The following is a 461,373-nucleotide window of genomic DNA, read 5'->3' as shown; positions in this document are numbered from 1 at the left end:
CGGTTGATCAGGGCATCCAGGTTGTCGCGGAAATGGATATAGGGGCGCGGTTCGCCGGTGGCGGGGTCAAACTCCACCCGGATCGGGTGGTCGGCGTCGGCCACCACCTGCTCGCCCAGGTTAGTGGTGAACAGCAGGCTCGGCTCCGGTTCCGGGATCTGCTCCAGCTGTACCGCCACAAACGGGGCATCATCCACCTGGATACGCATCTTCTCGGCCGGGGTCAGCAGGTAGTAATGGCCATCGGCCTCCCGTCGCAACACCGAGGCGAACAGCTTGACCAGCTGTTCGCGCTGGAACGGACGGCCCTCGTGATACCAGGTGCCGTCGCTGGCAATGCGAATATCCACGTCGCCGCAGTGGGCCGGATTCCACGGCTGCCTGGCGGTGCTGTTGGCTTCCCGGGTTTCGATCTGGGCTAGGATGTCGTCGAGTCTGGACAAGTTGTTCCACGCCTGTGACTGGTCAATGGGTCTGGATTATCGCAAAGAATAGTCGCCAGCGGAAACCGGCTGGACGGGTCGCCACAGCAGGCTGGCCGCAGCGGGGCAGAGCTGGCTGAACTGCTCGGTTTGGCGGATGGCGGGAGGCGCCGCCTCCCGGGCGATATCGCGGAATCCGATGCGTCGGAAATAGTCCGCCGCATCGGTGGTCAACAGGTAGAGCGCGCTGGCCCCCTGGGCGGCGGCCATCTGCTGAATGTGATCGACCAGTTGTGCCGCCAGGCCCCGGCCCCGATAGGCCGGCTGCACCAGCAGGGAGCGGAGCAGGGCGTCGTGACCGTAACATTCGAGTCCGGCCAGGCCGACCGGCTGGCCAGCCTGTTCGATCAGGTAGAAACGGGCCCGGGGATTGTGGCCGATATCCGCACTGGGCAGTTGTGCGTTTTGCAGCAATTCCCTGACGATATCGGGATCGAGTGCGGGTATGATAGCCATCTCTGTTGTGCTGACTCCTCCAGTTGACTTTTGGGATGCCCGTTCCCGGGCTGAAGCAGTTGTTTCCGGCGCACAGATGGAAACGGCGGATCCGCTCCGCCAGGTCGTTTTATATCCTGAGATAGTGTTATGCCACAATGGTTGAGTCTATGGCGACGGGAAGCCGTCCCGACCCTGCTACTGGCCGGGCCGTTGGTGGTGGCCCAGTTGCTCCAGGTAGGTATGGGCTTCATCGATACGGTGATGGCCGGGCGTATCAACGCCGAAGTGCTGGCCGCGGTGGGCCTGGGTTCTTCCCTGTGGAACCTGATGCTGCTCGCCTGTATCGGCGCGACCCTGGCAATTTCACCGCTGGTGGCGCACCTGAACGGGGCTGGCGACGAACAGGCGATCGCCGGGGAGTTTCAACAGGGCCTCTGGGTCGCCATCCTGGTGGGGCTGGTTGCGGTGCCCCTCACTTATGGCCTGGCCGCCGCTCTGCCCCTGCTGAACGTGGATCCGGAGATCGCTCCCCTGGCGGGTGATTACCTGCGTGTCAGCGCCTGGGGCATGCCGGGGCTCTGTCTCTACCTGGCACCCCGGTATCTGAACGAAGGGCTGAGCAATACCAAACCGGCCATGCTGGTGCAGTCCCTGCTGTTGCCCCTGAACGTCCTGGGCAACTACCTGTTCATGTTCGGCGATTTCGGAATCACGCCGATGGGCGCGTCCGGTGCCGCCCTCTCCACCGCCATCGGGCTCTGGCTGGGGGCCCTGATGATGTTTGCCTATCTGTGGCGTGGCAAGCGTTTCCGTCCATTGGCCCTGTTCCAGAATTTTGCCGGACCACGGCCGAAAGAGATCTGGCGCATTCTCAAGCTGGGGCTGCCCATCGCTGTCGCCATTATCATGGAGGTGGGTATGTTCAGCGCCGTGGCGATCATGATGGGCAGCCTGGGCAAGGTGGAGATGGCGGCGCACCAGATTGCCCTCAACTATGCCGCCATGATGTTCATGCTGCCGCTGAGCATCTCCCAGGCGATCACCATTCGGGTCGGCCATGCCGCCGGCGCCGGGGATTTGCGTCTGGCGATCGTCCGGGGTCAGCAGGGGGTGGTGATGGCCGGCGGTATCATGGCCCTCTCCGCCACCATGCTGTTGCTGTTCCCGGAGCTGATCGTGGCGCTCTACACCAATGATGCGGCGGTGGCCAACATGGCCATGAGCCTGCTGTTCGCGGCCGCCCTGTTCCAGTTTTCCGACGGGCTGCAGGTCTCTGCCTCCGGCGCCCTGCGGGGATTGAAGGATACCGCTGTGCCCATGTTTATCACCATGTTCGCCTACTGGGTGGTGGGTTTTCCGTTTGCCTGGTATATCGGTATTCAACTGGCTGTCGGTCCACAGGGATTGTGGGGTGGCTTGGCGGTGGGGTTGACCACGGCAGCAGTGCTGCTAAACCTGCGTTTCTACCTGCTGGGTCGGAAAAAGATCGCCACAGCGGCGGGCAAAGTCACTGATCCTGTGGGCGATGTTTAAGCCGGTGTTTTCTGAATGACGCCGGTTCGCCCCGTAAAGGACCAAGAATGGATCTGAACTCCAGTTGTATTGGATCAATAAGCCGGTTCTGATCCCTGTGCTAGGATTCAATGTGGGAGTGCCGGTTTTCGGCACTGGTTTGTGAATAGCCGTGAAGTCGTAAGGGGCCGTCCAGCGGGTGATCTGGGTGTGTCGGCGGCGACAGGCTAGCGGGATTATGGAGTACAGCACCATGTCGGAGTCTGTTTCGGATAGGCGCGATCAGATCATTGCGGCGCTGGATTATCCCCGGTCGCTGATGGAGCAGGAGAGTAAACGGGGTACCTGTTCTCAACACTATCAGTTCAATGAGCAGGCGGATGATTGCAACGAGTGTCTCTATATTCTGGAGTGCCAGGCCTATGGGGAGCAGTTGGCCAGCCCGTCCCTGGTTGAAGCCACATTCGATGAACTGCAGCGATTACTGCGTTTTGCCATTGAGTATGTGAGTTACCACCTGGGCCGGCTGGGGCATGATGCTGGTCGTTGTGACTGTGAATTGTGCACCTGGCTGCGCTCGGTAACACCGCTGCTGGAAGTTGCCGCCTGAACCGACGGCTCACGGCTGGCGGAGCAGGCGCCGGGTCCAGCGTTCCGGCTGACCGCTCTCCAGCCGGGTCAGGGCATGTTGTTTCCAGTTGGCTGACAGGCTTTCGTGGTTTGCCAACAGCAGCAGCCCGTCGCGGCTGAAGGGGCGGTTGTAAAGGATGTCCAGACAGCGGCGTACCGACAGGCCGCTGGAGACGATCTCCTGTCGTGACAGGCTGTCACCGGGCTTTACTGTGCCGGGCTGCAGCACTCGAAACAGCCAGCCGGTGCGCCCCGAGGTCTGCATCATGAGTGACATCTGGGCGTAACCGAAGCGGATGTTCAGCTTGTAACAGGGCGAACGTGGCTGGCTGACCTGTAGTACCGCCTCCCCCAGGGTAAAGGTGTCGCCGACGTTGACCTGCTCCTCGTTCAGACCGGTATCGGAAATATTCTCCCCAAAGGCCGCCGGGCGAAACGGCGTGGTCGGTTCCGGTAGTGCCATGGCGAGCCAGAACTCTTCCCAATAGCTGTAGTGCTCCCGGGGGTAGTAGTGCAGCGCCCGTTCCGTTCCGCCGTGGTGGCGTCGATCCTGCTGCTGATCGCCCACCAGTCCCTCTGGACCACACAGTAGCGGCGCGCTGATGGGCTGCTTGTTAATGGCGCTGTCGGTATCCGGGTCAAGTGGTGCGATGGTGCCGGTGAAAATCAGGCTGCTCATAGGGCATCAATACCGTGTTGGAAAGTGAATGAGATATTCCCGGCTTACCCTCCGGGTGGTTGCCAACGCCGTTCCGTCGGATTCTACAGCACCCGCCGGGAGCGCCAGTAGGCCGCCCGCCAGTAGGGGGAGTCCAGCGGGGAGATTATTACACCACTGCTCTTAGAGGCATGTAGAAAGCGATTCTGTTCCAGGTAGATCCCTACGTGCCGGGTGTTGCCGTCGATCATGAAAAAGACCAGGTCACCGGTGGTCAGCTCCGCTTGCTGTACCGGCTGACCCATATTGGCCTGTTGTGCAGTGGTACGGGGCAGGCTTACACCCACGTGGGTGTGGTAGGTGAGTTGGACGAAACCGGAGCAGTCGATGCCCTGGCGACTCTGGCCACCCAGGCGATATGGTGTTCCCCGCCACTCCTGATGCTGCTGGTAGAGCCGGTCCAGGAGCGCCTGCCGGGTCTCCAGAGTTTGCTGACCCACCGCCATCGAGTTGCCGGCTGTATTAGCCGGGCGCAGTACCTCATGACTGCAGGCGGAGATCAACAGGAGCAGGGGGATCAATAGTAATCTGGACATGGTGGATTATGGCTGGTTCTCTCTTGTTACGGCAAAGTCGTCAGGTATCCTGAAATAGTAGCAGCGACTGTTCCGGCTGCCCCTGTTTGTCAGCAATAGCTGGAGCCGGTTTCCGCTCTCGACACCCACTCCAGGAAGCGGCTCGCCTCTGGGGCTTCTTCGGTCGGCGCCCAGGCGGCAAACCGGGCCGCTTTTGCAGGATCGTAAGGCCCCTGCTTGATCTCCAGGATGATCGACTCGGGATCGATCGGGTAGAGTGTGTGCCAGGTGTCCGGCAGCAGCTGGATGCCGCTGGCCGGCCCCTTTTCTGACAGGACGTGGCGCCTGGTGATGCAGCCGGAGGCGTCAAATATTACCAGGCCAACGCGTCCTTGCAGGCTGAGAATCAGTTCCCATTGGTGCGCCTGCGGGTGCGCGTGCGGTGGCACGTAGGTCCCGGATACAAGCCCGATACAGACACGCTGGACCGGTTCTTCATAGTGTTGGTGCAGGTTCCGATGCGCCCGCTTGCGCGGGCTGTTCCGGGCCTCATCCAGCAGCTGCTTGAACAGCTGCCGGTCAATCAGTTGGCTCATGTTCTTCTTCCGGCGTAGCGCTTTTGTCCACCTGTCCCTTGATAGCCCAGGCCCGGGCACGCAGCTTGATGGAGCCGTCGCTGGCGGTGGGCAGGCGCTCCCGCAGCAGCTCGCGCAGGGCCGCCTGGTCCGCTTCCGGCTGGGAGACCAGGTAGGTGGGTGCGGTGCCCTGACCGGCCTGGAAAGGGGCCCAGAACTGGTCGAAATTGGCGAACTCCTGGACGATCTCAAACGAGGTCAGAGCGATTTCGGTGAGGCCGGCCTCGTTGAACAGCTGGCGCAGTGCCGGTTTGTTGCAGTCGGCAAAGCGCTTTCCCTCATGCATCACGTCGGCCATCAGGTTGATCTCCACGGCCGCCTCCCAGAAGTGGTGCAGCATCTCCATACTGCCGGCATAGTCCCAGACGTAGGCCGCTACGGTGCCGCCGTCCCTGGTGACCCGTACCATCTCCTGCAGTGCCTCGTCGGGGGCCGGGGGGATGTTCAGCAGCAGACCGGAGACCGTGATATCCACCGCGTTGTCGTCCACCGGCAGGGCCATGGCGTTGCCGACCCGCAGCTGTATCCCCTGGCGCAGGCGCATCTGGGCGCTTTTGATGAAGCTCTCGGACTGATCCACGGCATACAGCTCGGCCGGTTTGTAGTGGTTGAGGATAATGTCGCTCAACGGGCCCGTACCGCAGCCCACATCGAGCCAGCGCAACTCCGGTTGTGGATTGAGCCATTCAAGGAACGGCTTGGCCACCAGCCGGCTCCACCGGCCCATGTAGAGTTCATAGGCATCGCCCGATTCCCAGGTTACTTTCATAGCAGCCAGCTCCAGATTAATTCAGTATCTGGGTCAAGTTTGTACTAATACGGGTATTAATAACAAGAAGTGGTTGTGCCAGTTCCGGTACAGAAGCCGGTTCTATTCCCCCTCCATGGCGGACAACTCCCGGGCGGTGGTCGAGATTCCCAGGTCGTGCAGTATGCTGAACAGGGCCGGTACCACCAGCAGCACCAGCAGGGTGGTGGTCAACAGGCCGAACACGATGCTGGTGGCCAGGGGCACCAGCACCTGGGCCTGCATGCTCTTCTCCAGCAACAGGGGTATCAGTCCGGCAATCGTGGTGACCGAGGTGAGCAGCACGGCCCGGAAGCGGTCGCGGCTGGCCATCTTGGCCGCCTCGACGATTTCGTATCCCTCCCGCACCCGCAGCTTGAGAAACTCCACCAGCAGGATCGAGTCGTTGACCACGATACCGGCCAGGGAGGCGAAGCCAATAATGCCCGGCATGGTGAAGCTGAGGCCCATCAGCAGGTGGCCCCAGATAACGCCGATCAGGGCCAGCGGGATGATGGACATTACCACCAGCGGTTCCACATAGCTGCGGAACTGGAAGCTGAGCAGGATGAAGATACCCACCAGGCCGATGGCAAAGCTGCGCAGCATGGAGCTGCCGGTCTTGGCGGTGTCTCTGGATTCGCCCTCGATAGCGGCGTCGATACCGGGATAGCGGGCCAGCAGTTCGGGCAGGAAGTTGGCCTGGGTGTGGTTAATGATCTCACGGGCATTGGTGATCCGGGGATCCAGGTCGCCACTGATAGTGACAGTGCGTACTCCGTCGATCCGTATGATACGTGAATAGCCACGGGCGGATTCAATATGCGCCACCGCATTCAGTGGCACCTGATCGCCTGCCGCAGTAACAATGCGGAACCCCTCCATGTCGGTTCGACTGGCCCGGTCCTGCCCGGCCAGTCGTACGTCAATCTCGTAGGCCTCAGGTCCGACCTGGATCTCGCTGGCAACCGTGCCGTAGAAGGCGGCACGCAACTGGCTGGCAATGGTGGAGGCGTCCAGTCCCAGCGCCAGGGCGCCGTCCCGCAGGCGCAGGCGCAGTTCCGGTTTGCCGGGGCGCAGGTTGTCCGACAGATTAAAGGTGCCCCGGTAGCTGGCCAGCCACGTCTGCAGCTCCAGTGAGGCCTGTTTGAGCTGATCCAGATCGGACCCGGTGAGGCGGATCTCCAGCGGGATGCCCCCCGGTCCCATGGTGGGCTCCTTGAAATTCAGCGCCACCAGATCCGGGATCTCGCCGCTGCGCTCCCGCCACAGGTTGATATAGTCCTCCAGTTGGCCGCTGCGCGCCTCGGCAGTGAGCAGATCCACCGTCACGGTGGCCAGGTGGGGGCCGCTCTCGTTGGCGTCCAGGTTGTTGTTGAAGCGAACCTGGACATTGCGCACCAGCGGCTGCTGATCGGGTTGCTGTGGAGTGAAGTGCCGATCCACCGCCTGGATCCCCTCGGTCACCCGATCAACCACTGCCTCGGTGCGCGCCAGGGGGGTGCCCTGGGGCAGCAGGATGCGTGCCTCGATGATGTCACCCTCGATATCGGGGAAGGACTGGAACTTCAGCTTGCCACCCACCAGCATGCCGATACTGAGCAGGAACAGCCCGATGATGATGCCGATGAACCAGTAGCGCTGGTGGATCGACCAGTCCACCAGGTGGCCCACGGTATGGTCACGAAAGTGGATCAGCCGCTCGTCAAACGCCTGGCGGAAACGGCCGGTCTCCTGCTCATGGTGTTTCAGGGCATGGCCCAGGTGGTGGGGCAGGATCAGGAACGCCTCGATCAGACTGATCACCAGCACCAGCAGCAGCACCATGGGTATGAACTGCAACACTTTGCCCATATTGCCGGAGAGGAATGCCAGCGGGCCGAACACGGAGGCGGTGGTGAGAAAGGAGGAGATGACCCCGGGAGCCACCTGCCGGGTGCCGTCAACCGCCGCCTGCATGGCGCTTTTACCCTTGCGCAGTTGGGTGGCGATATTCTCGGCGATGACGATGGCGTCATCCATCAGCAGGCCGATGGCAATGAGCAGGGCCACCATGGTGATCATGTTGATGGTCAGGCCGAGGATACTCATAAAAAACAGGGCACCGAGGAATGAGACCGGCAGTCCCATGGCGACCCAGAAGGCAAATCGGCCCTGGAAAAACAGCCACATCACCAGGAACACCAGCACCAGTCCCTGGCCGCCGTTCTTCAGCAACAGGCTGAGCCGGTCGCGCACGATGGAGGAGCGGTCCTGGGTAACGTGGAAGGCGACACCCCGGGGAGCACTGGGTCGCAGCTCCTGGTCGAGAAACCGGCTCACCGCGTCCATTACCCTGAGAGTGTCCTGCTGCTTGGTCTTGATGACCTGCAACAAGGCGGCGCGCTGGCCGTTGAACAGCACTTTCTCTTCATCCAGCTCAAAGCGGTCGCTGATCCGGGCGATATCCCCCAGCCGCACTTCCGCCCCGGAGTTGGCGCTGACTATGATCAGGTCCGCCAGCTCCTGGGGATTGCGGCGCAGATCGGTGAAGCGGATCAACAGATCCTGGTCCACTGTCTCCAGGGAGCCGGAGGGCATGTCGATACCCTGGCGCTGGACGGCGCTGGCCACATCCGACATGCTGATGCCGTACTGCTGCAGTGTCCGGGCCGGCACTTCGATGCGTAACTGGTGATCGGAAAAGCCGTTGATCTCCACCTGTGATATTTCCGGCAGACGCTGCATGCGCTCTTTGACCTGCTCCGCATAGGCCTTCAGGTCGCTATCCGACATGGGGCCGGTGATGGCGATGGCCACCACGTTGTCGGTACGTCCCAGCTCCTTGATCACCGGCAGTTCGGTCTCCTCCGGGAAGTTGTCGATGGCGTCGACTTCGCTCTTGATGTCATCCATGAAGCGGGCCATATCACCCCCTTCCACCATCTCCACCACAGCGATGCTGATCCCTTCCCGTGCCTCGCAGCTCAACTCTTCCACTTCGTTGACCGCGTCGATAGCATCCTCCAGCCGCTGGCAGACCGCCTCTTCCACATCTTCGGCACTGGCGCCGGGGTAGGCGATGGTGATCTGTAGCTGCTGGGCGGTGAAATCGGGAAAGGTCTCCCGCTGCAGGCCGGGCAGGGTGGAGAAGCCCAGCACAGCCAGGAACAGCATCAGCAGATTGCCGGCCGTGGGGTGGCGGGCAAAGAAGGTGATCATGGGGCTGTCTCTCCCTGTGCGATCCGTGCCAGGCGCTGTTCAGCTGCCTGGTCGACCACCGGTTTCAGCAGCATGCCCTGGACCGCAGGAACCAGGTCGGAGATGACCACCTGCTCCCGGGCCGCCAGCTCCGATTCAATGGTGGCGAAGCCGGATTGCAATATGCCGACCTCGACTGGCCGGATATCCAGACGCTGCTGTTCATCCACCACATAAAGCCGTCCCGCATGCAGGGCGGAGCGGGGTACCACCAGACTGTCTGGACGGGCTTTGCCCGCCAGTGTCACCTGGACAAACAGGCCCTTCAGCAGGGGTGGGCGGCTGCCCGGCAGGACATTGTTATAGGGTTTGTCGATGGCGACGATGACCCCCACCGTGCGGGTCTTGGGATCCAGGGTATCGCTTATCCGGGCAAAGCGGGCCGGCCAGGTGGCTTGCAGGCTGTTCTCCTGCAGCTTCACCGTGGCGCTCAAGCCGACCTGCCGCCGGGTCTCGCTGGGATTGAGGTTGAGCACATCAATCGTCTGGTTGGCGTGAATCAGCTGGCTCATCTGGTTGATGGGGATCTGTACTTCAATCTCGGCCTCGTCCAGATCATCGGCACTCACCAACAACTCCCCCTCCCGGACATACTGGTCCTGCTCCACATTGACCTGGGCGATGCGGCTGGTGAAGGGGAGGCGTATCTCGGTGTTGGCGAGGTTACGGCGTGCTGTCGCCAGACTGGCCTGGTAGCGCTCCAGCTGGGCCTCCAGCAGTGCCTTCTGGCTTGGTATCAGATTCAGCGTGTTGAGCTGCGTCTGCACACTCTGCTGCTGGGACAGTACACTGCGCTCCTGGGTCTCCAGGTCTGAGCGGCTGACGCCACCCTTGCCCACCAGTTTACGCTTGCGTTCCAGCTCCTTGCGGTTCAGGGCAAGGGCAGCCTGCTCGATCTTCAGTGACGCTTCCGTATTGGTGCCCTTGGCTAACAGCTCATCCAGCTGGGCGCGGGTGGCCAGCATATCCGCCTCGGCCTGGGCAATGGCCAGTTCGTAGTCGGTCGGGTCGATACGCAGGATCAGGCTGCCGCCTTCCAGGATGGCGCCTTTCTGCAACTTCGGGTGTTTCTGCACAATCTTCCCTTTGACCTGAGCGACCCCGTCCCAGGTCCGGCTCGGTTTCACCGTGCCGTAACCCCGGGCAGTGGGAATCACCGTGACGCTGGGCACCCTGATCACCCGGATCAGTTGGGCCTGCTCCTGTGGTGGCTCCTGTACCGGAGGCTGACTGCTTTTTTTGAGCGCCATCAGGGCGGCAATGCCGGCGATGGCTGGGATCAGAATGACCCACTTTTTGCTGATGGGCATGGTCATGGTACTCCGCAGGCAGGCTGCGCTTGGAAAGTGGTTTTTTGGCGGGTAACCATCAGGATGACCCCGGAAAAATTGAAGTGATACTAAATCTTAGGTTGATTCTATTCGATGCGAAATGTCAAACCGGATAATTATTCCAGCTGTGCAGCAGAAATCGGACTTTTTACTAAACTTTACAGAGAGTGGTGCTTGCCTGGGGAGTCTGTTTGCGGATAGCGCTGTAGAAGCCAACAGTCTGGAAGATGTATCGGTTTGATTGACAAATTTGGTTGACCCTACAGTGGGTTTAGGCCTTAAAGTCAGACGTGCATTCACTTTAAATATCTTAAAGTGATGAAAGGTAATCTATGGATGACACATTGACTATTGGGCAGTTGGCTCGTAAAGCGGGTATCGGTGTCTCGGCGATACGTTTTTATGAGCAGAAGGGGTTGATAGAGGGCCCGCCACGCAATAAATCCGGCTACCGTCTCTACTCTCACAAGATAGTTGAACGGGTACAGTTCATCAAAAATTGCCGGGATCTCGGTTTTCCTCTGCGCAGTGTGGCGGAGCTGCTCAAGCTTTGCTATTCGGAAAACAGCGAGTTTGAGTGCAGTGTCATTCAAGAGAGCATCCGCCAACAGCACGAGTTGGTTTTACAACAATTTGAGATCCTAAACCGCCAGCGCGCCAAGCTTGAACGGCTGCTAAACGCCTGCCCCAGTGGGTCGGGTGGGGAGTGTGAGTTCATCAAGATCATGCTCGAATAGCGCTGGCTATGGTCTGCCTGATCGCGAGGCCGCCCTGGGTAACCCCTCTCCGCGGTTAATCGAACAGGCCAAGGGACACTAGATCTATGGAATTGGATGCGCAGTATTCCTTAAGCCCGGTGTGGCGTAATCTGTTTACCCTGGTCCGCGGCCGGGGGCTCTTTCCGCACAGCATACCGCTGCTGTTCGGTCTGTTCTATTACCTGTTGGGACTGGCCTCACTGCACTGTACCCATCAACCCGTCGGCTTCACGACCATCTGGATACCTTCCGGGGTGACGTTTTTCGTGGTGCTGTTCGGCGGATACCGCTGGATGATCGGTCCGCTGGTGGGTATGTCACTGCTGGTAATACACCTGCAACTTCCGCTGCCTGCGGCCGCCGGGGCGGTTCTGGGAGCGCTGTTTGAAGCGCTGCTGCCGGTTATGTTACTGCGTGCCCTGAATTTCAACCCAAAGCTGAACCAGATTCGTGATGTGATGCTGTTCATCACCGTCGCGGTAGTGATGGGGCCGCTATTCTCCGCCACCCTGGGCACCCTGGGGCTCAGTTACAGCGATGTCCCGCACACCATAGGTCTGGTTGATATCTGGTTGCTCTGGTGGCTGGGTAACAGCCTGGGTTGCCTGATAATAGCCGGGTTGCTGCTCACCCAGGCGACTTCCGGGGAGCGGCCTGTAACCCCCGGTTGTCGACTGTTTGTACTGTCCCTGCTGGCCGGGGTGGCCCTGACCAGCATGCTGAGCGTGATGCAGATGTCGGCCGGAGAGCCGACCCTGCTGCTGTTCGCCCTGGTGCCATTGATTGTCTTTGCCGCCACTTTCTGCGGTCGCCAGGGGGCCACGTTATTGGCATTTGGTGCCACGCTGGCCTCCATGCTGACCCGCTGCTATGTGCCACCGGATCTGTACGCGACCCACATGGTGGGCCTGTACAGTCTGGATGTGGCGTTGATCTGGGTAGCCTCCTTTACCGGCCTGGTGGTGGCATCAGCCTATTCCGAGCATGGGGTGTGCGCCCGGTATGAACGCCTGGCGCAGCATGATGGTCTGACCAGCCTGTTCAACCGGGTCACCTTTCAGCAGCGTCTGACGCGCGCCCTGGAAAGCGCCAGGCGCGATGGCCGGTTTCAGGTACATGCCCTGATGTTTATCGACCTGGACGATTTCAAGCAGATCAACGACCGGTTTGGTCATCTGGTGGGCGACCAGGTGTTACGACGTATAGCCCGGTTACTGGTTTCACAGGTGCGGGGTCGGGATACGGTGGCCCGCATTGGTGGTGATGAGTTTGTTATCCTGCTGGAGAACTGCAGTGCCGAAACCGCCCGCCAGATGGCGGAGCGGATCGCGCAGGCAGTCAGGGGGTTACAGCTGCCTACCGAAGTTGGGGTCTGTCAGGTGACGGCCAGTATCGGTGTGACCCCGATCGGTGCCGGAACCAGCTCGGTTGAGGAGGCATTGGCGGCGGCGGACAGGGCCCACTACCGGGCCAAGCGCAGCGGCAAGAACCGGGTGCATGACTTTATCATGGATGCGGCTCCCGATGAGGGTTGATGCGTGCTGTCGAACGGAACCCGGTCAGGACTCCTCAACCGGTTCCGAATAGGAGCAATCCTTCTGCGGACAGACCTTCTCGGTGCCCTTCCGTTTGGTGGTTTTGATAGTCAGAATCGGCCAGCCGCAACTGGGGCAGGGTTCTGCAATCGGCTCATTCCAGGTGGCGTAGTCGCAATCCGGGTAGGTTGAGCAGGAGTAGAATACCTTGCCGCGCCGGGATTTGCGCTTCATCAGCGTGCCCTTGTTGCATTTCGGGCAGGTGACCCCGGTATCCTCAGGCTTTTCCAGCGGCTCGATATGGCGGCAGTTAGGATAATTGCTGCAACCGATGAACTTGCCGTATTTGCCCCGCTTGATCACCAGGTCGGATTGGCACTCAGGACACTTTCTGCCTTCAACTATGGTGGGCTCTTCCTGCTCCTTCTTGTCGCCATTCAGATCCCGGGTGTAGTCGCATTCGGGGTAGTTGGTACAGCCGATGAATCGGCCATGACGTCCCAGGCGGATCGACAGCGGTTTGCCGCAGGAGGGGCAGGCCTCATCCAGGGCCTCATGGGTCACGTCGCTGCGCTTGACGTTCTCCTGGGTGTGATCGATACGCTCTTTAAAGGGGGCCCAGAACTGGCGCAACAGGGGCACCCACTCCTGTTCGCCACGGGACACGGCGTCCAATTCGTCCTCCAGCCGTGCGGTAAAGTCGTAATCCACGTAGCGGGTGAAGTACTGGGTCAGGAACTTGTTCACCACCCGGCCCACGTCGGTGGGGTGGAAACGCTTCTTCTCCAGCTGCACGTATTCCCGATCCTGCAGGGTGGAGATGATCGATGCGTAGGTGGAGGGACGGCCGATGCCGTGTTCCTCCAGCGCCTTGACCAGGCTCGCCTCGCTGTAGCGGGGTGGCGGTTCGGTGAAGTGCTGTTCCGGGCGGATCTTGTTCAGGGTGATCTGTTCGCCCTCCTGCAGCGGGGGTAACAGCTTCTCGTCGTTGTCCCCCTTCTTGGCGTCATCCACCCCCTCCATGTAGACCGCCATGAAGCCGGGGCTGGCCACGGTGGAGCCGTTGGCGCGGAAGGTATTGCCTTCTCCGCAGGAGAGATCGGCCGCCACGGTATCAATGGTGGCGTGGATCATCTGGCAGGCCACGGTCCGTTTCCAGATCAATTCGTAGAGTCGGTACTGGTCCTTGGTCAGGTGGGCACGTAACGACTCGGGAGTGCGCTGGATCGACGTGGTTCGGATCGCCTCATGGGCCTCCTGGGCGTTCTTTGACTTGGTCTTGAAGCTGCGCGGCTGCTTGGGCAGTTGATCAGCGCCATACTGCTTGGTGATGAATTCGCGCAACTCCGCGATGGCATCATCCGACAGGTTGACCGAATCGGTACGCATATAGGTGATCAGACCGGTAGCGCCGCTGCCGGTATCTATTCCCTCATACAGTTGTTGGGCGGTGCGCATGGTCCGTTGAGCGGTGAAACCCAGTTTGCGGGCCGCCTCCTGTTGCAGGGTGGAGGTGGTGAAGGGAGCCGCGGGATTGCGCTTGCGCTGTTTTTTCTGGACCTTTTCGACCGTCAGCGTGCCACCCGCTGCCGTCAGCAGTTGCTGTTCGGCTGCCGCTGCCGCGTCGCCGTTGTTGATATCAAACTGTTCCAGCTTGTTGCCCCGGTAATGGGTCAGCTTGGCGCTGAATGGCTGCTCCTGTTTGACCAGGTCCGCTTCAATAGTCCAGTACTCCCGGGCGACGAAGGCTTCAATCTCCTCCTCCCGTTCCACAATCATGCGCAGAGCCGGACTCTGCACGCGTCCTGCGGATAGTCCACGGCGGATCTTTTTCCACAGCAGCGGTGACAGGTTGAAACCCACCAGATAGTCCAGGGCGCGGCGCGCCTGCTGCGCATTGACCAGATCCATGGACAGATCGCGCGGTTTCGCCACCGCCTCCTGCAGCGCCTTCTGGGTGATCTCGTTGAACACCACCCGCTGCACCTCCTTGTCCTTCAGCAGCTTGCGCTTCTTCAGCAGTTCATAGAGGTGCCAGGAGATCGCCTCGCCTTCGCGATCCGGGTCAGTGGCCAGTAACAGGGTGTCCGATTTCTTCAGCGCCTTGGCGATGGCCTGCACATGCCGGTCATTCCGCTCAATGACCTGGTACTTCATGCTGAAATCGTTGTTGGGGTCCACTGCGCCCTCTTTGGGTACCAGGTCGCGCACGTGGCCGTAAGAGGCCAGAACTTCATACTCCGGTCCCAGGTATTTCTTGATGGTTTTACACTTGGCGGGTGATTCTACAATTACCAGCTTCATCGGATCGGTTCGGTTATCCCTGTAATGTTGTCAGCTAAATTATGCAGTGCAGACAGAGGACAATCTGTCCGCAAGCGTATCGGCTGGCACAAAATTATTCTTAAATTAAGGCTAACGGGGGCAGCGGGCCCCGCTACAGTTTAGTGCAGATAGGCAGGAATATCGTTGTACACCAACTCTTCCATCTGCGCAAAAGCGCTCTCCTGTCCCGGCTGGTTGATCAGTACCATCAGCACCACCCACTTGATCTCATCGACCCCGATGGTATGGGTGCCCAGGGCGATCGACCGGTCGATCACCAGTTCCCGACCGGTGGCGTCCAGGATGCCGTTCTGCTCCAGGAACATCAGCAGTCCCCGCGAATCGGTATCGATACGGCGCTGCTCCTCAGGGGTGTAGACGCGCATCGCCCCTTGCGGCTGATGGTGGAAATTCTCCGGTGACTGCCGTTCGGCCAGCTCATCCATCCACTGAAAGGCCTTGTTGACCTCCTGTTCCGGAAATCCTGCCTCAACCAGTTCATCGTGGATCTGGCCCTGGTCGGAGATGGAATCCTGATCGCTGTCCATGTAATTCTCATAGAGGTAGATCAGGATATCGACTACATTTTCATTCATGCTGCGTCCTTCATGTGGGAGCCTGTGGGGACTTGACGTTGCTGAAACTTAACGATCGGTCAGGCCAGACAGGCTCCTGGCAATGCCAATAAATGCCGGTAATTACCGGAAAAAACTGCAAACTATGGTGGTTCAGTGCCCATCTTTCCGGTTCGACAATAACGTCCGCCGGGCGCAGCTGAGACAAAACCTTCCAGCTCTAGTAGAAGAAGCATGGAGGAAACCGCGTCTGCGGTCAATCCACTCCGTTCAATCAACAGGTCCACCGGGGTGGGATCGAAATCGAGTGCGGCCATCAATTGCTGGTACTCCTGATCCCATAAGCGTGCTTCCGGCTCTGCCTTGACGGTTGAGACAGGTTCGGTTCGCTCCAGCTGGGCGCCCAGCAGGGGTGCCAGCTCCTCCAGGATATCATCCGCGGTCTCCACCAGCTTGGCGCCCTGGCGAATCAGGGCGTGGCAGCCCCGGGCCAGGGGGTTGTGGATGGAGCCGGGAATGGCAAACACCTCCCGTCCCTGTTCCGTGGCCAGCCGGGCGGTGATCAGTGAACCGCTCTGACGGGCGGCCTCCACCACCAGGGTGCCGACGCTGAGGCCACTGATGATACGGTTACGGCGGGGGAAGTTAGCCGGTAACGGGGGCGTCCCCGGAGGGAGTTCGGAGACCAGAGCCCCCTGCTCGGCGATCTGGTGGGCCAGATCCCGATGCCTGGCGGGATAGACCCGGTCGAGGCCGGTACCGGTAACCGCCAGGGTGGGAGTGCTGCCTTGCAGAGCCCCCCGGTGTGCGGCGCCGTCGATACCGGCAGCCAGGCCACTGGTGATCACCAGTCCCGCCTGGGACAGGAAGCGGGCGAACTCCTGTGCGGTTTGTCGGCCGCTGGGGGTGGGGTTTCTGGAGCCCACTATGGCCAGCTGGGGCATGTCGAGGATGGCCGGATCCCCCTGGACGAACAGCAGGGGAGGTGGGTCCTCAAGCTCTTTCAGTAGTGTCGGGTAGCGGCCATCCGCCAGTGTCAGGATGGCTCTGTTCCCGCCTTCCTGCCAGCGCAGGTCCTGCTCCACCCGGTCCCAGTCCGGGTCCCGCAGCCAGTCGATGGACGCTTGTTTGAGCCCTTTGTGAGCCGGGTGCTGAGTGCTGAACAGGGGCTGCGGGTTACCCCCGGTAACGCCCAGCAGCCGGTTAATACCGCGGCTGCCGAGCCCGGGGGTATGCAGTAGCGCGAGCCAGTAACGGAGTTGGTCAGCCGAATGTTCGCAGGCACCTTCCCTGGCCTGTTGAGTGGGATCTTCACTCTTCTCCTGTGTGGACATCGGGTCGAGACACGCCTCCGTCGACAATTATGGATTGTGTACCCGGTCAAGCACGTGGATGGCGCGGGACGCCTGCATCACCAGCGCGAAGCTCACCCGATCGAAGGTGCGGAACACCATCAGCAAGCCGGCTGGCTCGTCGGGCAGGGTGACGGTATCGCCCCGGGTTTTGGAGACAACGTCCCGGATGGTCTCGCCCCGGTGATCGATAGTCAGCACATTACCGGCTTCCAGGCCATCACTGGCGCCGCGGTCCAGGACCACCACATTGTACTGGCCGATCTGGGTGACGCCATTGAGTACCGAGATGATACTACCGCTGACTTCCTGCTTGGGGGCGGCCGGGTAGAAGGTGTTCAGCGGCGTGTCATCTGACACCGGCAGCAGGCGGTCGCCTTTGACTGTTTCCAGCTCCATGCCCTGCAGCATCAGGGTTGCCGGATCGCCGGGCTGCAGCAGTTCACTGCTGCTGATGTAGAGCGCCTCGTAGCCGAGGATCTCGCCGGTATCAGCGTCCTTATAGGCATCCCCCGGTCGAACTACGTCAAATATTTTGTTGTCAGTATTATCGATACTGCGGACATAGGCCTTGATGTTATCGCTGCCGAGTATATGCTCATCCGCAAACGCCACCACGTAGGGGGCGCTCTCCATATCCGCCTGTTCCATGACGTAGGGGCGGGTGAGGAACTGGTGGATGGCGTCAATCGGGATGGCCGGGATAGCCCCTTCCAGGGGGGTGGAGCGCACCTGGGGTGACAGTTTCACCGTGGAGCCACGCTGCAGACTGAGACGTGGCTGACCGTTTACGTAGGTCATTGTGATAATATCGCCCGGGTAGATCAGGTGCGGATTGGCGATCTGGGGGTTGACATACCAGACGTCCGGCCACCGCCAGGGGTCACGTAGGAAGCGACCCGAGATATCCCACAGGGTGTCTCCCTTGACCACCACGTATCGGTCGGGGTGGTTGGGGTTGACGGCGACTGTATCGGCCGCCAGCGCACCCCACGAGATGAGCAGGCCGAATACCAGGTAGGCGAGCTTGTTGCTAGACGTAAACATGGCGATCCCTTTGCGTTGGCTGTTTGATCCAAGTGACTACTAAATACGGCCCGATGGCCGGGTCAGAATCCTGTATCATCATATTGTTAGCGAATTATTTTAGCTTTGTACTATAGATTGACGGAAAACCCAATGGCAATTCTGAACATACTTCATTTTCCAGACCCAAGATTGCGCAATAAAGCACAGGTTGTGAAATCTTTTGACGATGATTTGCGTAAATTGGCCGCCGATATGCTGGAGACCATGTATCAGGCACCGGGCATCGGGTTGGCGTCGACCCAGGTGAACGACCCGCGTCGCCTGGTGGTGATAGATATCTCTGAGGAGCGTGACGACCCCCTCTGTCTGGTCAACCCGGAGATCCTGGAAAAGCACGGCGAGCACAAGATGGATGAGGGGTGCCTGTCGGTGCCCGGCATCTATGAACCGGTGATCAGGGCGACCCATATTAAGGTGCGGGCGCAGAACCTGGATGGTGAGACGATCGAATTTGAAGCCGATGAGCTGCTGGCGGTCTGTATTCAGCATGAGCTGGATCACCTGGAGGGCAAGCTGTTCATCGACAACCTCTCCGCCCTGAAGCGTCAGCGCATCCGCAAGAAGCTGGAAAAAGAGGAGCGACAGGCGCAGCAGGAAAGCGTCAGTCAGGCACTTTGAGTCAAACCGGAACGTTTGAGCCCTCTCCCGATGGCCTGGGTGGCCGCGAGAACAATTTAAAATGAACAAGCAGTTAAAGATTATTTTTGCCGGAACCCCGGAGTTTTCGGTCCCGCCGTTACGCGAGCTGATCCATTCCCAACACCAGGTGGTAGCAGTCTACACCCAGCCGGACCGGCCGGCCGGTCGCGGCCGCAAGCTGACCGCCAGCCCGGTTAAGCAGTTGGCGCTGGAGCACCGGATACCGGTTTACCAGCCCCGCAACTTCCGGGAATCGGCCGACCTGGAGGCGCTGGAAGCGCTGCAGGCGGACCTGATGGTGGTGGTGGCCTACGGGCTGATTCTGCCGCAACGGGTGCTGGACGCCCCCCGCCTGGGCTGTATCAATATTCACGCCTCTCTGTTGCCCCGCTGGCGTGGTGCCGCGCCGATCCAGCGGGCGGTACTGGCCGGTGATGAGCGGACCGGCATCACCATCATGCAGATGGAGGCGGGACTGGATACCGGACCCATGCTGCTCAAGCGGGAGGTCGATATCGGTCCGGACGAGACCGGTGGCGCCCTGCACGACCGACTGTCGGAACTGGGGGCGGAAGCGCTGATGGCGGCCTTGCCGGGTATTGTGGATGGCTCCCTGAAGGCGCAGCCCCAGCAGGATGCGCAGGCCAACTACGCCAGCAAGCTGGAGAAGGCGGAGTCGGTGATGGATTGGAGTCGGGATGCCCGGGCCCTGGATCGCCAGGTGCGCGCTTTCAACCCCTGGCCCGTGGCCCAGACCCTGATGGAGGGGAAGGTGCTGCGGATCTGGGAGAGTACACCGCTTGACGGAACTGCCGATGCAGCGCCCGGCACCGTGGTCGCCTGCAACCGGGAGGGTATAGACGTGGCCACCGGCGACGGACTGTTGCGTATCCGCTCCCTGCAACTGCCGGGTAAACGGGCCATGAGTGCCGCAGACTTCCTCAACGCCCATGATCCCCAAGGGGTGGTGCTTGGTTAGCGGGTCGGAAGTGGCTGCATGAGTGCCGGGAGCACACAACCTGGCAACCCGCGGGTGGTGGCGGCGCAACTGTTGCGCCAACTGGCCGCCGGCCGCTCAATCTCTGATCTGCTGGAGCGGGGACTGAATGAGGTTGCCCCGCGGGACCGGGGGCTGGTGAAGGAGTTCTGTTTCGGCGTTGCCCGCTGGCGTCCCCGACTGGAAAAGATCGCCGGCGAACTGCTGAGCAAGCCGATCAAACCGAAAGAGGGCGAAGTCCAGGCGTTAATCCTGCTGGGCCTCTATCAACTCATCTATATGCGGGTGGCACCCCACGCGGCGGTGGCCGAGACGGTGGAGGCGGCCCGGCTGCTGGGAAAAAACTGGGCAGTGGGGTTGATCAATGCCCTGCTGCGCCGTTTTCAGCGGGAGCGGGACGCCTTGCTGGCACGGGCTGACGCCGACCCCCAGGGGCGCTATGCGGTGCCCGGTTGGTTGTTGAAGCGGCTGCGCAATGACTGGCCCCGGGACTGGGAGTCCATACTGCAGGCGGCCAACAGCCACCCCCCCATGAGTCTTCGGGTCAACCTGGCCCGCACCAGCCGTGAACAGTATCTGGCACAACTGACAGCGGCCGGCATGGCGGCCAGTCCCATTCCCCATGTTTCTGCGGGGTTGCAGCTGGAGCAACCGGTGGATGCGGAGGCGCTGCCCGGTTTTGCCGAAGGTCTGGTGTCGGTGCAGGATGGCGGAGCACAACTGGCCGCCGGTCTGCTGGACCTGCGGGATGGCCAGCAGGTACTGGATGCCTGTGCGGCACCGGGCGGCAAGTCGGGACACATTCTGGAGTCGGCTGCGGTGGAGCTGACCGCCATGGATCTGGATCGGCGGCGGCTCAAACGGGTACAGCAGAATCTGGACCGGCTGGGGGTGACAGCGACGGTGGTGCAGGGGGACTCGGCCAAACCCCAGGGGGCCTGGGCAGAGCGGCAGTATGACCGTATCCTGCTGGATGTACCCTGTTCGGCCACTGGCGTAATACGCCGTCACCCGGATATCAAACTGTTGCGTCGGGCGGCGGATATTCCCGCCCTGGTGAAGACCCAGGGGCAGATCCTGCGGGCTGTCTGGCCGCTGCTGAAACCGGGCGGGCGGCTGCTCTACGCCACCTGTTCCCTGTTGTCCGATGAGAACGAAGGCCAGGTGGGGCGGTTTCTGGCCCAGGCGCCGGATGCCCGGGAGCGGGCGCTGGAGGCGGACTGGGGCCGGACCCGCAAGGTGGGGCGGCAGACGCTGCCTGGTGAAGCGACCATGGATGGCTTCTATTACGCCTGCCTGGAGAAAACGGGCCAGCCATGAGCGGTTTTCAAGCCATAAACAGACATTGGAAACAGGGCGCCCGCCGGGGTCTGTGGCTCTCACTGCTGCTGTTCCTGCTCGTCTCCGCCGGGTCATCCCAGGCGGCCGGCTTCTCGGTGGAGGGGCTGAAAACGCGCAAAGTGGAGGGCGTCTACCTGATGGACGCGGACATCCACTACCAGTTCAGTGACCAGGCGCTGGAGGCGTTGGACAGCGGGGTGCCGCTGACCCTGGAGGTGCATACCCAGCTGCGCCGTGAGGGAGCCTGGATCTGGGAGGCGGACCTGCTGGATGTCCGGTTGCGCTACCGCATACTGCACCAGGCGCTGCACGGACTCTATCAGGTGACCGACATCGCGAACGGCACGCAACAATATTTTGCCACCCGCAAGGCGGCTTTCACCGCCCTGGGGCGGATTCGTGACGTGCAACTGATCGAAGCAAAAAAACTGCAGCAGGGGGAGACCTACAGACTCTCGCTCAAATCGAGCCTGGATATCGAGGCGCTGCCCCTGCCCCTGCGGCCGCTGGCGTACCTGAGTCCGGCCTGGAACCTGTCCAGTGAGTGGAGCCTATGGCGTCTGCAACCCTGAAGAGACTGGGCGGCGGTGCGCTGCCGGTGATCGCCCTGCTGGTACTGGTGCTGGTATCGCTGCACTTCATGAGCGGTGCCCTGCAGAACACCGAAGAGCTGAGCCGCCTGTTTATCCCCCTGCTGGTCACCAGTGTGCTGGGCCTGTTCGCCATGGTGATCGTGGTCAGCTTCAACATCGTCCAGATGGTGGCCCGCTATCGTCGCCAGGCGGCCGGTTCCCGGTTGGCGTTAAGACTGGTGGTGGTGTTCGTGGCCCTCTCCCTGGCACCGGTGGCGGTGGTCTACTACTACTCCCAGCAGTTTCTCCTCAAGGGGATCGACAGCTGGTTCGATGTGCATATCGATCAATCCATGGAAGATGCCCTCAGCCTGGGGCGGGCCTCCCTCGATCTGCACAAGCTGGAGCGGCTGAAGGTGGCCCAGCTGCTGCTGGGGGAGCTGTCCGGCTCATCAGTGGCGGGCCTGAGCCTGAGCCTGGAGGATCTGCGTGAGCAGTTCGGCGCCAGTGAGCTGGTGTTGATGGACGCCGGTGGCAAGGTGATTGTCAGCGTCAATGCCGATCCCAGTATCCTGATCACCAGCCGGCCCGATATGGCCCTGCTGCAACAGGTTCGCTCCGGTGAGGATTATGTGGGGGTGGAGCCGAACCCGAAGGTGGAGGGCCAGCTGGAAGTGCGTGCCGTGGTGGCGGACCGGATTCGCAGTCGCCTGTTGCTGGCCCGGTTTCCGGTATCCCGCTCCATCGCCGATCTGACCACCAAGGTGGAGGACAGCTACAGCCGCTACAAGGAGCTGGCCTTCCTGCGCAAGAGTCTGAAAAGCACCTTTACCCTCTCCCTGGCGATGGTGCTGCTGTTCAGCCTGCTGGCGGCCATCTGGGCCGCCTTCTTTACCGCCCGGCGGCTGGTCAAGCCGGTGGCCGGTATTGCGGAGGGGACCCGGGAGGTGGCGGAAGGCAACTACGGTCTGCAGCTGCCCCTGCCCAAGGCCAGGGATGAACTCGGCTTTCTGGTTGACTCCTTCAACTCCATGTCCCGGCGCATCGCCCATGCCCGTGATGAAACCGTGCGTACCCAGCGCCAGGTGGAGGCACAGCGCACCTATCTGGAGACGGTACTCGGACGACTCTCCTCCGGGGTGATCTCGCTGGATGCCAGTGGTCATCTGCGCACCGCCAACCAGGCGGCGGGGGAGATCCTGAAAGTGGATCTGTCCCGGATGCTGGGGCAGGATGTGGACGCGCTGGCCCAGATCTCGTCACGGTTGCGGCAGTTTGTCGAGGCGGTGCGCGAGCCGGTGGAGCAGGAACGGCGCGACTGGCGCGGCCAGATCACCCTGATTGGCGGTGACGGGCGCCAGGTGCTGCTCTGTCGGGGTACCCCGCTGGCCCAGCCGGATGATGAGTCGATGGGCTACGGGCTGGTGTTTGACGATATCACCAATCTGCTCAGGGCCCAGCGCGATGCCGCCTGGGGCGAGGTGGCGCGCCGTCTCGCCCATGAGATCAAGAACCCTCTCACCCCGATTCAGTTGTCCGCCGAGCGGTTGCGCCACAAGTACCTGAAGAAGATGGAGGGAAAGGATGCCGATGTGCTGGATCGCGCCACCCATACCATCGTCTCCCAGGTGGAGGCGATGAAAGAGATGGTGAACGCCTTTTCCGATTATGCGCGGCCATCCCGGATCGATCCGCAGCCGGTGGATCTGGACGCCCTGGTGAGCGAAGTGCTGGATCTCTACCGCAGTGCCGGTCTGGTGACCGGTCTGCAGGTCCGGCTGGAGGCGGACGGAGGCCGGGTCGAGGCCGATCCGGTACGTCTGCGCCAGGTGGTACACAACCTCATAAAGAATGCCCAGGAGGCGGTCAGCCCGGTGGAGAACCCGAAAATCGACATCAGTACGGCGTTGCTGGTGGAAAATGACTGCAGCGTGGTGCAACTGGAGGTGAAGGACAACGGACCCGGTTTCGATCCGGAGATCCTGCCCCATCTGTTTGAACCCTATGTCACCACCAAGACCCGGGGGACCGGGCTGGGTCTGGCGGTGGTGAAGAAGATTGCCGAAGAGCACGGCGGCAGCATCCGGGCTGATAACCGGGCCGAGGGGGGTGCCAGCCTGATCCTGCGACTACCGGCAATCGGTGCCGACCCGTCTGTCGACTGTATCGACCGGCCCGAGCAACTGAACAAGAGGAGCGGTAGCCAATGAGTGCAGCGCATATCCTGGTGGTGGATGACGAGCCGGACATCCGCACCCTGGTGAAGGAGATCCTGGAGGACGAGGAGTACACGGTCGACATGGCGGAAGATGGTGCCAGTGCCCGCAAGGCACTGCGTGACCGGCGGCCCGACCTGGTGCTGCTGGATATCTGGATGCCGGATCTGGACGGTATCTCACTGCTCAAGGAGTGGTCCGAAGGGGAGGGGCTGCCCTGTCCGGTGATCATGATGTCGGGTCATGGCACGGTGGAGACCGCGGTGGAGGCGACCCGCCTGGGGGCCTACGATTTCCTGGAGAAGCCGCTGTCGCTGGCCAAGCTGCTGCTGACCGTGGAGCGGGCCCTGGAGGTGGAGAAGCTGCAGCAGGAGAATATCGGCCTGCGTCGCCACACCCAGCATGTGGTGGAACCGACCGGCCGGAGCGCGGTGATGCAGCGCCTGCGGGAACAGGTCAAACGTATCGCCCAGCACGACACCTGGGTGCTGATCACCGGCGAGCCCGGTTCCGGCCGCGAGACGTTCGCCCGGTATCTGCACTCCCAGAGCGTGCGCCGGGACCGGCCGTTTATCGATGTCGGAGTCTCATCCATTGCCCGGGGCAACTCCGCTCTGGAGCTGTTCGGCAGCGAACAGGAGGGACATATCCACTACGGCGCCCTGGAGCAGGCGCGTGGCGGCACCCTGTTTCTGGACGAGGTGGCGGACATGGATATCGAGGCCCAGGGCCAGCTGTTGGGGGCGCTGGATGGGGGTGCCTTCCTGCGGGTGGGGGGCTCTGAGCCGGTTCAGATCGACGTGCGCATTATCGCCGCCACCCAGAAAAACCTGCAGGATGAGGTGCAGGCCGGCAATTTCCGTGAGGATCTGTTCTACCATCTTAATGTGGTGCCCCTGCATATTCCGCCGCTGCGTGAACACCGGGAGGATGTGCCGGAGTTGCTGGCCTATTACGTGGACAGTTACGTGGCCCATGAAAAACTGCCCTATCGGCGGTTTGACGTGGGGGCGCAGAACTTCCTGCGCAATCACAGCTGGCACGGCAACATCCGCGAGCTGAAAAACCTGGTGCAGCGCCTGTTGATCCTGGGCGCCGGTGATGAGATCACCCAGGACGAGGTGGAGGCGGCGCTGGGCAGCGTCGGTCTGGCGCTGGAGAGCGGTGCCCGCTTTCCGGTCTCGTTTGATCAGCCCCTGCGGCAGGCCCGGGAGGCATTCGAAAAGGCCTACCTGGAGTATCAGTTGGAGAAACACGCCGGCAATATGACCCAGATCGCCCAGGAATCCGGTATGGAGCGAACCCACCTGTATCGGAAACTGAAGGCACTGGGCATTGATGTAAAGGACAAACGGTAATAAGCTCGCCGCTCTGTACCGACTGACCGTGAGACCCGATGGGGCCACGGATCAACCAAATCCGGAAAGTGGCAGACAGACACAATGAAAATAATCATCCTAGGCGCCGGGCAGGTTGGGGCCTCAGTTGCCAATAACCTGGCGTCCGAGGCGAACGATATCACGGTGGTCGATCAGGACGCGGATCTGCTCCGGGAGCTGCAGGACCGGCTCGATCTGGGTACTGTTCAGGGACATGCGGCGCATCCGGAGGTGTTGATGCGGGCGGGCGCCGAGGATGCCGACCTGATCCTGGCGGTCACCAACAGCGACGAGACCAACATGGTCGCCTGCCAGGTGGCCTACAGCCTGTTCCACACCCCCACCAAGATAGCCCGGGTACGGGCCCTCGGCTTCACCAAGTATCCCCAGCTCTTCTCCCCCGAAGCGATGCCGATCGATGTGTTGATCAGTCCGGAGCAGCTGGTGACCGGCTACATCATGCGTCTGATTGAAAACCCCGGTGCCCTGCAGGTGCTGGATTTTGCCGGTGGCCGGGTACGCCTGGTGGCGGTACGCGCCTACTATGGCGGGCCGTTGGTGGGTAATGAGCTCCGTACTCTCTACGAACACATGCCCAACATCGAGGCGCGGGTGGCCGCCATCTACCGCCAGGGACGGGCCATCCAGCCGGAGGGGGACACCATTATCGAGGCCGATGACGAGGTCTTCTTCATTGCCGCCAAGGAGAATATCCGGGCGGTGATGAGTGAACTGCGGCGGCTGGACAAGCCGTTCAAGCGGTTGATCTTCGCCGGTGGCGGCAATATCGGTACCCGGCTCGCCCATGCCCTGGAACGGGACTACCAGGTCAAGCTGATCGAACGGGATCGTCGCCAGGCGCAGAAGGTGGCGGAGGAGTTGACCAAAACCATCGTGCTGCACGGCGATGTGGCGGATGAAGATCTGCTCATGGAGGAGAACATCGAAGGCACCGATATGTTCTGTGCCGTCACTAACGATGATGAGGCCAATATCCTCTCCGCCATGCTGGCCAAGCGGCTGGGTGCGCGCAAGGTGATGGCGCTGATCAACCGGGCCGCTTACGTGGACATGGTGCAGAGCGGGCCGATCGATATCGCCATCTCGCCCCAGCAGGCCACCATCGGCAGTCTGCTGACCCATGTGCGGCGGGGCGATGTGGTGATGGTGCATTCGCTGCGCCGTGGCGCGGCGGAAGCGATCGAGGCGGTAGCCCACGGTGATCCCAGCTCCTCCAAGGTGGTGGGCCGGGCGATCGAGGATATCAAGCTGCCGAAGGGGACCAATATTGGTGCGGTGGTACGGGGTGACTCAGTGCTGATCGCGCACCACGACACAGTGATCGAATCGGAAGACCATGTCATTCTGTTTCTGGTGGATAAACGGCAGATTCCGGAAGTGGAGCGGCTGTTCCAGGTGGGCATCACTTTCTTGTAAGGGGGCATCCCGGGAGTGGGTATGACCGCCGGTCATGACTCGCAGCACCGGGATAGCTGACGGATATGAAATTCAGCGCCATTCAACGCATACTGGGCATCCTGCTGATGCTGTTCAGTGGCACCATGCTGCCACCGCTGGCGGTATCCCTCTGGTATGACGATGGGGCCTACTCCGCCTTCCTGATCGCTTTCGTCATCATCCTGATGGTGGGTGGGATCTCCTGGGTCATGGTGTCGGATCAGCGGCGGGAGTTGCGTCTGCGGGACGGTTTCATGGTGGTGGTGCTGTTCTGGACTGTGTTGGGTATCACCGGTGCACTGCCGCTCTCCCTGTCGGATCACCCCCACCTGTCACTCACCGACGCGGTGTTTGAGTCCATATCGGGACTCACCACCACCGGATCCACGGTGATTATCGGCCTGGATGAGCTGCCCCGGTCGATCCTCTACTATCGCCAGCAACTGCAGTGGCTGGGGGGCATGGGTATTATCGTGCTGGCGGTGGCGGTGCTGCCGATGCTGGGTATCGGTGGCATGCAGCTGTATCGGGCCGAGACTCCGGGACCCATGAAGGACACCAAGCTGACACCCCGTATCACCGAGACGGCCAAGGCGCTCTGGTTTATCTACATGGGGCTTACCATCGCCTGTCTGCTGGGTTACTGGGCGGCGGGCATGTCCCTGTTCGATGCCATCGGTCACGCGTTTTCCACCGTCGCTATCGGTGGCTTCTCCACCCATGATGCCAGCATCGGCTATTTCGACAGCACCCTGATCGAGATGATTGCGGTGCTGTTCCTGCTCCTGTCAGGGGTCAACTTCGCGCTCCATTTTATTGCTATCAACCGACGTAATCTCCGGGTCTATCTGGTTGACAGTGAGTTCCTGTTCTACCTGATGGTGCTGCTGTTCGTGGCTGTTTTGGTGGTAGTGACCCTGCACACCACAGGAACCTATGACAGCTGGGGTGAGGCCTTCACCAAGGGGCTGTTCCAGGCGGTCTCCATCGGTACCACCGCGGGCTTCACTACCGCGGATTATTCATTATGGCCCGGTTTTATCGCCATTCTGTTGTTGTTCGCCAGCTTCATTGGTGGCTGTGCCGGTTCAACCGGTGGTGGTATCAAGGTGATCCGCTTTCTGCTGCTCATCAAGCAGGGTATGCGGGAGATCACCCGGCTGATCCATCCCAGTGCCCAGATCCCTATCCGGGTAGGGGGCAAGACCATCACTCCCCGCGTGGTGGAGGCGGTGTGGGGTTTCTTCGCTCTCTACGTGGCCAGCTTCACCTTCATGTATCTGGCCCTGGCTCTCACCGGGCTCGATCTGATGACGTCATTTTCAGCCGTGGCGGCATCGATTAACAATCTGGGGCCGGGGCTGGCCGGAGTCGGTCTCAACTATGCCAGCATCAACGATCCGGCCAAATGGATTCTCTGTTTTGCTATGCTGTTGGGACGACTGGAGATCTTTACCCTGCTGGTGCTGTTGTCACCGGCCTACTGGCGGAAATAGCAACCCCTCATGAGCGAAACCCCGAAGATTGATAAACCTGCACTGGTCAGGGCACTGCAGGAGCTGTTGCCCAGGGAGCTGATCCTGTATGACCAGGAGGATCTGCGCCCTTACGAATGCGACGGACTCTCCGCCTATCGCCAGGTGCCCCTGCTGGTGGTGCTGCCGGAGACGGCCGAACAGGTGCAGCAGGTGATGCAGTGTTGTCACCGGCTCGGCATACCGGTGGTGGCGCGGGGTGCGGCCACCGGTCTCTCCGGTGGCGCTCTGCCGTTGGCCAACGGGGTGTTGATGAGCCTGGCCAAGCTGAACCGGATTCTCGCCATCGACCCGCTCAACCGCACCGCCCGGGTACAGCCCGGTGTGCGCAATCTGGCCATCTCCGAAGCGGTGGCGGAGCAGGGACTCTACTATGCGCCCGACCCCTCATCCCAGATCGCCTGTACCATCGGTGGCAACGTGGCGGAGAACTCCGGCGGGGTGCACTGCCTAAAGTACGGACTGACCGTCCACAATGTGTTGCAACTGAAAGTGGTGACCGCCGATGGTGAACTGATCACCCTGGGGGTCGAGGCACTGGATGGCCCCGGTTATGACCTGCTGGCCCTGATGATCGGCTCGGAGGGGATGCTGGGTGTGGTGGTGGAGGTGTTGGTAAAGCTGCTGCCGACCCCGGAACGGGCCCAGGTGCTGCTGGCCGCTTTTGACGATGTGAGCAAGGCCGCCAATGCGGTGGGGGATGTGATCGCTGCCGGTATCATCCCGGCCGGTCTGGAGATGATGGATGGCCTGGCGATCCGCGCCGCCGAGGATTTTGTTCACGCCGGCTACCCGGTGGATGCCCAGGCCATTCTGCTGTGTGAACTGGACGGGGCCAATGCCGAGGTATCGGCCCACCTGGGCCGGGTGCGGCAGCAGTTGCTCGATTCCGGGGCCACCGAGGTACGCACGGCGGAGGATGAGGCGGAACGGACCCTGTTCTGGAAGGGGCGCAAGTCCGCCTTCCCGGCGGTCGGTCGTATCTCGCCTGACTACTACTGCATGGACGGCACTGTGCCGCGCAAACGGTTGGCCGAGGTGTTGCTGGAGACCAGCCGGCTGTCGGAACAGTACCAGCTGCCGGTGGCTAACGTGTTCCATGCCGGTGACGGTAATCTGCACCCGTTGATTCTGTACGACGCCAACAAGCCCGGCGAACTGAAACGGGCGGAGGATCTGGGGGCGGAGATCCTGGAGCTGTGCGTGCGGGTGGGTGGCACCATTACCGGTGAGCACGGCGTGGGGCATGAGAAGATCCACCAGATGTGTGCCCAGTTCAGCGCCGCCGAACTGGCCCAGTTCCATGCCGTGAAAAAGGCCTTTGATCCCCAGGGTCTGCTCAATCCCGGCAAGGCGATTCCGCAACCGCGGCGCTGTTCCGAGTACAAGGCGTTGGGAACCGATACCCTGACTGCGCCCAGCGCCCGGGGGGGTTAGCATGGAGATAGCATCCAACGATCTCAGCCAGACCCTGTGCCAGACGATTGCCGAGGCGGCCGCCGGTGGGCAGCCGGTGCAGCTTTGCGGCTCCGGCAGTAAGGCGTTTCTGGGACGCCCCCCGGTGGGTACGCCGCTGGATCTGACCGGGCACCGGGGCGTGCTCAATTATGAACCGCGGGAACTGGTGATTACGGTACGGACCGGTACCCGGCTGGCGGAGCTGGAAGCGCTGCTGGCGGCGGAGGGCCAGATGCTGCCGTTTGAACCGCCCCATTTGGGTCCCAACGCCACTCTGGGTGGCACCGTGGCCTGTGGCCTGTCGGGGCCACGCCGCCCCTATGCCGGGTCGGTGCGGGATTTCGTGCTGGGAACCACCCTGATCAATGGCCGGGGAGAGCGGCTGCGCTTTGGCGGCGAGGTGATGAAAAATGTCGCCGGTTACGACCTCTCCCGGCTGATGGTGGGTGCCATGGGCACCCTGGGCCTGCTGCTGGATGTGAGTATGAAAGTGCTGCCTCTGCCCGAGGTGGAACGCACCCTGGTACAGGAGTGCAGCGAGAGTCAGGCGATCGAACTGATGAATCGGTTGGCCGGTCGGCCTGTGCCGCTGACGGGGGCCGCTTTCGATGGATTGAAACTCTATCTGAGACTGTCCGGGGCCGAGCAGGGGGTGGCGGCCACCCAATCCAGCCTGGGTGGCGAGGTGCTGGCGGATGGTGCGCAGTTCTGGCGCCGGGTGCGGGAGCTGGAACACCCCTTTTTCCAGAGTGACCGACCACTTTGGCGGCTCTCGGTAGCCCCTGGCTCAGAACCCCTGGCGTTGTCCGGCAAGCAGTTTATGGATTGGGGCGGTGCGCAGCGCTGGCTGATCACCGATCAACCCGCGGAACAGGTGCGGGAGAAGGCTGCCCAACACGGCGGCCACGCCCAGCTGTTTCGCGGTGGGGAGCGCAGCGGCCAGGTGAATCACCCGCTAACCGGGCCGGTGCTGCGACTGCATCAACAACTGAAGCAGGCCCTTGACCCCCACGGTCTGTTCAATCCGGGCCGGCTCTACGCGGAGTTCTGATGCAAACTAATCTGCCGGCTGCTTTTCTGAATACAGCGCAGGGCCAGGAGGCGGACGCCATCCTGCGCAGCTGCGTACACTGCGGATTCTGTACCGCCACCTGTCCCACCTATCAACTGCTGGGTGATGAGCTGGATGGTCCCCGGGGGCGCATCTACCTGATCAAACAGATGCTGGAGGGTGGGGCGGTCACCGCCCGTACCCAGCAGCACCTCGACCGCTGCCTCACCTGTCGCGCCTGCGAGACCACCTGTCCCTCCGGGGTACGCTATGCCCGCTTGCTGGAGATCGGTCGGGGTGAGGTGGAGCGCCAGGTGGGACGCAGCCTGTTTGCCGGCGCCACCCGCTGGGGCTTACGCCAGCTGCTGCCCTATCCGAAACGCTTTGCCCTGGCACTGCGGCTGGGACAGCTGCTGCGGCCGCTGCTGCCGGAACGGTTAAAACAGAAACTGCCCGGCCGGGTCACCGCAACCCCCCGCCCCGCCGCCCGGCATCGCCGGACCCTGCTGGTGCTGGAGGGGTGTGCCCAGTCGGTGGCGACACCCAATACCAATGCGGCGGCGGCCCGGGTGCTGGATCGGTTGGGGATCTCGCTCATCGCGCCTGCCGGACAGGGGTGCTGTGGCGCAGTCAGCCAGCATCTGGCGGCGGAGTCGGAAGCAGCCGGATTCATGCGGCGTAATATCGATGCCTGGTGGCCCCATATCGAGGCCGGCGTCGAGGGTATCCTGGTCACCGCCAGCGGCTGCGGCACCCAGGTCAAGGAGTATGGCGACCTGTTGCAGCACGATCCGCTCTATGCGGACAAGGCGCGGCGGGTCTCCGAACTGGCCCGGGATCTCTGTGAGGTGCTGGAGGGCGAGGCGCTGGAGACGCTGTCTGTGAGGGAGCCGGGCCGGCGTATCGCTTACCATTCGCCCTGTTCTCTCCAGCACGGTCAGCAGCTGGCGGGTCGGGTCGAGGCGCTGTTGGGACGGCTTGGCTTCGAGTTGACACCGGTGGCGGATAGCCATCTCTGTTGCGGCTCCGCCGGCACCTATTCGATACTGCAGCCGGAGCTGTCGCAACGGTTGCTGGAGAACAAACTGGCTGCCCTGGAGGCGGGCGGTGCGAGCTGTATTGCAACCGCCAACGTGGGTTGCCAGCTGCATCTGCAGAGCCGGGCACAGGGACCGGTTAAACATTGGATCGAGCTGCTGGACGAAGCGCTGGCCTGAGCCGACGTCTGTCTATCTACTCGATCGGCTGGCCGGTAAACTCCTGGAACAGGCGGTGCAGCTTTCTGGCGCTGACCGGCTTGGGCTCGAAATGACACAGCGCCCGGTCGCACTCTTCACTGTTGAGATAGCCGCTGCTGAGAATCACCTGCATATCCGGGTTGATCGCCTGCAGCTGGCTGACCAGGTCCATACCACAGCCGTCCGGCAGGTTATGATCCAGCAGTCCCAGATCCATCTTTTCCGCTCGGGCGGCCGCCAGGGCGGCGCTGCAACAGTCGGTAGCGGTTACCCGGTAGCCCAGCTCCTCAAACTCCCAGGTAAGCATCTGCCGCAGGGCGCGGTTGTCTTCCACAATAAGCAGATGCTGAGGATAGTTCATAAGATTCAGGCTACCAGGGCTTGTTTAAGCTTGTTGCGGGCCCGGAACAGCCGGGTACCCACACCGGCCGAGCTGATACCCAGCTGTTCGGCGATCTCCTTCTGAGAATAACCGCCAATCACCTGCTGCACCAGCGGTTCACGGTATTCGGCCGGCAGCTCATCGATCGCCCGGCGCAGTACAAAGGCCTCGGTGGAGGTGTCGTAGTAGTTGTCCCGGGCCTCCAGGCTCTCCAGGGGAATATCCGACTCCTGCAGCTGTTTGCGTTCAAATCGGCGGGCGTTCTCCCGGCGCAGGATAGTGAACAGCCAGCCTTTGGCGGCCTTGGGGTTCTGCAGATGATGCAGTGACTTCCAGGCGCGCAGCAGGGTCTCCTGTACCAGGTCTTCGGCCGTATGCCGGTCACCGGCCAGCCAGTAGGCGTAGCGTTGCAGGTCCTTGGTATAGGTAACGGCCAGCTCGTTGAACAGACGGTCGTTGTCGCTATCGGTGTGGCTGGTGGTTTCGTTGTGGTTCTGTACCAGGGCGAGATTGCGCATTGTTGTTTTCCTTGCTTGCTGTGTTAGTGAGTATTTGCAAGGAGATAGAGCAGGCGCCGTGCCAACTTTATAAGTTATTGAATAAAAAGCAGAATATTATATTTTTCAATTGCTCTTTGTAATGAAGCGTTGTAACGAAACGTTAAACGTAACGATCCGACCAGCCGGATTCGGGCGGGCTGTGGGGTTGTGCTGAGCCGGGATTGAAGGAGAGGGTGAAACGATCAGGACAGGGTCAGGTTGTACTTCTTGATCTTGCGATCCAGGGCGGGGCGGGAGATGCCCAGAATCCGGCAACTGTTGCCCTTGTGGCCCCCGGTGTGGTTCAGCACCCGCTGGATATGGGCAGCCTCTACCTGATCCAGGGTCTGCTCCACCGGGCCGCTGCCTGACGGCACCGTTTTAGCCGGGGCTTTGTTGGCATGTGATTGAGGGAACAGCAGCAGGTCCGGGGTCAACACGTCGCCCCGGGCATGTACCAGTGCCTGGGTCAGCAGGTTCTCCAGTTCCCGCACATTGCCCGGCCAGTCATAGCTTTTCAGGGCCGTCAGGGTGGACTCGGGGAGCCGGGCGAGCGGTTTATGGATCTTGTGGGCGATACGGGCCACCAGCGCCTCGGCCAGCAGCGGAATATCCTCGGGGCGCTCGCGCAGGGGTGGTAGATGGATGGAGATCACCTTCAGCCGGTAGGCCAGGTCCTCCCGGAAGCGACCGGCCGCCGCCTCCGCAAACAGGTCCCGGTGGGTGGCGGCGATTATGCGGGCATTGGAGCTGATCTGCTGGCTGCCGCCGACCCGCTCAAAGGTCTGTTCCTGTAGCACCCGCAGCAGTTTGGCCTGCAGTGGCGGAGCCAGTTCGCCGATTTCGTCCAGAAACAGGGTGCCGTCCTGGGCCAGTTCAAATTTCCCCGGCTTGCGTTCATTGGCCCCGGTAAAGGCGCCCTTCTCATGCCCGAACAGTTCACTCTCCAGCAGGGTATCCACAATGGCGGCGCAGTTGATCGGTACAAAAGGCCCCGTCACCCCGGAGTGGGTGTGGATCAGGCGCGCCACCACCTCTTTGCCGGTGCCGGATTCACCGGTGATCAGCACGGTGGCGTTACTGCCGGCGCTGAGGGCGATCTCCTTGCTGACCCGGAGCATCGCTTCTCCGCGGCCGATCAGTTCCTGTTTGCTCCGGGGTTGTGGCTCATCACCCTTCAGCGCCTTGACCTGCCGTGCCAGGCGCTGGTTCTCCAGCACCCGCTCCACAACGTGCTGCAGTTCGCCGATCTTGATCGGTTTGTGAATAAAGTCAGCGGCACCCAGCTTGATCGCTTCGATGGCCAGCTCCAGGTCGTGCTCGCCGGTCATCATGATCACGCTCTGGTCGAGCGACTCCTGGCCGATTTGGCGCAGCAGGTCGATGCCGTTGCCGTCCGGCAACCGTTGATCCAGCAGGGTCAGGTCATAGGCGGACGCCCTGATCCGCTCAAGTGCCTGGTCGCAACGGTCGATCCCCTCCACCTGGAAACCCAGCTCCCCGAAGTGGAGTTGCAGCATCTGGTTCAGGGACTGGTCGTCTTCGATGATCAGCAGTCGGATGGTCATAAGTTTAAAGCATAACCCAAACCGGTGCTGGCGAGCAGGAATCTATGGCACGGAGCGGGGCAGCCGGTAGATGGCGTAGGCGAGGGTGGCCCAGCCGGCCAGGAAGGCGACACCACCGAACGGCGTGATGATCCCCAGTCCCCTGATTCCGCTGACGGCCATCAGGTAGAGGCTGCCGGAAAACAGCAGGGTGCCCAGCAGCATCAGCCAGCCGGCCGGCCGGATAGCCCGGACATCGGGCCACTGGTTAGCGAGCAGACCGGTCAGCAGCATCGCCAGGCTGTGCAATCCCTGGTACTGAACGGCGGTCTGCCAGACCGCCAACATATCACTGCTCAGTAGGTCGCGCAGGCCGTGGGCGCCGAAAGCGCCCAGGGCGACGGTGGCAAAACCACTGACGGCGGCGCACAAAAGCAGGGGGCGGCTTTGGGTCATGGTGTTCAATGGGGCTGGTTCCTGCCCAGTTCGCTGAGGATATCCAGGGTCAGTTGACGGGTCTGCTCGTTCATCCCCCGGCACAGTTTGTCGGCATCCCGCTCGCCGTTGATCAGCGGGCGGATGATGCCTGCCAGACGTGCCATCGGCCCACCGGCCCGGCTCATCTGCTCGGCCATGTTGGAGATCAGGGTCAGTGCCTCTACGTTGCCGTTGGCGGCGGCCTGGATCATCCCGGCCAGGCCGGGGGCGGCCAGGGTCGGTTCCGGGCGCGCATCGGGATCGGGCAGGGTGGTGGGGTCCTGCAGGCCGCGCATGATCGCTTCAGCGATCACCCGGTCCTCTTCATCCAGATTGCCCAGGGCGGACGGGTTGCGCTGTCCGCCGGTTATCTGTCGGATCGCCCTGACCAGGGCGTGCCAGCCGCTGGCTTCGGCCTGTTTCAGGATCGGCTCCAGGGCCGCTCCGTTGTCCGGCTGTTGGGACAGCTGCACCACCTGGCAGATAAAGGGGGCGTGCAGGGTAATAATCTGTTGATGCTTGGGTGGTAGATTCTTCATGGGAACGCGTCTTGGTGATACCTGATTCCACCATAACCGAGCCGTCGCCGGGAGGGAAGTCTGGTCGCGGGCGGCGGGAAATATGGGTTCATTATGTGGCGAATAAACAGGGTTTATGCCCCGCCCAAAACTATTGTTTGGCACTTTGATAAGCAACTCTTTATGTTGTCTCTCCTGATTTCTGGAATGCTCCGCTGTAAGTTGCCTTCTCTAGTTTGTCTTGCAGGGTTATCAAAGAGAGTTCGCCAGAGAAAAAATGCTTTAAGATCGGGGGCCTGGAGGGGCTGCGGTCTTTGAAAATAAAGATAATACAGATTGAGATTCTTCCCGGCAATCCGGGTATCGACTCGAGAAAACGCCGCTGATGTCCGGTGGTGATTTTAACACTGCAGTAAAACTTAGGAGAAAAAGTACCATGCCTACATTTGTGCGTACTGATAAGTGTGATGGCTGCAAGGGTCAGGACAAGACCGCTTGTATGTATATCTGCCCGCATGACCTGATGAAACTTGACCTGGACGGTTCCCTGACCGGCCACGCCATGAAGTCTTTCAACCAGGAACCGGATCAGTGCTGGGAGTGCTACTCCTGCATCAAGATCTGCCCGCAGCAGGCCATTGAAGCACGTCCCTATGCCGATATCGTACCGCTGGGCGCTTCCGTTCAGCCACTGCGTGGTACCGATTCCATCATGTGGACCATCAAGTTCCGCAACGGCACCATGAAGCGCTTCAAGTTCCCCATCCGTACCACGCCGGAAGGCTCTATCGATCCTTACGGTGGCAAGCCAGAGGCTGATATTTCCAAGATCGCTGAATCCGGTTTCTTTGTTCAGGCCAACGGTTACCGCGCTGGCGACCCCAGTGAGCTGATCAAGAAGTAATCTGCGGCATAGCCGAACTGTATTTGTAAAGTTTTTAGAATAAGAGGAAATTCAAATGGCTGGTGAATTCGGAAATCCTGAAATCATCGAGGAAGAGGTAGATATCCTCATCATCGGTGGTGGTATGGGCGCCTGTGGTGCTGCTTATGAGATTGGCCCCTGGGTTGATGCTGCCAAGAAGCAGGGCGTGGATATTAAAGTCAAGCTGGTCGACAAGGCCGCCATGGATCGCTCCGGTGCTGTGGCACAGGGTCTGTCCGCTATTAACACCTATATTGGTTCCGAGCAGGATCCCGCAGACTACGCCCGGATGGTCTCCAACGACCTGATGGGTATCACCCGTGATGACCTGGCTTACGACCTGGGCCGCCACGTGGATGAGTCAGTGCACCTGTTTGAGGAGTGGGGTCTGCCAATCTGGAAGACCGACGAGAACGGTGAGCGTTTTGACGGCTCCAAGGGCATGACTCCGTTGAAAGACGGCGGCAAGCCGGTCCGTTCCGGTAAGTGGCAGATCATGATCAACGGTGAGTCCTACAAGTGGATCGTCGCTGAGGCTGCCAAGAAGGGCCTGGGTATCGAGAACATCCAGGAGCGTGTCTTCATCGTCAAGCTGGTCAACGACAAGAACGACAAGAACCGCGTCGCCGGTGCGGTCGGTTTCTCGGTTCGTGACCACAAGCTGTTCGTCTACAAGTTCAAAGCCTGTCTGCTGGTTGCCGGTGGCTGCGTGAACATCTTCCGTCCCCGTTCCGTGGGCGAGGGTCAGGGTCGTGCCTGGTACCCGGTCTGGAATGCTGGTTCCACCTACGCCATGGCTGCAGAGGCCGGCGCAGAGATGACCATGATGGAAAACCGCTTCGTACCGACCCGTTTCAAAGACGGTTACGGTCCGGTCGGTGCCTGGTTCCTGCTGTTCAAATCCAAGGCCACCAACGCCTTTGGCGAAGTCTACATGGACCGCAACAAGGACATGCTGGACGACTATCCCCCCTACGGTCAGGCGGCTGTTCCTGCTTCCTGTCTGCGTAACCACCTGATGCTGAAAGAGATGCGTGAAGGTCGTGGTCCGATCTGGATGGACACCGTCACCGCTCTTGCCAACCTGCGTGAGACCCTCACCCCCCGTGAGGTGAAGCATCTGGAAGCAGAGGCCTGGGAAGACTTCCTGGATATGTGTATCGGCCAGTGTGGTATCTGGGCCGGCGAGAACGTCGAGCCGGAGAAGAAAAACTCCGAGCTGATGCCGACCGAACCGTACCTGCTGGGTTCTCACTCCGGTTGCTGCGGCATCTGGGTGTCCGGTCCTACTGATGTCGGCGCGCCGACCGATGAGGCCATGGACGGTGTACCCGAGCACCTGCCGCGCGGCTGGAACTGGGGTTACCGTGGTATGACCACCGTACAGGGTCTGTTCACCGCCGCTGACGGCGTGGGCGCATCCGGTCACAAGTTCTCCTCCGGTTCCCACGCCGAGGGTCGTATGTGTGCCAAGTCCATGGTGCAGTTCGTCATGGACAACCAGGATCACACCCCTGAGCTGGACACCACCGTAGAAGAGCTGGTCGCCGAGATCTACCGTCCGGTACGTAACTACCTGGAGTTCAAGGACTACACCACCGCTATCGATGTGAACCCCAACTACATCACCCCGCGGATGTTGCAGTTCCGCCTGCAGAAGATCATGGACGAGTACGTTGCCGGTGTGGCCACCTACTACACCACCAACGAGCACATGCTGGCGATCGCTGAAGAGAAGCTGGGTATGCTGAAGGAAGACTCCCTGAAGATGCGTGCGAAAGACCTGCACGAACTGCTTCGCGCCTGGGAGAACTACCACCGCATCCTGACTGCTGAAGCGCACATGAAACACATTCAGTTCCGTGAAGAGTCCCGTTATCCCGGTTTCTACTACCGGATGGACAAAAACTTCGTCGACGAGGAGAACTGGAAGTGCTTCGTGAACTCCGTGTATGACAAAGAGACCAAGACCTGGACCTGCTTCAAGCGCGCCCACGTCGATCTGGTCGACAAGTCCAAGCTGTTCAAGTAAGCACTGCTTGACGGTTTAGGAACGAAAGAGTCCGGGTGCCTCTGGTGCCCGGACTTTTTTTATCGCAGGGGAAGACGGTACTTACAGTGGCACAGGCGTCTTCCCCTGTGTCCGCCGATCGAGGCGGAAGTGTCAGCGTACGGCGCTGCCACGCTGATTTGAAGACGGGCATCGCCCGGATCGTGTAAACTTGCTACAACACTGTAAAACCAATTTGGTAGTTCCTACCAGAGGCCCTCCATGAGTGATAAAATCGAAGTTCCTTTTCAGAGCAATCTCGTGCCGACCATTCTTGATCTCGGCTCGAAAATCCAATTCCGCTGTCACAAGGGCATCTCCTGTTTTAACGCCTGCTGCCGCAGCGCAGACATTACCTTGACGCCCTATGACATCATTCGTCTGAAGGATCACCTGGGTAAAACCAGCACCGATTTCCTGAAGGATCACACCGTCCCTTTCCAGATGGACCAGGACGGACTGCCGGGCGTCAAACTGCGTACTGACAATGACGGCGCCTGCCTGTTTATGACGGACGAGGGGTGCAGCGTCTACAAGGATCGCCCCACCGCCTGTCGGTACTACCCCCTGGGCCACATGGCCCGTCTCAACGCCGGGGAGAAGAAGGAAGAGATCGATTATGTGCTGATCAAAGAGGATCACTGCAAAGGACATGAAGAGAATCGGGAACTGACCATACAGGAGTACCTGTCCGAGCAGGAGACAGCCCAGTATGACGAGATGAACCGGGAGTGGGAGCAGTTGATGCTGATGAAACGCTCCGGTGGTCCCAGTGTGGGTAAACCGCCCGAGGCCACACTGCAGATGTACTTCATGTGCTCCTTCGATATGGACCGCTTCCGCCGCTTTGTGCTGAGCGACAACTTCAAGGCGACCTATGACCTGGAAGACTCCCTCTACGAAGTGCTGGCGAAAGAGGACACCTCCCTCATGCAGTTCGGCTACCGGCTGATGAAGCAGGTCTTTTTCGGCCTGCGCACCATACCGGAAAAAGAGGGTGTCTGGGACAAGCGGGTGGAACAGCGTCAGGAGGTGTGGGAAGCCCGTCGCCAGGCGGAGATCCAGCGCCAGCAGCAGATGGAAGATCAGCGTTACAGTAGTGACAGTGACGGATAACCGACTGAAAATGGTGCGGGGCAGGTAGCGGTGCGCTCCTGATTGCCCCCGAGCACTGTGGGACAGATAAACGGCTCTTAATTTTTAAGGGCCGTTTTTTTGTGCCCTGACAGCCTGAATAACGCCTTGCGACTTTGGGATTTTCCAATAGAATCACTCTGTTGTCCGTTATGGATTGAAACCGACTTATCTGCCCTTAACCGCTGGCTGCATCGGAACCTCCGGTTTTGCTGGCGCGTAATCAGAGCACCAGCGCCTTCCGGAAGCAAAGCGGTTTTATTTAGCCGTAAATTCACAGATCGATGATCAACAGGAGCAGAGTGTGATGCGCAAATTTATCCTGGCCTTATCACTGGTAAGCCTGAATCTCCATGCGGCATCAAGCGGCTATACAGGGACCGGTATCCCCATTCAGGGCGCGGCCGCAGTAACTACCGAAAACCTCTTTTCATGTGAGTACGGGCGTTCACGACTGTCGCCGGTTGGCGTAAAGTCCGCTGCTGGGAAGAGGTATGTGGTACCTGGGCAGGTCAACTATAAGAGGGTGAACTTCGCAGCCGATCTCTATAATCAGTGCAACGGCGTCACGCCGGACTCAATGGCTGACGTTCCCATATCCGATGTTCCGGTGGTGGAGATTGATCCGGACGGACAAGTGATTACCGGCTACATCTTCGCGGACAACTATTTCGAGTTGTACGTGAATGGCAAGTTGGTAGGGGTAGACCCGGTGCCCTTTACACCCTTCAATTCAAACATTGTCCGCTTCAAAGTGAACAAACCTTACGAGATTGCAGTAAAGGTTGTGGACTGGGAAGAGCACTCAGGACTGGGCAGTGAACAGAACCGGGGCAAACCTTATCATCCCGGGGACGGTGGCTTTATCGCCAGCTTTTCAGATGGCACTGTCACAAGTCCCGATTGGTACGCCCAGACCTACTACACAGCGCCTATTTACGACCTGACTTGCGTGGAAGAGGTGGGTTCACAGCGAGGCTCCCAAAAATGCAGTACCGAAGCGAGAGATGATGCCAGCAACGCCTATTCGCTGCACTGGGATATCCCGGCAAACTGGCAAACCAGCGGTGATTATTCAGACTGGCCTAAAGCGACAGGCTTTACCGAGGATCATATCGGCGTAAACAATAAAAACGCTTACATGAATTTCAGAGAAAAGTTTACGGGCGCCGGCGCCAGCTTTATCTGGTCCAGCAACGTAGTGCTGGATAATCTGGTTCTGTTAAGGCATCGGGTTGAATAGCTTCCGAAGCCAGGCAGGGTGGGCACCGCTTTTGTGCCCACGGGGATAAACGGTTGACCCATTTTTCATTTCGCTGTTTTTGATCGGCGCAAAAATGCTCGCACTTTGACTGATCCCATGCCTGATCTGCTCCGGTGCGGGACAGGCTCATTCGGGACCCTGTAAGTTAATGCTCTAGCGGCCCCGGATCTGAAGCCTCCCTGATACCCATAATTGCGCATGTTACTGTTCAGTAACTCAGCCGCCAGTAGACGATGTTCGTTCCGCTTGTGGAGAAGCCCGCTTTGCTCCATCGGTATTCGTGGGTTATCACCCCATGTCGGTTTCTATTCGGAGTATCTTAATTATCTGGCCAACTGAGTCATAAGTTATTGTTTATACGATTATTATTTCCGTTATCCGACTCCCCGACGTGGCCGCTTCGGAGGCTGTTTTGGTGTGCACCGTTACTGACAGGTAACATCCTGCCCTTTTAGATCCAGTTTAAAAATATCCTGTATAAACAATTGGTTATGGTTTTCCGCTCCAGGTTTGGTTACCGACTGGTAACTGTGCTAGCGGTTCTGTGCGGCCTTTAAACATCAAAGTTCGCTTGTTACTAATAATTATTAAGTAAAATCAATAAGATATAATACATACAAAAATACTGTGGTATGGAATCTGCACTTCTTTCCGCAAGTTAAGAATAGCGCCTTGGTAACAACATAATAATTGGCTTTGTGTTCTTAACCTCTGTCGGTTTATTACGCTTAAACCCTATATCTGAAGGAGGAATCCCTATGCCCGTTGGTCTTCAGGCTGAACCATCTTTGGGCGTGCCCGGTAAGAAACGTTGGGCCATGGTCGTCGACCTGCGCCGCTGTATCGGCTGCATGGCTTGCGTTTGCGCAGACAAGGCTGAATATGATGTGCCGCTGGGTGTGTGGCGGACTATCGTGAAGGTCAAAGATACCGGCCACTATCCCAACACCAAGCGTCATTTCATGCCGCGCCTGTGTAATCACTGTGACAATCCGCCCTGTGTGCGCAATTGTCCGACCGAGGCAACCTACAAGCATGAGGACGGTTTCGTGCTGCAGCGTTATGAACGCTGTATTGCCTGCCGCACCTGTATCGCCGCCTGTCCCTATAACGCGCGACACGTACTGCCGAAAAACCGTGACCGGGTAAAAATCGGTGGCGTGGTGGACAAGTGCACTTTCTGTAGTCACCGGGTGGAAAAGGGTCTGGCTCCCGCCTGTGTGCAGACCTGCCTGGGACGGTCCCGCATCTTCGGTGACCTGAATGATCCGGACAGCGAAGTTTCTAAACTGGTTGCCCGCCACAAGACCGTTGTGCTGAAGCCGGAAAAAGGCACCCGGCCACAGGTCTATTACATCAAGCCGGAACGAGCTCAGACCGAGCAGGTGTTCGCTGCTCCGCAATCCTATGCAGCGCGCTCTGACAGCGAGGCTTTCTATAAGCATAACCGGGGCAGCAAGTTTTTCTCAGGCGTCCTATAAGGGGGAACCAGCATGTTTGAGTACATGAGTTACAACATTGCCCCCTGGGGGCATGAAATCGTTATCTACTTCTTTCTGATCGGTGCCGCCAGCATGACGTTTGTTTATGCTGCCGCGCCAGCGGTATTTGGCAACGTGTTTGGTGGTATCGCCAAGTCCATGGAACCTTTTCAGAAAACCGGGCTGTTTGTCTCACTGATACTGCTGGCCATCTGTGGTCCGCTGCTGATCATGGACCTTGGCCAACCCAGTCGGTTTCTTTATCCCATACTCTATTTCCACTGGACCTCTCCACTCTCCTGGGGGTCTCTGTTCCTGCCGCTGTTTGGCCTCTGCATTCTCGGGTTCTATTACGGATCCATGAAGGGGAACCAGAAGCTGATGCGCTGGACCGGTATTATCGGATCTCTGCTGGCGCTCTCCATGCCGCTCTACACCGGCCTTGATCTGATGGTTCATCAGACCCGGGAGCTGTGGAGCAATCCGACGATTCCGCTGCTGTTTGTGATCCTCTCCATGAGTTCCGGTACCGCGGTAGTGGCGGTTATCCATTTTTTACGAGGACAGTTGGATGAGCAGGCGGCTGAGTTTCTGCACGCCTTTCTCTATATCTCTCTGGCAGTGACCTTTGCGCTGTTTCTGGCCGAGTGGGTGGTGCTGAATTTTGGTACCGGTGAGAAACAGCAGGCCTGGGAAATCATTAATCAGCAATTTGGATTCAAGTATTGGGGAGTCACCTTTCTGATCGGCATTCTGGTTCCACTGGTTCTGGTTGCCGCGCCGAAAATCGGTCGTAATCCAAAAGTGCTGACCCTGGCAGCGGTATTGAGCGCGGTAGGTGCCTTCAGTTTCCGGGAAGTGCTGATCTATGCCGGACAGCTTACCCAGATCAATTTCTGAGGAGATAAAGATGAGCGATTCTATTAAATACACCCGCCGGGATTTCATGAAGTTCGGTAGTGCGGCAGGTGCTGCGGCCGGTGCGCTGGGTCTGTCCAGCAGTCGTCTGGTCGCCATGGAGCAGGAGTTGGGTGGAAAGGATTATTCCGCCACCACCGGTGCGGAGCGTGAGGCGGTGCCTTATACCTGCCTGGCCTGCAACATCGAGGATGGCGGTGTGGCTTACGTGGAGAATGGACGCATCGTAAAGCTTGAAGGCAACATGGATCATCCGAATACCCGGGGAAAGCTGTGTGCCAAGGGGAATTCTGGTTTTCTGCATGTATACGATCCTGATCGGATCATGACGCCCCTGCTGCGTACCGGCAAACGGGGTGAAGGCAAGTGGAAGCGCATCTCCTATGATGAGGCCACCACCCTGCTGGCAAAGAAACTGCGTGAAGTGATTGATCGTGCCAATGCGGAGCAGAAGCCGGAGATCCTCAACGAGATGGTATTCAAGTGGGGACGTGATCGTACCGGTGGTGCGGTCGGCCGCTTTATGCATGCGCTTGGTTCAAATGCCATGCTGAACCACACCAACATCTGTGAGTCATCGAAAAAAGTGGGATTGGAGCCCTCCTGGGGGCCGGATATTGAATCCTGTGATTGGGCCAATACCAAGTATATTCTCAACTTCGGTTCCAATGTCTTGGAAACCGCCTATTTCATGAATCCCAACGCGCAAAGGCTGGTGGATGGCGTGGTGGGCAACAAGGCCAAGCTGGTGAGCTTTGATGTGCGCATGTCGAACACCTCCGGCTTTGCCGATGAGGCCTATTTCCCCTATCCCGGAACAGACGGTGTGGTCGCACTGGCGATCTGCCATGTGATCATGAATGAGGGGCTCTATGACGCCGATTTTATTCGTGACTGGACCAACGTGACGGCGGAGCAGCTGATTGATCATCTGAAACCCTATACCCCGGAGTACGCCGCCGAGGAGTCGGGTGTGCCGGCCAAGGATATACGACGTATCGCCAGGGAGTTCGCCACCACCAAACCGGCTACCACTTTCTCCTATCGCGGACCCTGCAAACACATCTGGGGCTCTTACCAGGAGGCGGCTATTCACATGATCAATGTGATAACCGGTAATGTGGAAAAGAAGGGTGGATACTGCCTGCCGCGGGGCATGGGCTGGCCCCAGCCGGAGCCGGTGCCGCCGAAAGGAAAAGCGCCCAGCGTGATCGCGGCGCCGCCACTCTACCCGTTGGCGTCCCATCATGTGTCGACCCATGCGCCCTACATGATCAAAAAGGGGGAGGCGAAGGTATCGGTCTGGATGACCTATTACGACAATCCGGTATACACCTATCCTTCCAGCCATGTCTGGAAGGATATGCTCAGTGACGAAAAACAGATCCCGTTCTATGTCTCGTTCAGTCCCTATATGTCGGAGAGTACGGAACTGGCAGATCTGATTATTCCCGATGTCACCTACCTGGAACGACATGACCCCGAGTCCATGCCGAGTGGTCTCTATCCATGTCTGTCGATTCGCCAGCCGGTCATCAAACCGCTGGGTGGTACTCAGGAGTTCCGTCAGACACTGATCGACGTAATCCACAAAGTGGACGCCGACGGCTCGCTTGGCATCAAGAAATACTTCGCCTTCAATACGGTTGAAGATTGGATGAAAGCGCATTTCGACAATATTCCCGGCCTGAAGGAGGATGGGGGCTGGAGTCACATGAAGAAGAAAGGCGTCTGGCCAATCTATGGCAAGGTGGATAAAGAGACCGCCAAGATCGTGGATAAAAATGGCAATGAAGTAGAGCCCGATTACGGTCTCTATACCAAGGAGCTGTCCGCCTCCGACATGTTCGGGGCGGAGATAGAGAGTGATGGTACGATCAGAAAAGATGGCCACGCCATTGGTATTCATGTGAATGGCAAAAATATGGTGGGCTTCGGCACGCCATCCCGTCGTATTGAGCTGTACAAGGAGAGCTTCCGGAAGTACGGCTTCAATCCATTGCCGGTCTACAAGCGTCTGCCTTCCAGGGACAAGAAGGCGGATGAACTGGTACTGACAACCTATAAGGTGAATGTACATACACAGAGCCGGACCGCCTCAGTGAAATACCTGGCCGAGCTCTATCATAAAAACCCGGCGTGGATAAATCGCAAAACTGCCGCGGCACGGGGTATTACCGACGGTGATCTGATCCGTGTCACATCGGCTGTCGGCTATATAGTCACCCGGGCCCATGTCACCGAGGGTATTCATCCGGATGTGGTCGCCATCTCCACCGCATGCGGCCACAGTGCCTATGGCCGACTGGCCCAGCTCAAGCAGCGTGAACAGGCACCCGGGTATGCACAGGGTGGTGACGCCGATATTGCCAACAATGTCTGGTGGAACGACAAGGGCGTGCATCCGAACCCGATTATCCGACTGGCGGTTGATCCCATTGGCGGATCGCAAGGCTGGTTCGACACCGTGGTAACCGTATCCAAGGCGGAACCCGGGGATAAGTATGGTGATACCAATGTGAGCCTGGAGGTCTCCATGAAGGATTATGAGGAGACCCTGCGCTACGCCTATACGGGTGATATCCATCGGGCCAAGCATCAAGAGGTGGATGTGGATTGGTCCAATCTTCCTGAACCAGCGCTCCATACCGGCGGGCACTGATTACTGCCCCCGGTATCGCAAGGTACCGGGGGATAAAAGTTTGATTGGGAGGAGATGAGATGCAGACAACAACCACAATGGCATCTGAAGCAACCGGGGATACTGTTTTTATTCAGAACAGACTCGAAGAGGTACAGGCACTGGCCGGACTGTTTGGTTTTTTCTCGCGCTGTATCGAAGCGGAGGCGGACGCTGCCCTGCTCGGTCTGGTGCGGGGTGAACTGCGTTCCACCCTGGCTGAATTCGGGGTGAAATTCGATGAGGAGTTTTATCACGCGCCGACAGAAAAGCTGGTCGAGCTGCTGGCGGAGGAGTTTACCGGACTGTTTGTTGCACCGGGCTGCGTCAGCCCTTACGCATCCGTGGCCGAGACCGGCTGCCTGTTCAAGGAACCGGCAGACAAGGCGATGGAGGCCTATCGCCAGGCGGGGTGGGATTATCAAAACCGCCTCAGCGGCGAGTTCCCGGATCACATCGGCACCATGCTTGGCTTTTATGCCAATCTGGCTGGAGCGGAAGCGGCTGCGCTATCAACGGGAGATATCCCCCTGGCCGATGAGCACAAGCAGCGACGTGAGACATTTTTTCTGGACCTGTTGGCGGAGTGGGCACCGGGTTGGTGTCGTCGTGCCGCCGATGCCGCCCTGCAGCCGTTCTACCGGCAGATTCTGACCATGGTGGAACAGGCGTTGTGGCTGGAGTTGGAACAGCTGGTCGATCGCCGTCGCCTGCGGGAACTGGTGGAGCTGAATCGACGGGAGCCGAAACGGCTCGATTATGACGCGGACTTCCGCAAGGCATCCGGGCTGTGAACGGCCGGTCAGTGCGCATTCTCCTAGTAGAGGCTTCAGGCCGCGGTTTTCTGAGCCACTACACCCATGCCTTGGCCTATGGACTGCACCGGGCAGATTTGGAAGTGCACCTGCTGACCGGCAGGCGTGATGAGCTGCAAGGCTGGACCGTGCCGTTTCACAAGCAGGCCTGTCTGGAGAGTGGTTATCGAGGCTGGCGCTGCGTGCGGCGGCAGGTTCAGGCGGTAAACCCCGATGTTGTCCATCTGCAGTGGGTGGATAACCCCTTGCTGGCGATCCATTTCGTTCGCTGGGCACAGCGTCGCGGCATCAAAGTGATCTATACGCCCCACAACATTCTTCCCCACGAACGGCGCTGGTTGCTGATGCCGGCCTACCGGGTGCTGTACCGGAAACTGGATTGCGTGGTCGCCCGTGATAAACATCTGGTCTGGGCGCTGGATGAGTTACTGGATACTCCCCACGAACAGGTGACCCTGTTACCCGGCAGCCCCAATTACCTGGCGATACAACCAGCGGGGGTTGCTGCCTGCTCGCCCGCGCCGCAGAAACAGCCGGGCGAACGACGTCTGCTGTTTTTCGGACACGGCTGCCGGCGTAAAGGTCTCGACCAACTGCTGACCACGGTGGCGTGTAATGACTGGCCCGCTGATATGCACCTGATCGTGGCGGGCGAGGGAGTGCTGCGCGGTGTGCCGGAAGAGCTGTTGGCCGCCGCCAAGCGGGCCATGCGATTTACCCTTATCGACCGCTATGTGGCACCGCAAGAGGTGACGTCGCTGTTTCGTGATGCCGACCTGCTTCTGATGCCCTATATCAAACAGTGCAAAAGCCCGCTGCTGGATCTGGCGGCCGCGTTGCGATTGCCGGTATTGCGATCTGATCGGGTGCAGGGCGCCGATTTTATTGATGGCGTACATGGGGTGACATTCTCCCATCAGGATCATGGCGCCATGGAGCGCTGGCTGAAACAGCCGGCGTGGCTGCCGGATATAAAAGCCAGTCTGGATGCCCGGGATGATCCGCTGGTATCGGTGGATGCCCTTGCGACGGGGCATAGGAAGCTGTACCGGAACCTGTTTGGTTTGCGGGATGGATCGGGTAATGGGGCGCCTGTTTTTAACCGCTGCTGTTCGGCGGTTTCCTGAACATGGATGTCCGGAGGGTTGAGGCGGGCAACCTAATGAAAGTCCTCCATTCCGCTTTGAAACAGGGACGTTTCATCCTTTTTAACCATTACCCCAGAGGCTAGGCAAGATGGCTGGAGCGGGACAGACAATTATTATGATCGCCCATGAGCGTAAATTGCCGGAGCTGATCAAACTGATCAAAAAGCAGCGTCTGGTGTTTGAGGGTTATCGACTGCTGGCCACCTCCGAGACCGGCGAAGCGATCGAGCGGGAAGTGGGGCTGGAAGTGACCCATCTCTTCTCCGGAAAAAAGGGAGGAGAGATTCAACTTTGCGGACTGATCTGCACCAACTCCATCCGGGCGGTCTACTTTATTCGCGATCCGGAGACGCCGGCAGCTGATGAACCCGACATCACCCCGTTTTATCGGGTCTGCGATCTCAATAACGTACCCCTGGCGACCAACATGGTCAGTGCGGTAGCACTCACCCACTGGTTGGGAAGAAAGATTCCCGCCGAGTCGCTCTCCAGGGAGAGCGAGGAGGCGGTGTAATGCAACTGACTGCCCATGAACAGGCCGATGGTTTTCTGAATCTGTCGGAATTGATCATTGAAGAGGAGCTGTGTACCAACCTGCGGGGTCGCACCCTGACGTGCACCAACTGCCAGGATATCTGTCCGTCCGATGCCCTCAGCCTGTCGCCGGACGCTATCGACCTGGATCCCGACCGCTGTACCGGTTGTAACAGCTGTCTGCCCGGTTGTCCGGCCGGAGCCCTGCGCTCCAGAGGATTTGTCCCGGAGCGCTTCATCGCAACACTGGCTGACCAGGCGCAGGTTGATCTGCACTGTCGTGCCAGCAGTGACAAGGGCGGTGGCATCGTTATCCCGTGTCACAGCGTGCTCGATGCACGACTGATCGCGGCGGCCCGGGCGGAAGGGGTGAGCGTGCTGGGGTTGCACGGCCTGAATAACTGCGAAGGGTGCAGATACGGTGATGCGCGGGAATCGATCGAAAAGGTGGTGCAAACGGTATCCGAATGGCTGGGTGAGGGGGCTCCCCGGATAGAGCTGACCCCCGATAGTGTGACCGCCGGTAAGACCCGGGAATATCAGGATCAACCCCATCTGAGCCGACGGGCATTTCTCCGTTTCGGTGGGGCGCAGGCGGTCAACCAGGCGGTGGATTGGATTGTACCTGGTCTGGATCCTGAGGAGCAGGATGAAGAGGCACTGCCGTTTTACCAGAGCAGTGTCTATCCACAACGGGCGGTGCAGTATCAATCGGTCCTGGTCAGCCGGGCGGACCGGGTGCCCTGGCGTCTTACCGGACCGCTGCCTTGGCGGTTGCGTTCGGTGAGTGCCGACTGCAGCGGCTGTCTGGTGTGCGGGGAGCGTTGTCCGACCGGTGCGTTGTGCGCGTTGGAAACGGCCGAGAGGCGTGAACTGAGTTTCGATCCGACGCTCTGTACCGATTGCTCCCTGTGTGAACGAATCTGTCCCGAGCAGGCGATGATCCCGCAGGCTGCCGGGCGTCTGGATGAGCTCGACCGGGGCCGGGTGCAGCTGTTCCTGCGTCGGCAGCGGCCCTGTAGTCGTTGCGGTACACCGTTCGTACCGGCCGATCAGGCGACCGATCAGTGTCAGGTCTGCAGTAACGAGCAGGAGCTGGATGAAGCGTGGCTCGACATGTTGTCCGGGTAGACCAGGCTGGCTGGTGACAGGCTTGCTGATCGCTCTGGTGGTGCTGATCTACGGCTGGTGGCGGCAGCCGGGAACGCCCGAAGAGCTGTTCCAGGCACGCTGCTCAAGCTGTCATGAACTGCGGGTTGAACGATTGTGTGAATTCCCTCCGGTGCTGCTGCCGGCCATTGTGGAGGTCATGCGTCGTGAACAGGGTGCTGATGAGGTCATCAGTGCCGAAGAAGCGCTGATTATTCAGCACTATTTGAAGGAAGAGTTTCTATGTCCCTGAATTGTTCATATCAAGCGATGCAGAGCCTGGAGGAGCAGGTACTGGCTGCATTGAGCCAGCTTAGCCTGTCCGAAGAGGGGCCTGACGTAGTCAGCGCCGGACAGGTCTACGACGTGGTTGCCACCGGTGGTGCGGTGCGGGTACTGCTCGATACGGAGCATCTCTCCGACGAGCTGCAGGAGGCACTGGCTGGGGCAATAACTCCCCTGGTGGAGGCGCTGCCGGGGGTTGAGCGTGCGGTGGTGAAACCCCGTCCCCAGTCGATAGCAAAGAGAGCCGCTCTACCCGGAGTCCGGCGTGTTGTGGGCATACACAGCGGCAAGGGCGGGGTAGGCAAATCAACGGTGACGGTCAACATCGCGGTAGCACTGGCTGCACAGGGCTTCTCTGTGGGACTGCTGGATGCGGATGTCTACGGGCCGTCCGCCCCCACCCTGCTGGGGGTCACTGGTCGTGCCGAGATGACCGCCGATGGCGACCGGATCGAGCCCCGGGAAGCCTATGGGGTACGCATGATGTCCCTCGGGCTGCTGTTACCGGAAGAGCAGGCACTGATCTGGCGTGGATCACTGATCGACGAGGGACTGCCACAGCTGTTTTACGATATCGACTGGGGAGAACTGGATCTGCTGCTGGTTGATCTGCCACCGGGTACTTCCGATGTGCATATGGCGGTGGCGCAGAGCGTGGCCCTCTCCGGCGTGGTTACAGTCACATCCCCGGGCCAGGTGGCTATCGACGATGTGCGGCGCGGCCTGGAGATGTTTGCGGACCTGGCGGTGCCATGTCTCGGCCTGGTGGAGAATATGGCCGGTGTCAGCTGCCGCAGTTGCGGACATGTGGGAGCCCTGTTCGGAGCGGGTGGAGCGACCGAACTTTCCCGTCAGACCGGCCTGCCTCTGCTGGCCCAGCTGCCGTTCATGCCGGACGTGGCGGTGGGTTCCGACACGGGCCATCCGGTGGCCCGTGATGCCACCGGCCACGGCTTGCATTTCCATACGCTTGCCCGGTCTGTTGCGGACGCTTTGAAACTGACTGAACAGGAGGAGGTGAGCCGATGAGCGAAATCCCGGAATTTCCCATACCAGTCACTTTGGGCAACACAGAGCCGACCCCCGGAGCACAGCCCTGGTATGCCGAACCGCAGCAGTCCATAGCGGGCATCGAGAATATCGTACTGGTAGCCAGTGGCAAGGGTGGCGTGGGAAAGTCCACGGTCACGGTCAATCTGGCCTGTGCCCTGGCCCAGGCCGGCAAGCGGGTGGGCATTCTTGATGCGGATCTCTACGGTCCGTCGATTACCCGGATGATGGGTACGGATCGGGAACTCCCAACCGATGCGGATGGCCGGACCCTGCCGGTGGACAACTACGGTGTCTGGACCGTATCCGTTGGCAATGTTCTGCCACCGGAGGCCGCGCTGGTCTGGAAGGGGCCACTGGTTACCCAGGCGCTGCTGCAGATGTTCCATGATATTGCCTGGCCGGAACTGGATATATTGCTGGTGGATCTGCCACCGGGTACGGGCGATGTGCCCCTCACCATTCTGGAACAGATACCGGTCACCGGAGCTGTGTTGGTCACCACGCCGCAGAAACTCTCGGTGGTGGATGCGGCGCGCGGAATCGCCATGTTCCACGACCTGGATATTCCGGTATTCGGCATCGTGGAAAATATGACCAGTTACATCTGTCCCTGTTGTGGTGAGCAACAGGCGCTGTTCCCCGATGGCACAGTGAGTACCCTGGCGCAACGCAAACATGTGCGCCTGCTTGGGGGCGTACCCCTTGATCCCGAAGGGCAACTGCTGGCGGATGCCGGAACCCCCCTGGTGAAGAGCCGGCCGGAAGGGGCGGTGGCTGCCGCATTCGTTGGTCTGGCGGCGGAACTGGAGGCGGCGCTGGAGAAGGAGCGCATTTTCCGGGCACGGGACAGTGATGCGGAAGCCCGGGCAGAGCATGAGGCGTTTTGGGAAAACCTGTTGGACGATTAACAGAGGCACAACATGAGTGAAGAGTTGAAACTGTTTGTGCAGTATAAACCGCCAGTAGCGGAGCAGCAGGAAGCGCTGCACACCTGTCTGGCCGGTGCGGATGGTCTGGTTGTTGCTCCGGGCAGCTGTAGGCCGGAACAGCGCAGGGTGATACCTGTCGGCGATACGCTGCTGATCGATGGAGACCCGGAGCAGGAGAGTGACTGGCTGGAAGATGACAGCTGTCTCTGGGTCTGTACCAGGGGCCTGGCCGAGACGGCACGGATGCGGGATGAGTGGCCTGAGCTGACCTGGGTCCCCCAATTGACGGTGTACAAACCCGCTATCAGCTACCGTTTCTCCGGTCCGGCAATAGGCGAGGGTTTCTCTTTTTATATTCCGGATTCCGCCAGCATAAAGGGCTGGCAGGTAACCGATGGGGACGTCTCCCTTGTGGAGGCGGTTACCCGGGCGATTGATCTCGGTTTTGATACCCTGTGGCTCGACTCCCGGGAGGCGGAGGTACGTGGCAAGGGGTTGGCGCTGGAGATGCTGGAGAAGATCAGCGACTGTCCGTTGGCAATCTGGATATCCGGCGGGGCGAAAGAGGTGGCCCATCTGCGCAACCTGGCCTGTGTGGATGGCGCTACGGCCGTGGTGATTGATCAGCAACTGGCGCGTGAGGCGGGTATGGATCTGCTGCGACAGGCGCTGACTGCGCCGACTGCGTTCCAGGAAGTGGCTGTGCCCGAAGTAATGGGAGTCCCTGTGGGTGAAGCGTGAAAAAGCAGCTGTTTCCGACCGGCCCGTTTCTGGTCGCCTGTCTGCTGATGGGGTCGGTGGCCCTCTCCAGCCAGTGGGAAACGGTCTCTGCCCAGGCCTTGATTGCATGGTTGGATACCACTGAACCGCCCCTGGTTCTGGATGTGCGGGGTCGGGCCGCGTACCACGCCGGAACCATTCCCGGTGCACTGAATGGCGGCCTGGAGCCCAAAGGCTATCTGCCCGATGGTAGCGGTGGTGCATTGGTCCTGCTGACTCCCGAAGGGGCTGACCATGTCCTGACTACCGCCTGGGTGACACGGTTGGTCGATGCCGGTCATCAGGTTCGGGTGTTGCAGGGTGGGCTCGCGGCATGGCTGGCGGCGGGTGGTGAGATGGAGACGCCGGAGTTCTCTTACACCCGGCCCGGTAGTGTGCCGTTCCTGATACCACGGGGTCTGTGTGAAGGGGGCGAGCCGGCCCATGTGTTTGAATGAAAGCGTGGATTGCAGCGTTACTGTTGCCCCTGTTCAGTGGGGGGGTAGGGGCAACTGCAGATAGGGATAACGCCTGCGCGGCGTGCCATCCCAGGCAGCAGGCAGAGTTTCAGCAAAGTCGCATGGCGATCGCTGCGGAAACCGCCACGTTTCGGGAGGAGTGGCGACAAAACGGCTCACCGGAAAGCTGTCTCCGCTGCCATTCCCCGACCGGCTCAGCCGGTGTGACCTGTATCGATTGTCACGGTTTGAGTGCCCATCCCTACCCCAGGGTGCAGGTGCCGGCCGCCTGTGCGCCCTGTCATGACGCTCCCGGTGAGATCACCCTGCGCAGTTTCCGCAACTCACCGGCGGCCCGGCGGGGCGATGATTGCCTCACCTGCCATCTGCCGGATGCGTCGTTCAGCCACGATTTCCAGGGACCGACCCGGCCCGGTTTTCTGCAGGGGATAGCCACACTGACTATCGCTTTCCGGCGTGATCCGGGCGGTGATACAGCCTTGATCCGTATTCGCCATAAAGCGGGACACGCCCTGCCCGGCGGTACCACCGGGCGCTCGGTCTGGTTGTTGGTTGAACAACTGGACAGCCGGGGCAGGCGCCTGGAGGATCGCCAGTATCGGTTCGGCTGGCTACATTCGATAACAGCCGGCTGGCGGGAAAACACCTTGCCCCCTGGTGTGGGTAAGGTGGTCGAGACTTCGCTGCATGGGGCGAGCCGGCGGATTCGTGTTAAGCTGATTTATCGCTTCAGGGCGGGTGGACTGGATGTTGAGGATCCCGGTCAAGTGGTCCTGGCTGGAGAGATCAGAACTTTATCGTTCAGAGAATAATAATAATGGGGTCTTTTACTCGGCGAAAAATGATTGCCTGGCAAAAAGTGTTGATCGGCGTCTGGCTGATCAGCGGCCTGTTGGTGGCAGAGGGTCTGCTGGCGGATGGGGAGGAGGGGTATCGTATCGGCCTGACGCCGGTCATTCTCACCGACCAGACTTCGTTTCTGAAGAGGTGGGAGGCGTACCTGGCCCACCATCTGAAAACCCCGGTCAAGTTTGTGCAGCGCCAGACCTACAAGGAGGTGACAGATCTGCTGCTGGATGGGGATCTGGATGCGGCCTGGTTGTGCGGCTATCCGTATGTAAGGAACCGGGAAAAGCTGAAACTGCTCGGGGTTCCGCTGTTTAACGGAAATCCGTTTTACCGCTCCTACCTGATCGTTCCATCCTCCGATACAGCCACCGGGGATGTGGAGGATCTGCAACGCAAAGTGTTTGTCTACTCCGATCCCGATTCCAACTCCGGCTATCTCTATCCACAGGTCAGGCTGCTTAAAAAGGGCATCGAGCCCCATCGTTTTTTTGCCAAGAGTTTTTTTGCCTGGTCACATCGGGATGTGGTCAAGGCGGTGTCGGACGGCATCGCCCAGGGCGGCGCGGTGGACGGCTATGTCTGGGAGACTCTGTCCAGACACGATCCGACGCTGACGGCCGGCACGCGGGTGGTGATGAAATCGGAACAGTTCGGTTTTCCGCCACTGGTGACCCGCCAGGATATCTCCCCGGCGCTATTTATTGCGTTGCAGAAAGCCCTGCTTGATATGTCATCCACTGCTGCAGGAAGGGAGCTGCTGGATCAGATGAACCTGGATGGTTTTATAGAGGGCAACGATCTGTTGTACGAAGGCATTGTCGAGTCGGTCAAACTGCTGGATAACGGTTTATGAAGATCGGTGATATCAGCTACCGCATCAAAGTCCCGTTGATGTTCACGCTGGTCATCCTTATTACCGCCTGCGTGGTGACGCTGGCGCTGACCTGGCGCGCCTATGAGGATCTGCGTAATGAGGTGTTCAATAATGCCGTTGAGATAGGCAGCGTACTGTCCAACAGTTTGCCCAACGCCCTGTTGCACGACGATCTCTGGGGGGCCTATCGACTGGTGCAGGCGGCAGAGGGCTGGACGGGTAATAATTCCACCCGGCTGCTTATCGTTCTGGATAAAAACGGTCAGATCTATGTTTCCAACCGACCCAAGACACTCCCTGTCACCACCCGGTTACGGGTACATGGTGAGGAGTTGGCCAGGGTGGAAGCGGAGGTGTTGCGACTCACGGGCAATCTGAACCCGCGTCCCTATGAGCACCCCAATGACCAGCGGCTCTACGTGATTCTGCCCATGTTGAGTGATGGTGTGGCCATCGGCACCCTGGTGATCGGTTATGATCGGGCGCTGTTCTGGCCGAGATTTACCGACATCGTCAAGCGGGTGGTTTTCTCCGCCCTGGTGGTGACCATCCTGCTCCTGCCCCTGGGCTGGTATCTGGGCAACCGGATGGTTATGCCCCTTGGGCATCTGGCCAGATGCATGTCAAAAGTGGGACGCGGCAACAGTGAGGAGATAGTCTGTGATTTACGCCAGGGAAAGGACGAGATCGGACAGCTGGGAACCAGCTTTCAGCAGATGCTGAAGGAGCTGGATGAGAAAGAGCAACTGGAAGCGGGCATGCTGGCATCGGAACGGCTGGCTGCTGTCGGCCGGCTTTCCGCAGGGGTGGCGCATGAAATCAACAATCCCCTCGGCGGCATGCTGAACGCACTGAATACGTTTCGCCATTTCAGCAAGACAGACGATCTGGGACGGGAAACCTTTGCACTCATAGAGCGCGGTCTGCAACAGATACGTGAAACCATCTCCGCTCTGCTGGTTGAAGCCAATCCCCGCAGTCACAGCCTCAATCCAAAGGACATTGAAGATGTGCGCATGCTGCTGTTGCCGGACGTTAATCGCAAGCGGGTTGACCTGAAGTGGTACAACGGCATCCAGCAGGAGATATCCCTACCGTCGACCCCCATCCGTCAGGTGCTGCTCAACCTGTCACTCAACGCGGTTCAGGCGTCGCCCGAGGAGGGGGTGGTGCACTGTTCGGTTGAGAGCCGTAACCACATGCTCTATATATATGTGCTGAATAACGGGCCGAACATTCCCCGGGAGCGCATGAAAAGCCTGTTTGAACCATTTTCGGAAAGCACCACCGGCAATGGACTGGGGCTGTGGGTGACCTATCAGTTGATTCAGCAGCTGGAAGGGGTTATCGAGGTGAAGTCCCGGGGTGGGAAGACCCAATTTACGGTAGAGCTGCCGATAAAGGAGTTTCAATGAGCCAGTCTCCACGCCTCTGCCTGGTTGAAGATGATGCGATTATGCGGGCTTCGCTCTGCCAGCGTTTCAAAATCGAGGGTATTGACTGTGATTGCTTCACGATGGCGGAAGAGGCGCTGGCGGCTCTGGAAGAGCGACAGTACGAGGTACTGATCAGTGATATACGCCTGCCTGATCTGAGTGGTGAACAGCTCTACAATCGCCTGATCGAGCGCCAGAAACTGCCGCCACCCACCATTTTTATCACCGGATACGGCACCATCGATCAGGCGGTCCGGCTGCTGAAGCTGGGCGCCAGTGACTACATAACCAAACCGTTCGACCTGGACGCCCTGCTGATCAAGCTGCGGGAGGTGGCTGCTGCCCTGTTTGATGATATGCAGGGGGGTGGCGTGGAGCTGGGGGTTTCCCCCGCCATGCGACAGATTCAGACGACCCTGGATCGCCTGGCGGCCCACCAGGTGGACCTGCTGATTACCGGCGAATCGGGTGTCGGCAAGGAGTATGCGGCCCGCTATTTCGCCAGTCGTATCAAAAACGGAACGGAAACCCCTTTTATCGCTATCAACTGTGCGGCGTTACCGGAGGATCTGCTGGAAGCGGAGCTGTTCGGCCATGAAAAAGGGGCGTTTACCGGCGCAGGTCGGGTGCGGCGCGGGGTGTTTGAACAGGCCGATGGGGGCGTACTGTTTCTGGATGAAGTGGGGGAGACCTCGCCCCGCATGCAGGCGAAACTGCTGCGTACCATTCAGGAGCGGGTGGTGCAACGGATCGGCAGTGAAAATACCATTCCCGTGGATGTGCGACTGGTTTATGCCACCAACCGGGATTTGAAAATGATGGTGGATCGGGGTGAGTTCCGCGAGGATCTCTATTTCAGAATCAACGTTGCCCACGTCCACATCCCGCCACTGCGGGAGCGCAAGGAGGATATCCACTGGCTGGCCAACTGTGTTGTTGAAAACTATTTCCATGAACACAAGAAGCGACGCTTGATTCTGCCCCTGACCGAACGTTATCTGGAGTCCCTGCCCTGGCCGGGTAATTTGCGGGAACTGGCCCATGCGGTGGAGCGTGCCTGTATCCTTTCGCCCCAGGAGGTAATGGGTCCCAGGGAGTTTGGTGCGACGGAGGCGGCACCCCTGGCGTCACGGGGCAACGCATCGCTGAAAGACCTGATGGAGGAGTATGAGAAAAATCTCCTGCGTGAAACCCTGGAACATCATGAGTGGCGTATTGCGGAAACGGCAGAGAGTTTGGGTATCAGTCGTAAGAACCTGTGGGAGAAGATGAAGCGTTACGCCATTTCCCAACCGGGATGAGAGGGCGCTTCAATCAGGCGTCCAGTACACAATAGAGGCGCAAGCCCTCATCCACCTCTTTCACTTTAAGACGTGGTAGCAATACCGCCTGTACCGGAAAACGGGCGACATGATGCTCCGGCCGAAAGCGCTCGCCATAGGCAACGCCGGTGATCTTCATCTGTTTTTTTCGATGCCGTTCGTCAAGCTCATCCACCTCTTCCAGGGAGTGGGTGATGAAGCGTTTGAAAACCCAGCCATTATCCATTTGAAAAAGCAGCTCTGACAGCAGTCCCACCACCGTTGTGGGGATGTCGAAGCCATACCAGGCAATGGGTATCTCCTCCCGCTCTTCCACGGTCTCCTGATCCCACATGAACAGACACAATGCACCGGATGCCGCATTGAAGAGTTCGAAGTGGTCTTTGGCGATGACTTCAAGCCCTACGCCCCCATTGGGGTCTTCGCTGAAACTGAAACTGGCCATGGTATAGGTCTCAATGACGCCCGGTTGTTATTTTTGAAGGCAACTCCGCCTCCGATGCATGAAGTTGGGCGTTCAGGTTGATTTTATTGTAATGATATGGCCCTGATTATAGGCCATTTCATACGGCTTGTGGTATTGCAGGCGCACTGGTCAAACATCCTCAGGCAGCACTGGCTATGCGTGCCGGGACAAGCCGATAGCCACTGATTTGGAGATGCACAATTCGTCGCATGCTTACGCGCTACTCATGGCGTAAGGCTTCAATGGGATCCAGTTGGGCCGCCTTGCGGGCGGGGAAATAACCAAAAATGACCCCAACGGCGGCGGAGAAGAGAAACGACAGAGCCACTATGCCGAAATTCAATACGAACGGGACTTTCATCAGGTCAGCCAAGACAACCGAACCGGCCAGGGCCAGTATGATGCCGACGGCTCCGCCGAGGGACGACAATACCACCGCTTCAACCAGAAACTGTAAAAGCACTTCCCGTTCCATTGCGCCGATGGCGAGGCGAATACCGATCTCCCGTGTCCGTTCGGTCACCGATACCAGCATGATATTCATGATGCCAATACCGCCCACCAGCAGACTGACCGCCGCCACCGCACCAAGCAGCATGGTCAACACCCGTGTGGTGCCGCTCAGCATATTGGCGATCTCCTTCATATCCATAACCGAGAAGTCATCCTCCTCGTTGGCAGATATGTGGCGACGTTCACGCAACAGTTCCGTAACCGCCTGTTCCACTTTCTGTGTGGATGCACCATCCTCGACCGAGATCTGAATCAGCCCCACATCCTGATTGCCGGCCAGACGTCGTTGAAAAGTGCGTAACGGAATCACCACCAGGTCGTCCTGATCCTTGCCCATGGTGGATTGGCCCTTCGATTCCAGTTGTCCAATGACTTCACATGAAAGCTTCTCCAGACGAAGTTTCTGCCCCAGGGGATCCTGCTCACCGAAAAGTTTGCTGCGGACCGTTTCGCCGATGATGCATACCGCTTTACCCGCACGCAGTTCAGTTTCCAGAAACGCCCGCCCCGATCTGAATGACCAGTTACCGGCGGCAAAAAACTGATTGGTGGTGCCGCTGATCGTGGTGCTCCAGTTTTCATTGCCGTAAACCGCGGTGGCCGTTTGCGAAGCGGAGGGGGCAACAGAGCTGATATTGCTTATCTCCCTGACGATCGCTTCTGCATCGTCCAGGCGGAACGCGGGTGCGGCAGATCGTTGACCCATGCCCATTCGCTGTCCCGGGGTTACCATCAACAGATTGCTGCCCAGGCTGGCGATCTGTTCAGTCACCTGAACCGTTGCACCACCGCCAATGGTCACCATGATAATTACTGCGGCGACACCAATGACGATGCCCAGGATTGTGAGGAACGAACGCATCACGTTGCGCCGTATCTCCCGCATTGCCAGTAACAAGGCGTTCCATAACATCAGCTGGGTGCTCCACTGTTTGCATCGCGGGCCACCCGGCCATCCAGAAAGTGAATCTGGCGGTTGGCAAATGCCGCCATCTCCGGCTCATGGGTGACCATGACAATGGTGATGCCCTGGTCGCGATTGAACGAGCCCAACAACTCCATGATTTCCCGACTGCGGGACGAGTCCAGGTTGCCGGTCGGCTCATCCGCCAGTAGTACCGACGGTTCGGTGACAATAGCGCGGGCAATGGCGACCCGTTGCTGCTGTCCGCCGGACAACTCCCCCGGAGTGTGGTTCTCCCAGCCACTCAGGCCCACGATATTCAGTGCATTGAGTGCCCGGGTGCGACGCTCAGCCGCCGCCATGCCCCGATAGATCAGGGGCAACTCGACGTTTTCCAGCGCGGAGGTTCGGTTGAGCAGATTGAATCCCTGAAATACGAAACCAAGATAGTGGCGTCTTAATAGCGCCAGTTGATCGCGGGTCAGGGTGCCGACATCGATGCCGTCAAAAAGATAGTGTCCGGCGGTTGGGGTATCCAGGCAGCCCAGTATGTTCATGCAGGTAGACTTGCCTGAGCCACTCGGTCCCATCACGGCGACAAATTCACCACGTTCGATGGTCAGGTCGATACCCCGCAGCGCCTGCATCTCCGCCTGTCCTGTGCCGTAGACTTTGCTGACTTCCCTGAGTTTAATCAGGGGTTGTTCCTGATCCGACATGATAGGTTCTATTGCTTGCTGCTGATGGTGTCGATGATCAACGCCATGCCCGGTTCAATTGCGCCGCTGGTGATCTCGGTATTGATACCATCGGTGGCGCCGGTGGTCACAGCGATAGGCAGGGGCGCGCCGTCGTTCAGCACCCATACCCGTTGCTGCTGGTTATTGGCAGTGCTGGTCTCTTCCCGAGGCTTGGGTGCCTGGGGGGGACGGGGCATCAGGTTGCTGATCAGGCCGCCTCTGCTGGAGGTCTGTTGCTCCGGCTCCGGAGGGCTGAAACGCAGAGCGGCATTAGGCACCAGCAAGGCATCTGTTACCTGTTTGACCAGAATATCAGCTGTAGCTGTCATTCCCGGACGCAACAGCAGTTCGGAGTTGTCCACGCTCAGCACAGTTTCATAAGTCACCACCCCATCAACGGTCTGGGAGGCGAAATGGACCTCGGTAATTCTGGCGGGAAAACTTCTGCCGGCATAGGCGTCTACGGTAAACAGCGCCTCCTGCCCCACGGCGATCTGGCCGACATCCGCTTCATCCACATCCACATGTAACTCCATCTGGGTGAGGTTTTCGGCCAGGATAAACATGACCGGTGTCTGGAAAGAGGCGGCCACGGTCTGGCCCGGTTCCACATCACGGTTCAGTACGATGCCGTCGATGGGGGAATGTATGGTGGCCTTCGCCAGGGTGGTCAATTCGGCATTCAGTGTGGCCTGTGCCTGAACAACCTGCGCTTTGGCGCTCTCCAGATTGGCCACGGCACGATCATAGGCGGCTTGTGCAGAATCGCACTCCTGCTCCGAGCACATACCGGTTTCCGCCAGTTTCCTGGCGCGGTTCAGGTTGTTCCTGGTTTCGATAACCGTGGCTTCGGACTGTTTGACCTGTGCCCGGGCCAGTTTGAGCGATGCTTCTGCCTGGTCCACCTTGGCCTGAAGTTGGTCGGTGTTCATGCGCGCCAGCACCTGTCCCTGTTTGACCCGATCATTAAAATCCACCAGCACAGCGTTAATGGTGCCGGAAATTTCCGACCCGACCTCGACCTGATTTACCGGCTCCAGCGTTCCGGTGGCAGTCACTGTTATATTTAATGAGCCCCGGCTGACATCGGCGGTTTTATAGTGAACCGATTGCGATTCGCCGTTAGCGAATAGCTGCCAGGCGGTAACTGCAATAACGGCAAGCACAGCAGTGAGCAGGAGCCACTTTACGGCGGATCTTTGAAGCCCCGGGGGTTGGTCAACGCCCAGGGTCTGACGAATACCAGAACCCGCTGGGGTTGCCGGCTTCTGCCTGTCGGATGACATAGGGTGTGCCTCTCTCTACTTTGTGGACGGTTATGGCTACGGACCCAGCAGGGGACTGACGTTTTCTCTGCCGCTGCTGGAGTCGCTGTCTGGAGCGTGGGCCTTGCCTGAAACGGATGGGACCGATTCCGATTCAATAATCGCTACATCACTCCAGTCAACCACTCACCCAGTTTCATGTCCATAATCAGGATGTGTTCGGTCAGCCAGTGCTCCAGGTACTCGAAATCGGCCTCGCTCATCTTTCCACCATCCCGCTGGTAGTTTTGCTGAAACGCGATGACGCTATCGATCAGTTCCTGGTGCTCTGCCTTGTGCGCCGGGAGATCGGGGTAGTGATACCTCAACATCAGGCGCTCTTCGTGGCGGAAGTGCCAGACCGTACAGGCGATCAGCTCTTCCAGTAACGCCTCCCGGTAGTCGGGTGATTCATCCTCGGCTACGGCCCGGTTGAACAGGTTGAGCAGTTCCACCAGCCGTTGATGATCCGCATCAATCTCATCAACTGAGACGCTCAGGGTCTTGTCCCAAATCAACTCCTTCATGGCGATACCTCAAATCCGTGCAGATGTTAAAGGACACTTCTGCAATCATACTACTCCCCTTGATTCGCGGTAGGAAGGCGCAGGGGAGCAGTAGCGGATTACCGGGCAACTACAACCCCCAAGCGGACAGGTGTGGTCAGGGAAAGTGAAGGAATTATCCGGTAATGGGCCGATCAACCTCGGTACTGTTCCGGTCGGCGATTTGCTATCCTGACCGTTGGTAAGCACTCAATCTGAAGGTACAACCCCCATGTCCGAACACATCATAAACCTGGAGTGGCACAGCTCCCCCGCCTCATCCGAGAACGGCACCTACAACCGTAACCACAGGGTCTCATTCAGTGACACCGCCCAGGTGCCGGTCTCATCCGCGCCGGAGTATAAAGGTGATCCCAACTGTGCAGACCCGGAAAAACTGCTCACCAGTGCCCTGGCCAGCTGTCACATGCTGACCTTTCTGGCTATTGCCGAACTGAAAGGTTTTCAGGTGGAGAGTTATCTGGATCGGGCGACCGGTTTTCTGGAGAAGGGTGACAATGGTCGCCCGGTACTGAGCCGCATTGAATTGCGTCCCAAGATTGTGTTCGGGGGCGAGAATCAACCGGATGCGGCGGCTATCGAACGACTGCACGCCAGCGCCCACCGGAACTGTTTTATCGCCAATTCGATCAAGGCGAAGGTCGAGGTGCTGGCGGCATAAGAACGGGGCTGGTGCGGCCACGTCGCGGGTTTGGCGACGGGGCGTCCATCCTGATCCAGACAAAAAACGGCCCTCAAAATGAGGGCCGTAATTGTTGGCGCATTTGATTGTTTTTTTGGTAGCTATTTGCCGGCAATATCTTCCAGTGATTTGGCACGGATGATCTGTCCATCCAGGGCGGCGTCCTTGGTATTGCGGCCAAAGGCGACGCTCATCAGCTGGCTGTAGTAGACCACCGGCATGTTGAACTTGCTGCCGAAGCGCTCGTTAATCTGATCCTGGTAGATCTCCACGTTAGCCTGGCACAGCGGACAGGGGGTAGCGATCATGTCGGCGCCGTGATCATAGGCGGCTTCGATGATGCCGTGGATCATCTCCTGGGACTTCTCCGGCTCGGAGAAGGCCAGGGCACCACCGCAGCACTGTACTTTCTTCTCGTAAGTGGGGATGGAATCGGCACCCACGCTCTCGATGATATGGTCCAGATAGACCGGGTTCTCGAACGACTCCTCGGCGATACCGAACGGACGGTTGGTCTGACAGCCGATATAGCTGGCGATCTTCAGCCCTTCCAGCGGCTTTTTCACCTTCTCTTTGATCGCTTCGAAACCGATATCCTCGACCAGTACCTCCACCATGTGGCGAACCGGAGTCTGGTTGTTCAGTTTCAGCTTGATCTCGTTCAGCGCCGTGTTGGCATCCCGGAACATGTCAGAATCTTCCTGCAGGCGCTCTTTGGCTTCACGGGTAGAGAGCCAGCAGGCGGCACAGGTGGCGACGATCTCCTGCCCCGGGTTGTGCTGTTCAGAGAGCGCAATGTTGCGGGCCGACAGGGTCAGGCGTGGCAGTTCACCACCGCCGCCATAGCCGATGGAGGCACCACAGCAGTTCCAGTCCGGTATTTCGTTGAGCTGGATATCCAGCTCGTCGCACATGGTCTGGGTTGCGCGCATCAGGTTGGATGATGACGCCCCTGTCTGTGAGGAGCATCCCGGATAATATGAGACTTCTTTCTTAGCCATCTTGGTCTGTCCTCATTTAGCTGTTGCCCTGGATTTTGGCATCTTCGATCTCCTGGGCCTTTTTGATCATCTTTTGCAGACCGCTGGTATCTTTGATGCCGTGACCGCCGAAGAACTCCATGGCGTTCATGCGCTTGGCCTTCATCATGTTCTGGCCCAACTGCTTGTTGGCAAGGGCGTTTTTGATGCCCTGGCCGAAGCCGTCTTTGAAGTACAGCGAGAGGCCCAGTTTCAGCTCGTTGACCCGGCCCTTCTTCATCAGGTTATCCCAGAAGATCTGCGAGAACTCCTGGGTCGGTTGATTTTTCGGCACCAGGCCCAGCCGTTTGGCGTAGTGCGCTAGACCGTGCATGATGTGGGTGATGGGCAGCCCCCGCGGGCAGCGTGCGATGCAGTTGTAGCAGGAGGTACACATCCACATGGAGTCGGATGAGAGTACCGCCTCACGCTTGCCGGCGCGGATCATCATGAAGATCTTCTGCGGTGTGTGTTCCCAGGCGTTGCCCAGCGGGCAGGAGCCTGCACAGACGCCGCACTGCATGCACATCTTGACCCATTCGCCCTCTTCGACGTTGGCTTCAACCTCCTTCAGGAAGTTGTTGCGGTACCTTTCGGCCATTGCGGTATTTAAATCGCTCATTTTCCGTATCCCCTAGAACTTGAACGGGCTCAGGCCGATCTTCTCGACCGTCTCCGCCATGTCGTTGATCAGTTTGGGTGCACGCTCTACGTCGGTGATCGCCACCTCGTAGACCACGACGCGCTCCGGTTCCAGGTTGAGCGAGGAGAGGGTGTCCCCCACCTTGCCCATGCGTTCATGGGCCATGGCCGATCCGCGCACGAAGTGACACTGGTAGTCGTCGCCCTTGGCGCAACCCATCAAAACAATGCCGTCATAGCCGCTGTTGAGTGAGTCAGTGATCCAGGAGAGGCTGACCGAACCGAGGCAGCGCACCGGTATGACACGGGCCCAGGGGCTGATCTCCACACCGTTCATGCCCGCCTGATCGAGCGCCGGGTAGGCGTCGTTTTCACAGGCCAGTACCAGAATACGGGGTTTCTCCTCGAATTCGTCAGGTACGTCGACATGCTTGATCTGCTGGTTAACCGTTTCAACCGAGTAGTTTTCAAACGAGATCACACGCACCGGGCAGGCGCCCATGCAGGTACCGCAGCGGCGGCAGCGGGATTCGTTGAATACCGGATAGCCCTTCTCGTCCTCATTGATGGCGCCGAACGGGCACTCCACGGTGCAGCGTTTGCACTGGGTACAGCCATCCATGCGGAAGCTGGGGAACGACAGGTCGCCGGCCCGTGGATGGGCGGCCATACCCTTGCCGGCGTTCTCGGCTGCCTGGATCGCCTTCATGGCCGCACCGGCCGCGTCATCCTGAGCCTGGCGCATGTCCATGGGACGGCGCAGCGGGCCAGCCGCATAGATGCCGGTACGGCGGGTCTCGTATGGGAAGCAGATGAAGTGGGAGTCGGTGAACCCGTTCTTCAGGTGCGGCAGATCGGTACCCTGGCGGTAGTCCAGGTTGAGGATCGAGTCGACGCTGACACTGGGTGGTGGCGGGGTGTCTTCTGCCGCTTCGGCGGCAGCCTGCTCTTCTTCGTCCAGCACAATGGGAACCGCGTAGGGGTCCGGGCCGGAGTTGGGCATCATGCCCACATCCAGCACCACCAGGTCGGCCTGCATGCTGGTCTCTTCGTCCAGGATCAGATCCTGGAACTTGACCTCGATACTGTCACCAGGAATAACCTCGCTGACATCGCCTTTGGAGAAGGTGATCATCTTCTCCTGGCCGGCACGGTAGAAGTCTTCGCCACCGGCACCGGGGGTGCGCAGGTTGTTGAACAGGATGGTGGTATCACAATCACCATTCTGCTCCTTGAAGTACATCGCCTGCTTGATGGCGACCAGATCACCGATACCGGAGTGGTACGGCAGCTGGTCCTCTTCGGTGGAGCTCTGGCCCACGTTCTGCACGAAGGCAACCGCCTTCACTTCCTTGCCGTCGGAGGGGCGTTTGATCGGACCGCCGTTGGCTTCCTTGACCAGTTTTTCCAGTTCGTGGTTAGTGACGATGTCCGGGCTGCTGCTGTAAGCGTACTGCTTGAGACCGGAGGGATCATACAGCTTGAAGCCGGTGGCCTGGATAATGGCGCCGAAGGTTTCGCTGTTGATGGCGCCGGACTCGGTGGCAATCTCCACGCTGAAACGTCCCGGTGCACCGGCGGTTTTGGCAATGGTGCTGTTGAGATGCACGGTGATCAGGTCATTGGCCTCGATCGATGCAATCATCTCGGCTACACCAGTGTCCCGCGGCTCCTTGTAGGGTGAGCGGGTCGGGATAGCCTTGCTGTACTCCGCGGCGTGACCACCCAGGGCGGCCTGTTTCTCCACGATGTGTACCGGATAACCGGCTGCCGCTGCTTCGAGAGCGGCGGACATGCCGGTGATACCACCACCGACCACCAGAATGGTCTTGTTCAGGCTCTGCTCACCGGACGGAGAGGGCAGCGCCATCGATTTCAGCTCGGCGCAGGCCATGCGGATATAGTCATCCGCCATCTCCTGGGTGGTCTCCTGATGCTCGGGCTCATCCGGGCGAACCCAGATCACACCTTCACGGAGATTGGCGCGGGTGACCGCCACATCGGTGAAGTTGAACGCCTCTACCTTGGCGCGCCGGGAACAGGCGGCGATCATAATGTGGGTGGCGCCTTCGTTGGCGATGTCGTCGCGGATCATCTGCACGCCTTCGCTGCTGCACAACAGCTCATGTTGCTTGCAGGACTGCATCTTCCCTTCACGGGTTGCAATCATCTCCAGCTGGCTGGAGTCCAGCCGCTCACCGATTCCGCAACCAGTGCAGATGTAACCGGCATATTTTTTTTCGTCAGACACGTTGTTAACCCTCCGTTCCGGCGACTCGGTTGACTACCTGGATGGCGCGCAGCGCGGCGCCAGTGGCCTGCTGGACTGCGCGGTTCACATCCAGGGCATCGGAAGAACAGCCAGCGGCGAAGATGCCGCCATTTTCCGTGGCCGGCTCGATAAAGCCCTCTTCGTTGATCACGATATCCACCGGGAAGCTCGCCTTGTCGACACTGGGCTGCATGCCCACCGCCAGCACCACCAGGTCATGTTCGTTGGCATAGCGGTGATAACCTTCGGTATCCACCCCGTTCAGGACCGGATTACCGTTCGCGTTGTTCTGGGTGATCGATGCGACCTTGGACTTGATGAAGGAGACGTTGGGGTTCTCCCGCACGGTCTGGTAGAAATCCTCAAACCGGTCAATGGCGCGGATATCGATATAGTAGATGGTGGATTTGCCTTCGTCGCCGAGTGCTTCCTGTACATAGTGGGTCTGCTTCAGGGTTGCCATGCAGCAGATGCGGGAACAGTGCAGCAGATGGTTCTTGTCACGGGAACCGGCACACTGGATGAAGGCGATATTCTTGGCCACCTCACCATCCGATGGACGCAGAATCTTGCCGCCGGTGGGGCCGTTGGGGTCGGCCATGCGCTCGAATTCCACGTTGGTGATGACATTCTGGAAGCGGTCATAGCCGTAGGGCTGGATCTTGTTGGCATCATAAGGCTGCCAGCCGGTTGCCCAGACCACGGCGCCGGCCTTGAACGAGACCGTCTCTTCCTGCATTTCCAGGTCGATGGCGTTCGCCTTGCAGGCCGCTTTCGCTTTCTCGGCCTCTTCCGTGCCGATGATGGCGGGATCAATAACGTAGCGCTGCGGATGGGCCATACGATGGGGCAGGTAGGCGCCCTTACGTTTGCCCAGACCGTAGTTGTACTCGTCGTCGAACTCACTGCTGACGGCCCGGGCGCAGTCACCGCAGCCGGTACAGTTGTCGTTCACATAACGGGGGCTGATCTTTACACTGGCGGTATAGTTACCCGCATCACCCTGGATGTCGGTTACCTCGGCCATGGTGATGATGGTCAGGTTCGGGTTCATTTTGGCCCGGCGCTGATTGATCTCCAGTCCACAGGTGGGGTAACAGAGTTTGGGAAAATACTTGTAGAGCTGGGTGACACGACCACCAACATAGGGACGCTTCTCAACCAGGACGACCTGTTTCCCGGTCTCAGCGGCTTCCAGGGCAGCGGTGAGACCGCTGATACCGCCACCGACCACCAGGATGGTCTGATTGGTTGCAATTACTTCCGTCATGGATTTTCCTCCGTCGCGGAAAGGGTTCAATCGATTAGCTGGGCTGACACGGAGTCCCGTCTGGGATGTTCAGTCACCAAAAAACAGGGTACAAAGAAACCCATAATTTAGAATTTGGTAAGATACTCTTCTTAGTCCCGTCCCGCCAGATCAAACAATCGATCTATCAATCGAAATTTCCAATGGCTCCATAGGCATGCTATATGAAGAGTTTGTTGCCGATGGAAATCCGACCGTTCCGACAGGCTGTACATTCGTCCGTGGGACGGGCTTAATTAGGATTGACAGTTGTCAGGCCGGAACGGAACCAGCGATAAGTTTGTTCCCTTGTGCTGATATGTCAGGAAGGAATGTAATCAAGGATTGCGGCACGGTGAGAGAATGCCGTCGTACGCAGACATATAACAACACAACTTGATCGCGTGAGCGTAATTATAAGGTGAGCAGCCGTGCCCAATAGCAATAATCCCTACCTTCTGCCGAAGCGACTTCCGCCGGCGAGCGGTGACGATACCTTTGAACCAAAACGTTTTAAACAGCTGGTTGAGCAGTTACCGGTCGGCAATATCGGTCAGGTGTCCCGCAGCCTGCGTCAGTTGCTGACCCAGATGAACGCATCGGTAGTGCCCGTATCCAGCCGGGTCAGTAACCTGGAATTGCTGCTGAAACCCCTGCTGGTCGCCATCGACGCACTGGCCCAGAGTGTGACTCGGGCGTCGTTACCCCTCAACAAGCGGACCGGCACCCTGATGAGTATGTACGAGAGCCTGTGCATTCTGGCCGCCCAGGGCTACAAGGTAGTGCTTGACCAGTACCATCACGAATCTCTCACCGGTCAGTTTCTACACAAATCCAATCGTGCCCTGGCGCTGCATCGGGTGCTCTATTTTCTGGGGCGGCGTCTGCTGCTGGCGTTTCAACTTTATCGGCCGGCACCACCATTTATCTGGAAGGAGATTCACGGTATCCACCGCTATGGGTTCGATATGAAGCTGGCCAACCGGTCAATCGCTTATGAGGACCAGGGCCTGCATAAGCAGGCGTCGCTCAATGACCTTTATAAACAGCTGCTCCTGCTCTCTTTGGCGGGACCCTACCGGTTGATGCAGGGGGAGGTGACCCGGGTCTACCAGGCACTGTCGCGCTGGGCGCCGGTCAGTCGGCTGCTGGAACTGGGGCAGTCGGACGGTGAGGTTGGTCCCTTTATGGTGGATATCGGTGTGGATGAAGCGCCGCGCTACATGGGGGCAGAGCGGGATCATCAGGTGCTGCGTGGCTGGGTGCTGGATACCGGCGAGATGGCGGTTCGGCTGGCGGAAGAGCTGGAGGCGACCGGTACCCTGCGTGGTGCCATGCGGCCCCAGGACGCTCCGGACAAGCTATCCCCGGACCTGCTGGCGCGCCTGATGCTGACCTGGGGAATCGGTTCCCGGCGGGTGGTTGAGCGGGACCAGACCCAGGGAGAGGTGGCATTGATCTGCGGTTTGCGGGGGATCTACACCGAACTGGGCGGAGAGCCGGTGCAGAAAACTGCCGGTCCACGGCCGGCCTTCGATACGGCGCAGTTCGGTAACGAGGGGGATGGCCTGGGCGGTATCCCCCATGCGCTGCTGGAGGCGGATGAATACATCATTCAGGATGACCCGGAGTTACAGAGTATTCGGCGCTGGATTGCGGACAACAATGCCCCGGCCATGCAGAAAGTGGCGCCATCCCCGGCAGTGACGGAGAGTGCTGAGACCGTGCCCCGGCCGGTGCCGAGACACTGTCCGGTTTACAACCAGAGTGCCAGTGGTTATCACCTGGGTTGGGTGGATACCGAGGCATCCATCAGCGTGGGGGAACTGGTCGCCGTTACCCATCGGGACGGAGAGGGGATGGAGAGCCTGCGCCTGGGGGTGATTCGTTGGATGCGGGCGGAGCGTCCGGATCTGATCGATTTTGGTGTGGAACTGATCAATGGTGAGGCGTTGCCTGTACTGTTCTGCCGCCGCTCCAGTCGCAGCAGGCAGGACGATTATTGGCCCGGTCTGCTGTTACAGCACCCCAACGAGGATCAGACCATTATTACTACCCCGTTCTACTCGGAACCGGGGCAGCGCAGCTGGCTGGTGGTCGGTGGTGAAAAGCGACCGATTGTGCTGCTGAGAGAGATCGAGGCAACTGCATCCTTTATCCAGTTTTACTACCATGATCCGGCTCAGTCAGAGCGTCCCGGAGCCGAGAGCGGCGAACTGGATGAGGCCGATTTTGATCAGCTCTGGAAGACGCTCTGAAGTGTTGACAGCCGATCCCTTTCCCGATGTGGCGTTGAACTCACCCCGGCCCGGCAGTGTCAGCAGTTAACAGCAAGGGGTATGGCCAGTTGACGGGATAGTGATGAAGTCTAGTGGGAGTAGCGGGGCGCGTGGTATCGGGAGATGGATGATGATTCTCTCCTGGGTATTGCTGTTGGTGTTGATGTCATTTCTGTTCAGTAACATCCTGGAGCGGCAAAACAACCCCAACCGGGATCCTGTCAGCCTGCAGGATAATCAGGGCAACAGCCAGGTGGTGTTGAAGCGTAACCGGGCCGGTCACTACGTGGCCAGTGGTCGGATCAATGGGCATCCGGTGCTGTTTCTGCTGGATACCGGCGCCACCGATGTGGCGATCTCCGATGAACTGGCCGAGCGCCTTGAACTGCCCCGGGGGCGGCAGATACTCAGCCAGACCGCCAATGGTACGGTAGTCTCCTGGCGGACCCGATTGGCTGAAGTGGGGCTGGGAGATATTACCCTGCGCGATGTCAGCGCCAGCATTCTGCCCGGTATGGAAGGTAACGATGTGTTGCTGGGGATGAGTTTTCTGAAGCGGCTCGAATGGACGCAGCGGGGTAATCAGTTGACGCTGAAAAAGCTGTGATCGGCGTGAGCTGATCACATCAGGTTATGAATGAAAAAAGGGCGGCTGTCTCACGACAGGCCGCCCTTTTTTATCAGGCAACAGTATCCTTCAGTGCCTTCAGCGCCGTCACCTTGACGACGGTGGTTGCCCGTTTGGCGGCGATCTTGATCGGTTCGCCGGTTGCTGGGTTACGACCCATGCGGGCTTTGCGGGCCGGTTTTACCACGCGACGAACCTTCACACCGGTTTCGGGAATGGCAAACTCACCCGATCCACGGCGCATCATGTGGCCCTTGAGCAGAGTGCCCAGTGCGGTGAACACGTCACCCACCTGTTTGCGGGTAAGACCGGTCTCTTCAGCAATCGACTGAAGGATCTGGGTCTTGGTCTGCTTGGTGGTGATGGCCTTTGGTTTTGCCGGGGCAGCAGCCTTTTTAACGGGTGCTCTTTTCGCGGCGGTTTTTCTGGCGGGAGCTTTTTTAGCAGTGGCTTTCCTGGCTGGAGCTTTTTTGGCAGCGGCTTTTTTGGCAGGTGCCTTTTTAGCGGCGGCTTTTTTGGCGACAACCTTCTTCTTTGCTACGGGTGCTTTTTTAGCGGCAGTTTTTTTTGCTGCTTTTTTCTTGACGGCCATGGAAGACTCCTGAGTTAGACCTGATGAGTGCGCGCTAAACATAGCATAGATTCACGGTTTTCCAAGCATTTCTGTACAGAAATGCAGTAAAAGACAGGCTTTTTCACGTTTTGTCCGTTGTGCGTGGCCCAATCCAGGAACCGTGGATCTATTGCCTGTTTGTTCTCTGATGGCGTCATGCCTGGTAGCAGACTCCGCCCCGACGGCTGTCGCCGCTGCCGGACAGGGTGCCGTTCTGTTTGCGCATCACCGTGTGGGCGCCGCCGAAAAACAGATTTTTGTCGGGCCAGCAGCGGACCTGGTCGAACGTCTGTTGCAGGGTCTGGATGGTATCTTCGGCGGGTCCCGTTTCCACGTTCAACAGGCCGGATTCAAAATGTATCCGGGGTTGCTCAACCGCCTGTTCGATCTCCATGTCGAAGTCAATTATGTTGACCAGTACCTGCAGAATCGCGCTGCGAATGCGATTGGATCCACCAGAGCCAACGGCGATGGCATCACCATCGGCCCTGATCACCAGGGTGGGTGACATCATGGAGGCGATGCGCCGGTTCAGGGGCCACTGGTTAAAGCCGTAGGGATTGATATCCTCCTCGCCCAGCATGTTGTTCAGCATAATGCCGCATTCCGGCAGTACATAGCCGGAGCCCTCTCCGTTGGACAGGGTCATGCTGGCCAGGTTGCCGGACCGGTCGGCGACGCTGATCTGGGTGGTGCCGCGGGAGAAACTGCGATGATTGCCCATGATGGTCCGGTAGCGCTCGATCAATTCCCCGGACAGGATATGGTCTGGTGGCGTGGCATTGCCCCCGTTATCGACCTGATTACGCAGTTGCTGGGTCAACTCCATCGCCTGGCCGATCCGACCCAGATGGTGGGCGCTGTTTATTGGGTGGTTGCCCAACTTCTCCGGCTCCAGCAGCGCCAGGGTGAAAGCGATCAGCAGTCCGCCGATGGACGGTGGCGGATTGGTGAACAGCTGGGCGTCGTGATAGTTCAAAACCAGCGGAGTCCGCCGTTCCACCTGGTAGGCTTCCAGGTCTTTGCGGGTAAGGCAGCCGCCACGGGCATGGCACTCCTCCACCAGTTGTTGTCCCAGTTCGCCGTGGTAAAACAGTGCCTCACCTTCCAGGGCCAGAATCTCGAATCCATCCGCCATGGCCGGGTTGCAGAGGACTTCGTTGGGGGCCGCAATGGTGCCGGGTCGTTCCCGGCTGGCATGCAGCTGCAGTGCCTCGGGACTCGACAGGATGATGGGCGACACCACCTCCGATATATAGTGCTGAAATCCGTTTACCCGGACCCCTTGACGCGCCGCTTCACAGGCCGGTTGGATGATCTCCCGCATCGGCATCCGACAGAGATCCCGATGGATGGCGAAGGCGCCCTTGATCACCCCCGGCGTGGCTATCGAACCCATGCCGATGTGAAACTCCTGCTGAGCGGTACCGAAGTCGGCCAGGATGGGGTAAAGGTCGATATCCGATTCATCCGGCTTCAGGTGGGGTGTCTGGGCAAAAAAGTCATACAGCAGCGGTTTTGTTGCGGCGGGTCTGGCGTTCAGAAAGCCGCCACCGCCCAGTGATGCCAGTACCGGTTCGGCGACGCAACTGGCAAACAGGGCCGCCAGCGCCGCATCGAAGGCGTTGCCACCGGCGCGTAGAATTTCAGTGGCGGCGTTGGCGGTGACCGGATGGCCGGCCGCTACGACGCCTGCAGCAGTTTTCATTTAGGCTATTCTCAGGTCGAATCTGTGGCATCAGTTCAAGAATTAGCTGTCTGATGCCGATAAACTTTATGGTTCCACTGGGTAGTTTCCGTTCCTGAAGCTACCTGTTCAGCAAGACGGTGGGCGAGGGTTTCGCCAATCTGGCAGCGACGCCCCGATACATGAAACACAAGGCAGCTAAAATAGCTGTTATCGATGTGGTTTCAGGCATCCGCCGGCAATCGTGCCCGGTGCGGTCGAGTGACCATACCGGTAGAGAAACCCTATTCCGGTTGTCTGGCACCAGTATGCCATATTCCGGTTCGGGGTTGCTTGTCTGCCGGCCCGGCAGCGGGGCAAGCGGATCTGTCTTTTGTTCATGGCACCCGACCGGTGGGTTGATAGGGCAGCATTGCAGGATATACCGGTGTGGTATTTTTAGCCTGCAGGTCAGAAGGAGATGGTGCAGGTACATCATCCGGGTGAGCTTTCGAGGGATTGGATATGGCAGTAGTGCCAAAACAGAATGGCTTGAACATATTGCGGAAACTGGTACCGCTCAACACGCTCACAGAAGAGACGCTGGAAGAGCTGATGGCGGAAGTCCAGTTCGAGAAGATTGCCAAGGGCAACTACCTGTTCCGCGCCGGGGATACCGAGACCGAACGGGTCTACCTGCTGTCGGGAAAGGTGTCCCTGCTTGAAGATGGCAAGGAGGTCGACGCCATCAGCGCCTCCAGCAACATGGCGCGCTATCCCATCGCCCACCATATACCCCGCAGGTTTTCGGCTCGCGCTTTAACCAAAGCGGAGATTGTCCGTATTGATAGTCACTTGCTGAGTGATCTGCTGACCCGTGGCGGCAACGTCCTCTACCAGGTTGAAGAGCTGAACGGGGACAGCGACGATGACTGGATGAGCCAGTTGTTGCAGTCACCCATTTTTCAGCGCATACCGGCGGCCAATATCCAGAACATCATGATGCGCATGGAGGAGGTCCAGGTATCAGCCGGTGAGATGATTATCTGCCAGGGAGAGCCCGGGGACTACTTCTATCTGATCAACCGGGGCCAGTGTTCGGTTACCCGGGAGCGGGGCGACGGCGAAATCGAGGAGCTGGCGCAACTGGGTGCCGGCAACTGCCTTGGCGAGGAGTCTTTGCTCTCCGGCAAGCCCCGTGGCAGTACCGTCTCCATGCTTACCGATGGGGTTCTGTTCCGGCTGGAGAAAAAGGATTTTATCGAGTACATCAAAATGCCGCTGGCCAATGCCATCAGTTATGGCGAGGCGATGCGTCGGGTGGAAAAGGGGGCCGTCTGGCTGGATGTGCGATCTCCGCTTGAACATCAGCGGATGCATGTAAAAAAGAGCAGGAATATCCCCTTCAATGAGTTGCGTTCCGAACTGGCGGGACTCGACGTGGATACCACTTATATCGTCTATTGTCAGGACGGACTGGTCAGTTCCACGGCGGTCTATCTGCTCATGGAGCAGGGTCTGGATGCGCTGGTGCTGGAGCGGGGTCTGGAAGCGGTCCCCGAGGAGGCGCTGAAACGGGACAGATCAAAGGATGGCGCCGAGATTATCAAGCTGCGGCAGGACCAGGAGGAGACCCTGGGCGGCGCGGCAGTTGTTGCCCCGGATGATGAGGCCGGATTGCTGCGGGAGCGGTTGCAGAAGACCGAACTCCAGGCGCAGGAGCAGTTACAGCGGGCGCGCAAGCTGAAACTGATGCTGGAGAAGTTGAAAGGGCGCCTGGCTGAATCGGAAGCCGGGGAGACCCGGGCCAGTGAAGAGAGCCAACGGCTGGCGGAAGAGGTTAAAAAACTCCAGGCGCAGTTAAAGGCGCAGGAGAAGAGCGGCGCCAGTTTGAAACAGCAGCAGTCAGCCATTGAACGGCAACTGGCGGAGGTGACGCAGGAGAAGGGCCAATTACAGGATCAGCTGGATCAGGTTGTCCAGGAGATCGGCAAGCTTGAAAAACGTCTCGAGACCAAGCAACAGGAGGCGAGCCAGTTAAAAACCGCCCAGCTGGAGACCCGGGATGAGCTGCAACGGGAGCTGGATGCCAGTCGTGAAGAGCTGGAACGGTTGCGGGAAGAGAAGCGTGCACAGGAGCAGAACGCTGATCAGCTGCAAGCGAAGCTGGAGAAGGTGGCCGCGGAACTGGAGCAGCGGGCTGCCGCACTCAAGCAGGCCGAGCAGTCGATTGCGGACGCACAGAAAAAACAGCAGGAGGCAGAACAGCAGCAGGCGTCCCAGTTGGCAGCGCGGGACGCACTGCAACAGGAGCTGGATGCCAGCCGTGCAGAGCTGGAGCGGCTGCGTAAGGAGCAGGAGACACAGGGGCAGAGTGCCGGTCAGTTGCAGACACAGCTGGCCGAGGTGCAGGCGGAGCTGGAGCAGCGCAACGCGGCGTTGAAACAGGCCGAGCAGTCGATTGCTGAAGCGCAGAAAAAACAGCAGGAGGCAGAACAGCAGCAGGCGTCCCAGTCGGCAGCACGGGACGCACTGCAACAGGAGCTGGATGCCAGCCGTGCAGAGCTGGAGCAGCTGCGTAAGGAGCAGGAGACGCAGGGGCAGAGTGCTGGCCAGTTGCAGACTCAACTGGAGACACTGCGAACAGAACTGGCGCAGCGCAGCAGCGCATTGAACGAGGCGGAACAGTTGCTCGCCGAAGCGCGGAAAAGGGAGCAGGAAGTCGATCAGCAACTGGCGGAGCGGGATACTCTGCAACAGGAGCTGGAACAGCGCCGTACAGAGCTGGAGCGGCTCCGTGAAGAGACGCGAACCCAGGAACAGACTGCCGAAAAGCTCCAACTGGCACTGGATACCGCCGAGCGGCAAAAACAGCTCCACCAGGAGGAGTTGGCCCAGTTACGCAGTGAACTGGAGGCTGCCAATGTCCGGCTGGTGGAGCTGGAAAGGGAGAAAGCCGCGCTGCAGGAGGAGCGCCAGCAGCGTCAGACAGAGCAGGAAGCGAACCTGCAGCATGCGCTCGACCAGGCCCTGGCGAAACACGGCCAGCTGGAGTCCTCCCTGCGTATCTCCACCGATGAACGGGACCGACTGGCAGCCGAGCTGACGGTATTGCAGAAGAGTTTTGGTCAACTGCAGCAGCTGGCGGACGAGCGTGAAAACGACCTGGTGGAACTGCGGCTGCAGATCGAACGGGAGAAACGCTCCGGGGTTGAAGAGGGGCAAACCTTCGAGCAATTGAAGGCGGAGCTGAAACAGCTTACGGAAGCACTCGAAACAGCCAACACTGAACTGGATGCAACCCGGCAGGAGGCCGAAGAGAAGCAGCAGCTGCTGAATGAGTTGCAACAGCTGCTGGATAGCGAACGGGCCAGCGCAGAGACGGTAAAATCCCAGCTGCAGGCCTCGGAACAGGCGCTGCAGGCGCTACAGCAGGAGCGTGAACAGCAGGCCGACGATCTTGACAAACTCAATGGTGAACGGAATCGCCTGCAGGCGCTCCTGGAGGAGGCGCAGCAACGTGTAACAGAGCTTGAAGCGCAGCTGGCAGCCCCGGCAGACAGCTCCGAGCTGGACTCCCTGCGGGACGAACTGGCGGAAGCCAACGCCGCCAGAATGGCTGCGGAAACCGCCGTCCAGCAAGCCGGCAAGTCCGCAGCTGCTAAGGTGCCGCAAAGCCAGGAGATTAAGGCGATTCAGGCCGAGCTGGAAACCCTCAACGATGCGTTGGACGAGGCGGACCGGGCTTACGAGGCGCTGGAGCAGGAGAAGACTGACCTGCAGAAAGAGCTGGAACAGTTGCGATCCACGTCATCCGACAGCGCAGATAGCAAGGCCCTGATCGCTGCAAAAGAGGCGGCTGAGCAGGAGGTGGCCCGTCTCTGCAAAGAGATGGAAGAGCTGCGCCAGCAAGTTGCGGAAAGTGCAGCCAATGAGTCATCGCTGGCCCAGGTAGCTGAACTGCAGACGTCCCTGGAGCAGGCCAACCTGCGGCTCAAGGAGCTGGAACTGGGCAGCTCTGCCGATGCGGCCGAGTGTGAAGTGCTGCGCCAGGATATCGACAAACTGAAACGGTCACTGGATGAACGGAGTGCAGAACTGGAGCAGGCGCGGAAGCAGAGCCTGTTGCTGGAAGAGAAGACCGAAGAGCGCAACAGCGAGATCGATCGGCTCAAGCTGGCACTGGAGGCCGCCCAGGTGGAGGCCGAAGAGGCGGCCTTCAAGAAGGATGAGGCGGTGGCAGCCCGTAAACAGGTGGAGGAGTCACTCTACCTGTTACAGAAACAGGTGGAACATGCCCGGCCCAGGGATGACCTGCTGGAAAAACGGGCAGCCAACGGGCCGGCCGCCCCGTCTGGCGGTGCCGCTAAACAGAAGCTGACAGCACTTCTGGTGGGGGCGTTGCTGGCATTTGGCGCGGCGGAAGCGCTCTCCATACTGGGCGGCAACGGAGAGATAATCGGTGGCTTCCTGGGTCAGGGCAGAGGGCAGACGATAGCGACGGTGACCCCGTTGCCGGAACCGGTAGTGGCATCCGCGCCGGTACAGGCCGATTTGACAGTGGACCAGCCCGCCGCAGCGGCCTCCGCCCCGGTAAATCCGGTACAACCCGCAGTCCCGCAGGCAGAAGCACCAAAGCCGACCCCGGTCGAGCAGCCGCAACCCAGGATTGCGCTCACACCGCCTGAGCCGGCCAAACCGGAACCGGTGCCGCCCAAGGTGGAACCCCGACGGGGACCGGAGACCGGTACCCAGATGCAGGATCAGCTGAGTGCTGGTGGCATGGGGCCGGAGCTGGTCTACATACGGGGTGGCTCTTTCATGATGGGCAGTCCCATGAGCCAGCTGGCTAATGAGGAGCAGCCGGTGCATGAGGTCACACTGAAAAACTTCAGTATCGGACGCTATGAAGTGACCTTCCGGGACTATGAGTTGTTTGCCGCGGCGACGGATCGCCCCTTGCCGGATGATCTCGGCTGGGGTCAGGGGCCGCGGCCGGTGATCAACGTCAGCTGGGAAGATGCCCGGGCCTACACCCAGTGGCTCAGTGAGCAGACCGGCCAGCGCTACCGTCTGCCGACCGAGGCGGAGTGGGAGTATGCCGCATCGGCAGGCACCGAATCGCCCTATTGGTGGGGCTCTGAACTGGGTACCGGCAATGCCAACTGCTTCAACTGCGGCAGCCGCTGGGATGGCTCCTCCACCGCACCGGTGGGTCGTTTCAAACCCAACCCGTTCGGTCTGTACAATACCGCCGGCAACGTGATGGAGTGGGTGGAGGATTGTTATCACAGCTCCTACGATGGCGCACCAACGGATGGCTCGAGCTGGCAGGAGCCGGGTTGCACCGAGCGGGTAGTACGGGGCGGCGCATTCAATAAACCGGGTGAGAGCCTGCGGGTGACCCGGCGTGGACGGCATGACCCGGATGCCAGGCTGCTGGTTGTGGGTTTCCGGGTGGTGCGGGAAGAGCGCTGATCCGGGCTGTGGTGTCGGAACCAACTGGCCAGATAAAAGGCCCGTGATGCTGCAGACATCACGGGCCTTTTTTTACGCTTTATGGCGTTCAGATTGTTTTAATCAGGAAAACTATCGACAGGTTTCAACATGAGATCGGAGCGCAGCCACGCCGGCTCATGTCGTGACACAAGCTGGACCTCCTGAAGTTGAAGTGCGGGGCGCAAAACATCGGCTGGCCCGCCACTGCGGGCCGGGGAAGGCTGTTTTTTTGAACGCTCGTACCGGAGACGTTCACCAGTGGCCATGTCATATACACAGATCATTTTGTACCCCCTCGAGTCGGTGGACTGCGTGACCTCACTAGTAGTATCGGACATGGATCGGAATACTTTAATGATAAATATCATGGCGGAAGTGTCGCCAGGGCGGTGATCCGCACTACCGTTGAATAGGCCATCTGGCCATCCTGATCGTCCAGATCACCTATACTGGGACTGATGCAGTTCGGCAGGCACGGGATGGCTATGGCTTCAGTGCAACACAAAACCACTGCGAAAGGCAGGGGGCGGGCCAGACTGCTGGTGGCGGCCCTGATCGGGGCACTGTTGCTGAACCCGCCGGTTCTGGAGATATTCTCCCGCATCACCACTTTTCGGCCGTTTGGCTGGCCGCTGGTGATGATCTACATCAACCTGGTCTGGCTGCTGTTGATTCTTCTGGTACTGTTCCCGAAACGCCGGAAACTGCCGCGGAACCGGCCTGTCAGGGGCCCGGTCGCTTCCAAAGGACGGGAGTGATGCCGTTTGCCTGGTTGGTATTCCTGGTCTCCCTCAGCTACCTGGCGCTGCTGTTCCTGATCGCCTACGGCGCCGACAGGCGCGCTGCCAGGGGGCAGAGCATTGGCGCTAATCCTTACGTCTACTCACTCTCATTGGCGGTCTACGCCACCTCCTGGACCTATTACGGCAGTGTCGGCCGGGCAACCACCGATGGGATCGGTTTTCTGCCCATCTATCTGGGGCCCACCCTGCTGTTTCTGATCGCCCCGTTTCTGTTGCGCAAAATCCTCAAGATTGCCCAGGAGCAGCACACCACTTCAATTGCCGATTTTATCTCGTCCCGCTATGGCAAGAGCCAGAAGCTGGCGGGGCTGGTGACCATTGTGGCGGTGATCGGCATCATGCCCTACCTGGCCCTGCAGCTGAAGGCGATCTCCACCAGTTTCAATACTCTGATCGCCTATCCGGCAATCATCAGTGATGTATCCAACTCCACCAGCGTGTTCACTGACAAGGCGCTCTACGTGACCCTGCTGCTGGCCCTGTTCACCATTCTGTTCGCCACCCGTCGCCTGGACGCCTCTGAGCACCACGAGGGGTTGATGGTGGCGATCGCCTTCGAGTCCCTGGTGAAGCTGGTCGCCTTTATCGCCGTGGGGATTTTTGTCAGTTATGCCATGTTTGATGGAATTGGCTCGATCTATCAGCGGGTCGAGTCCGATGCGGAACTGGCGCTGCTGTTTTCAGGGCAGGCGCTGTTCAATGACGGTAGCTGGACCTTTCTGATGCTGCTGTCCGCCCTGACCATCTTCTGCCTGCCGCGCCAGTTTCAGGTGACCGTGGTGGAGAACACCGATCGCTCCCATCTGGACACCGCGATGTGGCTGTTTCCGCTCTATCTGCTGCTGATTAATCTCTTTGTGCTGCCGATTGCGGTGGCCGGACTGGTCACCTTTCCGTCGGATAGTGTAAATCCCGATACCTTTGTGTTGGCCCTGCCCATGTCCGCGGAACAGCCTGCGCTGGCCCTGCTGGTCTACCTGGGGGGCTTGTCCGCCGCCAGCGGCATGGTGATCGTGGCCGCCGTTGCGCTGAGTACCATGATCTGCAACGACCTGATGGTGCCGTTGCTGATGCGCCTGGGCCTGCTCTCTTTCAGGTTAGGGAGGACCGAGACCGCCAGCGGAATTCTCAAGACGCTGAGGCGGCTCAGTATCCTGGGAGTGCTGATCCTGGCCTACAGCTATTTCAGGGTTATCGGTGACTCCTATGCCCTGGTGACAATCGGGCTGGTCTCTTTTGCCGCGGCAGCCCAGTTTGCCCCGCTGATCATCGGTGGTCTGTTCTGGCGCGGGGCGACCCTGGCCGGGGCATTGGCCGGTCTGGCCAGCGGCTTTCTGGTCTGGGGTTATACCCTGGTGTTGCCATCCTTTGCCCAGTCCGGCTGGCTACCCCTCGCTCTCCTCGAACAGGGACCGTTTGGGATAGGGTTGCTGAAACCCCAGGCACTGTTCGGCCTGGATTGGGAAAATCCATTAATACACAGCCTGTTCTGGAGCGCCTTTTTCAATATAGGTTGTTACCTGGTGGTGTCACTGTTTACCCGCCAGAGTTCGGTGGAGCAGCTGCAGGCGCGGGCATTTGTGGATCTCCATTCGGGCCGGGACGAATACACCGACCATGCCTGGCGGGGTCAGATCAAGATTGACGACCTGGAGCGGAATGTGGCGCGCTTTGCCGATCAGGACCGGGTCGGCCGGCTGTTTGGCAGTTATCGGGAGAGCGAAGGTTCCAGCCGCTCGCCCGGAATGAGCCTGGATGCACCGGTGGAGTTGCTGAATCAGGTGGAGAAACTGCTCTCGGGCGTGGTGGGGTCGGCTTCCGCCCGGGCCTTGATCGATACCGGTCTGCGCCCGAACGATCTCAACCTGGAGGGGATGCTGGACATTATCGAGGAGGCTTCATCGGCGGTGGAGACCAGCCGCGAAGTGCTCAAATCGGTGGTGGAGAATATCGATCAGGGCATCTCCATGTTTGACCGGGATATGAATCTGGTGGCCTGGAACCGCCGTTTTGTGGAGCTCAATGACCTGCCGGAGGAGATGCTGCGTGCCGGGGTCACATTGCAGGATATCTGTGGTTTCAACATCGACCGGGGGGAGTACGGCCTGGTGGAGGAGCGGGAGGCTTTCATCCGGCAATATATCGCCCGGACCTTCCGGCCCGAGCGGGTGGTTTTTGAGAAAGTCCGCGCCAACAAACGGATTCTGGAGCTTACCCGCACGCCCATGAAAACGGGCGGGGTAGTGACCACTTACACCGATATTACCCGACGCAAGCAGGCGGAGCTGGAACTGACCCGGTTGCGTAATCTGTTGAGCAATATCATCGACTCCATGCCATCCGCGCTGATCGGCATCGACGTGGCGGGCCGCATTACCCACTGGAACCGGGAGGCGGAGCGCATGAGCGGAACCGCAGCGGCGGAGGCGGTCGGCCAACCCTTCTCCCGGTTGATTCCCCGGTTCCCGGATGTGCTGCAGAAGGTGGCGCAGGCGATCAGTCCACCGGTGCCGGTGCAGGACACCAATCTGCGTTGGGAAGATGCCTCGGGTGAAGTGCACTACATGGATGTCACGCTCTATCCGCTACTTACTAATTCAGTGGAGGGTGCGGTGATCCGTCTGGATGATGTGACAGAGACGGTCCGTATGGAGGAGGTGATGGTGCAGTCGGAGAAGATGCTGTCGGTGGGCGGACTGGCGGCCGGCATGGCCCATGAGATCAACAATCCCCTGGCCGGTATCGTGCAGAGCATACAGGTGATAAACAGCCGGTTGGGATCGGGCATGGCCAAAAATCATGCGGTGGCGGAGTCCTGCGGCACCTCGTTGGAGGTGATTAACCAGTACCTGGAAAAACGGGACATCCTGTCCCTGCTGGAGATGGTCTCCCAGTCCGGCAAGCGGGCCGCCAGGATCGTCAGCAGCATGTTGAGTTTCAGCCGCAAAAGCGATCTGAAGTTTGAGTGGCGGGATCTGCGGCTGTTGTTGGATGATACTCTGGAGATCGCCTCCAATGACTACAACCTGGCCAAGCATTACGACTTCAGAAAGATCGATATTGTGCGGGAGTATGCCGACCCGCTGCCGGAGGCCTGGTGTGAAGGGAGCCAGATTCAGCAGGTGTTGTTAAATCTGCTGAGAAATGGCGCCCAGGCGATGTTTGAGGCTTTGGGAGACAGTACCGAGGATCACCAAGACCGGTTTATCCTGCGTGTCTATCCGAGCGGGCAGTGGGTCTGCGTGGAGATTGAAGATAACGGCCCGGGGATGAGCGATGCGTTGCGGCGGCGGATTTTCGAACCCTTCTTCACCACCAAGGAGGTGGGCTCCGGCACCGGCCTTGGCTTGTCGGTCTCCTACTTCATCATTACCCAGAATCACCGCGGCAGTATCGAAGTGAAGCCGGTGCGGCAGGGGGGCAGCTGTTTTATTCTTCGCCTGCCGATCGAGCCGCCGCAACGGGCCTGAGCGTCACCCGGTTGGCAGAAAACGGTTATCCGGCTGGATACGTTATCCTGGCTGTTGTATTGTCATCCGCTGGATCGCCGGACAGCTGGTGATTCCCGATTAATCGCAGACAGGAGGCTCCATTGAGCTGGTGGGGAAAGTTGGCCGGCGGTGCGTTCGGCTTCATGGTAGGTGGGCCGATCGGTGCCCTGCTCGGGGCCGTGCTGGGCCATAATCTGGACAAGGGTCTGAAGGGGTTGTCCGACGAAGAGCGGCTCCCCCCGGGGGACCAGGAGCGGGTCCAGACCGCCTTCTTCACCACTACTTTCTCGGTCATGGGTGCCATCGCCAAGGCGGATGGCCGGGTGTCCCGGGATGAGATCGCCCTGGCCAACTCGGTCATGGCCGAGATGGATCTCAATGAGGAGATGCGCCGGACCGCCATCAATCTGTTCAACCAGGGCAAGTCGGCGGACTTCCCCCTGGATGAGGTGCTGAATCAGTTCCGCCGCGAGTGTCACCGGCGCAATACCCTGATTCAGATGTTTATCGAGATCCAGTTGCAGGCGGCCTACGCGGACGGTTCCCTGCACAAGGCGGAAGAGCAACTGCTGCTGCATATCTGCAAGCAACTTGGCATTCCCGAGTTCGCCTTCCGACGGTTGGAGAAGATGATCCGTGCCGAGGCCGGCTTCAGCGGCCGCGGCGGTGGCGGCCGGCAGGCCGGAGCAAAGCCGTCCGGCCCCACCCTGGAGGACGCCTACGCCATCCTGAATGTGTCGTCTGACGCCAGCAATGCGGAAGTGAAACAGGCCTACCGGCGTCTGCTCAGTCAGCACCACCCGGACAAACTGGTCTCCAAGGGGCTGCCGGAGGAGATGATGAAAATGGCCGCCCAGAAGACCCATGAGATCCGCCAGGCCTACGAGCGTGTGAAAGAGGCACGGGGTATTTAGCGGTTAGTGCTGCCGGCGTCCATGGGGCGCAACGCTAGGGTGGGTACGTTGTTTGTGCCCACGGGATACCCGATGACGGTGTGGACGTAGAAGATGTGCCCAACCTACCATCCTGAGCTGCCCTATACCCGCGTCGGGCGTCAATAATCGGCATATACCTGGCTGTTGCCTACCGCGTCGAAGGTGAGTACCTGGTAGGGATCCTTGCGGGCCCCCTCCATGCCGGGAGATCCCATCGGCATGCCGGGGACAGCCAGTCCGGCTACCGCCGGTTTGTCCCTCAGCAGTCGCTGGATGTCGGCCGCCGGTACATGCCCCTCGATCACATAACCGGACACCTCGGCGGTATGGCAGGAGCTGTGGCTTGCGGGTACCCCGAGCGACTGCTTGACCAGGGTCATGCGCCGGGTGTCATGGGCCTGGACAGCAAAGCCGTTGTCCCTGAGGTGTTTGATCCAGGCGTTGCAGCAGCCGCAGCTGGGGGATTTGTAGACGGTTATCAACTCCCCGGCAGTGACGCTGCTGACAGCCAGGCCCAACAGGGCGGTGGCGAGTTGTCTGAAGATCGGTTTCATGGCTGTCTCCCGGTTGTCTGGTTGAGCGCAGTGTCTAGTTGACTTCCCGGTCACGTACACCGAGCAGGTAGAGAATACCATCAAGACCCAGGGTGGAGATGGCGTGGCGGGCGTTTTTCCGAACCACCGGTTTGGCATGGAAGGCGACACCGAGGCCGGCCAGGCTGAGCATGGGCAGGTCGTTGGCGCCGTCACCCACCGCGATCACCTGTTCCAGGCTGATGCCCAGGTCATGGGCCATCTGCTGCATCAGCTCCGCCTTGCGGGCGCCGTTGACGATCTCTCCCTTGACCTGGCCGGTCAGCTTGCCGTCCCGGATATCCAGTTCGTTGGCGGAGATGAAGTCGACCCCCAGTTTCTTCTGCAGGTGGCGGGCGAAATAACTGAACCCGCCGGACAGGATGCCCACCTGGTATCCGAGCCGTTTCAGGTTGGAGATGAGCCGTTCCGCCCCCTCGGTGATCGGCAGGCGTTCAGCAATCCCGGCCAGCACCGACTCATCCAATCCCTTCAGCAGGGCCATGCGGCGCCGGAAACTCTCGTTGAAGTCGATCTCGCCCTGCATGGCGGATTCGGTGATGGCGGCCACGGCATCGCCCACTCCGGCGGCCTTGGCCAGCTCGTCGATCACCTCCACCTGGATCAGGGTCGAATCCATGTCGAACACGATCAGGCGCCGGTTGCGGCGATACAGGTCGTCTGCCTGGAACGCCACATCCACCTCGTCCCGGCTGCTGATCTCCAGCAGATCCTGGCGCAGCGCGCCCAGGTTATCCGCCTCGCCCCGGACAGTGAACTCAACACAGGCACGGCGGTGAGTATTGGCACTGCGCAGGGAGAAGCGTCCTGACAGACGGGTAATACCGTCGATATTCATGCCGTGGCTGGAGACCACCTGGGCCACGTGGGCGATGGTGCGGGCGTTCAGTTTACGCCCCAGCAGGGTGACGATGTAGCGCAGTTTGCCCTGCTGGCTGACCCAGTGTTCGTAGGCCTCCTCGTCGATCGGCGTGAAGTTTATCTGCAGGCCGAGTTGATGGGCCTGGAACAGCAGATCCTTGATAACCGGTCCGGACTGGGCCGCCGGCGGGATCTCCAGCAGCATCCCCAGTGACAAGTGGTCGTGGATTACCGCCTGGCCCAGGTCGAGGATATTGATCCGGTGATCGGCCAGTACCCCGGTGAGGGAGGCGGTCAGGCCGGCGTGATCTTTGCCGGTGACGTTGAGCAGTATGATTTCACGCATGGTTACAAGCCGCCACAATTCGGGGATGGAGCCGGGTTGGGTGAAAGGGATCAAGCATTGGGATCAGCATGGTGTATAGGGTTTTGTCATGTTGGTTGCGTCCCGCTGGCCAGGTCATTTTGCCGTTTTTCGGCGGACCGGATAGCGACGGCGCGGAATCCTCCCGGTTCCGGGGCGTCCCGGTCAAATGGTCTGGCCGTCGTTCAGCTCGGGTATCAGGTTGGGGGGCATCTGCAGATGGTAGCCGATGCTGCGCAGGTTGCCGATCACTTTGTTCACGTCCTCGCGGGCCAGCTGGCGATCGGGGTGCAGCTCAAGCTCCATCACCGGCAGGGGGGTGCCAAAGCGTTGCAGCAGTGCTTCCGGTACATCCTGGAAATCGTCCTCGCGGGCGAGATAGAGGTACATTTCGTCTTTTTTGCTGCTGCGGTAGATCCAGCAGTGGGTGGTGTTGTCGGCGGTTTCAGTCATGGTGATGGACACAGAGAGAAAACGTCATATTCTAGCGTGAATCATGCCGTTGTGCAGAGATCAGGCGTCGTTTCTGGGTCGCGCTGAGCTGTTTGATCTCCCACTCCCGGCGGCAGGCGGCCGCCCGGGAGCTGGCCGACTCCTGGTAGGCGAGCGTCAGTGGCCGCCGTACCCGGGTGTACTTGGCAGCCCGGTTGCTGTGGTTGTGTTCATGCAGGCGCCGCTCCATATCGGTGGTGACACCGGTGTAGAGACTGCCATCACTGCAGCGAAGGATATAGATTGTCCAGTTTTGCGTCATGCTCCGGGGTGGCCGTTCCACGCCGACCGGTTTAGAAGAACTCCTCGTCGGAGATGGCCATGGCGGCATTGTCGCCATCCACGTTGCCACTCTCGGAGAGACGGATCTTCAACGACAGGTTGTTGCGTGAATCGGCATTGGCCAGCGCCTCTTCCAGGGTGATCTTGCCCTCCTTGTAGAGTTTGTACAGTGCCTGGTCAAAGGTCTGCATGCCCCGCTCATTGCCCTGTTCCATGGCCTCCTTGACCGCGTGGATATCGCCCTTCTGGATCAGTTCCGCCACGAAGGTGGTGAGCAGCATGATCTCCACCGCCGGCACCCGTCGGCCATCCTTGCTCTTGACCAGACGCTGGGATATGACCGCTTTCAGGTTCAGCGACAGGTCCATGAACAGCTGGTGATGGGCCGAATCGGGGAAGAAGTTGACGATGCGGTCCAATGCCTGGTTGGCGTTGTTGGCGTGCAGGGTGGAGAGACAGAGATGGCCGGTTTCGGCGTAGGCGATGGCGTGCTGCATGGTCTGGCGGTCACGAATCTCGCCAATCAGAATCACATCCGGCGCCTCACGCATGGCATTTTTCAGCGCCACTTCGTAGGAGAGGGTATCCAGCCCCACTTCCCGCTGGTCTACCACCGATTTTTTATGGGTGTGCAGGAACTCCACCGGGTCCTCAATAGTGAGGATATGGCCGGTGGTGCTGGCGTTACGGTGATCGATCATGGAGGCCAGGGAGGTGGACTTACCGGAGCCGGTGGAGCCCACCACCAGGATCAGGCCGCGTGGCATCATAATCAGATCTTTAAGGGACGGGGGCAGGTTCAGCTCTTCGATGGTGGGGATATCGCCCTTGATATAGCGGATCACCATGGAGGCGTCACCCCGTTGCCGGAATACGTTGACGCGGAAACGTCCCAGTCCTTTCATGGAGACCGCCAGGTTGCACTCCATGGTACCTTCAAACTCGGAGATCTGGTCGTCACTCATGATCGAGTAGGCAAGTTTCCGTACCGCACCCGGCCCCATCGGTGTGTCACCGATCGGCATGGTGCGTCCCTCGGCCTTCAGGTTGGGGGGGGCACCTGTGCTGAAAAACAGGTCAGAGCCATTTTTCTGAACCATCAGCTTCAGGTAGGGTATGATCTCCATCTTTACATTTCTCCGGCGGACTGGCGCTTATGAATCAATTCTTGTCCCATTATAGGCGGCAGGTTCGGGTCGGAATGAAGGGCGGGTTTGGGGTATATTTGTGAAGTCCGTCACGCCAATCCGGGTGGACAACCGCCGCCGGTTCGGCTCATATGACTTTTCATCCGGTAATTTATCGGTCGCCTGTCAGGTTAAAGGATAATTCATGGCCCAGTTGACCCTCAGCGGACTCTACTTTTACCCGGTCAAGTCACTGCGCGGTGTCTCCCTGGAGCGGGCACCGGTGGGCAGCCGCGGTATCCAGTTGGATCGTCACTGGATGGTGGTGGATGGGGCCGGCAAGTTCATTACCCAACGCCAATATCCCCGCATGGCCCTGATCAGTACCGCACTCACCCCGGGAGCCCTGCGTCTGTCGGCGCCCGCTATGCCGGACATGGAGGTGCCCGTTGCACCCGGTGAAGGGGAGACCGCCAGCGTACAGGTCTGGGGTGATCACTGCCTGGCGCGTAGTGCCGGTGATGCCCCGGCCAACTGGCTGAGCCGTTTTCTCGGCGTCGATTGCAGACTGTTTTTCATGCCGGAAAGCACCGAAAGGGCGGTGGATCCCGATTATGCCACGGCCCATGACCGGGTCGGTTTCGCCGATGGGTTCCCGTTCATGCTGATCTCCCAGGCCTCTCTGGATGACCTCAATGGCCGGCTCGACACCCCCCTGCCGATGCAACGCTTCCGCCCCAACCTGGTGGTGACCGGCTGCGAGCCCTACGCGGAAGACAGCTGGCGCCGTATCCGGGTGGGTGAGATCACCTTCCGGGTCGCCAAGCCCTGCTCCCGTTGCGCTATCCCCGCCATCGATCCGGAGACGGCCGAGAAGGGTGCCGAACCCCTGCGCACCCTGAGCCGCTATCGCCGGGAAGGTAACCAGGTCTATTTCGGTCAGAATCTGCTGCATGACGGCAGCGGTGAACTGAAAATCGGCGCCCCGGTTGAGGTGCTGGAGTAAGACTCCGGCCCTGCCGCCTCCCCACCACCGGTCGATAATCCCGGATCAACTGTTACCCCACGGTCCCGGCAGGGTTTTTCGCGTCCTGTTTTTCATGCCCAGCGGTATCCAGCCGTCCCGCTTCAGTTCAGTTCCTGCGGGCTTGTGGTGATCTAACAAGGTGTCTAGAATACGCCTGACCGACCGGTCAGTTCGACAGGAATCCTGATGTCACCAGCACAATCCGATCATAGTCGCCCTTGTACCCAGGGTGAGGGGAGACTTTCCGCTGGTGGACAGGCTATTCTTGACGTGGCGGCCGGCCTGTTTTCGGAAAAGGGATTCGATGCCACCTCCATGAGCGAGGTGGCGCGCTGCGCCGGGGTCAGCAAGGGCAATGTATTTCACCACTTTGGCAGCAAGCACGAGCTCTATCTGGAGGTGATCCGCGAAGCCTGCCGCGACAGCGGTGAAGCGCTGCAACAGGGCCGTGATCAGGGCGGTCCGGTGACCGATCAGCTGTCCGCCTTCCTGGTACACCATCTGGAATCCCTGTTGCGCCGGGAGCAGGTCTCCCGCCTGGTGGTCCGGGAGGTGATGGAGTCCAGCCCCGAGGGGGGTAAGGAGTTGGCGGAGCGGGTGTTTTATGAGCGTTTTACCGAGCTGGTGGGGATCGTACAGGAGGGCCAGAGCAGCGGTGAGTTCCGGGCCAATCTGGATCCGGCCCTGTTGACCCTGATGATTATCGGCATCAACGTATTTTTCTTCCAGAGCCGCAATGTGCTGCGCCATTTTTCCCATGTGGATTTTGCCGACGACCCGGAACGTTTCGCGCAGATGGCGGCGGATCTGCTATTTCATGGCTGTCTCGGTAAACAACCACCCGACCCAACATCCGGTGAAGCTGCCGGCGACCCGGATTTACCCGTAATGTCTCAGGAAAAAGTTCATGATTAAACGGCTGATAATTGTACTTTTAGTGTTTGGTGCCGTCGCCGGCGGTATCGGTTACTGGAAATACCAGCAGTTCCAGATGATGACCGCCAAACTGACCGCACCGCGTCCGCCGGCCGTTGTGGCGTCGGCCACGGTGCAACAGGAGGCGTGGCAGCCGGTGTTGCGTGCGGTTGGCAGCCTGCGGGCCCAGAGCGGTATCGAGGTGACCAACGAGGTGCCGGGCATTGTCAGTCTGATCAACTTTGAGTCCGGCCAGACGGTAAAAGCCGGGGATGTGCTGCTGCGACTGGAGGACTCGGTGGAACTGGCCACCCTGGCCTCGCTCAAGGCGGACCAGCGACTGGCCGAGGTGCAGTACCGGCGCACCGCTGAACTGATGCCCAAGCAGGCGGTTTCCAAATCGGAGTTTGATATCGCCAAGGCCACGTATGAAAGCGCCCAGGCGAAGGTGGCGCAGCAGCAGGCCACGGTGGGTAAAAAGGTGATCCGCTCGCCGTTTGACGGCATTCTCGGTATCCGCCAGGTGGATCAGGGGCAGTTCCTGCCCGCCGGTAGCGCCATTGTCAGTCTGCAGGCACTGGACCCGCTCTACGTGGATTATTCGCTGCCGGAGCGGGAGTTCAGCAAGGTCGCCCCCGGTCAGCAGATACAACTGCGGGTTGCCGCCTATCCGGACGATCTGTTCGTTGGCAGCGTCAGCGCTATCGACTCGGGCGTCAACGAGGGCAGCCGCTCGATCAAGGTGCGGGGCACCATACCCAACCGGGATCGGCGTCTGCGACCCGGCATGTTCGCCGAGGTGGAGACCCTGTTGCCGAACCAGGGTGAGGTGCTGACCGTGCCGCGCACCGCCATCAGTTACAACACCTACGGCAACTTCGCCTACGTTATTGTGGAGGCCGAGGGTGGCGGACTGCAGGTGCAGCGGCGTCAGGTAAATACCGGCGCGGTGCGGGCAGGTCGCGTGGTGGTTACCGAGGGTCTGGAGGCGGGAGAGCAGGTGGTTGCCGCCGGGCTGGTGAAGCTGCGTGACGGCCAGTCGGTTACCATCGATAACTCCGTTGAACTGGACAACGGCAAGGTAGCCGAACAATGAAATTTACCGACATCTTTATCAAGCGCCCGGTTCTGGCGACGGTGGTCAGCCTGCTGATCCTGATCGTCGGCGTGCGTTCCCTTGGTCTGCTGGAGGTGCGCCAGTACCCGGTGATCGACAGTACGGTGGTTACGGTCACCACCACATACCCGGGCGCCAGTTCCGACCTGGTGAAGGGCTTTGTGACCACCCCGCTGCAGCAGGCCATCGCCGAGGCCAACGGTATTGACTACATGTTCTCTACCAGCACCCAGGGCAGCTCCTCCATTGAAGTGCACATGGAGCTCAATTACGACGCCAATGCGGCGGTCGCCGAGATCCAGGCCAAGGTGGCCAGTAAACGCAATGTGCTGCCGACCGATGCCCAGGACCCGGTAATCGAGTCCAGCACCGGTGACTCCACCGCCCTGATGTATGTGGCGTTCTACAGTGATGAGGTCTCCCGGGTACAGCTGGCCGATTATGTGCTGCGGGTTGTGCAGCCACAGCTGCAGGCGCTGCCCGGCGTGGCCAAGGCGCGCATGTTCGGTCAGCAGTTTGCCATGCGTATCTGGCTTGATCCACGCCGCATGGCAGCGTTGGGTGTCACCGCCGATGACGTGGCCAGCGTGTTGCGCGCCAACAACTACCTGGCGGGTGTCGGATCGACCAAGGGCAAGTATGTGGCGGTGGATCTGACCGCCAGCACCGATATCAACCAGGTGGAGGATTTTGAGCAGCTGGTGGTACGCAGCAGCAATGGTACCCTGGTGCGGCTGGGCGACATCGCCCGCACCGAGCTGGGCGCCGAGAACTACGACTCGACCGCCTGGTACAGCGGCATCCCGGCGGTCTTTATCGCCGTGGAGCAGGCGCCCGGGTCAAACCCGCTGACCGTGGCCGGACTGGTCAATGACGAGGTGCCGAAGATCCGCGCCCAGCTGCCGAAAGGGATGAACGTGATGATCCCTTACGATGCCAGTACCTTTATTCAGGACTCCATCGATGAGGTGTACGGCACCATTATGGAGGCGGTGCTGATCGTGCTGTTCGTGGTCTATCTGACCCTCGGTTCCTTCCGGGCGGCGGCGGTGCCGGCGGTGGCGGTACCCCTCTCCCTGGTGGGTGCGGCCTTTATCATGCTGCTGCTGGGTTATTCGCTGAATCTGCTGACCCTGCTCTCCATGGTGCTGGCGATCGGTCTGGTGGTGGACGACGCCATTATCGTGGTGGAGAACGTGCATCGTCACATCGAGCGGGGTGAAACCAAGTTCCATGCCGCCATCTACGGGGCGCGTGAAATGGCGGTGCCGATCATCGCCATGACCACCACCCTGCTGGCGGTGTATGCGCCGATCGGCTTCATGGGTGGTCTGGTGGGTACCCTGTTCACCGAGTTCGCTTTCACCCTGACCGGAGCGGTGATCATCTCCGGTATCGTGGCCCTGACCCTGTCGCCGATGATCTCTTCCCACGTGCTCAAGCCCCACGGCAACCAGGGGCGTTTTGAACAGCTGGTCGAGCGCTTCTTCAACTGGCTCTCCGCCGCCTATCTGAAGCTGCTGCACGGCTCCCTCTCCACGGTATCGGTGAGTGTCATTCTGGCCCTGCTCACCCTGCCGGCCATCTACCTGATGTTCATCACCAGCCAGAACGAGCTGGCCCCCACTGAAGATCAGGGCATCCTGTTCTACCAGGCCACCGGACCCCGTACCGCGACCCTCGATTATCACCGCGCCTATGCGCGACAGATTCATGAGGGCTTTACCCAGATTCCCGAGTTTAACGACGGTTTCTATATTCTGGGTCGTACCCAGGATACGGTGTTTGGCGGCTTCAAAATGACCTCCATCAGCAAGCGCGAACGCAGCCAGATGGAGCTGCAGCCGGAGGTGCAGGCGACGCTCGACAAGGTGGCCGGCTTCCAATCGGTGGCCTTCCCGCGGCCCAGTCTGCCCGGTTCTTCCGGTGGGTTGCCGGTGCAGTTCGTGCTCACCAGTGACCGTACCTATGAAGAGATCGCCGCTCTGGCAGACCAGATTATCGGTCGCGGCATGGCCAGCGGTAACTTCATGTTCCTGAAGAAGTCGGTGGATATTGATCGTCCTGTTACCCGTCTGCTGGTGGATCGGGACCGGGCGGGTGATCTGGGTATCAGTATGTCCGAGATCGGCGGTAACCTGGGCACCATGCTGGGTGGAGGTTACGTCAACTGGTTCAACCTGGAAGGTCGCAGCTATAAGGTGATCCCTCAGGTGGAGCAGGCGTTCCGGCTCGATGCATCGATGCTGGACAACTACTATATTCGCGCCGATAGCGGCGACCTGGTACCGCTCTCTGCCGTGGTCAGCATGGAGGACAGCGTGGAGCCGTCGAAGCGGACCCAGTTCCAGCAGCTTAACTCGGTGACCGTGGAAGGGGTGATGTTCCCGGGGGTCAAGTTGGGTGACGCACTGGCGTTCCTTGAGGCCCAGGCCCAGGAGCTGCTGCCGAAAGGTTACAGCTATGACTACGCCGGTGACTCACGTCAGTACGCCCAGCAGGGTAGCGGCCTGGTGATCACCTTCTTCCTGTCACTGCTGGTGATCTACCTGGTGCTGGCGGCCCAGTTCGAGAGCTGGCGCGATCCGTTGATCATCCTGATCTCGGTGCCCCTCTCCATTGCCGGTGCCATGGTGTTCATCACCCTGGGTATGGCGTCGATCAACATCTATACCCAGGTGGGTCTGATCACCCTGATCGGCGTGGTGGCCAAGAACGGTATCCTGATTGTGGAGTTCGCCAATCAGTTGCAGATCAAGGAGGGGCTGTCGAAACGTGAGGCGGTGGAGAAGGCGGCAGCCATTCGTCTGCGGCCCATTCTGATGACGGCAGTGGCCCTGATCGTGGCCATGTTCCCGCTGCTCACCGCCAGTGGGCCGGGTGCAGTGAGCCGGTTCGATATCGGTCTGACGATCACCACCGGCCTGGGTATCGGTACCTTCTTCACCCTGTTTATCCTGCCGGCCTTCTATCTGCTGCTGGCCCGGGATCACGTCAAGGCCCAGCAGGAGCTGGAGCACGAAGAGCACGAAGCCCTGCTGGATGAGGAGGGGCCGAAAGGCTCCGCCGTCTGAGCCCCTGACGCGCCGCCCTGGTTCAGCGGCGGCGCGTCAACGGCAGTATGAATACCTTCTGGGTTTTCAGTTCGGTAAAACCGTTGGCCTGATAGAAGTGGTGGGCACGTCTGCGCCGGATCTGGCAGCGAACCCGCAGACTCTGCAACTCCCTCTCCGCTGCCCACTGTCGGGCAGCCCCCAGTAACTGTCGCCCCACGCCCCGACCGCGGTGGCTTTCCGTCACCACCAGCCCGGCGATCTCCGCACAGGGTTCCGACTCCAGGGGGTAGTTGATGAACAGATGCAGCCAGCCGATCGGTTGGTGGTTTTCCGTGGCGATAAAGGCGCTGTGATCGGGGTGTTGCAGCAGTCGCTGTATGCGCGGCGTTATCACCGCCTCGCTGGCGGGATAGCCCAGTTCCACGGCCAATCGGGCCACCGCAGCAGCGTCCTCCTGCTGCAGAGTGCGAATTCGGATCAGGCGGGTCGGGTTCATCGAACGGCCGTCAGCGGGTCAGGTTTCGGCAGCGTCCGAAGTGGAAGCTGGTGGCGAGGCCTTTTTAACCCGGATCCGGTTGCCGTCCAGCTCCTGTCCATTGAGGTTTTTCATGGCCGCTTTGGCTTCGCCCGGGCTGGGCATATTCACAAAACCGAAGCCCTTGGAGAGACCACTGGCCTGGTCCATGACCAGGGTGCAGGACTGCACTCTGCCGCAGGCTTCGAACAGGGTGCGGAGTTCAGCTTCGGTGGTGCTGCGGGAGAGATTGCGAATCAGCAGTTTCATGGGGTTACCTGGAATGGGCTGGGGTGTGGATGGTCTGCCTGCTGCCGGGCCGGCAGAGGTCGCCGTCCGGATTCAGAATTTTTCATTACGTACCAGCCACTCCTGGCATGGCTGGTGACCCGCGTCAAGGGCTTCTCTGATCCGGCCGGTGGTGCCGGCAATGGCCTGCTGGAGCGCTTCTCTCTCGGTCCCGTAGGAGTTGCGCGGCGGCGCGGCCGACACGCTCTGCAGGGGCGTCTGGACGTGGTGGCTCAGATCAAAGTGGAACGGTTCTTCAGGGATGGCGGTGTTTTTATAGATCTTTATCTTCAGTTCGGGATTGAACTGATCGTGTCCCACATTGAGTAACAGTTTCACTTCACGAATCATCACGGAAGATTCCAGTACCTCGCTGTTCTCTTTCAATGCCCAGACGATGTCATCAACCGACATGTTTCTCTCCTGATCCGATCTGTGCCGGCAATGGGCCTGCGGCCGACCCGGCGAAATGCGCTTGTCGGACCATCGTTGACGATAGGGCGGGTGCTGGTCAACCTAAATTGTCCGATAGCTGCCGGCTACGGGGTTAATGCTCAGGCCTGTGCGCTGTGCAACTCCTGTTCGGCCGACTCCAGTGCCTCGCACGCCTCCAGCCACGCTTCCTCGGTCTGGCTGAGCTGCTGGTTGAGCTGGCTCTTGTCGGCCAGCAGCTGTTTCAGCTGCTCCTTGCGATCGGTTTCGTAGAGGGTCGGGTCGGCCAGGGCGCTCTCCAGCGCCTGCTGTTTTCCGGTCAGTTGCTCCAGCTGTTTTTCATATTTTTCCACCGCCTTGCGCAGCGGCTGCAGCTGTTTCCGGCGGGCCGCCTCGTTCCGTTTCCGCTCCTTGCGGGCGCTGGCGCTGTGCTCCGTGTCACTGCCGGTTTTCTCCGCCTTCTGGTCGGTGTTGCGGTTATCCGCCAGCCAGCGGGGGTATTCGTCCAGGTCGCCCTTGAACTCGTCCACCCGGCCGCCGTGGACCAGCAGCAACTGGTCAGTGGTGGTGCGCAGCAGGTGCCGGTCATGGGAGACCACCACCATGGCCCCTTCAAACTCCTGTAGCGCCTGTCCCAGGGCGTGGCGCATCTCCAGGTCCAGGTGGTTGGTGGGTTCGTCCAGCAGCAGCAGATTGGGGCGCTGATAGACCAGCAGGGCCAGTACCAGGCGCGCCTTTTCGCCGCCGGAGAAGGGGGCCACCGGGCTTTCAGCGCGATCCCCGGCGAAGCCGAAGCCGCCGATGAAATCGCGCAGCGACTGTTCAGTGGCCTTGGGGTCGAGACGCAGCAGATGGTCCAGGGCGCTCTCATCCGGGCGTAGCTGGTCCAGTTGATGCTGAGCAAAGTAGCCGATTTTCAGATCCTGAGCGGTCTCCCGCTTGCCCCCGTTCGGTTGCAGCTCGCCGGCCAGTAACTTGATCAGGGTGGATTTACCGGCGCCGTTGGGACCCAGCAGGCCGATGCGCTCCCCGGGGGAGAGGGTCAGGTTGATCCGGTCGAGGATCTGGCGGTCACCATAACCGGCGCTCGATTCAAGCAGCTTGAGCAGCGGGTTGGGGGTCTTGTCAGGGGTTTTGAAGGCGAAGTGGAAGGGTGAGTCCACGTGGGCCGGTGCGATCAGCTCCATGCGCTCCAGCGCCTTCAGCCGGCTCTGGGCCTGGCGCGCCTTGGTCGCCTTGGCGCGGAACCGCTCCACGTAACTGCGGATGTGGGCCACTTCCCGCTGCTGTTTCTCATGGGCCGCCTGCTGATTGGCCAGGCGCTCCGCCCGGATGCGTTCGAAGGCCGAGTAGTTGCCAGTGTAGAGAGTGATCTGCTCCTGCTCGATATGGGCGATGTGGCTGGTAACGGAATCGAGAAAATCCCGGTCATGGGAGATCAGTAACAGGGTACCGGGATAGCTTTTGAGCCACTCCTCCAGCCAGATGACCGCGTCCAGATCCAGGTGGTTGGTGGGCTCGTCCAGCAGCAGCAGATCGGAGCGGCACATCAGGGCACGGGCCAGGTTGAGGCGCATGCGCCAGCCGCCGGAAAAGCTGTTGACCGGCTGGTGCTCCTCGCCGGGTCGGAAACCGAGCCCGTGGATCAGCCGGGCAGCCCGGGAGCGGGCGGTGTAACCGCCGATAACATCCAGCCGGGCATGCAGTTCGGCCAGCTGCTCGCCCAGCTGGGCGGTTTCCGCTTCGGCCAGTTGCTGCTCGATCAGGCGTAACTCCTCATCGCCATCCAGTACGTAGTCCAGCGCGTCCCGGGGATCGGCCGGGGTCTCCTGGGCCACGTGGGCGATCACCCAGTCCCTGGGGCGATAGAACTCCCCCCCATCGGCATGCAGCTGGTCACGGATCATGGCGAACAGGCTCGACTTGCCGGTGCCGTTGGCGCCGGTGATACCGACCCGCTGACCGGGATGGATGGTGAAGCTGGCATCGGTGAAGAGCGGCTTCACCCCGCGTCGCAAACTGAGTTTATCGAATCTGAGCATGGCGGCGAATTCTACCGCTTTCTGCTCCGCAGCGGGAGCGCCGTGTTAGCTGGTTGGGTGGCAAAGGGGCACTTTTACCTGGTTGCCGGTTGTGCCGGGCCGGCTGGCCCGGTCAGGGCTTGGCCGGGGCCTGTCGGGTGCGGGCCGCCAGTGCGTCATAACCCTTCAGCTGGTACTCGGCAATCTCGATGGATCGATCATATTGCCGGTTGAGCTGCTGGAGTGCCTGCCCGTCCCCCTGTTCCCAGGCCCGCTGGGCGAATGCCTCAGAGAGGGCGATAAAAATCCGCTGGGTATGGTAATGGGCAAGATCGTGGTTCGGTTTCAGGGTTTGCAGGCTGTGCAGGTGCTGAAATTTCTCCAGCAGTTCACGATGGTAGGCGCGATTATAGAAAAGATTGGCAATCTCGGCCCGGTCACATTTTTTTGCTATCTGCCGCAACTGCTCGGGGGGCTGTTGGCTGCTGCCAGGAAAGGGCCGGTTGCAGTCTGCGTCAGCAACGGCCAGGCCAGAGAGGCAAAAGAGTGCACCGGCCAGAAGCGGGCCGATCAAGCGATAACAGTGCATTTTATACCTCCTGCCAGTACTGGCTTTGCTGTGCCTGCCTTCTCTGAGTGTAGTCAGGATTGCCCGGTTGGGTCGGCCGCATTGGCGACCAGTTAATGAATTTCCAAGGCAGAGTGCCGGTTGTCAGGGCGCTCTGATCCGGAATGTTGTGGAACCATTGATAGATTTAGCGGCAGACAGGGCGAAGTTATGAAGTCCCTCCGGGAGCTGCTGCGTCCGGTCCGATGAATACGCTTCTGTACTCGATCACGGCACCACCCTGTCGGATGAGGCGAAATGTGATCGGAGTGATACCGGTAGGCAGTTGGGACTTTGATAGCTCCAGGAAGATGTCGGCGACCCTGGTCGTTTCAGCGGCGATGGCCAAATTCGATTGGCCCATGATACGTGCATTCTCAAGCCCGCTGACTAGGATTTGATAGTGGGCCGGGACTTGGCTTCTGTTCTGGATCTTGATCCGGTAGCGGTTGCGGATATCACCGCTGCTCATGGTGATGAAGAGGGGCTGCCGGTAGTGGTAGATGTTGAGGTTGGTGTCACCAATGTTGTTAATACCCAGGATGATGATCAGCAGGCAACTGGCCAGGATAGCCAGGGAGACCGTGACCCGCAGGATCGGTATTGAAGGCCCCTTATTGCCGGATGCCAGGCTTGCCAGTGAGCTGTAACGGATCAGGCCGGTGGGGCGATCGATACGGGTCATGACGTGATCGCAGGCGTCAATACAGAGACCGCAGGTGATACAACCGATCTGCTGTCCATCGCGAATATCGATACCGGTAGGGCAGACCGCGACACAGAGACCGCAGTCGATGCAGTCTCCCGCCTGGTTGGCCTGTTTGGTGGAGCGATGCTGGCGCGGTTCGCCGCGCAGATAGTTGTAGGTAGGCAGGATGGTCTGGTCGCCATACATGACGCCCTGGATGCGTGCATAGGGGCAGAGCCAGAAACAGACCTGTTCGCGCATAAAACCGGCAAACAGGTAGGTTCCGGCAGTGAACATGGCGAGAATAATCCAGGCCGCCGGGTGAGCGTCGAGTGCGAAGTAGTCAACCCACAGCTGACGGGCATCGGTAAACCAGGCGGCAAAGCTGACCCCGGTAAGTGCGGCGATCAGCAACCACAGCAGGTGCTTGGCCGACTTGGTAAGCAGCTTATGCATCCCCCAGGGAGCCCGGTCCAGCTGTTGCCGGGCGCGCGGTGGTCCCTCGATTAGCGTCTCTATCCAGGTGTAAAGATCCGTCCAGACGGTCTGGAAGCAGACGTACCCGCAGAATGCCCGGCCGGCTACAACCGTGACTACGAAGAGCAGCATGGCCAGGAACAGCAGTACAAAGGTCAGTAACCAGATGTCCTCGGGCATAACAGTCAGGTCGAAAAACTGGAAACGCCGGTGGGGAATATCCAGCAGTACGGCCTGGTGTCCCTCCCACTGCAGGTAAGGGCCGAAAAAGAACAGCAGCCAGAAGGAGGCGGTCCAGTGTTTCAGGCGGCGAAAACGTCCCGGCATGCGTTTCGGGTAAATCTTGCCGTTCCCGGCATAAACGGGCAGGCCGTGCCCGGCCTTGATTTCTGGTTGTGGGGTTAGGGTCGTTGGCATATTCAAAAAACCAGCTCCGGAAGTGGATGAGTACCCGGTGCTGTATCAAAAGCCATGCCACCCTGTAATGCATGGCCAAATGCCTATTGAATCAATTGGTTATCCAGGCCGGGTTGGGCCGGTTATCCGGACGGGGTTGACGATATCTCGTATCAGTCACGAAATATGGTTTCATGGGGTTCGATGCCCAGCTTTTTCATCCGGGAGCGCAGCGTGTTGGGATGGATATCGAGCAGGCTGGCGGCGCCACGTGATCCGGCAATCACCCCGGAGGTGAATGCCAGGGCCTGTTGAATATGCCGGCGCTCCATATCCGCCAGTGTGGGGATTTTGCCCGCCACGGTCGTCATGGGTGTGGGCATGAAATCGGACAGATTGAGTTCCGGCCCGTCGGCCATGATGACGCCACGCTCGATCATGTTCTGCAGCTCTCGGATATTGCCAGGCCAGCTGTGGTGGGTCAGCTTGATCAGCGACTCCGGGTCGATGCGCTGCATGTTTTTGCCAAATTTGCGCCCGGCCTGGGCGAGGAAATGGCGTGCCAGTATGGTTATGTCCTCCGGCCGCTCCCGCAATGCAGGCATTTCGATGGGAAATAGGTTGAGCCGGTAAAACAGGTCTTCGCGAAACTGCCCCTTCTCTACCATCTGCGGCAGATTCCGGTTGGTGGCGGCGATAATCCGCACATTCACCGTGACCGGTGAGGTTCCTCCAACCCGCATCACCTCCTGGTCCTGCAGTATACGCAGCAGCTTGACCTGGGCATTGGGTGGCAGTTCGCCGATTTCGTCCAGAAACAGGGTGCCATTGTGGGCCAGTTCAAAACGTCCCTTGCGGGTGCTTTGTGCGTGGGTAAAGGCGCCTTTTTCGTGGCCGAACAACTCGCTCTCCACCAGGCCTTCCGCGATTGCTCCGCAGTTCACCTTGATCAGTGCCTGCTGGTTGCGCTTGCTCTGATCGTGTATCGAACGGGCGATGAGCTCTTTTCCAGTGCCGCTCTCCCCGGTGATCAAAACCGTTGCGTCGGTACGGGAGACGTGGCGTACCAGTTGCATCACCTGTTTCAGGGCGTCCGAGTTGCCGATGATCTGGCCGAAATTGTGCTCTTCCCGGATCTCTTCCTGGAGATAGGCGTTGTACTCCTGTAACTGCTCTTTGAGGTGCTCCACCTCCCGAAAGGCTTCCAGCAGTTGCTGTTCAGCTTTTTTGCGTTCGCTGATGTCCTTAAACACCACCACTGCGCCAGAGAGTCGGTCGCCATCATAAATGGGGGTGCTGGTGTAATCGACCGGGAAACTGCTGCCGTCCTTGCGCCAGAAACACTCGTCATCCACTTCGTGAACTTCACCGTCATTGATGGCTGCGTAGATGGGGCACTCTGTATGTGGATAGGGCGTGCCATCCGCATGGCTGTGATGGTGTTTATAGTGGATGTTGTGGCCGATGGTTTCCCCGGCACTCCAGCCGGTCATCTCGATGGCGGCGGGATTCACAAAAGTGGCCCGACCCTCCAGGTCCAGTCCGTAAATGCCTTCGCCGGCCGCATCGAGTATGGATTCGATATGGCGTTGCAGCGCCCGTTGATTGCCCTGCTGCTGCTTGTAGGGGGTGATATCCACTGCCACGGCATGGCAACCGGCTGTGCCGGGGTTGGGCTCTACCACCACCAGGTAGGTTCGGTTGCGACGGCTGGCTTCATAGGTGCCTGCTGTACCCTGCAGCGCGGCACGATGCACCTGGATGGCCTGCTGGCGCTCACCGGCGTCGATCAGGGCGCTGTCCAGGCGCTGTCCGTTGGAAACGGCGCCGCTGAAGAAGCCCGTTTCGACAGGCGCCAGAAACTGCAGTTCGGGGTCCAGCTGCCAGTGGTAGGTTGATGACAGCGCGGCGTCGGTATTGGCTGATGACATGGTGGTTTCCAGAGTTAGGGAGGCAACCATGGCACCTGATGCCCATCCAGTCAACGCCGCCCGGCAGCGGGTTCGAGCTCGCCCGGTTTACGCCTGTCTGTCCAGCCGACGGTAGCCAATCGCCTCACCCAGGTGAGCCGGGGTGATGGTATCGGACCGGGACAGATCGGCAATGGTGCGGGCCAGACGCAGAATGCGGTGATAGGCCCGCGCCGACAGGCCCAGCTGATCCATGGCACGGGTGATCAGTTGGCGTGATTCGTCGCTGAGTTGACAGACCGCCTCCAGCTGGCGCCCGGCCAGCTGGCTGTTGGGGCAGCCGTTGCGCGTCATCTGCTGTTGGCGGCACTGTTCCACCCGGGCCTGTACCTGGCGGCTGGGTTCGGCCGGTGACGCGGGTTGACTGTTCAGATCCTGTGCCGGCAGACGGGGCACTTCGATGGTCATGTCGATGCGATCCAGCAAGGGACCGGAGATTCGATTGCGGTAACGGGCTACCTGGTCGCTGCTGCAGCGACACAACTGGCCGCTGTTATCCCCCAGATAACCGCAGGGGCAGGGGTTCATGGCGGCCACCAACTGGAAGCGGGCCGGGAACTGCTCCTGCCGGGCGGCCCGGGAGATGGTCACCTGACCACTCTCCAGGGGTTCGCGCAGTACCTCCAGCACGCGCCGGTCGAACTCCGGCAGTTCATCGAGGAACATCACCCCGTTATGGGCCAGGGATATCTCGCCGGGGCGCGGGTTACTGCCGCCGCCCACCAAAGCGACCCCGGAGGCGGTGTGGTGTGGGGCGCGAAACGGCCGTTGGCGCCAGTCTGCGGCGGAGAAGCCCAGGTTGCTGATGGAGCGGATAGCGGCGGTCTCCAGTGCCTCCTGTTCGGTCATGCCCGGCAGGATACCGGGCAGGCGGGAGGCGAGCATCGACTTGCCGGTGCCGGGCGGACCGATCATCAGCAGACTGTGGGCACCGGCGGCGGCGATCTCCAGCGCACGCTTGGCGTGCTGTTGACCCCGCACATCGGCCAGATCCGGCTGCTGTGCCGGAGCGGGCGGCTCGGGAGCTGTTGGGTGGGGAGCAACTTCATCACCCTTGATCAGCAGGTCGCAGACACTCAGCAGGTGGTTGGCCGGAAACAGCGGGATCTGGCTGACCAGTGCCGCTTCACCGGCGCACTCCTGGGGCAGGATCAGACCGCGACCGGCATCCCGGGCCGCCAGGGCCACCGGCAGTACTCCCTTGACCGGCCGGAGCGCCCCGGACAGGGCCAGTTCGCCGATGAATTCATACTGATGGAGAGACTGGCTCGGGATCTGTCCCGAGGCGGCCAGGATGCCCAGGGCGATAGCCAGGTCAAACCGCCCGCCCTCTTTAGGCAGATCGGCCGGGGCCAGGTTGATGGTGATGCGGCGGGGTGGAAATTCGAAACCGGAGTTGAGCAGGGCGCCCCGGACCCGATCCTTGCTCTCCTTGACCGCCATTTCCGGCAGGCCAACGATTGAGAGCGCCGGCAGGCCATTGGCCAGGTGTACCTCAATGGTGACCAGGGGTGCCTGTATACCGCTGCGGGCACGGCTGTGCAGTGTGGCGAGAGACATATTCACCTTCCATGGTGTGTGTCGGGCTGATCGTCACTGATCGATGTTATCTGATATCAGGCGGTCACTCGGATGCTGGCTGTTTACCGGCTTCCAGTTCGGCGACACGCTGCTCCAGCTGCTCCAGCTTTTCCCGGGTGCGCAACAGCACAGCACGCTGAACTTCGAACTCCTCCCGGGTCACCAGTTCCAGGTGGTTAAGCCCTGTCTCCAGTGCTGAACGCAGGTTTTTCTGCAGGTCTTCCTGGAGCAGTTGCAGGCCGCTTGGAACGCTGCCGGCCACCCGTTTGGCGAGGTCATCTAAAAGCTTGGAATCAATCATGGGCGCAAGATAACGGGGGCGAAGGCGGTTGTCCAGTCCTGCGGATCATGCAGCGCAGCAAAATTGCCCTGGTTTAAGTGCACTATAATGGTGCGAAGGCTGTATAGAGCCTCTTCTTGGTGCATGTTTTTTTTTCGCCATTTTATGGGTATCTGTATAACTTCCTGTGTTGAAAGGAAAAATAGCTGTTGGCACGGGATCTGCTGATGTGATGTCAAGCCGGGCCGGAACTTCTGGTCCATAAGTGGGAATGGCTGAACAACTTAAATTTAAACAGCAGGAGAACAAGCAATGAAACTGGTTTCTGCAATCATCAAGCCCTTCAAGCTGGATGACGTACGTGAAGCGCTATCTGAGATTGGCGTGTCAGGTATTACCGTCGTCGAGGTTAAGGGTTTCGGCCGACAGAAAGGCCATACTGAGCTCTATCGCGGTGCTGAATACGTGGTCGATTTTCTACCCAAAATCCGGGTCGACGTGGCTGTTGCCGCAGACAAGCTGGATCAGGTGATCGAGGCGATCAGCGAAGCGGCCAAAACCGGCAAGATCGGTGACGGCAAGATTTTCGTCACCAACCTGGAACAGGTGGTGCGGATACGCACCGGCGAAACCGGTCCCGATGCGCTCTGATTCCTGAAGAACACGTTTCTAAATTAAAGAGGTGAATGCAATGGAAGAGATACTCAATCTTCGCTACGCCCTCGATACCTTCTACTTCCTGGTATCGGGCGCGTTGGTGATGTGGATGGCGGCAGGTTTCGCCATGTTGGAGGCGGGGCTGGTACGGGCCAAGAATACCGCCGAAATCCTGACCAAGAATGTGGCGCTGTTCGCCATCGCCAGCATCATGTACATGCTGATGGGTTACGGCATTATGTACCCGGAAGCGGGTAACGGCGTGATCCCGTCGTTTGATCTGTCGTTCATGTTTGGCGGCGACAACGATCCGGGCGCGGTCCTGAAACAGGATCCGGCGGGCTGGTATGACGGTGATTACTACTCCGGTATGTCCGACTTCTTCTTCCAGGTGGTGTTTGTGGCTACCTCCATGTCCATCGTCTCCGGTGCGGTGGCCGAGCGTATGAAACTGTGGAGCTTCCTGCTGTTTGCTGTGGCCATGACCGGTTTCATCTATCCCATGCAGGGTTACTGGAAGTGGGGCGGTGGTTTCCTTGATGGCCTCGGATTCCAGGATTTCGCGGGTTCCGGTGTGGTCCATCTGGCAGGTGCCTCAGCTGCGTTGGCCGGTGTCCTGTTGCTGGGTGCCCGTAAGGGTAAGTACGGCCCCGGTGGTGAGATCCGCGCGATCCCCGGTTCCAACATGCCGATGGCGACCCTGGGTACCTTTATCCTCTGGTTGGGCTGGTTTGGATTCAACGGTGGTTCAGAGCTGATCCTCTCCAATGTGGGTGAGGCCAACGCCGTCGCCGCTGTATTTGTCAATACCAACGCAGCCGCAGCCGGTGGTGTGGTAGCTGCATTGCTGACCGCCCGGGCTATTTTCGGCAAGGCTGATCTGACCATGACCCTTAACGGCGCACTGGCGGGCCTGGTGGCGATTACGGCTGAACCGCTGGCCCCAACCCCCCTCTGGGCGACGGTTGTCGGCGCGGTTGGTGGTGTGCTGGTGGTGTTTGCCATCCTGTCACTGGACAAGATGAAGATTGATGATCCTGTCGGTGCCATTTCGGTGCATGGTGTGGTCGGTATGTGGGGTCTGTTGGCCGTACCGTTCTCCAACGACGGTGCAACCTTCGGCGCACAGCTCACCGGCCTGGCCGTGATCTTCGCCTGGACCTTCGTCGCCAGCTTTGTGGTCTGGCTGCTGATCAAGGTGACCATGGGTATCCGGGTCTCCGAAGAGGATGAGTACAACGGTGTTGATCTGAGCGAGTGTGGGCTGGAAGCCTACCCCGAGTTTGTCGGATCACGTGGTTCCGGTATCTGATCGATACTTAACCAACCCGAGGGGCGCCCTGGTGGCGCCCCTTTTTTTTGTCCAGGGATGGACTTATGCCGCGGACGACTCCAGGGATGGAGGAGGTAGAGCGAAGCAGGATGCCAGAGCCGAGGCCAGGGAAGGCCGGGAGCGGCTTTGGGAAGGGATGGACTTATGCCGCGGACGACTCCAGGGATGGGGGAGGTAGAGTGAAGCAGGATGCCAGAGCCGAGGCCAGGGAAGGCCGGGAGCGGCTTGTTTCCGGTCGGAAAGGGATGGTGGCTGGCCACCGGGGGTGGAAAGTGGCTGGAGTGGGAGTGAATCGGTGCTTAGTTGCTGAAACTTTGCTTTCATGTCCGTAGAATCGGAACCATTGAAAGATCCACGGGTAGGATTCGCATGCGCGAACAAGAGAACAAAAAACCGCGGTGTCCCGTTGACGCGCCCAGTTGCGAGCACATCGATAATCTGCTCGCGCTGCAGGATGAAGTCATATCGTTAAAGGAGCTGGTGTTGACCGACCCGTTGACCCGGCTGTTCAACTTCCGACACTTCTCCCAGGCACTGGAACAGGAGCTGGAGCGGACCCACCGCACGGCCCAGCCAACGGCGCTGATCATGCTCGATCTCGATCATTTCAAACGGGTCAATGATACCTGGGGGCACGACGTAGGTAATCAGGTACTTTGTCATGTGGCCGGGCTGATGCTTACCCTGCTGCGTAAAATCGATATACCTTGCCGCTACGGCGGAGAGGAGTTTGCCCTGATTCTGCCGGGGACACCGCTGCCCCGGGCGATCAATGCCGCCCGGCGTCTGCGGACCGCCATCAAGGAGACCCCGGTGATGGTGTCAGAGAAGCCACTGTACGTCACCGCCAGCATGGGGGTGAGTGTTTACCAACGTAGCAGCAACCTCTCAGCCGAGGCGTTTGTAAGGCAGGTGGATGAGTTGCTCTACGCAGCCAAGTCCCAGGGCCGCAACCGGGTGGTGCATCCCGATCTTGAAACCATGCGGCCGGCCGGACAGGTGAGTGCAGATGAGAAGGCTGCGCTCTACGGGTTGGATTCGCCGGGGGGTTGAGAACAGATTATGGTAAGTGGGAGCGGAATGTTACGCAAGGTGATCTGCCTGCTGTTGTCACTGGGCGGTGTCTGGTGGGGTTTAGCAGATGGGGCGGTGTATCGCTGGGTTGATGAGAACGGACGCACCCAGTTCGGTGATCGCCCCCCGGCGGGGCGGTCGGCGGAGGAGCTCCAAATCAAGAGTCGGCCGACACCGGGCTCAGATGGGACCGACGCTCCCGCGAATGCCGAGCAGCGGCGGGAGTTGCAGCAACGGATGCTGGATGCCTACCGGGATGAGCGTGAAGCGAAGCAGCAGGCGCGGGAGAAGAAGGCGGCCCAGGAGGCGAAGCGCAAACGGGCCTGTACCCAGGCGAAAGACCAACTGCGCAGTTTTGAGGCGGCCGGGGCACTGTACAAATTACAGCCGGACGGGTCGCGCCGCTACCTGTCGGACCAGGAGTACCAGGCGGTTCTGCGCAAGACCCGGGAGCGGGTAAAGCAGTATTGTCGTTCGGGTGGCTGAACAGCCTTTATGCCGGTTCGGAAAGACAAAGTTTTTTGTCCCTCGGCTCAATGATCACTCTATGTCAGCCGGCCTGATCGGTTATCATACGCGCTCCATTTCTCCGTCATGCAATCCACTATGAAACAGAAATTACACATCGTGCCCCAGGACTATGGTATCCACCGCTGGGGTGATGGATTCTTCGGCATCAATGAGCAGGGGCATGTGGTGGCCCGACCGATCCGCTCCGGGGACGTGGAGATCGATCTCTACCGTCTGGCGCACGAGGTGAAGCAGACGGGATTGGCCTGGCCGGTGCTGGTGCGTTTTACCGATATTCTGCATGAGCGGGTCTCGGCTCTGTGTGGCGCCTTCGCCACCGCCATGGATGAGTTTGAGTTTACCGGCAGCTATATGGCCATCTACCCGATCAAGGTCAACCAGCAGCGTAGTGTGATTGAGGAGCTGCTGGCCAAGGAAGTGGGCAGCGTGGGACTGGAGGCAGGTAGCAAACCGGAGCTGTCAGCGGTGCTGGCCCACGCGCCGCAGAACGGCGTGATTGTCTGTAATGGCTACAAGGACAGCGAATATATCCGCCTGGCGCTGATCGGCCTGAAGCTGGGCCACCGGGTCTATATCGTGATCGAGAAGCCGTCCGAACTGGAGCTGGTTTTGACGGCAGCGGAGGATCTGGGGGTGGAGCCGTTGTTGGGTGTGCGGGTGCGCCTCTCCTCTTCCGGTACCGGTTACTGGCAGGATTCCGGTGGCCAGAAATCCAAGTTTGGCCTGACTGCCACCCAAGTACTGAAGCTGGTTCAGCGGCTTGATTCAGTGGGTAAGCTGGACCGCTTGCAACTGCTGCACTCCCACATCGGTTCGCAGATACCGAACCTGCGGGATATTCGGCGTGGTATGGGTGAGGTGGCGCGCTTTTTCGCCGAGTTGCATAGCCTGGGGGCAGCGATCCGGATCGTGGATGTGGGTGGTGGATTGGGTGTCGACTACGAAGGGACCAGTTCTCGTCACGACTGTTCCATGAACTACAGCATGGATAGTTATGCGCGGGAGGTGGTCAAAGCGATTGCCCGCATCTGCACCGAACAGGCGCTGCCCCATCCGAAGATTTTCAGTGAATCGGGCCGGGCCATGACCGCTCATCACGCCATGTTGATGGTGAATGTGATTGAGAGTGATCCGGCGCCAGAGACGCTGGATCGGATCGATCTGCCGGAAGATGCACCGGAAGTGCTCTGCTCCCTGGCAGAACTGCTGGGCCTGGATGAGTACTCGGTGTCGGAGCTTTACCAGGAGGCGCGCCACGGGCTGGAAGAGGCCCATGACATGTTTGAAAGGGGAGTGCTGGATCTGCGCCAGCGGGCGTTGGCGGAGGAGATATACAACACGATCTGCAGCCAGTTGATGCCCCGTCTGAGCAGCAATTCCCGCCGTCACCGTGAGTTGCTGGACCAGCTGAGGGAGCAGTTGTCGGACCGGCTGTTCTGTAACTTCTCCCTGTTTCAGTCCCTGCCGGATGTGTGGGCTATCGACCAGGTGTTTCCGGTGATGCCGCTGCACCGTCTCAATGAAGAGCCCAAGCGCAGCGCCGTTCTGCATGATCTCACCTGTGATTCGGATGGGTGTATCGAGAACTACGTGGATCAGGATGGGGTGGAGAGCACCCTGCCGGTGCATCACCTGATTCCCAGTGAGCCCTATCTGTTGGGTATTTTTCTGGTCGGGGCTTACCAGGAGATTCTCGGCGATATGCACAACCTGTTCGGCGATACCGATGCGGTAAACCTGGAGCTGGACGGACGGGGAGGGTATCAACTGACCCAGCCGGAGCAGGGTGATTCGGTGGATGAACTGCTGCGCTATGTCCACTTCTCTCCCGAGGTGATGCTGGAGAAGTACCGGGAGAAGATGGCCGCCGAGGGGCTTGGCAGCGAGGAGACCGAATCCCTGTTCAGCGAACTGGAAGCGGGCCTGCGCGGTTATACCTACTTCGAGGAGTAGGGCTCACCGGCTATCTGTCCGGTCAGGATTTGGCCTGGATATCACATTGGTCTTTCTGTCGTGCTGGCGGAGCGGTGCCTCCCATCTCGCTGGTATGCCAGAAGCCCTGGCGGATCATTTCAGAGATTTCATCGGCGGATATCGGCTTGCTGTAGAGGAAGCCCTGCATTTCGTCGCAGTTCTCCTTGCGCAGGAACTGCATCTGCTGTTCGGTCTCCACGCCCTCGGCCAGGACACGCAGGTTGAGGCTGTGGGCCATGGCGATAATGGCCCGGCAGATGGCCGTGTCGTTGCTGTTGCTGGGCAGGTCCTGCACGAACGATTGATCGATTTTCAGCAGGTCGATCGGCAGCCGTTTCAGGTAGCTCAGCGAGGAGTAACCGGTGCCGAAGTCATCCACTGCCACCTCCAGTCCGATTTCGGCCAGTCTGGCCAACACATCTTCCATAAACTCCGCATTCTCCATCAGGCTGGTTTCGGTGATCTCCAGCTCGATACTGTTGCCGCTGCCCCGACAACGCTCGGTTATCTTCCTGACCCGTTCCACAAAGCCCTGCTGTTTCAGTTGCAGGGTGGAGACGTTGACCGCGATGCGCAGACCGGTAATGCCCTTGCTGCTCCACTGGAGCGCCTGCTCAGTGGCCATGCTCAGCACCTGCTCCCCGAGTTGATGGATCAGGCCGGTATTCTCCGCCACCCGGATAAAGGTGCCGGGTGAGATCACGCCCAGCTCCGGATTACTCCAGCGCGCCAGCCCCTCCAGGCCCACAATGGCGCCGGTATGCAGGTCGAACTGGGGTTGGTAGAGCAGTTTCAGGGCGTTCGTTTCAATCGCCCGGCGCAGGGCAGTCTCCACTTCCAGGTTCCAGTGGAAGGGTTCGCTCATGTTGGAATCAAACAGCTGGTAGTTGTTGCCCCCCAGCTCCTTGGCGCGGTACATGGCGGTATCGGCAAACTTGATCAGGTCATCCGCTGTAGAGCCGTTGTCCGGGAACAGAGCGATGCCGATACTGGGAGTGAGGTAGAGCTCATGCTGATCCAGCTCGATGGGGGTCTTGAACACCTTCAGAATCTTCTCTGCCACCAGCACCGTGTCAAACTCCTCATTGACGTCCTGCAGGATCACGGTGAACTCATCGCCGCCCAGCCTGGCCAGGGTGTCGGTCTGGCGGACACACTCCTGCATGCGTCGGGCAGCCAGGGTGAGGGCCTTGTCGCCACTGGCATGGCCCAGGGTGTCGTTGATGTTCTTGAAACGATCCAGGTCGATGAACAGCAGCCCGAGCAACTGGTTGTTGCGATCGGCATATTTGAGGGCCTGACTGAGCCGGTCATTGAACAGCTGCCGGTTTGGCAGCTTGGTCAGATTATCGTAATAGGCGAGTCGATGAATCCTGTCCATCACCTGCTGTTGACGGGCGATGTCGGAGTAGATGCCCAGGTAGTAACGGGGGGTGCCACGGCCACTCTCCAGGGCGATGACATTGAGCCACTCCGGCAGGATGGTGCCACTCTTGCTTCTGTTCCATATTTCGCCTGACCACTCGCCCCGCTCTTTGAGTTGTTCCCACATCTCGGCAAAGAAGCGTCGGTCATGGTAGCCTGAATCCAGCATGCTGATATTCTTTCCCAGTAGCTCAGCGGCAGAAAATCCGGTGTTTTTTATGAACGCCGGGTTGGCCGATACGATACGCCCGGCGTCGTCCGTAACCACAATGGCGTCCGGCGAGTGCTTGATCACATTGGCTGCCAGTGTCAGTTCGCGACGGTTGAGTTGACGCTCATCCAGGATCACCTTGCCGATCAGCGCCGTGGCGCAGATGGTGCCGAAGTAGAGCTGTAGGAACAGCAGCGGCACAGGCCCGTCCGAGGAGGCGAACGGACCGTTACCCAGCAGCGTCCCTGTCAGGGCCGTGATAGTCAGAAACAGATTGAATAGCGTGGTGGTGCGGAGATTGAATCGCAACATACACCAGGCCACCAACGGGGCCACCAGAAAAGTGATAGGCGAGTGCTGCAGGTTTTCCGGCAGATAACCGCCGAACAGCAACCCGCTGACCAGCAGGCTGGCCATTATCAGCAGCAGTACCTCCACCAGAGCCCGTCTGCTGCCCAGCGTCACCGGCCTGCCCCACGCCAGCAACAAGGGCGCCAGGATCAGGATGCCGAGGGAGTTACCAACCCACCAGGTCTCGATCAAGCTGACCAGGTCGGAGGTGGGAATGGTACCGACGTACCACAATACGAAGCCACCGATCACGGAGCTGAACAGGGGGGCAAAAATGACACAGAACAGCAGGAAGCGGGCAAAGTGTCCGGGCTTGATGAGCAGTTTGCGTAGGTTGGTGAATTCAGTGACCAGCCAGTAACCGATAGTGGTTTCCAGCAGGATGCCAGCGGTCAGGCCGCCGCTTATCAGCCAGTTTTGGTGCTGCAGAAAAGTGTTTGCCAGGGCGGCAAGGAGGATGCCCGGGAGTACCCTGTAACCGTGCAGAAGCAACCCGCCAATGGCCACCCCGGAGGCGAACCAGATCGGCGACACGGTGCTCTCTCCGGCGGCGAACAACAGGCTGATCTGGGCTGCAATAAAGTAGAGTATGCCGTAGATCAACCAGGGGGGAACGGGCAGTTTCCGCTGCCCATCCTGATCCTGGGTGATGCCTTTGCTGACCGTATCCATCCTCAGGTCCCTCTGGGTGAATCAAACGCCTGCTGCAGGTCGGTTAGCGAAGTGAAAGTGAGTTCTGGCTGCTTCCCCCAGGGGTCAAAATGGTTTGCATCACTGCGCCGGATCCACGCGCTACGCAGGGAGACGGCCATGGCGCCCAGCAGATCGAAAGGGTTGCTGGAAACCAGAAAACAGCGGTCCGGGGGGACGCCGGACCGGGCCAGAAAATGGCGGTAAGTGGCCGGATCCGGCTTGAAGGTGTGGATTTCATCCACACTGACCAGGTCGATGAAGTTATCGCGGATGCCTGCGGAGCTGAGCAATATCTCCAGGTCAGCCGGTACGCCGTTGGAGAAGGCGTAGAGTCGATGGCCGCTATCCCGGAGTTTCGCCAGGGCCAGCGGCACTTCGGGAAACGCCGGCAGGTGGCGGTACGCTTCCAGCAACTCCTCCGTGGCGCTGTCACTGATCGGCAGTTCCAGTTGCGCCGATGTATAGGCCAATGCCTGCCGCGTACAGACAGAGAAATCCACGTAATCCCCCATCAGTCCGCGACGGAACGAGTACTCCAGCTGCTTTTCGCGCCAGCGGCTGGAAAACAGCTCGGCCTGGTCCCCCACCAGGCGGCGCAGATTCTGGGTGATGCCTGAGGTATCGATCAGGGTCCCATAGATGTCAAACGCAAAGGTCAGTTGCATACGGCCTCCCTGTCTCATTATCGATCCTGTATTAACGCAGGGTTAGCATGGTTATATAGCTTTTATTCTTAGGCGCTTACTGCCACTATCTGGCAAACCCGCAGGCGGATCAAGTGTCAAGTAAGTATAGGGTTTGTCCCGGGAATGGGTGATTTTTTATCCATTGGCTGTCGGTATGTCCTGCGACGGTGTGAATTGCACAGCTTCCGGGTATCAGGGCAGGGGCCCGATGGGGTATCCTGCGGCTTCACTGTCGTGACCCGTAATAGAAGAGAAAAGATGACTGCAGAAAGCCCGTTTATCCTGGTCGATGGCTCCTCATACCTGTTCCGTGCCTACCATGCGCTGCCACCACTGACCAACTCCCGTGGTGAGGCAACCGGTGCCATCGTCGGGGTGGTGAATATGCTGCGCAAGCTGATGATTGAGTACCAGCCAACCCATATGGCGGTGGTGTTCGATGCCCCTGGGGGAAGCTTCAGAAACGAGATGTATGACCAGTACAAGGCCAACCGTCCGCCCATGCCGGATGAGCTGCGGGAGCAGATTGAACCGCTGCACCGCATCGTGGAGGCGATGGGATTGCCACTGTTGGTCGTGCCGGGAGTGGAGGCGGATGATGTCATCGGTACTCTGGCCACCCAGGCATCCCGGGCCGGCATGCAGACCCTGATCTCCACCGGTGACAAGGATCTGGCCCAGCTGGTGGATGGCCACGTCACCCTGATCAACACCATGACCGATAGCCGGCTGGATCGCCAGGGTGTGGTGGACAAGTTCGGCGTTAAGCCGGAGCAGATTATCGATTATCTCGCCCTGGTGGGTGACACCTCGGACAATATTCCGGGGATCCCCAAATGCGGTCCGAAAACGGCGGTCAAATGGCTTTCTGCCTACGGTTCCATCGAGGGGATCAAGGCGCACGCCGACGAGATCAAGGGCAAAGTCGGGGAGTACCTGCGGGAGCACCTGGAACAGCTGGATCTCTCCCGTCGTCTGACTACGATCAAACTGGATATTGAGCTGGCCCAGGGGCCGGATGACCTGCAGCCTACCCAGCCGGACCTGGCGGCGCTGCGTGAATGGTACAGCCGGATCGAGGCACGCCGGCTGTTGGACACGCTGGAGCAGGAGAGCGGGGAGGCCGTCGGGGAGTCCGTATCCAACAGCGCTGACGACCTGGAGCAAAATTATGAACAGGTGCTAGACCGGGAGGTCTTCAGTGCCTGGCTGGAGCGGTTACGTGCAGCGGGTGAGTTCGCCTTCGATACCGAGACCACCAGTCTTGACTACATGCAGGCGGAGCTGGTCGGCGTCTCATTCGCCCTGCAGCCGGGAGAGGCGGCCTATGTGCCGGTGGCCCACTGTTATCCCGGTGCGCCTGAACAGCTGGAGCGGGACTGGGTGCTGGAACAGCTTAAACCCCTGCTGGAGGATCCTCACTGCCGCAAGATCGGTCAGAACCTGAAGTACGATATGAGTGTGCTGGCCCGTTACGGTATTACCCTGCGGGGAGTCGCCTTCGACACCATGCTGGAATCCTACGTGCTGGACTCCACCGCCACCCGCCATGATATGGATTCGTTGGCACAAAAGTACCTGGGAGTGAAGACTATCAAGTACGAGGATGTGGCAGGCAAGGGGGCCAAGCAGCTCCGCTTTGATCAGGTGCCGTTGGAGAAAGCGGTACCCTATGCGGCGGAGGATGCGGAGATCACCCTGCGGCTGCATCAGGCGCTCTGGCCGGCCCTGCAGGCAGAGGGCGAATTGGCCGGTCTGCTGCAGAGCCTGGAGATTCCCCTGGTGCCGGTGCTGTCCCGTATGGAGCGTTGTGGTGTACGTATCGATTCGAAGCTGCTGCATCAGCAGAGTCAGGAGCTGGCCAAGCGGATGCATGAGCTCGAGCAGCAGGCCTATGCGGTGGCCGGGCGCAGCTTCAACCTCAGTTCCCCCAAGCAGATCGGGCAGATATTTTTTGAAGAGCTGGAGCTGCCAGTGGTGGCCAAGACCCCTAAGGGTGCTCCGTCCACGGCGGAGTCGGTATTGCAGGAGCTGGCCGAGCAGGGCTATGAGCTGCCGGCCCTGATCCTGGAACACCGGGGTTGCGCCAAGTTGAAGTCGACCTACACAGACAAGCTGCCCCAGATGGTTAATCCGGAGACCGGGCGGGTGCACACCTCCTATCATCAGGCGGTGGCCGCCACCGGGCGTCTCAGTTCGTCCGATCCCAATCTGCAGAACATCCCGGTGCGCAGCGACCAGGGACGGCGTATTCGCCAGGCATTCATTGCCGACGCGGGGTGTCGTATCGTGGCGGCCGACTACTCCCAGATCGAACTGCGGATCATGGCCCACTTGTCCGGTGATGCGGGTTTGCTGAAAGCGTTTGCCGCCGGGGTGGATATCCACCAGGCGACCGCCGCAGAGGTATTTGGGGTCGACAGTGTGGAGCAGGTGACGGCGGATCAGCGGCGCTCTGCCAAGGCGATCAATTTCGGTCTGATCTACGGTATGTCCGCATTCGGCCTGGCCAAACAGCTGGGCATCGAGCGGGCCGCGGCCCAGCAGTACGTGGATCTCTATTTTGACCGCTATCCCGGGGTGCGGGCCTACATGGACCGGATGCGGGAGGAGGCCCATGCCAAGGGGTTCGTGGAGACGGTGTTTGGCCGCCGGCTGCATCTGCCGGAGATCAATGCCCGGAACAAGATGCGTCAGGCGGCGGCGGAACGCACCGCGATCAATGCGCCGATGCAGGGTACCGCTTCAGATATCATCAAGCGTGCCATGCTGGCGGTGGATGGGTGGATAGAGAAAGAGCGTCCGCCGGTGAAAATGGTGATGCAGGTGCATGACGAGCTGGTTTTCGAAGTGGCGGAGGCGGAACTGGAGCCGGTTTGTGAACGGATTCGTGGCTATATGGAGTCGGCCGCCAGCCTGGAGGTCCCGCTGTTGGTGGACATCGGCGTCGGGGATAACTGGGATGAAGCGCATTGAGCGGAAATTTCTGTCGGCATTGAACTATTGGTGATTTCTGCTATCTCATTAAGTAGCGCCAGCTGGCGCGGTCACTTCTCCCCAAGTGACCTGTCCCCGACGACCCCAAGTCGGGCGCTAAGACCCTGATCACCTTGACTCCCCTTGGGTGACAGGGTCTTTTTTTGTCCCCAGGATCAGGTGCGTAAAGCGGCAGCCGCCGGGAAGTATGCTCCGGCAGATGACAGCGGATTGGGGAGCGGAGGCGAGAGGCGGATCGGTCGGGTTGTGCCCCCGGGCCGTTTTGTTCAGTCCGGGGCGGCTGGGGCCGATACCTCCAGCCACTTGTCCAGCACGGCGTGGACTTCATCAATACCCTGACGTTTGAGGGCGGAAAAGAGTTGTACGCTGTGCATGCCGTTGATCTGCTTCAGGGCCTGCTTTACCTGCTGCAGACTTTTCGCCGCGGCGCCCCGTTTCAGCTTGTCTGCCTTGGTGAGCAACAGGTGTACCGGTAGCTGGATCTGGCCACTCCACTCCAGCATCTGCAGGTCAAACTCCTTCAGGGGATGGCGCGCATCGGCCAGCAGGATCACCCCCCGCAGCGATGTGCGTTGCTCCAGGTAGGCGGCCAGTTCCGCCTGCCACTGCCGTTTGATCTGCTCTGCCACCTTGGCGTAGCCATACCCCGGCAGATCCACCAGCCGGTGTTCCGGGTCCAGGGCAAAGAAATTGAGCAGTTGGGTGCGACCGGGGGTTTTGCTGGTTCGGGCCAGGCTCTTTTGCTGGCACAGGGCGTTGATGGCGCTGGATTTGCCGGCATTGGAACGCCCGGCAAAGGCGACTTCGGCGCCAGTGTCGGGCGGGGACTGTTCAAGTTTTGCGGCGCTGGTGAGGAATCTTGCCTGGTGGTAGAAGCTGTTCATTGCGCTGGTCTTGGTTGCAAAGCCTGCGAACTTACCCCAATCAGCGTCACATCGCCAGCAATTTGCCTGCCTAGTGGATGATATTCGACCAAAGCCGCTTCACCCAGGAGCGGTTGGTCAGTTTCGGATTGGCTCCCGCAGCCAGGAAGAAGCCGCTGTACTGCATATCCTCTTCCATGATGTGTTTAGCCAGCCAGACCTTGAGGAAATGCATCAGTTCGAAGCCAATTGAGTGCTTACCCTCGGCAATTTTCTGCTGCAAATCCACCATCTGGTCGATCAGTTCTTCGTGCAGATCCCGGTGCTCTTCATAACCAGGAAAATTGAGCAGACGCATCAGGCTCTCTTCAACGGCAAAATGGATGCGGGTATATTCGGCCAGCTCTGCAAGGATCCCTTCCACTACGTCACTGCCATGACGCTGATGTATCGCGTCGTGCATCCGGTTGATCAGTCCGACGAGTACTTTGTGCTGTTCATCAATCTCCTCGATGCCAACACTCAACTCTTCATTCCATTCGATGAAGTTTTTCATTGATTGCTCCCGAATAAACAAGGGGCTTTAACGCCATGCCAACCCAAGCATATTTTACGGATATTAGCTCCGGAACGGGAGTGATGGCGGGTGTCAGTAATGGGGGTTGTATTGATAGATGTCAGGAAAACCGCTGTTATTAATCGGCAGATCTTCTCCAGTGACCCGATTTTCCCCCCGCTTTCTCCAGCAGACGCACCTGTTCGATCGACATGCCCCGGTCAACCGCCTTGCACATGTCGTAAATCGTCAACAGCGCCACCTGGGTGGCGCACAGTGCCTCCATCTCCACGCCGGTCTGGCCCCGGGTTTTGACCGTGGTGAGGCAATGGACGGCGGACTGTTCAGGCTCCGGAGTGAGATCAATATTCACGTGGGTCAGGGCCAGGGGATGGCAGAGTGGTACCAGATCGGCGGTCCGTTTGGCGGCCATGATGCCGGCTACCCGGGCGATACCCAGGACGTCCCCCTTTTTATGATCGCCCTGCAGGATCAGTTGCAGTGTTTCCGGCGCCATCACGATACGACCTTCCGTGACGGCGGTGCGTTGGGTCTCCTGCTTCTCACCCACATCCACCATGTGGGCTTCACCGGATTGGTTGAAGTGCGTCAGTTTGCTCATGATTGATGCTCAATGCTCTTGGGGATTTCGTGGAATTGGAAGTTCATGGTATCCAGATCGGCCATGACATAGGTGGCGGGAGAGCCGCCGACACCCCCGACAGTGCCGGGATTGATCAGCAGGGTGACTCCACCGCGAATATTGGGTATCTCCTGGGCCGCCACCTTGTGGCTGTGGCCGCAGCAGACCAGGTCCCAATCGCCAGTCGCGGCCATGGCCCGGGCGTAGTGGGGATAATGGACCAGGAAAATCTTCTTGCCGCTCAATTCCAGACTGGCATCCATACCGTAGTAGCGGATGGTATTTTCCGGATCATTGGCCAGTTGTCCCAGGGTGAACAGGTCACCGGTGTTGTTGCCGTGAATCACGTGCGTTGGCAACTGGTGTTTTTTGAGACATTTCAATGTGCTGGGGGCCACCACATCGCCGCAGTGGACAACCGCTTCGGCACCCCGCTCACGGGCCTCGGCGACGGCGTAATCCAGCAGTGGTATATGATCGTGACTGTCGGAAAGAATACAGATTTTCATGGGGTTCCCGTCGGGATCTGATGACTGAGACGAAGACGCCGCCCCCAGGGGCAGCGTCAGCTCAACGGTCTGTAATGTCGATCCCGTCCTGCAAGAGCCCGACGGCTCCCGATGGGTTAGAAGTTGGGTTTTTCCGGTGCGTCGTTATACATGGCGATGCTGGCCTCGATCTCTTTTTTGGCCTCGTCAACGCCGCCCCAGCCCTGTACCCGGACCCATTTGCCTTCGTCGAGATCCTTGTAGTGCTCGAAGAAGTGGGAGATCTGGTTCAGGGTGTCTTCGCTGATGTCCCGGAAACTCTCCATTTTGCGGTAGCGTTTGGAGAGCTTGTCGATCGGCACGGCCAGTACCTTGGCGTCATCACCGGCCTCGTCGGCCATCTTCAGTACCCCGATAGGACGGCACTGGATGACCGATCCGGGGATCAGCGGGTAGCGGGTCACCACCAGCACATCAACCGGGTCGCCGTCAGCGGACAGGGTATGGGGGACGTAGCCATAATTGCATGGATAACGCATGGAGGTGGACATGAAACGATCCACAAACATGGCGCCGGTCTCCTTGTCCAGCTCATATTTCACCGGATCGGACTGGGCTGGAATTTCAATAATGACGTTGATCTCGTTGGGTACATCACTACCCGAACTTACTCTATCCAGATTCATGGGTTCTCGCCGTGCAAAATTAAGTGAAAATGAGCCGCCTATTAGAACCGACCCAGGGCTTTTTTTCAAAACATCTTATAATTCTAGATGATATTCCTATAAGTTGTTTGATGGATACAGGCCATTTGACGCTTCTCTGAGCCGTTTGAGGCTTCCCCGGGCCCGGAGCCGGGTAGAGTGGCTCCAAGTGGGGCGGGTTTCTTTGTAACGGCCAAGGGCCGGCGCCGGCTTGAACCGGGCCGGCCCCTGGCGTCAGCCTTGACAAACGCGGCCTGGATCAGAGCTCGAATGGCGGCAACTTCTTCTCCACGATGCCACTTTTCAGGGTTACGTAGCGGGGCATGCCGTTATCGTCATACTCCGGGTACGCCTCACCCTTGATCAGCGGGTAGAGGTACTCTTTGCATTTGTCGGTGATGCCGTAGCCATCGTCGCTGATGAAATCCATCGGCATCATCTTCTCCACGTTGGCGACCTCGCTCAGGGGGGCCTCGCCGATATGCCACTGGTAGGGCGAAGATGAGTCACGCACCACGGTCGGCATGATGGAGTTCTTACCTTCCAGGGCCTTTTCCACCGCTGCGGCACCCAGGGCATAGGCCTGTTCCACGTCGGAAGCGGATGCCAGGTGTCGGGCGGCCCGCTGCAGGTAATCGGCCACCGCCCAGTGGTATTTGTAACCCAGTGCATCCTTGATGATGTTGGCCACCACCGGCGCTGCGCCGCCCAGCTGGGCGTGACCAAAGGAGTCCCGGGTGCCCTGTTCGGCCAGGAACTTGCCGTCCGGCCAGTGGCAACCCTCGGAGACTACGATCGAGCAGTAACCGTGCTCCTTGACCTTGGCGTCAACCGCCGCCAGGAACTTCTCCTGGTTAAACTCCACCTCTGGGAACAGGGTGACTACCGGGATACCGTAATCCTCCACCAGTGCGCCGGCGGCGGCGATCCAGCCGGCGTGACGACCCATCACTTCGATAACGAATATCTTGGTGGACGTTGCAGCCATGGAGCGCACATCGTAGCTGGCCTCGAGGGTGGAGACCGCAATGTATTTGGCGACTGAGCCGAAACCGGGGCAGTTGTCGGTGATCGGCAGGTCGTTGTCCACGGTCTTGGGGACATGGATCGCCTGGACCGGGAAGCCCATCTTTTCTGACAACTGGGAGACCTTGTAGCAGGTGTCAGCGGAGTCACCGCCGCCGTTGTAGAAGAAGTAACCGATATTGTGGGCCTTGAATACCTCGATCAGGCGCTCGTATTCGCGCCGGTTCTCTTCCAGACTTTTCAGTTTGAAACGGCAAGAGCCGAAGGCACCGGATGGTGTGCTACGCAGAGCGGCGATCGCCTGGTCGGATTCCAGGCTGGTATCGATCAGCTCCTCGGTGAGGGCGCCGATAATGCCGTTGCGACCCGCGTACACGGTGCCGATCTGATCCGCGTGCTTGCGGGCGGTTTCGATAACGCCGCAGGCGGAGCTGTTGATAACGGCGGTCACACCGCCCGATTGTGCATAGAAAGCGTTTTTCTTGGTCATGCCTTCACTCTTCCTCTCAGTAGGTTTTAGTATTAAATGCTTTTCGATATCGGGTCACATCGGGCGGCGGGTAACAAACCCTGGGACTGGATAATTTGCTCCGGCCCGTCAGATATCACCCCGCTCCTTGGCTTCGTGATCAGCCTGCGCCTGTAACAGTGAGACTGCGCATTCGGTGATATCGGTGTATTCGTAGACGCCGGTGCCGTACTGCTGGTAGGGCTTGTAGAAGAACTGACAGCGGTAGTTTCTGTCGCCGGTCTTGAAAATGACAAAATGGCAGCCGTCCCACTGCCAGTACCAGACCGGGCAGGCGCTCAACTCCCGGTCGGAGGGGCGCAGCCGTATTTCAGAGTCGGCCAGTTGCAACTCAACTTCCTGGTTGTAACGCTCCCGCAGGGTGGTGCGGATGATCCAGGTTTCGTTATCGGTAATATCAGGAATGGTTTGCATAGCTATATATTTATCTTATGCCTTGTTAACGATACATAAGGATAACCTATTCCGGTTGTCCTTGCCCAGTGGTGCTTAATTCCACGCGGCGGATACTTTACCTATTGACTTGATACAAATGAACCGTTTACTGTAGCGAACGTTTTTCGTTCCAGCCAGATCGGATATGGCTTGGAGCAAGGCTGATTTGCTTTTTAATATCAATAAATTAGCTGTTGATAAAAGCCTGGCGACAGGTTATGTTTAAGCCAGCAGAATAAGAATAGTAGGAGGGGGACCGGTCCTGTTGGACCGCAGCCGTTAAGGCGCCGTACAGACTCAAGCCACCATTAAATACTAATAGAGTGGTACGGTCTGACAACAAGCAGGCAAACAAAAAGAAGAACGTCCTGGACGTATCTACATATAAAGCCTGGAGGAGTGTTAATTGGGACCTGTCGGTCCCGTTTCTTTTTTTGGCACCCGGAAAATCTTCCCCAACCGCCCCTATTCCCCCGCGATGGTCATCTGTTCGATCAGCAGGGAACCGGTGCGGATACTGCTGCGCCGCTCTTCGTCACTGCCCACTGCCCGTAACTGGGCGAACATCTGTTTCAGGTTGCCGGCGATGGTGATCTCTTCCACCGGGTACTGGATCTCTCCCTGCTCCACCCAGAAGCCGGCGGCGCCCCGGGAGTAGTCTCCCGTGACCATGTTGACCCCCTGTCCCATCATTTCCGTGACCAGCAGACCGGTGCCCATCTCCTGCAGCATCTCCTCCAGATCCTGTTCCCCCGGCGTGATGCTCAGGTTATGCACCCCCCCGGCGTTGGCGGTGGTCTGCATGCCCAGCTTACGGGCTGAATAGCTGCTGAGCAGGTAGGTCTGCAGGATGCCGTCGGCAATAATCTGTTTATCGTAGGTGGCGACCCCTTCACTGTCGAATGCGGCGCTGCCCAGGCCCCGTGGAATGCGCGGACTCTCCTGGATCTGGATGTGGGCCGGAAAGATCGGTTTGCCCAGGTGATCGAGCAGGAAGCTGGCCTTGCGGTAGAGGCTGGAACCGCTGATGGCGCTGATCAGGCTGCGCAGCAGGCTGCCAGCCACGTCGGCGCGGAAAATGACCGGTGCCTGCCGGGTGCCGATTTTGCGTGCTCCCAGGCGGGCCAGGGTCCGTTCAGCGGCTTTTCTGCCCACCTCCAGTTCCGATTCCAGATCCTCGGCACGGCGGCTCACGGTATACCAGTAGTCCCGTTGCATGCTGTCATCCTGCTGGCCGATCACCGAGCAGCTGAGGCTGTGGCGGCTGCTCGGGTAACCGCCGATAAATCCGTGGCTGTTACCGTACACATGCAGTCCGTTGTGGCTGTTGACACTGGCGCCCTCGGTATTGCTGATGCGAGGATCCAGCTCCAGTGCGGCCCGTTCACAGCGCACTCCCAGTTCGATGGCCGCTTCCGGCGTGATATCCCAGGGATGGTAGAGATCCAGCTCCGGCAGGTCCCTGGCCATCAGGTCGGCATCGGCCAGACCGCTGTAGGGGTCTTCGTTGGTAAAGCGGGCGATGTTACAGGCCGCCCGTACCGTGTCGCGGATCGCTTCCGGTTTGAAGTCCGAGGTGCTGGCGGTACCTTTGCGCTGACCGAAGTAGACAGTCACCCCCAACCCCTGGTCGCGGGTATGCTCGATGGTCTCCACCTCCCCCTTGCGCACGCTGATGGAGAGGCCACTGTCACTGGAAACGGCCGCTTCGGCGGCGCTGGCGCCCTGTTTGTGGGCCTCTTTCAACAGGTCGTCCACCATCTGTTCAAGTTGCGCCTGACGTGCTGCTATCGGGTACTGCTCACTCATTGATCTGTCTCGCTGCAAGGGGTTCAGGCGCTGGTGCCGCCGACGGTGAGATTGTCTATTTTCAGGGTGGGCTGGCCGACACCGACCGGAACACTCTGGCCATCCTTGCCACAGGTGCCGACCCCGGCATCCAGTTCCAGGTCGTTGCCGATCATGCTGACCCGGGTGAGTACTTCGGGGCCACTGCCGATCAGGGTGGCCCCCCGCACCGGACGGGTCACCTTGCCATTCTCGATCAGATAGGCCTCGCTGGCGGAGAAGACAAACTTGCCGGAGGTGATATCCACCTGTCCACCGCCGAAGTTGGCTGCGTAGAGCCCCTGTTTGACCGACGCGATGATCTCCCCCGGGTCGTGCTGGCCGGGCAGCATGTAGGTGTTGGTCATGCGCGGCATGGGCAGATGGGCATAGGACTCGCGCCGGCCGTTACCGGTGGAGTGGCCCCCCATCAGGTGGGCGTTATGCTTGTCCTGCATATAGCCCTTCAGGCGACCGTTTTCGATCAGAACGGTGCACTGGGAGGGGGTGCCTTCATCATCCATGTTGAGTGAGCCACGCCGACCGGGCAGGGTGCCGTCATCCACCACGGTACACCCCTCGGCGGCCACCTTCTCGCCGATACGACCGGAGAAAGCGGAAGTGCCTTTGCGGTTAAAGTCCCCTTCCAGCCCGTGGCCGATCGCCTCGTGCAGCAGGATACCCGGCCAGCCCGGGCCCAGTACCACGGTCATGCCGCCGGCCGGTGCATCTTCCGCCTCCAGGTTGACCAGTGCCTGGCGCACCGCCTCCCGGGCATAACCCAGGGCGCGCTCCTCGTCGATGAAGAACTGGAAGCTCTGTCGGGCACCACCACCACTGGAACCCTGTTCACGGCGACCGTCGGCCTCCACAATAACGTGTACATTGCAGCGCACCAGTGGACGCACATCGCCGCTCAGGGTGCCATCGCTGGCCGCCACCATGACCACGTCATGGGCTGCCACCAGGCTGGCGATGACCTGTTGTACCCTCGGATCCTGGCGTCGCGCCTCGGCATCCAGCTTGCGTAACAGACCGACTTTCTCATCCTCGGTCATGGTGTCCAGCGGATTGAGTGGGGTATACAGCTGTTGGCCCGGGGCGGTGCGGTTCAACCGGGTACGGCCCTGGCTGCCGGCGCGGGCGATGGCCCGGGCGGTCCGGCCCGCCTCCAGCAGGCTCGGCAGGGCGATCTCGTCGGTGTAGGCAAAGCCGGTTTTTTCACCACTGATGGCGCGAACCCCCACTCCCTGTTCGATATTGTAGTTGCCGTCCCGGATGATACCGTCCTCCAGCACCCAGGACTCCAGGCGGCTGGCCTGGAAGTAGATGTCGGCGGCGTCGATCTGGGAGGTGAGCAGTTGGTCCATTACCCGGTCAAGGTCACTGTCGCTCAGTGAGGCGGGGGTGAGGAGGGTGTTTTGTGCGATTTCAATGGCGTCTGACATGCTGGTGTTTGCTGAATCCTGCGGTTGCTGAATCTGGTTTAGGGTTGAATCACTGACTATAGCCCAGAAAACCCGCCAAGGCTCTCCAGGCGGCGACTGGCGCTGTCTGTTATGGTAGACAGCGCCAGGTCGCTAGAGTTTACGGTGGCTGATGGTCGGGAAGTTTCGCCGCAGTGAGGCGAGGTAGCCCAGGTCGAGTTTGCAACTGACCGATCCGGTGCCCCGCGGAACCCGTGCCAGGATATTACCCCAGGGGTCCACGATCATGCTGTGGCCGTGGGTCTCGCGGCCGTTGATATGAAAGCCGCCCTGGGCTGCGGCGACCACATAGGAGAGGTTTTCAATCGCCCGGGCCCGTACCAGGGTATCCCAATGGGCCTTGCCGGTGATGGCGGTGAAAGCGGACGGCATGCAGGCCACCTCCATGCCCTTGTCCAGCAGTTTACGGAACAGCTCCGGAAACCGTAGGTCGTAACAGACCGCGATTCCCAGCTTGCCGAACGGTGAGTCGAGCACCACTACCTGGTCACCCGCCTCGATGGTTTCCGACTCGGCGTAACGTTCGTTGGCTTCGACCAGGTTGACGTCGAAGCGGTGGATCTTGTCGTAGCGGCCAACCCGCTTGCCCTGGGCATCGTAAACGATACAGGCGGCGCGCACCTTGCTGTTGTCGTGCGCCTCCAGCGGGATGGTACCGCCCACAATCCAGATCTCATGACGTTTGGCCAACTGGCTGAGAAACTCCTGCAGCGGGCCATCCTGGTCCACCTCCCGCAGTGCACAGAGATCCTTGTCCCGTTTGCCCATAAAGGCGAAGTTCTCCGGCAACACCACCAGTCCGGCACCATTCTCCACCGCCTCGGTGACCAGCCGCTCCACCTCGAGCAGATTGGCGCTGACATTGGGTCCGGTCGCCATCTGAATGGCGCAAACTTTGTTCTTTTCTATGCTCATGCTGGGCGCGTGTGTTCCCTAAGGTTCTAAATATTATGATCCGTCTGCGGTCTGCCGGAGCATAGCATTAACCCTGACTTGTGACCAAATGGGGGCGCCGTACTAGCGACGGGCTCTGCTGCCGTGATGGGAGTGCTATCCCGGATGGCTGTCAGGATGGTGTTATTGGCAAGCCGCAGCCTACTGTGCACCCGGTGCGTTCTCCTGGTAGGTGGGGGCGCTGGGTTTGATCTTCTTCAGCAGACGGGAGAAAAAACCGGGCGGCTTTTCCGACGGCGCTTCGGTCCCGGTTTGGTCCGGCGCGGTTGCCTCTGCCGGGGTGGTGTCGGAGGGTGTGGCGGGGGCAGGCCCGACTGTGGCACTGCCGGCCTGCGTGCTGCCTGCCGTTGATCGGTCCGGGGTCGCCTCCTCTGCTGCCGGTTTGTTCTCTTCCCGGTTGTCTCTGCTCTGGGGGGTCAGTAGCGGATCGTCCCAGGATCCGGTGGCCATATATTCCAGCCGGGTGGCCCGGTCAATGGAGTCGCCCATCAGCTGTTGGGCCAGAAACAGCGCAGCACCGACCGCCGGACCGCCGGCAATGGCGCCGGCCAGGGGGATGCTGGAGGAGATCTTGGGCGTAATGATCACCAGGGCATCCACATCCTCATCGCCCAGGCCGATCCGCCCCGACAGTTCGATATCGGCCGATGGCCCCAGCATACGGAAGTCGTTGGTGAACGCATCACCCGTATCCAGCAGGAAATTGCCATCAATGCTGTCGAAGGTGAAGCCCTTTTTGAAAATGTCACTGAAATCGAAGCTCAGACGGCGCTTCAGCGCACCCAGGTTGAACAGTCCGAACAACCGCCCAACACCTGGATCGACCTGGAGGAAGCGGCCTTTGCCGATCTGCATCGACAGCTCACCACTGATCAGCCGTGTGCTGAAGTCGAACGGGGATCCCGGCCAGTTGATATGGCTGTTGATCTGTACCGGTGCATCATCCAGGTTGTCTGACAGGCGTATATCCTGGAATACACCACCCAGATCCGGGCTGGTGAGTGTCAGGTTGATACGGCTGGTGGAGGCCGGGGGGTGGGTCAGCAGCCAGTCACCGGTGAGGTTCAGTTGCAACCGTTCCGAGTCGATGGCCAGGCTTTCCAGGCTCAGGCCGTTATCCACCCGCCGGGTGATCAGTTGCAGGGTGCCAAACGGTTTTTGGTTGATATTGAATTTGTCCACCTGTACCCGGATAGTGGGAATCCGCTCCGGGTTCAGCTGTTCCTGGGCCTTCTCCAGGGGCTGCTCGGGTCTGTCGAACAGCGCCTCGTCCATATCCAGATTCAGGTAATCCAGGGTCAGGGTGATGGGGGCCTGCAGCGGGTCAAGGGGTACCCGGGCATCACCACTGAAGTGGCTGCTGTTGAAATCTGCCTGCCAGGCCTGTGAATCCTGGTTCAGCTCGAGACTGAAATCGGTGATCTTCGCCTTTTTATACTGCAACTGGTCGACGGTCAGCATGAGGCGCTGGGGCAATGTGGCTTGGCTCTCATCCGTACCTGTCTGGCTCTCCAGCAGACTCAGCCAGGGATCCAGCTGCAGCCGTTTCAGTTTGCCAGTCAGGGTGCTTGAATGGGACCAGTCCAGTGGTAACAGGATGGCGCCCTCTGCCCAGTCGCTGACAATGTCGCCTTCCCAGTGGCTGTCGCCCCGTTGCAGGGAGAGGCGTACCGGCCCGGTCTGTTGTGTGGCGATCTCCAGTTTGCCGATCTCCAGCGCCAGGCGATTGATGGGCGGCAACTGGCTGGTTGAACCCGCGCTGCCGAGTCGCTCCAGCCAGGGCGATAATTGGAGTGTTTCCAGTCGTCCCGACAGCTCCAGTCCGGCGCGATCCGGCAGACTGGCCCGCTCCCCCCCGAGCACAATGCTGCCCCGTTCGAGTTGCGGTTGATCGGCGCGGCGGCGATCGATGGCCAGGGCCATGTCGATGCGGTTGTCATAACGGATATGTAATTGCTGTAGCGGTTTATGATCGATCCGGGTCTCCAGCAGCAGGGGCCGTACTGCCTCCGCCGTTTTACCCAGGGGCATCGGTTGATCGATGCGGATGCCCACCAGATCCGTACGGGCCCGCACCGGTACCGGGGCATTCGGGCCGGCCGCGAAATGGGGAATGTCCACGTCCAGTTGCCATTGGCTGCTGCCTGAGGCGAACGCTGCCAAATCCAGTGCCGGAAGCTGTTTCTGTAATGTACTGACCGGAATCTTGCCGGTGGCGCTAATACGGGTGCTGTTGCGGCTGTTTTCGGGAGTGGTGACATCTACCCGGATCGGCTGATTAAGTACTTTGCCGCTGATGCCGCTGGCAAAGATATGGTCCTGATCGAACTGCAGGTCGCCCCGGATCTCGCTCAAATCCAGCTGCCACTGCTCCAGCCGGAGTGTGGAGTCGAGGAAGCTGAGGCGGCCATCCAGCTGGAAATCGGAGCCGTCGTCGATGGGCAGGCTGAAGGCGAGCTCCAATTGGCTCGAACCTTCACCCTTCAGGTCTTTGACCAGGGCAGCGAAGTCCTGCTTCAGGGGGGATTCGGTCAGCAGGCGCAGGTGGTCGTTGAGCGGTCCCGCCACCGTGCCGGTCAGTTTCAGTGGCGAGGTGTGCGCCAGGTGGTCGATGCGGGCATGGGTGGTGGTGAGCTGGCTGTCCAGGATCTGCCCGCTGCTGGCCCAGGCGTCAAAGCTGTTGTTCAGGAAGCGCACCTGGGCGTTCAGATTTTTCAGTGGCGGCCATTCGGGCCAGTAGTCGAGTTGCAGATCCTCCGCATTAAAGAACACCTCGAAACGCCCGCTGGAGGTCTGTTCAAAGGGAAAGTCCGCCAGCGGACCCCGTACCAGTGCGCTGCCTTCGGTCACCCGGCCACTGCCGATACTGCGGTCCACCCAGGCGACCACACTGTCGCCCATGATGCCGGCCGGCAGGTAGCGGTGTGTGGTGCTGGCGTCGCCATTCCAGAAATCGCTCTGCAAGTCCAGAAATGGGGATGCCTGGTCGTCGTCGGGCAGGGTCAGGCGCATCCGGTTCAGTGTGTGGATGTCATCATTTTCCGCCAGTAGCTTATCGGTGGTGATGATCAGGTCACCGTCCGGGTTCAGTTGCCAGTTCAGGTTGCCCTGCAGCCGTTTCAGTTGCAGTGGATCTCTGAACAGATCGGCAAAGTCCACTGTGACGTTGGCGGCATTGAGGGTGACTGTACCCTGTTGGGTATCCATCCAGAAGGCCAGGTCCAGGTTGTTTACTCCGGGTACTCCCTGCCACGGTCGGCTGGAGAATTCTGTCACCTCGCCCCTGGCTGACCAGTGATCGCCCTCCGGTTGTTGTTGGAAATCGAGCCGCAGGTTATTCAGGCTGCCGTTCGCCTCCACCCGTTCCAGCATCTGTTTAATGCCATGGTCGGGTAGGGGGAACAGGGTGCTGATGGCGTGTATATCTTCTACCCGCAGGCGACTGCTGCCGGCGCGAATCCGCCAACGACCCTGGTCATCCTGTTGGGCAATCGCCCCCAGCCGGGACTCCGGCCATTTCCGGCCATTGCGTTCGATCTGCAGGTTTGCCAGATCCAGTCGCCAGCCACTGTCCAGCCGCTGAAGACGCACGGCGCCCGAGGCGTTGTCCAGTTCCAGGGTGCTGCTGGATTGTCCTGCCGTGCTGGCCTGGCGTGTAATTGCCAGCTGTTCCCAGCGGGTGGTTCCTTCCATGCTGATCAGGCCGTTATGGTCCCATTCGCCCCACAGTTCCATCTCCGCTTCCCGGTTGCTGAAACGGTACTGCTGTGCCACCCGGCGGTTGAGCAGGAAAGCCAGGTCGATGCCGCTGCTCCGGGTATAACTGCGGGCGCTCCAGCTGTCGATCCTGTCCAGTTGTCCCTGCAGATCGATGGCCAGTGTTATCTGGCCGGGTCGTTCACCCGGCAGGGTGACACTGCCGTTGAGCTGGTGGCGGGTGCCGCTGTTGCGCAGGTCCAGGTTTACATCAACCAGGCTCAGTGGGGCCACATTCACCATCTGGTCTTCCCAGATCACCTTGCCCTGTTCCAGGCTCAGGTGGGTCGGTAACAGAAATGCTGAACTACCGTCTCCCGGAGCGAGTTCATTGAGTTCATCCAGGCTGCCGATGGTGATAGCGCCATTTGGCCGTCGTGTTACCCGCAGTTCGGGTGCTATGAACGAGACCTTGCGCACAGCCGGATAGAGTTGTCGCAGGGAGTCCAGCAGACCAAAACTGACCCGCACCTCGTCCAGGTACAGGGTCGGTTGCTGGTTCTCCGGGTTGATCAGTTGCAGATCGTAGAGTATCAGTACCGGACCCAGCCCCCGCCAGGAGCCCTGTAGTCTGCCCACTTCCACCGGCTGACCCAGAAGCTCGCTGGCCCAGGTAGCTACATCGGCGCGATACTGGGCCGCCAGCGGGGCCAGCAGGCGACCGGTGATCACCAGCAGGGCGACCAGCAGAATAGAAAGAATCAGTAACCGCCGGGCGGTTCTGAGCGAGAAGTGGTAGAGACGCTTCATGCTCAGGGCCCGTCAGCAACCTGGGGAGGCATGGCCCGGCATGGTGTGATCCTGCTTGGACAGGGCGGCGCTACATTTTTCGGGCGGCGCCCCGGCTTTCTGGTGGCCACCCGGGATAGGTCGCCGGGAGCGGTTCTGCGGCGTTGTTGCGAAGCTGCGAAGAACAAAAAATGGCCTCCGTCGAGGGATATCAGCATGGTGTCTTTCGTTCCTAGATCAGCACCACATCATAGTGTTCCTGGCTGTACAGTGATTCCGCCTGCAGCCGTATGTTCTTGCCGATAAAACTGCCCAGCTCGGCCAGTGCAGCTGACTCCTCGTCCAGCAGCCGGTCCACCACCTCCTGGGAGGCCAGCACCAGCAGGGATTCCACATCAAACTGGCGCGCTTCCCGTAGAATCTCCCGGAAGATTTCGTAACAGGTGGTTTCGGCGGTTTTCAGAGAGCCGCGACCGCCGCAACAGGGGCAGGGTTCGCAGAGGATATGTTCCAGTGACTCCCGGGTCCGTTTGCGGGTCATCTCCACCAGGCCCAGTGAAGAGACTTCGGTGATGTGGGTCTTGACATGATCGTGGGCCAGACACTTTTCCAGCGCCCGTAGGACCTGGCGTTTATGCTCCTCCTCCACCATGTCGATGAAGTCAATAATGATGATGCCACCGAGGTTACGCAGGCGCAGTTGCCGACAGATCGCCTGGGCCGCCTCCATATTGGTCTTGAAGATGGTCTCTTCCTGGTTACGGTGCCCGACAAAGGCGCCGGTATTGACGTCGATGGTGGTCATCGCCTCGGTCTGGTCGATAATCAGGTATCCGCCGGATTTCAGTACCACCTTCCGTTCCAGGGCTTTCTGGATCTCGTCCTCCACCCCGTACAGGTCGAATATGGGGCGTTCACCGGGGTAGTATTCGATCTTTACCGGGCTGTCGGGAATCAGTTTTTCGGCAAACTGGGTCAGCTTCTGCCAGCTCTCCCGGGAGTCGATCCGCAGCCGCTCCACATCGGCGGTGATCAGGTCCCGCAGAGAGCGCAGGTAGAGGGGCAGGTCTTCGTGGATCAGTTGACGTACCGGCGAAGTCTGCAGCCGGTCCTGGATGGCGTGCCAGAGCCGGGTGAGGAAGCGGATGTCCGATTTGAGCGTCTCCTCGTCCACCCCTTCGGCGGCGGTGCGAATGATGAAGTTTCCACTCAGGGAGAGGTCGCCAACAAATCCGGTGACGATGTCGCGCAGCCGGTTGCGCTCGGTTTCGTCCTCGATTTTCTGGGATACGCCGATATTGGCCAGCTCCGGCATGAAAACCAGATAACGGGAGGGGATGGATATATGGGTGGTGAGGCGGGCGCCCTTGGTGCCCAGGGGATCCTTTACCACCTGGACGATCACTTCAGCACCCTCCCGGACCAGGGTGTTAATGTCACTGTCGCTGTTGAGCGAATCACCGTTGCTGATATCCGAGGCGTGCAGAAAGGCGGCGCGCTCCAGGCCAATATCCACAAAGGCTGCCTGCATACCCGGCAGTACCCGGCACACCTTGCCTTTGTAGATATTACCCACCAGCCCTTTACGCTGGGTGCGCTCGATGATGATCTCCTGCACCACGCCGTTTTCAATCACCGCGACCCGGGTTTCGGGTGGTGTTACATTGACCAGTATCTCTTCGCTCATGGAGTGTCCTTAATCAGTATTGTAGGGGAGTGATCCCTACCCGCTGCAACAGTTCGCCGGTTTCGAACAGCGGGAGCCCCATGACGCCTGAAAAACTTCCCTCCAGCCGGGAGATGAACAGTGCTCCAATACCCTGAATAGCATAGCTGCCCGCCTTGTCCCGGGGCTCGCCGCTGTCCCAGTAGGCGGCGGCCTCCGGGGGGCTGATGGGTCGGAAACTGACCTTGCTGACACTCAGACGTGTCTCTTCCCGCTGACCGATCAGGGCGACACCGGTAAGCACCTTGTGTGTGGTGTTGGAGAGCTGTTCCAGCATCGCCAGGGCATCTTCCCGATGGCGTGGTTTACCCAGGATACGCTGGTTCACCACCACCGCTGTGTCGGCCCCAAGTATGGGCAACGGTGCCTTTTGCCCGGTGGCCTGACGGCCTGCCCGCGCCTTCTCCAGTGCCATGCGGATGACATACTCTGCGGGCGCTTCATTCGGTAACGGCGTCTCGTCGATATTCGTGCCGACCACAGTGTGGTGGACCCCGATCTGCAACAGGAGTTCACGCCGGCGTGGTGATTGAGAGGCGAGATAAATCAGCGGCTGCATGCTAAGCCCGTGTCTTTGCTGCTGGATAAACCGGTCGTTATTTTAACAGCGCGTTTTTGAATTATTATCGAGTCCCGATTTACACTCCGGCCTTGCCGGGGGATTTCAGTGGCCTCGACCGTTAACCCTACACCAGAGCGGGATTGAAAGACAGTACAGAATCCCCCGTGGTGCCGCGGGCTGGGAGGCGGTTCGCGTTTCAGGCGCGATGGTAGGGATGATTGCGTAACAGGCTCCAGGCGCGATACAACTGTTCTGCCACGACCACCCGCACCAAGGGGTGGGGGAGGGTGAGTGGCGACAGGGACCAGCGTAGTTCGGCCTGTTGCAGGCAAGCGTCGGCCAGTCCCTCCGGGCCACCAATCAGGAGCGCGATGTCCGGTCCCGCCGCCATCCACTGGCCGATCCGGCCTGATAGCTGTTCGGTACTCCAGGCCTTGCCGGTGACGTCCAGGGCGATCGTACGACACCCCTTGGGAATGGCTTTTAACATCCGTTCACCCTCATCCCGCACGGTACGTTTCACGTCGGCGCTCTTGCCCCGGTGGCCGGGTGCGATTTCCAGCAGGTTGAGGCTGCATTCCGATGGCAGGCGTTTGGCGTATTCTGAATAACCTTCCTGCACCCAGCGGGGCATTTTGTTTCCGACGGAGATGAGGTGAATGATCACGGATTGGTCTTGCCAGGGTTGTTATGGACGGGGTGGCCGGGCGTATTGTAACAGGGAACGGGGCGTGGGTTGACCGCCGGGCAGCGAATGCCGGATCAATCCCCCAGTCGATTGACGCCGAACAGGATTGCCAGGAACCAGGTGATACGCCGTGGCTGGATGGCGAACCAGCCCACTACGGGCAGGATACCCAGCAGGAAGAAGCTGGTGGTGTAGTAGTTACGGGGCAGCAGGCCGAGAAGAATCAGCCAGAGACACAACCAGAGCACGAACAGCAGGCTGAGTCCCTGTATCAGCTTGGAACGGTTTTCCGCAGTCGACATAGTGGCATTCCATGCAAGTCGTCTTATCAGGCCCGGAGGTCGGGACCATTCTCCATTAAGGGGAATCCCGTTCATTATAGAGAACCGGGTTCGGAAAGTGTAGTCTATTTTTTCCTGTACTGGTGCAGCGCCTTGGTGAGTTGTTGCTGGACTTGTTGACGCAGGGAGTGGGGGGCCAGCACCTCCACGTCGGCGCCATACTTGAGGATGTCCATCAGCAGCTCCTGCTCCTTGCCGTAGGGGAATTTGAGCTCGTAGTGACCGGTGTCGGTGAATCGGCCCTGTTGCTGAGGGTGCCAGGTCTCCCGGGCCACCCAGCGCGCCCGGAGCGGATGAAAGCGCAAGTGGGCGGTCTGTTCCGCTTCACCGGAGAAGATGCCGTAGCTGGCGTTGAAGTGCTGGTCCAGGGTCGCCTCATCGATCCGGGTGGCTGTGTCCGGCAGCAGGCGAGCGTTTTCGATTGCGTCCAGGGCGAAGGTGCGCAGCCCTTCCCGGAGATGGCACCAGGCATCCAGATACCAGTTGTCCCGGTAGTAGGTGAGACGCTGGGGCGACACTGTTCTCTGGCTGGTCTGGTCACTGTTGCGCTGATAATAGCTGATCCGGAGTTGGCGCTCCTGTGCCAGGGCGGTACTGATGGTCTGGAACTGTTCCCCCGCCGGACGGGAGGCCGCCCGCAGGATGCGCACCCGCTGGGACAGGGATCTGGCTCCCATGCCCTGGGCACTGAGCAGTGACTCGATGCGACTTTTGAGTGGTGCCAGCTGCTGTTCCAGCAGGCCCGGCTGGACATTCTGCAGCAACTGCTGGGCGCTCAGCAGGGCGTGTAGTTCGCTGCTGTTGAACCAGACGCCGGGCAGCTCATACATCTCCCCGTCGTCCGGGTCATAGTAGTAGCCGTTCAGTTCCCGGTTGTACCTGATCGGCGCATTGAGATAGAGCCGCATCGCCTCAATGATCCGCTTGGCGGTGGCGCGGGAGCACTCCAGCTCCTGCTCGATGCGCTGACGGGGTACCGGGTAACGGGCGTTACTGAGTAGTTTGTGCAGATCAAAGATGCGATCGAAACGATCCATTGGCTGGTTTTACTGAACAGGCCGGGGCGTCAGTGACGGGTCACGCCCTGCTCGCTGTCCGCGGGGGTATCCAGGTCCCAGAGCCGCTCCAGCTGGTAGAAGTCCCTGACCTTGGTCTGCATGATGTGCACCACCACACCGTTGAGATCCACCAGTACCCATTCGCCCTCTTTCAATCCTTCGACGCCCAGGGGGGGCTCGCCCGCCTCCTTGGCCTGGAAGGCGATGGTTTCAGCGATGGATGTGACGTGCCGGTTGGAGGTGCCGCTGGCAATAATCATCAGGTCGGTGATGCTGGTCCTGCCCCGGACATCCAGTACTTTTACATCAAGTGCCTTCATGTCGTCGAGAATTTTCAGTATCAGGTCGCGAAGTTCGTCTATCTGCATATCTCTCTGCGCTGTGGTTGGTCGTGAATGGTGTTCAGTCAATTTTATATTAAAACGGTGGCCGCCACCGGTATTTACCCGGCCTGGTAGTATCGGCGCTGTTGGATCAGTTCCAGCGCGGCGTCCGGCAGCAGGTAACGCGGGGAGTGACCCTGGCGCAGCAACTCCCGGATCCGGGTTGCGGAGATCTCCAGCTGGGTGACCGGCAGGGGCAGGATCAGGCCCGCTGTCTGCCGTTTCAGGGCCGCCGGGTCGTGGGTGATACGGTCAGGATAATGCTGAGGGTCCGGTTCACCGGGGCGTTGCATCACCACCAGATGGGCCAGCTCCAGAATATCATCCGGCCGGTGCCAGTGGGGGAAGCCGTGGAAGGCGTCCCCACCCAGCAACAGACAGAAGGTGGTGTGGGGTTGTTCGGCCCGGAGTGATTGCAGCGTGTCCAGGGTATAGGATTTGCCGCTTCGCTCCAGTTCCCGGGGATCGATGCGGAACCGGGGATTGTCATCCACGGCGGCGTGCAACAGGGCCAGCCGGTCGGCGGGTGCCAGGGCCGGTTGTGGCCGGTGCGGTGGGTCGCGCAGGGGAATCAGGCGGACCTGCTCCAGTCCCAGCAGCTGCTGCACATCCAGTGCCGTGCGCAGGTGACCGTAGTGAACCGGGTCGAAGGTGCCGCCGAGTACCCCGATCATGGCTGTACCCGCAGCGTCCCGGTTCCGGGGCGGCTGCATTCAGGTGCGAATGTGGCCATCGCCAAGGACAATATATTTAACCGAGGTGAGACCCTCCAGCCCCACCGGGCCACGGGCGTGGAACTTGTCGGTGGAGATACCGATCTCCGCCCCCAGACCATACTCGAAACCATCGGCAAAGCGGGTCGAGGCGTTGACCATCACGGAGCTGGAGTCCACCTCGGTGAGGAAGCGACGCGCCCGGCTGTAGTTCTCGGTCACAATGGACTCGGTATGGCCGGAGCTGTGACTGCTGATGTGGTCAATCGCCTGGTCCAGTCCTTCAACTACCCGGATCGACAGGATCGGCCCCAGGTATTCGGTATCCCAGTCGCTGTCGGTGGCTTGCCGGCAGTCGGGCAAAATCTCCCGGCAGCGCGCGCAGCCGCGCAGTTCGACGCCGTGCTCGGCATAAGCCGCCGCCAGGGTCGGCAGTATCTGTTCGGCGATCGCCTCGGCCACCAGCAGGGTCTCCATGGTGTTGCAGGTGCCATAGCGCTGGGTCTTGGCATTGACGGCGATATCGAACGCCTTTGCGGGGTCGGCCTGGTCGTCGATATAGACGTGGCAGATGCCGTCCAGGTGTTTGATGACCGGTACCCGGGCGTCGTTGGAAATACGCTCGATCAGCCCCTTGCCGCCCCGGGGGATGATCACGTCGATCGCCTCCGGCATGGTGATCATGGCGCCGACCGCTGCCCGGTCGGTGGTGGCGATCACCTGTACCGCATCGCCGGGCAGGCCGGCCTGCTGCAGGCCGCGCTGGATGCTGGCGGCGATCGCCTGGTTGGAGTGAAACGCCTCCGAGCCGCCGCGCAGTACCGTGGCATTGCCCGATTTCAGGCACAGCGCCGCCGCATCGGCGGTGACGTTGGGTCTGGACTCGTAGATGATACCGACCACGCCCAGAGGCACCCGCATACGGCCCACCTGGATACCACTGGGACGGTAGTTCAGGTCAAAGATCTCACCAATGGGATCGGGCAGGGCGATGATCTGCTCGATGCCTTCGATCATGCTGTCGATGCGCGCCGGAGTGAGTTCCAGCCGATCCAGCAGGGCGCTGTCCAGACCCTTGGCTGCGCCGGCCTCCAGGTCGCGCCGGTTCTCCTGCATCAGGGTTTCGCGGTTGGCCTGCAGGTCATCGGCAATAGCCTGCAAGGCGGTATTTTTAAGGCCGGTGGGGGCGGCTGCCAGGTGGCGCGATGCGGCCCGGGCGCGGCGCCCGAGATCGGTCATATAGGCGGTAATGTCTTTGATATCGCTGGACATGGGGTTCACGCTGATTGGTATTCGCTGGAAATGGGTGCAGTCTAGCAAATTGTGTCCGGGTTGGGTGAGCAATCTGTCCCGGGTTTATACGTCGAACAGCGGGGCGCCGGCCATACCGCTGCAGATGCGTTGCAGCAGCAGCCATGGGTCCTGCTTGTCCTGGCCCTTGATGGCCCGGTCGGTCAGGCCGCACAGCTGCAACAGGTGGCGCCACTGCCCCAGGGTCAGCCGTTGCAGACCCTTGCTGACCAGTGGCTTGCGTTTGTCCCAGACCTCCCGGGCAGCGGCTACGACCTGGTGCGGCGAACGACCCTGTCCCACCTGCTGGGCCAGCGAGCAGAGCATCCGGATCTCCCGGGTCAGGGCCCAGAGCACTACCGGTGCCGGTGTGCCTTCTGCCTTCAGGCCGTTGAGCATGCGCACCACACGTCCCAGGCTGCCCTCCAGGGCGGCGTCCACCAGACCGTAGACATCGTAACGGGCACTGTCCGCAACTGACTCCTGAAGATGCTCCAGAGTGATCACGCCGCTGCCGTGCAGCAGCAGGAGTTTGTCGATCTCCTGGGCGGCCGCCAGCAGGTTACCCTCAATCCGTTCCCCCAGCATGGTTACCACCTCGGGACCGGGCGTCAGACCGACCTGTCGCATGCGCTGTTCAATCCAGGGGTACAGACGGCTGCCTTCGATCGGCCAGATCTGCACAAACACGCCCCGGCTCTCCAGTGACTTCAGCCATTTACTGCTCACCTGGCCCTTGTCCAGTTTCGGCAGGGTGATCAGCAGCAGGGTGTCTTCAGGTGGCCGGGCGGCGTATTCGGTCAACGCCTTGCCGCCCTCCCGGCCCGGTTTACCGGAGGGGATACGCAGATCGATAATCCGTTTTTCGGCAAACAGCGACAGGCTGTTCGCCTCGGCGGTTAACTCATTCCAGTCGAAGCGGCTGCCGGCATCCAGAATGTCCCGGCCACTGAAGCCCTGGGCCCGTGCCGCGGATCGCACCGCGTCAGCTGTTTCATTCATCTGCAGTGGTTCATCGCCGCTGATCAGGTAGATCGGGGCGATACCCTTGCGCTCGATATGGCTGGCCAGTTCGTGGGGGCGGACGCGCATCGGTTCGGTGGTCTTCGTTTACAGCTGTGCCTGCAGGCGCCGCATGATCTGGGATGCCAGGTCGCGCCGCAGGTCCCTGCGCAGACTGCCCTCTTCCTGCTGTTTGCCCAGCACTTCAGTCTCCGAATTCAGATAGGTGGTAATGGTATTTACCGGCTGGGCTTCCACCAGCACGGTGCCATCGGTTGCCACCAGGCTGAAGCGCGCACCCTCGTGCAGCTCATACTCGGCCACGTTGCCGTTCCCATCCACTGACAGCACCCGTCGGTCGCTGGAGCGGTTGCTGATCTTCAGCGTACTGGCGGCAGCCTGGGGATCGGTGACCACCTGGATGTCGCTGAAACTGAATATCTGGGTCAGTTCCAGGCGCAGGTCATCGTATTCGCCCAGGCCCTGGATATAGACCGGGGCGATGTGACTGGGGAGGGCAATTGCGCCCCGGAGCTGGAAGCCGCAGCCCTGCAACAGGGCCAGCGCCAGCAGCGGCAGGACCCATTGATAAATCTTTTTGCCGACCATGAATCTCTCCCGGTTCTGTAGACGCGGTCTGCTCCCTTGACGTCTATTTTGCAACGATGTTGACCAGTTTGTTGGGTACCACGATGATTTTACGGATCTCTCCGTCGCCGATGAATTTGCGGGCATTGGGATCCGCCAGGGCCTGCTGTTCGATGGCGGCCTTGTCGGCACCTGCCGGTACCTCGATCTTGGCCCGGACCTTGCCATTGACCTGCACCACGTAGGGGATGGAGTCCAGTACCAGGGCGTTCTCATCCGCCTGGGGCCAGGAGGAGTGGAGAATATCGTCCCCGTAGCCCAGATCACGCCACAGCTGATGGCTGATATGGGGGGCGATGGGGGCGAGCAGGCGTAACACGATACTCAGACCTTCCCGCAGCAGGACGCTGTCGACCGGGCTGTCACCCAGCTTGTAGAGCGTGTTGGTGATCTTCATGGCCGCCGAAACCACGGTGTTGAACTGCTGGCGGTCGTAATCGAAGCAGGCCTGTTTCAGGGCGGTGTGGATCTCGCGCCGGGCTGTTTTCTGGTTGTCGTCCAGTTGCTCCAGGTCGTCCCCGGCTGAGGTGATCCGCGCCTGCTGGTTATAGGCCAGGGCCCAGAGCCGTCGCAGGAACCGATTGGCACCTTCGACGCCCTCATCAGACCACTCCAGGGACTGGTCCGGTGGCGAGGTGAACATGGTGTAGAGGCGCACGGTATCGGCGCCGAAACGGTCCACCAGGAATTGGGGGTCGACGCCGTTGTTTTTCGATTTGGACATCTTCTCGACGCCGCCGATCTCCACCGGCTGACCGTCCGCGGCAAGCCTGGCGCTGGTTATGCGGCCCTTCTCATCCTGTTCGGTCACCACATCCGCCGGGTTGAACCAGCTTTTGCCGCCGTCGCTGTTCTCCCGGTAGTAGGTTTCCGCCACCACCATGCCCTGGGTCAGCAGCTTGGTGAAGGGTTCGCTGTTGTCGATCAGTCCGGCGTCACGCATCAGCTTGTTATAGAAGCGGGCGTAGAGCAGGTGCAGGATGGCGTGTTCGATACCACCGATGTAGTGATCCACCGGCAGCCAGTAGCGTGCCCGATCGTCCAGCATGCGGTCATCCGCATCCGGGCAGGTGTAACGGGCGAAATACCAGGAGGATTCCATGAAGGTGTCAAAGGTGTCGGTTTCACGCTCCGCCGCACCGCCACATTGGGGGCACTCGGTCTGGTACCACTCCGGCATCTTCTTGATCGGTGAGCCGCCGGTGGCGTCAAACTCGATATCTTCCGGTAGTACTACCGGCAGTTGCTCTTTGGGTACCGGCACGATACCGCATTCGGGACAGTGCACCATCGGGATGGGGGCGCCCCAGTAACGCTGGCGTGATACGCCCCAGTCGCGCAGCCGGTACTGGACCTGTTTCTCACCCAGGTCCTTGGCATTCAGGTCGGCTGCGATGGCATCCACAGCGGCGTTGTGGTCGAGGCCGTCGTACTGTTGCGAATTGACACAGACGCCCCGCTCCTTGTCTGCATACCACTCCTGCCAGGCGTCAGTGGAGAAGGTTTCTCCCGGCACCTGTATCACCTGGCGGATCTCAAGGCCGTAGGTTTTTGCGAAATGGAAGTCGCGCTCATCATGGGCCGGGACCGCCATCACGGCGCCTTCGCCGTAGCCCCACAGCACGTAGTTGCCGACCCAGACCGGAATCTGCTCGCCGGTGATCGGGTGGGTCACTGAGATGCCGGTGGGTACCCCCTTTTTCTCCATGGTGGCGAGGTCCGCTTCGGCCACGCCGCCCTGACGGCACTCCTCGATAAAGGCGGCCAGTTCCGGATTGCTGCGGGCTGCGTGCTGGGCCAGCGGATGCTCGGCTGCCACGGCACAGAAGGTGATACCCATGATGGTGTCGACCCGGGTGGTGTAGACCCAGAGCCGCTCCTCTTTGCCATCCAGGGTATAGGGGAAGGCGAAGCGCACACCGTAACTCTTGCCGATCCAGTTACGCTGCATGGTGCGCACCTGCTCCGGCCACTCCTCCATGCGGTCCAGCTCGTCCAGCAGCTCATCGGCATAGTCGGTGATCTTGACGAACCACTGCGGGATCTCGCGCCGTTCCACCAGGGCGCCGGAGCGCCAACCGCGCCCGTCGATCACCTGTTCGTTGGCCAGTACGGTCTGGTCCACCGGGTCCCAGTTGACCACCGAGTTCTTGCGATACACCAGGCCCTTCTTATACAGCTCGGTGAACAGCCACTGCTCCCACTTGTAGTACTCCGGTTTGCAGGTGGCCAGCTCCCGGTCCCAGTCGTAACCGAAGCCCAGCTGTTGCAGCTGGTTCTTCATATAATCGATATTGGCATAGGTCCACTTGGCCGGTGCCATGCGGTTCTTGATCGCGGCACCCTCGGCGGGCAGGCCGAAGGCGTCCCAGCCCATCGGTTGCAGCACGTTTTTGCCCAGCATGCGCTGATAGCGGGCAATCACATCACCAATGGTGTAGTTGCGCACATGCCCCATGTGCAGTTTGCCACTGGGGTAGGGGAACATGGAGAGGCAGTAGTACTTCTCCCGGGCAGGATCTTCAGTGGCTCGGAAGCTACGGTTCTCTGTCCAGTACTGCTGGGCTTCTGTCTCGATGGATGCCGGTGTATAGGTCTCTTTCATTGTCTGGGTGGGGCTGCAGGTTGATGCCATGGATTAAACCGACAAGGATACCCTACGGCAGGGTAGACATGAAGGTATATCGTCGCCCGGTTTCCGGGTGGCGGTGGCGTCTCTGCCGGTATTTTTACCTGGATCAGGGTTTAGTGGGCAAAAATGGTCAGCCATCTTGTGTTCTGGTGTACTTGGTGTACAAAGATAAGTGAAGAGATGTCCGGATAGAAGGATATGGGGCAGGGTCCCGGATCCGATAAGTAAAACAGAGGTAAGGATCGGTTATGAGTGATAAAGAAGAGAAAGATCCGGTAGAGCGTATGGTGGACGCCTACGAGCGTATGCTGGAGTATGTAGACGAGGTGATCAGCAAGGCGGAAAAGACAACGCTGCCTACCCTGAAAAAGAGCCTGGAGACGGCCCGGGAAAAGGCGGTGGAGCTGAATGAGCTGACCCGGGAAGAGGCGGAGAAGATTGCCGCCTATGTGGAGCGGGATATGAAAGACGCGGCCCACTATCTGACTGAGACCGGCGATGAGTTCAGGGATTGGTTCAAGTTCGATGTGCAGTTGATCGAGGGGCGTCTGATGGAGCTGTTCGCATCAGTGGCCGATCGAACCCGACTGGAGCTGGAGCGTTTCGCCACTCAGGCCAGTGAGGCGGCCGTCTACCGCACCGGTGAGATTACCGGGCCCGGCACGCTGGTCTGTGATCAGTGCGGTAAGGAGCTCCATTTCCACAAGGCGGGACGTATCCCGCCCTGCGCCAAGTGCCACGGTACCACCTACCATCGCGGTTCAAGCAAGGCGGACTGACAGCTGCCGGGATTGTATCCCAATAAGATTCCTGTCAGTGGCCATGATCATTGGTTAACTGTTTCAGGGACAAAAAACCCGCCGACAGGGGCGGGTTCTTTGTTGACGTCTGACCTGGGCAGTCTGGCCCGGGCGCGCCTGGAAGCCGGATTATTTGATCTTGGCTTCCTTGTACATCACATGCTTGCGGATTTTGGGATCAAATTTCTTGATCTCCATCTTGCCCGGCATGGTGCGCTTGTTCTTGGTGGTGGTGTAGAAGTGCCCGGTACCAGCACTGGATACGAGTTTGATTTTGTCACGCATGAGTGCTCTCCTTAGACCTTTTCGCCACGGGCGCGCATATCGGCCAGAACAGCGTCAATGCCTTTTTTGTCGATAATACGCATGCCGCTGGCGGAGACGCGCAGGCGCACCCAGCGGTTCTCGCTCTCAACCCAGAAACGGTGCTGATGCAGATTGGGCAAGAAGCGGCGACGGGTCTTGTTGTGGGCGTGGGAAACATTGTTCCCTGTCACAGGACGCTTGCCCGTAACCTGACACACTCTGGACATGGTTAAATCCTCGAAACCTGGTTTTTTGCGCCCCCAATATGCAGGACGCGGTGAAATCTGATACACCCCCTTGGGGCGAAGAGGCGGATTTATAGCAAAAAGAATTTTGGGTGACAAGTTTTTCTTTGCCTGTTTTTTACGGGGCAGGCCGGTCAAGCTGGCTGTTACTCCGTTGTATTCCATTACAATTCAGTTGCTTGGAGTCTTTTTGACTAGATATCCCCCAGCTCCGCCAGGGAGCTGATTTCACCACTGCCAACAATCAAATGGTCGAGTAACCGGATATCCACCAACTCGAGGGCGGCTTTCAGCCGGCGGGTGATGGCCCGGTCGGCCTGGCTTGGCTCCGCCACACCGGACGGGTGGTTGTGGGCCAGGATCAGGGCGGCAGCGTTATGGCTCAGGGAGCGTCGCACCACCTCCCGGGGGTGTACGCTGGCGCCGTCGATGGTACCCCGGAACAGCTCCTCGTATTCGATTACCCGGTGCCGGTTATCCAGGAACAGGCAGGCAAACACTTCATAGGGGTAGCCGGCCAGGCGGGCACGCAGATAATCCCGGGTCTGTTGCGGGCTGGTCAGCACATCGGAACGATGCAGTTGTTCGCGCAGGTAGCGGCGACCCATCTCCAGTACCGCCTGCAACTGGGCATATTTTGCGCTGCCCAGACCGTTGCTGCGGCAGAATGTCGCCTGGTCAGCAGCCAGCAGGTTGGCCAGCCCTTTGTGTTGATCGAGTAGTTCCCGGGCTAGGTCTACTGCGCTCTTACCCGGTACACCGGTACGTAGAAAAATGGCCAGCAGCTCCGCATCCGACAGGGCGCCGGGTCCCCGTTGCAGCAGTTTCTCCCGTGGCCGTTCATCTGCCGGCCAGTCCGTTATCGCCATGCTTACCTCCATGTAATTCAGGCGGCGAACAGGGTAACAAGGATAGGTTGCGGGTTCCAGATGGAGTGTCATTCAGTTAATCTTGGCGCTGGCTAACTGCTTGAACGGGTTGAGGTGGGTCTCCTTAGTATGAATGAACTGGCGGGAAAGAAACTGTTACTGGGGATAACCGGGGGGATTGCGGCCTATAAATCGGTCGAGCTGGTGCGTCTGTTGCGCAAGTCCGCCGCCGAGGTGCAGGTGGTGCTGAGCGGCGCGGCCAGCCAGTTTGTTACCCCCATGACGCTGCAGGCGGTTTCCGGTCGTCCGGTTCGCCAGGAGCTGTTTGATCCGGCCCACGAGGCGGCCATGGGGCATATTGAACTGGCGCGCTGGGCGGATCTGGTGCTGATCGCACCGGCCAGTGCCAGTTTCCTTGCCCGGCTGGCCCATGGTTTTGCCGATAATCTGCTGTCGACCCTCTGCCTGGCAACGGCGGCACCGATCGCGCTGGCCCCGGCCATGAATCAGCAGATGTGGCAAAACCCGGCTACCCGTTACAATGTGTCGCTGCTGGAGCAGCGGGGGATCGAGTTGTGGGGCCCTGACTCCGGGGATCAGGCCTGTGGTGAAGTGGGGCCGGGTCGGATGCTGGAGCCGGCCGCATTGATGGAACGGGTGGCGGATCGGTTCAGACAGGGGCCGCTGGCCGGGGTGCGTGTGCTGCTGACAGCGGGGCCGACCCGTGAGCCGCTTGACCCGGTGCGGTTCATCGGCAATCGCAGTTCCGGCAAGATGGGTTTTGCACTGGCCAACGCCTTCGTCCAGGCTGGCGCCCAGGTCGAACTGGTTGCCGGCCCGGTTGCCCTGGAAACGCCATCCGGAGTACGACGGGTGGATGTGGAGACGGCCGCCGAGATGGAGCAGGCGGTAATGGACCGGGTGGCGGATTGCGATATTTTTGTTGGCTGTGCTGCGGTGGCCGATTATCGTCCCGATGTGGTGGCCGATCAGAAGATCAAGAAAAGCCAGGACCGGATGGAGATCCGGCTGGTGCGCAATGCGGATATTCTGGCCAGTGTGGCCGGCCTGCCCGAGGCGCCCTTTACGGTAGGGTTTGCAGCCGAGACCCAGGATCCGGAAGGGTATGCGGAGAAGAAACGGGTTGCCAAGCGGGTAGACATGATTGCGGCGAACCTGGTGGGTGCCGAACAGGGGGGCTTCGAGCGGGATGAAAACGCGCTGACACTGCTCTGGGACGGGGGTCGGGAGCGGCTGCCCATGGCGGACAAGAGTCGACTGGCGAAGCAGTTGGTATCACTGATAGCGGGACATTATGAAAAAAGAGATTCAGCTTAAAATACTCGATCCACGCCTGGGCGATACATTCCCGTTACCGGCCTATGCCACGCCGGGGTCCGCCGGTATGGATTTGCGCGCCATGCTGGAGGAGCCGCTGGAGATTGCGCCGAGTGAGACGCACCTGATCCCGACCGGTATGGCGATCCACGTGGAGGATCCCAAGCTGGCGGCGGTGATCCTGCCGCGCTCCGGATTGGGCCACAAGCATGGCATTGTGCTGGGGAATCTGGTCGGGCTGATTGATTCGGACTATCAGGGACAGCTGTTTGTCTCCTGCTGGAACCGGGGCAGCGACAGTTTCCTGATCGAGGTGGGTGAGCGTATCGCTCAGCTGGTGGTTATACCGGTGGTACGGGCAGAGTTTGAGATAGTGGATGAATTTCGGCAGTCTGACCGGGGCGCGGGTGGTTTTGGCCACTCGGGCCGACAGTAAACCGGATCTGCCGATCCGGTATTGCCTGATAGAATAGCAATATTGTCATGGAGTGAATCAACAGGCATCGCGTGACTGCCAGACGAGACAGTCATTAAGCGTTAAAGATGAGGGAAGTTCAGGGATCTGTTTATGCTGAAACGAAAAAAAAATAACGCGACAGGGGAAAGCGCCAACGCCAAAGTGGTGACAGGGGGAGGAAGCGCTGGTCGATATTTCAATACCGCCATACTGGTATCACTGATCGTTATCGCCGTAGCAGCGGCGGTGCTGCTGTTTCTGCAGGTGCAGCGGGATCAACAGTTGGCACTGGTCCAGCTGCAACAGGTCAGTGACAGCCTCGCCCGGCAGGTGTCCGAAAGGGAAGCGCAGCGACGCAACCTGTTGATGGCACTGGCTCAAAACCCGGCGATCCGGGAACCGTTGCTGAACGAAGATGTCATCGGGCTGCGCCAGCAGGAGCGCCGACTCCAGCGGCTGTTACCGGAAACACTGCGGGTGCGTCTGCTACCCAAGGGTTGGGAGGAGCTGGACCCGGATGCGGTGCCCCCTTTCAGTTATGCCTCGCTGGATATCGTGCGGGGTGTGGCGCGCAGTGGCAAGCCGTCATTGGCTGAGGTGCATCTGTTTGGCAAGTCACAACAGCATGTGGCGATGGCTGTGCCGGTGTTCTCATCGGATGGGGGGCCGCTGGTTGGGGTACTGCATGTGGCCTATCCATTCGACACGTTGGCGACGACAGTGAGTGGAATGGCTGGCTTGAGCGGGCGTATCGAGTTACAGCAAGTGGTCAAAGGGGCCGCGGTAACGCTTGCCGGTGCAGGTATGGCGGATGGGGTGCCGGCGGGTAGCAAGGGTATCGATGGCACGATCTGGCAGGTCGCTTATGCCCATCCGTCCATCGGCTTGCTGGGTGATGCCGGACAGTATCAACTGCTCGGGGTCCTGCTGGCTGCTGCCCTGCTGATTGCGGCAGCGCTCTGGTACCAGGCGCGCCACTTCAGGCAGGCGTTAAGTCACGACCTGGATTCCATGTTCCATCTGGTGGAGGTGCTGAAGAACGGCGCCATCGGACGGGTCAATGAGCCACGACTGGAAGAGTTCGGCCACGTATTTGCGTTGATCCGGCAGATCTGGCTGCAGGGAGGCAGACGGTCGTCCGGTGCCGAGCCGGCGGAAAGCGTCCCGGAAGAGGTGCCGGCGGTGCCTGATCTGGAGGCGTTCGATGCCGGGCTGGATGAGCCCGCCAGCCGGTATGGAGGGGCGCTGGAGTCGCTGCCCGATTCCATATTTCGCGCCTACGATATCCGGGGCGTGGTGGGTGATACCCTGACTGAACAGATTGTCTATGAACTGGGCCGCGCCATCGGCAGCGAGGCGTACGAGCAGGGTGAACAGACAGTCATAATCGCCCGTGACGGTCGCCACTCCGGGGGCGCTTTCAGTGAAGCGCTGCGTACGGGACTGATGGCCGTTGGTCGGGATGTACTGGATATCGGCATGGTGCCGACGCCGGTGCTCTATTTTGCCACTCACTTCCTGGGCAGTCGTACCGGCGTCATGATTACCGGTAGCCACAACCCGTCAAACTACAACGGCTTAAAGATTGTGATCAACGGTACGGCCCTGTCCGGCGATGCGATTGGGGCTTTGAAGCAGCGTATTGAGCAGGGGAATTATCAATCCGGCCAGGGCTCACAGCAGGAGCAGGATCTGTTGCCCGATTATATCGATCGGGTGCTGGGTGATGTGCAGCTGAGTCGTCCCCTGAAACTGGTGGTGGATTGCGGCAACGGGGTGGCCGGCGTGGTGGCACCTGCCCTGTTTCAGGCACTTGGTTGCGAGGTGGTGCCGCTCTACTGCAACGTGGACGGAGATTTCCCCAATCACCACCCTGATCCGGGCAAACCGGAAAATCTGGTCGATCTGATCGCTGCCGTGCGGGAGCACAAGGCGGATCTGGGTGTGGCCTTTGATGGTGATGGGGACCGGCTCGGTGTGGTGGACGGCAGCGGCAAGGTGATCTGGCCGGATCGCCTGTTGATGCTGCTGGCGCGGGATGTGTTGAGCCGTAATCCCGGCGGCGATGTGATTTACGATGTGAAGTCGAGTCGCCACCTGGCCGATGAGATTCTCTCCTATGGTGGTCGCCCGATCATGTGGAAGACCGGACACTCCCTGATTAAGGCCAAGATGCGCGAAACCGGGGCGCTGCTGGCGGGTGAGATGAGTGGCCATATCTTCATTCAGGAGCGCTGGTACGGCTTCGACGATGGGTTATACTCCTGCGCCAGGTTGCTGGAGCTGTTATCCAGCGAGCCGATCACGGTAAGTGAGGTGTTCGACAGCCTGCCGGAAAGCGTTTCCACCCCTGAACTGAATCTGCAGTTCCAGCAGGAAGGAGCAAACTTTGCGTTGCTGGAGCGCTTGAAGGGGCAGGCCGATTTTGCCGACGCCAAGATAACGGCCATCGATGGACTGCGGGTCGAGTTCGAGGATGGCTGGGGATTGGTGCGGCCCTCCAACACCACCCCATCGGTGGTGTTCCGTTTTGAAGCGGATAGCGAGCCGGCGTTGGAGCGCATCCAGCAGCAGTTCCGGGACTGGCTGTTACGCGTGGAGCCCGGGCTGAAACTGCCTTTCTGACGGGGCGCGTGACGACGGTTGCGGGCAGTGGCCACCCTCGGGCCGGTTTGGCGTCAGGCCGCCGGCCTCTCTGTTATTTGATAATGAGATATATGTAGCATGAGTTTAACCCCCGAATCGGCACGTAACGTCGCCCACGTTCTGACAGAGGCGTTGCCCTATATCCAGCGGTTTCGCGGTAAAACCGTGGTGATCAAGTATGGCGGCAACGCCATGACGGAAGCGGATCTCAAGGACGGTTTTGCCCGTGACGTAGTACTGATGAAGCTGGTGGGGATCAATCCGGTGGTGGTGCATGGTGGCGGACCCCAGATTGGCAATCTGCTGAACCGGCTCGGCAAGGAGAGTGAGTTCGTCCAGGGGATGCGGGTCACCGACAGCGAGACCATGGATGTGGTGGAGATGGTGTTGGGCGGCCAGGTCAACAAGGAGATCGTCAACCTGCTCAACCAGCATGGCGGCTCCGCCGTTGGTCTGACCGGCAAGGATGGCGGGCTGATCCATGCCCGTAAACTGGTACTCAAGCGTACCTCGCCCGAACTGCAGGAGCCGGAAATAATCGACGTGGGCCATGTGGGGGAGGTGGCCAGTATCAACAAGGCCGTGGTGGATATGCTGGTGAGTGGTGGTTTCGTGCCGGTAATCGCCCCGATCGGGGTTGGAGATGACGGCCACTCCTACAATATCAATGCGGACCTGGTGGCGGGCCGGATGGCTGAAGTGCTGCAGGCGGAGAAGCTGATACTCCTGACCAATACCCCGGGGCTGCTGGACAAGCAGGGCAATCTGCTGACCGGCCTGAATGCCGCCCGGGTCGATGAACTGATCGCGGACGGCACTATCTATGGCGGCATGCTGCCGAAGATCCGTTGCGCCCTGGATGCGGTCAACACCGGGGTTAACTCGTCGGTGATCGTGGATGGCCGGGTCAAGCACGCGGTGCTGCTGGAACTCTTTACCGACCAGGGTATCGGCACCCTGATCAAGTGTCGGTGAGCACAGTCGTATGAATCAGAAAGTGTCCCGTAAACAGCAGATCCTGGAATCACTGGCCGCGGAGCTGGAACGCAGTCCGGGGGAGCGTATCACCACCGCAGTACTGGCCCGCTCGGTCGGCGTCTCCGAAGCGGCCCTGTACCGGCACTTCGCCAGCAAAGCGAAGATGTTTGAAGGATTGATCGGCTTTGCCGAGGAGTCGGTATTCGCCCGCATCAACCAGATTCTCGACAGTGAAAAGGAGACCCGTGTTCGTTGTGCCCGGATACTCTATCTGCTGCTGGCCTTTTCCGAGCGTAATCCCGGTATCACCCGGGTGTTGCTGGGGGATGCCCTGGTGGGTGAGACTGAGCGGCTGCATCAGCGGGTAGAGCAGTTTTTTTCCCGACTGGAGACCCAACTGCGCCAGGTGCTGCGGGAGTCACGCATGCGTGATGACGATCTGTGTGTGGATGCCGAAAGCGGAGCGGCGCTCCTGTTATCGCTGATTGAGGGGCGCATGCACCAGTTTCTGCGCACCCGCTTCAAGGTATCGCCGGCGACAGGGTGGGAGTCCCAGTGGATGATCCTGGAACGGGCCATGTTCCGCGTGGATGATGCGCCTGTTGAGCCGCTGGTGTAGGCCACCCGGAGGGATTTGAGCACCTGTACAGGTGCGACGGGATTGACCCTATTCGCTCTCCATCTCCCGGGGTGGGGTGGGGTCGGGTTGAGCTTGGCCGCCGCTGATGTAGTCGCGGAAGCCGAGACGGATCTTCTCCACCGCTTCCGTTTTACACAGCTCCTGGCCAAGCGGCGAGGGCTTGCACTGCAGATCCATGAACAGCTCCGCACCGGGCTTGTCCTTGTGCCTGATGCGTGAGGCGGTCAGGCTGATGTCGTCATCCTTGAGTGGGGCGGCGGACATGATGATGCTGTCACTCAGCATCTGCAGGCGCGTGGTGGCGTGTTGGCGTACATACTCCTCCACCTTGATCCAGGCCTGGTCACAGGCGCGATCATCCGCGCATACCACCACCGTATCCAGCAGGGATGGGCCGCCTGTCTCATCAAGTTGTGGGTCGGTATTCTCTTCGCGCAGGTTTTTCAGGTTGCGGAAGCGGGCCAGATCCCTGGAGGCCTTGTTCCGGATCGACTCCTTCTCCTGCTCTTTCTGGATGATAGTGGTGTAGCTGTCCCGCAGCTGGGAACGGGTGTTCTCGATATCCTTGAGCAGATTCTGCGATAGCGGCTGGCCCTGGCGTTCCCGGGCAGCGGCGCTCTGCTGCATCTCGGCCAGGCGGTTTTTCATGCGCCGGATATTGCTTCGGATTACATTGATATTGGAGTCGATCGCCGCCAGCTTGCCGTTGCGGGCCATGAGCAGATCATCCTCGGTGCGGAATGTGCGTAGCAGTACCTGATCCTTGGCCCGTTGAATCTCGATCAGCCGTTGCTGTTCCGCCCGCAGTTTCTCCAGCTCCTTCTCCCGGGCGATCTCTTCCGGGGTTTTGGCTGCCTGAACCCGTTTCAGTTCCCGTCCTGACTCGCTCAATTCACTGCGGGCATTGCCGACGTGTTCCGCGGGAACACGGTCAGAGAGGTGTACATTTCCCTCCGCGTCCACCCAACGATAGATCTTGGCTGCCTCAAGAGGAGAGGCGACAAGCAGGGCGGTGGCGACTAATCCGATGGGAAGTTTGTAGGCTCTTCTGCTCATTTGGGTTCAGTTTTGCTGTGACTCAATGGGGCTGATTGCAAGTTAACCAACTATCAGACAGATTGGCGGCTATGTAAAGTCCACCCGGTCACACGCCGTACTCTTCGCGGTAGGCGCGGATCAGTTGCAACTCCTCTTCAGCGTCCGGTTTTTCCGCCAGGTACTCCACCAGGTGCTGTAACCGGACGATGGCCGCCACCGGCATGTTGTAGTCGTTCTCCACCTCCTGGATGGCTGAGCGGGCGCCGCTGCCCCGCTCCTGGCGGTCCAGGGCGATCACCACGCCGGCCGGCGTGGCGCCCTGGGCCTGGATCACGTCCATCGATTCCCGGATGGCGGTGCCAGCGGTGATCACATCGTCAATAATCAGGATGCGACCTTCCAGCGGATGGCCGACGATATTTCCGCCTTCGCCATGATCCTTGGCCTCTTTGCGATTGAAGGCGTAGGGTACATCCACGCCATGCCGGTCATAGAGCGCCGCAGCGGTGACCGCCGCCAGTGGGATCCCCTTGTAGGCGGGGCCGTAGAGCACATCGAACTGGATACCCGAGTCGACAATGGCCTGGGCGTAGAAACCGCCCAGCCGGGCCAGGCTGGAGCCGCGATTGAACAGACCGGCGTTAAAAAAGTAAGGGCTGACCCGCCCCGATTTGAGGGTGAACTGACCGAAACGTAACACGCCCACGTCGAGGGCGAAATCCAGAAACTCTCGTTGATAGTTTTGCATAGTTGACTCCAGGTACGGGATGGTAAATTGTCGGTTTCCCGTCGCCAGGATGCAAGGGGCGAAGGGGGAGTGCGGCATAGGGTGCGGAATCGGGTACAATCGCTGCGCACTGTGCCGGGACTCGGGGCAAACAGCGGGGGTTTCTCAAGGGATGGATGACAGGATCGGAAAAGACTGTTGGCTGGGGTGTTGGCAATTATGATGGCCCGGGAGCGCGCGGGATGGCGGGATACCCTGCGGGCCTACCGACAGCCGAAAGTGCTGGTGATGCTGTTTTTCGGCTTCTCTGCCGGTCTGCCCCTGTTGCTGATTTTCTCCACCCTGTCACTCTGGTTGCGCGAAGCGAGCGTGGATCGCTCCACGGTGACCTATTTCAGTTGGGCGGCACTGGGTTACTCGTTCAAGTTCATCTGGGCACCGCTGGTGGATCGACTGCCGCTGCCCGGGCTGACCCGTTGGCTGGGGCGGCGGCGCAGCTGGTTGCTGGCGGCGCAACTGTCGGTGATCGGGGCGATCACCTGGATGGCTTTTACCGATCCGGCGGAGAACCTCCATCTGATGGCCTTTGCCGCGGTACTGTTGGGTTTCTCCGGCGCCACCCAGGATATCGTCATCGACGCCTATCGGATCGAGTCTGCCGAGCGGGAGCTGCAGGCGCTGATGGCCTCCATGTATATCGCCGGTTACCGGGTGGGTATGCTGGTGGCGGGGGCCGGTTCCCTGAAACTGGCCAGCTGGTTTGGCGCCGAGGGGGGCTATCACTACAGCGCCTGGCAATGGACCTACCTATGCATGGCGGCAGTCATGTCGGTGGGGGTGATCACCACCCTGCTGGTGTCGGAGCCGGAAGTGGAGGCGGATCGTTCCGGACTGTTTCACGACGCCTTTGACTACCTGCGCTTCCTGGCGCTGTTTCTGCTGGTAGTAGCGGTCTTCGCAGGCAGCTTTTTCCTGGGCGGTAACCTGGTGGCAACCGCCCGGGCTGACTGGGTGGCGGCACTGCCGCAGGACGCCATGCTGATCGGTTTCGGGATCGAAGCGGGACGGCTGCTGCTGGCTCTGCTGCTGGCCGGTCTGGCGGCCCGTTTCGGGGTCGCGCTTGGTCTGGTGCGGGCGGCGGTGTTGCGGGAGACCTACCTGGAACCGGTGGCGGATTTTTTCCGCCGTTATAACCGGGTGGCGTTTTTGGTGCTGGCGCTGGTCGGCCTGTACCGGGTATCGGATATCGTGCTGGGGGTCATTTCCAACGTGTTCTACCAGGATATGGGGTTCAGCAAGGACCAGATCGCCGACATCACCAAAACCTTCGGTCTGGTGATGACTATAGCGGGGGGATTTCTGGGTGGCATGCTGACGCTGCGTTATGGGGTGATGCGTATCCTGTTCATCGGGGCGCTGCTCTCGGCGGGTACCAACCTGCTGTTTATGTTACTGGCCCAAGTCGGGGCCGATGTCCCCTTGCTGATCCTGGTGATCACAGCCGATAATCTCAGTGCCGGGCTGGCCGGTGCGGCCTTCGTGGCCTATCTTTCGGGGCTGACCCAGGTGGCGTTTACCGCCTTCCAGTATGCCATGTTCAGCTCCCTGATGACCCTGGCACCCAAGCTGCTCGGCGGTTACTCCGGGAGTCTGGTGGACAGTATGGGTTATGAGCGCTTTTTCCTGCTGACCGCACTGCTGGGACTGCCGGTGCTGTTGTTGATCTATCTGGCCAATCGCTATGCCAGTGCGCAGTGAAGGAGGGTTGATGGGAGCCGGGTTGTTGGTCGGTGCAGAGGGATGGGAGCATCCCGGCTGGGATGGGGCGTTCTATCCGGATGATCTGCCGCCGGAGTGGCGACTCACCTACTATGGGAATGAGTTTCCACTGCTGCTGGTGCCATCCGCTGTCTGGCGTGCGGCGAGCCGGGCGCAGTTTGCTGACTGGCGTGAAGATGTGCCGGAGCGTTTTCGCTTTGTTCTGGATGTGACCGACGCAGACCCTGGTGATCAGGGGATTCTGGCGCAGTTACGCGACTGCCAGTCAGCCCTGGGAACAACTTTGGCGGGGGCTGTCTGCTGGTCTCCGCCGGGCCCGGATGGACGCAGGGCATTGCGCAGCGTACTGGGCGATGCCCGCTTTCTGGCCGAACCGGTGCCGCTGCCGGGGCTGCCGGCGTCTGTCCGGGTGGCGGAAGACGGGGGGGTATGCTGTGCTCTGGTAACGGACCACACCGGGCAGGATCTGAAGTGGCTGCGCAGTGTGTTGGAGCAGCTGTCCGGCCGGTTGCGGGATGAAACAGTGCCGATGCTGTTTTTCTCCGGACGGCCGCCGGCAATTAAACAGATGGGGGATGCGACGGTTTTGTGGCAACTGCTGGGTGGTTTGCAGTCCCAGGGTTAGTCTCCGGGGTTGACGCTGTTGTTTCACAGGGGGGAGAATGCGCCTTTTGCCCGCATTGGCGGGCGAAAAATATCAACGGGGTGGTTTGTTGGAGCGTGGGTCAGACATGGTGGATTCGGTAGAGAGTCAGGAGCCGTTGGTCAGTATCCGGGGATTGCGGTTTTCCCGTGGCAGCCGGGTGATTTTCGATGGCGTGGATATCGATATCCCTCGGGGCAAGGTGACCGCCATCATGGGGCCGAGCGGCACCGGCAAGACCACCCTGTTGAAACTGATCGGCGGGCAGCTGCGTCCGTCAGCCGGCACCATCCTGGTGGATGGGCAGGATATCCATCGGCTGGGCAACCGGGATCTCTATCGATTGCGTATGCGCATGGGCATGCTGTTCCAGAGCGGCGCCCTGCTCACCGATATCAATGTGTTTGATAACGTGGCCTACCCGCTGCGTGAACACACCGATCTGTCCCCTTCGATGATTCGCAAACTGGTGTTGCTGAAGCTGGAGGCGGTGGGCCTGCGCGGCGCCCGGGAGCTGATGCCCAGCGAGCTGTCCGGTGGCATGGCCCGGCGCGTGGCCCTGGCGCGGGCCATGGTGATGGATCCGATGATGATCATGTATGATGAACCCTTTACCGGGCAGGATCCGATCTCCATGGGGGTGCTGGTGGGGTTGATCCGGGCCCTGAATGATGCCAGCCGCCTGAGCAGTATTATTGTCTCCCACGATGTGCAGGAGACATCGGCCATCGCCGACCTCATCTATGTCATCTCCAATGGCAAAGTGATCGAGTCCGGCAAGCCCCAGGAGATTCTCAACTCCAAGCTGGAGTGGACCCGTCAGTTCATGCAGGGCCTGCCTGACGGACCGGTCCCGTTCCACTACCCGGCCGCCGAACTGGCCGAGGATCTGCTGGGGGCGTCATGCTGAACAAACTGGCTGAACTGGGTCGGGTTGGCATCGGTGTACTGGAGCGCCTGGGACGCGGCCATCTGCTGCTGCTGGGCATTCTGCGCGGCTTGCCGGATCTGCTGCCGCGACTTGGTCTGCTGGTGCGGCAGATCTATTCCGTCGGCGTGTTGTCTATATTGATTATCTGCGTCTCCGGTCTGTTTGTGGGCATGGTGCTGGGTCTGCAGGGCTACTATATTCTCTCCCAGTTCGGCGCTGAGCAGACGCTGGGTGTGATGGTGGCGGCTTCCCTGGTGCGGGAGCTGGGGCCGGTGGTGGCGGCGCTGCTGTTTGCCGGCCGGGCCGGTTCGGCGCTCACCGCCGAGATCGGCCTGATGAAAGCGACCGAGCAGCTGTCCGGTCTGGAGATGATGGCGGTGGATCCGGTGCGACGGGTACTGACTCCGCGGTTTTTTGCCGGGATGATCTCCATGCCACTGCTGGCGGCACTGTTCAGCGCATTGGGCGTGCTGGGTGGCTATTTCGTTGGTGTAGGGCTGTTGGGTGTGGATGACGGCGCGTTCTGGGCCCAGATGCAGGCCAAGATCGATCTGCACGAAGATGTACTCAACGGTGCGATCAAGAGCGTGGTATTCGGTCTGGTTTGCACCTGGATCGCCCTGTTTCAGGGGTTCGATGCCGTGCCGACTTCAGAAGGGGTCAGCCGGGCGACCACCCGGACGGTGGTGCACTCCTCGCTGGCGGTATTGGGACTGGATTTCATATTAACGGCACTGATGTTTGGGGAATGATTGATGATACACAGCAGGACGATAGAGATTCTGGTCGGTGCCTTCATGGCCGCGGGTCTGGTCGCGTTCTTCTTCCTGGCGATGCAGGTGAGCAATCTGAGCAACTCCGGTAACGGGGAAGGTTACGATGTGATCGCCCGGTTTGATAATATCGGCAGCCTCAAGGTGCGTTCGCCGGTCACCATGGCCGGGGTGCGTATTGGCCGGGTCAGCGGGATCGATTTTGACCGGGAGACCTACGAGGCGGTGGTAACGCTGCGTATCGAGTCCCGGTATGATGTGATTCCGGACGACAGCTTCGCCAAGATTTTTACCGCGGGACTGCTGGGCGAGCAGTATATCGGCCTGGATCCGGGGGGTAGCGAGAAGTATCTGCAGCAAGGTTCCGAAATCTCCCTGACCCAGTCCGCACTGGTGCTGGAGGAGATTATCGGCCAGTTCCTGTTTAGCAAGGCAGAAGAGGGTGGCAAACTTGAATAGACACTTGGTAGCCGGTTTTTGGCTGGTGCTGCTGTTGCTGACCACGCCTGTGGTGGCGTCAGCGTCCATGCCGGAAGATATTGTGCGCCAGACATCCGACCAGATGTTGGCCGAGCTGACCGATCGCAAGCAGGAACTGCAGGCGTCGCCGGGCAAGATTTATGACCTGGTGGAGCATATTGTACTGCCCCGGTTCGACTTTCAGCGCATGTCCCGCCTGGTGCTGGGCAAATACTGGCCACGGGCCAGCGAGAGCGAGAAGGGTGCCTTTGTCAACGCCTTCCAGGAGTTGCTGGTACGCACCTACGCTACCGCGCTGCTCAACTATTCCGGCCAGGAGATTGTCTACCTGCCTGTTCAGCGCAAGGCGGACAGCGACGAGGTGACTGTAAATACCCAGGTCCAGTCAACCGGCGCCCTACCCATTCCGATCGACTACCGCCTCTACCGGGATGGGGACGACTGGAAGGTGTTTGATGTCTCCATCGACGGAATCAGCCTGGTCTCCAACTACCGTTCCTCATTCGCTTCCCAGATCCGGCGTCACAAATTGTCGGGGCTGATCCAGAAGCTTGAACAGCGCAATGCGCAGAAAAACTGAATGAACTCCGCACGGGCCGCAATGGACGATCAGGGCGTCATCCAGTTATCCGGTGACCTGGTGTTTGCCAGTGTGACCCGGGTGCTGGGTCAGATCGAGCCCCTGCTCGATGGCGCTGAAAAGAGTCCGCTGGTGATCGATCTGTCCGGGGTTGAAGACGTGGACAGTGCCGGCCTGGCACTGCTGCTGGAGGTGCTGGAACGTGCCCGACACCACGGTGTACCCCTGCGCATCCGCTCGCTGCCCGAATCCCTGCTGGGGATAGCGCGTCTCAGCAATGTGGAAAAACTGCTGCTGGCGGAAGGCTGAACAGATTACCGGTTGGGTCGGTGGCCGCGCTCCGTGCCTTTCGGTAGAACGTTTTTTCTCATAGAATGGCCGGCCCTTTGGGCTTGTATTCCCCCTGTATGGTGTGCCGTTGGCGCCCGGAAAATGGTTTTTAGATGGATAAACTGATTATCACTGGTGGTGCGCCGTTGTCCGGCGATGTGCGGATCGCCGGAGCCAAGAATGCCGCGTTACCGATTCTGGCCTCCACTCTGCTGGCGGAGGGGCCGGTCACCATCGGCAATGTTCCCCACCTGCACGACATCACCACCACCATGGAGCTGCTCGGCTACATGGGGGTTCAGCTGGTGGTGGATGAACGACTCTGTATCGAGACCGATACCAGCACCATCCGGGACTTTCATGCCCCCTATGAGCTGGTGAAAACCATGCGTGCCTCGATCCTGGTGCTGGGCCCCCTGCTGGCCCGCTACGGGCGGGCGGATGTCTCCCTACCGGGCGGTTGCGCCATCGGTTCCCGCCCGGTCAACCTGCACATTGAGGGGTTGCGGGCCATGGGTGCCAATATCGAGGTGGAAAACGGCTATATCCGTGCTTCCGCCAAACGCTTGAAGGGGGCGCGCCTGATCATGGATGTAGTTACCGTGACCGGTACGGAGAACCTGATGATGGCCGCCACTCTGGCAGACGGGGAGACGGTGATCGAGAACGCTGCCCGGGAGCCGGAAGTGGTGGATCTGGCCGACTGCCTGAACAAGATGGGGGCCAGGGTCAGCGGTGCCGGGACCGATACCATCGTGATCGAGGGGGTCGATCGACTGGTGGGCACCCATTACGATGTGCTGCCGGACCGGATTGAAACCGGTACTTACCTGGTGGCGGCGGCTATTACCGGCGGCAGAATCCGGGTCCGGGACACCCAGCCGGCGCTGGTGGAGGCGATTACCCACAAGCTGCGTGAGGCGGGTGCCGAGATCGAACAGGGCGATGATTGGATCAGTCTCGATATGTACGGTCGGCGACCCCGGGCGGTGGATATCCATACAGCGCCCTACCCGGCGTTCCCGACCGACATGCAGGCCCAGTTTACGGCCTTGAACTGTGTGGCCGAAGGGGTGGGCACCATCACGGAAACGGTGTTTGAAAACCGTTTTATGCATGTGCAGGAGATGCAGCGCATGGGTGCCAACATCAAGCTGGAGGGCAATACCGCCATTATTGCCGGGGTTGATCGGCTGACCGGAGCGCCGGTCATGGCGACCGACCTGCGTGCCTCCGCCAGCCTGGTACTGGCCGGTCTGGTGGCCGATGGTGAGACCATCGTCGACCGGATCTACCACATCGATCGGGGCTACGAGAACATCGAAGAGAAGCTGGCGGGGCTGGGTGCCCAGATCCGTCGTGTGCCCAAGTAGCCTGGCAGGCGTGGCACGATTGACCGGAATATGCAGATGAATTTTGATACCCCGATAACCATCGCCCTCTCCAAGGGGCGGATTTTTCAACAGGCGCTGCCGCTGCTGGCCCATGCCGGTATTGTGCCGACCGATGATCCGGAGACCAGCCGCAAGCTGATCATGGATACCAATCACCCGCAGGTGAAGCTGGTGATTATTCGTGCCACCGATGTTCCCACCTATGTGCAGTGGGGAGCCGCTGATCTGGGTGTGGCCGGCAAGGATGTACTGCTGGAGCACGGCGGTGAAGGGCTCTACGAACCCCTGGATCTGAAGATCGCCCGCTGTCGGCTGATGGTGGCGGGTGCGCCCGATGCCAATCTGGAAGGCAACCGTCTGCGTATCGCCACCAAGTACGTGGAGTCGGCCAGGCGTTATTTTGCCGCCCGGGGGCAGCAGGTGGAGATCATCAAGCTGTATGGTTCCATGGAGCTGGCGCCGCTGGTTGGACTCTCTGACCTGATTGTCGATCTGGTGGAGAGTGGCAATACCCTGAAGGCCAATGGCCTGGTGCCACTGGAGCATATCACCGACATCAGCTCCCGGTTGGTGGTCAATAAGGCCGCCTGGAAAATGAAACACGCCACCATCATGCAACTGCTGGCGGCCCTGCAGGAGGCCATAGCCAAAGCCGCCTGATTGGCTCCGCAGCCGCTTGTGTCACGCCCTGAATCTTTTGGAGTTTAGGATTGCCCATGTCTGAAATACGTCAACTCGCCACCTCCGATAGCGATTTTCAGCAGCAACTGGATCAGCTGCTGGCCTGGGAGTCGGTTTCTGATGACGCGGTCAACACCACCGTCAACGACATTATTGCCAATATCCGCCAACGCGGCGATGCGGCGCTGTTGGAGTACACCAACCGTTTTGATGGTTGGAACGCCAAGAGCGCGGCCGACCTGGAAGTGCCGTTGGCGCGTCTGGAACAGGCCTGGAACACCATTCCGGTGGCCCAGCAAGAGGCGCTTAATCACGCTGCAGAACGGGTGCGGGTCTACCATGAGCGGCAGAAGGGTGAGTCCTGGAGCTACCGGGAGGAGGATGGCACCCTGCTGGGCCAGAAAGTGACGCCGCTGGAGCGGGTCGGACTCTACGTGCCGGGCGGCAAAGCGGCCTACCCCTCATCGGTGCTGATGAACGCTCTGCCGGCCAAGGTGGCCGGTGTCAGCGAACTGATCATGGTGGTGCCGACCCCGGGTGGGGAGCTGAATGAACTGGTGTTGGCTGCCGCCCACATCTGTGGCGTCGATCGGGTGTTCGCTGTCGGCGGCGCCCAGGCGGTGGCAGCTTTGGCCTATGGTACGGAGCTGATTCCTCCCGTGGACAAGGTGGTGGGGCCGGGCAATATCTACGTGGCAACCGCCAAGCGGGCGGTGTTTGGTCAGGTGGGTATCGACATGGTGGCCGGGCCTTCGGAGATCCTGGTGGTGTGTGATGGCCAGACCGATCCCGACTGGGTGGCTATGGATCTGTTCTCCCAGGCGGAGCACGACGAGGATGCCCAGTCGATCCTGATCTCGCCGGACGCCGATTTTGTCGCACGGGTGAAACAGAGTATCGACCGTCTGCTGCCGACCATGGAGCGGGAGCCTATTATCGCCACCGCCCTGAAGGAGCGTGGTGCCCTGATTGTCTGTCAGGACATGGACGAGGCCTGCCGGGTGGCCAACTACATCGCTCCGGAGCATCTGGAGCTGTCGGTGGCCGATCCACTGGTAGTGGTGGAGCAGATTCAGCACGCCGGTGCCATCTTCATGGGGCGCTACAGTTCGGAGCCGCTGGGCGACTACTGCGCAGGACCGAATCACGTGCTGCCCACATCCCGGACCGCCCGCTTCTCATCCCCCCTGGGGGTTTACGACTTCCAGAAGCGGTCCAGCCTGATCATGGTGTCCGAGGCGGGTGCGGATCAGTTGGGCCGGACTGCGTCCGTACTGGCCCGGGGTGAGGGGCTCACCGCCCACGCCCGTTCAGCAGAGTACCGCTTGAAATAGAGTGACTGGCTGGATAAACCCGCCTCCCTATCAGTTTTGAAGATTGATCGGGTAGGCGGGTTGAACTGATTCTGTCTGCTACGCAGCAGACGGCGCCGGATCACTTACTGGCGTGGATCGATGCGCGGACGTTCGCTCACTTCAACCTGGATATCGAACGGTTTGTCTCCGCGCCAGCCCTGCACCCGTACTTTCTCCCCCGGTGGCACCGCAGCAATCAGGTAGAGGATGTCGTGGGCAGTGGTCAGGGGCTGCTCATTGATGGTGGTGATCACGTCGCCCGGCACTAACCCGGCCCGGTCGGCGGGGCCGTCTTCCAGCACCCCGGAGATCAACACGCCGCTGCCCGCTTTCAGGTCAAACGACTCGGCCAGGGCCGGCGTGATGTCCTGGCCGGCTATGCCCAGCCAGCCCCGTACGACACGACCCTGTTTCAGAATCTGCTCCAGGACCCCTTTGGCCAACGCCACCGGAATGGCGAAGCCGATCCCCTGGGATCCGCCACTTTTGGAGAAAATAGCGGTGTTGATCCCCACCAGCTGACCGTGGGCGTTGATCAGTGCGCCACCGGAGTTGCCGGGATTGATGGCGGCGTCGGTCTGGATGAAGTTTTCGAAAGTATTGATTCCCAGCTGGTTTCGCCCGGTGGCGCTGACAATACCCATGGTGACGGTCTGACCGACCCCGAACGGGTTCCCGATGGCCAGGACCACGTCACCCACCTGCAGCACCCGGGAATCGCCCACGGTGATGGTGGGGAGATCGGTCGCGTCGGTCTTCAGGACCGCCAGGTCGGTGTCCGGGTCGACCCCGGTGACCTGGGCGTCCAGGGTCCGGCCGGTGGAGAGTACCACCCGGATCTGGTCGGCATCTTCGATCACATGATTGTTGGTGAGAATGTAGCCGTCCTGGCTGATGATGACCCCGGAGCCAAGACTGGTCTGCAGTTTCTTTCGTGGTGGTGACTGGAAGCGATTACCGAAAAAACGCTGGAAAAACGGGTCGTCAAACAGGCTGTTGCTGCGTTGCACCGTGACCTTCGCAGTAAAGATATTGACCACCGCCGGGGCCGCCAGTTGCACCGCATTGGCGTAGGAGTAGGGTCCCTGACTGACCGTCGGCATGGTGACGGGGGCCGGTGCCGGCATCGGATTGGGGCTGAGCAGTTCCGGTTGAGACGGTGTGCTGAACAGGGAGACAGCGAGGTAGGCGGCCGCCATGCCGGCGGCGGCAGAAGTGGCGATATAGGCAAAGGCTCTTTTCATGGTGGAGTCGGGTTACACTGGGGTATTGGAAAACGGATGGCGTATTATATCCCAATACCGGGACGGGGGAGTCAGTCAGGTATTTAACCCACCCGATGGGCGGCATGGACCGCGGCCTGCCGGGACGAGAGGGATCAATGATCGGACTAGTTGAACTGGAAACCTACTGCAACAGACTGCTCGATGCGGGCAGTTTTGAGGACTACTGTCCCAATGGCCTGCAGCTGGATGCCGGCCGGCCGGAAATTCAGCGTCTGGCCACCGGGGTTACCGCCAGCCAGGCGGTGATAGAGGCGGCAGCGCGGGCTGAAGCGGATCTGCTGCTGGTTCATCACGGCTATTTCTGGCGTGGTGAAGCGGCCCCACTGACCGGTGTCAAGGGGCGGCGAGTGCGTTCACTGATGAGCGCCGGGATCAGCATGATGGCTTACCACCTGCCCTTGGACGCCCACCCTGAACTGGGTAACAATCGGGCGCTGGGGGATCTGCTGGAGATCGGTCAGGCTCAACCGCTGGGTAGCGGGTTGGTCTGGCAGGGGGAACTGGCGGCTGAGTCGCCCAGCGACCTGGCCGGACGGATGACCCGCTTGCTGGGTCGTACCCCTCTGTTGATCCCGGGCGGTGATCGCCCCATACGGCGCATCGGCTGGTGTACCGGCGCTGCCCAGGGGGCGATTGTGGAGGCCGCCGCCGCCGGGTTGGATGCCTTCATCAGTGGCGAGGTATCGGAAGCCACCACCCATCTGGCGCGGGAGCTGGGGATTCACTATTTTGCGGCGGGTCACCACGCCACGGAGCGCTACGGGGTACAGGCGCTGGGACGGCATCTGGCGGAAAAATTCTCGTTGGATTACCTGTTTATCGATGACGATAATCCGGCCTGATTGGGTCGCTGAAAGGCATTTTTAAGCCCGATCAGTCGGGGTGAACGGCAGACCATTCTTGACCTTCTGCGGTACATGTTAGAGAATGCGCCGTCTATTTTTGGGGTAAATATCAGCATATACTGATTTTCCTGCGCCAATTTTGTTAAGATTCGGCCGGGGAATTCAGCGTCCGGCCTACTCCGGGAGTCTTATACCAATGAGTGTGGATCTAAAAAAGCGGCGGTTTCTCACTGCTGCAACCAGTGTGGTCGGTGCCGTGGGCGCCGGCTTTGTCGCAGTACCTTTTCTGAAGTCCTGGAATCCCAGTGAAAAGGCAAAGGCAGCAGGTGCACCGGTGGAAGCCGACATCAGCAAGCTTGAGCCGGGCCAGATGATGCGTGTCAAATGGCGCGGAAAACCGGTCTGGGTGGTCCATCGCACAGAGAAGAACCTGAAGGATATGGAGGGATTGACCAGCGTGCTGCTCGATCCTGATTCCGTCGATCCTCAGCAGCCGGAATATTGTCAGAACCCCTACCGCTCCCGTAAACCCAAGTACCTGGTGGCGGTCGGTATCTGCACTCACCTGGGTTGCTCGCCAACCTACCGGCCTGAAGTGGCGCCGCATGACCTGGGCGCGGACTGGGTAGGCGGCTTCTTCTGCCCCTGTCACGGTTCGCGCTTTGACCTGGCCGGCCGTGTCTACAGCGGTGTGCCCGCCCCGAAGAATCTCGAAATCCCCCCCTATATGTTCCTGTCCGATACCCGGATATTGGTGGGTGAAGATGGAGGAGCTGCCTGATGAGCTTAATGTCCTGGATAGATGAGCGCTTCCCGGCTACCAAGGTGTGGAATGAGCACCTGGCGGAGTACTATGCGCCCAAGAATTTCAACTTCTGGTATTACTTCGGCTCCCTGGCGATGCTGGTGCTGGTTAACCAGATCCTGACCGGTGTCTGGCTGGCCATGAGCTACAAGCCGGACGCCACGTTGGCATTCGGTTCGGTCGAATACATCATGCGTGATGTGGAGTGGGGCTGGCTGATCCGCTATATGCACTCCACCGGGGCCTCGGCCTTCTTCATCGTGATCTATCTGCACATGTTCCGCGGGCTGATCTACGGCTCCTACCGGGCGCCGCGGGAACTGCTCTGGATTATTGGTGTGGTGCTCTACGTATTGATGATGGCTACCGCCTTCATGGGCTATCTGCTGCCCTGGGGTCAGATGTCCTACTGGGGTGCCCAGGTGATTATCAACCTGTTCTCCGCCGTGCCGGTGATTGGGCCTGACCTGGGTGTCTGGATCCGGGGCGACTACGTGATTTCGGATGCCACCCTGAACCGCTTCTTCGCACTGCACTTCCTGCTGCCGTTCCTGTTGGCCGCTGTGGTGTTTATCCATATCGTGGCCCTGCACAAGGTGGGTTCCAATAACCCGGACGGTATCGAGATCAAGAAGAACAAGGATGAGAACGGTATCCCGAAAGATGGCATTCCGTTCCACCCCTACTACTCGGTGAAGGATACTGTTGGTGTGGCCGGCTTCCTGTTCCTGTTCGCGGCGGTGATCTTCTTCGCCCCGGAGATGGGTGGCTACTTCCTGGAGCCGCCGAACTTTGATCCCGCCAACCCGCTGAAGACGCCGGAGCATATTGCCCCGGTCTGGTACTTCACGCCGTTCTACGCCATTCTGCGCGCGGTGCCTTCCGTTGCCGGCTCCGCCTTCCCCGGCGTGGTGGCCATGGGTGCTGCGATCGTGGTGTTGTTCTTCCTGCCCTGGCTGGATCGCAGCCCGGTCAAGTCGGTACGTTACAAAGGGCCGATCGTGAAGGGCGCTATTGCTATGTTTGTAGTGGTGTTTGTGCTGTTGGGCTGGCTCGGTACCCAGGCGGCGACGCCTTTGCTGACCCTGCTTGCGCAGATCTGCACGGTGCTTTACTTCGCCTTCTTCCTGTTGATGCCGATCTACAGCAAACTGGACAAGACCAAGCCTGTTCCTGAGAGGGTGACCAAATGAAAAAGCTGATTGTTGCACTGTTATTGGCTGTGGCACCTGTCCTGGGGCTGGCAGCCGGTGGGGGCGTCCACCTGGACGACGCGGATATCGATGTCTCTGACCAGGCATCGCTGCAGCGGGGCGCCAAGTATTTCGTCAACTACTGCCTGAGCTGTCATTCAGCCAAGTTTCAGCGTTATAACAGGCTGGCCCGTGACCTGGGCCTGACTGACGAAGAGGTGAAGGCGAACCTGATGTTCACCACCGACAGGATTGGTGACACCATGAACATCGCCATGAACCCGATCAACGCGGAGGCGTGGTTCGGTACTCCGCCTCCCGATCTGAGCCTGATAGCACGGGCACGGGGCGTGGACTACATCTACACCTATCTGCGTGGATTTTATGTTGATGAGAGCCGGCCTTTCGGTGTGAATAACGTTGTGTTCCCGGATGTGGGCATGCCCCACGTGATGTGGGAACTGCAGGGCATGCAGAAGGCCGTATTCGAAGAGGTGGATGGCCAGAAGGTCATTAAGGAACTGGTACCGGTCGAGGGTGCGGCTGGCAAAGGCAGCATGACGCCTGAAGAGTTCGATGGCGCCATGCGTGATCTGACCGCCTTCCTCAGCTACGTGGCCGAGCCGGTTCAGCTGGAGCGGAAACGCCTGGGCACCTGGGTGTTGCTGTTCCTGGGTGTGTTCTTTGTATTGGCATACCTGATGAAGAAAGAGTACTGGAAAGACGTTCACTGAGCGTCAGCATATCCGGTCACACGGGGGCGTACAGTTTATTGTATACTGTACGCCCCCGTTGCTTATGGGCAGCGGAAATTTTGTTGCCGGGAGCGTGTCGGGCCTGGTTGATCGCTGCGCGGGAGCGCCGGTTCAAGTCGGTTTTCTGATCTAGCGGGTAACCGGGTGAACCCGGCTGATAAGCCAGATGAGAAAATTGTCCATCCGGTTTTTTTCTGCGCTTGATCTGTGTTTATACCGACAGGCTCCCCGTCCCTGATTCTATCCTGGAGTGGTTTGTATGGCCGTTGTTGCGAACAAGAGATCTGTGATGACTATGTATTCGGATCCGAGCAGCCCCTATAGTCATCGCGTGCGTCTGGTGCTGGCTGAAAAGAGCATCACCGTCGAGATCAAGGATGTCGATCCCCTGAACATTTCCGAAGACATCATGGACCTCAATCCCTATGGAACCCTGCCGACACTGGTGGATCGGGATCTGACCCTGTTCGAGTCCCGCATCATCATGGAGTACCTGGACGAACGCTTCCCCCATCCGCCATTGCTGCCGGTTGACCCTGTTTCGCGGGCCAGTTCGCGGCTCTATATGCATCGTGTCAGCAAGGATTGGTATACCCAGATGGAGGAGATCCTGGCGGGTGGAAAGGGCGCCGCCAAGGCCCGTAAGGAGTTGCGGGAGAGCCTGATCGCTGCCGCGCCCATCTTTACCCACAAGCCCTATTTCATGAGCGATGACTACTCGCTGGTGGACTGTTCCATCGCGCCGATGTTGTGGCGTCTGCCTCTGCTCGGTATCGAACTGCCACCCCAGGGTAAACCGGTACTGGATTATGCGGCCCGGTTGTTCGAACGTGAATCATTCCAGGAGAGTCTCTCCGATGTAGAAAGGGAGATGCGGGACTGATCCTGGATCGTCGCCTGGTGTTATGCTGAGTTCCAATCGCCCCTATCTGATACGTGCGCTCTACGAGTGGCTGGTGGATAACAATCTCACCCCCCATCTGCTGGTGGATGCGGAAAAAGGGGACGTGATTGTTCCCCGGGAGTTTGTCGAGGATGGACGGATCGTTCTGAACGTGGCGCCCACGGCGGTACGCAACCTGACACTGGGTAATGATTACGTCACCTTCAATGCGCGCTTCGGCGGTACGCCCATGGATGTGGTGGTACCGCCGGAAGCGGTGCTGGGTATCTACGCCCGGGAGAACGGACGTGGCATGCTGTTCCCGGACGAGGCTCCCTCCGAAGATGGACCGCCGCCGGATGATGATCCCAAGCCGCCCCGTGAGCGGCCATCATTAAAAGTGGTGAAGTAACACCGTCCTGGAGATGCAGCCCGCCATCCCGTTGGCTGTTTCACTGTTCCGGTGGCTTGGGCCTTAATGGCACCACCTTGTCAGACAGGCTCGGCAATCCGAGACTGAACTCTTCCAGCTGTACACCCACCATGATGACGTGGCCGTCATGACGGCCGACCCCCTCCTCGCTGTAGTCGAACTGGAACAGCCGCCGGATGCGGATGCCCTGCCGTGTCCAGCGTAAACCAAGCCGGCGCAAGGCTACTGTCTGGTCCAGAAACTGCAGATTACGCTGTTCACAGGCAGTCTGGCAGATCCCGGTGGCGATCTCCCGGGCACGGGCGCTGTCCAGCCAGAACCAGACCAGCAGGGCGAGCAGCAGCAGTGGGACAAAGGTAGTCATAGCGGCTATGGTACAGAATAAGTTGGCAGATGCAGAGTTAAACGGTTGAGAAATGGACAGCTCGGGGTTGGCCGGCCCATCCTGTGGGCGGTGCTCCCGTTCTGTTCTGCAAGCAGATTGAGGAGGGTGGAAATGCACCGAATCAGCATTATCCAGGCAGACATCACCCGGCTGCAGGTGGATGCCGTAGTGAATGCGGCCAACCCCGGCCTGCGCGGGGGTGGCGGGGTGGATGGCGCTATCCACCGGGCGGCGGGTGTCGAACTGCTGGCCCACTGCAGAACCCTGGGCGGTTGTCCGACCGGAGAGGCCCGCCTTACGCCGGGCTTCAACCTGCCCGCGGACTGGGTGATCCATACGGTTGGGCCGATCTGGCGCGGTGGGGATGAAGGGGAAGCCGAGTTGCTGCGGGCCTGTTACCGCAACACTCTTGCCCTGGCCCGGGAGCATGGGTTGGGCCGGATCGCCTTCCCCGCGATCAGTACCGGCGTGTACGGCTATCCAAAACGGGAGGCCGCCGCTATCGCCCTGCAGGAGATGCACTCGGCGGAGGGCTTCGTGGAGTTGATCGCCTGCTGCTACAGCGTTGAAGATGAGTTACTCTATCGCTCGTTGCTAGGCGAAATCACGGGCCTGATGTAGTGTGTGCCGGATCCGGCGGATCGGGACAAACTGCGAATGCCCCATCGGACAAGCCGGCAATTTTAATCAGATTTGCAGAACATAGTTTGGAATATTGGGTGGTTTAAATTGGCCTGGCTTGATGAGTTTTCCCTGACCTTGATTGTGCTTGCCTGTCTGTTGTTGGGACTGGCCCCATTCACCCCGGAACCCCATGTCTGGGAGAAGCTGAAGATGTTGTTTAGCGGCACCTTGGTCAAGCCGATCGATATATTCGATCTGCTGCTGCACGGTACGCCGTTTGTCGTGCTGGTACTGAAGCTGGTGCGCATGCGTCAGGTCGCTTCCGCGCGCTAAAACATCCTTCCGGGTAACTGGTTTCAGCCGGAACCGATCAACCTGTCAGTGATAGGGCAGCAACTGGACTTCCTTAGTGGTGGCTACGCACTTCTATCTGTCATTGCTGAGTCGATCCAGGCGCAGCCGCTGGCGCTGATCGAACAGTCGCCGGGAGCCGATCCACACCGCCATAATAGCCCCCAGCCCGGTACCAACCGCAATCAGCAGCAGGATCATGATCTGGTATTTGGCCGCCTCCAGTGGCGGGCTGCCGGAGAGAATCTGACCGGTCATCATGCCCGGCAGGCTGACCACCCCGGCCGCAGCCATGGCGTTAATAATGGGGATCAGACCGGAACGCAGGGCGTCCCGGCGGATTTCGCAGATTGCCTGGTCCCAGCTCTCCCCCAGCATCAGTTGCGCCTCGATCACGCCCCGCTGCTGCCACGCATCCCGGGTCAGGTTGTCCAGGGCGATGGCCATGCCGGACATGGTGTTGCCCAGCAGCATACCCAGCAGTGGAATCAGGTACTGTGGGGTGTACCAGGGGTCAACCTGAACCACCAGGTGGACCGCCAGCAGGGTGATACTGAAGGAGGAGATGAACATCGACAGGGTGCCGATGCCAATTCCCCAGGGGCCCCGAAAACGGCGCTTCTGCCGGGCCATCACCTCGTAGCCGGCCATCACCAGCATGAACAGGGCCAGCGCCAGGATTGGCAAGGGAGCCCGCTGGGCGAACAGGGTATTCAGGATCAGACCCAGCAACAGCAGCTGCAGGACGCTGCGTAGTGCCGCCAGCAGCAGTTGTCGTTCCACCCCAAGGCGCAATCGCCAGGAGAGTACCGCCAGGGCCACCACCAGCAGGGCGGGCACCGACAGATCGTGGGGTGTGAGGTGAATCATCTCCATCAGGCGGCTTCCACTTCCAAATGGCGGTCCCGAATCATCAATCGTCGCTGGCCGACCCGCCGCCGCTGTGCTGCATCATGGCTGACCCAGAGGACTGCTGCCTGATGCTGTGCTGCATACTGTAGTACCAGTTTCTCAACCCGGGCGGTGTTTTCCGGATCCAGGTTGGCCGTGGGCTCGTCCAGTAACAGTACCGACGGCTGGCGATTCAGCATCCGGGCCAGGGCCAGCCGTTGCCGTTCGCCGCTGGAGAGACGACTGACCTGCCAGGTCAGGCACTTATCATCCAGGCCCAGTTCCCGCAGCAGATCGGTCGGTGATCCGATGAAATGGTCAGCCACCTGTTCATGCCACCAGTAGCTATCCGCCGGCAACAGGCCCACATGGCGACGCCAGATCGGCGGGGGTGTGGTGCCGATTGCCTGTTGGTCAAACTGGGCATTGCCGCTATGGGGGTCGAGATCGGCGATGGCCCGCAGCAGACGGGTTTTACCGCTGCCGGAGGGGCCGGTCAGAGTGACGCACTCGCCGGCTTCAATGGTCAGATCCACCGGCTCCAGGCCGCCCCCCCGGAACTGTTCCAATACCAGGCTGCTCACCCGGCTCAGGCCTCACGCCGCACAAAGATCAGATCCCAGACGCCGTGACCGAGGCGCTGGCCGCGCTGTTCGAACTTGGTCAGGGGCCGATAATCGGGGCGTGGGGTAAAATTCCCCGCCCCGGCGCTGTTGTCAAACAGGCGGTCGGCATCGGAAAGCACGGTCATCATCTGCTCTGCATAATCTTCCCAGTCGGTGGCGGCGTGGAAAAAACCGCCGGGCCGGATCACCCGGCCCAACTCAGTGACGAACGCCGGATTGAGAATGCGTCGCTTATGGTGGCGCTTTTTATGCCAGGGATCGGGAAAGAACAGGAACAGCCCCTGGAGTGAGTCGTCCGGGATGCAGTGTCTGAGCACCTCGATGGCGTCGTGCTGCAGAATACGGATGTTTTTCAGCGCCAGCTTTTCTATCTGGATCAGCAGATGCCCCACGCCGGGACCGTGAACCTCGATACCCAGGTAGTTCCGGTCAGGGTGTGCGGCGGCCATGCTGGCCAGGGACTCCCCGTTGCCGAAGCCGATCTCCAGGAATACCGGCTGATCATTGCCGAACAGGGTGGCAAAATCGATCGGCCGGGGAGTAAATTCCAGGCCGAAACGTGGCCATAGGGTGTCGAATGCCCGTTGCTGGCCAGCGGTCAGGCGGCCTTGTCGCAGCACAAAGCTGCGGATTGGGCGGTGTTTTTTTTCCTGTTCGGACATGGTGCAGTGTTAAGTCGTTAAAGGCTGTGGGATGAGAGGCTTGGTTGGTGGTCGCCATAAAGGTATAAAGGGCATTTAAGCGGGATTCTACACGAAACCGGCCTGGCCCGTGATCAGAGAATATGCCCGCCAAAATAATAACCGGGGCGAGCGAGGTGAGACGTTGAACCAGTGGAGTGAAGATCTGATATCGGTGGAACAGGCCCGGACTCTGGATGGACTGTTCCAACAGCGGGTTAAACGTTCCCCGGATCGGCTGGCCTATCGGCACTATGATCGGCACACGAAAGCGTGGCAGGACCTCAGTTGGCAGGAGATGGGGCGGCGGGTGGCCCGCTGGCAGGCGGTGCTGAAGCAGCAGGGCCTGCATCCCGGTGACCGGGTGGCACTCTCCCTGCGTAATTCCCCGGATTGGGTGGCGTTTGACCAGGCCAGCCTCGGGTTGGGGCTGGTGGTGGTGCCGCTCTATACCGATGACCGACCCGACAATGTCGCTTACATTCTGCAGGATGCAGCGGTGAAACTGCTGCTGGTGCAGGACAGTGCACGCTGGAAACGGTTGGCCCGGGCAATCCCGGCGGACAGCCCGTTACAGCGGGTGCTGATCCAGGACTCCAGCGACGGGAATGGCGGGCTTGCGGCGTCCGATGCGCGTGTCCGGCGGGTTGCTGATCTGATGCCGGCGCAGGATCTGACCATGCTGCCGCGTCATGGCGATCCCCACTCCCTGGCCTCCATTGTCTATACATCCGGCACCACGGGGCGCCCGAAAGGGGTGATGCTGAGTCATCACAACATGCTCTCCATCGCCCACGCCTCGATCACGGTCATCGACTGTTTCCAGGAGGATCAGTTTCTCTCGTTTCTGCCGCTCTCCCACACCCTGGAGCGGACCGCCGGTTACTATCTGCCGATCATGACCGGTTCATCCGTGGCCTACTCCCGTTCTATTGGCCAACTGGCGGAGGATCTGACCCTGCTGCGTCCCACGGTGCTGATTGCGGTCCCACGGATCTTTGAACGGGTCTACGGACGTATCACCAGCCAGATGCAGAAGCGCACCCTGTTGCCCAGACTGCTGTTCCGTGCCGCGGTGCGGGTGGGCTGGTTGCGCTTTGAACGCAGCCAGGGGCGGGTGGGCCTGCGGCCTTCCCTGCTACTCTGGCCCCTGCTCGATCGCCTGGTGGCCTCCAAGGTGACCGCACGACTGGGCGGTCGGCTGCGCATCGCGGTGAGTGGCGGTGCGCCGCTGTCGGCGGAGATTGCCCGTCTGTTCATCGGTCTGGGTATTCCCATCCTGCAGGGCTATGGCCTGACCGAGAGCAGTCCGGTGGTGAGCGTGAATCCCCTGGAGGACAATGATCCGAGCAGTGTCGGGGTGCCGCTGCGCGGTGTTGAGGTGCGCACCGGTGAGGATGACGAGCTGCTGGTGCGTGGACCGGGGGTGATGCTGGGCTATTGGAATAACCATTCCGCAACCGCCAAGATGATTGACCAGGAGGGGTGGCTGCATACCGGTGACCAGGCCCGAATTGAAAACAACCATATCTATATCACTGGTCGTATCAAGGATATCCTGGTGCTCTCCAACGGCGAGAAGGTGCCGCCGGGGGACATGGAGCTGGCCATCGCCCTGGACCCGCTGGTGTCCCAGGTGATGGTGCTGGGGGAGGGAAGGCCCTACCTGAGCGCCCTGGTGGTGGTGGATGCGGATCACTGGCCGGCGCTGGCGCAGGATTGCGGTCTTGATCCGATGGCGCGGGAAAGCCTGGAACATCACCGGGTCACAGGGGCCGTACTGCACCGGATCAAGGAGATGCTGAAACAGTTTCCAGGCTATGCCAAGGTGCGCAGGGTGACCCTGCTGCTGGAGCCGTGGACGGTTGAGAACGGTATGCTGACGCCGACCCTCAAGATCAAACGCGCCCAGGTGCTGAAGCATCACCAGGCAGCCGTGGATGCCATGTATCAGTAGCGCCGATCCGGGCAGGTGAAGCCGTTCGGTCCGTCGTCACCCTTGCGCCCGACTGCCGCTGGGCATAGAATCGGCTGCGCGATGCGGGTGTAGTTCAATGGTAGAACGGCAGCTTCCCAAGCTGCATACGAGGGTTCGATTCCCTTCACCCGCTCCAATCACCTTCCTGGTCCGTCCGGTAACGCGCTGCTTATGCAAAAACTCTATGAGTGCCGAGATCGACTGCAGGCCCAGATGCTGCACGACGCCCTGGCCGCACACCACATCCATACGGTTATTCTCGGTGATTACCTGAGCGGTGCAGCAGGTGAATTGTCGGCGCTTCAGTTCCCGGTGCTGTGGGTGGTGGAAGGAGAGGACTACAGCCTGGCCCGGCAACTGGTGGATCGCTATCTGCAGGATCCGGAACCGGACCAGGCACCGTGGCGCTGTTCCCGGTGTGGTGAAATGGTTGAAGCCACATTCGATATCTGCTGGAACTGCTCCACAATTCGCCATTAAAAGTTAAAAACTGTTGCAATGGTGAGTGTGGCATCCTCTGTACTGTGGCACTGGAACGGATAATGGTTCATGCTTAGGATTGTGATGCCCTCCGGTCACGGATTTATCGCCGAACCCGTGGGTGGCTGAAAGAACAGGACAAAAACACGGAGTCTGTGATGGGTAAGTTTTTCAAGATTGTAGGCGGCCTGGTACTGGTGCTGGTACTGCTGATCGTGGCCGCTGCCATCATCCTGCCGATGGTCATTGATCCCAATGACTACAAGGAGCAGATCGTTGACCAGGTCAAGCAGCAGACCGGCCGGGATCTGCAAATCACCGGCGATCTGAAACTGTCGGTCTTTCCCTGGCTGGGGGTGGATATTGGCGGCTTGCAGCTGAGCAATGCGGAAGGGTTCGGGGAGCAGCCGTTTGCGGTGGTCAACAGCGCGGCGGTGCGGGTCAAACTGATGCCCCTGCTGAGTCGTCAACTGGAGGTGGATACCGTTGGTCTGGACGGCCTGGTACTGAATCTCGCCAAGTCCAAAGATGGCGCCACCAACTGGGATGACCTGGCTAAAAGCGATGCGCCAGCGGAGTCCGAACAGGGAGATGCCTCCAGCGGCCAGGGGCTTGCGGGTTTCAGTATCGGCGGGGTTGATATCAGCAATGCCCGCATCAGCTGGGATGACCGCAGCACCGGTCAGCTCTATACAGTTGACCAGTTCTTCCTGAAAAGTGGTGCGATTCAGCCCAACAGCCCGGTGGATCTGGAGCTGGGGGCACAGCTGAAAAGCAAAGAGCCGGAGCTGGACGCCAAGATCAAACTGGACAGTACCGTCTCGCTGGATGAACAGGCCGGCATGCTGTTCCTCGAAGGGCTGAAGCTGCAACTGGATGCCACCAGCCCACTGTTTGAGAAGGGTGCCATGAGCGCCAACCTGGCCGCCGATGTGGGGCTGGCACTGGATGGCCAGAAAGTTTCGGTGGACGGGCTCTCCATCACATCCGATGCTCTGCGCCTGACTGGTCGCCTGGAGGGTAGCAACCTGAGCAAGCAGCCGGCATTCAGTGGCAACCTGAGCCTGGCGGAGCTGAATCTCCGGGAGTGGCTTACCGCCCAGGGTATCGCGTTGCCTGAAACCGCCGATCCGGCGGTCCTGGGGCGCTTCTCCGCCGACCTGGAGCTGGCGGCACAGGGGGATCTGACCCGGATCAACAAACTGGCCATGGTGCTGGATGATACCAACATCAACGGTAACGCCAGCCTGAAAGGCTCAGCCATCGGTTTTGAGCTGGATGTGGACAGTGTCAATGTGGACCGTTACCTGCCACCGGTCAAGGAGGATGCCGAAGCACCTGCCAGCAGTGACTCTGCCGGCGAAACGGCAGCAAGTGGTGATGAACCGCTGTTGCCTGTGGAACTGCTGCGCTCTCTCAACCTGGATGGTTCGCTCAAGATTGGCCAGATGGTCATCAACAAGCTGACCGCCAAGCAGGTCCTGGTTACGGTCAAGGCGAGTCAGGGCAAGATCACCTCCGAGCAGAAGATCGGCTCCTTCTATCAGGGCAGCCTCAACAGCGTGATCAACCTGAATGTAGCCGGTAAGACGCCGGTTATCCAGATCGAGGAGCAGGCCACCGATATCCAGGCCGGCCCTCTGCTGAAGGATATGACCGCCACGGACAAGTTCGATGGCACGGGAAAATTCCAGGCTAAGCTTCAGACCAGTGGTAACAGCATCAACGCCTTCAAACGCAGCCTGAACGGTAATCTCAGCTTCCTGTTTGCGGACGGCTCGGTGAAGGGCTTTAACCTGGCCCAGATGCTGCGGGAAGGCCAGGCCAAGCTGAAGGGCGAGACCTTGCCCGCCAGCGAAGAGGTCCAGAAAACCGACTTCTCCGAGATGAGCGCCAGCGCCGTGATCAAGAATGGTGTGCTCAACAACCAGGATCTGCTGGCCAAGTCGCCCTTTCTGCGGGTGACCGGTGCGGGTACTGTGAACCTGGTGTCGGAGACCCTCGACTATCTGGTCAAACCGGTGATCGTCAGTACCGCCGCCGGACAGGGTGGTGAAGGACTGGAGCAGCTGAAAGGGGTGCCTGTGCCGGTCAAACTGACCGGCCCCTACGCATCACCGAAATACACTATCGACTGGGCCCAGGTGGTGACCGGCACGCAGAAGGCGAAGCTGGAAGAGAAGAAGGCAGAGGTCAAGCAGCAACTGGAAGAGAAAAAGGAAGAGACCAAGGAAAAGCTGGAAAATAAGCTCAAAGGTAAGTTGAAGGGGCTGTTTAACTGATTTTTAATGCAGTTGTGTGATGTTTAGCGCTTAATTCAATTGAGAAGGGCGCCACTATCCCATATTATGTTGGCAGGGATACTGTCAGGTTAGCGCCTGGCGGGAACTGCGTGGTTAAAACAAAACTAAACTTAGGAGACGACGATGACCATGAACACCCTCAAGAAGCTTTCCGCAATGGCGCTGACTCTGGGCCTGGTGACTGGCTGCGCCAGCACCGACCAGCTGAAACAGATGCAGGCCGATATCGCTGACCTGAAGGATAGTACCAGTGCTGCCATGTCTGCTGCCCGGGATGCCAAGCTGACTGCTGACACCGCAGATCGCAAAGCGTCTGCAGCCATGAATGCAGCTAATGCCGCCCAGGCATCGGCTGACGAGTGTGCTGAGAAGTGTGACCGCATGATGCACAAATCAATGGCAAAATAACGCTTGCCAGAGATAGCAGAAAGGCCCTACGGCGTGAAAATGCCAGAGGGCCTTTTTTTATGCGTCGATGCCGGCTGTGTGCGGGCTGTTTCGGTTTGACCATCAACCGCAAAAATGGCGCTTCAGCCGGCCCGTGACAAAACGCCACTTCTCCAACCAGGAGAGCGGCGTTTTTTTATTGGGCCGGTGATTCGGAGGCCAGCGGCGCCGACTCAGAGACCATTAACGACTGCGGTTCGGTTGGCGGTGTTGCGGGTGCCACTGCGGGGGTTACCGGTACCGGTATGCCCAGTTGATTGAGGGCGGCCTGTTTCATGGCGTCCCAGTCCGGTTTCTGCTCACTCTCCCCCAGGGCGTTGATAATGGCCTTGACCAGGGGGGTGAAGTTGGTCCCTTCCCGGCTGCGCTGTTCGCTCAGTGGCTGGTGCGCCTCCACGAAAAGCCGGCCGTTTTCCCAGCCCGCCTTGTAGGGTTCATTGATGATGCGTACCGGCGTATTGGGTGCAATCTGTTTGAACAGGGTGGCAATATCCTCGGGATAGAGACGGATGCAGCCGTGGCTGACGCGCATACCCACCCCATAGGGTTTGTTGGTGCCGTGCAGTAGATAGCCCGGCATACTCAAATAGATGGCGTGGTTGCCGAGCGGATTGTCCGGTCCCGGTTTCACTACCTTGGGCAGGGGATCCCCCTGTTCGGCATGCTCCCGGCGGATCGACTCGGGCGGATACCAGCTCGGTGCCTGCTTCTTGCGGGTGACCCGGGCCTGCCCGATGGGGGTGCTCCAGCCCTCACGGCCGATCCCCAGTGGAAAGGTGACGACCCGGTTCTCTCCTTTCGGAAAGTAGTAGAGGCGTAGCTCGGCTAAGTTGATCACGATGCCCTCACGGGGCCCCGGCGGCAGGATAAACCGGGTTGGCAGAGTGACCGTGGTACCCTCTCCAGGGAGCCAGGGATCTACCCCCGGATTACTCTCGGTCATCTCCGTGTAGCCAAGCCCATTTTCCCGGGCCAGATCGGAAAAGGTGTCTTCGTAACGGGTCTGCACCTGGCGAATTTCGCCAACAATGTCGTTGCCGGGTGCCGGCAACGGGAAGCTGAGGGCATGGCCAATACCTGGCAGGGCCAGCAACAGGGTGCAGATAAAGCCGGATAGGGTCGATTTCACGATGATCTATTGGGTTGTTAAGCGAGCGACTATTGTGACATAAAGCGCTTGGGTCGTCTGCGAAGCGGTAGGCAGGCGTGGATGAAGAGTTGCGGGGGGATGATGCAGCAGGATCCAGAACAGTTTTCAGCGCGGATTATCGCCTGGTACCGGCAGTATGGGCGCAAGGATCTGCCCTGGCAGCAAAATCCCACTCCCTATCGGGTGTGGGTCTCCGAGATCATGTTGCAGCAGACCCAGGTCAGTACGGTGATCCCCTACTATGAGCGTTTTATGCAACGCTTTCCCGAGCTCCTGCAACTGGCGGAAGCGTCGCTGGATGAGGTGCTGCACCACTGGTCCGGCCTCGGCTACTATGCCCGGGCACGTAACCTGCACCGTGCCGCCCAGCAAATCCAGAGCCAACTGGCGGGCCAGTTTCCCACCACTGTCGAGGGGCTCATGGAGTTGCCGGGAATCGGTCGCTCCACTGCCGGGGCGATTCTCTCGCTGGCTCTTGGGGAGCCCAGTCCGATCCTGGATGGGAATGTGAAAAGAGTCTTGACGCGCTGTTTTGCCGTGCCTGGCTGGCCCGGCAAGGCGGCGGTGCTGAAACGGCTCTGGCAGTTGTCCGAGACGCTCACGCCGTCCCATCAGACGGGGGCCTATAACCAGGCGATGATGGATCTGGGAGCGACTCTTTGTCGGCGTTCCCGTCCGCTCTGTGCAAGTTGTCCGCTGGGTCAACAGTGCCAGGCGAGGGCCGAAGGGCAACCAGACGCCTACCCCCATAGAAAGCCGCGCGCCAGCCTGCCGACGCGCCGGGTGGTGATGCTGGTTATCCATGATGGTCAGGGGCGGGTATTACTGGAATTACGCCCCCAAACCGGTATCTGGGGTGGCCTCTGGGGATTGCCCGAATATCCCGATCGGCAGGCGGCAGAGGCCGGGCTGGTGGAGTTGTTCGGAGATGGTTGGTCAGCAATCACCGCCTGGCCGGAACGACGCCACACCTTCAGCCACTTTCACCTGCACATGACGCCATTGGTGGTACAACTGGCCGGTTGTTCAGAATGGGTCATGGATGGAACCAGTAGAGTTTGGTATAACACAGACAAGCCCGATCAGCGCGGCCTGGCCGCCCCGGTATCACGTCTACTTGAAGAGTTACATCAGCGTTTAGAGGAGAGGGTCGATGAGTCGTATGGTGGAGTGCGTTAAATTGAAAAAAATGGCCGAAGGCCTGGACCGACCGCCCTATCCGGGCGAATTGGGCCAGCGGGTATTCGATAACGTTTCCAAAGAGGCGTGGCAACTGTGGCTGCAGCAGCAGACCATCCTGATCAACGAGAACCGTCTTTCGCTGGTTGATCCCAAATCACGGGAATTTCTTGAAGAGCAGATGCAGAAATTCCTGTTCGAAGATGGCGGCACCCAGGTCAACTTCACGCCCTGATTCTGTCGGAACAGGGCGGGTTTGCCCCTGTTGGCTCGCCCAACCAACAGGCCGCTCCGGGCGGGAAAAGGGTTAAAAAACAGACCTCCCGGCACAATTCCCTCTTGACTCGGGCAGCGCGTATCGGTTTAATACGCCCTCTCCAAGGCTAGGTAGCTCAGTTGGTAGAGCAGCGGATTGAAAATCCGCGTGTCGGCAGTTCGATTCTGTCCCTGGCCACCAAATCAAAACGGTCCGCAATTGCGGGCCGTTTTTTTATGTGTCAAGCCGGTCCAGCGGGCTGGTCACCCCGTTTCCCCCCTTACCCAGAACGTGGGTGTAGATCATTGTCGTGGTGACATCGGAGTGGCCCAGCAACTCCTGCACTGTACGGATATCCGAGCCGGATTCCAGCAGGTGGGTGGCGAAGGAGTGACGCAGGGTATGACTGGTCACCCGTTTGGTGATGCCTGCCTGGACGGCAGCCTTGCGTACTGCCCGTTGCACCACCGATTGGTGGATATGGTGTCTGCGTAATACCCCTGAGCGTGGATCGGTGGCAATCCGTGTGGCCGGAAACAGGTATTGCCATCGGAACTCCTTGGGCGCGCGGGGATACTTGCGTTCGAGCGCTTCCGGAAGATACACCGATCCGAAGCCAGCCTCGATATCCCCCTTGTGCTTTCTGCTTACCCAGGCAATCTGACGCTTCAATTTGCCGGTCAGCGCGTCCGGCATCGGAACCACCCGGTCCTTTTTGCCCTTGCCTGCACGGACCGTGATCTGGCGATATTCGAAATCGAGATCCAGGATGCGTAACCGGGCACACTCCATGACGCGAATGCCTGTGCCATACATCAGGCGCACCATCAGACCGGTCTGTCCATCGATCTGTGTCAGGATCTGCATCACTTCACGCCGGCTCAATACGGTTGGAATCCGTTGGTGGGGCTTGGGACGCTTGAAAGAGCCGATTTCTCCGAGAGGTTTCTCCAGGACACGAGTGAAAAAGAACACCAGTCCATTCAGTGCCTGGGCCTGGGTTGCTCCAGTTACCTTGCGTTGAACGGCCAAATACTCTAAAAAGGAACATACTTCCATCTCCACACACTCTTCAGGGGCTTTATTGTTGTGAAAACGAAGGAAGCGATTGATCCAGCCAAGGTAGCTCTGTTCAGTGTTGATGGAGAGGTCCGAGATTCGGATTGCCGAGACAAACCGGGCATAAACACCCGGAAACCGTTGACCCAGAAGATTGCCCCGCTTGTCAGCGCCGGCATTTTTCGTCTCATAACTGCGCGCACTTGTCGGATGCTGATCACCCAGCGGCTGTCCACCCTCGTACCAGTGATCCCAGTCAAATTCTGCAGCCCACGGCAATCCCAGCATATGTTTGAAGAGAAGACGCAAGGCGTCCACTTTCTGGCGAAATTGCCAGGAGGAGAGTTGTGGGCTCTGCCCCAACCGGTTCAGCCAGCGTTCAACATTATCCGGCGTTTGGGCTTGAAGTTTTACCCCCTGATTCGCGTCGATGAATCCCTGAACATGCTTTCGATACCAGGGGCGGGTCCGTTCCGGAATACGAAACCGTTTAGTCACGTCGATATAGCGCTTCCAAAACAGCTTGACCTTTGGATCAGTGTCGTGATCGAACGAATCAAAAGACATAGCGACTCCTTGCTACATGGTTCCCTGATAGAGAACAAATATAGAACAATAAGTCGTTTTATTCAATATTCGCGCGAGACGCATTTCTCATGAGATGCGCGAGACGCATAATCAGCTGTTGAACTAAACCGCTTCGCGGTAGCCTCTTAAAACCTCGCTTTTTTCTCTTATTCACCACACTTTCCAAAGACCACTTCCGGTCTTGCTACAGGAGAGTGATGATGACTTCCTTACGTCAACAGATGATCGAGGCCATGCAGCAGCATGGCTTCTCTCCGCGCACCCATGAGTGCTACCTGCGTGCCGTTACCGACCTGGCGCGTTTCAGTCACCGTTCACCCGACCAGCTCACCACGGATGATCTGCAAGCCTACTTCGCCCACCTGGTCCGGGAACGCCAGCTGGCCAACGCCAGTTGCCGGCTTTATCTTAACGGCATCCGCTTTTTCTACTTGAAGGTGTTGGGCTGGAAGGCTTTCGATGTGCCGATTGTTCTACCCAAGCGACCGCAACAGATCCCGGAGCTGCTGACCCGCAAGGAGGTGGCGGCGATCATCCACGCCTGTCACAACGAGAAGCACCGGATGATGCTGCTGACCTGTTACGGTTGCGGACTGCGGGTCAATGAGCTGGTCTCGCTCAAGGTACGTCACATCGATGGGGAGCGTCGTCTGTTGCGGGTGGAACAGGGCAAGGGCCGCAAGGACAGGATGGTCACTCTGTCCGACCAACTGCTGGAGCGGTTACGCCGGTACTGGCGAATATATCGCCCCAGCGACTGGCTGTTCCCCAGCAGCGAGCACTTCCCCGGTCGACACCTGGATGCCAGATCCATCCAGCGGGTGTACCGGCGCTGCAAGGCACAGGCCGGCATCCGCAAGCGCGGCGGCATTCACGCCCTGCGCCACGCTTACGCCACCCACCTGCTGGAGGCGGGACTGGCCGTCAACCAACTGCAACACCTGATGGGCCACCGGGATATCCACAGCACCCTGGGATATCTGCACTGGTTGCCACGCTACAACAGTCGCGAGCGGGTGCAGTGCGACCTGATCGCCCACCTGGGAGGCCGGGCGTGAGTCTGGGGTTGCAGCAGGTGCTGGCGGCGCACCTGCCGCACTACTGTGCACGGCATCGCCTGGATAGCCGTCGTCTCCGGGTCTGCGACCATATCCGGCAGTGCCGGACCGAAGCCCTGGGCGGCTACCGGCTGGCCTGTGACCGCTGCGCTCATGATCAGACCCACTACTACAGCTGCCGCGATCGGCACTGCCCCCAGTGCCAGCAACGGGCCAGCCGGCAATGGGCCGAAGCCCAGCAGCAGGCAGTGTTACCGGTTGCCTACCACCACCTGGTATTTACCCTGCCCGACACCCTCAATGGTTGGGCGCAGCTGCACCCGGATGTCCTGTATCGGGCCCTGTTTGCATCGGTTTGGGCGACACTGAAGCGCTTTGGTGAGGACCCTAGAAGGTTGGGCGGGCAACTGGGGATGACGGCGGTGCTGGCCGTTCCTGCGCATCCTGCGCCCACGGCATTAGTGCATCCTTGCACGTCACACACCTGGGGTCAGACCCTGACCCAACATGTGCACCTACACTGCCTGGTGCCGGGTGGTGTGCTCACGGACCAGGGCCAATGGAAGGCAGCAAAGAGTCACTACCTGTTCCCGGTCAGGGCGCTGTCGCGCTACTTCCGGGGCCACCTGGTCCATCGTCTACGCCGCCTGTTCGAGAGCGGCGAACTGTACCGGGTGACCGCAGCCGATGCAGACGCCCGATTGGATGAGTTGATGCACAAAGAGTGGGTGGTGTTCAGCCGGCCCTGTGAACAGGCTACCCGGTCGGTGGTGAACTACCTGGCCCGCTACAGCCACCGCACTGCCATAAGCAATCGGCGGATCCTGGCCATGGATGAAGAGACGGTGAGCTTCCGTTACAAGGACTATGGGGATGATGAAAAGCCCAAAGTGATGCAGCTGGATCACGCAGAGTTTATCCGCCGCTTCCTGCTGCACGTGCTGCCCAAGGGCCTGATGCGTATCCGCCACTACGGCTACCTGGCCAACTGCTGTCGGGCCAGGCGACTGCCCCAGATCCGGACGGCCATCACCCGGGCCGAGGCAACCGAGGCCGAGCCGGACAAGGCGATAAACCGATCCACCCCGGAGGTGGCCGCCTGGCCCTGCCCGGTATGCCAGGGCGGGCGTTTGCGCGTAGTAATGGAGTTGCCACCGCGACGCCCTGGCGGCGAGTGACGCTGGCCCCGTTGCACGGGGGAAGATGTAGGCAATCAACAGGCCCGAGGGGTCTGACGGGCAGGTAGTGGCCAGGGGCTGGAAAATGAGGCATTATGAAGAAAAATCGTTAGAAAGACGGGCGGCTAGCCTTCAGGAAGCGGGGCCGGAATGCACAACACCGAAGACCTTCCTGCGCTGTCACCCCAAATAGCAAACCGCCGGGCAGCCGGAAAAAAACAATTTCTTATTAATAGAGTTGGGCAACCCTATCGAGGGCGGCTCAGTTCAACAGGCATTTATGCCACATGAAAGGCACGCGGCATAAATGCTTAAAGGTTATGGTATCTAAGTATGCGTAAAAAGTCAGAACAAGAGAAAAATAGAGATTTTCGGTTTGCTTTTAAGTGCGCGCAATCATTTTTCGAGCTATCTAAACCATTTTTAGAGGAAGTTGGGTCTGATTTAAATGGTGGAGTATTAGTTGCTGCACAAGACCCTGGTGCGCTGGTAAGCGCAGCTACTAATCTTTCATTGTCTCTAGAGCTATTCATAAAATCTCTAAGAGTTGGGCTTGGCCTAAGTGTTCCAGATACCCATAATTTTTGGGCTTTGTATAAATCTTTGCCAAATAACGTAAAACAAATAATTGAGTCCAAATATAATCAAAAGGTGTCGAACACACCCAAAGAAAAATTATTTAAATTAAATGTTGCTTATGAGCATGATTCAACAGGTGATGGACCAAAAGCACCTGTATTTCCAAATCAGCAGGGTTTATCTACTGAAGTTAAACCATTACTTAAAAGGTCATCAAATGCGTTTGTAACTTGGCGGTACATTTACGAGTCTGTTAAGCCTGGCGAGCGCTACTTTTTCATTACACTTGAATACAGCCACTTAATTATTTTACTAGAAACCATCAAAGAATATATACGAGAAAATGATCCAAAAAATAAAAAACCATAACCAGGCGCTCAAATCGGACTCAGTAATGTTGGCACCTTTTGCGCAAAAAAAGCACAAAAGTCGCCAACATCACTTCGCCGTTTAGCTTGGCGTTATGGTGAATGATGACATCTAAGCGCTTAGCAGCAATCGGATTGCTATTTTTCTTTAGCGCCAATTCATTACTTTCCGCATCCGATACATGGACACCAGAAGTGAAATTTCAGCTTGAAGATGGAACTCGCGAAGAAACTCTATTATGGGTTTCGGGCTTTAGCTATGCGGTGAATTCGATAGGTCGAGCAAACATAGCTCTGGACGATGGATTATTTTGCGCGCCTGATTCAGGTTTTATTGGTTCACGAGAAGTTCTCAATATACTGAACGAGAGCTTTGAAGGTGAAGCAATTACATCATCAAAAGCAACATGGGAACTCATGAAGAAATTGCCGGAGATTTATCCTTGCAATTAATTCACCATAACAATCGCATGCAGTCCGACAAAATTGCCGCGCTTCGCTTGCAATTTTGCGGCTGATGCGAGGCGTTAGCCGTAAGCAAAGGATGCTGCAATGAGATTTCTAGCATTAATCGTATTGATCAATTTTTATACAGCTGTTTATGCTGGATGGTTGCCGCCTGAGAATCCATCACCAAGGAAGATTCTTGATGAAGCTCGTGAGGATGCTCGTGCCGGGCGATATGAAGATGCACTACTAAAGCATCTTTGGTTTCACAATAATGCGCTGAAATACGATCGTGCATTCTATGGCGTTCGCTTATCTTTTGCTTTAAGTGATTGGCAGGAACTTGGGCATAAGTACCCCGAAGCGATGCATTCACTAGAGGCAACTAGGGATATGGCTGGTGCGAATGTACGTTCTAGTGTCAATTATTATGACTCGTTTAACGATTATAAGTCGATAAACGAGAAATTGGGCGAAGAAGAAAAGACAATTCAATTGTTTCGTTGGTTAGATAAAAATCGACAAGATCGAGCTAAAAAAGTATATCGACTAGCCCAGTCATCATTGGTACGGGCCAAAGAATATGAGCTTTGTAGTAAGTATATTGATCCAGAGAATTCATATCTGAGATATGTACGTTACTTCCGATCAGGATTGGAGTTTTCTAAACAGTCCCCATTCCAAGCAAAAGCAGAGAGCTTTGCCTATACAAGTTTTTCTAATGATGTCGCGACATTGGTGGCGTTGCTTGCCCGTGGTGGAAGGAAAGCAGAGGCAGAAGAGGTTGCCGAAATGGCGATGTTGGAATGGGATGATGCAAACTTTTCGTCCGCGTTGTCAGAGGCCATTGAAGGTAAGGTGCCAACGCCATGGCCTTAATTAAATCACGGCTAACAAGGCAAATACACTCGGACGTCAAAAAGCGCCGCGCCTTCGTCGCTCTGCTTTTTACCGCCGATGATTTGCGGCGTTAAATGTCTATGAGCATTGAAGATCAGAGCACAATTGATGCAATCGGTATAGCTAGTGATGAATTAGCGGTCCTTACTATTTCAGATCACTTGGAATGGGATAATGATCACCTTTATAAGCTTCAGGAAAAAATAAATGTATATCTGGCGTTTATCGAATCTGGAGAGATATACGAATCCTACCCACAAGCAAAGGGTAAGAGCATAAAAATAAATGTAGTGTGTAAGCATGAGCCAAGCGTAGAGGCTGCTATTTTTCTTACACAATGCACCATAGCAATCAATGAGGCAGGGTTTCAGTTTGGTCACGAAGTCCACATTTAACAAGCGCATCAAAAATCGCCCTGCGGGCTGGACGTCGCTGATGCTCCGCCTTTTATGCGGGCGTTAGAGCTATACCAAGTATGAATTACGGAAACGAAATGCGAGCGGGGTATTTATTTAGCTTTCTTTCACCGTTTTTGGTGAGTGGAGCGGTAGCAATCTGGGCAGCTATTGAAGAACTTAATCACAATGGTATCGCCGCAATGTTTGGGGCTTTTTTTGGTTCTTACGTTCTATTTGGAATTTTTAGCTTTTTATACATGGCGGTATTCTGCGCAATCATTGGACTACCTACTTACTATGTTTTACGCAAGCTAAATTGGGTCAACCCCATATTAATAGTTATAATTGGCGGCGGCGCGGGTTTCCTTTATGCTTTAACAGATACTGCCAATCCTTACTTTCGCAGTTTGTTTGTAGCGTATGGGGCCGCAGGGGCATTTTTCTTTTGGTTGGGAAGCAGTCGTGCACGTAAAAAGCTCTAACAAAGTTGTCAAATTGACAGTTTTTCCGTCGCTCCTTTTTGTGCTTGATAGCACAAACGGGCTCCTCCAAAACTGCAATTTACAACGGCGTTATAACTTTGTATGAAATGGATTGTAGCTTTACTCACAATTGGAGTTCTTAGGGGGATTATTTTCCCTGATTATCGATTCGGCCCGAACATCGTAATAATTCCATTTGTCACGCCAATTGTTATCGGATATCTCGCGTCTTATTGGTCAGGGAAGTATTCGGTATCCTGGCTTGGACTTATTGGCTACTTTTCGTTGTTACTCTCTGAGATAGTGGGTGTTGCCGTATACGGTTACTCCACGGGCTGGCACAATGTCACAGATGACCTAGAAACTCATGCAGTGATACAGATGACGGTGATTGTACAAACATTGGTGTACCTTGCAGTTTACTTGTTGAGTTCACGTTATAACAAGGCAAGGCAAAATCGCCCTGCGGGCTGGACGCGCTAACGCGCGCCTTTGCTTGCGGCGTTATGTTGCAGAAGGATTTGTGAAGTGAAGTGCATTTTTATAGTTACCTTGTTCATTTATTGCAGCTCAATATCAGCATGGGAAAATTACCCTGGTACTTGGAGCGAAGTGATTAAGACAAATCCTGTAGAGGCTGCAAAAAGGCTATTGGCAAAGGTGATCATCGTCTAATAATTGTTGCCGAGTGCTTCATGGGTATTCCTGGCTACAAAGGAAATAGTCCGCCCGAACAGAGGCCGCTTGTCCTGGGCGGTACATGCAACGATATTCAGGGTAATGAAGATCAAGCTACGCGTATAGCATTTAAGGAATGGGCCCGTGAGTACAACCTGTATGTACAGCAACATAACCAGTAAAGTCAGCCGACGCGCAAAAAGCGCGCTCTGAACTAGCACCACTTTAATGGACAGTCGTGGACTGATCTGTTGAAGGGTACGAGATGGGACAAACAAAGAAGCGGAATTACGATAGATACACACTAGAGTTCAAGCAACAGGCCGTTAAGTTGGCTAATCACCCTAAAGTTATAGCCAAGGATATTGCTGAGTCGCTTGGAATCCACCCGGTCATGCTTTACCGTTGGCGAATGGAGTACAAAAACGGCGAACTCCGGGAAAATAAGCACATGAAATCAAAGCAGGTATCACCCAAGAGGCTAGTAAAAAGAACAGACCCTTTGGTTGAAAAAGAGGCAGAGCTGGCAAAAGCAAATAAGCGGATCAAAGAATTAGAGCAAGCCCTGGAAAGTTGTACAGAGGAGCTTGATCTGTTAAAAAAAGCGAAACGGTTCTTCGAGAAGACAAAGCGGTAATATTTGCTTTTATCGAGAAGAACCGTGACAAACACAAACTGGATCGCCTGTGTGAACTCTATGGTGTTTCAAGAAGTGGTTTTTATGCATGGAAAGCACGGCCTATGAGTAACCACAGAGCACATGATCTCAAGCTGATGGAAGCGATCAAGACGCTACATCAAGGTTTTCGTCGCAGCTATGGGGCAGCTAGATTACATCAGGAATTGATTCAAAAAGGTCTGCCTTGCAGCCGCAGACGGGTTAATCGTTTGATGAAAGAGATGGGTGTAAAGGCTTCTACCACAGGACTTTATGCGTGGCGACCCGGCCAACATGAATTCTACTCGTCTACCGGCAATCAATTGAAGCAGATGGAGAAGCCAGTACAGCCAGGCACACAATGGGCGGGTGACTTTACCTATATTAAGACCAAAACGGGTTGGCTCTACCATGCAGTAGTTCTTGACCTATTCAGTAGAAAGGTTGTGGGTTGGTCATTTAGTCGAAAACGGAATGCAGAGCTGACAAAAAGCGCCCTCAAAATGGCACTAACCCGGTCGAATCCTCAGGAGGGTTGTCTATTCCATTCTGATCAGGGAATTGAATATGCGGCACATGAATACCGAGATGTGGTGGAGGCCGCTGGCATGACCAGGAGCATGAGTCGAAAGGGCAACCCATTGGATAATGCCTTTGTCGAATCATTCTTTCACACCATGAAGGCAGAACTCATTCATCGCAGGCTATTTGAAAATGACATCAGTGCGGTGGCGCATCTGGTGGAGTATATCGAGTTTTATAACCGAGAGCGTTTACATTCAGGGATAGGCTACCAATCACCAGAGAATTATGAAAAGCTATTCCAATAAAAGTGTCCACAAAAGTGGTGCTAGTTCACTGCGCTCCGTTGTCGCCCATTACCACTAGCGTTAGAAAGCTCTATGAGATTCGGAACACTAGGTCCTAGATCACTAAAGCCGTACTTAAGGAATGTCGTCATATTCACTATGGCTGGCTTGTTGTGGTGGGGAAGTTTCAATGTAATGTGCAATATCAATCAGTGTGATTATGCCTTTTGGGTCTCTGCGCCATTTTGGGTGTTAGCCGCAGTAGCTATACTAGGTTTTTTTGGTGCAGGCCCACTAGGGAAGAAGTATAAAGAAGCATTGTTAAAGGACGCCGAGGAGGAAAGGGAAATGCACAGGGCTAAACAACCATGGGAGTGAATGTCGCTTCTAACAAAGGGCTTAAAGCGCTCGTTGCACTCGCTGGGACGGTCCGCTTCGCTACCCGCCCCTTAGCCAAGCGTTAGAGCATAAAGAAATGCACTGGAAAGCAATATTCATAGGCCTGGGTACATACTTGCTTTGTTACGTGGCATATACCTTGTTAACGGACATATCAATTGGTGATGATGCTACAGAAATACCGGGTTGGTTTGGTGTAGTGTTTGCCGTAATTGGTTGGCTTGTGTATGTGATTCCAGGCTATGTCGCAGGTAAGATAGCATCGGAAAGAGGTGTGATACATGGTGCAATTACCGGGCTATTGGTGGCAGTAGTTACTTTATTGGTCTATTTCGCATTTATTGGTTTCAGAATGCTTGAGCCAGAGTATTTCTCTAATATTTACATGATTCCCCTATGGTCAGCATTCATGTGTGGCTTAGGTGGTGGGTTGGGGCAATTACATGCCAAATATTCGCTCAAAGCATAAAGCTCTAACAAGGCAATTTCACTCGGATGCCAAAAAGCGTCGTTCGTTCCTCACTATGCTTTTTTGCCTCCGGTGAATTGCGGCGTTATGCAGTAGGGAGACCGTAATGGCGATGGAAGACGGCCGAATTTGTCCACCTTATGAGGCGTTTTATATCAACGGGATGTTATTTAATGCCCAGTCCGCCTTTCGATCGATTGCACGGATTTCTCATGCTTTTGAAACCCTGCCGGAAGCTGCGATGGAAGAGGGGCTAGATCGGGTCCTGACACATGATATTCTCAATGAGTTACAGAATATTATTGTCCATGGGGCGGCATTATCACGCTATTTCTGGCCAGTTCGGAAAGGGCATGCTGAACGTGGCATTCATCTACGCGAGTCTCTCAATATTGATGAAAGCAACCCTCTTTTTTCTCGTGACCTCAGGAATGCCATTGAACATTTTGATGAAAGGCTAGATCGCTATCTGTCAGACGGTATCGTAGGCGTTGTCATCCCTGAGTATGTGGGGCCGAAACCAGGCGATGATGGTGTTCCGGGTCATCTATTTCGTGCCTTTTTCACAGATGTTGGCATTTTTCGGCTTCTCGATAGCGACCATGAAATGGACCCTATCGTTGCTGAAATCATTAGGATTAAAGAGCTGTTGGAGATAGCTGATGAAAATGGCGGAAGACTCCCGACTGCATAACCAGTGCAGGCACGGCGACGCCCACTACATTGCGCCTTCGGCTCCATTCCGTGGGCGCGCATGCTGCAAGCGTTAAGCGTAAAACATGAGAATTCTACGTATATTCTTTGTGCTGATACTTGTTGGATGTTCCAGTGAAACATTCGTAACCAGTATGGGCGATGAAAAACTACACCAGTTAGCTCCTGACGCCTTCGATAATGCAGGTATATGGTATAAGCAATTATCCGGGAGTCGCTTTGAATTCAAGTTAAAAGACAAAAGAAAAGTAGAAAGCATCATTGGGCGGCTTTATCAGAAAATAGTCCCGTCTAATAGGAGTGTAAGTTTTGGTCCAGAAATGGAAGCTATCGTTCTTAGAAAATTTAGCGAAAACAGCGTTAAATATGATGTGAGGAAATTCCAAGGAGATAGATGGGTTGTTTGGAGTGAAACAGATTCATCTAAGGCCGAGGCGTTAGTGAGTGAAGCAAAAAAAGAACTAATTATAGAGCTGCAATCAGGTCTGTCCCAATGAGAATGCAGCGCTTAACAAGCCGCACCAGCCGACAACAAAAACCGTTGCGGCTGTGCTAGAACGTTACAAGGCATCCAAGGAAGTGGAATTGTGCAAGAATTGGATATGGATGAAAAAGAAAGAAGGGCTAAATTAGTAGTAGAAGACTACCATGGGATAGTTTCATATTGCGAATCCTTCTATATTCACTCAATTATGTATTCTGCGGATCGATGCTTAGAGTCATTTGATAGATACCGTCAACTAAAGAAAGAAGAAATAGGCCCTGAATATCTTATATGTATAGTTCAAGAAGCTGTAGGTCATGCTGCCGCACTGTCTAGGTATTTTTGGCCATCCCCAGGTGGGAAAAATAAAGAGCCTAACCAGAGGGTTTTGAAAGAGAGACGTGGCGAAAAATTATGCAAGAGCTTCGGCTTAGATAAAGAGTCAGCTCTCTATAATCGGGATCTACGAAATGCATGGGAGCATTTCGACGAAAGGCTGGATCAATACCTCTTGCAAAATGATGCCGGCTATTTCTTCCCCAATTGTATAGTTGATAGTCATACATTGGCTGATGACCCGGTAGGCCACATATTCAAGCTGTTAGACCCCGAAGCTGAGTGCTTGGTTTTAATGGGTAAGAAATACTTCTTTATGCCTATTTATGAGGAAGTACGACGCATCTTTAATAAAGCTAGGGAACTAGACGGTAAGGAGGCGCAATTGAATGTTGAAAATCCAGCCTTGTAACAAACAACTGCAGCGGATCAATTTATGCTGCGCTTCAATTGCCCGCAGAGTTGGGCGTTAGATGGAAAAAGAATAGGAACATGGGAGCACTTCTAAAGCCTTTCGTTTTCGGCTCAGTAGTTGGGATTCTCGCTGTACTTGGATTGTGGTTAGCGATACCACTATTATCATCCACCTTCGGGGAAAGCTGGTTTCCTTGGTATCCAGCGTTGGTCACAATTCTTCCCTTACTACTTGGAGGTTATGTCGCGGCAAGATCAATGCGGTCAATATATTTGTCTCGTTACTTAATCATGGTAGCTCTAGTTGGTTCGGTAGTCATGGTATTTATTGAAGCAGCTACGGAATCAAGCGGCGATTGGGACGTGGCCATTCAAACCTTCCTTATTTTGGCTGCTAGCTCTATTGCAATGGCAGGGGCCTATATAGGCTCACTACATAATCGCAAAGCATAAAACTGCGCCATCTAACAAGTACATTATGTCGCCCTTCTGGCTGGGACGTCGGCTTCGCCGCCGCCCCATATGTTTGGCGTTAGGCAACCGAGCTCCCCAAGAAAAGGAAATGCCATGAATATGATTCTCTACGATGAGCTTGTTCGTCTTGTGCGAAATGACCTCCTAGCAGCCTATAGCGATGTCGCACCGCTGGTGGGTCTTTCAATGGATGTGGATGAAGATCGAGAAGAAATTGCGAGGTTGCTTGGCGAAATTGCAGCGCAAGAACATCAAGCAGGTCGTCCAATGCTTACGGCATTAGTTGTCCATAAGGGCAGTGACAATAATCCTGGAGAAGGGTTCTTTTCGATCGCCCATGATTTTGGCCTGTATGGGGGAAGCAGAAATCAAATGGAGCGGCTCACTTTTTTGGCAAATCAAGTTACGGCAGTTCACAATCACTGGTGAGAATCGCTGTATGCCTAACAAGTGAACATCCCCCTCTAAAACGGACACTCACTTCTGACAGAAGAGTGTTCACTGCCAAGATACAATCAACCCAGGAGGGCATGGCGATACACGGAGGAATTCAAAGCCAAAGCGGTCCAACTTAGTCACCTGGATGGGGTACAGGTTAAGGCGGTCGCCGAAACTCTCGACATCCACCCATTCATGCTGTCACGATGAAAAAAAGAGTACCGGGAAGGAAAGGGAGTCACAGACAAGCGTAAAAAGGTCACCAGCATCAAGAAGGAGAGGTAATCCCCCCCTGCTTTGGTCTTGGTTTGCGTATGCATATCCGTCGTTGCCGGTTCTATATAGGTATTTCTAACGAACAATGGCGTTGACTGTTATAAAGGTTACTTAATATTTTTCATCTTTATCAGGTCGACCGGGCACCCAATTAACAAAATATAGGAAGAATATGGTTTTGAATATAAAGCAGATCTTTACAGTGCTGCTATTGACGGCGCTTTACTTGCCAAATTGCATGGCCCAGTCTGCAGAAGTAAAGGTTATACGTGATGTCCCATATGGCCAGGACCAGCGGCAGCGATTGGATGTTTATATGCCAAGGGGGGCGGGCAATGCTCCCGTGATATTTATGGTCCACGGAGGGGCGTGGAGGATTGGCGACAAGGCTTCCAACGGAGTAGTCAGGAACAAGGTGAATCACTGGGTATCCAAAGGATTTGTCTTTATCTCGGTAAATTATCGGCTGGTACCGGATGCAGCACCTATGCAGCAAGTGAAAGACGTAGAGAGCGCATTGCGTTTTTCCCAGCAGCAGGCCCGGAAGTGGGGCGGATCACCGGACCGCTTCATATTAATGGGACACTCCGCGGGCGCCCACCTGGTTTCACTTATTGCCTCCCGCGGCCAACAGGAGTTAGCTGGTGGTGTTAAGCCGTGGCTTGGTGCGGTGGCTATTGACTCGGCCGCTTACGACATTGTTGAGATAATGACCTCGCGGAGACCACCCAGATTTTATAAGAAAGCGTTTGGCATCCATCAGGCGTACTGGAAGGCCGCGTCCCCCATTTATGCGTTATCAGGTAAGCGGGCGCCATTTCTGGCCATATGTTCCACGCAACGAAAAGATGCTCCCTGTGTTCAAGCCGGAAAGTACATTCAGAAGTCCAGGCAGTTTGGCACGGACGCGAAACTGCTGAAAGTCGATTTGTCCCATAGAGCCACAAATGTAAATTTAGGCAAGAGAAGCAGCTATACGCGTTCGGTGGACAGGTTTCTGATGCAGTTACACCCCGACATTGCATCTTTGCTGAGATGATGGACAGATTGACGGGTTAGTGATTAGTCGTGCTTAACCACATCTGGCGTTTGAACGGGATCTGGAAAATGAAGGGAGGCATAACATGGCTCGGTTTATAGTAATGGCGTTATTGTTTATTCAGGTCGCGACTGCGGACCCGTTAACAACGTTCGAATTTGAACTGCCACCCGAATTGATACAGCGGGGCGGGACCCCGCCGGTGTGTGAATATGCGGGCCTCAATATCCCTGACAATGCGGTGGTCTACGCAGCGGGATCCTACTCCGGGCGTCGTATCGGGTTCCAGATAGATCAAAGCGGACATGAAGCAACGCAGTTCGATGTTGCCGTGAATAGCAGGACCAAACCGGTATTATTGATACTGGGTGCTTATGAACCGACTATCTGGAATATAGGTTGGAGTGAAGGCACTGAAATTAGCGCGGTGTTTTTGACCGGTTACCACAGGCAAGTGGTGGCGGGGCTCGACAGTAAGGTTCCGGTGCTTAACAGCACACACCACAACCGGGGACCCTGCGGATACCTTTACCTGAGTAAAAAGGGTAACAAGTCGCTGAATCCCATGTCCAGAAAATTGTTCGGCAAGCCGGTGGAATTGGTATTTCTCGGTGATAAGGCCGGGCGAATTGTCGTGGGAGAGCCGCTCGCAGGAACCCAGCAGCTGGTAACATCGACCCGGATAACCCCGGATTCGTTTAGGGATGACACTATGCCGCTGGCCGGGCAGGCGGGGCTCGATGCGGCTGTTGCTAAAGGCATACTCCGGCGCGCAACTGCCGAGGATGCCACCCGATGGGTGGATGAACTGGTGGCGAGTATGCCACCAGAGGATGTTCCGCCGATTGCCGGTGTCGGTATACCCAGGCCGAAGCCGCCCTCCCTGCGTAAGGCCTATGTGGTGCTAAAGGCGTTTACCTATCCGGCGGGTTTGTATGGTGGGAACTCGGCCACTTTCTTCATAGAGCGTGGTGTGCCGAAACCGAAAGGTAAGCCTGGACACTCCGCAGTTTACGATTTTAATACGCTGAAATGTCATGGTGCCTTGTGTCGTCATTAATCACCCTGTCATATCGTCCTGAGTTACTTGGGCGGCGCTATTCCGCCGATGAATCTGCCAGGGCCCTGATCTGGTCTCGAAACCACTGACACATGGGGTTGTGGTGATGTCTTTCGTGCCAGTAGAGATAGGTGGTGGGTAAATCCTGTGCCAACTCTTCAGGTGGCTCCCGTGTGATCAGAGGGCGCCCCTTCCGAGCCTGTTCTGCAAATACCCTGGGCAGATGAAACAGAATGCCGCCCTCTTCACAAAATTGCCCGACATTGGCAAAACTGCTTAATCGTAACGGTGTATAGAGTGTTCGGCCCGTATCCGACAGTGACCGGTCCACCAGTGCCGGTCCCCGGCCGGTAATGGAAACCATCCCGTGGGCCGCGTCCAGGTACCGTTTTATGGTCAACGGCCCCTTGGCAAGCGGATGGTTTTTATGCATCAGCACAACGAACCTTGGTCGTTCCACTCTTAAACGCCGGTAGTGTTCCAGGCCATTGTGGGGTGTAAAGGCGGTTAGTGAAAAATGCACATCCCCCGAGTCGAGGAGTTCAAATTGTTCTCTCGGTTCACTGCGTACATCCAGAAACATGCCGGGTGCTTCACGGCGCATCAGTGAAAACAGGCTGGGCAGGAAAATGCTCACCTCGGGGTCAAGTCCATAGATTCTGACGGTGTCGTTGGACTGCTTGGGGTCGAACTTTGGTGCTGATACCAGTTTTTCCAAAGAGCCGAGCAGCTGCTCCAGTTGCGGTTGTATTGACGCCGCACGTGCACTCAGGTCATACCCTTTTGCAGTGCGTACCAGCAGCGGGTCATTGAACGTGTCTCTCAGCCGGGAGAGGGCGCGGCTGACGGCGGGCTGACTCATATTCAGGGTATTGGCGGCCTGGGTCACATGGCGATGTTCCAGCAAGGCCTGTAATACGACCAACAGGTTGAGGTCAATGTTACGTAAATGCATATGGTGAATAATCAATATAATAATAATACATTATACGAATAGCGCCCCCGGTTTTACAATCTCCGGCATCCGATTAGAGATGTCTGGAGATTGTTATGAGCGAAAACGTTAAAATTGCTGTGGTTTATCACAGTGGCTATGGACACACCAAAGTGCTGGCGGAAGCTGTTGCGGCCGGAGTCAGGGAGATTCATGGGGATGTCACGTTGATTGCGGTGGATGATCCTGATCAGATCGATTGGGATCGGCTGGCGGATGCGGATGGAATCATTTTCGGAACCCCCACCTACATGGGCAGCGTCAGTGCGCCGTTCAAGGCCTTTATGGACGCCAGTTCCAAGGTCTGGGCGGAGCAGGGCTGGAAGGACAAACTGGCGGCGGGCTTCACCAACTCGGCCAGCTACAGCGGCGACAAGCTCAATACGCTTCAACAGCTGAGTGTATTTGCGGCGCAGCACGGTATGGTCTGGGTCAGTCTGGGGCTGCTTCCGGGGAATAACAGCACCCAGGGCAGTCCGGATGATCTTAACCGGGTCGGTAGCTATCTGGGGGTGATGGCCCAGAGCAACGCCGACCAGGGGCCGGAGATAGTGCCACCGCAATCTGACCGGGATACCGCCCAACACCTGGGCAGGCGCGTGGCCCAGGCTGCCCGGCGCTGGAAATAGACCTGATTGTTAACATGAAGTCCTGAGCGGACAAAAATTAAATGAAGGGAGCAGTACTATGACCTTTGATACAGAAGCAAAATTCAGCCGCAAGACTCTGATGCTGCATTGGGTGGTTGGGATAACCATGATCGTGCTGCTGGCCAGCGGCGTTTATATGGCGGAGAACAAGGTATTTGCCCTCTATGGCTGGCACAAATCGTTTGGCATAGTGGTATTCTTCTTCGCCCTGTGGCGTGTGGTCTGGCGTATACGTAATGGTTGGCCCAGCACCCTGGGCGACCCCTCAAAGCTGATGCATATACTGGCCAAGGTAGTGCACTATCTGCTGCTGATCGGCACCATAATTATGCCGCTGAGTGGGTTTGTCATGTCGGTGATGGGTGGCCACGGCGCCGCGTTGTTCGGTCTCGAACTGATCGCAGCAAACCCGGATCCGGCTAATCCTGGCAAAGTCATCCCGCTGAATGGTGCGCTTGCCGGTCTGGCGCACCAGGTGCACGGATTGGCAGGTGATGCATTGATTATCGGCGTGCTGCTGCATGTCGCAGGTGCCTATAAACATCACCTGATTGACAAGGACGGAACGCTACGTCGTATGCTGGGCCAGGAGGTTTAACCGGACTCCTGCCCGCATTGCGCTGGCGCAGGGAAGCGCCGGCGTGAATCCGATAGCTTCAGTGCAGGAACTGGGCGTTACCAGCGGGTTTGTCCCATGGGCTACTATTTACCAGATAGTATTGCCTTGGGATTCCCAGCCGGTATCACGTTTGGTTGCTGGTCCTGGTAAATGTCAGCTGACTTTCAAATTCGGAGTTGAGTATGGTATCGGACCGTTCCGGGAGCAAGCTCGACCGGGTGGTGGCGGAGGCCCGCCGTGCCCGGGATCAGCGGGAGAAGGGGTATCGGGAGCAGGCGCTGAAGCTCTATCCCTGGGTCTGTGGGCGCTGTGCCCGGGAGTTTAGCCGGGAAAATCTGCGCGAGTTGACGGTCCATCATCGCGATCATAACCACGATAACAACCCATCAGACGGTAGCAATTGGGAGTTGTTGTGCCTCTATTGCCATGACAACGAACATTCGCGCTATATCGACTCAGAGTATGGTGATGCCGCGACCGACAGGCAGGACAGCGGCGCGACCCATAATCCTTTCGCCGATCTGGCGACTCTGTTGAAGAGTAAGAAGTGACAGCAACGCTCCTGTTTTCAGAAAAGCCCTACAGTGGCTTAATCGTTTAATTCTATACTCTCCAGTGCCCTGCCGGATAGGCTGTCCGGGTTCGCCAGTTGTACCCGGTTCCGCCCCGACTCCTTGGCTGTGTAGAGTGCTTTGTCCGCTGCCTCGATCAGATGTTTGGCCCGTTGCTGCGGATTTTCTCTGCTACTGCCTGGCGGCAGGGCAGAAACCCCGATGGAGACAGTCACTTCGACATAGCCACCGCCGTGGATGGCGATCGGCTTGTGCTGAATCCGGCTCCGTATCCGTTCCGCCAGTTTGGCCGCTTCGGTTGCATCGGTCTGGGGCAGCAGCAGGGTGAACTCTTCGCCGCCATAGCGGGTGGCGATATCGGAGAGGCGCAGGCACTCCTTGACCCGCAGGGCCAGTTCGCGCAGTACGCTGTCGCCGGCGCCATGCCCATGTCGGTCATTGATCTGCTTGAAATGGTCGGCATCGATGAACAGGCAGCTTAACGGATGCTGGTAACGCAACGCCCGGGTGACCTCCTCTTCCAGTCGGCGTTCCAGGTAGCGGCGGTTGTGGAGACCGGTCAGGGCATCGGTGAGCCCGCTGATCACTAGGTGCTCCCGGTTGGCCGTGTTCTCCAGGCAGATGGCGCTGATGGTGGCCAGACGATTCAGAAAATCACTGGCGTGCTGGCGGGTAAAGCGGTTGGGGTCGTGGCTGCCAAGACCAATGAAACCGACCAGTTGGCCACGTCGGATCATGGGGAGAATGGCGATGCTTTTCAGGGTGTCGTCAGTGGGGAACAGGATGGCATGTTCCGGGTTCCGGAACGGCCCGAGCCAGGGTGCTCTGTAGCGGGCGTGTTTGGGAGAGAATGATGCGATCTCATCGACGAAACGGATGTCGGCCAGCCCTTCCGGTTCGATTCCGCTGTGCAGCAGCAGGTGTCTGAGTTCGTGATCCGGGTCATGCAGCACCAACTGTATGTTGGGCAGATCGAAGGAGGCTTTCATGCCATCGACCAGACAGCTGAGCAGTTGGGGGAGAGATTCGGTGGCCAGCAGTGTGAGCTCCCGGTCATGGAACCGTTTCAACACCTCTTCGTTATGGCTGGCCTCCCGGGTGAGACTGGTCAGTCGTTGTCTCAACTGGCGATTGATAAACGCCAGGTCCGTCGGCGAAGGGGTGGGTGGGGGTTTTGGCATGCTGTTAACGGTCGACCATCCAGGGTTGGCGTTACTTTTTCCTGGTACATAATACCCGGTGTTGTGGTTTGTGCCAGTCAGGGAGTGTGACAAGTTTACAAATAAGGAGTTTCAGGGATGAAAAATAGATCGGCGCAGGATGGTTTCGGAACGTCTAGCAGGCTTGTAGCGTCTGTTGGCTGGGCGGTGTTGCTGATGGCTCTTGCTGTTCCCGCGGCAGGGATTGCGGCCGTGTATCGCTGTCCTGACGGATCAGGCGGGGTGGTTTTTCAGCAAGTGCCTTGCGTTCAGGGGGAGGAGGTTGAGTTGGATGTTCGCACCACCAAGTGGGTGGCCAGCCCGAAGCGTCCGTTGCCGGATCGTCGCCGGTCGTCCGGTTCCCGCTCCAACGACCAGGCCGCGCTGGCCCGGGTGGCTGATGCGGAGCGAAAGCAGAAGCAGGCGTGCTGGAAGGCGAACCAGCGTATTGAGCGGATCGAGGCGGAGTTGCGTCGCGGTTATAAGCCGGCCCGGGGCGAGCGGTTGCGTCAACAGCGTCGCGAGCAGGAAGATTACCTGCGGGAATTTTGTCGTTAACCGGGCCTGGACAGAGAGGCTCCGCCTGGTGTGCTCTGTTGCAGTGGGCCGGTGAGCACAAGTCGTACAAGCGTTTACCGGTTGGCTTGCAGTTTTTGCCGGGCCAGGAACAGGGCCAGTTTTGATCTGGCTTCGGTGAAGTCCTGTCGGGCCATCAACTGATCAAGCTCGCTCAGTTTCCAGGGGATCACCTCAATCGGTTCCGGTTCATCGCCCGGCAGTGGGTGTGGGTAAAGTGCCTGTGCCAGCACAATGTGGGTGGTATGGTAAATGTAGCCTGGTGCGACGCTGACCGAATCAAGCAGTTCCAGCTGCTTTGCCGCGTAGCCGGTCTCCTCCTGAAGTTCCCGGTTGCCGGCGGAAAGGGGCTCTTCTCCCGGTTCGATATGACCCTTGGGGAAGGCGAGTTCGTAACGATTCACCCCGGCGGCATATTCCCGGATCAGTAGCAGCGTTTCGGAATCCAGCATCGGTACCACCAGTACTGCCCCTTCATCAGAGCCCACCACCCGTTGATAGGTGCGCTGCTGACCGTTGGAGAACTCCAGGTCGATCTCTTCGATATGAAATACGCCGGTTTCGCTGAGGGTGCGCCGGGCGCGGATACGGGGAGGTTTTGGCATGTTGGCTTCTTCGGTTGCTATTCAGTCAGATTCCGCTGTAACTTTACCCCATGATTGACTGGAACCAAATTGATACCGTGCTGCTGGATATGGATGGCACCCTGCTGGACCTCCATTTTGACAACTATTTCTGGTTGGAGCATGTACCGCAGCGGTATGCTGAAAGCCGCGGGTATACGCTGGCGCAGGCGAAGCAGGAGTTGCTGGGGCGTTACCGTGACGTGGAAGGCACCCTGGAGTGGTACTGTGTGGACCACTGGAGCCGGGAGCTGGGGCTGGATATTGCGCTGTTGAAGGCGGAGGTGGAGCACCTGATCGCGGTACACCCCCACGTGGTGGATTTTCTTCAGGAGATGCGAGCCCGCAAGGCGCGTACTGTGCTGGTGACCAACGCACATCAGAAGGCACTGGCGTTGAAAATGGAGCGCACCCGGCTGCAGGGCTACTTTGATGCCGTTATCTGCGCCCATGACCTGGGGCTGCCCAAAGAGGCACGGGATTTCTGGGACAAGTTGCAGCAGATCGAGCCGTTTGATAAATCACGCACCCTGTTTGTGGATGACAGTCCGTCGGTGCTGGCGTCGGCCCGGGATTATGGCATTGGCTATCTGTTGCGGGTGCTGAAACCGGATACCAAGGAGCCGGCGCGGGAGTCGGGTGGATTTATGGCGATTGATGATTTTTCCGCCCTGCTGCCCCAGGGGTGACCGGAGCCGGTTTCTGTCGGGAATTACTTCTCTCTAGCGTTTGCCCCAGCTTTTGAAGCGTTTCTTACAGTAGGCGAGCAGTTCCCCGTAATTGCGGAAGTGGAGTTCAAAGCCCTCTTCGGCCGGTGCATCGTATTCACACCAGTCGTTGTCGTAGTCGCGGCAGATCTGGGGCCGCTCTTCATAGATGCCGCAGCCCCCATCCGCCTGCAGATGTTCACAACGCCCCAGAAACATCAGATACCATTCGCCCTCATCCTTGTACAGCTCCACCCCCTGGTGGGAGACCTGCCACAGCAGGTGGTCGAAGTCGGCCTTGGAGCGCGGCGCCACGCCGAGCGCCTCCGTGGTATAGGTGCAACAAATGGAGTTGATACAGCGGCTGCACTTGTTGGTGACGGCCAGGTCGTCCATTTCTATTCAGTGGTGTTGGTCTGCTTGGGTTTTCTTCTTCTGCGGCGCTTTTTCTTGGGTGCCTCTGTCCCGGTTTCCTGGGGTTTGGCGGTGCGGGTGGCGGGTTTGCGGCCAGACCGGTTATTGCTGCCCCGTCGCTTGTCCCGTTCCGGACGGTCCGGAATGATGCGGCTTTTCGGGTCGACCTCAAAAAGCAGATCACTGGTGACCGGCTCCATCGGGATGCGATGGCCGATATAGGCCTCGATATCGGGCAGCGAGAAGGCGTGGGTCTCACAGGCAAAGCTGATTGCGTCGCCACTGGCGCCGGCCCGGGCGGTGCGCCCGATGCGGTGCACATAGTCCTCCGCATCGTCCGGCAGGTCAAAGTTGAACACGTGGGAGACGTCCGGGATATGCAGGCCGCGGGCGGCCACGTCGGTGGCAACCAGAACCGGCAGACGCCCCTCCTGGAAGTCGCTCAACAGGCGCATGCGTTTTTTCTGGGGTACATCACCGGATATGACTGCGGCGCCAATGCCGTTGCCCTCCAGGTAGCCCCAGACCAGGTCTGCACCGCGCTTGGTGTTGACGAAGACGATGCTGCGATGGGCGTCCATCCGTTTCAGCAGGCCGATCAGTAACGAGATCTTTTCGTCGTTGGCGGTCATGTAACAGACCTGCTTGACCTTGTCGGCGGTCACGTTGTCCGTTTCAATCTTCACCGTGGTGGGATTGTTCATGTGCTCGTAGGCCAGCTCCAGCACCCGGAATGACAGGGTGGCGGAGAACAGCAGTCCCAGTCGCTGCTGTGGTGGCGGGCAGCGTCGCAACATAAAGCGGATGTCCTTGATGAAGCCCAGATCAAACATGCGATCCGCCTCGTCCATCACCACCACCTGAACCGCTTTCAGGTCGTAGACGTGCTGTTTCAGATAGTCGATCAGGCGGCCGGGTGTGCCGATCAGTATGTCGACACCGTCCTCCAGCTGCTTGCGCTGCTGTTCGTAGCCGGTGCCGCCATAGACCAGCCCCAGTTTGAGGTCGGTGTGCTTGCCCAGCTCTTCGGCGTCTTTATGAATCTGTACCGCCAGCTCCCGGGTCGGGGCCACGATAAGTGCCCTGGGCTGGTTCTTTTTACGCCCTTCCGTCGCCGGTTGGGTGAGCAGACGCTGGTAGGTTGCCAGTAGAAAAGCGGCGGTTTTTCCGGTACCGGTCTGGGCCTGTCCTGCTACATCCTGCCCCTTGAGGGCGATGGGCAGGGTTTCGGCTTGAATGGGGGTGCAGAAGGAAAAGCCAGTCTCTTCAATGCCTTGTGCGAGTTCTTTACACAGCCCGAAGCTGTTAAAACGGATATCCGTAAGGTGTTTGTCTGTCATGGCTCGCTAGGATACATTAATTTACTGATGGTTTGGACTTGAAATAGCGAAAATATTGGGATCAAATAGGCCACTGTTTTGAGATTCAACCGACAACTGATCCCTGATGTAACGATAAGCACCGGTGCTGTCCCGTACTCTGTGGTGCGATATCCCAACCGAATTTTTTGTGGAGAATACTTGTGAGTGAACAGATTGTTCATGTGACCGACGATAATTTTGAGGCGGAAGTGCTGAAGTCAGACCTGCCTGTGCTGGTGGATTATTGGGCCGAGTGGTGTGGTCCCTGCAAGATGATCGCGCCGGTTCTGGATGAGATTACCGGTGAGTATGCCGGCAAAATCAAGGTGGCCAAGCTCAATATTGATGAGAACCCCAACACACCGCCGCGGTACGGCATTCGGGGTATTCCTACGCTGATGCTGTTCAAGGATGGCGAAGTAGAGGCTACCAAGGTTGGTGCCGTATCCAAATCCCAACTGATCGCCTTCATCGATAGTAATCTCTGAAGTCGCTGAAATCGTAATTAATACTGGACGTACTCCGGGATGGTGCTAAAATCCACCTACTAGCCCTCCCGTGAGCGCTAATACCAAGAAACCAATCACTCCAGAGCGATATTTCAATAACGCTGTTCCAAACGGGAACTCAAAGCCCGTTCCGTTCTTTTGTCAATCACGCATATCATCATGAATCTCACCGAACTTAAAAAGATGCCGGTCACTGAACTGGTCGAACTCGCCCAATCTATGAAGCTGGAGGGTATGGCCCGCTCCCGCAAGCAGGATCTGATCTTCGCCATCCTCAAGGCTCACGCCAAAAAAGGCGAAGATATCCACGGCGATGGGGTCCTGGAAATATTGCAGGATGGTTTCGGCTTCCTGCGGGCGGCTGACAGCTCCTACCTGGCCGGGCCGGATGATATCTATGTCTCACCCAGCCAGATCCGGCGCTTCAACCTGCGTACCGGCGACACCATCTCCGGTAAGATCCGGCCGCCCAAGGAGAGCGAACGCTATTTTGCACTCCTCAAAGTCAGCGAGATCAACTACGACAAGCCGGAAAACGCCAAGAACAAGATCCTGTTCGAAAACTTCACTCCCCTGTTCGCCAACGAGAAGTTCAATCTCGAAAAGGGTAACGGCAGCACCGAAGACATTACTGCCCGCACCATTGAGCTCTGTGCGCCGATCGGCAAAGGGCAGCGCGGTCTGATCGTCTCCCCGCCCAAGGCGGGTAAGACCATGTTGATGCAGAATATCGCCCAGTCGATCGCCTACAACCACCCGGAAGCCCAGTTGATCGTGCTGCTGATTGATGAGCGCCCGGAAGAGGTGACCGAGATGGCCCGTTCAGTTCGTGGTGAGGTGATCTCCTCCACCTTTGACGAACCGGCGGCGCGTCACGTGCAGGTGGCGGAGATGGTGATCGAGAAGGCCAAGCGGCTGGTGGAGCACAAAAAGGACGTGGTGATTCTGCTCGACTCCATTACCCGTCTGGCGCGTGCTTACAACACGGTGATTCCCTCCTCCGGCAAAGTGCTGACCGGTGGTGTGGATGCCAATGCACTGCACCGGCCCAAGCGCTTTTTCGGTGCGGCGCGTAACGTGGAAGAGGGCGGCAGCCTGACCATTATCGCTACCGCGCTGGTGGAGACCGGATCCCGTATGGATGATGTGATCTATGAGGAGTTCAAAGGCACCGGTAACATGGAGATCCATCTGGATCGGCGCATTGCCGAGAAGCGGATCTTCCCGGCCATTAACATCAACCGCTCCGGCACCCGTCGTGAGGATCTGCTGATGAAGCCGGATGCGCTGCAGAAGATGTGGATATTGCGCAAAATCCTCCATCCGATGGATGAACTGGCGGCGATGGAGTTTCTGCTGGACAAGTTGAAGGATACCAAGACCAACGAGGAGTTCTTCACCTCGATGAAAGGCTGAGCCTGGTAAGTGCCGGACCAGCTCCTGAGTATAAGGCTGCCCCATGCAAAGCGGGGCGGCCTTTTTATTGACTGGATACCGGGCAGATCCTATGTTCATGGCGTGCCACGGTAAGGTCCCCCAACAGAAAGCCCAGGGTAATTGCAGGTAACCAAGAGTGGAAAACGACGCCAAGCTGACCGGGTTACCGACCCATGCCATGATCCTGGCCGCCGGGCGGGGCGAGCGGATGCGACCGCTGACCGATCGCACCCCCAAACCACTGCTGCCGGTGGCTGGTAAGCCGTTGATCCAGTACCACGTGGAGGCGCTGGCCCGTGCCGGCGTCTCCCGGTTGGTGGTCAATCACGCTCACCTGGGTGAGCAGATTGTCGCTTTCCTGGGGGATGGCGCGCGCTGGGGTGTCTCGATAACCTATTCGGCCGAGCCCGCCGGGGCGCTGGAGACCGGTGGTGGTATCCAGCACGCCCTGCCCCTGTTGGGTGATGGGCCGTTCTGGGTGGTCAATGGTGATGTCTGGACCGATTACCCCTTTCTGGCCCGGCCCATACCGGAAGGTTCCCTGGCCCACCTGGTCATGGTGGACAATCCAGAACACCACCCCCAGGGTGACTTCGTACTCTCCGGTGATGGTTCGGTTGCGGATGCCGGTGATGGTCGACTCACCTATAGCGGCATTGGTATCTACCGGGCGGAACTGTTTACCGGTTGCCAGCCCGGAGCCTATCCTCTGGCGCCCCTGCTGCGTCAGGCGATGGCCAGTGGTCGGGTGAGTGGCGAATACTATGCCGGACGCTGGCTGGATATCGGTACTCCGGAACGGCTGGATATGCTGGATAAAGAACTCAGGCGCACCTGAATGCCGGGTCTTCCTGGCCCATGCCGTTTTTTTCTGCCTGTCGCTCTTGACTCTCAATAATTCGACCCTATTATTAGCACTCAGTCGCGGTGAGTGCTAACAGCGCCGCCGGATAAAAAAACACCATTTGTGTAAACAGCCAAATCAGGAGAAATCGGTAGATGAATATTCGTCCGCTGCAAGACCGTGTGGTCATTCGTCGTATGGAAGAGGAGCGCACCAGCGCTGGTGGCATCGTCCTGCCGGACAGTGCAACCGAAAAGCCAGCTCAAGGCGAAGTGATTGCCGTTGGTAATGGCAAGGTGCTGAGCAATGGCGAGACTCGTCCGCTGGACGTAAAGGTCGGTGACAAGGTCCTGTTCGGCAAGTATTCCGGCAACGAGGTGAAACTCGGTGACGAGAGCCTGCTGGTGATGCGCGAAGAAGACATCATGGGTGTGATCGAGGGCTGATCAGGCGCCTGCGAAAACTCTTCAATTTACTGAATTTCAAAGGAATACGTATCTATGTCTGCAAAAGAAGTGAAATTTTCCGATGATGCCCGCCAGAGAATGCTGCGTGGTGTCAATATCCTGGCCGACGCCGTAAAGGTCACCCTGGGTCCGAAAGGCCGTAACGTGGTGTTGCAGAAGAGCTTCGGTGCACCCACCATCACCAAAGACGGTGTCTCCGTGGCCAAAGAGATCGAGTTGTCTGACAACTTTGAGAACATGGGCGCCCAGATGGTGAAAGAGGTCTCTTCCCAGACCTCCGATGTGGCCGGTGACGGTACCACCACCGCGACCGTACTGGCTCAGTCCATCGTCCGTGAAGGCCTGAAGGCTGTAGCTGCCGGCATGAACCCGATGGACCTGAAGCGCGGCATGGAGAAAGGTGCTGCTGCCGCGGTCCAGGCGCTGGCCGACATGTCCAAGCCCTGTGCCGATGACAAGTCCATCGCCCAGGTCGGTACCATCTCCGCCAACAGCGATGCCAACATCGGTGGCATCATCGCTGAAGCGATGCAGAAAGTGGGTAAAGAGGGTGTCATCACTGTTGAAGAGGGCTCTGCCCTGGAGAACAGCCTGGACGTAGTTGAGGGTATGCAGTTTGACCGCGGTTACCTCTCTCCCTATTTCGTGAACAACCAGCAGAGCATGTCGGTTGATCTGGAAGACCCCTACATCCTGCTGCACGACAAGAAGATCTCCAACATCCGTGACTTGCTGCCGGTACTGGAGGCTGTCGCCAAGGCGAGCCGTCCGTTGCTGATCATTGCCGAGGATGTGGAAGGCGAGGCGCTGGCTACCCTGGTGGTCAACACCATCCGTGGCATCGTCAAGGTCTGTGCTGTGAAGGCGCCTGGCTTCGGTGACCGTCGCAAGGCCATGCTGCAGGATATCGCTATCCTGACCGGTGGTACCGTGATTGCCGAAGAGGTGGGTCTGACCCTGGAGAAGGCTACCCTGAATGAACTGGGTACCGCCAAGAAAGTCCAGATCACCAAGGAAGAGACCACCATTATCGATGGTGCCGGTACCGAAAACGACATCAAGGCCCGGGTTGAGCAGATCCGTGCCCAGATCGAGGAGACCACCTCCGATTACGATCGTGAAAAACTGCAGGAGCGTGTTGCCAAGCTGGCCGGCGGTGTCGCCGTGATCAAAGTGGGTGCCGCAACTGAAGTTGAGATGAAAGAGAAGAAAGCCCGCGTTGAAGACGCTCTGCATGCCACCCGTGCCGCTGTTGAAGAGGGCGTGGTGCCTGGCGGTGGCGTCGCCCTGATCCGTGCCCTGGCGGCGTTGAAGGATCTGACCGGTGACAACCATGATCAGGATGTCGGTATCAAGATCGCCGCTCGTGCGATGGAAGAGCCGCTGCGCCAGATCGTCACCAATGCCGGTAACGAGGCCTCTGTCGTGGTGAACAAAGTGGCTGAAGGCGAGGGCAACTACGGCTTCAACGCCTCCAATGCTGAGTACGGCGACATGGTCGAGATGGGTATCCTGGATCCCACCAAGGTCACCCGTACCGCGCTGCAGAACGCCATCTCCGTGGCTGGCCTGATGATCACCACCGAGGCGATGGTTGCCGATGAGCCTGCCGATGACTCCGCTGCTGGCGGTATGCCGGATATGGGCGGCATGGGCGGCATGGGTGGTATGGGCGGCATGGGCGGCATGATGTAATCACTGCCGAGCCAACCGCTCAGAGCTGAGCCGTTCCGGCCGATCATGGCCTTCACGGCGCCGGCTCATCCGTGGACGAAACCCTGCCTGGTGTTGCCAGGCAGGGTTTTTTTGTGGCGGATGCTGTGTGGTGGAGGTCTGGATTTACTCCAGTGGGCGAGACTGGGGGCTTCCGCCATTCACCTTTTCCATGAGTGGCGGTAGGATGGATGCTCACCTGTAGAATAGTCTGACCAACCCCGATATTGAGAAACCTATGCAGTCGTCTGAACATCCCGCGCAAGAAGCAGAAAACAAATGGCGCCAATGGCAGTCCAGCTCCCCCGAATTGGCCGCAGAGTTACGCTCAGTAGACGGTTTTGAGGCGGCCCTACTGCAGGTGTGGGAGGGCAGTGATTTTGTCGCCCAGTACTGCCTGAAACAGCCGCAAAAGCTGATGGATCTACAGCATTCCGGGGCTTTTACGACCAGTTACACGGACGGAGAGATGGAACGCCGGCTGGCTGAACGGCTGGTCGGAGTGACGGACGAGACTGCGCTGCATCGTGAGTTGCGTCGTTTCCGTAATGAACAGATGGTGCGGATTATCTGGCGCGACCTGACCCGGACAGCACCGCTGGATGAGACCCTGGTGGATCTCTCGGCGCTGGCCGATGCCTGTGTTTCCCAGTCGCTCACCCTGCTGTATGACTGGATGACAGAAAAGCAGGGCACTCCGCGTAACGCGGCGGGCGAGCCGCAGGGTCTGGTGGTGCTCGGTATGGGTAAGCTGGGTGCCCGGGAGCTCAATCTCTCCTCCGATATCGACCTGATTTTTGCTTATCCGGAGTCGGGTCAGACCGATGGTCCCCGCCCCACCTCCAATGAGCAGTTTTTTATCCGGCTCTGTCAGCAACTGGTGAAGGCGCTTAACAGCCAGACCGTGGATGGGTTTGTGTTCCGGGTGGATGCGCGGTTGCGTCCGTTTGGTGATGCAGGCGCGTTGGCCCTCTCATTTGATGCGATGGAGACCTATTACCAGTCCCATGCCCGGGAGTGGGAGCGTTACGCCATGATCAAGGCGCGGGTGGTGGCTGGTGATGCGGCCGCGGGTCGGGAGATCATGGCCATGCTGCAGCCATTTATCTATCGCCGCTACCTCGACTTTGGTGCTATTGAATCGATCCGGGATATGAAACGCCTGATCAGCCGTGAGCTGATGCGTAAAGGTATGGCCGACAATGTGAAACTGGGCCCCGGCGGCATCCGGGAGATCGAGTTCATCGGCCAGGCCTTTCAGCTGATCCGGGGCGGCCGTGAGCCCGAATTGCAGATTCGCCCCATCCTGCCGGTATTGCAGGTGCTGGGTGAGAAGCAGCAGCTCTCTATGGAAGAGGTGGCGGAACTGACCGAAGCCTACCGTTTTCTGCGCCTGGTGGAGAATCGCATCCAGGCCTGGAAAGATCGGCAGACCCACTTGCTGCCGGAGGATGATGCGGGTCGGTTGCGTATTGCCCGCTGCATGGGGTTTGCGGACTGGGAGCGGTTTCTGGTTGTGTTAGATCAGCATCGGGCCAGGGTCCAGGCGCACTTCGACAATGTCTTCGCCCTCAGCGAAGAGGTTGCCACCGATTCGCCACTGCAGGCGGTCTGGGACCAGGAACTGGATGATGAGCAGGCAATAGAGTTGCTGCAACAGACCGGTTATTCCGATGCCAAGTCGATCCTGAGCCGGTTGGAAAACTTCCGACAGGGACACGCCTGTCGCAGCCTGGGTACCCGGGGGCGGCATCGCATGGAGCAGTTGATGCCGGTACTGCTGGAATCGGTGGGGCGATCGTCGGTGCCGGACGTGGCGCTGGAACGGATACTGCGGATTGTGGAGGCGATTGCCCGTCGCACCTCTTACCTGGCGTTGCTGGTGGAGAACCCGACCGCGCTGACCCAGTTGGTAAAATTGGTCAGTATCAGTCCCTGGATCGCCCAGCAGGTGGCCCGGCATCCGCTGTTGCTGGATGAAATGCTGGATCCTCGCCGGCTCTATACGCCACTGAAGCGGGAGCGCCTGGAATTGGAGCTGGATACCACCCTGGCTGCTGTCGATAAGGACGATCAGGAGCAGCAGATGGAGCGGATGCGCCAGTTTACCCAGAGCAACATGCTGAGGGTGGCGGCGGCCGACCTGACCGGCGGCATACCCTTGATGGTGGTAAGTGACTATCTCACCGAAATCGCCGAGGCGGTAACGCGCAGGGTAATGGAGCAGGCCTGGGAGCAGATGGTCGCCCGCTATGGTCGGCCCGGTAGCGCCCGAGGCAGTGGCAACGGTTTCGCCGTGATCGGCTACGGCAAGCTTGGTGGGATTGAGCTCGGTTACGGATCCGATCTGGACATGGTGTTTCTGCACGGTAATGACAATCCAAACCAGATGACGGATGGCGAGCGTCCCATCGCCGACGACCTGTTTTACGCCCGCATGGGGCAGCGCATGATCCACATGTATACCACTCGTACGCCGGCCGGCATTCTGTATGAAGTGGACATGCGTCTGCGTCCGAACGGCAATTCCGGCATGCTGGTGAGCTCCCTGGAGGCATTTGAACAGTATCAGCGCAATGCCGCCTGGACCTGGGAACACCAGGCCCTGTTACGGGCCCGTCCGGTGGCCGGTGATCCGGCGGTAATGGAACAGTTTCAGCGCATCCGCAGGGAAGTGCTGTCCCGTGCCCGTGATGCGGAAAAACTGCAGGCGGATGTACGGGAGATGCGGGAGAAGATGCGTGGCTCACTGGACAAGAGTAACGACCACCAGTTTGATATAAAGCAGGGCGTTGGCGGTATCGCGGATATTGAATTTATGGTTCAATACAGCGTTCTGCGCTGGGCAAACAAACACCCTGATCTGCTTGATTGGACGGATAATATTCGCCTGCTTGAATCATTGGCGCGGCACCACCTGTTCCAGGGCGAGGTGGCGGAACAGCTGGCTGAAAACTACCGGGCGCTGCGCGCCGTCTACCATCGCAAGTCGCTCAGTGAACTGCCGGGAGTGGTGGGAGCGGATGAGCTGCAACCGGAGCGCGGGGCGGTGCAGGCGCTGTGGCAGAAGCTGATGGTGGACCCAATTTCACAATCTTGAGTTACTGGAGAGGATAAATGGTAAATTTCGCGGACCGTGACGGCTGGATCTGGCTGGATGGCGAGATGGTGCCCTGGCGCGAGGCCAAGGTGCATGTGTTGACCCACACCCTGCATTACGGGCTGGGCGTGTTCGAAGGGGTTCGCGCCTACAAGACCGAGCAGGGAACGGCCATTTTCAAACTGGCCGAGCACACGCGCCGGCTGTTCCAGTCAGCCCACATTATGGGTATGAAGATGCCCTTTGACGAAGCGACACTGAACCAGGCGCAGATCGACGTGGTGCGGGAGAACGGACTCGACTCCGCCTATCTGCGACCGCTCTGTTTTTACGGGTCTGAAGGCATGGGTATCCGTGCCGATGCCCTGGGTGTGCATGTCATGATCGCCGCCTGGGAGTGGGGCGCCTACCTGGGCGAGGATAACCTGAAAAACGGCATCCGCATCCGGGTCTCCTCCTATACCCGCCACCAGGTCAACTCCATGATGTGCAAGGCCAAGGCCTCCGGCAACTACATCAACTCCATGCTGGCGCTGCAAGAGGCGGTGAATGACGGCTACGACGAGGCGCTGATTCTGGATGCCAGCGGTTATGTGATGGAGGGATCGGGCGAAAACTTCTTCCTGGTCAAGGATGATGTGATCTACACCCCGGATCTCACCTCGGCGCTGAACGGTATTACCCGCAAGACCATCTTCACCTTTGCCGAAGAGCTGGGTATCCCGATTGTGGAAAGACGCATTACCCGGGACGAGGTCTATATCGCCGACGAGGCGTTCTTCACCGGTACGGCGGCGGAAGTGACCCCGATTCGGGAAGTGGACAACCGCACTATCGGCAGTGGTAGCCGCGGACCCATCACCGAGAAGTTGCAGACCATGTATTTCGATCAGGTACACGGCCGCCGGAGCCAGTATCCCGAGTGGCTCACCTACGTCCGCTGATCCTGTGGAAAATCCGCTAGGGTGGGCAGATGGTTTGTGCCCACCCTGCCAAGCGGCAGGTCAGCAACGGCGCGGGGTCAGATTGGCCGGGTTACCCAAATCTGCTGACTCATGGATCGGGGGACGCGTTGACAGGAATCAGTAACCCCGGCTACCGAGAAACTGGTTAAACTTTGAAACCTACCCCGAATAATCAGAAAGGCCACGGTGATAAGCCGCTGGTCATCTGGCGCCTTACCGACGCTAAGCCCGGGCATGAGAACCAGTCCCTGGGTTTATGTAATGCACTGGCCCGGCTTGTGGACCTGGTCCGGTACGATATTCCGGTCGATACCGGTCTGCTCACCCGCTGGACGGGCTGGCTGACCGGGCGTTTTTCCGCCGGGCAGGGGCTGCCATCGCCTGACCTGGTCATCGGCGCGGGTCATCGGACCCACCTGGCCCTGTTGGCCGCCCGGCGCGCCTTTGGCGGACGGGCGGTGGTGATCATGAACCCCACCCTGCCCCGTGGTCTGTTCGATCTCTGCGTCATACCCGAACACGATAGCGTCAGCGGATCCAATGTGTTTCTTACCCGCGGTGTGTTGAACAGGGTGGTCGCCGGTGAGCGGGATAGGTTGTCCGGGACCCTGCTGCTGATAGGCGGTCGGTCAGCACACTTCAACTGGCAGAGCGGTGCTGTAATCAGCCAGATAGAGCGCATTGTCCGGCATCAGCCGGAGGAGTCTTTTGTTCTCAGTAACTCGCGCCGAACCCCGGATGATTTGATGGCCCAACTCGCCACCCTGCAACTGCCCAACCTCACCCTGGTGCCCTGGCAACAGACCGGACCGGACTGGGTCGCGCAACAGCTTGAAACAAGTCGTGCCGCCTGGGTCAGCGAAGACTCTGTCTCCATGGTCTATGAGGCCATCACCTCGGGTGCCATGGTCGGGTTGATTGAGCTGGAAAAAAGCCGTCCAGGCCGGGTAAGCCGCGGGGTTCAAGGGCTGGTGGACAACGGCTGGGTTACCCGGTTTGCGGATTGGCAGGAGCGGGGCGTGCTTCGGGAGCCACCGGGATGCTTTAACGAGGCGGCACGCTGCGCCGAATGGATGGTGGAACAATGGCTGACCGAGCACTGACAGTTCTGCAGATGGTCCCGGCGCTGGCGGGCGGTGGCGTCGAACGGGGCACACTGGAAGTGGCGCAGGCCCTGGCGGAGCGCGGTCACCGGTCGTTGGTGATCTCGGCCGGCGGGCGTTTGGTGTCGCAACTGGAAGCGGAGGGGAGTGAGCACTTCACCTGGCCGGTGGATCGCAAGCGACCCTGGACTTTGCGGTTGATCTGGCCGCTGCGCCGTTTCCTTAAGGAGCAGGGTGTGGATATCCTGCACTATCGCTCCCGGGTGCCGGGCTGGATCGCCTATCTGGCGTGGCGGGGAATGGCGCCGGCTAACCGACCACGGTTGATCTCCACGGTACATGGTCTGCATTCGGTGTCTGCCTACAGCGCCGTCATGACCAAGGGGGAGCGGGTGATCGCCGTATCCGAAACCATCCGGCGCTACATTCAGGAGAACTACCCGGCCACCCCGGCGGAACGCATCCAGCTGATCTACCGGGGTGTGGAGCCGGCCGATTTTCCATACGGTTATCGACCAGGAGATGGGTGGCTGCAAGCGTGGTATCAGCACTTTCCCCAGCTACGGGATAAGCAAGTGCTCACCCTGGCTGGTCGTATCACCCGATTGAAGGGACACCACGACTTCATTACCCTGATTCAGCGGCTTGTTCAGCAGGGCCGGCCCGTTCATGGTTTGATCGTTGGGGGCAAGGACCCGAGAAGATTGGCCTACGCCAATGAGCTGGAGCAGAAAATCGCCAGTCTGGGCCTGCAGGGTGACATCACCTTCGCCGGCAATCGCACCGATATCCGGGATGTCTACGGGGTCTCCGATCTGGTGCTGTCTCTCTCCTCTAAGCCGGAGTCGTTCGGGCGTTCTGCACTGGAGGCCCTGAGTATGGGGGTGCCGGTGGTGGGTTATGATCACGGCGGGATTGGCGAGATACTGCAGGCCCTGTTCAGGGAGGGGCTGACGCCGTTATCCGATCTGGATCAGCTGGAGGCGAGGGTGAAGAAAGTGTTGGATAATGGCTGCCAGGTGGAACGGAACCAACGGTTTTTACGGACTGAGATGATTGACAAAACCCTGGCCCTGTACGAGGAGTGCCTGTAATGATCGCCGTGATTCTGATCCTGGCCGCGCTTGCCTTGCTGATTTTTTCACAGCGCTACGCCTGGTGGCGCCCGGCGGTGGACTATCGCTACCCCCGGATCCTCATGTACCACATGGTGGCCGAGCACCGGAAAGGCGCGCGCTTCAACAAGTTGCGGGTGAGGCCCGGCATGTTTGAACGGCAGGTGCGCTGGCTGAAAGAGCAGGGTTGGCATTTTGCCAGCATGACTGACCTGATGCAGAACCGGAAACTGCCGGAAAAAACCGTGGTGATTACCTTTGATGATGGCTACGCGGACAACTATCTGCAGGCCTACCCGGTGTTGAAAAAGTATGGTGCCAAGGCGACGCTGTATCTGGTGGTGGACCGTTTTGACCGGGACTGGTCGACCAGCAAAAAGGCCCACCATGACAGCGGCGAGTTGATGCATGAGCCGAAGTTGAGCGACGACCAGGTGCGGGAGATGCTCGCATCGGGGCTGGTGGAGCTGGGTGGGCATACCCTCACCCATGCCAATCTGGCCAAGCTGGACCGGGAGGCCAGAACCCGGGAGGTCGTGTCGGGCAGGGAGCAGTTGCAACAGACTTTTGGGCAGCCGGTCAGCAGCTTCGCTTATCCGTTCGGAATCTATGATGAGCAGGATGTGTCGATCTGCGCCGAGGCCGGTTTTCTATCCGCCGTGACTACGGAAGAGGGGATCAATCGGGACCGGTTCTCCGATCCCTACCGGCTAAAGCGGGTCAAGATCAGCGGCAAGGACTCCATGCTGGCGTTCCGCTTGCGGATGAAAACCGGTCAGCGGGGCTGGAAACGGTGAAGATCTGTGAAGTCATGGCCGGTGACGAAGAGGGTGGGCTGGAGAACCATTTCATCGACCTGGCCAATGCACTGGCAGGCAAGCACCAGGTACACGTTATTGCCCATCGCCGGTATGGGGACAGGTTCGCCAGCGGCGTCAGGTTCCATCCGCTGGATCTGAGTCGCAGCAGAAAAAATCCCCTGACTCTTTATCGCTTGTTGCAACTCATCCGGGCCATCGGGCCGGACGTTGTTCATGCGCACGCCAACAAGGCAGCGGCCATGATTGCACTGTTGCGCTGCTGGATCGCTGCCCCCTGTGTCGCCACCATCCATAGCCTGAAGCGTAAAACCGCTATGTTTGAACGGTTTGATCATCTGATTGCGGTCAGTAAAGGTGTCGCGGGTGGGATCAGGAATCCGGCGCTGACCGTTATTTATAATGGTCGTAACCAATCCCCAGGGGGCAGTCGGTCGCCATCCGATACGACAAAAGGGCGGAAGTGCATTACCTTTATCGGTCGCCTGGTGCATGTCAAGGGCGTAGATCTTTTGCTGACGGCATTCAGCAAACTGGCCAGTCAATCGGTTGAACTGCGCATTGTGGGTGACGGACCGGAGAGATCAAGTCTGGAGTCTCAGGCCGAACAGCTGGAGCTGGACAAGCGGGTCACCTTTATGGGGAACCGGGATGACATCCAGTCGCTGTTACAAGAGGCTGACCTGGTAGTGATCTCATCACGCCGGGAAGGCTTTCCCCTGGTTTTGGTTGAAGCGCTGCTTGGTCACCGCCCCGTGGTCTCTACAAGGGTCCCAGGTGCCGCCGAGATACTGCCCGAACAGGTATTGGCTGATATCGAAAGCCCGGATAATCTGGCTGAACGACTGGAGTGGGCGCTGGCCGATGCAGATCGACTGAAGCGGCTGTTTGCCCCGGTCTTCAATTTTGCCGAAAACAAGTTGACCCACGATCACCAGGTAACCGCCACTGAAGCCGTATTGATCGATGTGGTACAGAGAGGAAAGCGATGCGCAAGCTGAGGCTGTGGTGCCTGAGTGATGGGGTGCCGGGACATTTTAATCAGAGCAAAGGGCTAATCAAGTCGCTGGAGCATGGTTATGACGTTGAGATCCAGTGGATCGACAGCCGGCTTAAATTACCTCCGCTGAGAAGGTTGATGCGCAAGCTGTTGAATAAGAATGTACAGCGTTATGCGGGCTGGATCGAGAAGTTGCATACCATCGAACTGCCTGCTGAAAATCAGCTGCCGGATCTGCTTATCTCCACCGGTGGCAATACCGCCTACATCAACATCGCGCTGGCTCAGCGGTACGGGTGCAAGAACTTTTTTATCGGGTCTCTGCGTGGACTCGACCCGGCCCTGTTTACCCGGGTGTTTACCATCGAGCCGGTGGGTGCGGCTAATAATATTGTCATGTCCCTGGCGCCTACGCCCATGAGTTGGGATCAACTCGAGGCTGCCGGAAAGCCGCTCAAAGCCAGCCATGATAAACCACTGTGGACCATGCTGATCGGTGGCAGCACCCGGGAATATCGCTACAGCGCGGATAACTGGGCGGCCATAGCGGACGGGATGAATCAGCTGGCGGCCAAGCATGGCATCAAATGGCTGGTGACCACCTCGCGCCGGACGGAAGAGCAGGCCGAACAGATTCTTTGTGAGCGGCTGGAGCCGGCTGTGATCGCTGATGCGGTCTGGTATAAGCAGGAGCCACGCAAAATTATGGCTGCCTATCTGGGGGCGGCCGAGCAGATATTTTGTACCGAAGACAGTCTCTCCATGTTGACGGAGGCGGTGAGTGCAGGAAAACCGGTGACTGCCATTCAGCCGGATGATTTTGAGCCGGAAGTCCGGTATGAAAACGCCTTGTGCAGACTGGTCGGCCGGGGATGGATTACCAGGATACCGGCCGACCAACTGGCAACGATCCAACTCGGCACAGCCACAAGCCAGAGCGAAGAGCCAAGCATCCAGCTCTGGAAGCAGATCAGCGAGTCGCTGGATCTGGTATCCCGGGAATCGTGAGACAGTTTTAACATCTGACCAAGTAGCCAGGTGAAGGCTGTAAGGCAATTAAATAGTAGATAGTGGGACATATGAATATCAGTATCCTGAACGATACCAGCAAGACCTCAAACTGGGGATGTGCCGCAACAGTCGCCGGATTAAAGACTGCGTTGACCTCTGCATGCCCAGGGAGTTCTCTCGCCAGTATGGAGTTACAGCCACTGCCCTACAGAAAGATAAAACTGCTGCGCGCCCGCGCCATTAATCGGCTGGCTGATTGTCTGGAAGATTCCAGTCATACCACATCAACATTGGTCGAGAGGTTACAAAAGCTCAATTTTAATCTGGCGGACTATTCTTTGCCGGATCGGCTGATCCTGAATGGAGAAGGTGATATCCATTCTAGATCGGGACATCTGCTGCGCCTCTTGGGTATTGCCAGACTATTTAAGGAGTCTGGTGTCAGGGTGTCGGCGGTCAATCAATCGGTGGATCTGGTTGTTGGTAGTCGACAGGCAAATATATTGAACCTGGTTTATAGCGCGCTTGATTTTGTATCTGTGCGGGAACCGGTATCACTCCGATTGTTGGAGCAGATAGGCGTTACGAATGCACGGGTGGTTCCCGATGCGGCGTTCTCAATAGCCCCGGCGACTCAAGCGGAAAAAGATGCTGTCAGGGATAAGTTAAAACTGCCAGAGCGTTATGTTTGCCTGACCGGTTCGTCTGATATTTCAAAAAGGTCAGGTGACCTGTTCATAAAGGTCTACGAAGGACTGAAACGGGTCGCCGGATTGCCCGTCATCATGATGGCCAGTACCAAAACGGACAAGGCACTTGCCAGACAGTTACAGGCCCATGATCCATCCATAATTGTCATGACCGATACCTATGATTACCGCAGTGCTCTGGCGGTAATCGCAGAGTCAGATGTGCTGGTTGGAGGGCGTTTTCATCCGGTCATTTTTGCCGCCAGAGAAGGGACCCCGGTTGTACCGTTCAAGGGCAACACGCACAAGATGGAGGGGTTGATGGAGTTGCTCTCCTATCCGGTCGAGCCCATTGACTGGAGAGTATTGGCAGATTGCGAGGCCAGGATACAGTATGTACTTAATAACCATCAGGCCCTAACGCAGTTGTTATCAGCAAATAGTGAACGCCTGAGTGTAGAGGTGGCCCGGTTAGCGGGATAGCTGAACAAGTTATAAGTGCAGGCTCAAATATAAGCCTGATTTGGCCCTGCGATTCTGTATGATTATCGCCTGCATGAGTAAGCCCAATCAGGTTCCCCGGCTCTCCCTGGTCGGCGTGGTGGCGTACAATACACTGGTCAAGAACAAGAAAACATAAAAAGTATGGTGGCTGTACAGATACCAATTCACCCACATTATCGTCAACCAAAATAGCGGGAAAGCCACGCGAAAGGCACGCAATGTGTCGGCAGAGTACCAGCCTTGCCATAGCATACTGCCAAACATGGCTAAAAATATTATGCCGCCCAATAACCCGAACTGAACCAGAATTACCAGGTACATGTTGTGTGGCTGTGTAATATGCGTCTGGTAGGCGCTCTGTTCATTGACTTCTGAATAGACATCCAGATAACTCCCTGTGCCGTGTCCTAACCATGGCGCTTGGAGGAAGGCGTTAAAATAATTTATATTCAACGCAATCCGGATACCAACCGAGCTTTTTTGTATTCCCGTTTCAAAATGCGTAACTTCTTCAATTGCAGCGTCTGCTCTTGTTTGAAACACAGGGATAAATTGATAGGCTGAATAGAATAAAATCGTGCTGGCCAAAACAAAGGTAATCACGCCGTTTATCCAGCGTCGGCCGAAATACATCATTAGTAGTACAAACAGCAGAACAAAAAATCCGACCTGTCCACCACGTCCGCCCGTAATTGAAAGATTGATCAAAATAGTAATAAGAAATCCACCGGCGGCGAATATGCGCCAGCGGCTTTCAGCTCTATCGAACAATAAAAAGCTAACAAGCAATCCTGCTGCAAGTGCGGCATAAATTGTGTAGTAGGGGTAGGACATAAAGGGTGACGGAATAATATCGGTCGCTTTACCAAATGGAGCGATGATGCCCAGCCAGATCAGGTACGACGTCAGTTCACTCAATACCATCCCAGATAGAAATACGGTGAGTAAAAACGGTACATTTTCCCGCCGTATATACATCATGAAAAATGGTATCAGCATATACTTCCAGCCACGGGAAAGAGTTTGTTCCGCCATACCGGTGTCACTGGTCCACAAAAAACCGACTATGTGCAGAACCACCAGTGCCAGGGTCAGATAGGTAAGAGGTTGTGTTGCGACCCGAGCCAGTCTGGCTCTATAGCGTCGCTCCAGTAAAAACAGTAACAACATCAGTCCCAGCGAGATGCTCACTAGAGCTGGTGAAAATGAAAGGCTAAAACCCAGAATACCCAACAGTCGGAGTGCAGTCTTATCAACATCCAGTGTTGTTAGAAATTCGGGAAGTTTGAACATCATTTCTGCAGCCCTTTAGCGATATTTTTATGCAAGTGTTCAGGGAAATGTCGAACCATATATGAATTAAGGGGCAACTCTTAGGTGCTTATCCATCTCTTTTGATCGACGCGGAATTAGGTGTAAGTAGTATTAGGCAATGAGTGAATATATGAATGGTACAGGCTTGGTTTTAATAAACCGGTGATTCCCCTGTCGGTCGGGTCTTAAATCGTCGGTGAATCCAGAAGTACTGTTCTGGCGCCTCCAGGATCGCCTGTTCCAGCAGGCTGTTTAGGCGCTGGGTATCCTGTTCATCATTACCCGCCCCAAAACCATCCAGAGGTGGGTGTATGTTAATCACATAACTGCCATCCGCTTCACGCTTGGGAAAGAAGGCGATAACGATCGCCTTACCCAGCGCAGCAAAGCGTGAAGTGGCAGTAATGGTGGCAGCCGGAATGCCAAAAAAAGGGATGAACAGGGCATGATCCAGTCCATAGTTCTGGTCGTATGCATAGAAAATTGATTCCCCACGGCGCAAGCGACGGGTCATGGCACGGGTCTCATCCCGCTTCAGTAGCGGGGAGAGGCGGCGTTGGCGGGCGCGCAGCAGCAGCAGATCCATCAGTGGGTTTTTCATTGGTCGGTAGAGCGCACCGGTTGGCTTGTTATGCAGACCCAGCATATGGCCGGTCAGCTCCATCATGCTGAAGTGGCCCGTGACCAGCAGTATGCCTGCGCCAGTCTCGCGGGCCCGCTCAATGTGCTCCAGGCCCTCGATCCTGACCCGCCCGTTTAGCTCGTTATCACTCCCCCACCAGGAGAGGGCGGTTTCGAATACTCCCATACCGATGGCTTCGAAATGCTTCTGGAGTAACTGCTTCTGCTGTTCCGGGGAGAGTTCCGGAAAGCAGAGCCGGATATTGGTGCGGGCGATATGGACGCGGCTTGACAGCAGGTGCCGGGCCAGCCGACCCAGTTGTCGCCCGATGCTGAGCTGGGTATTGAACGGCAACAGGCAGAGCAGTCTGAGTATTCCAAGCCCGAGCCAGGTAGGCCAGAAGCGGGGGTGGACAAAATGCTGCCAGGGGAATCGGGCTTGCTGTGGGGTATCGGTGGTCATGGGTTACTTAACCAGCAGAAAACTGCAGCTGATGGAGTTTTTTGTACAGGCCGTTTTTGGCCAGAAGTTCGCGGTGGGAGCCTGATTCCACAATGCGCCCATCCTTCAACACCACAATGCGATCGGCGTTTTCAATAGTAGATAGCCTGTGGGCGATGGTGATGGTTGTGCGGCCGGTGCGCAGCCGTTCCATCGCCTCCTGGATCAACTGTTCCGATTCGGTATCCAGGGCTGAGGTGGCCTCGTCCAGGATCAGGATGGGTGCATCCTTCAGCAGGGCCCGGGCAATAGCCAGCCGTTGGCGCTGGCCACCGGAGAGCCTGACCCCGTTGTCTCCAATAGTGGTATCGAACGCTTCCGGCATCTGCTCAATGAATTCCAGCGCATTGGCCGCCCGGGCGGCTTCCCGGATCTGTTCATCCGTGGCCTGGCTGTTGATCCCGTAGGCGATATTGGCCCGAATGGTATCGTTAAACAGGAAGACATCCTGGGAGACCAGCGAGACATTGGCCCGTAGCACCGACAGTGGCAGGTCGCAGATATCGGTCTGGTCGATCAGTATCTGACCCCGGCTGGGGCGGTAAAACAGCGGAATCAGGCTGGCCAGGGTGGTCTTGCCGCTCCCGGAAGGGCCGACCAGGGCTATGTTTTCGCCCGGTGCCACTGTGAGTCTTATATTCTCCAGTGTGGCCGCCGTATCCTTGTCGGGTTCACTGTAGTGGAACTCCATATCACGCCACTCCAGGCGCCCTTGCGGGGATGGCAGATCGACTTGACCAAGATCTGGTTCAGGCTGTTCATCCAGCAGGGCGAAGACACTCTCCGCTGCGGCAAGTCCCCGTTGCAACTCGTTGTTGATACTGGTCAGTTTCTTCAATGGAGACAGGATCATGGCCATGGCGCCAAAGAAGGCCACGAACTCGCCGACAGTAAAGCCCCCGGTTGCCGACTGCTGAGCAGACAGGTAGGCCAGTAGCGCCAGTCCGCTCACAGCCACCAACTGGTTCACTTGAACGCTGCTGTTGTGGGCCAGTGCTGCCTTCATTTTGAACTGGCGTACCTTGTTGGCCGATTCGAAGAAGCGGCGTGCTTCATGCTCCTGGCCGCCAAACAGCTTAATGACCTTGCTGCCGGTGATCACCTCTTCCAGAACGTGGGTCATCTCTCCCATGCGTTTTTGCAGTGAGCGATTGATCATGCGTAAGCGCTTACTTACCGTCTGGACAAAGAAAGCAACCGCCGGAATCAGTGCGAACGCAATCAGGGTCAGTTTCCAGTTGAGATAGAGCATCAGGGCCAGCAGGCCGATGATGGAGACCGAGTCCCGGATCAGGGTGACGATCACTGTGGAGGCGGAGCTGGTCAGCTGCTCCACGTCATAGGTCACTTTGGACAGTACGACCCCGGCGGAATTATTGTCATAAAAGCGCGTGGGGAGCACCAGCAACTTCTGCAGCATCAGCTCCCGCAGATTGAGCACCACCCGGGTGGCAACCGCCTCCATGGCCACTGAACTGACAATAGTGGCAAGGCCCTGGATCAGGGCCAGGGCGATGAGCAGCAGTGGCACCAGAACGATCATTTGTGGATCTTTAGCCACGAAGCTGCCGTCCAGTAACGGCTTCATCAGGTAAGGCATGGCGGGCTGGGTGGCGGCCAATACGATGGTGCCGAGGATAGAAACCAGGAAAATTCGCCAGTGCGGGCGCACATGTCGCAGGAGCCGTTTGTATTGGGCGAGGGATGTCATCTGATCGGTTGCCGCACCAGGGTATTTTTAAGTGACTGTTTAAAAAGGGAGTATTGGAAGTAACGCAGGGCGCATGATAACCGAAAACAAGTGCTGGGTGCACTGGTTTTTCCGGGCCTGTCGGTTGGGTGGCATCGGGGGGTGACCCTGATTGGACATCGTCGAGCAGACGCAACCATACCCCGGTTTATCTGGAGGGCTGAGTATCTGGTTCTGAGGGCTTTTAAAACAGTGCGATGTTGTGGGCCGATACCTCGATACGGTTCTGCTTGCCGATTAAATTCAGCAGGATAATCGCTCGGTTCTCAGCCCGCTTCTCGCTGAATATGGCCTCATAATCAGCAAATGGACCACTCACCAGCCTTACCCGATCGCCCATCTTGAGCGTATCGTTCCCTAATCGGTGGAATCCGTCCGCATCGGCTCTCTTCCGGATGGCGCTGATCAACTGGTCGGGGATTGTGGCCGGTTTCATACCCACACGAACCAGGGAGCTTACGCCCCGGGTGGATCGAATCGGTGTCCAGTCGTCCCGACCGGCGGTCAGGCGAATGAACAGGTAGCGAGGAAAGAGTGGGGCAATCGGCTTGTGGCTCTGGCTCGATTGCCTGATTTCCGGCAAGTAGGTTGTGTAACCCTGCCTTTCCAGCTGTTCACGAGCAGTCCTTTCCTGACGGGGTTTTGTGTATATCAGGTGCCAGGCTGTCTGGTTACTCATCTGGGTTACCTTGTGTGAGATAACGGGGTCTATGTAAGCGTATTTTGACTACAAATTAACGCTTGTTCAATAAGTTAAAGCTAAAACTAGCACTGAATACCCTTATTTGTGGAGGGTTTGATATCGGAATAACTTATAATTAGGGGTGGATGGGTATGAAATATCACCTTCCAGGGGTGCCGCTAGGCTGTGGAATCGGCTATTATGTTCATGGTTGAACAGATCTTGAATCCTGCTGGCCATCCAATCTGTTTCGGTATTCCGGATTTGCAGAATGTGCAAATCCGTGCGGTAGCCTGCCAGAAACAAACTTTAAACTGTCCTGTATAAATCAATGGCAAGTCGTACTTCCTCCATGCAAGAAGATACTCGGTTCCGGGTATTGAGGCTTCTCGAAGAGCGTCCAGATATGACACAGCGTGAGATTGCAGAAGCGTTAGGAATTAGTCTGGGCGGAGTCAACTACTGCATGCGTGCATTGATAGAGAAGGGGCTCGTTAAAATTCATAATTTCCAGAATAGTAACAACAAAATGGGATATGTTTATCTGCTCACGCCAAGTGGTATCGCGGAAAAAACCGCCCTGACCACTCTTTTTTTAAAGCGCAAGTTACAGGAGTACGAGTTGTTGAAGCGTGAAATTGAAGCACTCAAAAAAGATGTTGAGCAGATGGGGTTAAACAAGAGGGGGGGGCAAAGATGAGTGAGAGTCGATCAGATTTCAGATCTCAATAGATTATCCCTTTTCGAGGCTGTCCGCTCCCCCTTCCCTTTAACCAGTGCAGATTAGGATGAATCTGGATTTCGTAAAGAGCGATAAAAATGTTCCCGATTATTCAAAACCGAAAAATTCGAATGGCCATTGTTGGCTGTGGTCGCATTTCAAAAAATCATTTTGGGTCGATAGAGAAACATGCCGAAAATGTCGAATTGGCAGCGGTGTGTGACAACGATGCTGATGTTCTGGCTCAACACATAGAACAATATGAAGTTCCTGGATACCAGAACTTTGAAGAGTTACTCAAATCCGAGCAGATCGACTTGGCGGTGCTCTGCACGCCGAGCGGTATACATCCCGACCAGGCGGTGCTGGCAGCTAAATACAATGTACATGTAATGACGGAAAAGCCGATGGCAACCCGGTGGCAAGATGGTGTTCGTATGGTCCGGGCTTGTGATGAAGCAAAAGTTCGTCTGTTTGTTGTCAAGCAGAATCGCCGCAACACAACGTTGCAACTGCTCAAGCGGGCAATCAATGAAAAAAGATTCGGGAAAATTTATATGGTTCATTTGAATGTATTCTGGACCCGCCCCCAGGCTTATTACGACCAGGCAAAGTGGCGTGGCACGTGGGAGTTTGATGGTGGCGCATTCATGAACCAGGCCAGTCATTATGTGGATCTATTAGATTGGTTGATTGGTCCGGTTGATAAGGTGCAGGCCATGATGAGTACTACGCGAGATATTGAAGTAGAGGATACGGGCGTTCTAAATCTGCGTTGGCGAAGCGGTGCACTGGGATCAATGAGCGTCACCATGCTTACCTATCCAAAAAATTTGGAAGGAAGTATCACCATCCTTGGAGAAAAAGGTACAGTGAGAGTCGGTGGAGTAGCAGTCAACGATATTCAGCATTGGGAATTTGATGAGCCAAAAGACTACGATGCGCAGATCTACGAGGCAAATTACGACACTACGTCTGTGTATGGCTTTGGTCACCCACTCTATTATAAAAACGTTATAGAAACTATGCGTGGTGAAGCAGAGCCGGAAACAGATGGACGCGAAGGATTGAAATCGCTTGAACTGTTGATTGCAGCCTATCTCTCGGCGCGCGATGGCAATACTGTATCGCTCCCATTGGAGTATTAGTGATGGAATACTCTGTTCACGAAAGCGCCATTGTGGATGAAGGGGCTACAATCGGAGAAGGATCCCGTATCTGGCACTTTTCTCATGTCTGTGCGGGCGCGCAGATCGGAAGCAACTGCTCACTAGGCCAGAATGTCTTTGTTGGTAACAAAGTCATTATTGGCAATAACTGCAAAATTCAAAATAACGTATCAGTATACGATAACGTAACGCTGGAAGATGGGGTGTTCTGTGGTCCTAGTATGGTATTCACCAATGTGTACAACCCTCGTTCGTTCATCGAAAGGAAGAACGAATACCGTGACACGCTGATCAAGAAAGGCGCGACGCTGGGCGCAAATTGCACAATAGTATGTGGTGTTACGGTCGGATCCTATGCCTTTGTTGGTGCAGGTGCTGTTGTGAATAAGGATGTCCCGGCGTTTGCTTTGATGGTCGGCGTTCCCGCGCAGCAAATCGGCTGGATGAGTGCGTTTGGCGAGCAGATAAATCTGCCCTTGGAAGGTGTCGGCGAATATGCCTGCCCGCACAGTGGACAGCACTACATCCTTAATGGCAACAGACTGGAGCTAGTGAGCTAATGAGTATTCCATTTATTGACTTAAAAACCCAATACCAGGCTTTGAAACCACAAATTCAAGAACGTATCAATCGGGTATTGGAGCATGGTCAGTATATTATGGGGCCGGAAGTTAGAGAGCTTGAGGAAAGGCTTGCCGACTATGTTGGTGTTAAACATTGTATTGCGGTTAGCAGTGGTACGGATTCCCTGTTAATTGCGTTGATGGCTCTCGGGATAGGTCGGGGTGATGAGGTAATCACAACCCCGTTTACCTTCATTGCGACGGGAGAAATGATCGCTTTATTGGGCGCTATTCCTGTATTTGTGGATATTGATCCCAGAACATACAACATTGATCCAGAAAAAATTGCAGCGGCTATTACGTCAAAAACCCGGGCAATCATGCCTGTGAGTCTTTATGGACAATGTGCGGACATGGATGCGATCAATGCAGTTGCGGATAAACATGGCTTGCCGGTGATTGAGGATGGGGCTCAATCTTTTGGCGCCACTTATAAGGGGCGTAAATCTTGCGGATTAAGCACAATCGGTTCGACAAGCTTTTTCCCAAGCAAGCCACTAGGTGGTTATGGTGATGGAGGGGCGCTTTTTACCGATGAGGATGAACTGGCAAAGCTTATGCGAGAGATTCGAGTGCATGGCCAGGATCGACGATATCATCATCCCAGGATTGGTGTGAATGGGCGCCTGGATACGCTACAGGCTGCGATTATCTTGGTTAAACTGGATAGATTTGATTGGGAAGTTGAGCAACGAAAAATTATTGGTCAGCGATATACGCAGCTATTGTCCGAAAAAAAAGGGATCATAACGCCATATATTGCACCGGAAAATACCAGTGTCTACGCCCAGTACACAATTCAGATAAACAATCGTGATCAGGTTATCCAGCGACTCAAGGGCGCCAGTATACCTACTGCAGTACATTATCCAGTGCCGTTACATCAACAACCAGTATTTGAGTCATTCGATCAGAAGAATACTTCATTTTCAGTTGTTGAAAAGATTGCGCAGAGGGTTGTAAGTTTACCTATGCATCCTAATTTGCCTGAAACTTCACAGCGTATGTTGGCTGAATTACTTTAATCTGTATGGCAAGGTCCAGGGGCTAGATGAAGAAGTCAGGAAAGATATTGCCTGCCTCGCCGGAGGTGCGCGACACGAGTTTTAGAGGGGATGTGATACGGCTGGTTCTTGGCTCTGGATTCACTCAGATATTTACTCTTGTTTCAATTCCTGTATTGACGCGCCTGTATTCGCCAGATGCATTTGGTGTTGCGGCGGTCTTTACTTCAATAGTAACGATATTTGGCGTATTAGCCTGTATGCGTTATGAGCAATCTATCGTAATACCTGAAAACGATAGTGAAGCCGCTAATATGCTAGTGGCAAGCATCAGTATCGCTTGTGTAATGGCAATTATGACAGCTGTTGCTGTATGGATTGGCGCAGACTATTTGACTTATTGGCTCGATGTTCCGCAACTTACTAATTATATATGGTTAGTGCCGGTTGCTGTATTTTTACAGGGTGTTTTTAATGCGCTAGGTTATTGGAATATTCGCATTAAGGATTTTGGAAGACTATCTGCCGCGCGGGCAGCAGTAGGTGTGACCTCGACTTCCAGTCAACTAGCATTAGGGGCTGCAGGATATACCACCAGTGGCGCAATGATCCATTCACAGGTATTCGGTCAATTTGCAGCGACTTGTCTGATTTGTTATCAGGTTCTGAAAAAAAATGGCGCGTATATTATTCACTGCCTCAGCTTCAAGGAAATATGTGAAGGCTTGAGGCGTTATCACAAGTTTCCCCTTTACGGTAGTTTTTCAATTTTTCTTGGCGTAGCTGCGTGGCAGTTGCCGGTTCTGATGATGGGGTACTATTTTTCAACTGCTGTTGTTGGGTTTTACGCGCTTGGATTTCGCGTTCTTCAAAGTCCTGTGAACTTGATTGGAAGTGCAATAGGTCAAGTGTTTTTCAAGAGCGCTGCGGAAGCTAAAATCCAGGGAAGACTGGACGCCATGGTTGTAACGATATTCGGTAATCTGGTGAGAATCAGTCTGTTTCCGATGTTGATGCTTGCAATCGTAAGTGTTGATCTTTACAGGGTGGTATTTGGTGATCGATGGATGGAAGCAGGAATGTATACCCAGATTTTAACTGGTTGGGCATGGTTATGGTTTTTGACTACCCCCTTCACGCCAATATTCTCCATCTATGAAAAACAGGAACTTCAGCTTAAGTGGAATGTACTAAATTTTTGTAGCCGACTCTTAGTAATCGTCATTGCGGGAATTTTACAAAGCCCGCTGGTAATGGTGATTTTACTGAGTTTAGCTGGTGTTCTAGTTTATGGCTACAAAGTGGTGTTGATGTTTCGATTGGCTGATGCGGAATTGGCGGCCGTATTGAAAATATTTGTTAATAGTTTTCTGTTATTTCTACCAGCAGGAGGATGTGTCGTTACGTTAATGTATGCAGATGTAGGGGATCTGATTGTATTAGGGTTTGCATTGGGTTTTTTGATGATGCATGCAGTATACATTGTGCGTAAAAAGATACATGTCATGAAGCTATCATGAATATAGCATCGTGTTGTCATGCAGAAAGTAACCGGACAATGTATCTGTGATATCGGAGTAATAGTATGAGAAGACAACTAGTGCAAATAATACCAGAATGGATCAAAAAACCCGTACGTGCATGGCGTGAGCGTAAGATTATAGATGAGATTAGGCAACTACCAGTTAAAGGTTCAGGCGTAGAGGGTGAACTGCCGTACGTTGAGTTGGATACGGGTATGGTCTTTTATGGAACGCCGCCAACAGATATGCAGCGTTACTATTTTCGTTACCTTAAGGATGATCTTCCAGAGCTGTCAGAAGACTGCATGAATGTTGTCTGGGAGATAGTTGACCGATATCTTGTCCCTAGATCTGTTCCGGGCGAGACTATTTATAACCCGGTTCTGACAAAACTACTGCGTGATCCTCTGAACGATTTTACCTATTCATTTGAACGGAGGAAAGAACTCGCCGCTATGTTTAGGCCGCAGAATGGGGAAGTCTGTATAGACATTGGAGCATACCATGGCTATGGAACAATGCGGTTAGCCCAGTTAGTAGGTGATGAAGGAAAGGTTATAGCATTTGAGGCAGACTCTGATTCGGCGGCGATCCTAAGTAAGAATATTGAAGCAAATAGATTTAGAAATATTAGGGTGATAAATCACGCCGTAAGTGATCATAAGGGGAAGGAAACTATTTACCGGTTGGGTACTACTGCTAATTCATTAAATCATGATGTGCTTTCCAATGTTTGTGACGCCATGCCGCATACCGAAGAAATCGATGTGAACACCGTCGATAACATATTAGGTGGCCAGGGAATACATCATTGTAACCATGTCTCAATCACCATAAATGGAGCAGAGCCGGAAGCGCTCGTAGGTATGCGAGATTTGTTGACTCGATCAACTAATGTACGCATATCAATTGCGGGTTGGTATCCTAGGGAGGATGCTAAAGTAGCGGATTTTGTTATTCCTCATTTAGAAGAGATGGGATTCAAGGTCATTCGGGGTGATCTTGGTCGTGTGCTTGCCTGGAAGTGATATATGTTAATACGACAAGTTCTGTATACGATTGTTAAGAAACCGGAGCGAATATTTTTTCACCTCAGTAGGAAAGGTTATTTTTATACGAATAAGGTATTGTCCTTACTGGGTAAGTTAAAACGGTCACCACAGGTTTTTGCGTTACGTTTTTATAGAAAACTACCCGAGTCTTGTAAAGGTTTTATAAAAAATAATGGTTACCTAAAGAAAATAGCTGGAAAGATAGTCAAAGTGGATCGTGGTGCGCGGGTTTATGTTAATCCGAATCTTTCACGCCTCCAGTTTCTAGAAGAGCTGAATAAACTACAGGTAGGTTACGTATTGCTTAGATGGTGGGATGCTCTACCAGATTACCCTGATGAAGAGGATATGGATATCTTAGTCAAGGATGATGATTTTCCTAAGATTGAGCACCTGTTTGTCGACTACGCGACCGATATTCCTTGTGATGTATATACCGTAAGTGGAAGCCATGGCGGGCATTATCGTGGTCTTCCTTATTATCCACCCAAGTTGGCCAACGATCTTCTTGCTACTCGGGAGTTTTATCACGAATTGGCTTATGTTCCTTCCGCCTATATGTATTTTGTCTCCATGGCGTACCATGCTTTATTACACAAAGGTAGTCAGTCTGGGCTACATGGATTTACAGAACGGTCTAACAATCTTGAGCACCACTATGTCAATCTTCTTGGTGAGCTATCTAAATCTCTAGATTTGAATCTCGAAATTACCGCTCAGTCACTATGGGATTGGCTGCTGCAGCATGAGTATGCACCCGGAAGAGACACACTTACTAAATTAGTTGATATTAGGAGCGAGTTGGAACTATTTGTAGACCCTGTGGTGTGCGACGCGAGAGGCGGCGAACTCTGTTTATTTGTGGTACGTGAGAAAGCCATAGAAAGAGGGATGTTAGAACTATACGTTAATTTGATCACGGCAAGTCGTATAGACATTATTAAGCTCGTTCATCTTTCACCTGAATCACAGAAAGAATGTGAGCTGCAATTACGTGGAGGTAAGTGGGACAAGGGGCCGTATCCTATATCAGGTGGAAGGCCCGCCATAATGATTGTCGCATATGACTATCACCCCAAGCCATTAACAGATAACCAACTCAAAACCAACCGCTGGTTTACGAATCGGCACGTACCGGAAACTAAGCAGCGATGTAGGAATGAGCTCGAATATCGTGAGTTCAAAAGCCGTCATTTTAATGGACTGCATTCTGCAGATAATGAACATGAAGCGTGGCATTATCTTGAGTTAGGTGCTGACAGTGAGCTGGATTTCGTAAAATCAGAAGTGGACAAAAGGCGTGCGAGATATCGCAATGTATTTCCTGTAAAGGAGATGCTTTCCGAGGGGCGGCGGTCGAAGGTAGAGCTAATTAGTTATCATGGCATCCCCGCGATAAAGAAAACGTTTAGAATTGGTTGTGAACGATACTTCGAAAGGGAATTGTTGGCTGCGGAGCAACTAGCGACGGAGTTATCGTTTATTCCAAAGTTGCTAGATAAAGGTGATGGCTATCTTATTCTTCCATACTTGGAAAACATACTTGCGGGACTGGGGGAAAAAGAAAGTATGAAAGTGATTAGAAAATACAGGAACAATATATATAGTGTTATTAAGGAAATGTATTCAAGAGGACTGGCATATATAAACTTCACTCCTGGAAATATTATCATTACTCCGGAGGGTGAGTTCTTTGCGATTGATTATGAATTTTTGCAGTCCTATAGGCAAAAGCCAGATGATATGGATCATGCGTACGAGGTTAAAGGTATTCCCGAGGACTTTGACGGTGATCTTCCTGCCGGTTTTGGATATCTGACAAGTGACTTCCGGTATATATGGGAGCCTTACGTAGGGTCTTGGGAATCATTGCTCAAAACTGATGTAATAACGTGTTAACACTTCAATAATTATTGGGACGCATCATATTCGACAATGTTATTGCTAAAACCGGCGTATCTATGTTGCGACCATGACAGTTACATAGGTGACCAGCATTAGCGTCCGTCCGTTATTGTGCAGGCTGACTGTTTGTTAATCCCCAATCAAATACAAAAGCAATATGTATAGAAAAATATGACCCTCATCATTGAAACACCAGAATCGATGACAAAAGAGCGGAATTATATTCTGCAAACATTATTGGGCGAGTTTCTAGGCTTGGAATGGGTGCATCATCCAACTAGCCGGCAAGATATAAAGATTACACAGTCTGGAAATGTTGCTGCGTCCATTTCTCTACCCGACGTGCTATTTAGTACTTCTGAGAATAAGTGGCTAGACTCAGCGTCGCTGCCAATCTCATCATCGCCATTGTGGGATACGGATGATCTTGGGTTAGATATTTTGCTTGTAAAAAGTGTTGTTCCCGTTATCTACGGTGATCAGGAACCGGTGTCACGCAACAACGGCCGTAACATGTATTTGCCCGTAGATATATTTGGATCAGCATTTTTCATGCTTACTAGATATGAAGAGTTGATTGTGACTGATCAGGATGATCATGATAGATTTCCTGCAACTGCATCAAGTGCCTATCAAAATAACTATTTGGATCGCCCAATCGTCGATGAGTATGTGGAGATATTGTGGGCGTGTATATCTGAATTGTGGCCAGACATCATTCGTAAACGACGCGTCCCAAAAAAACTAATCAGTTGCGATCTGGATCGTCCTTTTGACTGCAGCGTCGCTACAATTAAAGGTGTTTCGCGTCGTTTGGCAAAAGATATCGTAAGAGACAAATCACCCAGGCAGGCGCTGGATACTATTTTGACTTCGTACCATAGATGGCGACATGACTATTCCTCTGATGAATATCTACAGGCTGTCGACTGGATTATGGATGCAAATGAGAAAGTAGGTAATAAAGTTGCATTCTATTTTATTACAAAACATTCCCACCATGGATATGATGGCTGCTACAGCATGACACAATCTGTTATAAGGGGCCTGATGCGGCGGATAGTTAACAGGGGACATGAAGTAGGGTTACATGCAAGTTATAACAGTTATCGAAACCTTGATCAGATAAATTGCGAGCTGGGGGAGCTGAAGCAGGCATTGGCAAATGAGAGTATTGCAGTTGATGAGATAGGTAGTCGTCAGCACTATCTTCGTTGGAGTACTGCCATTACTCCTAGATATCTCGATGCGGCTGGGGTTAGTTATGATAGTAGTCTTGCCTATGCGGATCGGCCAGGGTTCCGATGTGGTACGTGCCATTCATTTCGTATGTATGACCTGAAGTCTAGAAAAACGTTGACGTTAAGAGAAAAGCCATTGATTCTGATGGAGTGCTCAGTGCTTGGTGAACAGTATATGGGGCTTGGGTATAGTGATGATGCACTACAGTTAATGAAGTCTTATAGGGATGTATGCGAACAATTTGGTGGCGATTTCACCCTGTTATGGCATAACAGTCATTTTGAGTCTGCTAAGGACCGGGAATTTTACCTGCAACTGATCAGTTGATGGTGCAGCTGTAATAATATGAATGGTACGCACTGACATATGCTAATGTTTTGCGGATTAGCATGATAGGTCTGTTGATTGCGCCATAGAGTGTGATGATGCACTTCACCAATTGATTGATCGTTTCTAATTACGGTTAGGATGAAATAGTGGCAATTTGTTCTCTTATTAGGGTGCTTGACGCGTAGAGACTTTCACAGATGAATATTACATCTTCAACAACCGATAAAAGCGTTAGTGCCGTGTTGTTTTGTTACAATGAAGTGGAGTATATACAGAAGACTATACGTTCTATTCAAAATCAAAGTATTGCTGTTGAAAATATCATCATAGTCGATGACTTCTCAACTGATGGAACGGTCAAAGTCATTAAGCAACTGGCAAGCACCGATGGACGAATTCAATGCATTCAAAATAAATACAAAAAGGGGAAAGTAGGCGCTTACCAAACTGGGTTGGAAAGAGTACGTACCGAATATTTCTTTGTTATCGGTGCGGATGACGAGGCAAATCCGAATCTCGTAAAAGAATCATTGGAATATATTGAAAAAAACGAAACTTCATTTGTTTTTAACTCGGCGGAGATGATAGATGAAAACTCCTGTCCGCTTAACAGACAATTTATTTCTTCATTTGATGCGGCGACATGTTTTTATTACAACAAAACTGGCGGTCTGATTTTTGCCAGAAGTAAAATAATTGAGGAAATTATTCCTTTTCCGAGCCAGTTAGAGTTTGAAGATTGGTATACTGTTTTAACGCTTTTTCAACGTTTCGGTCGCGTTGAAACCAGTGTGCAGCCACTAATAAAGTACAGGATCCATTCGCGGTCAGATAGCCAGGCGTCCAGATGGGATTGGCATCGACGCCGAAGTCTGCTTGAGAGGGACATCCGGTTCTTGAAATTGATGAGGCAGCGGGAAGCTACAAATGAAAGCGCAAGAGAAGAGTTGTCGCGTTCTATTCGGTTCAGAGAGAGGCTGATCCGAGGATTGCCGAGTTTAGGTAAGGACATTAGGATGTCCATGATTTTGTTGAAAAGTTACCTCAGTCTGTCTCTTTCAAGAATTATATCCCGTCTAGCGCAACTGCGCATTAAGGCCGAAAATACACGGCATTAAGTAGCTCAATAATATTGATATATCTATTTTCTTTGATATTGGACATGTAGCATTGCGGGTACTATTTGTTAATCATTTATTGGATCCGGTTTCTGGTGGTGGGACTGCGGAACGTACACTGCAGCTTGCTCGCTTTATGAGTAAGGAGTCAATGGATTGCGGAATACTTACCCTTGATATTGGCGATCTCCGTAACAGTGAAAAAAAACTTTCCGGGGTTCCTGTATACAGGCTGCCCTGCATATACGATCGGTACTTTATCCCAGCTCCAGGGCGCCGGAGTGTTACTCGATTACTATTAGAGTATGACGTTGTGCACCTAATGGGACACTGGACCTTACTTAATGCGATTGTGGCCATCATCTGTCTGCGGAAGAAAAAGCCATATGTCGTCTGTCCAGCTGGAGCACTCAAAAACTACGGACGTTCTAGGTGGTTAAAAAGGATATTTGATTTCGTTATTGGTAAACGCATAATTCGTTATGCCAGCGCCTGGGTTGCAGTGACCGAAGATGAGAAACTAGATTTTGCAGGTTATGGCATCAAACCCAAGTCAATTATTGTAATTCCTAATGGTGTAGATCCTGTTGATTACCAGAGTCAATGTTCTAGTAAGTATAGAAAAGAATTACTGCTGGAAAGACGATTCTCATTAGATGGTCAGCCTTACATTCTGTTTCTCGGACGTTTAAATAAAATAAAAGGGCCGGATCTGCTGCTCGAAGCATTTGCTACGGTGATTAAAACTTTTCCTGATCTTCACCTGGTTTTTGCTGGCCCGGACGCAGGACTAATGGAAAGTCTTAAAGTATACTCTTCGACGATGGGTATTGCTAAAAGTGTACATTTTGCTGGTTATATTAAGGGTGATGAGAAGGTAAATGCATTACTTTATGCAAGTTGTCTGGTTATTCCCTCCCGCGAAGAGGCAATGTCAATTGTTGTACTTGAAGCGGGGATGTGTAGCACGCCAGTGATTTTCACTGATCGGTGCGGGTTAAATGAGTTTGCATTAAAAGGAGCAGGTATCGAGGTTCAAGCAAATGTCAACTCTATAGCCAAGGCTTTGATACGGATGTTAAGCTCACCGGAACAAATGAAGGAAAGTGGCACGATTCTCAATAGATTGGTCAGAAAAAGCTTTTCGTGGAGTACCCAGGCTCAGCGTTACCGGGAATTATATAAAAACATGCGTGAATTCAACTTGTAAGTGCAACTCCATTTAACGTATAGAGGGAAAGCTGTGGTAGCATCGCGGCTTTCTCTGTCAGTCAAGAAAGAGGAGCATCATGGAGAGCTACACACAGCTTATCCATGAGGAAAGATACCAGATTCACGCACTGACGAAAGCAGGTCATAACCAGCTGGAGATTGCTCGAATGCTCGGATGCAACAAATCCTCGATTGATCAAGAGTCCAGGTGCAATAAGGGTTTTCGAGTCCATCGCCCAAATAAGGCTTAGTGGTTTACCCTGTCTCGGCGTAATGCTAAGGCAAAGCCTCGCATTGCCCGGTAGGACTGGAGTCCAGAGCAGGCCAATTTGTGGCTGGACAGTGAGTTTCATAATTCGATTAACCATGAGTGTATCTAGCAATTTCGTTCACGGTATACGCACATGAGACGGTAGTCTCTACAGCTGCCTGCGTTGTTAAAAGCAGCGTGAAAAGCGCTATGACAGCTATAGCCGGCGGGACATCATTCCGAAGTAAAATTCGATTGAACAGTGTCCGAAGATTGTCGAATACCGCAGAAGAAGTGGCGACTAGTAGTTTGATTCCGTAATTGGCAAATGCCACCGCGGGATCCTTGTCACACTGACAGAGAAGAAAGTCAGACTTACCTTGATCGCTTAAGTAGCCAGAAAATCGGCGGCCAATGTAAAACGAGCTATTCTTCGCTTATTCAAGCCTTTGGCAGATAAGATTCACACCCTGACATCGCATAATTGGAAGAGAGTTTTCTAAATATGAGCAGATTGCCTTACGCTTGAATACAGATTTCAATTGTATATATCCCTGTGCGTCGTGGGATCGAGGACTGAATGAGAATACGCCCGGGTTAAATCGGCAGTACGTCTCGAAAAGCGAGGCCTTCACTGACCTCTCAAATAAGGAGATAAGGATCATCATGGATAAACTGAACAATCGCTCCCTTAAATTTCTTGGTATAGAAACTCCAAATCATATATTTTTCGGGATCAACTCACATGTTGCGCTAGTGAGTAGGATCAGCGATGTTAGATAAGTAGAATGATGATTTATCCATTGGCTGTCATGGCGAATACATTCGCTATGACAGCTTTGTTGATAGCGCTTGGGGTCAGCGGCTATTCCAGTCTGGCTGCAGACGTAGGTATTGTTCACGGTGCATCGCTGGCCTTGTTTTTCGCATTTACAGCCAACGCCCGTAGTCTAATTCTAAGTAACTCGTACTCCGTTTCTGCAAATTCGATCATGCACGTGCGATTGATTTTGCTTTTACCGCTGTCAGTCGTTTCTTATTTTCTAAGTGTTGGCGTTGGTGTTGAGGCTGGTCTTGCGATCGTTCTGATAGTCCGACGGGCAGTGGAGTGGCTGGGCGAGGTACAACTAAGTCAATTCGAGCGGCTTGGTCGTAAACGAGAAACTAAACTATACCTGCTGGTTCAGTCCTTACTTCTTGTTATAGCTTATTGTTGGTTAGTGTTCGACATGCCAAACCCGTATTTTGGGTTGTGGTTGTGGGCCATTCTTCCGTTGTCATTAAATATGTCAGCTATATTTGATGCGCTAACTGAAATCCCAAAGTCATTAAGTAGCTTTTTTGTTGTCCTATTCCCTCATATTGGATCTTCGGCAGTTATTGGAATAACTATTTATATCTTTCGGTTACTGTTGTTGTATACATCTGGAAAAGAGACAGCAGGTGATTTGTTTGCTGCCTTTGCGATAGGAGGATTGATAGGGTCAGTATTTGCCAATGCTCTAGGTGCCAGTATTACTTTCCATGAACAGCGGAGTGGTACAAGTCATTTTCCCTCTTTTTTTCGCGTTGCCCTAAATGGATCACTCGTTGGAGGGGGGGTATTGTTTATCACGGCTTCAGCTCAATGGTCCATTCTAGAAATGATAGGAAAGTCATACTTATTTTGGCAGGCAGTAGGACTATCCCTCATTGGCGGAGTAGTTATGGTTTACGCGCAGCGTATCCGGTTTAGATTATTACAAAGTGACAAAGAGCATGATGTTTTTGGTCCGGATGTAATGGCGAATATTCTGTTGCTAGCGGCAGTGCCGTTTAGCTATTACCTGTTCGGTAGGGAGTCTTTAGCGGGACTATATCTATTGAGTGCGGTGCTATCCTTTATTTTCTACTTAAGCTCACGAATGGGAGAAGTTACGCGTGATTTGTCTGCGAATGTGCGAAGGAATATTAAGCTGGTTATCGCAATAATATTATTATCTCCATTGTATTTGCAGGCTGGATACGGAATATTTCATGATCCCTCTTCATCGTTTGAATCAGACGGAAAATTGCTTAACCTTCCGATTCCTTTCGCCGTGTTTGGGTGTTATTTGGGTATTGTATTATTGGGTGATTATCGGAGATCTTACTTATCCTTTTCGACTATATTTCTAACATTTGTTCTGATGATGTTGTCAGTAATATTTTCCAGCACAGGCGATTATGTGCTGCAAGAGGCCAAATTAGTTTTGCTGTTACAGTATATGTTGCCTATGTTTGCCCTTACATTAGGGCAGATGTATCGATCGACTGGTAAGGATGATGTCAGCATTGGAGTTGGAAAGATGTTTTTCTGGGTGTTGGTGGTAATTGTACCATTACAGATAGTGTCTAGCTGGTACCAAGGATCGCCTTATCTAATGCCTTCCGTGTTTGGCATTTTCAGTATTTATCAATACGCTACAAGCGTACCAGTAATATTCGCTAGCGGATATCTGTTTGCAATTTTCGCACTATGGGATGTGCCTGGCTATCAGCGTCCCTTATTTGTGCTGACACTGTTTGTGGCATCCTATGTTGGCGCTTCATTATCGATACTGGCAATAAGCGTCACATTAATTGGTCTTCTTTCGCTGACTTTCTATTATTGGCTATCCAAGAAAGATAAAAGTCCTGTGGCAGTTTTTATTCTAGCGGTGGGCTTGTCTTGGGGCTATTTTTACGTGGCCGACCATTACTATGTAACAACAGAAAGATCTGTCCAGGTGAATTCTACTGTTTTGAAATCGTCAACCAATGCGAAGCGCGATTGGCCGGAAGCGTATATAACTGAAAATACCCTCTCAGATCAACGCGATAAGTCAGAGAATGTTGCGCTGGGTATTCAACAACTAATGTTGCACTGGAGCACCTATCTTAACGGCGTCATCAGTAATTCAGAAACATTCCTGTTCGGTAATGATGCTCGGCCAGATCGAAGTAGATATCCAGGTGCACGCAATTATTATCTTGATTATCTATACAATTATGGACTGATTGCTTTTATGCCTATATTAGTATTGTTGGTGCATACGTGTGTCTTAATTTATCGATACAAAAAACAGATTTATCTTTCGTCCTGGTTAACAGGGCTATCCGTAGTTGTATTGGTGTTACTGTTTTTGGATAACTCTTCGAGCATTGGACTACGGCAACCATATCCAGGAATTTTTACTTTCTTTTTATGGGGGTACTTGTTAAGTAACCTACTTAGCCTTAACGTGGAGAACAACCCTACATGAATCCAAATTTACAGGAAATTCTTGGCAGAAATAGTATAAACATGCTCTTGTCAATGTTCTGGGGAGCAGTATTTTTCCTATCAATCATGGCAGTTAGCAATTATCCAGGCCAAGGCTATGTATATATAGTATTCACAATCATTTCCAACTTGTTGCTGTACTTTGGCTTCAGGAAAAACGCAATATTCTTTGACACGTTTTTAGGCATATTCCTGTGGTTGGGCTTCTGGCTAAAGTTTTCAGTTCGAATAGTTTTTGCTGATGGAGTATTTCGTGAAGCGGTGGGATCTTTTGATGGCTCCAGCATGGCCTTCGATAATGCGTTGCTGGTGGCAAGTGTTGGTTTGTCTGGATTTCTGCTAGCCAGTATTTTGAGAGAAAAGTTTCAATTTAATTATTCATCGAACATAGAAGGCGTCGCTCAGCAAGGGCTTTTTAACTTTTATCAGGACTACCGGAAGTTTATATGGACTGGATTTGCAATACTGTTTCTTGTCGTTGCTGTCACTAATATCTATCTGGGAATCTACCAGCGCGGTAGTATTACTCGAACGATATTGCCTTTTGGTCTGAATGGTATTTACAAATGGTTATTATTGTTTGGCTTGGCTTCTATTTCAGCATTAATACTAAGATTTGAATTTGCACTCAAAAAACATACCTTTCTTCCTGCTATGACTTTGGTATTTCTTGAGAGCTTTATTTCCAATATATCCATGCTAAGTAGAGGGATGATTCTGAATGGTGGCGCACTTATATATGGGGTATTGGCGGCATTAAAGCCTCATTCAATAAAAGCTAGTTTCAGAATCCTACTAGCTGCAGGGATTATCTTTTCAGTGCTTTTTATTGGATCGGTTCTAGCGGTTAACTATCTGCGGTCCGAAAGTTTTAACTTATTGCGTTCCGAGAGCCAAGAATTACGCTCCGATGGTTATCCTGTAGATACTAAACATTCGCATGTGGCCAAAAGAATAGAGTTAACTCAGAAGATGACCAGTCCGCTATTTATCGACCGCTGGGTCGGTATAGAGGGGGTGATGGCGGTATCCAGTTACCCTCACCTTGGATGGGATTTATGGAAGAATGCGCTTAATGAGTCATACAATGAAACTGAAACCAGTTTTTATGACAATAATTTAATAGAATCACCCTATATTAATACAGATAAATCTGCGCATCATTTTATATCGTTGCCCGGTATTGTCGCCTTTTTCTTTTATCCTGGGTCATTTCTGTTTCTATTTATTAGCACCCTGATGCTTGGCGCTGTAGCGGCGTCAATTGAAGCTTTTGTTTTTCGTTTTGGGGGAAGGAACTTTATATTGTGTTCATTAATCGCACAAGTTGTTGCTTTCCGTTATGCCAGTTTTGGTTACGTACCAAAACAATCATATCTATTATTCGGGGCGATTTTACTTAATATAATAATTATTTATTTGGCAGACAAATTCTTATCACGTTTTGTTAGGTGATCAGACTTAGATAGGGCTTACTAAACGTAATATAGGGCCATTTTGATTTATGAAAATTATTGTCGTTACTCAATACTTTTGGCCGGAAACTTTCATTATTAATGATCTGGTTATGCACCTTTATGGTCTAGGGCACGACATCACCGTCTTGACTGGAAAGCCAAATTATCCGAGTGGTGTTGTTTTTGAAGGGTACTCGGAAGAAGGTGTTCAAAAAGAAAAGTATAAAGGGGTAATAGATATATTAAGAGTGCCTTTGCGTGCTCGTAAATCGGGTCGTTCTAGAGATTTGGTGCTAAACTATCTTTCTTTTGTTTGGTCGGGACTTCGTTACTTTCCGAAACTTGTTAAAAATCGGCAAGCAGATGTAATTCTCGTATTCGCTCCTTCACCAATCACATCAGCAATAACTGCTGTTCCCATGAAATGGCTGAAGAAGGCGCATCTTTCTATATGGGTACAGGACCTGTGGCCCCAGAGTCTATCGGCGACAGGACACATAAATAATTCCGTGATACTCGGTATGATGGGCTGGCTGGTTAGAGCACTCTACTATTTTGCCGATAGTCTACTTATTCAGTCTCGCGCCTTTTATGGGCCGGTATCTCACCTTTCCAATAGCGATAAAATAGTTTACTACCCCAATTCAATATCGCTACCACCAGAAAATGGTCAGCAGGGTGTAACGTTGCCCGCTGAATTAAATAGCTTACTAAACAGTAAATTTTGTATGGTATTTGCTGGTAATATCGGTACAGTGCAATCTGTAGAGACGATTGTTCACGCGGCATTACAGTTAAAAGATTGGGATGATATCCGGATTGTCATGGTGGGTAGCGGTAGTCGATTGGAGTGGGTTAGGAAGCAAAAAGAAAAATTAGAACTAGACAACCTATATCTGGCTGGCCGATTTCCGATGGATTCAATGCATAAAATATATATGCAAGCTGCTGGCTTGATTGTGACGTTGAAGGATGAAACGATATTTTCACTAACTGTTCCCAGCAAGGTGCAGGCATATTTAGCTGCTGGTAAACCAATTGTAGCAGCGCTGAACGGAGAGGGTGCGCGAGTTATATCAGATTCAGGAGCGGGATTGATCAGCGCAGCTGAAGATGTCGATGCACTGGTGTCATCTATAAAAAAGCTCCATGGCTTGAGTGAGGCCAAGCGGCGTAAGATGGGAGATGCTGGGCGTGACTATTTTCTTGAGCACTTTGAAATGAGTCGTCAGGCTTCTCGACTGATAGAGATACTCGAGCAAAGGATTAATATGAAAGAGGTAGTAGGCTGATGAGGGTTCTGGTGCTTGGAGCCTCCGGGATGTTGGGCAATGCGGTTCTTAGATTGTTTGCGAGTAATGGCGAGCACGATACTTGGGGTACGGTACGCAGTGATGCATCGTTCCGGTATTTTCCAGGCCAGTTAGCGTCTAAATTAATTCCTGATGTGGATGTACTTAATCAGGCAAGATTATTGGATGTTTTTGCACAGGTACGCCCGGAAGTCGTCATAAACTGCGTCGGCATAATTAAGCAACTTGAAAATGCCAATGATCCGTTGGCTGTGTTACCAGTGAACACGTTGCTACCACACCAACTTGCAAAACTGTGTGACGTGGCAGAAGCAAGATTAATACATATAAGTACAGATTGCGTGTTTTCTGGTAACAAAGGGCGATATACCGAGTCAGACTGTGCGGATGCCAGAGATCTTTATGGGAAGTCTAAATATATTGGAGAGTTACATGATTATGCTCATGCGATTACCTTGCGCACATCGATCATAGGGCACGAGTTGAACTCAAATTATGCGTTACTGGAATGGTTCTTGTCCCAGCATGATAGGGTTAAAGGCTATACCAGGGCGATTTTTTCTGGATTGCCGACTGTAGAGCTGGCAAAAGTAATGCACGATTGGGTTTTGCCGCGGCCTGAATTGTGCGGCTTGTATCATGTCTCGTCCGATCCGATCTCGAAATATGAGTTACTAAAGCTAGTGTCGAGAGTTTATGGAAAAGATATCATTATTCAGCCAGATGATGAGATAGTCATCGATCGTTCTCTGGATTCATCACGGTTTAAAGATGTGTCTGGATACCAGCCGCCAAACTGGTCGGAGTTGGTCAGTAGCATGCACCGGGCGCGTTAGGGAATTAAAGAGATTATGTTTGATAATAAAGTATTGATGATCACCGGTGGGACGGGTTCTTTTGGCCATGCGGTCCTGAATCGGTTTCTCAACACGGACGTGCGTGAAATAAGAATATTCAGCCGGGATGAAAAAAAACAGGAAGACATGCGAATTACACTCTCCAACGACAAGGTGAAATACTATATTGGCGACGTGCGTGATTATGACAGTCTTTCTCAAGCAATGGTTGGTGTTGACTATATATTCCATGCAGCAGCACTGAAACAGGTCCCCTCGTGCGAGTTTTATCCGATGGAAGCAGTACGTACCAATATTATCGGTACTGAAAATGTGTTGAGTGCTTCTATTGCCACCGGCGTTTCGCGCGTTGTACTGCTTAGTACTGATAAAGCTGTTTATCCGATAAACGCTATGGGTATCTCTAAAGCGATGGCAGAAAAACTCATGGTGGCCAAATCAAGGATGATACCCGAAGCAGGGCCGGTGATCTGTGCTACTCGCTATGGAAATGTAATGGCCTCTCGTGGATCAGTTATTCCGCTGTTTGTTGATCAGATAAAAAGAGATGAGCCGCTTACGGTTACTGATCCAAATATGACTCGCTTCCTGATGTCACTTAAAGATTCTGTCGATCTTGTTTTACATGCATTTGAGCATGCTCAGCAAGGGGACATTTTTGTTCAAAAGGCACCAGCCTCTACAGTGGCCGACCTTGCTCAGGCACTGAAAGAGCTGTTTCTAAGTGACACCCCGGTTAAAGTTATTGGTACTCGACATGGTGAAAAGTTGTATGAGTCACTTATTTCTCGCGAAGAGATGGCCAGGGCGGAAGACATGGGGCGTTATTACCGCATTCCTGCGGATAACCGAGACCTAAACTACAGGAAATATTTTGTAGAGGGTGAGCAACAGATATCTGAACTGGATGATTACACCTCCCACAATACTCAGCGGTTGAATATCGAAGGCATTAAGAATCTTTTGCTGACACTGGATTACATTCGGGAGCAACTTGATGCTTAAGGTTATGACGCTAGTCGGCACTCGCCCGGAACTGATTAAGATGAGTCGTGTGATTGCAGAACTTGATAGACAGGTTCAGCATATCCTGGTGCACTCAGGGCAGAATTATGATTTTGAGCTGAATCAATTATTTTTCGACGAATTGGATATTCGTAGGCCAGATCATTTCCTTGGAGTTGCCGGTGATACAGTAGCGAAGACTGTTGCCGAAGTTATTTCAAAAGCTGACGATGTATTTGATCTGGAAAAACCAGATGCGCTTTTATTGTATGGTGATACTAACACTACCTTGGCAGTGATTGCGGCCAAGCGCCGCAAGATACCGGTTTTTCACATGGAGGCAGGTAATCGTTGTTTCGATCAGCGTGTACCCGAGGAGTTGAATCGTAAGGTTCTCGATCACCTGAGTGACATAAATATGGTGTTGACAGAGCATGCTCGCCGATACCTGATTTCCGAGGGAATTCGGCCAGAAACCATCATCAAGACCGGTTCCCATATGGAAGAAGTGCTGGAATATTATATGCCACGTATCCAGACTTCTGATGTGTTAAGACAACAGGAACTTGAGGAGGGTAAATATTTTGTCGTTAGCGCCCACCGAGAGGAAAATGTTGATACGCCAGATAACCTGAGAGATCTACTGGATACTTTGAAAGCGCTCGTCGAGACCTATATGTACCCTGTTATCGTATCGACCCATCCCCGTACTCGAAGTCGTCTGGAGGCTCTAGGAGAGTCGCTAGAACATCCGCTGATTCGCTTTGTTAAGCCGTTTGGATTGTTGGATTATATTAAACTGCAGATGTCTGCATTCTGCGTACTTTCAGATAGCGGAACAATTACAGAAGAGGCATCGTTACTGAACCTGCCGGCAATTACGATTCGCAATGCGCATGAGCGACCGGAAGGAATGGATGAAGGGACACTGATTATGGCAGGGATGAAGTCAGATCGCGTATTGGAAGCGGTCCGAGTAGTAACGTCACAGCACAACTATAGTCAACGTATCATTCCGGTGGTGAAGGATTACCAGGCAGGACCTGTCTCAAAGCAGGTGGTTCGTGTTGTGCTCAGTTATACGGATTATATCAATCGAACTGTTTGGTCAAAGTCCTGAGTATTGACGAGGGAACTGAATGCGTATTTTGTTGACTGGCGCTACAGGATTTGTCGGCCGTGGATTGTTGGCGAGATTATCCAGCCTGAGTGACATTGAACTGGTAGCCGCGGTCAGAGACGCTACTGTCATCCTCTCTAAGAATACAAGAAGCATAACAGTTGCCGGTCTTTATCCAGATACTGATTGGCAACAATCCCTGGACAGGGTTAGCGTTGTAATACATGCCGCGGCACGTGTTCATGTAATGCGGGACTCAGCACCTGATCCGCTTTTTGAGTTTCGCAGAATCAATGTGGAGGGCACGTTAAATCTTGCACGCCAGGCTGTTGATGCTGGTGTTCAGCGGTTTATCTTTGTCAGTTCTATCAAGGTAAATGGGGAAGGCACGACAGCAGGTAGCCCCTATTTTGCCGATACCGCGCCGAGTCCATCGGATCCGTATGCTATATCAAAACTAGAAGCTGAACGGGGCTTGCTGGCGCTTGCCGAAGAATCTGGTATGGAAGTAGTAATAATTCGTCCGCCTTTGGTATATGGACCGGGAGTAAAAGCCAATTTTCTGAGTATGATGCGTTGGTTGTACAGAGGAGTACCATTACCATTAGGTGCAATATGTAATCGGCGAAGTCTGGTTGCTTTAGAAAATCTTGTAGATTTGATCGTGACCTGTATCGATCATCCAGCCGCTGGCAACCAGGTCTTCCTGGTAAGTGATGGTGAAGATCTTTCCACCACTGAATTATTGCGCAGAATGGGGCTGGCTTTGGGAAAGCCTGCACGATTGTTGGCCGTTCCGGGATGGATGCTCGAAGCTGGGGGCATGCTGATGGGCAAGCGGGTTCTTTCTCAAAGATTATGCGGGTCGCTGCAAGTCAATATTGACAAAACATGTGAGTTATTAAACTGGATGCCGCCTGTCAGTGTCGAAGAGGCGTTGAAAAAAACAGCGAATGATTTTTTGTCAAGACAGGCGAACAGTTGACTGAGGGCGTACTGAACAAATTCGCGAAAAAGATATGAAGCGGTGTTTCGATGTATCAATTGCGCTGAGTAGCATTCTTTTGTTTATTCTACCCATAGGGTTGATTGCCCTAATTGTCAAACTTTCCTCTCCTGGTCCTGCTTTATATTGGTCTGAACGTGTTGGTCGAAACAACTCTGTATTTAGAATGCCCAAATTTCGCACCATGCGGATTGATACTCCGGCCGTCGCTACGCATCTACTTTCTGATCCGGCGGCATACTTGACTCCAATAGGCTCTTTCCTGCGTAGATCTAGCTTAGATGAGTTGCCGCAGTTGTGGAGTATCCTAAAGGGCGATATGAGTTTTGTGGGACCACGTCCGGCACTGTTTAATCAAGATGATTTGATCGCATTACGTACGGCGCATGGTGTCCATGAACTGATTCCTGGTTTGACGGGATGGGCGCAAGTCAACGGCCGGGATGAATTGCCGATACCAGAGAAGGTCAAGTTAGATGTGGAGTACCAGAAAAGGCAATCGTTTTGGTTTGATTTGTGGATTTTGTGGTTAACTTTCTTAAAGGTTATTCATCGGGATGGTATATCCCATTAAAAACCTGTACTTCTATGGATCATGCATAGAGTCGGATAGGGAGGTTAGAAAGGGATGGTGTGTCAACCTTGTTCACTAGCCTGAGAGGATACTTGGTTTTTCACCTTATAGGGTACTGCTCATTGATTTAGAGGCTGCTCGCATGCAAGGTGCTATCAAGCCAGAGTTGAATAGAGCTCTCGTGGTCTAATGTTTTTCTTTTGTAACCGGATAAAATCGAGGTTCCGCCATACCATTGCCGTATAACCCATCCCGATGATAGTGAAGGGCTGGTGCGATAGGCTATTGCTACTTTCATTTGAGTGCCTCACAGTTAAAGTAGGTTTTAAAGGTAATATAAATGCTGGAAAGAATACATGATCGTACAGCACTGCCGGTGCTTGCATTGCCACGTTATGCAAAACGACTAATTGCCTTGGCGATGGATGCAGCTCTGTGCGTTCTGGCGGTATGGATTGCCTTTTATTTGCGCCTGGGTGAGTTTGTCTCATTAATTGGTCAGCCAATGTGGGCTGTGCTGGCATCTCTGGGGTTGGCGTTGCCCGTGTTCATTATATCGGGTTTGTATAGAGCCATATTTAGATATTCGGGATGGCCAGCTTTACTCGCGGTTATGCGGGCGATACTGATATATGGTTTGTTGTATTCATCCATCTTTACCGCCATAGGCATACCCGGCGTACCCCGCACAGTGGGCCTGATTCAGCCGCTGTTGCTGCTGTTTGCCGTGGGTGGTTCCCGGGCCCTGGCGCGGTACTGGCTGGGTGGCTTATATCAGAGCCAGTTGAAGATCGCCGCACTCCCCAAGGCGCTGATCTACGGGGCGGGGCTGGCAGGGCGACAGCTGGCTACCGCCATGTCCAACAGCCCGGAAATACGGGTCACGGGGTTTCTGGATGATGATGAGCGGTTGCACGGACAGAATCTGAACGGCCTGCCGGTCTATGGCCTGGATGACCTGCCGGGATTGGTGGAGTCCAGAGGTGTGACGGATGTACTGTTGGCGATGCCATCGGTCGGGCGCCGGCGTCGTAATGAGATTCTCAAACAGATGCGCCAGCACCATGTGGCGGTACGTACCCTGCCCAGTCTGGCAGATCTGGCCCAGGGCAAAGTGGCGCTCTCCGATGTGACTGAACTGGATGCGGATGATCTGCTCGGACGGGAACCGGTGGCGCCCAATCACATCCTGCTTGGCAAGTGTGTCACCGACAAAGTGGTACTGGTAACCGGAGCAGGGGGCTCCATCGGCAGTGAACTGTGTCGACAGATTATCCGGCTTGCTCCGTCGACTCTGTTGCTGGTCGAACAGAGTGAGTTTGCCCTGTACCAACTGCACCAGGAGTTGCTGGGCAAGGTGGCCAGTGTGGGAGAGAAGCCGGTTAGTCTGGTGCCACTATTGGGTTCGGTCACGGATGAAACACGGATGCGGGAGATTATCGCCACCTGGAAGCCCCAAACTCTCTATCACGCAGCGGCCTACAAGCACGTCCCTCTGGTGGAACACAATCCGGCCGAAGGGATCAGGAACAATGTATTCGGTACGCTCACCACGGCCCGGGTCGCAGCGGAGCTGGGGGTGGCCGATTTTGTACTGATCAGCACGGACAAGGCGGTTCGACCCACCAACGTCATGGGGGCCAGTAAGCGCCTTGCGGAGCTGGTTTTGCAGGCATTGGCCGCCGAGTCTCCCCGGACCAAGTTCTGTATGGTGCGGTTTGGTAACGTGCTGGGATCATCGGGGTCGGTGGTGCCCAAATTCCGACAGCAGATCCGGGACGGTGGTCCTATCACCCTGACCCATGCCGATATTACCCGCTACTTCATGACCATTCCCGAGGCGGCCCAGTTGGTGATCCAGGCGGGTGCCATGGCCAAGGGGGGCGATGTGTTTGTGCTGGATATGGGAGAACCGGTGAAAATCCAGACACTGGCTCGCCGTATGGTGGAATTGTCCGGACTGACAATACTGGATGAGTCCAATCCGGATGGGGACATCGAGATCCAGATTACCGGTCTGCGCCCTGGTGAGAAACTCTATGAAGAACTACTGATCGGTGACGATCCCCAGCCCACCTCCCATCCCCGGATCATGAAGGCCCAGGATGAGTTTCTGGCCTGGTCCGAGCTTAAGGAGAAGCTGAATACCCTGGCCATTACGCTGAACGTTAACGATGTGGATGTCCTCAAGGCGATGCTGGAACAGCTGGTGTCCGGTTATCAACCGGATGAGAAGATTGTTGACTGGGTTTATCTGGAGCAGCAGGCTGAAGTGAATGAGGGAGATTGATTCCCCTTTCCGCGAATCATCAACCAGAGTTTTGGATATTGCTGCAACAGGGGCAGGTAGCTGTTAATTGACCATGGTGGATGTTGTCACGGCTATCGCTTACCATCACCTGCTTTCCAGTACGCCGCTTCCAGGAGTCGTCAGCCCGATCCATCGTCATGAGACTGCTATACACCCTCATTCTCTATCTCAGCCTGCCACTGGTGTTACTGCGGCTCTACTGGCGCAGTCTGAAGAATCCCCAATACCGGCGACGTATAGGGGAACGCTTCGGTTCGCTCTCCACGCCCGCCATTAAGGAGAGCCTCTGGCTGCACACGGTTTCGGTCGGCGAGACCCAGGCAGCCGAACCACTGGTGCGGCGTCTGCTGGAGCAGTTTCCTGATCTGCCGATTGTGCTCTCGACCACTACGCCGACCGGTTCTGATCGGGCCAAACGACTGTTTGGCGATTCAGTGATCCACACCTATTTTCCCTACGATCTGCCATTGGTCATCAACCGTTTCCTCAATACCTTGCAACCGCGACTGCTGGTGATGATGGAGACCGAGGTGTGGCCCAACCTGCTGGCCCAGTGCGAGCGGCGCGGCATCCCCACCATTCTGGCCAACGCCCGTTTGTCGGAGCGTTCGGCGAGAGGCTATGCGCGGTTGGGTCCGTTTACCCGGGAGACATTTGAACGCATCGGGCTGGTGGCAGCCCAATCACCGGCGGATGCGGAACGCTTTCTCGGCCTGGGGCTGCCTTCCGACCGGGTGCGGGTGACCGGCAGTATCAAGTTTGATGTGCGCCTGCCGGCCAGCCTGACCGAGCAGGCCGAGTCCCTGCGTCGCACCTGGGAAGGGCGGCCGGTCTGGGTGGCGGCCAGTACCCGGGAGGGCGAGGATGAGCGGGTTCTGGACGCCCATCGTCAAGTGCTGCGAACCTTGCCTGAAGCATTGCTGGTGTTGGTGCCCCGTCACCCGGAGCGATTCGACAGGGTGGCCCAGTTGTGTCAGCGCGAGGGGTTTACCCTGGTGCGGCGATCCACCGGCCAACTCTGCAGACCCGATACCCAGGTGATGCTGGGCGATACCATGGGGGAACTGACTCTGTTCCTGGCGGCGGCGGATGTGGCCTTTGTGGGTGGTAGCCTGGTGCCCACCGGTGGCCATAACGTCCTGGAGCCGGCGGCGCTTGGCCTGCCAGTGGTGTTTGGTCCCCACATGTTCAATTTTGCCATGATCAGCCGCATGCTGTTGGCCGAAGGGGCGGCGCGGGAGGTGAGTAGTGCCCGGGCATTGGCGACGGTGGTTACCGAATGGCTCTCCGATGCCAGTTTGCGGGCGCGTTATGGCGAGCATGGATTACGGGTGGTTGAAGCCAACCGGGGGGCGCTGGACCGGCTGTTTGAAATCATCCGGGGTTATCTCGACAAGCGGTGATTGCTGCTGTGAAGAATGACGGACTGGGGATTAGGAAAATTCCTACTCTATGATTATGGAAAATCCCGAAGAAAAATAAGCATTAAAAGACTAGGATGTCTGTTCTCTGAAAAGGTGGTTTATACAAGGAGTGTATATGATGAAATGCTGTCAATTTATCGTTGCAACTGCCCTGCTGCTGGCGTCCACGGTTGGCTTTGCCGGGCCGGTGAATATCAACACGGCATCGGCGGAGCAGATCGCCACTGAACTGAAAGGGATTGGCAATGCGAAAGCCCAGGCTATTGTGGATTATCGGACCCAGCATGGTGCTTTCAAAAGTGCCGATGAGCTGGTCAGGGTCAAGGGGATTGGTGAAAAGACCATCGCGGCCAATCGGGAATATATCCTGATTGGTGATTCAGACCAGTAGTACGATAAGCAGCAAAAAAGGGCGTCCCTGACAGGACGCCCTTTTTTTATCTCTCAAAAACCTCTGCGGTCGGGTTTATACCCAGAAGTAACCGGAGTAATGGTGCGACAGGATCGCCCTAGAACTCGAACTTGCGAACCACCGGCGCATTGGTCAGTGGCGTGATATCGGTCTCGAACAGCGCTTCACTCTGCCACTCATTCTCACCGGTGCGGGTCACCAGCATGGCGCTCATGGCCGGGCTCTGACCAATCACCACAAACAGGCGTCCGCCGATATTCAGCCGCTGCTTGAACGATTCGGGCATTTCCGGCAGGGAGCCGGTGATGGCGATGGCATCGAAGCGGCCACTCTCCGCTGCGTCGCCCAGGCTGTCCACGGTGCGCAGCTCAACATTGTTGATCTGCAGTTCCGCCAGCCGTTGTCTGGCCTGTTCGGTGAAGACCGGGTTGATCTCCTCGCTAACAACCTTGTTGCCCAGCTTGGCCAGGCAAGCGGTCAGATAACCGCTGCCGGTGCCCACTTCCAGGATATTGTCAGTGGGCTGGATATCCAGGGCCTGCAGGATTCGCCCCTCAACCCGGGGAAACATCATCTTCTGACCATCGCCCAGGGGTATTTCGATATCCGCATAGGCCAGCCCCTTGTAGTTGTCAGGTACAAAGTGTTCCCGGGGCAGATTGCCAATCAGCTCCAGTACCGTGGCGTCGAGTACTTCCCATGGGCGCACTTGCTGTTCAACCATGTTGAAACGGGCTTCTTCGTAACTTGGGACGATCATCTGATTTTCCTGGCCTTTGAGTTGAAAAGGTGTCGAGGGCGACAAGCCTACTCAGTTTGGGTTAATCAGGCAAGTATGGCCTGCTAAGCCGCTGCAATTTAACCGTTTTCTATTATAAAACGAGCCGGTTCTGATAGGATATATCAATCTGCCCCTGGCTCTCTGTCACTATCTGTCCCGACCGGTTGAGGTACATATGACCATGCACTGGAATCAACTGCTCTCCCGCTGCCGACTCGGTAGCGATCAGGTTCCGGGCGGGACCGAGGCCCGAACCGATTTTCAGCGTGACTTCGACCGGATTGTCTTCTCCTCGGCATTCCGCCGTATGCAGGACAAGACCCAGGTGTTCCCGTTGTCGCGGGTCGACTATATCCGCACCCGCCTGACCCATAGCCTGGAGGCTTCCAGTATCGGTCGTTCCATCGGTACCCAGGTGGGGGCGCAGGTTATTGCACGCCGGGGGCTGGATGACTACCAGGCGTCCGATTTTGGTGATATCTGTGCGGCCGCCTGTCTGGCCCACGACATCGGCAATCCACCCTTCGGGCATTCCGGGGAAGATGCGTTCCGCAGTTGGGCCAATGATGCCCCCTATGGTCAGCGCCGGGTCGCCCTGCTGCAGGATAGCGAGCGGGAGGATTTCACCAGTTTCGAGGGTAATGCCCAGGGCTTCAGAATTCTGACCCGGCTGCAGAACCCCGATAATCCCGGCGGACTGCAACTCACTTGCGCCACGCTGGCGGCCTTCACCAAGTATCCCCGGGAATCCTGTCTGGGTGGTGGTCGCTATCCTGGTGTCAGCGCCAAGAAGCAGGGCTTTTTTGTGGAGGATCGGGCGGCATTCGAAGCGGTGGCGGAGCGGGTCGGCCTGATCAGGCGGGACGGTTCCCGGGCTGTCTGGTGTCGTCACCCGTTGGCGTTTCTGGTGGAGGCGGCGGACGATATCAGCTATCGGGTAATCGATATCGAGGACGGTTTCCGTCTCGGCTATTTCACTTTTGACGAGGTGATGGAACTCTATCTGGATATTCTGCGGGAGCCGGACAAGCAGCGGCTGCGCATGCAGAGTATCGGTGATAACAAGGGCCGGGTGGAGTTTCTCCGGGCCAAGGTGATCAATGAGGCGATCAGTCAGGCGATGGACTGTTTCCTGGATAACGAGCAGGAGATCCTGGCCGGCCGGTTTGATGAGCCGCTGTTGAACCAGTTTCCCCAGCGTGCCGCGATGGACCGGTTGATCGAAGTGGCCAAGGCGCGCATCTACCAGGCCACCGAAGTGGTGGAGATTCAGGCGGCCGGATTTCAGGTAATCAACGACCTGCTGGAGCGCTTCATCATGGTGCTGGATGACCTGGCCGACCAGGGTGAGCAGGCGTCGGCGAAAAGCCGCATGATCTCCCGATTGATCCCGGAGCAGTTTATCGGGCCGGGTCGGGTGCCGTCATCCAGTGTCTACAGCCGCCTGCTGCGGCTGACCGATTTTGTCGCCGGCATGACCGACTCCTATGCGGTCTCCCTTTATAAGAAACTGACCGGGATTTCCCTGCCCAACGGCTGACCGGTCAGGATCGCCGGGGTACAACCACCACCGGTTTGCCGATGGCGGGCAGTCCGCCGGCTCAGAGTCCCACCAACAGCCGGATGGCGTCCAGGCGCACGCGGGATGATTCCAGGTGATGGTTCAGGGCCCGCTGGTGGCGGACCAGCAGATCGATATCCGCCTGCCGCACGTAGGGATTGACCCGACTCAAGGCCTTACGCCGGTCGACTTCTGCCGAGTAGTATTCGTTCATGGCGGTCATCCCGTGCTGCAGCAGTGGACGGATGCGGTTGGCGATCTGCTGCTCGCCCTGTGCGATCATCGCCTCGATCGGCCGTCGTAGCGGAGTGACAATCTTCTGTATGACCGGTTTCGGCAGCGGCTGGAGCCTGGATTTCAGCTCATCCGGATCGATCAGCTTGTCCCGTTCCTCCAAGCGTTGGTCAATCACGGTCCGTAGCCGTGTCGGCGGCAGAAATCGACCGGCCTGCAGGATACCGGGGGCGGGGCACTCCAGTACAAAAAGCATCTCCAACGCCAGTGTCCCGGACGGGATGGCCGGATGGCCGGCACCCATGGCGCAGCAGTTCCCGCGGCCACTCTCCAGTAGCATGTCCATGGCGTCCCGCACCATGGGGTGTTCCCAGGTCAGAAACAGCCAGTCTTCGTGGGCCAGGGCGGTATCCCGCTCATAGGTGAGGGTGGCGCCCTCCGCCGGAAGATGGGGAAACTGCTCAGTCAGGGTCTGCTGGCCCGGCCGGATCACCAGGCTGTGGCTGGAGTGAGGCTCGCTCTCCACGCCATAGGCACCGAAGAGTTGCTCCATGTAGGTGGCCAGACCCGATGTCTGGTCAAGTTCACGGAGCTGTGCCACCAGTTGGTTGGCCGTCTGTTCACGACAGGAGTTCATCTCCAGCAGGTGGTCGCGGCCCTGTTGGAGGGTCTCGCTGATCGCTGCATGCAGTTGCCGGGTCCGGGTCAGCAGTTCATCCAGGCCGGATGGGTCATCGGGATAGGTGGCACAGAGCCGTTGCAGGGTGGGCTGCACCTGTTCCAGGATCTGCTGGCCCGCCGGGCAGGTGTGTACAAAGGCGTTCAGTCCCTCGTGGTACCAGCGCAGCCACACCTCCTGGGCGCTGTCTCGGAAGTAGGGTGCATGCAGTTCGATCGGGTGCTTCTGGCCGATACGGTCCAGGCGGCCGATACGCTGCTCCAGCAGGTCCGGGTTATCAGGCAGGTCGAACAGAATCAGGTGATGGGCGAACTGGAAGTTGCGCCCTTCGCTACCGATTTCCGAGCAGAGCAGCAACTGGCAGCCCTGTTCCTGGTCGGCAAACCAGGCGGCTGCCCGATCCCGTTCAATGATACTCATGCGCTCGTGAAACAGGGCGGCATGCATGCCTTCCCGGGTGCGCAGCGCCTGCTCCAGTCCGCTGGCGGTGGCGGCGTGGGCGCAGATCAGCAGCAGTTTTTCCTGTCGGTACTGTTTCAGCAGGCCGATCAACCAGTCGACCCGGGGGTCGCAGCGCCACCACTCCTGTCCGGGACGGCTTTTCAGACTGCGTTCCGGTTGCAGACGCCGGAAACCGGGCAGGGCGGTCTGTTGGTCACTGCGATAGCAGTCCGGCAGGTCCAGCGGATAGCTGTGGAAGGTTCGTGGCGCAAAGCCCTTGATCCGCTCCCGGGTATTACGGAACATGCCGCGCCCGGTGCCGTGCCGATCCAACAACAGTTCAACCAATCGGTCGCGAGCCTGTTGGCGCAGTGCCGGGGCGGCTGCGGCGTCCTGCATTTCCCTGAGCAGCAGGGTTGCCTCTGTCTCTCCCAAGGTGGTGCGCAGCAGCTCCTCTTCCTGTTCCGAAAGCAGCTGGTCCGAGATCAGGTGTCCCACCGTATCAGCAATGGATTGGTAATGGCCCTGCTCCTGCCGGAACTGGGCCAGGCTGGGATAACGATCCGGGTCGAGCAACCGCAAACGGGCAAAGTGACCGTCCTGGCCGAGCTGTTCGGGCGTTGCGGTCAGCAGCAGCACGCCGGGGATGGCGTCGGCCAGGGATTCGATGGCCTGGTAGGCCGGACTGGGGTTGTCCTCGTGCCACTCCAGGTGGTGGGCCTCATCCACAATCAAAATGTCCCATTCGCCCTGGCGTGCCTGTTCCAGTCGCTCGGGTGAGTCGGTAAACAGGTCGAGGCCGCAAAGTACCAACTGTTCAGCCAGGAAGGGGTTGTCCCCGGCATTGGATGACTCCAGCTCCTGGCAACGATCTTCGTCAAACAGGCTGAAACGCAGATTGAAGCGGCGCAGCAGTTCAACCAGCCACTGGTGCAGCAGTGGCGGCGGCACCACGATCAGGGCGCGATGGGCCCGTTCCGTAAGTAGTTGGGCGTGCAGGATCAGGCAGGCTTCGATGGTTTTTCCCAGTCCCACTTCGTCCGCCAGCAGCACCCGGGGGGCGAGCCGGCGGCTCGCCTCGTGGGCAATATAGAGCTGATGGGGCAGCAGTTCGGTACGGGCGCCACCCAGTCCGATCAGGTCGGACTGTTTCAGGCGCTGTTGCTGCTTCAGGGTGGCGTCACGCAATTCAAACCAGATGTTTTCATCTATCTGGCCGGTGAAGAGCCGGGCCTGTGGCCGGTTGAATTGCATGAAGGGGCTGATGGACGCTTCGGCAAGCTGGTCCGTGACGCCGTCTGAACGGGTGCCCCGGTAAGTCAACAGGCCCTGTGATTCATCTATCCCATCAACTGTCAGGCTCCAGCCCTGATCTGAATCGATGCGGTCCCCAACCTGAAACTTTACCCGGGTCAGGGGGGCGTTATCAGCGGCATAGGTTCTTGCTTCGTCTGCGGCGCTGAACTGGAGGGTCAGTGTGCGGCCTGACGTCTGCTTGACGATGCCCAGGCCCAATTCCGGCTCCGTATCGCTGATCCACCGTTGTCCGGGTATGAATTGCTGCTCTGCCATAATTTTGCTGTGCCTATGGGTTTTGAGGGCGGAAGGATACGCCCATCAAGGACGCTTTTCTAATCTTGTCGTGCCGTTTCACATGGGTTGGCCGCGTGGCCTTGGCTGGCGCTTTTGCCGCGCCAGGAATCTTTGCAGCTGCAGCTTGTCTGAAGTGGTGCTGATGGCCAGGTTCTCCACGGGTGTCCCGGCATCCCGGGCGTTTTTTTGCGGGTTGGATCACGGTTAAAAAAATGTTCAAAATAACCTTGAAAAAAATATGTGTAGACGCCCCTGGAAGAATGTTATTATGGACGGCCATTTCTTACACGGCTCTTTGATTCGTGGTAACGATGACGGGGCAGTCATGTTCAACTATAAGAAGGTAATGTACAGATGAAAACCATTGCTACGCTCGCAGGCGCTGCCCTGCTCTCACTGGGTCTCGTTGGTAACGCTTCCGCCGCTGATGGTGCTGCACTCTATGCTTCCAAGGGTTGTGCCGCCTGTCATGGTGCCGATGCCAATACCCCCATTATGCCGATTTATCCCAAACTGGGCGGTCAGAATGCGCAGTATGCATTGAACCAGATGAAAGATATCAAAAGCGGTGCCCGTAACAACGGCCAGACCGCTGCCATGAAGGCCATCGTGGCGTCAGTCACCGATGAAGAGCTGCAGGCGATTGCGGAGTGGTTGGCCGCTCAGTGATCTGATGCATCTAAACTTGACCTGTGGTTAAGTTAAAACGCCGGTTATCACCGGCGTTTTTTTTGCTCCGCAGAAATTTTTCTACCGCGGACGGTCTTTCCCCGAACAGTGTTGTTTATCACTGGATGAATCGCCACCGGAGTATCGGCAATCGATGCGAGGCTGTAGTTGATTCAACTACTCACAGTAGGGTTGTTTTCTGATATTAATCAAGGTGTTTATAAATAAATGTGTCATATAACCTACTAATTTCGGGATATCCCCTGTTCGATTGATCAAAGTCAATGATACCCCCTCTGCTTCGGCGCACGATGCCTCTGCGATTTAAAAAATAGCGCCGCTGGCGCAAAAAAAGTTCTTAAACGGAGACGTGTCTCATGAAAGTGAACAAGAAGCGAGCATTGTCGCTGATGCTAGGCCTGACAATGGGGCTGGGCGCAACGTCAAGTGCATTTTCCCAGGCGTCGCTCGAAGATGTCATGAAAGCTCGCGGCCTTACGCAGAAAGATCTGCTGGCGGCCGCCAAGACCTACACTCCCACAGGCGGTCGTGACGAGTACCTCGTTTTCGCTTCCGGCGGACAGAGTGGTCAGATTATCGTGTACGGTATTCCGTCCATGCGTATCCTCAAATACATTGGTGTATTCACCCCTGAGCCCTGGCAGGGCTACGGCTATGACGATGAGTCAAAAGAGGTGCTGAAGCAGGGGCGTATTCAGGGCCAGGACATCACCTTTGGTGATACCCATCACCCGGCGTTGACCGAAACCGACGGTGATTACAATGGTAAGTTCCTGATCATCAACGACAAGGCCAATCCACGTCTGGCCGTGATTGATCTGCACGACTTCGAAACCAAACAGATTGTGGTCAACCCCTTCTTCAAGTCCTCCCATGGCGGTGCCTTTGTCACCCCCAATAGCGAGTACGTGATGGAGGCGGCCCAGTATCCCGCACCCTTCAGTAGTGATTTCGTACCGCTGTCCGACTTCAACGATACCTATCGTGGTGGTGTCACTTACTGGAAGTTCAACATGGAAGAGGGGCGGATCAAGCCCGACGAATCATTCACCTTCGAGTTGCCGCCTTACAGTCAGGATTTGTCCGATGCCGGTAAGGGACCCTCTTATGGGTGGGGCTTCACCAACTCGTTCTGTTCCGAACGTTATGTGGGTGGTATTGAAAAAGGGCGTCCGCCTTTCGAGGCTGGCTGCTCCCAGAAAGATACCGACTTCCTGCATATCACCAACTGGAAGAAAGCGGCTGAACTGGTTGCTGCCGGTAAGGTCGAGAAGGTTAACGGCTCCTACATGATTCCCATGGCCCAGGCGATCAAGGAAGAACTGCTCTACCTGGTGCCTGAGCCCAAGAGCCCCCATGGTGTGGACGTCAACCCGGCCGGTAATCGCATTATCATCGCCGGTAAACTGGACAGCCATGCCTGGGTTTACAGCTGGGAAAAAATCCAGAAAGCCATTGCCGATAAGAAGTTCGAGGGAAAAGATCCCTACGGTATTCCCATTATCGCTCTGAAAGATGCACTGCATACCCAGGTGGCGGTGGGACTCGGTCCGCTGCACAACCAGTATGACTCGAAAGAGTGTGTCGTTTATACATCTGCTTACGTGGATTCCCAGATCACCAAGTGGGACTACTGCGAAGGCAAGGTGCTGGATCAGGTGCATATTCACTATAACGTTGGTCACTTGATGTCGATGGAAGGTGACACCGTATCGCCGGATGGCAAGTATCTGGTGTCCCTGAACAAACTGGCCATTGATCGCTTCAATCCGGTGGGTCCGCTGCATCCGCAGAACCACCAGTTGATCGATATCAGCGGCGAGAAGATGCAGTTGATCTACGATATGCCGCTGCCACTGGGCGAACCCCACTATGCGGTTGCTATCAAAGCCGACAAGCTGAAACCGGCTGTACGTTATAAATCCGGTTGGAATAGCCGTACAGACTCCAGGTCTATCTACCGGACCCGTGCCGGTCGTGAGAAAGTGGAGAAAGTGGATGGTGTGACTCATGTCTATGGCACGGTGATCCGTTCACACATCACTCCCGAGATCATCGAGGTGGAAGAGGGTGATACCGTGTCACTGCATCTTACCAACCTTGAGCGGGCAGAGGATGAGACACACGGCTTCGCGCTCTATGGTCAGAGTGTGAATCTCTCGATCGAACCGGGTAAGACAGCGTCCTACACCTTTACAGCGGATAAAGCGGGCGTCTATCCCTACTACTGCACCGAGTTCTGTTCCGCACTCCATCTGGAGATGCAGGGTTACCTGCTGGTCAAACCGAAAGGTTACAAGACCAAAGACGATGCTATAGCAGAAGGCGAACAGTACACCAAGGCTGACTTCGAGAAGCAGGTCAAGACCAACCTGGAGACCCAGGCGGTGATCGATTCAGTGGTTGCCTTTATCACCAGTCACAACTACAAGGACTTCCCGCCGGTTGTGGCACTGGTCGAGGACGCCACTGAGCAGCTTGGCTTTGCGGGTGAAGCGAAGAAGAAAGCTGATGATTTTGCTGCCAAAGGTGACTACCAGAATGCTACACTCTGGGCAGGTCAGTGGTGGCAGTATCAGGTGAAGACTGCTGACATGGGTCTGCGAGCTAAGACCTACCTTGAGCAACACGGTGCGGTGAAGGTTGACGCGAAGTAATCAACCTGCCAACACCGAAAGGTAATTGACCAAAGGAAGGGGAGGGGTTCTTGTTAGAACCTCTCTCCTTTTAATACATGCTCCAAAACCTTTTATGTAGTGAGGTAGTTGTTATGAGCAAAATGAGAAGTGTTGTTGTTGCCTTGACCGTAGTGAGTTCGATGATGATCAGTGCGAGCGTGGTCGCCGCTGACGGGGCTGCGCTGTACAAATCCAAGACCTGCTGGTCTTGTCATGGTAAGGATGCCAAAACCCCGCTTATGCCGTTTTATCCCTCCCTGGCCGGGCAGAATGCCGACTATATGTTCAACCAGATGAAGGATATCAAGTCCGGTGTCCGGAATAATGGACAGACTGCTGCCATGAAGGGCGTGATGGGTCTGGTGAATGAAGAGGAAATGCGTGTTTTGGCTGATTGGCTGGCGGAGCAGTAGCCATTTCATCGGGATTTTGCCCCGGAATATTGATACTTCGCAATGCGGTAATGCGGGTGAATGTGGGACACTTTGCATCAACTGTTGGAAGTGGTCAGGGGTGATTTCCCGATAAATTCCATGGTGATGGGGTTGACCTGTATCAATGAGTACTTATGAACCCTGTGTCAACCTGATGCTCGTCCCTATCGGACTTCACTATTTGTCGATTTGCAGTCCAATCGATCAGATTCAAAACCGTTGCAAAGCGGTTACCAAAACAACGCTGTACTTGCCTGAGTTCAAGTCGGGCAACCAGGAGATCAAGAGATGAGTGTAAAACCTGTATTTACCAGTCTGGCCGCTGCCGTGGCGATCAGTCTAAGTGCGAACGTCAACGCGGCGGATACCTCTGAATGGGCCAAGGACACCACTTCAGGCGAAACGGATGCGGCGATGCACCTTGAGCCGGACCTGGAGAATGGCCTGGATGTTTACGAGGTCTGTTCTGCCTGTCACATGCCGGAAGGCTGGGGATTCACCGACGGTACCTTCCCGCAATTAGCTGGCCAGCACCGGCCGGTACTGATCAAACAGTTGGCTGATATCCGTGCGCTTAACCGCGACAACCCGACCATGTACCCGTTTGCTCTGCCGGAATCGATCGGTGATGAGCAGGCGCTGGCGGATGTGACCGCCTATATCGAAAAGCTGCCCATGAACCCGGAAAACGGCAAAGGCGAGTGGGCCGAGGGTACGCCCGAATTCGAGCAGGGCAAGAAGCTGTATGAGGACAACTGCGTGCAGTGTCATGGCGATCACGGTCAGGGCGACCGGGAGAAGTTCTATCCCCGCATCGAAGGGCAGCATTACGCCTATATGCTGCGTCAGTTCGAGTGGATCAGGGACGGTAAACGCCGTAATGCCAATCCGGACATGGTGGAGCAGATCAAAAACTTCACCGACAAGGATATGGCGATGGTAGTCAACTACGTATCCCGGATTCCTGTGGATCCGAAAGATCTGGCGCCTTCTGCCGACTGGACCAACCCGGATTTCGACTAGCTGTTCAATTTCCTCCGGTTGCATGACTACTGTTTCATGGAGTTGTGCAACCGGGTGGACTTCCCCTCCTTTACTCAACACCTGAAGCGTCTCTTATCATGAATGCAGTAACCCGTAAAAAGCAGACTCTCATTGTGGCCGCCCTGGGGCTGGTCGCACTGGGGTTATTGGCTGTGATTTTTTACTCGCCGATCTGGTGGGTCTCCCTGACTGCGCCCAACTATCCGGAAGAGGCATTCCCTGACGGAGTGCGTATTCATTTTCATATGAATGGCGTTTTTAATGGCTGTCAGAAGGTGGAGAAAGCGGAGATCCATGAGGACATCGCGCTCGATTGCGTACATGAAATGGATACCATTAACCACTATGTGGGTATGTATCCGATTGCCGCCGGTGGCCCGGTCGAACGGGGACTCGGCCAGTTTCTGATGGTCTTTATGGGCATTATGGTGGTCGGGTTTGTCTGCACCAAGCCAAAAGTCCGTGTCGCCATCATGGGCGTCGGTTTTGCCGGGCTGTTTATCTGGATGTACCTCACTATTTATGGGGATGACGGTTTCCGGCTTCAGAATGCCGGTTACGTGGAGGCGATGGTTACCTCGATGGACCAGGAGGCCGCCGATGCGTCGGAAGAGGATGATTCTGAGATTGTAATCGGTGGCATTGTGGGAGCGCTCAAGGAGTCACTGGAAGAGTCTGGCGTGGTTGTGGAACTGCCGTCGGATAAAGAGGCGAAAACAGATGGGGCTTCTGCTGCTGGCGCGGATTCACACAAATTGCGTATGATCCAGCAACTGAAGCAGACGTATGAAAAAGATTTTGAGCAGGGCCGGGTCAGCGAGCCCTGGAACGGCAGTAATTTCCAGGTGATGACCTGGCACTATGGCAAGAGCCTGGGCCGCTACTTCAATAACCCGGAAGAGATCGTGCCGATGGTGGCCAATCTGAAGATCGCCATCCATGTTGTGATTGCCGGCCTGGCGGGTGCGATGCTGCTCCTGCTGTTTGGCGCACGCAAGAACGGAGGCATTCTCTACTGGTTGCTGGTGCTGGTTCCGATGGCACTGCCGCTGTTCTTTATTATCGATTATGCCGCCTGGCTCTGGTGGTACGGCCATACCCTGAATGCCATGGGTGCCTTCGCGGTGAAACCCTTTATGCCGACAGTGTTTGGTGATGGTAAAGTGGCCCAGTTTGCCACCCACTCCTATCCGTATACCGGCTTCTTCCTCATGCTGGTCCTCTCCCCGGTACTGGCGGTCGCAGCCCTAATACGCAAAAAACAGTTCAAGGAGAATTAGTCGCCAGCACGTACCTCTCCGTGTACCCGCTGATGGGGCACGGAGGGAAGATTCCGCAGTTGAATGGATGGGTGTGAATCTGGTGAGAGTGGTAGGGCCTTTGCCCGTGCATTGCTAAACAGGAATCCATGCGTACGTTACGTTTTGCCATAGTTTTACTCATGCTGCTGCCGACGCTGTTATGGGCAGAGGAGTATCCGTCATTCCAGGAGCTGGTCGACGCAGCCAAAGAGAATGACATTATCGTTCCACCGCCAGGTACCTACGCGGGACCGGTCAGTATCGAGAAATCGCTGGTGATCGATGGTCAGGGTAAAGTGGTGATTGATGCCGGCGGCAAGGGCTCGGTCATCTACCTGGATGCTGATGGCGTTACCCTGAAGGGTTTACGCCTGACCAATTCGGGTAGCTCCCATAATGACATCGATTCAGGTGTCCAGGTGCGGGGCAGTTTCAACGTCATCAAGGACAATGTCATCGATAATACCCTGTTTGGGATCGATCTCGGTCAAGCGGAGAACAATATTATTCGCCGCAACCGGATCTCCTCCAAGCCGGTGGATATCGGCGTACGGGGTGACTCGGTCAGGCTCTGGTACAGCTTTAACAACAAGATTATCGACAATGTCATTCGTGATTCCCGGGACATGGTGGTCTGGTATTCGAAAGATAACCTGATCGCCCGTAACGACTCCCGGGGCGGCCGCTATTCACTCCACTTCATGTATTCCCAGCACAATGAAGTCCTGGAAAACCACTATGAAGACAATCAGGTGGGCATTTTCCTGATGTACAGTGACAGTGTCGAAGTGCGGGATAACTACATCGCCCACGCCATAGGTGCCACTGGAATGGGGATCGGATTTAAAGAGACATCCGATGTGGATGTGCACAATAACCAGATTCTCTATTGCGCTATCGGTATCTACCTGGATGTGTCGCCTTATGATCCGGATGCCACCAATCGACTGACTGGTAATGTCATCGCCTTCAGTGGAATCGGCATACAGTTTCTGAATGACTGGCAAGGCAATATCCTGGAGAACAACCGTTTTAAAGGCAATATCACCCAGGTGATGGTGGCGGGTGGAAAAACCGCCAACCGGAATACCTGGAGCAGTAACTACTGGGATGACTACGAGGGATTCGATCAGGATCTGGATGGGATCGGGGATCGGCCTTACGAGCTGTACAGTTATGCGGATCGAATCTGGATGGATGTCCCCTATGCGCAGTTTTTCAAAGGATCTCCGGTGTTGGAAGTGCTCGATTTTCTGGAGCGACTCGCGCCCTTTACCGATCCCGATATGATTTTACGCGATGAAAAACCGCTGATGTCTGCGGAGGCAGCGCCTAATGAGTGAGCAGAAAAAACCAAACAAGCCTGTGAAGCGGAGGCTGAGCGCCAAGCAGGTTGAACAGAACCGCCGTGAATTTCTACGCACGTCGGCTCTGGCCGTCGGTGTGATGGGGGTATCCCTGGTCGGGCTGCTGCCGGCCGTTCAGGGCAAGAGCCTGGCGTTACGGCCCCCTGGTGCCCTCAAGACACCCCTGGACGAAACAGAGTTCCTCTCTTCCTGTATCAAATGTGGTCAGTGTGTACAGGTCTGCCCGGTCAATGCCATCAATCTGGCTGACCTGGATAAGGGGGCGGGTGTTGGTGTGCCCTTTATCGATGCCCGGGAGCAGGCCTGCGACTTCTCCTGTGACGGTTTGCAGTGTGTGCTTGCCTGTCCCACCGGTGCGTTGACACACGATCTGGACTATCCGGCGGACGCGCGCATGGGATTTGCCCGATTGGATAATCCGCGCAAGTGCCTGGCGATTCAGGGTAAGGGGTTCAAAGGCCAGGCGCGAGGTCCCGATTTTGAGGGGATATTGCGCTATGACGATGTGGATCGGTGGAATCCCATACCGGTCGCCGATTACCCCTATGATCTTGAACTGTGTGATCTCTGTATGCGCCAGTGCCCGATCGAAATCCGCATTGCCCAGTGTGCAGCGGCGGCCGATGAACGGGAGCAGAACAAGGATCGGGTGGCCCAGATTCAGGGTAACGAGTGTCCGCCCAAGCATGCCATCGCTTTTGAAGCCTTTGGTGATGAAGAGGGTGGTGTCAAACGGATGAAGCCGGTGATCCTGGATGGCTGTGTGGGTTGTGGGGTGTGTGAAATGATCTGCCCGCCTGAGCCCCCGGCAATTGTTATCGATATCAAGCAGGATGTGGATCACATGCGGGGTGTCTCATGAGTTATATCATCGAATCATTTCGCCAACTGTTTGGCAGTGAACCCCGGCGTCCGGACAAATCGGACATTTCGCCGGAAGCGAAGGCGGTGCATCTGTACAAAAAGCAGAACCCGTTTGACAAATACTCCTTCGAGGTGGCCCGCGAGGCCCATACTGCGGATTCAAAAAAGTGGCGTAACCGGCGCTGGGCCACGCTGTTGGTGGTGAATCTGCTGTTTGTGGTCTCCTACTACTTTGACATCCAGTTACTGGAAGGTGCACTGACAGCGTCGAGATTCATGGGTTTCCATATGGCGGACCTGAACTCGGCCCTGCAGGTCACCCTGGCGTTCAAACATATGGTGTTGAACCTGGTAATCGGTACCGCCACGGTCTTCGTGCTGTGGTTGTTGCTCGGTGGACGTACTTTCTGCTCCTGGGTCTGTCCTTACCATCTGTTGTCCGAGTGGGCAGAAAAGCTGCACCTCTATCTTGCCGGTAAAGGATGGGTCAAGGATCACTCGTTTAACCGCAAAGTGCGTTCGCTGTTCTACGTCATATTTGCGCTGCTGGCCCTGGTGACCGGCTATACGGTATTCGAAACCATATCAGTTACAGGTATCGTGAGCCGGGCACTGATCTATGGACCGGGGATGGCCCTGATCTGGGTGGGGCTGGTGTTGCTGTTTGAAGTGTTTTACTCCCGGCGCGCCTGGTGCCGTTACGTCTGTCCGATCGGCATCACCTATGGTGTGGTCGGGACGTTATCGCCAGTGCGGGTTAAATTCGTGCTGAAGGATTGTCATCACGAGGGGGACTGTCGAAAGGTTTGCCTGGTTCCACATGTGCTTGATATGACGGTAAAAGGCAAAGCTGTCCATACCGAAGTCGATGTGAGTGCTGACTGTACCCGTTGTGGCATGTGTGTGGACGTCTGCCCAACCAATTCGCTTCGTTTCGATATCAAGGGCCTCGGAAAACATCTATAAAGGGGTATATGCTGGCCGTTGCCGGTTGACGCCAGATGCGGTTTTTGTGCCTCGGTGGCATTGGATTCAGATATCAGGTTCATGAATGATTGAGTTTCAGAACGTTGTAAAAAAATTCCGCCGTAATGAAGTACTGAAGGGCGTTAATCTGACTATTGAGCGTGGCCATCGGGTTGCCCTGGTCGGTTCCAATGGGGCGGGTAAAACTACCCTGATCCGCTGTCTGCTGGGCGAGTATACCTGCGAAGGCTCGGTGATGGTTGATTCCCTGACGCCACGGGAAAATCGCCGTGCGGTGCTCTCCAAGGTCGGCTTCGTACCCCAGTTGCCCCCGCCGCTGAAAATGCCGGTGGGACAGTTGATTCGTTTTGCCGCCAGTGTTTGTGACTCCCATCCGCAACGTATGGCCGATGTGGCGGTTCGCCTGGGGCTGGATACGGATCAGTTCAAATACCAGCCGTTTGTCAAACTCTCCGGCGGACAGAAGCAGAAACTGTTGATTGCCATCGCCCTGGGGCGGGATAGTGAACTGTTGGTGATGGATGAACCGGCGGCGAATCTGGACCCGGAGGCGCGTCACATCTTTTTTGGTCTGCTTGCGGAGAAGAAGGATGAGGCGGCCATGATCATATCCAGCCATCGGCTGGATGAGGTGGCGACCCTGGTGAACCGGGTAATTGAACTGGATCAGGGACAGGTGGTGCTGGATGATCGGGTCGCCGATCTGGTGGAACTCTCCAGTCGGCTCAGTTGCCGGGTGCGGCTGATCCGTCCGGAGGCGCCGTTTGCCAAGGCGATTCAGGAGTGGGGTTTCACCGGTTCGGACGATGGCCGGGAGTGGAATGGCTTTGTCGCCGGACCGGACCGGTTGCGCTTCCTCGGCGTGCTGTCCCGCTACGCGGCGCTGCTGGCGGGGATCGATATGCGCGAGGCGGAGGCCCGGCAAGACCACGAGGCGGTGCTGAATGACTAAACGTCTTGGCTGGCTCCTGTTCGGGCTGGCGCTGTCGTTGCTGACTGGTTGCAGTGTAGATCCGGGTACCGGTCCGGACGATGTCAAGTGGGACCGGGAGACCTGTGAGCGGTGTCGGATGGTGCTGAGTGATCGAAACCATTCAGCCCAGATCCGTTATTATCCTGCGAACAAGAAACGCTCCAAGGTGATGAAGTTTGACGATATCGGCTGTGCGGTGATCTGGCTGGAGGACAAGCCCTGGAAGGATGACCCCAAAACCCAGATCTGGGTGACAGACCGCCATGGAGGCGGCTGGTTGAATGCCAGGGAGGCGTTCTATATCAAGGGTGATTTAACGCCAATGGAGTATGGCCTGGGTGCTCAGCAGGAGGCCGCTGAAGGCAGTCTCAATTATGAGCAGGCGAAGGAGCATATTTTCGTTGTCGAGAAGCGCTTTAATCTGCACGGGCTGGACCTGTTGAAGCGTCTCCAGGAGCGGCAGAGCGATCGTCAGTCGGATCGTGTTGATTTCCATAATCATAATTCGGGTGAGACCCAACAATGAATAATCGGCAAGCTTTACAATTTTCACGGCCTGAGGCCGATGGTCAGGACGTCACCGGGGGAGTTGGCGCATGAAACACCTTTGGTTGACCGCCTTCGCTGACATTGTGGAATCCCTCCGGGCACGCTGGTTCATGGTCTATACCCTGGTGTTTGGCGGACTGGTGGTGGTGTTGTTTGCCTACGGTCTGGCCGAATCACGGATTATGGGTTTCACCGGGCTGTCCCGTTTGCTCCTGACCTATATTCAGATATCCATGGCGATCCTGCCGGTGTTTGTTCTGATTACCACCGTTCGATCAGTTGCCGGGGATCGGGAAGCGGGGGTATTCGAATATCTGTTGTCACTGCCCATCAGTCTCTCCTCCTGGTTCTGGGGCAAGATCTTCGGTCGTTTTCTGGTGGTGTTCCTGCCGGTGCTGCTGGCCATGGTGGGGGCGATAATCTGGGGCACCATTAAGCAGGTGAATGTCCCCTGGGACCTGTTCATCTATTACACCGGATTGTTGATGGCCCTGGCCTGGTGCTTTCTGGGTATCAGCATGCTGATCTCCACCCTGGCCCGCAGTTCGGATGTGGCACAGGGCGCGGCATTCGTGGTCTGGTTGACCCTGTTGCTGTTTCTCGATCTGATACTGCTGGGCATTCTGATCCAGGAGCAGTTGCCGGCAGAGACGGCGGTTGCCATTGCACTGGTCAATCCGATGCAGGTATTCCGAACCGCCACCATGATGCTGTTCGATCCACAACTGGTGCTGCTGGGACCGTCCGCCTATGTGATCCTGGATCTGTTTGGGCAGGTCGGTTATATCGTTTACGCCCTGCTTTATCCGGTACTGGTGGGTACGGTTTGTGCCACGCTCGGCTTTCTCCATTTCAGGCGCAGTGATTTGCCCTGATTCACGGGTCCGGTCCACTGGCCTCTCCATGCTGACAGGATTATTCTGCGTCATATCACGCGCTGCTGCGTGATATGACGCAATTATGCCGCTTACACAGGGGGCATGGTGGGGTGTGCGCAACTCTATTGATAGCTATCAATTTCGAGTTGGTCTAATCTGCTCTAGCATTGCGCCCTGTTCGCATTTGAGGTGTTTCGTGGCGAAATCGACAATTTTTTACTGGGGAATCGCCGGACTGCTATTCGTGGCACTCGCCAGCGTGGCTACTTTCAAGGTGATGCCGGTTCTGAACCCCGAAGTGCAGGGCACCGCGGCACTGGATAGTGATTGTGATCTGCGTGCCGGCCCTTGCCTGTCCCAGTTGCCGGGGGGTGGAAGCGTCAGCTTCGCCATCAAAACCCCCGGAATTCCCCTGGTTAAACCGCTTGACCTGGAAGTGCGCCTGGCGGATGTGGAGGCGAGTAAGGTCGAGGTGGATTTTGTCGGTATTGACATGAACATGGGGTTCAACCGCCCCAAGCTCAATTCAGTAGGTGATGGTGTGTATTCGGGTACCGGTATGTTGCCGGTCTGTGTTCGGGTGGCGATGGAGTGGGAAGCCCGAGTGCTGATCACCACCCCTCGCGGTCTCCTGGTTGCGCCGTTTCGCTTTATCACGGTTAAGGACGGGGTAGCATTACCGGGAGGTAGTCAGTGAAGAAGGGCTTGTTGGGTGGGCTGATTGTCCTGCTGTTAGGCGCGCTGATCGGCGTGTTGCTGTGGCAGCCAGCGGATCAGCATGGGATGCCGATTAAGGTTGCTCCGGGAATTGCCGAGGCGCCCAAGGGTGGGGATTTCTCCCTGAATTCCTATCGTGGGGAGATCGATACCCGCTATCTGCGCGGTCAGGTTCTGGTGATCTACTTCGGCTATACCTGGTGTCCGGATGTCTGCCCTACCAGCCTGGGATTTTTGAGTATGGCGCTGGAGCAGCTCAGCCCGGAGGAACTCAAACAGGTACAGCCACTGTTCATCAGTGTGGATCCGGAGCGGGATTCCCTCGATCACCTGAAGAGTTATGGTGAATACTTCCACCCCAGTATACTGGGTATCACGGGTGGTCATGAGCAGTTGAAACGGATCGCTGCCATGTATGGCGCCGCTTATCGACATGTGGAGCAGACTTCGGCAACCGATTATGTGGTCGATCATTCAGCCGATCTCTATCTGGTGGATCGACAGGGCCGGCTTTTCAGAACAATTCGCCATGGTACCCAACCGAGCGAAATTCTGGCTGCAATCAGAGCAGCACTCAATAATAATTGATCTTTTCAAGAGGAGAAATTCTATGCGTAAAACCGCCAGCTCAGCCATGTTATTGTCAGCCCTGTGCATTTTTTCTGGCTCGTTGTTTGCCGGTGCGGCTGACCAGGTCTCGGTAGCCGATGCCTATGTGCGCGCAGTTCCCCCCGGACAGCCAAACAGCGCCAGTTTCATGACCCTGACCAACGGCTCTGCCAACCCGATTGTGCTGAAGGGCGCGGAGAGCCCGGCTGCTAAGGTGGTGGAGTTGCATACCCATACCATGTCTGACGGCATGATGCGGATGCGTCAGGTCGAGAAGATCGATCTGCCGGCGGGTGAGAGCGTCAAGCTGCAACCCGGTGGACTCCATGTGATGATGATCGGTTTACAGGAGAAGCTGGTGCCGGGTGAACAGATCGATATGTCACTGGTGTTCGATGACGGCAGTAAACTGCCGATCAAGGTGCCGGTGGTAAAACTGCAAATGCAGATGGACAACATGAAGATGGATGGCATGAAACACGATATGCACTGAACGCCGTTCCTGCCTGACCCTGCGTACCTGTTCAGCCACGCTGACAGGTACGCAGGTGTTTCCTTCCCTTAATCACGCCGAAACTACAGTGATCCACCGCAGCCGGGTGTGGTGTTGCAACCCGGTCAAATTGCCCGGTCCGGGCCGGCAGACAGACCGGTTAAAACATCGGATTGCTCAGGCAATCTTCTTGAATGCCACTGACGCTGCCTTGATGGTGGCCTCGATGTCCTCGTGAGTATGGGCCGCGGAGACAAAGCCCGCCTCGAACGCTGAAGGCGCGAGATAAACGCCCTGTTCCAGCATGGCGTGGAAGAACGCCTTGAACTGATCCTGGTTGCAGGCCATGGATTGGGCGAAATTGGTCACCTGGTCCACTTCGGTAAAGAACAGTCCGAACATGCCCCCCACTTGGTTGGTGCTGAGTGCAACACCGGCAGCCTTGGCCGCATCCCGGATACCGGTCAGCAGTTCACTCGTGCGTTCGGTGAGTCGGTCGTGGAAGCCGGGTTGGGCGATCAGTTCCAGGGTCTTCAGGCCGGCGGTCATGGCGACCGGATTGCCGGACAGGGTGCCGGCCTGATAAACCGGGCCCAGGGGGGAGATCTTCTCCATGATTTCCCGTTTGCCGCCAAACGCACCCACCGGCATGCCACCACCGATCACTTTGCCCAGGGTGGTCAGGTCCGGAGTGATGCCGTAGAGTCCCTGGACACCGCCCAGGGCGACCCGGAAGCCGGTCATTACCTCGTCAAAGATCAATACGCTGCCGGACTGATCACACACCTCCCGAAGCGACTCCAGGAAGCCGGGCAGCGGCGGTATGCAGTTCATATTGCCGGCAACCGGTTCAACGATAATACAGGCGATCTGCTCACCGATCTCGGCAAAGGTGGACCGGACCTGGTCGATATCGTTGTAGGTGAGGGTGATGGTGTGTTGCGCCAGGGCGGCCGGGACGCCTGGTGAACTGGGTTCACCCAGGGTCAGCATGCCGGATCCGGCCTTGACCAGCAGGGAGTCGGAGTGGCCGTGGTAACAGCCTTCGAATTTGACGATCTTGTCACGTCCGGTATAACCACGGGCCAGCCGGATGGCGCTCATGGTCGCCTCGGTACCGGAACTGACCATGCGCACCAGATCCATTGAGGGGACCAGTTCGCACACCCGGTCCGCCATGGCGGTTTCAACCTGAGTCGGGGCGCCAAACGAGAGCCCTTTTTTAATCACGGCGGAAACCGCTTCCAGTACCGCCGGGTGGGCGTGGCCAAGGATCATGGGACCCCAGGAGCCGACATAGTCGATGTATTGCCGGCCATCCGGGTCATAGATATAGGCGCCGCTGGCGTGATCGATAAATACTGGATCGCCTCCCACTCCCTTGAAGGCTCTGACCGGAGAGTTCACTCCGCCTGGAATATGTTGCTGGGCCTGGATAAAGCGGTTGTGTGAAGCGGTCATGGGAATGGTCTCTCCGAAATTTCGAATAGCTGTGAGAAATGGCGGCAGCGGCTGGTGATGTCAGGCACTCCGAAAATGCCATTGATAACGGCCAGCATATCCGCGCCTGCCCGGATAAGTGTGGCGCCATTTTCCGGGGTTATGCCACCGATGGCAACCACCGGAATCTGCAGACTCTGTTTCGCTTCGGTCAACAGGTTGATGTCGGCCTGGACCGCCTCAGGCTTGGTCAGGGAGGGGAAAAAACGTCCGAAGGCCACATAGTCAGCACCGGCCTTCTGGGCCGCAACCGCCAGCGGCAACCGGTTGTAGCAGGAGACACCGATGATGGCATCGCTGCCGACCCGGTTCCGCACCGACACCGTGTCCCCATCCTGTTTGCCGACATGGACACCATCGGCACCGATTGAGCGGGCCAGACCGGCGTCATCATTGATAATCAGCAGGGCGTCATGTTGATGGCAGAGCGACAGTAGTGCAGCGCTTTCGGATCTGCGTCGGGCCTCCCCGGGTTGTTTGTCCCGGTATTGAACCACCCGGACCCCTCCCGCCAGGGCCGCCTCCACCTGGCTCATCAGGGCATTGAATCCCGCCGGGTGGGGCTGGGTAATGGCATAAAGCCCCTTCAGCTCTCTTGTCTTGGGCAACGGTAATTACTCGCTCTGTCTGTGATGAAGGCGATCCGGTATATGTTGTCCCCGTCCCGGTTTCCAGCCGGCTGCCAGGCTCTCCCAGGTGTACCGTTGCGCCGCACTGACCGCCTGATCCAGGGGCAGTCCCCGGGCCAGTCCCGCGGCGATTGCGGATGCAAGGGTGCAGCCGGAGCCATGGTAGGAGCTGGCCAGTCTGGGCCACTGCTCACTGTGGGGTGGCTGGTCCGGGCGATAGAGGGTGTTGGTTACATCGGTTGCCGCCTCATGGGTGCCGGTGATCAGTACCGCACCGCAGCCCTGGGACAGCAGCGTGGCGGCGCAGGCGTCCAGTGGCTGTTGGCCCGTCAGCCGACGCACCTCCTGGGAATTGGGTGTCAACAGCAGGGCGCGCGGTACAATCTGCTGGAGCATACCCTCCATCAGATTTTCGCTGGCCAGTTCGGCACCGCCACCGGCCGCCAGAATGGGATCCAGTATTACCGGTATCTCCGGGTGACGAAGTAAGAGCTGGCCGATTGCACCGGCCACTCCGGCACTACCGAGCAGGCCGATTTTGATCACCCGGACGGGGTAGTCTGCCAGCACCGCCTCGACTTGTCGGATGATCTGCTCCGCCGGCTGGGGAATCAATTCATGGACATTGCGGCTGTCCTGGATTGTCAGGCAGGTGATGGCGGTGGCCGCCTGACAGCCGAGGGCCGCCAACGTTTCAATGTCGGCCTGAATACCCGCTCCACCGGATGGATCATGGCCGGCGATGCTGAGCACAATAGGTTTGGCAGTGGTCTGGGTCACAGCAAGTCACTACCCGGCTCAGGGACGGGTGCTGGGGTTATGTGTAGAAACGGTCGTTTCATCGACTACAATTAAACCAGCAATCACCAAATACCTCTAGTCCGGCCGATCTGGGGTGCCGGGATCAAGCGCTAGGGGTGCCCGTCGCCAAATGGAATCTGTCGGTTGAAATATCCCTATTGGTGAAAATATGGATAAGCGAATGAATGAACTTTCCCAATTGGCCAAAGTTTACTGTCTGCTGATCGAGTCAGCAGATGAGACCGATATTGGTTGGTTGCGGGAACTGTATGCCCTGTTGCCGCAACTGCACGCAGCGATCACAGCACTGGGGGCACCCCCGCAGCGTGCCGCTTACTTTACACCGGATCTGGATGAGCGTTTCGAGCGGTTTGCCCGGCTGCGTCGTCTGCTCGGGCATCGGGACGCCTACTGGATGGAGTTTGACGTGGCACCGGATGAACAGGGCATGTCGGGCAGTCTGGCCGATGATCTGACCGATATCTATTGCGAGCTGAAGCACGGCCTGCATCTGCTGGAGGATCGGCGGGAACCGGAACGTGCCTTCGACGACTGGTGCTGCGGCTACCAGAATCACTGGGGACAACACCTGCTGGATGCCGAGCGCCATCTCTATGAACTGGCCACCCGTAATCAGCTGTAATCACCGGTGGGTCCGAATTCACCAGAAATTCAATGGTTCATCTAAGAGGCATATTTGTTATAGTATCGCGCAATACTGATGATTTTGTTTGGAGACAAGCCGATGAGTGAAGCAACCACTAACCTGCTGAGCAAAGAAGAGCTCAGTCTGACCGAGACGGCACAGGGCAAGATGGCTGAACTGGTGGGACAGGTTGAAGAGGAAGTGAAGGGGATTCGCGTCTATGCCACTGCCGGTGGCTGCAGCGGTGTCAGCTTTGGCATGACCTTCACTGATCAGGTCAATGACAACGACTATATTCTCAATGCAACCGGGTTCGATGTGATTGTCGACGGCGAAACCATGCGTCATCTGGTTGGTGTCGAGATCGATTTTGTCGATCACGGTCAGGGCAATGCCAGTTTTGTATTCAACAATCTGCAGCCCGCAGCGGGTGGCGGTTGTAGCAGTTGCGGCTCCAGTGCAGCCCAGGGTGGTGGCTGCTCCTGATCTTTTCGCAACCAGAAGCAAAAACCGCAGTCGGTAACGCCTGCGGTTTTTTTATGCAGTAAATTCCCGGCCTGGTTGATCTGGCCGATGAGCGGTCCCGTTGGCTAAAAAGGCTTCAGCGACGCCAGCAGCACAACAGCAAACAGTATCAACACGGGAATTTCGTTAAACCAGCGATACCAGACATGGCTGCGGGTGTTCTTCTCTTCGGCAAAATCTTTCAGCAGTTTCCCGCAGTAGAAGTGGTAGATCACCAGAATGCCAATCAGCAGCAGTTTGACATGCAGCCAGCCCATTTTGCCATAGGCCGCCCAGGCGTAGTCATAGAGCATCCAGAAACCGAAGAACAGGGTCAGGATCATCCAGGGGGTGGTGAAATAGTAGAGCTTCCGTTCCATGATGCGGAATCTCTCCCTGCCTGGTTGATCTTCGGTCATGGCATGGTAGACGAACAGCCGGGGTAGATAAAAAATTCCGGCAAACCAGGTCACCATAAATATTAAATGCCACGCTTTCAGCCACATCTTTAATCACCTGCTGCAGAAATGGTTAATGGTTCAGTTTCTTGGGTTGGTTGCTGGCGTCCTGGTAGAGTGCCCGGAGAATATCCTGCCGCCGAGTGGCACTGTGGCCCGGATCGCTGGGATCGTCCGGCTGCTTGCCGGCAAAAAAACGGCCAATGGCTCGAAATACCCGCTTCAGGGCCCGCCAGAGTTTAGGTAACAGCCAGATGATCAACCCCAGGGTTATCACCAGCCCGGCGATAAACAGCCAGGGATAGTGGAGTGACGCCCAGAGCCCCCCGATCACCACCAGGTCCTCAGAGATGGATGCGGTCCAGTTGCTGAACGGTTCAGGTGAGGTGTTGATCAGTACCCGGCTGCTGGTTTTGGTCAAGTGGGTGGTGGCGGCGATACTGCCGCCGATCAGCAGGGCGGCGAATTCTGCCGCCTGACTCACCTCCAGTCCCTGGGCCATTCCGGCCGCCAGCACTGCGCCGGCCGGGATACGGATAAAGGTGTGCAGTACGTCCCAGCCGGTATCGACGCCGGGGGTCTTGTCGGCGAAGAATTCCACCATATACATGAAACCGGCGGCCGCCATCACCAGTGGGTCGCTCAGTAGTTCCAATCCCGGCGGCAGGGTGATATCGCCGGTCATGCCGAAATATCCCAGCACCAGTACGGCGGCATAGAGATTAATGCCCGAGGCCCAGGCCACGCCCAATGTGAGAGAGATGAGTTCAATGGTTTCCATTGATTAATTCCTTGTTGGCTCTGGTCTGTCCATAGGATAGCGGTGAAGCCACTCCGGTTCCCAGCTATTTACCATTGACCAGACTGCTCCCGTGTCTGCCGGGAGGTGAAAGTGAAGTTTGAGGAACGGAAGGGGTTGGAGTCAAGCGGGAAACCGAACCGCGGGCCAGACGACCCGGTCGTTGCTCTTAGAACGCCGTGGGTTATCTCCGCTGGTTGCGCTCACGGCGGACCGGTTTAAGCGCTGTTTTTTTCCTATCAGTATGAATTTCAAGTCAATAATTGACCCTACAAAAGGCCGGTTGTATAGTGATTCCGTTCCTTGTTTGTGACGTCCCTGGCAATGAGCCCGGGATATAAGGAATTAAAAGAACTGTCACGTAGCGCTTAAGCGACCCGCGGGTCGCTTTTTTATTGTTTCCGGTCTGCCGTTACGGGTTTGGATCTTTAGATTTTTCCCCCGGCGCCGTATGATTAGCTACGTTTTTTATCTGCGTGTGGCATATCATGTCCTGTCTCGCATAACCGGTTCTCGGGCGGAGCAACCGGTAGATACTCGCTAGTTTGGAATCGAAAATTATGGTCAAAGTAGGTATTGTGGGCGGCACGGGCTACACCGGGGTCGAGCTGTTGCGTTTGCTGGCGGGACACCCCCAGGTGGAGGTTACCGTGATCACATCGCGGGCCGAAGCCGGGCGTCCGGTTGCCGATATCTATCCGAACCTGCGGGGCCATTTTGATATCGCCTTCAGTGAGCCGGATCTGGCAACCCTGGGTGCCTGTGACCTGGTCTTCTTTGCCACCCCCAATGGCACTGCCATGAAACTGGTCCCGCAACTGCTGGAACAGGGGTGCCGGGTGGTGGATCTGGCCGCCGATTTCCGGCTCCAGGATATCCCGCTCTGGGAACAGTGGTACGGTATGACTCACAGCTGCCCGGAGCTGGTGGCCGAGGCTGTATACGGTCTGCCGGAGCTCAACCGGGAGGCGATCCGTTCGGCCAGACTGGTAGCCAATCCCGGCTGTTACCCTACCGCCGCCACACTGGGCTTCCTGCCGCTGATCGAGTCCGGTCTGGTCCGGCTCTCCGGGCTGGTGGCTGACTGCAAATCAGGGGTCAGCGGGGCTGGCCGTGGCGCCAGTGTCGGCACGCTGATGGGGGAAGTGGGTGAGAGTTTCAAGGCATACGGCGTGCCCGGACACCGGCATATGCCGGAGATCCGGCAAAATCTTGCGCAGCTGGCTGATCAATCCATCGATCTGACCTTTGTGCCCCATCTGTTGCCCATGATACGGGGTATCCATGCCACTCTGTACGCAACCCTCACTGATGAAGCGGATCTGCAGTCGCTATATGAGACCCGTTTCAGCCATGAGCCCTTTGTCGATGTGCTGCCGGCCGGGTCTCACCCTGAGACGCGCAGTGTCAGGGGCGTCAATCACTGCCGTATAGCGGTCCACCGGCCGCAGGACGGGGACACCGTGGTGGTATTGGCGGTAATTGATAACCTGGTGAAGGGTGCGGCCGGCCAGGCCATTCAGAACATGAACATTATGCTGGGCCTGGAAGAGACCCTGGGTCTGCAGGCGGTTGCGTTGCTGCCGTAATTCGCTGTTATTCACGGAACCGTTACTCCTGATGGCCAATAATATGTCAATACTCCCCGGCCTGGTGATTCAGGGATGAGGGTTAAAACGCCCCGGATCGTGCCGGCCCGCAGTGGTTGGTTTTTTCTTTGGGTCGGGCTGCTGGTGGTGTTGGGGGCTCTGATGTTGGTGGCCTGGCTGGGAGACTACCGGTTTGACCAGACGGTGGACCGGGTCACCCCGCTCAAACTTCAAGTGGCTGCACAGCGGGAGCAGATTGAACAGCTGGAGGCGGAGCGGGGTCGGCTGCGTGAGCAGTTGGCGGTGCTGGAGCGGACCAGCCAGGTAGACCGGGAGTCGATTCGTCAGGTGCGGGAAGCGCTTCAAAAGAGCCAGTCCGGTTACCGGGAGATGGAGAGGGAACTTCGGGTGTTGCGCGGAATCGTAGATGCGGGAGTTAAGTCGGAGGGGCTCTTTGTCCGTGGATTCAGCCTGTCCCGGGGGGAGCAGCCCGGCAGTTATCGCTATCGCTTTACCGTCAGTCAGGCGCTGAAGAACTCCGGTGCAGCGGTCGGCTGGATTCTGCTGAGCCTGGAGGGCAAGCGGGCCGGGGAGCCGGTGACCCTGCCACTGAGCGAGTTGACCGAGGAAAAAGTTGAGAAGCTGAAAATGCGCTTCAGGCATTTTCAGGATGTTGATGGAGTGCTCCAGGTGCCGGAAGACTTTAATCCTGAGCGGTTGACCGTGGAGTTGAAGCCCACCAGTAACAGGCTTCCTGAAATCAGGGCCAGTTTCGACTGGCGGGTGGCCGATTGAGAGGATGACAAATGGCGCGTTTTAAGAAATTCAAGGCCCCGAAAATCGCCACCGTGATTGGTAACGGAACTACCATTCATGGCGATGTGAATTTTACCGGAGGCCTGCATGTCGATGGACTGATCTGCGGCAACGTGATTGTGGAACAGGATGGGCCATCGGCGCTCACATTAAGTGAACAGGGGCGGGTTGAAGGCGACATCCGGGTCCCCAATGTAATACTCAACGGCACCGTGGTCGGCGATGTGTACGCATCGGAACGGGTGGAACTGGCGCCCAAAGCGAAAGTCAGCGGAACCGTCTATTACAACCTGCTGGAAATGGCCATGGGGGCGGAGGTGAATGGGCAGCTGATTCATAGCAAGGATGCCCAACCCCAGATGCTTGGGTATGATGGCCAGGAAGGGAAAGCAGAAGATCCGGATGGGGCGGAAGCCGCCGGAAAGCCAGCAGCGGAAAGCGATGAAGATGGTTCTGAAAGATTGCCGCGGGGGCGTTGAAAGCCGGTATACTGTAATACTTGACTAATTTAATCAGAAAAGCATAATGTTCTGATGATGGCTCGTTCAGAGCGGTTTTGATAGAGATTTGGAGTTGGTTATGAGTGGCGCACAAGCTGAAACCGAGAGTCCGCTGGTATTTACCAATGCTGCGGCGAACAAGGTAGCTGCCTTGATTGAGGAAGAGGGTAATCCCAACCTGATGTTGCGGGTATTTATTCAGGGGGGTGGTTGTTCGGGATTCCAGTATGGATTCAGCTTTGACGAAGAGATGAAAGAGGGTGATACCCGGGTCGATACCGATGGTGTCACCATGCTGGTGGATCCGATGAGCCTGCAGTACCTGATGGGAGCCGAGGTCGATTACACGGAGAGTCTGCAGGGATCACAATTCGTGATTCGTAATCCCAACGCGACCACAACCTGCGGTTGTGGCTCCTCGTTCTCGGTCTGATAACCGGTTTTATTCAGTAGACCGAAAAGCCCCTGTATCCTTCGGGATACAGGGGCTTTTTCATGCGGGACCGGCTGGTCCCGGGTTTGTATCAGTTGGCAGGGGCTGCCGGTGCCGGTGCCATCGGTGCTCCAGGTGCTACCGGAGGTGCGGGATAACCGTACGGGGCATAGCCATAGGGTGCCGGTGCACCGTAGGGGTAACCGCCTCCGTAGGGATAGCCATAACCGTAGTATGGATTGCCGTAACCGCGGCCATAACCGCGGCCATAACCGTTCCCATAACCACTACCACGGCCGCTGAAATTCATATTGAAATCACCTGTGCCGTCACCCCAACCATCACCCATGCCGTTCCATGGACCACCGCCCCAAGGACCGCCGCCCCAGGGACCGCCCCACCAGGCAGTTGCGGAAGCGGATGCTGCAAGCATGGCCGCAACGGCGGCAGCTTTGAGGATGTTTTTCATAATATCTTCTCCCTAAGTCATTTTGGGTTAGGAGGGCCACTACTTTGGTGGCCCTCTCTAAATGAAAATATTAACCGTTTCTGGATAAGTCAACCTGGATTACAGTTATTGTTGATCTGGGTTAACTGGGTCTCGACGCCTATTTTTTGAACAGCAGGGGGGCGACATCGTCAAAACTGCTGGCGAAATGGATCTTGATACCTTTCCGGATGTGCTCGGGCACCTCTTCATACTCGCCGCGGTTGTCCTCCGGCAAAATCAGTTCATGGATGCCTGCACGTCGGGCCGCAATCATTTTTTCCCGTACACCACCAATCGGAAAAACATGCCCGGTAAGGGTCAGCTCGCCGGTCATGGCGATATTCCGGACCGGCTGGTTGCGCGCCAGGGAGAGCAGGGCGGACGCCATGGTGATACCGGCACTGGGTCCATCTTTTGGTGTGGCGCCTGCCGGCACATGCAGATGGATGAAACTTTTTTCGAAAAAGTCCGGGTCGGCCCCCAGTTTTGCCGCATTGGCGACGATGTAGCCGTAGGCGATCTCGGCGGATTCACGCATCACCTCGCCCAGCTGGCCGGTCAGTTTGAAACCACGGGTAAAACTGTGGGTACGAACCGCCTCAATACTGAGCGTGGCGCCCCCCATTGCGGTCCAGGCCAGTCCGGTTACCACGCCTGGTCCGGTCAGGTTACGTTCGTCACGGAAGATAGGGCTGCCCAGGTACTCCTTCAGGTCTGACGGTTCCACCACGATGGGTGTCGCCTCCTTGTCCAGAATCCGCACCACTGCCTTGCGGACGATCTTGCCGATCTGCTTTTCCAGTCGCCGGACCCCGGCATCCCGGGCGTAACCTTCAATCAGTGCCTTCAGGGCCGGTGTATTGAGTTTCAGCTGGTTGCGCTTCAGACCGGCCCGCCTGAGTTGCCGGGGCAGCAGGTACTTGCGGGCAATCTGTAGCTTCTCCTGGGCAATGTAGCCGGACAGGGAGATGATCTCCATACGATCCCGCAGCGGTGGCGGAATGGTGTCCAGCTGGTTGGCGGTGCAGACAAACAGCACCTTGGAGAGGTCAAAGCGCAGGTCCAGATAGTGGTCCAGGAATTCGTTGTTCTGTTCCGGGTCCAGGGCCTCCAGCAGGGCGGAGGCCGGGTCGCCATGGAACGAGGCGCCGATTTTATCGATTTCATCCAGCATGATGACCGGGTTGGCAGTCTCCGCCTCCTTCATCGCCTGAATGAACTTGCCTGGCATGGCGCCGATGTAGGTGCGTCTGTGCCCCTTGATCTCCGCCTCGTCCCGCATGCCGCCAACGGAAAAACGGTAGAAGGAGCGACCCAGTGCGTTGGCAATCGATTTGCCGATGGAGGTCTTACCCACTCCGGGTGGGCCCACCAGCAGAATGATGGAGCCGTTGACTTCCCCTTTCATCATGCCCACGGCCAGGAATTCCAGGATCCGTTTCTTGACGTCATCCAGTCCGTAGTGATCCTTGTCCAGCGCCTTGCGCGCTTCGGTCAGGTCCAGTTTGTCCTGGCTGTGTTTGCCCCAGGGCAGCAGGGTGATCCAGTCGATATAGTTCCGGGTCAGGGCGTACTCGGGTGAACCGGTCTCCAGAATCGACAGTTTCTGCATCTCTTCATCCAGTCGCTTGCTGGCGGCTTCCGGCAGCACCAGGGAGTCCAGTCGCTCCTTGAACTTGTCCAGCTCGGCGGTACGGTCGTCCTTCTCCAGCCCCAGTTCCTGCTGGATCGCCTTGAGCTGTTCGCGCAGGAAGAATTCTCGCTGGTGGGTGTTGATTTTGTCTTCCACCGATTTGCGGATTTCATTTTGCGTCTTGGCCAGCTCCAGCTCCTTGTTGAGCAGCAGCAGCACCTTCTCCATCCGGGGCAGCAGCTGGATCTCTTCCAGAATCTCCTGCAGTTGATAGCGGTCGGCTGTGGTCAGGCTGGCGGCAAAGTCGGCCAGGTGGGACGGGTCATCCGGTCCCAGCCGGTCGAGAAATATGCGCAGCTCCTCGCCATACAGGGGATTCAGCGGTACCAGCTCCTTGATGGTGTTGATCACCGCCATGGCGTAGGGTTTGATCTCGTCGCTGGGGCTGGGAGACTCCTCCTTGAAATAGTCTACCTGGGCCTTGAACGGGGCTTCCCTGGAGACAAAGCGTTCAATCCGGAAGCGTTGCAGACACTCCACCAGCACCTGCAGACGCCCCTCCACTTTCTGTACCCGATGGATTTTGCAGGCGGTACCGACACGGCGAAAGTCACTCGGTACCGCCTCTTCCGAAGTGGGTGCGTCGGTCATCACGATACCCAGGATGGCCTGACCCGACTCGTAGGCCGCGGAGATGGTCTCCTCCCAGTGCTCATCGTTCATGAGCAGGGGCACTGCCTGTCCGGGAAAAAAGGGTCGGGTGGTGACGGGTAACAGGTGGATCAGGCCGGGCAGTACATCTCCCTGACGAGCGGGTACGTTGTCGGAAATGATGTCCAGGGCTTCGGCGTCGATGGCGTCATCATGCATGTTTATTCTGCTCTTTAGGTAAGTCTTGGGTCGCGGCTTGTTCCAGGCAGCGACGGTGCGGATCCCAGGGTTATAAAAACCCTATTCAATACTGTTATATCAGGCTCATGGGGTGGTTTTGCAAGCCAGGTTTGCGAGACGGACAAAATCACCCAGCGACAGTCGTTCAGCCCTGAGCGTTGGGTCAATGCCGGCGGCGCTGATCTGCTTCGCATCCATCAGCTTGCCCAGGCTGTTGCGCAGTGTCTTGCGTCGCTGGGCAAAGGCGCTGGTGACCAGCCGGGCGAAACAGGCCGGGTCCTCAATGGGGTGGGGTGGTTCCCGGTAAGGGGTCAGGCGCACAATGGCGGAGTCCACCTTGGGGGCCGGCTTGAAGGCGCCCGGGCCGATCTCGAACAGGGCCTCGATGTCGCACCAGGCCTGCATCATCACCGATAGCCGTCCGTAGGTCTTACTACCCGGCCCGGCGGCCATCCGGTCCACCACCTCTTTCTGCAACATGAAGTGCATATCGTGGATGCAGGATGCGTATTGCAGCAGGTGAAACAGGATAGGGGTAGAGATGTTATAGGGCAGGTTGCCCACCAGGCGCAGCGGCCGACCATCCGTGGCCAGGCTGGAGAAATCGAACTTGAGCGCGTCGCTGTTATAGATATTCAACTCGCCCAGGTCAGCACAGCTGACCGCCAGGGGATGGATCAGGTCCCGGTCCAGTTCCACCGCGTCCAGCCGGTTGGTTCGCTTCAGCAGCTCCCGGGTGATGGCCCCCTGTCCGGGGCCGATCTCCACCAGGTGTTGATCCGGCTTCGGGTTGATGCAGTCGATGATGCGCTGGATCACTCCGGGGTCATGCAGGAAGTTCTGGCCGAAGCGTTTCTTGGCCTGATGGGGAGGGCGGGTGTTCATGCTTGCCATGTGATTCGTTTACCTGTCTGGGGAGTCTGCTAAGCTGGAAGTGTCCACAAGGCATTCCGATACGTGGTAGCCCAGCCCACGGGTAATTCCCGCTACACCGGATCTCTCCGTGATCGGTGAATCATAACATCTGACCCCGGCATTTGTGCCGAATCTCTTCAGGCATTGCGAGTTATCAATGATATGGTCAGTCGAAAGACATACTATTTATCTCAAGTATTTCTACAGGTGAAAACAAACGGGTTTTTGGAGATGCTGTTTTCGCCTCAAACTAAGGAGCTAGACAATGAACGCTGATATGAATACAACCCCATCGATGCCACGCATCAACGAACCGGCGCCTGCCTTTGAGGCACGCACCACCCACGGTGTTCGGAAACTGGAAGATTATCGGGGCAAGTGGCTGGTACTGTTTTCCCACCCGGCTGATTTCACCCCGGTCTGCACCACCGAGTTCATGGCCTTCGCTAAGCGCCATGCCGATTTCCAGGCACTCAATTGTGAACTGCTGGGGCTCTCCATTGATAGCTACTACAGCCACGTTGCCTGGGTACGCAATATCAAGGAGAAGTTCGGTGTGGAAATTCCGTTCCCGATTATCGAAGACCTGAGCATGCAGGTTGCCAAGGCCTACGGCATGATCCACCCAGGTGCTGCCGATACCTCGGCGGTTCGGGCCACCTTTATTATCGATCCTGAAGGTGTATTGCGGGCCATGGTCTATTACCCGATGAGTAACGGACGCTCGATTGATGAGTTTGTCCGCCTGGTTACGGCACTGCAGACTTCCGACGCCAATGGCGTCGCCACACCGGAGGCCTGGCAGCCGGGTGACAAGGTGATTGTGCCCCCACCTGCCGACATGGAGGCCGCGGAGGCCAGGCTTGACGAGGGTTATGAGTGTACCGACTGGTACTTCTGTAAAAAACAGTTGTAACTGGACGTCGCCTGCCCAGGGTCCCGGGATCGGGATCCCTGGGCAGGATCATCAGGAAGATATCCTAATGGACAGAAAAACCTACCGGACCCTGGTGGCCGAGCAGGCGGTCGGTGTCGCGGAGCTGTTTCCCTGGGACGTGCAGGATCAGTTGCAGGCCGGCACTGATCTGTTGCTGCTGGATATCCGCTGTCCCGACGAGTTTTCAGTGGCACATATTGCCGGTTCCACCAATGTGCCGCGGGGGATACTGGAGCTGGCGGTCGATTATGGCTACGAAGAGACGGTGCCGGAACTGGTGGAGGCGCGACAGCGGCCGATCGTGGTGATCTGCCGCTCGGGCAATCGAAGTATCCTGGCTGCCAGCACCCTTCAGTTGATGGGGTTTGAGCGGGTGGCTTCCCTGCGCACCGGGCTGCGGGGTTGGAACGACTATGAACTGCCCCTGGTGGCTGCCGATGGCACCGAACTGGATGCCGACAGGGTGGATGAGCTGTTCCGTGCCAGGGTCACTGCCGCGCAACTGGGGCCGGAGTCCAGTCAGGCCGCCTGACAAGGATAGGGATGGGACGTCGCTCAATGAACAGATCAGGAACCTAACATGGACAGATTTACCCGCAATTATGCCATCACCCTCGGTGTCATCCTGGTCGCCCTACTGGCCTGGATGTTCTATGAAGACCCGGAGGTTTCGGCCCTGAACAGCCTGCTGGAACAGGATAGTGAAGTGGCCGCCTATCCCTACCGCTTTCGGGTGCTGGCGCTGAACAAAGGGGTGGCGGTTGTGAGTACGCCGCGCTCCAGCGAGTTCCCGGTGCAGCGGGCCCTGGGGCTGCTCTATCCGTCCCTGGCGAATCGCGCCCAGGACGATCCGGATCTGATGAAAGCGCAGCAGGCATTGGCCCATGTACAGAAACGGGTCGTCGCTATCCTGGAGGATTCTGACCAGGTTGCGCGCGTACGTTGGGAGCTGGACCGGAACTGGTTGAGCCAGCATGGTGCCCAGCTCGGGTCGTCTCCGCAGTGATCTGGATATCCTTTCAGGACGCTCTGATCAGTGACTGATACCGACGCCTGATGATAGCCGTTCCCGGACCTGCAGGGGTCGGTAGGTTCGCACCCCTGATATGGATGAGCAGTAACAGGCTGAAGGAGGGCGTGATGATGAAGTATTTCGAACGGTGGCTTCCCGTTATCGGGTTGCTGGTGTTGTTTTCCGGGCCGGTGCAGGCTGAATCCGCTGTGCCGTTCACGGAGTCGGTGGTGATCTTCAATACCGTTTGCGCCAAATGTCATGAGGCGGAGTGTAGTGGGCGGCTCAGTTTCGATGACTGCTACGAGGTCTCCAGAAATCACATTATCCGTCATTATGGCGCGGCGGCGGACAAGCTGTGGCTGCAGAGAGAGCTCTATTCCATCCTCAACTACACCAAGGAGCAGTGCGCTTACTACCCGATGGATATGGCGATCCCCGCAACTAAAGTCTGGAGTGGGGAGGTGCTGCAACGGATGTCCACTATCCCGAAACGAAACTACTTTGTTCCGGTGGGGATCCTTGCCCCCGGGCAGTTCCGGATTGAACTGGAGATGGATGAGAATGTGCGGGTGACGGTCCATCTGATGTCGGAAAAGTTCGACATGGTTGTGGAGGACTGTCTGGAGCCGACCGAAAAGTCGCTCCACATCCCGGTGACCATCACGGAGCCGGGTGACTACTACTTCCGTCTCTATCCGAGGCGACCGGTGCGGATCAATCGTCTCGCAATAGTAGAGGATGGGGAGGCGGATCATTAATCCCTGGGGGCTGAGCTCCAATCGCTGCAGCGATCGGTCAGACTTCATCGCGTCCCTTAGCCGCTACGTAACAGGTAGAGGGCGAACAGCGCCTCCCGCCCCAACCAGTGCGCCTCCAGTTCCAGTCCGGCGCTGGCTGCCAGGTCGATGAACTCCTGGGGGGTGTACTTGTAGGAGTTCTCGGTGTGCAGGCTTTCACCTTCGCAAAACTGGAAACGGTGATCGTGCAGGTACAGGGTCTGGGCCCGGCGGCTTACCAGGTGCATCTCGATACGCCCCTGCTCCCCGTTGTAGAAGGCGTGGTGTTTGAACTGTGCAGGGTCACATGCCAGTCCCGCCTCATCACGCATGCGTCGCAACAGGTTGAGATTGAAAGCGGCGGTGACGCCGGCAGCATCGTTGTAGGCCGCCTGCAGGATGTCCGGATCCTTTTTGGTATCCACACCGATCAGCAGCATGCCGTCCGGACCCAGCCGGTCATGCACCATGGCCAGGAAATCCCGGGCGCTAGCCGGCGTGAAATTGCCGATGCTGGAACCGGGGAAGAAGGCCAGGCGCGGCCCGCTCGGCACGGTCTTCGGCAGGGGCAGGGAGTGGGTGAAATCAACACAGGTGGCGTGTATGGGCAGGCCGGGAAATGTGTCGGCCAGGTTGCAGGCTGCCTCCCTGAGAAATTCGCAGGAGATGTCCATCGGTACATAGGCGAGCGGCTTCAGATGGGGCAGTAACAGCCGTATTTTTGCGGCGGCACCGGCACCGGGTTCGAAGATCACCCGTCCGGTGCCGGTCAGCCCGGCGATCTCCCCCGCCAGCTCTGCGAGCATGGCCTGTTCCACGTCCGGCGGGTAGTACTCCGGTTGTTCACAGATAGCGGCAAACAGGGCAGAGCCCCGTTCATCGTAAAAAAACTTGGGCGGGATCGACTTGGGGGTGCGGGAGAGCCCCCGGATGACCGCGTCATACAGGTTGAGCGTTACCGGTTTATGGTCGTGAAAGGTGATCGGGTGAACCATCAGGCATCCTCGGCCAGGCGCAGGCCGGAGAACATCCAGCGTTCATGGGGATAGAAGAAGTTTCGATAACTGGGGCGCAGGTGCCGGCTGGCAGTGACACAGCTGCCGCCCCGTAACACCACCTGGCTGGACATGAATTTGCCGTTATATTCCCCCATGGAGCCAGCCAGGGGTCTGAAGCCGGGATAGGGGGCGTAGGGGGAGGCTGTCCAGGCCCACAGGTCCCCGTACCACTGGCTCCGGGTGCCCGCCGGCGCCGGGTGCAGCAAGTCGCTCTCAACGAAGTTCCCCATAATCGGCTGTTCGGCCAGGATCAGCTCCAGCTCCTCCTCCCGGGGCAGCCGTTTGCCGGCCCAGCGGGCATAGGCGTCAGCCTCGTAGAGACTGAGATGGCAGACCGGCTCGTGGAGATTGAGCGGCCGCACGCCTCCCAGGGTGAACTGGCTCCACTGGCCATCCCGCAGTTCCCAGTAGAGTGGATGCTGCCAGCCATCCCGCTGCAATCGGGCCCAGCCATCGGAGAGCCAGAGTGCGGGTTCCCGGTAGCCGCCATCTTCAATAAACGCCAGGAACTCCCCGTTGGTAATCAGCCGGTCAGCCAGTCGATGGTCATAGATCAGCACGCTGTGGCGGGGTGTCTCGTTGTCATAGGCGAAACCACGGCCGTGGTGTCCGATACTCTGCACGCCGCCGCCCCGCTCCAGCCAGCGCATGGGGGGCGCTTCGCCGCTGGGTTGCTTCAGGTCGTCCCGGTAGGCCGGCCGGAGCGGGTTTGCCCAGAAGTTGTGTTTGATATCCATCAGCAGCAGTTCCTGGTGCTGCTGTTCATGATGCAGTCCCAGGGTGATACGGAAGGCAATCTCGTCCCGGTCTGCTCCGGGTTCCCGGCTCAGCAGTGCTTCCATCTGCTCATCAATCTGCTGGCGGTATTCGAGCACCCGGGTCAGGGTCGGGCGTGACAGCAGACCCCGCTGGGGGCGTGGATGCATGGGGCCCACCGTGTGGTAGTAGCTGTTGAACAGGTAATGGAAATCGGTGTCGAACGGTGCATGGTCCGCCTGAAAGGGAGTCAGTACAAAGGTTTCAAAAAACCAGCTGACATGGGCCAGGTGCCACTTCGGGGGGCTGGTTTCGGTTATGGACTGGATCTGGTAGTCATCAACCGCCAGTGGCTTGCACAGTTGTTCGCTGAAACTTCTGACCCGACGATACTCTTCCAGTAGTCTTTTCCAACCCACTACGGGTCACCTGCAGTTGCCGTCTTTCAGATAACCATAGTCGAATTTCACCGGCCTGCCGGCGATTGCGCCGCAGTGGCCATCTAGGTAGAGGGGCTGGCGGTCGGGGGTATGGATGCGTCGGCGGATCGGTTGTGTTGAATCAGCAGGGCTTCAACCTGATCAGCCGGCATGGGCTGGCTGTAGAGATAGCCCTGGCCCATTTCGCAATTCAGCTCCCGCAGAAAACGCTCTTGAAAATCGGTCTCCACTCCTTCGGCGATCACCACCAGTTGCAGACTCTTTCCCAGGCTGACGATGGCCCTGACAATGGCGGCGTCATCATTGTCCACCGCCAGGTCACGAATAAAGGAGCGGTCGATCTTGAGCCGGGAGATGGGTAGTTTTTTCAGGTAACTGAGAGACGAGTGGCCGGTACCAAAATCATCGATGGCCAGCAGAATGCCGGTGTCACGCAGTTTCTGCAGGGTATCGAGGGCGGTGTGGATCTCGCTCATGATAAATCCCTCGGTCACCTCCAACTCCAGCCATTCGGCTCGACAACCGGTCTCTTCAAGGATGTCGGTGATGCTTTCCACCAGATCATCCCGGCGGATCTGTTTGCCGGCCAGGTTGACTGAAACGGTTTCAATCGGCAGTCCGTTCTGTTTCCAGATCACCATCTGGCGGCAGGCGCTGCGCAGTACCCAGTTACCGAGAGGGACGATCAGGCCGGAGGCCTCTGCCACTGGCAGGAAGCGGGCTGGCGGGAGAATGCCAAGATCGGGGTGATTCCAGCGCACCAGCGCCTCCACGCCCACGTAGCGATCAGTGGCCAGGGATTTCTGCGGCTGGTAGTGGACCACCAGTTCCTCCTGCTCGATGGCGCGCCCCAAGCTCCCCACCAGGGTAATGCGGTCGTAGGCCGAGGCCGTCATCTCTTCAGCGTAGAAGTTGTAGCTGTTCCGTCCCTCCTCCTTGGTGCGGTACATGGCGGCATCGGCATTTTTCATCAGGGTTTCTGCATTGTCCCCGTCCTGGGGATAGAGGCTGATGCCGATACTGCAACCGACAAAAATCGTTTCGCCATTGATCTCGATGCGTTCGTTCAGTTTGTCCAGGATCTTCTGGGCCAGGTAGATCACCGTGCTGGAGTCCTGAATCTCACCCATCAGCAGGACGAACTCATCCCCGCCGAGCCGGGCAACGGTGTCATCCTGCCGGGTAATTGACAGCAGACGTTGGGTGACCTCCTGCAACAGCTGGTCACCGGCTGCGTGGCCCAGGCTGTCGTTAATGTGCTTGAAATTGTCCAGATCCAGAAACATCACGGCCAACTGGGTCTGTTCCCGGCGGGCGTGCTGGATGGCCTGCTCCATCCGGGCATCCAGCAACAGCCGGTTGGGCAGGTTGGTCAGGGTGTCGTGATGGGCCAGGTGCTCCAGGCGGTTCTCCACCTGTTTACGGATGTCGATCTGGTTTTCCAGGCTCTCGTTGGTCCGGGTCAATGCCTGGGTACGCAGCTCCACCTGCTCCTCCAGTTGTGCCTGATGCTGTTCCAGTGCTCCCTGGGCCGAGCGGCGCTGGGTCACTTCTTCGCTCAGGTCATCGATCAATGACTGGTTGTGATCCTCCAGTTCGATGGAGCGACGGATCTGTTGGTTCATATTCTGGCCGGTGGCGACCAGCAATCCGGTGTAGATGAGGGTCGCGATACTCAACATCAGACTCCAGCGGTTGTTCTGGATCAGCAGCACGGCCACCAGGAATAATGCCTGCGGGAGAACGTAGGCCAGCAGGGCCGGTAAGCGGGATGCCAGTACCGGCACCGCTACCGAAATGGCGCCGAATATGATCAGAAAGATGACGAAGTGGACGAAGGGTTCCTCGGTGGTCAGGATCAGCAGGGTCAGGCTACCCCAGGAGATGCCCACCAGCAGGGTACTGAAAATGTAGTATTGCCCCCAGGTGGCCAGCGTATAACGTTTCGGTGCCCGTTTGTGAAACAGCAGTAAAATGATGCGCAGGCAGACAAACAGCAGCATGCCGCCGTTCCAGCTGAGCAGCAGGGAGTGGTCCAGTTTGTCCCACATGCTGGCGGAAAACAGCAGGGAGATGGCCGCCACAGTCAGATTCGCCGGCATAGCATTGGCCAGCAGCAGTGTGATCTGCTCATTCAGTGCATGTTCTGAAAGCGGGGGAGTGCGACGCATATTCCGTGCCTGTTAGCCTGATTGCTGGCTTAGGGGGCTGGTTTGCCGAATTTCCTTAATATCAGGTTGTAATGGTAAGCGTAGGCATTTATCTCTGGTTTGGTAACGGCGATTTACCCCGTCCGTGCGCCGACTCACCCCTTTAACCTGGAAAAGCGCTAATATTGGGGGTAAGCTACTGCGCCTTTGGCGCCCCTGAATTTTGTACGAATCGTATGCCCGGCAAACTCTATATCAAGACTTTTGGCTGTCAGATGAACGAGTACGACTCCGACAAGATGTCGGATCTGCTTCGGGAATCCCATGGTTACACCCTGACTGACCGGCCTGAAGAGGCCGATCTGCTGCTGCTTAACACCTGCTCGATACGGGAAAAGGCGCAGGAGAAGGTGTTCTCCCAGCTGGGACGTTGGCGGCCCTGGAAGGAGCAGCGTCCGGATCTGGTGATCGGTGTGGGCGGTTGTGTGGCCAGCCAGGAGGGCGAGGCGATCCGGGAGCGGGCGCCCTACGTGGACCTGGTGTTCGGTCCCCAGACCCTGCATCGCCTGCCGGAGATGCTGGATGCCGCCCGGCGTGACCGGGCGCCGGTGGTGGATATCTCGTTCCCTGAGATCGAAAAGTTTGACCGGCTGCCGGAACCCCGTTCTGACGGTCCCAGCGCTTTTGTGTCGATCATGGAGGGGTGCTCCAAGTACTGCACCTTCTGCGTGGTACCCTACACCCGGGGCGAAGAGATCAGCCGCCCGTTTGACGACGTACTGGCGGAGGTGGCCAGCCTGGCGGCACAGGGCGTACGGGAGGTCAATCTGCTGGGCCAGAATGTGAACGCCTACCGCGGCCTGATGGATGACGGCTCGATTGCCGACCTGGCCCTGCTGATTCAGTACGTGGCCGCTATCGACGGGATTGACCGGATCCGCTTCACCACCTCCCATCCAATGGAGTTCTCCGACAGCCTGATCGCCGTCTACGGGGAAGTGCCGGAGCTGGTGAGTCACCTCCATCTGCCGGTCCAGAGTGGTTCTGACCGGGTGCTGGCGATGATGAAACGGGGTCACACCGCCTTCGATTACAAGGCCAAGATCCGCAGATTGCGGGAGTTGCGCCCGGATCTCAGCCTGTCATCCGACTTCATTATCGGCTTCCCCGGCGAGACCGAACAGGATTTTGAACACACCATGAACCTGATCGAGCAGATCGGCTTTGATCACTCCTTCAGCTTCATCTACAGCGCCCGTCCCGGGACGCCGGCTGCCGAACTGCCGGATGATGTGCCGCTGGCGGTGAAACAGGCGCGCCTGGAGCGGTTGCAGCGCCGCATTACCGAGATGGCGCAGCAGATCAGCCGGCGCATGGTGGGTAGTGTCCAGCGGGTGCTGGTGGAACGGCATGCCAAGAAAGATCAGCGGCAACTGGCGGGGCGTACCGAGAACAATCGCGTTGTCAATTTTGACGGTCCCGAGCGGCTGATCGGCCAGTTCGTGGATATCCGTATCACCGAAGCCCTGCCCAACTCTCTGCGGGGCGAACTTATCGATGAGGGGTTGGCCCAATCCGCATGAGCAAGGCTGCTTCCAGGACTGAATCCGTGTCTGTCCATCCCAAAGCCCTCGAACTCTCCCTGACGCCGGAAGACAATGAGTTACTGGCCAACCTGTGTGGTCAGTTGGACGAACATCTGCGTCTGATCGAACGTCGGCTCGGTATCGAGATCAATTATCGTGGCAACCATTTCAAGCTGCTGGGTGAGCCGGAGGCGATTGCCGCCGCCGGCGAAGTGCTGCAGGCGCTCTATCGCCAGGCCCGGCAGGAGGTACTGACCCCGGAGTCGGTGCACCTCTATCTGCAGGACTCGGGCATCGACGCCCTGCTGGGGGAACTGGCCGAGAGCAGCGTGCCCGAAGTGGTGATCAAGACCCGGCGGGGCCTGATCCGGCCGCGGGGCGCCAACCAGCAGGAGTATCTGCACAAAGCGGTGACACACGATCTCAACTTCGGCATCGGTCCGGCTGGTACCGGCAAGACCTACCTGGCGGTGGCCTGTGCCGTGGATGCCCTGGAACGGGACCAGGTGCGCCGCATTCTGCTGGTGCGGCCAGCGGTGGAGGCGGGGGAACGCCTGGGCTTCCTGCCCGGGGATCTGTCCCAGAAGATCGACCCTTACCTGCGCCCCCTGTATGACGCCCTCTACGAGATGCTGGGCTTTGAGCGGGTGGCCAAGCTGATCGAACGCAATGTGATCGAAGTGGCCCCACTGGCCTACATGCGGGGCCGCACCCTGAATGACGCCTTCATTATCCTCGACGAGGCACAGAACACCACGCCGGAGCAGATGAAGATGTTCCTGACCCGTATCGGATTCAACTCCACCGCCATGATCACCGGTGACGTGACCCAGGTGGATCTGCCCCGGGGGCAGGTCTCGGGGCTGCGCCAGGCGATTGAGGTGCTCAAGGAGGTGGAGGGGATCAGCTTCACCTTCTTCAACGCCCGCGATGTGGTGCGCCATCCCCTGGTGCAGCAGGTTGTGAGCGCCTACGATCAGTTCGACAAACAGAAGGCCTGACCCATGAACCTGCAACTGGAACTCCAGCGGGTGGTGGCGTGTGAGCATGTGCCCGGTGTGATGCAGTTTCAGGCCTGGGTCGAAGCCGCCCTGGAGGGGCGTCTGGAACAGGCGGAACTGGTGGTCCGTATTGTGGATCGGGATGAGAGCCGGCAGCTCAACCGGGAGTATCGCGGCAAGGATCGACCTACCAATGTGCTCTCGTTCCCCTTCGAGGCCCCGGACGTGGTTGAGAGCGATCTGCTGGGTGACCTGGTGATCTGTGCCCCGGTGGTGGAGGATGAAGCGCGCGAGCAGCAGAAACCGCTGGAAGCGCACTGGGCCCACCTGCTGGTGCACGGGGTGTTGCATCTGCTCGGCTTTGACCATATTAATGAAGAGGAGGCCGAAACCATGGAGAGCCTCGAAGTGGAGATCCTGGCAACCCTGGGATTTCCCGATCCATACCAATCTGAAAGGGAACTATGAGTAGCGACGGCACTACCAGCGGTTCGCTGTCCAGGTCCTGGCTGAAAAAGCTGTTACGGACCTTCGGCAACGAACCGGAAAACCGAGACCAATTGATACAACTGCTCAGGGACGCCAAAAGCCGCGCCCTGCTGGATACCGATGCTCTCTCCATGATGGAGGGGGTGCTGCAGGTTTCCGAACTGCGGGTCCGGGATATCATGATCCCCCGGGCCCACATGGTGGTGATCGAGCGGGATGCACCACTGGAAGAGATCCTGCCAATTGTTATCGAATCTGCCCACTCCCGTTTCCCGGTCATCGGTGATGACAAGGGGGAAGTGGAAGGTATTCTGCTGGCCAAGGATCTGCTGACCTACTTTGGCGAACAGAAACGGCGTTTCGATATCCGTGACGTGCTGCGGGCAGCGGTGTTTGTGCCGGCCAGCAAGCGGCTCAACGTGCTGCTCAACGAGTTCCGCGCCAGCCGCAGCCACATGGCTATTGTGGTGGACGAGTACGGTGCCGCCGACGGCCTGGTCACCATCGAGGACGTGCTGGAGCAGATTGTCGGCGAGATCGAGGATGAACACGATTTCGATGAAGGAACCACCATCCTGAAGCGCAGCGACACCGAATACACCGCCAAGGCGGTGACCTCGATCGATGAATTCAATGACTACTTCGATAGCAGTTTTCCGGATGAGGAGTTCGACACCATCGCCGGCCTGGTGACCCAATCCCTGGGACACCTGCCCAAGCGCGGTGAAGTGGCAGAGATAGACCGGTTCCGCTTCGAAGTACTGCGGGCCGACAGCCGGCGCATCCATCTGCTGAACATCCGGCTGCTATCGCCCCAACCGGACAGTGCCCATTAGCCTGGTGCAGCGTCTGCGAACCTCATCCCCGTTACGGCTGGTAGTCGCCTTCGGGGCGGGCGCCTTGACGGTGCTTGCTTTCGCCCCCTTTTCCCTCTATCCCCTGGCCCTGCTCGGTCCTTTGCTGCTGTTGGGGCTGTGGCGGGACGGAACGCCCCGGTTCGGCTTCCAGAGCGGCTGGGCCTACGGCATCGGGCTGCTCGGATTCGGGGTGTTCTGGCTGCACATCAGTATCGACCAGTTCGGCAACATGGGAACCCTGGCGGCGATCGCCATTACCCTGCTGTTTGTGCTGGCGATCGCCCTCTATTACGGCCTGGTGGGCTGGCTCACGGTGCGGTTGTGGCGCGGTCGTGGTGTCTGGTTGTTCGGGGTGATTCCATCACTCTGGGTGCTGGGAGAGTGGCTGCGGGGCTGGATCTTTACCGGCTTTCCCTGGCTGCTGCTGGGTTACTCCCAGATCGATGCGCCCCTGGGTGGCTATGCGCCGCTGGTCGGGGTCTATGGCGTCAGCTGGCTGGTGATGTTGAGCGTAGCGCTGCTGTTGTGCCTGCTGAGCCCCGCGGTCTGGGGGCGTTTCTGGCTGGCCGGTGGCCTGGCTCTGCTATGGGGTGGCGGTCCGCTGTTGAACCAGGTGGCCTGGACCGAGCCGGCCGGGGCAGCGCTGCGGGTCAGCCTGATTCAGGGCAATATCGCCCAGGAGGAGAAGTGGAAACGGGGTTCGCTGCAACCGACCCTGGAACTCTATACCGGTCTGACCCGCCAGCATTGGCAGAGTGACCTGATTATCTGGCCGGAGACCGCTGTGCCGGCGTTTGCCCACCAGGTGAATGAGCCGTTCCTGCAGCCCCTGGCAGGGGAGGCGAGAGCCAACGGGAGCGCTCTGCTGATCGGTATACCGGAGTGGGACACCGAGAGCGGCGCTTACTACAACAGCATGATCAGCCTCGGGCATGAGCAGGGCAGCTATGCCAAGCGCCACCTGGTGCCGTTTGGGGAGTTCATGCCGCTGAAAGGCTGGTTGCGACCGCTGATCGACTGGCTGCAGATCCCCATGTCCGATTTTACCCCCGGTGACTCACCCCAACCGCTGCTGCGGGTGGCCGGTTATGCTGCCGGTATCTCGATCTGCTATGAGGACGCCTTCGGCGAAGAGGTGGCGGAGGCGCTGCCGCAGGCGGCTTTTCTGGTCAACGCCAGTAATGATGCCTGGTTTGGCGACTCCCTGGCACCCCGTCAGCATCTGGAGATCGCCCGTATGCGTGCCCTGGAGACTGGCCGTTACCTGCTGCGCGCCACCAATACCGGCATCTCGGCGCTGATCGACCCGAAAGGCCGGGTACTGGCCTTCTCCCCGGCCTTTCAGCAGGATGTACTGAGTGGTGAGATCCTGCCCATGCAGGGGATGACCCCCTACGTGCGGGTGGGCAACTGGGCGGTGGTGTTGTTGTCGGTTCTGATACTGCTTGTGGCTGGCGCGCGCGCTGTCCGTTCCGGTTAAATTTCTTCTACACCGCTGCCGGCTCAGTCGGGGGTGGTCGTTGTGGAGAGCACCAGCTGCCCATTCTCCAGTTCGGGCCAGCAGTTGCCCGCCAGTACCTCCAGCAGCCGGTTGCCGGCAATGGTGCGGCGCCAGCCGCGCAGGATATCCAGTTCCCGTTCGCCGCTCACCAGGGACTCGATCTCCTTACGGTTGGCCAGAGCAGCCGGGGTGATGTTGTTCTGTTCCGCCAGCAGGCGCAGACAGCTGTAGAGCAGGTCGGTCAGGGCCTCCTGGTTGGGGGTGAGGCGAATAATGCGCCGCTTGTCCCGGGGCCACTGTTCCCGGGGCAGGGCCCGGGCATCGGCAATCAGTTTCAGCAACAGTTCGCCGCGCCGCTTGATCACGCCCGGTTCCAGTCCGCGGATCCTGGAGAGTTGCTCCAGACTTTTCGGCTGACGTCGGGCCAGGTCGGTCAGGACTTCGTCCTTCAGGATCCAGCGTTTCGGCCGGTTGGCCTGTTGCGCCTCCTGTTCGCGCCAGGCCGCCACCCCCTGCAGCACCGCCAGCTGGACGCCCTTCAGCTGCTGGCGTCCCTTGATCCGTTTCCAGGCCTCCTGGGGCGGGTTGCGGTAGGTGTCGGGATTGGCCAACTGGTCAAAGTCATCCTGTAACCAGCCTTCCCGTCCTGCGTCCCGCAGCATCCCGGTCAGTTTGATGTAGATATCGCCCAGGTAGATCACGTCGTCCAGGGCATAGCGTAACTGCGCCTCGTCCAGTGGGCGGCGTGACCAGTCGGTACGGGAGTGTCCCTTCTCCAGGGTGTGATTGAGCAGTTGCTCGACCAGGTTGCCGTAACCCACCTGATCCCCCAGACCCAGCAGGGAGGCGGCCAGCTGGGTATCGAACAGTGGCGTCGGGAGCCTGCCCCAGAGGTTGTAGAAGATCTCCAGGTCCTGATAGCCGGCGTGGAACACCTTGATGATGGCGTCGTCATAGAGCAAATCCAGCAGCGGTTGCAGCTCCTGTATCTGGATCGGGTCGACCGTGGCGGCGATCTCGCCGTTGCTGATCTGCAGCAGGCAGAACTGCGGGTAGTAGGTCTTCTCCCGGACGAATTCCGTATCCAGGGCGAGCCAGGGACTGTGAGCCAATTGTGTACAGAGCTCGATCAGTTGTTGTTCAGTTTGTATGTGACGTTCCAGCATGGGGACCATTTGTGGCTGCGAAGTGTGGGGCAAGCATAACAAATCTATCTCTTTGGTTTGTCTGTTTTCGGTCAAACGGTATGATGGGGCAGATTTTGTCCCGGCCCGGGCGGGCCCGGAAGATGGTCGTCTTAACAGAAGGGCAGGGCGCTGGTGAAAAGGTTAATCAATCTGTACGTGGATATCTGTCTGCTGCGGGCCGCGCCGCAGGATTTGCCGGCGGCGACCTTTCTGGTGAATCTGACCCTGTTCCTGAATCTGTTGACCGGCACCATTGTGATTGTGGGCAATTTCGGCAGCATGGTGCCGGCCCTGCTGGCCCAGTCAATGGATCTGGCCCTGCTGGCCCTGCTGCTGCGGCTGGCCCTGAATTACCAGCGCCGGGTCGGGCGCTTTAATCAGGCCATCAGCGCCCTGTTCGGGTGTGGTGTGCTGATCAACCTGGTGGCCATGCCGGTGCAGCTGATGATCGGTGACGACCCCCGGGTATCACCCATGGGCGGGCTGGGCGTGCTGCTCTACGTGGTACTGGTGATCTGGGGGCTGGTGGTGGTGGGACACATCCTGCGACACACTTTCCAGATCCGTTTTGGCAACGGTATGTTGCTATCCATCGGTTATTTCATGCTGATCAACTGGCTGGTAGAACTGTTTTTCTCAAGGAGTAGTTGAGATGCATATCCATATCCTCGGTATCTGCGGCACCTTCATGGGTGGGGTGGCCCTGCTGGCCCGGGCGCTCGGCCACGAGGTGAGTGGCTCCGACGCCAATGTCTACCCGCCTATGAGCACCCAGCTGGAGGCGGCGGGTATTCAGCTGCGGGAGGGTTATGATCCGGCCCACCTGATGCCTGCCCCGGACTGTGTCGTGGTGGGCAATGCCCTGTCCCGGGGTAACCCGGCGGTGGAGTATATGCTGGATGCGGGCCTGCCCTACACCTCCGGTCCCCAGTGGCTGGCGGAGCAGGTACTGCATGACAAGTGGGTGCTGGCGGTGGCCGGCACCCACGGCAAGACCAGTACCGCCAGTCTGCTGGCCTGGATTCTGGAGTATGCCGGCATGGGACCGGGGTTTCTGATCGGCGGCGTACCGCTCAACTTCGGCCTCTCGGCCCGTATTGGGGACACGCCGTTTTTCGTCGTGGAGGCGGACGAGTACGACACCGCCTTTTTCGACAAGCGTTCCAAGTTTGTCCACTACCACCCCCGTACCCTGGTGATGAACAACCTGGAGTTCGATCACGCCGACATTTTTGATGATCTGGCCATGATTCAGCGTCAGTTTCACCACCTGGTGCGTACCGTGCCGGGCAGTGGTCTGATCATAGCGCCCAAGGATGAAACGGCCATGGACCAGGTGCTGGCGATGGGCTGCTGGACCCCGCTGGAGAGATTCTCCGCCGGTGACACCACCGCCCAGTGGGCGGCCCAGCCCCTGACGCCCGATGGCAGTCGCTTCAATCTGCTGCACGAGGGCAGGTGTATCGGCGAGGTGGCTTGGGCGCTGACCGGTCAACACAGCATCAGCAATGCCCTGGCGGCCATTGCGGCGGCCCGCCATGTGGGCGTGACACCGGCGGTGGCGATGGAGGCGCTGGCGGAGTTTCGTAATGTAAAACGGCGTATGGAGCTGTGTGGCGAGGTGGATGGCGTTCAGGTATACGACGATTTCGCCCACCACCCGACCGCGATCGAAACCACCCTCAGCGGCCTGCGTGCCCAGGTGGGCGAGGCGCGTATCTTTGCCGTGCTGGAACCCCGTTCCAATACCATGCGTATGGGGGTGCATGCCGCCCAGCTGCCGGCCTCGCTGGCCGCTGCAGACCGGGTGCTGGTCTACTCCCCGGCTGCGCTGGATTGGGATGCCGATGCGGTGTTCGCCCCCCTGGGTGAGCGGGGACGGGTGTTCCGGGGTGTGGAGGAGATCATCCAGGCCCTGGTGGCGGAGGTGGCGCCGGGTGACCGGGTGCTGATCATGAGCAACGGCGGCTTCGAGCAGATCCACCAGCGACTGCTGGATGCCCTGTCGGCCAGGAGCTAATCTTCAGCTATGACCGATCAAGCCGCCAAACCCATCGCCCTGGCCATTACCGGTGCCTCCGGGGCGCCCTATGCGCTGCGCCTGCTGGAGTGCCTGGTGCAGGCCGAGCGGACCGTCTACCTGATGATCTCCAAGGCGGCCCAGGTGGTGATGCCGATGGAGACCGGTCTGACGCTCCCTTCCCGGGCCACCGAAGCGGAGGCGATCCTGAGGGAGCGCTACGGAGCGGCGGCGGGGCAGTTGCGGGTGTTCGGGCGGGAGCAGTGGACTGCGCCGGTGGCGAGCGGCTCCAATCCCCCGGGGGCGATGGTGGTCTGTCCCTGCAGCACCGGTACACTCTCGGCGATTGCCTGCGGTGCCAGCAATAACCTGATTGAACGGGCCGCTGATGTGGTGCTGAAGGAGCAGCGCAAGTTGATTCTGATGGTGCGGGAGACACCCTTTTCTCCCATCCACCTGGAGAACATGCTGAAACTCTCCCGCCTGGGGGTGGTGATCATGCCAGCCAGTCCCGGATTCTATAACCGTCCCACTACCATTGAAGAGTTGATCGACTTCATGGTGGCGCGCCTGCTGGGTCATCTGGGCATTGAGAACTCACTCAACCGTCCCTGGGGTGGCGACGCTTCCCCAACCTGACAACCCCTTTCCAGGCTGCGCCGGCTACTGCCGGATCTTCAGCAGACTGCCTGCATCCTTAAGTTGTCCGTTCACCAGCGGGCGCAGGTCCTGGCGTAACTCTGCCAGGGCCTGATCGAAGTTTTGCGCCGTCTGGGCGTAAGTGAGCAGGCCCAGCAAGGTTACCCGCTGCTGCTCGCTGACATTACCGACCCAGACCGGAGTATTGATTCCCGCCAACTGGAAGTCAGTGGGCCAGAGGCGCACCACCAGTCGTCGGTCATGTGGCAGCGTTTTCTGCAACAGCAGCGCCTCGTGGCGACCGTCATGCACCTGTGGCAGCACCGGCAGAGCCTGCAGCGGTTGTGCAGGTGAGAGCAGTGTGAGCCAGTCGGTGCTATTCAACCGGATAGCATCGTGCCAGCCGGCACGGTTCAACTGCTGGCTGAGCCAGTCCAGTGAGCCGGCAAATTGCAGATTCAGCGGGTGATCCGCACGGTTTCGCAGATCAGCACGAAACGCCGGTAGGGCGGTAGGTCCGTTGCCCCACCACTGATGCTCCGGGATCAGTTGGATTGTCCGGACCGGCTGGTAATGGGCCATGTTTCGCTCATGGTGCAGTGCTGTCTCCACACCGAATGCGCCGCTGGTCAGTAGCAGTGCCACCAGCAGCAGTTGCCGCCATTGGGTCTCCCGGGTTGCATGACGATGGTAGGCGAGGCCCAGCAGGGCGACCCAGGCCAGCCCCAGGGTGATACTGCCGACCACATCGGAGAGCCAGTGCACACCCAGATAGAGCCGCGACATGGCCACGGCCAGAATCAGCAGGCCGGCCAGACTGTAAGGCAGCCAACGCCAGCGATCCGACAGAGGACGGGCGATCAGTACCGAAAGGAACCCATACAGCACCACCGAATAGAGGGTATGGGCGCTGGGGAATGAGAAGGAGTCGGGACTCTGCACGATAATATCGGGGCGGGAAACCTGCATGCCCAGCTTTAACAGAAAAGCGGCCAGGCTGCTGAACAGTACCGCAGCCAGCCAGTAACTGGCCGTACGCCGATGGCCGCTGAAAAACAGGAACAGCCAGACCCCCACCGCCAGGGTCAGAATCACCCCGGTATCGGCCAGTCGGGTGAAATAGACCATCAACTCATCGGCCCAGGGTGAACGCAGGCTCTGCAGTGTCTGCAGGACGGTCAGGTCGGGCAGGGTATGCATGCCGCCCTCGGGCAGCAGGCCGACCAGCAGGGCAAACAGAATGGAGGTGATCACCAGCAGGCTGGCCAGGATCGACAGGCCCCGGGTCTCCGGATGGTCAGGATCGGCCAGGGCGCTGGCGATCTCACCCATCACCGGGTGGGCCTGGCCCCACCTCATCAACCACTGCACCCAGCCACTGGTATAGGGGTGCAGGCGCCGGAACAGCCAACGGATCAGGTTGTAGACCAACCAGGCGATAACCAACAGTGACAGGGCCAGGATCACCAGCCGCATGGCCACTTCGGAAGCCAGTTCCAGGGAGGCCCCGAAGACGATGCCCGGCAACAGGTAGAGCGGTGCCCAGGCCAGGGCCGAGAGCACGTTGGCGATCACGAAGCGCAACGGGGTCATGCCCAACATGCCGGCGATCAGTGGAATCACGGCCCGGATCGGGCCGAAGAAACGACCCAGCGCTACGCTTTTGCCACCATACTTCTGAAAAAAATCGACGCCGCGCTGTAACGATTCGGGGTACCGGTTGAAGGGCCAGATAGTGGTCAGGCGTTGCTGGTAATGACGCCCCAGCCAGAAGCTCAGGCCATCACCCGTGACCGCCCCGGCTACTGCCCAACCCATGGCGGGCCAGAAGGCGATGGCGCCGCTGGCAATCAGGGCACCGATACCGAACATAATGGCAACGCCGGGCACAATCAGCCCGATAATGGCCAGCGATTCGGCCATGGCGATGAAAAAGATGACGCTGTAGGACCAGCCGGGGTGGAGTGTCACCCACTCCAGGATCTGTTGAAAAAACTCGGTCATCAGTCCGTGGGTTGTGTTTCTGCAGAAGCGGTTAGTCTAGCCTGTTTTGCGTGACTGATCTGCATCTGTCTGCCGCACCCGGTTGCCGGTTTCCATCGACAGCCAACTGCAAGTAGGATTGAATAGGCTATTGAGATTCATCCGGCGAAGGCCCATTTTAGCTTAAAGACCCGCTGCAGAGAGGAAGTGCAACATGAATCAAGAAGTAACCCCGTCGAATAACAAGATCTGGATACGCGGTCTCTACATGCTGCTGTTTCTGATTATCCACGGTCTGGCCAAGGGGATCGTTTTTGCTGTAGCGGTGGTGCAGTTCATTCTCGTCGCCATCAATAAGGAGCCCAATGAGCCGTTACGAAAATTTGGCCAGGGACTCAGCACCTATCTGTACGATATTACCCAGTTCCTGGTTTTTAATACCGAGCACAAACCGTTTCCTTTTGACGATTGGAACAACGCCGCTCCCCGGGAAACGTCGCCCCTGCTGGAAGAGGATATGGAGTACCAGGACGGGCAGTGAAGTTGTCGACAATCCGGGTTGAATTTTGGTGGCCTGCCGACTGATATAAACCTGAGTCGTGAGTGATAAGATGGAACAGGTCAATTTAGTCGGTCTGTTGTTTGCCGATAAGGCGTCAGCGTAGCAATCACATTAAAGGGTTGCCAAGTATATATTGGCGGGATGTTTAAGTGCTGAAAGCGATTTTTCTCGATCTGGATGAGACTCTCTGTGACACGCGAAAAGCCACTGAACTGGCCAAGGCGCGTCTGGCCGGGACGGTAAGCGAGCAGTTCGGTGTGGATGGTGTGCTGTTTGCCGAGCGATATGAGACCGGTTTCTATCGTCGTTGGAGTGATAGCCAGCGGGCACGTTATCTACCCATTATCCAGCAGCAGGGAGAAGACGGGTTTCGCGTGCAACTGATGATTGATCTGTTGGCCGAGCTGGGTGTGGCGGAGGCGGGTCAATCGTCTGCGCAGCGTCTGCAGAATCAGTTCGATCGTGATCGGCTGGCTGCCTTCGATTTCTTTCCCGGTATCGAGGCCTTTCTGGCCGAAGCCCGTGACTCTTTCACCACCGTGGTGATCACCAATGGTCCGGTATTCTCCCAGGTGCCCAAGATTGAGGCGGTCAATCTGGCAGAACGGGTGGATCACATCATTATCGGGGGACAGGAGCCGGAGGAGAAGCCGGCCCGCTCCATTTTTCAGAAAGCACTCAGGCTGGCCAATTGCGCGGCCCACGAGGCGATCCATGTGGGAGACAGCCTGGCGGCGGACATCGCCGGTGCCCAGGCCAGTTCTATCCCCTCGATCTGGGTGCAACATCAGCAGTCGCTGGATGCCGGCCTGGGGATTACGCCCCACCACACGGTGGCACACCCGAGCCAAATACCGGCATTGATTCGCCGATTACAGGATGCATGATTCGGCGACCTGTCGTTAAGCTGTTATTTTCCCCATCTGCCAATCAGCCCGAACCAGGGCGATTTCACGAAGGATGAGATATGGCCCTGAAGCCAACCATTTACAAATTCACCATCAATCTGTCCGATACCAATCGCCACCACTACGACACCCTGAATCTGACGGTGGCACAGCACCCGTCGGAAAATCCGCAACGGATGATGGCCAGGGTCATGGCCTATTGTCTGAATGCGCAGGAGTCGTTGCTGTTTACCAAGGGGTTATCAGAACCCGATGTACCGGATATCTGGCAGCGTACCCTGGACGATCAGCTGGAGCTGTGGATTGATGTGGGGGAACCGGCGGTGGAACGGATTAAAAAGGCCTCGCGACTGGCGAAGCAGGTCAAGGTCTATAGCTTCAACGCCAAGTCGGATGTCTGGTGGGATCAGTCCCGGGCAAAGCTCGCGGCCCTGCCGGTATCGGTATTTCGCTTCGATGCTCGTGCTATCAGCCAATTGGCTGAGCTGGTGCAAAGAACCATGACCTTCTCCGTCACCATCAGCGGCGACTCAGCCTATGTGGCAACCGAAGCGGGGGAAGTTGAAGTGGAGTGGTTGTGCCTGCAGGAGCGTTAACGCCGATTACGGGCGTAACCGGTTCGACCTGGCGTGTCGATTCCGTAATAGGCGATCAGCGTGGCGGGTCGATCTGCCGGTTGATGGAGCCGTTAACCCGAAACCAGCCGGCCACACTGTAGCGATCCCGTTCGGCTGCCAGGACCTCATGGGGGAACTCTTCGCTGAGAAAGATCACCAGGGTGCCGAAAGTGGGCATCACCCGGGTAATCTCAGCGCCGTCGTCCGGGGCGTAGATAACCAGTTCGCCGCCCTGATCGGGCTCCCAGCCCCGGTTCAGATAAGTAACCAGGCTGAGCACCCGGTTGGACTCACCGCGAAAGGCGTCCAGGTGTTTCCTGTAGAAATCCCCAGGCCGGTAGTGGGCGAAGTGACTCTCGAACGAGAACAGGCCCAGAAACAGTCGCCGGTTCAGATAACGTTGCAGACGATCGGTCCAGTTGAACCAGGCGTCGGCTTGCGGGTGGGCCGGGTCCATCCAGACAATCTTGTCCCGACGGACGAACTGATTGCGGGTCTGTTCGATTCCGCGCCCGATGCGTGCCCGGTGAAACCGATCCTGCTCCTGCTGGCTCAGGTATTGCAGCAGGGCGGCAGCAATTGGCTCGGGTAGCGCCGCGGGCAGAATAACATGACCGCGATCCTCAAGACCGCAGGCGATACGCTCGAACAGACCGTCATCTTCCGGCGGTGCGGCGGCGTTAAAATCGGAATTCTCTGGTATCAAGTGTGTCCTTTCCATGACTGCCCGGCAGGGGGGACGTCGGGCATGGTGTCAGTTTATGCCCGGATGGTTGTGTTAGCCAAGACTATTTTTTACCCGAGTGTCCATTGCCCGGCCTGCCCGGCCAGTAGCGTCTATGACGGGCTTGCTGTATTTTAATTCCTGTCGCGCAAGTTTTGGCGGGATATGCCGCTGTTATCCAGGTAGTCACTTCGGGAGCAAGTGAGACATGGCAAGTCTGATACCCACACTCAATAGTTGTATCGGTCGCATGCAGGCGGGTGAGAAGCGTTTCGCCTGGCGCTTGGGAACCCACCTGGAAGAGGACTATCTCTGCTGGTATGAGCTACCGGTGGGGCGACGACAGCGCTACTCGGATTTCATTATTCTGCACCCGTTGCGCGGTCTCCTGTTGCTGGAGGTGAAGGACTGGAAACTGGAGACGATCCAGAAAATGGATCGGGCCTCCGCTACTCTGATCACCCCGCGTGGTGTGAAAGTTGTCTGCAATCCCTTGGAGCAGGTTCGCCAGTGTACTTATCAGTTGATCAACCGGCTGGAGAAGGATCCGCAACTGGTGGTCCAAGCAGGTCGCTACAAGGGCCACCTGGCTATGCCATACGGTTATGGCGTGGTGTTGAGCAACATTACCCGGAAGCAGTTTGACGCCACTGATTTGGGGGAAGTGCTGCCTGCGCACCAGACCATTTGTAAGGATGAGATGGTGGAGAGTGTGGAGATGGAGGCGTTTCAGAGCCGGTTATGGGACATGTTCAATGTCCAGTTTTCACAACCGTTGAGTCTGCCGCAGATTGATCGTATCCGTTGGCACCTGTTCCCGGAGGTGCGTATCAACACCGACGCTCAGGAGGAGCTGTTTGGCAGCGATCCGGAAACTGCAGATGTGGATACCCTGGTACCTGATCTGGTCAAGGTGATGGATATGCAACAGGAGTTACTGGCACGCAGTCTTGGCGAGGGGCATCGGGTGATTCATGGAGTGGCGGGTTCTGGTAAGACCCTGATTCTCGGCTACCGCTGTCTCTATCTCGCCAAGCTGCTGCACAAGCCAATCCTGGTGCTCTGCTACAACATCACCCTGGCCGCCCGGTTGCGCGAGTTGATGCTGGAGCGGGGGGTATCGGACAAGGTCAATGTCTACCACTTTCACGACTGGTGCGGAGAGCAGTTGCGCACCTACCATGTGGAACGTCCGGAATCGGGAGATGGATATTACGACCGCTTGGTGGAGGCGGTGATCGAAGCGACCGAGCAGGGTCGGATTCCCAGGCAGCAGTACGGTGCCGTAATGATTGATGAGGGGCACGACTTTGAGCCGGAGTGGTTGCGGTTGGTGGTCAATATGGTCGATCAGGAGAGCAACTCTTTGCTGCTGTTGTACGACGATGCCCAGTCGATCTACAGCAAGAAGAGTCAGCTCGATTTCAGTCTCTCCAGTGTCGGCGTGCAGGCGCGTGGCCGGACCACGGTGCTGAAACTCAACTATCGCAACACCGAAGAGATACTGGAGTTCGCATACCGGTTTGCCGCCCGTTATCTCAGTCCGGATGACCGGGACGAGGACCATGTGCCGCTGGTGGAGCCCCAGTCAGTCGGACGACACGGTCCACCGCCCGTGGTGAAACTGTTCAATAACTATGAAGGCGAGGTGTGCTATATCGTGCAGCTGTTCAAACGGTTGCATGAAGAGCGTGAATTGCCCTGGTCAGAGATGTGCGTCACCTATCGTAGTAACTGGATGGGCGAGCGCCTGCACAGTGAATTTGTTGACGCCGGCGTACCCTGCCAGTGGCTCGGGGACTCCACCAGCAAAAAACGCTTCAAGCCTGGAGAAGAGCAGGTCAAACTGATGACCATGCACAGCAGCAAGGGGCTGGAGTTTCCGTTAGTGGCGGTATCCGGGGTGGGTTACATGCCGAGCAGGGATGCCGATCCGGTAGCGGAGGCTAAACTGCTCTACGTGGCTATGACCCGTTCTACCGAAAAGCTGTTGATTACCAGCCATCGGGAGACCGACTTTGTGGCTCAACTGCGTGAAGTAGAAGCGGAGAGCGAGCCGGCCGCGAGCCCGGTCGAAACCTGACTGTATCGATCCCGGGGCCAACCGGGCCTGCCGATGGTCCTCAGTCTGTCCGGCGTGAACAGCGAAAGGCCAGTCGATTCTCATGCAGCAGTGCCCGGGCGTGTCTTTGTAGCGGGATGTCCATGAGCTTTCCCGATACTTCCGCCGCCTGAATAAACCGTTTGCCATGCAGTCGTGGTATGCCGGCATCAAAAGCGAAGGCGATGCAGTTGCCATCCGGTATGCTCAGGGTGACCACTTGTTGATCGAAGACGTTCTGTAACGCCTCATTGAGGGCGTGGCTGGTGAGTGGGCTCTTCAGCCAGTAGTTGGCGACCAGGATGCCGCCCGGTTTCAGTGCGCTGCGGCAGGCGGCCAGGAACTGCTGCTGGGCCTGCAACTCGTTCATTCCGTCACTGACATAGAGATCGGTCAGCAGCAGGTCGGTAGGGAGCGGGTGATGGCTCAGGTACTCCCAGGCGTCTTTGTGGTGCAGGCGCAGCCGCCTCTCCTCGGGCAATGCAAACCACTCCCGGGCCAGCTCCACCACCCGGGGGCGCAGTTCTACCGCATCGATCCGGCAGAGGGCATAGTGGGTGAGTACCGCTTGGACCAGTGCGCCGGCACCCAGTCCCAGCAGAGTGCAGTGGGTGGCGTTGGGCGCCAGCAGGAATCCGAGCATCATCACCTGGGTATAGGGATGGCAGAGCCGGGCCGGCTGGTGAATATCGATGCAACTCTGTTCGATCTGGTTGCCGAAACAGAGCATGCGCCGATTACTCTCCTGATAGACCGATAGGCCTCCCCACTCGTCCCGGCAGTGGTACAGCAGTTCTCCGTTGTGGGGCATGGTTGGTCTCGAGGCTGGAAAGATGCCGGCCATGGTAACAGTCGGCGCAACAGGCTGGAATCATTCATGCCCTGTGATAACCTGCCCGTTATGGTGTCGAATCAATCCATATCAAGGTCCGCCAAACCGATCACATGAACATCTGGGAAAAGAGCCTGTTGCTGATGCGCCTGCGCCGGCGACTGGAGAGCGAACGCTCCATCGACTGGCAGACCCTGCACAAACGGGATCGGAGCTGGGCCCTTACACAGCCCCGGCAGTCAGCCTGGCAGCTTTTGCAGGGTTGGCTGGGGCAGTGGGAAGGGATGCCCCGCGGGGGGATCAATCTGTCTGTTTTTGGTGCCTCTGCCATGGCGCTGGTGATCGGTTTTGTCCTGATGTCCGGGCTGCTTGCGTTTCAGCCGTTTCAACGTATCAATCTGCTCTGGTTTATCGCCTTCGCAGTGGTGTTGCCTTTTGCCTGGTGGTTGCTGGCACTCTTTTTTACCTCCGCACAGGTGCCGTTTCCCCTGCGCACACTGGTTATGCACCGCCTGCTCCCGGGGGAGGTGCCGGCCGGGTTGACAGCCTTGCTGAAGCCGACCCTGATCGCCCTGGGTCAGCAACTGTCACTGCTGTTCTCATTGGGTATGTTGATCGCCTTTCTGCTCTATCTGTTGATGACCGACCTCGCCTTCGGCTGGTCCTCGACCCTGGATCTGGGCAGTGGGCTGGTGCACCGGATCACCAGCCTGCTGGCCTGGCCCTGGTCGACAGTCTGGCCGGCGGCGGTCCCGACGGTGGAGTTGATTGAGCAGACCCACTACTTCCGTGCCGCCCCGCTGGCGGTCGAGCAGCCGGCCCTGTTCGGCCAGTGGTGGCGCTTCCTGCTGATGTGCCTGCTGGTCTACGTGTTGTTGCCGCGCCTGGTTACCACCGCCCTGGCGCGTCTGCGCCTGAGCCGGATGCTGGTGCGGGTGCGGGATCGTGATGCCCTGATCAGCGGCCTCTGGCAGCGTCTCACCACCGGCCTGGTGGACCAGGAGATGGAGTCGGTGGAACAGCGGGAGGGCGACAATCCAGCCACCGAAATGGAGTCCCTCACGGGCCATTACGGGCAGATCGTCTGTTGGGGTATCTGGCCCGAAGAACTGATCAATCCGTTGCGTGCACAACTGGTGGGCGGAGGGGCCGGGACCCGGTGGATTGAAGTGGAGAGCTCCACCGCCCCGGAGTCTGTCCAGGCGTCCCTCGCCAACCTCCCGGACCAACCCCTGCTGCTGCTCTGCAAAGGGTGGGAACCGCCCACGGGTGAGCTGGCCGATCTCTGCCAGTTGCTGGCGCAACAGCGCAGCCGCCTGTTTCTCTGGCCGGTGCCGCTGGAGGGAATGGCCGCTGCGCGCCAGAGCCAGCTGATTCAGTCATGGAAATCGTTTATGCGACAGATACCGGACCGGGTGCACCTGGTCAGTGAAAATGTGCCCGGCCGGAGCTGACCATGGCTGACTATCCGATCCTGGCAGTGGTGGGACACCCCAATAAGGGCAAGTCGTCGGTGGTGTCCGCCCTGACCCAGAACGACCAGGTGCATATATCGCCCCTTTCCGGCACCACCCGGGTGGCTCAGCACTTCAGTCTCAAGCTGGATGGAGAGACCGTGTTTGAGTTGGTGGACACGCCCGGTTTCCAGCGCGCCGCCAAATGCCTGGCCTGGTTGAGGGTCGAGGAGTTACCGGCGGATCAGCGGCCCGCCCGGGTGGCGGAATTCGTTGAACAGTTCAGGAGTTCCGGCCAGTTCTTTGACGAAGTGGAGTTGCTGAAACCGATTGTGGCTGGCGCCGGGATCATCTACGTGGTGGACGGGTCGTTGCCCTACAGCCCGGAGTATGAGACGGAGATGGAGATCCTGCGCTGGACCGGTCGGCCGCGGCTGGCTCTGATCAACCCGATCGGGGGCGATGCCTACGTGGCCCAGTGGCAGCAGGCGCTGAACCAGTATTTCAGCCTGGTGAAGCAGTTTGACCCGTTGCACGCCAGCTTTGACCAGCATCTGCAACTGCTGCGCAGTTTCGGTGAGCTGGATTCCCGGCCGGGCCGGATATTTGATCAGGCGATCGAGCAGCTGGAGCAGTATCGCCGGCAGAAACTGGAGCAGGCTGCCCGTATCCTGGTGGAGAATCTCTACCGGTTGCTCACCTATCAGCAGTCCAGCAGCCGTCTGGAGCAGGCTGCCCGGGAGCAGCTGCCGGAACTGCTGCCGGCCGAGATCAGCCGCTTCAACCAGCACCTGAACTGGCTGGAGCGGGACGGTCAGCAACAGCTGGAGGCGCTGTTTCTCTACCATCGACTGGAGTCCGATCTGGCCCGGCTGGAGGTGCGCCAGAGTGAGTTGATGGATGAGTCTCAGTGGACGCTCTGGGGGCTGGAGAAAAAACAGCTGGTGTTGGTCAGCGCTGCGGCCGGCGCCACCCTGGGGCTGCTGGCGGATGCGGGGCTGGGTGGCAGTTCTCTGTTTGCCGGCGCGATCGGGGGTGGCGTGCTGGGGGGAGTTTCGGGCTGGCTCGGGCTGGACTGGTTCAAACAGCAGTTGCCAGCCTGGCTCCAGTTCAGCGCTGAGCAGCATCTGTTAGGGCCGGTCAAAGATCCCAACTTCGCATTTGTCATCCTGGGACGGGCCCTGAGTCACGCCCGGGCCATGCTGGCCCGCAGCCATGCCGACCGGGAGCGTCTGACGATTCACCAGGCGGGCGATCATTTCATGCAGTCACTGGAGATGAAAGTCCAGATCCGCTTGTTGAAACAGTGTAAACAGCTGGTCAGGCAGGGGCCGCAGGGCCAGGCGGCGGAACAGTTGCGGGCCTGGATCTACCAACAGCTGACCGCCTAGCCCGATGAGATAGTCCCGCCAGGCGGTACCCGGGTCAGCGATGATAAGATACCGTCTCGATCGGTTTATGGCGTTGAATGATCTCTATCACTTCGTTTTGGATATCGTCCGGTATCATGATTTTCAGTTCGGTATGCGCGTCGTCAGCGAACATCTTTTCCCGTTCGATACCGTTGGCCAGGAGATCTTCCATGGTGTTACGGATAGTCTCCATCGAGGTGAAAGTACTGGTTATAGTGGTGGTCATGGTTAGCTCCTACTCCGGATGAGCGGGGCCACATCATCGTGTTACTTCAAGAGGTGATGCGCTCCTAAAGGTGAAGTTTCAGGGCTGCATAAACAGAAGCTTAGATCAGGCCCGGTACACTTACCAGATCGGCCGCAGAAAATACCTCCGGTTACGGAGGATAAACCGGTTTGATCGGTCAGCTTTCAGCTTCAGTTCAGCTGTCCGGGCTATTCTTAATCCTAGATAAAACTGGCAAGGCCTGCCCGCTGCAGAACTTTCGGGATGCCGATTGCCCGCGCCCCGCGCAACCTGCGGGAGAGAGGTGATGTGATGAAACGAATAGTGATAGCTCTGGCGCTGTTATTGCCCCTGTGGGTGGTTGCGGATGGTGATCATGAACGGGCCAAGGCGCTGTTTGAGTCGGGTGAAATCCTGCCCCTGGAGGAGATTCTGAAAAATGTCCGTGCCGAGTATCCCGGTCGTCTGCTGGAGATCAAACTGGAGCAGAAGAAAAAGAGTGTAATCTATGAAGTGGAACTGCTGGATGAGCAGGGCAAAGTGTGGGAATTGAAGCTGGATGCGGTGACCGGTGAACTGCTGAAGCGCGAGCAGGACGACTGAGATGCGCTTGTTGCTGGTGGAAGATGATGTGGAACTGGTCGCCCGACTGAAACCGGCTCTGAAACGGGCCGGGTTTGCCGTCGATGTGGCGGACAACGGCATTGATGGCCAGTTCATGGGGGAAGAAGAGCCCTATGATGTAATAGTGCTGGATCTGGGTTTGCCGCAGCGACCGGGCCTGGAGGTGCTGGCCAACTGGCGGGAGCAGGAGATTCCGGTGCCGGTTCTGGTGCTCACTGCGCGGGATGCCTGGCATGAACGGGTGGATGGATTCAAGGCGGGTGCGGATGACTATCTGGGTAAGCCGTTTCACGTAGAAGAGCTGGTGGCGCGCCTGCTGGCCCTGGTGCGTCGCAGTGCCGGCCAGCCGGCGCACACACTGAAACAGGGCGGCCTGCAACTGGATGAGGCGCACCAGCAGGTGATTCTGACCGATGGCAGGGCTGTGGATCTGACCGGCACCGAGTTTCGCTTGTTACGCTACTTCATGCTGCATCCGGGGCAGATTCTCTCCAAGACGCGCCTGACCGAGCATGTCTATGATCAGGATTTCGATCGTGACAGTAATCTCATCGAGGTCTATATCCGTCGTTTGCGGGAGCGCATTGGCCGGGAACATATTGAAACCCGGCGTGGGCAGGGCTATCTGTTCAAAGGGGACGTGGAGTGAAGTCCCTGGGCTATCAGCTGCGATTGGGACTGGCAGCCGGTCTGGTGGTGCTGTTCGGCGTGATGTGGTGGGGTGGTATTCAGGCGATCCACAGCCTGACGGACCATTTTGTCGCCTCCCGCCTGGAGCACGATGCCGAGGCGTTGCTGGCCGCCATGCGGCTGGACGGTTCAGGTCGGCCCCTGGTGCGCTGGCGCCGGGTGGATGCCATCTATGAACAGCCCCTCTCCGGTCACTATTACCAGATCAGCTTTCCGGACGGCAGAAAAGTCAGTTCCCGCTCCCTGTGGGATCAGCAGCTGGATATTCCGCAGTTTCCCCCGGGCAGTCAGGGACAGTGGCGCATGGAAGGCCCGGCCGGTCAGGACCTGCTGGTGTGGGCTGCCGGTTACGACAAGCAGGGGCAGGTTTTTTCGGTTGCGGTGGCGGAGGATATGTCGCCCCTCAACCAGCGCGTCACACAGTTCGAGTGGCTGTTTGTCGCCCTCACCCTGGGGATTACGTTGCTGCTCTTTTTCGGCCAGCAGATGATCGTGAACAGCGCAATGGGGCGATTGGAACGGGTTCGGGAGGATATGGCACGCCTGGAGCGGGGTGAGGTTGACACCCTGACCACCGATGTGCCGCTGGAAGTGGAACCGTTGGTGGCGCAGTTCAACCATCTGCTGCAGCTGTTCCAGCAGCGCCTGGAGCATTCCCGTAAGGGGTTGGGAAACCTGTCCCATGCCCTGAAGGGGCCGATCAATCTGCTGCAACAGCAGATCGATAGTGAAGAGATGGAGTCTCACGGCGAGCTGAAAAGGGCCATGGCTCTGCAATTGACCCGGGTGCGTCAATTGATGGAGCGGGAGATGAAGCGGGCCCGGCTGGCCGGGTCGGGCATCTCCGGCGGGCGTTTCAATGCAGCCCGGGAGATGCCTTCGCTGGTGCGGGTATTACGCCAGATCTACCACGAAAAAACGCTGCAGATCGACAGTAGGGTACCGGAGTCCGGCGGGCTCTCGGTCGACCGGGAGGACATGCTGGAACTGCTGGGTAACCTGCTGGATAACGCCTGTAAATGGGCCGTTGGCCAGGTACGCTGCACGATAGAGCAGCAGGATTCAATTGTTATCGAAGTGGAAGATGATGGCCCCGGAGTGTCGCCGGAGGCGTTGACCCGGCTGGCGGAACGGGGTGTGCGTATTGACGAGTCGGTGGATGGTCACGGGCTGGGACTGGCGATTGCCAAGGATATGGTGAAACTCTACGGTGGGGAGATCTCCTTCATGCTGTCACCCGATCTGGGCGGTTTGAAGGTGCAGATCAGACTGCCGCAGTAGTCGCCTCAGTTGCTGGATTCGTATGGGATCCCTTCGCGAAAAACCACCCGGTAGCCCCGTTTCAACTGCATATCCCGCCGTTTGATCAGGGTGCGTTCGGCCGCTTCCCGATCTTCGAAATGCTCTTTGGTGACCTGACCCCGGGCACCTTGAATGCCGGACTCCCGCACCAGGTTCCAGCCACCCAGCAGATCGGGTTGCAGATGCAGATGGTAATAGCGGAGCGGTTGCTCCGGTGCGTGCAGGGTCTGCATGTAGATGCGCATGGTGTTCGAATTCGGCTGGCTGTAGGTTGACGGGTTACTTATCTGCCCAGTTGTAGAGCATTTAGCCGAAAGTTTACAGTTTTTTCAATATGCCGGATATTTTCAGCCTGGTTTCAGTTGACAGGGGTAGGCTTTAAATCAAGAGAGAGCAGTACACAGATAGAAGGAGCAAGGCAATGAAGACCAACAAACGTATGATGACATTGGCAATAGCAATAACCGCCCTGTTGGGTGCCGGTGTGTTGATGGCTGCCGGGCCGATGGCTCCACCGGGACCGATCCCTTTCAGCGATTATGATTCCAACGGGGATGGCCGGATCAGCGTGGATGAGTTCTATGCGGCCAGAAATGCCCGCATAGCCGAACAGGCCAGGAAGGGCGGCATGATGCGCAATGCAGGTAACGCACCGGCGTTTGAACAGTTCGACATCGATGGAGATGGTTACCTGAGTGAAAACGAGTTGCTGAAGGGGCAGTTGTCCCAATTGCAGGAGAACCGCATGAACCGACCGATGGGTGGTCCGGGCGGTCCGGGTGGTCCCGGTGCCCGCCCCATGGCGAGCTTCAGCGACTTCGATAGCAACAGTGACGGCGTGGTGACTCCGGAAGAGTTCGACCAGACCCGTGCCGCCCGTCAGGCGGAGAAGGCGACGCAGGGTTATCCGATGCGGAACGCCGCATCGTCCCCCAGTTTTGCTACCTTTGACAGCAACGGGGATGGTGTCCTGACACCGGACGAGTTTGTACCCCGCAGTCGCAACCGTCTGCAACAGTAACCGGATGCCTGTCGTCCATACCAGAGAGCCCGGCGGAAGCCGGGCTCTCTGTTTGTTGTTGTGAAATGGTCAGTCATCCACGGTGGAGAGATAGGCGAAGATGTCCGTCAACTCCTGGTCGGTGAATTCATCCAGCAGCTCTTCTTCGGGATCGTCCGGGTCATGGATGCGCTGCTTGGTGCGTAGCTGTTTTACCTGACGCCAGAGATAATTGGTGTACTGCCCGGCCAGCATGGGTACCGCCTTTTTATGGTTTCCCCAACCCTCCTTGCCATGGCAGGAGTCGCACTCCTTGTTATAGATCTTTCTGCCTTTTTCAATATCCCCTGGCGCCCGGGGGATCTGCATGATCTTTTTTGAAGCCAGCAGACGGGCATAGGCGTCAAAACCGGGCGCGGACTCATCGACCGGCGGCAGGCGGGTCTCGAGGGTGATCTCGGAGAGGTAACGGGCGATGTCACGCATATCCGATTCAGGCAACTGACGATGGTCCACATACTCCACCATGGCCAGGTTTTTTCGCTTCCGGTCACGGAACAGGCGTAGCTGGTCAAGTATGAATCCGGCCGGTTGGGTCGCCAGTCGGGGATACTCGCCATCCTTCCCTCCCTGGCCGAATTCTCCATGACAACCAGCGCAAAGCTCATTGATCTCTTCCCCGTTATCTGGATCATAGTCGTGCTCCTGCGCCGGCAGTGGGAGACTCAGGACGAGCAGCACGAGAGTTGCAAATCTGATTGGCGCTGTTTCAAAGGACATGGATGGTAATTTCTCAAAAATTAGGCGGCAAACCTGTAAATGGGGGTCGTAAGTCGAAAACAGGGCCGTACACTGACGGCCCACGGTTGGGCCGTATTGGAACAGAAAACGGCTGGCTTTTATGTTGATCTTGATCAAAACAGGGTGTTTTCCATGATTTTGTCTGCTTCCGACCATTCGAAACACCACTCCCCGGGGAGACCGCAGTGACCCTTGCGCCTGCACCGGCCGATTGGCTGCTGGAGAAAAGCCAACAGATCCCCCGAGGTGTAGCGCTCACCGGTGAGCAGACACTCTCCTATGAAGAGCTGGAGTCGCAGACGAGTCGTCTGGCGGCGGGGCTGACGACCCAGGGGGTGCGGCATGGTCAGATTGTGGCGGTGCAACTGGAGTCCGCGGAGCAGCTGGCCCGGCTCTTTTATGGGACGCTGTATCTGGGTGCCACCTTGCTGCCGCTGGACCCCGCTCTGGAGCGGGGGCGTCGGGACCGGTTGCTGGCCACAGTAGGGGCGCACTGCCTGATCGCCCGGTCGCCGTCCAGCGCCACCGGCGTGGCCTGGATCGATCCGGCAACGCCGCTGGTGAAGGCAGGTGACGGAGTGGCCGCCTGTACGCCCCGACCCCTGGCAGGGGATGGGATACAGTTGATCATTGCCACCAGCGGCACGACCGGGGAGCCCAAGGGAGTGCAGTTGAGTGCGGCCAACCTGGCGGCCAGCGTGGTGTCCTCTGGGCAGCGGTTGGAGCTTCACGGGGATGATTGCTGGCTGGCCTGCCTGCCCCTGTTTCACATCGGGGGGCTGTCGATCCTGCTCCGTTGTCTTGCCGCTGGTGCCCGGGTGCAACTGGAGGAGGGATTCGACCCGGAGCGGATCTGGCGACAGATCGTGCAGGGAGGCGTGACCCATATCTCCCTGGTGCCGGCCATGCTGGATCGACTGCTGCGGCAATCCGCCGGACAGACGCCACCGGCCACCCTGCGGGTGGTTCTGATCGGTGGCGGTCCCCTCTCAACCACCCTGGCACAATGGGCCCACGATGCCGGCTGGCCGCTCTGTGTCAGTTATGGCCTGAGTGAAACCGCCTCCCAGTTTGCCACCGACTGCTCGCCTCGAGCCGGGCTGGTCGCCGGTCGGGTTGGGCTTCCCCTGACCGGTTACGAGGTGGCGATCGGTGCGGCCGGCCGGATCCGGGTGCGTGGCCCGGCGGTGATGCGGGGTTATGCCAATGTCGCCGGCGTGCTGGGGCAGGGTTTGACCCAGGGCTGGTTCGAGACCGGTGATCTGGGCCGCCTGGACGAACAGGGCCGGCTGACAGTGATCGGGAGGGTGGATGATCTGTTGGTCAGTGGGGGTAAGAATGTCCACCCTGCGGAGGTGGAGGAGCGACTCATGCAGTGTCCCGGAGTGGTGGAGGTCGGCGTGGCCGGTCGGCCGGATCCGGTCTGGGGGGTGATCCTGGTGGCACTGTTCAACGGCGAGGTGACAGTGGAACAGCTGACCCGGTGGTCGCAGCAACTGCCCGGGCATCTGCGCCCCCGTCAGTTTATCCGAACCGGCAAACTGCCCCGTAACCGGATGGGAAAGCTCAACCGGCCGGCCCTGCTGGCTCTGCTGGACCAGTGATATTGTGAGTGCTCACTCACGGACAGCGATCGGCTGTCATCCGGCCTCTGGTTCGGGTACAAAGCCGGTGCCCGGAACGGCTCCCACCGTCACCTGACCATCGACAATCGCCGGTGGCGCGCCCAGGTTTCGGGAAAACCAGTCACTGGTGGCCAGTCCATGGGTGGCCGGCGTGGTCAGGGTGTCGGCCGCTGCTGCCAGATGGCAGAGTGGCCAGATTCCCGCGCTGCTCTCCAGGGTGCTGGTGATCACACAGCGGATGCCCGACCGGTGGGCCAGGCGGATCAGATCCAGCGCCGGCATCAGGCCGCCCAGGCAGGTTGGTTTGATAATGATGCGTCGGACCGGAATCGACTGCAGTTGCTGTCCCTGGATATAACCGGGCAGGGACTCGTCCAGGGCCAGGTCGAAGCGGGCCCGGGTCTGCAGCTGCGCCAGAGTCGCCCCGATGGGATGGCGCAGTGGCTCTTCCAGGCATTCGATGGGTAACGGGTTGAGCTGTTCAATCAGCTGCAAGGCCTCGGCATTCCGCCAGGCCCGGTTGGCATCCAGGCGCAGTTGTACTCCGGGGGGTAGTTGATCGCAAAGCTGGTGCAGCAGGTCCAGTTCCGTATGGATTGGCGCCAGGCCCAGCTTCAGCTTGAGTGTGGCGTAGCTGGCGGCGATGGCGGTATGGGCGCGTGTGGCGGTCTGCGGATCCAGTCCGCCAATGGCGGTGTTGAGTCGGATTGCCTGCCCTGGTGAACCGCCGAGCAACTCATAGAGGGGAACTGCCTGCTGTTGCGACTGCAGATCCAGCAGCGCGGTTTCGAGACCACAACGGGCCGCCGGATGGTTACCGGGTTGGGGTAGCTGGCTGCGGGCCTGGGTCGGGGTTTCTCCGGTCAGCCTGGCGAATCGGCTCAGCAGCCAGGAGCGGGCCTGGGGCAGGGTTTCGGTACCGGCGGCCGGCAACGGGGCGGCATCGCCATGGCCGCTGCGACCGGACTGGTCAGTGATACGGATCAACCAACCCTGCCGCGACTGCCAGCGGCCCACGGCGCTGGCCCAGGGGCTGGTCAGGGGGAGTCGATAAGGCAGCAGCGTGGCATCGACAATCTGCATCAGAGCAGCAGTCCAACACTCAACAGGCCGCCGTAGAGCAGTTGCAGTTTGGCGGTATTGGCCAGAATGGCGTTGAACCCGCGCCCCAGGGGCTCCCGGGAGAAACGGTGCAGCAGCCAGAGGGCGAACGGCAGGCAGAGCACCACCAGCCAGCTGCCGTTAAAGCGGTGATTGAACAGGATCGGCAGGGCAAAAGGCAGGATCAGCAGCAGCACGTAGAGCTGCCGGGCCCGTTCCCTTCCCAGGTAGTGGACCAGGGTCAGCTTGGCGGCCCGTTCATCGGTTTCCAGATCCCGATAGTTGTTCACCAGCAGCACGGCGGCGGCCAGCAGCCCGACCGCGGCGGCACTGAACAGGGTGTCCAGGGAGAGCGCGCCGGTCTGCAGGTAGTAGCTGCCGCCCACCGCCAGCAGACCAAAGAAGATGAATACAAACAGCTCACCAGTGGCGCTGTAGGAGATCGGCCGGGGGCCGCCGGTATAGGTGTAGCCCGCCAGCAGGGAGAGCAGGCCGATGATGACAATGGGCCAGCCACCGACCCAGGCCAGGTAGATGCCGAAAGCGAAGGCAGCGCCAAAACTGATCAGGGCGGCCCGTTTTACCTGGCCAGCACTGAACCACCCTTCGGCCGTGGCCCGTTCCGGACCGAGCCGGTCCGGGGTGTCGGCACCCCGTTCAAAATCGGCAGCGTCGTTATACAGATTGGTACCGATCTGGATCAGAATGGCGGCCGCCAGGGCCGCCAGGGCCGGCAGCCAGAGCAGTTGTTCCAGCTCGGCCCAGGCGAGGGCGCTGCCCACCAGCACCGGTACGACGGAGATGCCCAAAGTCTTTGGGCGGATGGCCAGCAGCCACTGTTTTATCTGCATGTCTGGATTCAGCCGTGATCAGGGACGGCGCGGAAACTTGTTGAAATCGGCCGGACGCTTCTCCACGAAGGCGTCGCGCCCCTCCTGGGCCTCGGCGGTCAGGTAGAACAGTCCGGTGGCGTTACCGGCCAGCTCCTGGATGCCGGCCAGGCCGTCGGTCTCGGCATTGAAGGAGGCCTTGAGCATGCGCAGGGCGGTGGGGGAGAGTTGCAGCATCTCCCGGCACCACTGCACGGTTTCATTCTCCAGTTCAGCCAGTGGCACCACGGTGTTGACCAGTCCCATCTGCAGTGCCTGTTGGGCATCGTACTGGCGACACAGGAACCAGATCTCCTTGGCTTTTTTCATACCCACGGTGCGGGCCAGCAGGCCGGCGCCCAGGCCGCCGTCAAAACTGCCCACCCGGGGACCGGTCTGGCCGAAGCGGGCGTTGTCGGCGGCGATGCTCAAATCGCAGATCAGGTGCAGCACATGGCCGCCGCCGATGGCGTAGCCCGCCACCATGGCCACCACCGGTTTCGGCAGGGTACGGATCTGGCGTTGCAGTTCCAGCACATTCAGATGCTCGACGCCACTGCTGTCCCGGTAGCCGCCATCGCCCCGGATGGTCTGGTCACCGCCGGAGCAGAAGGCGCGCTCGCCGGCACCGGTCAGGATGATGGCACCGATATTCGGGTCCAGGTGGGCGTGCCGGAACGCCTGGATCAGCTCCATGACGGTCTCCGGGCGGAAGGCGTTGTGCACCTGGGGCCGGTTGATGGTGATCTTGGCGATACCCTCGGCCTGATGATAGAGGATGTCATTGTACCGGGTTCCGTCGGGAACCTGCCAATCGATGCTGCTGCCCATGACTGCTCCAATGTTCTGATCGCTGAAAGCGGGCATTTTAAACAAAACGCCAGCGCTGGGTAGAATATTTGCCGCTCAGGTCTGGCCGGCTGGGGGAAACTGGTTGTTCCCGGAGTTGGTGCGGAGCCAGGTAGTGCCACTTCTCAGCTGAGGATATCATCCGTCAGGGATTGGTTGACCAGCTGTCGGTAATGGCGGTGCTGTTCGATACTGAATGCCCGATCGAGGACGACTTCGATCAACTGCGCCCCCCCCTCAGCCAGCGCCCGGCTCAGTGCCGGGCGGAATGCCGACTGCTGTGCTACCCGCTGATAGCCCAGGCGATAGAGAGCGGCGGTGTGGCGGAACTCCAGGCCGGTGGCGGTGTTCCAGTAGGTTTCATAAGTCGCCAGGCCGGACTGGGGCAGGTAGCCGAAGATCCCGCCCCCCTGGTTGTTGAGCAGGATGATCACCAGGTCACGCCCCTGTGCCGCCAGCAGTCCGTTCATGTCGTGGTAGAAGGTGAGGTCCCCCAGCAGTGCAACAGTGGCCGGATAGTCACCGTCTGTCATGCCGATAAAGGTGGAGATATTGCCGTCGATGCCACTGACACCCCGGTTGGCATGCAGATGGATGCGCTTGGTCGACGAGCCGCTCCAGCTATCCAGTTGCCGGATCGGCATGGAGTTGCCGCTGAACAGCAGGCTTCCCTCCGGCAGGCTCTCCAGTAGCTCCCGTACCAGGCAGCCCTCAAAGGGCTGGTCATCCAGGGTCTCCGGGGCCATCAGCCGTGCCACGCGCTGCTCCAGCTGCCGGAAGCGCTGCAACCAGTCTGCCGGCGCGGCAGTCGGCGCCCGGGCGACCATGGCGTCACTGAGCCGCACGGGATCGGCGATCAGGGTCAGCTCGGTATGGGGCGCCGGAACCGGCCACTGTCCGTAGGGATCACACAGAATCACCGGGGCTGTGCACAGCTCCATGAACTGTAACAGTGGTTTGGAGACCGGCAGGGCGCCGAAGCGCAGAATCCAGGCCGGCTGCAGGGATTCGGCCTGGCCCGCCAGGAAGGCGTCGTAGTGACAGATCAGCGTCGAGCAGTCTGGCGCGCCGAAGCGCAGGTTGCTCAGGGGGTCGGCCAGGATCGGGCAGTGCAGTTGCGCCGCCAGCCGGGTGACCGCCTCAGCAAATTGAAGGCCCAGGTCGGTGGCGCCGCAGATGATGATGCCGGGACCGCTGTTGATCAGGCTCAGGGCCCGATCCAGCAGCGTCGGATCGGCTGCCGGACAGGACGGCTGGATGGGCTCAACGGGGCGCGGTGCCGGCAGCTGGAGAGGATCCCCTACCAGTGGTTCCCGCAGTGGCAGGTTGATCTGTAGGGGGCCGGGATGGGGTTGCAGGGCCTGCTGGGCTGCCTGCCTGCCCAGCCGATGCAACTGCTCCCGTGCGGCGTCTTCCGCCCTGGCCGGACCGGGATCATGGAAGGCCCGCAAGTGAGAGCCGAACAGCTGCTGCTGATCGGTGGTCTGGTTGGCACCCCAGCCGTGCAGTTCGGGTGGCCGATCGGCGCTCAACAGGATCAGTGGGATATTGCTGTGACTCGCTTCGATGACTGCCGGAAACCAGTGGGCCGGGGCGCTGCCGGAGGTGGCGATGAGGATCACCGGCCGGCCACTGGCCCGGGCCAGGCCCAGGGCGAAGAAGGCGGCGCACCGTTCATCCACCTGGACGCTGATCCGGATCGCCGGGTGGGCATCACAGGCCAGTACCAGTGGTGTGGAGCGGGAGCCGGGTGAGATCACGGCCCGACTTATCCCGGCGCCCGCCAATCCGTCGATCAGCGCAAAGGCCCACTGGAGATTGATCATCCCCTGGGACGGGTCAGGCATGTTCCAGCGCCTCCAGCATGGTACCGAACTTCAGCTCGGTCTCCTGGAACTCAGCAATCGGGCAGGACTCACTGGTCACGCCGGCCCCGGCAAACAGCTCGGCACTCTCCCCTTTCAGCAGGGCGCAGCGTAACAGCACAGCCAGTTCGCCATCCCCCTGCTGGTCCAGCCAGCCGGCCGCGCCGGTGTACCAGCCCCGGGCGTCATTCTGATGGGCGCTCAGCCAGCGTCCCGCATTGGCGCTGGGAAAGCCGTTGACCGCCGCGGTGGGATGCAGATCGCTGGCGATACGCAGCAGTGTGCTGTCACCGCGCAACTCGCCGCTGATGCCGGTCCACAGGTGTTGCAGTTTGCGCAGCCGCTTGAGGGCCGGCTGATCCGGTGCATCCAGCTGATGACAGTGGGCATCGAGGCTGGCCAGGATGCCTTGCACCACCAGTGCATGTTCGTGGCGGGATTTGGGGTCGTGCAGCAGTTGTCGACCCAACAGCCGGTCCTGCTCGGGATCTGGAGCTCGGTGGATGGTGCCACCGACCGCGTCACAGTCGATCAGCACACCGCGCCGGGTGATCAGGCGCTCCGGGGTGGCGGCCGCAAAAGTGCTGCCGGCCAGTTGGATGGAGAACAGCAGGCTGCTGGGATAGAGGTCATCCAGCGAGGCCATCAGCCGGGCCGGATTGAGGGGGTGTTCCGCCCGGACACTGATGCGGCGGAACGGTACCACCTTGTCCAGGGTGCCCTGGCGGATCTGCCGGGTCGCCTTGCTGACCTGATGTATCCATTCGTCATAGGAGGGCCTGGCGGCCGTTCTGGCCAGGCGGTTGGGCGGCCGTGCCGGCTCCGGTTCGCGTCGCAACGCTTCACTCAAGGTCTCCAGCAGGTGCCGGGCCCGCAGCCGGGTGCGTGCCGGGTCGTTATGGGCGAAGCTGAAGGTCAGGGCGCAGCGATCAGCGCTCTGTTGCAGCAGCAGCTCCGGAAAGAAGATGGCGCTGTTGGGCAGGCCGCTCCAGTTCTGCTGCATGGGATCGGCCGGATCGAAGGCAAAACCGGTAAAGGCCGTGGCGCGGAATCCGCAACCGTCCAGGTCCAGGTGGTGCCAGCGATCCCGTTGCAGCTCGAACTGGTCGGACAGCATCTCGAGTCGATGACTGCCGGTTGCACTGAGCCGCAGTGCCTCGCCAATACCGAGCAGATAGTGCTGCCGGTTGGGTTCGCCCCAGTAAAACCAGTCGCCGTTCAGCTCCGGCAGGTGCTGCAGGCGCAGCTCCGGAGTCGCCAGGGTGACACTGGTCAACCGCCCGTCCCCCTGTAAGCGATGGGAGGGGAGTGTGGTCAGGACGCTTTCAAGGCGATCCAGTAGAGTCTGGGGCGATAATGGCCGGTTGGGCATCTGGCTTTGCCATCTCTGCAGTAGTCGAGAGGATGATGATACTGCATTCTTGCAGCGCGACGCATTCCATCACAGACAGAACAGCCGGGACAGGATAATTGTCAAGCCGGACTGTCAGGCGGTGGCCCACGGGCAGTGGGTTGCGGAAACGGTTGACGGGGCTGTTATGAGCCTGTAAAAAACCGGGTTGATTTGACCCGGAGCCGCGCCATCTGGTATACATGCACGGCTTTTTTCGGACCTGGGCGGTTGATGATCGATTCCCGGGTGGGTTGATTTCCGGGGGTGATTGAAAATTGTCGCCCGGTGGGTTTACTAACGACTGGGTGCGTCAGTCGACACAGCAGGTTTGACCATGAATAAATGGCTAGTTTCAGTTTCCATCCTTTTGGCTATGGCCGTCGGCACTGCTCAGGCAGCGGGCGACGCCGAGGCCGGCAAGACCAAATCCGCCGTCTGTCTCGCCTGTCACGGTGCAGATGGAAACAGTGCCAATGCGATTTGGCCGAAACTTGCGGGGCAGCATCCCAGCTATATCAAGAAGCAGCTGCTGGATTTTAAAGGGGGCGTACGCAAAAATGACCTGATGTCCCCGATGGCCACCCCGCTCAGCGAGCAGGATATGGACGATCTGGCGGCCTACTTCAGCAGTCAGGAGCAGGCACCGGGTACCGCGGCGGCAGACCAGGTAGAGCTGGGCGCCAAGATCTACCGGGCCGGTAATGCGGCTACCAACGTCGCCTCCTGCATGGCCTGCCACGGTCCTACCGGTATGGGGAATCCCGGCGCCAAGTTCCCGCGTATTTCCGGCCAGCATGCCGCTTATGTTGAGAAAATGCTTAAGGATTTCCGTTCCGGCGACCGCAGTAACGACAATGCCAAGATGATGCGGGATGTGGTAGCGCGCATGACCGATCAGGAGATCGCGGCAGTTGCCCAGTATGTGCAGGGGTTGCGCTGATTCGCCATTAAGCTATCCAGAGAACTCTTGGCGGCAGGATGGGTAAGGCTTTGCCCCCATCCTGCCGGTACCGCTCATTTCTGCTCCGCCGTCCCGGGCACTTCGTCGGCCCATCCGGTACCAACACACCTGCTGCGGGACTCGCCTGCCCGGCCACCCGGTCACCGCCGCTTTTCGATTTCAGTACCCTTTCCTCTGTCCCGAATGCCCAGCCGCAGCCCCAGGTTGCTTACTCCGTCGTAACGCGTTTTCTGCCATTTGTCATGGTGACCTGTTGAACCACGGGCGATTTGACCGGTCGGAAAGAGTCAGCAGTTTGAAGTCGGATTTATGCTCAATAATTTCACTGATTGGCCGCTTAACTCCCTTAGAGGTACAAATATGAAAAAAATCACACTGATCCGGGTACTTTCCCTGCTTAGCCTGTTGTGCGTTGGTTTTACTGCTTCCGCCCAGACAGCCCCGAAATTTGAGGAGGATCTGCATTACTTCTCCATCATTCCTGAGCAACCTGGTGGTGAGGGGGACAAAGTACAGGTGGTGGAGTTTTTCATGTATAGCTGTCCTCACTGCGATAACATGGAGCCGCACATCGAGGCGTGGCTGGAGAAAAAGCCGGACAACGTAGAGTTTGTCCGTATTCCCGCCATGTTTAATCGGCCGGATATTGTGCTGCATGCCAAGACCTTCTACGCCCTGACCCTGATGGGGCTGGAAGATGAATTGACCCCGGCGCTGTTCAGCGCGATTCATGACAAGAACCAGCGGTTGTCAGACAGCGCCCAGATGGAGGCGTTTCTGGCCGGGCAAGGGGTTGATATCGAGGCTTATCGCAAGGCGATGAAATCCTTTGCCGTGCAGACCCAGTCGCGCCGTGCAGAAGTGCTGGCGGATCGGTTTGACATCCGCACCGTGCCGGCTTTCGTCATTGACGGGAAATACCGTACCGGGGGGCTGGAACCGGCGTCGCAGATTCAGGCGATCAATTATTTAATCGATAAGGTAGTCGCTGAAAAACAGGCCAAAACACAGTAGACTTAAATAGAGAGTACTGAGGGAGTCCAAATGGGAGATACGGCTGGTTCACAGCGTCTGAAACTGCTCAGCTATAACATACAGGCTGGGATAGATACGCAGCGTTACCGCCAATACCTGACCCAGAGCTGGAAACAGGTGCTGCCGCACCGGGATAGGCAGGTCAATCTTGATCGTATCGCCGGGGTGATCCATGGTTATGACGTGGTCGGGTTGCAGGAGGTGGATTCCGGCAGTCTGCGCAGCGGTTTTGTGGATCAGACCGAATACCTGGCCAATCAGGCGGCTTTCCCTTACTGGTATAAGCAGGTCAATCGCAGCCTCGGTAAGTTGGCGCAGAACAGTAACGGCCTGCTGTCCAGGGTACGCCCCTCTGAAATCACCGAACACAAGTTGCCCGGCCTGCCCGGGCGCGGTGTGATCGTCAGCAATTTTGGCGGTCCTGCCGGTTTAACGGTCTGTATTGTGCACCTGGCACTGGGTCGACGCGCCCGGATGCGTCAGGTGGCCTTTATCCGGGAGCTGGTGGCGGGTCTGCCCCACGTGGTGGTGATGGGGGATCTCAATTTTGGTTGTGACTCCCAGGAGATGCGCTTTCTCACCGGCAACAGCGGGCTGATTCAGCCGGCCTGTCACATGAATACCTTCCCCAGCTGGCGCCCGATCCGGAAGATTGACCATATCCTGGTGTCCGACTCACTGCAGGTGGAGAACGCCAAAGTGGTTGAGTATCCGCTTTCGGACCATTTGCCGATTGGTATCGATGTCATTATCCCGTCCGGAATGCGTTTGGCGGCCTGATCAATGAGCGAACAGGAGATGACGGCCACCAAGGATTGGAAGCTCAGATACCTGGATCTGATCAAGGTGCAGGCAGCTGAGAAGGCCGACGCGGCCGAGACCGAACAGCTGCTCTGCCGTATTATTATCCGTCTGACCCTTGCCACCAGTGGTCTGGATCCCGTTCTGGACCCCCATCTCGTGTCACTGCGTAACGCGGTCAGAAAGGGCGTTCAGCCCGAGTTGAAAGAGCGTCTGACAGCGATTTCAGAGGCCCTCATCAGGGCCGAGGATCCTGTCGATACCACCACACCCTGTGATAGTTGTCTGCTTACCCGTATGGTTGCCCGTTCGGGGGCCGATGGCCGTAGGCTGAGTAAACTGCGCAAGCAGGTGGAGCAACTGTTGGCAGCCGGTGATGACGCCTCGGATCAGCAGATCGACCGGTTTCTGGAGCTGCTTACCGGCCCCGGAGCGCGTCCGGCTGCCCCCGGGTTGCTGGGTCGGCTGTTCGGTGGGGCGGGGAGTGCCGGGGGCGGTTCTCCCGCCCTTTCAGACGATGCTGTTACCCCCAATCAGCAACTGACCAAGCTGCTCAATACGTTGGATTGGCCGTCCCAGTTCAGTCTGGATATTCAGCGCATGGAGATGGAGCTGGCGACCCAACAGGACACCGGTGCCTGGATGGAGGTGCTCTCCTCCCTGCTGCAGTTGCTGTCCCGTTCGGTCGGCGAGGTGGAGACCGAGATTCGGGATACCCGTGGTTTCCTCACCGAGTTGACCAAGCGGCTGGAGGAGATCGACAAGCATGTCAGCAGTAACAACGATCTGCGGCAGGCTTCGCAGGCGGATCGGGAGTTGCTGGGCGAGTCGATGGAGCAGCGGGTTGGCGATATGCGCAGTTACATGAATAACGCCACCACGCTCTCCCAGTTGCGCAATGAGATCAGCCAGCACCTGGAGGCGATCGAGTCCCACGTGGGCAAATACCTGGTTAATGAGGCTGAGCGTCATAAAGAGGCGGAGCGCCTGGAGGTGCAGTTACGCAAGCGGCTGGATGAAGTGCAGAAAGAGAGTCGCGAGCTACGCACCAAGATGATCGAGGCGCATCGCCAGGCGGCGACCGATACCGTGACCGGACTGCCCAATCGTCTGGCTTACGAGGAGCGACTGGAGCAGGAGTTTGCCCGTTGGAAACGGTTTGGTGAACCGCTCACCCTGCTGGTGTGGGATGTGGATGATTTTAAACGCATCAATGATCGGTTCGGCCATCACGCCGGTGACAAGGCGTTACATATTATCGGCCGGAGTCTGCAGACCTCCCTGCGGGAGACCGATTTTGTGGCCCGTTTCGGGGGAGAGGAGTTTGTCATGCTGCTGACCGGTACCCAGAGCGACGACGCCGTGCACGTGGCCGAAGCGGTGCGCCGAGAAGTGAAGCAGAGTGGCATTCACTCCCTGGGTAAGCGGGTCGAAATCACCATCTCCTGTGGCATGAGCCAGTTCATCCAGGGTGATACCCCGGAGACGGTGTTTGCCCGTGCGGACAAAGCTCTGTACGAGGCAAAGCGGTCCGGCAAAGATCGCATCGTTGTTCATTGATCACTCAGTTGGGTGATCTTCTCCGGCTAACGGATTGTTGCCAGCGGGCCATACCAGTGGCTGTTGCGCATAGAAATAGGCCCAATCCCCGCTCCCTTCTCTAAGTGTCTCCAATAAGCCGCCGGTGGGTACCGCCTCGCCGGGAAATACCTGGGAGATGGCGATAAACAGTCGGGCGGCGCCGGCAGTCTGGCGCCAATTCAATTCCGGCCATTCAGCCGCTTGCTTGCACTCCGGACAATCGACCTGCCAGTCCGCTTGGGTGATCCGGTCACGCCACTCCCGGAAGCTGTGGCCGCAGCCATGGCAGCGTGGCGGGCGACAGTTATGGTCGGTTATCATGCGTTCGGCCGGGTAGGGTCCCAGCAGTTGAACGGTGCAGGTTGCCCGGGCAGATTCGCTGTTTCCAGGCAGGGGTAGATTGGGTGAGCAACCCAGAAAGGTGATACGTTGCAGAAAGCGCGGACCAGCCAGAAAACCATTGGATGGCTGGGGCAGGGGGGTGCCGATCAGGCCGGTATCCGACAGCCGTTTCAGCAGTGCCTGGAGGTCGCTGGGTGGCTGGCTGGTGGGATGCAGTATCAGGTAGCCGGGATTCATCGCGGTTCGGGGCCTCGGTATGTCTGTTCCGGCTGGCATGGTAACGGATTGGCCGCGTGGATGTCCTGTCAGATTTTGTTATGTGATAACATAACAGTTTTATCCGTAAAACCATTCGGTGTAGCTATGATCTTACGAAATCTGTTGTTAGCGCTGTTGTTGGTGACAGGCGGCGCTGTCACGGGCGGCGCTGTTTTATCGCGTCGGCATGCCTTTTGAAGATGTCTGGATGGGGACAGTGCAAAAGAATAACCCGAACATTTCTGTTCTGGATGCACGTCAGGGGCTGACACTGCGGGAGATGGAGCCGGCGGGTGGACATCACCATGATTTCGATCATCATGATCATCACCATGAGGAAGGAGGAGCGGATCCCCATATCTGGCTCGATCCCGCCAACGTGCGGATCATGATCGGCTATCTGCGTGACCGGTTGATTGAGCTGGATCCGGCGAATGCTGCGGCCTACAAGGAGAATCATGACCGCTTTAAGCAGGAGTTGCTGGCGCTAGAAGAGGAAATTCACACCCTTCTGCAGCCGCTGGAAGGGCGCAGTTTCATGGTGTTTCACCCCTCCTGGGGCTATTTTGCCGATGCTTTCGGCCTGCGGCAGGTGTCGATCGAAAGTGAGGGGAAAGAGGCCGGTGCGCGCACCCTGACTCGCCTGATGGAACAGGCAAAGAGGGAGCGAGTCCAGGTGATTTTTGTGCAGCAACAGTTCAGTCGTGACCAGGCTGCAACGCTGGCGAGTGCCATGGGGGCCCGGTTGGTAACACTTAACCCGCTGGCGGAGTCCTACCTGGACAATCTGCGTCAGGTCGCCCGTTCAATCAGCGAGGCCTATCAATGAACGCGCCGGTGGTGTCACTGCAGGATGTCTCTTTCTCCTACGGTGGCCCGTTGGTGCTGGATGGGGTCCACCTGGAGATCGCCGAGCACGAGTTTATCGGCATTGTGGGTCCCAATGCGGGGGGCAAGAGCACCCTGCTGAAGTTGATGCTGGGGCTGCTGGAACCACCCAAGGGTAAAGTGCGGGTGTTGGGCAAGCCGCCGGAACAGAGCCGCAGACAGATCGGCTATGTCCCCCAGTATCCCCAGTTCAGCCGCGACTTTCCCATAACCGTCGAGCAGACGGTGCTGATGGGACGGCTGGGTACATCCGGGCTGTTCGGAAACTACCGGCGCCGTGACAGGGAGGCGGCCCGTCAGGCCATGGCCGAAACCGAGGTGTTGAATCTTGCCGCCAGGCAGCTTTGTACCCTGTCGGGTGGGCAGCTGCAACGGGTGCTGGTGGCCCGGGCATTGGCCTGTGATCCCCGTATCCTGATACTGGATGAGCCGACCGCTAACATCGATATGCGTATCGAGACGGAAATCTTCGATCTGTTGAAACGTTTTAATGAACGGATGACCATCGTGGTGGTTTCCCCCGATGTCGGTTTCATCTCCGGTTATGTGAACCGGGTTGCCTGTCTGAATCGCACCCCGATCTGTCACTCCACCGCCTCGATTGATGGAGACGCCATACATGCGCTCTATGATGCGGATGTGCGGATGGTGGAGCATCGGCACTGAGGGACGGGGGTATGATGGAAGTATTTACAGCACTTTGGGAATATCCGTTTCTGCAGCATGCGCTGATTGGTGGTCTGCTGGCCAGTATCGGCTGCGGCATCATCGGTAGTTACGTGGTGGTCAAACGGATTGGATTCATGGCCGGCGGCATCTCCCACAGCGTACTGGGTGGAATGGGCATCGCCTTTTTTATCGGTGCGAGTCCACTGGGTGGTGCGCTGGTGGCGGCGGTGACCGTGGTGCTGCTGATCCAGGTGGTGGGCCTTATTCTGGTCATTGCGCTGTTTACCCTGTCAGGGCTGTTTATCTCCTATACGCCCGACCTGCCGGCGGGTGCCACCATTATCCTGGTGGCGGGAGTTACCTATATGATCTCGCTGCTCTATACTACGGGGCGGAAACGGAGGGATCTGCGCCGGCAATTGACGAAGGTGGTGCAATGAAAGCGGACTCCTGTAGTACGGACTGTGGAAAAATATTGCGTGTGGCGGAGCAGCTTTGCGAGGGGCGGGGTGCCCGGTTGACCCCCCAGCGTCGTCAGGTGCTGGAAATTCTCTGCACCAGCGGCGAGCCACTGGGTGCCTACGATATCCTGGAACTGCTGAAGAGTGGCGTGCCAACTGCCAAACCGCCGACTGTCTATCGGGCCCTGGAGTTTCTGCTGGAACATGGATTGGTGCATCGCATCGAGTCCCTGAATGCCTACGTGGGTTGTGTGCATCTGGACCATCCTCACTCCAGCCAGTTCCTGATCTGTCGGGATTGTGGTGAAGTGCGGGAGCTGGAGAGTCGCAGCGTGGAGCGTACCCTGGGCAGTGCAGTCAAAGAGTGTGGTTTCAAGGCGGATTCACGGGTCATCGAAGTGACCGGCCGCTGTCAGCGCTGCAGTCAACGGGGGCAAGCATGAAACGGTTGGTGCTGCTGGTATTGAAGGGCTACAGCTACCTGATCAGTCCGTTGCTGGGGAACAACTGCCGTTACTATCCCAGCTGCTCCGCCTACACCCGGGAGGCGGTGGAGATCCACGGCGTGCTGCGCGGGCTGTGGATGGGTACCCGGCGCATTCTGCGCTGTCATCCGTTCCATGAGGGGGGCTATGATCCGGTACCGGGCTCGGAGTGCCGGCACAAGCATTGATTCATGATGGGATAGCGGGCCTGTTTCGGCCCTGATCACTCAACGGCCCACTTCCCCGCCGGCCGGGGAAGTGGCGCACTGTCTCAGGCTGGCAGATTCTTCAGCTTCAGTCCGGTCATGTTCTGCATCACTCGAATCACCTGGTTGCTGTAACCGGCCTCGTTGTCATACCAGACATAGAGCACAGCCCGATTCTCCTCCACAATGGTGGCGGCCGAGTCCACGATGCCGGCCTCGGTGGAGCCAACCAGATCACTGGAGACCAGTTCGGTGGAGGTGGTGTAGCCGATCTGCTCGCACAGGGGGGAGTTCAGGGATGCCTCCCGCAGCAGACCGTTCAGCTCCTCCACACTGGTGTTCCGGCCCAGGTTCAGGTTCATCAGCGCCATGGAGACGTTGGGGGTGGGCACCCGGATAGCGTTGCCGGTCAGTTTGCCGGACAGTTCCGGCAGCGCCTTGGCCACCGCCTTGGCGGCACCAGTGGAAGTGATCACCATGTTCAGCGGGGCACTGCGTCCGCGTCTCTCCGCCTTGTGATAGTTGTCGATCAGGTTCTGATCGTTGGTGTAGGCGTGGATGGTCTCCAGATGGCCGCTGTTGATACCCAGGCTTTCGTTCAGCACCTTCAGTACCGGCACGATGGCGTTGGTGGTGCAGGAGGCGGCGCAGAGAATCCGGTCATCGGGTGTGATTTCCTGGTGATTGACGCCGTAAACGATATTCTTGATGTCGCCCTTGGCGGGTGCCGTCAGTAACACCTTGGCGGTACCTTTCGATTTCAGGTGCAGTCCCAGGCCCGCTTCATCTTTCCAGATGCCGGTGTTGTCCACCACCAGGGCGTCGTTAATGCCGTACTGGGTATAGTCGATGGAGTCCGGCGAGTCGGCGTAGATAACCTGGATGTAGTTGCCATTGGCGATGATGGCGTTGTTCTCTTCATCGGTGATGATGGAGCCGTTAAACGGTCCGTGCACCGAATCCCGGCGCAGCAGGCTGGCGCGCTTTTTCAGATCGCCTTGCCGTCCTCCCCGGACCACGATGGCTCGCAGGCGCATCTTGTTGCCGGCCCCGGTGCGTTCGATCAGCAGGCGTGCCAGCAGACGACCAATACGACCGAAACCATACAGCACCACATCCTGCGGACCGGGCAGCGGGCTCTTCTTGCCGGTGTTGATCTCCGCCAGCTGCTGCTCCAGGAAAGCCTGCATGCTGATCTCATGCGGCAGGGTCAGGTAGGTGCTGCAGAGCTTACCCAGGTCGATCCGGGCCGGTGCCAGATCCATGCTGGCGATCGCTTCCAGCATGGCAAAAGAGACCGTGATATCCAGCTCTTCTCCCACCATCTGGCGGGCATAACGATGCGCCTTGAGGATATCGATGGTAGTGGCGTTCATCAGCCGGCGGCCGTACATGAGGATTACCAACCCGCTGTCACGATAGAGTTGTCCCACCAGCGGAATCATCTGCTCCGCCAGGGTCTGGCGGTCTTTCCACTCATTCAGGTACTGTTCACTTGCATTCAAGCCCATATCTCAACCGCCTCTAACGTGCTGTTTATTCGATTAAAGAAGAGTTTATTGGTCCATATACACCGCTGGTGTGCGCGGATAATAGCAGAAAACAGGGGTTTTGTGCGGCGCAAAAACAAAAAATATAAAAAATAATTGGACGATTGTACTAATGTTCTGGTTTTGGTTTTGTCTTGGCCTGTGCGGGTACTGGAGAGGTCAGAACGGTGAACAGCTGGCTTTTCGGGCGGGGTGATCGGTGGATCAGGCCGGGCCGGAGCCGGGCATGATGCCCGGCCCCGTGCGGTTGCTAGTACATGTGCTGGCCGCCATTGATGGAGAGGGTGGATCCGGTGATGAATCCGGCATTGTCATCCACAAGAAACAGCACGCTGCGTGCGATATCTTCCGGTTGTCCCAAGCGGCCAACCGGGATGGTGCGGATGATTTTCTGTAACACTTCCGCCGGTACCGCCCGGACCATGTCTGTCTCCACATAGCCCGGCGCGATTGCGTTGACGGTAATCCCCTTGGTGGCGCCCTCCAGGGCCAGGGCCTTGGTAAAGCCGTGGATACCGGACTTGGCGGCGGCATAGTTGACCTGTCCGTACTGGCCGGCCTGTCCATTGACTGAACCGATGTTGACAATGCGTCCGAAATTCCGCTCACGCATGCCGTCGATCACGCAGCGACAGGTGTTGAAACAGGAGGCGAGGTTGGTCTGTATAACCTTATCCCACTGGTCGAAACCCATCTTGTGCATGGTGCCGTCGCGGGTGATACCGGCGTTGTTGACCAATACCTCGACCGGCCCACTGGATGATTCGATCGATGCGATGCCGGCGGTGACCTGATCAAAGTCGCTTACGTCGAATTTTACTGCCTGAATGCCGGTACGTTTTGTAAATTCGGCGGCGGCTTGGTCATTACCGGCATAGTTGGCCACGACCTCATATCCGTTGTTTTTCAATGCGACACAAATTGCCTCGCCGATGCCGCGGGTGCCGCCTGTTACCAATGCTACTCGCCCCATGGTCTACTCCTTCTGATACTTTTTTAATGGTGAGATGTGGATACTCATAAGATAGCGCCCGGCTGTGGCGATTTGTGACGCCACCTGATATCTGCTCAGTCAGGCCTGTCTCCGTTTCCATCGTGCCCATCAGATCATGCCTGTTTCTGGTGGGACTTTGATAAGTGTAGTCCATACAGGATTCGCTCCTGCGGCTTCCTGCAGGGGTGACCGTGGCAGTGCCTGTACGGCCGATTTCGTTCTGGCGATGCAAACGCGTTGGGCGGTAGTCAGTTGCTGATGGATAGAGTTGCCATTTATTGTTAAATCACGTGAAATACCCGTAATGAGCAACCAATCAAACCAGCCGGACAATCCACTCCCATGAAATTCCTTTCGTTTTTTCACCTGGCGCTGGTGATCGTTTTCGCCGCCCTCAACGGCATCATGCTCTATCTGTTCATGCTGCAACTCCCTTTTGGATTGGATCCTTTCTTGATCAGTCTCGCCGCCTGGGACCAACTGAGTCCACAGATAGTGTATGTGGCGATTATATGCAGTCTGATCGCGGTGGCCGGGGCGCTGTTGGTGCAGCGGTTGTCAGATAGCTGGAAAAACCGCTTGCTCTATGCCCGTGGCCAGTATCCCCATCCCGCCAGTGATGTCTTTCTGTCCAGTCGCAAACAACCGTTCGAAGCGGCAGATCTGCAGGCGAAGTTCTCCCGGGTGAAGGACGCCGGATTCAGTCGCAAGGTGCAGACCGAGGTGTGGCAGGAGGCCTATCTGCGACAGTCGGGCAAGCCGGTAGTGCTGAATACCCGGATTCATTGGAGTATGTTGCGGGACCTCTACGTACTGGCGCTCTATTTTCTGGTTTTTTTCCTGATTGGCTGGGTGATCAATCTCGGCGTACCGTTCCAGATCGTCGCTATCTACCTGTTTCTGTATGGCACCCAGACCCTGTTCCTGATGCTGACCGCGCGGCGCACCGGGTATCGGTTGGTGGATAATGTGCTGGCGTTGGAGTTGGGCCTGGGTGATGGGGCGGCTAAATCGTCGGGTAAGTAATGTTGTGGTGGTGGTCTAGCTGACCACCACCAGGTCTTTCAGTCGCAGGGCCCGCTTGGTGCGCCGATAGGCGGCCTGGGCCAAGAACAGTTCCCCAGCGGCCAGGGCGTCCGTCAGGGCGTTATGGGCCGGGTAACGGGGCAGGCCGTAGCGAGCCCGGGCCTTGGCCAGGCGCAGATCGCCGGAGCGGATGGCGCGATCCTCGCGTCGGAACTGGCGCACCTCCAGTGCCAGGGTATCCACCACGGGACAGAGAAAGGGGTAACCGTACAGGTCCTGGCAGGCGTGATTGAGGAACTCGTACTCGATGGCAGCGTGATGGGCCAGCAGCGCTTTGCCTTTCAAGGCGTCCAGAATACCCGGTAACACCTCCTCCAGGGGCTGGGCCTCGGCAGCCCGGTCATGCAGAATGCCGTGCACCACGGCGGACGACTCCGGAATGTCCATAGTGGGTCTGATCAGGGTGTGGGCGGCATCACCCAGCAGTATCCGGTCACCCCGCAGGGTAACGTACCCGACGCTCAGGAGCTGATCGTGACCCGCCTCCAGTCCGGTGGTTTCAAAGTCAATCGCCAGGTAGTCCACCTGGCGCCAATCATTCTCCCGGGAGGGGAATGGGGTGTCGTAAAACTCCCGCAGCGGCCCGTCCGGCATCTTGCGCATCCACCAGTTTCGGCGCTCCTCCAGGTTGAACAGATACTTCCAGATCGACACCGGCTACCTCTGGTACCGTTGGCTGAGTACATTCTGCATGGTACGGACAACCGAGAAGGCGTCCTTCAGATGACTGCGTTCGAAATGGGACAGGTCATCCGGTGACATGTAGTTGTCCGGGGCCTCGCCCGCCTTGATCTGCCGGGCCTGGTGGCGGATGCGCAGGGAGCTGACAAACTCCAGGGCGTCCCGCAGGTCGTGGGCGCCGCCGTGGGACACCTCGCCACCGGCTGCCACCTCCTTGAGCCGGTCCTGGGTATTGATGGCGTGGCTGCCGGCAGCCAGGGCGTACACCCGGGCCAGATCCACAATCGGCACGATCCCGGTGTGTTTCAGGTCGAAGGTGTGGTCGTGTTCGCCGCCGCTGATCAGCACGAAGTTGCGGAAAAAGCCCAGTGGCGGCTTGGAGTTCAGGGCGTTACCGGCCATGTAGGCCAGGAAGATCTGGTTGCCACGGGTCTTGTCGAGCAGGTATTGGCGCAGCTCCCTGAACAGCTCTTTCTCGCCGTAGATGCAGCGCAGATCGAAAAATACGCAGGTCAACATGAGCGCCTTCGGCTCGGGTTGATTGACCCACTGGTTGAAATAGCGCTTCCAGCTGTCCATCGGCTGACGCCATTTATCGGTGACGGCCATCATTTCACCGGGACAGTAGACATAACCGCAGGCGTTCAGGCCGTCGCAGACAAACTGGGAGAGTGTCTTGAAATAGGTGCCATGGGCCTTCTCGTCATAAGCGTTGTCGAGTACCAGGCAGTTGTCCTGATCCGACTTGGCGGTCTGTTCGCTGCGCGCCTGGGAGCCAGCCGCGACCCAGGCGTAGGGTACCGGTGGTGGACCCAGCTGTTCTTCGGCCAGCTGCAACAGGCGCACCGTAATGGCGTCCACTACGGCGGTAATAACGTGGCCAATACTGTTGGCCGTGGCATCGGCCGCGGCCAGGTTGGTCAACAGTTGTGGCAGCTTGGCACTGATGCTGGCCAGTCCCTCCACTTCGTGCTGCTTGTAGATGGAACCGACCAGGTAGACCGCCGAGGTGGAGTTGCGCTCGGCAAAGTCGGTCGCGGTCAGCATACCGGCCACTTCGCCGTTCCGCAGTATCGGCAGGTGATGGATGTTGGCCCGGGCCATCTGCAACATGGCATCGAAGGCGTAGTCGCCCGCCTCCAGTGTCTGGGGGTCGGCGGTCATGATGGTACTCACGGGTTGACTGGTGTCCAGCCCCTTGGCCACCACCCGGCGGCGCAAGTCCCGGTCTGTGACAATACCAACCAGCTTGCTCTCTTCAGTGATCAGGATTGAGGAGACGCGCTCTTCCGACATGACGCCGGCGGTCTCCTGGATGGATGCACTGGGTGGCATGCTGATCGGGGCACGGCTGATCATATCGCCGATCTGGGTGGTCATGAGTCCCAACTGGGCGCTGCCAACCTCACCGGCACCGCTGATGGCGTCACGTAGCCGGTCGCCACCGGCCGGTTCAAAGTAATAGGAAAACTGTGGGTGCTCCCGGCAGAAGCGGTCCACTTCGGACGCCGGCAGCAGGTAGAGCAGGCTGTCCTCCATCGCCGTGCCCCGAAACTCCGCGTGCCCCTCCATGTGGGATGCACGATAACCGAACAGATCCCCCTCACCCAGTTGGGCCAGCAGTTCGTCCTGGGTGCCATGGATCTCCACCGCGCCACTGCGTACCAGGTAGAGATAGTCATCGATACTGCCGGTATCGGGTATGGTGCTGTCGCGCCTGAAATACCTCACCTGCAGCAGTTCCGGCATCTGGTTGAGTGCCTCTGCCGGAAGTTGGTTGAAGGGGTGGTAGGCGGCGAGAAAGTCCCGGATCTCAATCAGTTCAATTTCCATGTTCTGCTCCTGGTCTGCCAGGGGTGCTGGCGCATCTGGTCCGTTGGTTGATCCCGGTCACTGCCCGGGGCCATTTATAGTTATCGGTTCCGTGTCCGGTGTGCCTGGCCGCTGGAGTCGATCGCTGTGGCAGGCCACTGCGTCACCCGGCAGGCAAAGTCGGGCTGTTCAGCCGTGATTCTTCCATCTATGGGTGTATCTTAAAAGGCCGCCCAGGCTGCCCCTGTTTTTTATCATATGTTTTCATCCCGGGGCACAAAAAAAGGGCCTGCGCGAGGCAGGCCCTATCTTAACATCACATTTGACTAACTGTGATTAGTGGCCGGTGGCTCCACCTGCACCCCGGGGGGTACGGATGTCCTCGACCATGTGCTGGATATGCTCGGGTGGCTCTGCGGTCACCTTGGATACCAGAATGGCTGATGCGAAGTTCAGTATCGCGCCTACCGCACCGAACGCCTCGGGTGAGATACCCAGGAGCCAGTTGTCAGGCGTATTGGCGGACATTGCGGTACCCGGAATGAAGAACCAGCCCTTGAACCAGAAGATGTAGAGCAGGGTGGTACCCAGGCCCACCAGCATGCCGGTGACTGCACCGGTGTTGTTGATGCGTTTGTTGAAGATACCCATCATCAATGCCGGGAAGATCGAGCTGGCGGCCAGACCGAACGCCAGCGCCACCACCTGGGCGGCGAAGCCGGGGGGGTTCAGACCGAAATAACCCGCTACCGCAATGGCACCCGCCATGGAGATACGGGCCGCCATGAGTTCGCCTTTCTCCGTGATCTGGGGATTGAAAATACCCTTCAACATATCATGAGAAATGGCGGAGGCGATGGCCAGTAGCAGACCTGCCGCGGTAGAGAGCGCCGCAGCCAGGCCACCTGCGGCCACCAGGGCAATAACCCAGTTTGGCAGCTGAGCAATCTCCGGGTTGGCCAGTACCATGATGTCACGGTCGACGGTCAACTCGTTGGCAGTGCCTTCAGCTTTCGGACCACGGTACTCGATGCGACCGTTACCGTTCTTGTCCTCGAACTTGAGCAGACCGGTGGTCTCCCAGGTCTTGAACCACTGGGGACGTTCAGCGTACTCCAGTGCGCCATCAGCTGCCGCAACAGCCCCCGGCTGTACCGTATGGACCAGGTTCAGCATGGCCATGGCACCCACGGCCGGAGCGGTGGTGTAGAGGAGGCTGATGAACACCAGTGCCCAGCCAGCGGATGAACGGGCGTCCTTCACCTTGGGTACGGTGAAGAAGCGGATGATCACGTGGGGCAGGCCCGCGGTACCGATCATCAGTGAGAAGGTGTAGAGCACCAGGTTCAGCGTGTTGGTCTTCTGCGCGGTATATTGCGCGAAGCCGAGATCCACAATGGTCTGGTCCAGCTTGGCCAGCAGCGGGGTATTGTCCGCCACGGTGTTGCTGAACATGCCCAGCTGCGGGATCGGGTTACCGGTCAACTGCAGGGAGATGAAGATGGCCGGAATGGTGTAGGCCATGATCAGTACGCAGTACTGGGCGATCTGGGTGTAGGTGATACCCTTCATGCCACCGAGTACCGCGTAGAAGAACACGATAGCCATACCGATGTAGAGACCGGTGTCGTACTCCACTTCCAGGAAGCGGCCAAAGGCCACGCCGATACCCTTCATCTGACCGATTACATAGGTCAGTGAAGCGACGATCAGACAGATCACCGCCACGACACGGGCGGTCTGGGAATAGTAGCGATCGCCGATAAACTCCGGCACAGTGAACTTGCCGAACTTACGCAGGTAGGGCGCCAGCAGCATTGCCAGCAGTACATAACCGCCGGTCCAGCCCATCAGGAACAGGGAGGCGTCATAGCCCTGGAAGGCGATAATTCCGGCCATGGAGATGAAGGATGCGGCTGACATCCAGTCGGCGGCGGTAGCCATACCGTTGGCTACCGGGTGCACGCCGCGACCGGCAGCGTAGAATTCGCCGGTACTGCTGGCCCGGGCCCATACGGCGATGCCGATATAGAGCGCGAAGGTCAGGCCGACGACAATGTAAGTAAGTGTTTGTAGTTCCATTAATTCGGACCCCTTAATTTTTAGTCTTCATGTACGTCGAATTGACGATCCAGCTGATTCATCTTGTAGGCGTAGAAGAAAACCAACACCAGGAAGACGATCATGGAGCCCTGTTGTGCGAACCAGAAGCCGAGGTCGGTGCCGCCGATATGGATGCCGGACAGCATGGGGCGAAGGATGATGCCGAATCCGTATGAACATACGGCCCAGATCACCAGACAGATTGTGATGAGCCTGACATTGGCCTTCCAATAGGCCATGCCAGACGGGTCTTGTGTACTCATTATTAAGTCCTCCGGTTTATTAGTAGTGCGCGTTCGCTCTTTATTACGTGCCGGTCGGTTGCGGGTGGATCATGACCGTTCCACGTAGAGGCGGAGTGCCATAACAGCTTGTGACTCTGAAACTCCTTCTTCGCGACCGCGCTTCATTCTGCATGATTTAGGCCAGAAAAAACAATTGATATTTTTATCAACAAGATACTGAATATAGGCCAATTTCGGGCTTTGTGCAGATAAGGTTTACTGTTACCGCAGGTAGCGTTAGGGTGTGCGGTTGCGGGGAATTTCGTTACCATAAGTAACAGCCTGACGCTGGTCTCTGCGCTAACTGTGGCGGGTGCTACCATGTCCCAATGTGAACTAATCAACCCAGACTGAAATTTAATGAGCCATTCTTTGTTTGAATCACCGGAAACTTATCAGAGCGCCTTTATCGCTGGTCTCAATACCATGTTGTCGGGATACGATGAGCTGGGCGTGTTTATTCTGGTGCTGGCCAACGCCATGATGGAGCCGGAGATCTGGGACGGCCTGTCCGGGCCATTGCGGCAGAAATTTTCCCGGCTGTCAGCGCGACCGGGGGACTCCCTGGACGACGCCGTGGATGATCGGGCCGTCTTTTCCCAGCTGATGAGCCTGGGACTGGATCATCTCGGCCCGATCAGATTGCGCCATGCCGGCCCCTGGGAGTTGCAGTTCAACCCGCTGCGGGTGTTGCGACCACCCCGTATGGTGCAGCAGCGGGTGACCGGGCTGGCGGCACCTTTTGATCCGGACGGATTTCATTTTGCCAAACCTTTTCTGCGCAAGGAGATATTCTGGCGCGGCAGACTGGAGGGGCGGGATGTAACCCTGCTGTACAACAAGTTCCCCTTCGTCCGGCTGCTGGGGCTGCTGGTGCCGGAAGCCCGGGAGGGACGGCCCCAGTACCTGCAGCAGTCCGATCATGACTACCTCTGGCAGGTTGTGGCGGGCCTGGGGCAGGGGCTGCCGGGGGTTGGTGTCGGTTATAACAGTTACGGGGCCTGTGCCTCAGTGAATCACCTCCATTTCCATCTGTTTGTGCGGGATGAGCCATTGCCCGTGAGCGCCGCCCACTGGGCTCACAACGGCGGGCAAGAACCCTATCCGGCGACCTGTTACCGATTTGATTCTGCCCAGGAGGCGTGGCGTTTTATCCTGGAACTGCACGGCCATAAAGTGCCCTATAACCTGATTGCCTATCCCGGTGTGCTCTACTGTCTGCCCCGTATGCCCCAGGGCAGTCGGGCGTTGCCACCCTGGAGCGGTGGCTATGGCTGGTACGAGATGGCTGGTGGTTGTGTGCCCCTGGATGTGACCCACTTCGATCGGCTCCAGGAGCGGCAGTTGGTGGATCAGTTACGGGCGACCACTGCTGATTTGGCTTTGCCCGGGTAATCCAGGCAGGCCCCCTTGTGATGGCCGGCTGCTCGATCGGTTCATCCTGGCTCAGGGTGCGTTTGTCAGATAGTCGCCCATGATGCGTGTGAAGGTGCCGTCGGTTTTTATCTGTGCAAAAGTGTCCAGGTAGGCCTGCTTCAGTTCGGCCGGAAACGCCCGGGAGAAGGCGATATAGATGTCGACGGAGAAGACCGGCTCACTGTAGGTGATCGGTTCGGTGACGAACTGTTCCCGCATCGAGTAGGATGCCAGGTCGCGGGCGGTAAACCAGGCGTCCACCCGGCCAGCCCGCAGCATGCGGATAGGGATGGGTGCGGCGCTGGTGGTGATGATCAGGTTGGTGAAACCGTGCTGGCGCAGATACTGTTCAAACGGACTGTTCTGCTGCACCGCAATGGCGCCCTGTTGGCGGGCCGAGTCCAGGTCCAGTTGCCGACCGTTCAGCGTCACGAAGACCGGCGTCAGAGGGGCGACTTTAATCGCCCAGTCGAAATCCGCCTCCCGTTCAGGGGTGCGGGCGAGAGGAAAGATGACGTGATTCGGTGACACCAGGGCGTTGCGGTATGCCCTTGGCCAGGGCAGGAACCGCACCGGTCGATTGGTGCCCAGGCGTCGCTCGATCTCCCGCACCAGTTCCACCATGAAGCCTTGCTGTCGCCCCTCCTGGATGCTGAAAGGGAGCAGATGGGCGGTGACCAGGGTGATGTTACTGCCTTCCGCTGGCGCCGAACTCTGGGCTGTGGAGGAGGCGCTGACAATCCCGCAGGCTATCAGGTTGAGCAGGCAGGCCAGCAAGGTGGCGTGCATTCCCCGCCCCTTCTTCAGGTGCTTAGGTATGGTAAAACTCATCGTACGATTGGTTGCGGGACCGTTTGCAGGATCCTCTCTTCAAACAGATACCAAGAGTTTAGTGTCAGCAGGTTAAAGTTGCTATAGGGATTTGTCTGCACACCGGTCAGCCCGGGTTACTCCCCGGCCGGCAAGACCACCACGCCATCTTCATCCGCATACAACCAGTCGCCTGGGCGGAAGGTTACCTGGGCAAAAGTCACCGGCAGATCGGTCTCGCCGGCCCCTTTCCTGATACTCTTTTTGGGGATGGTGGCCAGTGCCTTGACGCCGATCGGCATCTCACCGATCTCCCGGGCATCCCGGATGCAGCCATACATCAGTATGCCGGCCCAGCCATTGTCGACGCCTTTCTGCGCCAGCAGATCCCCCAGCATGGCGCAGCGCGTGGAGCCACCGGCATCCACTACCAGGACCCGGCCTTCGCCGGGTTGGCCCAGCCGTTCTTTGACCCGGGAGTTGTCTTCATGGCACTTGATGGTGACAATCCGGCCGCTGAAGCGGATGTGGCCGCCGTAGTCCCGGAAGATCGGTTCGCAGACCTGGATGTCGGTCTCATGTTCGTCATAGATATCGGCGGTCTTTTCCAGAGAAGTGGGTGCCTGGGTCATCTTTTTCTCCTCCTGTTACAAAAAACGGCCACACCCTTGCGGATGTGACCGGTTGTGCCGTCAGTTCCGGTAATTAACCCTCGAACTGCTCTTCTTCCGTGGAGCCGGTCAGCGCTGTCACCGAAGAGGCGCCACCCTGAATGGTGGTGGTCACGTCGTCGAAGTAACCGACACCCACTTCCTGCTGGTGGGAGACGAAGGTGTAACCCTTTTCGCGGGCTGCGAACTCGGGCTCCTGGACCTTCTCCACATAGTGTTTCATACCTTCGCCGCGGGCGTAGTCATAGGCCAGGTCGAACATGTTGTACCACATGTTGTGGATACCGGCCAAAGTGATGAACTGGTACTTGTAGCCCATGTCGGAGAGCTCATCCTGGAACTTGGCGATGGTGGCGTCGTCCAGGTTCTTCTTCCAGTTGAACGAGGGCGAGCAGTTGTAGGCCAGCAGTTTACCCGGGTTCTTCTCCAGTACCGCCTGGGCAAATTCGCGGGCGAAACCGAGATCGGGTGTACCGGTTTCACACCAGACCAGATCCGCGTAGGGGGCGTAGGCGATACCGCGGGAGATAGCCTGCTCCAGGCCGTTCTTCACGTTATAGAAGCCTTCCGGGGTACGCTCACCGGTGACAAAGGGTTTGTCATTGGGATCGAAATCGGAGGTCAGCAGGGTGGCCGCCTCGGCATCGGTACGGGCCAGCAGCAGGGTGGGAACACCGCACACATCCGCTGCCAGGCGGGCAGCGATCAGCTTCTGTACCGCTTCCTGGGTCGGAACCAGCACCTTGCCGCCCATGTGCCCGCACTTTTTGACCGCTGCCAGCTGGTCTTCGAAGTGCACACCGGCAGCGCCGGCGGAGATCATGTTCTTCATCAGTTCGAAGGCGTTCAGAACACCGCCAAAGCCGGCCTCGGCATCTGCCACGATGGGCAGGAAGTAGTCGATATAGCCTTCGTCACCGGGGCCGATCTCCCGGGCCCACTGGATCTCGTCGGCACGCTTGAAGGCGTTATTGATACGCCGCACCATGGTGGGTACCGAGTCATAAGCGTACAGCGACTGGTCCGGATACATGGTTTCGGAGGTGTTGCCATCGGCCGCTACCTGCCAGCCGGAGAGGTAGATTGCCTCGATGCCCGCTTTTGCCTGCTGCATTGCCTGACCGCCGGTGATGGCGCCCATGCAGTTCACATACCCTTTCTTGGCGCTGCCGTGGACCAGATCCCACAGCTTGTCGGCACCGCGCTTGGCATAGGTAAATTCGGGCTGCACCGATCCGCGCAGACGGACGACGTCTTCAGCAGAGTAGCCGCGTTTAACGGTTTTCCAGCGGGGGTTCTCTGCCCAATCTTTTTCCAAGGCTTCGATCTGTTGTTTACGGTTCATAGAACAATCTCCTTCAGTATTGCAGTCATCAAACCTCCTCCGTTCAATCATCCCTCCGGTAGAAGGGGGGATCAATGGTATTGGCTATGCGGTTAAATCAGGCCAGCTTATGGTATGCGGGCAGTGTAAGAAACTCGATAAAATGGTTTGTGTCGACCAGTTCGCCCAGCAGTTCCGCTGCTGTCGAGTAGTGGTCGGTTGTCAGGGCCGGTTCGCCGATCTCCTGTCGTACCCGCTCCAACTCCTGGGAGAGTTTTTGCTGAAACAGCTCGATCGTGATCTCCTGGCCATCCTCCAAAATCCCCCGCGGGTGTTGTATCCATTGCCAGATCTGGGCTCGGGCGATCTCGGCAGAGGCGGCATCTTCCAGGCAATGGTTGATCATTACGGTCCCCTGTCCACCCAACCAGCCGGCCAGGTAGTGCAGCGCCAGGCTGATATTGTCACCGAAGCCGGACGCGGTGATCGTTCCTTGCGCTGGCTGCAACAGGTCGGCTTCACTGACGGCTGATTCAGTCGGGCGGCGATCAGCCCGCGACGGACAGCGCTCCAGTTGGCGGTTGGCCAGGCTCACCAGGCCGGGATGGGTCACCCGGACAGCGTCGTACCCTTCGGTCAGTGGCTGTGCCAGATCGGCTTCCAGCCGTTTCACCGCGTCGCTGTCTGCCTCGGCGGGCATTGCTGCGGCAATGGCGCAGGTTGCATGGGCACCGCGCTGATAGCAGGTTTCAAGCAACAGGCGTGAACAGGCCTGTACAAAACCGCTATCTACAGTTATCTGCTTGTGCTCCGGGAGCACCCGGGCAGGGTCGGCCTGGAATCGCTTGATGAAACTGAAGATGTAGTTACGACGACCAAAGTCTAGACCAAGTGCGTAATCCCGCAAGGCGTAAAGCATCTCGTCCATCTCGAAGGCCGCCGGCAGGGTTTCGATGGCTACGGTGCAGCAGATGTCGCCATGGTTCAGGCCCAGGCTCTCTTCGGTGTAGGCGAACAGATCACTCCAAAGCTGTGCCTCGATATAGCTCTCCAGCTTAGGCAGGTGGAAACTGGGCGTCGCGCCCTGTTCCAGCAGTTGCAGGCCGTTGTGGAACATGAACAGGCCAAAATCAAACAGGCTGGCGGAGACCGGATTACCGTTCACTTGCAGATGGGTCTCACTGAGATGCCAGCCGCGGGGCCGCATGCTCAGGGCGATTCTGCTGGAGTCCGACCCCCGATCCTGTCCGTTGCCGGCGTCCGGGCGATCGAAGTCGCCGCGCACAGCATCATACAGGTTAAGCTGGCCCTCGAGTGTGCCGTTCCAGGTGGGTGCGTGGCTATCCTCGAAGTCCATGACGAAACAGCTGGCGCCGGACTGGAAGGCGCTCATCACGCTCTGTTGATCCACCGGGCCGACGATCTCCACCCGCCGCCCTCGCAAATCGGCCGGGGTCTGCTTTACCCGCCACGCGGTGCGCCGGAGCTCCGCGGTTTCCGGCCGGAATGCGGGCAGTTCGCCTTCATTGAAACGACGCTGCCGATCTGCCCGCAGCCCCAGTAGTTGCTGGCGGCGCTGACCAAAACGCTGCTCCAGGTCGGCAACAAAACGGAGCGCCTCTGGCGTCAGAATCCGTTCCTGACCCTCTGCCAGTGGCGCATTGACCCGAATGCGCTGACCGGTGCTTGCGGTGCTGAATTGAGCGGCTGTCATCTCTGGTATCTCCCAGGCTGCCTCATCGGTAAATACCCGAAACTCAGGTAAAACCCTAATAATAACAAGCAAATAGATCTGTGAACCGGATAGAGCATACGCAATTGTGCAGTATTAGGAACGATAAATACTTTAATCCTTTGTATTGAAATTCTTTATGCTGCAACGCGGAAGAAAATAGGGTAGTAATAAATATTTAATGTGGCATGCTCCTTATAAACCGGCGCCACAACTGAGAGGAGTATGGGTAAATGAGAGACCTTGCACAGCAGTTGGCCAGAACCATCTTCACCGGCTTTGAGCGTCACTTCTCCTTTTTTCAGGAGATTACCAGCCAGGTGCGGCAGAGTTTTGAGCAGGCTGACTGGGAAGCGATCCGCCAGGCATCGGTGGATCGGATCAGCTTTTACGACCGCCGGGTGCAGGAGGCGATCAGCAAGGTACGCTCCACGTTCGATGTTTCCCAGGTGGATGATGCCCTGTGGCAGCAGGTGAAGAGTCAGTACCAGCAGTACCTGGTCAACTACCGACGTCCGGAGCTGGCGGAGACCTTCTATAACTCGGTCTTCTGCAAGATGTTTGACCGTCAGTATTTCGATAACGACAAGATCTTTATCGAATCGGGCGTGGACCGGGAGGCGCTGACCCGGCGTGACCGGGTTTTCATGTCCTTTTACCTGAAGGATGGCGGACTGGAGACCTGTTTGCGGGAGATATTGTCCGCTTTTTACTTCCGTATACCCTATCAGGATATTGAGCGGGACATCGGCCATGTGGCCAACGCCTTCCGTACCCGCTCCCCATTCGGCAAACGGCCCGACGAGGCGCTGCGTATCGACGTATTGGAGGCGCCCTTTTATCGCAACAAGGCGGCTTACCTGATTGGCCGGGTGGTCAGTGGTGATGAGGTGCAGCCGCTGGTGATGCCGCTGCTCAACTATCAGGGGACCATCTTTGTCGATACCCTGCTCACTGGCCAGGAGGAGGTGGAGGCGCTGTTCAGTTTTGCCCGCGCCTATTTTATGGCGAACAACTCCATTCCCGCCGCCACGGTCTGTTTCCTGCAATCCATCATGCCCAACAAGCCGCTGGCGGAGCTTTACATGAGCATCGGATTCCACAAGCAGGCCAAGAATGAGTTCTACCGGGACCTGTTGCACCACCTGGACAACAGTAACGACCGCTTCATTGTTGCTCCGGGCGTCCGGGGGCTGGTGATGATGGTGTTTACCCTGCCCTCTTATCCCTTTGTCTTCAAGGTGATCCGGGATCGTTTCGCGCCGCAGAAGAATATCACCCACGAGCAGGTGAAGGCGCGCTACCTGCAGGTTAAGTTGCACGATCGGGTAGGGCGCATGGCCGATACCCTGGAGTTCTCGAAAACCGCCTTTCCCCGTGATCGCATCGCCCCGGAGCTGATGGCGGAGCTGGAGGATTCGATACCCTCCCAGCTGGAGATGGACGGGGATAACGTCATTATCGACCACCTCTATATCGAGAACCGGATGACGCCATTGGATATCTGCCTGGCTGAAAGCCCGCCGCAGATACAGCGGGCCATGCTGGACGACTGGGGATTGGCCATCAAACAGCTGATGGCGGCGGATATCTTTCCCGGCGATCTGCTGTTCAAGAACTTCGGGGTGACCCAGCAGGGTAAGGTGGTGTTCTACGACTATGACGAGATCACCCGGATGACCGAGTGCAATTTCCGGCAGATCCCGCCACCCCGCACACCGGAGGATGAGATGAGCAGCGAGCCCTGGTATTCAGTGGCCGATGACGATGTGTTTCCTGAAGAGTTTCTCACTTTCCTGAGCGCCAGTCCGCTGATTCGCAAGACCTTGCTGGAGTTGCATCCGGAGCTGTTTGACGCCCACTACTGGCGGGAGCGGCAGCTGGATATCGGTCGCGGCATCCATGCAGACGTATTTCCCTATCCGCAAGATATCCGTTTTATCAATCTGCATCGGGAGGCGTTCGAGAAATCCGCCGCCACCGGTTGAACCCCTGGCGGTGAAGGGCCGGGCCACCGCCACCCCGGGTTTATGCCCCGGGGTGTGGTGAGCCGGCTGGGGTTTGTCAGGCCTGGGCCAGCGCCTTTTGCATGGCTGGAATGGCCACCCCCTGGCTGATATCGGCACCCATCTCCGACAGTATCGCTTCCAGGGAGCTGATGCAGAGCAGGATGTTTTCGGCACGGCTGGCGTGACCCATGAGGCCGATCCGCCACACCTTGCCGGCCAGGGCGCCCAGTCCCGCGCCGATCTCCAGGTTGTATTCGTTAAGCAGACGGCTGCGCACAGCCCCGTCATCCACGCCCTCCGGGATGGAGACGGCATTCAACTGGGGTAACCGATCCCCTTCGTTGACGATGAAGGTGAGGCCCATCGCCTCCAGCCCGGCCCGCAGCGCCAGGTGATTCTTCTGGTGTCGTGCCCAGGCGTTCTCGAGTCCCTCCTCCTGCAGCATCAGCAGTGCTTCATGCAGACCGTACAGCGCATTGATGGGTGCCGTGTGGTGATAGGCGCGCTTGGCGCCGCCACCCCAGTAACCCATCACTAGGTTCAGGTCCATGAACCAGCTCTGGACCTTCTGCTTCCGGTTGCGGATCTTCTCAAGGGCCCGCTCATTGAAGCTGACCGGTGACAGACCAGGGGTGCAGGAGAGGCACTTCTGGGTGCCGGAGTAGATGGCGTCGATCTCCCACTCGTCCACCTTGATCGGCGTGCCGCCCAGGGAAGTGACGGCGTCGACAATGGTCAGACAGTCATACTGGTGGGCCAGTTTTACCAGGGTCTCGGCATCCGACTGGGCGCCGGTGGATGTCTCAGCATGTACAAAGGCCACGATACAGGCCTCCGGATTGGCCTTCAGGGCAGTCTCCAGCTTGTCCGGGTCAACCGCCTCTCCCCAGGTGTCTTCAACCATGATGGGGATACCGCCGCAACGCTCCACGTTCTCCTTCATGCGGCCGCCAAACACGCCGTTCTGACAGACGATGACCTGATCACCGGGCTCCACCAGATTGGCGAAGCAGGTCTCCATCCCGGCGGATCCGGGGGCCGATACCGGCATGGTCAGTTCATTTTTGGTCTGGAATGCGTACTGCAACAGCGTCTTCACCTCCTCCATCATCTGGATGAAGGCGGGGTCCAGGTGGCCGATGGTGGGCCGGGACATCGCTTCCAGAATGCGCGGATGGACATCGGAAGGGCCGGGGCCCATCAGGGTGCGGACAGGGGGATTGAATGGACGAAATTGCATAGCTGTAATCCTGGCTGGTGATTAAAAAAACATTGAATCAAGTAACGATATTCAAAGGGTTATCGTTCATGGACTCTATAAATTGGAATTGAGAATATGCCGCATTCTAACCGAAACTGCCGCGGGCGGAAGCCCCGCCCGATTAAAGTGTCCTTGCAGTTTATCGGGATTAGGCCCCGGTGACAGACTGGCTGACCCACCAGTCGAACAGCTTGTCGGATATCTGTCGCATGGCCGCCAGTTTCTGCGGCAGATCCTGCAGGATGGCATCCCGGTCCTGGCGGCAGATAGTGGGCTTTTCGACGCAGGTTTCGAATTGAGCTACCCAGTCGCGTACGATCTGGTCGGTCACTTCAGGATGAAACTGCACCGCCAGGCAGCTCTTATAGAGGAACCCCTGGTTGCCAATGCAGCCGCCGCTAAACATCGGGATGGCGCCGTTTGGCAGGGTAAAGGTCTCCTCATGCCACTCGAAGGCGGTGAACTGTTCCGGCATGGAGAGATCGACAAAGAGTTCCTGGCACTGTTGAGTGGTTGTCACCGGGTGCCAGCCGATCTGCATGGCCGGGGCGGTAAATACCAAGCCGCCAAATGCCTTGCTGATCAACTGACTGCCAAAACAGATACCGAGTACCGGAATGGCTCGCTCCACACAGTGGCGTACCAACGCTATCTCTTGGTGGATCCACGCCAGATCACTGTTCACGCTCAGCGGTGCACCCAGGAGCGCCAGGCCGGCAATCTGCTCGGGATCGGGCAGGGGGTCGCTCGATTCCACACAGAAGCGTTGATAGGGGAGGTCGCGCTGTTCCAGATACTCACACAGGTAGTCGGGATGACTACTGGCGACGTGACTGATGATGAGCAACGGTTTCATTAAACTGACAACATCTTCTCTGCTAAACAAAACCCGGAGCAGGGCGGACTGGTGTACAGCTTGTCTGACCCGTCGGAAAATAACAACCCGCTGACCTGTAGATAAGGCCTGCTGAAGCATCGCCATGGCCGGTACGCCATTTGGGACAGTTCTGTTGGATTTGGTTCCGGCCCTGTAATCAACGCTCCCCGATTTTCTTGATCGGTCTGTATCGACAGGATCGGTTGATCAGGTTGCGACTTGACAGGCAACGGAAGGATTCAGGTTGTTCTGATAAATGTCAGTTGCACCTGATACTATTGTCTGGAGCAGATCTGTGTTTCAGTCTTAACAATCTTTTTATATATTCGATTAAACATATATATAAGAATCTTTTACTGAAGCAGGACTCAGGGTGTACGGGATTTCAGTAATCTCTTTTTAGAATACTTTCAAGGCGCTGCATATCTTCCGTATAGGGCTTGTAGTTGGCGCAGCCATCAAACAGGTTGTTCAACGCGCGACTGGCCCAGGTGGGGAGCTCAGGATTTATACGGTAGTAGATCCATGTTCCATCCCGTCTGTTATTGATAATCCCTGCGCTTCGCAACACTTTCAGGTGGCGTGAGACTTTTGGCTGGTTGGTGTCGATACCTTCCACCAAATCAAAAACACACAGCTCACTGTACTGATTCAGCAGGTAAATAATGCGCAGGCGTGTCTGATCATGGACGGCGTTAATCAACTGGTGCGGAGAAATTTTCATGCCTCATTATATATCCCTAAACATATATATGATCAACTGATTCTCAAGGTTATGAGGTCTGAATTGAAGGCTGTGAAGGAATCATAAATGTCAATTGTTTTTGGATGTCCGACCACTGGAGAAACGCGTTGACAATGCCGTTTGCGGCGCACAAAAACAGTCTGTTGACCGATACGGTGAGGGAATTAACGCACAACTTCTGACAGCAAAAAACCGCCGCTTTTAATAACCATGTGATTATTAAGTAATTATTAATAAATTTCCTTTTTTTCTGTAGGCAATAGTCCAGAACTGTCCAGCGCTAGGTCATACAATCTGGCCGTACAAATTAAAGGGAATTTCTTCAACACAGCTATCAGGAGTTTCGTGTGTTGAGGGCGATCCAGTTGTCCACTCAGCACGTCCCTTTATCAAAACTGTCAGGTTGGAATGTAGTTATGCCTACCATCAAACATAGCAGTATGCTGTTTTCAACGCTCACCACTTCCCTGCTCATATTCAACAACGGTCTGTTGGCCGCCGATGGCGAATACGCTGAATCGATACAGGCCTCCGATGAGACGGTGGATACCATCAGTGTCACCGCTTCCCGGATCGCTCGCGGTACCAAGGAGGTACCTGCCGCCATCAGTGTGATCGATGCCAAGCGCATTGACGCCGAACAGATGCAGAATATCAAGGATGCGATCCGGGGTACTCCGGGTGTGTTGATCGAATCCAAAAGCGGCGGTTATGACTCACGTCTGATTATTCGGGGTGCCGGACAGAAAGCCAATTACGGGGTGCGTGAGATCATGGTGATACGGGATGGCGTACCCATGACCGATCCCGACAGCTTCTCCCGGTTTGATTTTATCGATACCCAGGATATCGAACGTATTGAAATTACCAAGGGACCCGGTTCGCTGTACGGCAGTGGCTCCTCCGGTGGCACCATTCAGATTATCTCCAAGTCGGTATTTGATGTGGATGGTAACCGGGTCAAACTCGGTATCGGCAACGAGGGGCAGGAGAACCTCCATTTCCGTTACAGCCAGGATATCAACGACAGTAACAGTGTCTTACTGACCGGTTCCCATCGCGCATCTGACAACAGCTGGCGTGACTGGAATAGGTTTGATACCCAGCAGCTGAGCCTGAAGCATGGCCTGATGCTGGACAGCGGCGCCACGCTTGAGACTGAGTTGAGCTACTCCCAGGCGGACTTGCAGTTACCCGCCAAACTGACCGACAGTGAATTCCAGACCTACCGGAATAGCGGTGAACAACACAACACCAGCAGCCAGTGGCAAAACAGTGGGCGTTACTCCACCATCTGGTTCTTTAATAGCCGTTATGAACAGGAGTTCGGCAACCTGACGTTCAAGCCAAGGTTCTATTTCAACCGCTGGGATCATTTTCATCCGGTGACCGGGGCGATCAACGACAATCCCGGTACCAATGTGTTCGGTACCGACCTGGAGTTTGCCTACAACCACAACCTGATGGGTGAAAGTACCCTGGTGGGCGGCGTGACGGCGCGACTGGACAAGACTGAGAATTCCAAGAAGTATCAGTACGCCGATGTCGACACGGTATGGGTTGATCCAGACGGACCCTTTGGACCGAGCGGCTTTGTTAACCAAATCGTACGTACCAACTCCGATCGGAAGGGTGCACTGCTGTCCACCGAGGACGCATCAAACAGCCTGTTCGGGCTGTTCCTGCAGGAGACCGTGCGGCCGACTGATCGGTTGACTATCGATGCCGGTTTCCGCTACGACCGGATGAATTTCGATATCGACCAGACCGAGTACGGCGAATACAGCTGGTCGACCGGGAGTTACGATATGTTTGGTGCGCCGGTATTCACCAACACCGATACCTCCTTTGATCTCTTCTCGCCCAAGCTGGGTGCCACCTATGCGCTGAACAATATCTACAGCGTCTACGGCATGGTGGCCCAATCCGGCCAGGTGCCGTCCGAGTCGGAGATCCAGAGCAACCCCAACCTGGATGCGGCCACCGCGCGGAATATCGAGGTGGGCCTGAAGGCGCGGGCCAAGGAGTGGAATCTGGATCTGTCGTTCTACAGAACCACGGTTACTGACGAGATCGTCTCGGTACTCCAGGGTGGTACGACCGAGTTTCAGAATGCCGGCGAGACGCTGAAGAATGGATTTGAACTGAGCGGTAATCTGGCTCTCGGCAAGCACCTCTGGCTTGGTGTGAGTTACGCCTACAGCGACTACCAGTTTGAGGATTTCAAAGAGGTGGTCGGTTACGGGTCCTCCAAGACTGTCGTGGATCGGTCAGGCAATCAGACTCCCTTTGTGCCCCGGCATCAGTACAGCCTGAGTCTCGACTACAACCATCCGTCCGGTTTCATGGCCCGCATCCAGGCGGATACCTGGGGTGAGTATTACATGGACAATGCCAACACCGAAAAATATGACGGTTACAGCTTCCTTACCAGCCTGATGCTGGGTTACGAGACGGGTCCCCATAAAGTCTCATTGAACGTGGATAACCTGTTCGATAAGCGCTATGCCACCGAAGTTACAAAAGACACTCAGGGCGACAAGTCTTACAGTGCGGGTTCGCCCCGTACCGCCATGCTGAACTACACCTACAGCTTTTAACAGGAGGCGGCATGATCTGGTTCAATAATCGTTTAATCGTGCTGCTGTTCGGCCTGTTGCTGCTGGTTGGCAATGGGGTTGTTCCGGCGGCCGGCCAAGCCGAACACGGCGTGGCCGGTGGAGGTAAGAAGCCGGCTGCACCGGCTATGCATCACCGGGCGCCGAAGCGTTTGTCCCTGTCCAATGGGGAGGGGGCGGAGATTACGCTCTGGAAGCCGGATCTGAGCAAGCGCGCGCTTGAGCCCAAGATGGGCGTGATCACCCTGCCACCCACCGGGGTGGATAACTACCACGCCATCGTGGTGGAGAAGAATTGGGGGAATTCGGTGGATGCGATTGTTCGCTACGAGTACCTGTTCGGGAAACCCAGTGGCGAGAGTCCGGTGAAACTGCTGGCAGCGCAAAAAACGCCACTGGAGATCGTCCCGGATCCACTGCCCCGGGAGCATCACCGCTACTACGCACGGGCCGAAGTGGCATTTGTGGTGCGTTACAAGGACCAACTGCTGGCCGATCAGCAGGTAGAGCTTCGCACCGGTAACGGCAGTTCTCTGCGGGGGGTGTCGGACGATCAGGGACGGGTGGTGTTCCGGATACCGGATGACTTCCCCAATATCGTCCCCGGTGACCGGGATCGGCGCACAGCGGACCTCAGTTTTCATACCACCTATGAAACAGCGGGTATTCGCTATGACACGACTTTGAGCGCCGAATACCGGGTCTCTCCCGAGCACTGGCAATCCAAGCCCTGGGGCATTGCTGTGGCCGGAGTCGGGTTCCTGTTCGGTGGCTTGATAACCCGTCGGGCCGCTCGCGGAAAAAAGGGGGTATGGAAATGAATCCGTTGAAAAACCTCTCTGTTATCCGAAAGCTGGTTCAGTTGGTTACCTTTGTGCTGCTGGTTTATGGCAGCAGCCTGGGCACTTTCTACCTGGCGGATAAAATCAGCGGTGCCTTGCCGGCACTGAGTTGTGCTTACGATATGAACGGTTCGGATATCTGTGTGTTGATCCCGTTTCAACACCAGATGGATCATCGCCTCGGGACGGTGATCAGCGCGGGTGGCGATCTGCTGATGGGGGTGATGCCGACCCTGATCAGCCTGGGCATATTCCTGCTGCTGTTCGTGTTTTTGAACAAAGCGTTCTGCGGCTGGATCTGCCCCTTGGGTACCTTCCAGGAGTGGATCCAGATCCTGGGGCAGAAGTTGGGTCTGCAGCGGATCGAGTCGGTTGATGCCGCTGTGGTACAGAAGACCCGGCCGGTCAAATGGGCCATTCTGGGCCTGCTGGTATTTGGCTTCCCGCTGCTGACCGGTCTGGGTTACGTCAACCATGATCTGGGTGACACATTCTGCCGGATCTGCCCGAGCCGGATTCTCACCACCCTGGCCAATGGGGATGCCGGGCAACTGGTGGTGGATAGTGCCAATACCACCACCATTGTCCTGTCCCTTCTGGCGGACTTCCTGTTTGGACTGATGATTGCGCTGGCGCTGACCGTCCGCCAGCCGTTCTGCCGTATCTGCCCCATGCTGGCGCTCCATGCAGTGTTCAGAAAACTGGGACTGCTGCGGCTGGTCAAGCAGGCATCGCCACGCTGCGAGAAGTGCGGGCTCTGCGCCAAGGCGTGCCCGATGGATATCCGGGAGATTCACACCGAGATGGTGAAGAGCGATGTCACCTTCGAGGACTGTACCCTGTGTGGCCGTTGCGTGGAGTTCTGTCCCGATAAGGGTGTGCTGCAGCTGAAATACGCCATGTTCCCGCTATTCAGGGCCGATCCTCAATACTTCAAGGTTCGTAAAAAGGCCCAGACCCAGTGGGAGAAAAACACGCTGCGGTTGCTCTGGTCGAAAATGAAACCGGGAGGAGTCCGTGACTCATGATGCCCCTGGAACCGGTTGTGCTGAGCTTCAGCGCCGTGCTGTTGCTCGGCCTGGGATTTGGAGCTGGCCCCTGTAATATCGCCTGCCTGCCCTACCTGGGTCCGGTATTTGTGGCTACCGGTGAGGGTATTCGCGGCGCCTGGCGCATCCTGTTGCCGTTTTCCGCCGGTCGCCTGACAGGTTACGCCCTGTTGGGTGCTTTCTCCGGGTTTCTCGGCCTGGTGGTGCAGGACTGGCTCACTGCACCCTGGGTACGCTGGGTCCTGGGTGGGGCCACCATCATGGTGGCGCTCTCCCTGCTGTGGCGGCGGTATAGATACCAGGCCGTTTGTGGCGCCAATAGAAGGCGTGAAATCCAGGCTGTTGTGGCTCCACCCGTGCCCGGGGAGAAAGTATCGCTGTTGCCTGGCGGACTGTTTTTTATGGGTGCCGGCATGGCCCTGAACCCCTGTGCCCCGCTCTCCATGGTGATACTGGCAGCCGCCACAACGGGTAGCGCAAAAGCGGGTATGATGCTAGGGTTCGGCTTCGGAATCGGTGCAGTATTGGTACCGACCGTCATCTTTTCATTAGGTGTCGCCCATTTCGGTCAGCAGTTGACACAGCACATGGCTCGCTGGGGTAATTCACTGGAAAATGCCAGTATCACGCTGTTGATCATTATGGGTATGGGCACAGTATTGGGGTGGATTGCACCATGAATATGGCCGAACTATTAACCAAGGGCGGGCCGGTTGTCTGGATACTGGTCGGCTACTCCGCTATCGGCCTGGCTATTGTGCTGGAGCGGTCGTTGCTCTTTGCGCGGCAGCACAAACTTCCCCGGTCGTTGCAGGAGAATCTTGGGAACCTGTTGAATCAGCCGGATAAGCTGAGTCAGGCGGGCGCCAGGCCGGGGCCTGAATACCGTATTGTGAATGCAATTCTGCAGGCGGATGCCCACGACGTGGAAGATCTGCGCAGTGTCGGCAACCGTGTGCGCAGTGATGAACTGCAACGGATGGAGTTCGGGCTTCGTACCCTGGGCATTCTGGGCAACACCGCACCGCTGCTCGGCCTGCTGGGTACCATCACCGGCATGATCAAAGCTTTCATGGTAATTGAGCAGGCAGGAGGCAAAGTGGATGCCCAGGCCCTCGCCGGTGGTATCTGGGAAGCGATGATTACCACCGGGGTCGGCCTGGCGGTCGCTATCCCCCTGCTGATCCTGTTGCACTTCCTGGAGGGTGCCGTGGAGCGGCGCAATCAGAATATGGAGACCACCATCGCCCTTCTGCTGGAGCGGGAAGGAAAGTCGCAGGGCTATCAGGACAGCGCAGAGCAGCCGCATCAATGGGAAGGAATAACGGATGGGGTCTAAACCCAGACGACACTCCAATGTGGTGCTGAACCTGACGCCACTGATCGATATCGTGTTCCTGCTGCTGGTGTTTTTCATGTTGACGGCCCACTTCATCGAGGAGGAGCGGATCGACATCAAGCTGCCGACCGCCAGCAGTAGCGACGCGATGGAGGAAGATAAGTACGTGACAGTAACCCTGACACCGGAAGGACAACTGCTGGTGGATGGCGCTGAGACCGAGATGGCGGAGCTGGAAGAGGTGTTACGGGGGGCACTCCATTCACCGGGCAAAAGTCTTGTACGCCTGAAAGGTGACCAACAGGCCGATTTTGGCATGGCGGTGCAGATTATTGATGCGGCCCGCCTGGCCGGTGCCGACGCCCTGGATATTCAAACCGAGAAGCCGTGATAGCGCGGGATATCAACTGGCGCCTGTTCGCCATCTGCTGTTCTATTGTCATCCATCTACTGGTCATTATGGATAGTTGGCAGAGTCAGGTGATCAGTGCGCCGGAAAAAATTGCCAAGGCTGATCCCACCCCGGTACGTATAAGCTTTCCGGAACCAAAGCCTGAAGTTGTGCCGGTAGAACCGGAGCCAATACCCGAACCGGAGCCGGTAGTTAAACCGGAACCCAAGCCTGAGCCGAAGCCGATACCGAAGCCCAAGCCCAAGCCTAAGCCGAAACCCAAGCCTAAGCCGAAACCTAAGCCCAAGCCCAAGCCAGAGCCGCAAAAGGTGATTGAGCAGCCTCGGGTGGTGGAGCAGAAGTTGCCGCCGCTGCCGGAGAAGACCGAGCCGGTGGTGCCCCGGCAGCCCAACCTGTCTGAATTAAAGGATCGCTATATTGCCCAGCTGCTGCGGCATATTGAAAAGTACAAGCACTATCCGCTACCGGCCCGGCGTCGGGGTATCGAGGGGCTGGTGAAAGTGACTTTCACCCTGGCTGAACAGGGGCGCATCCAGGGTCTGCAGGTGGGTGGCGGGCATAGTCTGCTCAACAAGGCGACCCAGCGTGCCCTGAAAAACGCCTTGCCACTGCCGGCCTCGCCGGAATCCCTCAGCCTGCCGATCAAAATCAGTTTTAATCTGAAATACACCCTGGCCCGGTAGTCATGGCTACGCTCTGTCAGATCAAAGCACCCGGCCCGAATCGCCAGAGGTATCCGCTGGCGCGGCAGGTCCGGAAGCCATCCTGTGTCAGCTACCCGGGACGTTGGATTTTACTGCTCGGCTGCCTGCTGCTGGCCGGGCTGGCAAGCGCCGGCGAGCAGTCACTGCATGATCTGCAGGGCAAGCCCCGTTCACTGGTGGAGTTTGAAGGGAAGTGGCGGCTGTTCAATTACTGGGCGACCTGGTGCACCCCCTGTCTGGAGGAGATACCGGAGCTGGTCCGGTTTCATGCCCGGCATAAGGATCGGGATGCGGTTGTGATCGGTATCAACATGGAACAGCTGGATGGGGAGGCGTTAGCCTTTTTTATCCGGGAGCTCGCCATTAACTACCCGATCTGGATCTCCCCGCCTACCCAACAGAGTGCACTGGGCGCAATCCCTGGATTGCCCACCTCCTTTCTTGTCTCACCCCAGGGCGAGGTCGTGGCTCGTCAGGTGGGGGTGGTTTCGGCCCGGATGATTGAACGCTTTATTGAGCGTCAGGGCAGCCGGAAGGTTGAGCCGTCACACCCCTAGCCATGGGTGAACAGAGCAGCCCGGTCAATGTCTAGTTGCTTGCCTGGTTGTCGATCGTGTCCCGGGCGTGGTGCTGAAGATATTTGAGAATCAGTTGCTGGTCATCTTTCGGCAAGCCGGTGCGTGGCCCCATCACCTTGAGTAGTGCACCCCACTGGTTGGCGGTGTACTTGTCGGGGATACGCCGTTGATGACAAACCGTGCAGCGGGTAGCAAACAGATCCCAGGCCGCACTCCAGATGCTATCCAGGTCGTCGGTAATCGCCTGGTCCTGGATCCAGCCTTCAAACACCGCCTCTGTCCAGGTGAGCCCGGTATCCCCATCGGTCTGGCTGGTGAGTTCGCGCAGTTCCGCCGCCGCGGAACGGCCGAGTACCAGGGTAAAGATCCGTTTGCCCGGCAGTGCATACAGTACCCGTTTGGCTCCCTCCTGGTACCAGCCTTTCAATGATACCCGAAGCCAGCCCGGCTTCCGGTCCAGTACCCGCAGCGGGGATGCCACAAACAGACGACCGACGGGCTTGTCGCTTTTATCGGGTTGCAGACGGACTTTTACTGTTCTGTTGGTAAAGAATGGTTTGGCCCCTTCGGCTGTGGTCAACAGCGGGGTGAATTGCAGTGTGATGGCGATAATAAAAATTAAAAAAAAAGGTCTCGGGATTACCCGGAACAGTGGATCATGATGTTGAATGACGTTCATCGGAACCGAGACCTTGAGGGTTAAACGCTCATGAAAAGTGAATCGTGTTACTTGGTAAACTGTTAATTAAATCCATTCGGCAATCGCCTTTCCGATTTCGTCCGGTGAATCCTCCTGTACATAGTGGGCACCCTTGACCGCCACTTCGGTCTGATTGGGCAGGGATTGACAGAACTCCAGTACTTTTCCGGTGACCATCATTCCGGGTTCAACCCGAAACAGCAGTTTCCGAACCGGCGACTGCTGCAGCCATTCACAATTGGCCTCCAGTGCGGCAGTCACATCCGCCGGTTCCCCCTCGATCGGAATCTGTCGAGGCCAGGTCAACGTGGGACGACGGCCCTCTCCCGGTTCCAGGTAGGGTTTGCGGTAAGCGGCGCGCTCTTCCTCACCGAGTTCCCGGATTACCGCCATGGGGATAACCTGTTCCACGAACATGTTGTCTTCCAGGCACATCTTTTCGCCGACGCCTTCTGTACGGAACCCCTTGAACGCCTCAATGGCTGACTCAGGCATCAGTTCCCAGGTCAGGGGCATGGTCATCGCTTCCATGTAGGCGATCCCTTTTACCTGATCGGCGTGATTGCGGGCCCAGTCAAACCCCAGTGCACCGCCCCAGTCATGCAGAACCAGGGTGACATCGTTCCCCAAGTCAAGTGCATCGAGCAGGCCAAACAGATACTTGCGGTGATCGGCGTAGGTGTAGCTGTCAGGTCCGGAGTCCGGCAACTTGCCGGAATCACCCATGCCCACCAGGTCCGGTGCGATACAGCGTCGGGATCCTTGCAGATAGGGGATTACGTTGCGCCAGATATAGGAGCAGGTCGGGTTGCCATGCAGAAATACCACCGGCGAGCCTTCGCCTTCATCCACATAAGCCATGGGTACGCCATGGATCGTTTGGTACTTGCGTTCAAAAGGATCTTTTGCACTTGGCATTGTTTTTCCTCGGTTGAAAAAGGTGGGCCCGAATGCCCACCTCAAAGTGGAGCGTGGGTTCAGGCTCCTTTCGGGGCGTCAAACACGGTCACTTCCGGCAGGGTGCCGGTGAACTTCTCCACGTCGGCCAGTCCGGTATGACCGCAGTTGCCCTGGGCCAGTTTGGAGGTACCCAGGCCCGGGGTCAGGCAGTTGACGTCACCATAGGCGTCCAGTGAGCCGGGTTTGCCACCTTCAACCGGGTTGTACCAGCCCCCCTCGTAGAGCCGGATAACGCCGGGCCGGGTGTCCTCACTGATGATTGCGCCGGCCAGAACCTGACCGCGATCATTGAAGACCCTTACCACGTCACCGTCTTTGATACCCCGCGCTGCTGCATCCTGGGGATTGATGACACAGGGCTCACGTCCGGCCACCGCATAGCTCTCCCGCAGCACCGTACCGCACAACTGGGAGTGCAGACGATCATTGGGGTGTGACGAATTGATGTGGAGCGGGTACTTGGCACCAGGACCATTCAGGCGTTCGATCGGCTCCATCCAGGTCGGGTGGGGAGGACAATCGTCGTAGTTCATCTTCTCGATATTTTTCGAATAGATCTCGATCTTGCCGGTCGGGGTACCCAGGGGCTCCAACAGGGGATCTTCACGATAATCACCATAGCGGACAAACTGTTTCGCCTCGTCAGAGATCGGGAATACGGCCACACCCTCTTTCCAGAAGCTTTCAAAGTCCGGAACATCCATCTGCTGGGCCTGACCCTGTTTCTCAGCTTCGCTATAGAAGGACTGGATCCACTCCAGCTCGCTCTTGCCTTCGGTGAAGGCTTCCCGGTTACCCAGGCGCTCGGCAATGTCGGCAAAGATGTCGTAGTCATTGCGGGCTTCGAAAACCGGATCGATCACTTTCTTCATGGCCAGGATCGCCTTCAGTGAGTAGTCACCGATGTGTTCGATATCGTTACGCTCATAGGATGAAGTGGCGGGCAGCACGATGTCGGCGAAGCGGGCAGTCGCGGTCCATTGGAAATCCTGAACCACCACCGTCTCCAGTTTCTGCCACGCCTTGATCATGCGGTTGCGATCCTGGTGATGGGCGAACGGATTACCACCGACCCAGTAGGCCAGTTTTGCATTGGGATACTTGGCCCGTTTGCCGTTGAAGTCGAAGTCACCACCCGGGTTCTCCAGCATCTCGACCACGCGGGAGACCGGAATGTTGGCAGCGCCGGCATTACTCAGCCATGCGGCCCCTTCAACAGCCTGGCCGCCGTCGGTGATGCCCGGCAAAATCGGGCTGGTTGCGGACGGGCAGCCGCCGCAGGAGTAGTGGTAGCTGAGACCGAAGCCACCACCCGGCAGGCCGATCTGGCCCAGCATGGAAGCCAGTGTTACCAGCATCCAGTGGGACTGTTCGCCATGGTGCTGACGCTGAATTGACCAGCCGCTGGCCAGCATGGTGCGACCTTCCGTGAACAGGTTGGCGAGGGATTTAATCTGTTCTGCGGGAACTTCACAGATGTTAGCGGCCCACTCGGCGGACTTGGGAGTGCCGTCGGTCTCACCCATCAGGTAGGGCAGGAATTTGTCAAAGCCGAAGGTGTACTCGTCAAGGAAATCGGCGTCGTGTTTACCTTCCACATAGAGGGTATGGGCGACACCCAGCATCAGCGCGGTATCGGTATGGGGACGGATGGGGATCCACTCGGCGTTGAAGAACTTGGCAGTCTCGGTCTTGAACGGGTCGATGCAGATCACCTTCTTACCGGTATCCTTGAACTCCTGCAGATAGGTGTAGGTGTCGTGATCGGCCACGGTCCAGCTGATCTGGTTGGTCTTAACCGGATCGGCGCCCCAGAACACCAGGGTATCGGTATGCTCGACCACCACGGGCCAGACCGTCTGCTGTTCGTAAACTTCCAGCGTACCCATAACGTGGGGCATGATCACCTGGGAGGCGGCAGTTGAATAATCGCCGGTGCTGTTGACGAAGCCGCCATTCAGGCCAACGTTGAGTGCCCGCCGCAGCAGACTCTGGCAGTTGTGCAGTTTGCCGGAGCTCTTCCAGCCATAGGAGCCGGCATAGACGCCTTCCGGTCCATAGGTCTTGTTGACCCGTTTCAGTTCGTTCGCCACCAGGTCGAGAGCCTTGTCCCAGGAGACGCGGACAAAGTCGCCGGCGCCCCGCTCTTCAACCGCAGCGCCTGGACCCTTCTCCAGGAAAGCACGCCGCACCATCGGATACTTGATGCGCGAGGCGGAATAGACCGAATCCATAACGCCTTTCAGCTGGTGCGAGGGATGGGGATCCCCTTCCCAGGGTTTGACGCCGACCCAGCGGCCATCCTTGACCTCAGCCCGGAAAGCGCCCCAGTGAGAACCGGTGAGCACTTCGCCATTGGCTGCGGCATAGGCGGCCCCTGACATCAGCAGGGATGGTGAGATCGCCCCAAGCGCGCCAATTGCCGATACGCTCTTCAGAAAATCACGGCGTGATATATGATTCGAACGGGATGATGACATGGTCAATTCTCCTTTTCCATTTAGCCAAAGCGGGGCTTCTCACGAGATGCTTCCGCCTGATATCTACTGTTTATTCAAAAGTCTGTTCTTGTATATCAGCCGAAGGTAAATACCGTACCTATGGGTAATGAACAGGCTGTATAAGTTTGTAAACCAACGATGAATGACGGCTCAGTCACCACTTTCGATCGCCGCCAGCCAGGCCCGGTCCCGGGCCAGGTACTGCACCGTGGCCCGGGCCAGGTTGGCGTAGAAATCACCCTTGTCGTTGAGAATACAGTCGTCCCTGAAAGCCGGTGTCCAGTTCAGCAGATGGCGATCGATAAAGTTCATCTGCTGCTCAATCAGCTCAGCTCCCGCAACCCCGTCCTCAAGGTTGGCGCTGACACTTTTATCCGCCAACTGCGCCATGACGCTCAGCTGGATGGCGATATGATCCGGCGGCTCTTTCAGTTCGCTCACTACGGAGAGATCCAGTTCCCGGAGTACCGCATCCATCTCGGTCGTGCTCTGTTGAAAAAGCATCCCGCTTTTATCGCTATAGGCCGACTGGTAGGGCGGTGCCGAGTACCGCCCGCCAACGCCAAGAAACAGGTAAGCGAAGTGGGTGGCAAGATCCAGGGCAGCTGACTGGAACTGGTCCGGCTGTTCCGTGAGCTTTCGGATGGTGCCGATCACCGGGGCGAAGCATGGCTCCGCGGCCAAGGCGTTCAATGCCACCTGCCCCTCGGTGCCGGCATAGTTTTCCAGCATCTCCGGGGTCAACTCGTTGGAGTAGAGCCCGGCCAGCCAGCGATAAGCCATGGGGCGATCAATCGCCGGCAGGGCAGAAACCGTTTCCTTACCCATGGTATTTGCCTCCACTGGTATCCTGGGCATTGAACTGCAGGTACTTCTGCAGGAACCGATACTGCTCCTTGTCCAGGGAGATGAACCGCTTCATCGCCTTCAGGGTGCCGATCCACTGGTTGGCCAGGGAGTGCTCGGGTGCCGGTGTTGAGTGACAGACACTGCAGCTGGCGCTGAACATCTCTTTTCCGTAGGCCAGCAACTTGCCTTTATTGGCCAGTAACTTGCCCTTCGGTACCCAGACATCCAGGCTGACCTGGTGCCAGGTGAGTTCGGTGTCAGTGTCCAGTTCGGTCTTGTGGATCACCACCTTGTCGCGAATCTTCTTACCCAGTGCTGCCGAAAAGATGCGCTTGCCCTGCAGGGCATAGATGAGTCCACCCACCTTGTCCTGTTGCCAGCCATCGATTCTTACTTTGAGCAGATCGCCTTTGCGTTCCAGTACGCTCACTTCCGTCAGGCCCAGCAGGCGTCCATCCGGCTTCTTGCCATTGGCGGCCTGTTCCTCGGTGCTGAAAAAGGACTGGGTCTCCACGGTGTACAGGGTGTCGGCCTTGGCTTCCTCTTTCTTGGCCAGGGCCTGTAACTCCTCGTACATCGCCTTGTATCCCTGGGACATGTCAGGTAGCTTGTGGGCAATACCTTTATGGCAGGCGATACAGGTCTCGCCGTTCTCCCGGCCCTTCTTCATCTGCTTGACCGATTTTTCCTGCTGCTTGGTCGGATCCATGGCCTCCCAGGAGTGACAGTTGCGGCATTCCCGGGAATCGGTTGCTTCCATGGCCGCCCAGACGTTCTGGGCCAGTTCCAGCCGCTTGGCTTCGAACTTCTCCTTAGTGTCGATGCTGCCGACCAGCTTGTGATAGATCTCGGCGGATGCCTTGATCTTGCGGATTACTTTTGGACCCCACTCCTTGGGGACATGGCAATCGGAACAGATGGCCCGTACACCGCTGCGGTTGGTGTAGTGCACGGTCTTCTTGTACTCCTGGTAGACCGTATTCTCCATTTCATGACAGGAGATACAGAACTCCAGGTCATTGGTCGCTTCCATGACAGTATGGAAGCCGCCCCAGCCGATAATGCCTACGACAATACCCAAGGTCAGGAGCAGGCCAAGTGAGTATTTGGCAGAAGGTTTTCGTAAGACCTTCCAGAATTTAACTAACATTTTTTCCTCCTGGGAATCTCGCGTGGATAACAAAGAAATCGAGACTGTCCCAAATGCTAGAAAGGGGGTGTAAATGCCGTTATCCTAGGCGATGAATGGCCTGTAGAAGTTTGTGAACAGGTTGTAAACGTTCAGCAGTGTTCCGCTTTAATTTCCAGGGGGTGGCAGTGGCCGGTAAGAATCATATTCTTGTCGTTGAGGATGATGCGACCAGCCGGGTGACGCTTTCCAGCTATTTCGAGAAGGAGGGTTATCGGGTTACCGAGGCGGTGGATGGGGAGCAGATGCGTGCCGCTTTTGCCAAAGGTGATGTGGACCTGATCATGCTGGATATACGCCTCCCCGGTGAAGATGGACTGACCCTGTTAAGGGAGCTGCGTCAGCAGTCCACGGTGGGCGTGATCATGGTGACCGGCAAGTCGGATGAGGTTGACCGGATTGTGGCGCTGGAGATGGGGGCGGACGATTATGTCACCAAGCCGTTCAATCCCCGTGAGCTGCTGGTGCGTGCCAAGAACCTGCTGGCCAGAATCAACGCCGCCCGGATGGCGAAAAGTGATGAGCGGATTAAAAAGTTCTCCGGCTGGTCACTGAACATGAACACCCGCAGCCTGGAATCACCAGAGGGAGAGGATGTGCGTCTGACCCGTGGTGAGTTTGAGTTGCTCTCCGCCCTGGTCAACAATCCCAACCGCGTCATGTCCCGGGATAATCTGCTGGACTACACCAGTAACCGGGATTGGGCACCCAATGACCGGACGGTAGACGTACTGATCGGCCGCATCCGGCGCAAGATTGAACCCGACCCCCACGCTCCGTCCATGATTATCACGGTACACGGTGTCGGTTATGTATTTGCCGGAGCCGGTGAATAAAGCGATCCGGACCCTCTTCACTACTCAGGCGACATGATCTGACAAGACGTTCTCCCACCCCTCCTGCAGTAGTCGTAGCGACTGTCGGAAGTTGGTTTCAAGTGCCTGGTAGATTGCCAGGGATCTATCCTGATTCTGCTCGTTGGCGGCGATCTCCAGTTGCTTGGCCAGGTCGGCGGCGTGAACCAGGCCGACGTTGCCGACGGCGCTTTTCAAGCTGTGGGCCTGGTCAGCCACGTCTGCATATGCCCTGTTGTCCAACGCCTGTCGCAGTGTCTCGATGGTTTGGGGGGCTGTATCCATAAAGGCTGTGATGATTCGGGTGGCAGGCTGCGGACCCAGCAGTTCCAGGTGCTGCTGCATCACTTTGGGATCAATAAGCGGATAGGTTTTCTGTTGCGGTTTGTTGGTGATGCGTGCAACACCGGCATGTTCCGACAGGCAGTCGCTGATGGCGCTTTCCATATCTTCCGGTGTGAACGGTTTACCCAGAAAACCGTTTGCACCTGCCACAAAACACTTCTCCACTTCACTGCGAATCACATTGGCGCTAAGTACAATGATGGGTGTGCGGGCACACAACTTGTCCCTGGAAGCGCGAATCGCACGGACCGCATCCAGGCCGCTCATGCCCGGCAGGCGGATATCCATCAGGATAAGTTCAAATGGCCTCTCAGCCAGCTGATCGAGGGCATCTTCGGCACTGCCGGCTCTGAATACATTATGGCCCTGGCGTTTCAGAAAACCTTCGGCGACCAGCATGTTGACTTCATTGTCCTCAACCAGCAGGACATCCAGGGAGCGCGGTTTCCAGACTTGTGAAATCACTTCCCCGGAAGATGACTGGGGTTTGCCTTCATGTAACGGAACTTCAAACGTAAAGATACTGCCCTGACCGGTGTTGCTGCAGGTGATGGTCCCGTCCATGGCAGTCACCAGTTTTTTGCAGATTGCCAGTCCCAGGCCGGTGCCACCATAGAGACGCGTAATGGAGGCGTTCTCCTGGGTGAAGGGTTCGAACAGGTGGTCAATCTTCTCTTCTGATACACCAATCCCGGTATCGATGACATTGAAACGAACCATCGGCTTATCGCTTTCCTGGTTACACTGCACTTCCATCGTGACCGAGCCGGACGGCGTGAATTTGACCGCGTTACTGGCCAGGTTCAGGAGCACCTGGCGGATTTTTCCCGGATCGCCCAGCAGGAAACAGGGCACTTCTTCAGATAGCGATAAACCGAATTCCAGTCCTTTCTTGGTGGCGGCGGGGGCGACCAGTTCGGCCACCTGTTCCATCACCTCGCACAGGTTGAAGTCGACCGTTTCCAGGGTCAGCACACCGGCTTCGATCTTGGAGTAATCGAGAATGTCATTCAGAACAGCCATGAGCACCTCGCCCGACGAGGTGATCTTCTCCAGGTAATCCATCTGGTCCTGGGATAACGGGGTGTCCATCAACAGGTTGGCCATGCCGAGAATGCCGTTGATGGGGGTGCGGATCTCATGACTCATGGTGGCCAGGAAAGACGACTTCATTTTGCTGGCGGCTTCGGCCAGTTCATTGGCGCGTTTGTAGGCGGCCACGTTATTCAGGATCATCACCGTGCCGAGAAATTTGTCGCTTACATCCAGCATACGCTGAACCCGCACTTCAAATTCCTGCATACCATCTTTGGTCTTGAGTGCGATTTCAAATTTATCCGATTCACCGATGTGGGCTTTCAGAAAGTCCACCTGGTTCTCAATGGAGTGCTTCTGATCTGCACCATAATAGAGTGCGCCGGGATCCCGATTGCCCACAAACAACTCATGGGCGGCATGATTCATGTTCTGGATGGCACCTTCATCGTCCAGCAGAATGACCGGGTCTTTAAGGCTTTCAAATATGGTCAGGTACTTGTTTTTCTCATTGGCCAGAGCGCGGTTGCGCTCCTGTGTCTCGGCCAGTTTTTTACTCTCGGTGGCATTGGTCCATTCGGAGCAGAAACCCAGCTCAATCAGATCGAAAAAACGTTCAATGAACAGTCGATAACGCTCCTTTTCCTCGCTGGGAAGCCGATCTTCCATGACCAGGTCGACGTAGGTTTGACGATAGTATTTATTCAGTCCCAGAAACAGCTGTAAGGTTACTCCCCGTGCCCGGTGCTGAATGGCCTGTTGCACGCCAAAGGTGGTAATCGGGTTTTTGGTGAAGTCTGTACCGGCGTGCAGGTCCGGTAAGTTCCCGAAAATGGTCAGGGCATCGATCAGGGGCGCGGAGAGTCCCTGGATCGAGGCCCGCCAGGCCTCCTTCAGGGTCGAGGTGAATTGGGTATAGCCGTGCTTCTTGGCATAGAACAGTACCCGCTCAATCAGCCAGTCTTCGTTGTCGGCAATCAGTGTCTGGAGTTTTTTCATCGGTTACTCTCCACAGTGAATGGATATCCGTATCCAGAATTTACGGGTGGCGACAGATGGGTGTTCTACCGCTAGAGCACTACCCGGTCGGGTGTTGCAGGTCATGGCCGACGCCAGACCGTTATCATACCGTGACAGCGCCTCCTGTCCACGGTTGGCGGAAAAGCAGTCGCGGGGATTTTTGATCGGCTGGCGTCACTGCGAACCGTTGAGCGCAGGTGCTGCGTTACCGGCACAGACTCTTCGTGTGGCGCGCGGAGAAGGGCGTGGTCGGTATAGGATAGGGAGAGCACGATCTGCTATATCCCGGAGTACTGTCGAACCGTCGCCGGTTTAAGTCATTGTGGACTGGATTGGAGCAAATGGGGGTGGGGCGCTGCTCACTGCTGTCCCGTGAGCCTGAAAAATGGCGCGCCCGACAGGATTCGAACCTGTGACCCCTGCCTTCGGAGGGCAGTACTCTATCCAGCTGAGCTACGGGCGCTTGAGATTCCTGACCGCCGTTTCGGTGCTGCGGCGGGCGAAGAGGGCGTATCTTACCCTGAGGTGCCGGTTACGTCCATCCCATCAGCCCGGTTTTCCGGCCCGAATACCGGCTTGACAGTCGATCTTTATTGCGGTTGTCGTTATACTGCGCCGAATTGAATCCGGGGTTGGCCGATGTCTGGCGTCTGTCGCCCATCCACTTGATCACCATGTATAAGGAGTTAGATTGTGAACCCTAGAGCTGTTTCCCTTATGAAGCGTATGACGATGGCGAGTGTTGCTGCCCTGGTAGTGAGTGCACCGTTGCTGGCGCAGGAGAGGAGTGAGGTGATCGAACGTATCAAGCCGGTTGGCCAGGTCGCGATAGAAGGGCAGGCCCAGGCGGCTTCCGCTGAACCGGCCGCTCCAGCCGCCCCTGCCGCCCCGGCTTCGGAAGCAGCAGCTCCCGCTGCGGCCGCCGCTCCGGCGCCCGAGGCAGCGGCCGCCGCCCCGGCAGCGGGGTCCGATGATCCTGGCGCCGCACTCTACGTGGCCAAGGGTTGTACGGCCTGCCACGGGGCCGATGGCAAGACCCCCATTATGCCTATCTATCCGAAAGTGGCAGGGTTGCCGCAGCAGTACATCGCCAATCAGATGACCGATATCAAGAGCGGTGCCCGTAGCAACGGACAGTCGGCTGTGATGAAAGGGATCATGGCGGCGGTTTCCGATGAGGATATCCAGGCCATTGCCACCTGGCTGAGTAACCAGCCACGTTAAACTAGCCAGTGGCTGGAACAAAAAGGGCATGCTATCGGCGTGCCCTTTTTTTGTTTGCTGAGTGACGGTGCTGTTTGATGATCAGGCTGTCTGAGCGGATCTTCTAGTCACCCAGCAGGTTGCGCAGATTGGCGAGATGGGCATTGCCCCGCTCCTGTTTCTCCTCTTTTGACCGACTGTCGCCCTGTCGTCCCTCCCATTTCAGATCGGCCTCCGGCAGTTCGCCCAGGAAGCGGCTCGGTTCACAGGCGATGATCTCGCCAAAACGCTTGCGCTTCTCGGCAAAACTGATGGTCAGGGTGCGCTGGGCCCGGGTGATACCTACATAGGCTAGGCGGCGCTCCTCCTCGATGTTGTCCTCTTCAATGCTGCTCTTGTGGGGTAGCAGTTCCTCCTCCATGCCCACCAGAAACACGTGGGGGAACTCCAGCCCCTTGGAGGCGTGCAGGGTCATCAGGTGGACCTGGTCGTTACCGCTGTCATCCTCCTGCCGCTCCAGGATGTCCTGCAGGGCCAGGTGGTTAACCATCTCGGCCAGGCTCTCACCCACCCGGTCGCCCTTGTGCAGGCTGTCCAGCCACTGCACCAGGTCCAGTACATTCTCCCAGCGCCGTTCCGCCACCTTGTCGCTGGAGGCCTTTTCGTACAGCCAGTCCTCGTACTGCAGCTCCCGCAGCATGTCCCGAACGGTCTGTACCGGATGGTCGTTCTCGGCCCGTTGCTGGAACAGGTTTATCCAGGCCGCGAACTCCCGCAGCCGCTCCAGTGGCCGGGCGGAGAGGTGCTGTTCCAGGCCCAGTTCGGTACAGGCGGTCAGCAGGCTCACATCCCGTTCGGTGGCATAGTTACCCAGCCGCTCCAGGGTGGTGGCGCCGATCTCCCGCCGCGGGGTGTTGACGATACGCAGGAAGGCGGCATCGTCGTCCGGGTTGGCCAGCAGGCGCAGGTAGGCCATCACATCCTTTATCTCGGCCCGGCTGAAAAAGGAGGTACCGCCACTGAGAAAGTAGGGGATGTTGTGCTGGCGCAGGGCCGATTCAAACAGCTTGGCCTGGTGGTTGCCGCGGTAGAGGATGGCGTAGTCGCCATGGGCGGCGCCGGAGGTGAACTTGTGATGAATGATCTCGGAGACCACCTTTTCCGCCTCGTGCAGCTCGTTTTTACAACTCATCACGCGAATCGGCTCGCCGGGACCCAGGTCGCACCAGAGGCGCTTTTCGAACACGTGGGGATTATGGGCAATCAGGCTGTTGGCCGCTCTCAGGATACGCCCCGAGGAGCGGTAGTTCTGCTCCAGTTTCACCACCTTGAGCCGGGGGAAATCCTCCTTCAGGCGGATCAGGTTCTCCGGTCGGGCGCCGCGCCAGGCGTAGATCGACTGGTCATCGTCCCCCACCACGGTGAGGGCCTGGCGTACGCCCACCAGCTGGCGCACCAGCTCGTATTGGCTCAGGTTGGTGTCCTGGTACTCGTCCACCAGTAGGTGGCGGATGCGATTCTGCCACTGCTCCAGGGTCTCCGGGGACTCCCGGAACAGCTGTACCGGCAGCAGGATCAGGTCATCGAAATCCACCGCGTTGAAGGCCCGCAGGGAGCGCTGGTAGTGGGCGTAGAGCAGGGCCGAGCGCTGATCCAGGTCGCTCTCCGCTTGACTCAGTGCCTGCTCCGGGCTGAGCATGTCGTTCTTCCATTCGGAGATCCGCCACTGATAGCTGGAGGCGACCTCGTCATCCCCATTGCCCTTGCGCAGCAGCTCTTTGATCAGGCTCTCGGCATCCTGGGCGTCAAAGATGGTGAAGCCCGATTTCAGTCCCAGCAGCTTGTGTTCGCGACGGATGATGTTGAGTCCCAGGGTGTGGAAAGTGGAGATGGTCAGGCCCTGACTGTTGCGGCCTTTCAACAGGGCCGTCACCCGCTCTTTCATCTCCCGGGCCGCCTTGTTGGTGAAGGTGACGGCGGTGATGTGGCGTGGTTGCAGGCCGATAGTCTCGATCAGGTAGGCGATTTTACGGGTTATCACGCGCGTCTTGCCCGAGCCCGCGCCGGCCAGCACCAGGAGCGGGGTATCAATATGTCGGGCAGCCTCTTGCTGACTGGGATTCAGGTCGGACATCTCTTTAAAACAGAAAACAGGATAGAATCTAAAGGGTTTGCGTGGACGTGCTGGCAGGTCACCGCCGGTATTATGCGGAAAAGCGAGGATATAGACCAGATGGGAAAGAATAAAGCGTATGGTGAACGGCCGCAGCAGAGCCAGCTGTCACGGGAATCCTGGAAGGTGTTCCAGATTATGGCCGAGTTCGTGGAGGGGTTTGAACGGCTTTCGGGGATCTGGCCGGCGGTCAGTATCTTCGGGTCTGCCCGGGTCAGCCGGGATAGTGCGGATTACCAGAAGGCGGAACAGATCGCCTATCTGCTGTCGGAAAGCGGTTTTGCGGTGGTCAGTGGCGGTGGTCCGGGCATCATGGAGGCGGCCAACAAGGGTGGCTACCGGGGGAGGGCGCCCAGCGTGGGGCTCAATATTGAGCTGCCCAAGGAGCAGAAGCCGAATGAATATCAGGATGTATCCCTCCATTTCAGGCACTTTTTCTCCCGCAAGGTGATGTTTGTGAAACATGCATCCGCCTACGTGGTGATGCCGGGCGGTTTCGGCACCCTGGACGAGTTCGCCGAGATCCTCACCCTGATCCAGACCGGCAAGACCCGGCGCATCCCGGTTATCCTGGTAAATGGCCAGTTCTGGGGCGGGCTGCTGGAGTGGATGCGCACCACCATGTGCGGGAACGGCACTATCTCACCGGGTGATCTGGAACTGGTGCAGCTGTGTGAAGAGCCGCAGGAGGTGGTGGATGCCATCTTTGCCCACTATGAGACGCGTGGTTTCGAACCCTCAATTTCCGAGCAGGAAATCCTCCTGGAACTGTAATATGATTTCAGTGCTGTGCTGATCAGCGGGGCGGTCTGGGTAAATCGTGGCAGGGACGCTAGAATCAAATAGGGAAGCGGTCAGTTTTATCCTGGGTTTGCGACCGGGCCGGAGCGGATGCCGATCGCTGGTGTTTGAACTCCGATCTCAGAAATAGTGGGGTTTGTCTGGTACCTATTGATGTAGGGCAGATCGCCCGGAAAAGGAAACGAGAAGAAGATGAAAAAGATTTTATTGGCCACACTGTTCATGCTGCTGGCGCCATTGCCGGTTTTGGCGCAGGAGTCTGCTGCCCTGCCCCAGCCCCCGGAAATACCGCCCCAGGTGGAGAGCGGCGAGGTGCTGGAGCCGGAAGTGACCATTATCGAAAGCGACAAGGGAACCACCGAGGAGTATCGCATCAGTGGTCGGCTCTACATGGTGAAGATCACCCCGGTTGCAGGCCCTCCCTACTACCTGCTGGACAGCAATGGGGATGGCGTGCTTGATGTTCGTGAAGAGGCGCGTCCCGGCAATATCTCCATTCCCCAGTGGGTGCTGTTCAGTTGGTAACTGCTCACTGACCGTTCTGGTCCGGTCAGGCGACTCGCGCGATCTGTCATCAAACCGTAATGTTGTGACGGTGTAATAGGCACTTAACACAATAGTCAGTTGGAAAATCAGAGAAGGCAGTTCGACGCATATGGCCACAAAGATCCTGGTCGTTGAAGATGAATCCGCAGTGCGGGACATGATCCAGTTTGTACTCGAGCAGTCCGGTTACGATGTAATCGGTGCGGAGAGTGTGGACAAGGCAAAGGCTTACCTGGCAGATACACCACCGGACCTGATCCTGATGGACTGGATGTTGCCGGGCACCAGTGGGGTGGAGTACACCCGCGAGCTGAAGCAGGACCCGGTAACCCGCGATATCCCCGTTATCATGCTGACCGCCCGGGGCGAAGAGGATGACAAGGTCCGCGGGCTGGAGTGCGGTGCCGAAGATTATGTCACCAAGCCATTCTCGCCCAAGGAGCTGGCGGCCCGTATCAAGGTGATTCTGCGCCGCGTAGCACCCCATGCTACCGAGGAGGCGGTGCTGGCCGGGGACATCCGGCTCGATCCCGTCTCCTATCGGGTCACCATGGGTGATCGTCCCATCGAACTGGGGCCGACCGAATTCAAGTTGCTGCACTTTTTCATGACCCACCGGGAGAAGGTCTACAGTCGTTCCCGTCTGTTGGACAAGGTGTGGGGTACCAATGTTTATATCGAAGAGCGCACGGTGGATGTGCATATCCGGCGCCTGCGCCAGGCCCTTGAGCCGTTCGAAAAGGATGGCCTGATCCAGACGGTCCGTGGCGCCGGTTATCGATTCTCGGAGCAGGTTGCCACTCGATGAGCCTCGCTGAGGCGTGGCGGAGCGAACTGATCGCGGTCGGTTTGTTTGCCCTGCTGCTTATTAGTGTCGGCCTGGGTGCTGGACAGCTGCTCCCGGTAATCTGGGCTGGCCTGACGCTCTATTTCGGCTGGCATCTCTACCAGCTGGTCCGTTTCAGCCGCTGGCTGGTCAAACCCAAACGTCACCCGCGTCCCCATCCGTTCGGTATCTGGTCGGCTGTCATGCGCCGGGTGGATGATCTCTCCGGCCGTGGACAGAAGCGTAAGCGCAAGCTGAACCGGCTGCTGAGCGGATTTCTTGAATCCACCGGTGCCCTGCCGGATGCCACCCTGGTGCTGAATGACGAAGGCAAACTGGATTGGTGGAACAGTGTGGCGGCGGAGTTTTTCGGCCTGGAGCGAAAACGGGACAAGGGCGCGGTGATCGATGATCTGATTGCCGATCCGATTTTTCTCAGTTACCTGCATGGTGGCAATTATGCCCGGCCGCTGCAGATGCCGGCGCCGGTGAACGCCAATATCAGCCTGGAAGTGCGGGTGGCCCCCTATGGTAAAGGTAAGCGTTTACTTCAGGCCCGGGATATTACCCGGCTGCACCAGTTGGAGATTGTGCGGCGCGATTTCGTTGCCAACGTCTCCCATGAGATCCGTACGCCGCTGACCGTGGTGCACGGCTACGTGGAGACCATGCAGGAGAGTGATGAAGCGTTCCTGGGGCCCTGGAAGCAGATTCTCAACCAGATGCATGTGCAGACGGTGCGCATGCAGCGGATCGTGGACGACTTGCTGTTGCTGTCACGGCTGGAGACCCGGGCCAGCAATGAGGGGCAGGGTGTGGTGGGGATCTATCCCATACTGCGCGGCATTCTGGAAGCGGCCCGGCAACTGAGTGGTGACGACGGGCATCGCATCAGCCTGGATGCCGATGACCGACTGCGCCTGGTGGGAAATGGCCATGAACTGGAGAGCGCCTTCACCAATCTGGTCTTCAATGCCGTGCGCTATACCCCTGCCGGGGGTGAGATTCAGATCCGCTGGTGGCTGTCCGGCAATGGTCCCTGTTTTTCGGTTGCGGACAGTGGGATCGGTATCGCCCCGGAGCATATCCCCCGCCTGACGGAGCGCTTCTACCGGGTCGACGTGGGTCGCTCCCGGGAGAGTGGTGGCACCGGCCTGGGGTTGGCGATTGTCAAGCACGTACTGACCCGGCACGATGGCCAGCTGCTGGTGGAGAGCGAGCCCGGCAAGGGAAGCGTGTTCACCTGTCGTTTTCCCCATGAACGGGTCGCCACCTGACAGCTGTCAGGCGCGAGGGGGATCGGTCCGGTCGATCGGATACAGATCCCTGTCACACACCCCAACCTTCCGTTCCGCACTGTCACAGACCTGTAACATTAACCCAAGATTCCTGTAACAAAACATCCTGATAATTCTCCCCAGGTTGAATCTACCAACTATCAAATGACCTGGAGGTCTCAGTGATCAATAATCGTCTTATCCTGGCAGCCGCTCTGGCTTCCGCCGTGGCGTCAAGCGCACAGGCTGCATCCCGTGACTATATCTCTATCGTGGGCTCTTCCACGGTCTATCCGTTTGCAACGGTTGTGGCAGAAACCTTCGGCAAGACCACTGCTTTCAAGACGCCGAAGATCGAATCCACCGGTTCCGGTGGCGGACTTAAGCTGTTCTGTGCCGGTGTTGGTGTGGAGCATCCCGATGTCACCAACGCCTCCCGTCGCATCAAGAGTTCAGAGGTTGAGAACTGCGCGAAAAACGGCGTCACCGATATTGTCGAGGTGAAGATCGGTTATGACGGTATTGTGGTAGCCAACTCAAAGGCTGCCGCGCCGATGCAGTTGACCCGTCGTGACATCTATCTGGCCCTGGCCAAAAAAGTGCCGAGCGAGCAGGGTAACGGTGAACTGATCGATAACCCCTATAAGACCTGGAAGGACGTCAACGCCAGCCTGCCCGACAGCGCTATTGAGGTGCTTGGCCCGCCCCCGACTTCCGGTACCCGGGATGCCTTCGTGGAACTGGCCATGGAGGGTGGCTGTAAAACTTTCGACTTCATCAAGGCGATGAAAAAGAAAGACAAAAAAGCTTACAAAGGTATCTGTCACACCATCCGTGAAGATGGCGCCTATATCGAAGCGGGTGAAAATGACAACCTGATCGTACAGAAACTGGAAAGCAACCCGAAGGCGCTGGGTGTGTTCGGCTTCAGCTTCCTGGATCAGAACGCCGACAAGGTACAGGGCTCAATGGTTGATGGGGTCTCCCCCACGTTTGACGCAATCGCAGATGGCAGCTACCCGGTCTCCCGCCCGCTCTACTTCTATGTGAAGAAAGCGCACGTGGGTAAGATTCCCGGTATCAAGGAGTATCTGGCCGAATTCACCAGCGACAAAGCGTGGGGTGAAGAGGGCTACCTGGTGGACAAGGGCATGATCCCGATGCCGACCCAGGAGCGCAGCCAGTTTGCGGCGGATGTGAAAGGGCTGAATATCCTGCAGCTTCCCAAGTAAACCAGCCTGGTTCCCGGCCCGTTGTTTCCGCAAGGAATAGGGTAACCGGATAAGCCCCTCTCCCGGTATTTCGGGAGAGGGGGTTGTCGTTCACGAACCGGAAGTCACTGCACTAGAAGCCTTATGTCTAACACCTTCCTGATTTTGATACTGATGGGTCTGATGGCCCTGGCCTACCGGCTGGGTCTGCACCGCTCCCTGCGTCTGGCGGGCGGACGTGGCGGTGTACGCAATCTTCACTCGCTGCCCTCCTATTACGGCTTTTTTACCGCCATCTGGTGCGGCTTGCCGGCCCTGCTGGTTCTCTTCCTGTGGGTCTCACTGCAATCCAGTGTCATTCGGGATCTGGTGGTGGCGGACCTGCCTGAAGCGGTGCGCACACTGCCGGATGCGCAGTTGAGCCTGGTTATTAACGATATTCAGAATCTCGCCCAGGGCAATATTGTCTCCAGCGAGGTCAACCCCGCCATGGAGCAGGCGGCAGCCCATTACCAGCGTCTGCAACAGACCGGTTCTGCAGCATCCATCGTGGTGGTGTTGAGCCTGGCACTGGCCGGACTGGCATTGGGGTGGCGGATGATTTCACCCGGCTTCAGGGCGCGCAACCGGGTGGAGGCGGTGATCAAGTGGCTGCTGATCGGTTGTTCGACCATCGCCATCTTCACCACCCTGGGTATCGTGCTGTCGGTACTGTTTGAAGCGATCCGGTTTTTCGAGATTATCCCCATCACCGACTTTCTGTTCGGACTGGATTGGAGTCCCCAGATGGCTATCCGGGAAGACCAGGTCGGATCGTCCGGTGCCTTCGGTGTCATACCGCTGTTTGCCGGTACCCTGCTGATCGCCCTGATCGCCATGCTGGTGGCCGTACCGATCGGGCTGATGTCCGCCATCTACCTGTCCGAATATGCGGGCTCCCATTTCCGGGCCTACGCCAAGCCGCTGCTGGAGATCCTGGCCGGTATTCCCACGGTGGTGTATGGCTTCTTCGCCGCACTCACCGTGGCTCCGTTCATCCGCAACAACGGTTCGCTGCTTGGCCTGGATGTCTCTTCCGAGAGCGCCCTGGCGGCCGGCCTGGTGATGGGCATCATGATTATTCCATTCATCTCATCTCTGTCGGACGACGTGATCAACGCGGTTCCCCAGAGCATGCGGGATGCCTCACTGGGCATTGGTGCCACCCGCTCCGAGACGGTGTTGAAGGTGATCCTGCCTGCGGCACTGCCGGGTATTGTGGGCGGCATTCTGCTGGCGGTCTCCCGGGCCATCGGTGAGACCATGATTGTGGTGATGGCAGCCGGGCTGTCGGCCAACCTGACCGCCAATCCGCTGCAGAGCGTCACCACCGTAACGGTTCAGATCGTGACCCTGCTGGTGGGTGACCAGGAGTTTGACAGTCCCAAGACGCTGGCGGCGTTTGCCCTGGGTCTGGTGCTGTTTGTGATCACCCTGGTGCTCAATGTGGTTGCCCTGCACGTCGTGAGAAAATATCGGGAAGCGTATGACTGATTCAACTAAAAACCAGAGCCGGACCATGGACCGGGTGAATGCAACGTTGAACAAGCGTTACCGGCGTGAGCGGCGCTTTCGCCGCGTCGGGCTGGGTGCGGTAACCCTGGGCTTGCTGTTTGTCGGCCTGATGTTTCTGGACATCATCAGCAATGGCTACAGCGCTTTCCAGCAGACCCGGATTCTGCTGGATATCGAATACCGCCAGGAGGTGATCGATCCGTCTGGCGAGCGGGATGTGGCCACGCTTTCGTCGGCCAATTATGCGGCCCTGGTTAAGGCGTCCCTGCGGGAGCTCTATCCCGACGTGACCAAGCGGGGTGAAAAGCGTGATCTCTACGGCATGGTGAGCAGCGGTGCAGCGCTCATGCTGCGCAGCCGGGTGATGGAAAATCCGGACCTGATCGGAACCAGCGAGTCGCTCTGGGTACCGGCGGATGATGATATTGACATGCTCATCAAGGGACGCATCGATCGCACGGTGCCCGAGTCGGAACGACGTCTCAACGACCAGGTGGTGGGTTGGGTTGAGCAGCTGGAAGCGTCGGGGCGCATCGAACGGCACTTCAACACCACCTTCCTGACCGGGGGAGATTCTCGGGAGCCGGAGCTGGCCGGTATCGGCGGCGCGGTGATGGGTTCACTCTACACTCTGGTGGTCACCCTGCTGTTGTCGTTCCCGATCGGGGTGGCGGCGGCAGTCTACCTGGAGGAGTTCGCGCCCCGTAACCGCTGGACCGACCTGGTCGAGGTGAATATCAATAACCTGGCCGCGGTGCCCTCCATCGTGTTTGGTCTGCTGGGTCTGGCGGTGTTTATCAACTTTTTCGGACTACCCCGCTCGGCCCCGCTGGTGGGCGGCATGGTACTCACCCTGATGACCCTGCCCACCATTATTATTGCCAGCCGAGCGGCGCTGAAATCGGTACCGCCATCGATCCGCGAAGCGGCGCTGGGTATTGGCGCTTCGCGCATGCAGATGGTGTTTCACCATGTGCTGCCCCTGGCCATGCCCGGCATGCTGACCGGCACCATTATCGGTATGGCCCAGGCCTTGGGTGAGAGCGCCCCGCTGCTGATGATCGGCATGGTGGCCTTTATCGTGGATATTCCCGGCGGGGCGCTGGATCCCTCCACCGTCCTGCCGGTACAGATTTTCCTCTGGGCAGACAGTCCGGAACGCGCCTTTATGGAGAAAACCTCGGCCGCCATCATGGTGCTGTTGGGTTTCTTGGTTTTGATGAATCTGATTGCCGTACTGCTGCGCAAGCGGTTTGAGCGCCGCTGGTGAGAGCCACCGGTCCAGTCAAACGGTTAACAAGTTAAGTGGAAGAACAGAGAGCTGAATGCAGAACAGGAGTGATGACATGCTAAGTGTAACGCCTAACACCTTGGGTACCGCGACCGTTCCGGCGGGCGTCATTACCGCGGGTTTCAGCCCGGTTGAAGATGAGTCCCGGGCCATCAACGGTACTGTGGGTGATATCACCGCGGCCGAGCCCCGTATGACTGCCCGTAACGTCAATGTCTACTACGGGGAGAAACTGGCGATCAACAACGTCAGCCTGGATATCGGCAAGAACGAGGTGATCGCCATGATCGGCCCGTCCGGCTGTGGCAAGTCCACCTTCCTGCGCTGTATGAATCGTATGAATGACACCATCGATATCTGCCGTGTAGAAGGTGAAATCAAACTGGATGACCAGGATATCTACGCCAGTGGCCTGGATGTGGTGCCGCTGCGTGCCCAGGTGGGCATGGTGTTCCAGAAACCCAACCCGTTCCCCAAGTCGATCTATGACAACGTGGCCTACGGACCGCGCATCCATGGTTTGACCAGCAGCAAGAGCGAGCTGGACGAGATCGTTGAGCAGTCCCTGCTGAAGGCCGGTCTGTGGGATGAAGTAAAGGATCGACTGGATGAAGTGGGTACCGGCCTCTCAGGCGGTCAGCAGCAGCGCCTCTGTATCGCTCGCACCATAGCGGTTGCCCCGGAAGTGATCCTGATGGATGAGCCCTGTTCAGCGCTGGACCCGATCGCCACTGCCCGGGTGGAAGAGCTGATTGATGAACTGCGGGAGCAGTACACCATCGCCATCGTGACCCACTCCATGCAGCAGGCGGCGCGGGTCTCCCAGCGTACCGCCTATTTCCACCTGGGTGAGTTGGTCGAAGTGGGCAAGACCGATGATATTTTCACCAATCCCCGTCACCGCCTGACGGAAGACTACATCACCGGAAGATTTGGATAAGGTATGAATGAGATGACCGATGGCCACATTGTCACCAGCTATAACAACGAACTGAATCATCTGCATCAGCTGGTGATCCGGATCAAGGACCTGGCCTGCAAACAGGTCAGGGAAGCCGCCCAGTCGCTGGAGGACGAGGATGTGGAGTTGGCTGGCAGCGTGATTGTCAGCGACCGGGAGATCGACGAACTGGATGTACAGGCCGATGAAGAGATCATTCGGCTGATTGCCAAGCGTCAGCCGGTGGCCCGCGATCTGCGTGAAATCATGAGCGTGGCAAAGATCGTTGCCGACCTGGAACGGATCGGTGACCAGGCACGCCGCCTGGCCCGTCTGACCATCCGTTTCTATGATGGGGACGTGAGTCCACCCAACAGCCGGCTGCTGGATGACCTGAATAAAATGGCCGCCTATGTCAATGTCATGGTGGACGATTCGGTAAATGCCTTCGATAACCTGGACCTTGAACTGGCGCTGGATGTGATCCGACGTGACGACCAGGTCTCGGAAGATTTCCGCTCCGCTCTGCGTCGCCTCTCCACTTTTATGATGGAAGATGCCCGCAGCGTAGGGCATATCGTGGACGTGGTGCTGGGATTGCGGGCCATGGAGCGGGTCGGCAGTCATGCCAAGAACATCAGTCGCTGCGTGGTCTATCTGGTGAAAGGCAAGGATGTTCGCCACAAGGATCTGGATGCGGTCAAGGCGGAGATTATTGCCGCCTCCGAATAGTCTCCACCACTGCCTGTTCCCCTGACATCATTACCCTGGGATTTGCTGGCATACGGGGCCAATCCGGTTACACTTGAAAGGAAGTGATCCGTTCAAGTGTGAGGAGGCCCCGTGAACAGTGCAATCCGTATCCATCAATATGGCGGACCCGAAGTCCTGAGCCTGGATTCTGTATCTGTCGGCGAGCCGTCGGAGGGGCAGGTCAGGTTGCGGCACAGCGCCATCGGTCTCAACTTCATCGATGTCTATCAGCGCACCGGGCTCTACCCGGTGGGCAGTTTCCCCCAGACCCTGGGTATGGAAGGGGCCGGGGTGATCGAGGCGCTCGGGCCGGGTGTTGAAGGGTTCCGTGTCGGCGACCGGGTGGGCTACGCCATGGCGCTCGGCTCCTACTGTCATGATCGGCTGATCGAGGCGGACAAGCTGGTTAAGTTGCCGGACGGCATTGAAGACCAGACTGCGGCCGCCATGCTGCTGCAGGGCATGACCGCCCGTTATCTGCTGAAAAACTCCTACCCGGTGCAGGCCGGCGACACCATCCTGGTGATGGCGGCAGCCGGTGGGGTCGGCACCCTGCTCACTCAATGGGCCAACCACCTGGGGGTAACGGTGATCGGCTGTGTCGGCAGTCCGGAGAAGGCTCGCCTGGCACAGGAGCAGGGCTGTCATCACACCATTCTCTATACCCAGGAAGATGTGGCCACCAGAGTACGCGATATCACCGGTGGTGAAGGGGTGGCGGCTGTCTATGACTCGGTCGGACAGGCAACCCTGCACGCTTCGCTGGACTCCCTGCGTCCTACCGGCACCCTGGTCAGTTTCGGCAATGCCTCCGGGCCGATCAACGATTTTAACGTCGGCCTGCTGGCCCAGAAAGGCTCTCTCTACCTGCAGCGTCCCACCCTGGCTACTTACGTCCGTAACCGTGAACTGCTGGATGGGTGCGCCAATGACCTGTTCCAGGTGGTGCAGTCGGGGGCGGTCAAGGTGAAGATCGGTCAGGCCTACCCGCTGGCCAAGGTGGCACAGGCACATCGGGAGCTGGAGGCCAGAAAGACCATCGGTGCCACCGTACTGCTGCCCTGACGCCCGCTGCGCGGTGTTTATCCCTGCGCAACCACACTCACTCTGGTATGAGCTTGCCTGCGGCCGCAGACTGGCGGACAGAAGGTTTCACCTGTGGGCAGCTATGGTGGTCAATCGGAACGAACACTCCTCCCCTGTTGACAGCAGCTTCTCCCCCGGGCAGATTAACCTTGTAGATATGTAGATTATTCCCGGCTGATCGGGTCGTCGGTCAGGCGCGGCTCGAATGTGGTGGCAGCCTATAACAAGATGAACGGGCCATGCATGTGAACTACTTACGCGAGATCTTGATTGGCCTGGGTTGTGCACTGCTTGTCTACGCCCTCAGTTTCACTGCTCCCCTGCAAAGTCTGGATCGTGTCACCTACGACTGGGGCATGCGATTGGCCGATCGGGACGTCAATGAGCAGGTCGTGATTGTGGCGATCGATGAGGAGAGTATCGCCAGCCTAGGGCGCTGGCCCTGGTCAAGGGATATCCACGCCGCCCTGATTGATGCCCTCGGTGCCGCCCGGGCGAAAGTGATCGCCTACAGTGTGTTCTTTTTTGAGCCGCAGCGGGGACAGGGTCTGGAGGCGGTTGACGAAGTGCTGTCCCGGGTCCAGCAAAGCGGCCTGTTTGAGCTGACCGGCCAGGTCAAGGAGCCCATACTCCAGCAACAGCTGGAGACAAGCCTGGGGGAGTTTACCCAATCCCTGCTGGAGATGCGCACCCGGCTGGACAGTGACGAGGCGTTGGCCAAAAGCCTGAGCCAATCCGCCAATGTGATCCTGCCGATGCTGTTCTCCATTGGTAAGCCCCTGGGCAATCCTGATCAACTGCTCCCCCAGCCACTGCAGGATCAGCAACTGCCGGTGGACAGCGGGCACGACCCGGCTGCAGCGAACCGGCAGGCGCTGCAGGCCATACAGGCGTTTGTGCCCCTGCCACTGTTCATGCAGGCGGCAGCGGGAATCGGTCATCTCACGGTAGAGAAGGATATTGATGGAAATACCCGCTCCGAACCGGTAGCAGTGGATTACTACGGGACTTTCATCCCCTCGGTGGCGGTACAGGCGGTTATTCAGTACCTGAACCTGACGGCGGCGGATATCCACTTCATACCGGGCCAGCTGCTGCGTCTGGGTGGTCTGGAGATCCGCCTCGACGATCGCAGCCGGATGAACAATTTCTACTATCAGGACCAGTATGGGCGGACCCCGTTCCGGGTCGAGAGTTTTGTCGATGTGGTCAGTGGACGCACACCACCGCGGCATCTGCAGGACAAGATTGTGTTGGTGGGCGCAACGGCGGCGGGGATTGGCGATACCCAGGCGACTGCGGTGGATTCCAACATGCCGCCGGTGGTGGCCCTGGGGCATACCATCTCAAGCCTGCTGAACGAGGACTTTATCGTCACTCCCGGGTGGAGCCGCTGGGCTGCGCTGCTGGCATTTGTGCTGGTGACCCTCTACCTGGTGATCTGGGTGCCCCGGGGCGGGGCGGCCGCCACCTCTCTGACCAGTCTGTTACTGGTGGCCGTGTTAATGGCGGTCCAACTGATCCTGGTGGCCAGTGAATCGCTGTGGATTCCGCTCATGTCGCCGGTCGTGTTGCTGCTGCTGGGTCATACCCTAATATCCACCAGCCGGTTTCTTATGTCTGAAAAAGCCAAGCGGGACTCGGACCTGGATTCGGCCGAAAGCAACCGCATGCTGGGGCTCTCGTTCCAGGGGCAGGGGCAGCTGGATATGGCATTCGACAAGTTCCGTAAATGCCCGCTGGACGAAAAGATGCTCGACCTGCTCTATAACCTGGGGCTCGATTTCGAACGCAAACGCCAGTTCAACAAGGCGGTGGCGGTATACCAGTACATGGCCGAACTGAATCCTGATTTCAAGGATATTGCGGCGCGCCAGGACCGCTCCCAGGCCATGGATCAATCCATCATGCTGACCCCCCGGGGTGGCGTGGGAGACTCCCTGGTGCTGAATGGCAGTGGTGTGGAGAAACCGATGCTGGGCCGCTACGAGGTGCTGAAGGAGTTAGGCAAGGGGGCCATGGGTATTGTCTACCTGGGCCAGGATCCAAAGATCAGCCGCACCGTGGCGATCAAAACCATGGCGCTGTCCCAGGAGTTTGAAGGCGAGGAGCTGGAAGAGGTAAAGGGGCGCTTTTTCCGGGAAGCGGAGACCGCCGGACGGCTCAACCATCCCCATATCGTCACCATCTACGATGCGGGTGAAGAGCAGGATCTGGCCTATATCGCCATGGAGTTTCTGCACGGCTGTGAACTGACCGAGTACACCAGGCCGGATAAACTGCTGCCCATCAGCCAGGTGCTGCTGTTGATGGCAGACGCGGCGGATGCGCTCGGTTATGCGGATGAACACAACGTGGTGCATCGTGATATCAAACCGGCCAACGTGTTATTCAATCCCGAAACCGGCAATATCAAGCTGACCGATTTTGGTATCGCGCGTATTATTGATTCCAGCAAGACCAGGACCGGCACCGTACTGGGCACACCCTCTTACATGTCGCCGGAACAGTTTGCCGGCAAGAAGGCGGACGGGCGCGCCGATCTCTTTTCGCTGGGTGTGATGACCTTCCAGTTGCTGACCGGGAAGTTGCCGTTTGTCGGTGATTCCATGGCCAGCCTGATGTATGCCATTACCAGCAGTGAAGCCCCCGATCCACGCCAGTACCGGCCTGAATTGCCGGAATGTGTGGGTGGTATACTGCAAGTGGCCCTATCCAAGGATGCGGAGGACCGGTATCAAAATGGTTATGAAATGGCGGCGGATCTGCGCCAGTGTGCGGCGTTGGCGGACCAGCAGGCGGGTTGATGAACTACTCCGTTGAGCTGGCCAAGGGGACAGACGCCGGTCGGGTGCGACGTCTGAATGAGGATTGTGTGGCTATCGATCCCGCCAGAGGGGTATTTGTACTCGCCGACGGGATGGGGGGACACAACGCCGGGGAGATCGCCAGCGCCATGGCGGTAAATTTTTTACTCGATGCCCTGGCCGGTTTACATGATCAGTTGCACCAGCGTAGACATGGTGATATTGCACCGGTCCAGCTCGGTCTGCACGATGCAGTCACCCGGTGCAATGCACAGATATTTCAGGCCGGTCGTCGGGATGCGCGATACAAGGGGATGGGCACCACGGTGGTTGCCGGCCTGCTGCTGGAACAACAGCTGCACTATGTACATGTGGGTGACTCCCGGCTCTACCGTCTGCGGGACGGGGTGTTGCGGCAATTAACTCAGGATCACAGCCTGGTGCAGGAGATGATTCAGCAGTCAGGACAGAGTGAAGAGGAGGTTATGGCCGCTATTCCCGGCAATATTGTTACCCGGGCCCTGGGCGCCGAGGCCGAGGTGGAACCGGCCGTGGGAAGCGACGGGTTACAGGCCGGGGATCTGTACCTCTGCTGCAGTGATGGTCTCAGTGATCGACTGACTGATGAGGCGATTCGAACAACCCTGGTGGGGTGCGAAGGTTTGCCAGCTGCGGTGGAGCACCTGATCATGCAGGCCAACGAAGCGGGCGGCGAGGATAATATCTCGCTGGTACTGCTGCGTATCAAGCCGGCATCGTTATTAACCCGTATCAGGGGTTATTTCCCCTGACCAGTGAGTGATTGCCAGGTATCAAGCAGTTCGCTGCCCCTAATCACGTTAATGTGGATGACCTGTTTTATGAGTAGTCGAATGGTAACTAGAAACCTGTTGATCGGAGCCGTGCTCATCTGTTCGCTCAATGTACTGGCCAATACCGGCTGGCAACAGGCTGGCCAGTTGCTGGAGTCGGGTGATGCCGAAGCGGCCTATCAGCTACTCAAGCCGCTCGAAACCACCGAGGCCGGACGGGCCGAGTATGATGCCCTGCTGGCCCGCAGTGCGGAACAGAGCGGTCGTTATACGGAGGCGATATTCGCCTACGAGCGGCTGCTCACCGTTCGGCCCGGGGATCTGGAGGCGCGTTATCGACTGGCACGGATCTATTTCCGGCTGGGTGAAACAGATAATGCAACCGCCGCCTATCACGCCATTCTGGAACAGGGGGCAACCGCCGGACTGCGGGAGGCGAGCGAACGGGATCTGGCGGCACTGAGTGATGGACAGCGTTTTAACCCCACCCGTGTGAGCGGTCTGGCCGGGGTGAAAATCGGTTACGATTCCAACGCCAACAGCGCTACTGACCTGTCCACCTTTACTCTCCCGGGAGGCGGTATCTTCCCCCCTGCGCTGGTCAGCCTGGTACCGTCCAGCCTCGAGCAATCCGATCAGTTTTACAGCCTCTACGGGCGTCTCCGGGTCGATCATCAACTCAGCGCCAATGTGTCACTATACGGCGGGGTGGATCTGCAAACCAAGCGTCTGGACGACGCGGATACCTTTGATTCCCAGCAGCATGGGGTGATTGGTGGGATCAGGGTGGCCCGCGGTCGTGATCAGTACCGGCTTGGGATCAGTGCCAGCCACTACCGGCTTGATGACAGTGACTACCTGAAGCATGGCCACCTGGTCGCCGGCTGGAGTCGTATGATCGATCCAAAGCGGATGGTTGAGGTGCGGGGTACCTGGGGGCAATTGCATTATACCGGGGTGCAGTCTGTACGGGACGTGGACCGGGGTGTGATCGACCTGGGGGTTACCCAGCTGTTTGATACGGTTTATCAACCCCGGTTACGCGCCAACCTGTATGTTGTTCAGGAAAGCAACCGGCAGGCCGGTTTTTCCCACGTAGCCCACGATGCGGTGGGTGTGCAGCTGTTTGGTGAGCTGGCGCTGGCAGGAAATCTCTCCGCGTACGGTTTAGTGGGTTACGAAGTCCGTGATTACGGGGGAGCGGATCCACTCTTTTTCCGCCCACGTGATGATAATTACGGGAGCGTCACCCTGGGGTTGAAATATGTCCCGGCTCCCCGCTGGGAACTGGTGCCGGAAATTCGCTATTCGCAGAACCACTCCAACCTCGGTATCTACGAATATGACCGGCTGCAGGCGACTATTATGCTGCTGAGGCGTTTTGACTAGGAAAGGGTATGAAAAGATCTGTGTGGATGTTCATTCTGTTGGGACTGCTTTCCGTTAACAGTCAGGCTGCTGCACCGGCAGGCCAGGTGGTTTTCAGTACCGGAGAGGCCAAGGCGATCGATGAATCCGGTATCCAGCGTCAGCTGAACAAGGGAGATGCGGTGCTGAGCGGCGATACCCTGGAAACCGAGAATGGCCTGTTGCAGGTAAAGTTTTCCGATGGCGGTTTCATGTCGTTCAAGCCCCACAGTCGGTTTGAGATCCAGGAGTACCGGTTCAACGGTGTATCGGATGGCCAGGAGCGCAGTCACTTCAAGTTGATGAGAGGCGGTCTGCGCACCGTCACGGGCCAGATCGGCAAGACAAATCGTACCGCTTACCGGATCAACACCCCCTCGGCGACGATCGGTATTCGCGGCACCAAGTTTTTGCTGGATCTGGATAACGGACTGACCGTCCATATGGGTGAGGACGGTGCCCTGGAGGTCCATGACCAGGCGGGCGGCATGCGCTTTCTCAGTGCCATGGAGGTCTTTGCCGCCGGAGGCAGGGACGTGGTGATTGATCTGTTGAGAACGGGTGGACTGGAAGCCCTGTTGCCGGTGGGTAGCGCCCTGCTGGGCAGTGGTGGCCGCAGTGTACCCTTTGTCTCGGGGGAGCAACTCGATGCCAGTGGCCTCCCCGTCGGAGTGACTATCTCTGATGGCATGCCCCCTGTGAGTAATCAGTTGCCGATGCCGTAGTCAGCCGTCTTACCAGTCCGCTTTTGCCGGCGTCTGCATGCGGGCGATGCCCTGCGCCACGATCGGGAACCGGTTGTCCTGATAACACTTGCTTTTGAAGGCGTCGAGTTTGGGTGGCGTCCAGCCGGGTATGGGGTCGGGATCGGACATCAGCCCCATCAACCGTTTGATGGTGTTGGATATGATCGGCACATACATGGGATAGCAGTAGGTGACACGTAGCTTGAGCAGATTGGCGTCCTGGATTGACACCCCGCCCTTCGGTAGGGCAGACCGATAGATCAGGTTGTCATTCGGTATGACCTTGGTGAATTTTCCGTTCGGGTCCGGGATGCCATGGGCGGAAAAGACGGTGGGCGACGGGTTGATTCGCTCTATGAGAACGTAATCCCCGGCCAGTATCTCCGCCAGCACCCGATCGCGGCTCGCCTTGACGCTGTTGATTTTATCCATCATGCCATCCGCCGGGTTGACTGAAGTGTAGAGTGGAGAGAGGCCTCTGGCGAGGGCGTATTCAATGGCCCGGCGGTCGGCATAGTTCACTGCGCCGGCACGGACGGCCTCAAATGCGGCATAGGTGAGGGTTGTTTTTGCATTGTAGATCAGGGCGAACTGGATGATCCCCAGCAGTAACAACAGCGTCGCAAAAATGATTACGACAGTTTCAACCATGGCCTGGCCCCGCTGCCGATGGGCGCTGTTGCCCCTCTCCATGGTTACTCCTGCCCTCCGGTTTCCTGTTGCCCGGGTTGGGGGGCAGGGAGAGGCGTTTTTTTACCCAGAATGGTCAGCAGCTGTTGCGATATGGCCTCACCACGGGCATAGAGCGGATCATGGATCGGTGTGTTCTGCAGCATCTGGGTAAAGGTGTTGGTGGATTGTTGAATCTGCACCACGCCCATGTTGTGCCAGGCCTTGCTGTAGCGCGGGTTGAGCTTCAAGGCGGCACGATAGGCTTCAATAGCCGGTTCCGGTTGTTTCAGGCGGGCGTAGATGTTGCCCAGCTGGAACCAGAGTTCCGGGTCGGTGGTCACTTCGTTGGTCAGGTGGATATACAGGGGTAGGGCGGCTTGATAGTCGCGCCGCTGATAAGTATCGATGGCTTCCGTGCGGATGCTCATCAGGCTCCTGTCGCCGGTGTCTGTGTCCCGAATCAGGGGGGAGTTGGGCTGGCAGGCGGTGAGCAGCACCAACAGGCCGATTGCAATGAGGTATCTCATGGGTTGTTCTCTATCCATTCCACCCGGTCCCCGATGGTTATGCCGTTTGTATTGATGATACCCGCCTGCAATTCGATCACGCTACGGGCCCCCAGGCAGAGCGAGGTGCGGCGGGGTGCCAGCGCCGGTACGATCTTCTTCACCACACCCTGGTGATTCAGGTAGACGATGTCCAGTTCACTCTTCATGCCGAAAGTGTGTACCGAATTACAGGGCTGTATCCACAGCGCCTGATCCGCCTCAAGCGGTGGTTTACCGAGCAGACCTTTTGTCCGTTCCATCAGGGTTTCTGTCAACAGTGCCCGGGGCAGTCGTAATTTTACCGGCTGTTCCCTATCGCTTGGTAAAAAACAGAGTTCACCGCTGCGCATCAGTTATTCAGAAACTTCATGGCGATGGGAAAACCCAGGATGATGAAGGTGACCGGGAATATGAAAACAATCAGGGGAAATATTAACTTCACCGGCGCCTGCATAGCCTGTTTTTCCGCCCGCTGAAAACGTTCACTGCGGCGCTGTTCGGACTGGATCCGCATGGTGGTGGCCATGCTGCCGCCCATCCGTTCAGCCTGCACAAGGGCGTTTACAAAGCTGGTGATCTCCGCGATATCCAGCCGGTCAGCCATGCGTTTGAAGGCCTCGGCACGGGTGGAGCCGGATCGCAGGTCCCGCATCACGATGGCGAACTCGTTGCGCAGGGGGCCGGCGGGGCCCTTTTGCATCGCCTGTTGCAGGGCGCCGGAGAGGTTAAGCCCGGCCTCGATCGCCATGGTGATGAAGTCGAGGTAGACCGGCAGCGCCTTGATCACCGCCTTGGTTCGCCGCTTGCGCACATCGGACAGCCAGACCAGTGGAAACAGGAAGCCACCCAATGGGGCCAGCAACAGGATCAGTGTGGACTCCTTGGGTTGCAGTGCCGCCACCATTAACAGCGCCATTCCAAAGGTGATAATGGCTGACAGATAACGCAGTGCCACGAACTGTTCCGCGGTCATCAGGTAGCCGACACCGGTCTTCTGCAGTTTCTCTTCGGTATTGTCCAGGTAGCGATTGGAGTAAAGCTGAACCAGTGTATTGGAGAGCAACAGAATAAACGGCCACAACAGCTTCAACATGGGGGGCAGTGGATCCATGTAGCTGCGGTCTTCGCTGTCTATCGCCGGTGCTGCGGTGCCCACAAGCAGTACCCAGAACAGCGTGCTGAGGCCCAGCATGAGTACGGCGGCGATGTAGAGTATTTCCATGAGCTATACGCCCTTCAGTAATCAGATGTCGATATTGGTGACTTTGCGTATAAAGATAAAACCGAGCAGTTCCATGACAACGATAACTGCCACGGTGCCCCAGCCGATTGCGGTGGTGAACAGCAACGACATCGCCTCAGGTTCCAGAAACGACAGCAGCAGGCCCAGAAACAGCGGCAGCCCGGTCATCACATAACCCTGCATCTTGCCCTGGGCGGTAAGACTCTCTATCTTCCCCTCCATGGCCGCCTTTTTGCGCAGTGTGTCACTGAGCGTGTCCAGTGTTTCAGCCAGGTTGCCGCCCACTTCACGGGAGATCCGCATGGCCGCACCAAACATCAGAAAGTCCGGCACCGGCAGGCGGCGCTCCATGTTGCGCAGGGCGATGTCAAAATCGAGGCCGATCCGCCGTTCACGTAGAAACAGGATGAACTCCTGGGAGAGTGGTGCCGGTTGTTCCTTGACCAGGCTCTCCAGAGCGATATTCAGACTGGCGCCGGCGGTCAGACTGCTCGAGACGATCCCGAGGGCATCCGGCAGCTGCTTTTCAAAAGTGCGCAGGCGCCGTTTCCGGGCCGCCTTGTAGATATAGAATGGCACCACCATGACCAGCAGGGCCACCACCAATGTGACAATAATGTCACCGGTGAGCAGCAGTGCCAGCAGGGGCAGAATCACCAGCGCCAGGACGTTGTAGAAGAACAGCCGGGCCGGATCGATGAACAGGAACATATCCTCCATGTTGACGCTGGCGGTGTCCTTGAAAACGGCTTCGTATTCACCCCAGAAGGAGCGTCCCCGGATGACCAGGATGTAGGCGATGATAAAGAATGCCACGAAGAGCAGCAGCAGACTGCTCCAGAGCAGCATGTTCGTAGATAGTGTACTGGGCAGTGCTACGGTCAGGTCCATAATCAGAAGATCGTCATGTCTACCGGGATACCCCGTGCCCGCAGTCCTTCGAAGAACTGTGGTACCTGGCCGGTGGATTCAAAATGCCCCACCACGTTGCCATCCGAGTCGAAGCCTTCCTGCTTGAACAGAAAGATATCGTTGAGTTGCACCACGTCACCTTCCATGCCGGTGATCTCCGAGATATGGGTCACTTTACGGCTGCCATCGGCGAGCCGGGATTGCTGCACAATCAGGTTGACCGCTGATGATATCTGCTCCCGGATGGCCCGCACCGGCAACTCCATGCCGGACATCATCACCATCACCTCCAGTCGGGAGATCACATCCCGGGGACTGTTGGCATGGGCGGTGGTGAGCGAGCCGTCGTGACCGGTGTTCATCGCCTGTAACATATCCAGCGCCTCGCCTGAGCGGCACTCACCCACCACGATCCGGTCCGGACGCATGCGCAGGCAGTTCTTAACCAGATCACGGATGGTGACCGCCCCTTTGCCCTCCAGGTTGGGTGGGCGGGACTCCAGCGAGACCAGGTGCGGCTGACTGAGTTTCAGTTCGGCCGCATCCTCCACGGTGACGATGCGTTCCGTGACCGGGATGAAGTTGGAGAGAATATTAAGCAGGGTGGTTTTACCGGAGCCGGTACCGCCGGATATCACGATGTTCTGGCGCTGCTCAACGGCGGTTTTCAGCAGCTTGACCATGTTCTCGTTAATGGTGCCGAACCTGATCAGATCCTGGTCGGTCAGCTTGGTCTTGGAAAACTTTCGAATCGTGATGCAGGGGCCCTTCAACGCCAGTGGCGGGATGATGGCGTTGACGCGGGAGCCATCCGCCAGGCGGGCATCCACCATCGGCGAGCTCTCGTCAATACGCCGTCCCAGCGGGGAGACGATCCGTTCGATCGCCGACATCACCGCCTCATCACTGCTGAAAGCCACATCACTCTTGGTCAGGCGGCCCCTCTGTTCCACATAGATATCATCATAGCTGTTGACCATGATCTCGGTGACATCCTCGTCCGCCAGCAACTCCTCCAGGGGGCCCAGCCCCACCGCTTCATTGAGCACCTCGCGTTTCAGATCGTCTTTGTTGATGTAGTCCGGCAGCTGGCTTTCCATGCCGCCCATGATCTCGTCGATCATCTGTTCAACACGCAGGCGCAGTTCATCCTCATCCATGTCGCCCACGTTGGTTCTGCGCAGATCCATCATGCGCAGCAACTCCTGGTGGACACGGTTGCGCCAGAGGTAGATGCGTTGTTTTTCGACATTGACCTTGGTGGTCTCCTTGTCGTCGGCCTGGATGGCCTGACCGACAAAGGTCTCCATGGTCCAGTCTTTGTCATCCAGGGGTTCCGGCTCCGCGGCGAACGCGGGGGTCTCTTCGATATCTTCTCCGACAGCGTTGCCGACACGGAAATCGTAACTGCCGATATTGATAATGTCGGCGCTTCTGAGCGGTCCGTAATAGTCGATGCGGGAACCGTTCACCGAGGTGCCGATACCTTCGCTGACGTCCTCTACGTAGATCCCCTTATCGGTCATCTCCAGCCGGGCATGTACGGGGGCAATACGCCAGCCGCGAATCTGTACCAGGTTTTCCCGGGATTTGCCGATGGTGCACTGCTTGATTGCACAGCGAATGCGCTTGGTATTTTTACCTTTATCGGTAATGACAATGACATCAAACATCAGTCGAGAATCTCATCGCTTTCGTTAATGGATTCGAAAAAGGCCTGGCGGAGTTCCTGCGCCTTTTCGATCGCAGCCTGATTGCTGGCGCTTTGAGTATCCACCACGGTGGGGGTAATAAAGATCACCAGGTCACTGCGGTTGTTGCGGAACGAAGTGGAGCGGAACAGCGGCCCCAGTATGGGCAGGTCACCCAGCCAGGCCACTTTGTCCGTATCCTTGGAAACTTCGTTGTTGACCAGTCCGCTGATGACCAGGGTTTCACCATCGCGAAGATTCGCCTCGGTCAGGGTCTTGCGGGTACGTATGCCGGGAACACCGTTGACGGTTACCGATGCATCGATAGTACTGACTTCCGCCTCGACTTTGGCCGACACGTTGCCATTGATGCCGGCCTCCGGCTCCACCTTCAGGGAGATGCCGTAATCCTTGAATTCGATGGTGGTGGTGCCATCCGGGCCGGGTACCGGAATCGGAATCTGCCCGCCGGAGAGGAATTCCGCTTTGCCGCCACTCTTGGCAGTCAGGGTGGGCGAGGCGAGGATCAGTGCGTCACCATCGGTCACGGCGATATTGATCGCCGAAGTGATCAGAGTGGCCAGTCCGAAAAAGCCATGACCATTACCGGCGATTGTGGCGCCGGTAACACTGAGTACATTCTGGTTTTCCAGGACCGTGGCGACGCCCTTGTCGGCGAAGTCCTGCGTGTAGCCGATGGAGGGGCCGTTAAAACTGGTGCTCCAGCGAATACCCAGTTCATCCAGTTTGTTGGTATTGAACTCGGTGATCTGCACATTCAGTGAAATGGTCGGCTTGAGTGCCAGTTTGGTCTGGTTGGTAAGGTCCAGAATGGTGGGGAAGACTGATTTGGCCGCTTCAATAAGGGTCTTGCCATCCGCATCCACCGAACCTTCGATGACCGCATACTTGCCGACCTGGCTGACCTTAAGTCCGGTCAGCGATGACAGGAGGGCGGAGATGTCACCCAGGCTGCTGATGGTGGTGAGGTTGATCAGGTCGCTGTACTTGGCGGCAACCTTGTCAATCAGTTGACTGGTCTGTTCCGTGACCGATCCCTCTATGATTGTGTTTTCGCCCACTTTCCTTAAGGTCAGGTTGGGCAGGTTTTGCAGTACGCCGCGTATCTCTGAAGAGGTTCGGGTGGAGTCCTGTTTGGTGATGTAGATCTTGTGACGGACCTGGTTGCCATTCTCCAGCCAGATCTGCAACTCGGTATCGCCCTCTTTTTCCGCCAGTACCAGCAGATTGCCATTCTCCAGGATAGAGGTGCTGAGCAGGTTACCATTGCCCACTGCGACCCGGGTGATCTTGCCCAGTTTGAGTACCTGCATGTCACCCACATAGAGCCTGAAGTTGTCCGCCAGGGCTGAAGTGCTGACGGACGCGATGAGCAAGGCAAATAGTCCCAGGGTGGCGATGATCTTTTTATTGTAAGACATGAGTCTTGTTTCCTGTTGATATCTTGAGTATCTCTGTGTTAACCAGGTTGAATACCACTCTGGCTACTGCAATACCGGAACCTTGTTGACCGTGGCGACACTATCCTTGCTGACTCCGCCGACAATGTAATCCACCTCGTAGCCGGGTCCGACCCCTCCACCTGGGGTGCCGGGCAGGCCACTGTTCTCTGCACTCAATCCGGCCAGCAGGGTGCCATCTTTGCGGGTTACCGTACCGTCGGCATTGATAACCACATCGTCGGGATCCACCACGGTGCCGTCCGCCAGCACCAGCTTGCCGTCCTTGTTCAGCCGGGCCCCCTTGATGACCGCTCCGTTCTCAGTAAGGATATTGCCGTCACTATCGGTGCGCAGATTGCCTGCCAGCTGACCGGCCTTGACCCCATTGAGCAACTTGCCATCCTTTGTCATTACCGTGCCGTCCGCCTTGATAATGACATCGTTGGGATCCACCACGGTGCCGTCCGCCAGCACCAGTTTGCCATCCTCGTTCAGGGTTGCTCCGGAAAGGGCAATACCGTTCTCCGATACCACGGTGCCATCGGCCAGGGTGGATAACTTGCCTGCCTGGCGGCTCTTCGCTCCACCCAGTAAAACCCCGTCTTTGGTGATCAGGCTGCCGTCTTCAGTTACCCGGATGCTGTCCGGATCAATCACGTTACCGTTGGCGTCCACCAATGCACCCTTGTCGTTGATGGACAGCCCACGCCCGGAGAGTACCGTGCCGTCCTTGGTCATGATGCTGCCATCCTCCCCGATAACCAGGTTCTGGTTGGCGAGAGCCTTGCCATCCCGGGTGCGGATCACACCATCCTCGCCCACCACCAGATTACCGGCCAACCTGGCGGCAGCCGCCCGGGCTGCTGCTTGGGCGGCCAGCGCCTGTGCGTTTGCCTTGATGGAGTCGACCGAGACCTTGGTAAAGCCTGAACCCGCGTTATCCTTGCGATTACGCAGCAGCGCCAGGATGTCCCCCTTATCCTGGGCGATGGTAATCAGCGCGCCCTGTGTTGGTGTCACATTCAGGGTCAAGGTGGTGAAGTTCTGATCGGGCAGGGCACCGATGCCGCCGCGCAACAGCCGGACTTTTTCTTCATAATCCCGTGCCGAATCCCTGCCGGTCGCCAATACCTCCACATTCTCCAGTACCGGTATCACTTCATTGGCAACCTGCTGGCCGGAGGGGTCGGAGCCCGGTGGCAGATTTACAAACAGATCAATGCGATTGCCCGGGCGTATCAGGCCCGCGATGGAGTTGATCTCATCAACCTGAATGGTCATGGCACGACGCTTTTCCGGGATGGTGTCGGAGAAATCGAGTGGGAACTCCCTGTCGATATAACTGCTCAGGAGTGGCTTGCCGGCGTCCAGGTTCTGTATCAAAACCTGGTTTTCGATATCATCAAATTTATCCGGCGTTACCGCATTGTTGTCGAGATATTTGTTCGGGATCTCACGCACGGCCAGTGTGTCGCCGTTGAGTATGTCGCCTTTCACCAGGTCCTGTTTGGCAACAATGACAGCAACCATCTGTTGCTTGGGTGTCAGCAGATCCCTGAGTTCCGCTTCCCGGCTGTTCAGGTACAGGGTGGCCAGTCCGGTGCCTACCAGGCCCAGTACCAGCGCGATAACAAATAACCCCAGTGTCTTTTTATTATTGGTAGACACGCTCGTCCCCTATTGTTGTCAAACAGATTTGATTGAATATTGTTCTGTAATTGATGTGATTGCCGATTTAGAAAAAGGCGTCAAAAACCCCCAGGTCGGGTTTTACATTGATGTTTTTGAACGGGTCTTTGAATGCGTCGATATCAAAGTTCTGCAATGTGGTGTCGACCTTGTTCAGGGTATTGGCCAGATCTCCCAGTGTACTCGCCCCGGCTGCCAGTTGGGGACTCAACTCCGGATATTTGCCCAGGCTGTTGTAGTAGGTTGACAGCTCGGACAGATCGTCGGTCTCGGGAATCTCTGACAGCGAAAGCGCGTAACTATGGCCCCGATGCTTGCTGGCGATGGCTTCCAGGAGAGAGTCGGATTCATTCTGGGTAATGCCGACAGAACCGAGCCCCGGTGCCAGCAGTGCGGCCGAGAGAGCGGCCAGGATTACGACGTACTCCACCATTGACTGACCTGCCTGACTGCAGGAGATGGCGGGGGCAGTGGATCGATTTTCAGATAGTTTCATCGCCCCAATAGTCCTCTGGATACCTCGTTGGCGACTATGGATGTCTTGCCATCGAGTTGGTTGATGGTGATGGATACAGTCTGGCGACCCTGCCTGAAATAGAGCGCGTAACCTTTTTCCCTGGGCGCGGTGGACTGGGACATGATTGCTTCCCAGCCCTTGTTCTTATAATGATTTTCGTAAAAGGTTGCATTGGCACGTGGCGAGAAATCATTGTATAGCAAAAGCGTGCGTGCTGTCTTGCCGGGGTCTTTGCTGCGCTGGTCATTGATCACCTGACTGCCCGCCATCTTGGGAAAGCCTTCGCCGCCGGATACCTGATACTTGCCACTGTCCAGCTTGCCCGGCAGGTCGCTGATACTCAAGTATCCCCAGGTGTTGCGGCTGCCGCCGTATTGGATCTGCACGTTGTACAGTTCATCGCCCTGGCGGCTGGTTATCATCTGCCAGGGACTGGCCTCGGATTCAACGTATTCACCCTCGCCCCACAGCTCTCTGTAGTACTGCAGAATATCTTCAATCGCGGCATCGGATTCAAACTTGCGGATTGCCAGCGTCATCCCCAACACCGTGGTGGATTCGGTCACGCTGCCCACACTGGCATATGGCGGGGCCGGAAATGGGTCATCCGCGCTGGCATGCCCGATTATGAACAGGCTGGAGATGACAATGATTGCGACCAGAGAGTGTTTAATCGACACAGTATCCTCCGTCGCACTGGACGGTCCGGCTATCGTTCTTTAAAGCGCCAACCGGTACATCGTCCTTGGTCATGTGACCGAACTTCAGACTGTCATCAGCCAACTCCGGTGACAACAGTATGGTGCTGGCAATATCCTGAATCGGTATGCCCCAGCCATTCAGAATAGTGTCAATCAGGATGGTCGGAACCAGCCCCTTGGCTTGATAAAGGGTGTGTTCCTGTCCTCCTGCGCCCCAGGTTTCAGTCAATAACTTGCCTTTTGCGGTCATGCTCAGGTTGAGCGGGGTGCCGAACAGGGGATTGCGCGTGCCCGAGTTGAGCGTCAGGTAACCGGGTGCCGGTTCCACCGGCATGGCGACCGAAACATCATAGCGGCCATCGATCGAGAGGTTGCCATCCGGGTTCATGGCGTCAAACCCGGCGTCGATGCCCAACAGGTTGAAAGCGCCGGATATCAGATTCAGGCCAGCGCCGATTATTCCGGTAACCGCGCCGAATACATAGGTCTTGTCAGGAGTTTTGTTGGACCCGCTGGCGTTGGTGGTGGAGTTGCCGGGGGGTACGAACATAGGGAGACCATTGTGGTAGGTCCACAACGGATTTCTGTCTGTCGTGTTGTAGCCGGCCTTATCCACACTGGTGCTGATGGCGATGCCGGTGTCGGAGAAAAAGCGGCGCTCGGCTTCCCGCTGCGCGGTCACCAGGGGTTTAAGTGGCATCTCGGCCTGACTGATCGCTTTGAAGCCGGCTGGCTGGTCATTCAGATCGGAGTAGTGGGCAGTGTATTCCCAGGTGACATAACGGGCTGCCTGGGTCGACGCCAGCTTCATGTCAATATATTTTCCCACCGCCGGCACGATGATAAACAGCGGAACCAGGGCGAAGGAGGCGCTGACCACAAATTCGGTCATGGACTGGCCTAGTTGCCGCCGTCGCGCCATCATCAGAAGAAGCCCTTGACGAAATTCAAAATGTTGCTCAAGTGATTGAGATTGGCGGTAACCTGGACCGGTAACCAGACCTGCCCTTGCTGGATCGATAGTGCAGCGGTTCGGTCGATGTAGCTGGTATCCACTAATCGTGCTGCCCAGTAAGGATTGAAGGCGTTCCCCAGTTCAGTCGCCCCATCATCCCGGGCGAAATAACTGAGCGAGTTGGGGCGGCTGAAATAGACCTCTGATTTGCCCAGTACCGCCAATTTTTCATCGGCGGCGGCCGATTCCAGTGCAAAGCGTCCCTTGGCACTGCTCTGGGGGATCTTGTCTGCTTTTTTGGTCAGGCCGATCAACAGGTAGGGTGACTCAAATCCCAGCTTCAGCTTTGGATCTATTTTGATCGGATCGGGGCCGGTCTTGCTGTCGTTGTAACGGGGCAGGCCCTTGTTGGCACCATCCAGTATATTGCTGTTCACGGCGGAATAGGGGCCGTCGAGACCGGACACCGATACCGGTGGATTCCACCACCAATTGCCCGGGCTGATCTTGGGGCTGCTGCCATACCCATCCTTATCCACACCCAGCAGGGACATCATCTTGTAATTGACCTTACTGGCGTTATTGCCGGTGCTCTGAGCGATCTGTGCACCGCCCGTACCCATCGGCACTCCGGCGCGTTCGTTCATGTCGATCCCCAGGCCAACGACCTTGAACAGCAGGTTGATTTCCACATTCATTCCGACGGTATCTACGGCTGTCCAGCTGTAACGTTGTTCCTTGCTTTTGGTGATATAGCGTACGTCCGACCCCCCATTTCTATCCATGGTGACCGAGATGGCCAGGCGAAAACAGAATACGCACTCTCCCAACACCTTGATATCCGGCGGATCGATGTTTATGGGCGGGAACATGGGGATTGACCAGCCACCCGTCTGCGCGTCATTGCAAATGAACCCCGTGCTGCAGTAGCGGTTTCTGGAGAACGGATCCCGGGCGGCATTGACCATGGCAGCCAGCCGTTCCATGCCCGATTTCTGGGCGGCAGTGGTGGGTTTGTCACCCAGTTGCGGAATCAGGTCCCAGCCCTTGTGGGAGCGGTAGGAGGTGATAAACGGGTCGCCTTCGAAGTTAAAGTCGCTGAAATGGGTCTGGTAGTGGCGCAGCAGGGCGAGGACGCCAAACAGTGACAGTTCAGCATCCTCGGCGTTGCCACTGATCATTTCGCTCAGGGTACTGAGGCTGAACACCAGGCTGCCCATATGCATGCCACGCTGGGCTACGCTGTAGGCCTGGTTGATATAGTTAAGTGGTTTGGATACGCCCTTGGTAAAGACATTAACACCCTTTTCGATCACGGTGGTGACCGATTTCAGCGCCGATATGATGCCTTTGATAATCTGTCCGATGACCGGAACCGGATAGACGGGGGAGAAATAGAGGTCAAGAAAACCGGGTGTTGAACGGGTCATCTTGGCCCAGGATGCCATGCCGACCATCTGCCCCAGAGCCACTTCATTGGCCACCATGGCCCGGTTGGTGTAGGCGGTGAAATTCAGGTCGCGGGCTTCAATTGTGGAAACGCTGTAGGCGGCGGCATCAGCGGCATTCTGCAGCTGCATTTTTTCGCTGGTGAGGATGCCGTTGTTAACCAGCGACAATCCGAGCAGAACGCAGGCCACGGTGACCAGCAAAATCAACAGGATCGCCTGCCCACGTTGTCTCAGTGGGGGGCTGAAACGATGCCCACGATAGACCCTGGTCATAAGATGAGAAGGATGCCGTACGGTCTGTACGGCATCCGGGTCTAGTTGGACTGGCCGGTGTAGTCGCTAAGTTTTTTCGAACTGCTGGCTGTACCGGCGGCCTTGGTTCCGGCATCTGATGCCTTCTGCAGGGTGGTGCTGCCATCCTGTCCCGACAGCTCCTGGGTCATGGCGCCCATCTGGCCGCGGATGGTATCACCAAAGAAGCCGTACACAGCAATTGCTGCGATCGCGATCAAGGCAACGATAATGATGTACTCGGTCATGCCTTGCCCCATCTGTTTCATGTAGCGCTTCACTGTTTGCTCTCCCGTTACGTTGATCATGATGCTGGATGGATTACTCACCATAACAGGCGACAGACCGCCATGATGGAGTTTTCATTATAACTAAAAATAGTATTCAGGAAAGCGGCACAGAAATGCGGCCTTGTGATCGGCCCACTGGCCGGGTCCCGGGGTGACACGGTTGCCGTATGGAGGCTGGTTAAGGTTGAGTGTCGTTTTGAAGCCGTGCCTGGCGATGGGCAATCAACCCACCGAGAGAGAAGCCCAGAAAGGTGACCAGGGCGACCAGCCGCCCCCCTGGTTCGACAATATTCAGCAGCACCACGCCGCAGATCAATCCGGTTAGTGGAGAGACTACCAATGCCCGGGAATTTCTGCCGGTGATAAATCCGATCAGGGTGGCAACGAGGATCAGGGCGACCGCAATCAGGCTGGTCCACTGACCGTTGGTGATGAAATCGTAGGTGATTTGCGCATAGCAATCGGGGAGTTCCGCCTCCGGCAGGTTCTGGCAGGGCGTGTAGTTCGCGTTACTCAGCTGGCCTATGCGATAGTACAGCAGAGCGACAAATATACCGCCCAGGATGAAAGATCCGAGAATTGCTGCCGATAGAATTCGGATGAAGGGGAGTTTATCCAGCATCTGTGTCTGTGACCCGGAGAAGACGCAATTATGAGTTTGAGACTGAAGTTTAATCTAATACTGGTTGTAATGGGTATTTTCGGCCTGCTGGTGGCCGGTCTCATTGCCTATGATCTGCAGATAAAACATGCACGGGAAGAGGTTCTGGAGACGGCGGCGATTCTCATGGAGAGTACGCTGGCGGTACGGGATTACACCGTGGACGAGGTTCGACCACTGATCTCGGCTGGTTCGGGCGACTTTGTGGTGCAGACGGTGCCGGCCTACGCGGCATCCAAGTATGTGCATAATCTGCAACAGAAGCGACCGAACTACTCTTACAAGGAGGCGGCCCTGAATCCGACCAATCCGCTGAACAGGGCGACCGATTGGGAAGTGGATATTATCGATCACTTCCGCACCCACGATATTCCGGAAATGGTGGGTGAACGGGAAACACCGATCGGCAAAACCCTCTATCTGAGCCGGCCCATCCGGATTACCAATCCCAGCTGTCTGGTGTGTCACTCCACGCCGGCTGCTGCGCCGGCCGGACTACTGGATCGGTATGGTAACTCGAACGGATTTGGCTGGCAGCTGAACGAGGTGATCGGTGCCCAGATTGTCACGGTTCCTCAATCGGTGGCACTGCAGCGGGCCCACCATGAGTTCTACCTGTTTATGGGGGCCCTGCTGGGGGTGTTTCTGGTGGTGGGATTTGCCCTTAATCTGCTGCTGCACCGTTTTGTTATCGCACCGGTAATCAAGATGGCGGAGCACGCCGACAAGGTGAGTACAGGTACCCTGGATCTGCCGGAATTGACGGTTCACGGGAAGGATGAGATTGCTTCACTGGGACGGTCTTTCAACCGGATGCAACGCAGTCTCGGCAGCGCCGTGAACATGCTGAACGACACGCTGGAGTAGATGGGGTTTGATGATGTCTGACATGCCGGAAAAACTGGGCAAATATCAGATTAAGAGTGTTATCGGTCAGGGTGCCATGGGGGTGGTCTACCAGGCCTTTGACCCGGATATTGAGCGTAATGTGGCGATAAAAGTCCTGCATGCCCATCACTGTACCGGTGAGCATGGCAGGGACCTGGGTGAACGGTTCCGACGGGAGGCACAGGCGGCGGCCCGTTGTATTCACCCCAACATTGTGGCGATATTCGAGCTGGGGCGTTACCGGGAGCAGGATTATATCGTCATGGAGTATGTCCAGGGCGAGGAACTGAAATATTTCCTCGCCAGCGGACACCGCTTCTCCCAGGATGAGGCGCTGTTTATCACCATGGAGGTGCTGAAGGCGCTGGTGGTTGCCCATGCTCAAGGTGTGGTACACCGGGATATCAAACCGGCAAATATCATTTTGCTGGACAGTGGCGGGGTCAAGGTGACCGATTTCGGCGTGGCGCGGCTGGATCAATCCGATCTCACTCTGGCCGGCAACATGGTGGGTACCCCTAACTACATGTGCCCGGAGGGATTGCGGGGCGAGGTGGTGGATCAGCGGGCCGATATCTACAGCACCGGAATGGTCCTGCTGGAGATGCTTACCGGGGCCCGTATTACCCCTAAGGAGCTCTACTCGGTACCGATTCACCAGTTCATTGACAAGGTGTTTGAGACCGAGCGGGGGCAGTTGGTGGGTGACCGCTTGCAGTCGATAATTCGCCAGGCCCTGAGCGAGTCGATAGCCGAGCGGTTCTCCTCCGCCCAGGTGTTTCTGGACAGTTTACAGGCCCTGGCCGGTGATAACGGTGCAGCGCCCGATACCAGCGCGCGCATAGCCCAGACCGTGGTCAATCAGAAACCACTCCGGGAGTCAGTTTCGCCGGCCACAGGGCAGTTGGTCTCCATGGATACCCTGCATGAGCTGGAGCATAGTCTGACCAGCTACGTCGGACCCATTGCCGGAATTCTGGTGCAAAAGTCTTTCAGTGGGGTTTCATCGCCCGACGAACTGGTGCAGTCGCTGGCAACCCATATCAGTGATGTAGGGGAACGGGAGGCGTTTCTGGTCAGGGCACGGACGGTACTCAGTCAGGATTCCACGGTATTGAACAGGTCGGCCGCCAGGCCGTTAGAGACGTCTGAGCTGAATCGAACCACGGCAACGGACTTTTCATCCACCCTGGATCAGGCCGCCACCGAGAGGCTGGCCAGACTGCTGGCCTTCTACGTGGGGCCGTTGGCACAGCACCTGCTGAAGAGGTGTCTGGCCAAAAGTCACTCTTACGAAGACCTCTGTCAGCGTCTCGCCAGCAACATCCCCACCGAAGCGGAGCGGGTCGAATTTCTGAGCAAGACCTGATCCCTGGATGTGGGCGGAGTCTAATCCCTGTCCGCGGCCCGCCTTGGCAAACTCTTGTTGAGAATCAGGTACCCGAACAGGCCGGAAGCCAGGGAGCCGATGATAATGCCAAGTCGGTCGTCAAACACCCGGTTGATATCGGTCTCTTCAAACGCCAGGGAACCGATAAACAGGCTCATGGTGAAGCCGATACCGCACAGGGCAGCCGTACCATAGAGCGAGCTCCAGGAGACTCCCCGGGGCAGGCGCGTCAGGCTCAGTTTGATCGCCAGCCAGCAGAAGCCGAATACCCCCAGTTGTTTGCCGATGAACAGGCCCAGGGCGATGCCGACCGGCACGTTATGCAGCAGTTGCTCTGCGCCGACTCCGGTCAGGGTGATGCCGGCATTGGCAAAGGCGAATATGGGTAGTATCCAGAAGGCCACCACGGTGTGCAGGTCCCGCTCCATCTCCCGGAGCGGCGACCGTTCCGGGTCGCTTTTTGATTTCATCGGGATAAACATCGCCAGGATGACGCCGGCGAGGGTGGCGTGTACCCCCGATTTCAGCATCGCCACCCACATGATCAGTCCCACTAGCATATAGAGACTTTTTGATTCCACCTGGCGCCGGTTGAACAGCAGTAGCAGGGGAATGCAGCAGGCCACGATCAGTAGCGAGGTCAGGGATATCTTGGCGGTGTAGAAGACCGCGATGATGATGATGGCGCCGATATCATCGAAGATTGCCAGCGAGGTGAGAAAAATTTTGATGGCGGTAGGGACGCGGGATCCCAGAAGTGCCAGCACGCCCAGGGCGAAGGCGATATCAGTTGCCGCCGGTATGGCCCAACCGGACATGGCGGAGCTGTCATCCAGGTTGAAAAAGATGTAGATAGCTGCCGGTATCGCCATACCGCCGATGGCGCCGATGCCCGGCAGGACTATGTTGCGTGGGTCGACCAGCTCCCCCTCCATCAGTTCCCGCTTCAGCTCCAGCCCGACCAGAAAGAAAAATACCGCCATCAGGCCATCGTTTATCCACAACAGCAAAGGTTTGGCAATTTCAAAGGTGCCAACACTGACTGCCACCTGGGTGTCCAGGATCAGGGAGTAGTAGGGTTGCAGTGGCGTGTTGGCACAAACCATGGCGAATGCTGCCGCAATCATCAGGATAATGCCGCCCGCCGATTCGAGCCGGAAAAAGCCAGTAATAAATGTTTCTTTTAGGATGACCATGGATGAATTAGGTGTCTGGTTGGAGGGGAAAGTATAGCCCCTGATTATTGGCTAAGCAGCCTGACCATGTGCTGTGAGGGCCACGGCGCATGATCTAAAACGCTAAATTTTGCCGATTCTTTGGATTCAGCTCAACCCCGTAAACTGCACAGTGCCGACGAAATATCCGCTGATCAGCGATTGAGGACCTGGTGGGTCTATTTTCCTTTTGATGAACGACGCGCCTTCCGGGCCGCCCGCCGGGCCGCTTTCTCCGCCTGGAGGCGACGGGTCTCTTCCTGCTCCCGTGCCATCATTTGTGGTGTCTCCAGGGTGATCCGGCCCAGGTTCCCGGCGCGCAGTTCGGTCAGCAGCAGTTTGCCGGCCTTCTCCATGTCGACCCGGCCCCCGCCGCGCAGGCAGCCACGCTTGCGGCCGATCTGCTCCAGCAACTCATATTCTGCATCGGGAAGCTGGTCCAGCCGGTAACGCTCCCGGAGATTGGCTGCATAGGTGGCCAACAGGTATTCGGCGGCGAAATGGGCCACGTCGTCATTCTGCATGGCCGTCTCCTTGATGGCGCCGGTGGCGGCCAGGCGGTAGCCACTGTTGCGGTTTTCGATATTGGGCCAGAGTACGCCGGGGGTATCCCAGAGAATCAGTCCATCGCCCAGATTGATCCGTTGTTGGGCCTTGGTAATGGCGGGTTCATTACCAGTCTTGGCGATGGTCCGGTTGGCCAGCATATTGATCAGGGTCGATTTGCCCACGTTGGGGATACCCACGATCATGGCGTGAACACCCTTGACGCTCCCGGCTTTGGCCGGGAACAGCTGGCGGCAGAGTTGCGGCAACTGTTTCAGCGTGGCTGGTTGCTGGCAGCTGATGGCCAGGCTTTTTACTCCCTGTTCCTGCTCCAGGTAGTGTTGCCATAGTTGGGTGATCTCCGGATCGGCCAGGTCACTCTTGTTCAAAACCTTGATGCAGGGCTTGTCGCCTCGCAGAGTCGACAGCATCGGATTGGTGCTGCTGAAAGGGATGCGTGCGTCCAATACCTCGATAATGACATCGACATTGGGCAGAGTCTCCCTGATCTGCTTGCTGGCCTTGTGCATGTGGCCCGGATACCACTGAATCTGCATGGGTCTTACCTGTCGCCGCTGTTGTCAGCCCGCCTGACGCTGTCTGGCGGGCCAGTATACCGAAGTTCGACGACCGGTGTGGGTGGTTTGGCCGGTTATGCGCCCGGTTGGGTCTCCCGGCTCAGCCGTCCTCCAGCAATCGCTCCGGGGTAAAGCCAAGAATCAGCGCTCCCCAGTGTTTGCCTTCGATATACAGGGGCAGGGAGAGATCGTTGAGTACCTCCCCGGTATCCCGGGTGTAGGTCTGCAGCAGAAACGGTTCGGTGTTAGCGGCGCGACGCTTCTCCGCCCGGCTGTTGTTATATATCTTCAGGTGCCGGCTGTTGAGGTTGTCGGTTTCGAAATCTCCGGTCATGGGTTTCGACAGGTGTTTGTGGTGGGCCGGCAGAAAGCCATTCTTATCCACTGGTACCACATAGATGAATTCCGGACGCTCTTTGATGAAAGCGTCGATCATCGGCTGAATGACACTCTCGAAAGCGTGCACGTAAGGCAGGTTGTATTTCTGCGGATTGGTGTTGGGCACCGGCTGGTAGTTGGTGTCAAACAGATTGGTGCCGCGCGTGGCCAGCCCATTGAGCGCCTCCTGCACTTCAGCGGCCCACCCGCGGGCGGTCTGGATGATATTTTCAAAACCGCCGTGGCCGATGATGAACCGGGAGAGCAGTTCCTGGGTCTGTTCGGTAGCCACTTCCAGCTCGTCCGAGTGCTTCTCTGACTCATCCATGTCGGTCTTAATGCTTTTGCTCAGTTCGGCAATCTCGCTGACGTTGCGATGGGACTCCTGATTGGTGATGGAGAGCTCCTCGATAGCGGCACTGATCTCGATCAGCTGGCTGTTGACCGCCTCAAAATCGTGCATCATCCGGTGGAACTGGGTTGCGGTTTCAGCGACCACCGCCTGGGTGTTCTCCGTATAGCTTTTGATCTCCTGGGTGCCGGTCTTGGTGTTCTCCACCAGATGGGACATCTCATTGATATTCTTGCTGATTTCCCCCGTGGCACTGTTGACCTTGTGGGACAGGTTGCGTACCTCATCTGCGACCACCGCGAACCCCCGGCCGTGTTCACCGGCCCGGGCCGCCTCGATGGCGGCATTCAGTGCCAGCAGGTTGGTCTGATCGGAAAACTCCTGGACCATGGAGAGTATGGTGCGGATGTTTTCCGAGTTTTTGCTCAGGAGGTTGACGGTTTCGTTAAAGCCCTCCAACAGTTTACTGACCGCGGCCACCTGTTCAGTCACGGTGGTGAGCCGCTCTGACGAGTGGTTGGCCTCTTTCAGGTTGGCGCTGTTCTGTTCCGATATGGCGTTGGTGTGGCGGGCAATTTCATCAATGGCTCGGGTCGCTTCTCCGCTGGATTGGAATACCTGGGTCGCGTTCATCTCCTGGCGATCGGCCCGCAGGTGGGCGGAATGGAGCATCTTGTCCAATCGGGTCGCCCCCACCGCCACGCTGACTGTGCGGCGGCGGGTGTTGTCGATAATGTTACGCAGACTCTCGGCGAAATGGTTGTAGGCGTTGGCCATATCAGCAATCTCATCCTGAGTCGTGATCGGCAGTGTGGCTGAGATGTCGCCATCATTTTCAGTGATCCCGTCCAGTATCCGGGTGATCCCTTGGATCGGACGCAGAAACAGGTGGCGCATGTAGAGTATGATGCCGACGGCGACCAGAACCGCGAGCAGGGTGGCACCGAGCATGATTGTCAGGTGGCGATCCAGCAGGGCGATGCCGGCTGGGTTGTCGACCAACAGGGCGCGCATATCGTTGATGTTTTCGTAGACCAGCCAGAACGTCAGGAGCTGAAACAGCAGCAGGAAAACCACATTGCCGACGATTTTACGGGTGAGTGTGTGGAAAAAAAGCTTCTCGATTTGAGTGTATAGGCTCATGGTGCGATCTCTGATCTTAATAATTATTGCGTTGGAAGTTGTCACTCCCGATTCCTCCTCCTGTGACAGTTCCCGTGTCAGTGACCGTCTAGGCGATGAGCTCTGTTGGTCTTCCCTTAGTCGATCCGCAGTGGGCGGTCCTCCTGTATGCGGGCCTATCAGGTTTTCGGTCGTAGATCGAAATTCTTTAATCCTCTCCAGTGGGTGAAGGAGCGCTCGCCCTATTTGGAACCGCCCCGATAGGTGTCCGTCAGCCTAAACCATTGCGGGAATTTATGGTGCTGCCGGTGTGTCAGGTACTGGCCGGATCTGATATATCACTGATACACCATAGTTGGTAAGATACCGGCACATTGGATGCTGTGAGTTCCGGGGGGGCCAGAGGAGGGTGAACGGCGTATCAGGCGGCGCAGGTGTCCCGGAAATGTTGGTCACGCCAGGAGAGAATGCAAGATATGATCGAGTTTCAATACCACCTCGACCTTGATCCCGGCTCACGGGCATTGGGAGTGGCACTGAATGAACGGGACCAGCATACCCAGGCTCACTCCCGGCGCGTAGTCGGGTTCTCCCGGCTGATCGGTCTCGCCTGTTCTCTTGAGAAGGCCGAACTGGCCGTACTGGAACTGGGCGCTTTTTTTCATGACATCGGTAAAATCGGCATCCCCGACCATATCCTGTTAAAGCCGGAACATTTCACGGAGGCGGAGATGGAGGTGATGAAAAGCCACTCCGTAAAGGGGGAGGGCATCGTCAGAGAGCTGAACCTCCAGGCGGGGGAGCGGGTGGCCAAGGCGGTGAGGCATCACCATGAGTTTTTCAATGGTGAGGGTTATCCGGACGGCTTGCAGGGAGAGGAGATACCGATAACTTCCCGCATTATCTCCGTGGCGGACAGCTTTGACGCCATGACCAATTACCGCCCCTATCATAAAGCCCGTTCTGTTAGCGCGGTGCTGGATATTATGTCGAGCGAGGCCGGAAGCAAACTTGACCCCTATCTGGTGAACAAGCTGGAGTTGCTGGTTCAGAAAGGGAGCGACAGGACCATTGGGTGAACATTTTAAGCCCCTATGCCGCTGCAAGCGACCAACCACGCCACCCGGATGGTGTGCCCGTTTTCAGGAGGCTGGTTCCGGTGCCTTTACTGCATAATGTGTTAGTCTCTACTGTTTCAGCAGGGAGCAGATCGGAGCCGGGATGCGGATCACCAGAATAAAAACTCACGCAATATGATAACAGCCAACGTACTGGAGCAGATTCCGCTTTTCTCTGATATGAGCCGTGCCGACCTTGAACTGGTGGCGCTGCACACCCAGGAATCAGTTTGTGAAAAAGGAAATTATCTGTTCCGTGAAGGAGACAGGGCGGACTACCTTTATATCCTGATCTCCGGCCTGGTACAGATGACTGCCAAGGGACCCGGCGGACAGCAGACGGTGATAGAGATACTCTATCCGGGTGACTCCTTTATCCTTGCCGCGGTTATCACCGGCAAGCGGTTTCTGATGTCGGCGGAGGTTGTCAAGCGGGCGCACGTACTCAAGATACCCGGTGACCAGCTGATTGAACTGATCCGCCACGGAGGAGACCTCGGTCTCAGGATGATGGCGACCCTCTCCACCCAGTACCGCAGCATGGTGCGGCAGGTGAAGAACCAGCGCCTGCGTACCACTGCCCAACGGGTGGCGGCTTTCCTATTGGACCTGGCCCATGACCAGGAGCGGGGCGAAAACCAGATTACCCTTCCGCACAGTAAAAAGATGCTGGCCGCTCTTCTGGGTATGTCGCAGGAGGGGCTCTCCCGCACATTCAGCGCGCTGCGGGAGCAGGGTGTGGAGATCGATAACAAACAGGTTCAGATCGCCTCCGTTTCTAAATTGCGGCGTTTCTGTGGTTTCAGCGCGGTGTTGGATGCATCGGATCGAACCACTGGCCCTAACACCTGATCGAAAGCCCCGGCCCGGGGAAATCCAAGCCAAAGGGTACCGACTATCCCACTTGTTCCAATGGCGATGGAGCCTCACCGCTCGGGCGGCGGTAGGCTGATTCCACAAAACGTGCTATCCCTTAAAAGGCGGGCCGTGGGACGATACCTGCAGGCTGCTTGAATGGTTGATTAATACCGGGGGACATGTGGATCAATATCGACAGGCAAATGGCATCAGGTTGCACTATCTGGATTATCAATCGGACGGGGTGACCTTACTGCTTATGCCCGGCCTGACCGCCAATGCGCACGCTTTCGATGGCCTGGTGGCTGCCGGACTGGTGCCGGCGGTGAGATTGCTGGCCCTGGATCTGCGTGGCCGCGGGTTGAGCGACAAACCGGAGACGGGATACAGCCTGGCCGATCATGCGGCGGACGTTATCGGTCTGCTGGATCAGCTGGCGCTGGACCGGGTGATCCTGGGTGGCCACTCCTATGGGGGACTGCTGGGCCTCTACCTGGCGGCGCACTACCCGGAGCGGGTGGAAAGACTGGTGGTGATAGATGCCGCCGCAGAGATGCATCCGGATACCCGGCAGCTGATACAACCGGCCATTGATCGACTGGGTAAACCGGTGCCATCCTGGGAGACCTACCTGGCTGCAGTGAAAGTGATGCCGTTCTTTTATCACTGGTGGGACCCGGCCATTGAGAGTTATTTTCGTGCCGATGTGGAGACGCTGCCGGATGGTCGTGTGGTGTCCCGCTCATCACCGGCAGCCATAACCGAAGCGGTGGAGCATGTACTGGCTGAGCCGTGGCTGGAGAAACTGCCCCTGATCGGTCAACCCACCTTGCTGTTGAATGCCACCGGCAGTTACGGTCTGCCCGGTGCGCCGCCACTGCTGCCGCCTGAACAAGCGCAAGCAACCGTGGCGGCCCTGCCCCGGGGGCGCTACTGCGCGGTGCCGGGTAACCACATGACCATGCTGTATGGCGCCGGGGCGGATCGTATTGCTGAGGAGATTATCCGCTTTGTGACCAGTTGATCGGTAAGACACTCCTGGGCGGCGGTTTATTGCATGGGCACAGGCGGTGCCGATAAAAATGTCGGCGGGCCGCTATGATAGGGAAGTGGTGGGACTGATCCGGATTTCCAGTCAGAACGGAAATGGGCGGTAGTGAAAAACCAGGAGTATTCGAATGAGAATAGCCGTGTATGGCAGTGGTGGTGTGGGTGGTTACTTCGGCGGCCGCCTGGCCAATAGTGGACATCAGGTGGGGTTCATTGCCCGGGGCGCCCATCTGCAGGCGATGCAGCAACAGGGGCTGGTGGTGGAGAGCATTAACGGGGATTTCACGCTTCCGTCGCCAACCGCTACGGATAACCCGGCGCAGATCGGTCCTGTGGACCTGGTGCTGGTCTGTGTCAAGAACTGGCAGGTGGATGAGGTGGCCCGGGCCATGGCGCCCCTGATCGGCCCGGATACCTTTGTTGTCTCCCTGCTCAATGGGGTGGAAGCCCCTGACCGGCTGGGTGAGGTGCTCGGGCCGGAACGGGTGCTGGGTGGCGTGGCGAAAATATTCAGTTTTATCGAAAGACCGGGACTGATTCGTCATATCGGGCATGAACCGACCCTGATGCTGGGGGAGCTCGATGGCACATCCAGCGCCCGTCTGGAACAATTGGCGACGGCATTGACGGAGGCCGGTATCACAGTGGAGCTGCCCGATTCCATCCTGTCGGCGATGTGGAAGAAATTTCTGTTTATCACCGGCTGGGGTGGACTGGGGGCGATCAGCCGGGCGCCGATCGGCATTCTGCGTGAGCAACCGGAAACGCGTGCGATCATTGAAGCCTGTATGCAGGAGACCCGGGCGGTCGCCCGGGCGGCCGGTATCGACCTGCCTGATGATACGATCCCCCAGACCTGGGCATTTATCGATGCCCTGGAACCTGGCGGTACCAGCTCTCTGCAACGGGATATCGCTGCGGGCAGGCCGTCGGAGATCGACGCCTGGAATGGTGCCGTGGTGCGTCTGGGGCAGCGCTACGGCGTGGCCACACCCGCCCATCAGTTGATCACCGGTGCATTGATGCCCCTGGAGCGTCGGGCCCGTGGCGAGTTGACCTTCTGAACGTCAGTTATCAGTCCACAGATTTTCAGATTCCCCCTATAGTCAATCGGGTTGTTTCGGTTAACATTTGGCCACTGTTTAAATGTTGTAGTGAGAGTGCAGGTCGATGGGGTTGTTAAGTTTATACCGAAGGTTTCAGCGCAAACGGGAACCAGTTAATCAGGATCGCCGGGTCAACCGCCGAATAAAACCCCGCGCGGGGACCACGGTGCTGATTGTGGATGATTCCCGCACCGTGCGCCGGCTGATGAGCAATATGCTGCAGCAGTCCGGTTACCGCACACTGGAGGCGGAAGATGGTGCACAGGGCATTGAGCTGGCGCGTACCCACAAACCGAATCTGATTTTCATGGATGTGATGATGCCGGGCATGGACGGGTTCCAGGCAACCCGGAAACTGCAGACCGACGTGGACACCCAGGATATCCCGGTCATTATTGTCAGCGGCAACCAGCAGGCCACCATCCGCACCTGGGTGCGGAAAATCGGCGCCAGAGGGTTTATCGCCAAACCCTTCGAGCGGGGCGAGTTTTTCCGGCGGCTGGAGCGTGCCCTGTATTGATCCGACCTGTCCTCCGGGACCGGAGAGATCACCCCCGGCTCATTCCGGCCCGGTTGCCCACTGCCCTCCAGGCACCCGGTCGGAGCCGGCGGCAACAGCACTTCCCGGGTAGTGTTTGGCGTTTTACCGCAGGACCGGCAGCGCCTGACAGCGCTGGGTCAATTTCAGTACGGAGTGCAGCGGCACCCCGTTATCACTCTGACCGGGTATCGATAGCACCATGGGACCATTGAAGGGGATAAGGGTACTGGACCTGAGTCGTGTACTGGCCGGTCCCTGGGCAACCCAGTTACTGGCCGATTACGGCGCTACGGTGTGGAAGATCGAGCGACCCGAAGTGGGGGACGACACGCGCCACTGGGGTCCCCCGTTCCTGAAGGACGGGCAGGGTGCCGATACCAGTGAATCCGCCTACTATCTCTCTGCCAATCGCGGCAAGAAGTCCGTCGCTGTGGATATCACCACCCCCTCCGGTCAGGCCATTATCCGGCAGTTGGCCAGCCGGGCCGATGTGCTGGTGGAGAACTTCAAACTGGGTGGGCTGAAAAAGTACGGTCTCGATTATGCGTCCCTGTCGGCGGAACATCCCGGCCTGATCTACTGCTCCATTACCGGCTTCGGTCAGACCGGTCCGGATGCGGGGTTGGCCGGTTATGACGCCATGGTACAGGCGCGGGGCGGTCTGATGAGTATCACCGGCGAACGGGATGATCTGCCCGGCGGTGGCCCCCAGAAGGTCGGTGTGGCCGTGGTGGATCTGATGACCGGGATGTATGCGGTCAGCGCCATCCTGGCGGCACTGCATCACCGGGATAGAAGCGGCGAGGGGCAATATATCGATCTGGCACTACTGGATACCCAGGTCGCCTGGCTGGCCAACCAGGGTATGAACTATCTGGTGAGTGGCGAGGCGCCGGGGCGTCAGGGAACTGCCCATCCCAATATTGTGCCCTACCAGGCGATGCCGACCCGTGATGGTTTTCTGATGCTGGCGGTGGGCAACGACCGGCAGTTTGCCGCCTGCTGCAAGGTATTGGGCCAGGCGGAGCTGGCCCGGGATGACCGTTTTGCCACCAATCGACAGCGGGTGAAGCATCGCCAGCAGTTGATTCCGCTACTGGAGTCCCTGTTCAGGAAAAAAACAACCACCGAGTGGCGTCGGTTGCTGGATGCGGAGCAGGTTCCCTGCGGGCCGATCAACAGTATCGATCAGGTGTTCCAGGATCCCCAGGTGCTGGCCCGGGGTATGCGGCTGGATCTGCCCCATCCGCTTGCCGGTCAGGTGCCCCAGGTGGCCAACCCGGTGAAGTTTTCCCGCACCCCGGTGGAGTACCCGGGCGCGCCCCCCCTGCTGGGGGCCGACACCGAAGCGGTATTGAACTGGCTGCTCGAAGAGTAACCGTCAGAATCTGGCGCTCGGTGCCGGGGCGTGACGACGGGTGGGCTGGAAGCTGAGCGGCAGTTGGTCGTGGGCGGCATCATAGAGCTGCTGCTGGGGCTGCCGGAACAGGACGCCGATCTCGTGGGGAGTGGTGTGGGTGATGACCGCCTTGATCTGCCAGGATGTGCGCCCCAGGGTCAGTGACAGATCCACCTCCATGCCGACCGGCAGGGTCAGTGCGTGGGTCTCCAGCAGTGCCCCATCGGTAGTCAGACTGCCCAGGGTGGCCGAGAAGGTGCGGCCGTGGTAGCCGATCTGGGCCGGTTGCAGCAGGTTGATATGGTTGTTCAGGAACGCATGGGAATGATTCATGTTCGATCTCTTTGCTGTTAGTCCTTGGTTTCAGGGCAGCAGGCTATCGAACTCTGATGTCAGACCGGTTGCGCAATGATTAAGGTTTTATGACACCTCAGGTGAGGGCGGCCACCAGCTGGCGCAGTGCCTGGCCCCGGTGACTCAGGGCGTTCTTCTGTTCCGGGGCAAGCTCGGCGGAGCTGCAGCCGAATTCGGGCACCAGGAACAGCGGGTCATAGCCAAAGCCGTTCTCCCCCTGGGGTGCATGCAGGATACGCCCCTCCCAGGTGCCCTGGCAGATCAGTGGCGTGGGGTCGTCGGCGTGCCGCAGATAGACCATGACACACTGAAAACGGGCGGTGCGCTCTTCATCCGGAACGCCTTCCAGGTCGGCCAGTAGTTTGTCGTTGTTGGCCTGATCATCGCAGGCGGGCCCGGCAAAGCGGGCTGAATAGATCCCCGGCGCACCCTGGAGTGCATCCACTTCGATACCGGAGTCATCGGCGATTGCCGGCAGGCCACTGTGGCGCGCGGCATTACGCGCCTTGAGGATGGCGTTCTCCACGAAGGTCAGACCGGTCTCTTCCGCCTCCGGCGTGTCAAATTGACTCTGGGGTACCACCTGGATCTCCTGTTGCGACAGCAACTGGTTGATTTCACGCACTTTGCCGGCGTTGCTGCTGGCCAATACCACCTTTTCTCCACGATGAGTTGCTGTCATGACACGGTTTCCTGCTGTGAATTGATGAAGAGGATTCTACCCCGGAACACGGCTGTATGGGAAAGCTCGGTCAGGCTGTGTACAATCGGGCGGTTTTTGGCTCAATTAAAGGTGTTCTCAATGCTCGAAGTGGCGGGCCTGGCCTGCATCCGCGGTGACCGTAAACTGTTTTCCGACCTCAGCTTCACGCTGGAGGCGGGAGAGCTGCTGCACCTGCACGGTCATAATGGCAGTGGTAAGACCACCCTGATGCGCACCGTGTGTGGCCTGATGCGGGAAAGTGATGGTGAGATCCGCTGGAATGGCGAATCGATCCACCGACTGCGGGAGGAGTTCAGCCGGGAGGTACTCTTCATCGGGCATAAAAACGGTATCAAGGATGACCTGACCGGAGTGGAGAATCTGCGTGTATGCAGCACACTGGATGGCAATCCCATTACCGAGCGGCAGGCCTGGGATTCGCTGGAAAAAATGGGTCTGATGGGGCATGAGGATCTGCCCAGTCGAGTGCTTTCGCAAGGGCAGAAAAGACGGGTCGCGCTGGCCCGACTGCTGGTGAACAGATCCCGTCTCTGGGTGCTGGATGAACCCTTCACCGCCCTGGACGTGGCGGCGGTTGATTTTCTCCAGTCGATCATGCGTGAACACATAAATGGTGGCGGTATGGTGATGCTCACCACCCACCAGGAAGTAAATATCACCCGGGAACAGGTCAAGGAGCTGCGCCTGGGCTGGAAGGAGGATGGACGTGTTTAGCACTTTCAGGGCACTGGTGGGTCGTGACCTGTTGCTGGCGATGCGTCGACGTTCCGATCTGTTCACTACCCTGTTCTTCTTTGTCATCGTGGTGAGCCTGTTTCCGCTGGGTATTGGTCCGGAGATGAAGACCCTGCGTCTGATTGCTCCGGGGGTCTTCTGGGTGGCGGCCCTGCTCGCCTCCATGCTGGCGCTGGAGCGGCTGTTTGCGGTCGATTTTGAGGATGGCGCGCTGGAGCAGATGCTGCTCACTCCCCAGCCGCTGTTTATTCTGGTACTGGCCAAGATCGTGGCCCACTGGCTGGTAACCGGCTTGCCCCTGGTGCTGATGGCTCCACTGCTGGGGCTGCAGTACGACCTCTCCAGTGAAGCGCTGGGTGTGATGGTGGTGTCACTTTTATTGGGAACGCCGGCCCTGAGCCTGATCGGTGCCATCGGTGCGGCTTTGACCCTGGGGCTGCGTGGCGGCGGTGTGTTGGTCTCGTTGCTGGTCCTGCCTCTCTATATTCCAGTGTTGATTTTCGGTTCGGGAGCGGTAGAGGCTACCGCGTCCGGTCTGGGCGGTCAGGGGCATATCTCCATGCTGGGTGCCATTCTGGTATTATCCCTGCTGTTGGCGCCGTTGGCCGCTTCGGCGGGATTGCGAATTTCCGTGGAGTAGCAGGAGAAATGCGTGCTACTTTTGGCTGCGGATTTGTCCTTAATCAAAGCTGGTCCGTGACCAGGTTGGGAATATATCAGTAGCGGTATTAATTTATCTGGCGGATGGGGGAACCAAACCCCGTTTGTATTATCAAACGCCCGGAGCAGTTGGTCTTAATATAATCCAATGAATTCAAGATTAATTAACTGGTTCAAGTTTTCATCACCAGCCACTTTCTATCCCCTGGCGGGTCGTATGGTGCCGATTTTTACCGTGCTTGCCGTTGGCCTGATTGCTGTGGGGCTCTACATGAGTTTCTTTGTGGCACCCACCGACTACAAGCAGGGCGAGGGGTACCGCATTATTTTTGTGCATGTCCCTGCCGCCTGGATGTCCATGTTCATCTACCTGATCATGGCCTTCTGGGCCGCTGTCGGACTGGTGTTCAATACCCGCCTGTCGGGCATGATGACCCGTGCGCTGGCACCCACCGGGGCCATGTTCACCTTTCTGGCGCTCTGGACCGGCGCCTTCTGGGGTAAACCGATGTGGGGGACCTGGTGGGTATGGGATGCCCGGCTCACCTCCGAGCTGATTCTGCTGTTTCTCTATCTCGGCTATATGGCCCTGCAGGGCGCAATCGACGATACCCGTCGGGCGGACCGGGCGGGCGCTCTCCTGGTGCTGGTGGGCGTGGTGAATATCCCGATCATCTATTATTCCGTGCAGTGGTGGAATACGCTGCATCAGGGGGCCAGTATCAGTTTGGATAACGGTTCCAAGATGGGCGAGACCATGCTCTGGACCATGCTGATCATGGCCCTGGCTTTCTGGGCCTACACCATTGCGGTTGCCATGGCCCGTGTGCGCTCCATCATCCTGGAACGGGAAGCGGATACCACCTGGGTCAGTCAATTGGAAGAGGTGCGGCAATGACGGTGGCTGAGTTTTTTAATATGGGCGGTTATGCCCTCTATGTGTGGGGCTCGTTCGGCATTTCCGCGCTATTGATGATTATTGAGCCGATTATGGTTCGGAGTCACCGGCGTGCCGTATTGCAGCGCATTGTCCGAATTAACCGGATGAAAGCAGGAGAAAAGGTATGAAGGCAAGACATAAGAGACTTGGGTTCCTGGTGGCAGGACTGGCAGGACTCGGATTGGCCGCCTGGCTGTTGTTCAATGCGCTGGACAGCAACCTATCCTATTTTTTCTCGCCCACCGAAGTGGCCCAGAGCAAGGCGCCGGATGATCATGTCTACCGTCTCGGCGGTATGGTCGCGGCAGGAAGTCTGGAGCGTGGCAAGGAGTTGACGGTGCGGTTTGCTGTGACTGACTATGCCAACACCATCAATGTGGCCTATACCGGTATTCTGCCGGATCTGTTTGCTGAGGGTCAGGGGGTGATCGCCCAGGGTCGCATGGGCCCGGATGGGGTGTTCATCGCCGATGAAGTGCTGGCCAAACACGATGAAAACTACATGCCGCCCGAAGTGGCGGATGCCATGGCGAAGGCCCAGACCGATACATCGACGGGAGTTGCCAACTGATGATTCCTGAACTTGGACATGTGGCGCTGATTCTGGCGTTGTCACTGGCGCTGATTCAGGCGACTCTGCCGATCATCGGCGCCCATCGGCGCATTGCCGGCTGGGTTGCGGTGGCCAAGCCTGCGGCATTGGCACAGCTGCTGTTCATGGTGGTGGCCTATGGCTGCCTGACCTACTCCTTCCTGGTACATGATTTTTCTGTCAGCTATGTGGCGCACAACTCCAACACCCAGTTGCCGTTGATCTACCTGATTTCCGGCGTCTGGGGTGCTCACGAAGGTTCACTGCTGCTGTGGACCCTGATTCTCTCCTTATGGACCGGGGCGGTCGTGCTGTTCAGTCGCAGCATGCCGGAAATCATGCTGGCCCGGGTGATCGGCGTGATGGGAATGGTCAGTGTCGGATTCCTGCTGTTCATGCTGTTTACCTCGAACCCGTTTGACCGGCTGGTTAATCCGCCCATAGAGGGTCGGGAACTCAACCCGCTGTTGCAGGATCCCGGTCTGGCGATTCATCCGCCCATGCTCTACATGGGTTACGTGGGTTTCTCGGTTGCCTTCGCCTTCGCCATCGCCGCCATGCTGGGTGGCCAGCTGGATGCGGCCTGGGCCCGCTGGTCCCGTCCCTGGACCAACGTGGCCTGGATGTTCCTGACCGTGGGTATCGTACTGGGCAGCTGGTGGGCCTACTACGAGCTGGGTTGGGGCGGCTGGTGGTTCTGGGATCCGGTGGAGAACGCCTCTTTCATGCCCTGGCTGGTGGGTACGGCGCTGATCCACTCCCTGGCGGTGACGGAGAAACGGGGGGCTTTCAAGGCCTGGACGGTACTGCTGGCCATATTTGCGTTCTCGCTCAGCCTGCTCGGCACTTTCCTGGTGCGTTCCGGTGTTCTCACCTCGGTGCATGCCTTCGCCACCGACCCGGGCCGGGGTATCTTTATCCTCACCTTCCTTTGTGTGGTGGTGGGTGGTTCACTGGTCCTGTACTCCTGGCGCGCTTCCCAGATCCGCAGCAGTGTCAGTTTCAAGCTGATCTCCCGTGAGACCGGCCTGTTGCTGAATAATGTGATTCTGGTGGTGGCGGCCTGCAGTGTGCTGTTGGGGACACTCTATCCCCTGGCCATCGACGCCCTTGGTCTGGGTAAGATCTCGGTGGGTCCGCCCTACTTTAATTCGGTTTTCATTCCCCTGACCGCACCGCTGGCGGCATTGGTGGGCGTTGGCGCGCTGGCGCGCTGGCGGCACGACAGCGGTCAGCGCCTGTTTGCCAAGCTGCGCCTCTCCCTGCTGTTCAGTGTGATTGCCGGACTGGGTCTGATGTTGCTGGCACCCCATTTTTCCTGGGGTGCCGCGCTGGCCCTGGTGCTGGCGGTGTGGATCATGCTCACCACCCTGCAGTGGCTGTTTGATCGGCATACCGCGGGACGCTCTTTCTCCCAGACCATGGCCAATACACCCCGCTCGGGCTGGGGCATGATGCTGGGCCATGCCGGCTTGGCGGTGTTCGTCGTGGGTATTACCCTGACCAGTGTCTACAGCGAGGAGAAGGACGTGCGCCTGGCACCGGGTGAGAGTTATTCGCTGGGTGGCTATGAGTTCATGTTTCAGGGGGTAAAGCGCTCCCAGGGACCGAACTACCAGGCCTTCCGGGGTGAGGTGGATGTCTATCTGGAGGGGCAGAAGATTACCCATCTGAGCCCTGAGAAGCGCAATTACCAGACCGGTATGCCCATGACCGAAGCCGGTATCGATGCCGGTCTGTTCCGTGACCTGTTTGTTGCACTGGGGGAACCGCTGGGTGATGAGGGGGCCTGGAGTGTCCGCCTCTACCACAAGCCCTTTATCCGCTGGGTCTGGCTGGGTGGTCTGCTGATGGCATTTGGTGGCCTGCTGGCGGCGACTGATCGACGTTATTACCGACTGAAGCGCAAAGCCAGCGTCGCGGTCGAAGGTGTTACGGTGGGCACGGTATGAAAGCGCGCTTTCTGATCCCGCTGGGTATTTTTCTGGCTCTGGTGGCTTTGCTTGGCATCGGGCTGACCCTGAACCCCCGTGATGTGCCATCGGTGCTGGTCAACGAACCGGCTCCCGGCTTCACGCTCCCTGACCTGTTCGAGCCAGACAAAACCGTCAGTTCCGACACTATGAAGGGCAAGGTGTGGCTGCTCAATGTCTGGGGAACCTGGTGTCCCGAGTGTTGGCGTGAGCATGAGTTCCTGCTCCATCTGGCCAAAAATGAAGGAATCACCATTATCGGCATTGACTGGCGTGATGAACGGGCCGAGGCACTCAATTTCCTCAACAGAAAGGGCAATCCGTTTGCCGCTGTCGGGTTTGATCCGGAGAGTGAGTCGATTATGGACTGGGGCGTGTATGGCGCTCCCGAGACCTTTGTGATTGATAAACAGGGCATGATTCGAAAGAAGCACACCGGCCCACTTTATCAGCAGGTTTGGGATGAAGAGTTCAAGCCGCTGTTGCAGCAACTGGAGGGTGAGTCATGAGACGTGCCTGGCTGTTTTTACTCCTGTTGGTGCCCCTGGTTGCCCTGGCAGGTATTGAAGCGATCGAGTTTGATGATCCTGAGAAGGAGGCACGCTACAAGGAGCTGGTTGATGAGCTGCGCTGTCTGGTCTGCCAGAATCAGAATCTGGCCGCCTCCAACGCGGAACTGGCCCAGGACATGCGCCACAAGACCTACCAGATGGTCCAGGATGGTTCCAGTAAACAGGACGTGGTTGACTACATGGTCAAACGCTATGGCGACTTCGTGCTCTATCGTCCACCGCTTCAGGCATCCACCCTGCTGCTTTGGGTGGGCCCATTCGCGATCCTGGCCGGTGGTGTATTCATACTGATCTTTTTCATTCGGAGAAGGGGTAAACAGGCGGATACCCGGATCAGTGATATCGACCTGCAGAGAGCCAAGACGTTGCTTGGCGAAGAAGATAAAAACAGATGATAGTATTCTGGATTGTAACGGCGGTCATGATACTGATCGCGTTGGCGTTTATCGCCCCCTCACTGCTGCGCGCCTCCGAATTACCCGATTCCGACCGCGACACGCAAAATGTCATTATTGCCCGGGAGCGGCTGGCGGAGCTGAAAAGCGAACACGAAGCCGGCTCGCTGTCTGAGGAGGAGTACGAGCAGACCCGCCTCGAACTGGAGCAGGCCCTGCTGATCGATCTGGATAGTGGCAGCGGCGACAGTGCCGATACGGCTGCTCCGAAAAGTACCGGATCCAGCCCCTTTGCCCTGCTGTTTTCCGCCCTGTTTATTGTTGGCGCCACCCTGTCAGTCTATTTCTATTTGGGTACCCCCCAGCTGGTTGATGGGGAGGCCCTGGTGGCGCAGCAGCAGGATGGTGAACTGCCTTCAATTGACGAGATGCTGGGTATGCTGGAGGCCCGGCTGGCACAGAATCCCGAGGATGCGGAGGGGTGGTATCTGCTCGGCCGTACCCACATGGCGATGAAAGAGTACCAGAAGGCGGCAACCGCCTTTGACAAGGTGAATCAGCTGGTCAGTGATCAGCCCTCAATTCTTCTGGCGCTGGCCGATGCCCTGGCGATGTCGGCCGGTGGTGATCTGCAGGGCCGTCCCGCCGAACTGATTCGCCGGGCCGTCAGCCTGGCACCAGACGATCAGACCGCGCTCTGGCTGGCCGGGATGGTGGAGAGTCAGTCGGGCAATCCGGCCCTTGCCCTGCAACATCTGCGTCATCTGAAGCCCATGCTGGCTGCAGATCCCGATGCCACGCAACAGGTCGACCGGCTGATCGCAGCGACGGAGCAGCAACTGGCAAACCTGGCACCAGGCGCTGCCCCGGAACAAACAGCGCAGGCTGAGCCCGCTGCCGCCCCGTCGGGAGCCGCTATTACCGCCCGCATCACCCTGTCTGAAGAGCTGGCGGAGCGGGTGAAGCCTGACGAGATTCTGTTTATCTACGCCCGCGCCCTTAGCGGCCCGAAAATGCCCCTGGCGGCTGTGCGCATGCGGGCGAGTGACCTGCCCGCCACCGTGGAGTTGAATGAAGCACAGGCGATGGTTCCGGGAATGAGCCTGGCCCGATTCCCCCAGGTGGTCGTTGGTGCGCGGATCTCCCAGTCCGGCAACGCCATCGCCGCAAGCGGGGACCTGTTGGGTGAGGTGTCACCTGTCACGGTCAGTGACGATGCTGTGGTTGAACTGGTGATCGACTCGGTTGTGCCCTGATCCGGGTTCCGGTAGCTGATCGACAAGGCCTTACCTTTGCGGGTAAGGCCTTTTTATTGTGCGGGTGATCGGTTTAACCCCGGCTACAGGCACTCGCCCTTGGAGCCTTCGGCGCAGACCCGACCATCTGTCCAGATGGCATTATCCAGCCTGGCCGCGATCAGAATCGCCCCCGCCAGGTTGGCGCCCCGAAGGTTAGCGCCCCGAAGATCCGCTTCCAGGAAGTTAGCGCCCTGCAGGTTGGCCAGCATCAGATTGGCCCCCTGCAGGTTCACTGCAACCAGCGTAGCGTGTTCCAGGTTACCCAGCATCAGGTTGGCACCTTGCAGGTTTGCCAGCTGCAGGATGGCGCGGGAGAGATTGGCCCCTTGCAGGTTGGCATTGTCCAGCTTCATTGAGGCCATGGATGCCTCATGCATGTCGACGCCGGGAAGTTGCACACCGCTGCGTACCGCCCAGGAGCACTGGGCTCCGGGTTCGTACCTGCAGGTGCCGTTTTCCGCTTCTCCGGTGGCCGCCGCCCCTTTCTGGTCGGCGTTTGATTCGATGGAGTAGCCGGTGAGCAGTGCGGTGGCAACGCCCAGCAGCGTCAGTCGAAGTTTGGGTGAGATCATGGGTTTCCCCTGGTTCTGTTAGGGCGGTATGGGGCTGGCAACCGACGACAGGTCACCTGAGGACAGCATTCTAGCAGAAGCGCTTCGGCTCGGCGGTATAAATCGCCCCATCTGCCATACTGCTACTATCGTTGTATCACCGGTCCCTGTCGTTCGGGGGATTCGCTGGATTTCGCTGCATTAAGGAAAGTGCCATGTCAGACTTCGATCCCCGACTGAGCGCCGGCCTGGAGCGTGAGGCGCTGGAAGCGCACTGGATGCCCTTTACCGGCAACCGTCAGTTCAAGCAGCAACCGCGCATGATAGTGGCCGCGGAAGGAAACTATTACCAGAGTGCCGACGGCCGGCGCATTCTGGATGGTGTGTCCGGTCTCTGGTGTTGCGGCGCGGGCCATAACCGGCCCGAGATAAGCCAGGCGATCAGCACCCAGCTGGATCGCCTGGACTATGGGCCGGGATTCCAGTTCGGTCACCCCCTGTCGTTCCAACTGGCTAACCGGCTCAAGCAGCTCACCCCGCCTGGACTGGATTATGTATTCTTCTCCAATTCCGGTTCAGAGGCGGTTGAGACCGCGCTGAAAATGGCGCGCGCCTACTGGCGTCTGAAAGGGATGCCGGGAAAGAGCAAACTGATCGGCCGGGTGAAGGGGTATCACGGGGTCAACTTTGGTGGAATCAGCCTGGGTGGCATCGGTCCGAATCGCAAGTTGTTCGGCACCCTGCTGGATGCCGATCATCTGCCCCATACCCTGCTGCCGGACAACGCCTTCAGTCGGGGTGTGCCGGCCCACGGGGCGAACCTGGCGGATCAGCTGGAGGAGTTGGTGGCACTGCATGACGCCTCCAATATCGCCGCGGTGATCGTAGAACCCATCGCCGGGTCGGCCGGGGTGATTGTGCCGCCGGCGGGCTATCTGCAGCGGCTGCGGGAGATCTGCGACAGGCACGCGATCCTGCTCATTTTCGACGAGGTGATCACCGGCTTCGGGCGCACCGGTCACGCCTTCGCGGCGGATGCCTTTGGCGTGACCCCGGATATCATGACCCTGGCCAAGGGGCTGACCAACGGCGTGGTACCGATGGGGGCGACGCTGGCCCGGGCGGATATCTACCAGACCTTCATGGAACATGGTGGACCGGAATATCTGGTGGAGTTTCCCCACGGCTACACCTACTCCGCCCACCCCCTGGCCTGTGCGGCGGGTCTGGCCGCCCTGGAACTGTTTGAACAGGATCGACTGGCTGAGCGAGCCGCGGAGCTGGCGCCCCACTTCGAGACGGCCCTGCACAGTTTAAGGGGGCTCCCTGCCATTACCGATATCCGCAACTTCGGACTGGCCGGTGCGGTACAGATCGCACCCAGTCCGGGTGAACCGGCCCGGCGTCCCTGGGAGATCGCCATGCGTTGCTGGGATCAGGGCGTTTATGTGCGCTACGGAGGGGACACCATCCAACTTGGCCCGGCCATGACTATCCGGCAGCATGAAATTGACCGGATGATCGAAGTGCTGGGGGAGAGCATCCAGGCGGTATGACCGGTGTGGGGCACAGAACGGCTTCCCGGTGGAAGCCGCTTTTATAGTGTGCGGGTCAGTTGTCCAAGGTGGCTTGCTGCACTGCCATGATCTGCCGAATGCCGCTATCCGCCAGTGCCAGCATGGCATTGAGCTCCTGCAGATGGAAGGCGTGACCCTCCGCCGTGCCCTGTACCTCAATAAAGGCACCGGCGTCATTCATCACCACGTTCATATCGGTCTCGGCCTGGGAATCCTCGGCGTAATCCAGGTCCAGTACCGGCGTGCCCCGGTAGATGCCGACCGAAACGGAGGCGAGCTGTCCGTGCACCGGGTCAGTGGCCAGTTTGCCGGATGAGCGCAGGTTGCCGATGGCATCGCACAGCGCCACATAGGCGCCCGAGATGGAGGCGGTGCGGGTGCCGCCGTCGGCCTGGATGACATCGCAGTCCAGCGTGATGGTGCGCTCCCCCAGGGCCTGAAGATCGATCACCGCCCGCAGGCTGCGTCCGATCAGGCGCTGGATCTCCAGGGTGCGGCCGCTCTGTTTGCCCCGGCTCGATTCCCGCGCCATGCGGGTGTTGGTGGAGCGGGGCAGCATGCCGTACTCCGCGGTAACCCAGCCCTGCCCTTTGCCCTTGAGAAAGGGGGGGACACGATCCTCCACCGAGGCGGTGCAAATGACCTGGGTATCGCCGAAAGCGACCAGTACCGAGCCCTCCGCGTGTTTAGTGAAATGTCGGGTAATGGATACTTCGCGCATCTGATCGGGAGTACGGCCACTGGGTCTCATTCTTTGTCCTGTTTGTTTTCGGTTTCAAAACTGTTGATTGCATTCTGGAGTTCGGCAATGGCCTGGGCCAGGTTGCTCTCATCCGAATGCTCCGGTCTGTCGTGTTTCGGTGGCTTGGCCCGCTGCTCGTCCAGCGGTTCCATGCGCACGGCGATGGCGGTGATATTGTCACTGTCCGGAAACGCCTTGTGGGCGGCCCGCTCTGCCAGCTCCTGGACTGCTTCCGAAAGGGGTAGTTTGCCGAACAGGGTGGTCAACATCTCGTCTTCACTGATACTGCCCCAGAATCCGTCACTGCACAGCAGCAGGATATCCCCCGCCTCCAGCTTGTGTTTGCCCAGGGTGATCTCGGGTGAGACCAGGGTGCCGCCCAGGCAGCGGGTCACATAGTTGCGCTGCGGATGGTGCTTCTGTTCGCGGGCGGTGATCACGCCCTGCTGCTTCAGTCGCTCCACATAGGAGTGATCGATGGTCCGGGCCAGTACCCGATGTTCCCGTAGCAGGTAGAGCCGGCTGTCCCCGGCGTGGGCCCAGTGGGCGACATTTTTCTGAATCAGACAAGCGACCGCTGTGGTTCTGGGGTCGATGGCCGGTTGCTGCTCATAGCCGAAAGCGACGATGTTCTCATGTGCCTTGTGCAGCAGCCGGGTCAGGAAACTGCTGGGGTTCAGAATCGGATGGGGGGTGAGATCGAAGTAGTTCTGGCAGGTATCAATCAACACCTGTGCGGCGGTCTCCCCCCGTGGGTGGCCCCCCATGCCGTCGCCCAGTCCCAGCAGGGTCACATCTCCATCTTCCACCCGGATGCTGCGATCCTGGTTGATCTTACGGTCGCCTATCAGGCTGCTGAAGGCGAATTCGCCCGGTTGAATACTCATTCAGGGTGTTTCTCCGTGAACAGGCTGTCGGTGGATTCAAGCTGTGACTGTTGGTTGTTGGCCGGGCGTCCAAGCTGCTGGGTCAGGGCTTCCAGCATGATGCCGGCATTCTGTGGTCGCAGCAGCGGATCCACCTCCATCGCCCAGTCGATTATCTCCAGCAGAAAAGCCGGGTACTGTTTCTTATACAGACTTGCGATCGGTTTCATGGAATCTTTAGCATGTCGTTCAATAGCGGATGGGGGTGGCTTGCCTTCGATACAGGAGCGCATGGTGGCGCCGATGGCGTAGACATCACTCCAGGGACCTACATAGCCCGAGGCGTAGTACTGCTCCACCGGCGCAAAGCCGGGGGTCACCACCTGGGATGACTGGCGGCTTCGGGTAGTGGCGAACTGATGTACAGCGCCAAAGTCCAGCAGCAACGGATTACCCCCCGGGCGCAGATGGATGTTGCTGGGTTTGATATCCAGGTGCAGCTGACCTTCCGAGTGGATCAGGTTGAGCGCATCCAGCACACCCGGAAAGACCGTCAGCATAAAGGTGGTGCTGAGTCCCCCATTGCGCTTTTTGATATAGCTGCCCAGGTTCTTGCCATGTTCGTAGTCCATCACCAGGTAGGCGGTATTGTTGGCCAGGAAGAAGGTGCGGACATTGACAATGTTGGGATGGCGCAGGGTGGCCAGCGCCTTCGCCTCCAGATAGAAGAGCCGGCGGCCGTTGTGGAACGAGTCGCTCTGTTTCTCACTGCAAACCTGAACCAGGCCGGCCTCGTTGCGCATCGCCAGCTTCTTGGGGAGATACTCCTTGATCACCACATGATCCTGGGTATCCTCATCCTCAGCCAGATAGATCAGGCTGAAACCGCCACTACCGATCAGCTTGATGATCGAGTAACAGTCGATAATCGTACCGGATGGCAGGCTGTTTCTGTTCTGTTCCGTCGGTGAAGAAATGGTTGGCTCCGGATGCACTCAGTCCAAATGCGCATTATGATACAGGTTACCACGCCCGCCTATCGACAGGAGAGGAACGACTCCACGAACCGGCGAGTACCCGATGTCTGCGATTACTGATAATACGCAGTACACATCCAAGTATAAATGACAGGTGCGCCCATGATCTGCAGTATGACCTCATTTTCGAGAAGAGAGAGCCGGGATGAACTGGGAGAGCTGGTTTGCGAACTGCGCTCGGTGAATCACCGTTATCTGGAGCTGTTTGTGCGGCTGCCCGAGGAGCTGCGTGCCCTGGAGCCGGTGGTCAGGGAGCGGGTCGCCGCCCGCCTGGGTCGTGGCAAGGTGGACTGCCAGTTCCGTTTTGTGCCGTCCAAAAATGCCACCGCTGGCGTCGCGGTCAATGAACGCTTTGCCCAGCAGATCATCGATGCCGCCGGAGAGATCGGCCAAATGCTGCATCAATCCGTACCGCCCCGGGCGATAGACATCCTGCGCTGGCCCGGCGTACTGGAGACGGAGGAGCTGGATCTGACACCGGTACATCAACGTGCCACCAGCCTGCTGGAAGAGGCCCTGGACGGCCTGGTGGAGTCCCGGCAACGGGAGGGGCAGCGGTTGGCGGAATTGATTGTCCAGCGTTGCGAATCGATGCGTGAACAGGTGACCAAAGCCAAACAGCTGATGCCGCAACTGCTAGTCTCCCTGCGGGATCGGCTGCGTGCCCGTCTGGTCGAATTGACCGCCGAACTGGATGAGGGGCGTATCGAGCAGGAGATGGTGCTGCTGACCCAGCGGCTCGATGTGGATGAGGAGATGGACCGGCTGCTGACCCACCTGGATGAGGTGGAGGCGGTGCTCGAGCGGGATGAGCCGGTCGGTCGGCGTCTCGATTTTCTCATGCAGGAGCTTAACCGGGAGGCCAACACCCTGGGCTCCAAGTCCAATGATGTGGAGATGACCCGGGTTTCGGTGGAACTGAAGGTGCTGATCGAGCAGATGCGGGAGCAGATCCAGAATATCGAATAGACACGACACCTCTTACCCATTGACCAGATAACCGCAACGAAAAGTGAATAAAGCATGACTACAGGTACCCTGTTTATAGTGTCCGCGCCCTCGGGTGCGGGTAAGACCAGCCTGCTGAAGGCGCTGGTAGAGACCGAAGAACATGTGCGGGTCTCCGTCTCCCACACCACCCGGCCGAAACGGCCCGGCGAAACCGACGGCGTGGATTACCATTTTGTTGATAAAGAGGTGTTCAGCAATATGGTGGAGTCGGGGGCGTTTCTGGAGCACGCGGAAGTGTTCGGGAATTTCTACGGAACCTCCGAGGCGGGCATCCGTGACCAGTTGGAGCAGGGTGATGACGTGATCCTGGAGATCGACTGGCAGGGGGCTCAGCAGGTGCGGGCCCGTTTCCCCGCGACAGTATCGATCTTTATTCTGCCTCCCACCCCGGAGGCACTGCGGCAGCGGCTTGGCAGTCGAGGTCAGGACAGTGACGAGGTGATTCAGCGCCGCCTGGGCGAGGCGCGGGAAGAGATGTCCCACTATCCCGAGTATGACTACATCGTGGTGAATGACCTGTTCGATCAGGCGTTGGGTGAACTCCGGGCCATTATCACTGCCCAACGGTTACGCCAGCCATCGCAGGCGGCGCGGCTGCAGGAGCGGTTGCGCTCCCTGCTGGGCTGATCAGCGCCGGTTACTTTCGGGATTACTGCCCCGTCAAGGCCGCCCGGTACAGGATGGTTACCGGATGCCGCTTCAATTGTCTGGCATCTGGTGTGGCGGCGCGCATTGTTATACTATTTAGTGTTCCAGCCGATTCGGCTGTGTTATTTTCTCTCCCGTTAAACCGTTGGCGGGGATTGGACTTTCGGAGTGTATTGAACATGGCCCGCGTTACCGTTGAAGATTGCCTTGAGCATGTGGATAACCGTTTTGACCTGGTGTTACTGGCAACCAAGCGTGCCCGCCAGCTGAGCAATGGCGTGACCCCGCTGCTGGCCTGGGAGAATGACAAGCCGACCGTCATGGCGTTGCGGGAGATTGCCGCCGGGCTGGTGGACGATCAGGTGGTCGCACCCAAGAGCGAGCCGGAAGTGGACATGAGCGCCCTGGAAGATAACTTCGGCGCAGCTGAGATGGTGGACGACCAGGCATTTGCCAGGTAAGGGATGTCTACGAACGGCCATTCAGTCACTATTTTCAGCCTGCATCTTGTCGAGGCTGCGCCCCTCTCCTGCGCGGTCTCGGGCTGGGGCACTTTATGAGCAGTCCGGCCGGCGCCCAGGTCTCCCAGTCGCCCAATAAACCCCGCTTCCTGATCAGCGATCTCTGTGTCTACCTCGAATCCTACCTGAGTGTTGAACAGATCCGCGAAGTCTATCGCGCCTACGTGTTCAGTGCCGAGGCGCACGAGGGTCAGAAACGTCTGACCGGTGAACCCTATATTTACCACCCGCTGGCGGTGGCCCGTATCCTGGCCGATATCCGGCTCGACTTTCGCTGCATCATGGCGGCGATCATGCACGATGTGCTGGAAGACACCCCCATCACCAAGGAGCAGCTGGAAGCGGAGTTCGGTGAAGAGGTGGCCACCCTGGTGGATGGCGTCAGCAAGCTGAACCAGATCAACTTCCCCTCCAAAGCCGAGGCGCAGGCCGCCAGTTTCCGCAAGATGCTGCTGGCCATGACCCAGGATATCCGCATTATCCTGATCAAGCTGGCCGACCGTCTGCATAACATGCGCACCCTGGAAGTGATGCGGCCGGAAAAGTGCCGGCGCATCGCCCGGGAAACCCTGGAGATCTACGCTCCCATCGCCCATCGACTGGGTATCTACAGTCTGCGTACCGAACTGGAGGAGCTCTGCTTCGCGGCCTACTGGCCGATGCGCTACCGGGCCCTGAAGGAGGCGGTGCGCACTGCCCGGGGCAATCGCAAGGAGGTGATGGGGAATATCGATGCCGCATTGGTGGGTCGGCTGGAGCAGGAGGGGATCGTGGGTGTGGTGCGGGGCCGGGAGAAGCACCTCTACAGCATCTACACCAAGATGCGGGACAAGAAGCTCTCTTTCTCCGAAGTGGTGGATGTCTACGCCTTCCGTATCATTGTTGATCGCCTGGACACCTGTTACCGGGCGCTCGGGGTGGTGCATAACCTGTATAAACCGGTACCGGGACGCTTCAAGGACTACATCGCCATTCCCAAGGCCAACGGCTACCAGTCGCTGCACACCCTGTTGTTTGGCCCCCATGGCCTGCCGATCGAGATCCAGATCCGCACCGTGGAGATGGACCGCATGGCGGAATCGGGTATTGCCGCCCACTGGCTGTACAAGTCCAGCGACAATCAGAGCAGCGAGGCCCACGCGGACGCCTCCAACTGGTTGAAGAATCTACTCGAGCTGCAGAAGGACGCGGGGGACTCCATGGAGTTCCTGGAGCATGTCAAAGTGGACCTGTTCCCGGACGAGGTCTATGTGTTTACTCCCCGGGGCAAGATCATGGTGCTCTCCAAGGGGGCCACGGTGATCGATTTCGCCTACGCGGTGCACTCCGATGTGGGCAACCATACCGTGGCGGCCCGGGTGGACCGGCATATGGTGCCGCTGCGCACCCGTTTGTACAGTGGCCAGACAGTGGAGATTATTACTTCCGATACTGCCAACCCCAGCGCTGCCTGGCTCAATTTCGTGGTGACGGGCAAGGCGCGGGCCAATATCCGTGGCTACCTGAAGAATCTGCGGCACCAGGAGGCGGTGACCCTGGGACGACGGCTGCTGAACAAGAATCTGGCCCAGTATGATCTGAATATCGATACCATCCCGGCCAGTCGGCTGGCACCGGTGCTTAAGGATTTTCATCTGGACAGTTCAGATGCCCTGCTGGCGGAGATCGGACTGGGTAATCGCATGCCGCTGCTGGTGGCGCGCCGCCTGACCGATTCCGCGACCGATCCGGCCCGGGAGGAGATGCCGCCGGAAACGGGTTCGGCGCCGTTGGCCATCACCGGTACCGAGGGTATGGTGGTGAGTTTTGCCAAATGTTGTCGTCCCTTGCCGGGTGATGAGATCGTGGCTATCTTCAATCCCGGAAAAGGCATCGTGGTGCATCGGCAGGAGTGCCGTAATCTGGGTGATTTCCGCAAGACCGACAGCTGGCTGGATGTGAGCTGGGAGAAGGACCCGGTGGGCGACTTCACCACCGAGATCAAGGTGGATGTGGGCAACAAGCGGGGTGCCCTGGCATCGGTCGCGTCCGCCATATCCGAGATGGGCGCCAACATCAAGAATGTGATCATGGAGGAGCGGGACGGTCTCACATCCACGCTGCATTTTGTGGTGGCGGTGGACAGCCGCATACACCTGGCCAATATCATGCGCCGCCTGCGTCGCTTGAAGACGGTGCTGCGCATCTACCGGGTTAACTAGATAACAGAGAGAACGGACATCAATGGAAAAAGAGATTATTCGTACAGATCTGGCACCCCAGGCGATTGGGACCTACTCCCAGGCGGTCAAGGTGGGTAATACGGTTTACCTGTCCGGGCAGATCCCCCTGGTACCGGAAACCATGGAGATGGTGGAGGGTGATATGGAGGCACAGATCCGGCGGGTCTTTGATAATCTGCAGGCGGTCGCCCGGGCCGCCGGTGGCGAGCTCAAGGACGTGGCCAAGCTGAATATATTTCTGACTGACCTGACCCACTTTCCCCTGATCAACAGTATCATGGCGGAGTACTTCTCCCAGCCCTATCCGGCCCGGGCCGCAATTGGTGTGGCCGAACTCCCCAAGGGAGCAGCGGTTGAGATGGATGCGGTCATGGTGCTGTAACTCTCTGCTCCTTACGCCCCTGCCGGCTGGCGCTGTCCCGCCCCGGTAAGGGGACAATCCCTGAGAGGTCGATGCCCGTTGAACGGGCCGCCAGCTTCTGCCTGTCACTCCCCCTGAAGTGTAATGACCACCCGTCTGCTGCCCCCCTGGTTGCGGTGTTCGCAGAGATAGATTCCCTGCCAGGTACCCATGTTGAGCCGGCCGTTGCTGATCGGAATCTGTACACCGGGTCCCAGGATACTGCTTTTCAGATGCGCCGGCAGATCGTCGCTCCCCTCCAGTGTGTGCCGGTAGTAGGGTTCATTTTCCGGTACCGCCCGATTGAAGAAACTTTCGAAATCTGCCCGCACCGTGGGGTCGGCATTTTCGTTGATCGTCAATGCGGCGGAGGTGTGCTTGATAAAGAGGTTCAGCAATCCGGTTTTTATGGTGCCGATTTCACCGATTGCCTGCTCAATCTCATCGGTGATGAGGTGAAAGCCACGCGGGCGCGGCTTCAGGCTGATCTCCTTCTGTATCCACATAATCTACCTGCTCTATTCAGACTGGCGCAATTTTCCAACCCCGGGGAGTATCCTCATCCCGCCGGGGTTTCAGCTGTTGATGTCACCGATCCTGGCGCGAATCGACGCCACCTTGCCCTGCATACGGTTATCTTTACCCTTACGGATATCCAGATTCAGGGAGGAGTAGACCCGGGAGCAGCCGGCCTGTTCCAGGGTTGCATAGGCCGCCTCCACCAGCGCCAGGGCCTGTGACAGGGTGTCGGTCTCGATAATGGTGCCCATGGGCGTCAACTGGTAATCACAGCCACTGTCACGTATCAGTTCAATCACCCGGCTGACATAGGGGCTGACACTCTCCCCTTTGTCGGTCGGAAACATGGCAAACTCCAGTAGTACGGACATGGACGCTCTCCTTGGTTTGTTCTCTATAGGTTTTCCATGGGGAATTATCTGATAATATTACCACGCATTGTTTAACGACCGTTCCAGCGGCTGTAACCACCCCGTTGATCCGGGGATGCGGCTGACTTCGGCCGATGAATCAGGAGGGATGCGGGGCATGCCACAGAAGAAGCCCTTGAAGAACAACGGACCGGCTGCAGGGTTGGACCAGTTGCCGGTGACCGCACTGAAGGGCGTCGGTACACGTAACAGCGCGAAACTGGCTAAGCTCGGCATCCAGACTGTCCAGGATATCCTGTTCCATCTGCCGTTTCGCTATCAGGATCGTACCCGTGTGGTGCCGATCGGTGCATTGCGTCCTGGCGACAATGTGGTAGTGGAGGGCGAGATCGAGTTGGCGGATATCCGGTTCGGGCGGCGCCGCTCCCTGTTGGTCAAACTGGCCGATGGCAGCGGTTCCCTGACCCTGCGCTTTTTCCATTTCTCAAACGCCCAGAAAGCGGCGCTGGGCCGGGGTAACCGGCTGCGCTGCTACGGTGAGGTGCGCCCCGGCCCGAGCGGTTACGAGATGGTCCATCCCGAGTACCAGCGTATCAACGACGGCGACAGTCCGTTGGTGGAGGAGAGCCTCACCCCGGTCTACCCCACCACTGAGGGGATGCACCAGCTGAGCTGGCGATCCATGGCGGGTGGGGCACTGGCTCTGCTGGAGGCCAATCCGTCGGCGTTGCCGGAGTGGTTGCCGCAGGAGTTGCTGGAACGGTTTCGTCTGCCGGATCTGGCCGCCGCCATCAGTTACCTGCACCGGCCGCCGCCGGATGCACCGCAGCAGCAGCTACTGGACGGCGGTCATCCGGCCCAGCAACGTCTCGCCTTTGAGGAGTTGATGGCCCACCAGCTCAGTCTGCAGGAGACCCGCCTGCGCCAGAAGCGACTGGATGCACCGGGCCTGGTGGCCACGAAAAAGTGGATCCGGCCGTTTCTTGATCGCCTGGGATTCACCCTGACCGGTGCCCAGCAGCGGGTGTTGCAGGAGATCGGCCGGGATCTGGAGCAGCATCACCCCATGCTGCGGCTGGTGCAGGGTGATGTGGGGTCGGGCAAGACCGTGGTGGCGGCGCTGGCTGCCCTGCAGGCGCTGGAGGCGGATCATCAGGTGGCCCTGATGGCGCCGACCGAACTGCTGGCGGAGCAGCATCTGCGGGTGTTGCGTCAGTGGCTTGAGCCGCTGGGGCTGGAAGTGGCCTGGCTCACCGGCCGCCACAAGGGGAAAGCCCGGGAGCAGTTGCTGGAGGGACTCTCCAGTGGTCACCTGTCCATTGTGGTGGGCACCCACGCCCTGTTTCAGGAGGATGTGTACTTCCACCGCCTGGGGCTGGTGATTATCGATGAGCAACACCGTTTCGGTGTTCACCAGCGTATGGCATTGCGGGAGAAGGGGGCGGCGAACCGTGTTCCGCACCAGTTGATCATGACCGCCACGCCCATTCCCCGTACCCTGGCCATGACCGCCTATGCCGATCTGGATCTCTCCATTATCGACGAGTTGCCGCCCGGTCGTACCCCGGTGACCACGGTGGTGATACCGGACAGCCGCCGGGCCGAGGTGGTGGAGCGGGTGCGCAGCGCCTGCATGGCGGGGCGTCAGGCCTACTGGGTCTGTACCCTGATCGAGGAGTCCGAGGCGCTGCAGTGCCAGGCGGCCGAGGAGACGGTGCGCATGCTCCAGGAAGCGTTGCCGGAGTTGCGTATCGGGCTGGTGCATGGACGGCTGAAACCGGCGGAAAAAGAGGCCGTGATGGGGACCTTCAAGCAGGCCCGGTTGGATCTGCTGGTGGCCACCACCGTGATCGAGGTGGGGGTGGATGTGCCGAATGCCAGCCTGATGATTATCGAGAATCCCGAGCGCCTGGGACTGGCCCAATTGCACCAGTTGCGTGGCCGGGTGGGGCGCGGTGCGGTGGAGAGTCACTGTGTCCTGATGTATCACCCGCCGTTGTCCCGGCACGCCCAGCAGCGGCTGGCGGTGATGCGGGAGACCAATGACGGTTTCCTGATCGCCCGTAAGGATCTGGAGCTGCGGGGCCCGGGTGAGGTGCTGGGTACCCGCCAGACCGGCGAGATGCAGTTTCGTATTGCCGACCTGTTGCGGGATCAATCGTTGCTGGAAGAGGCGCAGCAGGCCGCCCAACTGCTGCTGGAGCAGTATCCGGAGCGGGTTGCTCCGCTGGTGCGACGCTGGGTGGGTGACCGTCAACACTATATCAATGTCTGAGTCGGTGTCTGTGGCGATCTTTTTGAGAGGGGAAACGGGGCGGAAAATCGGTGATAATGTCTCTTTTGTGATCACTGGATCCGGTTCTTGAAGTATTTTTACAGCAGACGTGAACCCAACTGGAGCCCCTGGTGCCGGTTTCGCTATCAGCAGGTGCCGGTGGGCATGGCGCATTGGCTGCGCTATCCCGGCTCATTGACAGCCCGCCTGAAGCAGGCCGCCCAGGGCAATTTCCGGCTCAGGCTGTTGCGTCAGGGCTGGGCCAGACCGCTTGAAAGCGAACGCCGCTTGCTCGGCATGCGCCGGGGTGGGGTTGTGATCCTGCGTGAGGTGGAGATGCTGTGTGGCGATGTGCCCTGGGTGTTTGCCCGGACCCTGATCCCGGTGCACAGCCTGCGCGGGCGGGCCCGACGCCTGACCCTGCTGGAAGAGCGGCCACTGGGTGAGGTATTGTTCAGTGACCCGACCATGCGGCGCGGAGTCACCCAGATGGCACAGCTGCGACCGGGGCATAGCCTGTTTGCATCGGCCACATGCGGGCTGCAATCGGTGCAGACGCTTTGGGGACGGCGTACCCTGTACCACCTGGCCGGTAAACCCCTGCTGGTGAATGAACTGTTTCTACCCGATATACCAACGAGTCGCCCATGAGTTATTCGGAATCTGATGTCAAAAGCGGTACGGCATCCCGTACCCTGCGCCAACAACTGGATGGATATATCCGGCTGATCCGGCTGGATAAACCGATCGGCATCCTGCTGCTGCTGTGGCCGGCGCTCTGGGCGCTCTGGATGGCCGGTTCCGGAGAGCCCCGCTGGGGCGTGGTAGTGATCTTCATCCTGGGCGTCGGGCTGATGCGTTCCGCCGGTTGTGCCATCAATGACTATGCCGACCGAAACATCGATGGCCGGGTGAAACGGACCTGTAACCGGCCCCTGGCGACCGGTGTGGTGTCACCCAAAGAGGCGCTCTGGATCTTCGTGCTGCTCTGCCTGGTGTCGTTCGGTCTGGTGTTGCTGCTCAACCGGGAGACGGTCATGATGTCGGTGGTTGCCCTGCTGCTGGCGTCGCTCTATCCCTTTATGAAACGTTACTCCCACATGCCCCAGCTGGTGCTCGGCATGGCGTTCGGCTGGGCGGTTCCCATGGCCTACATGGCGCTGCTGGGCACGGTTCCCATGGTCGGCTGGCTGCTCTATCTGTCGGCCATCATCTGGGCGCTGATCTACGATACCGAGTACGCCATGGTGGATCGGGATGATGATCTGGTGATCGGGGTGAAATCCACCGCCATCCTGTTCGGACGACAGGATCGGCTGATTATCGGTCTGCTGCAGCTGGTGATGCTGGCGCTGCTGGTGGTGGTGGGCATGGAGGTCGGTCTGGGGATCCCCTACTACCTGGGGCTGGTCATCGCCGGGGCGCTGTTTGTGTGGCAGCAGGTGCTCATCCGGGAGCGTGAGCCGGCCGCCTGTTTTACCGCCTTTCTGAACAATAACAATGTTGGCATGGTGATCTTTTTCGGTCTGCTGCTGGACTACCTGCTGGCATGACGCTCAGAACAGGGAGTGACCTCAGCCGGTGAGCATCATCCAGGATCTCTATCTAATCTTTGACAAAGAGTATGCACGGCACAGGGAGCGGCGCTGTTCAAAAAACCTGCTGGTGCTGGAGCTGCGCCACAACCTGGCCTTTCTGCGGGCGGGACTGGCGGAGCAGCTTCCCGGTACGACCATTGTTGCGGGGCTGGAGCAGGCGCAATATCGCCAGGCCACTGAAAAGGGGACGGCGCTCAACGCCATCCAGAAACGGCGCCTTGCAAGACGCACCTACGGTGGGATCAGGGAGTTTGAGAAATACCACGACTGGTCGACCGAACAGCTGATTCACAAGGCCTATGAACGGATTGCGGTGCTGAAAAAGCTCGATCTGGATGCGGGCTCGGTAAACGTGCGCGCCCGCCTGCAGTACCTGTTCAAGTTTCTGATGCTGTTGATTGCCCATATCGACGGCGAAACACTGCATCTGTCGTCGTCGGCATCCCGGCAGTAGAAGGGGTACGGATAGGGAATGGGCCGATACCCGGCACGGGGCCGGGTACCGGCAGTGGCACTAGTGGGTTGTTCCCGCTTTGCGCTCGTTCCATTTGGCAGCCTGCTCATCCCAGTCGTCTGTACGGACATAGGGATTGGTACGCGGCTGGGAGATCATTTCGGGTTCGATCTCCAGGCCGATGCCTTCCAGGAAGTTGATCAGACCGATGCGCTCGATCATCTCGCCGGTGCGTTCATGCTCCAGGGCGTTCTCGGCAAAGAAATCGAGGATTGTGGTGCTCAACTCTTCCAGCCATTCGTAATCCTCGTCCGTTTCCAGTTTGTGGAACGGCACCACCACGGTTCCCATCAGGTCACCGATCTTCAGGGTACGCTTGCCACCCACCAGGATGGAGACGCCCCGGTCATCGCCGGGTGAGAGCGCCTTGGTCATGACGTTGATGCAGTGCATGCAGCGTACACAGTTGTGGTTATCCACGCTCAGGGTGTCGTCATCGTTCAGCGACAGTGCCTGGGTGGGACAGCGGGTGATCACGTTGTCAATGGTGTACTTGCGGCCTTTTCTGGCCACAAACGCCTTGACCTCATCCTGGTCCACCTTCATGTCATCCCGCCAGGTACCGATCATGGCCACGTCTGCCCGCTGGATCGAGTTCATGCAGTCGTTGGCACAGCCGGAAGCCTTGAACTTGAGCTTGTAGGGCAGGGCGGGACGGTGCATGTCATCCAGGTTGGCGTTGACGCAGGTACGCATGGCCCGCGCTTCGTCATAGCAGGACTGTTCACAGCGGGCAGCGCCAACACAGGACATGCCGGTGCGGACAGCCGGTCCGGCGCCGCCCAGGTCGAAGCCGGCCTTGTTGATCTCGTCAAACGCCTTCTGCACATTTTCCGTGGTACAGCCCTGGAACATGATATCCCCGGACTGGCCATGGAAAGCGATCAGGCCGGAACCGTATTTCTCCCAGATGTCGCACAGGTGGCGAATGGTCTTGGTGTCGTAGTGCATTCCGGGTGGTGGAATGACACGCAGTGTGTGAAATTCGGCGGCGGCCGGGAACATCGGCTTGTTGTTCTCGTCTTTCAGTTCGGTAAAGCGGGGAATAATGCCGCCGCCATACCCGATGACGCCCACTGTGCCGCCTTTCCAGTAACCCTTGCGGGTTTCATAGGAAGTCTCAAGCTGGCCCAGCAAGTCAACCATCATGTCGTTGTCTTTGGCTAATCGCTTGAGTCCGGTTACAAAACTCGGCCAAGGCCCCCCCTCCAGCTGATCCAGCATCGGGGTATCATGCATTGGTTTTGTCATACTGCTCCTCCCAGAGTTACCAGTCACCCGGAGTATGGTTCCGGAACTGTCTTTTAGAGTGTGACCCGCCTGTCAATGGGGGCTTGACGCAGATGATAGATCAAACTAATACCAAGTAAACCACTAGGTATTTGGGGTATCCGCTGGTTATTCGGGACCGGGGCCTGTCAGACGCTGCACAGGATGACCACTCAGCCTGTCGGTACAGCCAGGGAGTGATGGGGAGATAAAACAGTCGGGCAAAAAAAATGCCCGGCGGGGAGCCGGGCGAAAATCTCTCTATGCACTGTTCAGAGAGAGGAGGATCTATGCCAGAGGGCCTCTGTCGACCTTCGGGACTTCAGCGCACCCGCTAAAGCGGATTCGCATATAAATTCAGGACTTCATCACCTCGTCAGCAGCCGCTTTTACCTTGCTGTTGAAGGTGCTGATGCCGCTTTCCAGCCAGCTGCGATACTCGTTGCTGGCCTGGGTTGCCAGATTGACGGCGTCGCGACTGGAGCCTGCCAGGCTCTCACCAAAGGTCTTGCTCAGGGCGATCTGGCTGGAGAGCAGCTCTTTGGGATCGCTGGTCTTGCTGCTGACTGAAAGCTGCTCGATACCGGTGTCCACCAACAGGCCGAAGGCATTCATCTGTTTTTCAAGCAGTTGTTCCCAGGTGCGCAGGTTGATTTCTGCCAGGGAGCGCATGCTTTCGTAACCGTTTATGCCGAACTCTTTAAACAGTTCCAGATTTGCTTTCGGGTCTTTCATTGCGCGCTCTCCAGAAGTTGTGCGTTGCAACAATATTGCGATGCAGCATAAGCCCTGCTGATGGCGGTGTCAAGAGGAGTGATGAAAAAAATTGTGCGTTGCACCAGCCATACGGCCGATGCAAGCCAGGCAGCTCACCCAAGTGGCTGAATAGATGGGTTTTTGACAGAGATAGGGCGGGTGGCGGAGGGGGCTACTCTTCTTCTTTTTTTCTTTTTCCGGCACTGGCCAGACCGGCAGCCTTGAAGAAGTTCTTCTGCATATCGGCCCACATGCGCATATTCTGTTCGGCCATGTTGGTGATGGCTGTTACCGGGTCACTGCCGACGCTGTTGTTGAGCTGTTCCTGCTGCTGTACGAACATGGACAGACTCTCTTCCAGGTAGCGGGCCAGGATGCCCTGCACGGTGCCGCCATAAAACCGGATGATCTGGGAGAGCATCTTGGCGCTGAACAGCGGTTCGCCGCCCGACTCTTCATCTAGCATGATCTGCAGTAGAATGGAGCGGGTGAGATCTTCGTTTGTGTTGGTGTCGACTACCTGGAAATCCGTTCCACTCATGACCAGTTCCCGAATATCGGTCAGGGTGATATAGCGACTCAGCTCCGTATCGTAGAGGCGGCGGTTGGGGTACTTTTTTATAATTCTGATAGTGGACATGAAGTCGTATCCTCGAGAATAATTTTCATCTTCCTTCAGACAGTTTACCCGGGAATATTGGCAAAGGGAAAACTGTTTACTCTGTCCGGATGGCTTTACCTGGGCGAACAGGGTTCTGTTTGTCCTGTATCTCCCACGGGCATGGGCAGGCGAGGGGGGCTACCGTCTTGCCGGCGTATGCTCGGAAAGCTCTGCTGACAAAGTGATGGAGGCGGGGCATCTGATTCTGCACTGGCCGGGTTCAGGGGATAAAAACCAGGCGTCAGGTCAAAGCGGTGAAGAATGGGGCTGAACCGAAACGACGGCTCAGCCCCGCGGATTCCCCGCTGTTTATACCCGTTCTACCGCCAGTGCGACACCCATGCCGCCACCAATACAGAGGGTGGCCAGACCCTTCTTGGCGTCACGTTTGCCCATCTCATAGAGCAGGGAGACCAGGATTCTGGCGCCGGAGGCACCGATCGGATGGCCCAGGGCGATGGCGCCACCATTCACATTGACCTTCTCCATATCCCAGCCGAGCTCCTTGTTGACCGACATCGCCTGGGCGGCAAACGCCTCGTTGGCCTCGATCAGATCCAGATCGTCTACCGTCCAACCAGCTTTCTCCAGGCACTTGGTGGTGGCGGGAATGGGACCGGTACCCATGATGGAGGGATCGACGCCGCTGGCGGCGAATGCCTTGATCCGCGCCATCGGGGTCAGGCCCAGCTCCTGGGCCTTGCTCTCTTTCATGACCACCACGGCGGCGGCGCCGTCATTGATGCCTGAAGCATTACCGGCGGTGACCGTTCCGTCACGACTGAAAGCGGGACGCAGCTTGGCCAGGGTTTCGGCGGTGGTGCCATGGCGGGGAAACTCATCTTTCTTGAAAATGATCGGATCGCCCTTCCGCTGCGGGATCTCCAGCGGGATGATCTCATCCTGAAAACGATCGGCCTTCTGGGCCGCCTCGGTCTTCTGCTGGGAAGCGGCAGCAAACTGATCCTGCTCCTCGCGGCTGAAGTCGAACTTGGTGGCGATATTCTCGGCGGTGACGCCCATGTGGTAGTCGTTGAAGGCGTCCCACAGACCATCCACGATCATGCTGTCTTTCAGCTTCCAGTCACCCATGGTTTGGCCCTTGCGGGAACCGGGTACCACGTGGGGGGCGATACTCATGTTTTCCTGACCACCGGCAATGACGATCTCCGCATCGCCGCAGGCGACTGACTGCATGGCCAGATGGACCGCCTTGAGACCGCTGCCGCAGACCTTATTGATGGTCATGGCGGGAACTTCTTGCGGTAAACCGGCTTTCAGGGTTGCCTGACGTGCCGGATTCTGTCCGCAACCGGCTGTCAGTACCTGGCCCAGGATCACTTCATCGACCTGCTCGGGAGAGAGCTTGGCACGTTCCAGGAGGCCGGAGATTACCTTGGCGCCCATCTCACTGGCCGGTACGCCTGAAAGGGTTCCGGTGAAGCTGCCGATAGCGGTACGGCCAGCTGCGACGATTACGATGTTATCACTCATAACGCATTACCTTTTGCTGTCATGGATATGGGAAGGTGACATCCTGGTGTCACCGCCTTTCCTCTTGATGTTGCGCCCCAGGGCGCCGGAAGTATCTTTCTACTCTATCTGATCACCCTACCAGTCTAATGCAAATTGCTGCACCGCACCACATTGGTTTGCATGCTAGTATGCGGTGTTGTGATCATAGCAGGGTTAAGGCGTGATGGAGGAAAGTGGCTTCTTGAACAAAGAGTGGCTGGAAGCTCAGCGGAAGTTCTGGTCCGACTGGTCCGCCGCTGCCCAGAAAGAGGGCGAACCGCTGACCAACCCCTGGGAGCAGGTGCTCAACCAGTGGTGGCAGGCGTTAGCGCCCAGTGCGTCGCCGGGCATCCAGGAACTGTTGGAGAAGACCCTGGCCCAGGGGCGACAGGCATTCCATCTGGCGGAACAGTTTATCCGGGCGCAGCAGCAGTCGGAGGGTGAACCTGACTGGCAGGCCGCCGTGCAGCAGACCTTCGGGGATCTGCGGGGTATTATTGCCGCCATTACCGGTACCATGAATCCGTTGCCGGAAGAGCTGTTGTCGGAAACGGCCATCGACAGTTCGCGCGACTACATGGAGCGGCTGTTCGCACTGCCCGGCCTCGGTCTTGGGCATCGCAGCCAGGTTCAGCAACGGGAGATGCTCGCCCGGTTGCTGCGTTACCAGAAGGCGCGCCAGGCCTATGAGCTGTTTCTTATCGACCTGGGACAGCGCTCGGTCAAGCGGCTGCAGGAGGAACTGGCGGCTCTCGATGGCCAGGCGGAATCGATCGAATCAGCCCGGGCCCTGTATGATCGCTGGGTCACCGCCTGCGAAGCGGTCTACAGCGAACAGGCTATGACACCCGAGTATGTCAGGCTGTATGGTGAGTTGATCAACAGCCAGATGGCGGTCAAACAGCAGATGCGTGACATGCTGGATGAGACCTTCACCGCCATGGGTATGCCTACCACCCGGGCGGTGCGTGCCCTGGAACGGCGCGCCCATCAGGATCGCCAGGCGCTCAAGTCTTTGCAGGCTACGGTCGCCGCCATGCAATCCTCCGCGCCGGTAAAAAAACCGTCCCGAACCCGTAAAAAAAACTGCAGAGTGGAAAAACGCGATGGCGCCGCCTGATCTGAAACCGGAAAAGCTGATTGAAGAGCTGGCGGATTACTGTCGCAAATTACAAACCGGTGCGGAGCGTTTGTGCGCCACGGAGGAGCGCGGCATGGGTGCCTCTCCCCGGGAGGCGATCTACCGGGAGGATAATCTGACCCTGTACCGTTACCTGCCGGCCAACGGTGCCCCGTCCAATCCGGTACCTTTGCTGATTGTCTATGCGCTGGTCAACCGGCCCTACATGGCCGACCTGCAGGCCGATCGCTCCATGATCCGGAAACTGCTGGAGGCGGGGCAGGCGGTCTACCTGATCGACTGGGGTTATCCGGACAGCGTGGATCGTTTTCTGACCCTGGACGATTACGTCAACGGTTACATCGACCGCTGTGTTGACCAGTTGCGGGAGCGGCATGGCGCAGCGCAGGTCAACCTGCTGGGGATCTGCCAGGGCGGGGCCATGAGTCTCTGCTACACCGCATTGCATCAAGCGAAAATCCGCAACCTGGTGACCATGGTGACGCCGGTGGATTTTCAGACCCCTGACAATATGCTGAGTGCCTGGGTACAGCATCTGGACGTGGATCTGCTGGTGGATGTGCAGGGCAATATCCCGGGGGAGTTTCTTAACTGGACCTTTATGGCACTCAAGCCCTTCACCCTGACCGGCCAGAAGTATCTCCATCTGGTGGATATTCTGGAGGATGACGCACAGGTGGAGACCTTTTTGCGTATGGAGCAGTGGATCTTCGACAGCCCGGACCAGGCCGGTGAGACCTTCCGCCAGTTTATCAAACAGTTCTACCAGCAGAACGGGCTGATCAAGGGTGAAGTGGTTCTGGGCGGGCGTAACGTGAAACTGGAGGCGATCACCTGTCCGGTGCTGAATATCTATGGTGAACAGGATCATCTGGTGCCACCGGCCGCTTCCCGCGCCCTGCAGGGGTTGACCGGCAGCCGGGACTATACCGAGCTGGCTTTTCCGGGCGGCCATATCGGCATCTATGTCAGTGGCAAGGCCCAGGCGCTGGTGCCGCCGGCCATCGGCCAGTGGCTCGATGAGCGCTGACGGTCCGGGTCATACGCCCACTGTGTAATCAGATCATCTTGCGCAGTTCGTACTCCAGAATACCCTCCGCACCGGCGGCTTTCAGGCGCGGCACCAGGTCACGCACTTCGCCACTGTTGACCACGGTCTCCACCGCCAGCCACTCCTGATCGTACAGGTGGCTGATCGTGGGGGCGTGCAGGCTCGGCAGCATGCCGATCACCAGCTCCAGCTGCGCCGCCGGCACGTTCATTTTCAGGGCCACTTTCCGGCGGGCGGTCAGCGCGGCCTGCAACAGAGTGGCGATCTGTTCGATCTTGTCCCGTTTCCAGGGATCCTGCAGCGCCTGCGGGTTGGCGATCAGGCGGGTCTCGGTGTGCAGGATATCGCACACGATGCGCAGTCCGTGTGCCCTGATGGTGCTGCCGGTTTCGGTGATCTCCACCACCGCATCCACCAGTCCCTCCACCACCTTGGCCTCGGTGGCTCCCCAGGAGAACTCCACCTGTGCCTCGATACCCCGCTGTGCCAGGTAGCGTTTGGTGAAGGAGACCAGTTCGGTGGAGATCTTCTTGCCCTGCAGATCTTCAATGGACTGGATGGGAGAGTCTTTGGGGACCACCAGTACCCAGCGGCACGGCTGGTCGGAGCTCTTGGAGTAGACCAGCTCGCAGATCTCCTCGACTCCCTTCTCCGATTCTGTTTCCAGAATCCAGTCGTGTCCGGTGAGCCCCAGATCCAGGGTGCCATTGGCCACATAGGGAGCCATCTCCTGTGAGCGTACCAGGGCGCAACTGATGTCGGGGTCATTGATGGAGGGGAAGTAGTTGCGGGATCTGGCAGTGATGCTCCAGCCGGCCTGTTCGAACAGGGAGAGTGTGGCGCTCTCCAGACTGCCTTTGGGGATGCCGAGTTTTAGTTGTGCCATGGGAATCTACTATGTGGGTTAGTGAAAAAATATCCGGTTGATTTTACCCGATTTTCCGGTTGAATAGCGATTCGCCCGATCCCGTCCCCGGGGCAGGTGGAGACAGGGGAGGGACGGCCCTCGCCCCGGTCAGCACGACCAGTATTGCGCCATCCCAACCACCCACTGCAAAGGGCCGGGTCCGGGGTTGGGATCAGGCTCTGTGGGGCGTCCTACTTGTTGTCACGCAGGTACTGGTAAATCTGGTCTTTTAACAGCGCCCGGGTCTTCTTCAGCTCCTCCATTTTCAAGTCATCGATCGGCTGGTTGAGCTCCTCCAGGTTACGGATTTCGTCATCCAGGCTGTCATGCTTCTCCATCAGGCCGGCAAACTCGGTGTCCTCCTGACGCAGTTTGCGGATCGTCCCCTCCAGGTCGGGGAATTCGTGCAGAATGTCGTGTGTTTCTCCCAGCATGGCGTATCTCCTTGCGTTGAGTAGTGGGTTGTTATGGCGGGTTGCACCATTTATATCGCCTAACTGAAATTATAGGAGGGCGTGCCTGCTATCACATGACGCACGACAACTGATTGTCGGGTGTCGGCTGTTTAGGGTGTGCGCGCCAGGGCCCAGACATCCACCCGGGCTACCCCGGCTTGTTTCAGCTGCCGGGCCAGTTCGTTGACCGTGTTGCCGGTGGTGACCACATCATCCACCAGGGCCACATGCCTGACCGTCAGGGGACGGACGACCCGAAACGCCCCGCGGATATTGGATTCCCGTTGCCGTCTCTTCAATGCGTGCTGGGGACGGGTTTTCAGGGTGCGCTGGCAACTGCGGTGATCGAGGGGAATACCGAACCGGCGGCCCAACGGTCTGGCCAGTTCCAGCGCCTGGTTATAGCCACGCTGACGCAACCGGTCAGGATGCAGGGGGACCGGTATCAGCAGGTCGGGCCGATCGATCCGTTGCGTCAGATACTCCGCCAATAACCGGCTGAGCAGGCGACCCTGGGGTAGTCGCTCGGAAAATTTGAACTGACTGATCAACCGGTCGACGGGGGCGGCGTAGAGAAAGGGTATCCAGCTGCGGTCAACCGCCGGCGGCTGTTGTTGGCAGCTGCCGCATAGCACTTCCAGCGGTTGACTCAGGGGCAGGCCGCACTGTGGACAGGGGTGCCGGTTATAGGGCAGATCCTCCCGGCAGGGGGTGCAGAGACCCTCGGTGGCCGGGGCGTCACACAGCTGGCAGTGGTCGGGATAGAGAAGGGATAGAGTATTTTTTATACAGCTGTAAACCATAGAAATCCATTCTGGTTGACGAGCAATCCTGCTCCGGTATCATAGCGGATTCGCCGGGAGCGCCCTGCGAAGCCGACAATTATCCCCCAATCCGCTGAATACTGACAGAGTCCGATTATGAACCCTATGACGATACGACACGACTGGAGCCTGGACGAGATCGAGGCCCTGTTTAATCTGCCGTTTAACGATCTGATGTTTCAGGCGCAAAGTGTCCACCGTCACCATTTTGATGCCAACCAGATACAGGTGAGTACCCTGTTGAGTGTCAAGACCGGCGCCTGTTCCGAGGATTGCGGCTACTGTTCCCAGAGTGCCAAGCACGCCACCGATCTTGAAAAGGAGAAGTTGTTGCCGCTGGACGAGGTGAAGCGGGCCGCCAGAGAGGCCAAGGAGAAGGGGGCCACCCGCTTCTGTATGGGAGCCGCCTGGCGCAATCCAACCGACAAGAACCTGGAGCGTGTGGTGGAGATGATCCAGGCGGTGCGCGACCTGGGCATGGAGACCTGCGTTACCCTGGGCATGTTGACCGATAGCCAGGCGCAGCGCCTCAGGGAGGCGGGGCTGGACTACTACAACCACAACCTGGACACCTCTCCGGAGTTCTATGGCAACGTGGTCACCACCCGTACCTACCAGGACCGGCTGGATACCCTGGCACGGGTCCGTGAACAGGGGATTAACGTCTGCAGTGGCGGCATCCTCGGTATGGGTGAATCCCGCCGGGACCGCGCCTCCATGTTGCGGGAGCTGGTGAATCTGCCCAAGCATCCGGAATCGGTACCGATCAACATGCTGGTACAGGTGGAGGGCACCCCCCTGTTCGGCGCCGATGCCCTGGATCCGTTCGAGTTTATCCGCACTGTCGCGGTGACCCGCATCCTGATGCCCCAATCCTATGTGCGCCTGTCGGCCGGCCGTACCGAGATGAGCGATGAGATGCAGGCGCTCTGCTTCATGGCCGGTGCCAACTCCATGTTCTATGGCGACCGCCTGCTGACCACCGACAACCCGGAGGCCGATGCTGATCGCCGGTTGTTTGAACGACTCGGCCTGCAGTTCCAGGAATCCCAGGAACTGCAGGCGACCGAGAAGGAGTGCGACAACAAGCGCCAGGCCCGTCTGGCCGCCGAGTTCTCCTGAGCCGGACATTTCCCCATGCGACCACTGGAACCGGAGCTGGAGCGGCGCAGGGCGGAACACCTCTACCGCCGCCGTCGGGTACTGGGTTCACCCCAGAATCCCCGGCTGCAGATGGATGGCCAGGAGCTGCTCAGCTTCTGCAGTAACGACTACCTGGGGCTGGCCAACCATCCCGAGGTGATTGCCGCCCTGCAGCGCGGTGCGGACCGTTACGGGGCCGGCAGCGGTTCGGCCCATCTGGTGTCGGGCCATAGCCAGGCCCATCACGCCCTGGAAGAGGAGCTGGCGGCGTTTACCGGCCGCCCCCGAGCGCTACTCTATTCCACCGGCTACATGGCCAACCAGGGGGTGATTGCCGCCCTGCTGGGGCGGGACGATACCATCTACCAGGATCGCCTCAACCACGCCTCGCTGATCGACGGCGGACTGCTCAGTCGTGCCGGGCTGAAGCGCTATCCCCATAACGACACGGCTGCCCTGGCCGCCCGCATGGCGTGCCAGAGCGGTGGCGATGCCCTGGTGGCGGTGGACGGCGTGTTCAGTATGGACGGTGACCTGGCCCCGCTGCCGGAGCTGGCCACGCTTTGCGAGCGGCAACAGGCCTGGCTGATGGTGGATGATGCCCACGGCTTCGGTGTGCTGGGTCGTGGCGGCCGGGGCAGCGTGGACCATTTCGGCCTGGATCGCCAGTCGGTGCCGATCCTGGTCGGTACCCTGGGCAAGGCGTTCGGCACTTTTGGTGCCTTTGTGGCCGGCTCCGAGGCGCTGATCGAGACCCTGATCCAGCAGTCCCGGAGCTATATCTATACCACCGCCCTGCCACCTGCGGTGGCCGAAGCGACCCGCACCAGCCTGCGTCTGTTGCAGCAGGAGGAGTGGCGTCGGGAGCAGTTGCGGCAGCTGATCGCTCATTTCCGGGCCGGCGCCACCCAGCTGGGTCTCAACCTGATGGCATCCCAGACCCCCATCCAGCCCATTCTGGCTGGCAGTGCGGAACAGGCTCTGGCCTGGAGCCAGGCACTGGAGCGTCAGGGTCTGCTGGTCACCGCGATCCGTCCGCCTACGGTACCGGAGGGGAGTGCCAGGTTGCGGGTCACCTTGTCCGCCAGCCACACCCTGGAGCAGCTGGATCAGCTGCTGGAGGCGCTCGCTCGGCTCAAGCGGGAGGCAGACGCTTGAAACTGAGTGTGGAGATAGCGGGGGGCGGACCGGATCTGGTGCTGCTGCACGGCTGGGGTATGAATGCCGCGGTCTGGTCCCCGGTGGTGGCTGAATTATCAAAAAGTTGGCGGGTTACCCTGATTGAACTGCCCGGACACGGTGCCAGCAGCTATGATGCGGCCCGGCCATCCCTGGATGACTGGGTCCACGCCTGCCTGGCGGTGGCACCGCAACGCGCTGCCTGGATCGGCTGGTCCCTGGGCGGTCAGCTGGCGCTGCGGGCCGCCGTGCGGGCGCCGGAGCGTATCGCTACCCTGGCCATGGTGACCGCCAGTCCCCGTTTTGTGGTGGGCGATGACTGGCCCCACGCTATGGCCCAGGCCACCCTGCAACAGTTCGCCCGCGCCCTGCAACGCAATCACCATCAGACCCTGGAGCGGTTTCTCTCCCTGCAGGTGCAGGGCGACGAGGCGGCGCGCGAGACCCTGCGACTGCTGCGTCAGGATATCGCCGCCCGCCCCGAAGCCGACCCGATCGCCCTGGAGCATGGCCTGGATCTGCTCCGTTCCGTGGATCTGCGGGCCGAGTTGCCGGACATCCGCTGTCCCACTCTCTGGTTGTTCGGCGAACGGGATACCCTGGTGCCGGTCGCTGTCTGTGATGAGCTGGAGCGGCTGATGCCGACTGCCGAGATCCTGATCCTGCAGGGTTGCGCCCATGCCCCGTTTCTCTCCCATCCGCGCCAGTGCCTGCGGGCCCTGAACCACTTTCTGGAACCGGAACATGCCTGATCGAGAACACCGTATCGACAAACAGCAGGCCCGCATGGCGTTTTCCCGTGCTGCGGAACGCTATGACCAGGTGGCGGTGCTGCAGCGGGAGATCGGCCAACGCATGCTGGAGCGACTGGACGTGGTGCGGTTGCAGCCGCAGGTGATTCTGGATATCGGCGCCGGTACCGGCGTGGCCACGGCGGCCCTGGCGCAGCGTTACCGGAAATCCCGGGTGCTGGCGCTCGATTTTGCCCTCCCCATGCTGTTGCAGGCCCGCAAACGGGGCAGTTGGCTGCGTAAGCCACGCTGTATCTGCGGTGACCTGGAGCAGTTGCCGCTGGCGGATCAGAGTGTGGACCTGATCTACTCCAACGCAGCGATTCAGTGGAGCAACGACCTGGATGGCACCTTTGCCGAGTTTCGCCGCGTGTTACGACCCGGCGGACTGCTGATGTTCACCACCTTCGGCCCGGACACCCTGAGTGAACTGCGGGCCGCCTGGGCCGCGGTAGACAACGGCTCCCATGTCAGTACCTTTATGGATATGCACGACGTGGGGGATGCCCTGCTGCGGGCCGGGCTGGCCGATCCGGTGATGGATGTGGATCGCCTGACCCTGACCTATGAAAAGGTCACCGGGCTGATGAAGGATCTGAAAATTCTCGGTGCCCACAATGTGAATAGCGACCGGCAGCGGGGTCTCACCGGCAAGGGGCGCCTGCAGGCGATGCAGAACGCCTATGAAACTTTTCGTCGGGCATCGGATGGCCTGCTACCGGCCAGTTACGAGGTGGTCTATGGCCACGCCTGGGCGCCCGAGGCGGGACGCCGCTCCAACGCTCCCAGCGTCGCCCTGGAGAGTATCGGCTATGACAGACAGCACGCCGGCGGGGAGCGCTGAATCGGCATGGTCAATGGTTATTTCATCACCGGAACCGATACCGATAGTGGCAAGACGGTGATCACCCTGGGATTGATGCAACGGCTGCAATCCCGGGGACTGCAGGTGGCCGGTCTGAAACCGGTGGCGGCCGGTGCCGAGCAGACCGACGCTGGTTTGCGTAACGGTGATGCCCAACAGCTGCTGGCCCAAGCCTCCCGGCCGGTTGCCTATGACCTGGTCAATCCCTATTGCTTTGCTCCCCCCATCGCCCCCCATCTGGCCGCGCAACGGCTGGGCCAATCCATCGATTTCGCCGAAATCAACCGCTGCTATGGACAACTGGCAGTCGCTGCCGATCGGGTACTGGTGGAGGGCGCCGGTGGCTGGCGGGTGCCCTTGGGCGCCGGTCGTACCATGGCGGACCTGGCGGTGACACTTAATCTGCCGGTTATCCTGGTGGTGGGGCTGCGGCTCGGCTGTATCAACCATGCGCTGCTGAGTGCCGAGTCGATCCGGGCCAGCGGTCTGCCTCTGGCCGGCTGGGTCGGCAACCAGGTCGATCCGGCCATGGCCGAGCTCGATGCCAATGTGGCGACCCTGCGCAGCTGGCTGGAAGCTCCCTGCCTGGGGGTGATTCCCCACCTGGCTTCCCCGACACCCCTTGCCACCGCTGATCATCTGCAACTCCCCGACCTTTTCTGACCGTCCGGTACTGCGCGCCCTGCTCCCCAGCGCATCGTTAGGGGGTGTATTCCTTCCCTGTGTTAGACTCAGACTGAGTGATAAAGGAATAGACGACAATATGGATAACCCGGGGAGCGTACGTGGGACGTATTCTGATCGTTGAAGATGACCCGCTGATGGGGCAGGACATAAGCCTCAAACTGCAGCACTTCGGCTACGAGGTGATTGCGGTGGTGGTGTCATCCGAGGAGGCCATTGCGGTCGCCGGCGAAGCCCGCCCCGACCTGATTCTGATGGATATCCTGCTGGAAGGGGATGTGGACGGCATAGAGACCGCCGAGTGCATCTCCCGCCAATATCGAATTCCTATCGTTTTCCTGACCGCCTATGACGATGCGGAGTTCATCCGGCGGGCCAGTATCACCGAGCCCTATGGTTATATTCTGAAACCGTTTACCGGTAGTGAACTGCAGGCGGTGGTGTCGATCGCGCTGTATAAATCCCAAATCGAGAAGAAGGTCCGCCAGACGGCCCAGGTGGCCGCCACACTCTCCGGTATGAGTGATCCGGTGTTTCGGGTTGACCGGGCAGGTGTGGTGGTGATGTGCAATCCGGCTGCGGAGCAGTTGCTGGGCTGCTCCCAGGCGGAAACCATAGATCAGCCCATTAGCGGGTTGCTCAACCTGGTGCGTGATGGTGGAGAGGTCAATGTGCTGGATGGGTTGTTGACCGCCGTTCTCGACCGGCCGGACCCGGTGAGTGTGGATCGGGGGCTGGTTTTGCGCCGACCGGGCCTGCCCGAACTGCCGGTAAGTCTGAAAATCAGCGAAATCCAGGACGAGGCAGATGACCCGGGTGGTGCGGTTCTGCTGCTCCAGGACATCTCTTCAAGAGCCCATCTGCAGGCGGAGCTGAATCTGCTGGCCCAGGTGTTCAAGACCGGCTCGGAGGGGATACTGATCACCGATCCGGATATGCGTATTCTGCGCGTCAATGACGCCTACCAGCGGATTACCGGTTTTACACTCGACGATGTGGCGGGCCAGCAGCCGGTGGCCCTCTCCTGTGGGTATCATGATGACGCTTTTTATCAGGAACTGCGGGCCGAGTTGGAAGAGACCGGCAGCTGGACCGGCGAAATATGGAATCGCCGGAAAAATGGTGAGCTGTTTCCCGAATTGCTGAACCTCTCCGCCGTGCTCGATGAGCGCGGCTGCATCACCCACTACGTGGGTATATTTACAGATATCAGCGCCAGTAAACATCTGCAGGAACGCCTGGTTTACCTCAGACAAAACGATGAACTGACCGGCCTGCCGAACCGGAACATGTTTGAGGAACAAGCCAAGCGGGCCATTGATAGCGGCAAAAAAAACGGCAAGAGCGTTGCCTTCATGTTGGTCGATATCGACAATTTCAATTCAGTCAATGAAGTATTCGGACACCCTTTCGGCGACCGGTTGCTGACAGACTTTGCCGGAAGAATCGCCAATATTGTTCAGGATAACGGGCTGCTGATGCGCTTCAGCGGCGACACCTTTGCCCTGATCCTGGAAGAGGATAAGGGCGATGCCAGGCTGGCTGATCTGGCCGATAGCCTGCTGGAGGTTTTGTCGATTCCCTTCTCTGCCGATGGCAAGTCGGTGCAACTGACAGTCAGTATCGGCATCAGTGTCTACCCGGTGGATGGCAAGGAGTTCTATGGCTTGCTGAAGTGCGTCGACAACGCCCTGCACTATGCCAAGCGTGCTGGTAAGAACAGCTACCGCTTTTTTGATCGAGCGATGTATGACAGCGCCCTGGCGGCGCGCCGTATCGAGCAGGCGTTGCGCAGCGCCATTGAACGACAGGAGTTTCAGCTCTGCTATCAGCCGCAGATCGAGATTGAAAGCGGCAAGGTGACCGGTTGCGAAGCACTGATCCGCTGGAAAAACGGCGACCTGGGTCAGGTACCACCGACCCGGTTTATTCCCATTGCGGAAGACACGGGGCAGATCGTGGCGATTGGAAAATGGGTGTTGCGGGAGGCTTGCAAGACCTATCTGAACTGGGTGGAAGCCGGTCCGGCACCGGACCATGTGGCGGTGAATGTATCTGCTCGCCAGTTCAGGGATCCGGATTTTATCGACGTGGTGAAATCTGTTCTCGATGAGACCGGCATGCAGACCGAACATCTTATGCTGGAAGTGACAGAGAGTGTCGCCATGGATCAGGGTGAGGGGGCGATTCGCAAGTTGCGGGAGCTGAAGTCAATGGGGATCCAGCTGTCGCTGGATGATTTCGGAACCGGTTATTCAGCACTTTCCAGTCTGCAGCGATATCCGTTTGATACCCTGAAGATCGATCGCTCCTTTATTCTCGAAAGTCAAACCAGCGAGCAGGGAAGGGTGTTGTTGGAGGCCATTATCAGACTGGGCGCCGGTCTTCGACTCGAAACCATTGCCGAGGGGGTGGAAGAGGAAGCCCAGGTCGACTATTTACGCCGCCTGGGCTGCCGGTTGATCCAGGGTTACTACTATAGCCGGCCTGTACCGGGTGATCAGGTAGGGGCGCTGGTTCAGACAGGATTTACCCCTTTTGTCGAATAGAGATACAGAGCGGCGAAGTGTGGTTATGCAGGATCAGCGGGTCTGGATCCACTGGTTGATCCTGTTCCTGGGCATCACGCTGACCCTGGGTGCGTTTCAGTTTGTCAGGCAGTGGGAGGTGGAGTCGCAACAGCAGCAGTTTCGGGATCATGGGGATATCCTGTTCGCCACCCTGAACAAGGAACTGGCCATCAATATCGAGGCCTTGCTGGGGTTGAGGGAGCTATTTCAGTCCTCCGAATTCGTGACCCGGGAAGAGTTCCGGATCTTTACCCAACCGAAGCTCAGGCGTTTGGATACTATACAGGCCCTGGAGTGGGTGCCGCGTATTACCGCTGATCAGCGGGCCAGGCATGAAGCCGACGCGCGTCGCGAAGGATTGGAAAACTATGTCATCACCCAGGGCTCCCGGGCCGGCACCATGGTGGCGGCCGAATTGCGGGATGTCTACTTCCCTGTCTATTACGTGGAACCCCTGGTGGGTAACGAGATCGTGATCGGTTTCGATGTCGCATCGCTCCATTCCCGTCAGAATGTGCTGATGCTTGCCGAACAGGCCAATGATGTCAGGGTATCGGCCGGTATCCAGCTGTTGCAGGGCGACCTGGGTTTCCTGGTTGCTGTACCTCTTTATAGCCACGATGAGCAGTACCTGCTCCAGGGATACCTGCTGGGGGTCTACCGCATGGATCGGGTGCTGAAGGCCGTTATCTCCCAGTCCCACATCGAGAAGACGGAGTTCAACCTGACGATATGGGATGTGACCGAGACGGCAAAGCCGCAACGGCTGTATTCAAGTGGCGACGACAAAACCGCGGGTCGGTCCGCCCTCTTTTCCAGAGCGTTCTCCTTTGCCGGGCGCACCTGGAAAGTTGATATGAGCCCGTCGGGAATATTCATGGGGGCAGTGGATAGGTCAACATCCTGGGTGATTCTGGTTGCGGGCCTGCTGTTGAGCCTGCTCCTGACCCAGTATGTGCGCATCCTGTTGCTGCGGGGCCAGCGGGTGCGCTACCTGGTTGAGCAGCGCACCCGGGAACTGGAACGGAGTGAGCGCACCACCAATACGATTCTGGATACCGCCATCACCGCGGTGATCACCATTGACAAAGCGGGCGTGGTGCAGCGGTTTAATCCGGCCGCCGAGCGAACCTTCGGATACAAACAGGCGGAGGTGGTGGGGCAGAACGTCAAGATGCTGATGCCGGAACCGTATCACTCAGCACATGATGGCTATCTGCGTCGTTATCAGCGCACCGGAGAAGCCCGCATTATCGGTGCCGGCCGTGAGGTGAGCGGTCGCCGCAAGGATGGCAGCGTATTCCCGATGTTGTTGTCGATCGGTGAAGCGAAGGTGGATGACAATCCGCTGTATATAGGGACGGTGCTGGATATCACCCTGCAGAAAGCGGCCGAAGTGGCACTGATCAACGCCAAGAACAATGCGGAGCACGCCAATCGCCAGAAGTCCGATTTTCTCAATATGATGAGCCATGAACTGCGCACGCCGCTGACCGTGATACTGGGTTATCTGCCATTGCTGAAAAATGCGCAGTCCCTGCCATCACCCGCGATGATTGCGGAGATCGCACGGGATATCGACCTGTCGGGACAACACCTGTTGCGATTGATCAACGATCTGCTGGATATCTCCAAGATCGAGGCCGGCAGCATGAACCTGCACAGGGAGTCGATCATGGTGGGTAAAGTTGTGGCGTCGGTGTGTAACAAAATGCAGGGGCTGGCGGACAAAAAAGGGATAGCGCTGGTTGATCAATCGGGCAGTGAGGAGTTGTTTGCCGACCCCCTGCGGTTGCAGCAGATTCTGCTTAACCTGATCGGTAACGCCATCAAATTCACTGCCCAGGGGAGTGTCCGGGTGGAGACCCGACACTGTTCTGACGGGGTGGAGATCAGTGTCACCGACACCGGCAGTGGCATACCGGAGGCAGACCTGCCGTTTATTTTCGACAAGTTCAGGCAGGTTGACAGCTCCAGTACCCGAAAACTGGGGGGCACCGGGCTTGGTCTGGCCATCACCCAGCGGCTGGTAGCGCTGCATGGTGGCAGCATCGAGGTCACCAGCCAGGTGGGCCAGGGGAGCTGTTTCCGATTTACCATGCCAACCAAGGGAGGTGATAGCTAGTGGCAAACATCTTGTTAGTGGAAGACGATCCCCTGATCAGTCGCATGCTGACCCTGCGCCTGAGCCTGCGGGACCATACCGTCACGCCGGCTGAAAATGGCCAGGAGGCGTTGGAGATGGCGCAGGCATCGCCGTTCGATCTTATCCTGATGGATATGCATATGCCGGTGATGGATGGGCATGTGGCGACCCGCAAATTGCGGGAGGCGGGTTATGTGGGGCTGATCGTGGCGGTTACCGCATCAGTCATGAGCCAGGAGAGCGACGCGGCCATTGAATCGGGTTGTGACAACTACATCAGCAAACCGGTAGGGGATGACTTCGAACAGCAGGTCGAGGCGTTGCTGGCGGCACATCGATAGGGGGCAGGGATGGGCGATAAAGGGAGCATAATAGAACAACTGGAAGCTGTCACCCATGCGTTTATCGCCCAGTTGCCAACGCGGGCGGATGAAGTAGAGCGGCAATGGCTAGGCCTGCAGCAGCAGCCGGACAACCGGGAGCGCTGGCAGGATCTGTACCGCCTGGCGCACAATCTGGCCGGTGGTGGTGGCACGTTTGGATTCAGCAATATTACCGACGCCGCCCGCCTGGTTGCCGATCTGTTGCGCACTGCCTTGAAGGAACAGCAGCCGTTGGCGGCACTGGCTGAGAATCAACAGCTGGAACTGTATCTGCATCAGTTACAGGAGCTCTGCCGTTACCCGGCAGGCAACCACAACTCCGCGCAACCGGTTGCCGAGAACCGGCTGCTGACCGAGGTGTCACCCAGTCGTCTCGGTTATCTCTACTCAACAAAGCCGGAGCAGTATGCTGCCCTGAGTAACAATCTGCAGGGGATGGGTATCGAGATTGAACGCTTCGATCAGTGTGATCTCCTGCAGGCGGCCATACTGGAAAACAGCCCGCTTTTTGTCCTGGTGGATATAGCCCAGTGTGACACCATGGGTTTTCTGCACGACCACTCCCATCCGCCCATGATAGCGATCAGCCGGACAGGGGACTTTTCCACCCGGCTGAAGGCGGTGCGATCCGGCATGGACGGTTTTTTTGTCGAGCCGGTGGATGGGGTGACCCTGCTGAATTTTGTCGATACGCTGTTGCCCCAGGCGTGGGGTATGCCGTTCCGGGTGTTGATTGTGGACGATGACCGAAGCCAGGCTGAATATGCGGCGTTGGTACTGGAGCGGGCGGGCATGATTACCTGTGTGGTCAATGATCCCGCCACCATCATCGAGCAGTTGACCGCATTCTCTCCCGAGTTGCTGCTGCTGGATATCTACATGCCCCAGTGCAGCGGGATCGAGCTGGCGCAACTGGTTCGGCAGATGACCCAGTATGTCAATGTGCCGATTATTTTCCTCTCCGCCGAGCATCGACGCGACCGGCAACTGGCTGCGCTGCAGGTGGGGGCCGATGATTTCATCACCAAGCCGATCATCGCCAAAGAGCTGATTGCCGCGGTCAATCTGCGGGCCTGGCGGGCCCGCATGCTCAATTGGGTGATGCTGCGGGATGGGCTTACCGGCTTGCTGAATCACGCGGTGATCATGGAGCGTCTTCAGCATGCCGTAGCCATTGCCCAACGGCAGAAAGAGGCCTTGAGCATCGCCATGATCGATCTGGACCACTTTAAACAGGTGAATGACCAGTATGGACATCCGGTCGGTGATCGGGTGTTGGCCGCCTGTTCCCGAATGATACAGCAGCGGTTGCGGGGTAGTGACGCCATCGGTCGCTATGGTGGAGAGGAGTTTCTGGTGATACTGCCGGCCACCGAATCGGCGCAGGCGTTGGTCGTGCTCGATGAGCTGAGAATCGCCTTCAGTACACTGCGGCATACGGCAAACGGGGAGACTTTTAGGGTCCAGGTCAGCGTCGGAATCGCCTGTTATCCCCAATTCAAAACGGCGTCGCAGTTGCTGGAGGCGGCCGATGCCGCCCTCTATCGGGCGAAGCGGGAAGGGCGGAACCGGGTGGTCATCGGTGGGCCGGTTGGCTGATCGACTATCGGCAGCAGCGCATGGCAACTGCGGCCGACCCGGTTAGCAGCCCAAGCCGGTGCCGTCGCTTATTAAAGATCGCCCAGTGCCTGGATAATGTCTGCCGGTTCCATGCGCCGGGTGTAATCGGCATCCACAAACCCGTAGCTGATGGTGCCGTCCGGCCGGATTACATAGGTGGCTGGCAGGGGCAGCTCAAAACGGTCGTCCCCGTTGTAGGCTGGCAGATCGGTACCGAAGCTGGCATAGATGGCGCGAATCGATTCCGGCAGGGTGAACACCAGGCCGAACTGTCTTGCTACACGGTTGCCCCGGTCGCTTAACACCTCGAACTCAAGCTGGTGTCGTGTGCTGGTCTCGGTCGCCCTGTCCGGTTGCTCCGGGGTGATGGCTATCAGTGAAGCTCCCAGGGCCTGAATGTTGGGCAATTCCGCTTGCAGGGCGGCCAGTTCCAAGTTGCAGTAAGGGCACCAGCCACCCCGATAGAAGTTCAGCACCACAGGGCCGCGATCCAGCAGGTCGGTCAGGCGAATGGTCTCCCCGTTGGCATTGGGCAGCCTGAAGGCCGGTGCCCGGTCACCGGCGGCGAGGGCGCGGTTCTCAATCCCTGACGCCTTCAGCTCGGCAGTGGCCTGCAGCATGGTCTGGATGGTCTCGGGGGAGGCTTTGTTAACGGTGCTTTTTTTCTGTTCTTCGAGCTGCTGCTGTAGTCCCATGGTCTTCTCCTGGTGGGAATGTGATAAATTGAACGATCGTTCAAATATGTTAATTGAATGATCGCTCAAACTGTTGCTAAAGTAAAGCGATGATGGTTCCGGTAAATTCTGATCGGCTTGTGGGGATGGCCAGCGTGGTGGAATATGCGCTGGCTGTGTCGTGCTGTTGAGCGCCGGTTTGCCGTCTTGAACTACCTGGCACACCTGTTTCTCTCGTCGGCCGATCCGGATGAGCAGCTCGGCAGTCTGATTGCCGACTTTACCCGGGGGCGTCTGCAGACCCTCTCCCGGATTTACACCCCGGGCGTGATGCGGGGGATCGCCCTGCATCGCCAGGTGGACAGCTTCACCGATAATCACCCCGCAGTGGTACGCAGCAGACAACGTATCGCGGCGCCCTATCGGCGCTACAGCGGCATCATCCTTGATATACTGTACGACCATTTTCTCAGCCGCTACTGGTACGAGTTCAGCGACCTGGATCGACACGCTTTCATCCGGGATATCTATCGACTGCTGCTGGCGCGCCGGGATGAACTGCCGGAACAGCTGGCCGCCCTGGTGCCGCGCATGCAACAGGAGGATTGGTTCGGCTCCTACCGGGAGCTGGCCATGATCGAACGGGTCTACCAGCGTATGTCCGGCCGGCTACGCAGGCCGAATCAGCTGGGTGGGGCGATGGTAGAGGTGCGTCGGCATTACGCCGAACTGGCACAGGAGTTCCGGTATTTCTTCCCGGAGTTGATGGTATTTGTAGAACAGCAACAGGAGCAGATGAATCAGCCATGATACCGGACAGAGTCAGTACTATTTTGGACCAACATGGGTTGACGGCGCTGGAGTTTGAACCGGGCAGCACGCCCACCTCGGAACGGGCGGCGGAACGGATCGGCGTGGCGGTGGGACAGATCGCCAAGTCGATGCTGTTCAAGGGCAAAAACGGCAACTACTACCTGGCCGTCTGCCCGGGCGACCTGCGGGTCTGCAGCAAAAAGATGAAAACCGAAACCGGCACCAAGGTGCGCATGGCCCGGGTGGAGGAGACCGAGGCGGTAACCGGTTTCCGGCCCGGCGGTGTCTGCCCGTTCGGCGTGGAGGGGGCGGAGATACTGCTGGACCAGGGACTGGCCGAATATCCGCTGGTCTACCCGGCGGCGGGCAATGACGCATCGGGCGTGCCGCTGACGTTCGAACAGCTCAAGCAGATTACCGGTGGTCGGGTAGTGGATGTGATGGAGCGCTAAGGCGCTGGATAACACCGGAGAGGGATCTCTGCTGTCATCCACCTCCGGCCGCTGATCCCACCCGGGCAGTGCGGGTAGCCGCCCGAACCGCTTTAATTCTGATACTATGGCGCTGTTTCAATGCTTTTTGTTGCATGCGCAGCAGATTCTGTTCGGCAGAGGTGGCAAAAGGCGGGCAAATTTCCTATTCTTCCAACCCCTTTTGTTTGTACAACCGAGCCCCGACATGTTCAAAGACAGCCTGACCAATACCAACCTGCTTTCCGAGCAGGTGCTGATCTCACCCATCGAACTGAAGCGTCGTCTGCCCCTGTCGCCAGAGGGTGAGCGCAACGTCACCGAGGGCAGGCAGACCATCAAGCGGATATTTGACCACCAGGATCATCGCCTGCTGGTGGTTACCGGTCCCTGCTCCATTCACGATGTGGAGGCTGCCAAGGAGTATGCCCTGCGCCTGAAAAAACTGCATGACGAGTTGGCCGATACGCTCTACATCGTCATGCGTATCTATTTCGAGAAGCCCCGCACGACGGTTGGCTGGAAAGGGCTGATCAACGATCCGTACATGGATGACAGTTTCCGTATCGAAGAGGGGCTGCACAAGGCGCGGGAGCTGCTGGTCTGGCTGGCCGAACTGGGCCTGCCGGTGGCCACCGAGGCGCTGGATCCGTTCAATCCCCAGTACCTGGGTGATCTCTTCTCCTGGGCGGCGATCGGTGCACGCACCACCGAATCCCAGACCCATCGGGAGATGGCCTCCGGGCTCTCCATGCCGGTGGGCTTCAAGAATGGCACCGATGGTGGCCTGGCGGTGGCGATCAATGCCCTGGAGTCGGTGGCCCATCCACACAGTTTTCTGGGCATTAACCAGAAGGGCGAAGTGACGGTCATCAAGACCAAGGGCAACGTCTGCGGACACGTGATTCTGCGCGGCGGCAACAGCGGTCCCAATTACGATTCGGTCAATGTGGCGCTCTGCGAAGAGGCGCTGAAAAAGGCCGGCCTGCCGCTCAACATCATGATCGATTGCAGCCACGGCAACTCCAGTAAAAAACCGGAGCTGCAACCGCTGGTGGCGGAGAACGTGGTGAACCAGGTGCTGGAGGGCAACCGCTCGATCACCGGCATGATGCTGGAGAGTAACCTGGAGTTCGGCAACCAGCCGATCCCCGACGATCTCAGTCAACTGAAGTACGGTGTCTCGGTGACCGATGCCTGTATCGACTGGGAGACCAATGAAAAGCTACTGCGCAGTATGGCCGAGAAACTGAAGGATGTATTGCCGGCCCGGATCAGGCCCCAGGCCGACTGAGCTGGAGCGGCACGCTCACCGGGGTGGGACCGGCCGCGGTTTTCGGGATAAAAAAAAGGCCGCAAGGAGGTTGCGGCCCTAATCCAAAAGGAGGAGTTGATCAGAGTGGTCACGCTACTTCGATACTGCCTTCGGTCCACCACCCTGACCATGGGACGCATTTGATCACAGAAGCTGAACAGGCCGCATTGAGAATTCTCAACGCGGCCTGTTTTTTTATCCGGAGATAGCCGAAAGTGGGTTTGGAGAGGGAGCGGTTTATGCCCCATAAGGGGGCAGCCCCTAGCGACGCCCCATCTTGTGGGTTATCGCCAGCGCCATCTCCAACGCCTGTTCGTAATTGAGACGCGGGTCGACCTGGGTCTTATAGGCCCGTTTCAGGCCGGCCTCATCCAGCCCCCGGGCACCACCGATGCACTCGGTCACATCATCACCGGTCAGTTCGAAGTGGACTCCGCCCAGAATCGTACCTTCACTACGGTGGATTTCGATCGCCTGCTCCAGCTCGGAGAGAATGTTGTCGAAATGGCGGGTTTTGTAGCCGTTTTGGGTCGACTCGGTATTGCCGTGCATCGGGTCGCTGACCCAGAGCACCGGTCGCCCGGTACGTTTTACCGCCTGGATAAGCGGCGGCAGACCTTCGGCGATGTTGTTCACGCCAAAGCGGTGAATGAACAGCAACTTGCCCTCTTCACTGTGTGGATTGAGCCGCTCCACCAGCTCCTGAATCCACTGGCTGGACATGCCCGGTCCGACCTTCACTCCGACCGGGTTCTGAATGCCGCTGAAATATTCGATGTGGGCATCGGTGGTGGCCGCCGTGCGGAAGCCGATCCAGGGCAGGTGGGTGGAGAGGTTGTAATAACCGCTGCGATTGGGTACCTGGCGGGTCAGGGACTGTTCGTAATGCAGATGCAGCCCTTCGTGGCTGGTGAAGAACTGTACCCGGTTCAGGTCACTGTTCCTGGCGCTGCCCAGGGTCTCCATGAACTTGAGCGAGTGGGACAGCTCTTCAACCACCTGGCGGTACTCCTTGGCCAGGGGAGAGTGGCTCATGAAGTCCAGATCCCAGTTCTCCGGATGGTGCAGATCGGCAAAGCCGCAGTCGGACAGGGCCCGGATGAAGTTCAGGGTCATGGCGGCCCGGCCATAGCCACGCAGCAGTCGTACCGGATCGGGGGTGCGGGCTTCCGGGGTGAACTCCGGTCCATTGACCAGATCGCCCCGATAGCTGGGCAGGGTCACCCCGTTGATGGTCTCGGTATCGGCAGAGCGCGGCTTGGCGAACTGCCCGGCGATCCGGCCGACCCGGATGACCGGCTTGCTCAGGCCATGGATCAGCAGCAGGCTCATCTGCAACAGGATCTTCAGTTTGTTGGTGACGATCTGTGAATTGCAGTCGCTGAAGTTCTCCGCACAGTCGCCGCCCTGCAACAGGAACGCTTCGCCCCGGGCCGCCGCCGCCAACTTCTCCTTCAGTGCCTCGATCTCCCAGGAGGTGACCAGCGGCGGCAACTGGGCCAGTTGCGCCAGGGTCTCGTTGAGGGCCTCCAGTGAAGGGTAGTGGGCCTGCTGTTTGGCGGGTTTATCCTGCCAGGATTCGGGGTGCCAGTGATTCATCTGTGTGACTCGGGATTCGGGTGGAGCGGCTGGTACGGGACCGGCCGGATCAGTACAGCGGGCAGCATAGCGGAAATTGCTCACCTTGGGGAGTGCGGAGGTGGAATCGGGCCACCGCTCCGGCCGGTAAGGCGGGTTACCGGGGAGCGGGATGCCCTGTCCAGGGTTGTGTCAGGTTGAACTTATGCTGGGACTGCCGATGCCCCGTGGACTAGTTGTCCGCAGCAGCCTGACGACCCAGTTCGAAGGCCTTCTCGTTGATATCCACCAGAGTTGGCTTGCGGCCCCGGAAACGGTCCAGGATTTCCGCCTTCAGCACTTCCGCAGAGAACGGCAGCAGTTCGGAGATGGCGCCCAGCATGACCGTGTTGACCAGTTTGAAGTTACCCAGCTCGCGGGCGATGGCACCGGCATCAAAGGCGTGGCACTCGATACCGGTGTTGGTGATTTCCCCTACCGGATCCTCAGGGTAGTCGTACAGCCCGAGGCTCACCACCGGCGGTTCCTGGCGCGTGGTGTTGATCATGATCACCCCTTCGGGACGCAGATGGCTGCACCAGCGCAGTGCCTCGGCCGGCTCAAACCCCACCAGGATATCGGCCTCGCCAGGGGGGATGGCGGGGGACAGCACCTGGCTGCCGAAGCGCACATGGGAAGTCACCACGCCACCCCGCTGTGCCATGCCCGCCACTTCGGTCTTTTTAACATCAAAGCCCTGGGCAAGGGCGGTCTGGGAGAGGATTTCGGCAGCGGTCATGACACCCTGACCGCCGATGCCAGCCACCAGGATATTGGTGATTTTGTTTTCGCTCACAATAGGTACTCAGTTCTGATAAACGGATTCATTAAAGGCCCTGTATCACTGCCGGACATAGTTCGCCAGTGGCACGATGGCGTCCGGGCCGCAGGTCTTGGGACAGAGATCGCAGCCGGTGCAGGCGCCGCTGTCGATCTTCACGAAGGCCAGCTCCTTCTCGCTGCCGTTGGGTTTCACCACGGTTTCGCGACGGGTTACCAGGATCGCCGGGCAGCCGATGTCCAGACAGTTTCCGCATCCGGTACACTTGTCATCGTCCACGGTCAGAGCCGGTTGGGCACCGTAATGGTCCACCAGCACACAGGGCTGATTGGTGATGATGACCGATGGCTCGGGAACTTTCACCTCCTGCCGCAGTGCGGTGAACAGGGTGGGCAGTTCGTAGGGGTTCACCTCGTGGATCCGTTCCGGCTTGACCCCCAGGGCTTCGCACAGCTTGCGGAAATCGACCTGCATCGCCTCCTCGCCGTGGATATCCCGGCCACTGGCCGGATTGTCCTGGCCACCGGTCATGCCCACCGCCCGGTTATCCAGCAGCAGGATGGTGACATTACCCTTGTTATAGGTGATGTCGAGAAGTCCCTGCATGCCCATGTGCATGAAGGTGGAGTCGCCGATCACCGCGATCACTTTCTTGTCCTTGTCCGCCTCGACCCGTCCCTTGTCCAGTCCGTGGGCGATACCCATGGAGGCGCCCATGCAGATGGTGGTGTCGAGGGCGTTCCAGGGGTGCCCGGCACCCAGGGTGTAGCAGCCGATATCACCGGAGATGGTGGTGTTGCGGATTTTCGACAGGCAGTAGTAGATGCCCAGGTGCGGACAGGCCACGCACATGGTGGGGGGGCGGGGGAACACGTTGATACCGGTGGCCGGATCGATACGTGGTGCCGGTGGCTTGATCTCCACCGGTGGTTTGACCGGAGCCTCCTCCACAACTTCCTCGCCCAGCAGCCCGGCGATGGCCGGACGCAGCACATTGGGGGAGAGCTCCCCGATGCGCGGCAGTATCTCCTTGCCCAGCAGTTCAATACCGGCCGCCTTCAGCTCGGTCTCCAGCAGGGGTTCCACCTCTTCAACCACGACCAGCTGGTCCACCTGATCCGCCAATTGCCGGATCCTGTCGAAGGGTACCGGGTAGCTGAGGCCGAGTTTGATCAGTGGTGCATCCGGGAATGCTTCTCTGACGTGCATATAGGTCGGTCCCGAGGTGACAAAGCCGACCCGCCGGTCACTGCCGGCCTGGATGAAGTTCAGTTCACTGGCTTCACTGTGCCGCTGAACTTCCTCGTCCCGTTCGAACATCATGGGCAGGCGCTTTTTGGCCACGCCGGGGGTCATGATCAGGCGCGCCGGGTCCTTGACGAACCCTTCGTTGCGGCTTATCTCCTGCCGTTGCCCCAGGTTGACCACGCCTTTTACATGACAGATCCGGGTGGTCAGACGGAGGATAACCGGGGTGTTGAACTGTTCGGACAGCTCAAATCCGCGCCGGACGAATTCATAGGCTTCCTGGGTATCGGCCGGTTCCAGTACCGGCACATGGGCAAAGCGGCCCCAGAAGCGGGAGTCCTGCTCATTCTGCGAAGAGGAGAGGCCCACGTCATCGGCTACCGCGATCACCAGTCCGGCCCCGACGCCGGCCAGGGTCTGGCTCATCAGGGCGTCCGAGGCCACATTCAGTCCCACATGCTTCATGGCGCAGAGGGCGCGGCTGCCCGCCAGTGAGGCGCCGATGGCCACTTCCAGGGAGACCTTTTCGTTCACCGACCATTCGGTGTACATCTCCGGGTAATGGGCTGCATACTCCAGAATTTCGGTCGACGGGGTGCCGGGGTAGGCGGCGGCGAGATTACAGCCGGCTTCCCAGGCCCCGCGCGCTATGGCCTCATTTCCCGACATGAAGCGCCGGTTCGATTCGCTCAATGGGGGGACTGCACTCACAATATTCACCTCTGACACTTGAAACAACAGGGGCTGCCACATCGGCCAGCCCCCTGGAATCGCACTATATTACTATAAAGTGGGATAGCGTTACTTTTTCCGGTGATCGATCACCCGAACCGCTTTGCCCTCGGAGCGCGGCAGCTCGCCCACGCCCTTGATCACCACTTTACAGGAGACACCGATGAAGTCCTTGATGTCACGCACCACCTTGGCGGCGGTGCGGTCCCGGGCTTCCTGGGGCTGCTCCATCAGTGGGGGACTGCCCTCCACGTTGACCACCATGGAGTCCATACTGCCTTCGCGGAACAGTTCGATCTGGTAGAAGGGCGACAGGATTTCACTCTGCATCAGTATCGCCTCAACCTGGGTCGGATAGACATTGACGCCGCGGATGATCAGCATGTCGTCGCTGCGACCGGTGATGCGTTGCATGCGCACGTGGGTACGGCCACACTTGCACGGCGCCTTGTCCAGCACCGAGATGTCCCGGGTGCGGTATCGGATAATGGGGAACGCCTCTTTGGTCAGGGATGTGAAGACGATTTCACCCTCCTCGCCGTAGGGAACCGGCTTGCCGGTATCCACGTCAACACACTCCACCAGGAAGTGATCCTCCCAGATGTGCAGGCCATTCTTGGCCTCGATACACTCGTTGCCGACGCCCGGCCCCATCACCTCGGAGAGGCCGTAGATATCGACGCAATCGATACCGAGACGGGACTCCAGTTCGTAGCGCATCTCCTCGGTCCAGGGCTCGGCGCCGTGGATACCGACCCGGAGCGGCAGTTTACGGATATTGACGCCCATCTCTTCGGCAGCCTCGGCCAGATTCAGGGCATAGGAGGGGGTGCAGCTGATGGCGGTGGGGGCAAAATCCTGCAGCAGCATGAGCTGCTTCTGGGTCTGGCCGCCTGACATCGGAGTGACCATGACGCCCAGCTCTTCACCGCCGAAGTGCAGGCCCAGACCACCGGTAAACAGGCCGTAGCCATAGGCGTTGTGCAGCCGGTCCCCGGCATGCAGACCGGCGGCGGAGAGGCAGCGCGCCACCAGTTGGCTCCAGGTGCGGATATCCCGTTTGGTGTAACCCACCACGGTAGGTTTGCCCGTGGTGCCGGAGGAGGCGTGTACCCGCACCACCTGTTCTGTAGGAACGGCGAACAGGCCAAACGGATAGTTCTCCCGCAGGTGTTCCTTCTTGGTATAAGGGAGATGGCTGACATCACTCAACTTCTTGATGTGTTCGGGTTTTACCCCCAGCTCATCCATCGCATTCCGATAAAATTTAACCGTGTGATAACAGCGCTCCACCGTCGCTTTCAGGCGCTTCAGCTGGAGTGCTTCCAGCTCTTCCCTGGGCATGGTTTCAAAATCGGAATGCAGTATCATTTTTTATCCTCCGGGATCAGCATTTTTCTCCATCCAGTCGGCAACCAGGTCGGATCGACGGAACACCGTACCGCTGAACAGTCCCACCAGGCGACCTTCAGCGGTTCGCACCTCCACCGTGTAGAGACCGGTGCGTTTGGTTGAATTCTCTTCCCGGGCTTCGGCGATCAACCGGTCACCTTCACGGCTCGTCCCGGGGAAACTGAGTTGGGTCGACAGGGCCAGCGATGTGATGCCGTGGGAATTGGAGGCGACCGCAAAGGCGAAATCCGCCAGGGTGAAGGTGACGCCGCCCTGGGTGACCTGAACCGCGTTGAGCATGTCCGGCCGCACGGTCAGGGAGGCGCGGGCGTAACCCGGGCTGGCTGCTTCCAGTTTGATACCCAGCAGCCGGGCAAACTTGTCCTGCTGCTCCATCCAGTGGCCGATCCGCTCGGCTTGCTGTGCTGTTTCTGTCGACATAAAGACCCTATTCTAAAACGTGGGGGCTGGGATGACCAAGCCCTTTCTGTTGCAAAGGATACCGTTCCATAGGAGACGGCGGCTGATTATAAAGTTACCGCTGTGGCAGTTTTTCCGAGAGTAAGGTGTAACCCTGCTGGCGCAGAGTCTCATCGACCTGCTGCGGCTGTTCAGCGGTATAGCGCACGATGGCGACCCGTTTGGGGCTGCTCATCTGGGAGACGGGTGACACCACGGTGGCGATATAGCCGCCGGCGTCGTTGATCTCATGCAGCAGGCTGCCGAGGGCGCGGGCCCGGTTGGGCAGGCTGACCGCGATGCGGGTGGCGTTGTCCATCCCGCAGCCCATCACATCCAGGAAGAAGTCCAGGATATCGGTCTCACTGACCACCCCGACCAGCTCGCCGTTGTCGATCACCGGCAGATTGCCGATGCGCCGGTCCCGGATCAGCCGGCCCGCATCCTCCACCAGGGTATCGGGGGCGCAGGTGATCACCTCCCGCACCATCAGCTCACCGACCGTGATCTTGGCGGTGAGATAGTTCACCTCGCCCACCGACAGGGTGGTGATGGCGGAGGGCTCGGCCCGATCCAGCTCCTTCTGGCTGAACAGCCCCACCAGGTGGTTCTTGTCATCCACCACCGGCAGATAACGCCGGCTCTTCTCCCGCATCACCTGGGCCGCATGGCTGAGCTTCATATCGGCCGTCACGGTATCCACGGCGCGGGTCATGATCTGTTCCACATACATAGCGTCTTCAACCTCGGTCTTGTTAATCACCCGGCTGGCCCGGGCCATCGTTTATCAGTGGCCCAGGTAGGCCTTCTGCACCGCCTCATCGGCCAGCAGTTCGTCGGCAGCGGCACTCAGTACCACCCGGCCGGTCTCCAGCACATAGCCGCGATCGGCGATGCCGAGCGCCGCCTTGGCGTTCTGCTCCACCAGCAGGATGGTCACGCCCCGCTCATTGAGCTCGCGTACCACCCGGAAGATCTCCGCCACCAGCAGCGGCGCCAGCCCCATGGAGGGCTCATCGAGCAACAGCAGCTTGGGCCGGCCCAGCAGCGCCCGGCCCATGGCCAGCATCTGCTGCTGCCCCCCCGACAGGGTACCGGCCGCCTGGCGGCGCTTCTCCTGCAGGATCGGGAACAGCTGGTAGATCCGCTCCAGCTCCTCGGCCACCCAGGCCTTCTCCTTGCGCCGGGTAAAACTGCCCAGCAGCAGGTTATCCTCCACACTCAGCGGCGCGAACACCTGACGCCCCTCGGGGATATGACAGATACCGGCCTGGACGATCTTGTGCGGCGCGGTGCGGGTGATCTCCTGCCCATCAAAGATCACGCTGCCGCCGCTCGCCTTGTGCACGTTGGAGAGGGTGTGCAGCAGGGTGGTCTTGCCGGCACCGTTGGCGCCCACCATGGCCACCAGCTCACCCGGCTTCACCTCCAGGGAGATGCCGTGCAGGGCCTGGATCGGTCCATAATGGGCGGTCAGTTCGGTTACCTGTAACAGGGCCTCAGACGGCATACTGCACCTCCCCACCCAGATAGGCCTCGATCACCTTCGGGTTGTTCTGTATCTCCTGCGGCAGCCCCTCGGCCAGGCGACTGCCATAATCGATCACCAGGATGCGGTCGGAGACCTGCATCACCAGCCCCATGTTGTGCTCCACCAGCAGCACGCTGACCCCGGTCTGGCTGATGCGGCGGATCAGCTCGCGCATCTCCACCGTCTCGGTATCGTTGAGCCCGGCGGCCGGCTCGTCCATCAGCAGCAGCCTGGGCCGGGCGGCCAGGGCGCGGGCGATCTCGACCCGCTTCAACACCCCGTAGGAGAGGGCATCGGCAGGCTGGTCGATATAGGCCTCCAGGCCGCAGAACACCAGCGCCTCCCGAGCCCACTCCTCGGCCTGGCGCTCCTCGCGGCGGATGTTGGGCAGGCGCAGGGCGGCACTCCAGAGCCGGCTGTGGGTGCGCAGATGACAGCCCACCTTGACGTTATCCAGCACGCTCATGTTGAAGAACATCTGCAGGTTCTGGAAGGTACGGGAGATACCCATCCGGGCCACCTGGTGGGGCCGGCGGCCGACGATCTCCTGGCCCTGGAAACGGATACTCCCCTCGTTGGGCCGGTAGATGCCGGAGAGCATGTTGAACAGGGTGGTCTTGCCGGCCCCGTTGGGACCGATCACCGCATAGACCTGGCTCTCCGGGACCTCGAAGTGGAGATCGGCAATGGCGGTCACACCGCCAAAGGAGATGGTCAGATCCTGGACCTCAAGCAGCGCCATGGGGATCCTCCTTCTGTGGAGTAGAGAGGTTGGCCGGCCGGGAGCGACGGATGAGCTTGCGCAACAGCTCCAGCAGGCCGACGAACAGGCCCTGGGGCAGGAAGATCATCATGCCCATCAGGATGGCGCCGAAGATCATCACCTCGTAATCCTCGAACACCACCAGCAGCTCGGGCAGGAAGGTGAGGATAATGGCGCCGAGCACGGCGCCGTAGGTGGAGGCCATGCCGCCCAGTACCACCATGGTGACCAGCTCGATGGAGAAGGCAAAGCTGAACGAGTCGG

General features: G+C 58.0%; 435 protein-coding genes, 3 tRNA genes and 2 pseudogenes (2 of these 440 cut by a window edge). 264 read left to right on the top strand and 176 right to left on the bottom strand.

Translation table 11 applies throughout. The features are described 5' to 3' along the window. Together AAY24_RS12420 and arsN2 are read right to left on the bottom strand one after the other, a co-directional pair. Positions 1-443, bottom strand: the 5' portion of a protein-coding gene (locus tag AAY24_RS12420; RefSeq protein WP_052761224.1) for a DUF1285 domain-containing protein. The gene continues 115 nt to the left of window position 1, outside the view; 443 of the gene's 558 nt are visible here — the first part of the coding sequence; the start codon lies at positions 441-443; its stop codon lies off the left edge, out of view. A gap of 36 nt (positions 444-479) precedes the next feature. Further along, complete coding sequence (gene arsN2 / locus AAY24_RS12415) at positions 480-938, bottom strand: arsenic resistance N-acetyltransferase ArsN2 (RefSeq protein ID WP_046859952.1); 459 nt, start codon at positions 936-938, stop codon at positions 480-482. A 129-nt stretch (positions 939-1,067) separates the two neighbouring features. On the opposite strand from arsN2, the gene AAY24_RS12410 reads away from it, so the two are divergent. Together AAY24_RS12410 and AAY24_RS12405 are read left to right on the top strand one after the other, a co-directional pair. After that, entirely contained in the window at positions 1,068-2,453 is a 1,386-nt protein-coding gene (locus tag AAY24_RS12410) for an MATE family efflux transporter (protein ID WP_046859951.1), read from the top strand. Positions 2,454-2,685: 232 nt separating this feature from the next. Beyond that, positions 2,686-3,042, top strand: coding sequence for a hypothetical protein (locus AAY24_RS12405; RefSeq protein ID WP_199930369.1), 357 nt, complete (start codon positions 2,686-2,688; stop codon positions 3,040-3,042). Positions 3,043-3,051: 9 nt separating this feature from the next. On the opposite strand, the gene AAY24_RS12400 is transcribed toward AAY24_RS12405, so the two are convergent. The 6 genes from AAY24_RS12400 to AAY24_RS12375 form a co-directional block, all read right to left on the bottom strand. Next, positions 3,052-3,741: an MOSC domain-containing protein gene (locus tag AAY24_RS12400; protein ID WP_046859949.1), complete on the bottom strand. Its 690-nt coding sequence runs from the start codon at positions 3,739-3,741 to the stop codon at positions 3,052-3,054. A gap of 83 nt (positions 3,742-3,824) precedes the next feature. Next, positions 3,825-4,316 (bottom strand): NlpC/P60 family protein, encoded by a 492-nt coding sequence (locus tag AAY24_RS12395; RefSeq protein WP_046859948.1) that lies wholly within the window; start codon positions 4,314-4,316, stop codon positions 3,825-3,827. Positions 4,317-4,405: 89 nt separating this feature from the next. Continuing rightward, a complete protein-coding gene (locus AAY24_RS12390) occupies positions 4,406-4,891 on the bottom strand; it encodes a WbuC family cupin fold metalloprotein (protein WP_046859947.1) in 486 nt (161 codons plus the stop codon). Continuing rightward, positions 4,875-5,699: a class I SAM-dependent methyltransferase gene (locus AAY24_RS12385; protein WP_046859946.1), complete on the bottom strand. Its 825-nt coding sequence runs from the start codon at positions 5,697-5,699 to the stop codon at positions 4,875-4,877. Before AAY24_RS12385 ends, AAY24_RS12390 begins: the two co-directional genes overlap by 17 nt. A gap of 102 nt (positions 5,700-5,801) precedes the next feature. Beyond that, on the bottom strand, positions 5,802-8,918 hold the full coding sequence (locus AAY24_RS12380) for an efflux RND transporter permease subunit (RefSeq protein WP_046859945.1): 3,117 nt from the start codon (positions 8,916-8,918) through the stop codon (positions 5,802-5,804). Next, positions 8,915-10,267 carry an efflux RND transporter periplasmic adaptor subunit gene (locus tag AAY24_RS12375; RefSeq protein WP_199930368.1) on the bottom strand — a complete coding sequence of 451 codons (1,353 nt, stop codon included), beginning with the start codon at positions 10,265-10,267 and terminating at the stop codon, positions 8,915-8,917. Before AAY24_RS12375 ends, AAY24_RS12380 begins: the two co-directional genes overlap by 4 nt. A gap of 353 nt (positions 10,268-10,620) precedes the next feature. Here AAY24_RS12375 and AAY24_RS12370 point away from each other — a divergent pair, with 353 nt between their 5' ends. Then, on the top strand, positions 10,621-11,025 hold the full coding sequence (locus AAY24_RS12370) for a MerR family transcriptional regulator (protein ID WP_046859943.1): 405 nt from the start codon (positions 10,621-10,623) through the stop codon (positions 11,023-11,025). Between the two features lie 86 nt (positions 11,026-11,111). Then, positions 11,112-12,581: a sensor domain-containing diguanylate cyclase gene (locus AAY24_RS12365; RefSeq protein WP_046859942.1), complete on the top strand. Its 1,470-nt coding sequence runs from the start codon at positions 11,112-11,114 to the stop codon at positions 12,579-12,581. A 24-nt stretch (positions 12,582-12,605) separates the two neighbouring features. On the opposite strand, the gene topA is transcribed toward AAY24_RS12365, so the two are convergent. From topA to AAY24_RS12345, 4 genes are all read right to left on the bottom strand, one after another. After that, positions 12,606-14,885 carry a type I DNA topoisomerase gene (gene topA / locus AAY24_RS12360; RefSeq protein ID WP_046859941.1) on the bottom strand — a complete coding sequence of 760 codons (2,280 nt, stop codon included), beginning with the start codon at positions 14,883-14,885 and terminating at the stop codon, positions 12,606-12,608. Between the two features lie 140 nt (positions 14,886-15,025). Beyond that, entirely contained in the window at positions 15,026-15,502 is a 477-nt protein-coding gene (locus AAY24_RS12355) for a Smg family protein (protein WP_046859940.1), read from the bottom strand. Between the two features lie 122 nt (positions 15,503-15,624). Beyond that, positions 15,625-16,815 (bottom strand): DNA-processing protein DprA, encoded by a 1,191-nt coding sequence (dprA, locus tag AAY24_RS12350; protein WP_082117133.1) that lies wholly within the window; start codon positions 16,813-16,815, stop codon positions 15,625-15,627. A 27-nt stretch (positions 16,816-16,842) separates the two neighbouring features. Beyond that, complete coding sequence (locus AAY24_RS12345) at positions 16,843-17,880, bottom strand: LysM peptidoglycan-binding domain-containing protein (protein WP_046859939.1); 1,038 nt, start codon at positions 17,878-17,880, stop codon at positions 16,843-16,845. Positions 17,881-18,012: 132 nt separating this feature from the next. On the opposite strand from AAY24_RS12345, the gene def reads away from it, so the two are divergent. The 11 genes from def (at position 18,013) to glcF (ending at position 31,785) form a co-directional block, all read left to right on the top strand. Then, positions 18,013-18,540 (top strand): peptide deformylase, encoded by a 528-nt coding sequence (gene def, locus AAY24_RS12340; protein WP_046859938.1) that lies wholly within the window; start codon positions 18,013-18,015, stop codon positions 18,538-18,540. A gap of 61 nt (positions 18,541-18,601) precedes the next feature. After that, positions 18,602-19,540, top strand: coding sequence for a methionyl-tRNA formyltransferase (gene fmt / locus AAY24_RS12335; protein WP_046859937.1), 939 nt, complete (start codon positions 18,602-18,604; stop codon positions 19,538-19,540). 18 nt (positions 19,541-19,558) lie between these two features. Further along, positions 19,559-20,878: a 16S rRNA (cytosine(967)-C(5))-methyltransferase RsmB gene (gene rsmB / locus AAY24_RS12330; RefSeq protein WP_046859936.1), complete on the top strand. Its 1,320-nt coding sequence runs from the start codon at positions 19,559-19,561 to the stop codon at positions 20,876-20,878. Further along, on the top strand, positions 20,875-21,471 hold the full coding sequence (locus tag AAY24_RS12325) for a DUF4390 domain-containing protein (protein WP_046859935.1): 597 nt from the start codon (positions 20,875-20,877) through the stop codon (positions 21,469-21,471). The genes rsmB and AAY24_RS12325 overlap by 4 nt, the downstream gene beginning before the upstream one ends. Next, positions 21,453-23,681, top strand: coding sequence for a sensor histidine kinase (locus AAY24_RS12320; RefSeq protein WP_046859934.1), 2,229 nt, complete (start codon positions 21,453-21,455; stop codon positions 23,679-23,681). The genes AAY24_RS12325 and AAY24_RS12320 overlap by 19 nt, the downstream gene beginning before the upstream one ends. Next, a complete protein-coding gene (locus tag AAY24_RS12315; RefSeq protein WP_046859933.1) occupies positions 23,678-25,045 on the top strand; it encodes a sigma-54-dependent transcriptional regulator in 1,368 nt (455 codons plus the stop codon). Before AAY24_RS12320 ends, AAY24_RS12315 begins: the two co-directional genes overlap by 4 nt. An 84-nt stretch (positions 25,046-25,129) precedes the next feature. Further along, positions 25,130-26,503, top strand: a complete 1,374-nt coding sequence (gene trkA / locus AAY24_RS12310; RefSeq protein ID WP_046859932.1) for a Trk system potassium transporter TrkA — start codon at positions 25,130-25,132, stop codon at positions 26,501-26,503. Between the two features lie 65 nt (positions 26,504-26,568). Further along, positions 26,569-28,020 carry a TrkH family potassium uptake protein gene (locus AAY24_RS12305; RefSeq protein WP_046859931.1) on the top strand — a complete coding sequence of 484 codons (1,452 nt, stop codon included), beginning with the start codon at positions 26,569-26,571 and terminating at the stop codon, positions 28,018-28,020. A gap of 9 nt (positions 28,021-28,029) precedes the next feature. Next, entirely contained in the window at positions 28,030-29,496 is a 1,467-nt protein-coding gene (locus AAY24_RS12300; RefSeq protein WP_046859930.1) for an FAD-linked oxidase C-terminal domain-containing protein, read from the top strand. Position 29,497: 1 nt separating this feature from the next. Continuing rightward, positions 29,498-30,568 carry a glycolate oxidase subunit GlcE gene (glcE, locus tag AAY24_RS12295; protein WP_046859929.1) on the top strand — a complete coding sequence of 357 codons (1,071 nt, stop codon included), beginning with the start codon at positions 29,498-29,500 and terminating at the stop codon, positions 30,566-30,568. Further along, a complete protein-coding gene (gene glcF, locus AAY24_RS12290; RefSeq protein ID WP_046859928.1) occupies positions 30,568-31,785 on the top strand; it encodes a glycolate oxidase subunit GlcF in 1,218 nt (405 codons plus the stop codon). Before glcE ends, glcF begins: the two co-directional genes overlap by 1 nt. Positions 31,786-31,801: 16 nt before the next feature. Here glcF and AAY24_RS12285 read toward each other — a convergent pair whose 3' ends face one another. The 5 genes from AAY24_RS12285 to AAY24_RS12265 all read right to left on the bottom strand — a co-directional run bounded on the left by AAY24_RS12285 (position 31,802) and on the right by AAY24_RS12265 (position 35,290). Next, positions 31,802-32,167, bottom strand: coding sequence for a response regulator (locus AAY24_RS12285; protein WP_052761222.1), 366 nt, complete (start codon positions 32,165-32,167; stop codon positions 31,802-31,804). 5 nt (positions 32,168-32,172) lie between these two features. Then, positions 32,173-32,706 (bottom strand): sigma-70 family RNA polymerase sigma factor, encoded by a 534-nt coding sequence (locus tag AAY24_RS12280; protein ID WP_046859927.1) that lies wholly within the window; start codon positions 32,704-32,706, stop codon positions 32,173-32,175. A gap of 224 nt (positions 32,707-32,930) precedes the next feature. Beyond that, positions 32,931-34,295 carry a sigma-54-dependent transcriptional regulator gene (locus tag AAY24_RS12275; RefSeq protein WP_046859926.1) on the bottom strand — a complete coding sequence of 455 codons (1,365 nt, stop codon included), beginning with the start codon at positions 34,293-34,295 and terminating at the stop codon, positions 32,931-32,933. Positions 34,296-34,337: 42 nt separating this feature from the next. Further along, positions 34,338-34,730 carry a DUF423 domain-containing protein gene (locus tag AAY24_RS12270; protein ID WP_046861278.1) on the bottom strand — a complete coding sequence of 131 codons (393 nt, stop codon included), beginning with the start codon at positions 34,728-34,730 and terminating at the stop codon, positions 34,338-34,340. 5 nt (positions 34,731-34,735) lie between these two features. Further along, a complete protein-coding gene (locus AAY24_RS12265; protein ID WP_046859925.1) occupies positions 34,736-35,290 on the bottom strand; it encodes a hypothetical protein in 555 nt (184 codons plus the stop codon). Positions 35,291-35,705: 415 nt separating this feature from the next. Between AAY24_RS12265 and aprB the strand changes: the two genes are divergently transcribed. From aprB to AAY24_RS12165, 20 genes are all read left to right on the top strand, one after another. After that, positions 35,706-36,173, top strand: coding sequence for an adenylyl-sulfate reductase subunit beta (gene aprB, locus AAY24_RS12260; RefSeq protein WP_046859924.1), 468 nt, complete (start codon positions 35,706-35,708; stop codon positions 36,171-36,173). Positions 36,174-36,228: 55 nt separating this feature from the next. Next, positions 36,229-38,226 carry an adenylyl-sulfate reductase subunit alpha gene (gene aprA / locus AAY24_RS12255; protein ID WP_046859923.1) on the top strand — a complete coding sequence of 666 codons (1,998 nt, stop codon included), beginning with the start codon at positions 36,229-36,231 and terminating at the stop codon, positions 38,224-38,226. Positions 38,227-38,466: 240 nt separating this feature from the next. Beyond that, positions 38,467-39,360 (top strand): YkgJ family cysteine cluster protein, encoded by an 894-nt coding sequence (locus AAY24_RS12250; RefSeq protein WP_046859922.1) that lies wholly within the window; start codon positions 38,467-38,469, stop codon positions 39,358-39,360. A 325-nt stretch (positions 39,361-39,685) separates the two neighbouring features. After that, the gene (locus AAY24_RS12245; protein ID WP_046859921.1) at positions 39,686-40,621 is read left to right on the top strand and encodes a hypothetical protein; all 936 of its coding nucleotides are present in this window, start codon (positions 39,686-39,688) and stop codon (positions 40,619-40,621) included. A gap of 779 nt (positions 40,622-41,400) precedes the next feature. After that, positions 41,401-42,123, top strand: coding sequence for a 4Fe-4S dicluster domain-containing protein (locus tag AAY24_RS12240; protein WP_063370461.1), 723 nt, complete (start codon positions 41,401-41,403; stop codon positions 42,121-42,123). A 12-nt stretch (positions 42,124-42,135) separates the two neighbouring features. Then, on the top strand, positions 42,136-43,023 hold the full coding sequence (nrfD, locus tag AAY24_RS12235) for an NrfD/PsrC family molybdoenzyme membrane anchor subunit (RefSeq protein WP_046859920.1): 888 nt from the start codon (positions 42,136-42,138) through the stop codon (positions 43,021-43,023). 10 nt (positions 43,024-43,033) lie between these two features. Beyond that, positions 43,034-45,703, top strand: coding sequence for a molybdopterin-containing oxidoreductase family protein (locus AAY24_RS12230; protein ID WP_046859919.1), 2,670 nt, complete (start codon positions 43,034-43,036; stop codon positions 45,701-45,703). Positions 45,704-45,762: 59 nt separating this feature from the next. After that, positions 45,763-46,515 carry a TorD/DmsD family molecular chaperone gene (locus AAY24_RS12225; protein WP_082117132.1) on the top strand — a complete coding sequence of 251 codons (753 nt, stop codon included), beginning with the start codon at positions 45,763-45,765 and terminating at the stop codon, positions 46,513-46,515. Continuing rightward, positions 46,512-47,663, top strand: a complete 1,152-nt coding sequence (locus AAY24_RS12220) for a glycosyltransferase (protein WP_046859917.1) — start codon at positions 46,512-46,514, stop codon at positions 47,661-47,663. The genes AAY24_RS12225 and AAY24_RS12220 overlap by 4 nt, the downstream gene beginning before the upstream one ends. A 109-nt stretch (positions 47,664-47,772) precedes the next feature. Continuing rightward, on the top strand, positions 47,773-48,198 hold the full coding sequence (locus AAY24_RS12215) for a methylglyoxal synthase (protein ID WP_046859916.1): 426 nt from the start codon (positions 47,773-47,775) through the stop codon (positions 48,196-48,198). Next, positions 48,198-49,349, top strand: a complete 1,152-nt coding sequence (locus tag AAY24_RS12210; RefSeq protein WP_046859915.1) for a 4Fe-4S dicluster domain-containing protein — start codon at positions 48,198-48,200, stop codon at positions 49,347-49,349. The genes AAY24_RS12215 and AAY24_RS12210 overlap by 1 nt, the downstream gene beginning before the upstream one ends. A gap of 13 nt (positions 49,350-49,362) precedes the next feature. After that, positions 49,363-49,620 (top strand): hypothetical protein, encoded by a 258-nt coding sequence (locus AAY24_RS12205; RefSeq protein WP_234422171.1) that lies wholly within the window; start codon positions 49,363-49,365, stop codon positions 49,618-49,620. After that, positions 49,611-50,681 (top strand): P-loop NTPase, encoded by a 1,071-nt coding sequence (locus AAY24_RS12200; protein WP_052761220.1) that lies wholly within the window; start codon positions 49,611-49,613, stop codon positions 50,679-50,681. Before AAY24_RS12205 ends, AAY24_RS12200 begins: the two co-directional genes overlap by 10 nt. Beyond that, the gene (locus AAY24_RS12195) at positions 50,678-51,613 is read left to right on the top strand and encodes an Mrp/NBP35 family ATP-binding protein (RefSeq protein WP_052761219.1); all 936 of its coding nucleotides are present in this window, start codon (positions 50,678-50,680) and stop codon (positions 51,611-51,613) included. Before AAY24_RS12200 ends, AAY24_RS12195 begins: the two co-directional genes overlap by 4 nt. Positions 51,614-51,625: 12 nt before the next feature. Continuing rightward, positions 51,626-52,375 carry a hypothetical protein gene (locus tag AAY24_RS12190; protein WP_046859913.1) on the top strand — a complete coding sequence of 250 codons (750 nt, stop codon included), beginning with the start codon at positions 51,626-51,628 and terminating at the stop codon, positions 52,373-52,375. Next, entirely contained in the window at positions 52,372-52,851 is a 480-nt protein-coding gene (locus tag AAY24_RS12185; RefSeq protein ID WP_046859912.1) for a rhodanese-like domain-containing protein, read from the top strand. The genes AAY24_RS12190 and AAY24_RS12185 overlap by 4 nt, the downstream gene beginning before the upstream one ends. Next, complete coding sequence (locus tag AAY24_RS12180) at positions 52,848-53,684, top strand: hypothetical protein (protein ID WP_199930367.1); 837 nt, start codon at positions 52,848-52,850, stop codon at positions 53,682-53,684. Before AAY24_RS12185 ends, AAY24_RS12180 begins: the two co-directional genes overlap by 4 nt. A 5-nt stretch (positions 53,685-53,689) precedes the next feature. Next, a complete protein-coding gene (locus AAY24_RS12175; RefSeq protein ID WP_234422170.1) occupies positions 53,690-54,574 on the top strand; it encodes a substrate-binding domain-containing protein in 885 nt (294 codons plus the stop codon). After that, positions 54,571-56,010: a HAMP domain-containing sensor histidine kinase gene (locus tag AAY24_RS12170; RefSeq protein WP_046859910.1), complete on the top strand. Its 1,440-nt coding sequence runs from the start codon at positions 54,571-54,573 to the stop codon at positions 56,008-56,010. The genes AAY24_RS12175 and AAY24_RS12170 overlap by 4 nt, the downstream gene beginning before the upstream one ends. Next, entirely contained in the window at positions 56,007-57,332 is a 1,326-nt protein-coding gene (locus AAY24_RS12165; protein ID WP_046859909.1) for a sigma-54-dependent transcriptional regulator, read from the top strand. Before AAY24_RS12170 ends, AAY24_RS12165 begins: the two co-directional genes overlap by 4 nt. Positions 57,333-57,345: 13 nt before the next feature. Here the strand turns inward: AAY24_RS12165 and AAY24_RS12160 are convergent, their stop codons facing one another. The 5 genes from AAY24_RS12160 to AAY24_RS12140 all read right to left on the bottom strand — a co-directional run bounded on the left by AAY24_RS12160 (position 57,346) and on the right by AAY24_RS12140 (position 61,807). Continuing rightward, complete coding sequence (locus AAY24_RS12160; RefSeq protein WP_046859908.1) at positions 57,346-57,798, bottom strand: archease; 453 nt, start codon at positions 57,796-57,798, stop codon at positions 57,346-57,348. 241 nt (positions 57,799-58,039) lie between these two features. Next, positions 58,040-59,245 carry an ABC transporter permease gene (locus AAY24_RS12155; RefSeq protein ID WP_046859907.1) on the bottom strand — a complete coding sequence of 402 codons (1,206 nt, stop codon included), beginning with the start codon at positions 59,243-59,245 and terminating at the stop codon, positions 58,040-58,042. Further along, positions 59,245-59,955: an ABC transporter ATP-binding protein gene (locus tag AAY24_RS12150; protein ID WP_046859906.1), complete on the bottom strand. Its 711-nt coding sequence runs from the start codon at positions 59,953-59,955 to the stop codon at positions 59,245-59,247. The genes AAY24_RS12155 and AAY24_RS12150 overlap by 1 nt, the downstream gene beginning before the upstream one ends. Before the next feature lie 8 nt (positions 59,956-59,963). Beyond that, positions 59,964-61,034 carry an efflux RND transporter periplasmic adaptor subunit gene (locus tag AAY24_RS12145; RefSeq protein WP_234422169.1) on the bottom strand — a complete coding sequence of 357 codons (1,071 nt, stop codon included), beginning with the start codon at positions 61,032-61,034 and terminating at the stop codon, positions 59,964-59,966. Positions 61,035-61,405: 371 nt separating this feature from the next. Further along, positions 61,406-61,807 carry a bacteriohemerythrin gene (locus AAY24_RS12140; RefSeq protein WP_046859904.1) on the bottom strand — a complete coding sequence of 134 codons (402 nt, stop codon included), beginning with the start codon at positions 61,805-61,807 and terminating at the stop codon, positions 61,406-61,408. A 250-nt stretch (positions 61,808-62,057) separates the two neighbouring features. On the opposite strand from AAY24_RS12140, the gene AAY24_RS12135 reads away from it, so the two are divergent. Beyond that, positions 62,058-62,507 carry an OsmC family protein gene (locus AAY24_RS12135; protein WP_046859903.1) on the top strand — a complete coding sequence of 150 codons (450 nt, stop codon included), beginning with the start codon at positions 62,058-62,060 and terminating at the stop codon, positions 62,505-62,507. A 122-nt stretch (positions 62,508-62,629) separates the two neighbouring features. Here the strand turns inward: AAY24_RS12135 and AAY24_RS12130 are convergent, their stop codons facing one another. From AAY24_RS12130 to AAY24_RS12115, 4 genes are read right to left on the bottom strand one after another with little or no spacing between them, the layout of a single operon-like run. Continuing rightward, entirely contained in the window at positions 62,630-63,529 is a 900-nt protein-coding gene (locus AAY24_RS12130; protein WP_046859902.1) for a CoB--CoM heterodisulfide reductase iron-sulfur subunit B family protein, read from the bottom strand. A gap of 16 nt (positions 63,530-63,545) precedes the next feature. Then, positions 63,546-64,169 (bottom strand): 4Fe-4S dicluster domain-containing protein, encoded by a 624-nt coding sequence (locus AAY24_RS12125; RefSeq protein WP_046859901.1) that lies wholly within the window; start codon positions 64,167-64,169, stop codon positions 63,546-63,548. 12 nt (positions 64,170-64,181) lie between these two features. After that, positions 64,182-66,440 (bottom strand): FAD-dependent oxidoreductase, encoded by a 2,259-nt coding sequence (locus tag AAY24_RS12120; RefSeq protein ID WP_046859900.1) that lies wholly within the window; start codon positions 66,438-66,440, stop codon positions 64,182-64,184. 4 nt (positions 66,441-66,444) lie between these two features. Then, positions 66,445-67,731, bottom strand: coding sequence for a CoB--CoM heterodisulfide reductase iron-sulfur subunit A family protein (locus AAY24_RS12115; RefSeq protein WP_046859899.1), 1,287 nt, complete (start codon positions 67,729-67,731; stop codon positions 66,445-66,447). A 449-nt stretch (positions 67,732-68,180) separates the two neighbouring features. Between AAY24_RS12115 and AAY24_RS12110 the strand changes: the two genes are divergently transcribed. Both AAY24_RS12110 and AAY24_RS12105 read left to right on the top strand, forming a co-directional pair. After that, positions 68,181-70,007: a hypothetical protein gene (locus AAY24_RS12110; RefSeq protein ID WP_046859898.1), complete on the top strand. Its 1,827-nt coding sequence runs from the start codon at positions 68,181-68,183 to the stop codon at positions 70,005-70,007. A gap of 148 nt (positions 70,008-70,155) precedes the next feature. Then, positions 70,156-70,635, top strand: coding sequence for a retropepsin-like aspartic protease family protein (locus AAY24_RS12105; RefSeq protein WP_199930366.1), 480 nt, complete (start codon positions 70,156-70,158; stop codon positions 70,633-70,635). Positions 70,636-70,708: 73 nt separating this feature from the next. Here the strand turns inward: AAY24_RS12105 and AAY24_RS12100 are convergent, their stop codons facing one another. Both AAY24_RS12100 and AAY24_RS12095 read right to left on the bottom strand, forming a co-directional pair. Next, positions 70,709-71,290 carry an HU family DNA-binding protein gene (locus tag AAY24_RS12100; protein ID WP_234422168.1) on the bottom strand — a complete coding sequence of 194 codons (582 nt, stop codon included), beginning with the start codon at positions 71,288-71,290 and terminating at the stop codon, positions 70,709-70,711. A 133-nt stretch (positions 71,291-71,423) separates the two neighbouring features. After that, entirely contained in the window at positions 71,424-72,977 is a 1,554-nt protein-coding gene (locus tag AAY24_RS12095) for a gamma-glutamyltransferase family protein (protein ID WP_046859895.1), read from the bottom strand. A gap of 483 nt (positions 72,978-73,460) precedes the next feature. On the opposite strand from AAY24_RS12095, the gene AAY24_RS18570 reads away from it, so the two are divergent. From AAY24_RS18570 to djlA, 4 genes are all read left to right on the top strand, one after another. Further along, positions 73,461-78,413, top strand: a complete 4,953-nt coding sequence (locus AAY24_RS18570; RefSeq protein WP_052761218.1) for an SUMF1/EgtB/PvdO family nonheme iron enzyme — start codon at positions 73,461-73,463, stop codon at positions 78,411-78,413. A gap of 506 nt (positions 78,414-78,919) precedes the next feature. Further along, complete coding sequence (locus AAY24_RS12080; RefSeq protein WP_046859893.1) at positions 78,920-79,192, top strand: hypothetical protein; 273 nt, start codon at positions 78,920-78,922, stop codon at positions 79,190-79,192. Next, positions 79,192-82,707: a PAS-domain containing protein gene (locus AAY24_RS18565; RefSeq protein ID WP_052761217.1), complete on the top strand. Its 3,516-nt coding sequence runs from the start codon at positions 79,192-79,194 to the stop codon at positions 82,705-82,707. The genes AAY24_RS12080 and AAY24_RS18565 overlap by 1 nt, the downstream gene beginning before the upstream one ends. Before the next feature lie 122 nt (positions 82,708-82,829). Continuing rightward, positions 82,830-83,642, top strand: coding sequence for a co-chaperone DjlA (gene djlA / locus AAY24_RS12070; protein WP_046859892.1), 813 nt, complete (start codon positions 82,830-82,832; stop codon positions 83,640-83,642). A 140-nt stretch (positions 83,643-83,782) separates the two neighbouring features. Here djlA and AAY24_RS12065 read toward each other — a convergent pair whose 3' ends face one another. From AAY24_RS12065 to AAY24_RS12045, 5 genes are all read right to left on the bottom strand, one after another. Continuing rightward, positions 83,783-84,217, bottom strand: coding sequence for a DUF411 domain-containing protein (locus AAY24_RS12065; RefSeq protein ID WP_046859891.1), 435 nt, complete (start codon positions 84,215-84,217; stop codon positions 83,783-83,785). Positions 84,218-84,251: 34 nt separating this feature from the next. Continuing rightward, a complete protein-coding gene (gene serB / locus AAY24_RS12060) occupies positions 84,252-85,463 on the bottom strand; it encodes a phosphoserine phosphatase SerB (RefSeq protein ID WP_046859890.1) in 1,212 nt (403 codons plus the stop codon). Between the two features lie 183 nt (positions 85,464-85,646). After that, positions 85,647-85,934 carry a YcgL domain-containing protein gene (locus tag AAY24_RS12055; RefSeq protein WP_046861271.1) on the bottom strand — a complete coding sequence of 96 codons (288 nt, stop codon included), beginning with the start codon at positions 85,932-85,934 and terminating at the stop codon, positions 85,647-85,649. Between the two features lie 31 nt (positions 85,935-85,965). Beyond that, positions 85,966-86,235: a GIY-YIG nuclease family protein gene (locus AAY24_RS12050; RefSeq protein ID WP_046859889.1), complete on the bottom strand. Its 270-nt coding sequence runs from the start codon at positions 86,233-86,235 to the stop codon at positions 85,966-85,968. 31 nt (positions 86,236-86,266) lie between these two features. After that, positions 86,267-87,382, bottom strand: a complete 1,116-nt coding sequence (locus AAY24_RS12045; protein ID WP_046859888.1) for a PilT/PilU family type 4a pilus ATPase — start codon at positions 87,380-87,382, stop codon at positions 86,267-86,269. Positions 87,383-87,587: 205 nt separating this feature from the next. Between AAY24_RS12045 and AAY24_RS12040 the strand changes: the two genes are divergently transcribed. From AAY24_RS12040 to AAY24_RS12025, 4 genes are all read left to right on the top strand, one after another. After that, positions 87,588-88,388, top strand: a complete 801-nt coding sequence (locus AAY24_RS12040) for an MOSC domain-containing protein (RefSeq protein ID WP_046859887.1) — start codon at positions 87,588-87,590, stop codon at positions 88,386-88,388. A gap of 207 nt (positions 88,389-88,595) precedes the next feature. After that, complete coding sequence (locus AAY24_RS12035; protein ID WP_082117130.1) at positions 88,596-89,324, top strand: TetR/AcrR family transcriptional regulator; 729 nt, start codon at positions 88,596-88,598, stop codon at positions 89,322-89,324. Then, positions 89,317-90,420, top strand: a complete 1,104-nt coding sequence (locus AAY24_RS12030; protein WP_046859886.1) for an efflux RND transporter periplasmic adaptor subunit — start codon at positions 89,317-89,319, stop codon at positions 90,418-90,420. The genes AAY24_RS12035 and AAY24_RS12030 overlap by 8 nt, the downstream gene beginning before the upstream one ends. Then, positions 90,417-93,515, top strand: coding sequence for an efflux RND transporter permease subunit (locus tag AAY24_RS12025; RefSeq protein ID WP_046859885.1), 3,099 nt, complete (start codon positions 90,417-90,419; stop codon positions 93,513-93,515). The genes AAY24_RS12030 and AAY24_RS12025 overlap by 4 nt, the downstream gene beginning before the upstream one ends. Positions 93,516-93,537: 22 nt before the next feature. On the opposite strand, the gene AAY24_RS12020 is transcribed toward AAY24_RS12025, so the two are convergent. The 9 genes from AAY24_RS12020 to ubiK form a co-directional block, all read right to left on the bottom strand. Continuing rightward, positions 93,538-93,993: a GNAT family N-acetyltransferase gene (locus AAY24_RS12020; protein WP_046859884.1), complete on the bottom strand. Its 456-nt coding sequence runs from the start codon at positions 93,991-93,993 to the stop codon at positions 93,538-93,540. Between the two features lie 18 nt (positions 93,994-94,011). Then, the gene (locus AAY24_RS12015) at positions 94,012-94,281 is read right to left on the bottom strand and encodes an RNA recognition motif domain-containing protein (protein ID WP_046859883.1); all 270 of its coding nucleotides are present in this window, start codon (positions 94,279-94,281) and stop codon (positions 94,012-94,014) included. Positions 94,282-94,353: 72 nt separating this feature from the next. Then, the gene (locus tag AAY24_RS12010; protein WP_046859882.1) at positions 94,354-94,713 is read right to left on the bottom strand and encodes a hypothetical protein; all 360 of its coding nucleotides are present in this window, start codon (positions 94,711-94,713) and stop codon (positions 94,354-94,356) included. 140 nt (positions 94,714-94,853) lie between these two features. Beyond that, the gene (locus AAY24_RS12005) at positions 94,854-96,773 is read right to left on the bottom strand and encodes an ATP-binding cassette domain-containing protein (protein ID WP_046859881.1); all 1,920 of its coding nucleotides are present in this window, start codon (positions 96,771-96,773) and stop codon (positions 94,854-94,856) included. Positions 96,774-96,885: 112 nt separating this feature from the next. Then, a complete protein-coding gene (locus AAY24_RS12000; RefSeq protein ID WP_046859880.1) occupies positions 96,886-97,341 on the bottom strand; it encodes a hypothetical protein in 456 nt (151 codons plus the stop codon). 187 nt (positions 97,342-97,528) lie between these two features. Then, complete coding sequence (gene ccoG, locus AAY24_RS11995; protein WP_046859879.1) at positions 97,529-98,941, bottom strand: cytochrome c oxidase accessory protein CcoG; 1,413 nt, start codon at positions 98,939-98,941, stop codon at positions 97,529-97,531. Positions 98,942-99,093: 152 nt separating this feature from the next. After that, on the bottom strand, positions 99,094-100,851 hold the full coding sequence (locus AAY24_RS11990) for a sigma-54 interaction domain-containing protein (protein ID WP_082117256.1): 1,758 nt from the start codon (positions 100,849-100,851) through the stop codon (positions 99,094-99,096). An 87-nt stretch (positions 100,852-100,938) separates the two neighbouring features. Then, complete coding sequence (locus AAY24_RS11985) at positions 100,939-102,450, bottom strand: YifB family Mg chelatase-like AAA ATPase (protein WP_046859878.1); 1,512 nt, start codon at positions 102,448-102,450, stop codon at positions 100,939-100,941. 64 nt (positions 102,451-102,514) lie between these two features. Beyond that, a complete protein-coding gene (gene ubiK / locus AAY24_RS11980; RefSeq protein WP_046859877.1) occupies positions 102,515-102,772 on the bottom strand; it encodes a ubiquinone biosynthesis accessory factor UbiK in 258 nt (85 codons plus the stop codon). A 291-nt stretch (positions 102,773-103,063) separates the two neighbouring features. Here ubiK and glnK point away from each other — a divergent pair, with 291 nt between their 5' ends. From glnK to speA, 5 genes are all read left to right on the top strand, one after another. Continuing rightward, on the top strand, positions 103,064-103,402 hold the full coding sequence (gene glnK, locus AAY24_RS11970; protein WP_046859875.1) for a P-II family nitrogen regulator: 339 nt from the start codon (positions 103,064-103,066) through the stop codon (positions 103,400-103,402). A 40-nt stretch (positions 103,403-103,442) separates the two neighbouring features. After that, on the top strand, positions 103,443-104,720 hold the full coding sequence (locus AAY24_RS11965) for an ammonium transporter (RefSeq protein WP_046859874.1): 1,278 nt from the start codon (positions 103,443-103,445) through the stop codon (positions 104,718-104,720). A 390-nt stretch (positions 104,721-105,110) separates the two neighbouring features. Further along, a complete protein-coding gene (locus AAY24_RS11955; RefSeq protein ID WP_046859872.1) occupies positions 105,111-105,794 on the top strand; it encodes a GGDEF domain-containing protein in 684 nt (227 codons plus the stop codon). Positions 105,795-105,821: 27 nt separating this feature from the next. Beyond that, on the top strand, positions 105,822-106,301 hold the full coding sequence (locus AAY24_RS11950; protein ID WP_046859871.1) for a DUF4124 domain-containing protein: 480 nt from the start codon (positions 105,822-105,824) through the stop codon (positions 106,299-106,301). Positions 106,302-106,421: 120 nt separating this feature from the next. After that, positions 106,422-108,299, top strand: coding sequence for a biosynthetic arginine decarboxylase (speA, locus tag AAY24_RS11945; protein WP_046859870.1), 1,878 nt, complete (start codon positions 106,422-106,424; stop codon positions 108,297-108,299). Between the two features lie 22 nt (positions 108,300-108,321). Here speA and AAY24_RS18560 read toward each other — a convergent pair whose 3' ends face one another. Together AAY24_RS18560 and AAY24_RS11935 are read right to left on the bottom strand one after the other, a co-directional pair. Next, positions 108,322-110,979, bottom strand: a complete 2,658-nt coding sequence (locus AAY24_RS18560; protein WP_052761215.1) for a bifunctional diguanylate cyclase/phosphodiesterase — start codon at positions 110,977-110,979, stop codon at positions 108,322-108,324. Between the two features lie 2 nt (positions 110,980-110,981). Beyond that, on the bottom strand, positions 110,982-111,665 hold the full coding sequence (locus AAY24_RS11935; protein ID WP_046859869.1) for a haloacid dehalogenase type II: 684 nt from the start codon (positions 111,663-111,665) through the stop codon (positions 110,982-110,984). 279 nt (positions 111,666-111,944) lie between these two features. On the opposite strand from AAY24_RS11935, the gene polA reads away from it, so the two are divergent. After that, positions 111,945-114,662, top strand: a complete 2,718-nt coding sequence (gene polA / locus AAY24_RS11930; protein WP_046859868.1) for a DNA polymerase I — start codon at positions 111,945-111,947, stop codon at positions 114,660-114,662. Between the two features lie 287 nt (positions 114,663-114,949). On the opposite strand, the gene yihA is transcribed toward polA, so the two are convergent. The 22 genes from yihA to leuS all read right to left on the bottom strand — a co-directional run bounded on the left by yihA (position 114,950) and on the right by leuS (position 139,696). After that, entirely contained in the window at positions 114,950-115,567 is a 618-nt protein-coding gene (gene yihA, locus AAY24_RS11925; RefSeq protein WP_046859867.1) for a ribosome biogenesis GTP-binding protein YihA/YsxC, read from the bottom strand. Positions 115,568-115,637: 70 nt separating this feature from the next. Beyond that, the gene (locus tag AAY24_RS11920) at positions 115,638-116,102 is read right to left on the bottom strand and encodes a bacteriohemerythrin (RefSeq protein ID WP_046859866.1); all 465 of its coding nucleotides are present in this window, start codon (positions 116,100-116,102) and stop codon (positions 115,638-115,640) included. Positions 116,103-116,241: 139 nt separating this feature from the next. Beyond that, positions 116,242-116,724, bottom strand: coding sequence for a cyclic pyranopterin monophosphate synthase MoaC (gene moaC / locus AAY24_RS11915; protein WP_046859865.1), 483 nt, complete (start codon positions 116,722-116,724; stop codon positions 116,242-116,244). Further along, positions 116,721-117,254 carry a metallophosphoesterase family protein gene (locus AAY24_RS11910; protein ID WP_046859864.1) on the bottom strand — a complete coding sequence of 178 codons (534 nt, stop codon included), beginning with the start codon at positions 117,252-117,254 and terminating at the stop codon, positions 116,721-116,723. Before AAY24_RS11910 ends, moaC begins: the two co-directional genes overlap by 4 nt. Before the next feature lie 116 nt (positions 117,255-117,370). Then, complete coding sequence (gene ppa, locus AAY24_RS11905; protein WP_046859863.1) at positions 117,371-117,919, bottom strand: inorganic diphosphatase; 549 nt, start codon at positions 117,917-117,919, stop codon at positions 117,371-117,373. Between the two features lie 277 nt (positions 117,920-118,196). After that, positions 118,197-119,453, bottom strand: a complete 1,257-nt coding sequence (locus tag AAY24_RS11900; protein ID WP_046859862.1) for a 6-phosphofructokinase — start codon at positions 119,451-119,453, stop codon at positions 118,197-118,199. 108 nt (positions 119,454-119,561) lie between these two features. Further along, entirely contained in the window at positions 119,562-119,906 is a 345-nt protein-coding gene (locus AAY24_RS11895) for a hypothetical protein (protein WP_046859861.1), read from the bottom strand. Positions 119,907-120,392: 486 nt separating this feature from the next. Then, a complete protein-coding gene (gene pmbA / locus AAY24_RS11890) occupies positions 120,393-121,736 on the bottom strand; it encodes a metalloprotease PmbA (protein ID WP_046859860.1) in 1,344 nt (447 codons plus the stop codon). 23 nt (positions 121,737-121,759) lie between these two features. Further along, positions 121,760-123,202, bottom strand: a complete 1,443-nt coding sequence (tldD, locus tag AAY24_RS11885; RefSeq protein WP_046859859.1) for a metalloprotease TldD — start codon at positions 123,200-123,202, stop codon at positions 121,760-121,762. 132 nt (positions 123,203-123,334) lie between these two features. After that, a complete protein-coding gene (locus AAY24_RS11880) occupies positions 123,335-124,156 on the bottom strand; it encodes a carbon-nitrogen hydrolase family protein (protein ID WP_046859858.1) in 822 nt (273 codons plus the stop codon). A gap of 180 nt (positions 124,157-124,336) precedes the next feature. Further along, positions 124,337-128,701 carry a YhdP family protein gene (locus tag AAY24_RS11875; RefSeq protein ID WP_046859857.1) on the bottom strand — a complete coding sequence of 1,455 codons (4,365 nt, stop codon included), beginning with the start codon at positions 128,699-128,701 and terminating at the stop codon, positions 124,337-124,339. 211 nt (positions 128,702-128,912) lie between these two features. After that, complete coding sequence (gene rng, locus AAY24_RS11870; RefSeq protein ID WP_046859856.1) at positions 128,913-130,367, bottom strand: ribonuclease G; 1,455 nt, start codon at positions 130,365-130,367, stop codon at positions 128,913-128,915. 13 nt (positions 130,368-130,380) lie between these two features. Then, complete coding sequence (locus AAY24_RS11865; protein WP_046859855.1) at positions 130,381-130,965, bottom strand: Maf family protein; 585 nt, start codon at positions 130,963-130,965, stop codon at positions 130,381-130,383. 199 nt (positions 130,966-131,164) lie between these two features. After that, entirely contained in the window at positions 131,165-131,635 is a 471-nt protein-coding gene (rlmH, locus tag AAY24_RS11860) for a 23S rRNA (pseudouridine(1915)-N(3))-methyltransferase RlmH (protein ID WP_046859854.1), read from the bottom strand. 95 nt (positions 131,636-131,730) lie between these two features. After that, positions 131,731-131,958, bottom strand: coding sequence for a hypothetical protein (locus AAY24_RS11855; protein WP_046859853.1), 228 nt, complete (start codon positions 131,956-131,958; stop codon positions 131,731-131,733). 104 nt (positions 131,959-132,062) lie between these two features. Beyond that, positions 132,063-133,034, bottom strand: coding sequence for a helix-turn-helix transcriptional regulator (locus AAY24_RS11850; protein WP_046859852.1), 972 nt, complete (start codon positions 133,032-133,034; stop codon positions 132,063-132,065). Between the two features lie 29 nt (positions 133,035-133,063). After that, positions 133,064-133,423, bottom strand: a complete 360-nt coding sequence (gene rsfS / locus AAY24_RS11845) for a ribosome silencing factor (RefSeq protein WP_046859851.1) — start codon at positions 133,421-133,423, stop codon at positions 133,064-133,066. A 74-nt stretch (positions 133,424-133,497) separates the two neighbouring features. Next, positions 133,498-134,112 carry a nicotinate-nucleotide adenylyltransferase gene (gene nadD, locus AAY24_RS11840; RefSeq protein ID WP_046859850.1) on the bottom strand — a complete coding sequence of 205 codons (615 nt, stop codon included), beginning with the start codon at positions 134,110-134,112 and terminating at the stop codon, positions 133,498-133,500. Positions 134,113-134,151: 39 nt separating this feature from the next. Beyond that, the gene (locus AAY24_RS11835; protein ID WP_046859849.1) at positions 134,152-135,423 is read right to left on the bottom strand and encodes a glutamate-5-semialdehyde dehydrogenase; all 1,272 of its coding nucleotides are present in this window, start codon (positions 135,421-135,423) and stop codon (positions 134,152-134,154) included. Positions 135,424-135,507: 84 nt separating this feature from the next. Continuing rightward, complete coding sequence (holA, locus tag AAY24_RS11830; RefSeq protein ID WP_046859848.1) at positions 135,508-136,533, bottom strand: DNA polymerase III subunit delta; 1,026 nt, start codon at positions 136,531-136,533, stop codon at positions 135,508-135,510. Positions 136,534-136,551: 18 nt separating this feature from the next. Further along, positions 136,552-137,052, bottom strand: a complete 501-nt coding sequence (locus AAY24_RS11825; RefSeq protein WP_046859847.1) for an LPS-assembly lipoprotein LptE — start codon at positions 137,050-137,052, stop codon at positions 136,552-136,554. A gap of 43 nt (positions 137,053-137,095) precedes the next feature. Then, on the bottom strand, positions 137,096-139,696 hold the full coding sequence (gene leuS, locus AAY24_RS11820) for a leucine--tRNA ligase (RefSeq protein ID WP_046859846.1): 2,601 nt from the start codon (positions 139,694-139,696) through the stop codon (positions 137,096-137,098). Between the two features lie 275 nt (positions 139,697-139,971). On the opposite strand from leuS, the gene AAY24_RS11815 reads away from it, so the two are divergent. Then, positions 139,972-140,502, top strand: a complete 531-nt coding sequence (locus AAY24_RS11815) for a zinc ribbon-containing protein (RefSeq protein ID WP_046859845.1) — start codon at positions 139,972-139,974, stop codon at positions 140,500-140,502. A 150-nt stretch (positions 140,503-140,652) separates the two neighbouring features. On the opposite strand, the gene rpmG is transcribed toward AAY24_RS11815, so the two are convergent. From rpmG to radC, 3 genes are all read right to left on the bottom strand, one after another. Beyond that, complete coding sequence (rpmG, locus tag AAY24_RS11810; protein WP_046859844.1) at positions 140,653-140,808, bottom strand: 50S ribosomal protein L33; 156 nt, start codon at positions 140,806-140,808, stop codon at positions 140,653-140,655. Positions 140,809-140,819: 11 nt separating this feature from the next. Beyond that, positions 140,820-141,056: a 50S ribosomal protein L28 gene (gene rpmB / locus AAY24_RS11805; RefSeq protein ID WP_046859843.1), complete on the bottom strand. Its 237-nt coding sequence runs from the start codon at positions 141,054-141,056 to the stop codon at positions 140,820-140,822. Positions 141,057-141,268: 212 nt separating this feature from the next. Then, a complete protein-coding gene (gene radC / locus AAY24_RS11800) occupies positions 141,269-141,943 on the bottom strand; it encodes a RadC family protein (RefSeq protein ID WP_046859842.1) in 675 nt (224 codons plus the stop codon). A 129-nt stretch (positions 141,944-142,072) separates the two neighbouring features. Between radC and coaBC the strand changes: the two genes are divergently transcribed. From coaBC to slmA, 5 genes are all read left to right on the top strand, one after another. Beyond that, positions 142,073-143,281, top strand: coding sequence for a bifunctional phosphopantothenoylcysteine decarboxylase/phosphopantothenate--cysteine ligase CoaBC (gene coaBC / locus AAY24_RS11795; protein WP_046859841.1), 1,209 nt, complete (start codon positions 142,073-142,075; stop codon positions 143,279-143,281). Next, on the top strand, positions 143,259-143,717 hold the full coding sequence (gene dut / locus AAY24_RS11790; RefSeq protein ID WP_046859840.1) for a dUTP diphosphatase: 459 nt from the start codon (positions 143,259-143,261) through the stop codon (positions 143,715-143,717). Before coaBC ends, dut begins: the two co-directional genes overlap by 23 nt. A 132-nt stretch (positions 143,718-143,849) precedes the next feature. Next, entirely contained in the window at positions 143,850-146,363 is a 2,514-nt protein-coding gene (locus tag AAY24_RS19580) for a phosphomannomutase/phosphoglucomutase (RefSeq protein ID WP_052761214.1), read from the top strand. A gap of 99 nt (positions 146,364-146,462) precedes the next feature. Further along, a complete protein-coding gene (gene argB, locus AAY24_RS11780; protein ID WP_046859839.1) occupies positions 146,463-147,359 on the top strand; it encodes an acetylglutamate kinase in 897 nt (298 codons plus the stop codon). 10 nt (positions 147,360-147,369) lie between these two features. After that, positions 147,370-147,981, top strand: a complete 612-nt coding sequence (gene slmA, locus AAY24_RS11775; protein WP_046859838.1) for a nucleoid occlusion factor SlmA — start codon at positions 147,370-147,372, stop codon at positions 147,979-147,981. 48 nt (positions 147,982-148,029) lie between these two features. Here the strand turns inward: slmA and AAY24_RS11770 are convergent, their stop codons facing one another. Both AAY24_RS11770 and pyrE read right to left on the bottom strand, forming a co-directional pair. Then, positions 148,030-149,058 carry a DUF4124 domain-containing protein gene (locus AAY24_RS11770; protein ID WP_046859837.1) on the bottom strand — a complete coding sequence of 343 codons (1,029 nt, stop codon included), beginning with the start codon at positions 149,056-149,058 and terminating at the stop codon, positions 148,030-148,032. 88 nt (positions 149,059-149,146) lie between these two features. Continuing rightward, positions 149,147-149,788, bottom strand: a complete 642-nt coding sequence (pyrE, locus tag AAY24_RS11765) for an orotate phosphoribosyltransferase (protein WP_046859836.1) — start codon at positions 149,786-149,788, stop codon at positions 149,147-149,149. A 198-nt stretch (positions 149,789-149,986) separates the two neighbouring features. On the opposite strand from pyrE, the gene AAY24_RS11760 reads away from it, so the two are divergent. The 10 genes from AAY24_RS11760 (at position 149,987) to hisD (ending at position 158,692) form a co-directional block, all read left to right on the top strand. Next, entirely contained in the window at positions 149,987-151,525 is a 1,539-nt protein-coding gene (locus tag AAY24_RS11760) for an AmpG family muropeptide MFS transporter (protein WP_199930364.1), read from the top strand. Positions 151,526-151,535: 10 nt separating this feature from the next. Then, positions 151,536-152,171, top strand: a complete 636-nt coding sequence (locus tag AAY24_RS18555) for a DUF72 domain-containing protein (protein WP_052761213.1) — start codon at positions 151,536-151,538, stop codon at positions 152,169-152,171. A 106-nt stretch (positions 152,172-152,277) separates the two neighbouring features. Then, positions 152,278-153,099: an ABC transporter ATP-binding protein gene (locus AAY24_RS11750; protein WP_046861264.1), complete on the top strand. Its 822-nt coding sequence runs from the start codon at positions 152,278-152,280 to the stop codon at positions 153,097-153,099. Continuing rightward, entirely contained in the window at positions 153,093-153,872 is a 780-nt protein-coding gene (mlaE, locus tag AAY24_RS11745; protein WP_046859835.1) for a lipid asymmetry maintenance ABC transporter permease subunit MlaE, read from the top strand. Before AAY24_RS11750 ends, mlaE begins: the two co-directional genes overlap by 7 nt. Before the next feature lie 3 nt (positions 153,873-153,875). Then, the gene (gene mlaD / locus AAY24_RS11740; RefSeq protein ID WP_199930363.1) at positions 153,876-154,352 is read left to right on the top strand and encodes an outer membrane lipid asymmetry maintenance protein MlaD; all 477 of its coding nucleotides are present in this window, start codon (positions 153,876-153,878) and stop codon (positions 154,350-154,352) included. After that, positions 154,345-154,953 (top strand): MlaC/ttg2D family ABC transporter substrate-binding protein, encoded by a 609-nt coding sequence (locus tag AAY24_RS11735; protein WP_199930362.1) that lies wholly within the window; start codon positions 154,345-154,347, stop codon positions 154,951-154,953. Before mlaD ends, AAY24_RS11735 begins: the two co-directional genes overlap by 8 nt. Continuing rightward, positions 154,954-155,262, top strand: coding sequence for an STAS domain-containing protein (locus AAY24_RS11730; protein WP_046859834.1), 309 nt, complete (start codon positions 154,954-154,956; stop codon positions 155,260-155,262). It abuts the gene before it with no gap. Between the two features lie 134 nt (positions 155,263-155,396). Next, on the top strand, positions 155,397-156,656 hold the full coding sequence (murA, locus tag AAY24_RS11725; protein ID WP_046859833.1) for a UDP-N-acetylglucosamine 1-carboxyvinyltransferase: 1,260 nt from the start codon (positions 155,397-155,399) through the stop codon (positions 156,654-156,656). 36 nt (positions 156,657-156,692) lie between these two features. Beyond that, positions 156,693-157,337 carry an ATP phosphoribosyltransferase gene (gene hisG, locus AAY24_RS11720; protein WP_046861261.1) on the top strand — a complete coding sequence of 215 codons (645 nt, stop codon included), beginning with the start codon at positions 156,693-156,695 and terminating at the stop codon, positions 157,335-157,337. A 56-nt stretch (positions 157,338-157,393) separates the two neighbouring features. Further along, positions 157,394-158,692: a histidinol dehydrogenase gene (gene hisD, locus AAY24_RS11715; RefSeq protein WP_046859832.1), complete on the top strand. Its 1,299-nt coding sequence runs from the start codon at positions 157,394-157,396 to the stop codon at positions 158,690-158,692. Positions 158,693-158,796: 104 nt separating this feature from the next. Here the strand turns inward: hisD and AAY24_RS11710 are convergent, their stop codons facing one another. Then, positions 158,797-159,957, bottom strand: a complete 1,161-nt coding sequence (locus AAY24_RS11710; protein ID WP_046859831.1) for a Do family serine endopeptidase — start codon at positions 159,955-159,957, stop codon at positions 158,797-158,799. Between the two features lie 137 nt (positions 159,958-160,094). Between AAY24_RS11710 and AAY24_RS11705 the strand changes: the two genes are divergently transcribed. The 6 genes from AAY24_RS11705 to AAY24_RS11680 all read left to right on the top strand — a co-directional run bounded on the left by AAY24_RS11705 (position 160,095) and on the right by AAY24_RS11680 (position 164,892). Continuing rightward, positions 160,095-160,841: a Nif3-like dinuclear metal center hexameric protein gene (locus AAY24_RS11705; protein WP_046861260.1), complete on the top strand. Its 747-nt coding sequence runs from the start codon at positions 160,095-160,097 to the stop codon at positions 160,839-160,841. A gap of 199 nt (positions 160,842-161,040) precedes the next feature. Then, positions 161,041-161,625, top strand: coding sequence for a ubiquinol-cytochrome c reductase iron-sulfur subunit (gene petA, locus AAY24_RS11700; RefSeq protein ID WP_046859830.1), 585 nt, complete (start codon positions 161,041-161,043; stop codon positions 161,623-161,625). Then, positions 161,625-162,842 carry a cytochrome b gene (locus tag AAY24_RS11695; RefSeq protein WP_046859829.1) on the top strand — a complete coding sequence of 406 codons (1,218 nt, stop codon included), beginning with the start codon at positions 161,625-161,627 and terminating at the stop codon, positions 162,840-162,842. The genes petA and AAY24_RS11695 overlap by 1 nt, the downstream gene beginning before the upstream one ends. Continuing rightward, on the top strand, positions 162,839-163,576 hold the full coding sequence (locus AAY24_RS11690) for a cytochrome c1 (protein WP_046859828.1): 738 nt from the start codon (positions 162,839-162,841) through the stop codon (positions 163,574-163,576). Before AAY24_RS11695 ends, AAY24_RS11690 begins: the two co-directional genes overlap by 4 nt. Before the next feature lie 280 nt (positions 163,577-163,856). Continuing rightward, entirely contained in the window at positions 163,857-164,480 is a 624-nt protein-coding gene (locus AAY24_RS11685) for a glutathione S-transferase N-terminal domain-containing protein (protein ID WP_046859827.1), read from the top strand. 25 nt (positions 164,481-164,505) lie between these two features. After that, positions 164,506-164,892 carry a ClpXP protease specificity-enhancing factor gene (locus AAY24_RS11680; protein ID WP_046861259.1) on the top strand — a complete coding sequence of 129 codons (387 nt, stop codon included), beginning with the start codon at positions 164,506-164,508 and terminating at the stop codon, positions 164,890-164,892. Between the two features lie 40 nt (positions 164,893-164,932). On the opposite strand, the gene AAY24_RS11675 is transcribed toward AAY24_RS11680, so the two are convergent. Then, a complete protein-coding gene (locus tag AAY24_RS11675; RefSeq protein ID WP_046859826.1) occupies positions 164,933-165,277 on the bottom strand; it encodes a DUF3301 domain-containing protein in 345 nt (114 codons plus the stop codon). Positions 165,278-165,409: 132 nt separating this feature from the next. Here AAY24_RS11675 and AAY24_RS11670 point away from each other — a divergent pair, with 132 nt between their 5' ends. Together AAY24_RS11670 and AAY24_RS11665 are read left to right on the top strand one after the other, a co-directional pair. After that, complete coding sequence (locus tag AAY24_RS11670; RefSeq protein WP_046859825.1) at positions 165,410-165,919, top strand: O-acetyl-ADP-ribose deacetylase; 510 nt, start codon at positions 165,410-165,412, stop codon at positions 165,917-165,919. Between the two features lie 108 nt (positions 165,920-166,027). Further along, the gene (locus AAY24_RS11665; protein WP_046859824.1) at positions 166,028-166,255 is read left to right on the top strand and encodes a hypothetical protein; all 228 of its coding nucleotides are present in this window, start codon (positions 166,028-166,030) and stop codon (positions 166,253-166,255) included. Between the two features lie 93 nt (positions 166,256-166,348). On the opposite strand, the gene AAY24_RS11660 is transcribed toward AAY24_RS11665, so the two are convergent. The 3 genes from AAY24_RS11660 to trmB are packed head-to-tail and all read right to left on the bottom strand — an operon-like array spanning position 166,349 to position 168,452. Continuing rightward, a complete protein-coding gene (locus AAY24_RS11660; protein WP_046859823.1) occupies positions 166,349-167,149 on the bottom strand; it encodes an ABC transporter permease in 801 nt (266 codons plus the stop codon). Next, the gene (locus tag AAY24_RS11655; RefSeq protein ID WP_046859822.1) at positions 167,149-167,748 is read right to left on the bottom strand and encodes an ABC transporter ATP-binding protein; all 600 of its coding nucleotides are present in this window, start codon (positions 167,746-167,748) and stop codon (positions 167,149-167,151) included. The genes AAY24_RS11660 and AAY24_RS11655 overlap by 1 nt, the downstream gene beginning before the upstream one ends. 5 nt (positions 167,749-167,753) lie before the next feature. Beyond that, entirely contained in the window at positions 167,754-168,452 is a 699-nt protein-coding gene (gene trmB, locus AAY24_RS11650; RefSeq protein WP_046859821.1) for a tRNA (guanosine(46)-N7)-methyltransferase TrmB, read from the bottom strand. A gap of 163 nt (positions 168,453-168,615) precedes the next feature. On the opposite strand from trmB, the gene AAY24_RS11645 reads away from it, so the two are divergent. The 5 genes from AAY24_RS11645 to AAY24_RS11625 all read left to right on the top strand — a co-directional run bounded on the left by AAY24_RS11645 (position 168,616) and on the right by AAY24_RS11625 (position 173,639). Continuing rightward, complete coding sequence (locus AAY24_RS11645; protein ID WP_046859820.1) at positions 168,616-170,427, top strand: AMP-dependent synthetase/ligase; 1,812 nt, start codon at positions 168,616-168,618, stop codon at positions 170,425-170,427. Between the two features lie 83 nt (positions 170,428-170,510). Next, positions 170,511-170,584, top strand: a tRNA-Gly gene (locus AAY24_RS11640). A gap of 35 nt (positions 170,585-170,619) precedes the next feature. Beyond that, positions 170,620-170,928 (top strand): putative signal transducing protein, encoded by a 309-nt coding sequence (locus AAY24_RS11635; protein WP_052761211.1) that lies wholly within the window; start codon positions 170,620-170,622, stop codon positions 170,926-170,928. 158 nt (positions 170,929-171,086) lie between these two features. Next, on the top strand, positions 171,087-173,210 hold the full coding sequence (locus tag AAY24_RS11630) for an AsmA family protein (protein WP_046859819.1): 2,124 nt from the start codon (positions 171,087-171,089) through the stop codon (positions 173,208-173,210). A 144-nt stretch (positions 173,211-173,354) separates the two neighbouring features. Next, positions 173,355-173,639: an Lpp/OprI family alanine-zipper lipoprotein gene (locus AAY24_RS11625; RefSeq protein ID WP_046859818.1), complete on the top strand. Its 285-nt coding sequence runs from the start codon at positions 173,355-173,357 to the stop codon at positions 173,637-173,639. Positions 173,640-173,814: 175 nt separating this feature from the next. On the opposite strand, the gene AAY24_RS11620 is transcribed toward AAY24_RS11625, so the two are convergent. Then, positions 173,815-174,807, bottom strand: coding sequence for a L,D-transpeptidase family protein (locus tag AAY24_RS11620; protein WP_082117127.1), 993 nt, complete (start codon positions 174,805-174,807; stop codon positions 173,815-173,817). A gap of 99 nt (positions 174,808-174,906) precedes the next feature. On the opposite strand from AAY24_RS11620, the gene mutY reads away from it, so the two are divergent. From mutY to AAY24_RS11605, 3 genes are all read left to right on the top strand, one after another. Beyond that, on the top strand, positions 174,907-176,007 hold the full coding sequence (gene mutY, locus AAY24_RS11615; RefSeq protein ID WP_234422167.1) for an A/G-specific adenine glycosylase: 1,101 nt from the start codon (positions 174,907-174,909) through the stop codon (positions 176,005-176,007). After that, positions 175,982-176,242 carry an oxidative damage protection protein gene (locus tag AAY24_RS11610; RefSeq protein ID WP_046859817.1) on the top strand — a complete coding sequence of 87 codons (261 nt, stop codon included), beginning with the start codon at positions 175,982-175,984 and terminating at the stop codon, positions 176,240-176,242. The genes mutY and AAY24_RS11610 overlap by 26 nt, the downstream gene beginning before the upstream one ends. A gap of 146 nt (positions 176,243-176,388) precedes the next feature. Then, a tRNA-Phe gene (locus tag AAY24_RS11605) sits at positions 176,389-176,464 on the top strand. 33 nt (positions 176,465-176,497) lie between these two features. Here the strand turns inward: AAY24_RS11605 and AAY24_RS11600 are convergent. Beyond that, positions 176,498-177,889 (bottom strand): integron integrase, encoded by a 1,392-nt coding sequence (locus AAY24_RS11600; protein ID WP_082117126.1) that lies wholly within the window; start codon positions 177,887-177,889, stop codon positions 176,498-176,500. Positions 177,890-178,107: 218 nt separating this feature from the next. On the opposite strand from AAY24_RS11600, the gene AAY24_RS11595 reads away from it, so the two are divergent. The 18 genes and pseudogenes from AAY24_RS11595 (at position 178,108) to AAY24_RS19215 (ending at position 191,568) form a co-directional block, all read left to right on the top strand. Continuing rightward, positions 178,108-178,968 (top strand): tyrosine-type recombinase/integrase, encoded by an 861-nt coding sequence (locus tag AAY24_RS11595; protein WP_335337169.1) that lies wholly within the window; start codon positions 178,108-178,110, stop codon positions 178,966-178,968. A 2-nt stretch (positions 178,969-178,970) separates the two neighbouring features. After that, positions 178,971-180,146, top strand: coding sequence for an IS91 family transposase (locus AAY24_RS11590; RefSeq protein WP_046861254.1), 1,176 nt, complete (start codon positions 178,971-178,973; stop codon positions 180,144-180,146). Between the two features lie 333 nt (positions 180,147-180,479). Then, complete coding sequence (locus AAY24_RS19230) at positions 180,480-181,094, top strand: hypothetical protein (protein WP_199930361.1); 615 nt, start codon at positions 180,480-180,482, stop codon at positions 181,092-181,094. 101 nt (positions 181,095-181,195) lie between these two features. Next, entirely contained in the window at positions 181,196-181,546 is a 351-nt protein-coding gene (locus AAY24_RS19225; protein ID WP_199930360.1) for a hypothetical protein, read from the top strand. Positions 181,547-181,645: 99 nt separating this feature from the next. Next, positions 181,646-182,419 carry a hypothetical protein gene (locus AAY24_RS11585; RefSeq protein ID WP_046859815.1) on the top strand — a complete coding sequence of 258 codons (774 nt, stop codon included), beginning with the start codon at positions 181,646-181,648 and terminating at the stop codon, positions 182,417-182,419. Positions 182,420-182,520: 101 nt separating this feature from the next. Further along, the gene (locus AAY24_RS18940) at positions 182,521-182,835 is read left to right on the top strand and encodes a DUF6572 domain-containing protein (RefSeq protein WP_082117254.1); all 315 of its coding nucleotides are present in this window, start codon (positions 182,521-182,523) and stop codon (positions 182,833-182,835) included. An 80-nt stretch (positions 182,836-182,915) separates the two neighbouring features. Further along, positions 182,916-183,320, top strand: a complete 405-nt coding sequence (locus AAY24_RS11575) for a hypothetical protein (protein WP_199930359.1) — start codon at positions 182,916-182,918, stop codon at positions 183,318-183,320. A 943-nt stretch (positions 183,321-184,263) separates the two neighbouring features. Continuing rightward, positions 184,264-184,635: a transposase gene (locus AAY24_RS11570; protein ID WP_046859812.1), complete on the top strand. Its 372-nt coding sequence runs from the start codon at positions 184,264-184,266 to the stop codon at positions 184,633-184,635. Further along, positions 184,635-185,486, top strand: coding sequence for an IS3 family transposase (locus AAY24_RS11565; RefSeq protein ID WP_199930577.1), 852 nt, complete (start codon positions 184,635-184,637; stop codon positions 185,484-185,486). Before AAY24_RS11570 ends, AAY24_RS11565 begins: the two co-directional genes overlap by 1 nt. Before the next feature lie 454 nt (positions 185,487-185,940). Next, positions 185,941-186,333, top strand: coding sequence for a DUF3792 family protein (locus AAY24_RS11555; RefSeq protein WP_046859809.1), 393 nt, complete (start codon positions 185,941-185,943; stop codon positions 186,331-186,333). A 106-nt stretch (positions 186,334-186,439) separates the two neighbouring features. Next, the gene (locus AAY24_RS11550; RefSeq protein WP_199930358.1) at positions 186,440-187,027 is read left to right on the top strand and encodes a hypothetical protein; all 588 of its coding nucleotides are present in this window, start codon (positions 186,440-186,442) and stop codon (positions 187,025-187,027) included. 154 nt (positions 187,028-187,181) lie between these two features. Next, positions 187,182-187,544, top strand: coding sequence for a hypothetical protein (locus AAY24_RS11545; protein WP_199930357.1), 363 nt, complete (start codon positions 187,182-187,184; stop codon positions 187,542-187,544). A 105-nt stretch (positions 187,545-187,649) separates the two neighbouring features. Then, positions 187,650-188,279, top strand: coding sequence for a hypothetical protein (locus AAY24_RS11540; RefSeq protein ID WP_046861252.1), 630 nt, complete (start codon positions 187,650-187,652; stop codon positions 188,277-188,279). Between the two features lie 80 nt (positions 188,280-188,359). After that, entirely contained in the window at positions 188,360-188,734 is a 375-nt protein-coding gene (locus AAY24_RS19220) for a hypothetical protein (RefSeq protein ID WP_199930356.1), read from the top strand. Positions 188,735-188,848: 114 nt separating this feature from the next. Then, positions 188,849-189,184: a hypothetical protein gene (locus AAY24_RS11535; protein ID WP_046859807.1), complete on the top strand. Its 336-nt coding sequence runs from the start codon at positions 188,849-188,851 to the stop codon at positions 189,182-189,184. A 72-nt stretch (positions 189,185-189,256) separates the two neighbouring features. Continuing rightward, positions 189,257-189,475, top strand: a pseudogene (locus tag AAY24_RS18935) (transposase); the annotation flags it as partial. Between the two features lie 166 nt (positions 189,476-189,641). Beyond that, on the top strand, positions 189,642-190,508 hold the full coding sequence (locus AAY24_RS11530; RefSeq protein WP_052761209.1) for an alpha/beta hydrolase: 867 nt from the start codon (positions 189,642-189,644) through the stop codon (positions 190,506-190,508). 565 nt (positions 190,509-191,073) lie between these two features. After that, entirely contained in the window at positions 191,074-191,568 is a 495-nt protein-coding gene (locus AAY24_RS19215) for a hypothetical protein (RefSeq protein WP_199930355.1), read from the top strand. A gap of 37 nt (positions 191,569-191,605) precedes the next feature. Here AAY24_RS19215 and AAY24_RS11520 read toward each other — a convergent pair whose 3' ends face one another. Next, on the bottom strand, positions 191,606-192,523 hold the full coding sequence (locus tag AAY24_RS11520; protein WP_046861249.1) for a LysR family transcriptional regulator: 918 nt from the start codon (positions 192,521-192,523) through the stop codon (positions 191,606-191,608). A 95-nt stretch (positions 192,524-192,618) separates the two neighbouring features. Between AAY24_RS11520 and AAY24_RS11515 the strand changes: the two genes are divergently transcribed. The 3 genes from AAY24_RS11515 to AAY24_RS11505 all read left to right on the top strand — a co-directional run bounded on the left by AAY24_RS11515 (position 192,619) and on the right by AAY24_RS11505 (position 194,382). Further along, positions 192,619-193,191: a flavodoxin family protein gene (locus AAY24_RS11515; protein WP_046859806.1), complete on the top strand. Its 573-nt coding sequence runs from the start codon at positions 192,619-192,621 to the stop codon at positions 193,189-193,191. Between the two features lie 58 nt (positions 193,192-193,249). Then, a complete protein-coding gene (locus AAY24_RS11510) occupies positions 193,250-193,810 on the top strand; it encodes a cytochrome b (RefSeq protein ID WP_046859805.1) in 561 nt (186 codons plus the stop codon). A 203-nt stretch (positions 193,811-194,013) separates the two neighbouring features. Next, entirely contained in the window at positions 194,014-194,382 is a 369-nt protein-coding gene (locus tag AAY24_RS11505; RefSeq protein ID WP_046859804.1) for a YajD family HNH nuclease, read from the top strand. 38 nt (positions 194,383-194,420) lie between these two features. Here AAY24_RS11505 and AAY24_RS11500 read toward each other — a convergent pair whose 3' ends face one another. Continuing rightward, positions 194,421-195,584 (bottom strand): GGDEF domain-containing protein, encoded by a 1,164-nt coding sequence (locus AAY24_RS11500; protein WP_046859803.1) that lies wholly within the window; start codon positions 195,582-195,584, stop codon positions 194,421-194,423. Between the two features lie 117 nt (positions 195,585-195,701). Between AAY24_RS11500 and AAY24_RS19695 the strand changes: the two are divergent. Continuing rightward, positions 195,702-195,836 (top strand): annotated as a pseudogene (locus AAY24_RS19695) (hypothetical protein); the annotation flags it as partial. A gap of 54 nt (positions 195,837-195,890) precedes the next feature. Next, complete coding sequence (locus AAY24_RS18930; RefSeq protein ID WP_046859802.1) at positions 195,891-196,160, top strand: hypothetical protein; 270 nt, start codon at positions 195,891-195,893, stop codon at positions 196,158-196,160. Positions 196,161-196,234: 74 nt separating this feature from the next. Here the strand turns inward: AAY24_RS18930 and nudE are convergent, their stop codons facing one another. Next, positions 196,235-196,783 carry an ADP compounds hydrolase NudE gene (nudE, locus tag AAY24_RS11490; RefSeq protein ID WP_046859801.1) on the bottom strand — a complete coding sequence of 183 codons (549 nt, stop codon included), beginning with the start codon at positions 196,781-196,783 and terminating at the stop codon, positions 196,235-196,237. Positions 196,784-196,833: 50 nt separating this feature from the next. Between nudE and yrfG the strand changes: the two genes are divergently transcribed. Then, positions 196,834-197,490, top strand: coding sequence for a GMP/IMP nucleotidase (yrfG, locus tag AAY24_RS11485; protein ID WP_046859800.1), 657 nt, complete (start codon positions 196,834-196,836; stop codon positions 197,488-197,490). Positions 197,491-197,523: 33 nt separating this feature from the next. Here yrfG and AAY24_RS11480 read toward each other — a convergent pair whose 3' ends face one another. Both AAY24_RS11480 and rhlB read right to left on the bottom strand, forming a co-directional pair. Beyond that, complete coding sequence (locus tag AAY24_RS11480) at positions 197,524-197,904, bottom strand: YkgJ family cysteine cluster protein (protein ID WP_046859799.1); 381 nt, start codon at positions 197,902-197,904, stop codon at positions 197,524-197,526. 2 nt (positions 197,905-197,906) lie between these two features. After that, positions 197,907-199,262: an ATP-dependent RNA helicase RhlB gene (gene rhlB / locus AAY24_RS11475; protein ID WP_046859798.1), complete on the bottom strand. Its 1,356-nt coding sequence runs from the start codon at positions 199,260-199,262 to the stop codon at positions 197,907-197,909. Positions 199,263-199,444: 182 nt separating this feature from the next. Between rhlB and trxA the strand changes: the two genes are divergently transcribed. The 13 genes from trxA (at position 199,445) to AAY24_RS11410 (ending at position 214,537) form a co-directional block, all read left to right on the top strand. Further along, the gene (gene trxA / locus AAY24_RS11470) at positions 199,445-199,771 is read left to right on the top strand and encodes a thioredoxin TrxA (protein WP_029134562.1); all 327 of its coding nucleotides are present in this window, start codon (positions 199,445-199,447) and stop codon (positions 199,769-199,771) included. 180 nt (positions 199,772-199,951) lie between these two features. Further along, on the top strand, positions 199,952-201,208 hold the full coding sequence (gene rho / locus AAY24_RS11465) for a transcription termination factor Rho (RefSeq protein ID WP_046859797.1): 1,257 nt from the start codon (positions 199,952-199,954) through the stop codon (positions 201,206-201,208). Between the two features lie 199 nt (positions 201,209-201,407). After that, a complete protein-coding gene (gene murU / locus AAY24_RS11460; protein WP_046861248.1) occupies positions 201,408-202,067 on the top strand; it encodes an N-acetylmuramate alpha-1-phosphate uridylyltransferase MurU in 660 nt (219 codons plus the stop codon). Between the two features lie 161 nt (positions 202,068-202,228). After that, entirely contained in the window at positions 202,229-202,519 is a 291-nt protein-coding gene (groES, locus tag AAY24_RS11455) for a co-chaperone GroES (protein WP_046859796.1), read from the top strand. 54 nt (positions 202,520-202,573) lie between these two features. Further along, complete coding sequence (groL, locus tag AAY24_RS11450; protein ID WP_046859795.1) at positions 202,574-204,235, top strand: chaperonin GroEL; 1,662 nt, start codon at positions 202,574-202,576, stop codon at positions 204,233-204,235. 256 nt (positions 204,236-204,491) lie between these two features. Next, the gene (glnE, locus tag AAY24_RS11445; protein WP_046859794.1) at positions 204,492-207,353 is read left to right on the top strand and encodes a bifunctional [glutamate--ammonia ligase]-adenylyl-L-tyrosine phosphorylase/[glutamate--ammonia-ligase] adenylyltransferase; all 2,862 of its coding nucleotides are present in this window, start codon (positions 204,492-204,494) and stop codon (positions 207,351-207,353) included. 17 nt (positions 207,354-207,370) lie between these two features. After that, positions 207,371-208,297: a branched-chain amino acid transaminase gene (locus AAY24_RS11440; RefSeq protein ID WP_046859793.1), complete on the top strand. Its 927-nt coding sequence runs from the start codon at positions 207,371-207,373 to the stop codon at positions 208,295-208,297. Positions 208,298-208,470: 173 nt separating this feature from the next. Next, complete coding sequence (locus tag AAY24_RS11435; protein WP_046859792.1) at positions 208,471-209,421, top strand: mitochondrial fission ELM1 family protein; 951 nt, start codon at positions 208,471-208,473, stop codon at positions 209,419-209,421. Beyond that, positions 209,403-210,515 carry a glycosyltransferase family 4 protein gene (locus AAY24_RS11430; RefSeq protein WP_046859791.1) on the top strand — a complete coding sequence of 371 codons (1,113 nt, stop codon included), beginning with the start codon at positions 209,403-209,405 and terminating at the stop codon, positions 210,513-210,515. Before AAY24_RS11435 ends, AAY24_RS11430 begins: the two co-directional genes overlap by 19 nt. Further along, positions 210,515-211,333: a polysaccharide deacetylase family protein gene (locus AAY24_RS11425; protein ID WP_046859790.1), complete on the top strand. Its 819-nt coding sequence runs from the start codon at positions 210,515-210,517 to the stop codon at positions 211,331-211,333. The genes AAY24_RS11430 and AAY24_RS11425 overlap by 1 nt, the downstream gene beginning before the upstream one ends. Continuing rightward, positions 211,330-212,355 carry a glycosyltransferase gene (locus AAY24_RS11420; RefSeq protein ID WP_046859789.1) on the top strand — a complete coding sequence of 342 codons (1,026 nt, stop codon included), beginning with the start codon at positions 211,330-211,332 and terminating at the stop codon, positions 212,353-212,355. The genes AAY24_RS11425 and AAY24_RS11420 overlap by 4 nt, the downstream gene beginning before the upstream one ends. Then, positions 212,343-213,362, top strand: coding sequence for a mitochondrial fission ELM1 family protein (locus AAY24_RS11415; protein ID WP_046859788.1), 1,020 nt, complete (start codon positions 212,343-212,345; stop codon positions 213,360-213,362). The genes AAY24_RS11420 and AAY24_RS11415 overlap by 13 nt, the downstream gene beginning before the upstream one ends. Before the next feature lie 71 nt (positions 213,363-213,433). Continuing rightward, a complete protein-coding gene (locus AAY24_RS11410; protein ID WP_082117124.1) occupies positions 213,434-214,537 on the top strand; it encodes a polysaccharide pyruvyl transferase family protein in 1,104 nt (367 codons plus the stop codon). Between the two features lie 87 nt (positions 214,538-214,624). Here AAY24_RS11410 and AAY24_RS11405 read toward each other — a convergent pair whose 3' ends face one another. The 4 genes from AAY24_RS11405 to rfaH all read right to left on the bottom strand — a co-directional run bounded on the left by AAY24_RS11405 (position 214,625) and on the right by rfaH (position 219,424). Further along, the gene (locus AAY24_RS11405; protein WP_046859786.1) at positions 214,625-215,854 is read right to left on the bottom strand and encodes an O-antigen ligase family protein; all 1,230 of its coding nucleotides are present in this window, start codon (positions 215,852-215,854) and stop codon (positions 214,625-214,627) included. A 169-nt stretch (positions 215,855-216,023) separates the two neighbouring features. Beyond that, positions 216,024-216,956: an LpxL/LpxP family Kdo(2)-lipid IV(A) lauroyl/palmitoleoyl acyltransferase gene (gene lpxL, locus AAY24_RS11400; RefSeq protein ID WP_046859785.1), complete on the bottom strand. Its 933-nt coding sequence runs from the start codon at positions 216,954-216,956 to the stop codon at positions 216,024-216,026. A gap of 7 nt (positions 216,957-216,963) precedes the next feature. Beyond that, the gene (msbA, locus tag AAY24_RS11395; protein ID WP_046859784.1) at positions 216,964-218,706 is read right to left on the bottom strand and encodes a lipid A export permease/ATP-binding protein MsbA; all 1,743 of its coding nucleotides are present in this window, start codon (positions 218,704-218,706) and stop codon (positions 216,964-216,966) included. Positions 218,707-218,929: 223 nt separating this feature from the next. Further along, positions 218,930-219,424 (bottom strand): transcription/translation regulatory transformer protein RfaH, encoded by a 495-nt coding sequence (gene rfaH / locus AAY24_RS11390; RefSeq protein ID WP_046859783.1) that lies wholly within the window; start codon positions 219,422-219,424, stop codon positions 218,930-218,932. A 334-nt stretch (positions 219,425-219,758) separates the two neighbouring features. Here rfaH and AAY24_RS11385 point away from each other — a divergent pair, with 334 nt between their 5' ends. The 22 genes from AAY24_RS11385 (at position 219,759) to AAY24_RS11285 (ending at position 246,317) form a co-directional block, all read left to right on the top strand. Further along, the gene (locus tag AAY24_RS11385) at positions 219,759-220,127 is read left to right on the top strand and encodes a MarR family EPS-associated transcriptional regulator (RefSeq protein ID WP_046859782.1); all 369 of its coding nucleotides are present in this window, start codon (positions 219,759-219,761) and stop codon (positions 220,125-220,127) included. A gap of 119 nt (positions 220,128-220,246) precedes the next feature. Beyond that, entirely contained in the window at positions 220,247-221,296 is a 1,050-nt protein-coding gene (locus AAY24_RS11380) for a Gfo/Idh/MocA family protein (RefSeq protein WP_046859781.1), read from the top strand. A gap of 2 nt (positions 221,297-221,298) precedes the next feature. Next, positions 221,299-221,877, top strand: a complete 579-nt coding sequence (locus tag AAY24_RS11375; protein ID WP_046859780.1) for an acyltransferase — start codon at positions 221,299-221,301, stop codon at positions 221,875-221,877. Further along, a complete protein-coding gene (locus AAY24_RS11370; protein ID WP_046859779.1) occupies positions 221,877-222,965 on the top strand; it encodes a DegT/DnrJ/EryC1/StrS family aminotransferase in 1,089 nt (362 codons plus the stop codon). Before AAY24_RS11375 ends, AAY24_RS11370 begins: the two co-directional genes overlap by 1 nt. Before the next feature lie 26 nt (positions 222,966-222,991). Beyond that, positions 222,992-224,464, top strand: coding sequence for an oligosaccharide flippase family protein (locus tag AAY24_RS11365; protein ID WP_046859778.1), 1,473 nt, complete (start codon positions 222,992-222,994; stop codon positions 224,462-224,464). Between the two features lie 65 nt (positions 224,465-224,529). After that, the gene (locus tag AAY24_RS11360) at positions 224,530-225,495 is read left to right on the top strand and encodes an FkbM family methyltransferase (RefSeq protein ID WP_046859777.1); all 966 of its coding nucleotides are present in this window, start codon (positions 224,530-224,532) and stop codon (positions 225,493-225,495) included. A gap of 3 nt (positions 225,496-225,498) precedes the next feature. Next, positions 225,499-227,418 carry a hypothetical protein gene (locus AAY24_RS11355; RefSeq protein WP_046859776.1) on the top strand — a complete coding sequence of 640 codons (1,920 nt, stop codon included), beginning with the start codon at positions 225,499-225,501 and terminating at the stop codon, positions 227,416-227,418. 177 nt (positions 227,419-227,595) lie between these two features. Beyond that, complete coding sequence (locus AAY24_RS19210) at positions 227,596-228,993, top strand: polysaccharide deacetylase family protein (protein ID WP_046859775.1); 1,398 nt, start codon at positions 227,596-227,598, stop codon at positions 228,991-228,993. 200 nt (positions 228,994-229,193) lie between these two features. Beyond that, entirely contained in the window at positions 229,194-230,114 is a 921-nt protein-coding gene (locus AAY24_RS11345) for a glycosyltransferase family 2 protein (protein WP_046859774.1), read from the top strand. 52 nt (positions 230,115-230,166) lie between these two features. Then, positions 230,167-231,324: a glycosyltransferase gene (locus tag AAY24_RS11340; protein ID WP_046859773.1), complete on the top strand. Its 1,158-nt coding sequence runs from the start codon at positions 230,167-230,169 to the stop codon at positions 231,322-231,324. Between the two features lie 79 nt (positions 231,325-231,403). Beyond that, a complete protein-coding gene (locus AAY24_RS19690) occupies positions 231,404-231,577 on the top strand; it encodes a helix-turn-helix domain-containing protein (protein WP_082117123.1) in 174 nt (57 codons plus the stop codon). A 787-nt stretch (positions 231,578-232,364) separates the two neighbouring features. Then, positions 232,365-234,839 (top strand): hypothetical protein, encoded by a 2,475-nt coding sequence (locus AAY24_RS11335; protein ID WP_052761205.1) that lies wholly within the window; start codon positions 232,365-232,367, stop codon positions 234,837-234,839. Continuing rightward, a complete protein-coding gene (locus AAY24_RS11330; protein ID WP_046859772.1) occupies positions 234,836-236,314 on the top strand; it encodes a hypothetical protein in 1,479 nt (492 codons plus the stop codon). The genes AAY24_RS11335 and AAY24_RS11330 overlap by 4 nt, the downstream gene beginning before the upstream one ends. 49 nt (positions 236,315-236,363) lie before the next feature. Continuing rightward, a complete protein-coding gene (locus AAY24_RS11325) occupies positions 236,364-237,608 on the top strand; it encodes a glycosyltransferase family 4 protein (protein WP_046859771.1) in 1,245 nt (414 codons plus the stop codon). Beyond that, a complete protein-coding gene (locus AAY24_RS11320; RefSeq protein ID WP_046859770.1) occupies positions 237,608-238,465 on the top strand; it encodes a dTDP-4-dehydrorhamnose reductase family protein in 858 nt (285 codons plus the stop codon). Before AAY24_RS11325 ends, AAY24_RS11320 begins: the two co-directional genes overlap by 1 nt. A 15-nt stretch (positions 238,466-238,480) precedes the next feature. After that, complete coding sequence (locus tag AAY24_RS11315; protein WP_046859769.1) at positions 238,481-239,491, top strand: polysaccharide biosynthesis protein; 1,011 nt, start codon at positions 238,481-238,483, stop codon at positions 239,489-239,491. Further along, positions 239,484-240,611 carry a non-hydrolyzing UDP-N-acetylglucosamine 2-epimerase gene (gene wecB / locus AAY24_RS11310; protein WP_046859768.1) on the top strand — a complete coding sequence of 376 codons (1,128 nt, stop codon included), beginning with the start codon at positions 239,484-239,486 and terminating at the stop codon, positions 240,609-240,611. The genes AAY24_RS11315 and wecB overlap by 8 nt, the downstream gene beginning before the upstream one ends. 19 nt (positions 240,612-240,630) lie before the next feature. Further along, the gene (locus AAY24_RS11305; protein ID WP_046859767.1) at positions 240,631-241,596 is read left to right on the top strand and encodes a UDP-glucose 4-epimerase family protein; all 966 of its coding nucleotides are present in this window, start codon (positions 240,631-240,633) and stop codon (positions 241,594-241,596) included. Between the two features lie 34 nt (positions 241,597-241,630). Next, positions 241,631-242,191: a sugar transferase gene (locus AAY24_RS11300; protein ID WP_046859766.1), complete on the top strand. Its 561-nt coding sequence runs from the start codon at positions 241,631-241,633 to the stop codon at positions 242,189-242,191. Between the two features lie 637 nt (positions 242,192-242,828). After that, complete coding sequence (locus AAY24_RS11295; RefSeq protein ID WP_335337168.1) at positions 242,829-244,481, top strand: polysaccharide biosynthesis protein; 1,653 nt, start codon at positions 242,829-242,831, stop codon at positions 244,479-244,481. 158 nt (positions 244,482-244,639) lie between these two features. Next, positions 244,640-245,905, top strand: coding sequence for a lipid IV(A) 3-deoxy-D-manno-octulosonic acid transferase (gene waaA, locus AAY24_RS11290; RefSeq protein WP_046859764.1), 1,266 nt, complete (start codon positions 244,640-244,642; stop codon positions 245,903-245,905). Between the two features lie 136 nt (positions 245,906-246,041). Continuing rightward, positions 246,042-246,317, top strand: coding sequence for a ComEA family DNA-binding protein (locus AAY24_RS11285; protein ID WP_082117122.1), 276 nt, complete (start codon positions 246,042-246,044; stop codon positions 246,315-246,317). Positions 246,318-246,435: 118 nt separating this feature from the next. Here the strand turns inward: AAY24_RS11285 and AAY24_RS11280 are convergent, their stop codons facing one another. Then, positions 246,436-247,098, bottom strand: coding sequence for a protein-L-isoaspartate O-methyltransferase family protein (locus AAY24_RS11280; protein WP_046859763.1), 663 nt, complete (start codon positions 247,096-247,098; stop codon positions 246,436-246,438). Between the two features lie 202 nt (positions 247,099-247,300). On the opposite strand from AAY24_RS11280, the gene AAY24_RS11275 reads away from it, so the two are divergent. Next, positions 247,301-248,659, top strand: coding sequence for a deoxyguanosinetriphosphate triphosphohydrolase (locus AAY24_RS11275; protein WP_046861245.1), 1,359 nt, complete (start codon positions 247,301-247,303; stop codon positions 248,657-248,659). A gap of 61 nt (positions 248,660-248,720) precedes the next feature. Here AAY24_RS11275 and rapA read toward each other — a convergent pair whose 3' ends face one another. Next, positions 248,721-251,606 carry an RNA polymerase-associated protein RapA gene (gene rapA, locus AAY24_RS11270; RefSeq protein WP_046859762.1) on the bottom strand — a complete coding sequence of 962 codons (2,886 nt, stop codon included), beginning with the start codon at positions 251,604-251,606 and terminating at the stop codon, positions 248,721-248,723. 375 nt (positions 251,607-251,981) lie between these two features. On the opposite strand from rapA, the gene AAY24_RS11265 reads away from it, so the two are divergent. The 14 genes from AAY24_RS11265 (at position 251,982) to AAY24_RS11200 (ending at position 265,211) form a co-directional block, all read left to right on the top strand. After that, complete coding sequence (locus AAY24_RS11265) at positions 251,982-252,296, top strand: c-type cytochrome (RefSeq protein WP_046859761.1); 315 nt, start codon at positions 251,982-251,984, stop codon at positions 252,294-252,296. Positions 252,297-252,706: 410 nt separating this feature from the next. Beyond that, positions 252,707-254,974 (top strand): Sec-dependent nitrous-oxide reductase, encoded by a 2,268-nt coding sequence (nosZ, locus tag AAY24_RS11260; protein ID WP_234422165.1) that lies wholly within the window; start codon positions 252,707-252,709, stop codon positions 254,972-254,974. Positions 254,975-255,087: 113 nt separating this feature from the next. Then, a complete protein-coding gene (locus AAY24_RS11255; RefSeq protein WP_046859759.1) occupies positions 255,088-255,408 on the top strand; it encodes a c-type cytochrome in 321 nt (106 codons plus the stop codon). A gap of 309 nt (positions 255,409-255,717) precedes the next feature. Next, positions 255,718-256,452, top strand: coding sequence for a c-type cytochrome (locus AAY24_RS11250; RefSeq protein WP_046859758.1), 735 nt, complete (start codon positions 255,718-255,720; stop codon positions 256,450-256,452). A gap of 98 nt (positions 256,453-256,550) precedes the next feature. Continuing rightward, entirely contained in the window at positions 256,551-257,753 is a 1,203-nt protein-coding gene (locus tag AAY24_RS11245) for a hypothetical protein (protein ID WP_046859757.1), read from the top strand. A gap of 128 nt (positions 257,754-257,881) precedes the next feature. Beyond that, complete coding sequence (nosD, locus tag AAY24_RS11240) at positions 257,882-259,117, top strand: nitrous oxide reductase family maturation protein NosD (RefSeq protein WP_082117121.1); 1,236 nt, start codon at positions 257,882-257,884, stop codon at positions 259,115-259,117. Then, complete coding sequence (locus tag AAY24_RS11235; protein WP_046859756.1) at positions 259,110-260,003, top strand: 4Fe-4S binding protein; 894 nt, start codon at positions 259,110-259,112, stop codon at positions 260,001-260,003. The genes nosD and AAY24_RS11235 overlap by 8 nt, the downstream gene beginning before the upstream one ends. Beyond that, entirely contained in the window at positions 260,000-260,971 is a 972-nt protein-coding gene (locus AAY24_RS11230; protein WP_046859755.1) for a NapH/MauN family ferredoxin-type protein, read from the top strand. Before AAY24_RS11235 ends, AAY24_RS11230 begins: the two co-directional genes overlap by 4 nt. An 85-nt stretch (positions 260,972-261,056) precedes the next feature. Then, positions 261,057-261,944 (top strand): ABC transporter ATP-binding protein, encoded by an 888-nt coding sequence (locus AAY24_RS11225; protein WP_046859754.1) that lies wholly within the window; start codon positions 261,057-261,059, stop codon positions 261,942-261,944. Beyond that, a complete protein-coding gene (locus tag AAY24_RS11220) occupies positions 261,937-262,491 on the top strand; it encodes a multidrug ABC transporter ATPase (protein WP_046859753.1) in 555 nt (184 codons plus the stop codon). Before AAY24_RS11225 ends, AAY24_RS11220 begins: the two co-directional genes overlap by 8 nt. A 70-nt stretch (positions 262,492-262,561) precedes the next feature. Next, the gene (locus AAY24_RS11215) at positions 262,562-263,389 is read left to right on the top strand and encodes an ABC transporter permease (protein ID WP_046859752.1); all 828 of its coding nucleotides are present in this window, start codon (positions 262,562-262,564) and stop codon (positions 263,387-263,389) included. A 199-nt stretch (positions 263,390-263,588) separates the two neighbouring features. Beyond that, a complete protein-coding gene (locus tag AAY24_RS11210) occupies positions 263,589-264,089 on the top strand; it encodes a hypothetical protein (RefSeq protein WP_046859751.1) in 501 nt (166 codons plus the stop codon). After that, positions 264,086-264,697, top strand: a complete 612-nt coding sequence (locus tag AAY24_RS11205; protein ID WP_046859750.1) for an SCO family protein — start codon at positions 264,086-264,088, stop codon at positions 264,695-264,697. The genes AAY24_RS11210 and AAY24_RS11205 overlap by 4 nt, the downstream gene beginning before the upstream one ends. Positions 264,698-264,719: 22 nt before the next feature. After that, positions 264,720-265,211 carry a copper chaperone PCu(A)C gene (locus tag AAY24_RS11200; RefSeq protein WP_046859749.1) on the top strand — a complete coding sequence of 164 codons (492 nt, stop codon included), beginning with the start codon at positions 264,720-264,722 and terminating at the stop codon, positions 265,209-265,211. Positions 265,212-265,388: 177 nt separating this feature from the next. On the opposite strand, the gene hemL is transcribed toward AAY24_RS11200, so the two are convergent. From hemL to thiD, 3 genes are read right to left on the bottom strand one after another with little or no spacing between them, the layout of a single operon-like run. Next, positions 265,389-266,672 (bottom strand): glutamate-1-semialdehyde 2,1-aminomutase, encoded by a 1,284-nt coding sequence (hemL, locus tag AAY24_RS11195; protein WP_046859748.1) that lies wholly within the window; start codon positions 266,670-266,672, stop codon positions 265,389-265,391. Continuing rightward, a complete protein-coding gene (gene thiE / locus AAY24_RS11190; protein ID WP_046859747.1) occupies positions 266,669-267,319 on the bottom strand; it encodes a thiamine phosphate synthase in 651 nt (216 codons plus the stop codon). The genes hemL and thiE overlap by 4 nt, the downstream gene beginning before the upstream one ends. Before the next feature lie 6 nt (positions 267,320-267,325). Further along, positions 267,326-268,120, bottom strand: a complete 795-nt coding sequence (thiD, locus tag AAY24_RS11185) for a bifunctional hydroxymethylpyrimidine kinase/phosphomethylpyrimidine kinase (RefSeq protein WP_234422164.1) — start codon at positions 268,118-268,120, stop codon at positions 267,326-267,328. Between the two features lie 202 nt (positions 268,121-268,322). Between thiD and AAY24_RS11180 the strand changes: the two genes are divergently transcribed. Further along, positions 268,323-268,784 (top strand): DUF5063 domain-containing protein, encoded by a 462-nt coding sequence (locus AAY24_RS11180; RefSeq protein WP_234422163.1) that lies wholly within the window; start codon positions 268,323-268,325, stop codon positions 268,782-268,784. A gap of 102 nt (positions 268,785-268,886) precedes the next feature. Continuing rightward, complete coding sequence (locus AAY24_RS11175; protein ID WP_046861242.1) at positions 268,887-269,273, top strand: HesB/IscA family protein; 387 nt, start codon at positions 268,887-268,889, stop codon at positions 269,271-269,273. Between the two features lie 104 nt (positions 269,274-269,377). Here the strand turns inward: AAY24_RS11175 and AAY24_RS11170 are convergent, their stop codons facing one another. Next, entirely contained in the window at positions 269,378-269,797 is a 420-nt protein-coding gene (locus tag AAY24_RS11170) for a CopD family protein (protein ID WP_046859745.1), read from the bottom strand. A 25-nt stretch (positions 269,798-269,822) separates the two neighbouring features. Then, a complete protein-coding gene (locus tag AAY24_RS11165) occupies positions 269,823-270,530 on the bottom strand; it encodes a DUF4126 domain-containing protein (RefSeq protein ID WP_046859744.1) in 708 nt (235 codons plus the stop codon). Positions 270,531-271,108: 578 nt separating this feature from the next. Between AAY24_RS11165 and argC the strand changes: the two genes are divergently transcribed. The 4 genes from argC to erpA all read left to right on the top strand — a co-directional run bounded on the left by argC (position 271,109) and on the right by erpA (position 273,886). Next, on the top strand, positions 271,109-272,137 hold the full coding sequence (gene argC / locus AAY24_RS11160; RefSeq protein WP_046859743.1) for an N-acetyl-gamma-glutamyl-phosphate reductase: 1,029 nt from the start codon (positions 271,109-271,111) through the stop codon (positions 272,135-272,137). A gap of 75 nt (positions 272,138-272,212) precedes the next feature. Beyond that, positions 272,213-272,932, top strand: coding sequence for a DUF6776 family protein (locus AAY24_RS11155; RefSeq protein WP_052761202.1), 720 nt, complete (start codon positions 272,213-272,215; stop codon positions 272,930-272,932). Positions 272,933-272,943: 11 nt separating this feature from the next. Further along, on the top strand, positions 272,944-273,432 hold the full coding sequence (locus tag AAY24_RS11150; protein ID WP_046859742.1) for a bactofilin family protein: 489 nt from the start codon (positions 272,944-272,946) through the stop codon (positions 273,430-273,432). Between the two features lie 100 nt (positions 273,433-273,532). Then, entirely contained in the window at positions 273,533-273,886 is a 354-nt protein-coding gene (erpA, locus tag AAY24_RS11145; RefSeq protein WP_046859741.1) for an iron-sulfur cluster insertion protein ErpA, read from the top strand. Positions 273,887-273,977: 91 nt separating this feature from the next. On the opposite strand, the gene AAY24_RS11140 is transcribed toward erpA, so the two are convergent. The 3 genes from AAY24_RS11140 to rsmA all read right to left on the bottom strand — a co-directional run bounded on the left by AAY24_RS11140 (position 273,978) and on the right by rsmA (position 277,785). Beyond that, on the bottom strand, positions 273,978-274,355 hold the full coding sequence (locus AAY24_RS11140; RefSeq protein WP_046859740.1) for a sulfur globule family protein: 378 nt from the start codon (positions 274,353-274,355) through the stop codon (positions 273,978-273,980). Positions 274,356-274,494: 139 nt separating this feature from the next. Continuing rightward, on the bottom strand, positions 274,495-276,879 hold the full coding sequence (lon, locus tag AAY24_RS11135; protein ID WP_046859739.1) for an endopeptidase La: 2,385 nt from the start codon (positions 276,877-276,879) through the stop codon (positions 274,495-274,497). Between the two features lie 105 nt (positions 276,880-276,984). Beyond that, the gene (rsmA, locus tag AAY24_RS11130) at positions 276,985-277,785 is read right to left on the bottom strand and encodes a 16S rRNA (adenine(1518)-N(6)/adenine(1519)-N(6))-dimethyltransferase RsmA (protein WP_046861240.1); all 801 of its coding nucleotides are present in this window, start codon (positions 277,783-277,785) and stop codon (positions 276,985-276,987) included. A gap of 307 nt (positions 277,786-278,092) precedes the next feature. Here rsmA and AAY24_RS11125 point away from each other — a divergent pair, with 307 nt between their 5' ends. The 4 genes from AAY24_RS11125 (at position 278,093) to AAY24_RS11110 (ending at position 280,525) form a co-directional block, all read left to right on the top strand. After that, complete coding sequence (locus tag AAY24_RS11125; RefSeq protein WP_234422162.1) at positions 278,093-278,731, top strand: peroxiredoxin; 639 nt, start codon at positions 278,093-278,095, stop codon at positions 278,729-278,731. Between the two features lie 67 nt (positions 278,732-278,798). Next, the gene (locus tag AAY24_RS11120; RefSeq protein ID WP_046859737.1) at positions 278,799-279,284 is read left to right on the top strand and encodes a rhodanese-like domain-containing protein; all 486 of its coding nucleotides are present in this window, start codon (positions 278,799-278,801) and stop codon (positions 279,282-279,284) included. A gap of 48 nt (positions 279,285-279,332) precedes the next feature. Beyond that, positions 279,333-279,758 (top strand): hypothetical protein, encoded by a 426-nt coding sequence (locus AAY24_RS11115; protein WP_046859736.1) that lies wholly within the window; start codon positions 279,333-279,335, stop codon positions 279,756-279,758. A gap of 134 nt (positions 279,759-279,892) precedes the next feature. After that, positions 279,893-280,525 carry a hypothetical protein gene (locus tag AAY24_RS11110; RefSeq protein ID WP_199930353.1) on the top strand — a complete coding sequence of 211 codons (633 nt, stop codon included), beginning with the start codon at positions 279,893-279,895 and terminating at the stop codon, positions 280,523-280,525. A gap of 56 nt (positions 280,526-280,581) precedes the next feature. On the opposite strand, the gene egtD is transcribed toward AAY24_RS11110, so the two are convergent. The 3 genes from egtD to AAY24_RS18545 form a co-directional block, all read right to left on the bottom strand. Further along, a complete protein-coding gene (gene egtD / locus AAY24_RS11105; protein ID WP_046859734.1) occupies positions 280,582-281,538 on the bottom strand; it encodes an L-histidine N(alpha)-methyltransferase in 957 nt (318 codons plus the stop codon). Continuing rightward, positions 281,538-282,776, bottom strand: coding sequence for an ergothioneine biosynthesis protein EgtB (gene egtB, locus AAY24_RS11100; protein ID WP_046859733.1), 1,239 nt, complete (start codon positions 282,774-282,776; stop codon positions 281,538-281,540). The genes egtD and egtB overlap by 1 nt, the downstream gene beginning before the upstream one ends. 83 nt (positions 282,777-282,859) lie before the next feature. Beyond that, a complete protein-coding gene (locus AAY24_RS18545) occupies positions 282,860-284,968 on the bottom strand; it encodes a putative bifunctional diguanylate cyclase/phosphodiesterase (RefSeq protein ID WP_052761201.1) in 2,109 nt (702 codons plus the stop codon). A 215-nt stretch (positions 284,969-285,183) separates the two neighbouring features. Here AAY24_RS18545 and miaB point away from each other — a divergent pair, with 215 nt between their 5' ends. The 5 genes from miaB to lnt are packed head-to-tail and all read left to right on the top strand — an operon-like array spanning position 285,184 to position 290,360. Beyond that, complete coding sequence (gene miaB / locus AAY24_RS11090; RefSeq protein ID WP_046859732.1) at positions 285,184-286,530, top strand: tRNA (N6-isopentenyl adenosine(37)-C2)-methylthiotransferase MiaB; 1,347 nt, start codon at positions 285,184-285,186, stop codon at positions 286,528-286,530. Beyond that, positions 286,527-287,534, top strand: coding sequence for a PhoH family protein (locus AAY24_RS11085; protein ID WP_199930352.1), 1,008 nt, complete (start codon positions 286,527-286,529; stop codon positions 287,532-287,534). Before miaB ends, AAY24_RS11085 begins: the two co-directional genes overlap by 4 nt. A gap of 3 nt (positions 287,535-287,537) precedes the next feature. Beyond that, the gene (ybeY, locus tag AAY24_RS11080; protein WP_046859730.1) at positions 287,538-288,002 is read left to right on the top strand and encodes an rRNA maturation RNase YbeY; all 465 of its coding nucleotides are present in this window, start codon (positions 287,538-287,540) and stop codon (positions 288,000-288,002) included. Beyond that, positions 287,999-288,859 (top strand): HlyC/CorC family transporter, encoded by an 861-nt coding sequence (locus tag AAY24_RS11075; protein ID WP_046859729.1) that lies wholly within the window; start codon positions 287,999-288,001, stop codon positions 288,857-288,859. Before ybeY ends, AAY24_RS11075 begins: the two co-directional genes overlap by 4 nt. A gap of 4 nt (positions 288,860-288,863) precedes the next feature. Then, positions 288,864-290,360: an apolipoprotein N-acyltransferase gene (lnt, locus tag AAY24_RS11070; protein WP_234422161.1), complete on the top strand. Its 1,497-nt coding sequence runs from the start codon at positions 288,864-288,866 to the stop codon at positions 290,358-290,360. A 23-nt stretch (positions 290,361-290,383) separates the two neighbouring features. Here lnt and rnd read toward each other — a convergent pair whose 3' ends face one another. Continuing rightward, a complete protein-coding gene (gene rnd / locus AAY24_RS11065; protein ID WP_046859727.1) occupies positions 290,384-291,547 on the bottom strand; it encodes a ribonuclease D in 1,164 nt (387 codons plus the stop codon). Positions 291,548-291,700: 153 nt separating this feature from the next. Here rnd and AAY24_RS11060 point away from each other — a divergent pair, with 153 nt between their 5' ends. From AAY24_RS11060 to AAY24_RS11050, 3 genes are read left to right on the top strand one after another with little or no spacing between them, the layout of a single operon-like run. After that, positions 291,701-292,219 (top strand): hypothetical protein, encoded by a 519-nt coding sequence (locus AAY24_RS11060; RefSeq protein ID WP_052761200.1) that lies wholly within the window; start codon positions 291,701-291,703, stop codon positions 292,217-292,219. 1 nt (position 292,220) lies between these two features. Beyond that, positions 292,221-293,588, top strand: coding sequence for a UDP-N-acetylmuramate:L-alanyl-gamma-D-glutamyl-meso-diaminopimelate ligase (gene mpl, locus AAY24_RS11055; protein ID WP_046859726.1), 1,368 nt, complete (start codon positions 292,221-292,223; stop codon positions 293,586-293,588). A 9-nt stretch (positions 293,589-293,597) separates the two neighbouring features. Beyond that, positions 293,598-294,227, top strand: coding sequence for a flavin prenyltransferase UbiX (locus AAY24_RS11050; RefSeq protein ID WP_046859725.1), 630 nt, complete (start codon positions 293,598-293,600; stop codon positions 294,225-294,227). Positions 294,228-294,251: 24 nt separating this feature from the next. Here the strand turns inward: AAY24_RS11050 and AAY24_RS11045 are convergent, their stop codons facing one another. Next, positions 294,252-296,231, bottom strand: a complete 1,980-nt coding sequence (locus AAY24_RS11045) for a bifunctional DedA family/phosphatase PAP2 family protein (RefSeq protein ID WP_046859724.1) — start codon at positions 296,229-296,231, stop codon at positions 294,252-294,254. Between the two features lie 193 nt (positions 296,232-296,424). Here AAY24_RS11045 and AAY24_RS11040 point away from each other — a divergent pair, with 193 nt between their 5' ends. From AAY24_RS11040 to AAY24_RS11030, 3 genes are all read left to right on the top strand, one after another. Further along, a complete protein-coding gene (locus AAY24_RS11040) occupies positions 296,425-296,751 on the top strand; it encodes a DUF4389 domain-containing protein (RefSeq protein WP_046859723.1) in 327 nt (108 codons plus the stop codon). Between the two features lie 170 nt (positions 296,752-296,921). Continuing rightward, positions 296,922-297,659: an HAD family hydrolase gene (locus tag AAY24_RS11035; protein ID WP_046859722.1), complete on the top strand. Its 738-nt coding sequence runs from the start codon at positions 296,922-296,924 to the stop codon at positions 297,657-297,659. Between the two features lie 80 nt (positions 297,660-297,739). Then, entirely contained in the window at positions 297,740-298,276 is a 537-nt protein-coding gene (locus AAY24_RS11030; RefSeq protein ID WP_046859721.1) for a YaeQ family protein, read from the top strand. Positions 298,277-298,331: 55 nt separating this feature from the next. On the opposite strand, the gene AAY24_RS11025 is transcribed toward AAY24_RS11030, so the two are convergent. Then, complete coding sequence (locus AAY24_RS11025) at positions 298,332-299,003, bottom strand: 2OG-Fe(II) oxygenase (RefSeq protein ID WP_234422160.1); 672 nt, start codon at positions 299,001-299,003, stop codon at positions 298,332-298,334. A 226-nt stretch (positions 299,004-299,229) separates the two neighbouring features. Here AAY24_RS11025 and AAY24_RS11020 point away from each other — a divergent pair, with 226 nt between their 5' ends. After that, positions 299,230-301,104, top strand: a complete 1,875-nt coding sequence (locus tag AAY24_RS11020) for a DEAD/DEAH box helicase (RefSeq protein ID WP_046859719.1) — start codon at positions 299,230-299,232, stop codon at positions 301,102-301,104. Positions 301,105-301,144: 40 nt separating this feature from the next. Here the strand turns inward: AAY24_RS11020 and AAY24_RS11015 are convergent, their stop codons facing one another. After that, complete coding sequence (locus tag AAY24_RS11015) at positions 301,145-301,933, bottom strand: spermidine synthase (protein WP_199930351.1); 789 nt, start codon at positions 301,931-301,933, stop codon at positions 301,145-301,147. 134 nt (positions 301,934-302,067) lie between these two features. On the opposite strand from AAY24_RS11015, the gene AAY24_RS18540 reads away from it, so the two are divergent. Together AAY24_RS18540 and AAY24_RS11005 are read left to right on the top strand one after the other, a co-directional pair. Next, positions 302,068-303,408, top strand: a complete 1,341-nt coding sequence (locus AAY24_RS18540) for a DUF2868 domain-containing protein (protein WP_052761199.1) — start codon at positions 302,068-302,070, stop codon at positions 303,406-303,408. A gap of 2 nt (positions 303,409-303,410) precedes the next feature. Continuing rightward, on the top strand, positions 303,411-304,799 hold the full coding sequence (locus tag AAY24_RS11005) for a DUF3482 domain-containing protein (RefSeq protein ID WP_046859717.1): 1,389 nt from the start codon (positions 303,411-303,413) through the stop codon (positions 304,797-304,799). 34 nt (positions 304,800-304,833) lie between these two features. Here the strand turns inward: AAY24_RS11005 and AAY24_RS11000 are convergent, their stop codons facing one another. Continuing rightward, positions 304,834-305,046, bottom strand: a complete 213-nt coding sequence (locus tag AAY24_RS11000; RefSeq protein WP_046859716.1) for a hypothetical protein — start codon at positions 305,044-305,046, stop codon at positions 304,834-304,836. Positions 305,047-305,358: 312 nt separating this feature from the next. Between AAY24_RS11000 and AAY24_RS10995 the strand changes: the two genes are divergently transcribed. The 3 genes from AAY24_RS10995 to AAY24_RS10985 are packed head-to-tail and all read left to right on the top strand — an operon-like array spanning position 305,359 to position 307,641. Next, positions 305,359-305,649, top strand: a complete 291-nt coding sequence (locus tag AAY24_RS10995; RefSeq protein WP_046861236.1) for a PepSY domain-containing protein — start codon at positions 305,359-305,361, stop codon at positions 305,647-305,649. 1 nt (position 305,650) lies between these two features. After that, complete coding sequence (locus AAY24_RS10990) at positions 305,651-306,319, top strand: response regulator transcription factor (RefSeq protein WP_046859715.1); 669 nt, start codon at positions 305,651-305,653, stop codon at positions 306,317-306,319. After that, complete coding sequence (locus AAY24_RS10985; protein ID WP_046859714.1) at positions 306,316-307,641, top strand: sensor histidine kinase; 1,326 nt, start codon at positions 306,316-306,318, stop codon at positions 307,639-307,641. The genes AAY24_RS10990 and AAY24_RS10985 overlap by 4 nt, the downstream gene beginning before the upstream one ends. Before the next feature lie 5 nt (positions 307,642-307,646). Here AAY24_RS10985 and AAY24_RS10980 read toward each other — a convergent pair whose 3' ends face one another. Next, positions 307,647-307,907, bottom strand: coding sequence for a WGR domain-containing protein (locus tag AAY24_RS10980; protein ID WP_046859713.1), 261 nt, complete (start codon positions 307,905-307,907; stop codon positions 307,647-307,649). A gap of 176 nt (positions 307,908-308,083) precedes the next feature. Between AAY24_RS10980 and AAY24_RS10975 the strand changes: the two genes are divergently transcribed. Continuing rightward, the gene (locus AAY24_RS10975) at positions 308,084-308,683 is read left to right on the top strand and encodes an EF-hand domain-containing protein (RefSeq protein ID WP_052761198.1); all 600 of its coding nucleotides are present in this window, start codon (positions 308,084-308,086) and stop codon (positions 308,681-308,683) included. 69 nt (positions 308,684-308,752) lie between these two features. On the opposite strand, the gene AAY24_RS10970 is transcribed toward AAY24_RS10975, so the two are convergent. Further along, on the bottom strand, positions 308,753-309,403 hold the full coding sequence (locus tag AAY24_RS10970) for a c-type cytochrome (RefSeq protein WP_234422159.1): 651 nt from the start codon (positions 309,401-309,403) through the stop codon (positions 308,753-308,755). A gap of 245 nt (positions 309,404-309,648) precedes the next feature. On the opposite strand from AAY24_RS10970, the gene AAY24_RS10965 reads away from it, so the two are divergent. After that, the gene (locus AAY24_RS10965) at positions 309,649-311,067 is read left to right on the top strand and encodes a class I adenylate-forming enzyme family protein (RefSeq protein WP_046859711.1); all 1,419 of its coding nucleotides are present in this window, start codon (positions 309,649-309,651) and stop codon (positions 311,065-311,067) included. 36 nt (positions 311,068-311,103) lie between these two features. On the opposite strand, the gene menC is transcribed toward AAY24_RS10965, so the two are convergent. The 5 genes from menC to AAY24_RS18535 form a co-directional block, all read right to left on the bottom strand. Next, on the bottom strand, positions 311,104-312,171 hold the full coding sequence (menC, locus tag AAY24_RS10960) for an o-succinylbenzoate synthase (RefSeq protein WP_046859710.1): 1,068 nt from the start codon (positions 312,169-312,171) through the stop codon (positions 311,104-311,106). Next, positions 312,171-313,040, bottom strand: coding sequence for a 1,4-dihydroxy-2-naphthoate polyprenyltransferase (locus AAY24_RS10955; protein WP_199930350.1), 870 nt, complete (start codon positions 313,038-313,040; stop codon positions 312,171-312,173). Before AAY24_RS10955 ends, menC begins: the two co-directional genes overlap by 1 nt. Positions 313,041-313,058: 18 nt before the next feature. Further along, positions 313,059-313,889 carry a 1,4-dihydroxy-2-naphthoyl-CoA synthase gene (menB, locus tag AAY24_RS10950; protein ID WP_046861233.1) on the bottom strand — a complete coding sequence of 277 codons (831 nt, stop codon included), beginning with the start codon at positions 313,887-313,889 and terminating at the stop codon, positions 313,059-313,061. 143 nt (positions 313,890-314,032) lie between these two features. Continuing rightward, the gene (gene menD / locus AAY24_RS10945; protein WP_046859709.1) at positions 314,033-315,754 is read right to left on the bottom strand and encodes a 2-succinyl-5-enolpyruvyl-6-hydroxy-3-cyclohexene-1-carboxylic-acid synthase; all 1,722 of its coding nucleotides are present in this window, start codon (positions 315,752-315,754) and stop codon (positions 314,033-314,035) included. Beyond that, on the bottom strand, positions 315,747-317,144 hold the full coding sequence (locus AAY24_RS18535; RefSeq protein WP_082117120.1) for an isochorismate synthase: 1,398 nt from the start codon (positions 317,142-317,144) through the stop codon (positions 315,747-315,749). Before AAY24_RS18535 ends, menD begins: the two co-directional genes overlap by 8 nt. 355 nt (positions 317,145-317,499) lie before the next feature. Between AAY24_RS18535 and AAY24_RS10935 the strand changes: the two genes are divergently transcribed. The 4 genes from AAY24_RS10935 (at position 317,500) to AAY24_RS10920 (ending at position 321,522) form a co-directional block, all read left to right on the top strand. Beyond that, positions 317,500-318,105, top strand: coding sequence for a c-type cytochrome (locus tag AAY24_RS10935; protein ID WP_046859708.1), 606 nt, complete (start codon positions 317,500-317,502; stop codon positions 318,103-318,105). 381 nt (positions 318,106-318,486) lie between these two features. Beyond that, positions 318,487-319,140 carry a thiol:disulfide interchange protein DsbA/DsbL gene (locus AAY24_RS10930; protein WP_046859707.1) on the top strand — a complete coding sequence of 218 codons (654 nt, stop codon included), beginning with the start codon at positions 318,487-318,489 and terminating at the stop codon, positions 319,138-319,140. Positions 319,141-319,170: 30 nt separating this feature from the next. Further along, on the top strand, positions 319,171-319,941 hold the full coding sequence (locus AAY24_RS10925) for an endonuclease/exonuclease/phosphatase family protein (protein ID WP_046859706.1): 771 nt from the start codon (positions 319,171-319,173) through the stop codon (positions 319,939-319,941). A 3-nt stretch (positions 319,942-319,944) separates the two neighbouring features. Continuing rightward, a complete protein-coding gene (locus AAY24_RS10920; protein ID WP_052761196.1) occupies positions 319,945-321,522 on the top strand; it encodes a GGDEF domain-containing protein in 1,578 nt (525 codons plus the stop codon). On the opposite strand, the gene AAY24_RS10915 is transcribed toward AAY24_RS10920, so the two are convergent. After that, entirely contained in the window at positions 321,523-322,122 is a 600-nt protein-coding gene (locus AAY24_RS10915) for a hypothetical protein (RefSeq protein WP_046859705.1), read from the bottom strand. Between the two features lie 208 nt (positions 322,123-322,330). On the opposite strand from AAY24_RS10915, the gene AAY24_RS10910 reads away from it, so the two are divergent. The 5 genes from AAY24_RS10910 to yidD are packed head-to-tail and all read left to right on the top strand — an operon-like array spanning position 322,331 to position 324,834. Next, positions 322,331-322,972 (top strand): metal ABC transporter solute-binding protein, Zn/Mn family, encoded by a 642-nt coding sequence (locus tag AAY24_RS10910; RefSeq protein WP_082117118.1) that lies wholly within the window; start codon positions 322,331-322,333, stop codon positions 322,970-322,972. After that, positions 322,969-323,697 carry a metal ABC transporter ATP-binding protein gene (locus AAY24_RS10905; RefSeq protein WP_046859704.1) on the top strand — a complete coding sequence of 243 codons (729 nt, stop codon included), beginning with the start codon at positions 322,969-322,971 and terminating at the stop codon, positions 323,695-323,697. The genes AAY24_RS10910 and AAY24_RS10905 overlap by 4 nt, the downstream gene beginning before the upstream one ends. Positions 323,698-323,708: 11 nt before the next feature. After that, positions 323,709-324,140, top strand: a complete 432-nt coding sequence (locus tag AAY24_RS10900; protein WP_046859703.1) for a metal ABC transporter permease — start codon at positions 323,709-323,711, stop codon at positions 324,138-324,140. Then, positions 324,137-324,604, top strand: coding sequence for a transcriptional repressor (locus AAY24_RS10895; protein ID WP_046859702.1), 468 nt, complete (start codon positions 324,137-324,139; stop codon positions 324,602-324,604). Before AAY24_RS10900 ends, AAY24_RS10895 begins: the two co-directional genes overlap by 4 nt. Further along, positions 324,601-324,834 (top strand): membrane protein insertion efficiency factor YidD, encoded by a 234-nt coding sequence (gene yidD / locus AAY24_RS10890; RefSeq protein WP_046859701.1) that lies wholly within the window; start codon positions 324,601-324,603, stop codon positions 324,832-324,834. Before AAY24_RS10895 ends, yidD begins: the two co-directional genes overlap by 4 nt. 83 nt (positions 324,835-324,917) lie before the next feature. Here the strand turns inward: yidD and AAY24_RS10885 are convergent, their stop codons facing one another. Both AAY24_RS10885 and phbB read right to left on the bottom strand, forming a co-directional pair. After that, positions 324,918-326,363 (bottom strand): glyceraldehyde-3-phosphate dehydrogenase, encoded by a 1,446-nt coding sequence (locus AAY24_RS10885; protein WP_046859700.1) that lies wholly within the window; start codon positions 326,361-326,363, stop codon positions 324,918-324,920. Positions 326,364-326,652: 289 nt separating this feature from the next. Then, positions 326,653-327,375 carry an acetoacetyl-CoA reductase gene (gene phbB, locus AAY24_RS10880; protein WP_046859699.1) on the bottom strand — a complete coding sequence of 241 codons (723 nt, stop codon included), beginning with the start codon at positions 327,373-327,375 and terminating at the stop codon, positions 326,653-326,655. A gap of 363 nt (positions 327,376-327,738) precedes the next feature. Here phbB and AAY24_RS10875 point away from each other — a divergent pair, with 363 nt between their 5' ends. After that, positions 327,739-328,422: a hypothetical protein gene (locus tag AAY24_RS10875; protein ID WP_046859698.1), complete on the top strand. Its 684-nt coding sequence runs from the start codon at positions 327,739-327,741 to the stop codon at positions 328,420-328,422. A gap of 15 nt (positions 328,423-328,437) precedes the next feature. On the opposite strand, the gene AAY24_RS10870 is transcribed toward AAY24_RS10875, so the two are convergent. The 4 genes from AAY24_RS10870 to AAY24_RS10855 form a co-directional block, all read right to left on the bottom strand. Further along, positions 328,438-329,136 (bottom strand): exonuclease domain-containing protein, encoded by a 699-nt coding sequence (locus AAY24_RS10870; protein ID WP_261340323.1) that lies wholly within the window; start codon positions 329,134-329,136, stop codon positions 328,438-328,440. A gap of 3 nt (positions 329,137-329,139) precedes the next feature. Then, complete coding sequence (locus AAY24_RS10865; RefSeq protein ID WP_046859697.1) at positions 329,140-330,996, bottom strand: putative nucleotidyltransferase substrate binding domain-containing protein; 1,857 nt, start codon at positions 330,994-330,996, stop codon at positions 329,140-329,142. A 315-nt stretch (positions 330,997-331,311) separates the two neighbouring features. After that, positions 331,312-333,057: a sodium:solute symporter family protein gene (locus AAY24_RS10860; protein ID WP_046859696.1), complete on the bottom strand. Its 1,746-nt coding sequence runs from the start codon at positions 333,055-333,057 to the stop codon at positions 331,312-331,314. Between the two features lie 20 nt (positions 333,058-333,077). Then, a complete protein-coding gene (locus tag AAY24_RS10855) occupies positions 333,078-333,341 on the bottom strand; it encodes a DUF4212 domain-containing protein (protein ID WP_046859695.1) in 264 nt (87 codons plus the stop codon). A gap of 381 nt (positions 333,342-333,722) precedes the next feature. Between AAY24_RS10855 and AAY24_RS10850 the strand changes: the two genes are divergently transcribed. Further along, positions 333,723-334,757 carry a GDP-D-glucose phosphorylase 1 family protein gene (locus tag AAY24_RS10850; RefSeq protein WP_046859694.1) on the top strand — a complete coding sequence of 345 codons (1,035 nt, stop codon included), beginning with the start codon at positions 333,723-333,725 and terminating at the stop codon, positions 334,755-334,757. Positions 334,758-334,808: 51 nt separating this feature from the next. Here AAY24_RS10850 and AAY24_RS10845 read toward each other — a convergent pair whose 3' ends face one another. From AAY24_RS10845 to AAY24_RS10830, 4 genes are all read right to left on the bottom strand, one after another. Next, positions 334,809-335,609 (bottom strand): substrate-binding periplasmic protein, encoded by an 801-nt coding sequence (locus tag AAY24_RS10845; RefSeq protein ID WP_082117117.1) that lies wholly within the window; start codon positions 335,607-335,609, stop codon positions 334,809-334,811. Positions 335,610-335,725: 116 nt separating this feature from the next. Further along, on the bottom strand, positions 335,726-336,220 hold the full coding sequence (rraA, locus tag AAY24_RS10840) for a ribonuclease E activity regulator RraA (RefSeq protein WP_046859692.1): 495 nt from the start codon (positions 336,218-336,220) through the stop codon (positions 335,726-335,728). A 73-nt stretch (positions 336,221-336,293) separates the two neighbouring features. Next, the gene (gene aceA, locus AAY24_RS10835) at positions 336,294-337,604 is read right to left on the bottom strand and encodes an isocitrate lyase (RefSeq protein ID WP_046859691.1); all 1,311 of its coding nucleotides are present in this window, start codon (positions 337,602-337,604) and stop codon (positions 336,294-336,296) included. A 97-nt stretch (positions 337,605-337,701) separates the two neighbouring features. Next, entirely contained in the window at positions 337,702-339,297 is a 1,596-nt protein-coding gene (locus AAY24_RS10830; protein ID WP_052761194.1) for a malate synthase, read from the bottom strand. Positions 339,298-339,548: 251 nt separating this feature from the next. On the opposite strand from AAY24_RS10830, the gene aceK reads away from it, so the two are divergent. Beyond that, on the top strand, positions 339,549-341,303 hold the full coding sequence (aceK, locus tag AAY24_RS10825; RefSeq protein ID WP_046859690.1) for a bifunctional isocitrate dehydrogenase kinase/phosphatase: 1,755 nt from the start codon (positions 339,549-339,551) through the stop codon (positions 341,301-341,303). A 76-nt stretch (positions 341,304-341,379) separates the two neighbouring features. Here aceK and AAY24_RS10820 read toward each other — a convergent pair whose 3' ends face one another. The 3 genes from AAY24_RS10820 to AAY24_RS10810 form a co-directional block, all read right to left on the bottom strand. Beyond that, positions 341,380-342,564: a pyridoxal-phosphate-dependent aminotransferase family protein gene (locus AAY24_RS10820; protein WP_046859689.1), complete on the bottom strand. Its 1,185-nt coding sequence runs from the start codon at positions 342,562-342,564 to the stop codon at positions 341,380-341,382. A 169-nt stretch (positions 342,565-342,733) separates the two neighbouring features. After that, entirely contained in the window at positions 342,734-343,441 is a 708-nt protein-coding gene (locus AAY24_RS10815; protein ID WP_052761193.1) for a type 1 glutamine amidotransferase, read from the bottom strand. A 406-nt stretch (positions 343,442-343,847) separates the two neighbouring features. Beyond that, the gene (locus tag AAY24_RS10810) at positions 343,848-344,186 is read right to left on the bottom strand and encodes a metalloregulator ArsR/SmtB family transcription factor (protein ID WP_046859688.1); all 339 of its coding nucleotides are present in this window, start codon (positions 344,184-344,186) and stop codon (positions 343,848-343,850) included. Positions 344,187-344,623: 437 nt separating this feature from the next. On the opposite strand from AAY24_RS10810, the gene AAY24_RS10805 reads away from it, so the two are divergent. From AAY24_RS10805 to AAY24_RS10770, 8 genes are read left to right on the top strand one after another with little or no spacing between them, the layout of a single operon-like run. Then, positions 344,624-346,807 carry a TonB-dependent receptor gene (locus AAY24_RS10805; RefSeq protein WP_052761192.1) on the top strand — a complete coding sequence of 728 codons (2,184 nt, stop codon included), beginning with the start codon at positions 344,624-344,626 and terminating at the stop codon, positions 346,805-346,807. 11 nt (positions 346,808-346,818) lie between these two features. Beyond that, positions 346,819-347,646, top strand: coding sequence for a hypothetical protein (locus AAY24_RS10800; RefSeq protein WP_046859687.1), 828 nt, complete (start codon positions 346,819-346,821; stop codon positions 347,644-347,646). Further along, a complete protein-coding gene (locus tag AAY24_RS10795) occupies positions 347,643-348,695 on the top strand; it encodes a 4Fe-4S binding protein (protein ID WP_046859686.1) in 1,053 nt (350 codons plus the stop codon). Before AAY24_RS10800 ends, AAY24_RS10795 begins: the two co-directional genes overlap by 4 nt. Next, positions 348,692-349,396, top strand: coding sequence for a sulfite exporter TauE/SafE family protein (locus AAY24_RS10790; RefSeq protein WP_046859685.1), 705 nt, complete (start codon positions 348,692-348,694; stop codon positions 349,394-349,396). The genes AAY24_RS10795 and AAY24_RS10790 overlap by 4 nt, the downstream gene beginning before the upstream one ends. Continuing rightward, a complete protein-coding gene (locus AAY24_RS10785; RefSeq protein ID WP_046859684.1) occupies positions 349,393-350,055 on the top strand; it encodes a MotA/TolQ/ExbB proton channel family protein in 663 nt (220 codons plus the stop codon). The genes AAY24_RS10790 and AAY24_RS10785 overlap by 4 nt, the downstream gene beginning before the upstream one ends. Continuing rightward, positions 350,045-350,446: an ExbD/TolR family protein gene (locus AAY24_RS10780; protein ID WP_046859683.1), complete on the top strand. Its 402-nt coding sequence runs from the start codon at positions 350,045-350,047 to the stop codon at positions 350,444-350,446. The genes AAY24_RS10785 and AAY24_RS10780 overlap by 11 nt, the downstream gene beginning before the upstream one ends. After that, complete coding sequence (locus tag AAY24_RS10775) at positions 350,443-351,150, top strand: energy transducer TonB (protein WP_052761191.1); 708 nt, start codon at positions 350,443-350,445, stop codon at positions 351,148-351,150. Before AAY24_RS10780 ends, AAY24_RS10775 begins: the two co-directional genes overlap by 4 nt. A gap of 2 nt (positions 351,151-351,152) precedes the next feature. Further along, on the top strand, positions 351,153-351,728 hold the full coding sequence (locus AAY24_RS10770; RefSeq protein ID WP_082117115.1) for a TlpA family protein disulfide reductase: 576 nt from the start codon (positions 351,153-351,155) through the stop codon (positions 351,726-351,728). Positions 351,729-351,759: 31 nt separating this feature from the next. Here AAY24_RS10770 and AAY24_RS10765 read toward each other — a convergent pair whose 3' ends face one another. The 5 genes from AAY24_RS10765 to AAY24_RS10745 form a co-directional block, all read right to left on the bottom strand. Next, positions 351,760-352,428, bottom strand: a complete 669-nt coding sequence (locus AAY24_RS10765) for a hypothetical protein (RefSeq protein ID WP_046859682.1) — start codon at positions 352,426-352,428, stop codon at positions 351,760-351,762. Between the two features lie 66 nt (positions 352,429-352,494). Next, the gene (locus tag AAY24_RS10760; protein WP_046859681.1) at positions 352,495-353,367 is read right to left on the bottom strand and encodes a haloalkane dehalogenase; all 873 of its coding nucleotides are present in this window, start codon (positions 353,365-353,367) and stop codon (positions 352,495-352,497) included. A gap of 59 nt (positions 353,368-353,426) precedes the next feature. Continuing rightward, positions 353,427-355,889 (bottom strand): trimethylamine-N-oxide reductase TorA, encoded by a 2,463-nt coding sequence (gene torA, locus AAY24_RS10755; protein WP_046859680.1) that lies wholly within the window; start codon positions 355,887-355,889, stop codon positions 353,427-353,429. Between the two features lie 171 nt (positions 355,890-356,060). Further along, positions 356,061-356,738, bottom strand: coding sequence for a molecular chaperone TorD (torD, locus tag AAY24_RS10750; RefSeq protein WP_046859679.1), 678 nt, complete (start codon positions 356,736-356,738; stop codon positions 356,061-356,063). Then, positions 356,731-357,909 carry a NapC/NirT family cytochrome c gene (locus AAY24_RS10745; protein WP_046859678.1) on the bottom strand — a complete coding sequence of 393 codons (1,179 nt, stop codon included), beginning with the start codon at positions 357,907-357,909 and terminating at the stop codon, positions 356,731-356,733. The genes torD and AAY24_RS10745 overlap by 8 nt, the downstream gene beginning before the upstream one ends. 167 nt (positions 357,910-358,076) lie before the next feature. On the opposite strand from AAY24_RS10745, the gene torR reads away from it, so the two are divergent. Continuing rightward, positions 358,077-358,784: a two-component system response regulator TorR gene (torR, locus tag AAY24_RS10740; protein ID WP_046861223.1), complete on the top strand. Its 708-nt coding sequence runs from the start codon at positions 358,077-358,079 to the stop codon at positions 358,782-358,784. 24 nt (positions 358,785-358,808) lie between these two features. Here torR and AAY24_RS10735 read toward each other — a convergent pair whose 3' ends face one another. Further along, positions 358,809-361,181 (bottom strand): ATP-binding protein, encoded by a 2,373-nt coding sequence (locus AAY24_RS10735; protein ID WP_046859677.1) that lies wholly within the window; start codon positions 361,179-361,181, stop codon positions 358,809-358,811. 407 nt (positions 361,182-361,588) lie between these two features. Continuing rightward, positions 361,589-361,665, bottom strand: a tRNA-Arg gene (locus AAY24_RS10730). Positions 361,666-361,919: 254 nt separating this feature from the next. On the opposite strand from AAY24_RS10730, the gene AAY24_RS19620 reads away from it, so the two are divergent. After that, a complete protein-coding gene (locus tag AAY24_RS19620; protein WP_046859676.1) occupies positions 361,920-362,426 on the top strand; it encodes a c-type cytochrome in 507 nt (168 codons plus the stop codon). A 103-nt stretch (positions 362,427-362,529) separates the two neighbouring features. On the opposite strand, the gene rep is transcribed toward AAY24_RS19620, so the two are convergent. Then, a complete protein-coding gene (rep, locus tag AAY24_RS10720; protein ID WP_046859675.1) occupies positions 362,530-364,539 on the bottom strand; it encodes a DNA helicase Rep in 2,010 nt (669 codons plus the stop codon). Between the two features lie 99 nt (positions 364,540-364,638). Between rep and AAY24_RS10715 the strand changes: the two genes are divergently transcribed. From AAY24_RS10715 to AAY24_RS10650, 14 genes are all read left to right on the top strand, one after another. Next, positions 364,639-365,352: an LOG family protein gene (locus AAY24_RS10715; RefSeq protein ID WP_199930349.1), complete on the top strand. Its 714-nt coding sequence runs from the start codon at positions 364,639-364,641 to the stop codon at positions 365,350-365,352. A 219-nt stretch (positions 365,353-365,571) separates the two neighbouring features. Beyond that, positions 365,572-365,904, top strand: coding sequence for a DUF2782 domain-containing protein (locus tag AAY24_RS10710; RefSeq protein WP_052761190.1), 333 nt, complete (start codon positions 365,572-365,574; stop codon positions 365,902-365,904). A 130-nt stretch (positions 365,905-366,034) separates the two neighbouring features. After that, positions 366,035-366,733, top strand: coding sequence for a phosphate regulon transcriptional regulator PhoB (phoB, locus tag AAY24_RS10705; protein WP_046859674.1), 699 nt, complete (start codon positions 366,035-366,037; stop codon positions 366,731-366,733). Next, complete coding sequence (gene phoR, locus AAY24_RS10700) at positions 366,730-368,028, top strand: phosphate regulon sensor histidine kinase PhoR (protein ID WP_046859673.1); 1,299 nt, start codon at positions 366,730-366,732, stop codon at positions 368,026-368,028. The genes phoB and phoR overlap by 4 nt, the downstream gene beginning before the upstream one ends. A gap of 185 nt (positions 368,029-368,213) precedes the next feature. Continuing rightward, on the top strand, positions 368,214-369,260 hold the full coding sequence (locus tag AAY24_RS10695; RefSeq protein WP_234422291.1) for a PstS family phosphate ABC transporter substrate-binding protein: 1,047 nt from the start codon (positions 368,214-368,216) through the stop codon (positions 369,258-369,260). 123 nt (positions 369,261-369,383) lie between these two features. Continuing rightward, positions 369,384-370,772, top strand: a complete 1,389-nt coding sequence (gene pstC, locus AAY24_RS10690; RefSeq protein ID WP_046859671.1) for a phosphate ABC transporter permease subunit PstC — start codon at positions 369,384-369,386, stop codon at positions 370,770-370,772. Then, positions 370,765-372,063: a phosphate ABC transporter permease PstA gene (gene pstA / locus AAY24_RS10685; RefSeq protein ID WP_046859670.1), complete on the top strand. Its 1,299-nt coding sequence runs from the start codon at positions 370,765-370,767 to the stop codon at positions 372,061-372,063. Before pstC ends, pstA begins: the two co-directional genes overlap by 8 nt. Positions 372,064-372,277: 214 nt before the next feature. Continuing rightward, complete coding sequence (gene pstB, locus AAY24_RS10680) at positions 372,278-373,024, top strand: phosphate ABC transporter ATP-binding protein PstB (protein ID WP_335337244.1); 747 nt, start codon at positions 372,278-372,280, stop codon at positions 373,022-373,024. Positions 373,025-373,027: 3 nt separating this feature from the next. Further along, a complete protein-coding gene (gene phoU, locus AAY24_RS10675; RefSeq protein WP_046859668.1) occupies positions 373,028-373,756 on the top strand; it encodes a phosphate signaling complex protein PhoU in 729 nt (242 codons plus the stop codon). 111 nt (positions 373,757-373,867) lie between these two features. Beyond that, the gene (locus AAY24_RS10670) at positions 373,868-374,842 is read left to right on the top strand and encodes a quinone oxidoreductase family protein (RefSeq protein WP_046859667.1); all 975 of its coding nucleotides are present in this window, start codon (positions 373,868-373,870) and stop codon (positions 374,840-374,842) included. A gap of 260 nt (positions 374,843-375,102) precedes the next feature. Next, complete coding sequence (locus AAY24_RS10665; protein ID WP_046859666.1) at positions 375,103-377,670, top strand: CHASE2 domain-containing serine/threonine-protein kinase; 2,568 nt, start codon at positions 375,103-375,105, stop codon at positions 377,668-377,670. Continuing rightward, entirely contained in the window at positions 377,670-378,461 is a 792-nt protein-coding gene (locus AAY24_RS10660) for a protein phosphatase 2C domain-containing protein (RefSeq protein ID WP_046859665.1), read from the top strand. Before AAY24_RS10665 ends, AAY24_RS10660 begins: the two co-directional genes overlap by 1 nt. A gap of 81 nt (positions 378,462-378,542) precedes the next feature. After that, entirely contained in the window at positions 378,543-379,871 is a 1,329-nt protein-coding gene (locus AAY24_RS10655; protein WP_199930348.1) for a tetratricopeptide repeat protein, read from the top strand. An 8-nt stretch (positions 379,872-379,879) separates the two neighbouring features. Continuing rightward, on the top strand, positions 379,880-380,614 hold the full coding sequence (locus tag AAY24_RS10650) for a FecR family protein (RefSeq protein WP_082117113.1): 735 nt from the start codon (positions 379,880-379,882) through the stop codon (positions 380,612-380,614). Positions 380,615-380,623: 9 nt separating this feature from the next. On the opposite strand, the gene AAY24_RS10645 is transcribed toward AAY24_RS10650, so the two are convergent. The 14 genes from AAY24_RS10645 to AAY24_RS10580 all read right to left on the bottom strand — a co-directional run bounded on the left by AAY24_RS10645 (position 380,624) and on the right by AAY24_RS10580 (position 393,680). Next, the gene (locus AAY24_RS10645) at positions 380,624-381,328 is read right to left on the bottom strand and encodes a TadE/TadG family type IV pilus assembly protein (protein ID WP_052761188.1); all 705 of its coding nucleotides are present in this window, start codon (positions 381,326-381,328) and stop codon (positions 380,624-380,626) included. Between the two features lie 2 nt (positions 381,329-381,330). Continuing rightward, positions 381,331-381,834 carry a tetratricopeptide repeat protein gene (locus tag AAY24_RS18530; protein WP_052761187.1) on the bottom strand — a complete coding sequence of 168 codons (504 nt, stop codon included), beginning with the start codon at positions 381,832-381,834 and terminating at the stop codon, positions 381,331-381,333. Further along, positions 381,831-382,115, bottom strand: a complete 285-nt coding sequence (locus AAY24_RS10635) for a DUF192 domain-containing protein (RefSeq protein WP_199930347.1) — start codon at positions 382,113-382,115, stop codon at positions 381,831-381,833. Before AAY24_RS10635 ends, AAY24_RS18530 begins: the two co-directional genes overlap by 4 nt. 89 nt (positions 382,116-382,204) lie before the next feature. Beyond that, positions 382,205-383,077: a type II secretion system F family protein gene (locus AAY24_RS10630; protein WP_052761186.1), complete on the bottom strand. Its 873-nt coding sequence runs from the start codon at positions 383,075-383,077 to the stop codon at positions 382,205-382,207. Between the two features lie 21 nt (positions 383,078-383,098). Then, entirely contained in the window at positions 383,099-383,989 is an 891-nt protein-coding gene (locus AAY24_RS10625) for a type II secretion system F family protein (RefSeq protein WP_052761185.1), read from the bottom strand. A gap of 2 nt (positions 383,990-383,991) precedes the next feature. Beyond that, the gene (locus AAY24_RS10620) at positions 383,992-385,683 is read right to left on the bottom strand and encodes an ATPase, T2SS/T4P/T4SS family (RefSeq protein WP_046859663.1); all 1,692 of its coding nucleotides are present in this window, start codon (positions 385,681-385,683) and stop codon (positions 383,992-383,994) included. Beyond that, positions 385,683-387,143 carry a type II and III secretion system protein family protein gene (locus AAY24_RS18525; protein WP_052761184.1) on the bottom strand — a complete coding sequence of 487 codons (1,461 nt, stop codon included), beginning with the start codon at positions 387,141-387,143 and terminating at the stop codon, positions 385,683-385,685. Before AAY24_RS18525 ends, AAY24_RS10620 begins: the two co-directional genes overlap by 1 nt. Positions 387,144-387,206: 63 nt before the next feature. Further along, positions 387,207-388,832 (bottom strand): Flp pilus assembly protein CpaB, encoded by a 1,626-nt coding sequence (gene cpaB, locus AAY24_RS10610; RefSeq protein ID WP_046859662.1) that lies wholly within the window; start codon positions 388,830-388,832, stop codon positions 387,207-387,209. A 67-nt stretch (positions 388,833-388,899) separates the two neighbouring features. Beyond that, entirely contained in the window at positions 388,900-389,349 is a 450-nt protein-coding gene (locus tag AAY24_RS10605; protein WP_199930346.1) for a hypothetical protein, read from the bottom strand. Next, positions 389,346-390,050, bottom strand: a complete 705-nt coding sequence (locus AAY24_RS10600) for a hypothetical protein (protein WP_046859660.1) — start codon at positions 390,048-390,050, stop codon at positions 389,346-389,348. Before AAY24_RS10600 ends, AAY24_RS10605 begins: the two co-directional genes overlap by 4 nt. Further along, positions 390,040-390,963 carry a hypothetical protein gene (locus tag AAY24_RS10595; protein WP_046859659.1) on the bottom strand — a complete coding sequence of 308 codons (924 nt, stop codon included), beginning with the start codon at positions 390,961-390,963 and terminating at the stop codon, positions 390,040-390,042. The genes AAY24_RS10600 and AAY24_RS10595 overlap by 11 nt, the downstream gene beginning before the upstream one ends. Positions 390,964-390,995: 32 nt before the next feature. Next, the gene (locus tag AAY24_RS10590; RefSeq protein WP_046859658.1) at positions 390,996-392,750 is read right to left on the bottom strand and encodes a pilus assembly protein TadG-related protein; all 1,755 of its coding nucleotides are present in this window, start codon (positions 392,748-392,750) and stop codon (positions 390,996-390,998) included. A gap of 41 nt (positions 392,751-392,791) precedes the next feature. After that, a complete protein-coding gene (locus AAY24_RS10585) occupies positions 392,792-393,049 on the bottom strand; it encodes a hypothetical protein (protein ID WP_199930345.1) in 258 nt (85 codons plus the stop codon). A gap of 187 nt (positions 393,050-393,236) precedes the next feature. Then, positions 393,237-393,680, bottom strand: a complete 444-nt coding sequence (locus AAY24_RS10580; protein ID WP_046859657.1) for a hypothetical protein — start codon at positions 393,678-393,680, stop codon at positions 393,237-393,239. Between the two features lie 30 nt (positions 393,681-393,710). Between AAY24_RS10580 and AAY24_RS10575 the strand changes: the two genes are divergently transcribed. After that, positions 393,711-394,586: a c-type heme family protein gene (locus tag AAY24_RS10575; RefSeq protein WP_046859656.1), complete on the top strand. Its 876-nt coding sequence runs from the start codon at positions 393,711-393,713 to the stop codon at positions 394,584-394,586. A 10-nt stretch (positions 394,587-394,596) separates the two neighbouring features. Further along, positions 394,597-395,976: a serine/threonine protein kinase gene (locus AAY24_RS10570; RefSeq protein ID WP_082117110.1), complete on the top strand. Its 1,380-nt coding sequence runs from the start codon at positions 394,597-394,599 to the stop codon at positions 395,974-395,976. A 20-nt stretch (positions 395,977-395,996) separates the two neighbouring features. On the opposite strand, the gene nhaA is transcribed toward AAY24_RS10570, so the two are convergent. From nhaA to AAY24_RS10555, 3 genes are all read right to left on the bottom strand, one after another. Beyond that, positions 395,997-397,124, bottom strand: a complete 1,128-nt coding sequence (gene nhaA, locus AAY24_RS10565; RefSeq protein ID WP_335337166.1) for a Na+/H+ antiporter NhaA — start codon at positions 397,122-397,124, stop codon at positions 395,997-395,999. A 266-nt stretch (positions 397,125-397,390) separates the two neighbouring features. Continuing rightward, the gene (ylqF, locus tag AAY24_RS10560; RefSeq protein WP_046859654.1) at positions 397,391-398,314 is read right to left on the bottom strand and encodes a ribosome biogenesis GTPase YlqF; all 924 of its coding nucleotides are present in this window, start codon (positions 398,312-398,314) and stop codon (positions 397,391-397,393) included. Between the two features lie 121 nt (positions 398,315-398,435). Then, complete coding sequence (locus AAY24_RS10555; protein WP_046859653.1) at positions 398,436-400,208, bottom strand: methyl-accepting chemotaxis protein; 1,773 nt, start codon at positions 400,206-400,208, stop codon at positions 398,436-398,438. A 455-nt stretch (positions 400,209-400,663) separates the two neighbouring features. On the opposite strand from AAY24_RS10555, the gene AAY24_RS10550 reads away from it, so the two are divergent. From AAY24_RS10550 to AAY24_RS10525, 6 genes are all read left to right on the top strand, one after another. Beyond that, positions 400,664-401,266 carry an HD-GYP domain-containing protein gene (locus tag AAY24_RS10550; protein ID WP_046861211.1) on the top strand — a complete coding sequence of 201 codons (603 nt, stop codon included), beginning with the start codon at positions 400,664-400,666 and terminating at the stop codon, positions 401,264-401,266. Between the two features lie 174 nt (positions 401,267-401,440). Then, positions 401,441-402,157 carry a cyclic nucleotide-binding domain-containing protein gene (locus AAY24_RS10545; RefSeq protein ID WP_046859652.1) on the top strand — a complete coding sequence of 239 codons (717 nt, stop codon included), beginning with the start codon at positions 401,441-401,443 and terminating at the stop codon, positions 402,155-402,157. Positions 402,158-402,344: 187 nt separating this feature from the next. Further along, on the top strand, positions 402,345-403,187 hold the full coding sequence (locus tag AAY24_RS10540; protein ID WP_046861210.1) for an alpha/beta fold hydrolase: 843 nt from the start codon (positions 402,345-402,347) through the stop codon (positions 403,185-403,187). Positions 403,188-403,341: 154 nt separating this feature from the next. Beyond that, positions 403,342-404,277 (top strand): 2-dehydropantoate 2-reductase, encoded by a 936-nt coding sequence (locus tag AAY24_RS10535; protein ID WP_046859651.1) that lies wholly within the window; start codon positions 403,342-403,344, stop codon positions 404,275-404,277. Positions 404,278-404,494: 217 nt separating this feature from the next. Next, positions 404,495-404,839, top strand: coding sequence for a response regulator (locus AAY24_RS10530; RefSeq protein WP_199930343.1), 345 nt, complete (start codon positions 404,495-404,497; stop codon positions 404,837-404,839). Between the two features lie 220 nt (positions 404,840-405,059). After that, a complete protein-coding gene (locus AAY24_RS10525) occupies positions 405,060-406,238 on the top strand; it encodes a CaiB/BaiF CoA transferase family protein (protein ID WP_046859650.1) in 1,179 nt (392 codons plus the stop codon). 3 nt (positions 406,239-406,241) lie between these two features. Here AAY24_RS10525 and AAY24_RS10520 read toward each other — a convergent pair whose 3' ends face one another. Continuing rightward, complete coding sequence (locus AAY24_RS10520) at positions 406,242-406,592, bottom strand: hypothetical protein (RefSeq protein ID WP_052761181.1); 351 nt, start codon at positions 406,590-406,592, stop codon at positions 406,242-406,244. Positions 406,593-406,689: 97 nt separating this feature from the next. Further along, positions 406,690-407,295: an XTP/dITP diphosphatase gene (locus AAY24_RS10515; RefSeq protein ID WP_046859649.1), complete on the bottom strand. Its 606-nt coding sequence runs from the start codon at positions 407,293-407,295 to the stop codon at positions 406,690-406,692. Positions 407,296-407,415: 120 nt separating this feature from the next. Here AAY24_RS10515 and ccmA point away from each other — a divergent pair, with 120 nt between their 5' ends. The 9 genes from ccmA (at position 407,416) to ccmI (ending at position 414,460) form a co-directional block, all read left to right on the top strand. Then, entirely contained in the window at positions 407,416-408,051 is a 636-nt protein-coding gene (gene ccmA / locus AAY24_RS10510) for a cytochrome c biogenesis heme-transporting ATPase CcmA (RefSeq protein WP_046859648.1), read from the top strand. Beyond that, the gene (gene ccmB / locus AAY24_RS10505; protein WP_418064580.1) at positions 408,044-408,712 is read left to right on the top strand and encodes a heme exporter protein CcmB; all 669 of its coding nucleotides are present in this window, start codon (positions 408,044-408,046) and stop codon (positions 408,710-408,712) included. The genes ccmA and ccmB overlap by 8 nt, the downstream gene beginning before the upstream one ends. Before the next feature lie 168 nt (positions 408,713-408,880). Then, on the top strand, positions 408,881-409,630 hold the full coding sequence (locus AAY24_RS10500; RefSeq protein WP_046859646.1) for a heme ABC transporter permease: 750 nt from the start codon (positions 408,881-408,883) through the stop codon (positions 409,628-409,630). Further along, positions 409,627-409,800, top strand: coding sequence for a heme exporter protein CcmD (gene ccmD, locus AAY24_RS18775; RefSeq protein ID WP_063370459.1), 174 nt, complete (start codon positions 409,627-409,629; stop codon positions 409,798-409,800). The genes AAY24_RS10500 and ccmD overlap by 4 nt, the downstream gene beginning before the upstream one ends. Beyond that, positions 409,797-410,243, top strand: coding sequence for a cytochrome c maturation protein CcmE (gene ccmE / locus AAY24_RS10495; RefSeq protein WP_046859645.1), 447 nt, complete (start codon positions 409,797-409,799; stop codon positions 410,241-410,243). Before ccmD ends, ccmE begins: the two co-directional genes overlap by 4 nt. Then, the gene (locus AAY24_RS10490; RefSeq protein WP_046859644.1) at positions 410,243-412,216 is read left to right on the top strand and encodes a heme lyase CcmF/NrfE family subunit; all 1,974 of its coding nucleotides are present in this window, start codon (positions 410,243-410,245) and stop codon (positions 412,214-412,216) included. The genes ccmE and AAY24_RS10490 overlap by 1 nt, the downstream gene beginning before the upstream one ends. Next, positions 412,213-412,746, top strand: a complete 534-nt coding sequence (locus AAY24_RS10485) for a DsbE family thiol:disulfide interchange protein (RefSeq protein WP_046859643.1) — start codon at positions 412,213-412,215, stop codon at positions 412,744-412,746. Before AAY24_RS10490 ends, AAY24_RS10485 begins: the two co-directional genes overlap by 4 nt. After that, entirely contained in the window at positions 412,743-413,204 is a 462-nt protein-coding gene (locus tag AAY24_RS10480) for a cytochrome c-type biogenesis protein (protein WP_046859642.1), read from the top strand. Before AAY24_RS10485 ends, AAY24_RS10480 begins: the two co-directional genes overlap by 4 nt. Next, entirely contained in the window at positions 413,201-414,460 is a 1,260-nt protein-coding gene (ccmI, locus tag AAY24_RS10475) for a c-type cytochrome biogenesis protein CcmI (protein ID WP_046859641.1), read from the top strand. Before AAY24_RS10480 ends, ccmI begins: the two co-directional genes overlap by 4 nt. An 83-nt stretch (positions 414,461-414,543) precedes the next feature. On the opposite strand, the gene AAY24_RS10470 is transcribed toward ccmI, so the two are convergent. Further along, positions 414,544-415,074: a pentapeptide repeat-containing protein gene (locus AAY24_RS10470; protein ID WP_052761180.1), complete on the bottom strand. Its 531-nt coding sequence runs from the start codon at positions 415,072-415,074 to the stop codon at positions 414,544-414,546. Positions 415,075-415,268: 194 nt separating this feature from the next. Here AAY24_RS10470 and aptA point away from each other — a divergent pair, with 194 nt between their 5' ends. Continuing rightward, positions 415,269-416,609 (top strand): omega-aminotransferase AptA, encoded by a 1,341-nt coding sequence (aptA, locus tag AAY24_RS10465; protein ID WP_046859640.1) that lies wholly within the window; start codon positions 415,269-415,271, stop codon positions 416,607-416,609. Positions 416,610-416,664: 55 nt separating this feature from the next. Here the strand turns inward: aptA and rph are convergent, their stop codons facing one another. From rph to AAY24_RS10450, 3 genes are read right to left on the bottom strand one after another with little or no spacing between them, the layout of a single operon-like run. Continuing rightward, positions 416,665-417,381, bottom strand: a complete 717-nt coding sequence (gene rph, locus AAY24_RS10460) for a ribonuclease PH (protein ID WP_046859639.1) — start codon at positions 417,379-417,381, stop codon at positions 416,665-416,667. After that, positions 417,378-418,259 carry a PP2C family protein-serine/threonine phosphatase gene (locus tag AAY24_RS10455; RefSeq protein ID WP_052761179.1) on the bottom strand — a complete coding sequence of 294 codons (882 nt, stop codon included), beginning with the start codon at positions 418,257-418,259 and terminating at the stop codon, positions 417,378-417,380. The genes rph and AAY24_RS10455 overlap by 4 nt, the downstream gene beginning before the upstream one ends. Then, entirely contained in the window at positions 418,256-419,233 is a 978-nt protein-coding gene (locus tag AAY24_RS10450; protein WP_234422157.1) for a serine/threonine protein kinase, read from the bottom strand. The genes AAY24_RS10455 and AAY24_RS10450 overlap by 4 nt, the downstream gene beginning before the upstream one ends. A 156-nt stretch (positions 419,234-419,389) precedes the next feature. Between AAY24_RS10450 and AAY24_RS10445 the strand changes: the two genes are divergently transcribed. The 5 genes from AAY24_RS10445 (at position 419,390) to AAY24_RS10425 (ending at position 424,059) form a co-directional block, all read left to right on the top strand. Next, the gene (locus tag AAY24_RS10445) at positions 419,390-420,244 is read left to right on the top strand and encodes a YicC/YloC family endoribonuclease (RefSeq protein ID WP_234422156.1); all 855 of its coding nucleotides are present in this window, start codon (positions 419,390-419,392) and stop codon (positions 420,242-420,244) included. A 54-nt stretch (positions 420,245-420,298) separates the two neighbouring features. Then, positions 420,299-420,913, top strand: a complete 615-nt coding sequence (gene gmk / locus AAY24_RS10440; protein ID WP_046859637.1) for a guanylate kinase — start codon at positions 420,299-420,301, stop codon at positions 420,911-420,913. A 200-nt stretch (positions 420,914-421,113) separates the two neighbouring features. Further along, positions 421,114-421,395, top strand: coding sequence for a DNA-directed RNA polymerase subunit omega (gene rpoZ / locus AAY24_RS10435; RefSeq protein WP_046859636.1), 282 nt, complete (start codon positions 421,114-421,116; stop codon positions 421,393-421,395). A 95-nt stretch (positions 421,396-421,490) separates the two neighbouring features. Then, the gene (gene spoT / locus AAY24_RS10430) at positions 421,491-423,656 is read left to right on the top strand and encodes a bifunctional GTP diphosphokinase/guanosine-3',5'-bis pyrophosphate 3'-pyrophosphohydrolase (protein WP_046859635.1); all 2,166 of its coding nucleotides are present in this window, start codon (positions 421,491-421,493) and stop codon (positions 423,654-423,656) included. 22 nt (positions 423,657-423,678) lie between these two features. Then, positions 423,679-424,059, top strand: coding sequence for a RidA family protein (locus AAY24_RS10425; RefSeq protein WP_046859634.1), 381 nt, complete (start codon positions 423,679-423,681; stop codon positions 424,057-424,059). Positions 424,060-424,163: 104 nt separating this feature from the next. On the opposite strand, the gene AAY24_RS10420 is transcribed toward AAY24_RS10425, so the two are convergent. Next, positions 424,164-424,583 carry a secondary thiamine-phosphate synthase enzyme YjbQ gene (locus AAY24_RS10420; RefSeq protein ID WP_046859633.1) on the bottom strand — a complete coding sequence of 140 codons (420 nt, stop codon included), beginning with the start codon at positions 424,581-424,583 and terminating at the stop codon, positions 424,164-424,166. Positions 424,584-424,652: 69 nt separating this feature from the next. Beyond that, a complete protein-coding gene (locus tag AAY24_RS10415) occupies positions 424,653-424,967 on the bottom strand; it encodes an MTH1187 family thiamine-binding protein (RefSeq protein ID WP_046859632.1) in 315 nt (104 codons plus the stop codon). 157 nt (positions 424,968-425,124) lie between these two features. On the opposite strand from AAY24_RS10415, the gene recG reads away from it, so the two are divergent. The 4 genes from recG (at position 425,125) to AAY24_RS10395 (ending at position 429,294) form a co-directional block, all read left to right on the top strand. Further along, the gene (recG, locus tag AAY24_RS10410; protein ID WP_046861204.1) at positions 425,125-427,242 is read left to right on the top strand and encodes an ATP-dependent DNA helicase RecG; all 2,118 of its coding nucleotides are present in this window, start codon (positions 425,125-425,127) and stop codon (positions 427,240-427,242) included. 87 nt (positions 427,243-427,329) lie between these two features. Then, on the top strand, positions 427,330-427,893 hold the full coding sequence (locus AAY24_RS10405) for a chorismate--pyruvate lyase family protein (RefSeq protein ID WP_046859631.1): 564 nt from the start codon (positions 427,330-427,332) through the stop codon (positions 427,891-427,893). Beyond that, a complete protein-coding gene (gene ubiA / locus AAY24_RS10400) occupies positions 427,890-428,795 on the top strand; it encodes a 4-hydroxybenzoate octaprenyltransferase (RefSeq protein WP_046859630.1) in 906 nt (301 codons plus the stop codon). Before AAY24_RS10405 ends, ubiA begins: the two co-directional genes overlap by 4 nt. Positions 428,796-428,823: 28 nt before the next feature. Beyond that, on the top strand, positions 428,824-429,294 hold the full coding sequence (locus tag AAY24_RS10395) for a hypothetical protein (RefSeq protein ID WP_046859629.1): 471 nt from the start codon (positions 428,824-428,826) through the stop codon (positions 429,292-429,294). 60 nt (positions 429,295-429,354) lie between these two features. On the opposite strand, the gene dsrA is transcribed toward AAY24_RS10395, so the two are convergent. The 4 genes from dsrA to AAY24_RS10375 all read right to left on the bottom strand — a co-directional run bounded on the left by dsrA (position 429,355) and on the right by AAY24_RS10375 (position 433,534). Beyond that, entirely contained in the window at positions 429,355-430,605 is a 1,251-nt protein-coding gene (gene dsrA, locus AAY24_RS10390) for a dissimilatory-type sulfite reductase subunit alpha (protein ID WP_046859628.1), read from the bottom strand. A 375-nt stretch (positions 430,606-430,980) separates the two neighbouring features. After that, entirely contained in the window at positions 430,981-431,358 is a 378-nt protein-coding gene (locus tag AAY24_RS10385; RefSeq protein ID WP_046859627.1) for a phasin family protein, read from the bottom strand. A gap of 193 nt (positions 431,359-431,551) precedes the next feature. Beyond that, positions 431,552-432,019, bottom strand: coding sequence for a polyhydroxyalkanoate synthesis repressor PhaR (gene phaR / locus AAY24_RS10380; protein ID WP_046859626.1), 468 nt, complete (start codon positions 432,017-432,019; stop codon positions 431,552-431,554). Positions 432,020-432,349: 330 nt separating this feature from the next. Next, entirely contained in the window at positions 432,350-433,534 is a 1,185-nt protein-coding gene (locus AAY24_RS10375) for an acetyl-CoA C-acetyltransferase (protein WP_046859625.1), read from the bottom strand. A 223-nt stretch (positions 433,535-433,757) separates the two neighbouring features. Here AAY24_RS10375 and AAY24_RS10370 point away from each other — a divergent pair, with 223 nt between their 5' ends. Both AAY24_RS10370 and AAY24_RS10365 read left to right on the top strand, forming a co-directional pair. Then, positions 433,758-434,675, top strand: a complete 918-nt coding sequence (locus tag AAY24_RS10370; RefSeq protein ID WP_199930342.1) for a poly(R)-hydroxyalkanoic acid synthase subunit PhaE — start codon at positions 433,758-433,760, stop codon at positions 434,673-434,675. Continuing rightward, positions 434,662-435,726, top strand: coding sequence for a class III poly(R)-hydroxyalkanoic acid synthase subunit PhaC (locus AAY24_RS10365; RefSeq protein WP_046859623.1), 1,065 nt, complete (start codon positions 434,662-434,664; stop codon positions 435,724-435,726). Before AAY24_RS10370 ends, AAY24_RS10365 begins: the two co-directional genes overlap by 14 nt. Before the next feature lie 28 nt (positions 435,727-435,754). Here AAY24_RS10365 and hisG (AAY24_RS10360) read toward each other — a convergent pair whose 3' ends face one another. From hisG (AAY24_RS10360) to AAY24_RS10350, 3 genes are all read right to left on the bottom strand, one after another. Beyond that, entirely contained in the window at positions 435,755-436,633 is an 879-nt protein-coding gene (hisG, locus tag AAY24_RS10360; RefSeq protein WP_046859622.1) for an ATP phosphoribosyltransferase, read from the bottom strand. A gap of 212 nt (positions 436,634-436,845) precedes the next feature. Further along, positions 436,846-437,088: a YdcH family protein gene (locus AAY24_RS10355; RefSeq protein WP_046859621.1), complete on the bottom strand. Its 243-nt coding sequence runs from the start codon at positions 437,086-437,088 to the stop codon at positions 436,846-436,848. 131 nt (positions 437,089-437,219) lie between these two features. Then, positions 437,220-437,912 (bottom strand): ComF family protein, encoded by a 693-nt coding sequence (locus AAY24_RS10350; RefSeq protein WP_046859620.1) that lies wholly within the window; start codon positions 437,910-437,912, stop codon positions 437,220-437,222. A 126-nt stretch (positions 437,913-438,038) separates the two neighbouring features. On the opposite strand from AAY24_RS10350, the gene bioB reads away from it, so the two are divergent. The 9 genes from bioB (at position 438,039) to AAY24_RS10305 (ending at position 449,293) form a co-directional block, all read left to right on the top strand. Then, positions 438,039-439,055 carry a biotin synthase BioB gene (gene bioB, locus AAY24_RS10345; RefSeq protein ID WP_046859619.1) on the top strand — a complete coding sequence of 339 codons (1,017 nt, stop codon included), beginning with the start codon at positions 438,039-438,041 and terminating at the stop codon, positions 439,053-439,055. Between the two features lie 15 nt (positions 439,056-439,070). Continuing rightward, positions 439,071-440,234 (top strand): 8-amino-7-oxononanoate synthase, encoded by a 1,164-nt coding sequence (bioF, locus tag AAY24_RS10340; protein WP_046859618.1) that lies wholly within the window; start codon positions 439,071-439,073, stop codon positions 440,232-440,234. Further along, entirely contained in the window at positions 440,231-441,007 is a 777-nt protein-coding gene (gene bioH, locus AAY24_RS10335; RefSeq protein WP_046859617.1) for a pimeloyl-ACP methyl ester esterase BioH, read from the top strand. Before bioF ends, bioH begins: the two co-directional genes overlap by 4 nt. Next, positions 441,000-441,890 carry a malonyl-ACP O-methyltransferase BioC gene (bioC, locus tag AAY24_RS10330; protein ID WP_046859616.1) on the top strand — a complete coding sequence of 297 codons (891 nt, stop codon included), beginning with the start codon at positions 441,000-441,002 and terminating at the stop codon, positions 441,888-441,890. The genes bioH and bioC overlap by 8 nt, the downstream gene beginning before the upstream one ends. A 6-nt stretch (positions 441,891-441,896) precedes the next feature. After that, positions 441,897-442,574 carry a dethiobiotin synthase gene (gene bioD, locus AAY24_RS10325; protein WP_046859615.1) on the top strand — a complete coding sequence of 226 codons (678 nt, stop codon included), beginning with the start codon at positions 441,897-441,899 and terminating at the stop codon, positions 442,572-442,574. 122 nt (positions 442,575-442,696) lie between these two features. Continuing rightward, entirely contained in the window at positions 442,697-445,144 is a 2,448-nt protein-coding gene (locus tag AAY24_RS10320) for a two-component system response regulator (protein WP_052761178.1), read from the top strand. Continuing rightward, positions 445,134-447,290 (top strand): CHASE domain-containing protein, encoded by a 2,157-nt coding sequence (locus tag AAY24_RS18520; RefSeq protein WP_199930341.1) that lies wholly within the window; start codon positions 445,134-445,136, stop codon positions 447,288-447,290. The genes AAY24_RS10320 and AAY24_RS18520 overlap by 11 nt, the downstream gene beginning before the upstream one ends. Next, entirely contained in the window at positions 447,290-447,652 is a 363-nt protein-coding gene (locus AAY24_RS10310) for a response regulator (RefSeq protein WP_052761176.1), read from the top strand. The genes AAY24_RS18520 and AAY24_RS10310 overlap by 1 nt, the downstream gene beginning before the upstream one ends. Before the next feature lie 9 nt (positions 447,653-447,661). Beyond that, positions 447,662-449,293: a response regulator gene (locus AAY24_RS10305; protein ID WP_046859614.1), complete on the top strand. Its 1,632-nt coding sequence runs from the start codon at positions 447,662-447,664 to the stop codon at positions 449,291-449,293. Positions 449,294-449,364: 71 nt separating this feature from the next. Here the strand turns inward: AAY24_RS10305 and AAY24_RS10300 are convergent, their stop codons facing one another. Continuing rightward, the gene (locus AAY24_RS10300) at positions 449,365-450,009 is read right to left on the bottom strand and encodes a peroxiredoxin-like family protein (RefSeq protein WP_046859613.1); all 645 of its coding nucleotides are present in this window, start codon (positions 450,007-450,009) and stop codon (positions 449,365-449,367) included. Positions 450,010-450,153: 144 nt separating this feature from the next. Here AAY24_RS10300 and AAY24_RS10295 point away from each other — a divergent pair, with 144 nt between their 5' ends. The 3 genes from AAY24_RS10295 (at position 450,154) to AAY24_RS10285 (ending at position 452,565) form a co-directional block, all read left to right on the top strand. After that, the gene (locus AAY24_RS10295) at positions 450,154-450,798 is read left to right on the top strand and encodes an acyl carrier protein phosphodiesterase (RefSeq protein ID WP_052761175.1); all 645 of its coding nucleotides are present in this window, start codon (positions 450,154-450,156) and stop codon (positions 450,796-450,798) included. Then, positions 450,795-451,253 (top strand): YbaK/EbsC family protein, encoded by a 459-nt coding sequence (locus tag AAY24_RS10290; RefSeq protein WP_046859612.1) that lies wholly within the window; start codon positions 450,795-450,797, stop codon positions 451,251-451,253. Before AAY24_RS10295 ends, AAY24_RS10290 begins: the two co-directional genes overlap by 4 nt. A 226-nt stretch (positions 451,254-451,479) precedes the next feature. Next, complete coding sequence (locus AAY24_RS10285; RefSeq protein WP_046859611.1) at positions 451,480-452,565, top strand: 3-deoxy-7-phosphoheptulonate synthase; 1,086 nt, start codon at positions 451,480-451,482, stop codon at positions 452,563-452,565. Positions 452,566-452,847: 282 nt separating this feature from the next. Here AAY24_RS10285 and AAY24_RS10280 read toward each other — a convergent pair whose 3' ends face one another. The 9 genes from AAY24_RS10280 to AAY24_RS10240 form a co-directional block, all read right to left on the bottom strand. Next, positions 452,848-454,185 carry a class II 3-deoxy-7-phosphoheptulonate synthase gene (locus AAY24_RS10280; protein ID WP_046859610.1) on the bottom strand — a complete coding sequence of 446 codons (1,338 nt, stop codon included), beginning with the start codon at positions 454,183-454,185 and terminating at the stop codon, positions 452,848-452,850. A gap of 211 nt (positions 454,186-454,396) precedes the next feature. Then, complete coding sequence (locus AAY24_RS10275) at positions 454,397-454,999, bottom strand: indolepyruvate oxidoreductase subunit beta (RefSeq protein ID WP_199930340.1); 603 nt, start codon at positions 454,997-454,999, stop codon at positions 454,397-454,399. 45 nt (positions 455,000-455,044) lie between these two features. Continuing rightward, complete coding sequence (locus AAY24_RS10270) at positions 455,045-456,943, bottom strand: thiamine pyrophosphate-dependent enzyme (RefSeq protein ID WP_046861198.1); 1,899 nt, start codon at positions 456,941-456,943, stop codon at positions 455,045-455,047. Between the two features lie 90 nt (positions 456,944-457,033). Beyond that, positions 457,034-458,335 (bottom strand): phenylacetate--CoA ligase family protein, encoded by a 1,302-nt coding sequence (locus tag AAY24_RS10265; protein WP_046859609.1) that lies wholly within the window; start codon positions 458,333-458,335, stop codon positions 457,034-457,036. 3 nt (positions 458,336-458,338) lie between these two features. Beyond that, on the bottom strand, positions 458,339-458,797 hold the full coding sequence (locus AAY24_RS10260) for a hotdog fold thioesterase (protein ID WP_082117108.1): 459 nt from the start codon (positions 458,795-458,797) through the stop codon (positions 458,339-458,341). Between the two features lie 94 nt (positions 458,798-458,891). Next, entirely contained in the window at positions 458,892-459,596 is a 705-nt protein-coding gene (locus tag AAY24_RS10255; RefSeq protein WP_052761174.1) for a CBS domain-containing protein, read from the bottom strand. A gap of 6 nt (positions 459,597-459,602) precedes the next feature. Further along, a complete protein-coding gene (locus AAY24_RS10250; protein WP_046859607.1) occupies positions 459,603-460,325 on the bottom strand; it encodes an ABC transporter ATP-binding protein in 723 nt (240 codons plus the stop codon). After that, the gene (locus AAY24_RS10245) at positions 460,315-461,088 is read right to left on the bottom strand and encodes an ABC transporter ATP-binding protein (protein ID WP_046859597.1); all 774 of its coding nucleotides are present in this window, start codon (positions 461,086-461,088) and stop codon (positions 460,315-460,317) included. The genes AAY24_RS10250 and AAY24_RS10245 overlap by 11 nt, the downstream gene beginning before the upstream one ends. Next, positions 461,075-461,373, bottom strand: partial view of a branched-chain amino acid ABC transporter permease gene (locus AAY24_RS10240; protein ID WP_046859596.1) — the end only. The gene runs 694 nt beyond the window's last position; the window shows 299 of its 993 coding nt (coding positions 695-993); its start codon lies off the right edge, out of view; the stop codon is at positions 461,075-461,077. Before AAY24_RS10240 ends, AAY24_RS10245 begins: the two co-directional genes overlap by 14 nt.

This window comes from Sedimenticola thiotaurini, from assembly GCF_001007875.1.
Classification (GTDB): domain Bacteria; phylum Pseudomonadota; class Gammaproteobacteria; order Chromatiales; family Chromatiaceae; genus Sedimenticola; species Sedimenticola thiotaurini.
Note: the sequence above shows the minus strand (reverse complement) of the source record. Positions and strands in the feature narration are given on the sequence as shown.

Coding starts and splice junctions, on each gene's coding strand:
- arsN2 (WP_046859952.1), bottom strand. CDS start 938: ATGGCTATCATACCCGCACTCGATCCCGATATCGTCAGGGAATTGCTG.
- AAY24_RS12410 (WP_046859951.1), top strand. CDS start 1,068: ATGCCACAATGGTTGAGTCTATGGCGACGGGAAGCCGTCCCGACCCTG.
- AAY24_RS12405 (WP_199930369.1), top strand. CDS start 2,686: ATGTCGGAGTCTGTTTCGGATAGGCGCGATCAGATCATTGCGGCGCTG.
- AAY24_RS12400 (WP_046859949.1), bottom strand. CDS start 3,741: ATGAGCAGCCTGATTTTCACCGGCACCATCGCACCACTTGACCCGGAT.
- AAY24_RS12395 (WP_046859948.1), bottom strand. CDS start 4,316: ATGTCCAGATTACTATTGATCCCCCTGCTCCTGTTGATCTCCGCCTGC.
- AAY24_RS12390 (WP_046859947.1), bottom strand. CDS start 4,891: ATGAGCCAACTGATTGACCGGCAGCTGTTCAAGCAGCTGCTGGATGAG.
- AAY24_RS12385 (WP_046859946.1), bottom strand. CDS start 5,699: ATGAAAGTAACCTGGGAATCGGGCGATGCCTATGAACTCTACATGGGC.
- AAY24_RS12380 (WP_046859945.1), bottom strand. CDS start 8,918: ATGATCACCTTCTTTGCCCGCCACCCCACGGCCGGCAATCTGCTGATG.
- AAY24_RS12375 (WP_199930368.1), bottom strand. CDS start 10,267: ATGCCCATCAGCAAAAAGTGGGTCATTCTGATCCCAGCCATCGCCGGC.
- AAY24_RS12370 (WP_046859943.1), top strand. CDS start 10,621: ATGGATGACACATTGACTATTGGGCAGTTGGCTCGTAAAGCGGGTATC.
- AAY24_RS12365 (WP_046859942.1), top strand. CDS start 11,112: ATGGAATTGGATGCGCAGTATTCCTTAAGCCCGGTGTGGCGTAATCTG.
- topA (WP_046859941.1), bottom strand. CDS start 14,885: ATGAAGCTGGTAATTGTAGAATCACCCGCCAAGTGTAAAACCATCAAG.
- AAY24_RS12355 (WP_046859940.1), bottom strand. CDS start 15,502: ATGAATGAAAATGTAGTCGATATCCTGATCTACCTCTATGAGAATTAC.
- dprA (WP_082117133.1), bottom strand. CDS start 16,815: ATGTCCACACAGGAGAAGAGTGAAGATCCCACTCAACAGGCCAGGGAA.
- AAY24_RS12345 (WP_046859939.1), bottom strand. CDS start 17,880: ATGTTTACGTCTAGCAACAAGCTCGCCTACCTGGTATTCGGCCTGCTC.
- def (WP_046859938.1), top strand. CDS start 18,013: ATGGCAATTCTGAACATACTTCATTTTCCAGACCCAAGATTGCGCAAT.
- fmt (WP_046859937.1), top strand. CDS start 18,602: ATGAACAAGCAGTTAAAGATTATTTTTGCCGGAACCCCGGAGTTTTCG.
- rsmB (WP_046859936.1), top strand. CDS start 19,559: ATGAGTGCCGGGAGCACACAACCTGGCAACCCGCGGGTGGTGGCGGCG.
- AAY24_RS12325 (WP_046859935.1), top strand. CDS start 20,875: ATGAGCGGTTTTCAAGCCATAAACAGACATTGGAAACAGGGCGCCCGC.
- AAY24_RS12320 (WP_046859934.1), top strand. CDS start 21,453: ATGGCGTCTGCAACCCTGAAGAGACTGGGCGGCGGTGCGCTGCCGGTG.
- AAY24_RS12315 (WP_046859933.1), top strand. CDS start 23,678: ATGAGTGCAGCGCATATCCTGGTGGTGGATGACGAGCCGGACATCCGC.
- trkA (WP_046859932.1), top strand. CDS start 25,130: ATGAAAATAATCATCCTAGGCGCCGGGCAGGTTGGGGCCTCAGTTGCC.
- AAY24_RS12305 (WP_046859931.1), top strand. CDS start 26,569: ATGAAATTCAGCGCCATTCAACGCATACTGGGCATCCTGCTGATGCTG.
- AAY24_RS12300 (WP_046859930.1), top strand. CDS start 28,030: ATGAGCGAAACCCCGAAGATTGATAAACCTGCACTGGTCAGGGCACTG.
- glcE (WP_046859929.1), top strand. CDS start 29,498: ATGGAGATAGCATCCAACGATCTCAGCCAGACCCTGTGCCAGACGATT.
- glcF (WP_046859928.1), top strand. CDS start 30,568: ATGCAAACTAATCTGCCGGCTGCTTTTCTGAATACAGCGCAGGGCCAG.
- AAY24_RS12285 (WP_052761222.1), bottom strand. CDS start 32,167: ATGAACTATCCTCAGCATCTGCTTATTGTGGAAGACAACCGCGCCCTG.
- AAY24_RS12280 (WP_046859927.1), bottom strand. CDS start 32,706: ATGCGCAATCTCGCCCTGGTACAGAACCACAACGAAACCACCAGCCAC.
- AAY24_RS12275 (WP_046859926.1), bottom strand. CDS start 34,295: ATGACCATCCGACTGCTGATCATCGAAGACGACCAGTCCCTGAACCAG.
- AAY24_RS12270 (WP_046861278.1), bottom strand. CDS start 34,730: ATGACCCAAAGCCGCCCCCTGCTTTTGTGCGCCGCCGTCAGTGGTTTT.
- AAY24_RS12265 (WP_046859925.1), bottom strand. CDS start 35,290: ATGAAGAATCTACCACCCAAGCATCAACAGATTATTACCCTGCACGCC.
- aprB (WP_046859924.1), top strand. CDS start 35,706: ATGCCTACATTTGTGCGTACTGATAAGTGTGATGGCTGCAAGGGTCAG.
- aprA (WP_046859923.1), top strand. CDS start 36,229: ATGGCTGGTGAATTCGGAAATCCTGAAATCATCGAGGAAGAGGTAGAT.
- AAY24_RS12250 (WP_046859922.1), top strand. CDS start 38,467: ATGAGTGATAAAATCGAAGTTCCTTTTCAGAGCAATCTCGTGCCGACC.
- AAY24_RS12245 (WP_046859921.1), top strand. CDS start 39,686: ATGCGCAAATTTATCCTGGCCTTATCACTGGTAAGCCTGAATCTCCAT.
- AAY24_RS12240 (WP_063370461.1), top strand. CDS start 41,401: ATGCCCGTTGGTCTTCAGGCTGAACCATCTTTGGGCGTGCCCGGTAAG.
- nrfD (WP_046859920.1), top strand. CDS start 42,136: ATGTTTGAGTACATGAGTTACAACATTGCCCCCTGGGGGCATGAAATC.
- AAY24_RS12230 (WP_046859919.1), top strand. CDS start 43,034: ATGAGCGATTCTATTAAATACACCCGCCGGGATTTCATGAAGTTCGGT.
- AAY24_RS12225 (WP_082117132.1), top strand. CDS start 45,763: ATGCAGACAACAACCACAATGGCATCTGAAGCAACCGGGGATACTGTT.
- AAY24_RS12215 (WP_046859916.1), top strand. CDS start 47,773: ATGGCTGGAGCGGGACAGACAATTATTATGATCGCCCATGAGCGTAAA.
- AAY24_RS12210 (WP_046859915.1), top strand. CDS start 48,198: ATGCAACTGACTGCCCATGAACAGGCCGATGGTTTTCTGAATCTGTCG.
- AAY24_RS12200 (WP_052761220.1), top strand. CDS start 49,611: ATGTCCCTGAATTGTTCATATCAAGCGATGCAGAGCCTGGAGGAGCAG.
- AAY24_RS12195 (WP_052761219.1), top strand. CDS start 50,678: ATGAGCGAAATCCCGGAATTTCCCATACCAGTCACTTTGGGCAACACA.
- AAY24_RS12190 (WP_046859913.1), top strand. CDS start 51,626: ATGAGTGAAGAGTTGAAACTGTTTGTGCAGTATAAACCGCCAGTAGCG.
- AAY24_RS12180 (WP_199930367.1), top strand. CDS start 52,848: ATGAAAGCGTGGATTGCAGCGTTACTGTTGCCCCTGTTCAGTGGGGGG.
- AAY24_RS12175 (WP_234422170.1), top strand. CDS start 53,690: ATGGGGTCTTTTACTCGGCGAAAAATGATTGCCTGGCAAAAAGTGTTG.
- AAY24_RS12170 (WP_046859910.1), top strand. CDS start 54,571: ATGAAGATCGGTGATATCAGCTACCGCATCAAAGTCCCGTTGATGTTC.
- AAY24_RS12165 (WP_046859909.1), top strand. CDS start 56,007: ATGAGCCAGTCTCCACGCCTCTGCCTGGTTGAAGATGATGCGATTATG.
- AAY24_RS12160 (WP_046859908.1), bottom strand. CDS start 57,798: ATGGCCAGTTTCAGTTTCAGCGAAGACCCCAATGGGGGCGTAGGGCTT.
- AAY24_RS12155 (WP_046859907.1), bottom strand. CDS start 59,245: ATGTTATGGAACGCCTTGTTACTGGCAATGCGGGAGATACGGCGCAAC.
- AAY24_RS12150 (WP_046859906.1), bottom strand. CDS start 59,955: ATGTCGGATCAGGAACAACCCCTGATTAAACTCAGGGAAGTCAGCAAA.
- AAY24_RS12140 (WP_046859904.1), bottom strand. CDS start 61,807: ATGAAGGAGTTGATTTGGGACAAGACCCTGAGCGTCTCAGTTGATGAG.
- AAY24_RS12135 (WP_046859903.1), top strand. CDS start 62,058: ATGTCCGAACACATCATAAACCTGGAGTGGCACAGCTCCCCCGCCTCA.
- AAY24_RS12130 (WP_046859902.1), bottom strand. CDS start 63,529: ATGGCTAAGAAAGAAGTCTCATATTATCCGGGATGCTCCTCACAGACA.
- AAY24_RS12125 (WP_046859901.1), bottom strand. CDS start 64,169: ATGAGCGATTTAAATACCGCAATGGCCGAAAGGTACCGCAACAACTTC.
- AAY24_RS12115 (WP_046859899.1), bottom strand. CDS start 67,731: ATGACGGAAGTAATTGCAACCAATCAGACCATCCTGGTGGTCGGTGGC.
- AAY24_RS12105 (WP_199930366.1), top strand. CDS start 70,156: ATGATGATTCTCTCCTGGGTATTGCTGTTGGTGTTGATGTCATTTCTG.
- AAY24_RS12100 (WP_234422168.1), bottom strand. CDS start 71,290: ATGTTTAGCGCGCACTCATCAGGTCTAACTCAGGAGTCTTCCATGGCC.
- AAY24_RS12095 (WP_046859895.1), bottom strand. CDS start 72,977: ATGAAAACTGCTGCAGGCGTCGTAGCGGCCGGCCATCCGGTCACCGCC.
- AAY24_RS18570 (WP_052761218.1), top strand. CDS start 73,461: ATGGCAGTAGTGCCAAAACAGAATGGCTTGAACATATTGCGGAAACTG.
- AAY24_RS12080 (WP_046859893.1), top strand. CDS start 78,920: ATGGCTTCAGTGCAACACAAAACCACTGCGAAAGGCAGGGGGCGGGCC.
- AAY24_RS18565 (WP_052761217.1), top strand. CDS start 79,192: ATGCCGTTTGCCTGGTTGGTATTCCTGGTCTCCCTCAGCTACCTGGCG.
- AAY24_RS12065 (WP_046859891.1), bottom strand. CDS start 84,217: ATGAAACCGATCTTCAGACAACTCGCCACCGCCCTGTTGGGCCTGGCT.
- serB (WP_046859890.1), bottom strand. CDS start 85,463: ATGCGTGAAATCATACTGCTCAACGTCACCGGCAAAGATCACGCCGGC.
- AAY24_RS12055 (WP_046861271.1), bottom strand. CDS start 85,934: ATGACTGAAACCGCCGACAACACCACCCACTGCTGGATCTACCGCAGC.
- AAY24_RS12050 (WP_046859889.1), bottom strand. CDS start 86,235: ATGACGCAAAACTGGACAATCTATATCCTTCGCTGCAGTGATGGCAGT.
- AAY24_RS12045 (WP_046859888.1), bottom strand. CDS start 87,382: ATGGAGATCATACCCTACCTGAAGCTGATGGTTCAGAAAAATGGCTCT.
- AAY24_RS12040 (WP_046859887.1), top strand. CDS start 87,588: ATGGCCCAGTTGACCCTCAGCGGACTCTACTTTTACCCGGTCAAGTCA.
- AAY24_RS12035 (WP_082117130.1), top strand. CDS start 88,596: ATGTCACCAGCACAATCCGATCATAGTCGCCCTTGTACCCAGGGTGAG.
- AAY24_RS12030 (WP_046859886.1), top strand. CDS start 89,317: ATGATTAAACGGCTGATAATTGTACTTTTAGTGTTTGGTGCCGTCGCC.
- AAY24_RS12025 (WP_046859885.1), top strand. CDS start 90,417: ATGAAATTTACCGACATCTTTATCAAGCGCCCGGTTCTGGCGACGGTG.
- AAY24_RS12020 (WP_046859884.1), bottom strand. CDS start 93,993: ATGAACCCGACCCGCCTGATCCGAATTCGCACTCTGCAGCAGGAGGAC.
- AAY24_RS12015 (WP_046859883.1), bottom strand. CDS start 94,281: ATGAAACTGCTGATTCGCAATCTCTCCCGCAGCACCACCGAAGCTGAA.
- AAY24_RS12010 (WP_046859882.1), bottom strand. CDS start 94,713: ATGTCGGTTGATGACATCGTCTGGGCATTGAAAGAGAACAGCGAGGTA.
- AAY24_RS12005 (WP_046859881.1), bottom strand. CDS start 96,773: ATGCTCAGATTCGATAAACTCAGTTTGCGACGCGGGGTGAAGCCGCTC.
- AAY24_RS12000 (WP_046859880.1), bottom strand. CDS start 97,341: ATGCACTGTTATCGCTTGATCGGCCCGCTTCTGGCCGGTGCACTCTTT.
- ccoG (WP_046859879.1), bottom strand. CDS start 98,941: ATGCCAACGACCCTAACCCCACAACCAGAAATCAAGGCCGGGCACGGC.
- AAY24_RS11990 (WP_082117256.1), bottom strand. CDS start 100,851: ATGTCATCAGCCAATACCGACGCCGCGCTGTCATCAACCTACCACTGG.
- AAY24_RS11985 (WP_046859878.1), bottom strand. CDS start 102,450: ATGTCTCTCGCCACACTGCACAGCCGTGCCCGCAGCGGTATACAGGCA.
- ubiK (WP_046859877.1), bottom strand. CDS start 102,772: ATGATTGATTCCAAGCTTTTAGATGACCTCGCCAAACGGGTGGCCGGC.
- glnK (WP_046859875.1), top strand. CDS start 103,064: ATGAAACTGGTTTCTGCAATCATCAAGCCCTTCAAGCTGGATGACGTA.
- AAY24_RS11965 (WP_046859874.1), top strand. CDS start 103,443: ATGGAAGAGATACTCAATCTTCGCTACGCCCTCGATACCTTCTACTTC.
- AAY24_RS11955 (WP_046859872.1), top strand. CDS start 105,111: ATGCGCGAACAAGAGAACAAAAAACCGCGGTGTCCCGTTGACGCGCCC.
- AAY24_RS11950 (WP_046859871.1), top strand. CDS start 105,822: ATGTTACGCAAGGTGATCTGCCTGCTGTTGTCACTGGGCGGTGTCTGG.
- speA (WP_046859870.1), top strand. CDS start 106,422: ATGAAACAGAAATTACACATCGTGCCCCAGGACTATGGTATCCACCGC.
- AAY24_RS18560 (WP_052761215.1), bottom strand. CDS start 110,979: ATGGATACGGTCAGCAAAGGCATCACCCAGGATCAGGATGGGCAGCGG.
- AAY24_RS11935 (WP_046859869.1), bottom strand. CDS start 111,665: ATGCAACTGACCTTTGCGTTTGACATCTATGGGACCCTGATCGATACC.
- polA (WP_046859868.1), top strand. CDS start 111,945: ATGACTGCAGAAAGCCCGTTTATCCTGGTCGATGGCTCCTCATACCTG.
- yihA (WP_046859867.1), bottom strand. CDS start 115,567: ATGAACAGCTTCTACCACCAGGCAAGATTCCTCACCAGCGCCGCAAAA.
- AAY24_RS11920 (WP_046859866.1), bottom strand. CDS start 116,102: ATGAAAAACTTCATCGAATGGAATGAAGAGTTGAGTGTTGGCATCGAG.
- moaC (WP_046859865.1), bottom strand. CDS start 116,724: ATGAGCAAACTGACGCACTTCAACCAATCCGGTGAAGCCCACATGGTG.
- AAY24_RS11910 (WP_046859864.1), bottom strand. CDS start 117,254: ATGAAAATCTGTATTCTTTCCGACAGTCACGATCATATACCACTGCTG.
- ppa (WP_046859863.1), bottom strand. CDS start 117,919: ATGAATCTGGATAGAGTAAGTTCGGGTAGTGATGTACCCAACGAGATC.
- AAY24_RS11900 (WP_046859862.1), bottom strand. CDS start 119,453: ATGACCAAGAAAAACGCTTTCTATGCACAATCGGGCGGTGTGACCGCC.
- AAY24_RS11895 (WP_046859861.1), bottom strand. CDS start 119,906: ATGCAAACCATTCCTGATATTACCGATAACGAAACCTGGATCATCCGC.
- pmbA (WP_046859860.1), bottom strand. CDS start 121,736: ATGAGTGAGCAGTACCCGATAGCAGCACGTCAGGCGCAACTTGAACAG.
- tldD (WP_046859859.1), bottom strand. CDS start 123,202: ATGTCAGACGCCATTGAAATCGCACAAAACACCCTCCTCACCCCCGCC.
- AAY24_RS11880 (WP_046859858.1), bottom strand. CDS start 124,156: ATGAGCATAGAAAAGAACAAAGTTTGCGCCATTCAGATGGCGACCGGA.
- AAY24_RS11875 (WP_046859857.1), bottom strand. CDS start 128,701: ATGAAGCGTCTCTACCACTTCTCGCTCAGAACCGCCCGGCGGTTACTG.
- rng (WP_046859856.1), bottom strand. CDS start 130,367: ATGAGCGAAGAGATACTGGTCAATGTAACACCACCCGAAACCCGGGTC.
- AAY24_RS11865 (WP_046859855.1), bottom strand. CDS start 130,965: ATGCAGCCGCTGATTTATCTCGCCTCTCAATCACCACGCCGGCGTGAA.
- AAY24_RS11855 (WP_046859853.1), bottom strand. CDS start 131,958: ATGTCGACTGCGGAAAACCGTTCCAAGCTGATACAGGGACTCAGCCTG.
- AAY24_RS11850 (WP_046859852.1), bottom strand. CDS start 133,034: ATGGATCGTTTCGATCGCATCTTTGATCTGCACAAACTACTCAGTAAC.
- rsfS (WP_046859851.1), bottom strand. CDS start 133,423: ATGCAGATAGACGAACTTCGCGACCTGATACTGAAAATTCTCGACGAC.
- nadD (WP_046859850.1), bottom strand. CDS start 134,112: ATGATCGGGGTACTCGGCGGCACCTTCGACCCGGTTCACTACGGTCAC.
- AAY24_RS11835 (WP_046859849.1), bottom strand. CDS start 135,423: ATGTCCAGCGATATCAAAGACATTACCGCCTATATGACCGATCTCGGG.
- holA (WP_046859848.1), bottom strand. CDS start 136,533: ATGCGCGTCCGCCCCCACGAACTGGCCAGCCATATCGAGCGCAAGGGT.
- AAY24_RS11825 (WP_046859847.1), bottom strand. CDS start 137,052: ATGGTCGGCAAAAAGATTTATCAATGGGTCCTGCCGCTGCTGGCGCTG.
- leuS (WP_046859846.1), bottom strand. CDS start 139,696: ATGAAAGAGACCTATACACCGGCATCCATCGAGACAGAAGCCCAGCAG.
- AAY24_RS11815 (WP_046859845.1), top strand. CDS start 139,972: ATGAGTGATAAAGAAGAGAAAGATCCGGTAGAGCGTATGGTGGACGCC.
- rpmG (WP_046859844.1), bottom strand. CDS start 140,808: ATGCGTGACAAAATCAAACTCGTATCCAGTGCTGGTACCGGGCACTTC.
- rpmB (WP_046859843.1), bottom strand. CDS start 141,056: ATGTCCAGAGTGTGTCAGGTTACGGGCAAGCGTCCTGTGACAGGGAAC.
- radC (WP_046859842.1), bottom strand. CDS start 141,943: ATGGCGATAACGGACTGGCCGGCAGATGAACGGCCACGGGAGAAACTG.
- coaBC (WP_046859841.1), top strand. CDS start 142,073: ATGAATGAACTGGCGGGAAAGAAACTGTTACTGGGGATAACCGGGGGG.
- dut (WP_046859840.1), top strand. CDS start 143,259: ATGAAAAAAGAGATTCAGCTTAAAATACTCGATCCACGCCTGGGCGAT.
- AAY24_RS19580 (WP_052761214.1), top strand. CDS start 143,850: ATGCTGAAACGAAAAAAAAATAACGCGACAGGGGAAAGCGCCAACGCC.
- argB (WP_046859839.1), top strand. CDS start 146,463: ATGAGTTTAACCCCCGAATCGGCACGTAACGTCGCCCACGTTCTGACA.
- slmA (WP_046859838.1), top strand. CDS start 147,370: ATGAATCAGAAAGTGTCCCGTAAACAGCAGATCCTGGAATCACTGGCC.
- AAY24_RS11770 (WP_046859837.1), bottom strand. CDS start 149,058: ATGAGCAGAAGAGCCTACAAACTTCCCATCGGATTAGTCGCCACCGCC.
- pyrE (WP_046859836.1), bottom strand. CDS start 149,788: ATGCAAAACTATCAACGAGAGTTTCTGGATTTCGCCCTCGACGTGGGC.
- AAY24_RS11760 (WP_199930364.1), top strand. CDS start 149,987: ATGATGGCCCGGGAGCGCGCGGGATGGCGGGATACCCTGCGGGCCTAC.
- AAY24_RS18555 (WP_052761213.1), top strand. CDS start 151,536: ATGGGAGCCGGGTTGTTGGTCGGTGCAGAGGGATGGGAGCATCCCGGC.
- AAY24_RS11750 (WP_046861264.1), top strand. CDS start 152,278: ATGGTGGATTCGGTAGAGAGTCAGGAGCCGTTGGTCAGTATCCGGGGA.
- mlaE (WP_046859835.1), top strand. CDS start 153,093: ATGCTGAACAAACTGGCTGAACTGGGTCGGGTTGGCATCGGTGTACTG.
- mlaD (WP_199930363.1), top strand. CDS start 153,876: ATGATACACAGCAGGACGATAGAGATTCTGGTCGGTGCCTTCATGGCC.
- AAY24_RS11730 (WP_046859834.1), top strand. CDS start 154,954: ATGAACTCCGCACGGGCCGCAATGGACGATCAGGGCGTCATCCAGTTA.
- murA (WP_046859833.1), top strand. CDS start 155,397: ATGGATAAACTGATTATCACTGGTGGTGCGCCGTTGTCCGGCGATGTG.
- hisG (WP_046861261.1), top strand. CDS start 156,693: ATGAATTTTGATACCCCGATAACCATCGCCCTCTCCAAGGGGCGGATT.
- hisD (WP_046859832.1), top strand. CDS start 157,394: ATGTCTGAAATACGTCAACTCGCCACCTCCGATAGCGATTTTCAGCAG.
- AAY24_RS11710 (WP_046859831.1), bottom strand. CDS start 159,957: ATGAAAAGAGCCTTTGCCTATATCGCCACTTCTGCCGCCGCCGGCATG.
- AAY24_RS11705 (WP_046861260.1), top strand. CDS start 160,095: ATGATCGGACTAGTTGAACTGGAAACCTACTGCAACAGACTGCTCGAT.
- petA (WP_046859830.1), top strand. CDS start 161,041: ATGAGTGTGGATCTAAAAAAGCGGCGGTTTCTCACTGCTGCAACCAGT.
- AAY24_RS11695 (WP_046859829.1), top strand. CDS start 161,625: ATGAGCTTAATGTCCTGGATAGATGAGCGCTTCCCGGCTACCAAGGTG.
- AAY24_RS11690 (WP_046859828.1), top strand. CDS start 162,839: ATGAAAAAGCTGATTGTTGCACTGTTATTGGCTGTGGCACCTGTCCTG.
- AAY24_RS11685 (WP_046859827.1), top strand. CDS start 163,857: ATGGCCGTTGTTGCGAACAAGAGATCTGTGATGACTATGTATTCGGAT.
- AAY24_RS11675 (WP_046859826.1), bottom strand. CDS start 165,277: ATGACTACCTTTGTCCCACTGCTGCTGCTCGCCCTGCTGGTCTGGTTC.
- AAY24_RS11670 (WP_046859825.1), top strand. CDS start 165,410: ATGCACCGAATCAGCATTATCCAGGCAGACATCACCCGGCTGCAGGTG.
- AAY24_RS11660 (WP_046859823.1), bottom strand. CDS start 167,149: ATGGAGATGATTCACCTCACACCCCACGATCTGTCGGTGCCCGCCCTG.
- trmB (WP_046859821.1), bottom strand. CDS start 168,452: ATGTCCGAACAGGAAAAAAAACACCGCCCAATCCGCAGCTTTGTGCTG.
- AAY24_RS11635 (WP_052761211.1), top strand. CDS start 170,620: ATGCAAAAACTCTATGAGTGCCGAGATCGACTGCAGGCCCAGATGCTG.
- AAY24_RS11630 (WP_046859819.1), top strand. CDS start 171,087: ATGGGTAAGTTTTTCAAGATTGTAGGCGGCCTGGTACTGGTGCTGGTA.
- AAY24_RS11625 (WP_046859818.1), top strand. CDS start 173,355: ATGACCATGAACACCCTCAAGAAGCTTTCCGCAATGGCGCTGACTCTG.
- mutY (WP_234422167.1), top strand. CDS start 174,907: ATGATGCAGCAGGATCCAGAACAGTTTTCAGCGCGGATTATCGCCTGG.
- AAY24_RS11610 (WP_046859817.1), top strand. CDS start 175,982: ATGAGTCGTATGGTGGAGTGCGTTAAATTGAAAAAAATGGCCGAAGGC.
- AAY24_RS11600 (WP_082117126.1), bottom strand. CDS start 177,889: ATGTCTTTTGATTCGTTCGATCACGACACTGATCCAAAGGTCAAGCTG.
- AAY24_RS11595 (WP_335337169.1), top strand. CDS start 178,108: ATGATGACTTCCTTACGTCAACAGATGATCGAGGCCATGCAGCAGCAT.
- AAY24_RS19230 (WP_199930361.1), top strand. CDS start 180,480: ATGCGTAAAAAGTCAGAACAAGAGAAAAATAGAGATTTTCGGTTTGCT.
- AAY24_RS19225 (WP_199930360.1), top strand. CDS start 181,196: ATGATGACATCTAAGCGCTTAGCAGCAATCGGATTGCTATTTTTCTTT.
- AAY24_RS11585 (WP_046859815.1), top strand. CDS start 181,646: ATGAGATTTCTAGCATTAATCGTATTGATCAATTTTTATACAGCTGTT.
- AAY24_RS18940 (WP_082117254.1), top strand. CDS start 182,521: ATGAGCATTGAAGATCAGAGCACAATTGATGCAATCGGTATAGCTAGT.
- AAY24_RS11575 (WP_199930359.1), top strand. CDS start 182,916: ATGAATTACGGAAACGAAATGCGAGCGGGGTATTTATTTAGCTTTCTT.
- AAY24_RS11570 (WP_046859812.1), top strand. CDS start 184,264: ATGGGACAAACAAAGAAGCGGAATTACGATAGATACACACTAGAGTTC.
- AAY24_RS11555 (WP_046859809.1), top strand. CDS start 185,941: ATGCACTGGAAAGCAATATTCATAGGCCTGGGTACATACTTGCTTTGT.
- AAY24_RS11550 (WP_199930358.1), top strand. CDS start 186,440: ATGGCGATGGAAGACGGCCGAATTTGTCCACCTTATGAGGCGTTTTAT.
- AAY24_RS11545 (WP_199930357.1), top strand. CDS start 187,182: ATGGGCGATGAAAAACTACACCAGTTAGCTCCTGACGCCTTCGATAAT.
- AAY24_RS11540 (WP_046861252.1), top strand. CDS start 187,650: ATGGATGAAAAAGAAAGAAGGGCTAAATTAGTAGTAGAAGACTACCAT.
- AAY24_RS19220 (WP_199930356.1), top strand. CDS start 188,360: ATGGGAGCACTTCTAAAGCCTTTCGTTTTCGGCTCAGTAGTTGGGATT.
- AAY24_RS11535 (WP_046859807.1), top strand. CDS start 188,849: ATGAATATGATTCTCTACGATGAGCTTGTTCGTCTTGTGCGAAATGAC.
- AAY24_RS11530 (WP_052761209.1), top strand. CDS start 189,642: ATGGTTTTGAATATAAAGCAGATCTTTACAGTGCTGCTATTGACGGCG.
- AAY24_RS19215 (WP_199930355.1), top strand. CDS start 191,074: ATGTCCAGAAAATTGTTCGGCAAGCCGGTGGAATTGGTATTTCTCGGT.
- AAY24_RS11520 (WP_046861249.1), bottom strand. CDS start 192,523: ATGCATTTACGTAACATTGACCTCAACCTGTTGGTCGTATTACAGGCC.
- AAY24_RS11515 (WP_046859806.1), top strand. CDS start 192,619: ATGAGCGAAAACGTTAAAATTGCTGTGGTTTATCACAGTGGCTATGGA.
- AAY24_RS11510 (WP_046859805.1), top strand. CDS start 193,250: ATGACCTTTGATACAGAAGCAAAATTCAGCCGCAAGACTCTGATGCTG.
- AAY24_RS11505 (WP_046859804.1), top strand. CDS start 194,014: ATGGTATCGGACCGTTCCGGGAGCAAGCTCGACCGGGTGGTGGCGGAG.
- AAY24_RS11500 (WP_046859803.1), bottom strand. CDS start 195,584: ATGCCAAAACCCCCACCCACCCCTTCGCCGACGGACCTGGCGTTTATC.
- nudE (WP_046859801.1), bottom strand. CDS start 196,783: ATGCCAAAACCTCCCCGTATCCGCGCCCGGCGCACCCTCAGCGAAACC.
- yrfG (WP_046859800.1), top strand. CDS start 196,834: ATGATTGACTGGAACCAAATTGATACCGTGCTGCTGGATATGGATGGC.
- AAY24_RS11480 (WP_046859799.1), bottom strand. CDS start 197,904: ATGGACGACCTGGCCGTCACCAACAAGTGCAGCCGCTGTATCAACTCC.
- rhlB (WP_046859798.1), bottom strand. CDS start 199,262: ATGACAGACAAACACCTTACGGATATCCGTTTTAACAGCTTCGGGCTG.
- rho (WP_046859797.1), top strand. CDS start 199,952: ATGAATCTCACCGAACTTAAAAAGATGCCGGTCACTGAACTGGTCGAA.
- murU (WP_046861248.1), top strand. CDS start 201,408: ATGATCCTGGCCGCCGGGCGGGGCGAGCGGATGCGACCGCTGACCGAT.
- groES (WP_046859796.1), top strand. CDS start 202,229: ATGAATATTCGTCCGCTGCAAGACCGTGTGGTCATTCGTCGTATGGAA.
- groL (WP_046859795.1), top strand. CDS start 202,574: ATGTCTGCAAAAGAAGTGAAATTTTCCGATGATGCCCGCCAGAGAATG.
- glnE (WP_046859794.1), top strand. CDS start 204,492: ATGCAGTCGTCTGAACATCCCGCGCAAGAAGCAGAAAACAAATGGCGC.
- AAY24_RS11440 (WP_046859793.1), top strand. CDS start 207,371: ATGGTAAATTTCGCGGACCGTGACGGCTGGATCTGGCTGGATGGCGAG.
- AAY24_RS11430 (WP_046859791.1), top strand. CDS start 209,403: ATGGCTGACCGAGCACTGACAGTTCTGCAGATGGTCCCGGCGCTGGCG.
- AAY24_RS11425 (WP_046859790.1), top strand. CDS start 210,515: ATGATCGCCGTGATTCTGATCCTGGCCGCGCTTGCCTTGCTGATTTTT.
- AAY24_RS11415 (WP_046859788.1), top strand. CDS start 212,343: ATGCGCAAGCTGAGGCTGTGGTGCCTGAGTGATGGGGTGCCGGGACAT.
- AAY24_RS11410 (WP_082117124.1), top strand. CDS start 213,434: ATGAATATCAGTATCCTGAACGATACCAGCAAGACCTCAAACTGGGGA.
- AAY24_RS11405 (WP_046859786.1), bottom strand. CDS start 215,854: ATGATGTTCAAACTTCCCGAATTTCTAACAACACTGGATGTTGATAAG.
- lpxL (WP_046859785.1), bottom strand. CDS start 216,956: ATGACCACCGATACCCCACAGCAAGCCCGATTCCCCTGGCAGCATTTT.
- msbA (WP_046859784.1), bottom strand. CDS start 218,706: ATGACATCCCTCGCCCAATACAAACGGCTCCTGCGACATGTGCGCCCG.
- rfaH (WP_046859783.1), bottom strand. CDS start 219,424: ATGAGTAACCAGACAGCCTGGCACCTGATATACACAAAACCCCGTCAG.
- AAY24_RS11385 (WP_046859782.1), top strand. CDS start 219,759: ATGGCAAGTCGTACTTCCTCCATGCAAGAAGATACTCGGTTCCGGGTA.
- AAY24_RS11380 (WP_046859781.1), top strand. CDS start 220,247: ATGTTCCCGATTATTCAAAACCGAAAAATTCGAATGGCCATTGTTGGC.
- AAY24_RS11375 (WP_046859780.1), top strand. CDS start 221,299: ATGGAATACTCTGTTCACGAAAGCGCCATTGTGGATGAAGGGGCTACA.
- AAY24_RS11370 (WP_046859779.1), top strand. CDS start 221,877: ATGAGTATTCCATTTATTGACTTAAAAACCCAATACCAGGCTTTGAAA.
- AAY24_RS11365 (WP_046859778.1), top strand. CDS start 222,992: ATGAAGAAGTCAGGAAAGATATTGCCTGCCTCGCCGGAGGTGCGCGAC.
- AAY24_RS11360 (WP_046859777.1), top strand. CDS start 224,530: ATGAGAAGACAACTAGTGCAAATAATACCAGAATGGATCAAAAAACCC.
- AAY24_RS11355 (WP_046859776.1), top strand. CDS start 225,499: ATGTTAATACGACAAGTTCTGTATACGATTGTTAAGAAACCGGAGCGA.
- AAY24_RS19210 (WP_046859775.1), top strand. CDS start 227,596: ATGACCCTCATCATTGAAACACCAGAATCGATGACAAAAGAGCGGAAT.
- AAY24_RS11345 (WP_046859774.1), top strand. CDS start 229,194: ATGAATATTACATCTTCAACAACCGATAAAAGCGTTAGTGCCGTGTTG.
- AAY24_RS19690 (WP_082117123.1), top strand. CDS start 231,404: ATGGAGAGCTACACACAGCTTATCCATGAGGAAAGATACCAGATTCAC.
- AAY24_RS11335 (WP_052761205.1), top strand. CDS start 232,365: ATGATGATTTATCCATTGGCTGTCATGGCGAATACATTCGCTATGACA.
- AAY24_RS11330 (WP_046859772.1), top strand. CDS start 234,836: ATGAATCCAAATTTACAGGAAATTCTTGGCAGAAATAGTATAAACATG.
- AAY24_RS11325 (WP_046859771.1), top strand. CDS start 236,364: ATGAAAATTATTGTCGTTACTCAATACTTTTGGCCGGAAACTTTCATT.
- AAY24_RS11320 (WP_046859770.1), top strand. CDS start 237,608: ATGAGGGTTCTGGTGCTTGGAGCCTCCGGGATGTTGGGCAATGCGGTT.
- AAY24_RS11315 (WP_046859769.1), top strand. CDS start 238,481: ATGTTTGATAATAAAGTATTGATGATCACCGGTGGGACGGGTTCTTTT.
- wecB (WP_046859768.1), top strand. CDS start 239,484: ATGCTTAAGGTTATGACGCTAGTCGGCACTCGCCCGGAACTGATTAAG.
- AAY24_RS11305 (WP_046859767.1), top strand. CDS start 240,631: ATGCGTATTTTGTTGACTGGCGCTACAGGATTTGTCGGCCGTGGATTG.
- AAY24_RS11300 (WP_046859766.1), top strand. CDS start 241,631: ATGAAGCGGTGTTTCGATGTATCAATTGCGCTGAGTAGCATTCTTTTG.
- waaA (WP_046859764.1), top strand. CDS start 244,640: ATGAGACTGCTATACACCCTCATTCTCTATCTCAGCCTGCCACTGGTG.
- AAY24_RS11285 (WP_082117122.1), top strand. CDS start 246,042: ATGATGAAATGCTGTCAATTTATCGTTGCAACTGCCCTGCTGCTGGCG.
- AAY24_RS11280 (WP_046859763.1), bottom strand. CDS start 247,098: ATGATCGTCCCAAGTTACGAAGAAGCCCGTTTCAACATGGTTGAACAG.
- AAY24_RS11275 (WP_046861245.1), top strand. CDS start 247,301: ATGCACTGGAATCAACTGCTCTCCCGCTGCCGACTCGGTAGCGATCAG.
- rapA (WP_046859762.1), bottom strand. CDS start 251,606: ATGGCAGAGCAGCAATTCATACCCGGACAACGGTGGATCAGCGATACG.
- AAY24_RS11265 (WP_046859761.1), top strand. CDS start 251,982: ATGAAAACCATTGCTACGCTCGCAGGCGCTGCCCTGCTCTCACTGGGT.
- nosZ (WP_234422165.1), top strand. CDS start 252,707: ATGCTAGGCCTGACAATGGGGCTGGGCGCAACGTCAAGTGCATTTTCC.
- AAY24_RS11255 (WP_046859759.1), top strand. CDS start 255,088: ATGAGCAAAATGAGAAGTGTTGTTGTTGCCTTGACCGTAGTGAGTTCG.
- AAY24_RS11250 (WP_046859758.1), top strand. CDS start 255,718: ATGAGTGTAAAACCTGTATTTACCAGTCTGGCCGCTGCCGTGGCGATC.
- AAY24_RS11245 (WP_046859757.1), top strand. CDS start 256,551: ATGAATGCAGTAACCCGTAAAAAGCAGACTCTCATTGTGGCCGCCCTG.
- nosD (WP_082117121.1), top strand. CDS start 257,882: ATGCGTACGTTACGTTTTGCCATAGTTTTACTCATGCTGCTGCCGACG.
- AAY24_RS11235 (WP_046859756.1), top strand. CDS start 259,110: ATGAGTGAGCAGAAAAAACCAAACAAGCCTGTGAAGCGGAGGCTGAGC.
- AAY24_RS11230 (WP_046859755.1), top strand. CDS start 260,000: ATGAGTTATATCATCGAATCATTTCGCCAACTGTTTGGCAGTGAACCC.
- AAY24_RS11225 (WP_046859754.1), top strand. CDS start 261,057: ATGATTGAGTTTCAGAACGTTGTAAAAAAATTCCGCCGTAATGAAGTA.
- AAY24_RS11220 (WP_046859753.1), top strand. CDS start 261,937: ATGACTAAACGTCTTGGCTGGCTCCTGTTCGGGCTGGCGCTGTCGTTG.
- AAY24_RS11215 (WP_046859752.1), top strand. CDS start 262,562: ATGAAACACCTTTGGTTGACCGCCTTCGCTGACATTGTGGAATCCCTC.
- AAY24_RS11200 (WP_046859749.1), top strand. CDS start 264,720: ATGCGTAAAACCGCCAGCTCAGCCATGTTATTGTCAGCCCTGTGCATT.
- hemL (WP_046859748.1), bottom strand. CDS start 266,672: ATGACCGCTTCACACAACCGCTTTATCCAGGCCCAGCAACATATTCCA.
- AAY24_RS11180 (WP_234422163.1), top strand. CDS start 268,323: ATGAATGAACTTTCCCAATTGGCCAAAGTTTACTGTCTGCTGATCGAG.
- AAY24_RS11175 (WP_046861242.1), top strand. CDS start 268,887: ATGAGTGAAGCAACCACTAACCTGCTGAGCAAAGAAGAGCTCAGTCTG.
- AAY24_RS11170 (WP_046859745.1), bottom strand. CDS start 269,797: ATGTGGCTGAAAGCGTGGCATTTAATATTTATGGTGACCTGGTTTGCC.
- AAY24_RS11165 (WP_046859744.1), bottom strand. CDS start 270,530: ATGGAAACCATTGAACTCATCTCTCTCACATTGGGCGTGGCCTGGGCC.
- argC (WP_046859743.1), top strand. CDS start 271,109: ATGGTCAAAGTAGGTATTGTGGGCGGCACGGGCTACACCGGGGTCGAG.
- AAY24_RS11155 (WP_052761202.1), top strand. CDS start 272,213: ATGAGGGTTAAAACGCCCCGGATCGTGCCGGCCCGCAGTGGTTGGTTT.
- AAY24_RS11150 (WP_046859742.1), top strand. CDS start 272,944: ATGGCGCGTTTTAAGAAATTCAAGGCCCCGAAAATCGCCACCGTGATT.
- erpA (WP_046859741.1), top strand. CDS start 273,533: ATGAGTGGCGCACAAGCTGAAACCGAGAGTCCGCTGGTATTTACCAAT.
- AAY24_RS11140 (WP_046859740.1), bottom strand. CDS start 274,355: ATGAAAAACATCCTCAAAGCTGCCGCCGTTGCGGCCATGCTTGCAGCA.
- lon (WP_046859739.1), bottom strand. CDS start 276,879: ATGCATGATGACGCCATCGACGCCGAAGCCCTGGACATCATTTCCGAC.
- rsmA (WP_046861240.1), bottom strand. CDS start 277,785: ATGAACACCCGCCCTCCCCATCAGGCCAAGAAACGCTTCGGCCAGAAC.
- AAY24_RS11125 (WP_234422162.1), top strand. CDS start 278,093: ATGAATACAACCCCATCGATGCCACGCATCAACGAACCGGCGCCTGCC.
- AAY24_RS11120 (WP_046859737.1), top strand. CDS start 278,799: ATGGACAGAAAAACCTACCGGACCCTGGTGGCCGAGCAGGCGGTCGGT.
- AAY24_RS11115 (WP_046859736.1), top strand. CDS start 279,333: ATGGACAGATTTACCCGCAATTATGCCATCACCCTCGGTGTCATCCTG.
- AAY24_RS11110 (WP_199930353.1), top strand. CDS start 279,893: ATGATGAAGTATTTCGAACGGTGGCTTCCCGTTATCGGGTTGCTGGTG.
- egtD (WP_046859734.1), bottom strand. CDS start 281,538: ATGGTTCACCCGATCACCTTTCACGACCATAAACCGGTAACGCTCAAC.
- AAY24_RS18545 (WP_052761201.1), bottom strand. CDS start 284,968: ATGCGTCGCACTCCCCCGCTTTCAGAACATGCACTGAATGAGCAGATC.
- miaB (WP_046859732.1), top strand. CDS start 285,184: ATGCCCGGCAAACTCTATATCAAGACTTTTGGCTGTCAGATGAACGAG.
- AAY24_RS11085 (WP_199930352.1), top strand. CDS start 286,527: ATGAGCAAGGCTGCTTCCAGGACTGAATCCGTGTCTGTCCATCCCAAA.
- ybeY (WP_046859730.1), top strand. CDS start 287,538: ATGAACCTGCAACTGGAACTCCAGCGGGTGGTGGCGTGTGAGCATGTG.
- AAY24_RS11075 (WP_046859729.1), top strand. CDS start 287,999: ATGAGTAGCGACGGCACTACCAGCGGTTCGCTGTCCAGGTCCTGGCTG.
- rnd (WP_046859727.1), bottom strand. CDS start 291,547: ATGCTGGAACGTCACATACAAACTGAACAACAACTGATCGAGCTCTGT.
- mpl (WP_046859726.1), top strand. CDS start 292,221: ATGCATATCCATATCCTCGGTATCTGCGGCACCTTCATGGGTGGGGTG.
- AAY24_RS11050 (WP_046859725.1), top strand. CDS start 293,598: ATGACCGATCAAGCCGCCAAACCCATCGCCCTGGCCATTACCGGTGCC.
- AAY24_RS11045 (WP_046859724.1), bottom strand. CDS start 296,231: ATGACCGAGTTTTTTCAACAGATCCTGGAGTGGGTGACACTCCACCCC.
- AAY24_RS11040 (WP_046859723.1), top strand. CDS start 296,425: ATGAATCAAGAAGTAACCCCGTCGAATAACAAGATCTGGATACGCGGT.
- AAY24_RS11030 (WP_046859721.1), top strand. CDS start 297,740: ATGGCCCTGAAGCCAACCATTTACAAATTCACCATCAATCTGTCCGAT.
- AAY24_RS11020 (WP_046859719.1), top strand. CDS start 299,230: ATGGCAAGTCTGATACCCACACTCAATAGTTGTATCGGTCGCATGCAG.
- AAY24_RS11015 (WP_199930351.1), bottom strand. CDS start 301,933: ATGCCCCACAACGGAGAACTGCTGTACCACTGCCGGGACGAGTGGGGA.
- AAY24_RS18540 (WP_052761199.1), top strand. CDS start 302,068: ATGAACATCTGGGAAAAGAGCCTGTTGCTGATGCGCCTGCGCCGGCGA.
- AAY24_RS11005 (WP_046859717.1), top strand. CDS start 303,411: ATGGCTGACTATCCGATCCTGGCAGTGGTGGGACACCCCAATAAGGGC.
- AAY24_RS11000 (WP_046859716.1), bottom strand. CDS start 305,046: ATGACCACCACTATAACCAGTACTTTCACCTCGATGGAGACTATCCGT.
- AAY24_RS10995 (WP_046861236.1), top strand. CDS start 305,359: ATGAAACGAATAGTGATAGCTCTGGCGCTGTTATTGCCCCTGTGGGTG.
- AAY24_RS10990 (WP_046859715.1), top strand. CDS start 305,651: ATGCGCTTGTTGCTGGTGGAAGATGATGTGGAACTGGTCGCCCGACTG.
- AAY24_RS10980 (WP_046859713.1), bottom strand. CDS start 307,907: ATGCGCATCTACATGCAGACCCTGCACGCACCGGAGCAACCGCTCCGC.
- AAY24_RS10975 (WP_052761198.1), top strand. CDS start 308,084: ATGAAGACCAACAAACGTATGATGACATTGGCAATAGCAATAACCGCC.
- menC (WP_046859710.1), bottom strand. CDS start 312,171: ATGCAGATTGTCGATGCCACGCTGCTGCCTTATCGACTCCCCCTGACC.
- AAY24_RS10955 (WP_199930350.1), bottom strand. CDS start 313,040: ATGCAGATAAAACAGTGGCTGCTGGCCATCCGCCCAAAGACTTTGGGC.
- menB (WP_046861233.1), bottom strand. CDS start 313,889: ATGGGCAGCAGCATCGATTGGCAGGTTCCCGACGGAACCCGGTACAAT.
- menD (WP_046859709.1), bottom strand. CDS start 315,754: ATGCCTGACCCGTCCCAGGGGATGATCAATCTCCAGTGGGCCTTTGCG.
- AAY24_RS18535 (WP_082117120.1), bottom strand. CDS start 317,144: ATGCCCAACCGGCCATTATCGCCCCAGACTCTACTGGATCGCCTTGAA.
- AAY24_RS10935 (WP_046859708.1), top strand. CDS start 317,500: ATGAATAAATGGCTAGTTTCAGTTTCCATCCTTTTGGCTATGGCCGTC.
- AAY24_RS10930 (WP_046859707.1), top strand. CDS start 318,487: ATGAAAAAAATCACACTGATCCGGGTACTTTCCCTGCTTAGCCTGTTG.
- AAY24_RS10925 (WP_046859706.1), top strand. CDS start 319,171: ATGGGAGATACGGCTGGTTCACAGCGTCTGAAACTGCTCAGCTATAAC.
- AAY24_RS10920 (WP_052761196.1), top strand. CDS start 319,945: ATGAGCGAACAGGAGATGACGGCCACCAAGGATTGGAAGCTCAGATAC.
- AAY24_RS10915 (WP_046859705.1), bottom strand. CDS start 322,122: ATGAATCCCGGCTACCTGATACTGCATCCCACCAGCCAGCCACCCAGC.
- AAY24_RS10910 (WP_082117118.1), top strand. CDS start 322,331: ATGCCTTTTGAAGATGTCTGGATGGGGACAGTGCAAAAGAATAACCCG.
- AAY24_RS10905 (WP_046859704.1), top strand. CDS start 322,969: ATGAACGCGCCGGTGGTGTCACTGCAGGATGTCTCTTTCTCCTACGGT.
- AAY24_RS10900 (WP_046859703.1), top strand. CDS start 323,709: ATGATGGAAGTATTTACAGCACTTTGGGAATATCCGTTTCTGCAGCAT.
- AAY24_RS10895 (WP_046859702.1), top strand. CDS start 324,137: ATGAAAGCGGACTCCTGTAGTACGGACTGTGGAAAAATATTGCGTGTG.
- yidD (WP_046859701.1), top strand. CDS start 324,601: ATGAAACGGTTGGTGCTGCTGGTATTGAAGGGCTACAGCTACCTGATC.
- AAY24_RS10885 (WP_046859700.1), bottom strand. CDS start 326,363: ATGGGCTTGAATGCAAGTGAACAGTACCTGAATGAGTGGAAAGACCGC.
- phbB (WP_046859699.1), bottom strand. CDS start 327,375: ATGGGGCGAGTAGCATTGGTAACAGGCGGCACCCGCGGCATCGGCGAG.
- AAY24_RS10875 (WP_046859698.1), top strand. CDS start 327,739: ATGAAATTCCTTTCGTTTTTTCACCTGGCGCTGGTGATCGTTTTCGCC.
- AAY24_RS10865 (WP_046859697.1), bottom strand. CDS start 330,996: ATGGAAATTGAACTGATTGAGATCCGGGACTTTCTCGCCGCCTACCAC.
- AAY24_RS10860 (WP_046859696.1), bottom strand. CDS start 333,057: ATGGAACTACAAACACTTACTTACATTGTCGTCGGCCTGACCTTCGCG.
- AAY24_RS10855 (WP_046859695.1), bottom strand. CDS start 333,341: ATGAGTACACAAGACCCGTCTGGCATGGCCTATTGGAAGGCCAATGTC.
- AAY24_RS10850 (WP_046859694.1), top strand. CDS start 333,723: ATGAGCCATTCTTTGTTTGAATCACCGGAAACTTATCAGAGCGCCTTT.
- AAY24_RS10845 (WP_082117117.1), bottom strand. CDS start 335,609: ATGAGTTTTACCATACCTAAGCACCTGAAGAAGGGGCGGGGAATGCAC.
- rraA (WP_046859692.1), bottom strand. CDS start 336,220: ATGACCCAGGCACCCACTTCTCTGGAAAAGACCGCCGATATCTATGAC.
- aceA (WP_046859691.1), bottom strand. CDS start 337,604: ATGAACCGTAAACAACAGATCGAAGCCTTGGAAAAAGATTGGGCAGAG.
- AAY24_RS10830 (WP_052761194.1), bottom strand. CDS start 339,297: ATGACAGCCGCTCAATTCAGCACCGCAAGCACCGGTCAGCGCATTCGG.
- aceK (WP_046859690.1), top strand. CDS start 339,549: ATGAGAGACCTTGCACAGCAGTTGGCCAGAACCATCTTCACCGGCTTT.
- AAY24_RS10820 (WP_046859689.1), bottom strand. CDS start 342,564: ATGCAATTTCGTCCATTCAATCCCCCTGTCCGCACCCTGATGGGCCCC.
- AAY24_RS10815 (WP_052761193.1), bottom strand. CDS start 343,441: ATGAAACCGTTGCTCATCATCAGTCACGTCGCCAGTAGTCATCCCGAC.
- AAY24_RS10810 (WP_046859688.1), bottom strand. CDS start 344,186: ATGAAAATTTCTCCGCACCAGTTGATTAACGCCGTCCATGATCAGACA.
- AAY24_RS10805 (WP_052761192.1), top strand. CDS start 344,624: ATGCCTACCATCAAACATAGCAGTATGCTGTTTTCAACGCTCACCACT.
- AAY24_RS10800 (WP_046859687.1), top strand. CDS start 346,819: ATGATCTGGTTCAATAATCGTTTAATCGTGCTGCTGTTCGGCCTGTTG.
- AAY24_RS10795 (WP_046859686.1), top strand. CDS start 347,643: ATGAATCCGTTGAAAAACCTCTCTGTTATCCGAAAGCTGGTTCAGTTG.
- AAY24_RS10790 (WP_046859685.1), top strand. CDS start 348,692: ATGATGCCCCTGGAACCGGTTGTGCTGAGCTTCAGCGCCGTGCTGTTG.
- AAY24_RS10785 (WP_046859684.1), top strand. CDS start 349,393: ATGAATATGGCCGAACTATTAACCAAGGGCGGGCCGGTTGTCTGGATA.
- AAY24_RS10780 (WP_046859683.1), top strand. CDS start 350,045: ATGGGGTCTAAACCCAGACGACACTCCAATGTGGTGCTGAACCTGACG.
- AAY24_RS10770 (WP_082117115.1), top strand. CDS start 351,153: ATGGCTACGCTCTGTCAGATCAAAGCACCCGGCCCGAATCGCCAGAGG.
- AAY24_RS10765 (WP_046859682.1), bottom strand. CDS start 352,428: ATGAACGTCATTCAACATCATGATCCACTGTTCCGGGTAATCCCGAGA.
- AAY24_RS10760 (WP_046859681.1), bottom strand. CDS start 353,367: ATGCCAAGTGCAAAAGATCCTTTTGAACGCAAGTACCAAACGATCCAT.
- torA (WP_046859680.1), bottom strand. CDS start 355,889: ATGTCATCATCCCGTTCGAATCATATATCACGCCGTGATTTTCTGAAG.
- torD (WP_046859679.1), bottom strand. CDS start 356,738: ATGGGTAAGGAAACGGTTTCTGCCCTGCCGGCGATTGATCGCCCCATG.
- AAY24_RS10745 (WP_046859678.1), bottom strand. CDS start 357,909: ATGTTAGTTAAATTCTGGAAGGTCTTACGAAAACCTTCTGCCAAATAC.
- AAY24_RS10735 (WP_046859677.1), bottom strand. CDS start 361,181: ATGAAAAAACTCCAGACACTGATTGCCGACAACGAAGACTGGCTGATT.
- AAY24_RS19620 (WP_046859676.1), top strand. CDS start 361,920: ATGAAGCGTATGACGATGGCGAGTGTTGCTGCCCTGGTAGTGAGTGCA.
- rep (WP_046859675.1), bottom strand. CDS start 364,539: ATGTCCGACCTGAATCCCAGTCAGCAAGAGGCTGCCCGACATATTGAT.
- AAY24_RS10715 (WP_199930349.1), top strand. CDS start 364,639: ATGGGAAAGAATAAAGCGTATGGTGAACGGCCGCAGCAGAGCCAGCTG.
- AAY24_RS10710 (WP_052761190.1), top strand. CDS start 365,572: ATGAAAAAGATTTTATTGGCCACACTGTTCATGCTGCTGGCGCCATTG.
- phoB (WP_046859674.1), top strand. CDS start 366,035: ATGGCCACAAAGATCCTGGTCGTTGAAGATGAATCCGCAGTGCGGGAC.
- phoR (WP_046859673.1), top strand. CDS start 366,730: ATGAGCCTCGCTGAGGCGTGGCGGAGCGAACTGATCGCGGTCGGTTTG.
- pstC (WP_046859671.1), top strand. CDS start 369,384: ATGTCTAACACCTTCCTGATTTTGATACTGATGGGTCTGATGGCCCTG.
- pstA (WP_046859670.1), top strand. CDS start 370,765: ATGACTGATTCAACTAAAAACCAGAGCCGGACCATGGACCGGGTGAAT.
- pstB (WP_335337244.1), top strand. CDS start 372,278: ATGACTGCCCGTAACGTCAATGTCTACTACGGGGAGAAACTGGCGATC.
- phoU (WP_046859668.1), top strand. CDS start 373,028: ATGAATGAGATGACCGATGGCCACATTGTCACCAGCTATAACAACGAA.
- AAY24_RS10665 (WP_046859666.1), top strand. CDS start 375,103: ATGCATGTGAACTACTTACGCGAGATCTTGATTGGCCTGGGTTGTGCA.
- AAY24_RS10660 (WP_046859665.1), top strand. CDS start 377,670: ATGAACTACTCCGTTGAGCTGGCCAAGGGGACAGACGCCGGTCGGGTG.
- AAY24_RS10655 (WP_199930348.1), top strand. CDS start 378,543: ATGGTAACTAGAAACCTGTTGATCGGAGCCGTGCTCATCTGTTCGCTC.
- AAY24_RS10650 (WP_082117113.1), top strand. CDS start 379,880: ATGAAAAGATCTGTGTGGATGTTCATTCTGTTGGGACTGCTTTCCGTT.
- AAY24_RS10645 (WP_052761188.1), bottom strand. CDS start 381,328: ATGGAGAGGGGCAACAGCGCCCATCGGCAGCGGGGCCAGGCCATGGTT.
- AAY24_RS18530 (WP_052761187.1), bottom strand. CDS start 381,834: ATGAGATACCTCATTGCAATCGGCCTGTTGGTGCTGCTCACCGCCTGC.
- AAY24_RS10635 (WP_199930347.1), bottom strand. CDS start 382,115: ATGGAACGGACAAAAGGTCTGCTCGGTAAACCACCGCTTGAGGCGGAT.
- AAY24_RS10630 (WP_052761186.1), bottom strand. CDS start 383,077: ATGGAAATACTCTACATCGCCGCCGTACTCATGCTGGGCCTCAGCACG.
- AAY24_RS10625 (WP_052761185.1), bottom strand. CDS start 383,989: ATGGACCTGACCGTAGCACTGCCCAGTACACTATCTACGAACATGCTG.
- AAY24_RS10620 (WP_046859663.1), bottom strand. CDS start 385,683: ATGTTTGATGTCATTGTCATTACCGATAAAGGTAAAAATACCAAGCGC.
- AAY24_RS18525 (WP_052761184.1), bottom strand. CDS start 387,143: ATGTCTTACAATAAAAAGATCATCGCCACCCTGGGACTATTTGCCTTG.
- AAY24_RS10605 (WP_199930346.1), bottom strand. CDS start 389,349: ATGAAACTATCTGAAAATCGATCCACTGCCCCCGCCATCTCCTGCAGT.
- AAY24_RS10595 (WP_046859659.1), bottom strand. CDS start 390,963: ATGACCGAATTTGTGGTCAGCGCCTCCTTCGCCCTGGTTCCGCTGTTT.
- AAY24_RS10590 (WP_046859658.1), bottom strand. CDS start 392,750: ATGACCAGGGTCTATCGTGGGCATCGTTTCAGCCCCCCACTGAGACAA.
- AAY24_RS10580 (WP_046859657.1), bottom strand. CDS start 393,680: ATGCTGGATAAACTCCCCTTCATCCGAATTCTATCGGCAGCAATTCTC.
- AAY24_RS10575 (WP_046859656.1), top strand. CDS start 393,711: ATGAGTTTGAGACTGAAGTTTAATCTAATACTGGTTGTAATGGGTATT.
- AAY24_RS10570 (WP_082117110.1), top strand. CDS start 394,597: ATGATGTCTGACATGCCGGAAAAACTGGGCAAATATCAGATTAAGAGT.
- nhaA (WP_335337166.1), bottom strand. CDS start 397,124: ATGATTGCGGCAGCATTCGCCATGGTTTGTGCCAACACGCCACTGCAA.
- ylqF (WP_046859654.1), bottom strand. CDS start 398,314: ATGCAGATTCAGTGGTATCCGGGCCACATGCACAAGGCCAGCAAGCAG.
- AAY24_RS10555 (WP_046859653.1), bottom strand. CDS start 400,208: ATGAGCCTATACACTCAAATCGAGAAGCTTTTTTTCCACACACTCACC.
- AAY24_RS10550 (WP_046861211.1), top strand. CDS start 400,664: ATGATCGAGTTTCAATACCACCTCGACCTTGATCCCGGCTCACGGGCA.
- AAY24_RS10545 (WP_046859652.1), top strand. CDS start 401,441: ATGATAACAGCCAACGTACTGGAGCAGATTCCGCTTTTCTCTGATATG.
- AAY24_RS10535 (WP_046859651.1), top strand. CDS start 403,342: ATGAGAATAGCCGTGTATGGCAGTGGTGGTGTGGGTGGTTACTTCGGC.
- AAY24_RS10525 (WP_046859650.1), top strand. CDS start 405,060: ATGGGACCATTGAAGGGGATAAGGGTACTGGACCTGAGTCGTGTACTG.
- AAY24_RS10520 (WP_052761181.1), bottom strand. CDS start 406,592: ATGAATCATTCCCATGCGTTCCTGAACAACCATATCAACCTGCTGCAA.
- AAY24_RS10515 (WP_046859649.1), bottom strand. CDS start 407,295: ATGACAGCAACTCATCGTGGAGAAAAGGTGGTATTGGCCAGCAGCAAC.
- ccmA (WP_046859648.1), top strand. CDS start 407,416: ATGCTCGAAGTGGCGGGCCTGGCCTGCATCCGCGGTGACCGTAAACTG.
- AAY24_RS10500 (WP_046859646.1), top strand. CDS start 408,881: ATGAATTCAAGATTAATTAACTGGTTCAAGTTTTCATCACCAGCCACT.
- ccmD (WP_063370459.1), top strand. CDS start 409,627: ATGACGGTGGCTGAGTTTTTTAATATGGGCGGTTATGCCCTCTATGTG.
- ccmE (WP_046859645.1), top strand. CDS start 409,797: ATGAAGGCAAGACATAAGAGACTTGGGTTCCTGGTGGCAGGACTGGCA.
- AAY24_RS10490 (WP_046859644.1), top strand. CDS start 410,243: ATGATTCCTGAACTTGGACATGTGGCGCTGATTCTGGCGTTGTCACTG.
- AAY24_RS10485 (WP_046859643.1), top strand. CDS start 412,213: ATGAAAGCGCGCTTTCTGATCCCGCTGGGTATTTTTCTGGCTCTGGTG.
- AAY24_RS10480 (WP_046859642.1), top strand. CDS start 412,743: ATGAGACGTGCCTGGCTGTTTTTACTCCTGTTGGTGCCCCTGGTTGCC.
- ccmI (WP_046859641.1), top strand. CDS start 413,201: ATGATAGTATTCTGGATTGTAACGGCGGTCATGATACTGATCGCGTTG.
- AAY24_RS10470 (WP_052761180.1), bottom strand. CDS start 415,074: ATGATCTCACCCAAACTTCGACTGACGCTGCTGGGCGTTGCCACCGCA.
- aptA (WP_046859640.1), top strand. CDS start 415,269: ATGTCAGACTTCGATCCCCGACTGAGCGCCGGCCTGGAGCGTGAGGCG.
- rph (WP_046859639.1), bottom strand. CDS start 417,381: ATGAGACCCAGTGGCCGTACTCCCGATCAGATGCGCGAAGTATCCATT.
- AAY24_RS10455 (WP_052761179.1), bottom strand. CDS start 418,259: ATGAGTATTCAACCGGGCGAATTCGCCTTCAGCAGCCTGATAGGCGAC.
- AAY24_RS10445 (WP_234422156.1), top strand. CDS start 419,390: ATGACCTCATTTTCGAGAAGAGAGAGCCGGGATGAACTGGGAGAGCTG.
- gmk (WP_046859637.1), top strand. CDS start 420,299: ATGACTACAGGTACCCTGTTTATAGTGTCCGCGCCCTCGGGTGCGGGT.
- rpoZ (WP_046859636.1), top strand. CDS start 421,114: ATGGCCCGCGTTACCGTTGAAGATTGCCTTGAGCATGTGGATAACCGT.
- spoT (WP_046859635.1), top strand. CDS start 421,491: ATGAGCAGTCCGGCCGGCGCCCAGGTCTCCCAGTCGCCCAATAAACCC.
- AAY24_RS10425 (WP_046859634.1), top strand. CDS start 423,679: ATGGAAAAAGAGATTATTCGTACAGATCTGGCACCCCAGGCGATTGGG.
- AAY24_RS10420 (WP_046859633.1), bottom strand. CDS start 424,583: ATGTGGATACAGAAGGAGATCAGCCTGAAGCCGCGCCCGCGTGGCTTT.
- AAY24_RS10415 (WP_046859632.1), bottom strand. CDS start 424,967: ATGTCCGTACTACTGGAGTTTGCCATGTTTCCGACCGACAAAGGGGAG.
- recG (WP_046861204.1), top strand. CDS start 425,125: ATGCCACAGAAGAAGCCCTTGAAGAACAACGGACCGGCTGCAGGGTTG.
- ubiA (WP_046859630.1), top strand. CDS start 427,890: ATGAGTTATTCGGAATCTGATGTCAAAAGCGGTACGGCATCCCGTACC.
- dsrA (WP_046859628.1), bottom strand. CDS start 430,605: ATGACAAAACCAATGCATGATACCCCGATGCTGGATCAGCTGGAGGGG.
- AAY24_RS10385 (WP_046859627.1), bottom strand. CDS start 431,358: ATGAAAGACCCGAAAGCAAATCTGGAACTGTTTAAAGAGTTCGGCATA.
- phaR (WP_046859626.1), bottom strand. CDS start 432,019: ATGTCCACTATCAGAATTATAAAAAAGTACCCCAACCGCCGCCTCTAC.
- AAY24_RS10375 (WP_046859625.1), bottom strand. CDS start 433,534: ATGAGTGATAACATCGTAATCGTCGCAGCTGGCCGTACCGCTATCGGC.
- AAY24_RS10365 (WP_046859623.1), top strand. CDS start 434,662: ATGGCGCCGCCTGATCTGAAACCGGAAAAGCTGATTGAAGAGCTGGCG.
- hisG (WP_046859622.1), bottom strand. CDS start 436,633: ATGGCACAACTAAAACTCGGCATCCCCAAAGGCAGTCTGGAGAGCGCC.
- AAY24_RS10355 (WP_046859621.1), bottom strand. CDS start 437,088: ATGCTGGGAGAAACACACGACATTCTGCACGAATTCCCCGACCTGGAG.
- AAY24_RS10350 (WP_046859620.1), bottom strand. CDS start 437,912: ATGGTTTACAGCTGTATAAAAAATACTCTATCCCTTCTCTATCCCGAC.
- bioB (WP_046859619.1), top strand. CDS start 438,039: ATGACGATACGACACGACTGGAGCCTGGACGAGATCGAGGCCCTGTTT.
- bioF (WP_046859618.1), top strand. CDS start 439,071: ATGCGACCACTGGAACCGGAGCTGGAGCGGCGCAGGGCGGAACACCTC.
- bioC (WP_046859616.1), top strand. CDS start 441,000: ATGCCTGATCGAGAACACCGTATCGACAAACAGCAGGCCCGCATGGCG.
- bioD (WP_046859615.1), top strand. CDS start 441,897: ATGGTCAATGGTTATTTCATCACCGGAACCGATACCGATAGTGGCAAG.
- AAY24_RS10305 (WP_046859614.1), top strand. CDS start 447,662: ATGGGCGATAAAGGGAGCATAATAGAACAACTGGAAGCTGTCACCCAT.
- AAY24_RS10300 (WP_046859613.1), bottom strand. CDS start 450,009: ATGGGACTACAGCAGCAGCTCGAAGAACAGAAAAAAAGCACCGTTAAC.
- AAY24_RS10295 (WP_052761175.1), top strand. CDS start 450,154: ATGCGCTGGCTGTGTCGTGCTGTTGAGCGCCGGTTTGCCGTCTTGAAC.
- AAY24_RS10290 (WP_046859612.1), top strand. CDS start 450,795: ATGATACCGGACAGAGTCAGTACTATTTTGGACCAACATGGGTTGACG.
- AAY24_RS10285 (WP_046859611.1), top strand. CDS start 451,480: ATGTTCAAAGACAGCCTGACCAATACCAACCTGCTTTCCGAGCAGGTG.
- AAY24_RS10280 (WP_046859610.1), bottom strand. CDS start 454,185: ATGAATCACTGGCACCCCGAATCCTGGCAGGATAAACCCGCCAAACAG.
- AAY24_RS10265 (WP_046859609.1), bottom strand. CDS start 458,335: ATGATACTGCATTCCGATTTTGAAACCATGCCCAGGGAAGAGCTGGAA.
- AAY24_RS10260 (WP_082117108.1), bottom strand. CDS start 458,797: ATGTCGACAGAAACAGCACAGCAAGCCGAGCGGATCGGCCACTGGATG.
- AAY24_RS10255 (WP_052761174.1), bottom strand. CDS start 459,596: ATGGCCCGGGCCAGCCGGGTGATTAACAAGACCGAGGTTGAAGACGCT.
- AAY24_RS10250 (WP_046859607.1), bottom strand. CDS start 460,325: ATGCCGTCTGAGGCCCTGTTACAGGTAACCGAACTGACCGCCCATTAT.
- AAY24_RS10245 (WP_046859597.1), bottom strand. CDS start 461,088: ATGGCGCTGCTTGAGGTCCAGGATCTGACCATCTCCTTTGGCGGTGTG.